This window comes from Serratia sp. 1D1416, from assembly GCF_003641105.1.
GTDB classification, from domain to species: domain Bacteria; phylum Pseudomonadota; class Gammaproteobacteria; order Enterobacterales; family Enterobacteriaceae; genus Serratia; species Serratia ficaria.
The window spans coordinates 2,630,583-3,072,883 of the sequence record NZ_CP032738.1 but is presented as its reverse complement, the minus strand read 5'-3'; the positions used below and the strand labels follow the sequence as shown (position 1 = coordinate 3,072,883).

The 442,301-nt window shown below is 58.9% G+C and carries 463 protein-coding genes, 15 tRNA genes, 4 other RNA genes, 13 pseudogenes, 2 riboswitches and 1 other annotated feature (1 of these 498 only partly in view); of the genes and pseudogenes, 218 read left to right on the top strand and 277 right to left on the bottom strand.

Features of this window, described 5'->3' with window-relative positions:
* A protein-coding gene (prpR, locus tag D7I37_RS14940; RefSeq protein WP_061797636.1) for a propionate catabolism operon regulatory protein PrpR crosses the window boundary here: on the top strand, window positions 1-468 show its 3' portion. The gene continues 1,137 nt to the left of window position 1, outside the view; 468 of the gene's 1,605 nt are visible here — the last part of the coding sequence; its start codon lies beyond the left edge, outside the window; it ends in the stop codon at window positions 466-468.
* Window positions 469-481: 13 nt separating this feature from the next.
* Here prpR and D7I37_RS14935 read toward each other — a convergent pair whose 3' ends face one another.
* On the bottom strand, window positions 482-1,390 hold the full coding sequence (locus D7I37_RS14935) for a DMT family transporter (RefSeq protein ID WP_061797637.1): 909 nt from the start codon (window positions 1,388-1,390) through the stop codon (window positions 482-484).
* Window positions 1,391-1,527: 137 nt separating this feature from the next.
* On the opposite strand from D7I37_RS14935, the gene D7I37_RS14930 reads away from it, so the two are divergent.
* A complete protein-coding gene (locus D7I37_RS14930; RefSeq protein WP_061797638.1) occupies window positions 1,528-1,962 on the top strand; it encodes an Lrp/AsnC family transcriptional regulator in 435 nt (144 codons plus the stop codon).
* On the opposite strand, the gene dinG is transcribed toward D7I37_RS14930, so the two are convergent.
* The 4 genes from dinG to D7I37_RS14910 form a co-directional block, all read right to left on the bottom strand.
* Window positions 1,963-4,161, bottom strand: coding sequence for an ATP-dependent DNA helicase DinG (gene dinG / locus D7I37_RS14925; RefSeq protein WP_061797639.1), 2,199 nt, complete (start codon window positions 4,159-4,161; stop codon window positions 1,963-1,965).
* Window positions 4,162-4,212: 51 nt separating this feature from the next.
* Complete coding sequence (locus D7I37_RS14920; RefSeq protein ID WP_061797641.1) at window positions 4,213-4,620, bottom strand: tautomerase family protein; 408 nt, start codon at window positions 4,618-4,620, stop codon at window positions 4,213-4,215.
* Window positions 4,621-4,655: 35 nt separating this feature from the next.
* Entirely contained in the window at window positions 4,656-4,970 is a 315-nt protein-coding gene (locus tag D7I37_RS14915; protein ID WP_061797642.1) for a carboxymuconolactone decarboxylase family protein, read from the bottom strand.
* Window positions 4,971-5,103: 133 nt separating this feature from the next.
* Window positions 5,104-5,757 carry a glutathione S-transferase family protein gene (locus tag D7I37_RS14910; protein ID WP_129543930.1) on the bottom strand — a complete coding sequence of 218 codons (654 nt, stop codon included), beginning with the start codon at window positions 5,755-5,757 and terminating at the stop codon, window positions 5,104-5,106.
* Window positions 5,758-5,998: 241 nt separating this feature from the next.
* On the opposite strand from D7I37_RS14910, the gene ompC reads away from it, so the two are divergent.
* Window positions 5,999-7,084: a porin OmpC gene (gene ompC / locus D7I37_RS14905; protein ID WP_061797645.1), complete on the top strand. Its 1,086-nt coding sequence runs from the start codon at window positions 5,999-6,001 to the stop codon at window positions 7,082-7,084.
* Between the two features lie 194 nt (window positions 7,085-7,278).
* Window positions 7,279-8,127 (top strand): GNAT family N-acetyltransferase, encoded by an 849-nt coding sequence (locus D7I37_RS14900; RefSeq protein ID WP_061797646.1) that lies wholly within the window; start codon window positions 7,279-7,281, stop codon window positions 8,125-8,127.
* A 39-nt stretch (window positions 8,128-8,166) separates the two neighbouring features.
* Here D7I37_RS14900 and D7I37_RS14895 read toward each other — a convergent pair whose 3' ends face one another.
* The 4 genes from D7I37_RS14895 to D7I37_RS14880 all read right to left on the bottom strand — a co-directional run bounded on the left by D7I37_RS14895 (window position 8,167) and on the right by D7I37_RS14880 (window position 11,209).
* Window positions 8,167-8,616 carry a GNAT family N-acetyltransferase gene (locus tag D7I37_RS14895; protein WP_242502696.1) on the bottom strand — a complete coding sequence of 150 codons (450 nt, stop codon included), beginning with the start codon at window positions 8,614-8,616 and terminating at the stop codon, window positions 8,167-8,169.
* Window positions 8,610-9,134: a GNAT family N-acetyltransferase gene (locus tag D7I37_RS14890; RefSeq protein WP_095096433.1), complete on the bottom strand. Its 525-nt coding sequence runs from the start codon at window positions 9,132-9,134 to the stop codon at window positions 8,610-8,612. The genes D7I37_RS14895 and D7I37_RS14890 overlap by 7 nt, the downstream gene beginning before the upstream one ends.
* Before the next feature lie 2 nt (window positions 9,135-9,136).
* Entirely contained in the window at window positions 9,137-9,706 is a 570-nt protein-coding gene (locus D7I37_RS14885) for a helix-turn-helix domain-containing protein (protein ID WP_129543929.1), read from the bottom strand.
* A 69-nt stretch (window positions 9,707-9,775) separates the two neighbouring features.
* The gene (locus D7I37_RS14880) at window positions 9,776-11,209 is read right to left on the bottom strand and encodes an MFS transporter (protein ID WP_095096428.1); all 1,434 of its coding nucleotides are present in this window, start codon (window positions 11,207-11,209) and stop codon (window positions 9,776-9,778) included.
* Between the two features lie 103 nt (window positions 11,210-11,312).
* Here D7I37_RS14880 and D7I37_RS14875 point away from each other — a divergent pair, with 103 nt between their 5' ends.
* From D7I37_RS14875 to D7I37_RS27060, 4 genes are all read left to right on the top strand, one after another.
* Window positions 11,313-11,966, top strand: a complete 654-nt coding sequence (locus D7I37_RS14875) for a metalloregulator ArsR/SmtB family transcription factor (protein WP_061797651.1) — start codon at window positions 11,313-11,315, stop codon at window positions 11,964-11,966.
* A gap of 50 nt (window positions 11,967-12,016) precedes the next feature.
* Window positions 12,017-12,508, top strand: a complete 492-nt coding sequence (locus tag D7I37_RS14870; RefSeq protein ID WP_061797652.1) for a DUF2878 domain-containing protein — start codon at window positions 12,017-12,019, stop codon at window positions 12,506-12,508.
* A 116-nt stretch (window positions 12,509-12,624) separates the two neighbouring features.
* Window positions 12,625-13,548 carry a drug/metabolite exporter YedA gene (gene yedA / locus D7I37_RS14865; RefSeq protein WP_061797653.1) on the top strand — a complete coding sequence of 308 codons (924 nt, stop codon included), beginning with the start codon at window positions 12,625-12,627 and terminating at the stop codon, window positions 13,546-13,548.
* 100 nt (window positions 13,549-13,648) lie between these two features.
* Window positions 13,649-13,822: a hypothetical protein gene (locus D7I37_RS27060; protein WP_165283105.1), complete on the top strand. Its 174-nt coding sequence runs from the start codon at window positions 13,649-13,651 to the stop codon at window positions 13,820-13,822.
* A 127-nt stretch (window positions 13,823-13,949) separates the two neighbouring features.
* Here the strand turns inward: D7I37_RS27060 and D7I37_RS14860 are convergent, their stop codons facing one another.
* The 6 genes from D7I37_RS14860 to D7I37_RS14835 all read right to left on the bottom strand — a co-directional run bounded on the left by D7I37_RS14860 (window position 13,950) and on the right by D7I37_RS14835 (window position 19,718).
* Complete coding sequence (locus tag D7I37_RS14860; RefSeq protein ID WP_165283104.1) at window positions 13,950-14,732, bottom strand: phosphate/phosphite/phosphonate ABC transporter substrate-binding protein; 783 nt, start codon at window positions 14,730-14,732, stop codon at window positions 13,950-13,952.
* Between the two features lie 6 nt (window positions 14,733-14,738).
* Window positions 14,739-15,533, bottom strand: coding sequence for an ABC transporter permease (locus D7I37_RS14855; protein ID WP_061797656.1), 795 nt, complete (start codon window positions 15,531-15,533; stop codon window positions 14,739-14,741).
* The gene (locus D7I37_RS14850) at window positions 15,530-16,465 is read right to left on the bottom strand and encodes an ABC transporter ATP-binding protein (RefSeq protein WP_061797657.1); all 936 of its coding nucleotides are present in this window, start codon (window positions 16,463-16,465) and stop codon (window positions 15,530-15,532) included. Before D7I37_RS14850 ends, D7I37_RS14855 begins: the two co-directional genes overlap by 4 nt.
* Entirely contained in the window at window positions 16,462-17,616 is a 1,155-nt protein-coding gene (locus tag D7I37_RS14845) for an ABC transporter permease (protein WP_165283134.1), read from the bottom strand. Before D7I37_RS14845 ends, D7I37_RS14850 begins: the two co-directional genes overlap by 4 nt.
* A gap of 76 nt (window positions 17,617-17,692) precedes the next feature.
* On the bottom strand, window positions 17,693-18,622 hold the full coding sequence (locus D7I37_RS14840) for an ABC transporter substrate-binding protein (protein ID WP_061797658.1): 930 nt from the start codon (window positions 18,620-18,622) through the stop codon (window positions 17,693-17,695).
* 28 nt (window positions 18,623-18,650) lie between these two features.
* The gene (locus D7I37_RS14835; RefSeq protein ID WP_061797660.1) at window positions 18,651-19,718 is read right to left on the bottom strand and encodes a fatty acid desaturase; all 1,068 of its coding nucleotides are present in this window, start codon (window positions 19,716-19,718) and stop codon (window positions 18,651-18,653) included.
* A gap of 196 nt (window positions 19,719-19,914) precedes the next feature.
* Between D7I37_RS14835 and D7I37_RS14830 the strand changes: the two genes are divergently transcribed.
* Together D7I37_RS14830 and D7I37_RS14825 are read left to right on the top strand one after the other, a co-directional pair.
* A complete protein-coding gene (locus D7I37_RS14830) occupies window positions 19,915-20,979 on the top strand; it encodes an NAD(P)-dependent alcohol dehydrogenase (RefSeq protein WP_129543927.1) in 1,065 nt (354 codons plus the stop codon).
* A 143-nt stretch (window positions 20,980-21,122) separates the two neighbouring features.
* Window positions 21,123-22,607: an MFS transporter gene (locus D7I37_RS14825; protein ID WP_129543926.1), complete on the top strand. Its 1,485-nt coding sequence runs from the start codon at window positions 21,123-21,125 to the stop codon at window positions 22,605-22,607.
* 125 nt (window positions 22,608-22,732) lie between these two features.
* Here D7I37_RS14825 and D7I37_RS14820 read toward each other — a convergent pair whose 3' ends face one another.
* Window positions 22,733-23,863: a Gfo/Idh/MocA family protein gene (locus D7I37_RS14820; RefSeq protein ID WP_129543925.1), complete on the bottom strand. Its 1,131-nt coding sequence runs from the start codon at window positions 23,861-23,863 to the stop codon at window positions 22,733-22,735.
* A gap of 287 nt (window positions 23,864-24,150) precedes the next feature.
* Here D7I37_RS14820 and D7I37_RS14815 point away from each other — a divergent pair.
* The 3 genes and pseudogenes from D7I37_RS14815 to D7I37_RS14805 form a co-directional block, all read left to right on the top strand.
* A pseudogene (locus tag D7I37_RS14815) lies at window positions 24,151-24,768 on the top strand (PLP-dependent aminotransferase family protein); the annotation flags it as partial.
* A 171-nt stretch (window positions 24,769-24,939) separates the two neighbouring features.
* Window positions 24,940-25,965, top strand: a complete 1,026-nt coding sequence (locus D7I37_RS14810) for an AraC family transcriptional regulator (RefSeq protein ID WP_129543924.1) — start codon at window positions 24,940-24,942, stop codon at window positions 25,963-25,965.
* Window positions 25,966-26,095: 130 nt separating this feature from the next.
* Window positions 26,096-26,596, top strand: a complete 501-nt coding sequence (locus tag D7I37_RS14805) for a DUF523 domain-containing protein (RefSeq protein ID WP_061797670.1) — start codon at window positions 26,096-26,098, stop codon at window positions 26,594-26,596.
* Here D7I37_RS14805 and D7I37_RS14800 read toward each other — a convergent pair.
* Window positions 26,593-27,015, bottom strand: coding sequence for an NUDIX hydrolase (locus D7I37_RS14800; protein WP_061797671.1), 423 nt, complete (start codon window positions 27,013-27,015; stop codon window positions 26,593-26,595). The two genes, D7I37_RS14805 and D7I37_RS14800, sit on opposite strands and share 4 nt — an antisense overlap.
* A gap of 102 nt (window positions 27,016-27,117) precedes the next feature.
* Between D7I37_RS14800 and sseA the strand changes: the two genes are divergently transcribed.
* Window positions 27,118-27,963 (top strand): 3-mercaptopyruvate sulfurtransferase, encoded by an 846-nt coding sequence (gene sseA, locus D7I37_RS14795; RefSeq protein ID WP_061797673.1) that lies wholly within the window; start codon window positions 27,118-27,120, stop codon window positions 27,961-27,963.
* Here the strand turns inward: sseA and D7I37_RS14790 are convergent.
* Window positions 27,960-28,829 (bottom strand): LysR substrate-binding domain-containing protein, encoded by an 870-nt coding sequence (locus D7I37_RS14790; protein WP_061797801.1) that lies wholly within the window; start codon window positions 28,827-28,829, stop codon window positions 27,960-27,962. The two genes, sseA and D7I37_RS14790, sit on opposite strands and share 4 nt — an antisense overlap.
* On the opposite strand from D7I37_RS14790, the gene D7I37_RS27055 reads away from it, so the two are divergent.
* The 5 genes from D7I37_RS27055 to D7I37_RS14770 all read left to right on the top strand — a co-directional run bounded on the left by D7I37_RS27055 (window position 28,828) and on the right by D7I37_RS14770 (window position 31,483).
* Complete coding sequence (locus tag D7I37_RS27055) at window positions 28,828-28,998, top strand: hypothetical protein (protein ID WP_165283103.1); 171 nt, start codon at window positions 28,828-28,830, stop codon at window positions 28,996-28,998. The two genes, D7I37_RS14790 and D7I37_RS27055, sit on opposite strands and share 2 nt — an antisense overlap.
* 76 nt (window positions 28,999-29,074) lie before the next feature.
* A complete protein-coding gene (locus tag D7I37_RS14785) occupies window positions 29,075-30,310 on the top strand; it encodes an FAD-dependent oxidoreductase (RefSeq protein WP_095100057.1) in 1,236 nt (411 codons plus the stop codon).
* A gap of 68 nt (window positions 30,311-30,378) precedes the next feature.
* Window positions 30,379-30,639 carry a type II toxin-antitoxin system Phd/YefM family antitoxin gene (locus tag D7I37_RS14780; protein ID WP_061797675.1) on the top strand — a complete coding sequence of 87 codons (261 nt, stop codon included), beginning with the start codon at window positions 30,379-30,381 and terminating at the stop codon, window positions 30,637-30,639.
* Window position 30,640: 1 nt separating this feature from the next.
* Window positions 30,641-30,946, top strand: a complete 306-nt coding sequence (locus D7I37_RS14775) for a type II toxin-antitoxin system RelE/ParE family toxin (protein ID WP_237648800.1) — start codon at window positions 30,641-30,643, stop codon at window positions 30,944-30,946.
* A gap of 24 nt (window positions 30,947-30,970) precedes the next feature.
* Window positions 30,971-31,483 carry a GNAT family N-acetyltransferase gene (locus D7I37_RS14770; protein ID WP_095096406.1) on the top strand — a complete coding sequence of 171 codons (513 nt, stop codon included), beginning with the start codon at window positions 30,971-30,973 and terminating at the stop codon, window positions 31,481-31,483.
* A 294-nt stretch (window positions 31,484-31,777) separates the two neighbouring features.
* Here the strand turns inward: D7I37_RS14770 and urtE are convergent, their stop codons facing one another.
* From urtE to D7I37_RS14700, 14 genes are all read right to left on the bottom strand, one after another.
* Window positions 31,778-32,476 (bottom strand): urea ABC transporter ATP-binding subunit UrtE, encoded by a 699-nt coding sequence (urtE, locus tag D7I37_RS14765; protein WP_061797679.1) that lies wholly within the window; start codon window positions 32,474-32,476, stop codon window positions 31,778-31,780.
* 12 nt (window positions 32,477-32,488) lie between these two features.
* Window positions 32,489-33,295, bottom strand: coding sequence for an urea ABC transporter ATP-binding protein UrtD (gene urtD, locus D7I37_RS14760; RefSeq protein ID WP_129543922.1), 807 nt, complete (start codon window positions 33,293-33,295; stop codon window positions 32,489-32,491).
* A complete protein-coding gene (urtC, locus tag D7I37_RS14755; protein ID WP_129543921.1) occupies window positions 33,292-34,368 on the bottom strand; it encodes an urea ABC transporter permease subunit UrtC in 1,077 nt (358 codons plus the stop codon). Before urtC ends, urtD begins: the two co-directional genes overlap by 4 nt.
* The gene (gene urtB, locus D7I37_RS14750; protein ID WP_129543920.1) at window positions 34,368-35,948 is read right to left on the bottom strand and encodes an urea ABC transporter permease subunit UrtB; all 1,581 of its coding nucleotides are present in this window, start codon (window positions 35,946-35,948) and stop codon (window positions 34,368-34,370) included. Before urtB ends, urtC begins: the two co-directional genes overlap by 1 nt.
* Before the next feature lie 65 nt (window positions 35,949-36,013).
* Window positions 36,014-37,282, bottom strand: a complete 1,269-nt coding sequence (gene urtA, locus D7I37_RS14745; protein ID WP_061797684.1) for an urea ABC transporter substrate-binding protein — start codon at window positions 37,280-37,282, stop codon at window positions 36,014-36,016.
* Between the two features lie 43 nt (window positions 37,283-37,325).
* Window positions 37,326-38,030, bottom strand: coding sequence for a GntR family transcriptional regulator (locus D7I37_RS14740; protein ID WP_095096394.1), 705 nt, complete (start codon window positions 38,028-38,030; stop codon window positions 37,326-37,328).
* A 42-nt stretch (window positions 38,031-38,072) separates the two neighbouring features.
* Window positions 38,073-41,696, bottom strand: a complete 3,624-nt coding sequence (gene uca / locus D7I37_RS14735) for an urea carboxylase (protein ID WP_129543919.1) — start codon at window positions 41,694-41,696, stop codon at window positions 38,073-38,075.
* 2 nt (window positions 41,697-41,698) lie between these two features.
* Complete coding sequence (gene atzF, locus D7I37_RS14730; RefSeq protein WP_061797687.1) at window positions 41,699-43,528, bottom strand: allophanate hydrolase; 1,830 nt, start codon at window positions 43,526-43,528, stop codon at window positions 41,699-41,701.
* A gap of 205 nt (window positions 43,529-43,733) precedes the next feature.
* On the bottom strand, window positions 43,734-44,198 hold the full coding sequence (locus D7I37_RS14725) for a DUF1456 family protein (protein ID WP_061797688.1): 465 nt from the start codon (window positions 44,196-44,198) through the stop codon (window positions 43,734-43,736).
* Window positions 44,199-44,319: 121 nt separating this feature from the next.
* On the bottom strand, window positions 44,320-45,216 hold the full coding sequence (gene phnE / locus D7I37_RS14720) for a phosphonate ABC transporter, permease protein PhnE (RefSeq protein ID WP_371415260.1): 897 nt from the start codon (window positions 45,214-45,216) through the stop codon (window positions 44,320-44,322).
* The gene (gene phnE, locus D7I37_RS14715; RefSeq protein ID WP_061797690.1) at window positions 45,216-46,079 is read right to left on the bottom strand and encodes a phosphonate ABC transporter, permease protein PhnE; all 864 of its coding nucleotides are present in this window, start codon (window positions 46,077-46,079) and stop codon (window positions 45,216-45,218) included. Before phnE (D7I37_RS14715) ends, phnE (D7I37_RS14720) begins: the two co-directional genes overlap by 1 nt.
* A gap of 70 nt (window positions 46,080-46,149) precedes the next feature.
* On the bottom strand, window positions 46,150-47,082 hold the full coding sequence (gene phnD / locus D7I37_RS14710; RefSeq protein WP_061797692.1) for a phosphonate ABC transporter substrate-binding protein: 933 nt from the start codon (window positions 47,080-47,082) through the stop codon (window positions 46,150-46,152).
* 45 nt (window positions 47,083-47,127) lie between these two features.
* On the bottom strand, window positions 47,128-47,961 hold the full coding sequence (phnC, locus tag D7I37_RS14705) for a phosphonate ABC transporter ATP-binding protein (protein WP_095096391.1): 834 nt from the start codon (window positions 47,959-47,961) through the stop codon (window positions 47,128-47,130).
* Window positions 47,962-48,093: 132 nt separating this feature from the next.
* Window positions 48,094-49,116, bottom strand: a complete 1,023-nt coding sequence (locus D7I37_RS14700; protein WP_165283102.1) for a zinc-binding alcohol dehydrogenase family protein — start codon at window positions 49,114-49,116, stop codon at window positions 48,094-48,096.
* 140 nt (window positions 49,117-49,256) lie between these two features.
* Here D7I37_RS14700 and D7I37_RS14695 point away from each other — a divergent pair, with 140 nt between their 5' ends.
* Together D7I37_RS14695 and D7I37_RS14690 are read left to right on the top strand one after the other, a co-directional pair.
* Window positions 49,257-50,162 carry a GntR family transcriptional regulator gene (locus tag D7I37_RS14695; protein WP_061797697.1) on the top strand — a complete coding sequence of 302 codons (906 nt, stop codon included), beginning with the start codon at window positions 49,257-49,259 and terminating at the stop codon, window positions 50,160-50,162.
* Window positions 50,163-50,387: 225 nt separating this feature from the next.
* Entirely contained in the window at window positions 50,388-51,746 is a 1,359-nt protein-coding gene (locus D7I37_RS14690; protein WP_061797699.1) for an MFS transporter, read from the top strand.
* Between the two features lie 41 nt (window positions 51,747-51,787).
* On the opposite strand, the gene trpS is transcribed toward D7I37_RS14690, so the two are convergent.
* Entirely contained in the window at window positions 51,788-52,795 is a 1,008-nt protein-coding gene (gene trpS / locus D7I37_RS14685) for a tryptophan--tRNA ligase (protein ID WP_129543917.1), read from the bottom strand.
* Between the two features lie 291 nt (window positions 52,796-53,086).
* Here trpS and D7I37_RS14680 point away from each other — a divergent pair, with 291 nt between their 5' ends.
* Window positions 53,087-53,962 carry an NAD(P)-dependent oxidoreductase gene (locus D7I37_RS14680; protein WP_061797701.1) on the top strand — a complete coding sequence of 292 codons (876 nt, stop codon included), beginning with the start codon at window positions 53,087-53,089 and terminating at the stop codon, window positions 53,960-53,962.
* 33 nt (window positions 53,963-53,995) lie between these two features.
* Here the strand turns inward: D7I37_RS14680 and D7I37_RS14675 are convergent, their stop codons facing one another.
* The 3 genes from D7I37_RS14675 to D7I37_RS14665 all read right to left on the bottom strand — a co-directional run bounded on the left by D7I37_RS14675 (window position 53,996) and on the right by D7I37_RS14665 (window position 56,700).
* Window positions 53,996-54,523: a cysteine hydrolase family protein gene (locus D7I37_RS14675; RefSeq protein WP_095096388.1), complete on the bottom strand. Its 528-nt coding sequence runs from the start codon at window positions 54,521-54,523 to the stop codon at window positions 53,996-53,998.
* Between the two features lie 27 nt (window positions 54,524-54,550).
* Complete coding sequence (locus tag D7I37_RS14670) at window positions 54,551-55,654, bottom strand: suppressor of fused domain protein (RefSeq protein WP_061797704.1); 1,104 nt, start codon at window positions 55,652-55,654, stop codon at window positions 54,551-54,553.
* Window positions 55,655-55,827: 173 nt separating this feature from the next.
* On the bottom strand, window positions 55,828-56,700 hold the full coding sequence (locus D7I37_RS14665; protein ID WP_129544774.1) for an oxygenase MpaB family protein: 873 nt from the start codon (window positions 56,698-56,700) through the stop codon (window positions 55,828-55,830).
* 176 nt (window positions 56,701-56,876) lie between these two features.
* Here D7I37_RS14665 and D7I37_RS14660 point away from each other — a divergent pair, with 176 nt between their 5' ends.
* Window positions 56,877-57,320, top strand: a complete 444-nt coding sequence (locus D7I37_RS14660) for an acetyltransferase (protein ID WP_095096385.1) — start codon at window positions 56,877-56,879, stop codon at window positions 57,318-57,320.
* A 61-nt stretch (window positions 57,321-57,381) separates the two neighbouring features.
* Window positions 57,382-57,519: pseudogene (locus D7I37_RS14655) on the top strand (MetQ/NlpA family ABC transporter substrate-binding protein); the annotation flags it as partial.
* A 42-nt stretch (window positions 57,520-57,561) separates the two neighbouring features.
* Here the strand turns inward: D7I37_RS14655 and D7I37_RS14650 are convergent.
* Window positions 57,562-58,206 (bottom strand): TetR/AcrR family transcriptional regulator, encoded by a 645-nt coding sequence (locus D7I37_RS14650; RefSeq protein WP_095096382.1) that lies wholly within the window; start codon window positions 58,204-58,206, stop codon window positions 57,562-57,564.
* Between the two features lie 174 nt (window positions 58,207-58,380).
* Between D7I37_RS14650 and D7I37_RS14645 the strand changes: the two genes are divergently transcribed.
* Together D7I37_RS14645 and D7I37_RS14640 are read left to right on the top strand one after the other, a co-directional pair.
* Window positions 58,381-58,638, top strand: coding sequence for a YdgH/BhsA/McbA-like domain containing protein (locus D7I37_RS14645; RefSeq protein ID WP_095096380.1), 258 nt, complete (start codon window positions 58,381-58,383; stop codon window positions 58,636-58,638).
* 204 nt (window positions 58,639-58,842) lie between these two features.
* Entirely contained in the window at window positions 58,843-59,100 is a 258-nt protein-coding gene (locus tag D7I37_RS14640; RefSeq protein ID WP_095096377.1) for a YdgH/BhsA/McbA-like domain containing protein, read from the top strand.
* A gap of 116 nt (window positions 59,101-59,216) precedes the next feature.
* Here D7I37_RS14640 and D7I37_RS14635 read toward each other — a convergent pair whose 3' ends face one another.
* On the bottom strand, window positions 59,217-60,146 hold the full coding sequence (locus D7I37_RS14635; RefSeq protein WP_129543916.1) for a helix-turn-helix domain-containing GNAT family N-acetyltransferase: 930 nt from the start codon (window positions 60,144-60,146) through the stop codon (window positions 59,217-59,219).
* A gap of 472 nt (window positions 60,147-60,618) precedes the next feature.
* Between D7I37_RS14635 and amyA the strand changes: the two genes are divergently transcribed.
* Together amyA and D7I37_RS14625 are read left to right on the top strand one after the other, a co-directional pair.
* Complete coding sequence (gene amyA, locus D7I37_RS14630) at window positions 60,619-62,109, top strand: alpha-amylase (protein WP_129543915.1); 1,491 nt, start codon at window positions 60,619-60,621, stop codon at window positions 62,107-62,109.
* A 124-nt stretch (window positions 62,110-62,233) separates the two neighbouring features.
* A complete protein-coding gene (locus D7I37_RS14625; RefSeq protein WP_095096368.1) occupies window positions 62,234-63,082 on the top strand; it encodes a PA4780 family RIO1-like protein kinase in 849 nt (282 codons plus the stop codon).
* Window positions 63,083-63,103: 21 nt separating this feature from the next.
* On the opposite strand, the gene D7I37_RS14620 is transcribed toward D7I37_RS14625, so the two are convergent.
* The gene (locus D7I37_RS14620) at window positions 63,104-63,322 is read right to left on the bottom strand and encodes a hypothetical protein (protein ID WP_095100048.1); all 219 of its coding nucleotides are present in this window, start codon (window positions 63,320-63,322) and stop codon (window positions 63,104-63,106) included.
* Window positions 63,323-63,391: 69 nt separating this feature from the next.
* Here D7I37_RS14620 and D7I37_RS14615 point away from each other — a divergent pair, with 69 nt between their 5' ends.
* Complete coding sequence (locus D7I37_RS14615; RefSeq protein WP_061797713.1) at window positions 63,392-64,216, top strand: AraC family transcriptional regulator; 825 nt, start codon at window positions 63,392-63,394, stop codon at window positions 64,214-64,216.
* On the opposite strand, the gene D7I37_RS14610 is transcribed toward D7I37_RS14615, so the two are convergent.
* The 3 genes from D7I37_RS14610 to lsrG form a co-directional block, all read right to left on the bottom strand.
* A complete protein-coding gene (locus tag D7I37_RS14610; protein WP_061797714.1) occupies window positions 64,192-64,782 on the bottom strand; it encodes a LysE family translocator in 591 nt (196 codons plus the stop codon). The two genes, D7I37_RS14615 and D7I37_RS14610, sit on opposite strands and share 25 nt — an antisense overlap.
* Before the next feature lie 84 nt (window positions 64,783-64,866).
* A complete protein-coding gene (locus D7I37_RS14605; protein ID WP_095096365.1) occupies window positions 64,867-65,772 on the bottom strand; it encodes an EamA family transporter in 906 nt (301 codons plus the stop codon).
* A 79-nt stretch (window positions 65,773-65,851) separates the two neighbouring features.
* Complete coding sequence (lsrG, locus tag D7I37_RS14600; protein ID WP_061797717.1) at window positions 65,852-66,145, bottom strand: (4S)-4-hydroxy-5-phosphonooxypentane-2,3-dione isomerase; 294 nt, start codon at window positions 66,143-66,145, stop codon at window positions 65,852-65,854.
* A 189-nt stretch (window positions 66,146-66,334) separates the two neighbouring features.
* On the opposite strand from lsrG, the gene lsrK reads away from it, so the two are divergent.
* From lsrK to D7I37_RS14570, 6 genes are all read left to right on the top strand, one after another.
* Window positions 66,335-67,900 carry an autoinducer-2 kinase gene (gene lsrK / locus D7I37_RS14595; protein ID WP_061797718.1) on the top strand — a complete coding sequence of 522 codons (1,566 nt, stop codon included), beginning with the start codon at window positions 66,335-66,337 and terminating at the stop codon, window positions 67,898-67,900.
* 226 nt (window positions 67,901-68,126) lie between these two features.
* Window positions 68,127-69,311 carry an MFS transporter gene (locus tag D7I37_RS14590; protein ID WP_061797719.1) on the top strand — a complete coding sequence of 395 codons (1,185 nt, stop codon included), beginning with the start codon at window positions 68,127-68,129 and terminating at the stop codon, window positions 69,309-69,311.
* Window positions 69,312-69,370: 59 nt separating this feature from the next.
* A complete protein-coding gene (locus D7I37_RS14585) occupies window positions 69,371-70,267 on the top strand; it encodes a LysR family transcriptional regulator (RefSeq protein WP_061797720.1) in 897 nt (298 codons plus the stop codon).
* A 104-nt stretch (window positions 70,268-70,371) separates the two neighbouring features.
* Complete coding sequence (gene yajD, locus D7I37_RS14580) at window positions 70,372-70,713, top strand: HNH nuclease YajD (RefSeq protein ID WP_061797722.1); 342 nt, start codon at window positions 70,372-70,374, stop codon at window positions 70,711-70,713.
* A 267-nt stretch (window positions 70,714-70,980) separates the two neighbouring features.
* Complete coding sequence (locus tag D7I37_RS14575; RefSeq protein WP_061797723.1) at window positions 70,981-71,616, top strand: AAA family ATPase; 636 nt, start codon at window positions 70,981-70,983, stop codon at window positions 71,614-71,616.
* On the top strand, window positions 71,613-71,915 hold the full coding sequence (locus D7I37_RS14570; protein ID WP_061797724.1) for a hypothetical protein: 303 nt from the start codon (window positions 71,613-71,615) through the stop codon (window positions 71,913-71,915). The genes D7I37_RS14575 and D7I37_RS14570 overlap by 4 nt, the downstream gene beginning before the upstream one ends.
* 56 nt (window positions 71,916-71,971) lie before the next feature.
* Here D7I37_RS14570 and D7I37_RS14565 read toward each other — a convergent pair whose 3' ends face one another.
* Window positions 71,972-72,115: a hypothetical protein gene (locus D7I37_RS14565; RefSeq protein WP_242502695.1), complete on the bottom strand. Its 144-nt coding sequence runs from the start codon at window positions 72,113-72,115 to the stop codon at window positions 71,972-71,974.
* Between the two features lie 59 nt (window positions 72,116-72,174).
* Here D7I37_RS14565 and D7I37_RS27050 point away from each other — a divergent pair, with 59 nt between their 5' ends.
* Window positions 72,175-72,351 carry a hypothetical protein gene (locus tag D7I37_RS27050; RefSeq protein WP_165283101.1) on the top strand — a complete coding sequence of 59 codons (177 nt, stop codon included), beginning with the start codon at window positions 72,175-72,177 and terminating at the stop codon, window positions 72,349-72,351.
* Window positions 72,352-72,511: 160 nt separating this feature from the next.
* Here the strand turns inward: D7I37_RS27050 and D7I37_RS14560 are convergent, their stop codons facing one another.
* The 3 genes from D7I37_RS14560 to D7I37_RS14550 all read right to left on the bottom strand — a co-directional run bounded on the left by D7I37_RS14560 (window position 72,512) and on the right by D7I37_RS14550 (window position 76,361).
* On the bottom strand, window positions 72,512-72,835 hold the full coding sequence (locus D7I37_RS14560; RefSeq protein ID WP_129543914.1) for a DUF1493 family protein: 324 nt from the start codon (window positions 72,833-72,835) through the stop codon (window positions 72,512-72,514).
* 183 nt (window positions 72,836-73,018) lie between these two features.
* Window positions 73,019-75,316 (bottom strand): beta-glucosidase BglX, encoded by a 2,298-nt coding sequence (bglX, locus tag D7I37_RS14555; RefSeq protein WP_061797733.1) that lies wholly within the window; start codon window positions 75,314-75,316, stop codon window positions 73,019-73,021.
* A 115-nt stretch (window positions 75,317-75,431) separates the two neighbouring features.
* Entirely contained in the window at window positions 75,432-76,361 is a 930-nt protein-coding gene (locus D7I37_RS14550; protein WP_129543913.1) for a LysR substrate-binding domain-containing protein, read from the bottom strand.
* Window positions 76,362-76,480: 119 nt separating this feature from the next.
* On the opposite strand from D7I37_RS14550, the gene D7I37_RS14545 reads away from it, so the two are divergent.
* Both D7I37_RS14545 and D7I37_RS14540 read left to right on the top strand, forming a co-directional pair.
* Window positions 76,481-77,635, top strand: coding sequence for a methionine aminotransferase (locus D7I37_RS14545; RefSeq protein WP_129543912.1), 1,155 nt, complete (start codon window positions 76,481-76,483; stop codon window positions 77,633-77,635).
* A 33-nt stretch (window positions 77,636-77,668) separates the two neighbouring features.
* Window positions 77,669-78,448, top strand: coding sequence for an ABC transporter substrate-binding protein (locus D7I37_RS14540; RefSeq protein WP_061797739.1), 780 nt, complete (start codon window positions 77,669-77,671; stop codon window positions 78,446-78,448).
* Window positions 78,449-78,481: 33 nt separating this feature from the next.
* On the opposite strand, the gene ddlA is transcribed toward D7I37_RS14540, so the two are convergent.
* Window positions 78,482-79,585 (bottom strand): D-alanine--D-alanine ligase, encoded by a 1,104-nt coding sequence (gene ddlA / locus D7I37_RS14535; protein WP_061797741.1) that lies wholly within the window; start codon window positions 79,583-79,585, stop codon window positions 78,482-78,484.
* A 169-nt stretch (window positions 79,586-79,754) separates the two neighbouring features.
* On the opposite strand from ddlA, the gene D7I37_RS14530 reads away from it, so the two are divergent.
* The 4 genes and pseudogenes from D7I37_RS14530 (at window position 79,755) to D7I37_RS14515 (ending at window position 83,878) form a co-directional block, all read left to right on the top strand.
* The gene (locus D7I37_RS14530) at window positions 79,755-79,958 is read left to right on the top strand and encodes a ParD-like family protein (RefSeq protein ID WP_006324220.1); all 204 of its coding nucleotides are present in this window, start codon (window positions 79,755-79,757) and stop codon (window positions 79,956-79,958) included.
* Window positions 79,955-80,749, top strand: a complete 795-nt coding sequence (map, locus tag D7I37_RS14525) for a type I methionyl aminopeptidase (protein WP_061797743.1) — start codon at window positions 79,955-79,957, stop codon at window positions 80,747-80,749. The genes D7I37_RS14530 and map overlap by 4 nt, the downstream gene beginning before the upstream one ends.
* 118 nt (window positions 80,750-80,867) lie before the next feature.
* Window positions 80,868-82,577: a D-lactate dehydrogenase gene (dld, locus tag D7I37_RS14520; RefSeq protein WP_129543911.1), complete on the top strand. Its 1,710-nt coding sequence runs from the start codon at window positions 80,868-80,870 to the stop codon at window positions 82,575-82,577.
* Between the two features lie 450 nt (window positions 82,578-83,027).
* A pseudogene (locus D7I37_RS14515) lies at window positions 83,028-83,878 on the top strand (DMT family transporter).
* Window positions 83,879-83,929: 51 nt separating this feature from the next.
* Here the strand turns inward: D7I37_RS14515 and D7I37_RS14510 are convergent.
* Complete coding sequence (locus D7I37_RS14510; protein ID WP_061797747.1) at window positions 83,930-84,520, bottom strand: Yip1 family protein; 591 nt, start codon at window positions 84,518-84,520, stop codon at window positions 83,930-83,932.
* Window positions 84,521-84,725: 205 nt separating this feature from the next.
* On the opposite strand from D7I37_RS14510, the gene D7I37_RS14505 reads away from it, so the two are divergent.
* From D7I37_RS14505 to D7I37_RS14490, 4 genes are all read left to right on the top strand, one after another.
* Complete coding sequence (locus tag D7I37_RS14505) at window positions 84,726-85,193, top strand: acyltransferase (RefSeq protein ID WP_061797748.1); 468 nt, start codon at window positions 84,726-84,728, stop codon at window positions 85,191-85,193.
* Window positions 85,193-85,735: a GNAT family N-acetyltransferase gene (locus tag D7I37_RS14500; RefSeq protein ID WP_129544773.1), complete on the top strand. Its 543-nt coding sequence runs from the start codon at window positions 85,193-85,195 to the stop codon at window positions 85,733-85,735. Before D7I37_RS14505 ends, D7I37_RS14500 begins: the two co-directional genes overlap by 1 nt.
* Before the next feature lie 102 nt (window positions 85,736-85,837).
* A complete protein-coding gene (locus D7I37_RS14495) occupies window positions 85,838-86,665 on the top strand; it encodes a DUF1460 domain-containing protein (RefSeq protein WP_129543910.1) in 828 nt (275 codons plus the stop codon).
* Between the two features lie 114 nt (window positions 86,666-86,779).
* Window positions 86,780-87,592 (top strand): MetQ/NlpA family lipoprotein, encoded by an 813-nt coding sequence (locus D7I37_RS14490; protein ID WP_129543909.1) that lies wholly within the window; start codon window positions 86,780-86,782, stop codon window positions 87,590-87,592.
* A gap of 12 nt (window positions 87,593-87,604) precedes the next feature.
* Here the strand turns inward: D7I37_RS14490 and D7I37_RS14485 are convergent, their stop codons facing one another.
* Together D7I37_RS14485 and D7I37_RS27355 are read right to left on the bottom strand one after the other, a co-directional pair.
* Window positions 87,605-88,204, bottom strand: coding sequence for a LysR substrate-binding domain-containing protein (locus tag D7I37_RS14485; RefSeq protein WP_242502694.1), 600 nt, complete (start codon window positions 88,202-88,204; stop codon window positions 87,605-87,607).
* Entirely contained in the window at window positions 88,201-88,482 is a 282-nt protein-coding gene (locus tag D7I37_RS27355) for a LysR family transcriptional regulator (RefSeq protein WP_242502693.1), read from the bottom strand. Before D7I37_RS27355 ends, D7I37_RS14485 begins: the two co-directional genes overlap by 4 nt.
* Before the next feature lie 102 nt (window positions 88,483-88,584).
* Here D7I37_RS27355 and D7I37_RS14480 point away from each other — a divergent pair, with 102 nt between their 5' ends.
* Window positions 88,585-89,511 (top strand): DMT family transporter, encoded by a 927-nt coding sequence (locus D7I37_RS14480; protein WP_095096344.1) that lies wholly within the window; start codon window positions 88,585-88,587, stop codon window positions 89,509-89,511.
* A 102-nt stretch (window positions 89,512-89,613) separates the two neighbouring features.
* Window positions 89,614-90,156 carry a GNAT family N-acetyltransferase gene (locus tag D7I37_RS14475; RefSeq protein WP_095096341.1) on the top strand — a complete coding sequence of 181 codons (543 nt, stop codon included), beginning with the start codon at window positions 89,614-89,616 and terminating at the stop codon, window positions 90,154-90,156.
* 31 nt (window positions 90,157-90,187) lie between these two features.
* Here D7I37_RS14475 and D7I37_RS14470 read toward each other — a convergent pair whose 3' ends face one another.
* The 8 genes from D7I37_RS14470 to D7I37_RS14435 all read right to left on the bottom strand — a co-directional run bounded on the left by D7I37_RS14470 (window position 90,188) and on the right by D7I37_RS14435 (window position 97,628).
* Window positions 90,188-91,105: a DUF808 domain-containing protein gene (locus D7I37_RS14470; RefSeq protein ID WP_061797756.1), complete on the bottom strand. Its 918-nt coding sequence runs from the start codon at window positions 91,103-91,105 to the stop codon at window positions 90,188-90,190.
* 118 nt (window positions 91,106-91,223) lie between these two features.
* Window positions 91,224-91,721 carry a heme-binding protein gene (locus tag D7I37_RS14465; protein ID WP_061797757.1) on the bottom strand — a complete coding sequence of 166 codons (498 nt, stop codon included), beginning with the start codon at window positions 91,719-91,721 and terminating at the stop codon, window positions 91,224-91,226.
* Between the two features lie 119 nt (window positions 91,722-91,840).
* Window positions 91,841-92,461, bottom strand: coding sequence for a response regulator transcription factor (locus tag D7I37_RS14460; RefSeq protein ID WP_061797758.1), 621 nt, complete (start codon window positions 92,459-92,461; stop codon window positions 91,841-91,843).
* A gap of 2 nt (window positions 92,462-92,463) precedes the next feature.
* Window positions 92,464-93,780 (bottom strand): sensor histidine kinase, encoded by a 1,317-nt coding sequence (locus D7I37_RS14455; protein WP_061797759.1) that lies wholly within the window; start codon window positions 93,778-93,780, stop codon window positions 92,464-92,466.
* Between the two features lie 116 nt (window positions 93,781-93,896).
* On the bottom strand, window positions 93,897-94,295 hold the full coding sequence (locus D7I37_RS14450) for a VOC family protein (protein WP_061797761.1): 399 nt from the start codon (window positions 94,293-94,295) through the stop codon (window positions 93,897-93,899).
* Window positions 94,296-94,448: 153 nt separating this feature from the next.
* Window positions 94,449-95,378, bottom strand: a complete 930-nt coding sequence (pbpG, locus tag D7I37_RS14445; RefSeq protein WP_061797762.1) for a D-alanyl-D-alanine endopeptidase — start codon at window positions 95,376-95,378, stop codon at window positions 94,449-94,451.
* A gap of 152 nt (window positions 95,379-95,530) precedes the next feature.
* Complete coding sequence (locus D7I37_RS14440; protein ID WP_129543908.1) at window positions 95,531-96,634, bottom strand: adenosylhomocysteinase; 1,104 nt, start codon at window positions 96,632-96,634, stop codon at window positions 95,531-95,533.
* 43 nt (window positions 96,635-96,677) lie between these two features.
* Complete coding sequence (locus D7I37_RS14435) at window positions 96,678-97,628, bottom strand: GlxA family transcriptional regulator (RefSeq protein ID WP_061797764.1); 951 nt, start codon at window positions 97,626-97,628, stop codon at window positions 96,678-96,680.
* Between the two features lie 91 nt (window positions 97,629-97,719).
* On the opposite strand from D7I37_RS14435, the gene D7I37_RS14430 reads away from it, so the two are divergent.
* Entirely contained in the window at window positions 97,720-98,397 is a 678-nt protein-coding gene (locus D7I37_RS14430; RefSeq protein WP_095096336.1) for a DJ-1/PfpI family protein, read from the top strand.
* Window positions 98,398-98,447: 50 nt separating this feature from the next.
* Window positions 98,448-99,011, top strand: a complete 564-nt coding sequence (locus tag D7I37_RS14425; RefSeq protein WP_061797768.1) for a DedA family protein — start codon at window positions 98,448-98,450, stop codon at window positions 99,009-99,011.
* Between the two features lie 2 nt (window positions 99,012-99,013).
* Here D7I37_RS14425 and D7I37_RS14420 read toward each other — a convergent pair whose 3' ends face one another.
* Both D7I37_RS14420 and D7I37_RS14415 read right to left on the bottom strand, forming a co-directional pair.
* Complete coding sequence (locus D7I37_RS14420) at window positions 99,014-99,637, bottom strand: LysE family translocator (RefSeq protein WP_129543907.1); 624 nt, start codon at window positions 99,635-99,637, stop codon at window positions 99,014-99,016.
* A gap of 77 nt (window positions 99,638-99,714) precedes the next feature.
* Complete coding sequence (locus D7I37_RS14415; RefSeq protein WP_061797772.1) at window positions 99,715-100,608, bottom strand: LysR family transcriptional regulator; 894 nt, start codon at window positions 100,606-100,608, stop codon at window positions 99,715-99,717.
* Window positions 100,609-100,720: 112 nt separating this feature from the next.
* Here D7I37_RS14415 and D7I37_RS14410 point away from each other — a divergent pair, with 112 nt between their 5' ends.
* A complete protein-coding gene (locus tag D7I37_RS14410; protein WP_061797774.1) occupies window positions 100,721-101,158 on the top strand; it encodes a PACE efflux transporter in 438 nt (145 codons plus the stop codon).
* A gap of 430 nt (window positions 101,159-101,588) precedes the next feature.
* The gene (gene ansP, locus D7I37_RS14405) at window positions 101,589-103,055 is read left to right on the top strand and encodes an L-asparagine permease (protein WP_061797804.1); all 1,467 of its coding nucleotides are present in this window, start codon (window positions 101,589-101,591) and stop codon (window positions 103,053-103,055) included.
* 53 nt (window positions 103,056-103,108) lie between these two features.
* On the opposite strand, the gene D7I37_RS14400 is transcribed toward ansP, so the two are convergent.
* Both D7I37_RS14400 and D7I37_RS14395 read right to left on the bottom strand, forming a co-directional pair.
* Window positions 103,109-104,466 (bottom strand): IS3 family transposase gene (locus D7I37_RS14400; protein WP_129543185.1). Its coding sequence is split into 2 segments (ribosomal slippage): window positions 103,109-104,004 and window positions 104,004-104,466, totalling 1,359 coding nucleotides; the frame shifts between segments, so codons are not numbered across the junction.
* A 74-nt stretch (window positions 104,467-104,540) separates the two neighbouring features.
* Entirely contained in the window at window positions 104,541-105,320 is a 780-nt protein-coding gene (locus D7I37_RS14395) for a 2OG-Fe(II) oxygenase (protein ID WP_061797775.1), read from the bottom strand.
* A 116-nt stretch (window positions 105,321-105,436) separates the two neighbouring features.
* Between D7I37_RS14395 and D7I37_RS14390 the strand changes: the two genes are divergently transcribed.
* The 4 genes from D7I37_RS14390 to D7I37_RS14375 all read left to right on the top strand — a co-directional run bounded on the left by D7I37_RS14390 (window position 105,437) and on the right by D7I37_RS14375 (window position 108,204).
* A complete protein-coding gene (locus tag D7I37_RS14390; RefSeq protein WP_129543906.1) occupies window positions 105,437-106,336 on the top strand; it encodes a LysR substrate-binding domain-containing protein in 900 nt (299 codons plus the stop codon).
* A gap of 262 nt (window positions 106,337-106,598) precedes the next feature.
* Entirely contained in the window at window positions 106,599-106,772 is a 174-nt protein-coding gene (locus tag D7I37_RS27350; RefSeq protein WP_237648801.1) for a pyruvate kinase, read from the top strand.
* Window positions 106,773-106,862: 90 nt separating this feature from the next.
* Window positions 106,863-107,264 (top strand): hypothetical protein, encoded by a 402-nt coding sequence (locus tag D7I37_RS14380; protein WP_237648802.1) that lies wholly within the window; start codon window positions 106,863-106,865, stop codon window positions 107,262-107,264.
* Between the two features lie 7 nt (window positions 107,265-107,271).
* Window positions 107,272-108,204 (top strand): AEC family transporter, encoded by a 933-nt coding sequence (locus D7I37_RS14375; protein ID WP_129543905.1) that lies wholly within the window; start codon window positions 107,272-107,274, stop codon window positions 108,202-108,204.
* On the opposite strand, the gene D7I37_RS14370 is transcribed toward D7I37_RS14375, so the two are convergent.
* The gene (locus tag D7I37_RS14370; protein ID WP_129543904.1) at window positions 108,164-108,784 is read right to left on the bottom strand and encodes an HD domain-containing protein; all 621 of its coding nucleotides are present in this window, start codon (window positions 108,782-108,784) and stop codon (window positions 108,164-108,166) included. The genes D7I37_RS14375 and D7I37_RS14370 overlap by 41 nt on opposite strands.
* A gap of 162 nt (window positions 108,785-108,946) precedes the next feature.
* Here D7I37_RS14370 and D7I37_RS14365 point away from each other — a divergent pair, with 162 nt between their 5' ends.
* Window positions 108,947-109,711 carry an arylamine N-acetyltransferase gene (locus tag D7I37_RS14365; protein ID WP_061797779.1) on the top strand — a complete coding sequence of 255 codons (765 nt, stop codon included), beginning with the start codon at window positions 108,947-108,949 and terminating at the stop codon, window positions 109,709-109,711.
* A gap of 247 nt (window positions 109,712-109,958) precedes the next feature.
* On the opposite strand, the gene dusC is transcribed toward D7I37_RS14365, so the two are convergent.
* The 4 genes from dusC to D7I37_RS14340 form a co-directional block, all read right to left on the bottom strand.
* Entirely contained in the window at window positions 109,959-110,888 is a 930-nt protein-coding gene (gene dusC, locus D7I37_RS14355; protein WP_061797780.1) for a tRNA dihydrouridine(16) synthase DusC, read from the bottom strand.
* A gap of 80 nt (window positions 110,889-110,968) precedes the next feature.
* A complete protein-coding gene (locus D7I37_RS14350; protein ID WP_061797781.1) occupies window positions 110,969-111,931 on the bottom strand; it encodes a D-2-hydroxyacid dehydrogenase family protein in 963 nt (320 codons plus the stop codon).
* Between the two features lie 26 nt (window positions 111,932-111,957).
* Window positions 111,958-112,407: a universal stress protein gene (locus D7I37_RS14345; protein ID WP_061797783.1), complete on the bottom strand. Its 450-nt coding sequence runs from the start codon at window positions 112,405-112,407 to the stop codon at window positions 111,958-111,960.
* 12 nt (window positions 112,408-112,419) lie between these two features.
* The gene (locus D7I37_RS14340; RefSeq protein WP_061797784.1) at window positions 112,420-113,199 is read right to left on the bottom strand and encodes an IclR family transcriptional regulator; all 780 of its coding nucleotides are present in this window, start codon (window positions 113,197-113,199) and stop codon (window positions 112,420-112,422) included.
* Window positions 113,200-113,350: 151 nt separating this feature from the next.
* On the opposite strand from D7I37_RS14340, the gene D7I37_RS14335 reads away from it, so the two are divergent.
* Together D7I37_RS14335 and D7I37_RS14330 are read left to right on the top strand one after the other, a co-directional pair.
* The gene (locus D7I37_RS14335) at window positions 113,351-114,955 is read left to right on the top strand and encodes an MFS transporter (protein WP_129543903.1); all 1,605 of its coding nucleotides are present in this window, start codon (window positions 113,351-113,353) and stop codon (window positions 114,953-114,955) included.
* Between the two features lie 2 nt (window positions 114,956-114,957).
* Entirely contained in the window at window positions 114,958-115,986 is a 1,029-nt protein-coding gene (locus D7I37_RS14330) for an HlyD family secretion protein (protein WP_129543902.1), read from the top strand.
* A gap of 57 nt (window positions 115,987-116,043) precedes the next feature.
* Here the strand turns inward: D7I37_RS14330 and rhlE are convergent, their stop codons facing one another.
* On the bottom strand, window positions 116,044-117,393 hold the full coding sequence (gene rhlE, locus D7I37_RS14325; RefSeq protein ID WP_061797787.1) for an ATP-dependent RNA helicase RhlE: 1,350 nt from the start codon (window positions 117,391-117,393) through the stop codon (window positions 116,044-116,046).
* Window positions 117,394-117,694: 301 nt separating this feature from the next.
* On the opposite strand from rhlE, the gene cecR reads away from it, so the two are divergent.
* From cecR to D7I37_RS14295, 6 genes are all read left to right on the top strand, one after another.
* Window positions 117,695-118,393 (top strand): transcriptional regulator CecR, encoded by a 699-nt coding sequence (gene cecR / locus D7I37_RS14320; protein WP_061797789.1) that lies wholly within the window; start codon window positions 117,695-117,697, stop codon window positions 118,391-118,393.
* A gap of 17 nt (window positions 118,394-118,410) precedes the next feature.
* Window positions 118,411-119,397, top strand: a complete 987-nt coding sequence (hlyD, locus tag D7I37_RS14315; RefSeq protein ID WP_129543901.1) for a secretion protein HlyD — start codon at window positions 118,411-118,413, stop codon at window positions 119,395-119,397.
* A gap of 8 nt (window positions 119,398-119,405) precedes the next feature.
* Window positions 119,406-121,142: an ATP-binding cassette domain-containing protein gene (locus D7I37_RS14310; RefSeq protein WP_061797791.1), complete on the top strand. Its 1,737-nt coding sequence runs from the start codon at window positions 119,406-119,408 to the stop codon at window positions 121,140-121,142.
* Complete coding sequence (locus D7I37_RS14305; protein WP_095096319.1) at window positions 121,139-122,296, top strand: ABC transporter permease; 1,158 nt, start codon at window positions 121,139-121,141, stop codon at window positions 122,294-122,296. Before D7I37_RS14310 ends, D7I37_RS14305 begins: the two co-directional genes overlap by 4 nt.
* Before the next feature lie 11 nt (window positions 122,297-122,307).
* On the top strand, window positions 122,308-123,414 hold the full coding sequence (locus tag D7I37_RS14300; RefSeq protein WP_129543900.1) for an ABC transporter permease: 1,107 nt from the start codon (window positions 122,308-122,310) through the stop codon (window positions 123,412-123,414).
* A 276-nt stretch (window positions 123,415-123,690) separates the two neighbouring features.
* Window positions 123,691-123,867, top strand: a complete 177-nt coding sequence (locus D7I37_RS14295) for a SymE family type I addiction module toxin (protein ID WP_129543899.1) — start codon at window positions 123,691-123,693, stop codon at window positions 123,865-123,867.
* Between the two features lie 28 nt (window positions 123,868-123,895).
* On the opposite strand, the gene D7I37_RS14290 is transcribed toward D7I37_RS14295, so the two are convergent.
* From D7I37_RS14290 to moaA, 20 genes and pseudogenes are all read right to left on the bottom strand, one after another.
* A complete protein-coding gene (locus tag D7I37_RS14290) occupies window positions 123,896-124,159 on the bottom strand; it encodes a hypothetical protein (RefSeq protein ID WP_129543898.1) in 264 nt (87 codons plus the stop codon).
* A 405-nt stretch (window positions 124,160-124,564) separates the two neighbouring features.
* Window positions 124,565-124,682: pseudogene (locus D7I37_RS27700) on the bottom strand (RHS repeat-associated core domain-containing protein); the annotation flags it as partial.
* Window positions 124,683-124,899: 217 nt separating this feature from the next.
* Complete coding sequence (locus D7I37_RS14280; protein WP_129543897.1) at window positions 124,900-125,127, bottom strand: hypothetical protein; 228 nt, start codon at window positions 125,125-125,127, stop codon at window positions 124,900-124,902.
* Between the two features lie 341 nt (window positions 125,128-125,468).
* Window positions 125,469-125,673 (bottom strand): annotated as a pseudogene (locus D7I37_RS27695) (RHS repeat-associated core domain-containing protein); the annotation flags it as partial.
* Between the two features lie 81 nt (window positions 125,674-125,754).
* Window positions 125,755-126,144, bottom strand: a complete 390-nt coding sequence (locus D7I37_RS14270; protein WP_129543896.1) for an Imm50 family immunity protein — start codon at window positions 126,142-126,144, stop codon at window positions 125,755-125,757.
* A 9-nt stretch (window positions 126,145-126,153) separates the two neighbouring features.
* Window positions 126,154-127,019: pseudogene (locus D7I37_RS27690) on the bottom strand (RHS repeat-associated core domain-containing protein); the annotation flags it as partial.
* 313 nt (window positions 127,020-127,332) lie between these two features.
* The gene (locus D7I37_RS14260) at window positions 127,333-127,683 is read right to left on the bottom strand and encodes a hypothetical protein (RefSeq protein WP_038874581.1); all 351 of its coding nucleotides are present in this window, start codon (window positions 127,681-127,683) and stop codon (window positions 127,333-127,335) included.
* Window positions 127,683-128,963 (bottom strand): annotated as a pseudogene (locus tag D7I37_RS14255) (RHS repeat-associated core domain-containing protein); the annotation flags it as partial. The gene D7I37_RS14260 and the pseudogene D7I37_RS14255, both read right to left, overlap by 1 nt.
* 208 nt (window positions 128,964-129,171) lie before the next feature.
* Window positions 129,172-129,606, bottom strand: a complete 435-nt coding sequence (locus tag D7I37_RS14250) for a hypothetical protein (RefSeq protein WP_129543895.1) — start codon at window positions 129,604-129,606, stop codon at window positions 129,172-129,174.
* Window positions 129,603-129,971 (bottom strand): hypothetical protein, encoded by a 369-nt coding sequence (locus tag D7I37_RS14245; protein ID WP_207205531.1) that lies wholly within the window; start codon window positions 129,969-129,971, stop codon window positions 129,603-129,605. Before D7I37_RS14245 ends, D7I37_RS14250 begins: the two co-directional genes overlap by 4 nt.
* Window positions 129,969-130,073 (bottom strand): annotated as a pseudogene (locus D7I37_RS27570) (RHS repeat-associated core domain-containing protein); the annotation flags it as partial. The pseudogene D7I37_RS27570 and the gene D7I37_RS14245, both read right to left, overlap by 3 nt.
* A 218-nt stretch (window positions 130,074-130,291) precedes the next feature.
* Entirely contained in the window at window positions 130,292-130,519 is a 228-nt protein-coding gene (locus D7I37_RS14240) for a hypothetical protein (protein ID WP_129543893.1), read from the bottom strand.
* A gap of 6 nt (window positions 130,520-130,525) precedes the next feature.
* The gene (locus D7I37_RS14235; RefSeq protein ID WP_129543892.1) at window positions 130,526-134,749 is read right to left on the bottom strand and encodes an RHS repeat-associated core domain-containing protein; all 4,224 of its coding nucleotides are present in this window, start codon (window positions 134,747-134,749) and stop codon (window positions 130,526-130,528) included.
* Window positions 134,750-134,787: 38 nt separating this feature from the next.
* A pseudogene (locus D7I37_RS14230) lies at window positions 134,788-134,910 on the bottom strand (DUF1795 domain-containing protein); the annotation flags it as partial.
* 236 nt (window positions 134,911-135,146) lie between these two features.
* Window positions 135,147-135,857 carry a Bax inhibitor-1/YccA family protein gene (locus D7I37_RS14225; RefSeq protein WP_033637508.1) on the bottom strand — a complete coding sequence of 237 codons (711 nt, stop codon included), beginning with the start codon at window positions 135,855-135,857 and terminating at the stop codon, window positions 135,147-135,149.
* 239 nt (window positions 135,858-136,096) lie between these two features.
* Entirely contained in the window at window positions 136,097-136,579 is a 483-nt protein-coding gene (gene moaE, locus D7I37_RS14220; RefSeq protein WP_061800138.1) for a molybdopterin synthase catalytic subunit MoaE, read from the bottom strand.
* A 2-nt stretch (window positions 136,580-136,581) separates the two neighbouring features.
* Complete coding sequence (gene moaD / locus D7I37_RS14215) at window positions 136,582-136,827, bottom strand: molybdopterin synthase sulfur carrier subunit (RefSeq protein ID WP_061800139.1); 246 nt, start codon at window positions 136,825-136,827, stop codon at window positions 136,582-136,584.
* Window positions 136,824-137,303, bottom strand: coding sequence for a cyclic pyranopterin monophosphate synthase MoaC (moaC, locus tag D7I37_RS14210; RefSeq protein ID WP_129543891.1), 480 nt, complete (start codon window positions 137,301-137,303; stop codon window positions 136,824-136,826). The genes moaD and moaC overlap by 4 nt, the downstream gene beginning before the upstream one ends.
* Before the next feature lie 3 nt (window positions 137,304-137,306).
* Window positions 137,307-137,822: a molybdenum cofactor biosynthesis protein B gene (moaB, locus tag D7I37_RS14205; protein ID WP_061800142.1), complete on the bottom strand. Its 516-nt coding sequence runs from the start codon at window positions 137,820-137,822 to the stop codon at window positions 137,307-137,309.
* A gap of 82 nt (window positions 137,823-137,904) precedes the next feature.
* A complete protein-coding gene (moaA, locus tag D7I37_RS14200; RefSeq protein ID WP_061800143.1) occupies window positions 137,905-138,891 on the bottom strand; it encodes a GTP 3',8-cyclase MoaA in 987 nt (328 codons plus the stop codon).
* Window positions 138,878-139,022, bottom strand: a riboswitch (molybdenum cofactor riboswitch). Its footprint overlaps the gene before it by 14 nt.
* 408 nt (window positions 139,023-139,430) lie before the next feature.
* Here moaA and yvcK point away from each other — a divergent pair.
* Complete coding sequence (gene yvcK, locus D7I37_RS14195) at window positions 139,431-140,348, top strand: uridine diphosphate-N-acetylglucosamine-binding protein YvcK (RefSeq protein ID WP_061800144.1); 918 nt, start codon at window positions 139,431-139,433, stop codon at window positions 140,346-140,348.
* A gap of 13 nt (window positions 140,349-140,361) precedes the next feature.
* Here the strand turns inward: yvcK and D7I37_RS14190 are convergent, their stop codons facing one another.
* Complete coding sequence (locus tag D7I37_RS14190) at window positions 140,362-140,619, bottom strand: VF530 family DNA-binding protein (protein WP_061800146.1); 258 nt, start codon at window positions 140,617-140,619, stop codon at window positions 140,362-140,364.
* Window positions 140,620-140,768: 149 nt separating this feature from the next.
* Entirely contained in the window at window positions 140,769-142,781 is a 2,013-nt protein-coding gene (gene uvrB, locus D7I37_RS14185) for an excinuclease ABC subunit UvrB (RefSeq protein ID WP_061800148.1), read from the bottom strand.
* Window positions 142,782-143,988: 1,207 nt separating this feature from the next.
* Between uvrB and D7I37_RS14180 the strand changes: the two genes are divergently transcribed.
* A complete protein-coding gene (locus D7I37_RS14180) occupies window positions 143,989-144,699 on the top strand; it encodes an ATP-binding cassette domain-containing protein (RefSeq protein WP_061800149.1) in 711 nt (236 codons plus the stop codon).
* 37 nt (window positions 144,700-144,736) lie between these two features.
* Here the strand turns inward: D7I37_RS14180 and bioD are convergent, their stop codons facing one another.
* Genes bioD through bioB form a run of 4 tightly spaced genes read right to left on the bottom strand, consistent with a single transcriptional unit; the run spans window position 144,737 to window position 148,343 of the window.
* Window positions 144,737-145,411, bottom strand: a complete 675-nt coding sequence (gene bioD / locus D7I37_RS14175) for a dethiobiotin synthase (RefSeq protein ID WP_061800150.1) — start codon at window positions 145,409-145,411, stop codon at window positions 144,737-144,739.
* Window positions 145,404-146,171: a malonyl-ACP O-methyltransferase BioC gene (bioC, locus tag D7I37_RS14170; protein WP_061800151.1), complete on the bottom strand. Its 768-nt coding sequence runs from the start codon at window positions 146,169-146,171 to the stop codon at window positions 145,404-145,406. Before bioC ends, bioD begins: the two co-directional genes overlap by 8 nt.
* Entirely contained in the window at window positions 146,155-147,306 is a 1,152-nt protein-coding gene (gene bioF / locus D7I37_RS14165) for an 8-amino-7-oxononanoate synthase (protein WP_061800153.1), read from the bottom strand. The genes bioC and bioF overlap by 17 nt, the downstream gene beginning before the upstream one ends.
* Window positions 147,306-148,343 (bottom strand): biotin synthase BioB, encoded by a 1,038-nt coding sequence (gene bioB / locus D7I37_RS14160; protein ID WP_061800181.1) that lies wholly within the window; start codon window positions 148,341-148,343, stop codon window positions 147,306-147,308. The genes bioF and bioB overlap by 1 nt, the downstream gene beginning before the upstream one ends.
* Window positions 148,344-148,431: 88 nt before the next feature.
* On the opposite strand from bioB, the gene bioA reads away from it, so the two are divergent.
* On the top strand, window positions 148,432-149,706 hold the full coding sequence (bioA, locus tag D7I37_RS14155) for an adenosylmethionine--8-amino-7-oxononanoate transaminase (RefSeq protein ID WP_061800154.1): 1,275 nt from the start codon (window positions 148,432-148,434) through the stop codon (window positions 149,704-149,706).
* Window positions 149,707-149,709: 3 nt separating this feature from the next.
* On the opposite strand, the gene D7I37_RS14150 is transcribed toward bioA, so the two are convergent.
* Both D7I37_RS14150 and D7I37_RS14145 read right to left on the bottom strand, forming a co-directional pair.
* Window positions 149,710-150,111 (bottom strand): YkvA family protein, encoded by a 402-nt coding sequence (locus D7I37_RS14150; protein WP_061800155.1) that lies wholly within the window; start codon window positions 150,109-150,111, stop codon window positions 149,710-149,712.
* Between the two features lie 2 nt (window positions 150,112-150,113).
* Entirely contained in the window at window positions 150,114-150,389 is a 276-nt protein-coding gene (locus D7I37_RS14145; protein ID WP_061800156.1) for a metal/formaldehyde-sensitive transcriptional repressor, read from the bottom strand.
* A 78-nt stretch (window positions 150,390-150,467) separates the two neighbouring features.
* On the opposite strand from D7I37_RS14145, the gene dmeF reads away from it, so the two are divergent.
* Both dmeF and D7I37_RS14135 read left to right on the top strand, forming a co-directional pair.
* On the top strand, window positions 150,468-151,439 hold the full coding sequence (gene dmeF / locus D7I37_RS14140; protein WP_073970378.1) for a CDF family Co(II)/Ni(II) efflux transporter DmeF: 972 nt from the start codon (window positions 150,468-150,470) through the stop codon (window positions 151,437-151,439).
* A gap of 33 nt (window positions 151,440-151,472) precedes the next feature.
* Window positions 151,473-151,955 carry a kinase inhibitor gene (locus D7I37_RS14135; RefSeq protein WP_129543890.1) on the top strand — a complete coding sequence of 161 codons (483 nt, stop codon included), beginning with the start codon at window positions 151,473-151,475 and terminating at the stop codon, window positions 151,953-151,955.
* A 165-nt stretch (window positions 151,956-152,120) separates the two neighbouring features.
* Here the strand turns inward: D7I37_RS14135 and pgl are convergent, their stop codons facing one another.
* Window positions 152,121-153,116, bottom strand: coding sequence for a 6-phosphogluconolactonase (pgl, locus tag D7I37_RS14130; RefSeq protein ID WP_061800159.1), 996 nt, complete (start codon window positions 153,114-153,116; stop codon window positions 152,121-152,123).
* 178 nt (window positions 153,117-153,294) lie between these two features.
* On the opposite strand from pgl, the gene D7I37_RS14125 reads away from it, so the two are divergent.
* Complete coding sequence (locus tag D7I37_RS14125; RefSeq protein WP_095096306.1) at window positions 153,295-154,119, top strand: pyridoxal phosphatase; 825 nt, start codon at window positions 153,295-153,297, stop codon at window positions 154,117-154,119.
* 32 nt (window positions 154,120-154,151) lie between these two features.
* On the opposite strand, the gene modC is transcribed toward D7I37_RS14125, so the two are convergent.
* The 4 genes from modC to D7I37_RS14105 form a co-directional block, all read right to left on the bottom strand.
* Complete coding sequence (gene modC, locus D7I37_RS14120; protein WP_129543889.1) at window positions 154,152-155,219, bottom strand: molybdenum ABC transporter ATP-binding protein ModC; 1,068 nt, start codon at window positions 155,217-155,219, stop codon at window positions 154,152-154,154.
* A complete protein-coding gene (gene modB / locus D7I37_RS14115; RefSeq protein WP_061800162.1) occupies window positions 155,220-155,909 on the bottom strand; it encodes a molybdate ABC transporter permease subunit in 690 nt (229 codons plus the stop codon).
* Window positions 155,906-156,679: a molybdate ABC transporter substrate-binding protein gene (gene modA / locus D7I37_RS14110; RefSeq protein WP_061800184.1), complete on the bottom strand. Its 774-nt coding sequence runs from the start codon at window positions 156,677-156,679 to the stop codon at window positions 155,906-155,908. Before modA ends, modB begins: the two co-directional genes overlap by 4 nt.
* 163 nt (window positions 156,680-156,842) lie before the next feature.
* Entirely contained in the window at window positions 156,843-156,992 is a 150-nt protein-coding gene (locus D7I37_RS14105; protein WP_073970379.1) for an AcrZ family multidrug efflux pump-associated protein, read from the bottom strand.
* A 189-nt stretch (window positions 156,993-157,181) separates the two neighbouring features.
* On the opposite strand from D7I37_RS14105, the gene modE reads away from it, so the two are divergent.
* From modE to gpmA, 9 genes are all read left to right on the top strand, one after another.
* Window positions 157,182-157,973, top strand: a complete 792-nt coding sequence (gene modE / locus D7I37_RS14100) for a molybdenum-dependent transcriptional regulator (protein ID WP_095096303.1) — start codon at window positions 157,182-157,184, stop codon at window positions 157,971-157,973.
* A gap of 90 nt (window positions 157,974-158,063) precedes the next feature.
* Window positions 158,064-159,536 carry a molybdate ABC transporter ATP-binding protein ModF gene (gene modF, locus D7I37_RS14095; RefSeq protein WP_061800185.1) on the top strand — a complete coding sequence of 491 codons (1,473 nt, stop codon included), beginning with the start codon at window positions 158,064-158,066 and terminating at the stop codon, window positions 159,534-159,536.
* A 123-nt stretch (window positions 159,537-159,659) separates the two neighbouring features.
* Window positions 159,660-160,232: a cysteine hydrolase family protein gene (locus D7I37_RS14090; protein ID WP_061800166.1), complete on the top strand. Its 573-nt coding sequence runs from the start codon at window positions 159,660-159,662 to the stop codon at window positions 160,230-160,232.
* Window positions 160,233-160,366: 134 nt separating this feature from the next.
* Window positions 160,367-161,185 carry a CPBP family intramembrane glutamic endopeptidase gene (locus D7I37_RS14085; RefSeq protein ID WP_095096301.1) on the top strand — a complete coding sequence of 273 codons (819 nt, stop codon included), beginning with the start codon at window positions 160,367-160,369 and terminating at the stop codon, window positions 161,183-161,185.
* A gap of 286 nt (window positions 161,186-161,471) precedes the next feature.
* Window positions 161,472-162,524, top strand: coding sequence for a galactose-1-phosphate uridylyltransferase (gene galT / locus D7I37_RS14080; protein ID WP_061800168.1), 1,053 nt, complete (start codon window positions 161,472-161,474; stop codon window positions 162,522-162,524).
* On the top strand, window positions 162,521-163,672 hold the full coding sequence (gene galK, locus D7I37_RS14075) for a galactokinase (RefSeq protein WP_061800169.1): 1,152 nt from the start codon (window positions 162,521-162,523) through the stop codon (window positions 163,670-163,672). The genes galT and galK overlap by 4 nt, the downstream gene beginning before the upstream one ends.
* On the top strand, window positions 163,666-164,709 hold the full coding sequence (gene galM, locus D7I37_RS14070; RefSeq protein ID WP_095096299.1) for a galactose-1-epimerase: 1,044 nt from the start codon (window positions 163,666-163,668) through the stop codon (window positions 164,707-164,709). The genes galK and galM overlap by 7 nt, the downstream gene beginning before the upstream one ends.
* A gap of 197 nt (window positions 164,710-164,906) precedes the next feature.
* A complete protein-coding gene (locus D7I37_RS14065; RefSeq protein ID WP_061800172.1) occupies window positions 164,907-165,248 on the top strand; it encodes a PsiF family protein in 342 nt (113 codons plus the stop codon).
* Window positions 165,249-165,465: 217 nt separating this feature from the next.
* On the top strand, window positions 165,466-166,218 hold the full coding sequence (gene gpmA / locus D7I37_RS14060) for a 2,3-diphosphoglycerate-dependent phosphoglycerate mutase (RefSeq protein ID WP_061800173.1): 753 nt from the start codon (window positions 165,466-165,468) through the stop codon (window positions 166,216-166,218).
* 128 nt (window positions 166,219-166,346) lie between these two features.
* On the opposite strand, the gene aroG is transcribed toward gpmA, so the two are convergent.
* Window positions 166,347-167,399 carry a 3-deoxy-7-phosphoheptulonate synthase AroG gene (aroG, locus tag D7I37_RS14055; RefSeq protein ID WP_095096296.1) on the bottom strand — a complete coding sequence of 351 codons (1,053 nt, stop codon included), beginning with the start codon at window positions 167,397-167,399 and terminating at the stop codon, window positions 166,347-166,349.
* 209 nt (window positions 167,400-167,608) lie between these two features.
* On the opposite strand from aroG, the gene D7I37_RS14050 reads away from it, so the two are divergent.
* From D7I37_RS14050 to zitB, 3 genes are read left to right on the top strand one after another with little or no spacing between them, the layout of a single operon-like run.
* Window positions 167,609-168,214 carry a response regulator transcription factor gene (locus D7I37_RS14050; protein ID WP_129543888.1) on the top strand — a complete coding sequence of 202 codons (606 nt, stop codon included), beginning with the start codon at window positions 167,609-167,611 and terminating at the stop codon, window positions 168,212-168,214.
* Window positions 168,211-171,411: an ATP-binding protein gene (locus D7I37_RS14045; RefSeq protein WP_061800176.1), complete on the top strand. Its 3,201-nt coding sequence runs from the start codon at window positions 168,211-168,213 to the stop codon at window positions 171,409-171,411. Before D7I37_RS14050 ends, D7I37_RS14045 begins: the two co-directional genes overlap by 4 nt.
* Entirely contained in the window at window positions 171,411-172,373 is a 963-nt protein-coding gene (gene zitB / locus D7I37_RS14040; protein ID WP_061800178.1) for a CDF family zinc transporter ZitB, read from the top strand. Before D7I37_RS14045 ends, zitB begins: the two co-directional genes overlap by 1 nt.
* Before the next feature lie 38 nt (window positions 172,374-172,411).
* On the opposite strand, the gene pnuC is transcribed toward zitB, so the two are convergent.
* The 21 genes from pnuC to cydA form a co-directional block, all read right to left on the bottom strand.
* Entirely contained in the window at window positions 172,412-173,137 is a 726-nt protein-coding gene (pnuC, locus tag D7I37_RS14035) for a nicotinamide riboside transporter PnuC (protein ID WP_095096282.1), read from the bottom strand.
* 21 nt (window positions 173,138-173,158) lie between these two features.
* Window positions 173,159-174,220: a quinolinate synthase NadA gene (gene nadA, locus D7I37_RS14030; protein ID WP_061800180.1), complete on the bottom strand. Its 1,062-nt coding sequence runs from the start codon at window positions 174,218-174,220 to the stop codon at window positions 173,159-173,161.
* A 314-nt stretch (window positions 174,221-174,534) separates the two neighbouring features.
* Window positions 174,535-174,659: non-coding RNA, RtT sRNA (locus D7I37_RS14025), on the bottom strand.
* A gap of 42 nt (window positions 174,660-174,701) precedes the next feature.
* Window positions 174,702-174,777 (bottom strand) — tRNA-Lys (locus D7I37_RS14020).
* Between the two features lie 70 nt (window positions 174,778-174,847).
* Window positions 174,848-174,971: non-coding RNA, RtT sRNA (locus D7I37_RS14015), on the bottom strand.
* Between the two features lie 14 nt (window positions 174,972-174,985).
* Window positions 174,986-175,061: transfer RNA gene (locus D7I37_RS14010), tRNA-Lys, on the bottom strand.
* 150 nt (window positions 175,062-175,211) lie between these two features.
* A non-coding RNA gene (locus tag D7I37_RS14005) (RtT sRNA) lies at window positions 175,212-175,347 on the bottom strand.
* Window positions 175,348-175,418: 71 nt separating this feature from the next.
* Window positions 175,419-175,494 (bottom strand) — tRNA-Lys (locus D7I37_RS14000).
* A gap of 7 nt (window positions 175,495-175,501) precedes the next feature.
* Window positions 175,502-175,577: transfer RNA gene (locus tag D7I37_RS13995), tRNA-Val, on the bottom strand.
* A 42-nt stretch (window positions 175,578-175,619) separates the two neighbouring features.
* A tRNA-Lys gene (locus tag D7I37_RS13990) sits at window positions 175,620-175,695 on the bottom strand.
* A gap of 178 nt (window positions 175,696-175,873) precedes the next feature.
* On the bottom strand, window positions 175,874-176,671 hold the full coding sequence (cpoB, locus tag D7I37_RS13985; protein ID WP_061800020.1) for a cell division protein CpoB: 798 nt from the start codon (window positions 176,669-176,671) through the stop codon (window positions 175,874-175,876).
* 9 nt (window positions 176,672-176,680) lie between these two features.
* Window positions 176,681-177,196, bottom strand: coding sequence for a peptidoglycan-associated lipoprotein Pal (pal, locus tag D7I37_RS13980; RefSeq protein ID WP_061800019.1), 516 nt, complete (start codon window positions 177,194-177,196; stop codon window positions 176,681-176,683).
* A gap of 44 nt (window positions 177,197-177,240) precedes the next feature.
* Window positions 177,241-178,533 carry a Tol-Pal system beta propeller repeat protein TolB gene (tolB, locus tag D7I37_RS13975; RefSeq protein ID WP_061800017.1) on the bottom strand — a complete coding sequence of 431 codons (1,293 nt, stop codon included), beginning with the start codon at window positions 178,531-178,533 and terminating at the stop codon, window positions 177,241-177,243.
* Window positions 178,534-178,666: 133 nt separating this feature from the next.
* Window positions 178,667-179,848, bottom strand: a complete 1,182-nt coding sequence (gene tolA, locus D7I37_RS13970) for a cell envelope integrity protein TolA (protein WP_061800016.1) — start codon at window positions 179,846-179,848, stop codon at window positions 178,667-178,669.
* Window positions 179,849-179,929: 81 nt separating this feature from the next.
* The gene (gene tolR, locus D7I37_RS13965; RefSeq protein ID WP_020825683.1) at window positions 179,930-180,358 is read right to left on the bottom strand and encodes a colicin uptake protein TolR; all 429 of its coding nucleotides are present in this window, start codon (window positions 180,356-180,358) and stop codon (window positions 179,930-179,932) included.
* Window positions 180,359-180,370: 12 nt separating this feature from the next.
* On the bottom strand, window positions 180,371-181,054 hold the full coding sequence (gene tolQ / locus D7I37_RS13960; protein ID WP_039992358.1) for a Tol-Pal system protein TolQ: 684 nt from the start codon (window positions 181,052-181,054) through the stop codon (window positions 180,371-180,373).
* The gene (gene ybgC / locus D7I37_RS13955; protein WP_073970358.1) at window positions 181,051-181,455 is read right to left on the bottom strand and encodes a tol-pal system-associated acyl-CoA thioesterase; all 405 of its coding nucleotides are present in this window, start codon (window positions 181,453-181,455) and stop codon (window positions 181,051-181,053) included. The genes tolQ and ybgC overlap by 4 nt, the downstream gene beginning before the upstream one ends.
* A gap of 130 nt (window positions 181,456-181,585) precedes the next feature.
* On the bottom strand, window positions 181,586-181,882 hold the full coding sequence (ybgE, locus tag D7I37_RS13950) for a cyd operon protein YbgE (RefSeq protein ID WP_061800012.1): 297 nt from the start codon (window positions 181,880-181,882) through the stop codon (window positions 181,586-181,588).
* Entirely contained in the window at window positions 181,882-181,995 is a 114-nt protein-coding gene (gene cydX / locus D7I37_RS13945; protein WP_004939868.1) for a cytochrome bd-I oxidase subunit CydX, read from the bottom strand. The genes ybgE and cydX overlap by 1 nt, the downstream gene beginning before the upstream one ends.
* A 17-nt stretch (window positions 181,996-182,012) precedes the next feature.
* Window positions 182,013-183,152: a cytochrome d ubiquinol oxidase subunit II gene (cydB, locus tag D7I37_RS13940; protein ID WP_061800011.1), complete on the bottom strand. Its 1,140-nt coding sequence runs from the start codon at window positions 183,150-183,152 to the stop codon at window positions 182,013-182,015.
* 14 nt (window positions 183,153-183,166) lie between these two features.
* Window positions 183,167-184,735 carry a cytochrome ubiquinol oxidase subunit I gene (cydA, locus tag D7I37_RS13935; protein ID WP_061800010.1) on the bottom strand — a complete coding sequence of 523 codons (1,569 nt, stop codon included), beginning with the start codon at window positions 184,733-184,735 and terminating at the stop codon, window positions 183,167-183,169.
* An 806-nt stretch (window positions 184,736-185,541) separates the two neighbouring features.
* Here cydA and D7I37_RS13930 point away from each other — a divergent pair.
* The gene (locus D7I37_RS13930) at window positions 185,542-187,440 is read left to right on the top strand and encodes a bifunctional UDP-sugar hydrolase/5'-nucleotidase (RefSeq protein ID WP_129543887.1); all 1,899 of its coding nucleotides are present in this window, start codon (window positions 185,542-185,544) and stop codon (window positions 187,438-187,440) included.
* Window positions 187,441-187,514: 74 nt separating this feature from the next.
* On the opposite strand, the gene sucD is transcribed toward D7I37_RS13930, so the two are convergent.
* From sucD to sdhC, 8 genes are all read right to left on the bottom strand, one after another.
* Window positions 187,515-188,387, bottom strand: coding sequence for a succinate--CoA ligase subunit alpha (gene sucD, locus D7I37_RS13925; RefSeq protein ID WP_061800007.1), 873 nt, complete (start codon window positions 188,385-188,387; stop codon window positions 187,515-187,517).
* On the bottom strand, window positions 188,387-189,553 hold the full coding sequence (gene sucC, locus D7I37_RS13920; protein WP_095096270.1) for an ADP-forming succinate--CoA ligase subunit beta: 1,167 nt from the start codon (window positions 189,551-189,553) through the stop codon (window positions 188,387-188,389). Before sucC ends, sucD begins: the two co-directional genes overlap by 1 nt.
* Before the next feature lie 167 nt (window positions 189,554-189,720).
* Entirely contained in the window at window positions 189,721-190,941 is a 1,221-nt protein-coding gene (odhB, locus tag D7I37_RS13915; protein WP_061800005.1) for a 2-oxoglutarate dehydrogenase complex dihydrolipoyllysine-residue succinyltransferase, read from the bottom strand.
* 64 nt (window positions 190,942-191,005) lie between these two features.
* On the bottom strand, window positions 191,006-193,813 hold the full coding sequence (gene sucA / locus D7I37_RS13910) for a 2-oxoglutarate dehydrogenase E1 component (protein ID WP_129544772.1): 2,808 nt from the start codon (window positions 193,811-193,813) through the stop codon (window positions 191,006-191,008).
* 331 nt (window positions 193,814-194,144) lie between these two features.
* A complete protein-coding gene (locus D7I37_RS13905) occupies window positions 194,145-194,861 on the bottom strand; it encodes a succinate dehydrogenase iron-sulfur subunit (RefSeq protein ID WP_061800003.1) in 717 nt (238 codons plus the stop codon).
* Window positions 194,862-194,877: 16 nt separating this feature from the next.
* On the bottom strand, window positions 194,878-196,644 hold the full coding sequence (gene sdhA / locus D7I37_RS13900; protein ID WP_061800001.1) for a succinate dehydrogenase flavoprotein subunit: 1,767 nt from the start codon (window positions 196,642-196,644) through the stop codon (window positions 194,878-194,880).
* Window positions 196,645-196,992, bottom strand: coding sequence for a succinate dehydrogenase membrane anchor subunit (gene sdhD / locus D7I37_RS13895; RefSeq protein WP_061800000.1), 348 nt, complete (start codon window positions 196,990-196,992; stop codon window positions 196,645-196,647).
* Entirely contained in the window at window positions 196,986-197,375 is a 390-nt protein-coding gene (gene sdhC, locus D7I37_RS13890; protein ID WP_061799999.1) for a succinate dehydrogenase cytochrome b556 subunit, read from the bottom strand. The genes sdhD and sdhC overlap by 7 nt, the downstream gene beginning before the upstream one ends.
* A 727-nt stretch (window positions 197,376-198,102) precedes the next feature.
* Between sdhC and D7I37_RS13885 the strand changes: the two genes are divergently transcribed.
* The gene (locus tag D7I37_RS13885) at window positions 198,103-199,395 is read left to right on the top strand and encodes a citrate synthase (RefSeq protein ID WP_061799997.1); all 1,293 of its coding nucleotides are present in this window, start codon (window positions 198,103-198,105) and stop codon (window positions 199,393-199,395) included.
* Between the two features lie 59 nt (window positions 199,396-199,454).
* Here the strand turns inward: D7I37_RS13885 and nei are convergent, their stop codons facing one another.
* The 11 genes and pseudogenes from nei to D7I37_RS13830 form a co-directional block, all read right to left on the bottom strand.
* Entirely contained in the window at window positions 199,455-200,246 is a 792-nt protein-coding gene (gene nei, locus D7I37_RS13880) for an endonuclease VIII (protein ID WP_129543886.1), read from the bottom strand.
* Window positions 200,247-200,300: 54 nt separating this feature from the next.
* Entirely contained in the window at window positions 200,301-200,945 is a 645-nt protein-coding gene (pcp, locus tag D7I37_RS13875; protein ID WP_061799995.1) for a pyroglutamyl-peptidase I, read from the bottom strand.
* An 8-nt stretch (window positions 200,946-200,953) separates the two neighbouring features.
* Entirely contained in the window at window positions 200,954-201,973 is a 1,020-nt protein-coding gene (locus D7I37_RS13870) for a DUF979 domain-containing protein (protein ID WP_061799993.1), read from the bottom strand.
* Window positions 201,970-202,701, bottom strand: coding sequence for a DUF969 domain-containing protein (locus tag D7I37_RS13865; RefSeq protein ID WP_061799990.1), 732 nt, complete (start codon window positions 202,699-202,701; stop codon window positions 201,970-201,972). The genes D7I37_RS13870 and D7I37_RS13865 overlap by 4 nt, the downstream gene beginning before the upstream one ends.
* Before the next feature lie 51 nt (window positions 202,702-202,752).
* Window positions 202,753-203,490 (bottom strand): 5-oxoprolinase subunit PxpA, encoded by a 738-nt coding sequence (gene pxpA / locus D7I37_RS13860; RefSeq protein ID WP_061799988.1) that lies wholly within the window; start codon window positions 203,488-203,490, stop codon window positions 202,753-202,755.
* A complete protein-coding gene (gene pxpC, locus D7I37_RS13855) occupies window positions 203,480-204,412 on the bottom strand; it encodes a 5-oxoprolinase subunit PxpC (protein ID WP_061799986.1) in 933 nt (310 codons plus the stop codon). Before pxpC ends, pxpA begins: the two co-directional genes overlap by 11 nt.
* Complete coding sequence (gene pxpB, locus D7I37_RS13850; protein WP_073970357.1) at window positions 204,406-205,062, bottom strand: 5-oxoprolinase subunit PxpB; 657 nt, start codon at window positions 205,060-205,062, stop codon at window positions 204,406-204,408. Before pxpB ends, pxpC begins: the two co-directional genes overlap by 7 nt.
* A gap of 211 nt (window positions 205,063-205,273) precedes the next feature.
* Window positions 205,274-206,017 carry a type 2 GTP cyclohydrolase I gene (locus D7I37_RS13845; protein ID WP_061799983.1) on the bottom strand — a complete coding sequence of 248 codons (744 nt, stop codon included), beginning with the start codon at window positions 206,015-206,017 and terminating at the stop codon, window positions 205,274-205,276.
* A gap of 18 nt (window positions 206,018-206,035) precedes the next feature.
* Window positions 206,036-207,015 (bottom strand): annotated as a pseudogene (locus tag D7I37_RS13840) (MBL fold metallo-hydrolase).
* 22 nt (window positions 207,016-207,037) lie between these two features.
* Window positions 207,038-208,465, bottom strand: a complete 1,428-nt coding sequence (gene phrB / locus D7I37_RS13835; RefSeq protein ID WP_061799979.1) for a deoxyribodipyrimidine photo-lyase — start codon at window positions 208,463-208,465, stop codon at window positions 207,038-207,040.
* A gap of 244 nt (window positions 208,466-208,709) precedes the next feature.
* Window positions 208,710-208,916, bottom strand: coding sequence for a YbfA family protein (locus tag D7I37_RS13830; protein ID WP_061799976.1), 207 nt, complete (start codon window positions 208,914-208,916; stop codon window positions 208,710-208,712).
* A gap of 456 nt (window positions 208,917-209,372) precedes the next feature.
* On the opposite strand from D7I37_RS13830, the gene D7I37_RS13825 reads away from it, so the two are divergent.
* The 6 genes from D7I37_RS13825 to kdpE all read left to right on the top strand — a co-directional run bounded on the left by D7I37_RS13825 (window position 209,373) and on the right by kdpE (window position 217,314).
* Window positions 209,373-209,462 (top strand): K(+)-transporting ATPase subunit F, encoded by a 90-nt coding sequence (locus tag D7I37_RS13825; RefSeq protein ID WP_037375124.1) that lies wholly within the window; start codon window positions 209,373-209,375, stop codon window positions 209,460-209,462.
* A complete protein-coding gene (gene kdpA / locus D7I37_RS13820) occupies window positions 209,462-211,150 on the top strand; it encodes a potassium-transporting ATPase subunit KdpA (protein WP_129543885.1) in 1,689 nt (562 codons plus the stop codon). Before D7I37_RS13825 ends, kdpA begins: the two co-directional genes overlap by 1 nt.
* Window positions 211,151-211,177: 27 nt before the next feature.
* Window positions 211,178-213,247, top strand: a complete 2,070-nt coding sequence (gene kdpB / locus D7I37_RS13815) for a potassium-transporting ATPase subunit KdpB (RefSeq protein WP_061799972.1) — start codon at window positions 211,178-211,180, stop codon at window positions 213,245-213,247.
* 19 nt (window positions 213,248-213,266) lie between these two features.
* Window positions 213,267-213,836 (top strand): potassium-transporting ATPase subunit KdpC, encoded by a 570-nt coding sequence (gene kdpC / locus D7I37_RS13810; protein ID WP_061800024.1) that lies wholly within the window; start codon window positions 213,267-213,269, stop codon window positions 213,834-213,836.
* Between the two features lie 76 nt (window positions 213,837-213,912).
* On the top strand, window positions 213,913-216,606 hold the full coding sequence (gene kdpD, locus D7I37_RS13805) for a two-component system sensor histidine kinase KdpD (RefSeq protein ID WP_129543884.1): 2,694 nt from the start codon (window positions 213,913-213,915) through the stop codon (window positions 216,604-216,606).
* An 18-nt stretch (window positions 216,607-216,624) separates the two neighbouring features.
* Window positions 216,625-217,314 (top strand): two-component system response regulator KdpE, encoded by a 690-nt coding sequence (kdpE, locus tag D7I37_RS13800; RefSeq protein WP_095096251.1) that lies wholly within the window; start codon window positions 216,625-216,627, stop codon window positions 217,312-217,314.
* On the opposite strand, the gene D7I37_RS13795 is transcribed toward kdpE, so the two are convergent.
* The 4 genes from D7I37_RS13795 to seqA form a co-directional block, all read right to left on the bottom strand.
* The gene (locus tag D7I37_RS13795; RefSeq protein ID WP_061799965.1) at window positions 217,311-217,604 is read right to left on the bottom strand and encodes a DUF3861 domain-containing protein; all 294 of its coding nucleotides are present in this window, start codon (window positions 217,602-217,604) and stop codon (window positions 217,311-217,313) included. The genes kdpE and D7I37_RS13795 overlap by 4 nt on opposite strands.
* Window positions 217,604-218,224 carry a PadR family transcriptional regulator gene (locus tag D7I37_RS13790; protein WP_061799962.1) on the bottom strand — a complete coding sequence of 207 codons (621 nt, stop codon included), beginning with the start codon at window positions 218,222-218,224 and terminating at the stop codon, window positions 217,604-217,606. The genes D7I37_RS13795 and D7I37_RS13790 overlap by 1 nt, the downstream gene beginning before the upstream one ends.
* 197 nt (window positions 218,225-218,421) lie before the next feature.
* Window positions 218,422-220,065, bottom strand: coding sequence for a phosphoglucomutase (alpha-D-glucose-1,6-bisphosphate-dependent) (gene pgm / locus D7I37_RS13785; protein ID WP_061799960.1), 1,644 nt, complete (start codon window positions 220,063-220,065; stop codon window positions 218,422-218,424).
* A 74-nt stretch (window positions 220,066-220,139) separates the two neighbouring features.
* Window positions 220,140-220,679 (bottom strand): replication initiation negative regulator SeqA, encoded by a 540-nt coding sequence (gene seqA / locus D7I37_RS13780; RefSeq protein WP_061799958.1) that lies wholly within the window; start codon window positions 220,677-220,679, stop codon window positions 220,140-220,142.
* 223 nt (window positions 220,680-220,902) lie between these two features.
* Between seqA and ybfF the strand changes: the two genes are divergently transcribed.
* The 4 genes from ybfF to fur all read left to right on the top strand — a co-directional run bounded on the left by ybfF (window position 220,903) and on the right by fur (window position 223,802).
* Window positions 220,903-221,676 carry an esterase gene (ybfF, locus tag D7I37_RS13775; RefSeq protein WP_174524377.1) on the top strand — a complete coding sequence of 258 codons (774 nt, stop codon included), beginning with the start codon at window positions 220,903-220,905 and terminating at the stop codon, window positions 221,674-221,676.
* Window positions 221,677-221,934: 258 nt separating this feature from the next.
* The gene (ybfE, locus tag D7I37_RS13770) at window positions 221,935-222,222 is read left to right on the top strand and encodes a LexA regulated protein (RefSeq protein WP_004939936.1); all 288 of its coding nucleotides are present in this window, start codon (window positions 221,935-221,937) and stop codon (window positions 222,220-222,222) included.
* Window positions 222,223-222,485: 263 nt separating this feature from the next.
* On the top strand, window positions 222,486-223,025 hold the full coding sequence (gene fldA, locus D7I37_RS13765) for a flavodoxin FldA (protein ID WP_061799957.1): 540 nt from the start codon (window positions 222,486-222,488) through the stop codon (window positions 223,023-223,025).
* Between the two features lie 330 nt (window positions 223,026-223,355).
* Window positions 223,356-223,802 carry a ferric iron uptake transcriptional regulator gene (fur, locus tag D7I37_RS13760; RefSeq protein ID WP_061799956.1) on the top strand — a complete coding sequence of 149 codons (447 nt, stop codon included), beginning with the start codon at window positions 223,356-223,358 and terminating at the stop codon, window positions 223,800-223,802.
* Between the two features lie 188 nt (window positions 223,803-223,990).
* On the opposite strand, the gene D7I37_RS13755 is transcribed toward fur, so the two are convergent.
* The 5 genes from D7I37_RS13755 to nagE all read right to left on the bottom strand — a co-directional run bounded on the left by D7I37_RS13755 (window position 223,991) and on the right by nagE (window position 232,965).
* On the bottom strand, window positions 223,991-226,648 hold the full coding sequence (locus tag D7I37_RS13755) for a beta-N-acetylhexosaminidase (protein WP_129543883.1): 2,658 nt from the start codon (window positions 226,646-226,648) through the stop codon (window positions 223,991-223,993).
* Window positions 226,649-226,659: 11 nt separating this feature from the next.
* Entirely contained in the window at window positions 226,660-226,986 is a 327-nt protein-coding gene (chiQ, locus tag D7I37_RS13750) for a ChiQ/YbfN family lipoprotein (protein ID WP_061799955.1), read from the bottom strand.
* Between the two features lie 47 nt (window positions 226,987-227,033).
* Window positions 227,034-228,437, bottom strand: coding sequence for an OprD family outer membrane porin (locus D7I37_RS13745; protein WP_129543882.1), 1,404 nt, complete (start codon window positions 228,435-228,437; stop codon window positions 227,034-227,036).
* Window positions 228,438-229,010: 573 nt separating this feature from the next.
* Window positions 229,011-230,675, bottom strand: a complete 1,665-nt coding sequence (gene glnS / locus D7I37_RS13740) for a glutamine--tRNA ligase (RefSeq protein ID WP_061799309.1) — start codon at window positions 230,673-230,675, stop codon at window positions 229,011-229,013.
* 238 nt (window positions 230,676-230,913) lie between these two features.
* Entirely contained in the window at window positions 230,914-232,965 is a 2,052-nt protein-coding gene (nagE, locus tag D7I37_RS13735) for an N-acetylglucosamine-specific PTS transporter subunit IIBC (protein ID WP_129543881.1), read from the bottom strand.
* A gap of 335 nt (window positions 232,966-233,300) precedes the next feature.
* Here nagE and nagB point away from each other — a divergent pair, with 335 nt between their 5' ends.
* The 12 genes from nagB to D7I37_RS13675 all read left to right on the top strand — a co-directional run bounded on the left by nagB (window position 233,301) and on the right by D7I37_RS13675 (window position 241,712).
* Window positions 233,301-234,101, top strand: a complete 801-nt coding sequence (gene nagB, locus D7I37_RS13730; protein ID WP_129543880.1) for a glucosamine-6-phosphate deaminase — start codon at window positions 233,301-233,303, stop codon at window positions 234,099-234,101.
* Window positions 234,102-234,119: 18 nt separating this feature from the next.
* Window positions 234,120-235,259 carry an N-acetylglucosamine-6-phosphate deacetylase gene (gene nagA / locus D7I37_RS13725; protein ID WP_061799306.1) on the top strand — a complete coding sequence of 380 codons (1,140 nt, stop codon included), beginning with the start codon at window positions 234,120-234,122 and terminating at the stop codon, window positions 235,257-235,259.
* 27 nt (window positions 235,260-235,286) lie between these two features.
* The gene (locus D7I37_RS13720; protein WP_095096247.1) at window positions 235,287-236,507 is read left to right on the top strand and encodes an N-acetylglucosamine repressor; all 1,221 of its coding nucleotides are present in this window, start codon (window positions 235,287-235,289) and stop codon (window positions 236,505-236,507) included.
* A gap of 66 nt (window positions 236,508-236,573) precedes the next feature.
* Window positions 236,574-237,326, top strand: a complete 753-nt coding sequence (locus tag D7I37_RS13715; RefSeq protein WP_061799304.1) for an HAD-IIA family hydrolase — start codon at window positions 236,574-236,576, stop codon at window positions 237,324-237,326.
* A 180-nt stretch (window positions 237,327-237,506) separates the two neighbouring features.
* Complete coding sequence (locus D7I37_RS13710; RefSeq protein ID WP_129543879.1) at window positions 237,507-238,952, top strand: carbohydrate-binding protein; 1,446 nt, start codon at window positions 237,507-237,509, stop codon at window positions 238,950-238,952.
* Between the two features lie 285 nt (window positions 238,953-239,237).
* A complete protein-coding gene (asnB, locus tag D7I37_RS13705; RefSeq protein WP_061799303.1) occupies window positions 239,238-240,902 on the top strand; it encodes an asparagine synthase B in 1,665 nt (554 codons plus the stop codon).
* A 220-nt stretch (window positions 240,903-241,122) separates the two neighbouring features.
* Window positions 241,123-241,199, top strand: a tRNA-Met gene (locus D7I37_RS13700).
* A gap of 7 nt (window positions 241,200-241,206) precedes the next feature.
* Window positions 241,207-241,291, top strand: a tRNA-Leu gene (locus D7I37_RS13695).
* Between the two features lie 29 nt (window positions 241,292-241,320).
* Window positions 241,321-241,395, top strand: a tRNA-Gln gene (locus tag D7I37_RS13690).
* A 44-nt stretch (window positions 241,396-241,439) separates the two neighbouring features.
* Window positions 241,440-241,514: transfer RNA gene (locus D7I37_RS13685), tRNA-Gln, on the top strand.
* A gap of 41 nt (window positions 241,515-241,555) precedes the next feature.
* A tRNA-Met gene (locus tag D7I37_RS13680) sits at window positions 241,556-241,632 on the top strand.
* A gap of 5 nt (window positions 241,633-241,637) precedes the next feature.
* Window positions 241,638-241,712, top strand: a tRNA-Gln gene (locus D7I37_RS13675).
* Between the two features lie 85 nt (window positions 241,713-241,797).
* Here the strand turns inward: D7I37_RS13675 and ubiF are convergent.
* Entirely contained in the window at window positions 241,798-242,979 is a 1,182-nt protein-coding gene (gene ubiF / locus D7I37_RS13670) for a 3-demethoxyubiquinol 3-hydroxylase (protein ID WP_061799313.1), read from the bottom strand.
* Window positions 242,980-243,176: 197 nt separating this feature from the next.
* Here ubiF and miaB point away from each other — a divergent pair, with 197 nt between their 5' ends.
* The 16 genes from miaB (at window position 243,177) to D7I37_RS13595 (ending at window position 257,830) form a co-directional block, all read left to right on the top strand.
* Entirely contained in the window at window positions 243,177-244,613 is a 1,437-nt protein-coding gene (gene miaB, locus D7I37_RS13665; RefSeq protein ID WP_061799302.1) for a tRNA (N6-isopentenyl adenosine(37)-C2)-methylthiotransferase MiaB, read from the top strand.
* 140 nt (window positions 244,614-244,753) lie between these two features.
* Complete coding sequence (locus tag D7I37_RS13660) at window positions 244,754-245,089, top strand: zinc ribbon domain-containing protein YjdM (protein ID WP_061799300.1); 336 nt, start codon at window positions 244,754-244,756, stop codon at window positions 245,087-245,089.
* 276 nt (window positions 245,090-245,365) lie between these two features.
* Window positions 245,366-246,421 (top strand): PhoH family protein, encoded by a 1,056-nt coding sequence (locus D7I37_RS13655; protein ID WP_061799299.1) that lies wholly within the window; start codon window positions 245,366-245,368, stop codon window positions 246,419-246,421.
* The gene (ybeY, locus tag D7I37_RS13650) at window positions 246,418-246,891 is read left to right on the top strand and encodes an rRNA maturation RNase YbeY (RefSeq protein ID WP_061799298.1); all 474 of its coding nucleotides are present in this window, start codon (window positions 246,418-246,420) and stop codon (window positions 246,889-246,891) included. The genes D7I37_RS13655 and ybeY overlap by 4 nt, the downstream gene beginning before the upstream one ends.
* A gap of 84 nt (window positions 246,892-246,975) precedes the next feature.
* Window positions 246,976-247,854, top strand: coding sequence for a CNNM family magnesium/cobalt transport protein CorC (corC, locus tag D7I37_RS13645; protein ID WP_061799297.1), 879 nt, complete (start codon window positions 246,976-246,978; stop codon window positions 247,852-247,854).
* A gap of 7 nt (window positions 247,855-247,861) precedes the next feature.
* Entirely contained in the window at window positions 247,862-249,391 is a 1,530-nt protein-coding gene (lnt, locus tag D7I37_RS13640; protein ID WP_095096239.1) for an apolipoprotein N-acyltransferase, read from the top strand.
* 72 nt (window positions 249,392-249,463) lie between these two features.
* A protein-coding gene (locus D7I37_RS13635) for an IS3 family transposase (protein ID WP_129543878.1) occupies window positions 249,464-250,821 on the top strand; the annotation gives its coding sequence in 2 pieces (ribosomal slippage) (window positions 249,464-249,941 and window positions 249,941-250,821; 1,359 coding nt in all).
* 395 nt (window positions 250,822-251,216) lie between these two features.
* Window positions 251,217-252,113: an amino acid ABC transporter substrate-binding protein gene (locus D7I37_RS13630; protein ID WP_061799294.1), complete on the top strand. Its 897-nt coding sequence runs from the start codon at window positions 251,217-251,219 to the stop codon at window positions 252,111-252,113.
* Window positions 252,114-252,325: 212 nt separating this feature from the next.
* Entirely contained in the window at window positions 252,326-253,066 is a 741-nt protein-coding gene (locus tag D7I37_RS13625) for an amino acid ABC transporter permease (RefSeq protein ID WP_061799293.1), read from the top strand.
* The gene (gene gltK / locus D7I37_RS13620) at window positions 253,066-253,740 is read left to right on the top strand and encodes a glutamate/aspartate ABC transporter permease GltK (RefSeq protein ID WP_061799292.1); all 675 of its coding nucleotides are present in this window, start codon (window positions 253,066-253,068) and stop codon (window positions 253,738-253,740) included. Before D7I37_RS13625 ends, gltK begins: the two co-directional genes overlap by 1 nt.
* Window positions 253,740-254,465 carry an amino acid ABC transporter ATP-binding protein gene (locus tag D7I37_RS13615; protein WP_061799290.1) on the top strand — a complete coding sequence of 242 codons (726 nt, stop codon included), beginning with the start codon at window positions 253,740-253,742 and terminating at the stop codon, window positions 254,463-254,465. The genes gltK and D7I37_RS13615 overlap by 1 nt, the downstream gene beginning before the upstream one ends.
* Before the next feature lie 198 nt (window positions 254,466-254,663).
* Window positions 254,664-254,942, top strand: a complete 279-nt coding sequence (locus D7I37_RS13610; protein ID WP_129543877.1) for a hypothetical protein — start codon at window positions 254,664-254,666, stop codon at window positions 254,940-254,942.
* On the top strand, window positions 254,935-255,459 hold the full coding sequence (locus tag D7I37_RS27045; protein ID WP_165283100.1) for a hypothetical protein: 525 nt from the start codon (window positions 254,935-254,937) through the stop codon (window positions 255,457-255,459). Before D7I37_RS13610 ends, D7I37_RS27045 begins: the two co-directional genes overlap by 8 nt.
* A gap of 3 nt (window positions 255,460-255,462) precedes the next feature.
* Complete coding sequence (locus tag D7I37_RS13605) at window positions 255,463-255,876, top strand: hypothetical protein (RefSeq protein ID WP_129543876.1); 414 nt, start codon at window positions 255,463-255,465, stop codon at window positions 255,874-255,876.
* A gap of 178 nt (window positions 255,877-256,054) precedes the next feature.
* On the top strand, window positions 256,055-256,987 hold the full coding sequence (gene rihA / locus D7I37_RS13600) for a pyrimidine-specific ribonucleoside hydrolase RihA (RefSeq protein ID WP_061799289.1): 933 nt from the start codon (window positions 256,055-256,057) through the stop codon (window positions 256,985-256,987).
* 147 nt (window positions 256,988-257,134) lie between these two features.
* On the top strand, window positions 257,135-257,830 hold the full coding sequence (locus D7I37_RS13595; RefSeq protein WP_061799288.1) for an FMN-dependent NADH-azoreductase: 696 nt from the start codon (window positions 257,135-257,137) through the stop codon (window positions 257,828-257,830).
* A gap of 42 nt (window positions 257,831-257,872) precedes the next feature.
* Here D7I37_RS13595 and D7I37_RS13590 read toward each other — a convergent pair whose 3' ends face one another.
* Window positions 257,873-258,355, bottom strand: coding sequence for a zinc ribbon-containing protein (locus D7I37_RS13590; protein WP_061799286.1), 483 nt, complete (start codon window positions 258,353-258,355; stop codon window positions 257,873-257,875).
* Between the two features lie 265 nt (window positions 258,356-258,620).
* Here D7I37_RS13590 and leuS point away from each other — a divergent pair, with 265 nt between their 5' ends.
* From leuS to D7I37_RS13520, 13 genes and pseudogenes are all read left to right on the top strand, one after another.
* Window positions 258,621-261,203, top strand: coding sequence for a leucine--tRNA ligase (gene leuS / locus D7I37_RS13580; RefSeq protein ID WP_095096232.1), 2,583 nt, complete (start codon window positions 258,621-258,623; stop codon window positions 261,201-261,203).
* A gap of 14 nt (window positions 261,204-261,217) precedes the next feature.
* The gene (lptE, locus tag D7I37_RS13575; protein WP_061799284.1) at window positions 261,218-261,778 is read left to right on the top strand and encodes an LPS assembly lipoprotein LptE; all 561 of its coding nucleotides are present in this window, start codon (window positions 261,218-261,220) and stop codon (window positions 261,776-261,778) included.
* A complete protein-coding gene (gene holA / locus D7I37_RS13570) occupies window positions 261,775-262,809 on the top strand; it encodes a DNA polymerase III subunit delta (RefSeq protein WP_129543875.1) in 1,035 nt (344 codons plus the stop codon). Before lptE ends, holA begins: the two co-directional genes overlap by 4 nt.
* An 85-nt stretch (window positions 262,810-262,894) precedes the next feature.
* Window positions 262,895-263,460, top strand: a pseudogene (gene nadD, locus D7I37_RS13565) (nicotinate-nucleotide adenylyltransferase); the annotation flags it as partial.
* A 189-nt stretch (window positions 263,461-263,649) separates the two neighbouring features.
* Window positions 263,650-263,967, top strand: coding sequence for a ribosome silencing factor (gene rsfS, locus D7I37_RS13560; RefSeq protein WP_061799280.1), 318 nt, complete (start codon window positions 263,650-263,652; stop codon window positions 263,965-263,967).
* A 3-nt stretch (window positions 263,968-263,970) separates the two neighbouring features.
* Entirely contained in the window at window positions 263,971-264,441 is a 471-nt protein-coding gene (gene rlmH / locus D7I37_RS13555) for a 23S rRNA (pseudouridine(1915)-N(3))-methyltransferase RlmH (RefSeq protein WP_004949595.1), read from the top strand.
* Between the two features lie 41 nt (window positions 264,442-264,482).
* The gene (gene mrdA / locus D7I37_RS13550) at window positions 264,483-266,378 is read left to right on the top strand and encodes a peptidoglycan DD-transpeptidase MrdA (RefSeq protein ID WP_061799279.1); all 1,896 of its coding nucleotides are present in this window, start codon (window positions 264,483-264,485) and stop codon (window positions 266,376-266,378) included.
* Window positions 266,379-266,386: 8 nt separating this feature from the next.
* Window positions 266,387-267,499: a peptidoglycan glycosyltransferase MrdB gene (mrdB, locus tag D7I37_RS13545; protein WP_061799278.1), complete on the top strand. Its 1,113-nt coding sequence runs from the start codon at window positions 266,387-266,389 to the stop codon at window positions 267,497-267,499.
* Window positions 267,500-267,509: 10 nt separating this feature from the next.
* A complete protein-coding gene (gene rlpA, locus D7I37_RS13540; protein ID WP_129543874.1) occupies window positions 267,510-268,577 on the top strand; it encodes an endolytic peptidoglycan transglycosylase RlpA in 1,068 nt (355 codons plus the stop codon).
* A gap of 180 nt (window positions 268,578-268,757) precedes the next feature.
* Window positions 268,758-269,969, top strand: a complete 1,212-nt coding sequence (gene dacA, locus D7I37_RS13535) for a D-alanyl-D-alanine carboxypeptidase DacA (protein ID WP_061799275.1) — start codon at window positions 268,758-268,760, stop codon at window positions 269,967-269,969.
* 111 nt (window positions 269,970-270,080) lie between these two features.
* Window positions 270,081-270,347, top strand: coding sequence for a DUF493 family protein YbeD (gene ybeD, locus D7I37_RS13530; RefSeq protein WP_095096223.1), 267 nt, complete (start codon window positions 270,081-270,083; stop codon window positions 270,345-270,347).
* A 259-nt stretch (window positions 270,348-270,606) separates the two neighbouring features.
* A complete protein-coding gene (lipB, locus tag D7I37_RS13525; RefSeq protein ID WP_165283099.1) occupies window positions 270,607-271,275 on the top strand; it encodes a lipoyl(octanoyl) transferase LipB in 669 nt (222 codons plus the stop codon).
* A gap of 152 nt (window positions 271,276-271,427) precedes the next feature.
* Window positions 271,428-271,667, top strand: coding sequence for a hypothetical protein (locus tag D7I37_RS13520; protein ID WP_129543873.1), 240 nt, complete (start codon window positions 271,428-271,430; stop codon window positions 271,665-271,667).
* Window positions 271,668-271,691: 24 nt separating this feature from the next.
* Here D7I37_RS13520 and D7I37_RS13515 read toward each other — a convergent pair whose 3' ends face one another.
* From D7I37_RS13515 to D7I37_RS13285, 45 genes are all read right to left on the bottom strand, one after another.
* Complete coding sequence (locus D7I37_RS13515) at window positions 271,692-272,480, bottom strand: hypothetical protein (protein WP_129543872.1); 789 nt, start codon at window positions 272,478-272,480, stop codon at window positions 271,692-271,694.
* Between the two features lie 11 nt (window positions 272,481-272,491).
* Complete coding sequence (locus D7I37_RS13510; RefSeq protein ID WP_129543871.1) at window positions 272,492-274,726, bottom strand: prophage tail fiber N-terminal domain-containing protein; 2,235 nt, start codon at window positions 274,724-274,726, stop codon at window positions 272,492-272,494.
* Between the two features lie 42 nt (window positions 274,727-274,768).
* Window positions 274,769-275,404: a hypothetical protein gene (locus D7I37_RS27310; RefSeq protein WP_242502690.1), complete on the bottom strand. Its 636-nt coding sequence runs from the start codon at window positions 275,402-275,404 to the stop codon at window positions 274,769-274,771.
* The gene (locus D7I37_RS13500) at window positions 275,398-276,033 is read right to left on the bottom strand and encodes a hypothetical protein (protein ID WP_371415228.1); all 636 of its coding nucleotides are present in this window, start codon (window positions 276,031-276,033) and stop codon (window positions 275,398-275,400) included. The genes D7I37_RS27310 and D7I37_RS13500 overlap by 7 nt, the downstream gene beginning before the upstream one ends.
* Window positions 276,034-276,084: 51 nt before the next feature.
* Window positions 276,085-277,074, bottom strand: coding sequence for a DUF6453 family protein (locus tag D7I37_RS13495; RefSeq protein WP_129543870.1), 990 nt, complete (start codon window positions 277,072-277,074; stop codon window positions 276,085-276,087).
* Between the two features lies 1 nt (window position 277,075).
* Window positions 277,076-280,285, bottom strand: coding sequence for a host specificity protein J (locus D7I37_RS13490; protein ID WP_129543869.1), 3,210 nt, complete (start codon window positions 280,283-280,285; stop codon window positions 277,076-277,078).
* 55 nt (window positions 280,286-280,340) lie between these two features.
* The gene (locus D7I37_RS13485; protein WP_129543868.1) at window positions 280,341-280,940 is read right to left on the bottom strand and encodes a tail assembly protein; all 600 of its coding nucleotides are present in this window, start codon (window positions 280,938-280,940) and stop codon (window positions 280,341-280,343) included.
* A 57-nt stretch (window positions 280,941-280,997) separates the two neighbouring features.
* On the bottom strand, window positions 280,998-281,423 hold the full coding sequence (locus D7I37_RS13480) for a lipoprotein (RefSeq protein ID WP_129543867.1): 426 nt from the start codon (window positions 281,421-281,423) through the stop codon (window positions 280,998-281,000).
* A 41-nt stretch (window positions 281,424-281,464) separates the two neighbouring features.
* Window positions 281,465-282,166 carry a C40 family peptidase gene (locus D7I37_RS13475; RefSeq protein WP_129543866.1) on the bottom strand — a complete coding sequence of 234 codons (702 nt, stop codon included), beginning with the start codon at window positions 282,164-282,166 and terminating at the stop codon, window positions 281,465-281,467.
* 2 nt (window positions 282,167-282,168) lie between these two features.
* Window positions 282,169-282,921, bottom strand: a complete 753-nt coding sequence (locus D7I37_RS13470; protein ID WP_129543865.1) for a phage minor tail protein L — start codon at window positions 282,919-282,921, stop codon at window positions 282,169-282,171.
* A gap of 8 nt (window positions 282,922-282,929) precedes the next feature.
* Window positions 282,930-283,265: a phage tail protein gene (locus tag D7I37_RS13465; protein ID WP_129543864.1), complete on the bottom strand. Its 336-nt coding sequence runs from the start codon at window positions 283,263-283,265 to the stop codon at window positions 282,930-282,932.
* Window positions 283,262-286,597 (bottom strand): phage tail tape measure protein, encoded by a 3,336-nt coding sequence (locus tag D7I37_RS13460; RefSeq protein WP_242502689.1) that lies wholly within the window; start codon window positions 286,595-286,597, stop codon window positions 283,262-283,264. The genes D7I37_RS13465 and D7I37_RS13460 overlap by 4 nt, the downstream gene beginning before the upstream one ends.
* 231 nt (window positions 286,598-286,828) lie before the next feature.
* Window positions 286,829-287,194 (bottom strand): phage tail protein, encoded by a 366-nt coding sequence (locus D7I37_RS13450; protein ID WP_129543861.1) that lies wholly within the window; start codon window positions 287,192-287,194, stop codon window positions 286,829-286,831.
* A gap of 9 nt (window positions 287,195-287,203) precedes the next feature.
* A complete protein-coding gene (locus tag D7I37_RS13445; protein WP_242502688.1) occupies window positions 287,204-287,458 on the bottom strand; it encodes an immunoglobulin domain-containing protein in 255 nt (84 codons plus the stop codon).
* A 5-nt stretch (window positions 287,459-287,463) separates the two neighbouring features.
* Entirely contained in the window at window positions 287,464-287,919 is a 456-nt protein-coding gene (locus D7I37_RS13440; RefSeq protein ID WP_129543860.1) for a phage tail protein, read from the bottom strand.
* Window positions 287,920-287,953: 34 nt separating this feature from the next.
* Window positions 287,954-288,346: an HK97-gp10 family putative phage morphogenesis protein gene (locus tag D7I37_RS13435; protein WP_129543859.1), complete on the bottom strand. Its 393-nt coding sequence runs from the start codon at window positions 288,344-288,346 to the stop codon at window positions 287,954-287,956.
* Window positions 288,343-288,732 carry a hypothetical protein gene (locus D7I37_RS13430; RefSeq protein ID WP_129543858.1) on the bottom strand — a complete coding sequence of 130 codons (390 nt, stop codon included), beginning with the start codon at window positions 288,730-288,732 and terminating at the stop codon, window positions 288,343-288,345. Before D7I37_RS13430 ends, D7I37_RS13435 begins: the two co-directional genes overlap by 4 nt.
* Window positions 288,719-289,048 (bottom strand): phage head closure protein, encoded by a 330-nt coding sequence (locus D7I37_RS13425; protein ID WP_129543857.1) that lies wholly within the window; start codon window positions 289,046-289,048, stop codon window positions 288,719-288,721. Before D7I37_RS13425 ends, D7I37_RS13430 begins: the two co-directional genes overlap by 14 nt.
* A gap of 8 nt (window positions 289,049-289,056) precedes the next feature.
* Window positions 289,057-289,350, bottom strand: coding sequence for a head-tail connector protein (locus tag D7I37_RS13420; RefSeq protein ID WP_129543856.1), 294 nt, complete (start codon window positions 289,348-289,350; stop codon window positions 289,057-289,059).
* Between the two features lie 84 nt (window positions 289,351-289,434).
* Window positions 289,435-290,676, bottom strand: coding sequence for a phage major capsid protein (locus D7I37_RS13415; RefSeq protein ID WP_129543855.1), 1,242 nt, complete (start codon window positions 290,674-290,676; stop codon window positions 289,435-289,437).
* Between the two features lie 9 nt (window positions 290,677-290,685).
* Window positions 290,686-291,285, bottom strand: coding sequence for an HK97 family phage prohead protease (locus D7I37_RS13410; protein WP_129543854.1), 600 nt, complete (start codon window positions 291,283-291,285; stop codon window positions 290,686-290,688).
* Entirely contained in the window at window positions 291,278-292,504 is a 1,227-nt protein-coding gene (locus D7I37_RS13405; protein ID WP_129543853.1) for a phage portal protein, read from the bottom strand. The genes D7I37_RS13410 and D7I37_RS13405 overlap by 8 nt, the downstream gene beginning before the upstream one ends.
* Window positions 292,501-292,656, bottom strand: a complete 156-nt coding sequence (locus tag D7I37_RS27040) for a hypothetical protein (RefSeq protein WP_165283098.1) — start codon at window positions 292,654-292,656, stop codon at window positions 292,501-292,503. Before D7I37_RS27040 ends, D7I37_RS13405 begins: the two co-directional genes overlap by 4 nt.
* Entirely contained in the window at window positions 292,653-294,404 is a 1,752-nt protein-coding gene (locus D7I37_RS13400; protein WP_129543852.1) for a terminase large subunit, read from the bottom strand. Before D7I37_RS13400 ends, D7I37_RS27040 begins: the two co-directional genes overlap by 4 nt.
* A 3-nt stretch (window positions 294,405-294,407) precedes the next feature.
* Complete coding sequence (locus D7I37_RS13395; protein ID WP_129543851.1) at window positions 294,408-294,905, bottom strand: phage terminase small subunit P27 family; 498 nt, start codon at window positions 294,903-294,905, stop codon at window positions 294,408-294,410.
* Between the two features lie 221 nt (window positions 294,906-295,126).
* Window positions 295,127-295,312, bottom strand: coding sequence for a hypothetical protein (locus tag D7I37_RS13390; protein WP_129543850.1), 186 nt, complete (start codon window positions 295,310-295,312; stop codon window positions 295,127-295,129).
* Window positions 295,309-295,659 carry an HNH endonuclease gene (locus D7I37_RS13385; RefSeq protein ID WP_129543849.1) on the bottom strand — a complete coding sequence of 117 codons (351 nt, stop codon included), beginning with the start codon at window positions 295,657-295,659 and terminating at the stop codon, window positions 295,309-295,311. The genes D7I37_RS13390 and D7I37_RS13385 overlap by 4 nt, the downstream gene beginning before the upstream one ends.
* Before the next feature lie 3 nt (window positions 295,660-295,662).
* Window positions 295,663-296,223 (bottom strand): hypothetical protein, encoded by a 561-nt coding sequence (locus D7I37_RS13380; RefSeq protein WP_129543848.1) that lies wholly within the window; start codon window positions 296,221-296,223, stop codon window positions 295,663-295,665.
* Window positions 296,224-296,561: 338 nt separating this feature from the next.
* Window positions 296,562-297,092 carry a hypothetical protein gene (locus tag D7I37_RS13370; RefSeq protein ID WP_129543846.1) on the bottom strand — a complete coding sequence of 177 codons (531 nt, stop codon included), beginning with the start codon at window positions 297,090-297,092 and terminating at the stop codon, window positions 296,562-296,564.
* Window positions 297,089-297,619, bottom strand: coding sequence for a lysozyme (locus D7I37_RS13365; RefSeq protein ID WP_129543845.1), 531 nt, complete (start codon window positions 297,617-297,619; stop codon window positions 297,089-297,091). The genes D7I37_RS13370 and D7I37_RS13365 overlap by 4 nt, the downstream gene beginning before the upstream one ends.
* Window position 297,620: 1 nt before the next feature.
* Window positions 297,621-297,917: a hypothetical protein gene (locus D7I37_RS13360; RefSeq protein WP_129543844.1), complete on the bottom strand. Its 297-nt coding sequence runs from the start codon at window positions 297,915-297,917 to the stop codon at window positions 297,621-297,623.
* Between the two features lie 169 nt (window positions 297,918-298,086).
* A complete protein-coding gene (locus D7I37_RS13355) occupies window positions 298,087-298,992 on the bottom strand; it encodes a S49 family peptidase (RefSeq protein ID WP_129543843.1) in 906 nt (301 codons plus the stop codon).
* A gap of 10 nt (window positions 298,993-299,002) precedes the next feature.
* A complete protein-coding gene (locus tag D7I37_RS13350) occupies window positions 299,003-299,206 on the bottom strand; it encodes a hypothetical protein (RefSeq protein ID WP_129543842.1) in 204 nt (67 codons plus the stop codon).
* A 388-nt stretch (window positions 299,207-299,594) separates the two neighbouring features.
* Window positions 299,595-300,287: a bacteriophage antitermination protein Q gene (locus tag D7I37_RS13345; protein ID WP_242502910.1), complete on the bottom strand. Its 693-nt coding sequence runs from the start codon at window positions 300,285-300,287 to the stop codon at window positions 299,595-299,597.
* A 52-nt stretch (window positions 300,288-300,339) separates the two neighbouring features.
* Window positions 300,340-301,338 (bottom strand): DUF968 domain-containing protein, encoded by a 999-nt coding sequence (locus D7I37_RS13340; RefSeq protein ID WP_129543841.1) that lies wholly within the window; start codon window positions 301,336-301,338, stop codon window positions 300,340-300,342.
* Entirely contained in the window at window positions 301,335-302,036 is a 702-nt protein-coding gene (locus D7I37_RS13335) for a phage antirepressor KilAC domain-containing protein (protein ID WP_129544768.1), read from the bottom strand. Before D7I37_RS13335 ends, D7I37_RS13340 begins: the two co-directional genes overlap by 4 nt.
* A 106-nt stretch (window positions 302,037-302,142) precedes the next feature.
* Complete coding sequence (locus D7I37_RS13330; protein ID WP_129543840.1) at window positions 302,143-302,517, bottom strand: RusA family crossover junction endodeoxyribonuclease; 375 nt, start codon at window positions 302,515-302,517, stop codon at window positions 302,143-302,145.
* Entirely contained in the window at window positions 302,514-303,083 is a 570-nt protein-coding gene (locus D7I37_RS13325; RefSeq protein WP_129543839.1) for an MT-A70 family methyltransferase, read from the bottom strand. The genes D7I37_RS13330 and D7I37_RS13325 overlap by 4 nt, the downstream gene beginning before the upstream one ends.
* Entirely contained in the window at window positions 303,080-303,307 is a 228-nt protein-coding gene (locus tag D7I37_RS13320) for a hypothetical protein (protein ID WP_129543838.1), read from the bottom strand. The genes D7I37_RS13325 and D7I37_RS13320 overlap by 4 nt, the downstream gene beginning before the upstream one ends.
* Window positions 303,304-303,648 (bottom strand): hypothetical protein, encoded by a 345-nt coding sequence (locus D7I37_RS13315; RefSeq protein ID WP_129543837.1) that lies wholly within the window; start codon window positions 303,646-303,648, stop codon window positions 303,304-303,306. Before D7I37_RS13315 ends, D7I37_RS13320 begins: the two co-directional genes overlap by 4 nt.
* Window positions 303,645-304,367: a replication protein P gene (locus D7I37_RS13310; protein WP_129543836.1), complete on the bottom strand. Its 723-nt coding sequence runs from the start codon at window positions 304,365-304,367 to the stop codon at window positions 303,645-303,647. Before D7I37_RS13310 ends, D7I37_RS13315 begins: the two co-directional genes overlap by 4 nt.
* Window positions 304,364-305,314, bottom strand: coding sequence for a hypothetical protein (locus tag D7I37_RS27305; RefSeq protein ID WP_129543835.1), 951 nt, complete (start codon window positions 305,312-305,314; stop codon window positions 304,364-304,366). Before D7I37_RS27305 ends, D7I37_RS13310 begins: the two co-directional genes overlap by 4 nt.
* Complete coding sequence (locus D7I37_RS13300) at window positions 305,311-305,493, bottom strand: DUF4222 domain-containing protein (RefSeq protein WP_129543834.1); 183 nt, start codon at window positions 305,491-305,493, stop codon at window positions 305,311-305,313. Before D7I37_RS13300 ends, D7I37_RS27305 begins: the two co-directional genes overlap by 4 nt.
* Before the next feature lie 450 nt (window positions 305,494-305,943).
* Window positions 305,944-306,417, bottom strand: coding sequence for a YmfL family putative regulatory protein (locus D7I37_RS13290; RefSeq protein ID WP_129543832.1), 474 nt, complete (start codon window positions 306,415-306,417; stop codon window positions 305,944-305,946).
* Between the two features lie 25 nt (window positions 306,418-306,442).
* The gene (locus D7I37_RS13285; protein ID WP_129543831.1) at window positions 306,443-306,640 is read right to left on the bottom strand and encodes a Cro/CI family transcriptional regulator; all 198 of its coding nucleotides are present in this window, start codon (window positions 306,638-306,640) and stop codon (window positions 306,443-306,445) included.
* A gap of 99 nt (window positions 306,641-306,739) precedes the next feature.
* On the opposite strand from D7I37_RS13285, the gene D7I37_RS13280 reads away from it, so the two are divergent.
* Both D7I37_RS13280 and D7I37_RS13275 read left to right on the top strand, forming a co-directional pair.
* Window positions 306,740-307,390, top strand: coding sequence for a helix-turn-helix domain-containing protein (locus D7I37_RS13280; RefSeq protein ID WP_129543830.1), 651 nt, complete (start codon window positions 306,740-306,742; stop codon window positions 307,388-307,390).
* A gap of 68 nt (window positions 307,391-307,458) precedes the next feature.
* Window positions 307,459-307,863, top strand: a complete 405-nt coding sequence (locus tag D7I37_RS13275) for a zinc ribbon domain-containing protein (protein WP_207205560.1) — start codon at window positions 307,459-307,461, stop codon at window positions 307,861-307,863.
* Between the two features lie 40 nt (window positions 307,864-307,903).
* On the opposite strand, the gene D7I37_RS13270 is transcribed toward D7I37_RS13275, so the two are convergent.
* Window positions 307,904-308,107: a DUF2767 family protein gene (locus D7I37_RS13270; protein ID WP_129543829.1), complete on the bottom strand. Its 204-nt coding sequence runs from the start codon at window positions 308,105-308,107 to the stop codon at window positions 307,904-307,906.
* A 226-nt stretch (window positions 308,108-308,333) separates the two neighbouring features.
* Here D7I37_RS13270 and D7I37_RS13265 point away from each other — a divergent pair, with 226 nt between their 5' ends.
* The 17 genes and pseudogenes from D7I37_RS13265 (at window position 308,334) to lipA (ending at window position 317,099) form a co-directional block, all read left to right on the top strand.
* A complete protein-coding gene (locus D7I37_RS13265) occupies window positions 308,334-308,648 on the top strand; it encodes a hypothetical protein (RefSeq protein WP_129543828.1) in 315 nt (104 codons plus the stop codon).
* Window positions 308,649-309,276: 628 nt separating this feature from the next.
* Window positions 309,277-309,807 carry an HD family hydrolase gene (locus D7I37_RS13260; protein WP_129543827.1) on the top strand — a complete coding sequence of 177 codons (531 nt, stop codon included), beginning with the start codon at window positions 309,277-309,279 and terminating at the stop codon, window positions 309,805-309,807.
* Entirely contained in the window at window positions 309,807-310,427 is a 621-nt protein-coding gene (locus tag D7I37_RS13255; RefSeq protein WP_129543826.1) for a 3'-5' exonuclease, read from the top strand. Before D7I37_RS13260 ends, D7I37_RS13255 begins: the two co-directional genes overlap by 1 nt.
* Window positions 310,424-310,924, top strand: a complete 501-nt coding sequence (locus tag D7I37_RS13250; protein WP_129543825.1) for a hypothetical protein — start codon at window positions 310,424-310,426, stop codon at window positions 310,922-310,924. Before D7I37_RS13255 ends, D7I37_RS13250 begins: the two co-directional genes overlap by 4 nt.
* Window positions 310,921-311,211 carry a hypothetical protein gene (locus D7I37_RS13245; protein WP_129543824.1) on the top strand — a complete coding sequence of 97 codons (291 nt, stop codon included), beginning with the start codon at window positions 310,921-310,923 and terminating at the stop codon, window positions 311,209-311,211. The genes D7I37_RS13250 and D7I37_RS13245 overlap by 4 nt, the downstream gene beginning before the upstream one ends.
* Window positions 311,198-311,413: a Lar family restriction alleviation protein gene (locus D7I37_RS13240; RefSeq protein ID WP_165283097.1), complete on the top strand. Its 216-nt coding sequence runs from the start codon at window positions 311,198-311,200 to the stop codon at window positions 311,411-311,413. The genes D7I37_RS13245 and D7I37_RS13240 overlap by 14 nt, the downstream gene beginning before the upstream one ends.
* Entirely contained in the window at window positions 311,406-311,639 is a 234-nt protein-coding gene (locus tag D7I37_RS13235; protein WP_129543822.1) for a hypothetical protein, read from the top strand. The genes D7I37_RS13240 and D7I37_RS13235 overlap by 8 nt, the downstream gene beginning before the upstream one ends.
* On the top strand, window positions 311,632-311,865 hold the full coding sequence (locus tag D7I37_RS13230; RefSeq protein WP_129543821.1) for a hypothetical protein: 234 nt from the start codon (window positions 311,632-311,634) through the stop codon (window positions 311,863-311,865). Before D7I37_RS13235 ends, D7I37_RS13230 begins: the two co-directional genes overlap by 8 nt.
* Before the next feature lie 186 nt (window positions 311,866-312,051).
* Complete coding sequence (locus D7I37_RS13225; RefSeq protein ID WP_129543760.1) at window positions 312,052-312,237, top strand: hypothetical protein; 186 nt, start codon at window positions 312,052-312,054, stop codon at window positions 312,235-312,237.
* A complete protein-coding gene (locus D7I37_RS13220) occupies window positions 312,227-312,622 on the top strand; it encodes a hypothetical protein (protein ID WP_129543759.1) in 396 nt (131 codons plus the stop codon). The genes D7I37_RS13225 and D7I37_RS13220 overlap by 11 nt, the downstream gene beginning before the upstream one ends.
* Complete coding sequence (locus tag D7I37_RS13215; protein ID WP_129543820.1) at window positions 312,622-313,035, top strand: hypothetical protein; 414 nt, start codon at window positions 312,622-312,624, stop codon at window positions 313,033-313,035. The genes D7I37_RS13220 and D7I37_RS13215 overlap by 1 nt, the downstream gene beginning before the upstream one ends.
* 133 nt (window positions 313,036-313,168) lie before the next feature.
* Complete coding sequence (locus tag D7I37_RS13210; protein WP_129543819.1) at window positions 313,169-313,426, top strand: hypothetical protein; 258 nt, start codon at window positions 313,169-313,171, stop codon at window positions 313,424-313,426.
* A gap of 261 nt (window positions 313,427-313,687) precedes the next feature.
* Window positions 313,688-314,134, top strand: a pseudogene (locus D7I37_RS13205) (dATP/dGTP pyrophosphohydrolase domain-containing protein); the annotation flags it as partial.
* A gap of 179 nt (window positions 314,135-314,313) precedes the next feature.
* Window positions 314,314-314,658, top strand: a complete 345-nt coding sequence (locus D7I37_RS13200; protein ID WP_129543818.1) for a hypothetical protein — start codon at window positions 314,314-314,316, stop codon at window positions 314,656-314,658.
* Between the two features lie 56 nt (window positions 314,659-314,714).
* Window positions 314,715-314,978 (top strand): excisionase, encoded by a 264-nt coding sequence (locus D7I37_RS13195; protein ID WP_129543817.1) that lies wholly within the window; start codon window positions 314,715-314,717, stop codon window positions 314,976-314,978.
* Window positions 314,947-316,032 (top strand): tyrosine-type recombinase/integrase, encoded by a 1,086-nt coding sequence (locus tag D7I37_RS13190; RefSeq protein WP_129543816.1) that lies wholly within the window; start codon window positions 314,947-314,949, stop codon window positions 316,030-316,032. Before D7I37_RS13195 ends, D7I37_RS13190 begins: the two co-directional genes overlap by 32 nt.
* Before the next feature lie 101 nt (window positions 316,033-316,133).
* Window positions 316,134-317,099, top strand: a complete 966-nt coding sequence (gene lipA / locus D7I37_RS13185; protein ID WP_061799272.1) for a lipoyl synthase — start codon at window positions 316,134-316,136, stop codon at window positions 317,097-317,099.
* 94 nt (window positions 317,100-317,193) lie between these two features.
* Here the strand turns inward: lipA and tatA are convergent, their stop codons facing one another.
* A complete protein-coding gene (tatA, locus tag D7I37_RS13180) occupies window positions 317,194-317,409 on the bottom strand; it encodes a Sec-independent protein translocase subunit TatA (protein ID WP_061799270.1) in 216 nt (71 codons plus the stop codon).
* Window positions 317,410-317,754: 345 nt separating this feature from the next.
* A riboswitch (Fluoride riboswitch) is annotated at window positions 317,755-317,817 on the top strand.
* Between the two features lie 78 nt (window positions 317,818-317,895).
* Between tatA and crcB the strand changes: the two genes are divergently transcribed.
* The 3 genes from crcB to D7I37_RS13165 all read left to right on the top strand — a co-directional run bounded on the left by crcB (window position 317,896) and on the right by D7I37_RS13165 (window position 320,375).
* A complete protein-coding gene (gene crcB / locus D7I37_RS13175) occupies window positions 317,896-318,279 on the top strand; it encodes a fluoride efflux transporter CrcB (protein WP_061799269.1) in 384 nt (127 codons plus the stop codon).
* A 302-nt stretch (window positions 318,280-318,581) separates the two neighbouring features.
* On the top strand, window positions 318,582-319,178 hold the full coding sequence (locus D7I37_RS13170; RefSeq protein WP_061799268.1) for a TetR/AcrR family transcriptional regulator: 597 nt from the start codon (window positions 318,582-318,584) through the stop codon (window positions 319,176-319,178).
* Window positions 319,179-319,184: 6 nt separating this feature from the next.
* Window positions 319,185-320,375, top strand: a complete 1,191-nt coding sequence (locus tag D7I37_RS13165; RefSeq protein ID WP_061799267.1) for a Bcr/CflA family efflux MFS transporter — start codon at window positions 319,185-319,187, stop codon at window positions 320,373-320,375.
* A gap of 69 nt (window positions 320,376-320,444) precedes the next feature.
* Here D7I37_RS13165 and cspE read toward each other — a convergent pair whose 3' ends face one another.
* The gene (cspE, locus tag D7I37_RS13160) at window positions 320,445-320,654 is read right to left on the bottom strand and encodes a transcription antiterminator/RNA stability regulator CspE (RefSeq protein WP_002210315.1); all 210 of its coding nucleotides are present in this window, start codon (window positions 320,652-320,654) and stop codon (window positions 320,445-320,447) included.
* 346 nt (window positions 320,655-321,000) lie between these two features.
* Between cspE and D7I37_RS13150 the strand changes: the two genes are divergently transcribed.
* From D7I37_RS13150 to D7I37_RS27030, 7 genes are all read left to right on the top strand, one after another.
* Window positions 321,001-322,167 (top strand): M20 peptidase aminoacylase family protein, encoded by a 1,167-nt coding sequence (locus tag D7I37_RS13150; RefSeq protein ID WP_061799266.1) that lies wholly within the window; start codon window positions 321,001-321,003, stop codon window positions 322,165-322,167.
* Window positions 322,168-322,355: 188 nt separating this feature from the next.
* The gene (locus D7I37_RS13145; RefSeq protein ID WP_095096202.1) at window positions 322,356-323,681 is read left to right on the top strand and encodes an LLM class flavin-dependent oxidoreductase; all 1,326 of its coding nucleotides are present in this window, start codon (window positions 322,356-322,358) and stop codon (window positions 323,679-323,681) included.
* Between the two features lie 90 nt (window positions 323,682-323,771).
* Window positions 323,772-324,299: a GNAT family N-acetyltransferase gene (locus D7I37_RS13140; protein ID WP_061799263.1), complete on the top strand. Its 528-nt coding sequence runs from the start codon at window positions 323,772-323,774 to the stop codon at window positions 324,297-324,299.
* Window positions 324,300-324,329: 30 nt separating this feature from the next.
* Complete coding sequence (locus D7I37_RS13135; protein ID WP_061799262.1) at window positions 324,330-325,217, top strand: amino acid ABC transporter permease; 888 nt, start codon at window positions 324,330-324,332, stop codon at window positions 325,215-325,217.
* Between the two features lie 10 nt (window positions 325,218-325,227).
* Window positions 325,228-326,055, top strand: coding sequence for an amino acid ABC transporter ATP-binding protein (locus tag D7I37_RS13130; protein WP_129543815.1), 828 nt, complete (start codon window positions 325,228-325,230; stop codon window positions 326,053-326,055).
* A 247-nt stretch (window positions 326,056-326,302) separates the two neighbouring features.
* A complete protein-coding gene (locus D7I37_RS13125) occupies window positions 326,303-326,782 on the top strand; it encodes a cold-shock protein (protein ID WP_061799311.1) in 480 nt (159 codons plus the stop codon).
* A gap of 81 nt (window positions 326,783-326,863) precedes the next feature.
* Window positions 326,864-327,025, top strand: coding sequence for a YnfU family zinc-binding protein (locus tag D7I37_RS27030; protein ID WP_165283096.1), 162 nt, complete (start codon window positions 326,864-326,866; stop codon window positions 327,023-327,025).
* A 5-nt stretch (window positions 327,026-327,030) separates the two neighbouring features.
* On the opposite strand, the gene D7I37_RS13120 is transcribed toward D7I37_RS27030, so the two are convergent.
* The 3 genes and pseudogenes from D7I37_RS13120 to D7I37_RS13110 all read right to left on the bottom strand — a co-directional run bounded on the left by D7I37_RS13120 (window position 327,031) and on the right by D7I37_RS13110 (window position 330,703).
* Window positions 327,031-328,479: a GGDEF domain-containing protein gene (locus D7I37_RS13120; protein WP_129543814.1), complete on the bottom strand. Its 1,449-nt coding sequence runs from the start codon at window positions 328,477-328,479 to the stop codon at window positions 327,031-327,033.
* Window positions 328,480-329,128: 649 nt separating this feature from the next.
* Window positions 329,129-329,679 (bottom strand): annotated as a pseudogene (locus D7I37_RS13115) (flavodoxin family protein).
* 118 nt (window positions 329,680-329,797) lie between these two features.
* Window positions 329,798-330,703, bottom strand: a complete 906-nt coding sequence (locus D7I37_RS13110; RefSeq protein ID WP_061799258.1) for a LysR family transcriptional regulator — start codon at window positions 330,701-330,703, stop codon at window positions 329,798-329,800.
* 97 nt (window positions 330,704-330,800) lie between these two features.
* Between D7I37_RS13110 and D7I37_RS13105 the strand changes: the two genes are divergently transcribed.
* The 3 genes from D7I37_RS13105 to D7I37_RS13100 all read left to right on the top strand — a co-directional run bounded on the left by D7I37_RS13105 (window position 330,801) and on the right by D7I37_RS13100 (window position 334,417).
* Window positions 330,801-331,865, top strand: coding sequence for an aldo/keto reductase (locus tag D7I37_RS13105; protein ID WP_129543813.1), 1,065 nt, complete (start codon window positions 330,801-330,803; stop codon window positions 331,863-331,865).
* Between the two features lie 304 nt (window positions 331,866-332,169).
* The gene (locus D7I37_RS27300; RefSeq protein ID WP_169801386.1) at window positions 332,170-332,331 is read left to right on the top strand and encodes a YnfU family zinc-binding protein; all 162 of its coding nucleotides are present in this window, start codon (window positions 332,170-332,172) and stop codon (window positions 332,329-332,331) included.
* Window positions 332,332-332,530: 199 nt separating this feature from the next.
* A complete protein-coding gene (locus tag D7I37_RS13100) occupies window positions 332,531-334,417 on the top strand; it encodes a phage tailspike protein (protein ID WP_129543812.1) in 1,887 nt (628 codons plus the stop codon).
* A 1,446-nt stretch (window positions 334,418-335,863) separates the two neighbouring features.
* Here D7I37_RS13100 and D7I37_RS13095 read toward each other — a convergent pair.
* The 5 genes from D7I37_RS13095 to D7I37_RS13075 form a co-directional block, all read right to left on the bottom strand.
* Window positions 335,864-335,938, bottom strand: a tRNA-Gly gene (locus tag D7I37_RS13095).
* 3 nt (window positions 335,939-335,941) lie between these two features.
* A tRNA-Thr gene (locus D7I37_RS13090) sits at window positions 335,942-336,017 on the bottom strand.
* A gap of 2 nt (window positions 336,018-336,019) precedes the next feature.
* Window positions 336,020-336,094, bottom strand: a tRNA-OTHER gene (locus tag D7I37_RS13085).
* 319 nt (window positions 336,095-336,413) lie between these two features.
* Entirely contained in the window at window positions 336,414-336,743 is a 330-nt protein-coding gene (locus tag D7I37_RS13080; protein WP_129543811.1) for a type II toxin-antitoxin system RelE/ParE family toxin, read from the bottom strand.
* A complete protein-coding gene (locus D7I37_RS13075) occupies window positions 336,712-336,948 on the bottom strand; it encodes a hypothetical protein (protein WP_129543810.1) in 237 nt (78 codons plus the stop codon). Before D7I37_RS13075 ends, D7I37_RS13080 begins: the two co-directional genes overlap by 32 nt.
* Window positions 336,949-337,458: 510 nt before the next feature.
* Between D7I37_RS13075 and D7I37_RS13065 the strand changes: the two genes are divergently transcribed.
* From D7I37_RS13065 to D7I37_RS13055, 3 genes are all read left to right on the top strand, one after another.
* Window positions 337,459-338,676, top strand: a complete 1,218-nt coding sequence (locus D7I37_RS13065) for a site-specific integrase (protein ID WP_129543808.1) — start codon at window positions 337,459-337,461, stop codon at window positions 338,674-338,676.
* Window positions 338,677-338,740: 64 nt separating this feature from the next.
* Window positions 338,741-339,181 (top strand): STM2901 family protein, encoded by a 441-nt coding sequence (locus tag D7I37_RS13060; protein ID WP_129543807.1) that lies wholly within the window; start codon window positions 338,741-338,743, stop codon window positions 339,179-339,181.
* The gene (locus D7I37_RS13055; RefSeq protein ID WP_129543806.1) at window positions 339,178-339,495 is read left to right on the top strand and encodes a DUF1493 family protein; all 318 of its coding nucleotides are present in this window, start codon (window positions 339,178-339,180) and stop codon (window positions 339,493-339,495) included. Before D7I37_RS13060 ends, D7I37_RS13055 begins: the two co-directional genes overlap by 4 nt.
* Window positions 339,496-339,520: 25 nt before the next feature.
* Here the strand turns inward: D7I37_RS13055 and D7I37_RS13050 are convergent, their stop codons facing one another.
* From D7I37_RS13050 to D7I37_RS12855, 38 genes are all read right to left on the bottom strand, one after another.
* Window positions 339,521-340,309: a hypothetical protein gene (locus D7I37_RS13050; protein WP_129543805.1), complete on the bottom strand. Its 789-nt coding sequence runs from the start codon at window positions 340,307-340,309 to the stop codon at window positions 339,521-339,523.
* Between the two features lie 11 nt (window positions 340,310-340,320).
* The gene (locus D7I37_RS13045) at window positions 340,321-341,460 is read right to left on the bottom strand and encodes a sialate O-acetylesterase (protein WP_129543804.1); all 1,140 of its coding nucleotides are present in this window, start codon (window positions 341,458-341,460) and stop codon (window positions 340,321-340,323) included.
* On the bottom strand, window positions 341,457-342,554 hold the full coding sequence (locus tag D7I37_RS13040) for a prophage tail fiber N-terminal domain-containing protein (protein ID WP_129543803.1): 1,098 nt from the start codon (window positions 342,552-342,554) through the stop codon (window positions 341,457-341,459). The genes D7I37_RS13045 and D7I37_RS13040 overlap by 4 nt, the downstream gene beginning before the upstream one ends.
* 55 nt (window positions 342,555-342,609) lie before the next feature.
* Window positions 342,610-346,002: a host specificity protein J gene (locus D7I37_RS13035; RefSeq protein ID WP_129543802.1), complete on the bottom strand. Its 3,393-nt coding sequence runs from the start codon at window positions 346,000-346,002 to the stop codon at window positions 342,610-342,612.
* A gap of 60 nt (window positions 346,003-346,062) precedes the next feature.
* Window positions 346,063-346,569: a hypothetical protein gene (locus D7I37_RS13030; RefSeq protein ID WP_129543801.1), complete on the bottom strand. Its 507-nt coding sequence runs from the start codon at window positions 346,567-346,569 to the stop codon at window positions 346,063-346,065.
* Window positions 346,570-346,671: 102 nt separating this feature from the next.
* Entirely contained in the window at window positions 346,672-347,286 is a 615-nt protein-coding gene (locus tag D7I37_RS13025; protein WP_129543800.1) for a tail assembly protein, read from the bottom strand.
* A gap of 38 nt (window positions 347,287-347,324) precedes the next feature.
* On the bottom strand, window positions 347,325-347,663 hold the full coding sequence (locus tag D7I37_RS13020) for a hypothetical protein (RefSeq protein ID WP_129543799.1): 339 nt from the start codon (window positions 347,661-347,663) through the stop codon (window positions 347,325-347,327).
* A gap of 43 nt (window positions 347,664-347,706) precedes the next feature.
* Complete coding sequence (locus D7I37_RS13015) at window positions 347,707-348,408, bottom strand: C40 family peptidase (protein ID WP_129543798.1); 702 nt, start codon at window positions 348,406-348,408, stop codon at window positions 347,707-347,709.
* Between the two features lie 2 nt (window positions 348,409-348,410).
* Window positions 348,411-349,160, bottom strand: coding sequence for a phage minor tail protein L (locus D7I37_RS13010; protein ID WP_129543797.1), 750 nt, complete (start codon window positions 349,158-349,160; stop codon window positions 348,411-348,413).
* 8 nt (window positions 349,161-349,168) lie between these two features.
* Window positions 349,169-349,522 carry a phage tail protein gene (locus D7I37_RS13005; RefSeq protein WP_129543796.1) on the bottom strand — a complete coding sequence of 118 codons (354 nt, stop codon included), beginning with the start codon at window positions 349,520-349,522 and terminating at the stop codon, window positions 349,169-349,171.
* Window positions 349,522-352,647, bottom strand: coding sequence for a phage tail tape measure protein (locus D7I37_RS13000; protein ID WP_129543795.1), 3,126 nt, complete (start codon window positions 352,645-352,647; stop codon window positions 349,522-349,524). The genes D7I37_RS13005 and D7I37_RS13000 overlap by 1 nt, the downstream gene beginning before the upstream one ends.
* Complete coding sequence (locus D7I37_RS12995) at window positions 352,628-352,939, bottom strand: phage tail assembly protein T (RefSeq protein WP_129543794.1); 312 nt, start codon at window positions 352,937-352,939, stop codon at window positions 352,628-352,630. Before D7I37_RS12995 ends, D7I37_RS13000 begins: the two co-directional genes overlap by 20 nt.
* A gap of 20 nt (window positions 352,940-352,959) precedes the next feature.
* Window positions 352,960-353,367, bottom strand: a complete 408-nt coding sequence (gene gpG, locus D7I37_RS12990) for a phage tail assembly chaperone G (protein WP_129543793.1) — start codon at window positions 353,365-353,367, stop codon at window positions 352,960-352,962.
* Between the two features lie 45 nt (window positions 353,368-353,412).
* Complete coding sequence (locus D7I37_RS12985) at window positions 353,413-354,150, bottom strand: phage tail protein (protein ID WP_129543792.1); 738 nt, start codon at window positions 354,148-354,150, stop codon at window positions 353,413-353,415.
* Between the two features lie 11 nt (window positions 354,151-354,161).
* Complete coding sequence (gpU, locus tag D7I37_RS12980; RefSeq protein WP_129543791.1) at window positions 354,162-354,563, bottom strand: phage tail terminator protein; 402 nt, start codon at window positions 354,561-354,563, stop codon at window positions 354,162-354,164.
* Window positions 354,560-355,123: a phage tail protein gene (locus tag D7I37_RS12975; RefSeq protein WP_129543790.1), complete on the bottom strand. Its 564-nt coding sequence runs from the start codon at window positions 355,121-355,123 to the stop codon at window positions 354,560-354,562. Before D7I37_RS12975 ends, gpU begins: the two co-directional genes overlap by 4 nt.
* A 10-nt stretch (window positions 355,124-355,133) precedes the next feature.
* Window positions 355,134-355,409, bottom strand: coding sequence for an ATP-binding protein (locus D7I37_RS12970; protein ID WP_129543789.1), 276 nt, complete (start codon window positions 355,407-355,409; stop codon window positions 355,134-355,136).
* Window positions 355,402-355,722 (bottom strand): DUF2190 family protein, encoded by a 321-nt coding sequence (locus D7I37_RS12965; protein WP_129543788.1) that lies wholly within the window; start codon window positions 355,720-355,722, stop codon window positions 355,402-355,404. The genes D7I37_RS12970 and D7I37_RS12965 overlap by 8 nt, the downstream gene beginning before the upstream one ends.
* Window positions 355,723-355,807: 85 nt before the next feature.
* Window positions 355,808-357,832, bottom strand: coding sequence for a ClpP-like prohead protease/major capsid protein fusion protein (locus D7I37_RS12960; RefSeq protein WP_129543787.1), 2,025 nt, complete (start codon window positions 357,830-357,832; stop codon window positions 355,808-355,810).
* Complete coding sequence (locus D7I37_RS12955; RefSeq protein WP_129543786.1) at window positions 357,774-359,285, bottom strand: phage portal protein; 1,512 nt, start codon at window positions 359,283-359,285, stop codon at window positions 357,774-357,776. Before D7I37_RS12955 ends, D7I37_RS12960 begins: the two co-directional genes overlap by 59 nt.
* Entirely contained in the window at window positions 359,282-359,497 is a 216-nt protein-coding gene (locus D7I37_RS12950) for a hypothetical protein (protein ID WP_129543785.1), read from the bottom strand. Before D7I37_RS12950 ends, D7I37_RS12955 begins: the two co-directional genes overlap by 4 nt.
* Window positions 359,494-361,605 (bottom strand): phage terminase large subunit family protein, encoded by a 2,112-nt coding sequence (locus D7I37_RS12945; RefSeq protein WP_129543784.1) that lies wholly within the window; start codon window positions 361,603-361,605, stop codon window positions 359,494-359,496. Before D7I37_RS12945 ends, D7I37_RS12950 begins: the two co-directional genes overlap by 4 nt.
* Window positions 361,595-362,104 (bottom strand): DUF1441 family protein, encoded by a 510-nt coding sequence (locus D7I37_RS12940; RefSeq protein WP_129543783.1) that lies wholly within the window; start codon window positions 362,102-362,104, stop codon window positions 361,595-361,597. The genes D7I37_RS12945 and D7I37_RS12940 overlap by 11 nt, the downstream gene beginning before the upstream one ends.
* Before the next feature lie 291 nt (window positions 362,105-362,395).
* Window positions 362,396-362,644 carry a DUF2560 family protein gene (locus tag D7I37_RS12935; RefSeq protein WP_129543782.1) on the bottom strand — a complete coding sequence of 83 codons (249 nt, stop codon included), beginning with the start codon at window positions 362,642-362,644 and terminating at the stop codon, window positions 362,396-362,398.
* A 199-nt stretch (window positions 362,645-362,843) separates the two neighbouring features.
* Window positions 362,844-363,377 (bottom strand): hypothetical protein, encoded by a 534-nt coding sequence (locus tag D7I37_RS12925; RefSeq protein WP_129543781.1) that lies wholly within the window; start codon window positions 363,375-363,377, stop codon window positions 362,844-362,846.
* 265 nt (window positions 363,378-363,642) lie between these two features.
* Window positions 363,643-364,032, bottom strand: coding sequence for a DUF2570 family protein (locus tag D7I37_RS12915; protein ID WP_129543779.1), 390 nt, complete (start codon window positions 364,030-364,032; stop codon window positions 363,643-363,645).
* A complete protein-coding gene (locus D7I37_RS12910) occupies window positions 364,029-364,655 on the bottom strand; it encodes a glycoside hydrolase family 19 protein (protein ID WP_129543778.1) in 627 nt (208 codons plus the stop codon). The genes D7I37_RS12915 and D7I37_RS12910 overlap by 4 nt, the downstream gene beginning before the upstream one ends.
* 3 nt (window positions 364,656-364,658) lie before the next feature.
* A complete protein-coding gene (locus D7I37_RS12905; RefSeq protein ID WP_129543777.1) occupies window positions 364,659-365,009 on the bottom strand; it encodes a phage holin, lambda family in 351 nt (116 codons plus the stop codon).
* Between the two features lie 74 nt (window positions 365,010-365,083).
* Window positions 365,084-366,112: a site-specific DNA-methyltransferase gene (locus D7I37_RS12900; RefSeq protein WP_129544766.1), complete on the bottom strand. Its 1,029-nt coding sequence runs from the start codon at window positions 366,110-366,112 to the stop codon at window positions 365,084-365,086.
* 261 nt (window positions 366,113-366,373) lie between these two features.
* Window positions 366,374-367,669 carry a DUF6575 domain-containing protein gene (locus tag D7I37_RS12895; protein ID WP_129543776.1) on the bottom strand — a complete coding sequence of 432 codons (1,296 nt, stop codon included), beginning with the start codon at window positions 367,667-367,669 and terminating at the stop codon, window positions 366,374-366,376.
* Window positions 367,666-368,100, bottom strand: a complete 435-nt coding sequence (locus D7I37_RS12890) for a hypothetical protein (protein WP_129543775.1) — start codon at window positions 368,098-368,100, stop codon at window positions 367,666-367,668. The genes D7I37_RS12895 and D7I37_RS12890 overlap by 4 nt, the downstream gene beginning before the upstream one ends.
* A gap of 296 nt (window positions 368,101-368,396) precedes the next feature.
* Window positions 368,397-369,068 carry a hypothetical protein gene (locus D7I37_RS12885; protein WP_129543774.1) on the bottom strand — a complete coding sequence of 224 codons (672 nt, stop codon included), beginning with the start codon at window positions 369,066-369,068 and terminating at the stop codon, window positions 368,397-368,399.
* Window positions 369,065-369,643, bottom strand: a complete 579-nt coding sequence (locus D7I37_RS12880; RefSeq protein WP_129543773.1) for a recombination protein NinG — start codon at window positions 369,641-369,643, stop codon at window positions 369,065-369,067. Before D7I37_RS12880 ends, D7I37_RS12885 begins: the two co-directional genes overlap by 4 nt.
* The gene (locus tag D7I37_RS12875) at window positions 369,627-370,613 is read right to left on the bottom strand and encodes a toprim domain-containing protein (protein ID WP_129543772.1); all 987 of its coding nucleotides are present in this window, start codon (window positions 370,611-370,613) and stop codon (window positions 369,627-369,629) included. Before D7I37_RS12875 ends, D7I37_RS12880 begins: the two co-directional genes overlap by 17 nt.
* Window positions 370,610-372,133, bottom strand: coding sequence for a DEAD/DEAH box helicase (locus D7I37_RS12870; protein ID WP_129544765.1), 1,524 nt, complete (start codon window positions 372,131-372,133; stop codon window positions 370,610-370,612). The genes D7I37_RS12875 and D7I37_RS12870 overlap by 4 nt, the downstream gene beginning before the upstream one ends.
* A gap of 191 nt (window positions 372,134-372,324) precedes the next feature.
* Entirely contained in the window at window positions 372,325-372,624 is a 300-nt protein-coding gene (locus D7I37_RS12865) for a hypothetical protein (RefSeq protein ID WP_129543771.1), read from the bottom strand.
* Between the two features lie 42 nt (window positions 372,625-372,666).
* Window positions 372,667-373,197 (bottom strand): YmfL family putative regulatory protein, encoded by a 531-nt coding sequence (locus tag D7I37_RS12860; protein ID WP_129543770.1) that lies wholly within the window; start codon window positions 373,195-373,197, stop codon window positions 372,667-372,669.
* A gap of 66 nt (window positions 373,198-373,263) precedes the next feature.
* Window positions 373,264-373,497 carry a transcriptional regulator gene (locus D7I37_RS12855; RefSeq protein ID WP_129543769.1) on the bottom strand — a complete coding sequence of 78 codons (234 nt, stop codon included), beginning with the start codon at window positions 373,495-373,497 and terminating at the stop codon, window positions 373,264-373,266.
* A gap of 117 nt (window positions 373,498-373,614) precedes the next feature.
* On the opposite strand from D7I37_RS12855, the gene D7I37_RS12850 reads away from it, so the two are divergent.
* The 18 genes from D7I37_RS12850 (at window position 373,615) to D7I37_RS27295 (ending at window position 381,826) form a co-directional block, all read left to right on the top strand.
* Entirely contained in the window at window positions 373,615-374,367 is a 753-nt protein-coding gene (locus D7I37_RS12850; protein ID WP_129543768.1) for a S24 family peptidase, read from the top strand.
* Window positions 374,368-374,988: 621 nt separating this feature from the next.
* Window positions 374,989-375,123, top strand: coding sequence for a hypothetical protein (locus tag D7I37_RS27565; RefSeq protein ID WP_256369330.1), 135 nt, complete (start codon window positions 374,989-374,991; stop codon window positions 375,121-375,123).
* A 31-nt stretch (window positions 375,124-375,154) separates the two neighbouring features.
* Complete coding sequence (locus D7I37_RS12845; RefSeq protein ID WP_129543767.1) at window positions 375,155-375,367, top strand: hypothetical protein; 213 nt, start codon at window positions 375,155-375,157, stop codon at window positions 375,365-375,367.
* 405 nt (window positions 375,368-375,772) lie between these two features.
* A complete protein-coding gene (locus D7I37_RS27560; protein WP_256369329.1) occupies window positions 375,773-375,901 on the top strand; it encodes a hypothetical protein in 129 nt (42 codons plus the stop codon).
* A gap of 178 nt (window positions 375,902-376,079) precedes the next feature.
* The gene (locus D7I37_RS12835) at window positions 376,080-376,442 is read left to right on the top strand and encodes a hypothetical protein (protein ID WP_129543765.1); all 363 of its coding nucleotides are present in this window, start codon (window positions 376,080-376,082) and stop codon (window positions 376,440-376,442) included.
* A 43-nt stretch (window positions 376,443-376,485) separates the two neighbouring features.
* On the top strand, window positions 376,486-377,295 hold the full coding sequence (locus D7I37_RS12830; RefSeq protein WP_129543764.1) for a DUF2303 family protein: 810 nt from the start codon (window positions 376,486-376,488) through the stop codon (window positions 377,293-377,295).
* An 83-nt stretch (window positions 377,296-377,378) separates the two neighbouring features.
* A complete protein-coding gene (locus D7I37_RS12825) occupies window positions 377,379-378,194 on the top strand; it encodes a DNA-binding protein (protein ID WP_129543763.1) in 816 nt (271 codons plus the stop codon).
* The gene (locus tag D7I37_RS12820; RefSeq protein ID WP_129543762.1) at window positions 378,191-378,409 is read left to right on the top strand and encodes a hypothetical protein; all 219 of its coding nucleotides are present in this window, start codon (window positions 378,191-378,193) and stop codon (window positions 378,407-378,409) included. Before D7I37_RS12825 ends, D7I37_RS12820 begins: the two co-directional genes overlap by 4 nt.
* Before the next feature lie 20 nt (window positions 378,410-378,429).
* Window positions 378,430-378,621, top strand: a complete 192-nt coding sequence (locus D7I37_RS12815; protein ID WP_129543761.1) for a DUF1482 family protein — start codon at window positions 378,430-378,432, stop codon at window positions 378,619-378,621.
* Window positions 378,618-378,803, top strand: coding sequence for a hypothetical protein (locus tag D7I37_RS12810; RefSeq protein ID WP_129543760.1), 186 nt, complete (start codon window positions 378,618-378,620; stop codon window positions 378,801-378,803). The genes D7I37_RS12815 and D7I37_RS12810 overlap by 4 nt, the downstream gene beginning before the upstream one ends.
* Window positions 378,793-379,188 (top strand): hypothetical protein, encoded by a 396-nt coding sequence (locus tag D7I37_RS12805; RefSeq protein WP_129543759.1) that lies wholly within the window; start codon window positions 378,793-378,795, stop codon window positions 379,186-379,188. The genes D7I37_RS12810 and D7I37_RS12805 overlap by 11 nt, the downstream gene beginning before the upstream one ends.
* Window positions 379,188-379,571, top strand: coding sequence for a hypothetical protein (locus D7I37_RS12800; protein WP_129543758.1), 384 nt, complete (start codon window positions 379,188-379,190; stop codon window positions 379,569-379,571). The genes D7I37_RS12805 and D7I37_RS12800 overlap by 1 nt, the downstream gene beginning before the upstream one ends.
* Window positions 379,572-379,826, top strand: coding sequence for a hypothetical protein (locus D7I37_RS12795; protein ID WP_129543757.1), 255 nt, complete (start codon window positions 379,572-379,574; stop codon window positions 379,824-379,826).
* A gap of 9 nt (window positions 379,827-379,835) precedes the next feature.
* Window positions 379,836-380,207, top strand: coding sequence for a hypothetical protein (locus tag D7I37_RS12790; RefSeq protein WP_129543756.1), 372 nt, complete (start codon window positions 379,836-379,838; stop codon window positions 380,205-380,207).
* On the top strand, window positions 380,204-380,542 hold the full coding sequence (locus D7I37_RS12785; RefSeq protein ID WP_129543755.1) for a hypothetical protein: 339 nt from the start codon (window positions 380,204-380,206) through the stop codon (window positions 380,540-380,542). Before D7I37_RS12790 ends, D7I37_RS12785 begins: the two co-directional genes overlap by 4 nt.
* A gap of 74 nt (window positions 380,543-380,616) precedes the next feature.
* The gene (locus tag D7I37_RS12780) at window positions 380,617-380,889 is read left to right on the top strand and encodes a hypothetical protein (RefSeq protein WP_129543754.1); all 273 of its coding nucleotides are present in this window, start codon (window positions 380,617-380,619) and stop codon (window positions 380,887-380,889) included.
* A gap of 120 nt (window positions 380,890-381,009) precedes the next feature.
* The gene (locus D7I37_RS12775) at window positions 381,010-381,588 is read left to right on the top strand and encodes a 3'-5' exonuclease (protein WP_129543753.1); all 579 of its coding nucleotides are present in this window, start codon (window positions 381,010-381,012) and stop codon (window positions 381,586-381,588) included.
* Between the two features lie 43 nt (window positions 381,589-381,631).
* Window positions 381,632-381,826 carry an AlpA family transcriptional regulator gene (locus D7I37_RS27295; protein WP_129543752.1) on the top strand — a complete coding sequence of 65 codons (195 nt, stop codon included), beginning with the start codon at window positions 381,632-381,634 and terminating at the stop codon, window positions 381,824-381,826.
* Between the two features lie 55 nt (window positions 381,827-381,881).
* Here the strand turns inward: D7I37_RS27295 and D7I37_RS12765 are convergent.
* Window positions 381,882-381,958: transfer RNA gene (locus tag D7I37_RS12765), tRNA-Arg, on the bottom strand.
* A 183-nt stretch (window positions 381,959-382,141) separates the two neighbouring features.
* Window positions 382,142-382,351, bottom strand: coding sequence for a hypothetical protein (locus D7I37_RS12760; protein ID WP_061799448.1), 210 nt, complete (start codon window positions 382,349-382,351; stop codon window positions 382,142-382,144).
* A gap of 208 nt (window positions 382,352-382,559) precedes the next feature.
* Here D7I37_RS12760 and folD point away from each other — a divergent pair, with 208 nt between their 5' ends.
* Window positions 382,560-383,426: a bifunctional methylenetetrahydrofolate dehydrogenase/methenyltetrahydrofolate cyclohydrolase FolD gene (gene folD / locus D7I37_RS12755; protein WP_095096107.1), complete on the top strand. Its 867-nt coding sequence runs from the start codon at window positions 382,560-382,562 to the stop codon at window positions 383,424-383,426.
* Window positions 383,427-383,436: 10 nt separating this feature from the next.
* A complete protein-coding gene (ybcJ, locus tag D7I37_RS12750; RefSeq protein WP_061799446.1) occupies window positions 383,437-383,649 on the top strand; it encodes a ribosome-associated protein YbcJ in 213 nt (70 codons plus the stop codon).
* A 61-nt stretch (window positions 383,650-383,710) separates the two neighbouring features.
* Here the strand turns inward: ybcJ and cysS are convergent, their stop codons facing one another.
* Entirely contained in the window at window positions 383,711-385,096 is a 1,386-nt protein-coding gene (gene cysS, locus D7I37_RS12745; RefSeq protein WP_061799444.1) for a cysteine--tRNA ligase, read from the bottom strand.
* Window positions 385,097-385,404: 308 nt separating this feature from the next.
* On the opposite strand from cysS, the gene ppiB reads away from it, so the two are divergent.
* The 4 genes from ppiB to purK all read left to right on the top strand — a co-directional run bounded on the left by ppiB (window position 385,405) and on the right by purK (window position 388,375).
* A complete protein-coding gene (gene ppiB, locus D7I37_RS12740; RefSeq protein ID WP_129543751.1) occupies window positions 385,405-385,899 on the top strand; it encodes a peptidylprolyl isomerase B in 495 nt (164 codons plus the stop codon).
* A gap of 10 nt (window positions 385,900-385,909) precedes the next feature.
* The gene (locus tag D7I37_RS12735) at window positions 385,910-386,632 is read left to right on the top strand and encodes a UDP-2,3-diacylglucosamine diphosphatase (RefSeq protein WP_061799442.1); all 723 of its coding nucleotides are present in this window, start codon (window positions 385,910-385,912) and stop codon (window positions 386,630-386,632) included.
* 154 nt (window positions 386,633-386,786) lie between these two features.
* Window positions 386,787-387,311 (top strand): 5-(carboxyamino)imidazole ribonucleotide mutase, encoded by a 525-nt coding sequence (gene purE / locus D7I37_RS12730; protein WP_061799441.1) that lies wholly within the window; start codon window positions 386,787-386,789, stop codon window positions 387,309-387,311.
* The gene (gene purK / locus D7I37_RS12725) at window positions 387,308-388,375 is read left to right on the top strand and encodes a 5-(carboxyamino)imidazole ribonucleotide synthase (RefSeq protein WP_129543750.1); all 1,068 of its coding nucleotides are present in this window, start codon (window positions 387,308-387,310) and stop codon (window positions 388,373-388,375) included. Before purE ends, purK begins: the two co-directional genes overlap by 4 nt.
* 72 nt (window positions 388,376-388,447) lie before the next feature.
* Here purK and D7I37_RS12720 read toward each other — a convergent pair whose 3' ends face one another.
* From D7I37_RS12720 to ybbA, 3 genes are all read right to left on the bottom strand, one after another.
* The gene (locus D7I37_RS12720) at window positions 388,448-389,854 is read right to left on the bottom strand and encodes a sugar porter family MFS transporter (RefSeq protein ID WP_061799438.1); all 1,407 of its coding nucleotides are present in this window, start codon (window positions 389,852-389,854) and stop codon (window positions 388,448-388,450) included.
* 390 nt (window positions 389,855-390,244) lie between these two features.
* Window positions 390,245-392,677 carry a putative ABC transporter permease subunit YbbP gene (gene ybbP, locus D7I37_RS12715; RefSeq protein ID WP_061799437.1) on the bottom strand — a complete coding sequence of 811 codons (2,433 nt, stop codon included), beginning with the start codon at window positions 392,675-392,677 and terminating at the stop codon, window positions 390,245-390,247.
* The gene (gene ybbA / locus D7I37_RS12710; RefSeq protein ID WP_061799436.1) at window positions 392,674-393,360 is read right to left on the bottom strand and encodes a putative ABC transporter ATP-binding protein YbbA; all 687 of its coding nucleotides are present in this window, start codon (window positions 393,358-393,360) and stop codon (window positions 392,674-392,676) included. Before ybbA ends, ybbP begins: the two co-directional genes overlap by 4 nt.
* On the opposite strand from ybbA, the gene tesA reads away from it, so the two are divergent.
* The 3 genes from tesA (at window position 393,331) to D7I37_RS12695 (ending at window position 395,704) form a co-directional block, all read left to right on the top strand.
* Window positions 393,331-393,969: a multifunctional acyl-CoA thioesterase I/protease I/lysophospholipase L1 gene (gene tesA, locus D7I37_RS12705; protein WP_161990696.1), complete on the top strand. Its 639-nt coding sequence runs from the start codon at window positions 393,331-393,333 to the stop codon at window positions 393,967-393,969. The genes ybbA and tesA overlap by 30 nt on opposite strands.
* A gap of 25 nt (window positions 393,970-393,994) precedes the next feature.
* Entirely contained in the window at window positions 393,995-394,771 is a 777-nt protein-coding gene (locus D7I37_RS12700; RefSeq protein ID WP_061799434.1) for an SDR family oxidoreductase, read from the top strand.
* A gap of 78 nt (window positions 394,772-394,849) precedes the next feature.
* Window positions 394,850-395,704 carry a co-chaperone YbbN gene (locus D7I37_RS12695; protein ID WP_061799432.1) on the top strand — a complete coding sequence of 285 codons (855 nt, stop codon included), beginning with the start codon at window positions 394,850-394,852 and terminating at the stop codon, window positions 395,702-395,704.
* Window positions 395,705-395,833: 129 nt separating this feature from the next.
* On the opposite strand, the gene cfa is transcribed toward D7I37_RS12695, so the two are convergent.
* Window positions 395,834-396,985 (bottom strand): cyclopropane fatty acyl phospholipid synthase, encoded by a 1,152-nt coding sequence (gene cfa / locus D7I37_RS12690; RefSeq protein WP_129543749.1) that lies wholly within the window; start codon window positions 396,983-396,985, stop codon window positions 395,834-395,836.
* Window positions 396,986-397,227: 242 nt separating this feature from the next.
* Between cfa and D7I37_RS12685 the strand changes: the two genes are divergently transcribed.
* Together D7I37_RS12685 and D7I37_RS12680 are read left to right on the top strand one after the other, a co-directional pair.
* Complete coding sequence (locus D7I37_RS12685; protein WP_061799430.1) at window positions 397,228-398,133, top strand: SPFH domain-containing protein; 906 nt, start codon at window positions 397,228-397,230, stop codon at window positions 398,131-398,133.
* Between the two features lie 2 nt (window positions 398,134-398,135).
* The gene (locus D7I37_RS12680; RefSeq protein ID WP_129543748.1) at window positions 398,136-398,597 is read left to right on the top strand and encodes an NfeD family protein; all 462 of its coding nucleotides are present in this window, start codon (window positions 398,136-398,138) and stop codon (window positions 398,595-398,597) included.
* Here the strand turns inward: D7I37_RS12680 and cueR are convergent.
* Entirely contained in the window at window positions 398,594-398,995 is a 402-nt protein-coding gene (gene cueR, locus D7I37_RS12675; protein ID WP_061799427.1) for a Cu(I)-responsive transcriptional regulator, read from the bottom strand. The two genes, D7I37_RS12680 and cueR, sit on opposite strands and share 4 nt — an antisense overlap.
* A gap of 254 nt (window positions 398,996-399,249) precedes the next feature.
* On the opposite strand from cueR, the gene D7I37_RS12670 reads away from it, so the two are divergent.
* The 5 genes from D7I37_RS12670 to ybaK all read left to right on the top strand — a co-directional run bounded on the left by D7I37_RS12670 (window position 399,250) and on the right by ybaK (window position 406,227).
* Entirely contained in the window at window positions 399,250-400,725 is a 1,476-nt protein-coding gene (locus D7I37_RS12670) for a phospholipase (protein ID WP_095096096.1), read from the top strand.
* Window positions 400,722-401,495 (top strand): ankyrin repeat domain-containing protein, encoded by a 774-nt coding sequence (locus tag D7I37_RS12665; RefSeq protein ID WP_095096094.1) that lies wholly within the window; start codon window positions 400,722-400,724, stop codon window positions 401,493-401,495. Before D7I37_RS12670 ends, D7I37_RS12665 begins: the two co-directional genes overlap by 4 nt.
* A gap of 347 nt (window positions 401,496-401,842) precedes the next feature.
* Window positions 401,843-404,554 carry a copper-exporting P-type ATPase CopA gene (copA, locus tag D7I37_RS12660; RefSeq protein WP_061799424.1) on the top strand — a complete coding sequence of 904 codons (2,712 nt, stop codon included), beginning with the start codon at window positions 401,843-401,845 and terminating at the stop codon, window positions 404,552-404,554.
* A 157-nt stretch (window positions 404,555-404,711) separates the two neighbouring features.
* On the top strand, window positions 404,712-405,518 hold the full coding sequence (locus tag D7I37_RS12655) for a TraB/GumN family protein (RefSeq protein ID WP_061799423.1): 807 nt from the start codon (window positions 404,712-404,714) through the stop codon (window positions 405,516-405,518).
* Window positions 405,519-405,747: 229 nt separating this feature from the next.
* Window positions 405,748-406,227 (top strand): Cys-tRNA(Pro)/Cys-tRNA(Cys) deacylase YbaK, encoded by a 480-nt coding sequence (gene ybaK / locus D7I37_RS12650; protein ID WP_061799422.1) that lies wholly within the window; start codon window positions 405,748-405,750, stop codon window positions 406,225-406,227.
* 26 nt (window positions 406,228-406,253) lie between these two features.
* Here ybaK and dacB read toward each other — a convergent pair whose 3' ends face one another.
* Window positions 406,254-407,726, bottom strand: coding sequence for a D-alanyl-D-alanine carboxypeptidase/D-alanyl-D-alanine-endopeptidase (gene dacB, locus D7I37_RS12645; protein WP_061799420.1), 1,473 nt, complete (start codon window positions 407,724-407,726; stop codon window positions 406,254-406,256).
* A gap of 158 nt (window positions 407,727-407,884) precedes the next feature.
* Window positions 407,885-409,537: a bifunctional UDP-sugar hydrolase/5'-nucleotidase UshA gene (gene ushA, locus D7I37_RS12640; protein WP_061799417.1), complete on the bottom strand. Its 1,653-nt coding sequence runs from the start codon at window positions 409,535-409,537 to the stop codon at window positions 407,885-407,887.
* Window positions 409,538-409,716: 179 nt separating this feature from the next.
* Here ushA and D7I37_RS12635 point away from each other — a divergent pair, with 179 nt between their 5' ends.
* Both D7I37_RS12635 and ybaL read left to right on the top strand, forming a co-directional pair.
* Window positions 409,717-410,937 (top strand): MFS transporter, encoded by a 1,221-nt coding sequence (locus D7I37_RS12635; RefSeq protein ID WP_095096085.1) that lies wholly within the window; start codon window positions 409,717-409,719, stop codon window positions 410,935-410,937.
* A gap of 245 nt (window positions 410,938-411,182) precedes the next feature.
* On the top strand, window positions 411,183-412,874 hold the full coding sequence (gene ybaL / locus D7I37_RS12630; RefSeq protein ID WP_061799414.1) for a YbaL family putative K(+) efflux transporter: 1,692 nt from the start codon (window positions 411,183-411,185) through the stop codon (window positions 412,872-412,874).
* Window positions 412,875-412,922: 48 nt separating this feature from the next.
* On the opposite strand, the gene D7I37_RS12625 is transcribed toward ybaL, so the two are convergent.
* The 12 genes from D7I37_RS12625 to D7I37_RS12570 all read right to left on the bottom strand — a co-directional run bounded on the left by D7I37_RS12625 (window position 412,923) and on the right by D7I37_RS12570 (window position 426,308).
* The gene (locus D7I37_RS12625; RefSeq protein WP_095096082.1) at window positions 412,923-414,227 is read right to left on the bottom strand and encodes an inosine/guanosine kinase; all 1,305 of its coding nucleotides are present in this window, start codon (window positions 414,225-414,227) and stop codon (window positions 412,923-412,925) included.
* A gap of 90 nt (window positions 414,228-414,317) precedes the next feature.
* On the bottom strand, window positions 414,318-415,280 hold the full coding sequence (gene hemH / locus D7I37_RS12620; RefSeq protein ID WP_129543747.1) for a ferrochelatase: 963 nt from the start codon (window positions 415,278-415,280) through the stop codon (window positions 414,318-414,320).
* Window positions 415,281-415,426: 146 nt separating this feature from the next.
* Complete coding sequence (locus D7I37_RS12615) at window positions 415,427-416,575, bottom strand: glycerate kinase (RefSeq protein ID WP_129543746.1); 1,149 nt, start codon at window positions 416,573-416,575, stop codon at window positions 415,427-415,429.
* 9 nt (window positions 416,576-416,584) lie between these two features.
* Entirely contained in the window at window positions 416,585-417,850 is a 1,266-nt protein-coding gene (locus tag D7I37_RS12610; RefSeq protein ID WP_061796374.1) for a GntP family permease, read from the bottom strand.
* A gap of 119 nt (window positions 417,851-417,969) precedes the next feature.
* Window positions 417,970-419,103, bottom strand: coding sequence for a sugar diacid recognition domain-containing protein (locus D7I37_RS12605; protein WP_129543745.1), 1,134 nt, complete (start codon window positions 419,101-419,103; stop codon window positions 417,970-417,972).
* A gap of 165 nt (window positions 419,104-419,268) precedes the next feature.
* Window positions 419,269-419,913 (bottom strand): adenylate kinase, encoded by a 645-nt coding sequence (adk, locus tag D7I37_RS12600; RefSeq protein ID WP_061796370.1) that lies wholly within the window; start codon window positions 419,911-419,913, stop codon window positions 419,269-419,271.
* Window positions 419,914-420,179: 266 nt separating this feature from the next.
* Complete coding sequence (gene htpG / locus D7I37_RS12595) at window positions 420,180-422,045, bottom strand: molecular chaperone HtpG (RefSeq protein WP_061796369.1); 1,866 nt, start codon at window positions 422,043-422,045, stop codon at window positions 420,180-420,182.
* Between the two features lie 144 nt (window positions 422,046-422,189).
* A complete protein-coding gene (recR, locus tag D7I37_RS12590; RefSeq protein ID WP_061796368.1) occupies window positions 422,190-422,795 on the bottom strand; it encodes a recombination mediator RecR in 606 nt (201 codons plus the stop codon).
* Window positions 422,795-423,124, bottom strand: coding sequence for a YbaB/EbfC family nucleoid-associated protein (locus D7I37_RS12585; RefSeq protein ID WP_061796367.1), 330 nt, complete (start codon window positions 423,122-423,124; stop codon window positions 422,795-422,797). The genes recR and D7I37_RS12585 overlap by 1 nt, the downstream gene beginning before the upstream one ends.
* A 41-nt stretch (window positions 423,125-423,165) precedes the next feature.
* Window positions 423,166-425,106: a DNA polymerase III subunit gamma/tau gene (gene dnaX / locus D7I37_RS12580; protein ID WP_061796365.1), complete on the bottom strand. Its 1,941-nt coding sequence runs from the start codon at window positions 425,104-425,106 to the stop codon at window positions 423,166-423,168.
* Window positions 423,769-423,833, bottom strand: a sequence feature (DnaX frameshifting element). (Overlaps the previous gene by 65 nt.)
* A gap of 92 nt (window positions 425,107-425,198) precedes the next feature.
* On the bottom strand, window positions 425,199-425,750 hold the full coding sequence (gene apt, locus D7I37_RS12575) for an adenine phosphoribosyltransferase (RefSeq protein WP_061796363.1): 552 nt from the start codon (window positions 425,748-425,750) through the stop codon (window positions 425,199-425,201).
* Between the two features lie 177 nt (window positions 425,751-425,927).
* Window positions 425,928-426,308, bottom strand: coding sequence for a DUF454 family protein (locus tag D7I37_RS12570; protein ID WP_129543743.1), 381 nt, complete (start codon window positions 426,306-426,308; stop codon window positions 425,928-425,930).
* A gap of 151 nt (window positions 426,309-426,459) precedes the next feature.
* Here D7I37_RS12570 and priC point away from each other — a divergent pair, with 151 nt between their 5' ends.
* Window positions 426,460-426,996, top strand: coding sequence for a primosomal replication protein PriC (gene priC / locus D7I37_RS12565; RefSeq protein WP_061796360.1), 537 nt, complete (start codon window positions 426,460-426,462; stop codon window positions 426,994-426,996).
* Window positions 426,997-427,101: 105 nt separating this feature from the next.
* Complete coding sequence (gene rsmS, locus D7I37_RS12560) at window positions 427,102-427,281, top strand: pleiotropic regulatory protein RsmS (protein WP_061796359.1); 180 nt, start codon at window positions 427,102-427,104, stop codon at window positions 427,279-427,281.
* Between the two features lie 99 nt (window positions 427,282-427,380).
* Here the strand turns inward: rsmS and D7I37_RS12555 are convergent, their stop codons facing one another.
* Both D7I37_RS12555 and acrR read right to left on the bottom strand, forming a co-directional pair.
* Entirely contained in the window at window positions 427,381-427,734 is a 354-nt protein-coding gene (locus D7I37_RS12555; RefSeq protein WP_061796356.1) for a DsrE/DsrF/TusD sulfur relay family protein, read from the bottom strand.
* Between the two features lie 30 nt (window positions 427,735-427,764).
* Window positions 427,765-428,421, bottom strand: coding sequence for a multidrug efflux transporter transcriptional repressor AcrR (gene acrR, locus D7I37_RS12550; RefSeq protein WP_061796354.1), 657 nt, complete (start codon window positions 428,419-428,421; stop codon window positions 427,765-427,767).
* Between the two features lie 142 nt (window positions 428,422-428,563).
* Here acrR and sdeX point away from each other — a divergent pair, with 142 nt between their 5' ends.
* The 4 genes from sdeX to ykgO all read left to right on the top strand — a co-directional run bounded on the left by sdeX (window position 428,564) and on the right by ykgO (window position 433,507).
* Entirely contained in the window at window positions 428,564-429,751 is a 1,188-nt protein-coding gene (sdeX, locus tag D7I37_RS12545; protein WP_061796351.1) for a multidrug efflux RND transporter periplasmic adaptor subunit SdeX, read from the top strand.
* 17 nt (window positions 429,752-429,768) lie between these two features.
* Window positions 429,769-432,915, top strand: coding sequence for a multidrug efflux RND transporter permease subunit SdeY (sdeY, locus tag D7I37_RS12540; RefSeq protein WP_129543742.1), 3,147 nt, complete (start codon window positions 429,769-429,771; stop codon window positions 432,913-432,915).
* 181 nt (window positions 432,916-433,096) lie between these two features.
* Window positions 433,097-433,357 (top strand): type B 50S ribosomal protein L31, encoded by a 261-nt coding sequence (locus D7I37_RS12535; RefSeq protein WP_095096066.1) that lies wholly within the window; start codon window positions 433,097-433,099, stop codon window positions 433,355-433,357.
* A 9-nt stretch (window positions 433,358-433,366) separates the two neighbouring features.
* Window positions 433,367-433,507: a type B 50S ribosomal protein L36 gene (gene ykgO, locus D7I37_RS12530; protein ID WP_073970263.1), complete on the top strand. Its 141-nt coding sequence runs from the start codon at window positions 433,367-433,369 to the stop codon at window positions 433,505-433,507.
* Window positions 433,508-433,615: 108 nt separating this feature from the next.
* Here the strand turns inward: ykgO and D7I37_RS12525 are convergent, their stop codons facing one another.
* The 4 genes from D7I37_RS12525 to D7I37_RS27025 are packed head-to-tail and all read right to left on the bottom strand — an operon-like array spanning window position 433,616 to window position 436,230.
* Entirely contained in the window at window positions 433,616-434,494 is an 879-nt protein-coding gene (locus D7I37_RS12525) for a metal ABC transporter substrate-binding protein (protein ID WP_061796346.1), read from the bottom strand.
* Window positions 434,495-434,519: 25 nt separating this feature from the next.
* Window positions 434,520-435,377: a metal ABC transporter permease gene (locus D7I37_RS12520; protein WP_061796344.1), complete on the bottom strand. Its 858-nt coding sequence runs from the start codon at window positions 435,375-435,377 to the stop codon at window positions 434,520-434,522.
* Complete coding sequence (locus D7I37_RS12515) at window positions 435,374-436,087, bottom strand: metal ABC transporter ATP-binding protein (RefSeq protein ID WP_129543741.1); 714 nt, start codon at window positions 436,085-436,087, stop codon at window positions 435,374-435,376. Before D7I37_RS12515 ends, D7I37_RS12520 begins: the two co-directional genes overlap by 4 nt.
* Window positions 436,084-436,230 carry a hypothetical protein gene (locus D7I37_RS27025; protein WP_165283095.1) on the bottom strand — a complete coding sequence of 49 codons (147 nt, stop codon included), beginning with the start codon at window positions 436,228-436,230 and terminating at the stop codon, window positions 436,084-436,086. Before D7I37_RS27025 ends, D7I37_RS12515 begins: the two co-directional genes overlap by 4 nt.
* Window positions 436,231-436,513: 283 nt before the next feature.
* On the opposite strand from D7I37_RS27025, the gene D7I37_RS12510 reads away from it, so the two are divergent.
* The 3 genes from D7I37_RS12510 to D7I37_RS12500 all read left to right on the top strand — a co-directional run bounded on the left by D7I37_RS12510 (window position 436,514) and on the right by D7I37_RS12500 (window position 437,650).
* The gene (locus tag D7I37_RS12510; protein ID WP_061796339.1) at window positions 436,514-436,867 is read left to right on the top strand and encodes a hypothetical protein; all 354 of its coding nucleotides are present in this window, start codon (window positions 436,514-436,516) and stop codon (window positions 436,865-436,867) included.
* A 159-nt stretch (window positions 436,868-437,026) separates the two neighbouring features.
* Window positions 437,027-437,395 carry an Hha toxicity modulator TomB gene (tomB, locus tag D7I37_RS12505; protein WP_004940312.1) on the top strand — a complete coding sequence of 123 codons (369 nt, stop codon included), beginning with the start codon at window positions 437,027-437,029 and terminating at the stop codon, window positions 437,393-437,395.
* Between the two features lie 51 nt (window positions 437,396-437,446).
* A complete protein-coding gene (locus D7I37_RS12500) occupies window positions 437,447-437,650 on the top strand; it encodes an HHA domain-containing protein (RefSeq protein WP_061796337.1) in 204 nt (67 codons plus the stop codon).
* A gap of 79 nt (window positions 437,651-437,729) precedes the next feature.
* On the opposite strand, the gene D7I37_RS12495 is transcribed toward D7I37_RS12500, so the two are convergent.
* Window positions 437,730-438,659: a LysR family transcriptional regulator gene (locus tag D7I37_RS12495; protein ID WP_061796335.1), complete on the bottom strand. Its 930-nt coding sequence runs from the start codon at window positions 438,657-438,659 to the stop codon at window positions 437,730-437,732.
* A gap of 136 nt (window positions 438,660-438,795) precedes the next feature.
* Between D7I37_RS12495 and D7I37_RS12490 the strand changes: the two genes are divergently transcribed.
* Window positions 438,796-440,589 (top strand): adenine deaminase, encoded by a 1,794-nt coding sequence (locus D7I37_RS12490; RefSeq protein WP_129543740.1) that lies wholly within the window; start codon window positions 438,796-438,798, stop codon window positions 440,587-440,589.
* 25 nt (window positions 440,590-440,614) lie between these two features.
* On the top strand, window positions 440,615-441,958 hold the full coding sequence (locus D7I37_RS12485) for an NCS2 family permease (RefSeq protein WP_129543739.1): 1,344 nt from the start codon (window positions 440,615-440,617) through the stop codon (window positions 441,956-441,958).
* A gap of 103 nt (window positions 441,959-442,061) precedes the next feature.
* On the opposite strand, the gene ffs is transcribed toward D7I37_RS12485, so the two are convergent.
* An RNA gene (gene ffs / locus D7I37_RS12480) (signal recognition particle sRNA small type) lies at window positions 442,062-442,158 on the bottom strand.
* Window positions 442,159-442,301 lie beyond the last annotated feature (143 nt).

Sequence of the window (442,301 nt, the reverse complement as noted above, 5' to 3'; positions counted from 1 at the left end):
ATTCGGCAGGGGGATTTTCGCGCCGATCTGTTCTATCGCCTGAGCGCCCTGCGCCTGCATCTGCCGCCGCTGCGGGAGCGAGGCGACGACCTTCCCGCCCTGGCTAAACACTTTCTGAAGCAGTCGCTGGCGGCGCTCGACGTGCCGCTGACGGAGCCGCTGCGCGCCGGCATGGCCGGTTGCTACGCCGCGCTGCAGCGTTACGCCTGGCCCGGCAATCTTCGGGAGCTGCGCAACATGATGGAACGGCTGGCGCTGATGCTGAGCACCGGCGCGGCGCCGACCGAAGAAACCCTGCTTTGGCTGCTGCCGGAGCTGGCCGCCGCGCCGCCGCGCTGCGGAACCCGGGAGCCGCCGCCCAGCGCGCAGGCGGCCCTGGCGCGGTTCGGTGGCGATCACGCCGCCACCGCCCGATTTTTGGGGATCAGCCGCACCACCTTATGGCGCCGGCTGAAAAAACAGGCCTGATCCCCTCGCCGCCTCAGCCGCCGCGCTGGCCGTCCGGCGCCGGCGTCAAGCGCAGCCGCCGCTCGCCGAGCAGGTTCATGCCCGCCGCCGCCAGCAGAATGACGGCCGCGCCGATCAGCTGCAGCGCCACCAGCCGATGGCCGAACGCCAAGCGATCCACCAGCATGGCGGCGATCGGGTAGATAAACGACAGCGAGCCGATCAGGTTGGTCGGCAGTTTCTGCAGCGCACCGTACATCAGCACGTACATCAGCCCGGTGTGCAGCACGCCCAGCGTCGCCAGCATGCCCCATTGCCCGGCGCTGACCGGCGCCTGGAAATCCACCAGCGGCAACAGCATCACCACCCCGACGGTCACCTGGATCAGCGCGATCACGTGCGGCGGCGTGCCCTTCAGCCGCTTGGCGGCCAACGCCATCAGCGCATAGAAAAACGCCGCGCCGAGCGACAGCGCAATGCCCAGCAGATAGTGGTTCTGCCCGCCCGCCTGCCGCGGCTGCGCCAGCACCACCATCATCATGCCGCCGAACGCCAGCGCCAGCCACAGCAGCTTGCGGGCGGTCAGCTGCTCGCCGAGAAACAGCGCCCCCAGCCCCACCAGCATAAACGGCTGGGTGTTGTACACGGCGGTGGCGATGGAAATGGAGGCGTAAGAATAGGCGGCGAACAGCAGCAGCCAGTTGATCACCAGCGCCACGCCGCCGGCGATGGCCAGCAGCAGCGTAGCCCGCGTCAGGATGCCGGGACGCAGCTGGCCCATTGCCGCGCAAATCGCCAGCAGCACCGGCGCCCCCACCGCGCAGCGCCAGAACACCACGTTGAATACCGATTGCCCGGACATCAGCACAAACCAGCCGATGCTGCCGGAAATCAACATCGCCGCAACCATCTCTACCGAACCGCGCTTTATCTCCGCATTCATGCCGTTTTCCTCAATGCTCAGCCAAGGGGCTTAGCTTGCGGCTTTGCGGCGCGGCTTTCCATGGCATAAATAAGGCCAATATGCTTAACTGCCTTTTTATTGCAGGTAAAAATGACAGAATACCTAATGGAGGCGTTATGGATGATATCGATCGCCAGATCCTGACCATTCTGGCCGAAGACGCGCGAGCGTCGTTGAAAACGCTGAGCGCCAAAGCGGGGCTGTCGTCACCCAGCACTGCCGAGCGGCTGCGGCGGCTGGAGGAAAACGGCGTGATCCAGGGCTATACCCTGAACGTCAATCTGCAGGCGCTCGGCTATGCCTTTCAGTCGCTGGTGCGCATCAAGCCGCTGCCGGGCATGCTGAAGAAGGTCGAACAGCTGATCCAGGCGCTTCCCGAGGCGATTGAGTGCGACAAGGTGACCGGCGAAGACTGCTTCATCGTGCGCCTGGTGGCGCATTCGATGGAGCAGCTCGACCAGATCCTCGATCGGCTGGCCGAGCACGCGCAGAGCAATACCTCGATAGTGAAGACCACGCCGGTGAAGCGCCGCCTGCCGCCGCTGCGGTAGCTAACGCCGGCGCCGCTTGGCGAAAGGGTTGCCGCGTTTTTTCTCTTTCTTCGCCGCGTCGGCGGCGGATTTCAGCGCCGCCAGGTGCGCCTTGTCGGCTGCGGGCACCGCGCGTTGTTCTATCGGGAACACCGGCAGCGAAGCCAGCAGCCGCGCGCCGTAGCTTTTGGTCAGCAGCCGCCGATCGTAAATCACGATCTCGCCGCGGCATTCGTTGCTGCGGATCAAACGGCCAACCTGCTGGATCAGGTTAAACGAGGCGCTCGGCAGACTCTGCACTTCAAACGGATAACGCTTCAGCGATTTCAGCCATTCGCCCTCGGTGACGATCACCGGGCTGTCGATCGGCGGGAAGGCAATCTTGTGAATGTGCACCTGGGTCAACAGTTCACCTTTCAGATCCAGCCCTTCGGCGAACGACTGCAGGCCGACCAGCACGCTGGCGACCCCCTTTTCCACCCGTTTGCGGTGCTCCTCCACCAGCCGGTAACGCGGCTGATCGCCCTGCACCAGCAGCATCAGCCGCAGATCGGTGACGTAACCGAGGAAGGTCTGCATCGCCCGGTGGCTGCTGAACAGGATCAGCATGCCCTTGTGCCGGCCGCCGGCCTGCTCGGCGCGGAAGAAGCGCGCCATCTCCTCCAGATGTTCCGCCTCGTTGGCGATCGCCGGTTCAAAGCGCATCTGCGGGATGACTATCTTGCCCTGCTCAACGTGGTTGAACGGCGAAGACAGCGTCTCGAAACGGTCGCCGGCCTTCTCGCTCAGCCCGCTCATTTCCTGCAGCCGCGCAAAGCTGTTCAGCGAGCGCAACGTCGCCGAGGTGACCACCACGTGCGGCACCTTGCGCCACAGCAGCTTTTCCAGCTGGTCGCTGACGCGGATGCCGACGCAGTGCAGATACAGATGGGTCACGTTATCGCGCAGATCGCGGGTCACCCACTTGGAGATCGGCGCATTGGAGGATTTGTCCAGCGCCGCCAGCCGCCACAGCTTGCTCATCGCCTCCAGATAGCCCAGGGTGCGGCTCATCTGAATGATCGCCCGGTGCAGGCGCATGATGTCGTGTTTGCCGGTCTGTTCGGTGAGATCGTTAAGCACGAACTCCGCCAGCCCGCGCAGCGCGTCGGTGAGCTTGAACAGCCGCGCGCAGCTCTCCACCATCTCCGCCGGCAGCTCGCCCATTTCGAAACGATGCTCGGCCACCACGCTGTCGGTGGGCAGAAAGAGGCTGACCTGGCGTTCAAAGACCTGCACCAGCTCGCGCAGCTCTTCGCAGTGATTCTTCAGCCGCTCGCCGTTGGCCAGCCCCGGCGGGTTCTTCGGCCGGTATTGGGTCATGCACTGTTCGACCTGGCGCACGATCGTGTCCAGCTGCAGGTTGGTGGACAGCGCGGTGATTTCGCCGTCGATCTCCAGCGCGTCGCGCGCCACCTCCGGCAGATGGTGCCCTTCGTCCAGCACCAGCAGCAGCTCTTTCGGGTTCGGCAGCACCGACTCGGTCTCCAGCGCCGCCATCACCAGCGCATGGTTGGCCACCACCACGTCGGCGCTCTCAATCTCTTTGCGGGCGAGGTAAAACGGGCATTCGCGGATGTAGTGGCAGTTGCGCCCCAGGCAGTTGGCCTTGTCGGTGCTCAGCTTGGCCCACAGCGGATCCGCGATGGACAGCTGATAATGGTCGCGCAGCCCGTCCCATTCGTGGCGGCTGAGCGCCTTGGTCAGCTTTTGGCACAGCGCCTGCTCTTCTCCGCTGGAAGGCGCCAGCTCATCGTCGAGAAACAGCGTCAGATCGCCCTGCTCGCTGACGTCGGTGCTCATCGCCGCCAGGTTGCGCGGGCAGACATAGCGCCTGCGGCCAAAGGCGCCGGTGAACTTCAGGTCGGGAATGATCTTCTTCAGCAGCGGCAGATCCTTGCTGTAGATCTGATCCTGCAGCGCCACGTTGGCGGTGCTCACCACCAGCGGCTTGCTCTCCGCACGCCCGACGGCGATGCCCGGGATCAAATAGGACAGCGTTTTGCCGACGCCGGTCGGCGCTTCGATCGCCAGATGGCGCGGGTAGTCGCCGGCCAGGGTTTTCGCCACTTCGGCGATCATCTGCCGCTGGGGAGCGCGGGAAATAAAATCCGGTATTTGTTGCTGCAGGGCTTTGTACCACTGGCCTATCTGATCTTTAACTGCGGAGGAGAGCGCCATTCAACTCTTATCTAAACGAAATGATGGCGCCATTGTCCCACAGACCGAGGGTCACGTCAGCCCGGGCGACGCCGGAGTTTCAATCATTGAGGCGCGCCCCGCACTGAACGACCATTCGTCCAACCGGGTGGTGGTGATCACCACCATCAGATCTTCGGGGCGCAGCTGCAGGTTTTCCGCCAGCAGCGCCGCCAGCCGCTGATAAAAGCGCTGCTTGGTGGCGGTGTCGCGCGGGCGGCCGATGGTGATGTAAAACAACACGAAATCCGCCGAACGCGGCCCGCCGAGGTAGTCGCGATCGTACACCAGCTGGCCGGGCCGGTACTGGTCGATAACCTGAAACTTGTCGGCCGGCGGTACGCTGAAGGTGTCGACCAGCGCCTGTTGCAGGCTGTCTGACAGCCGACGCAGATAGTCGGCGGATTTTCCCTGATGCAGGGCAATGCGGCTAAAAGGCATGGGTTACTCTCCCGTAGGGGGCATAACATTCGCCCCTATAATTCCAATTCACGCAGGCGCGCCACCGCGGAGGCCGCAGCGGGCCAGCCGGCGTAAAACGCCAAATGGGTGATCAGTTCGGCCAGCTGTTCGCGGCTGACGCCGTTGCGCTGCGCCAGTTGCAAATGAAACGGCAGCTGCTCCAGACGATTCAGCGCCACCAGGGCGGCGACGGTAATCAGGCTGCGCTCGCGCGGGGCAAGCTGCGGCCGCCGCCAGACGTCGTCGAATAAGACGCTGTCGCTAAGCTGCGCCAGCTTGGGGGCGATATCGCCGAAGGCCTGTTGGCCGGGCGGTTGACTTGATGGCATCACACACTCCTGTCGGTTAACGAATGGCCCTAGGCTACTCGCCGACGCAGCGGGTGAAAATCGGGATTTTCAACGCTAAAGGTTCATAAAAACGGGATGGTTAATGCCCCCCGTTTGACGCGAGGGGCAAGGTCTACTCCAGCGGGGCGACGTGGTCGAAATGCGCCTGGAACAACGCATTCAGTTCCGGGCGCTGCTCGACCCGCCCGGCGATGGCGAGCAGCCGAGGGGCCTGCGGCAGGAACCAACGTCGGCCCGGCCGCCAGTTGCACATCACCGCCACGTACAGATCCAGCGCGCTGAAGGTTTTGCCGAGGAACCAGGGCCCGGCTTCGCTGGCGGCGGCGTCAAGCTGCAGCAACAATTGCTGGCGATAGCGCAGGATCTCCTCCGCCAGGCGCTCCGGCTCCCGCGTTTTCGGCAACCAGCGTTGCGGATGATCGGCATAGGTAAAGGTGGGGTAAATTTCGGCGTTGATAAACATCAGCCAGCGCAGGAAACGCGGCAACAGCGCGGAACCGGACGGCGGCGCCAGCTCGGCGTGCGGCGCGCGATCGTGCAGCAACAGGATTATCGCCGCGCTTTCCGTCATCACTTCGTCATTGGGCAGAATTAAGGTAGGCACCTGCCCCAGCGGATTCAGCGCCAGCAGGCGGTCGCGTTCCGGGCTGTCGAGCGCGTAGTCCACCTCCTCGTAACCCCAGGGGAAAGCGGTCAGTTCCAGCGCGGCGGCGACGATGGTCGAGCCGCTGCCGCAGGCGCCAAGCAATGTATAAGTATCACGCATGATTCCTCCTGCAATCAGGAACGCTATCGCTAACTGTAGACCAGCCGCCGACAGTTGTCCGGCGAGAAAATTCACTCTTTACGCGACTTTTTTAATCGAACGATACGGAAATGAATATTTTGTCATAAATGGATCACATTACTAGGGTAAAAAATCTCCGCCGCCAACATTCAGGCGGCGCGGCAACACAGCAATGCAACTGATGATAAGCGTCTTTCAATCGAATAAAGCAGGGTAAACCATGAAACCTAATCTTCTGGCCGTTATTATTCCGGCACTTTTAATTGCGCAGACAGCACAGGCAGCAGAAATCTACAATAAAGACGGTAATAAACTTGATTTTTACGGCCGGGTAAAAGCACTGCACTATTTCTCTGACGATACCGGCAACGATGGCGATAAAACCTACGTGCGCATCGGTTTTAAAGGCGCGACGCAGATTAACGACATGCTGACCGGTTACGGCCAGTGGGAATATCAAATTTCCGCTAACCATACTGAATCCGACAGCGCGAAAGACACTAAAACCCGTTTGGGTTTCGCCGGTCTGAAATATAAAGATATCGGCTCCTTCGACTACGGCCGCAATTACGGCATCATTTATGACGTCGGTGCCTGGACGGATATGCTGCCGGAATTCGGCGACGACGCCTACGTTAAAACCGACAACTTCATGAACGGCCGCACCAACGGCGTCGCCACCTACCGCAACAACGACTTCTTCGGCCTGGTCGACGGCCTGAAGTTCGCGGTGCAGTATCAGGGCAAGAACGAAAACGACGGCCGCTCCGGCAGCAAGGCGAACGGCGACGGCTGGGGCCTGTCTTCCAGCTACGAAGTCATCGACGGCCTGAGCTTCGGCGCCGCCTATGCCTCTTCCAACCGCACCGCCAGCCAGAAAGCGGGCACCTTCGGTAAAGGCGACAGGGCCGATATCTGGGCCGCCGGCATGAAATATGACAACAACGACGTTTACCTGGCCGCGACTTATTCGCAGAGCCGTAATATCGCACCTATTTCCGTTCCCGTTAATGGCTCAAGCGTCAGCGGCTTCGCCAATAAAGCGGAAGGTCTGGAATTGGTGGCGCAATATCAGTTCGATTTCGGCCTGCGCCCATCGCTGGGTTATGTCCAGCAGAAAGGTAAAGATATTGAAGGCATCGGCGATGCCGACCTGGTTAAATACATCGACGTGGGCGCGTATTATTACTTCAACAAAAATATGTCGACCTATATTGACTATAAAATCAACCAGCTCGACAACGATAATAAATTGGGTCTGAAAGACGACGACGTGATCGCCGTCGCCCTGACCTACCAGTTCTGATGCGACGAATAACCACCACTGCAAACTTTAGCTGTATTTGATCACCCAGAGTTTATTTCGCCGGGCGGCTGCGTCCGGCTTTTTTCTTTTGTGCCGATCAGCGCCGCCCATATCACGGAACGCCAGGGACAAACTTGCCTAACAAAACAAACGGGTCTAGATGTATAGCTTCCTTCCTTTCACTGGAAACCGCCATGCACAACGACGGACCGTTTGAATACCGCCATGCCCTGGGCTACAGCAGCGAGCAACTGGCGCATATCCTCAGCCACTGTTTCGAAGACTATCTCGTTCCCTTCGTGATCGACGGCCCCGGCTTCGCCGGCCGCTTCGGCGCCGAAGATCTCAGCCTTGGCGACAGCGTTGTCGTCATTCACCGCCAGCAACCGGTAGCCATCGCGCTGATCGCCCGCCGCGGCCAGCACAGCCGGGTGGCGGCGCTGTCCATCCGGCCGGAAATGCGCGGCAAAGGCCTGGGCCAGACGCTGATGCGGCGACTGGTCAGCGATGCCAGAGCGCGCGGCGACCGGCGGCTGTCGCTGGAAGTGATCGAACACAACGACGCCGGGCTGGCGCTGTACCACCGCGCCGGGCTGCGCATCGTCCGCACCCTGACCGGGCATCAGGCGCCGGAGCCTGCGCCGGCGGAAAGCGTCGCGCTGCAGGAGATCGACCCGCTGCTCCTCAGCCACCGCCTCACGGCGGAGGGCGCCACCGACCAGCCCTGGCTGGTCGCCCCCGAAACGCTGTTCAAGCTGCCGGGCAAGCCGCGCGCCTTTACCCTCGATCGCCAGGCCTACGCGGTGGTGATGCCCGGCGCCGAAAAATGCTTCCTGCGCATGATTTATGTGCCGCCGCCGCAGCGCGGCAAAGGCCATGCCCGCACGCTGCTGGCCGCGCTGCAGACGCGGTTCGCGCCGCTGCCGCTGGCGGCCGGCGTTTACGTTCCCGAGGTGGCGGCGCCGTTCTTCGAGCGGCTCGGCTGGCGGCAGGAGCCGCTGCGCCAGTTCGAAATGATGATGACCCTGGCCAGCCCGCAATAACCGCCGGCGTACCGCAGGGGCCAGGCGCCTGCGGTATCGTCACAAGGTTTTCTCGAAGCAGAGCGCCTGCGCATTCCCCTGATAACGGCCATAGTTTTCACGCACCCGATACCCCCGCGCCAGGTAGAATCCGACCGCTCGCTGATTGACCCGGCGCGTTTCCAACCACAGCTGCCGATACCCCTGCAGCCGTGCGCGTTGCTCCAGAGCGTGCAGCAGATAACCGCCGATGCCGTTACCGGCCTCACGAACGTACATGCGCTTTAATTCCGCAACCTCAGCGGTCAGCCGACGTAACGCACCGCAGGCTATCGCTTCACCGGCAGCATTACGCACCAACAGGCAACATCCGCCATCGGCATCGAGAGCAGCGGCATCAAATGAAGCTGCGCCGCCGTCGCCGGTAATTTCCGCCAACCGCGCCGACAGTTCCGTCATCAGCGCCTGCGCCTGCAGGGAAACCGCCTCGACAGATTCGATGGTCAGCACGGCAGCAATTTATACATATAGCTGGTGGCGTCCAATGCGCCGCCGTTGCTGGCCATGGCGTACTGCGGAATGCTGCCGGCCAGTTCGAAGCCCAGCCGGCGGTACAGGCCTTCGGCGGTATCGCCGGTCAGGGTGTCCAGCACCAGCAGATGGCGCCGATGTTCTGCCGCCAGCCTCTGCAGCGCCAGCATCAGCTGACGGGCAATCCCCTGCCGGCGCGCCTGCGGATGCACCATCAGCTTGAGCACCTCGGCGCGATGGCGGCCGTTGTCCGGCATATCCAGCAGCAGTTGCACGGTGCCGACCACCCGCCCGGCCTGGCGCGCCACCAGCATCGCCCGATCGCCCCGCTCAATCGCCGGCAGCAGACGACGCCAGAAGGCCTGCGCCTGCTCCAGCGTAAACGGCATCACAAAGCCGATGCTGGCCCCCTGCGCCACGCTGGCCAGCAGCATATCGGCCAGTTCCGGGATCGCGCGTTCCGCCGCGGCGGCGTCCAGTTGTTGTATGTCAGTCATGGTTATGGCCTGCAGATAACGAGGGTGTAATGGGCCGGCTCAGCGCCGGGGACGTGAAATCTTGACGCGCCGAACAGCCGATAGCGCAGGCAGTCGCCGGGGGCCAGACGGAAAGTGCGGCCCTCCAGCGTCAGCTCCAGGCTACCCGCCAGCAGCCATAAATGGTGTTCCAGCGCCGGGATGGACGGCATGTCATAGTCGATCAACGCACCGGCCTCGAGCCGGCCTTCGACAAACTCGGCCCTGTACAGCGCGGCGGGCGGCGAAACCGAACGGCGGTGAAAGCCGCTGGCGCCGTCTACCCACACCGGCTGCTGCTCCCGACGCAGCAGCTCCGGCGGCTCGTCTTCTATTTCGCTCAACAGGCGCGACATGGTCAGCCCATAGGCGGCGCACAGCCGGTTCATCAATGAAGCCGTCGGGCTGGTTTCTCCCCGCTCCACCCTCGACAGCGTCGCCCGGCTGATGGCGGTCCGCTGCGCCAGCTCCTCCAGCGACCAGCCGTGCCGCTGGCGCAAATCGGCCAGCCGCTGCGCCAGCCTGAGGTCGGCATTGTCCAATCCGTTATCCACTGTGTAAGCCCCACCGTTGAAATCTCATATGAGAGAAATAATCTCAAATAAGGGATTGGTCAAGCGAATTTAAACGTGATCGTTTTGCCGCCGGCGCTCCGGCGGCTCAATCGCCGCGCAGCGCCAGGCGCTGAACACCGCCAGCAGCGGGGCCAGGGCGAACAGCAAAAACAGCCAGCGCGCCGCCGAAGCCGCCCCGGCTGCGCCGCCCGGCTCGTTCAACCCGGCCAGGTTGGCAATCATGCCGGCCAGCGCGGCGCCGAAGGCGGTGGCGAACAGCTGCACCGTGGTGATCGACGCGCCGGCGATGTCCTTGTCCGCGTCGGACGCCACCTGCAGGATGCGCGTCAGCAGGTGCGGCCAGCCAAAACCGATGCCGAACCCGACCAGCGTCAGGGCAATGACGATCGGCGCCAGCGCCAGCCAGTGGCCGCCGGAAGGCACCGGCATCAGGATGGCCAGCGCCAGCAGCCCCACCAGCACAAACAGCGGCCCGCTGACGATCGCCCGGCGGATGCCCGCCCCGCGCCAGCCGGAGCTGAGAATTTCCGACAGCGTCCAACCCGCCGCCATGGTGGCCGCGATATAACCGGAAATCAGCGGCGACTGGCCGTGCAGCAGCTGCAGGAAGTACGGCACGAAAATCTCGCTGGTCATGCCGATAACCAGCAGCGAAACGGTAAGGTACAGCGAGGCCTGCGCAGAACCGCGTCGCAACGCGCCCTGCGGCAGCAGCCGGGCGCGCGACTGCCCCTCCCGCCGCATGAGCCAGGCCATCAGCGCCAGCGACAGCGCGATGCCCGCCAGATTGAGCCAGGCGCTGTCCGCCAGGCTGCCGGCGGAGACCACCAGCACCGCCGTCGCCAACAGCGCCAGCTGGGCCAACGGCAGCGGCGCCGCCGCCTGCCGAGGCCGGCCTTTCGGCAGGATCATGAAGGTAAAGCCGGCGTACAGCGCCATGATCGGCAACAGAATGCCGAAGGCCCAGCGCCAGGCGTGCAGTTCGGCAAAAATGCCGCCTACCGCCGGCCCCACCAGCGTCGCTATGCCCCACATTGCCGAGATCAGCGCCATCGCGCGCGGCCACAGTTTCTGTTCGAACACCAGGTTAATCATCGCGTAGGAGAGCGCAAAGATCAGGCCGCCGCCGAACCCCTGCACCGTGCGGCCAATCAGCATCACCGGCATCGACGGCGCCAGCGCGCACAGCGCCGCCCCGGCGATGAAAAACAGCGAGGCCACCAGATAAGCGCTGCGCGCGCCGTAACCGCTGAGCAGGCGGGCCGACAGCGCCGAACCGAGAATCGACGCCACCACGAACAGCGTGGTATTCCAGGCGTAGAGATCCAGGCCGCCAATATCCTGCACTACCGAAGGCAGAATGGTGGTGGCGACCAGGATATTGATCGCATGCAGCGCAACGCCGAGTGAGAGCGCGATCGCACTGGCGGCGTTTTTGCCGGAAAAAAGATCGCTCCAGCGGCTATCATCGTTGGTTATCACGGTGGTGGTCCTGTTTTCAGAGTAATGGCATTGAGTTGAGGGTGATATTGCGCTAAATTTAACAAGAGTTATCTTGGAATAAGTTAGGGCGAGGCGGAGAAATATGTCAAGAATAAACTTGGAAAATGGCGTAAGCACAGCACAATCGGTCAGCGACCGTTTGCTGACGCTGTTGAAAACCCGCGGCCCGCAGCAAGCCTCAGAGGCAGGAAAAGTCCTTGGCACCACCGGTGAAGCGGCGCGGCAGCAGTTCGTGAAGCTGGCGAAAGAAGGCCTGGTGGAAGCGGTCGCCGAAACGCGCGGCGTCGGGCGCCCGGTGCAGCTGTGGCATTTGACCGTCGCCGGCAACGCCCGTTTTCCGGACACCCACGCCGAACTGACGGTCCAGCTGTTGCGTACCGTGCGCGACAAACTGGGCGAGCAAGCGGTCGATTTGCTGATCGACACCCGCGAGCAGGAAACCCGCATCAACTACAAGCAGGCGATGATCGGCGCCACCGATCTGCAGGAACGCGTCGCGCGGCTGGCCGCCATCCGCAGCCGCGAAGGCTACATGGCCGAATGGCGTCAGCAGGAGGACGGCTCTTACCTGCTGGTGGAGAACCATTGCCCAATCTGCGCCGCCGCCACCGTTTGTCAGGGCTTTTGCCGCGCGGAGCTGAGCGTTTTTGCCGAAGTGCTGCAGGCGCAGGTAGAACGTTCCGAGCACATTCTGGCCGGCGCGCGCCGCTGCGCCTACCGCATTTCCGTATCGTAAAAGCGGATCGCGGCAATGAAACGCATTAACCCGTCAACGAGAGAAGAGCCATGAAACCTCATGCCGGATTTTGGCTGGCGACGCTGGGGCTCGGCGTCTGCTGGCTGCTGGCGCTGCTGACCCACGACCGGCTCAACGGCATTCTGTTGGCCGGCGCCGCGCTGGCGTTGATCTTCACCCCCGGCTCCCGGCGCAAAGGCGCGTTGATCGCCGCCCTCGGCGGCATCGGCATGGATGGCCTGTGGAGCTACAGCGGCGTGCTGCATTACCACAATCATATCGGCCTGCCGCTGTGGGTGATCGCGCTGTGGGTAGGCTTCGGCTGCTGGTGGAGCTGGGTGCTGGAGGTGGTCAGAGCCGCCCCCTGGCCGTTGGCGGTGTCAGGCGCCGTCGTCGGGCCTTTCGCCTACGCCGTCAGTTGGAAGCTGGGCACGCTGCAGCCGGGCGTGCCGCCGGAAATCATGCTGCTGCTGCTCGCCATCGGCGGGTCGGTTTATCTGCCGGCGGTGAGTTGGCTGCAGTTGAAAAAGAGCGGGTTCTGAAGGCCGTTAATGGCCTTCGCCCCGGCAAAAAAAGTTCGCAAAGCCGTTGCTTATTCGCTGTCCGATCGGGTTTACTGAGTCCTCTAATAATAACCTTCCCTGCAGAATAAACATCCATGCTGAGCCAAAATAGCCGTAACGTCCTGCCGTTGGTTGGGGCGCTGTTTACGTTATATATTGTCTGGGGTTCCACCTACTTTGTGATTCGTCTGGGCGTAGAAAGCTGGCCACCGCTGATGATGGCCGGCATCCGCTTTCTGACCGCCGGCATCCTGCTGTTCAGCTTCCTGGCGCTGCGCGGCCATGCGTTGCCGACGCCGAAGCAGTGGCTGGCCGCCGGCACCATCGGCATTCTGCTGCTGGCGGTGGGCAACGGCCTGGTCACGGTGGCGGAGCATCAGCATGTGCCCTCCGGCATCGCCGCGGTGATGGTCGCCACCGTGCCGCTGTTCACCCTGTGTTTCAGCCTGCTGTGGGGCATGCGCAATACCCGGCTGGAATGGGCGGGCATCGCCCTGGGGCTGGTGGGCATCGTGCTGTTGAATACCGGCAATAACCTGGTCGGCAATCCGACCGGCGCGCTGCTGATCCTGCTGGCTTCGGCCAGCTGGGCCTTCGGCTCGGTGCTGGGATCGCGCATTTCGTTGCCCGTCGGGCCCATGGCCGGGGCGGCGGAGATGCTGGTGGCGGGCGCGGTGCTGCTGGTCGCCAGCCGGCTCAGCGGCGAGCACCTCGGCCAGATGCCAGGCGCCGGCGGCTTTTTCGCGCTGGGGTATCTGATAATCTTCGGCTCGATGCTGGCGATCAGCGCCTACATGTTCTTGCTGAAGAACGTGCGGCCGGCGGTCGCCACCAGCTACGCCTACGTTAACCCGGTGGTTGCGGTGCTGCTCGGCATCGGCTTCGCCGGCGAATCTCTGGCGCCGCGTGAATGGATGGCGCTGGTGATTATCGTTGCGGCGGTGGTGTTGGTGACGCTGGGGAAATACCTGTTCGCCCGCCCGGCCGGCGTGCGATCGGTGGAATGTGAAAAGCGGTGACCAAAATGGCGGTCTGCGGGCCGCCGTTAAAACGATTCTTGTTTCACCCGGCGAAGGGTCTATAATTCCCGCTGTTCCGAGCAACCGTGAAATCATTCCTATGCTGAAAAAAGCGTTCGTCGTCGTCATCGCCCTGTGCGCCTTCGGTTCCCTGGGCGGCGTATTCCTCGCCGGGTTGAACATCTACACCCGTTCCACCACGCCGCAAGAAGAAACCGCCGCCAGCGACGCCTCCGCCACTCAGGCGCCGGCAGACAGCCTTCAGGCCAAGTAATCCCCGCACCGCACCGGCAGCGCCACCGTACATGGCGCTGCGCTGGGCTGCTCTCCCGCGGCTGAAAAAGCGATGAGCGCCAACTGGCCCAGCTGTCTGGGCGGCAGATCAGCAACCTTGCTTAGCGTTAAAGCGCCGTTACGCCCTGCGCCGCAGCCTGCTGCTCCAGCGCGCTGATCGCCTGATAGGCCGAACGCGGCACCAGGCTGAAATCGCCGATCAGCAGGCTGTCGCCGATCGTTTCGTCCAGCATCGCCCTGGCGCCGGCGCGCAGTATCTCCAGCTGTTCCGGCGGCGTGCTTGCCGAGGTGATCAGCGGCAAGCCCGGCACCGCTGCGGTGCGGCCGATAATTTTCAAACCGTCCAGCGCCCGCGGCTGCGCGCGGCGCAGCAGCTCCATGCTGATGCTGTCGATGGCGGCGATGTCCGCCTGCCCGCTCTGGATCAGCTTCAGCGACTGATAGTGCGCGCCGGAGGCGATGGCGCTGCCAAAAAACTTTCCGTCCTGGGCCAGCGGCGCGACCAGCGCGCGCAGGCCGTTGTAACCGGACTGCGAATCGGTGCTGTTGTAAGCCGCCACCCGGCCGCGAAAATCGGCCAGCCGCTCGCCGGGATCCTCGGCGCGCACCACCAGCCAGCTGCGGTAGTTCGGGCCGTCGCAGCCTTCTACGCGGTAATGATAAGTGCCGACCAGCTGCACCTGCGGCAGCGTGCTGACCAGCGGGTAACCGCAGGTCTGGCTGAGCAGCAGATCGTCGCGCTGCCAGTGCTGCGCCAAGTTATCCGGCCAACTGAGCTGCTCCGGCAGCGCTTCCAACCCCAGCTGCAGCAATTTGCCGCGCAGCACCCGCCAGAAAGACTCGGCCTGCTGATGGCCGACGCCGTACATCGGTAAAGATACCTGCCTCATTTGCCCTTACCCCGCTGAAGAAGTGGCCAGCGTCTGCTGACGCCAGGCGGTGAGATAACGAACCCAACGTTCGAACAGCATGTCGGTAATGATAGCCAGCAGGGCCACGACTGCCGCCCCCTGGATCACATAGGCGGTATTAAACCCGCTCAGGCCGATGATGATCGGCGAACCGAGCGTTTTAGTGCCGACGGTGGAGGCGATGGCGGCGGTGCCGATGTTGATGATCACCGACGTGCGAATGCCGGCGACGATCACCGGCGCCGCCAGCGGCAGCTCGACGCGCCATAAAATTTGCCAGGCGCTCATCCCCACGCCGCGGGCGATTTCACGCGTGGAAGCCGGTACCGACTCGATGCCCGCCAGCGTGCCCTGCAGGATCGGCAGCAGGCCGTACAGCACCAGCGCAATGATCGCCGGCTGCTCGCTGAAGCCCATCACCGGCACCGCCACCGCCAGCACCGCGACCGGCGGGAAGGTCTGCCCCACCGCCACCAGGGTCTCCACCAGCGAGCGGAACTCCTTCCCGGCGCGGCGGGTAACGCCGACGCCCGCCGCCACGCCGATCGCCACGGCGATCAGGCTGGAAACCGCCACCAGCGACAGGTGGGCGCCCACCAGCGAAATAAAGCTGTCCTGCTGATATACCGGCCGTTCCAGATCGGGAAACCAGGCGGCGAACAGGCCGTGCAAATGCGTCATGCCGAACACCAGCGCCAACAACAGCGCCAGCGTCCAGGGCAGCGGATCGCGTAACCGGCGCAGCCGACGCGCGCCCTGCGGCGCCTGTTGCCGGCTCATGACAGCGCCTTGTCGGCGATCAGATCGGTAAAGTGCAGCACCCCCAGCGCCTCCCCCCGTTCGCCCACCACCGGCAGGCGATCGCTGCCGCGCGCCACGAATACCGACAGCGCTTCGCGCAGGCTCATGGCCGCGGCGATGGGTTCGCCTTCGGCGACGCCGGGCCGCACCCGTTCGGCGACCCTGCCCAGCGCCAACAGCTTGATGCCGCGATCGCTGCGGCCAAAGAAATCGCGCACGAAGTCATTGGCCGGCTCGGTCAACAGTTCCAGCGGCGTACCCTGCTGCACTACCCGCCCCTGATCGAGCAGCACGATGCGGTCCGCCAGCCCCAGCGCCTCGTCGATGTCATGCGTGACCAGCACGATGGTGCGATCCGAGAGCTGGTGAATGCGCGCAATCTCGGCCTGCAGCGCCGCCCGCGTCACCGGATCGAGCGCGCCGAAGGGTTCATCCATCAGCAGCACCTCGGGATCGGCGGCCAGCGCGCGCGCCACCCCCACCCGCTGCTGCTGCCCGCCGGACAGCTGATGCGGATAGCGGCTGCGGAACAGTTCCGGCTCCAGATGCAGCAACTCCAGCAGCTCGGTCACCCGATCGCGAATGCGCGCGCGCGGCCATTTCAACAGCTGCGGCACGGTGGCGATATTCTCCTCCACCGTCCAGTGCGGAAACAGGCCGATCGACTGGATCGCATAGCCCATGCGGCGCCGCAGATCCTGCGGTTTGAATTTCTGGATCTCTTCACCGGCAAAGTAAATCTTGCCGGCGTCATGCTCGATCAATCGGTTGATCATTTTCAGGGTGGTGGACTTGCCGGAACCCGAGGTGCCGATCAACACGGTGAATTCGCCCTCGGCGATCTGCAGCCTGAGGTCGTCCACCGCCGGCTTGCCCTGAAAAATCTTGCTGACATGGTCAAAGTGAATCATCGGCGCGACACTTCCAAAATTGAAACAATGAATTTAAACAGCGAATCGACGATTACCGCCATCAGGATCACCGGGATCACCCCCAGCAGCACCAGATCCAGCGCGCTGCTGAGCAGCCCCTGGAATACGATGGCGCCAAAGCCGCCGGCGCCGATCAGCGCCGCCACCACCGCCATGCCGACGGTCTGCACCGCCAGGATGCGCACCCCGGTCAGAAACAGCGGCAGCGCCAACGGCAACTGCACCCGCAGGAAAATCTGCCCGCGGGTCAGCCCCATGCCGGTCGCGGATTCAATCACGCTGGCCGGCACGCTCTGCAGCCCGGCCACCACGCTGCGCACCAGCGGCAGCAAGGCATACAGCACCAGGGCGACTATCGCCGGCGCCATGCCGATACCGCTGACGCCGTGTTCCGCCAGCCAGGGCACCGCCGTCGCCAGCCCCGCCAGCGGCGCAATCAGCAGGCCGAACAGCGCAATCGACGGCACGGTCTGAATGATGTTGAGCGTAGAGAATATCGGGGTCTGCCAGCGTTCGGAGCGGAAACACAGCACCCCCAGCGGCACGCCGATCGCCAACGCCGGCGCCAGCGTCGCCAGCAGGATGGTCAGATGCTGCCACAGCGCGGCGTCGAACACGTCCTGCCGGTTGTGATATTCCTTCAGCAGCGACAGCTGATCGAGCTGATGGCTGAACAGCAGCGCCGCCGTCGGCAGCACCACCAGCGTATTGCCCAGAATGCGCCACAGGTGCGAAGCGGTGATGCGCGTCATGGCATCGGCGGCGATCAACAGGCTCAACGCCATCATCAGCCAGCAGCCGCTGCCCCAGGAGGTGCGCGCCAGCCGCGAGCCCTGCTGCGCCAACTGCCCGGCGGCGTGGCCGCTGAGCCAGAAGGTCAGCGTCAGCAAACCGCAGGCGGCCAGCGCCGTCAAACAGGCCCGGCGGCGCAGCGGCCGCAGCAGGCTGAGGATCGCCAGCGCCAGCATCGGCAGCAGCAGCCACAGCGCCGGGCCGTGCAACAGGGAAATCAGGGAAATGCTTTTGCCCGACAGCAGGCGATTGGGGGCATAGCTGAGGAACGGCAGGCCAAACGCGGCCAGCAGCAACAGGATAAACAGTGTCAGTAATACGCGGTTATTTACGGCAATCAAAGAAACTCTCCGGCTCCATAACAAATGGGCCCTGTTCTCCCCCTCTTCCGGCGGAAGAGGGGGAGCCTCAGCGCTATCCCTTAACAAACCCTTTCTCTTTCAGGTAAGCGGCCGCCACCTGTTTGGCGTCCTGGCCCTCCACCGCAATCTGCGCGTTGAGCTTCTGCAGCGTCGGGCCGTCCAGCGAGGCGAAGACCGGCTTCAGCAACTCGGGGATATTGGCGTGCTGCTTCAGAGCCGCTTCGCGAATGATCGGCGCCGGGGCGTAAATCGGTTGCACCCCTTTAGGATCCTCCAGCGTCTGCAAACCCAGCGCCGCCACCGGGCCGTCGGTGCCGTAGGCCATCGCCGCATTCACGCCGGAGGTCTGTTCCGCCGCCGCCTTGATGGTCACCGCGGTATCGCCGCCGGCCAGCGACAGCAGCTGATCCTGATTCAGTTTGAAGCCGTAGGCGTTCTGGAACGCCGGCAGCGCATCCGGGCGTTCGATGAATTCCGCCGACGCCGCCAGCTTGAATTTGCCGCCGCCGCTGATCCACTTGCCAAGGTCGGCCAGGGTTTTCAGATGGTTGGCGTCCGCCACGTCCTGACGAATGGCGATAGTCCAGGTGTTGTTGGCCGGCGCAGCGTCCAGCCAGACGATTTTATTTTTGTCGTAATCGAGCTGCTTCACCTTTTCGAATCCGGCCCGAGCGTTTTTCCACGCCGGATCTTTCTCATCGGAGAAGAAGAACGCGCCGTTGCCGGTGTATTCCGGATACAGGTCAATCTCGCCGGAAGCGATCGCCCCGCGCAACACCTTGGTGGTGCCGAGCTGCAGCTTGTTGGTGGTCTTGATGCCGTTGGATTCCAGCACCTGCACGATGATGTTGCCGAGCAGCGAGCCTTCGGTGTCGATCTTGGAACCGACGCGCACCGAGTCCGCCGCCTGCGCCAGGCCGCTGGCGGCCAGCAGGGTCAGCGCCAGTGCAAAGAAACGTCCGCGTGATGGGGTGATTGCCATACTTTTCCTCTGGTTGTGTGCTTTCCGGCTATTTGGCCAGATCGGTTGGAAAATCTTGAGAAGCGCGCTTCCATCGCGCAATTAATGTCTCCGCCGGCCAGGCTTCGCCATCGCCCGGCGGCTGTTCAGGCGGCTCGCCGCCGCTGAACGGGTGGACCCCGACGTCGATGGGCGTAAACGCATAATCGTTCACCCACGCGCCATAGCCCTGCACCACGAATCCCTGGCTGCGCTGCCGATAGGCGCCGCGCTCCGCCAGATACACCTCGCGTAAACCGTACCACGGCAGGCCCGGCAGATCATGGTGTACTAAATGATAGTTCAGATTGAGAAACAGCAGCCGCCACGGCCAGCCCGCCTCATTAATAATAGAACGTGCCTGCGGGGCTTCCACGGCGCGGTGCTCGAAAAACGATCTCACCTTGGTCAGCGCCAGCGCCGGGTAGCTGACGGCCAGCAGATAAAATGCCGCGCCGACGCCCTGCGCCTGCAGCCAGCGCAGCACCGCCGCCAGCAGCAGCAGATGCACCAGCCACATCGCCAGCGTGCGCCGCTCGCCGCCGGCGACAGCCTTCAGCGCCTGGCCCAGCGTGGCGGCGATATCCAACGCCGGGCCCAGCGCCACCCGGCCGGCCAGCGTATTGCGCACGCCGGCCAGCACGGGGAAGAGCCGCGGAAAACGCCGCCACTGCGCCTCGCTGAAATAATAGCTTTCGGGATCCTCATGCGGATCGGTCAGGTGTTCGTTGCGGTGGTGCCGAATATGCGAATCGCGATACAGGCCATAGGGATACCACACCGCCAGCGGCAACAGGCCGAACAGCTGATTGACCCGCGGCCAGCGCGTCGGATGGCCGTGGATCAGCTCATGTTGCAGCGACAGATACCAGGTGGTGAGCAGGATCAGCAGCGGCGTGCCGAGCCAGGGGCCCAGCGCCTGCCAATAGTGCGCAACGCCGAACCAGCCGCCGTATACCGCCGCCATAATCCCCCAGGTGGGCAGCTCCAACCGCCAATACCAACGCCGATAAAGCTGCCGGATCCGCTGACGTTGTTCAGGGTGCAAATAGTGGCTGTGGCTTTTTTCCAGGGGCATGCTGCGGCTCGCGTAAGGGGATTTTCCTCAGTATCTGCGAGCCGCAGGGCCGCTCAAAATAACGAAAGCGGCAAAGCAAAGTTAAAAATCAGCTGGTTGCATGAGCCGCCCGGCGATCTGGCCGTCTTGCCCCGCCGTGCGGCGGGGAAACTATAATCAGAAGGACCTGAAACACCTTCTCAACGGGCAAAAGCGAATGAACGAGCCACGGCCGCATCGGGCGGCGGTAGTCAGCGCAGAAGGCGCCCCCCTGGCGTTTCGCCGGCTGCGGCTGCGGCCGCCGCGGGCGGATGAGGTGCGGGTGCGGCTGGCGGCCTGCGGCATCTGCCATACCGACCTCAGCTGCTGCGCCGGCGCCGCCGCAGGCTCGATTCTCGGCCATGAGGGCGCCGGCATCGTCGAGCAGATCGGCAGCGCGGTGCGCAGCGTGCAGCCGGGGGATGCGGTGGTGCTGTCCTATCAGTCCTGCGGCCGCTGCCCGGCCTGCCTGCGGCAAAACCCGGCGCACTGCGAGCACTTCTGGCGGCTCAACTTTGCGTTTCAGCGGCTGGACGGCAGCAGTGGCTACCCCGCTCCGCTGCATGGCCATTTCTTCGGCCAATCCTCGTTCGCCAGCCACAGCCTGGCGAACGAACGCAACCTGGTAAAAGTGCCGAAGGAACTGCCGCTGCCGGTGCTGGCGCCGCTCGGCTGCGGATTGCAAACCGGCGCCGGCACCGTCATCAACACCCTCGACGTGCAGGCCGGGCAGAGCCTGCTGATCGTCGGCGTCGGTACGGTCGGCATGGCCGCATTGATGGCGGCCCGCATCCGGCGCGCCGCCCCCATCATCGCGCTGGATATTCATCCGCAGCGCCTGCGGCTGGCGAGCGAGCTGGGCGCCACCGCCGCGCTGCACGGCGAAGATCCGCAGTTGGAACGGCAGTTGCGGCGGCTGGCTCCGCAGCTGGATCACGCGGTGGAAACCAGCGGCGATGCGCGGTTGGATCGGCTGGCGCGCGCGCTGCTGCGCCCCGGCGGCAGCATGGCGCGCCTGGCCGGCGGCCCGGCGATGAAACTTTCTCACGATCGCCGGGTATTGAGCGTGATCCAGGGCGACGCCGTGCCGCAGCGATTCATCCCGTGGATGATTGCCCGCTGGCAGGACGGTCAGTTTCCGTTCGATCGGCTGATTCGCTTCTATCCGTTTCAGGACATCAACCGGGCGCTAGCCGAGGCGCAGGCGGGTTTGGCGATCAAAGCGGTGCTGCGCTGGGATTAATCCCCTCCAGGAGCATGGTTAAATTCCTCTTAACATGATGATTTTTCAACAACCTGCGGTTGTAAGCTTATAACCAGAAAGAATTGGTGAGCGCCGACGGCGCACCGTTATGCTCGGATTTTTGCCTACCAAGAAAAAATATCATGTCCAGTTATATTGCGGCGCCCGGCGCCCTTTCTGCAGGGAATTCAGATTTTCCGCCCGGCGAGGCGGTCCTCCTCCGCAACGCCGCCGACGTCTCGACGCTGGTCAACGGCGGCGCGGCCAAACGCAACAACGCCCGGGTGGTGGTGGCGATTGCGCTGGGCGGCGTATTCCTCGACGCCTACGATCTGGGCGCGCTGGCGTTCGGCATCAAGGACGTAGCGCGCGAATTCAACCTGACGCCCACCGGCACCGGCCTGGTGGCCTCGGCCATCACCTTCGGGGCGATCATCGGCGCCTTTATCGGCGGGTACCTGACCGACAAGATTGGTCGCTACCGGGTGTTTATGGCCGATATGTTCTTCTTCGTGGTCGCCGCGCTGGCCTGCGCCTTTGCACCCAATGAGTGGGTGCTGGGCGGCGCGCGTTTTGTGATGGGCCTCGGGGTCGGCATCGATCTGCCGGTGGCGATGGCGTTTCTGGCGGAGTTTTCCAAGCTGTCCGGGCGCGGCAACAAGGCGGCGCGCATCGCCATGTGGTGCCCCACCTGGTATGCGGCGATCAGCATCTCCTATCTGCTGGTGCTGCTGCTGTATGCGGTATTGCCGGAAAGCCATACCGACTGGCTGTGGCGTTTGATCCTCGGTTTCGGCGCGGTGCCGGCGCTGGCGATCATCGCCATTCGCAGCCGCTATATGAGCGAGTCGCCGGTATGGGCCGCCAACCAGGGCGATCTCGAGGGCGCGGCGGCCATTCTGCGCCGCTCCTATAACGTCAACGCCGTGGTGGCCGCGGATGCCGAACGCGGCAAACCGGCGCAGGCCCGGCGCGCGTCATGGCGCAACTACGGCGCGCTGCTGCAGGGGGTTTATCTGCGCCGCACCATTTTGGCCACGGTTATCGCCATCGCCTCGTCGTTCGCCTATAACGCCGTGGCCTTCGGGCTGCCGGTGATCTTGTCCAGCTTCCTGGCGCAGTCGATGCTCAGCACCATTTTGGTGTCGCTGGCGCTGAACCTGCTGTTCGCCTTTGTCGGCGGGCTGATTGCGGTGCGGCTGGTGCCGAGGGTGGGCGCCTGGAAAATGACGGTGCTGGGCTACACGTTCCAGCTGGCGGCGCTGCTGGGGCTGGCGCTGATCGGCAGGCCGGACGGCGGCGCGGAGGCGGCGGTATCGATCGGCATGCTGGCGCTGTTCTTGCTGGGGCAGGGCTTCGGCCCGGGCTCGCACAGCATGACCTTCGCTTCGCTGAGCTACCCGACCTCGCTGCGCGGCGTGGGCGTCGGTTTCAACCAAACGCTGATGCGCTCCAGCTCCACCCTGTCGCTGTTCTTGTTCCCGGTGCTGTCCGCAGCGCTGGGCACCGGGGTGTTTTGGGTGATCGCCCTGGCGCCGCTGGCCGGGCTGGCGGCGTTGCTGAGCATTCGCTGGGAGCCCTCTGGCTACGACGTGGACGCGGAAGATTTCCAGTCGACCGCGTCATAAACAGCGGGCGCGATACTCATGAGCATTGCGCCTTAAGTTAACAAACTGGCAGGCTAATAACTTATTAAGGTATTAATTGACCAGGTTAACGGCGCTTCCCGACCGGGGAGCGCCATCCCGACGCGTCAGTCGCGGTTAATCTCCAGCCAGCGCCGCTGCTCCGCGGAAGCGGCAATCGCATCCAGCACGCAAGACACCTTCCAGCCCTCTTCGAAATCCGGCCACAGGCGGTCGCCGGCGGCGATGCCGTTGACCAAATCGCGGATCTCCACCGTCTTCTGATCGTTAAAGCCGATGCCGTGCCCGGCGCTGATGCAAAACGCGGCGTAGTCCGGATGCTGCGGCCCCACCAGCAGCGTTTTGAAGCCCTGCCGCGCCGCCGGTTCATCGTGGCGGTACAGCTTCAGCTCGGCCATCCGCTCCTGGGTGTAGCTCAAGGTGCCTTTGGTGCCGGTCACCACGTAGGTCAGCCCCATTTTGCGCCCGCAGGCGATGCGCGAGGTTTCGATGGTGCCCATCGCGCCGCCGGCGAAACGCACCAGCGCGCTGGCCTGATCTTCGTTTTCCACCGGGTGCATCCGCGTCGGGTCGTTAGCGTCCGGACGCTGTTTGATGATGGTCTGCATATCGCCGGACACCGCCACGATGTCCCCCACCAGGTAATGCGCCATATTGACGATGTGCGCCGCCAGATCGCCCAACGCCCCCAGGCCGGCGGTGGCTTTGCGGCAGTGCCAGTCGATCGGCGTGCGCGGATCGGCCAGATAATCCTCGTTGTGGGTGCCGTAAAAATGCACCACGTCGCCGATCTCGCCGTTGGCGATGATCTCGCGCGCCAGCTGGCTGGTGGGGTTTTTCATATAGTTGAAGCCCACCAGCGTTTTGACCCCTTTGGCGCGGGCGGCCTGCACCATCTCCGCCGCGTCGGCGGCGTCCAGCGCCAACGGTTTTTCGGAATAGACGTGTTTGCCGTGGCGGATCGCCTCCAGCGCCATCTCTTTATGCAGGAAGTTCGGGGCGCAGATATCCACCACATCAATCGCCGGGTCGGCAACCAGTTGCCGCCAGTCGCCGGTCGAACGCGCAAAGCCGAATTCGACCGCACGCTGCGCCGCCAGCTCCGGCGTCACCTCCGCCAGCATCGCCAACACCAGCTCGCCCTTCAATGGAAATACCGTAGCGGCCTGCGCATAAGCGATGGCGTGACAACGCCCAATATAGCCGGTGCCGATTAACCCAACGCGTACCTGTTTCATCACCCTCTCCCGTTGCCGATGTCCATAACGTGGCGGCGCGTCACACAATGAAACGCACCATCTGACACAGGTTTATATGAAATATAAATTTCAATAACAAGCCGGAGATAAAATAAAAATTATATTCGTGATGGCGTTCATGAAACGCTGATAGATGGCTGCAACGGCCCAGGGGCGGTTCGCAACCTCCCCCGGCCGGAGCGGCTAAAATGAATCGTTTATTTCAAAATCAGCGTCGAGCGGCAGCTGATGTGCCGGTCCACAATATCTTGCGCAGGTTGATCGAGGATGCCTTGCTTATCGAAGACGACGTGTATGGGGATATCGCCTACCAGTATCCGCGGCCGCGCACCATCAAGTCGTTCGACGAGGACGGCCGCGTGCTGCTGTGCAGCTCATTCTCCAAAACGCTGGCGCCCGGCCTGCGCGTCGGCTGGATCGCCCCCGGCCGCTATCTGGAACGTGTGCTGCATATGAAGTACATTGGCTCCGGTTCGACGGCCACCCAGCCGCAGCTGGCGATCGCCGACTTTATTCGCCATGGCCACTACCTGCTGCATCTGCGGCGCATGCGCGCCCGCTATCAGCAGAACCGCGATCGGATGACCGACTGGATCATGAAATACTTCCCGGCCGGCACCCGCGTCAGCCAGCCGCGCGGCGGTTTTATGCTGTGGATCGAGCTGGATGAAGAGTTCGATACCCTGCGGCTGAATCGCCATCTCGAGCAGCAAGGCGTGCAGATCGCCGTCGGCAGCATTTTTTCCGCCTCAGGCAAATACCGCAACTGCCTGCGCATCAACTACGCGGCCAAACTGAGCGCGGAGATCGAACAGGCGGTACTGCGGGTCGGCGCCACCGTGCAGCAACTGATGGCGGCCGATACATTGGCGCGATCGGATTAGCTTTTGGCGCAATGGGATTATCGGCGCACCGTCTAACCTTCTAGAGTGAAACCTCACCCCACGAGCAGGTAAGGAAGGTTGTCATGTCTCACTCTCAGGTATGGTTAATTACCGGCAGTTCGCGCGGTCTCGGCCGGCAGTTGGCGGCGGGAAAATCATAAGGAGCAAGCAGTGAGCAGCGATCAAATCCCGGTTTCCAGCGCCCTCGCGGTTCGCCTGGCGGCGCTGGGGGTGGACATCGAACGGGTCGGCCAGTTGGCCGGCCTGCCCGCCGGCCTGCTCAGCGACCGGCGCGAAAAGATCAGGCTGACCACCCGGCAGTTCTTCGCTACCTGGCGCGCCCTCGCCCGCCTGACCGACGATGCCGCCTTCGGCCTGCGTCTTGGCGGCGACGTGGCGCCGGAGCACTACGACATCGCCTCGGTCGCCGCGCTGCATTCCGCCACTCTGGGCGAGGCGCTGCAGAAGGTCGCCCGCTACAAGCGGCTGGTTTGCCCGGAAGAACTGATGCTGGTGGAGGACGGCGACAGCGTGCGGCTGCATACCCGTTGGATCATGGCCGAAGGCCACGCGCCGACGCTGTTGATCGACGCCATGTTCGCCTCCATCACCACCCTGTGCCGCCACGGCACCGGCCTGGCCATCCAGCCGCGGGCCATTGAGCTGACGCGGCGCCGGGACCCGGCCTCGCCGCTGCCGGGACATTTTGCCTGCCCGGTGCATTTCGACGCGCCGCTGGACGTGCTGGTATTCGATCGCGCGCTGATGCGGCAACCTTTCATCACCTACAATCAGGACATGCTGGCGCTGTTGTTGCCGGGGCTGGAGGCCGAGCTGGCCAAGACGCGCGAAGAGAGCGACCTGCCGGCGCAGGTGATGGCGATCCTCGGCCGCAGCATGCGCGGCCAGCGCCCCAGCGTCAACAGCGTCGCCGCCGAGCTGTACGTCAGCCCGCGCACCCTGCAGCGCCGCCTGCAGCAGCACGGCTACAGCTACCAGCAGCTGCTGGACAAAACCCGCCATCGCACCGCCTGCCAACTGCTGGCGGACACCGACCTGGAGCCGGGTGAAATCGCCTTCGTGCTGGGTTTCGAAGAGCTTAATTCGTTCAGCCGCGCCTTTATGCAGTGGGAAGCGCTGACGCCGAACCGCTGGCGTACTCAGCGCACGGCGGGCAAACAGGGGAACAGGATATGAAAGTGATATTATTCGGCGCCGGCGGCATGGTCGGCCAGGCGCTGACAGCCGCGCCCTGATTCTGCTAGCATAAAGCCGCGCGCGCGGGCGGTTTGCCCGCGCTTTCGCCACTGCGACAGAGACCGACATCATGCCGTCAAACATTCTCCTCAGCGCCTGCCTGGCCGGCTTTAAAGTTCGCTACAACGGATCCGACAAACCCCTGATCGACGCCACCCTGCAGCGCTGGCGACACGAAGGCCGCCTGGTGGTGTGCTGCCCCGAACTGGCCGCCGGTTTTTCCACCCCGCGCCCCGCGGCGGAAATCACCCCGCAGGGCGATGGCGCCGCGGTGATCGCCCTGCGGGCGCGGGTCATCGAATCCGGCGGCGGCGACGTCACCAGCCAATACCTGCTCGGCGCGCATCTGGCGCTGGAAACCGCCCGCCGCCACGGCTGCCGTTTCGCCCTGCTGACCGACGGCAGCCCTTCCTGCGGCAGCCGATTCATCTACGACGGCACGTTCGGCGGGCAAACCCGAGCCGGCAGCGGCGTCACCGCCGAGTTGCTGCGCCAGCATGGCGTCGAGGTGTTTTCCGACCGTCAACTGCCGGCGCTGATCGCCCGGATTGCGCATGAGGACGGCCGTTAATCCCGCTGTATCAGGTATTCGGCCAGCCGCCGTTGCAGGTGCGCAATGCCCTGCGGATGGTGAATGAACTCCGCGATGGGCATCATCCGCCAATCCTGCCCCTCATCGCCAAAGCGAATGGCGGCGATCTGCTCCGGCCGGATATCGCCCACCATAAACCAGGTCGGCGGATAGCCGGGGAAAATGCCGTCGTAGCGCCGCCGCCAGCCGACCTGCCGCGCGCCGATGAGCAGGCCGAACTCCTCCCAGGTTTCGCGCCGCACGCACTGCAGCGGCGTTTCGCCGTTCTCGCGCCCGCCGCCGGGCAGATCCCAGAGACCGGGCCAGGGAATGCCCGGCTTGTCATCGCGTTGATACACCAGCAATCGATCGTCGCAGCGCAGCGCGATTTTCGCCCCGCCGAAGCTTGCGTTAGCCATGCCACCTCAAATTGTCCGCCACCAATGCCGCTCATCATACCCCATCCCCTCGCCCCCTGGTGTATAGTGAAAATCCGTTTTCACCACAGGCGAACAATGACGATGAACTCTCCTTTTCTGGTTACTCCCCAATGGCTTGCGCAACATATCAACGATGAAGATCTGGCGGTGGTCGACGTCAGGATGTCCCCTGTTGGCCTGACGCCGAAAAAAGACATGCTCGCCGAATTCGAACGCGGCCATATTCCGGGCGCGGTGTACTTCGACATCGATGACGTGGCGGACAAAAATACCGATCTGCCGCATATGCTGCCGACGGCGGAGGCTTTCGCCGCGGCGGCCGGCAGGCTGGGCCTCAGCGAAAAACAGCGCATCGTGTTTTATGACGAGGGCAATCAGTTTTCGGCGCCGCGCGGCTGGTGGACCTTCCGCAACTTCGGCGCGCGGCAGGTTTACCTGCTGGACGAGGGCCTGAACGGCTGGACGGCGCTGGGCCAACCTTTGGAAACCGGTGCGGCGCAGCCGACGGCGCGCACCTTCAACGCCCGCTTCAACGCCGACGCGGTAGTGAATATGCAGCAGGTGGAACAGGCGCTGAACAGCGAAGTGCAGATCCTGGACGCCCGCGCCGCGCCGCGTTTCTACGCCGAAGCGCCGGAACCGCGCCCGGGCCTGCACCGCGGGCATATTCCCGGCAGCATCAATATTCCCTATGGCGAGCTGCTGGAAAACGGCCGTTTCAAATCGCTGGCGGCGCTAAAGCAAACCTTCAGCGATAAGGGGGTAGACATCAATGGCCCGATCGTCACCAGCTGCGGTTCCGGCGTGACGGCGGCGGTGCTGGCGTTCGGCCTGCTGTCGCTCGGCGCGCCGCAGGTCAAACTGTACGACGGCGCCTGGACCGAATGGGGCGCGCTGAGCGGCCGGCAGCCGATCGAACAGGATTAACCGTTAATCCGCTCGACCACGATTTGCGCCAGCCGCTGGATGGCGGCGGAGGGATGATCCTCGGCGCGATGCAACACCACGCCGAGTTGGCCAAGCGGCGGCAGCACGCCGGGCGCCAGCGGGGCCAGGCCCGGCGGCAGCCCGGCGTCGGTGCGCAGCGTCACGCCCAGCCCGGCGCTGACCGCCGCCCAAATGCCGTTCAGGCTGCGGCTGGTAAAAGCGATGCGCCACGGAATGCCGGCGCCATCCAGCGCCTGGATGGCGGCGCTGCGCATCAGACAGGGCGCATCGAACATCACCAGCGGCAGCGGTTCATCCCCGCTCTGCCAGGGCGCCGGGTCAAAGTTCGGCGAGGCTATCCAGCGCAGCTGCCGCTGCCCGAGCGCCTGATGAAACGGCGAACGCAGGCCGCCATCCCAGGCCAGCGACAAGTCCAGCTGGCCTTTCACCACCCATTCGATCAGTTCGGCGTTGCGGGCGATGCGCGCCTCGATGCGCACCTTGGGATTGGCGCGGGCAAAGCTGCCCAGCACCTGCGGCAAGAAGGTTTCGCCGAAGTCCTCCTGCAGCCCCAGCCGCACCGTCCCCTGCAAATTCAGCCCGCGCACCGCGGCGGCGGCCTCGTCGTTCAGCTCCAACAGGCGCCGCGCGTAGCCAAGCAGCGTTTCGCCGGCCTCGGTCATCACCATGCCGCGCCCGGCCTTGCGCAGGATCGGCGCGCCCACCTGCTGCTCCAGCTTTTTCAAATGCGCGCTGACCGCCGAGGTTGAGCGCCCCAGCCGCTCCGCCGCTCTGGCGAAGCTGCCCAGCTCAACGCCGGTGACGTAGCTGCGCAAGTCCTCGAGATCGAAGGTAATTCGCCGCATGCTGACCATCCTGATTTTGCGAACTGTTAGCCTGAATAATGCCGAATTTTACCGTTTAAAGATGGCGCGTCGCGCTCTGCGGGTCAACGTCTTTCAATACCCTCCCTGCGGGTTTCGCGCCGGTCTTCCTTTTGACCACACTGCGCCGCGGGTTGACAGCCAAACATGATATTGATAATCATTATCAATACTGCATTTTCAATGACCATCTGCCGGATGCGGATCGTCTCTCGGAGCCAACCGCCATGTCACCATCCGCGATCACACCTTACGCCACCGCCTGCTGCATCGTTGGCGGCGGCCCGGCCGGACTGATGCTCGGCTACCTGCTGGCGCGAGCGGGAATTAACGTCACGGTGCTGGAGAAGCACGCCGACTTCCTGCGCGATTTCCGCGGCGACACCATTCATCCTTCCACGCTGGAAATCATGCACCAGCTGGGCTTGCTCGATGCGCTGCTCGAGCTGCCGCACCAGCGCGCCGAAACGCTGCACGCCGAGATCGCCGGGCGCGACATTACGCTGGCGGACTTCACCCGCCTGCCGACGCGCTGCAAGTTTATCGCCTTCATGCCGCAGTGGGAGTTTCTCAACTTTCTGGCGGAACAGGCCGCGGCTTTCCCCAATTTTACCTTGATCAAATCGGCGCGGGCGCACCGGCTGTTGTACGATCGCGGCCAGGCATGCGGGGTGCTGGCCGAGACCCCGGCAGGCCCGATACGCGTGCGCTGTCAGCTGGTGGTCGGTACCGACGGGCGCAATTCGCTGGTGCGGGAACAGGCGGCGCTCAGCAGCCAGTCGTTCGGTTCGCCGCGCGACGTGCTGTGGATGAAGCTCGGCAAACTGCCCGGCGATCCGGCCTGGTCGATGGGCCACACCGGGCCGAAGCAAAACTTCATCATGATCGATCGGGGTGACTACTGGCAGTGCGGCTATTCGATCGACAAAGGCAGCTTTGAAACGATCCAACAGGGTGGCCTGGAGAAGTTTCTGCTGCACATCGCCGAAGTGGCGCCGTTTCAGGACGATCGCCTGCAGGAGATCGCCGGCTGGGATCAGGTCAAACTGTTAAGCATTCGCATCGATCGTCTGGATCGCTGGGCGAAGCCGGGGGTGCTGTGCATCGGCGACGCCGCGCACGCCATGTCGCCGATCGGCGGCGTCGGCGTCAACCTGGCGATTCAGGATGCGGTGGCCACCGCCAACGCCATTATTCCGCCGCTGCGCCAGCACCGCCTGCAGCTGAAGCACCTGCGGCAGGTGCAACGCCGCCGCAGCTTCCCCACCAAGGCCACCCAGTTTCTGCAAATTAAAATGAGCCGGCGCCGGCCGAAAAAACGCCGCACCGGCGGCGGCTCCAGCCTGATGACCCGCGTCGGCAACAGCCGCTGGCTGCCGCGCCTGTTCGGCCGCATCATCGGCCTGGGCTTCCGGCGCGAAACGCCGCAGCATCTGTCCAACGAGACCTGCACACCGGAATAACATTGGTGATTTTTTCATCGCACCGTATAATGGTTAAATCGAACGATTTAATTAACTGGAGCGATTAAATGTACGCACTCACCGCGAACGAGGCCAAAACCCAATTCGGCGATTTACTGCTCAAGGCACAGCGTGAACCGGTCCAAATCAATCGCAACGGCAAACCGGTCGCGGTCGTCATGTCGGTAGAAGACTACCAGGCGCTGGAAGATCTCAAATTACGCGCACTGCAGCAAAAAATCGCGCAGGCCACCGCCGAGGAAGACGCGGGTAAGGCGGTAGACGGCGATGCCTTCTTCAACCATCTGCTCACCGATGAAACCGACTGATATGCCCACGTTTCACCTCATCCCGCAGGCCCAACAAGATCTGCTGGCTATTCGTCATTTCACCGTCGAGCACTGGGGCAAAGCACAATCTCGTCGCTATCTTGAGCAGTTGAGAGATGTCATGCATCATCTGGCGGATATGCCGGAAGCGGGTAAAGCCCACTTTCACGATTTGGGCGAAGAGATACGCAGTTTTCCTTACGACAGCCATAGGATCTACTACCGCAGCCGCCCAGCCGGCATTACCGTTCTGGCCGTTCTGCATCAGGCGATGGTGCCCCACCGGCATCTGGAACAACGGCTGTAATTTTTCTTACTCAAAGGGGTCCAGATGTTCACTGTCCGCCAGGCCACCCTCGCCGACGCCGCTCTGGTGAGCGACATCGGCATCCGCACCTATCAGGCGCACTTTGGCGAACTTTGGCGCTACCCGGCGGAGTTGGCCGCCTTTCTGGCGCAAAACTTCTCAATGCCAGTGGTGAGCCAAACGCTGCAAGATCCCGCCGTCTGCTGGCTGCTCTGCCATAAAGCGGAGCGGCTGATCGGCTATGCGCGGCTCAACCTCGACAGCCTGCTGGCGCCAACCCAAACCCGCGGCGCCGAGCTGCAGAAAATCTATTTTTTGCCGGGTTATGCCGGCAGCGGCTATGGCCAGCGCCTGTTCGAACAGGTACAGCAGCGGGCCATCGACCGCCGGCAAAAGACGCTGTGGCTGGAAGTGTTGCAGCGCAACACCGACGCCCAGCGCTTTTACCGGCGCCAGGGGCTGCAGATCTGCGGCGAGACCTGCTACACCAGCGCCCAGGGCTCGATAGGCATCTGGTATATGAGCAAAACGCTGTAATGCGTTCGCACTCCCGGGCCAACGCAGGTCGGCGGGAATCGCGTTGCAGCATCAAAACCAGCAGCGCCAGCGCGCTGGGCAGCGTATACAGCAAGACCCCCAGCTGCACCTCCATCTGGCTTTCGATAACCTTAGCCACCACCCACTCGGCAGAAACATCGATGCAATCGGCCCCGGCCTATGGGTATTGCCCGTCGCCAACCACCTGATTTATTTTCGACAGCAGAGGCGGGAGGTGAATGCTGCATCATTCCCGAGATCCGCTCAGCCAATCCTTTTTAAGCTGACCCAACGTCAAATCGCCACCAGCCCGCGCACCCCGTCTTGCTCCATCGCGCTGCCGGCGCCGCGCTGCACGATGCTGCCGCGCGACATCACCAGGTAGCTGTCCGCCAGTTCGGCGGCGAAGTCATAGAATTGTTCCACCAGCAGGATCGCCATGTCGCCGCGCGCCGCCAGCTGTTTGATCACCGCGCCGATCTCCTTGATCACCGAAGGCTGGATCCCTTCGGTCGGCTCGTCGAGGATCAACAGCTGCGGCCGGCAGGCCAGCGCCCGGCCGATCGCCAGCTGCTGCTGCTGCCCGCCGGAAAGATCGCCGCCGCGCCGATCCTTCATCTGCCGCAACACCGGGAACAGGGCATAAATGTGCTCCGGCACGCTGCGCGCCTCGGCGCCGGAAAAACGCGCCAGGCCCATCAGCAGGTTTTCCTCCACCGTCAGGCGCGGGAAAATCTCCCGGCCCTGCGGCACATAGGCGATGCCGGCCTGCACCCGCTGGTGCGGCTTTTTGCCGTTGATCGCCTGGCCCCGCCAGCTGATGCCGCCGCTGCGCGCCGGGATCAGGCCCATCAGGCATTTCAGCAGCGTGGTCTTGCCCACGCCGTTGCGGCCCAGCAGGCAGGTCACCTCACCGATCCTCGCCTCGAACGACAGGCCGCGCAGGATGTGGCTGCCGCCATAATATTGATTTAATTCACTTACCTGCAGCATAACGGTTGCTCCTCAGCGCCCCAGATACACGTCTATCACCCGCTCGTCGGCCTGCACCTGCGCCAATGAGCCCTCCGCCAACACCTGCCCCTGATGCAGCACCGTCACGTGATCGGCAATGGTTTCCACAAAGCCCATGTCATGTTCCACCACCATCAGCGAATGCTTGCCCGCCAACGAGCGGAACAGTTCGGCGGTGTATTCGGTTTCGGCGTCGGTCATGCCGGCCGCCGGTTCGTCGAGCAGCAGCAGGTGCGGCTCCTGCACCAGCAGCATGCCGATTTCCAGAAACTGTTTCTGCCCGTGCGACAACAGCCCGGCGGGCCGGTGGCGCTCGCGGTCCAGCCGCAGGGTTTGCAGCATTTCGTCGATGCGGTCGCGCTGTTCGCCGCTCAGCCTGGCCCGCAGGCAGGCCCAGACCGATTTCTGCGTTTTCTGGGCAATCTCCAGATTCTCGAACACCGTCAGCGCCTCAAATACCGTCGGCTTCTGGAACTTGCGGCCGATGCCGGCGCGGGCGATCTGCATCGGCTCCAGGCGGGTCAGATCGACGGTCTGATCGTAAAGCACGCTGCCGCTGTCCGGCCGGGTTTTGCCGGTGATCACGTCCATCAGCGTGGTCTTGCCCGCGCCGTTGGGGCCAATCACGCAGCGCAGTTCGCCGACGCCGATCCGTAGCGACAGGTCGGTCAGGGCGCGGAAACCGTCGAAGCTGACGTTGATGTTAGCCAGCGCCAGCACCGGGTCGGTTTGCCGGCGGCGTTTGTCCGCCGGCAGCGGCTGGGTAAACAGCTCGTCGGTAATCTGTTGGCCATTCATGGCGTTTTCCTCCTGCGCAGCAAGCCGATCACCCCTTTCGGCAGAAACAGCGTGACCAGGATAAACATCAGGCCGAGGAAGAACTGCCAGTATTCGGGAATGGCCATGGTGAACCAGCTCTTGGCGCCGTTGACGATGCCGGCGCCGAGCAGCGGCCCCACCAGGGTGCCGCGCCCGCCGAGCGCCACCCAGATGGCGGCCTCGATCGAATTGGTCGGCGACATCTCGCCGGGGTTGATGATGCCTACCTGCGGCACATACAGCGCGCCGGCCAGGCCGCACAGCACCGCCGACAGCGTCCAGACAAACAGCTTGAAGCCTTTCGGATCATAGCCGCAAAACGTCAGGCGGTTTTCCGCGTCGCGCACCGCGGTCAACACCCGGCCGAATTTGCTGCGCGCCAGCACAAAACCGAGAGCCAGGCTGGCGGCCAGCAGCAGCACCGTCGCCAGGAACAGCGCCACCCGGGTGCCGGTAGCGGTAATCGGAAAACCGAGCAGCGTGGTGAAGCCGGTGAAGCCGTTGTTGCCGCCGAAGCCGGTCTCGTTGCGGAAGAACAACAGCATGCCGGCGTAGGTCAGCGCCTGGGTCATGATGGAAAAATACACCCCTTTAATCTTCGAGCGGAAGGCGAAATACCCGAAGACCAAGGCCAGCAGGCCCGGCACCAGCACCATCAGGCACAGCGCCCAGGCGAAGTATTGGGTGCCGCTCCAGAACCACGGCAGTTCGTTCCAGGAAAGAAACGCCATGAACGCCGGCAGCCCGTCGCCCGCCGCCTGGCGCATCAGGTACATGCCCATGGCGTAACCGCCGAGGGCGAAAAACAGCCCGTGGCCGAGCGACAGCAGCCCGGCATAGCCCCACACCAGATCGAGCGCCACCGCCACGATGGCGTAGCACAGGATTTTGCCCGCCAGCGTCAGGGTATAGGTGGAGATCGCCAGCGGGTGATCCGCCGGCAGCAGCGCCAGAAACGGCATGATCAACAGCGCCAGCAGCACCGGCACGCCGATGCTCAGCGCCAGCCGCGGCGCCTTCTGGGCGCCGGTTACGGTCAATGGTTGGCTCATCAGTCGATCACCCTGCCCTTGAGAGAGAACAGCCCCTGGGGACGTTTTTGAATAAACAGAACGATCAGCGCCAGGATCAGGATCTTGCCCAATACGGCGCCGATCTGCGGTTCGAGGATCTTGTTGAGAATGCCGAGGCCAAATGCCGCCGCCACCGTCCCCGCCAGTTGGCCGACGCCGCCGAGCACCACCACCAGGAAAGAATCGATGATGTAGCCCTGCCCCAGCTCCGGCCCGACGTTGCCGAGCTGCGACAGCGCCACCCCGCCCAGCCCGGCGATGCCGGAGCCCAGCCCGAACGCCAACATGTCCACCTGACCGGTGGGCACCCCGCAGCAGGCGGCCATGGCGCGGTTCTGCGTCACCGCGCGCACGTTCATGCCGAGGCGCGTCTTGTTCAGCAACAGCCAGGTCAGCGCCAACACCAGCACCACGAACAGGATCACCGCGATGCGGTTCCACGGCAGCACCAGGTTCGGCAGCAGCTGCACGCCGCCCGACAGCCATGCAGGGTTGGCGACTTCGACGTTCTGGGCGCCGAACAGCACCCGCACCAGTTGGATCAGCACCAGGCTGATGCCCCAGGTGGCCAGCAGGGTCTCCAGCGGCCTGCCGTACAGGTGACGGATCACCGTGCGCTCCAGCGTCATGCCGATGCCGGCGGTGATGGCGAAGGCCACCGGCAGCGCCGCCAACGGGTACAGCGCCAGCCACTGCGGCGCCAGCTGCTGGAACACCCCCTGCACCAGATAGGCCGAATAGGCGCCGAGCATCAGCATTTCGCCGTGCGCCATGTTGATCACCCCCAGCAGGCCGTAGGTGATCGCCAGCCCGAGCGCCGCCAGCAGCAGGATCGAACCGAGCGACAGGCCGGTAAACGCCTGGCCGAGCAGATCGCCGATCATCAGCCGGTGCTGCACGCGGCTCAGGCTGTGCTGCGCCTCGGCGCGCACCGCGGCGTCCGGTTCGTGGGCGGCGTCGCTCAGCGCCTGCAGCCGGGTCTGGGTTTCCGGGTCGCCCGACTCCCCCAGCAGCCGCACCGCGTTAAGCCGCACCTGCGGGCTGGCGTCGCTCAGCTGCAGGTTCGCCAGCGCAATGCTCAGCGCCTCGCGCACCCGGGCGTCTTTTTCCTGCGCCAGCCGTTGGGTCAGCAGCGGCAGCTGGTCGCTTTGCGCCTCGCGCTGCAGCGCGCTGGCGGCCTGCAGCCGCAGCGCCGGATCCCCGCTGACCAGCCGCTGCGCCGACAGCGCATTGGCAATCAGGATGCGCAGGCGGTTGTTCAGCCACAGCTTCTTCGGCGTGCCGACCGGCGCCGCGTCCCCCTCCAGCGGCAGATAACCGTCGCCCTGCAGGACAAAGGCGCGTTTGGCTTCGTCGATCGCCACGTTTTCCTGCTTCAGCGCCTGCAGCAACGGCAGCCGCGCGGCGTCCGGCGCGGCCGCCCAGGCCTGCAGCAGCCTGGCCTGCTGCGTGCGGTTGGCCGCCGCGAAATCATCGGCCGGCCCGGCCTGCGCGAACGGCGGCAGCCAGCACAGCAGCCAAAGCCAGCGGCGAAAATGAAAGAAAAATGGAAGTTGCATCGGCAGCCTCTTCTGTCGGGGGCCGGGCGTGCCCGGCCCATTGCGTTAACGCGGGATGGCGGCTGTTACTTGCCGCCTTTTACCGGGTGATCCGGCTTTTTGTCGTTGCCGGCAATGTACGGGCTCCACGGCTGGGCGCGCACCGGCGCATCGGTCTGCCACACCACGTTGAACTGGCCGTTGCCTTCAATTTCGCCGATCATCACCGGCTTGTGCAGGTGGTGGTTGGTCTGGTCCATGGTCAGGGTGAAGCCCGACGGCGCGGCGAAGGTCTGCCCGGCCATCGCTGCGCGCACCTTGTCGACGTCGGTGGTGCCGGCCTTCTCCACCGCCTGCGCCCACATATGGATGCCGACGTAGGTGGCCTCCATCGGATCGTTGGTCACCGCCGTGGCGTAATTCGGCAGGTTGTGCGCCTTGGCGTAGGCTTTCCATTCGCTGACGAACTGCTTGTTGGTCGGGTTGTCCACCGATTCGAAGTAGTTCCAGGCCGCCAGGTTGCCCACCAGCGGTTTGGTGTCGATCCCGCGCAGCTCTTCCTCGCCGACCGAGAAAGCGATCACCGGCACGTCGGTGGCCTTGAGGCCCTGATTGGCCAGCTCTTTGTAGAACGGTACGTTGGAATCGCCGTTGATGGTGGAGATCACCGCGGTTTTGCCGCCGGCGGAGAATTTCTTGATATTCGCCACTATGGTCTGGTAATCGCTGTAGCCGAACGGGGTGTAAACTTCTTCGATGTCTTTATCCTGTACGCCCTTGCTGTGCAGGAAGGCGCGCAGGATCTTGTTGGTGGTGCGCGGGTAGACATAGTCGGTGCCCAGCAGGAAGAAACGCTTGGCCGAGCCGCCGTCTTCGCTCAGCAGGTATTCCACCGCCGGGATCGCCTGCTGGTTCGGCGCCGCGCCGGTGTAGAACACGTTCGGCGACATCTCTTCGCCTTCGTACTGCACCGGATAGAACAGCAGCCCGTTCAACTCCTCAAACACCGGCAGCACCGACTTGCGCGACACCGAAGTCCAGCAGCCAAACACCGCCGCCACCTTGTCCTGGCTCAGCAGCTGGCGCGCCTTCTCGGCAAACAGCGGCCAGTTGGAGGCCGGATCCACCACCACCGGCTCCAATTTTTTCCCCAACACCCCGCCCTTGGCGTTGATGTCGTCGATGGTCATCAGCGCCACGTCCTTCAGCGGCGTTTCGGAGATGGCCATGGTGCCGGACAGCGAGCTCAGAATGCCGACCTTGATGGTGTCGGCGGCCTGCGCGCTCCAGGCCATCCCCATGCCGAGCACGCTGGCGGACAGCGCAAAAACTTTTATGAAGTGACGACGTTGCATAATTCAAACTCCTGATGTGTGTGAAAAAATGGATAGCGAAAATTCACTCCGCGCGATCAGGTTGTCGCGATCGCGCCTGGTGCAACATATGCAGGGTTATTTTTCGTACTTCGGCCTTGCTGACGGCGATATGCTGCGTGAGCAGCGTTTGCGCCTCTCCGGTTTGGCGTTGCAGGATCGCCCGCAGGATGGCGGCGTGTTCGTTATAGGTGGCGTCGACCCGCGCGCCCTGAGTGAAATCCAGCCGGCGGATGATGCGGATCTTCTCGGTCAGATCGCGGTGGATGCGCGCCATTTCGCCGTTGCCCGCCGCCGCCACCAGCGCCATATGGAACTGTTCGTCGTGCACTGAAACCGCCTTGCCGTCCGCCAGGCGCGGATCGTCGGTCCAGAATTTTCCCAGCGCCGCCAACGCCGGCGGCGTCTCGGTGCGGGCGCACAGCCTGGCCACCGCTTCGCGCTCCAGGACGATGCGCAGGTCGTACAGCTCTTCGAAATAGGCGAAGTCGAACGGCCGCACCTGCCAGCCGCTGCGGAAATGCACCTCGACATAGCCTTCGCGCTCCAGCCGGAACAGCGCCTGACGCACCGGCGTGCGGCTGGCCTGCATGCGCATCGCGACCTCGTTCTCGCTGAAGCGATCGCCCGGCAGCAGTTGAAAATCGAAAATGTCGTCCTTGAGCTGCAGGTAAATGCGCTCCGCCAGCCCTTCCGGCCGCGCTTTACCGCGATTGTTGGTGATTTGCATGGTTACCCTCTCCGCGGGCGCGGCCCGCCGCGCCCGCCGTTATCAACCGGCGTGTTCCAGCCACAGCAACGCATCCCCCGGCCCTACCGGCCGCCCCTGCTGACAGCCGATGCGCTTGACGACCCCGGCGCGCGGCGCGGTGACCGCCAGCTCCATCTTCATCGCTTCGACCACGATCAGCGGCTGCCCGGCCGCCACGCTTTGCCCCGGCTCCACCAGGATCTTCCATACGTTGCCGTTCAGATCGGCGCTGACCAGATAGCCGTCAATCTCCTCTTCGTCGTCATCCGGCGGCAGCAGCTGCGCTTCGGCTTCGTCCTCATCGGCCCGCCAGCGCGCCACTTCGTGGCTGAAGGCCTGCTGCTGCCGCCGCTGGAAATCGGCGATGTCGGCGGCGTTGTCCGCCAGAAAACGCGCGTATGCGGCGAAGTCGAACTCGCTGTCCTCGATGCGCACCTGCGCGCGCCCTTCGCGGAAGGCTTCCCGCTGCGCCTCCAGCTCCTGTTCACTGACCGGGTAGAAACGCACCTGGTCGAAGAAGCGCAGCAGCCAGGGTTCACCGGCGCTGAACTGCGGGTTCTTGAGGAATTTGTTCCAGATCGGCAGCGTGCGCCCGACCAGCTGATAGCCGCCCGGCGAATCCATGCCGTAGATGCACATGTACATGCCGCCGATGCCGACCGTGCCCTCGGCGGTGTGGGTGCGCGCCGGGTTGTATTTGGAGCTCAGCAGGCGATGGCGCGGGTCGATCGGCACCGCGCAGGGCGCGCCGAGATAAACGTCTCCCAGCCCGAGGATCAGGTAACTGGCGTCGAAGATGATGTCGCGCACCTGTTCTCGGCTGCTCAGCCCGTTGATGCGCTGGATGAAATCGACGTTGTTCGGCAGCCAGGGTGCGGATGAGCGCACCGTCTGCTGATAGCGTTCCACCGCGCCCAGCGTGGCGCCGTCCTCGAACGCCATCGGCAGCCAGAGGGTGCGCGTCGGCACCTTCAGCTGGCTGACGTCGCCCAGCGCCTGCTCGCGCGCCAGCAGGCGCTGCAGCAGATCGGCCTGGCCGATCGCCCGGCTGTCGTAACGGATCTGCAGCGAACGCACGCCCGGCGCCAGCTCCGCCACGCCGGGGATCGTCTCCTGACGCAGCGACTGCATCAGCAGGTGGATGCGCAGGCGCAGCGCCAGATCGAGCAGGTTGTCGCCGTACTCCATCAGGATGTAACCGTCCCCCGCCTGGCGGTAGACCACCGCCGGGCGCCCTTCCGCCGCCGGCAACGCCGCCAGCACCGCGGCGGAAACGGTCGCCGCCGGCGTCAGGTCCGGCGCCGGCAAGGTGATGGCCTTCACCGCCGCCAGCGCTTCAATGCTGCCGAGCTGCGCCTGCTCCAGCGACTGCGCCTGTTTGAAACCGATCGGATGGAAGCGAATGCGATCGCCCGGTTTGACCTGGCCGACCTTCCACAGCTCGGCCTTGGCGATGGTCACCGGGCAGACGAAGCCGCCGAGGCTCGGCCCGTCGCGGGTCAGGATCACCGGGAAATCGCCGGTAAAGTTGACCGAACCGATCGCGTACTCGCAGTCGTGCACGTTGGACGGGTGCAGCCCGGCTTCGCCGCCGTCCTGCCGCGCCCAGTCGGGTTTCGGCCCCGCCAGCCGCACGCCGAGGCGGTTGGAGTTGTAGTGCACCTGCCATTCTTCGGCGAAAAACCGCTCGATCGACGCCGGGGTGAAGAAATCCGGCGCGCCGTGCGGCCCGTACAACACGCCGATATTCCACAGGCTGTCGTAGTGCGGGATCAGGCTGGCGTCCATTGCCTGCGGCGCGGCGATCGGCGCCGGAGTGGTGCTGGCCGCCAGCGCCGGCTGGCCGATCGCCAGCATGTCCGCCACCCGCAGCGTGCGGCCGGCGTGGCCGCCGAACTGGCCGAGGGCGAACGTGGAGCGGCTGCCGAGATAAACCGGCACGTCGAACCCGTTGCGCACCGCCAGATAGGTGCGGCAGCCGTGGGTGGCGCGCCCCAGCGTCAGCACCTGGCCGGCCCGAACGGCGATCGGCTGCCAGTAGGCCGTCGGTTCGCCATCCACATCGGCCGGGCAATCGGCGCCGGTCAGGGCGATGACCGCGTCGCAGTGGAAGCGCAGGGTCGGCCCCTGCAGGGTAAACTCCAACCCGGCGGCGTCCGGATGGTTGCCGACGATGCGGTTCGCCAGCCGGAAGGCGAAGTCGTCCATCGGCCCCGACGGCGGCACGCCGATATCCCAGTAGCCGAGGCGGCCGGGGTAGTCCTGCACGCTGCTGTAGGTGCCGGGCTGCAGCACTTCGACGCAGTGCGGCTGGAAGCTGAAGCCGTCCAGCATGCGGGTCCAGACTTCACCGGCGGTGAATTGCGGCGTGGCGATCGCCTGCCGCAGGTAATCGAGGTTGGTGGCGATGCCGTGCAGACGGGTAGCGTCCAGCGCCGCGCTCAGCTTCTCCAGCGCCTGCCGGCGGTCGTCCCCGTGCACGATCAGCTTGGCGATCATCGGGTCGTAGAATGCCGACACCTCGCTGCCGGTCGCCACCCAGCCGTCGACGCGCACTCCGGCGGGGAAATGCACCTCGGTCAGCACGCCGGGGCTGGGCTGGAAGTTTTTCAGCGGATCTTCGGCGTAGAGGCGCACCTCGATCGCCGCCCCCTGCGGCGCGCGCTGCAGCGCCGCCCAGTCCAGCGCATCGCCCGCCGCCACCTGCAGCATGCATTCAATCAGGTCCAGACCGGTGACCATTTCGGTGACCGGGTGCTCCACCTGCAAGCGGGTGTTGACCTCGAGGAAGTAAAACTCGTCGCGCGCGCCGTCGTAGATGAACTCTACGGTGCCGGCGCTGCGATAGTCGACCGACTCGCCCAGCGTGACCGCCGCCCGATGCAGCGCCTGGCGGGTCGCCGCCGGCAGGTTCGGCGCCGGGGTTTCCTCCACCACCTTCTGGTTGCGGCGCTGCAGCGAACAGTCGCGCTCGCCCAGCGCCACCACCCGGCCCTGGCCGTCGCCGAAGATCTGCACCTCAACGTGGCGCGCCTTATCGACAAAGCGTTCGATAAAGGCGCCGGCGTCGCGGAAGAACTGCTCACCGAGCCGTTTTACGCTGTCGTAGGCGTCGCGCAGCGCCGGCTCGTCATCGCAGCGCGTCAGGCCGATACCGCCGCCGCCGGCGGTGGTTTTCAGCATCACCGGATAACCGATGCGCGCAGCGGCGTCGACCGCCTGCTCCACGCTGTCCAGCAGGCCGGTGCCCGGCGTCATCGGCACCTGCGCCACCGCCGCCAGCTCGCGCGCCCGGTGCTTCAGGCCGAACTCGCGGATCTGCGCCGCCGTCGGGCCGATAAAGGCGATGCCCGCCGCGGCGCAGGCGTCGGCGAATTCGGCGCTCTCGGACAAAAAACCGTAGCCGGGATAGATCGCCTGGGCGCCGGTGGCGGCCGCGGCGGCCAGGATTTTGTCGATGCGCAGATAGCTGTCGGCGGCTTTTTCACCGCCGAGCGCCACCGCCCGATCGGCCTCGGCCACGTGCGGCGCATTGCGGTCGGCGTCGGAGTAAACCGCCACGCTGGTCACCCCGAGACGCTTCAGGGTGCGGATGGCGCGGCAGGCGATTTCGCCGCGGTTGGCGATCAATACGGTAGTAAACATGTTCATGCCCCCTTAACGCTGGCGAGATAGTCGCGCCAGCCGCCAAACTCAGTGATATCCGTGGCGCCTGCCAGCGCCCAGGGTTCGCAGATAAAGCCCTTCACCCGACGGCCGTCGGCCAGCAGCAGCGTGCCGATGCCCAGCGGCGCCGGAATTTCGGCCACGAACTCGCCGAAGCGCGCCAGCGGGATATCCCACAGTTCGACGCTGATGGCCGCGCCCTGCGCGTCGCGCACCAGACCCGGCTTCGGCGGCTGGGTATCGGCCAGCGCGTACAGCCGGTAGCACGGCGCGGTGAGGGTCTGCTCGACCTGCACCGCAGCGCGCTGCGTCAGCTGGAAATTGAGCGGCATGCCGCTAAGGTGAGCGCCCACTACCGCCACCCGCACATGCTGCGTCGAGGGTGTCGCCGCCGGCTCGGGCGGCAGTGCCCGCCCGGTGGCGCCGAGCGGCAGGTTTTGCCGGCGCTGCCAGCGCTGGCCGAACGCCGCCAGCGCCCGGTCATGCCAGGCCGGCGCAATCAGGGTGATGCCGGCGGGCAGGCCGTCTTCGCGCAGCGGCGCCGGCAGCGCCAGCGCGCTCAGATCCGCCAGGTTGGTGAAGTTGGTGTAGGTGCCGAACTGCGAGTTGAACAGCACCGGCTCCTGGGCCATCTCAGCCAGGGTGCGGATGGTCGGCGACGTCGGCACCACCAGCGCGTCGAACGGCGCCAGCCGCTGCGCGATTTGCCGCGCCAGTTCGGCGCGCAGGTATTCCGCCTTATAGGCATCGCAGGCGCTGTACGCCAACCCGTTGCTGACGATGCCGCGCACCACCGGATCGATGGCCTGGGGGTTGTTTTGCAACATCGCCTCGACCGCGACGGTACGTTCCGCCACCCAAGGGCCGTAATAGAGCTGCTCCGCCAGTTGGCGAAACGGCGTGAAGTCGATGGGTTCCAGCGTGGCACCGCCGCGCTGCAGCTGGGCCAGCGCCCGGTGAAATGCCCGCTCGGCCTGCTCGTCGCCGAAAAACTCCAGCCGATCGGGCACGGCGAAGCGCGGCGCGGCGGGAATATCCGCCGGCGCGCCGTTCGGGTTGCAACGGGAGTAAGGATCTGCGGCGTCGAAGCCGCCCGCCAGTTCGGCCACCCGCGCCGCATCGGCCACCGTCAGCGCAAACACCGACACCGCGTCGTTCAGCCGGCAAGCCGGCACCACGCCGCGGTTGGACAACCAGCCCTTGGTCGGCTTCAGGCCAACGATATTATTGAAACCGGCCGGCACGCGCCCGGAGCCGGCGGTGTCGGTGCCCAGAGCAAACGGCATCAGGCCGCGCGCCACCACCGAAGCGGAGCCGGAGCTGGAGCCGCCGCTGACGTAGCGTTCGTCGAAGCTGTTGACCACTGCGCCGTGCGGCGAGCGAGTGCCGACCAACCCTGTAGCGAACTGGTCGAGGTTGGTTTTGCCCATCACCACCGCGCCGGCGGCGCACAGGTTGGCCACCACGGCGGCATCCGCCTGCGCCCGATAGCTGAACGCCGGGCAGGCGGCGCTGGTTGGCCAGCCGCCGACGTCGATATTGTCTTTTACCGCAAAGGGCACGCCGAACAGCGGCAACCGGCTGAGATCGCCGGCGACCGCTTCCAGCCGCCGCGCCAGCTGCAGATACTGGCTTTCCCGCTGTTCCGGGGTAGCCAGATACAGCCAGGCGCGGTCATTCAGGCTCAGGCCGGCGGCCAACGCCTCCAGCGCGGATCGCACGCCGGCGAGCCGTTCGCCCGCCGGGCACGTTTGATAATGGTGTTGCCATTCACCGAGGGTGAAACCGCAGAGATCAACAGGCTGAGTCATGGGTTGAATTCCATCTGGTACACAAGATGGGATTCAACAGAGCAACCGGCGTGCCAGTTTTTAATCTCATGATTTCAATAAATTATAATTAAAACTTATGACGCGAAAGTAAAAAAACTGCACCAGCGGCGCGCAGCGGCCGGACAAAAAGAGTGCAAAAAAAAAGCGCCGTCTCGCGACGGCGCCTGATGGGATGAGGGGGGATTTATGCGCCGCGAATGCGCTGCGCCAGCCCCTTGAGGAAATAACGCAGCATCTGATCGCCGCACGGGCGGTAGTTTTTGGTGCCTTCTTTGCGGAACAGCGCGCTCAGTTCCGGCTTGGAGATACGGAAATCCACCGCGGTGAAAATCTGATGCATATCGGTGTCTTTCAGCTCGAACGCCACGCGCAGCTTTTTCAGCACCAGGTTGTTGGTGATGGGCAGCTCAATCTCCGGCGCCGGGAATTTGTCGTCCTTGCCGCGCTTGAAAAACACCAGGCCGTTCAGGAAATGCGCCATCACTTCGTCCGGGCACTTTTCAAACCCCGGTTCGCCTTCTTTGATGACGTAAGCGCCCATCGCCGAGACCTCGACGTCGAAATTATCCAGTTTGATAATCTCGACCATTTTCGCGTCGTTAATACTCAGCATGTAGCGCACGCTGCGCAGCACATCGTTGTTAATCATGGAGTTAAATTTCCTTTAGCTTGTAAACCGGGAAGAGGCGCGCAGTGTGAACCGAAAAACACGCCCTATACCCGCCATACTTGGAATATGTGCGGCAGTATAGGGATCGGCAAGGGGTTTCTCAATCGATTTGGCTTTTTTGCCGATACAGCGGGATATCTTCGCCGATAATGTACTTATTGCGCAGCATCGACGACAGCTTGTCCATAATCATCACCACACCCACCAGGATCAGCGTGATGAACATCACCACGTCCCAGTTCCACAGCCGCATGTTCTCCGCGTACACCAGGCCGATGCCGCCGGCGCCGACAAAGCCCAGCACCGCGGCGGAGCGGGTGTTGGATTCGATCTGGTACAGGCTGAGCGCCAGGAAGGTGGGGAACGACTGGGTGAAAATGCCGTAACGGTGCTTCTGCAGGCCGTTGGCGCCGACCGCCGTCAGGCCGCGGCTGGGGGACTTGTCCACCGCCTCGTGCCCTTCCGCGTACAGTTTGCCCAGCAGCCCGACGTCCTGCATCACTATCGCCAGCACCCCGGCCAGCGGCCCCATGCCGACGGCGCGCACGAAAATCAGCCCCCAGATCGCCATGTCGATGCCGCGGAAAATGTCCAGCAGCCGGCGCACCACCAGCGATATCGGCCGCAACAGCGGCGTCGACATCACGTTGCGCGCGGCGAAGAACGACAGCGGCAGCGCAATCAGCGACGCGGTCAAGGTACCGGCGAACACGATGGCGATGGTGATGCCGATCTGCTGGAAGTAGTACATGAACGGCCAGTTGGCGAAATCATGCCAGACGAACATCCGCACGAAGTAACGCCCCAGCTGCTGGCAACCGTTGATGAACTGCGGCCAGGCAATGCCGAAGAACTGAAAGAAAAACAGGTAATACAGCGCGATCGCCGCCGCCGCCACGCCAAGCGTGCGCAGGTAGCGCCGCTGCTGGGAGAAAATCTCCGGATGCTGTTGCTTCAACTGGTGCAGCGTTGCCGCCGACACCGCAGGCCCTGACATCATTTTTTCCCCTCCACTACCCGCTTGCGCAATTCGCCCGAGGCGTAATCCAGCAGCGAAACCACCAGAATGATCAGCAGCAGCGTCATGCTGACCTGATCGTAACGGTCGAGCTTGATATTGGTCATCAGCTCCTGGCCGATGCCGCCCGCCCCCACCAGCCCCAAAATGGTCGACTGGCGAAAGTTGATCTCCAGCCGCATGAAGCTGTAGGACAAAAACACCGGCTTCACCTGCGGCCACAGGCCGAAACGCATGCGCTGCAGCGGCGTGGCGCCGCAGGCCGCCAGCCCGCGCACCGGTTTGTTGGAGGCGGTCTCAATCGATTCATAAAACAGCTTGGTCAGGCTGCCGATGGTGTGCAGCGCCAACGCCAGAAAGCCCGGAATGGCGCCGATGCCGAACGCCATCACGAACATCACCGCCCACGCCAGCTCCGGCATGGTGCGCAAAAACGCCACCAGCGTGCGAATGCCCCAGCGCAGCGACGCCGGGCTGTGGGTATTGTTGGCCGCCAAAAACGCCAGCCCCCCGGCCACCATCACCGACAGAATGGTCGCCGCCAGCGCCAGCTGCAGCGTTTCCCAGATCAGCGGCAGCTGGATATTCAGGCGATAACCCCAGTAGGCGAGCGAACCTTCGGTATGGCCGTCGGCGAACAGCAGGCGCCAGTGCAGCGTCGGGACGGTTTCCGCCAGGTAGTCGAAGAAGTGGGGCATGGACAGCCAGACGGTGTGCAGGTTGAACTCGGCGAGGTTGCCGGCGCCCAGATAGAGCGCCGCCAGCCCCAGCGACCACAGCAGCGCTTCACGCTTTTGCTTGCCGCGGATCCGTTGGTAATACTGTGCAAAATCGCTATTCAAAATAGTCTTCCATCTTTATGGCACGAGAGGCCCGGCGCGCCGGGCCCCTTGGAGGACGCAAGGTCGGGAATTAACGGTCGCCTTTGGTCAGTTCACGTTTCATATCGATGATGTTCTGGTATTCCGCCAGGGTGGTGTCGCCGATGTGCTGTTTGCCGCCCATCGCCTTGATAAAGCATGAGTGGTCTTCTTTATCCAGCTTCTTGATGGCGGTAACCACCCTGGCCTTGAAGTCGGCCGGCAGCGCATTGCTCACCAGGATCGGGCCGTTCGGGATCAGCGGCGACTGCCAGATGATGCGGATCTGCTTCATCAGGTCCGGGTGATCCATGCGGATCATGCGGGTGAAGGCACCGCTGGTATAGCCGGTGTTGTAGTCGCCAATCATCGACGCCCAGGTCACCGCGCCTTCAAACTGGCCGTTCAGCACGCCGAGGATGTCCTGCTCGTGGCCGCCGGAGAAGGTCACGCTGGAGAAGGCGTTGTCGTATTTGTTGTCGACCGTGCCGCCGAACAGCTTCTTGAACGCCTGGTTCGGGATCAGGAAGCCGGAGGTAGAGTCCGGATCGGCGAAGCCGATGGCCTTGCCCTTCAGATCTTCCAGCTTCTGGTACGGGCTGCCGGCTTTGACCACCACCACCGAGTGATAGCCGCGCGACTGGTCGACGTCGTCGACCGCGATGCCGACGATATCCACCGCTTTCGGATCCTTGATGTACACCGAAGCAAAGGAAGATGGCGACATACTCAACACCAGATCGATCTTGCCGCCCAGCAGGCCCTGGATCACGCCGGAGTAGTCGGAAGAGTTGCGCAGCTTGGTGTCGACGCTCAGCTCCTTGTCCAGAAACTGCTTCACGCACTGGTTATCGCCGATCTGCTGGGTGGCGTTTTGCCCGCCGAGAATGCCCAGGTTCAGCTCTTTCGGCGCATCCGCCGCGGCAGCATTAAATACCATCATCGCGCCGGCCATCAGGGGGGTCAGACTCAGTACTTTTTTCATTACGATGCCTTGTGTGTAAAAGGTAAAAGTGAAGGTAAAAGTGAATCAATGGATCTGATTGGCTTCCTCGCCGTACAGCTGGTGCAGGATCCTTTCGTTCAGCAGCGACGGATGCCCGTCGAACACGATTTTGCCCTGGGCGATGCCGATCACCCGGGTGCAGTATTCCCGCACCAGTTCGACCGAGTGCAGGTTCACCATCACCGCGATGTCGTTCTCGCTGACTTTCTGCAGCGCATCCATGATGCGGCGGGTATTTTTGGGATCGAGCGAGGCGACCGGCTCATCGGCCAGCAGAATTTTGGGGTTCTGCATCAGCGCGCGGCAGATGGCCACCCGCTGCATCTGCCCGCCGGACAGGTTCTCGGCGCGCTGCAGCGCATGCGGCAGCATATTGAGCCACTGCAGCAGCTCGATGGCGCGCGCGCGGTCGGCGTCGTCGAACAGTTTGAAGAAGGACTTCAGGGTGGAGGTATGGCTGAGGCGGCCCAGCAGCACGTTGGTCATCACGTCCAGCCGCGGCACCAGGCAGAAATCCTGGAAGATCATGCCGCAGCGGGCGCGCCACTGGCGCATCTGGCGGGCGGAAAGCTGGGCGATGTCCTGCGCCACGCCGTCGTCTTCAAAGTGCAGCATCTCGCCGCAGCTGGAAGGGATGGTGCCGTTCAGGGTGTGCAACAGGGTGGATTTGCCGGCGCCGGAGCGCCCGATCACCGCCACGAACTCGCCGGCGTGCAGATCGAAGTTGATGTCGTCCAGCACCCGCTGCTGCGCTTTATAGGCTTTGCCCAAGCCTTTTACCGACAAGACCTTGCGTGTCGATAGCGGTTGCTGCCCTGGAAAGTCGGTTTGTGCAAGTTTTAACAGTGCCTGAGCCATATGATTTCTCTGATTTCAGTGGCTAATCATTATGGGCACCTATTAACGAATAAGTTTATGACATCTGGATGATGGTTTTATGGCTGGGAAATGACGCGTGTCGCGCTCCCCCAGCCGGAGGACAACCGGGGATTAAAAGCGAATAACGCCTTTAATCAACGCCGTGTTATTGATCACCTGCGCTTCGTAATGCTGCGCCAGGGTGGCGAACTCAAAGTGATGCGACAGCATCATCCCGGCGGTGAGCCGCCCCGCGGCCATCAGGCGACCGACCTTGACGAAGTCTTCTTCCGTCGCGTTGCGGCTGCCCATCAGGGTGGCCTCCTTTTTGTGAAACTCCGGGTCGGAGAACCGCAGGTCGCCTTTGAACAGCCCGACAAAGACGATGCCGCCGCCGTGGCGGATCACATTGACGGCGTTGTTCATCGCCTGCGGATTGCCGGTGGCGTCGATCACTTTAGCCGCCAGCATGCCGTCAAACTGCCCGCGCAGCGCCGCATCGAACCCGTCGGCCGCCGGATCGAGCGTCGGCAGCCCCAGCACCTGTTCGACATGCCGCCGCCGTTCGGGGCGGGTGTCGGCCACCACCACCCGCGCGCCGTCGGCCTGGGCTATCGCCGCCACGCCCAGGCCGATAGGCCCGGCGCCGACCACCAACAGGTGCTCATCCGGCGACAGCGCCGCGCGGCGCACCGCATGGGCGCTGATGGCGAACGGTTCAATCAGCGCCGCCGCCTCCGGCGCCACGTCGTCCACCGCCAGCAGGTTGCCGGCCGGCACGCTGAGATACTCGCAGAAAGCGCCGTCCTGATGCACGCCGATCACCGAAATGTTCTCGCAGCAGTTGGTCTTGCCACTCAGGCAGGCGCCACAGCGGCGGCAGGAAAGATAAGGGATCACCGCGACGCGCTGGCCCACTCGCCAGCCGGCCGTTTGATCGCCGAGGCTGACAATCTCGGCGCATATTTCATGGCCCAAAACGCGCGGGTAACTAAAGAAAGGCTGCTGACCGGACCAGGCGTGAATATCGGTTCCGCAAATTCCCACGGCAATCATCTTTATTACCGCTTCGCCCACAGCGGCAACGGGTAGCGGGCGTTGGCGATAGCGCAATTCCGTCGGTTGCTCGCACACTAATACCTTCATTGTTTTCATAACGTCCCCTTTTGCTCGGTAAGAACGTTATTAAATAAAAAAACCGCCGGGCTTCGCGCCGCAACAAAAATCTGTGAGGGACGACAAAATAAACCGCTTTAAATTGGTTTTAAATAGATAAAAAACACCCGAGACTCAGCATGAGCAGAACCCAGAACCTGCGCCACAATGTGGTTAACCAGATGATCGACGGCATCAGCAACGGCCACCTTGGTTCACCGCTGCCTTCCCAGGCGGCGTTGGCCGAGATGTACAACATCAGCCGCACCACCGTGCGCCATGCGCTGGCGCATTTCTTCCAGCGCGGCGTACTGGAAAAGGTCGGCGACGACTATGTCGTGGTACGCCGGCCGCAGGCGGAGGACGGTTTCGACTGCCAAAGCCTGTCGCTGGACGAGCAGGGAAAAAAGTTCGAAAAAGCCTTTTATCAGATGATCAATCAAAAGCAGCTGCGCGCCGGGGACGCCTTCAGCGAGCTGCAGCTGGCGCGCGCGGTCAACGTCAGCCCGGTGGTGGTGCGGGAGTTCCTGCTGCACTTCAGCCGCTACAACCTGATCGACAGCGTCAGGCGCGGGCAGTGGAGCATGAAGAAGTTTGACCGGCGCTACGCCGAGCAGCTGTTCGAGCTGCGCCAGATGTTGGAAACGCACGCCCTTTCCCACTTTATCAATCTGCCGGGGCACGACGAGCGCTGGCTGCAGGCCAAAGAGCTGCTGAGCCGTCACCGCCAGCTGCGGGAAAACATCAGCGACAACTATCGCCGTTTCTCGCAGCTGGACCGCGACTTCCACCGGCTGATCCTGTCCGCCGCCAACAATCCGTTTTTCAACCAGTCGCTGGAGATCATTTCGGTGATTTTCCATTTCCACTACCAGTGGGACGAAACCGACCTGAAGCAAAGGAATATCGTGGCGATCGACGAACACATGACCATCCTCAGCGCGCTGATCTGCCGCAACGATCAGGAAGCCATCAGCGGTCTGCACCGCCATCTGGACACCGCCAAACAGTCGATGATCCGCTCGATAAATCAGGCCGGCGCCTGAGCCGCAGGGGTGTTTTTTATCGATAAAAAACACCCCTGCGTCATTTAAAACCGATAAAGAGCAGCAAAATACCGGCCGCCGCACGGAACCGCGACAAAACCGCCAGCCAATATATTTCGCCATCTAGGCTTACTGCCGAACACCTGCTACTGCCCTCGTCAACACACCGTCCAGGGGAATACCCGGAATAATAAATATTATTAATGCGAAATTCTGGAGGACAAGATGGAAAGAAGTCGCGCCATTAACCGCGGAAAAGAAGCGGCCGATCCTTATTCGGCCGGCCCGATCCCGATGCCGCCGGCCGGCATGCTGGTCCGCTCGGCGAAAATAAAGAAAATTCAAACCACGGCCATGCTGCTGTTATTTATGGCGGCAATAATTAACTTTCTGGACCGCAGCTCGCTCTCAGTGGCGAACTCCACCATTCGTGAGGAAATGGGCCTGAGCGGCACCGAGATCGGCCTGCTGCTGTCGGCGTTCTCATTGGCCTACGGCATCGCCCAACTGCCCTGCGGGCCGCTGCTGGATCGCAAGGGACCGCGCATCATGCTGGGCTTGGGCATGTTCGTCTGGTCGGTATTCCAGACGCTGTCCGGCATGATCCACAACTTCACCCAGTTCATCTGGGTGCGCATCGGCCTGGGGATCGGCGAAGCGCCGATGAACCCCTGCGGCGTGAAGGTGATCAACGACTGGTTCAACATCAAAGATCGCGGCATGCCGATGGGGATTTTCAATGCCGCCTCCACCATCGGGCTGGCGATCAGCCCGCCAATCCTCACCGCCATGATGCTGGTCTTCGGCTGGCGCGGCATGTTCATCACCATCGGCGTGCTGGGGATAGCGCTGTCGATCGGCTGGTACATGCTGTACCGCAACCGCCGGGACGTTAGCCTGAGCGCCCAGGAACAGGCCTATTTGAACGCCGGCAGCGTCAGCGCGCGGCCGGAGCCGATGAACTTCCGCGAGTGGCGCGCGCTGTTCAAAAACCGCACCATGTGGGGCATGATGATCGGCTTCAGCGGCATCAATTACACCGCCTGGCTGTATCTGGCCTGGCTGCCCGGCTACCTGCAGACCACCTACCACCTGGACCTGAAAAGCACCGGCCTGATGAGCGCCATTCCGTTCCTGTTCGGCGCCGCCGGCATGCTGTCGAACGGCTTCGTGACCGACTTTCTGGTGCGCCGCGGCATGGCGCCGCTGAAAAGCCGCAAGATCTGCATCGTGGCCGGCATGCTGCTCTCGGCCTCCTTTACCGCCGTGGTCCCACAGGCGACCACCACCTACAGCGCGGTGCTGTTGATCGGCATGGCGCTGTTCTGCATCCACTTTGCCGGCACCTCCTGCTGGGGGCTGATCCACGTCGCGGTGACCTCGCGCATGACCGCGTCGGTGGGCAGCATCCAGAACTTCGCCAGCTTTATCTTCGCCTCGTTCGCGCCGGTGATCACCGGTTGGATCCTGGATACCACCCACTCCTTCAGCCTGGCGCTGACCCTGTGCGCATGCTTCACCGTCATCGGCGCGCTGTCGTATGTCTTCGTGGTCAAACACCCGATCGTCGACGGCGCAGCCTGACGCTCCCCCAAGGCCCGCTCCCCGCTTGGCGGGAGCGGCGTTCAATCCAGCGCAAAGAAATCCAGCCCCAGCGCCGCTTTAACCTGCGCCAGCGTCCGCTGGCTGACCTGATGCGCGCGCCGGGTGCCCTCCTGCAGCACCCGCAGCAGCTCGCCCTTGTCGGCGATGAAATCCGCCCGGCGGGTGCGGATCGGTTCGAGCAGGCTTTGCAGGCAGTCTTCCAGCAGGCGTTTGATCTTCACGTCGCCCAACCCGCCGCGGCGATAGTGCGCCTTCAGCTCCGCCACCAGCGCCGCGTCCTCGCAGAAAGCGTCCAGGTAGGTGAACACCATATTGCCCTCCACCTTGCCGGGATCGCTGACGCGCACATGGCCGGGATCGGTGTACATGCTCATCACCGCCCGGTGCACCTCGTCGGCGCCGGCGCCCAGCGCAATGGCGTTGCCGCGCGATTTCGACATCTTGCCCCGGCCGTCCAGCCCCGGCAGGCGGTCGACCTTGCTCAGCAGCGGACGGCACTCCGTCAGCACCGCCTGGCCGGTGACGTGGTTGAAACGCCGCACGATTTCATTGGTTTGTTCGAGCATCGGCAGTTGATCTGCGCCGACCGGCACGTGGGTGGAGCCAAACGCGGTGATGTCCGCCGCCTGGCTGACCGGATAGATCAGAAAACCGGCCGGCAGGCTGCGGGCGAAGTCTTTTTCGACGATTTCGCTTTTTACCGTCGGATTGCGCTCCAGCCGCGCCACGCTGACCAGATTGAGGTAGTACAGGGTCAGTTCGGTCAGCGCCGGCAGCGCCGACTGCAGGCAGATCGTGGTTTTCAGCGGGTCGATGCCCACCGCCAGATAATCCGCCACCACGTTCAGCACGTTGGCGCTGATTTTTTGCGGGTTGCTGCCGTTGTCGGTCAACCCCTGCAGATCCGCCACCATCACCGTTTGCCGATGCTGATGCTGCAGCTCAACCCGCTGGCGCAGCGAGCCGACGTAGTGACCTAAATGCAGAGGGCCGGTGGCGCGATCGCCGGTAAGAATGGTGTAACTCATTGCCTTGCTCCTGAAGGTAAATACACCGCCGGATCAACGCAATAAAAAATGCCGCCCGAACCGGCGGCATTGAAAATAGATGTGAATACCCGTGCCGCCTCAGTAGAGGCGCCACCATGACTGGCTATGGAGGGAAAGCAGGGGCGTATTCATGCGACTAAGGTATACCCCAATCGATAATGATGTCAACGGCGGCGCCCGAGTCGGTTAAGAAAGCGTTACATTCCGGCGCTGGCGTTCCTGGCCCGGCGCGCTAGGGTGAAGGGACTCAACCTGAAAAAGGAACGCGTGATGAAGATCGGATTTGCCGGATTGGGAGGGATGGGCAGCGCCATGGCGGCCAACCTGTTGCGGGCGGGCTTTGCGCTGAAGGTGTGGAACCGTTCGCCGCAGGCGGCGCAACCGCTGGTCGCCGCCGGCGCACTGCAGGCGCAGCGGCCCGAAGAGCTGGCCGAGGTGGAGGTGCTGATCACCATGCTGGCCAACGACGCCGCCACCCAGCAGGTGGTGGTGGACAGCGGGCTGCTGCAGCGGCTCAGGCCGGGGACCACCCACATCAATATGGCGACGGTCTCCGTCGAGCTGGCCAGGCGGCTGGCGGCCCAACACCAGGAGCGCGGCGTCGGCTACGTCGCCGCGCCGGTGCTCGGCCGGGTCGACGTGGCCGCCGCCGGCAAGCTGAACATCCTGGCGGCCGGCGATGCGCGGCTGCTGGCGCAGGTGCAGCCGCTGTTCGACGCGCTCGGCCAGCAAACCTGGCATTTCGGCGAGCGCCCCGAACAGGCCAACATCGTCAAGATCGCCACCAATTTCACGCTGGCCAGCGCCATCGAGGCCATGGCGGAGGGCAGCGCGCTGGTGCGCAACTACGGGGTTTCCAGCGCCGACTACCTGCAGATGCTGACCAGCACCGCCTTCGCCTCGCCGGCCTACCAGGGCTACGGCGCGCTGATCGCCGCAGAGCGATATTCGCCGGCCGGTTTTAAACTGGCGCTGGGGTTGAAGGATGTCGGGCTGGCGCTGGAAGCCGGCGCCAATAGCCATACGCCGATGCCGTTCGCCGGCGTGCTGAAGGATAACTTCCTCGACGCGATGGCGCAGGGCGATGCGGATTTGGACTGGGCGGCGCTGGCCAAGGTGGCGGCGCGAAGAGCGGGACTGGCGTAAAGCGACGGGCCCGGCAAGCCGGGCCCGTCGGCGTCAGAAGCGGACGTCCGCCGTCGGCAGCGCATTGATCGCCACGCCGAAGCTCTCGATGTTCGACAGCGTGGCGTTATGGTGCTCGCGGATCTGCCGGCCGCTGGCGTGCGGCTTGTCGTGGCTGGTGTGGGCGTCCGCCGCCAGCGTGACCGGGTAGCCGAGACCGGCGGCGCGGCGGGTGGTGGTATCGACGCAAAACTCGGTGGAGTAGCCGCAGATCACCAGCCGAGAGACGCCGTTGGCGATCAGCAGCGGCCCGAGGCGGGTGCGCAGGAACGAATCCGGCGTGGTTTTCTCCACCCGATGATCGCCCTCCTCCACCTGCAGGCCGGCGTGCAGCCGCCAGGCGTCGCTGCCGTGAGGCAGCTCTTGGTGCGCGGTTTGGTGCTGAATGAAAATCACCGGCGCGCCGGCCTTGCGGGCGCCGGCGCTCAGCCGATTGATACGCTCCACCACCGCCCCGGCGTCCGCCGGCGGTGGCGTGAACAATCCCTCTTGCACATCGATGACCAACAGCGCTGACTTCATGACGTTTCCTCGCTTAAAAAGACCGCTTCAGCATACCGGCTGCCGCGGGCGGAAGATATGATCGACGCCCTGTTCGCGCAGCTTGCCGATCAGATCGTGCCCGCCGTTCGGCGTGGCCTGCGCCAGCTGGCGTTCGGCTTCGAACACCGGGCTGGCCCAAAAGATATTCACCGGGTCGCCATACTGCTTCGGCAGCGTCAGATGCTCGTGGTACGGGTAAAACGACGACGATAACACATAGCCTGCGTAGCCCAGCGGCGCCACTTCGGACTCCAGCGTATGCCCCTCGCCGAACCAGGTCAGCCTGGCCCAGGGCGCATGCGCGAAGCCGGCCAGCGCGCTGGCCATCTGCACCGCGTTGTCTTCGGTCATATACTGGCTGTCGATGGCGATGCCCATTTCCATGCGGCGATAGCGCGAGGCGTCGTCGTTGAACAGGATTTCCACCCAGGGCATCGGCCGAATGCTGACGCCCATGGTGAGGAAATAATAGATGCCGTCGCGCTCATGCTGGGTGATGGCCATCGGCGGCCATTTGCCCTGATCGATGGCGTAGTATTTTACCGACGGACCAAAATGCGGTTCGTAACGCGCCTGATAGTCGCTCTGCATTTTCGGCCAGGGGTTGCCTTCTTCCCGCTGCCAGCTGCGCCAGAATTGACGGGTGTTTTCCGCCAGCGCGTACTGGGTATTGGTGGACGCCGAACCGAGCGGATAAGCCAGCGGGCTTTCCTTGATGCAGCTGGCGGAATAGCACACCGAATGATCGATATACAGGCTCCAGCCGGGGATCACCGCCAACAGTTGGCCGTAGTACCACAGCGCGGCGCCGTCGTCGCTTTCGGTCCACACCACCATCAATCCTTCGGGATTGAGCGGCGCTTCCCCCTCCAGGTTGCGGCAAAACTCGGCCGCCAGCATCGGCGGCTGGCCCTGTTCCAGCGCGGCGCGATCTTCCTGCAGCGGCGCGGCGGCCAGGTTGCGCAGCCAACAGGCGCGCACCTGAAAACGTTCGCCGGTTTCTTCGGTTGGGTAGATATAGAAATAAGCTGCCCGATGATCTTGCTGAACCACCGCGACCAGCGTCTGGTTCTCATTACTGACTTCAGCAAGTACGTATGACTCGTTCATATCACCTCAATAGGGTCAGGGCGCAGGCAAAAGTGTGCTGCGCGCTAAAATGGAATTTGGCTTTTCCCAAGTGTAAAGCGCATTACTGGCCGAATCACCCGTAAAAGTCTCAAAAGCGACCGTAAGCGGAGAGAAACATTGGGTTATTGCTAATAACTATAGTGCGCGTCGGCTCAGGAGGCGCGGCTAATTCGCCGCTGGGCGCGCTGATAAGAGCCGTTGCGCATCGACCCGCGCAGCACTTTGCCGACCCCGGCGACGCCGGTGCGCACCAGCCGCCGCCGCAGCGCGCCGGAATGAAAATCAAACTGCCGCTGCGCCCAGGGCGGCAGCAGATCGATCCCCGCCTGCATCACCAGCGCGGCGAAAGGCCGCGCCAGCGCACTGGGCGCCGGGGCGGCCAGCAGAATGCGCGCCACTTCCCGCGTACGCGCATCGCACGCCAGCTGCGGCCGCATCCGCTGCAGATAATCCTCCACCTGCGCGCAGGAGGTTGGGATATCGCGCGCGCCCAGCGCGGCGGCGATGCGCGCCGCCTCCCGGTAATACCGGTCCTGCGAATCGCGGGAGAGTTGCGGGTTGCGGTAACGCAGATGGCTCGCCAAAAAGCGGCTGCTTTCCGCCACGTGCACCCAGGTGAGCAGGTCGGGATCGCTGGCGGCATAGGGGGTGCCGTCGCTGCCGACGCCATTGACCCGCAGGTGTATGGCCTTGACTTTGGCGATCAGCCTTTCGGCTTCGGCGGTGGGCCCGAAGGTGGTGACGGAGACGAACTGACTGGTGCGGCGCAGGCGGCCAAGCATGTCTGCGCGAAAATTGGAGTGATCCCACACCCCGGCCAGCGCCAGCGGGTGCAGCATCTGCAGCAGCAAAGCGCTGACGCCGCCGCACAGCATCGAGGTGAAATCATTGTGCACTTGCCAGATGACCGACTGCGGGCCAAACAGGCCGGGATCGCCCGGCGGATTTTCGAAGTCCACTCCGCCGAGCGCCAGCCCGGTCAAGCCTATTACCTGTTTTTCAATCGCCGCGCGCACCGCTTCCATCTGCCTGACCTCGTTTACCGCCCGGGGCCAGTGTAACACGCGGCCCGCGGTCCCGATCGCCCGGCCGGCGCCGAACGGGAACCCGCGACAGGCGGCGCGGCGAATTCGCCGTTGCCAGACGCCGGGGACGGGCTTAAATTTATTGGCTATGCATTCATTAAATAACGGACATTGCAATGATTACCATCAGAGCACGCGCGGCGCAAGACAACGCGCAACTGGCAGAGATCTGGCAGCGGTCGGTGCGCGCCACCCACCACTTTCTCACCGAAGACAATATCGCCCAGCTGTACCCGCTGGTGCTTAACGACTACCTGCCGGCGGTCAGCGTCTGGGTAGCCGAAGATCGGCCGGGGCATCCGTGCGGCTTTATCGGACTGGACGGCAACAAGGTGGAGATGCTGTTTATCGACGCCGAACAGCGCGGCAAGGGCGTGGGCCGGGCGCTATTGGCGCACGCGGAGACGCTGCACGACGAACTGCAGCTGGACGTTAACGAGCAGAATCCGCAGGCCAGCGGTTTTTATCGCCATTACGGTTTCGAGGTCACCGGCCGCTCGGCGCTGGACGGCCAGGGCAACCCTTTCCCGCTGCTGCACATGAAGCTGGAAAAACGCTAATATCGAACCGATCGGCATCTACTCGAAAAAATACAAAAGCCTGAAGGATCTGCCGGACAACGCCAACATCATCACCGTGCAGCGGGCGGACGTGAACAAGCCGGAGATCGTGGCGTTGGTGAAGGCGCTGCACTCCAAACCGATCCAGGACTTTATCCGCCAGAAATACCAGGGCGCGGTGATCCCGGTTAACCAGTAACCCCCGCCCCACGGCCCGGCGCAAGCCGGGCCCATCCGATACTTATACCTTATTGCCAATCTGGCTGAGACGCGGCCACACCAGCATCAGCGCATCCAGCAGCCGCAGCAAATCCTCTCGCCCCGCCCCTTCGCGCGCCTGCACCGACATACCCTCTATGGTGCAGATAATGTATTTGGCCAGCAGTGCGGTATCGGTTTTCGCCAACAGTTCCCCCTGCTGCACCTTGCGGTCAAAACAGTCCTTCAGGCTGGCTTCCTGCGCATGATGTTTGCGGCGCAGCATTTGGGCGACGTCATCCGAGGAAGATGACAGCGCAGCGGAGGCGCACACCATAAAGCAGCCGGACGGGGTGTCCGGATCGGTAAATACCTCGGCGGAAGAGCGCACGTAGGCTTCGACGATCTCCGCCACCGGCAACTCCTGTTCCAACAGCTGGTTGGTGCAGGTGGCGTATTTTTGCAGGTAGCGCTCGACCGCCGCGCGGAACAGCCCTTCCTTGTTGCCGAACTCGGCGTACAGAGTGGGCGCCTTGGCGCCGGTCACTTCGACCAGGTCCGCCAACGAGGTGGACTCATAACCGTGCCGCCAGAACAGTTCGAGTGCGCTTTCCAACGCACGGTCACGATCAAACTGTTTCGGTCTGCCGCGGCTTTTCTTGGCGCAGACCTCTTCATCGATGCTCATAGACCCTCTCTTATCCCGCCCGCAGCAGGGCTGACAAATTAAATTAACGATCATTATAAAAAAATATTGCGCCGCCGTCGAGAAGCGATTAGCATTTAGTTATCGATCGTTAATAAATATTGACGACAGACAGACAAAACGCCATATCACCCTTATCGGATAGGAATTAACATCATGAAAAACTTAAAAATAACTCTGGCAGCCATCGCCCTTGCCGGCGCATCCTTCGGCAGCTTCGCCGCCGATCTGGTCAACAGCCAACCGCAGGATCAGCAAAAAGTGGGCGTGATCAGCGTCAGCGGCGCCTCTGATATCACCTCGCTGGAAGCCGGCCTAGCGGCCAAAGCCGATCAAGCCGGAGCCAAATCCTTCCGCATCATCGGCGCAGGCGGCAACAACCAGCTGCATGGCACCGCAGTAATTTATAAATAACAATGCGTTAAGCGTCATTCATCGCCACGGTACCCGGGCAAAGCCCATGAGATGAACGACGAAATAGCACAAATTAATTAACGAGCATTAAAAAAATACTTGCAAAGCGTCGAACCGGCGTCTAACATTAAATTATCGATCGTTAATTAATTTAACGACCAAACAGAACAAACATCATACAGAACAGAGATAGGAAATAAGACCATGAAAAACCTGAAAATTACCATCGCCGCTATCGCACTGGCCTCAGTTTCTTTCGGTAGTTTCGCCGCTGAACTGGTTAACGCTCAGCCTGCCGACCTGCAAAAAGCCGGCGTCGTGACCGTTAGCGGGGCTTCAGACCTCAGCAGCCTGGAAAACAAACTGGCGGCCAAGGCGGACGAAGCCGGCGCCAAATCCTTCCAGATCATCGCGACCACCGGCGACAACAAAATGCACGGTACGGCGATCATCTACAATTAATGCCTGAACCGGCGACAGTGCAAAGAGGCGGCGTTAGCCGCCTTTTGTTTTATGCCCCGCCCAAACGCCTGAGCAGCCGGCGGATCAGCCCGCTGCGCCACCGTCATTGAAATCGCTTACGTCCCGCTATTTTGCAGATCCTTCAGCATGCAGACGTTGCAGCCATGGTGCCCGGTATTGCCGCGCCTCTCCGTCAGCAACGAAAAGCCGAGCGCCTGATACAGACCCAACGCCTCTTTCAACTGTTCGGTGGTTTCCAGATAACAGTAACGATAGCCGGCCGCCCGCGCCGCCTTCAGCGCCTGCACCACCATATAGCGCGCCATGCCCAGCCCGCGCACGCCGGGTTTGAAAAACAGCTTTTGCAGCTCGCAATAGCCCGGATCGCCGCCGGCCAGCGGCGCGATGCCGACGCCGCCCGCCACCTGCCCATCCCGCTCCAGCACCCAATACCTGCCGCCGTTTTCGCGGTACAGGCCGGTCAAGCGTTCAAGATCCGGGTCATGCAGGCTGACCCCTTCCATTTTATCCATGCCGTACTCGCGAAATACGTCGCGAATAATCTCGGCCATCGCCGCGTCGTCAGCGGGCGCGATCGGCCGCACTTTCAGCCTGGCGTCGCGCTGCTGGCGGGCGCTGCGCAACGCCGCGGTCATTTTGCGCAGCGCCGCGGTGGTGCTCGCCAGCTCGTCGTCGTCCAGCTGCGCCAGCGCCGCCTGCATAAACGCGTCGGCGTCGGCGTCGATGGCCGCCAGCATCCTGCGCCCGGTTTTACTCAATCGGTGCAGGCTATGCCGCTTGTCGTCGGGGTGATCCAGCGTGTCGATCATGCCGGCCGCCACCAGGCTGCGCAGCGCCCTGCTGGCGCTGGCCTTGTCGATGCACAGGCGGGCCGCCAGCTCGGTGACCCCCAGCGGCCGCTCACTGGCTTCGATCATCAGATGGATCTGCAACGGTGAAAAACGCGTGCCGTTGCTTTGCTTGTTCAGCATGCCGAACTCTCTGACCAGATTGCGCGATAATGCTCTGAAATCCCTGATATTCACTGCGCTATTCCCCGTAATTCCGGCGGCGCGCGCCCTCGGCCGCACGCCGCCATTGGTTGATAGTGTTATCTAATTTTCGTCATAACGATAACGCATAATCAACGACGGATGAATATCCAGTCGCGCCAGCGAATATGTCAAAACATTTCAATGTTCAGCATTAAATATCAATTAAATTTAAATAAATGAAATTAAAAACCAGTAGTTAAATAATTAATGGATTTAAATCTCGACGGAAAACCAATCATTACGCTAAAAAAGCCAACATATAAAAACCAAGTAAATGAATTAAAACAAAAAACAAGTAAAGTTAACGCCAACAACCTTACCGCTATCGGTACAACAACGGTTACATATTTCCGCCGCGTCTCTCCCACCTCCCAACGCCTTTTCCCTTTTGCCGAAATTAGCCCATGCTTTAAACGGACGCGGAGAAAACTCACCTCTTTCTGGCTAACCGGGATGCTGGCTCATGACGAAAAAAACCACGCTGCTGCAATTCTTCCACTGGTACTACCCCGATGGCGGCAAGCTTTGGCAAGAAGCCGCGGAACGCGCGCCGCATTTGGCCGGGCTGGGCGTCACCGATCTGTGGCTGCCGCCCGCTTACAAGGGCGCTTCCGGCGGTTACTCCGTCGGCTACGACACCTACGATCTGTTCGACCTGGGCGAGTTTGACCAAAAAGGCAGCCGCGCCACCAAGTACGGCGATAAGGCGGCGCTGGCCCGGGCCGCCGCCGCGCTGCGCGATAACGGCGTGCGGATCATTTACGACGTGGTGTTCAACCACAAGATGGGCGCGGACGAAAAAGAGCGGGTGCACGTTTATAAAGTGGACGCCAACAACCGCAACGATATCGACGACCAGGGTTTCGATGCGCTGGCCTACACCCGCTTCACCTTCCCCGGCCGGCAGGGCGCCTATTCCAAATTCATCTGGGACTATAAATGCTTCAGCGGCGTCGACTACGTTGAGCAGCCGGACGACAAAGGGGTGTTCAAAATCGCCAACGACTATGGCGACGACGGCTGGAACGACCAGGTCGGCGATGAGAAAGGCAACTTCGACTACCTGATGGGCGCAGACGTCGAGTTTCGCAACGGCGCGGTGGCGGAAGAGCTGAAGTACTGGGCGCGCTGGCTGATGGAGAGCCTGCCGTGCGACGGTTTCCGCTTGGACGCCGCCAAACATATCCCCGCCTGGTTCTTCAAGGAATGGGCGAGTCACGTGCGCGACAGCGCACAGCGCGATCTGTTTATCGTCGCCGAATACTGGTCGCACGATCTGGCGGCACTGCGGCAATATATCGAGCTGGTGGACGGCAAGGTGATGCTGTTCGACGTGGCGCTGCACCTGAAATTCCACCAGGCGTCGAAACAGGGCGACGGCTTCGACATGGCGCAGATATTCACCGACACCCTGACCGCCGCCGACCCGGCGCACGCGGTGACGCTGGTGGCCAACCACGATACCCAGCCGCTGCAGTCGCTGGAAGCGCCGGTGGAGCCCTGGTTCAAGCCACTGGCCTATGCGCTGATCCTGCTGCGCGAACAGGGCGTGCCCTGCGTGTTTTACCCCGACCTGTACGGCGCCAGCTATAAGGATAAAGGCCGCGACGGCGCGGAGTATCAGATTGACATGCCGGCGATCCCGGCGCTGGAAAAGCTGATCCAGGCGCGCCAGCGCTTCGCCAACGGCGCGCAAACCGACTACTTCGACGATCGGCACTGCGTGGCCTTCAGCCGCAGCGGCACCGCGGAAGCGCCGGGCTGCGTGGTGGTGCTGACCAACGGCGCGGAAAGCGCCAAAGCGGTGACGCTCGGCGCCGATCTGGCGCACACCGCCTGGCGCGATTTTCTCGGCAACCGTCAGGATGAAATCACCACCGACGAACGGGGCACCGCCAGCTTCCCGGTGAACGGCGGCGGCGTCAGCCTGTGGGTATTGGCGGAAAATCTGTAACCCTTTCGCCGTCGCGGCGAACAGACGTGACGGCGGCAAAACTAATTTTTAGCTTTCTGGTCTAAATTACGCTAACAACAGCGCAAACCATTCACAGCGGAGCCTAAATAGGGTACAAGGCTGCATGAAAATTCCAAAACGACTCCAGCCATTGGTAGATGATGGTTTAATCGACGACGTCATCCGCCGTTTAAAAAGTGGCAAAGAAGCCGACGTATTTATCGTGCGCTGCGGCGAAGAGATCCGCTGCGCCAAAGTGTATAAAGAAGCAGACAAACGCAACTTCAAGCAGGCCGTGCATTACCAGGAAGGCCGCAAGGTGCGCAACAGCCGCGACGCGCGCGCCATGAGCAAAGGCTCCAGGTTCGGTCGCCGGCAGCAGGAAGAAGCCTGGCAAAACACCGAAGTGGACGCGCTGTACCTGCTGGCCAAGGCCGGGGTGCGGGTGCCGCAGCCGGACATTTGCCTGGACGGCGTGCTGCTGATGGAACTGATCACCGACGAAGAGGGATTGGTGGCGCCGCGCCTGAGCGACGTCACCCTGACGCCGGAGCAGGCGCGGGCCGACCACGCGCTGATGATGAACTACGCGGTGCGCATGCTGTGCGCCGGCCTGGTGCACGGCGACCTGTCGGAATTCAACGTGTTGATGGACAAAAACGGCCCGGTGATTATCGACCTGCCGCAGGTGGTGGACGCCGCCGCCAACAACCACGCCAAAAGCATGTTCGAGCGCGATATCAACAACATGTCGCAGTATTACGGCCAATATGCGCCGGAGCTGCTCACCAGCAAGTATGCCAGGGAAATCTGGGCGCTGTATCAGGAAGGCAACCTGACGCCGGAAAGCGCGCTCAGCGGCAAGTTCGTCGAGAGCAATAAACGCGCCGACGTGGGCTCGGTGCTGGAAGAGATCCAGGCCGCCAGCGAAGAACATCAGCGCCAGCTGATGGCCCGCAACGAAGAAGATTAAGGGCCCGGTCGGCCGACCGGGCTACTCGATTCTGAACACCTCCGGCCGCTGTGGCGTCGCCGCTTCGTGATAGATATCCGCCAGATAGCCTGCGATCTCCTCCTCGTTCAACGCCCAGGGCAAAACGATGTCGTAACAGCGCGCGTATTTGCGCTCCGGCAGGGTGACGTTGAACAGCAGCCACGCCTCACCGACGCGTTTTACCCCCATCAGGCGACCGAACACGTTAAAAATCATCATGCGCATTTTCCTCCATGGCCGGTTTTAGGCTATAACACTCTGACTCAGCCGCATTGAAAAGGACACCGCGTGACGGAAAATACCCCGCAGTTCTGGCGTGACCCGCAGCTGCCGTTTGTCGAAGCGCGCGCCATCGCCGATGGCCGCAAGGTGTGCTACGCCCTGCACAGCCACGAGTTCTTTTCGATAGGCGCCATTATCGGCGGCACCAGCACCTATATCAACGGCGAACAGCGTCTGCAGGTCAGCGCCGGCGATCTGGTGATCATCAACCCGCAGCAGGCGCACGCCTGCAACCCGATAGCCGACCAGCCTTGGTCGTACATCATGTTTTATCTCGATCTGGCCTGGCTGGGGGCGCTGCAGCAAGAGCTGGCCGGCGGCGGAGAGGAATTTATTCCGTTCACTCAGCCGCTCAGCCGCGATGCGGCGCTGTTCGTCGGGTTGAATCAGCTTTATGCGTTGCTGATCGATCCGCAGCGGAGCCGGCTGGAGAAACAGATCGCGCTGGTGGAATATTTCAGCGCGCTGCAGCGCACGCTGGGCGACGCCTGCCCGGCCGATACCGTCGCCCACCCGCGGCTGGAAGCGGCGGCGGCGTTCATCGGCGCGCACTGCGCACAACCGCTGACGCTGGAGGACATTTGCCAAGCCGCAGCCCTGTCGCCCTCCTACCTGATCCGCGCGTTCAGGCAGCGTTACTGCATGACGCCACATGCCTATCTGGTCAATCGCCGCATTCAATATGGTCACCGGCTGCTGAAACGCGGCTATCCGATCGCCGTCGCCGCCAGCGAAAGCGGTTTTGCCGATCAGGCGCACTTCCAACGCACCTTCAAACAGCTGCTGGCCGCGACGCCCGGCCAGTATCAAAAAATCTCCGCCAGCAGATAACAGGCGCTGGCCGCCAGCAGCAGCGCCATCAGTCGGTTGAAGCGCCGCAGGTTGCGCGCCTGCTGCAACAGGCCGCGCAACATGGCGCCGGCATAGGCCCAGCAGGCTACCGAAGCGTAGCAAATCACAAAATAGAGGGCGGCGAACTGCCACAGCAGCCGAATATCGCCATCGCCGACGAAAGCACCGAGGCTGGCCACCGACGCCAGCCAGGCTTTGGGGTTCAGCCATTGCATCAGGGCGCCGTACCGGCAGGAAGGCGCCTGCGCCTGGCTTTCGCCCAGGCGGCCGTCGTCAAACGCCAACCGATACGCCATAAACAGCAGAAAAGCCGCCCCGCTCCATTGGATGATGCGGGTCAGCGCCGACCAGTGCGTCAACAGCTGATGCAGCCCCAATCCCAACAGCACCAGCAGCAGGGTGAAGCCCAGCGTCGCGCCCAAGACGTGGCGCTGGGCGGCGCCAAAGCCGAACTGCGCGCCGGCGCTCAATGCGACGATGTTTACCGGTCCGGGGGTGATGGAAGCCGCCAGCGCAAACGCAGCCATGGAAAGATAGATATTCATTCGGGCACCTTGAGAAGATATTCACAGGTGCCAGAATGCGGCTCGGCGCCGACAAAGTATTGAACGGAATCACCCTGCGCCCGATTATCGGGCTGCGGCCGCCCGCCAGCGCGGCAAACCGAAGGTATTCACCGCCATGCCGGCCAGCACCAACAGGGCGCCGCCCAGCTGCGGCGGCGACAGCGCTTCGTCCAGCAGCAGCCAGCCGCTGAACAAACCGACCAGCGGTACCAGCAGGGCCAACGGCGCCACCCGCCAGGTTTCATAGCGCCCCAGCAGGCTGCCCCATACCGAATAGCCGAACAGCGTGGCGGCAAACGCCAGATAGGCGATCACCAGCAGCGTGTTCAGCTGCAGGTGGCTCAGGCTGGCCAGCACCACCTGCCGGCCATCGAACAGCCAGCTGCAGGCCAGAAAAGGCACTACCGGGATCGGCGCGCTCCACACCACCAGCGGCAAAATGCCCTGCTGCGGGAAACCGGACAGGATCTTTTTATTGGTCAAATTGCCCAGCGCCCAGGAGAACGCCGCCGCCAGCGTCAGCAGCAGGCCCGCCAGCGGCACGGCGGCCACGCCGGCCTTATGCAGGCTGGCCTCCGCCAGCACCAGCATGCCGAGGGTGGCGATCGCGATGCCGGCCAGGTGGTTGGCCCGCAGCCTTTCCTTCATCAGCAGCACGCCCAGCAGCAAGGTGAAGAACACCTGCGCCTGCAGCACCAGCGAGGCCAGCCCGGCCGGCATTCCCACCTTGAGCGCGAAAAACAGGAAGGCGAACTGCGCAAAGCTCATGGTCATGCCATACAACAGCAGCCATTTCCACGGCAGCGCCGGCCGGGGGATAAACAACATGGCCGGGAACGCCACCAGCAAAAAGCGCAGCCCGGCCAGCAGAAACGGCGGCATGTCCTGCAGGCCATATTTGATGATGACGAAATTCACGCCCCAAATAACCACCACCAGCAGCGCCAACAGCCGATCGCGCAATATCATTTTCGCCCCGCTTATCTCACTGAAAACCCACGTTGCTTTTCAGATTACAACCAAACCGGGCGAATAAACACCGGCGCGTTTACTCCGGCATCAGGCCGATAAAGGTGGTTTTCTTGCGCGGGCCGGTCATCAGCGCTTCCAGTTGCTGCACGCACTGCAGGTAATGCGGCGTTCGCTTATGCGCCGCCACCGCCTGCTCGTCGCGGTAGGCTTCGTAGATATAAAAACGCGTCGGGATGTTTTCATCCTGCAGCACGTCGAAGCGCAGGTTGCCCGGTTCGTCGATCGCCCCCAGATGGTTGGCGCGGAAGACCGCGATAAACTCGGCGATCTTGTCCTGTTTAACGTTAATCTCTACCAGAGTGACGTGCATGACGGCTCCTTGTTTGAACTGCGCACAATAAAATGGCTCTTTCAAACCATAGGTTTATTCGCGCCATTTTCCCCTTTGCGGCGGCAATTTTGCCGCCCCGCTCACAAATCCAGCCGGCGCCGGCCCTCCGTTCCCCTGCGGGATGAGGTGACATCTATAGTTAAGATCCCACCCCTGAGAGTGTGAGCTATGGATAACTATTTGATGGCGTTGGACGCGGGAACCGGCAGTATTCGCGCGGTAATCTTCGATCTGGCGGGCAACCAGGTAGCGTACGGCCAGGCCGAGTGGCATCACCTGGCGGTGGCGGGCGTGCCCGGCTCGATGGAGTTTGATCTCAGCCGCAACTGGCAGCTGGCCTGCCAGTGCATCGGCCAGGCGCTGCAGCGCGCCGGTTTGTCGCCCCAGGCGATCCGCGCCGTATCCTGCTGTTCGATGCGCGAAGGCATCGTGCTGTACGATCGCAACGGGGTGCCTATCTGGGCCTGCGCCAATGTCGATGCGCGCGCCAGCCACGAGGTCAGCGAACTCAAAGAGCTGCACGACAACAATTTCGAACGCGAGGTGTATCAATATTCCGGCCAAACGCTGGCGCTGAGCGCCATGCCGCGCCTGCTGTGGCTGGCGCATCATCGGCCGGATATTTATCGCCAGGCGGCGACGCTGACCATGATCAGCGACTGGCTGGCGAACATGCTGAGCGGCGAACTGGCGGTGGATCCTTCCAACGCCGGCACCACCGGCATGCTGGATTTGGTGAGCCGCGACTGGCGGCCGGCGCTGCTCGACATGGCCGGGCTGCGCGCCGATATTCTCTCGCCGGTGAAGGAAACCGGCAGCCTGCTGGGGCGCGTCACCGAGCAGGCGGCGCAGGAGAGCGGATTGCTGCGCGGCACGCCGGTGGTGATGGGCGGCGGCGACGTGCAGCTCGGCAGCCTGGGGCTGGGCGTGGTGCGCGCCGGGCAAACCGCGGTGCTGGGCGGCACCTTCTGGCAGCAGATAGTCAACCTGCCGGAACCGGCTACCGATCCGGACATGAACATTCGCATCAATCCCCATGTGATCCCCGGCATGGCGCAGGCGGAGTCTATCAGCTTCTTCACGGGTCTGACCATGCGCTGGTTCCGCGACGCCTTCTGCGCCGAAGAAAAGCTGCTGGCGGAACGGCTGGGCGTCGACGCCTACAGCCTGCTGGAGGATATGGCGGTCAGGGTGCCGCCGGGCGCCTACGGCGTGATGCCGATATTCTCCGACGCCATGCATTTCAAAACCTGGTACCACGCCGCGCCGTCGTTCATCAACATGTCGATCGATCCGGAGCGCTGCAACAAACAGACCCTGTTCCGCGCGCTGGAAGAGAACGCCGCTATCGTTTCCGCCTGCAACCTGGAACAGATCGCCCATTTCTCCGGCGTGCGGGCGCAGTCGCTGGTCTTCGCCGGCGGCGGCGCCAAGGGCAAGCTGTGGAGCCAGATCCTCAGCGACGTCACCGGCCTGCCGGTGCGGGTGCCGGTGGTGAAGGAAGCCACCGCGCTGGGCTGCGCGATTGCCGCCGGGGTCGGTGCCGGGCTGTACGAGTCGTTGGCCGCTACCGGCGAGCGGCTGGTGCGCTGGGAACGGGAATATCAGCCCGACATGGCCAATCATGAACTGTACCTGCGCCAGAAAGAAACCTGGCGCCAGGTCTATGCCGATCAGCTGACGCTGGTGGACCACGGCCTGACCACTTCGCTGTGGAAAGCGCCGGGCTTGTGATCGCCGGGCCTATTGCGCCCGGCGGATAAGCTTATGACATTAATTCCTTTCCGCCGAATACGCGGCGTTGGCCGCGTATTCGCTTGCCGTGCGCGATTATTCCCCCTCAGAAACAGTGTAACCACCGCTAACGGATTTATCCGCCGCAACGGCCTGCGTAAATTGTGATCTCTGTCACTCCGCGCCTGGCGCGCGGTTAACGCATTCACCTGAGAAGAGCGGCGCTATGCTGAATAATAACGATAAACCTGCACCTTCACCCTGGCTGGCGGTGTTCTCGCTAACGGTCGCCTGTTTCGTGATGGTCACCACCGAGTTTCTGCCTATCGGCCTGCTGACCAACATCGCCCCCGCTCTCGGCGTCAGCACCGGCACCGCCGGGCTGATGGTCACCATGCCCGGCATCGTCGCGGCGGTGGCGGCACCGGTGCTTAGCCTAGCTTCGGGCCGGTTGGATCGGCGCCTGCTGATGCTGGGGCTGTCGCTGTTGCTGATGGTCTCCAACCTGGTGTCGGCGCTGGCGGTCAACTTCCCGATGATGCTGCTGGGCCGCGTGCTGTTGGGCATCTGCGTCGGCGGCTTCTGGTCGTTCGCCGCCAACTACGGCCGCCATCTGGTGCCGGAGGCCAGCCAGGGCCGCGCCACCGCGCTGATCCTGAGCGGCATTTCGGTCGGCGCGGTGTGCGGCGTCCCCGCCGGGGCGCTGATTGGCGATCTGTTCGGCTGGCGCGCCGCCTTCTTCGGCAGCGCAGTGCTGGCGGTTGGCGTGCTGTTGGCGCAGCTGCGGCTGCTGACATCGGTACCGCCAAGCCGGCCGGTAACGCCGCGCGATCTGCTGCTGCCGCTGCGCCTGCCGATGGCGCGCATTGGCCTCATCGCCATCGTGCTGCTGTTTATCGGCCACTTCGCCGCTTATACCTACCTGCGCCCGCTGCTGCAGCAGGTGTTCGTGCTCAGCCCGTCGGCGATCTCGCTGCAGCTGCTGGCCTACGGCGCCATCGGCCTGCTGGGCACCTTCCTCGGCGAGCGACTGGCCGAACGCAGCCTGCGCGCCACCTTTATCCTGATCGCCGCCATGCTGGCGGGCATACTGATCGTTTCGCCGTTCCTCAGCGGCATCGCCGGCGCCACGCTGATGGTGGTGGTCTGGGGGCTGGCCTTCGGCGCGGTGCCGGTCTGCGCCACCAACTGGATGTTCGCCGCGGTGCCGCAGGCCCCGGAAGCCGGGCAGGCTTTGCTGGTGTGCGTGATCCAGATTGCGTTGGCCTCCGGCGCGCTGCTGGGCGGCGAAGTGGTCGACTGGCAGGGCGTCAGCAGCGCCATGCTGTTCGGCGGCGCGCTGACGCTCTCCGCCGCGTTGGTATTTGGCCTGAGCTTGCGCTCCGGCATGATTGGCGCTAAACAGTCATAATCATTATCTATCAGCAGAAACACCCCCCGGCGATCGTCGGGGTTTTGCATCGAGAGCCTATGGACCATCATTTACTCGCTATCCGGGTGTTCAACCGCGTGGTGGAAACCGGCGGCTTCACCCGCGCCGCCGACTCGCTGCGGATGCCGAAGGCCACCGTCACCAAGCTGATCCAGAGTCTGGAGGATCACCTGCAGACCAAGCTGTTCCAGCGCACCACCCGCAGCGTGTCGGTCACCGCCGAAGGCGAGTGCTATTACCAGCGCACGGTGAAATGGCTGGCGGAGCTGGAACAGATGGAAGGCTGCCTGACCGAATCGCAAAGTTCGCCGCAGGGGGTGCTGCGCATCGACGCCGGCGGCTCGACCGCCCGCCAGCTGCTGCTGCCGGCGCTGCCCGGTTTTTTTGCGCGCTATCCGCAGATACAGATTGATCTGAGCGTCAGCGATCGCATTATCGATCTGATTAGCGACAGCGCCGACTGCGTGATCCGCAGCGGCCCGCTGGCCGACTCCAGCCTGATCGCCCGGCGGCTGTTCGAACTGGACTGGGTCACCTGCGCCACCCCGGCCTACCTGGCGCGTCACGGCACGCCGCACCATCCCTGCTCCCTGGAGCAGGGCTATCCGCTGGCGCACTATCGCCATGCGCTCAACGACCGCATTCATCCGCTGCACTTTGTCGATCGCGGCAAAGAGATCGATATCCAGCAGCGCTATCCGGTCAGCGTCAACGAAGGCAATGCGCTGCTGGCCGCCGGGCTGGCCGGGCTTGGCATTATTCAGACCTTCCGCTTTATGGCGCAGCCGCATCTCGACAGCGGCGAACTGGTCAGCCTGCTGCACGACTGGCAGCCGCCGCCGGAGCAAATGTACGTGGTATATCCCTCCAACCGCCACCTGAGCGGCAAGCTGCGGGCGTTTATCGACTGGGCAGTGGAGACTTTCCAGGGATGAATAACTGATTAACCGTTCGGCACAGAGATGCGCCGCACGTTGTCATCCGCCGGTCTGTGGTATTATCCGCTGCAATACTGTGACTACCCTGCGGACAACCTCTCATGGCCTATATCCCAAAAAACTACGCAAAGCTGGAAACCGGCTACCGCGAAAAAGCGCTGAAACTTTTCCCCTGGGTGTGCGGACGCTGTTCGCGCGAGTTTGTCTATTCCAACCTGCGCGAACTGACGGTGCACCATATCGACCACGACCACAGCAATAATCCGGAGGACGGCAGCAATTGGGAGATGCTGTGCCTGTATTGCCACGATCACGAACACTCCAAATACACCGAAGCCGACCAATACGGCTCCAGCGTGGTGGCCGGTGAAGATGCGCAAAAGGACGTCGGCGTCGCCACGCACAACCCGTTCGCCGATCTGAAAGCGATGATGAAGAAGTGACCCCGAATAGCTTAATAAGCAGTTAACTTATTAAGCTATTAATTTACCAAAACCCCGCCGGCCGCCGATTTCCCAGAGAATTCCTACTTACCCGCTTAGTAAGTTGCCAGCAAAATAAGCTGCGCAGTTAAGCGCATACTCGCTTGGCAAGCCGCCGCAGTTGGGGCATATTGTTCACGAGTTGTCGTTGTTAACCTGTTTAATTATCAACCTGATAAGCGCATTAACTTAATAAGTTACCCGCTTAATAACTTGAGAGATGGCAGCATGATTGTTCTGATTGGCTCGCAGAAAGGTGGCGTAGGGAAGTCGACAAAAGCGGTGAATATCGCCGGATATCTGATCCTCAAGCAGGGAAAGACGGCGATCATCGTCGACGCCGACGACCAAAAATCAATCATGACCTGGTATAACGATCGCCAGAACGTCGACGGCCTGCCGCACATTCCGGTGGTCGCCGCCTCGGGCAAAATCAAGGAAACCCTGCTGGAGCTGGATCGTCACTATGACTACGTGATTGTCGACACCGCCGGCCGCGACAGCGCCGAACTGCGCTCCGGCCTGCTGGCCGCCGACCTGTTCCTCTCCCCGCTGCGCCCTTCGCAGATGGACCTCGACACCATCGGCTACCTGTCGGAAATGTTCTCCACCGCCCAGGAATACAACGAGAAGGTGAAAGGCTATATCGTGCTGAACATGTGCCCGACCAATATCTTCATCAACGAGGCCAACGAAGCGGCGCAGGTGCTGAGCGAGTATCCGGAGTTCACGCTGGTGAGCAACCGCCTGTGCGACCGCAAGATTTATCGCGATGCCTGGGGGGAAGCGATCACCGTGCATGAGGCGCATAACGAAAAAGCGCAGACGGAAATCGAAAGCCTGGTGAAAGAGGTGATCCTGTGAAAAAGCGCACGCCGACCCATCGCATGTCGGAAGACGAGTTCATCAACAGCGCCACCTCGCACACCCTGATCCCCCCCGCCCCGGCGCCCGAAGCCAAACCGGCCGGCCGCAAACGCACCTATAAGGCGATTTCGGTCAGCCTGACCGACAGCCACGTAGAAGCCATCGATGAGGTGATCGTGCAGGCGGCGCGCAACGGCATCGTGCGCATTACCCGCTCCGATATCATCAAGCTGGCGATCGACGGGCTGGCGGACAAAAGCGAAGAACAGCTGCTGCAGCTGCTGAAAAAACTGTAGCCAGCTGCCAGCCTGCCAACTTAATAAGTCGGCAGGCTATGACTGCGCCGCGGACCTCACGGCGGCAAAAAACCATTCCGCCGCAGAATTTCCTGTCCCTGCTCAGCCAAAATAAAGTCGGCCAGCCGCTGCGCCCGCGCATCCAGCAGGCACAGGCCGTAATCGGCCATCACCGCCAATGGCGGCTCAAACTGCCGCACCGCCAGCGCGGGGTAAGCGGCCAGCGCCGGCGCATAGCTGGCGTAACCTGAACGACCTGGTGATTGACGAACAGGGGGTGTTCAGCGACGGCATTGAGGGGCACAACGCCTACACCGGCATCACCGGCCATATTGGCCTGTTCGGTGCTTATGGGGGGGCGTTCAGCGAGTCAGAAATGATGACGCTGATCCAGAAGGGGCGCAGCATCATGAAAGGGAACGGCACGGTAATTTAATGGGAAAGGCCAGGCAACCGGTCTTATTGCTGTTTGCGGCGCGCCTGGTAATCGGTGTATTCACCCAGCAGCCACAGCGGAATTTCCACAAGCAAGGCGGTGGCAGGCAGGCCGCCACACTCTGCAACGCCCGTTACGATTTGGCCTGCTGCCACCATTGTTAGTAAAGCCAGCGCCCGGCCTTGGCTGACTCAGCAAACATGCGTACGGTCAGCGGAATCTTTGATTGCCGTAACGGGGTTCGAGTAAACCACTTACGGAAGAACCACTCAATCTTCCAGGGATAAAACGTGTCCCAGTTGAAGCCCGAGACATCCACGCCAAAGACTTCGCCGTACTTCTCTATAGCCCAGGCCAGTTCCTCGTCTTCAGCATACTCCTGAAGCGCTGTATCCAGCTCCAGCGGGATGGTCTTGAAAGATAACGTTGCCAGAGCGGAGATTTCCGACCTGAAGAACCTCAGAACGTCTTCGTCGGTTACCATCGCCTATCGTCTCCGCGAGCAATCTTGTTGTACTTGGTGGTGACGTTAATGATATAGCGATAGGCCGAATGAAACAATCAACCGCCTCCGGCAGCGCACGATAATAAGAAGCGCGACGGCGGCGGTACAGGCCGGGTAACCCGCGATGGATCCCCCTCTCACCGGCCGGAGAGGGGGAGAGATTTACTTCAGCGTAAAACTTTGCGCCTGCACGTTGTCGGAATCCAGACCGACGAATACGTTGAACTTGCCCGGTTCTGCGCCCCACTTCAGGCTGGCGTTATAGAACTTGAGGTCGTCCTCGGTGACTGGCAGCTCCACCCGTTGCGACTGGCCGGCCTTCAGCATCACCTTTTTGAAATTGCGCAGCTCTTTCACCGGCCGGCTGACCGAGGCGGTCACGTCCTGCAGATACAGCTGCACTACGGCGGCGCCGTCGTATTTGCCGGTGTTTTTCAGCGTAACGCTGGCGGTGATTTTGCCGTTGCGCGCCAGGCTCGGGCTGGAAAGCGTCAGGCCAGACAGGCTGAAGGTGGTGTAGCTCAGGCCGTAGCCAAACGGATACAGCGGGCCGTTCGGCGAGTCAAAGTAACGCGAGGTGTACTTGCCCGGATTTTCTTTGCCGAACGGACGGCCGGTATTCAGGTGATTGTAGTACAACGGGATCTGGCCAACCGAACGCGGGAAGGTCATCGGCAGCTTGCCCGACGGGTTATAGTCGCCGAACAGCACGTCGGCCACCGCGTTGCCGCCCTCGGTGCCGCTGTACCAGGTCTCCAGCATCGCGTCCGCCTGCTGGCTTTCCCAACTGAGCGCCAGCGGCCGGCCGTTCATCAGCACCAGCACCAGCGGCTTGCCGGTGGCCTTCAGCGCGGCGATCAGGTCGCGCTGGCTCTGCGGGATGGTGATATCCGCGCGGCTTGAGGCTTCGTGCGCCATCCCCTGCGACTCGCCCACCACCGCCACCACCACGTCGGCCTTGTTGGCCGCCTGCACCGCTTCGTCGATCATCTGCTGCGGCGGCCGGGTGTCGAACGCCACCGCCGGCTCATACTCGTTCAGATAGTCGATAATGCTTTTGTCCTGCGTGACGTTGGCGCCCTTGGCGTAGAGGATCTGCGCCTTGTCGCCCACCGCGCGCTCCAGCCCTTCGCGCAGGGTGACCGACTGCTTGGCCACCCCGGCGGCCGACCAGCTGCCCATCACGTCGCGCTGGCTGTCGGCCATCGGCCCGACCAGCGCAATGGTGGCCTGCTTGCTCAGCGGCAGCGTGTGTTTATCGTTTTTCAGCAACACCAGGGTCTTGCGCGCCACCACCCGCGCTTCGGCGCGATGCAAACGGCTTTCGGCGTTGGTGTCCTGCGGATCGGACCCGACCGGCCCCAGGTGCGTATAAGGATCCTTGAACAGACCCATGTCGTATTTGGTGTTCAACACGTCGCGGCAGGCGCGGTCGATTTCACTCTCCGACACCAGCCCGTCTTTCACCAACCCCGGCAGGTATTTGTCGTAGTACTCGTCGCTCATGCTCATATCGACGCCGGAGGTGATCGCCAGCCGCACCGCATCGCGGGCGTCCTCGGCCACGCCGTGTTTGATCAGCTCCTTGATCGCGCCGTGATCGCTGATGGTGATGCCCTTGAAGCCCCACTGGTCACGCAACAGCTCTTTCAACAGCCACGGGTTGGCGGTGGCCGGAATGCCGTTGATCGAATTGAGCGACACCATTACCCCGCCGCTGCCGGCGTCCACCGCCGCCTTATACGGCGGCAGGTAATCCTGATGCATGCGCAGCGGGCTCATGTCGACGGTGTTGTAATCGCGGCCGCCCTCGGTGGCGCCATACAGCGCGAAGTGTTTGACGCTGGCCATCACCGAGCCGGGTTTGGACGGATCGCCGTTCTGGTAGGCGTCGACCATCACCTTGGCGATTTTAGACACCAGCCAGGTGTCCTCGCCGAAGCCTTCGGATACCCGGCCCCAGCGCGGATCGCGGGTAATGTCGACCATCGGCGCGAAGGTCATGTTGAGGCCGTCGTCGCTGGCCTCCTGCGCCGCCACCCGCCCGCTGAGGGCGATGGCCTCCAGATCGAAGCTGGCCGCCAGCCCGAGGCTGATCGGGAATACCGTACGCTGGCCGTGCACCACGTCGTAGGCGAAGAACAGCGGGATCTTGAGGCGGCTGAGCTGCATCGCCTGATCCTGCATCGCCCGGATGTCGGGCCGGGTGACGGTGTTGAAGATGGCGCCGATCTGCCCCTTGCTGATGCCGTCGCGGATCGCCTCTTTCGGATTATCCGGGCCGACGCTGATCAGCCGCAGCTGGCCGATTTTCTCTTCCAGCGTCATCTGCTTCATCAGGTTGCTGACGAAGACATCGCGCTGCTGGGCGTGAATGCCCTGCGCTATCGGCGTTTCCTGCGCAAAAGCCGGGCTGATGGCCAGACCGGACAACATACTCACCACACAAAGCCATTTCATGTTGTTTTATCTCAGGCGTGTTCCCGCCGCAGAAGGCCGCAGGATGATTAATCAAAGTGAAGAAACAGTTTGCCACACTCTGTTTCATCGCAAAGGGAATTCGTATCGTTAATATTTACAAAGCATTACAGGCGACGGAAAGGGTTTTTCGCTGCCAGGCGCGGCTGTTGGCCGCCTCGTCGCCGAGGAAACTCACCAGCGCGGCTAATGTCGGCGGCAGCACCGCCCGTTCAGGATAGACCAAATAATAGGCCGCGCCGCTGACCACGCTGAGCGGGAACGGCGTGACGATACGCTGCGCCTGGATGTCTTCTTCCAGCAGGCACAGATCGCCGATGGCGATGCCGAACCCCTGCAGGGCGGCGCTCATCGCCAGATCCAGCGTATCGAAGTGCTGCGCCTTGCCGGAGGGCAGCGCGTCGCTCCCCGCCGCCTTCAGCCACATCAGCCAGTCGCGCCGATCGCGCGTCGGGTGCAGCAGGGTTTTGTCCGCCAGATCGGCGGGCAGCGGCGGGCGCGACAAATCCGGCAGATAAGACGGCGTGCAGACCGGGGTGAGAATTTCGTCGAACAGATGATGCGCCGTCAGCTTTTTGCCCGGCGGCCGGCCGAACGCCACCGCGGCGTCGAAATGCTCCGCGCCGAAGTCCAGCCCGTGCGACACCGATGCGGTCAGCTCGATGTGCATTTCCGGCCGTTCGTTCTGCAGCCGGATGATGCGCGGCAGCACCCAGCGCATGGCGCAGGTCGGGCACTTGATGCGCAGCGTGCCCGGCTGCGCCCCGACGCGCTCCAGCGCTTCGTCCAACTGGCCCAGCGCCTGCTGCACCGGCACCAACAGCATGGCGCCCTGCGGCGTCAGCGTCAGGCCGCGCGCCCGGCGGATGAACAGCGGATAACCCAACCGCTGCTCCAGCCCGAGGATCTGGCGGCTGACCGCCCCCTGCGTCAGGTGCAGCGCCTGGGCGGCATGGGTAAAGTTGAGGCGTTGCGCCACCGCAACGAAGGTTTTCAACACGTCGAGCGACGGCAGCGTCATCGGCATGGCGGGCCTCGATTAGGTATGATTTGAATGCATGGCTAGTATGACAAACTTTCCCTTGTCCGCCTATCCGGCCTGATGCCTAATCGTTCGATACTTCCCTTCCTTGCCTGGAGCCCATCATGCAGAGCGCCTGCTCACATCGCTCAAAGCTGCCGGACGTCGGCACCACCATTTTCACCGTGATCGGCCAGCTCAGCGCCGAACACCAGGCCCTGAACCTGTCGCAGGGCGCGCCCAATTTCGCCTGTGAACCGCAGCTGGTCGAGGCGGTGGCGCAAGCCATGCGTGCAGGTCATAACCAATATGCCCCGATGAGCGGCGTGGCGGCGTTGCGCGCTGCGCTGGCGGCTAAAGTCGAAACATTGTATGGCGCCCGCTACGATGCCGACGAAGAAATCACGGTCATCGCCAGCGCCAGCGAAGGATTGTACTCGGCAATCAGCGCGCTGGTGCACCCGGGCGACGAGGTGATCTACTTCGAGCCGGCGTTCGACAGCTACGCGCCGATTGTCCGGCTGCAGGGCGCTACGCCGGTGGCTATCAAGCTGTCGCTGCAGGATCTGCACATCGACTGGGACGAGGTCGCCGCCGCCATCAACGTCAGGACGCGGATGATCATCGTCAACAGCCCGCACAACCCGACCGGCAGCGTGTTCGACGAGCACGACATCGCCCGCCTGACCGCGCTGACCCGCAATACCGACATCGTGATTTTGTCCGATGAAGTATACGAACACGTGGTGTTCGACGGCGATATCCACCACAGCATGGCGCGTCATCCGCAGCTGGCCGAACGCAGCGTGATCGTGTCGTCGTTCGGCAAGACCTATCACGTCACCGGCTGGCGCGTCGGTTACTGCATGGCGCCGGCGGCGCTGATGGACGAGATCCGCAAGGTGCACCAGTTCATGGTGTTCTCCGCCGATACGCCGATGCAGTACGCCTTCGCCGCGGCGCTGGACAACCCGCAAAGCTATCTGGGGCTGGCCGAGTTTTACCGGCAAAAACGCGATCTGCTGGCCGGCGCGCTGCAAAATTCGCGCTTTGAATTGCTGCCCAGCCGTGGCAGCTTCTTTATGCTGGCCCGCTTTAGCGGTTTCAGCGACGAAAGCGACAACGATTTCGCCGTGCGTTTAATTCGCCAGGCCAAGGTCGCGACTATCCCGCTGTCGGCGTTCTACAGCGACGGCACCGACACCGGCATCATCCGGCTGAGTTTTGCAAAAGATAACGAGACCCTGCGGGAAGGCGCGCGTCGTCTGAGCCAGGTGTAATTTTTGTTTGACCATGGGAAAGGGGCACTGACTATGAAAGCACTGAAAACGCTGATCGCCGCGGGATGCCTGCTGGCCGCCGGCTCCGCGCCGGCGGCGGAAAACACCCTGCGCTTCGGCCTGGAGGCGTTGTACCCGCCGTTTGAATCCAAATCCGCCAGCGGCAAGCTGGAGGGCTTCGATATCGATCTGGGCAACGCGGTATGCGCCGCCGCCCAGTTGAAATGCAGCTGGGTGGAAACCTCGTTCGACAGCCTGATCCCGGCGCTGCAGGCGCGCAAGTTTGACGCCATCAATTCGGCGATGAACGTCACCGACCAGCGTCGCCGGGCGATCGCCTTTACCGATTCAATCTACCAGGTGCCGAACCGGCTGATCGCCAGGGCCGACAGCGGCTTGCTGCCGGACGCCAAATCGCTGGCGGGCAAACGCGTCGGCGTGCTGCAGGGCTCGATTCAGGAGATTTACGCCAAGGCGCACTGGGCGCCGCAGGGCGTGGACGTGGTCTCTTATCAGGACCAGAACCAGGTTTATCTCGATCTGGCCGCCGGGCGCCTCGACGCCACGCTGGTGATGGCGCCGTCGGGCCAAAGCGGCTTCCTGTCGCAGCCGGACGGCAAGGGCTTCGCCTTTGTCGGCGACGCGGTCAGCGACGACAAGATCCTCGGCGAAGGCATCGCCTTCGGCCTGCGCAAAGACGATGCGGCGCTGCAGAAAAAGCTGAATGAGGCGATCGCCAAGGTGAAGCAGCAAGGCACGGTCGCCGCGCTGTCGAAGAAGTATTTTGGCGATATAGACGTGGCGGTGAAATAAAGCACCGGGGCGGAATTTCCGCCCCTGATGCTTTTAGCGTTCGAACACCGAGCTGTGCAGCGCGCGATCTTGCTGATGACGCTCCAGCGCCAGCTCGATCAGACGGGTGATCAGTTCGCCGTAGCCGATGCCGCTGGCGGCCCACAGCTTGGGATACATGCTGATGTTGGTGAAACCCGGCAGCGTGTTGATTTCGTTAATCACCACGTTGTTGTCCGGCGTCAGGAATACGTCGACCCGCGCCAGGCCGAAACACTCCAGCGCCCGGAACGCTTTCAGCGCCACCTCGCGAATTTTATCGCTCACTTCCGGTTCGATGGCCGCCGGCACCACCACCTGAGCGCCCTGCTCGTTGATGTATTTGGTGTCGTAAGAATAGAAAGCGTCGCTCAACACAATCTCGCCGCACAGGCTGGCCTGCGGTTCGTCGTTGCCCAGCACCGCACACTCGATCTCGCGGCCGACGATCGCCGACTCCACCAGCACCTTATGGTCGAAGCCGAACGCCAGCGCCACCGCCGCATCAAAGCCGGCGCGATCCTGCACCTTGCTGACGCCCACCGAGGAGCCCTGATTGGCCGGTTTGATAAACAGCGGCAGGCCCAAACGCTCGCTCAGCTGTTCAAAGCTGAACTTGCCGCGGTTGGCGCGCGTCAGGGTGACGAACGGCGCCACCGCCAGCCCGGCGTCGCGCAGCAGGCGCTTGGTCACGTCCTTGTCCATGCTCACCGCCGACCCCAGCACCCCGGCGCCGACGAACGGCATGTTGGCCATCCGCAGCAGGCCCTGCAACGAGCCGTCCTCACCCAGCGTACCGTGCACGATCGGGAATATCACGTCGAGCTGGCCCAGCGGGCCGGCGCTGCCGGCTTCGATCAGCTGCTGTTTTTCCTGGCCCGGGATCAGCGCCACGTTTTTATTCGAGCGGTTCAGCGCGATCAGCGCCGGATCCTCCGCATTCAGCAGATAGTTGGAGGCATCGTTAACGTGCCATTGCCCCTGTTTGTCGATACCCAACAGCGTGACGTCAAACTTCTCTTTGTCGATAGCATCCACAATGTTCTTGGCCGACTGCAGCGACACCTCATGCTCAGCCGATTTACCGCCGAAGATCACCCCAACACGTAGTTTAGTCACGCCTAAAATCCTTCTGAAAAATCATGGCAAAAAAGTCGTTTATCACAATAAACGCATTGCCCGGCGGCGGCAATCGTTGTCACCAGGAATCTTCTTACGCCACGGAATGCCACATCCTCGCCATCCAAAACGTATACACTTCGTATATTGTTCGTTTCAGGAGCCGCCGATGGGCATCGTAAAAATTTCAGACGCGCTGCATGACGATCTGCGCCTCGCCAGCCTGACCATGACGCGCTCGATCAACGCGCAGGCGGAGTACTGGATCAAGATAGGCATGCTGGCCGAGTTCCATCCGGAACTGACCTACCCGCAACTGGTGAAAAAAATGATGAAAGATAACGCGCTGACGCTGAAGGAGATTGTCGGGTGAAAGAGATTGTGATCAAAACGCCGGAAGAGATTGCCAAAATGCGTCACTCTGGCGCCCTGTTGGCCAAGGTGTTTGCTATGCTCGATGAGGTGATTGTCGAAGGCATCTCGACCATGGAAATCAACGACCGCGCCGAGGCGTTCATCGTTGATGAGCTGAAATCGCGCCCGTCCAGCAAGGGACAGTACGATTTTCCCTATGTGCTGAACACCTCGATCGACGAAGTGGTGTGTCACGGCATTCCGTCGGTCAGCAAAATCCTGCGTTCGGGCATGATTGTCAACGTCGACATCACGCTGGAAAACGGCGGCTATATCGCCGACTCCAGCAAGATGTACTGCATCGGCCAGGTGACGCCGCTGGCCAAGCGGCTGGTGAACAATGTGTACGAATCGATGTGGCAGGGCATCCGCGCGGTGAAGCCGGGCGCGACGCTGGGCGATATCGGCCACGCCATTCAGCAGCACGCCGAACGGGCCGGCTACGCCATCGTGCGCGAATACTGCGGCCACGGCATCGGCCGTGACATGCACGAAGAGCCGGCGGTGCTGCACTTCGGCCAACCGGGCACCGGCATGGCGCTGCAGGAAGGCATGGTGTTTACCATCGAGCCGATGATCAACCAGGGCGACCGCCGCATCAAGCAGAAGAAAGACGGCTGGACGGTGATCACCCGCGACAAGAAGCTGTCCGCTCAATGGGAGCACACCCTGGCGGTTACCGCCGACGGCGTGGAAATTCTGACGCTGCGCGACGAAGAGCGCCGGGCCGGGTATGCAGAACGTTATTAAACCACTAGCTTAACAAGCTAATAAGCCACTAATTTAGCATTGCCTGCGGCATGCGCATTGCGGCCAACGCCCTGTGGGCCGCACTGTGCAAGACCCCGGGTATGACAGGGAGATCGGCATGACGCAGTCAGGCAACCAGGCGTTTCTCAACCAGCTCAAAGACATCGTCGGCGGCCCGCAGCTGCTGACCGGCGAACGCAGCACCGAACGTTACCGTAAAGGATTCCGCTCCGGCGAAGGCCAGGCGCTGGCGGTGGTGTTCCCCACCCGCCTGCTGCAGCTGTGGCGCATTCTGGAGGCCTGCGTGGCCGCCGACAAGATTGTCATCATGCAGGCGGCCAACACCGGCCTGACCGAGGGTTCGACGCCCAGCGGCAACGACTATGACCGCGATATCGTCATCGTCAGCACGCTGCGCCTCGACCACGTCCAGGTGCTGGACAACGGCAAACAGGTGGTCGGCTTCCCCGGCAGCACGCTGAATCGGCTGGAAAAGCTGTTGAAACCCTACGGCCGCGAGCCGCATTCGGTGATCGGCTCCTCCTGCATCGGCGCCTCGGTGATCGGCGGCGTGTGCAACAACTCCGGCGGTTCGTTGGTGAAACGCGGCCCGGCCTACACCGAGATGGCGCTGTACGCCCAGCTGGGCGAAGACGGCCAGCTGCGGCTGGTGAACCATCTGGGGATTAAGCTCGGCGATACGCCGGAAGAGATCCTCACCCGGCTGGAAAAAGGCGACTATCGGCCGGAAGACGTCGAGCACGGCGAGCTGCGCGCCTCCGACAACGAATACGCCAGCCGGGTGCGCGACGTCGATGCCGACACCCCTTCCCGCTTCAACGCCGACAAACGCCGCCTGTTTGAGGCCTCCGGCTGCGCCGGCAAGCTGGCGGTGTTTGCCGTGCGGCTCGATACCTTCGAAAAGGAAGGCAAGGAGCAGGTGTTTTACATCGGCACCAACGACACCGCGGTATTGACCGAACTGCGCCGCCATATGCTGAGCAAATTCGAGAACCTGCCGGTCGCCGGCGAGTACATGCACCGCGATATATTCGACATCGCCGAGGTGTACGGCAAAGACACCTTTATGATGATCGACAAGCTCGGCACCGATCAGATGCCGCGCTTCTTTACCCTGAAGGGGCGCATGGACGCCAGCCTGAACAAGCTGCCGCTGCTGCCGCACAACCTGACCGACCGGTTGATGCAGGGGCTGAGCCATTTTGCGCCCAGCCACCTGCCCAAACGCATGAAGGAATACCGCGAGCGCTTCGAACATCACCTGCTGCTGAAGATGGCCGGGCCGGGGGTGGAAGAGGCGCAGCAGTATCTGAGCCGCTACTTCTCGCAGGCTGACGGCGCCTTCTTCGCCTGCACCGCCGACGAGGGCAAGAAGGCGTTCCTGCACCGCTTTGCCGCCGCCGGCGCGGCGGTGCGCTACCATGCGGTGCACGCCGACAAGGTGGAGGATATCCTGGCGCTGGACATCGCCCTGCGCCGCAACGATACCGAGTGGTTCGAAACCCTGCCGCCGGAGATCGACAGCCAGCTGGTGCACAAGCTGTATTACGGCCACTTTATGTGCCACGTGTTCCACCAGGACTACGTGGTGAAAAAAGGCGTCGACAGCCATGCGCTGAAAGAGAAAATGCTCGAAATACTCGATCGTCGCGGCGCCGAATACCCGGCGGAGCATAACGTCGGCCACCTGTACCAGGCCAAGCCGGATCTGCAGGCGTTTTACCGCGCCGCCGACCCGACCAACAGCTTCAACCCCGGCCTCGGCAAAACCAGCAAGCGCAAAGGCTGGGCCGGCAACGCCCGGTAACATCTGCCGGCGGCGTATGCCATACCAGCGGCGACATCGAACCAGCCAAAGAGCGGGCCTCGCGCATTAAGGCCGGTATGGCGTACATCAACTCGCTGACCAACACCGGCCCGGGGCGCGCTGATTTTATGTTGCGCGCCCCGACAAACTTGATTATCTTTAATCCGTTATCCTTTCCCGGCACCCAGGAAAATTCATGATGCAGTTTGCGCACGCTACGGACCCGACAACCGCGACCCTTCCGGCCGCCGTTTCGTCGTGCGCACCCTCCGCCCCACCCGCCGTTTCTTCTGTCGTCTCCGCGGTCGCCGCTTACCCGCCACGCATCGTGGTTGTGCGCTAAGCCAAACCGACCGTTTACTTACCTCCGGCTTACTGTCAATTTTTTGCGCTCGGGCGTAGACCGCCGCGCATGCCGGAGCCTGTAATTTTCACGACAGGTGAAATGAAATGCGATTACCTTCTCACTGGCCCAACGCCGGCCTGGCTACGCTGTTCGTCCTGCTATGGAGCAGCGGCGCGATCTTCTCCCGCTGGGGTCTGGAGCACGCCTCCGCCTTCGCTTTCCTGTTCTTCCGCTGCGCCATCGCGCTGGCGCTGCTGCTGGCCATCGGCCTGTGGCGACGGCAATGGCTGCCCGCCCCCGGCACCCGCTGGCGCGTTGCGCTGATCGGGCTGCTGATGATCGGCAGCTACCAGATTTGCTATCTGCTGGCGCTGGAAAGGGGCATTACCCCGGGGTGCTGGCCACGCTGCTCGGCGTGCAGCCGATCCTCACCCAGTTCATCACCGAACGGCGCTGCGCCGGGCTGCGCGGCCTCGGCCTGCTGCTGGCGCTGGCCGGGCTGACGCTGGTGGTGTATCAAAGCCTGATGGTGGCTCACTTCTCGCTTATCGGCATGCTGTGCGCCTTTATCGCGCTGGGCTGCATGACCGCCGGCACCCTGTTGCAAAAAGGCATGGCCCAGCCGCCGCTGGCGGTGTTGCCGCTGCAGTACGCCGTCGGGCTGTCGATGTGCGCGCTGGCGCTGCCGTTCGAGCCGCTGCGGGTGGCGTGGCGGCTGGAGTTCGTGCTGCCGCTGCTGTGGATGGCGGTGGTGATTTCGGTGCTGGCGACCTTCCTGCTGTACCGGCTGATCCAGCGCGGCAACCTGGTGCAGGTCACCAGCCTGTTTTATCTGATCCCGGCGGTCACCGCCCTGCTGGATTATCTGCTGCTCGGCCACGCGCTGGCGGCGATGAGCCTGTTGGGCATGGCCGGCATCGTGCTCGGCGTGATGCTGGTGTTCCGCCGACCTTAAAAAGCAAAAGCCCCTCGCGCCGGCGGCGCGAGGGGCAACAACGAGCTCAGCTTAGAATAACCAGGAACCATACCCCCACAGCAGCACCGTCACCCCGAGCAGAAACTCCAGCAGCAGGATGCCGATGGCGAAGGTCGAGCTGGAGAAGATAAACCCTTCCTTGCTGTCGATATTCAGGAAGTGCGGGATGCCCAGATTGAGCAGATAACCCGAGTAGCACAGGCCGACGATGCCGACGAACAGGCACAGCCACACCACCGGATAAAGCGCCACTACCCCGCTGAGGAACATCGGGGTGGCGACATAGCCGGCAAACACCATGCAGCGATGCAAGCTGGGGCGCGATTCATAACGGCGCGCCATCCAGTGAATGACTTTCCCCATGATCGCCACGCCCGCCAACATCAGCAGGTAAAACGCCACGGCGGTATACAATGCGGTAAACATATCGAGCCGGATCGCATGCCCCTCTCCGGAGAGCCACCCCAGCTGAGTGGTGCCGATAAAGGCGCAGACCACCGGGATCGCCGCCAGTAACAACACGTGATGGGTGTATAGGTGCGAGACGCTTTCGTTCTCGCTTTTAATGTGTTCGAACTCGGTGCTTGGATGCGCCAGCAGTCCCCAAACATGATTAACCATGAGACACCTCCTCCATCGCCGTAGGTCGCGATCGGCGAACGAATTTCACACCTCTGACGGATTGCTGCCCGTACGAGGATTGCGGCCACGGGGCTCTCTCCCCTGCACTAATTATAGTCTTTTGCCGAAAAAACGTGCGGAAAGCCGCGAGACGGCGGCGGTTTGTCTTATAATCCCTCCAGTGAGCAAAGCCGTGAGGAATGCCATGTCATCTGCCATAACCCTGCGTCAGGCGGGAATTGTCGACGTTGACGCCGGGCGCAACGTCACCCTGATCGAACCCTGCAACCTGTACGGCTGCCGGCTCGGCGACGACGTCTTCGTCGGCCCGTTTGTCGAGATCCAGCGCAATGTCAGCATCGGCGCGCGCAGCAAGATCCAGTCGCACAGCTTTATCTGCGAATACGTCACCCTCGGAGAGGACTGTTTTGTCGGCCACAACGTCACCTTCGCCAACGACCTGTTTAAACAGGGCGCGCCCAATGCCGATCCGGCGAGCTGGGGCCGCACGCGCATCGGCGATCGGGTGGCCATCGGCTCCGGCGCCACCGTGCTGGCGGTAGCTATCTGCAGCGACGCGGTGATTGGCGCCGGGGCGGTGGTCACCCGCGACATCACGCGCCGCGGGATCTACGCCGGCAATCCGGCGCGCTTAATCCGGGAGCTGACATGATGGGCCCGGCCATTCAGATCGCCGCCGTCGGTCAGCTGCCCGCCGGCTATCTGGCAAGCTGCGACTTCAGCTTTCAGATAACCTGCTATGCCCAGCCGCTGTTCGACACCCCGATCGACCGCTGGCCGATCCGCCCGGTAGCGCCGTTTCGCAAGCACTATCCGCTGGCGCCGTTCGTCAATGAGGAAAGCGAGACCTTCCTCGCCCGCCACCGCGGCGAAGCCGTCGGCCATATCACCCTGAGCAAAAACTGGAATGGCTATACGCTGATTGAGGAGATCGCGGTCGGCGCCCACATACGCCGCCTGGGGGTCGCCAGCGCGCTGCTGGACTGCGCCAAAGACTGGGCGCGGCGGCAGGAAACCTCAGGTATGATGCTGGAGACGCAGAACAACAATCTGGTGGCCTGCCGCTGCTATCAGCGCTACGGGTTTATCCTCGGCGGCATCGACCACCTGCTGTACCGCGCGCAACCGGAAATCGCCGACCATGAAATCGCGCTGTTCTGGTATCTGCCGTTCAACAGCGAGATCGGCTACTGATGTGGGTCATCGTTTAGACTGTGTTTAATGCTTAACCACTCGCCAAGGGATGAGAACTGTTATCATTTATATGATAACCACGCGAAACCATTGGAGGGTTGAATGTACAAGGTTGTTTTACTGATGCTAGTTATAGCCATGAACGGGTGTACCCCGCGTCCGCCTGCCGACGCGCCGCCGAATACCGCGTCATCCCCGACGGATCCCCAGGTGAAGATCGACGACGCCACCTCAAGCAAGCTCGATGAGATCCTCGCGCTGCGCGCCGGCTGGCCTGCCGGGCAGGCCGCTGGCCGCACCCGCGCGCTGATCGCGCAGCAATTCCTCGGCACGCCTTACGTCGCCAACAGGCTGATCGGTTCGCAGCATACGCCGGAGCAGCTGGTGATCGACTTCCGCGGGCTGGATTGCTTTACCTACATCGACTACGTCGAAGCGCTCAGCCAGGCCGATACCCGCGCCGGGTTCGTCCGGCGTCTGATCCGAACCCGCTATGTCAACGGCGAGGTCAGCTTCCAACAGCGCAAACACTTCTTCACCGACTGGGCGCAGCGGCCTGCGGCGGTGGCGAAAGACATCACCGCGCAGCTCAGCCCGCACGCCGTTACGCTGAACAAAAACCTCAACGAGAAAGCGGACGGCAGCCGCTATCTGCCGGGGCTGGACAACCTGCGCCGCAGCGTCACCTATATCCCCAGCGACCATGTCGACGCCAAGGTGCTGGCCCAGCTGCACACCGGCGATTATATCGGCATCTATACCAACCTGCCGGGGCTGGACGTCACCCATACCGGCATCTTTGTCATGACCGACGGCGGCCCGGTGCTGCGCAACGCGTCATCGCGCAAGGAAAACATGCGGGTGGTGGATTCGCCCTTTATGGATTACGTGCTGGCCACGCCGGGTATCCTGGTGCTGCGCCCGCTTTAACGGTTATTAGCTATAGCCGTTTGTGCTGAACAAGCATTTGACTTGGCCGGCGGTTCAGGCTTAGCTGTCAGAACAAAACCAACTGATTTTATTGTTCTTTTCAGGGAGAAGTCGATGACCAAAAGCTGGCGTTTCACCCCTCTGCTGGCGGCTTTGGCCGCCGTGATGGCGCTGCAGGGCTGCGATCAAAAAACCGACCAGAATCACATCAAGGTCGGAGTGATTAACGGCGCCGAACAGGACGTGGCGGAGGTCGCCAAGCAGGTGGCGAAAGATAAATACGGTTTGGAGGTCGAACTGGTCAGCTTCAGCGGCTCTTTGCTGCCGAACGACGCCACCGACAAAGGCGAGCTGGACGCCAACGTGTTCCAGCACCGGCCGTTCCTCGAGCAGCAAAACAAGGATCACGGCTACAGGCTGGTGGCGGTCGGCAATACCTTCGTGTTCCCGATGGCCGGCTACTCGAAGAAAATCAAATCGCTGAAAGAGTTGCAGGACGGCGCGGTGATCGCCATTCCGCTCGACCCGACCAACCTTGGCCGCGCCCTGCTGCTGCTGGAAAAAACCGGCCTGATCGGTTTGAAACCGGGCAAGGGGCTGTTGCCCACTGCGCTGGACATCAGCGCCAACCCGCATAACTACAAAATCATGGAGCTGGAAGGCGCACAGCTGCCGCACGTGCTGGACGACCCGAAAGTCACCGTCGCCATCATCAGCACCACCTATATCAACCAGACCGGGCTGACGCCGACCAAAGACGGCATCTTTATCGAAGACAAAAATTCGCCGTACACCAACATCATCGTGACGCGCGAAGACAACCGGCATGCGCAAAAGGTGCAAAACTTCGTCAAGGCCTACGAATCGGACGAGGTAGCCAAAGCCGCGGAGAGCATCTTCAACGGCGGCGCGGTAAAAGGCTGGTAAACCGCGGTCATTTCACCCGGCGGCGTCCACCAGCCGGGTGATCCCCGCCGCCCCCGCATAGCACTCCAGCAAAAACGCCGTCACGGCGACAATGCCCGGCGCATGGCGAATATCATCATGCACCGTCAGCCAGATCTCGCGGCTCAGCGCCTGCTCCGGCGACAGCCGCTGCAACCCGGCGTCCTGCGCCACAAAATGCGGCAACAGCGCCACGCCGGCGCCGGCAACCGCCGCGGCGGCCTGGATCATCAGATCATTGCTGCGCAGCGCCAGCGGCCGCGAACCCGCCTGTGCCAACAGCCAGCGCTGCTGCGCCGGCGCGGCGCGATCGTCGTGATAGCCGATAAACGCGCGCTCCGCATCCGGCGTAACCTGCAGATAATCCGCGTCGGCGTACAGGCCAAACTCCACCGTGCCGATTTTCCTCGCCACCAGATCGCTTTCATTGGCGCGACTGAGCCGGACGGCGATGTCGGCTTCGCCGCGCAACAGCGAGCGGTTAGCGGTATCCGCCAGCAAGACGGGCCGCAGATCCGGATAACGTCTCTGCAGCTCGCCGAGGCGCGGCGCGATCAGCTTCACCCCCATTACCGGCGGTACACTCAATGTCACCTCGCCCGATACGCCCTGCCGCCCCCCAGCGCCGCGCGCCCGACGGCAAACGCATTGAGCGCCATGGCGTCGCCCTGCTCGGCGATGCGTAACCCATCGGCAGTCATCAGGTAACTGCGTGGGCGACGATCCACCAGCTTCAGCTGCAACGACGCCTCCAGGCTGGCGATGCGCCGTGCCACGGTGGCGTGATCGACCTGCAGGCTGCGTGCCGCGCCGGACAGCGATTTTTCGCGTGCGAAAACCATAAAGTAGTGCAGATCTTCCCAGTTGAACATGGGTGTTTTCTCACATGCCAAGTGAATGTATAGGGAATTCTACCGCAAAGAGCACGAGCGCAAACTGTTTCCCGTTCGCATTATCAACAAAAGGAAACCGTTATGACCCCTTCTCTGCCGCTGGCCTATTTGGGCGTGATCGTCGCCACCTTTTTTTGGGGCACCAATTTCAACGTCGGCGCTTACATCATCGCCCATCAGCCGCCGATTAGCGCCTCGATAGAACGTTTCAGCCTGGCGACCTTGATGCTGTTGCTGGTGTTCGGCCTGCGCGGCCAGCTGCGCCTCAGCGCGCTGAAAAACAACTGGCCGGCCTATCTGGGCCTCGGGGTGCTCGGCTTTACGGTATTTAACCTGTGCACCTTCTTTGGCCTGCAATCCACCTCGCCGGTCAACGGCGCGCTGATCCTCGCCACCACGCCGCTGTGGACCATGGTGTTCAGTGTCATCTGGGAGCATGAAAAACTGAGCCCGGCGCGCGTCACCGGTTTGCTCTCCGGGTTTATCGGCGTGGCGCTGGTGATCACCCAGGGCGATATCCAGACGCTGTTGCGACTGGATATCAGCCCCGGCGACGGCATCATTCTGCTCGGCAGCCTGGCCTGGGCGCTGAATATGGTCGGCACCCGACGGTGGGTGCGCAACGCCACCGCCGTCGAAACCACCAGCTACTCGATGCTGTTCGGCACGCTGGCGCTGCTGCCGCTGGGCATGCTGTTCGAAGATCCCCGGCAAAGCCTGGCCGCCGCCCCGCTCGGCGTGCATGCCGCGGTGGCGTATCTGGCACTGTGCGGTTCACTGCTGGCCTATTTGTTGTGGTTCAACGGGCTGGAAAAAATCGGTTCGGTGCGCACCGCGATCTTCTTTAATCTGGCGCCGGTATTCACCATGCTGGTGGCTACCCTCACCGGCCATACCCCTAACCTCTGGCAACTGGCCGGGGCGGCATGGGTGATCCTCGGGGTGCTGCTGGCATCCGGCGCGCTGCGGCGTTTGGCGCCGGCGCATCCGGCGGCCAGGCAGCCATAGGTTTTCCTTATCTTCGCTATAAGAAAGCCCGATTTACCTTAACCTCGGGCCGGGAGCATAATGCGGCTATCTTCTGATTTATCACGGTAAACAGGAACCGCCATGATGCTTTCCGCCCCGCTACTGACCCTCACGGACGCCACGCCCGACGACATGGCCGCGATACAGCAGATTTACGCTCACCATGTGCTGCACGGCGCGGCGTCGTTTGAAGAAACCCCGCCGACGCTGGCGGAAATGCAGCAGCGGCGCAGCCAGGTGCTGCAAGCCGGCCTGCCCTGGCTGGTGGCCAAAAGCGACGGCCGCATCCTCGGCTACTGTTACGCGACGCCCTATCGGCCGCGCCCGGCTTACCGATATACGGTGGAGGACTCGGTGTATATCGCCGAAGGCCAGCAGGGCAACGGCATCGGCAAAGCGCTGTTGGCTGCGCTGATCGCCCGCTGCGAACAAGGCCCCTGGCGGCAAATGCTGGCGATCGTCGGCGATTCGGCCGCCAATCAAGGTTCGCTGGCGCTGCACCAAAAGCTGGGGTTCAACGACGTGGGCACGCTGAAAGCGGTGGGTTTTAAATTGGGAGAGTGGCGCGACACCCACATCATGCAGCGTGCGCTGGGCGAAAGCGGCGCTACTGCGCCGCGGTGAACATGGCGGGGGCAGGACGCCCCCGTTTTTGTCAGGCTTTCAAACGCGCGCGGATGGCGCCCAGCGACGACACCAGCAACAGTACCGCAGCGCCGGCGATCAGGCCGAACGCCACGTTCAGCAATGCCGGAATGACGCCCTGCAGAATATGGCCAAAGGTCGGCACCACGGTGGCGTAAGACGCCCAGTCCTCGAACAGGTGGTGCACCGGCGGCAGACCGTGGGTCAGGATGCCGCCCCCGACCATAAACATGGCGATGGTGCCGACGATCGACAGCGTTTTCATCAGGTATGGCGCGGCGCTGACGATGCCGCTACCGAGCGTGCGGGCCAGCGCGCCGCTTTTGCGGCTCAGGTACAATCCCAGATCGTCCAGCTTGACGATGCCCGCCACGATGCCGTAAACCCCCACCGTCATCACGATGGCGATGCCGCACAGCACGATCACCTGTTGGCTGAACGCCGCGCCGGCGACGGTGCCCAGCGTGATGGCGATAATCTCGGCGGACAGCACGAAGTCGGTTCGCACCGCCCCTTTTACCTTGCGTTTCTCATAAGCCGCCACGTCCTCGTTGGCGTCCAGCGTTTCCTGTGCCTCCGGCGTCGATTTGGCATGCGCCAGGCTGTGGTACACCTTCTCGAAGCCTTCGTAGCACAGGTAGGCGCCGCCCACCATCAGCAGCGGCGTGATGGCCCAGGGCGCAAAGGCGCTGATCAGCAGCGCCAGCGGCACCAGAATGGCCTTATTGATCAACGAGCCCTTGGCGACGCTCCACACCACCGGCAGTTCACGGTCGGCCTTTACCCCACTGACCTGTTGCGCGTTCAGCGCCAGATCGTCCCCCAGTACCCCGGCGGTTTTTTTCGCCGCCATTTTGGTCATCAACGAGACGTCGTCCAGCAGTGAAGCGATGTCATCGATTAAAGTCAGTAAGCTACTTCCGGCCAAAGTGGTTCATCCTTTTTAAATTCATGGGTCATTATCCGTTTAGCATAGCGGTAAACCCCCATAAATGTGTATGAGATGATGGCGGAAAATACGTTGATCACTGACCTGGCGTCAAAACTTAGCCGGCTTTCAGGCTGCTCTGGGCGCTTTTCAACGCCTCTAATGCGCATTGCTGATCCAGATGCCCGCCCGGCGCGCCGCCGACGCCGATGGCGCCGACGACTTCTTCGCCCGATTTCACCGGCACGCCGCCGGCCAACAGCAGGAACCCGGGGATATCGCGCAGGTTGGCCGCACCGGCGTTCGCCTGGGCGCCCTTCATGACGTTTTCTGTCGCATTGCGGGTCGTCAGGGCGGTAAACGCCTTCATTCGGCTGGCTTCCACCGTGTGGGGGCCGGCGTTGTCCATTCTCTTGATCACCAGCGGCGTGCCGGCGCGATCCACCACGGTCACGGCGACGTTGTAGTTGCCGGCGCCGCAGGCCCGGATAGCGCTTTGCGCCAGCCGATCGGCCAGTTCGAGGGAGAGGGAATGTTGCGACACCACGCCGCCGGCCGCGTGGGCGAATGACGCCAGGCCGCCGATTAACACCAGGCTTGAGATAATGCGTTTCATATTGACTTGCTCCTTGCTTATTCCTTATGGATATCAGGGATAGTAAAAGGAGCCGCTTCGGCGGGCTATTGGCGCGATTACCTACGGCGCTAGGTAGTTATACCTAGACACCGGCGGTTTTAGGGCTTTTTCCGCAGCGCCAGCTCGCCGTAGACGTTCATCAGTTTGGGCAGCGAATTGACGTCGAGCTTGGCGAATATATTGGCGCGATGCGCCTCGACGGTGCGCGGAGACAGCGAAAAGCTGCGGGCGATCTCTTTGCTCGAACGTCCTTGCACGATCTGCTCGAAGACGTCGTTTTCACGGGCGGTCAGGGTAGCCAGCCGGCTTTGCATCAGCCGCAGTTGCCGTTGCCGCTGCTGCAATTGCCTTTGCTGTTCCAATGCGCTGCCGACCACTTCAAACAGCAAATCCGCATCGATCGGTTTGGTGAGGAATTCGAAGGCGCCGTTTTTGAACGCCCGGCGGCAGAGATCGATATTCGCGTGCCCGGTCATGATGATCACCGGGATCTCCAACCCCTGCCGCCTCCACTCGTCCAACAGCGTCAACCCGGTCTTGCCTGGCATCCTGATGTCCAGCAGCATACAGCCGGTCAGCGCATGCAGTTCGCCGACGCTCTGTTCGAAAGACGGGGCGCTGTCGTACGCCTGCGTCTGCCAACCCACGGTGCCCAGCAGCGCGCTGAGCGAGGAACGAATCGCCGCTTCGTCATCAATCAGATAAATATACTGTGTCATCGTCACTCCTGAGCATGCACGGGCAGCCAAATCCTGAAGCAGGCGCCCTGCCCCGCGATATTGCTCGCCTCGATGCTGCCATTAAGGCGCTGTACCAGCGTGTCCGTCAGCGCCATCCCCAGCCCGATGCCATTGGCGCGCGTGGTGAAAAAGGGCATGAACACCTGCTGCAAAGCCTGCTCCGACAGCCCGGGGCCGCCATCGGTGAGGGTCAGCGCGATGCCGTCGTCAGCGGCGCCGGCCTCCAGTCTGATCCATGCCGTGCCCGCGGCCTTGTCGGCTTGCGCCTGCACCGCGTTGTTCAGGATATTGTGCAGAATTTGCTCTACCCACAGCGGCGGTGCGAACAGCAGGGGCAAACCGTCGGGAATGCGGCTGCTGACCTTGATCCTGTTGCGGCGGATTTCGTTGTCCAACAGCGTCGTCACCCTCGCCCAAAGCGGCCCCAGCGCCACCGGTTGGTAATCGACCTGCTCGCTGACCAGTTTCTGCCGGAATTGCTGCAGCAGCGCGTCCGTACGCTTAATTTGCACCACGGCGGCCTCCAGCAGCGGCGGCAGCTGTTCGACCTGCTGGTGCCGCAGCAGACGCAATGCGGTTTGGTTATAGCTTAAAATGGCGGTGAGCGGTTGGTTAAGCTCATGCACGATGCCGGCGGTGAGTTCCCCCAGGGTATTCAGGCGCGTAAGTTCGGCGTAATGGGCGCGTAAATCGGCAATATCGCGCCGGCGCTGGTTGGCGCGATATTGGCTGACCAGATACAGCGCCAGCCCCCAAAACAGGGCCGGCGACAGGATTGTCGGCCAGGGCAACGCAGCCCAGTCGGGGTTATCGCCGGCGGCGAGCACGAAAGGTTGCGACTGGCTGGCGATCACTTTTTCCCACTGCCAATAATAGCGCCGCTCCGCTACGCCCCGCTCGAACAGCGGCCGATCGTGCCAAAGAACCGCCAGGTGGCCGAAGGCATTTTTCCCCGCCAGCTCGCCGATCAGCCGGTTCAGGTCGATCAGCACGGATTGTTTTTCGGCGTTGAGCCAGTAGCGGCCATTCGGCTCCACCACGATAGCGCGCCGCGGCTCAATGCTCGGATGCGGCCGCCAGCGAATAATTTGCGGAAAAATGCGCTGCACTTCCCAGCGGTATCGGCTTGCCGGCAATAGCGGAATGATCGCGTCATGCTGCGACAGCTTCACCGTCACATCGCGATAAAGAATGCGAAAGTTCGCGCTTTTCTCTTCATATTGCTGCTGCAAAAAATAAGCGCTCAGCCCAGCGCCGGACAGCAACGTAAGCAGCGTCCAGCCTATTATTTTCACCATACCCCATGCGTACCCTGCGCAGATCCCCTTGACATTTAATAGCATAAAAGGCGCGGCGATGGGATTCGGCAGCGCAGGGCACGGCTAAAAAAATCAGGCCGGATGCCGTCTTGCCTCTATCCCGCTGCCGGCACGTTCAGCTGCCAGGACAGGCCAAAGCGATCGTTGAGCCAGCCGAAACGCGCGCTGAAGCCGTAATCATCCGGCGGCATCAGCACCTTGCCCTCTTCCGCCAGCCGGGCGAACACCCGCTCCAGCTCGGCTTCGCTGGCCAGATTGACGAACAGCGAAACCGCCGGGGTAAAGCTGAAATCGTGGCTGATCGGGCTGTCGATAAACACCAGGTTCTGCCGATCAAAATCGATGGTGGCGTGTTTAATCAGCCGCTTGCCGTCGGGCGTCTCGTCATAGTGCTGCAGCTGCGTCACCCTGAAGCGCTCAAACAGCTCGCTATACAGCGCGATCGCCTGCTGGGCCGCACCCTGAAACATCACAAAGGTTGAAACCTGGCTCATCGGGTTTGCTCCGCTAACGATGTGGCATTAATGGAGGATAGCGGATAAACGCAGCTGCGCACCGGCGATATTGGCGCGCAGGATGTGATGGCCATCGCGAGAGAGGATTTGTCATCAAGCGGCCCGCGGCAAGGGCGGCAGGCCGTGAGCGGATTACTCGGTTTCGTTTTTCGCCAGACGGGCGTCTTTTTGGCGGCGGTAGTCGCGGGCGGCGGCCGGGATTGGCGTCACCTTGCCGGTTTCAATCCAGCTGCGCAGGCGGTTGGCGTCGGCAAAATGGGTATATTTGCCGAACGCATCCAGCACCACCAGCGACACCGAGCGGCTGCCGATCATGGTGCGCATCGCCAGACAGTGGCCCGCTTCATTGGTGAAGCCGGTCTTGGTCAGCTGAATGTTCCATTTCGGGTTATACACCAGGTGGTTGGTGTTGCGGAACGGCAGCTGATAGTTAGGATCCTTGAAGCTGGCCGTCCGTTCGGTGGTGGTGCTGAGCTGACCAATCAGCGGATACTGCTTGGTGGCGATCAGCAATTTGGTCAGGTCGCGCGCGGTCGAGACGTTATGAATCGACAGCCCGGTCGGCTCCACGTAATGAGTGTTGGTCATGCCGAGCGATTTGGCCTTGGCGTTCATCGCTTTGATGAAGGCGTTGTAACCGCCCGGATAATGGTGCGCCAGGCTGGCGGCGGCGCGGTTTTCCGAAGACATCAGCGCCAGCAGCAGCATGTCCTTGCGGCTGATCTCACTGTTCAGACGCACCCGCGAGTAGACCCCTTTCATTTCCGGCGTCTGGTGGATGTCTACCGACAGCATCTCGTCCAGCGGCAAATGGGCATCCAGCGTCACCATCGCGGTCATCAGCTTGGTGATCGAGGCGATCGGCACCACTTCGTCGGGGTTGCGCGCATACATTACCTTGTGGGTCTGCATATCCACCACCATGGCGCTGCCGGACGCCAGCTCGGGCTGGGTGGCGTGCGTGGCCGCGGCGTTGTCGCTGGCCAGCGCGCGCGGCGCGAAGCCTGCGCCCGCCTGCAAAGCGAGCAGGGTTAGTACCAAAACACGTATTTTCACATGCATTACTCTGAAATGGGGGGCTTGAACTTAGCGGATTATATGTGAGGGTTCGGCGCTTGGCACTGGGATTATGCGTCGCATTTGTGACAAATTCTGTCGGCGCAAAAACGACGCAAACCGCGGGCGCTCAGGGACCAGCGCCCGCGATTGAAAAGTTACAGCGCGGGTTGCCATGCCGACTGCGGCAGCAGGTACAAACCGGCTTGCTGCTGCGCGCCGGCGCCGACGATGTGGCCGATGCCGGCCGCCATCACCGCCAGCGTCACGTCGAAGGCGTTCAGGCTGTCGCCGTAGCCCGCCGTCAGGTTGAACATCGAGCCGTTGGCCAGCAAATAGAGCGTTTTCCCCGCCAGTTGGTAAGCGTTAACAAACGGCATTGGCTCGCTGTGCGGCAGGTGTTGCAGGAAAGCGACGTCGATCTCTTCCGCCACGTGGCCGACGTTGAGGATAAACGTCCCGTCCTTCGCCTGCTGCAAATGGCTCGCCGACAGCACGTTTTTCGCGCCGGTGGCGGTGGCGATCACGTCCGCCTGGCCCACCGCCGCCGCCAGGTCGACCACCGGCCAGCCGTCATACCGCGCCTGCAGCGCCCGCGCCGGATCGATTTCCGCCACTGTCACCTGGCCGCCGTAGGCCCTGGCCGCCGCAGCCACGCCCTGCCCGACCAGCCCGTAACCGATCACCAGCACGGACTTTTCATGCAGGGTCAGGTGGGTGGTCTGGAAGAAGGTATGCCAGGCGGTCAGGCCGACCATATGGCGGTTGTGCAACCCCTCTTTCACCGGCAGGTCGTCCCAGTTGAAGATCGGGTAACGCGGCGCCATGCCGTTCAGGCGGCTGATGCCGGAACCGGTCGCCTCCAGACCGGCGATAATCTGCGGCCCGCCGGCGCTCTGGTGCAGGCGAGCGGTCAGATCCGCCCCCATTTCGCACAGGTGAGTCGGCCGCCAGGCCAACGCGCGATCGAAAGACGCCGACCAGTCGGCGGCGCTCATGTCGCGCCAGGCGTGTGCCTGCGCGCCCCGCCGCTCCAGCCAGGCGACCACGTCGTCCTGTACCGTGGTCGGGTTGCAGGTGGTGAGGTAAACCGCCGCGCCCTTGTCCAGCAGGCCGGCCACCAGCGGCGCCATTTTCAGATCCAGGTGCATGTTGCACGCCAGCCGCACGCCGTTAAGGTCCGGCAGCGCCGCCACCGCCGCGCGGGTGCGCGGCATATGGCGCATCGCCCAGGTCAACTCGCTCTCAAAATCCTGATACATCCGTTGCTCCTCTATTGCGCCGCGCCGTCGGGGCACGGCAGAATTATTGGTCGGCCCGTCGGCTGAGCCGCCTGATCGCCTGCGGCGACAGGCCAAACAGGCGAATAAACGCCCGCCGCATGCGTTCCGGATCGCTGAAGCCCACCGCGCGGGCAATCGTTTCCAGCGCCTCGCTGCCTTCTTCGATGCGCAACCTGGCCGCCTCGACCCGCAGCTGTTCGATCACCTTGGCCGGCGTCTGCCCGGTTTCGGCGCGGAACAGCCGGCCGAACTGCCGCTCGCTCAGGCAGGCGGCGGCGGCCAGATCCGCCACCGCCAGCGGTTGCCGCAAGCGTTCACGCGCGAAGGAAAGCGCGGCGCGAATGCGATCGGACGACGGGTTCAGCTCCAGCAGCAACGAATACTGCGACTGGCCGCCGGGGCGGCGGTGATACACCACCAGCTGGCGCGCCACGCCGGCGGCGACCGTCTCCCCCAAATCGTCCTCAATCAGCGCCAGCGCCAGATCTATGCCGGCGCTGATGCCGGCCGAGGTCCAGATATCGCCGTCACGAATGAAGATCCGATTGCTGTCGACGCGGATACGCGGATAGCGCTGCTGCAGCTGCGCCGCATGGTACCAATGGGTGGTGGCGCGTTTGCCGTCCAGCAGCCCGCAGGCCGCCAGAATAAACGCGCCGGTGCAAACACTGGCGATACGGCGCGTTCGCCGGCGCTGGGTCAGCAAGAAATCCGCCAGCAACGACGACTGCGCCGCCGCCTCGTTGCCGCGCCCGCCGGCCACCACCAGCGTATCGAAACGGGCGTTGTCGCAGGGCCGGGTGGCGATCTCCACCCCGGCCGAACTGGCCACCATGCCGCCCTGCGGCGAAATGGCCAGGCAGCGATAGGCCGGCGCGTCGGTGAACTGGTTGACGTTGTCGAACGCCGCCAGCGGCCCGGCGAAATCCAACAGGTTAAAACCGGGAAAAACCACGAAGCCGATAGTTTTCATGATGGCGCTTTTTGAGGGTTATCCGTCATATCAGCCAAAATCATGGCGGCTATTATTAACCAGGTCAAACTACAAAACTGAGGCGAATGTCATGTCTGCACCATTAGTGATTGTTTTTCCTATCTATCAGGGCGTTACCCAGCTCGACTTCACCGGTCCGCTACAGTTTTTGCGCCGCATGCCGGGAGCGGAAATTATCGTCGCCTCGGTGGACGGCGCCGATATCGCCTCGGAAGGCCTGCATTTCACCCGGCTGCAAAAGTTGCAGGAGGTGACTCGCTGCGACGTACTGTGCGTGCCGGGCGGCGGCGGCTGCGTCCAGGCGCTGCAGGATGCGCGTTTTATGCGGCAAATTCGTCGGCTCGGCCCGGATGCGCGCTACCTGACCTCGGTATGCACCGGTTCGCTGATCCTGGCCGCCGCCGGCCTGCTGCAGGGCAAACGCGCCGCCTGCCACTGGTCGATGCGCGACAGCCTGGCGCTGTTCGGCGCCATCCCCAGCAGCGCGCGCGTGGAACGCGACGGCAACGTGATCAGCGGCGGCGGCGTCACCGCCGGCATCGACTTCGCGCTGGCGCTGATCGCCGAGCTGCATGACGAGGAAACCGCGCAGATGATCCAGCTGTATCTGGAATACGCCCCGGCGCCGCCGTTCCAGGGCGGCACACCGGAGCTGGCGCCGCCGCACATTCTGGCCAGGGTTCAGGCGCAAATGGCGGACAGCCTGCGGCTGCGGCGGGAACAGGTGGCGCTGTTAGCCCAGGGGTGACGATCGGGCGTATACTTGCTCTTATGCGTCAGTCACATAAGGAGTGAGCGATGACCGATCTGGCCCATTACATTACGGAATATGGCTACTGGGCACTGTTTATCGGCTGTCTGGCTGAGGGGGAAACCATCACCCTGCTGGGCGGCATCGCCGCCCATGAAGGGTTGTTGCATTGGCCGCTGGCGATCGCCGTGGTGGCGTTGGGCGGCACGCTGGGCGATCAGTTGCTGTATTTCCTCGGCCGTCGCTATGAAGGACGGGTGATTTCCCGGCTGAAGGGGCAAGAGAAACGCATCGCCCGCGCCAGAAAATTAATTGCACGCCATCCGATGCTGTTCGTGATCGGCGTGCGTTTTATGTATGGCTTCCGCATTATCGGCCCGGTGCTGATCGGCGCCAGCAGGTTGCCGCCGTCGCGTTTCGTGCCGCTGAACGTTTTCGGCGCCATCCTGTGGGCGAGCATCTTCGTCATGCTCGGCTATTTTGGCGGTCAGGCGATCGAAGGTTTCGTCAGCGGTCTCGACAAAAAACTCTCCAGCCTGCTGTTCGTCGCGCTGGCGATCGCGGTGATTTTGCTGCTGCGCTTCTGGTGGCGCCGCCGCCATGCCGATTAACGCTAGCGGCTCAGCATCAGCTTCAGCCCGAGCAGCGCCAGCACGCCGCCGCTCAGCCGATCGAACCAGGCCTTGAAGCGCAGATAGATGCGGCGCGGGCGCGGCGAAGACAGCACGAAGGCCACAAAGGCGTACCACAGCACATCCACCGTCAGCGCGATCGTCGGCAGCAGCAGATACATCAGCGGCGAAATCTCGTGGCTGAGCAGCGCGGCGAACACGCTGCCGAACACGATGGTGGTGTTCGGGTTGCCCAACTGGGTCAGCAGGCCGGTGGTGAACGCCTTGCGCATGCCCAGTGGCCGGCTGCCAACCGCCTCTACGTTCAACGGACGGCTGGCGCCGCGCAGCATGTTGAACGCCAGGTAGATCAAATAGGCGCCGCCCAACAGCTTGAGCGTGCCGTACAGCCAGGGCAGCGCCAACAGCAACGATTGCAAGCCCAGCAACGCCAGCAGCGCGAAGATAAAGCAGCCGACGCCCATCCCCAGGGCGACGGCCATGCCGGCGCGGCGCGAAGAGGCCACCGCGGTGCGCGCCACCAGAATAAAGCTTTGCCCCGGGCTCATCGCCCCCAGCGCGATCGCGCCGGTAATGCTCAATACCGATAACAGCGTCTCGTTCATCTTGCCCTCTGCCTCGTGATAGTCACGTCGTTCAAGGTAGCGCAGCGATGAAAATAAAAGCAACAGGTACGCGGACGTCACGCCGCCGGCGGCGCATCGCGCATCAGGGCCACCAGCTCGCGGGCGGCCTTGTCCAGCGGCCGGCTTTTCAGCCAGATCAGGTGCATCGGCAGGCGCAGCTCATTCTTGGTATTCTTGAATTTCAGTCGCACCAGTCGCCCCTGCGCCAGCAGCGGCGCGGTCAGCGACAGCGGGAAATTGCCCCAGCCCAATCCGGCCTCGACCATGTTCAACGCCATCGGCAGGCTGTCGGTGCGCCAATAAGATTCCGCCACCCGCGGCCGCAGATCGACCATCGGCAGATCGCGGCTGGCCACCATGATCTGCCGCACGTTGACCAGATCTTCCAGAAACAGCTCATCCGCCGCACCGCTCAGCGCCGGATGCTGCGGCGACAGCGTGGCCACCAGCGATTCGGCGCCGACGAAATGAAACTGCTCCGCGCTGTTGACGTTCAGCCCGCCGAACGCCAGACAAACGCTCACCCGGCCCTGATGCAGCATATGCAACACCTCATCCTGCGGCGCGGTCAGCACCTCGATATCCAGCAGCGGGTAGCGCTGCGACAGGGTTTTCACCGCCGCCAACAGCCCGGCGCCGTTGATGTCCGACGTCACGCCGATCGAAAGTCGGCTTTCCAGCCCCTGAGAGAGCTCGATGGCGTGCACCTGCAGCTGCCTGAGCTGGTCGGCGATCAGCCGCGCATGGGGCGCCAGCGCCAATGCCAGCGCGGTCGGCGTCGGTTCGCGGTGCGAACGGTCGAACAGCGGGAAGCCGAGCTCCGCCTCCATGTTGGCGATCGCCATGCTGACGGCGGAAGGCACTCGCCGCAGCGAACGCGCAGCGGCGGAAAACGATCCGCGATCCAGCACCGCCAGAAACAGCTCGATGTTGTCACTGGAAAAATTCATTGCGTTACCTGTCAGAATATCTGACAGCTCCTGACTTTTTCTATCAATACGATTGACGCTATCTTAGCCGTCGTCGCCAAACAGACAACAAAAAATAAGTCAGGAGAAAACAATGCAAGGCGTTAAACGCAAACTGGTGTATGTCACCGCCTACGAAATCATCGGCATGGCGATCTCGGCGCTTGGGCTGGCGCTGCTGTCGGGCCATGCGCCCAGCAGCACCGGGCCGCTGGCGGTGGTGATCACCAGCATCGCGGTCAGCTGGAACTTTATTTACAACTCGCTGTATGAAAGCTGGGAAAGCCGCCAGGTTTCGCGCACCCGCACGCTCAAGCGGCGCATCCTGCATGCGGTGGGTTTTCAACTGACGCTGGTGATGTATCTGATCCCGCTGATCGCCTGGTGGATGGGCATTACGCTGTGGCAGGCGCTGCTGCTGGATATGGCGCTGATCGTCATCATCCCGTGCTACACCTTCCTGTTCAACTGGGCGTTCGACAGGCTGTTTGGCCTGCCCGCCTCGGCCCTGCCGGCCGGTGAATCGGCCTGAATCCTCCCCCGCACAACGCGCCTGCCGTAAAACCCTCTTTACCTCGGCAGGCGCGCCAATATTTCCGCTCTTATTTCACCCCGCGAAATATAAGAACAACTCCCTGTAATTTGCACGGTAATTATTATTTTGTGATTTTAATCACTTTTTATTCCTCGCTATTTCCGTGTTGATAGATTTATACATCTTATTGAATAATATATTCTTTTATATATGGATTAAAAAATAAACACAATTGTTCACGATTTATACGCAGGTTTTTTTGCCACATTTACGGAGAAAAGGTAGCATGCCTCGCCGTTATTTCATGGCGGCTGTACACACAATAAACAACAGAATGATGCCACGACCTCATTCTCATAACGATTGGCGGTAGCAATCGTTTGCTCTTCGAGCAGGGTTAACCATAGACAGGTAAACAGGACGGATGATGCAATCAGATAAAAAGTCTGCGCATGACAAGCACGCAGCCAGAAGACGTTGGTTAGACTCCCATGAATCCGGTTATCACAAGAGCATGGGCAACCGGCAAATACAAATGATCGCCATCGGCGGGTCGATCGGCACCGGTCTGTTCCTCGGCACCGGCGGGCGGCTGGAACTGGCCGGGCCGGCACTGGCGCTGGTCTATCTGGTGTGCGGGATTTTCTCGTTCTTTATTCTGCGCGCGCTGGGCGAGCTGGTGCTGCACCGCCCTTCCAGCGGCAGCTTCGTGTCTTACGCCCGTGAGTTCCTCGGCGAAAAAGCCTCTTACGTCGCCGGCTGGATGTATTTCCTGAACTGGGCGATGACCGGCATCGTCGACATCACCGCAGTGGCGCTTTACATGCACTATTGGGGCACCTTCGCCGACGTGCCGCAGTGGCTGTTCGCGCTCTGCGCCCTCGGGGTGGTCGCCACCATGAACATGATCGGCGTGAAATGGTTCGCCGAGATGGAATTCTGGTTTGCCTTGATCAAGGTGGTCGCCATCGCGCTGTTCCTGGTGGTGGGCGTGGTGTTTCTCGGCACCGGCACCCCGGTGGCGGGCCACACCACCGGCCTGCACCTGATCACCGAAAACGGCGGTATGTTCCCGCACGGCCTGCTGCCCGCGCTGGTGCTGGTGCAAGGGGTAATCTTCGCCTTCGCCGGCATCGAGCTGATCGGCACCGCCGCCGGCGAATGCAAGGATCCGGCCAAAATGATGCCGAAGGCCATCAACAGCGTCATCTGGCGCATCGGCCTGTTCTACGTCGGTTCGGTGGTGCTGCTGGTGCTGCTGCTGCCGTGGAACGCCTATCAGGCGGGCCAGAGCCCGTTCGTTACCTTCTTCAGCAAACTGGGCGTGCCATACATCGGCACCGTCATGAACATCGTGGTGTTGACCGCGGCGCTGTCCAGCCTCAACTCCGGCCTGTACTCCACCGGCCGCATCCTGCGCTCCCTGGCGATGGGCGGCTCGGCGCCGAAGTTCATGGCCAAAATGAGCGGCCAGCAGGTGCCCTACGCCGGCATCCTGGTGACCTGCGGCATCTACGTGATCGGCGTGGTGCTGAACTATCTGGTGCCTTCGCGGGTGTTCGAGATCGTGTTGAACATCGCCTCGCTGGGCATCATCGCCTCGTGGGCGTTTATCATCGTCTGCCAAATGCGCCTGCGCAAAGCGGTGCGCGAAGGCCGCGCCCAGCCGGTATCCTTCAGAATGCCCGGCGCGCCGTTCACCTCCTGGCTGACGCTGGCGTTCCTGCTGGCGGTGGTTGTCATGATGGCGTTCGACTACCCGAACGGCACCTGGACCATCGCCACCATCCCGGTGCTGGCGGTGCTGCTGACGCTGGGCTGGTTCGGCCTGCGCAAGCGCGCGCAGGAGGTGAAGCTGGAACAGCAGGCTCACGAAGAGCAATCGACGCACTAACCCCGCGAGCCGCCCCAACCGTGAACTGACCCCATAAAGTTGGACGGTTTATATTAGGCGGCTATCTGAGCCTGGGTTCGGTACTCTACCGGACTCAGGCCTTTTAATTTCTGTTTTATTCTTTCGTGATTGTAATAGTCGATATATTCGTCAATAGCTACGCGTAATTCACTGATACTTTTATGCTCTTCCAGATACAGGCATTCCACCTTCAGCGTGCCAAAGAAGCTTTCCATCACCGCATTGTCATAGCAGTTTCCTTTGCGGGACATGCTCTGTTTCAACCCTGCGTCCCTGAGCCGTTTCTGATAGTGCCCCATCTGATACTGCCAGCCCTGATCTGAATGCAGCAGCGGATGTTCACCTTCACTCAGCACTGACTGTGCCTTAGTCAGCATATCGTCCACCATCGATAGATGCGGACGAGCTTCCATCTGATACGCGACGATCTCACCGTTGTACAGGTCAAGAACCGGTGATAAATAGAGTTTTTCACCGTTAATTTTAAATTCAGTAACGTCAGTTACCCACTTCTGGTTCGGTTTGTCCGCGCTGAACTGGCGGTTCAGAACATTGCCTGCGGCTTTGCCATAATGACCTTTGTAGGAGGTATATTTCTTCCTTCTGATACAGGATGTTAACGCCAACTGCTGCATCAACCTTTGAACCGTTTTATGATTCAGCTGACTTCCTTCCCGGCGAACGGCAAGCGTTATCCTGCGGTATCCATACCGTCCTTTATGCTTATGAAATAGCGTCAAAATCTGACGCTTATCGTCGGCGTATTTGTCTTCCTTTTTGCCGCTCGTCATCTGCCAGTAAAAAGTACTTCTGGCTAATCCGGCAGCTTTCAGTAAGCGAGCCAGAGGAAACAGCAGCCTTAACTCATTCACGACCTGCGTTTTATCTCGCGCTTTGGTGTGTTCTTTTCCCTGAGTAAGGCCTGCAGCTTTTTTAAATAGGCCACCTCAACGCGTAGCTGCTCAAGTTCTTCACGTTCGTCCGAGCTAAGCGAGTCTTTGGAAGGGAGTACTGACTTATTTCCAGAGATTTCCGGCATCGTTTTTTTCCTGCGACGATTGTCTGTGAGGGCTTCTATACCGCCTTCATCATACAGTCGTTTCCACTGACAAACCGAGGAAAAAGCAGGGATAGTGAACTTTGCACAGGCTTCGCGAACAGACATCTGGCGTTCACGCATATGCAGGATAACGGACTCTTTGAAAGCAGGAGAATAGATGAAATGTCGGGTAATCAGTCCGGCTTCACCATGAAGTTTCCAGGCAACAGACCACTTACGAACGGCGCTGTGGTCGATACCAAAGCGCTTTGCCGTCGCCTTCTGCCCTTCCAGCCCGGAAAGATAGTGCTGCACGACCTGAAGCTTAAAGCTAAGAGAATATTTGCTCATAAAAAACTGCACCTTACTCAGTTGGGTGTCCAACTTTTGGGGTGCAGTTCAGAAAAGGCGGTTTTTTTTATCCGCTACAGCCGGCCGTAGAAGGTCATTCTGGCGCTTTCCGACAGCATGATGCCCGGCTGAGCGTTGTAGGCCAGCACCACCAGCATACGGGTAGCGTTACCCTCGGTCGGCGTCACCCGATGCATGGCGTTGCGCCCGCGAAACAGCACCAGGTCCCCCTCTTCGATCGCCAATCGCTTCACCGCCCGCCGGCCGTCCAGCACCTGCGTCACCCCGGCGTAGTTCATCTCGCCGCCGTCGGCGTCGCGCAGGTTTTCCACATATTCGAAGTGCCCGCCGGCTTCGGGCTTCTGTATCAGCAGCGTAATGGCGAACGACGAATTGTCGAAATGCCAGCCCAATTCTTGCCCGGCACGGGCGTAATGCAGATTGATCGACGACAGCCGATCGGCATAGGGATAAAGCTGCTCCTCGCCCAGCACCGCACAGAGAAAATCACGGAACGGTAGTGCGTCATACAGGGTGCGCAGCGGCGACTGCGCCGGAATGTCTTCATCGGTAATGCAGCCCTTGGACGACACCACCAGCCGGTTGCGCGCATGCCCGGCGGGCAGGCTTTCGTCCTGCGGCCGCAGATACACGTTGTGTTTGCTGGCGGCGTAGAACGCCGCGGGGCTGTGCTCCGCCCCTTCCAGCCGCACGGTTGCCAGCGCCGCGGCGCTCAAAAAACCCGGCAGCACCAGCGCGCCGGCGGCGTCCAGCGTTTGCCTGCAGCGCGTCCGAAAGGCCGGATCGCCGATCGGGTTAACGGATAAATCAACAATATTAGCGAGTTGCCGCATGACATTCCCCTGGATGCGCGATGGCCGGATACCCCCCACTGTAACCAATGGCGCATTGCCGCCATAACAAAAATACGTTATGGATAAGCTAACCGATTCTTAACGATAATCCTGCCATGAACTCACCGTCCCGCGGGCGTTTGCCCAAACTGAGCGCCATTCTGGCGTTCGAAACCGCCGCCCGCACCGGCAGCCTGGCCAGCGCGGCGGACAGCCTGGCGCTCACCGCCGCCGCCGTCAGCCAGCAGATCCGCCAGTTGGAACAGCATTTGGGCATCCCGCTGTTTATCCGCGCCAAACGCGGCGTGACGCTGACCGAACAGGGGGCGGACTATCTGGCTTACGTGCAGGAAGCCTTCGAGACGCTGCGGGTGGCGCAACAGCATGTCGATCGCCAGCGCGGCAAGCAAACGCTGACGGTGTTCGCGCTGCCGGCGCTGGCGTCAAAATGGCTGAACCCGGCGATCGGCGACTGGCAGGCGCTCAGCCCCGATGGCGATCTGCGCCTGCACGCCACCCATGCCGCAGTGGATTTCGCCCACTCGGCGGCGGATTTCGCCCTGTGCTTCGGCGATCAGGATTACCCCCTGCTGGAGAAGGTGCGGCTGTTTCAGGACCGGGTGCAGCCGGTGTGCAGCCCGGATCTGCGCAGCCAGGGCGACTGGACGCAGCGCCCGCTGATCCACCTGGACTGGGGCAAGGAAAGCCAGTTTTTGCCCGGCTGGCATGAATGGTTCAGCGCCGCCGGTCTGCAACCGCCGCCGCGGCGCGGCCTGACTTATAACCTGACCTCGCTGGCCATTGACGCCGCCGTGCAGGGGCGCGGGGCGCTGCTCGGCCAACGCGGGCTGATCGAACGCGAGCTGGCCAGCGGCGCGCTGGTCCCGCTGGCCGAACCGGCGCTGCCGCTCAGCAAGCCCTACTACGTGGTCTATCCGCAGCGCACGCTGGACAAGCCCGGCGCGGCGGCGTTTCTGCGCTGGCTGCAATCCCTCGCCTCTGCGGGCGAACGCTAAAATTTCGCCGCCGTGTCCGCTGGCGGCGAGTACAACCTTAGCGAAGAAAAAACATCAACTCCCCTTATACAAATTACTGCTTTACCTTAGCAATAAATTTCATTAGTCGTTTTATTTCAATCGATAGCGTAGACGGCCGCACTCCACCTGCCAAAGAAATTCATTATAACTTTTACAACGTACATTAGATGAAAGCACTATTTTCCCGCCTGTCACAAAAGTGTCATACATAAACTCATCTTAATATTTCAGAGAGTCTATCATGGCAAAAACTCGTATTATCGCGACCATCGGCCCCGCATCCCACCAGGCCGATACGCTGAAAGCACTGAAAAAAGCCGGGATGTCGGTCGCCAGACTGAACGGTTCGCACAACACTCTCGACTGGCGACCACATTTTTGCCGACGACGGCACCTTGTCTTTTCAGGTGGTTAAAATTGAAGGCCGGGGCATCCACCTGCAGGCGGATATGGCTGGCCAGCTCAAAAACCGTGAAGGTATCAACGTGCCCGGCATTGATCTGGGATGCGCTTTCGCCCCGCGCTGCAAAACAGAGTGCAGAGCTACCTCAGCCGACATCAACGCAGCTATATCGTCATCATGGGCCTGGTGCATGGCGTAACCAATATGGGCGGCGCCCTGCTGGCGCTGTACGCCTCCGCTGGCCATCGGGAAAAGTTGGCGATCAGAACCACGGTCTCCGGCTATTACCTGATGTTTGGCGTGATCCAGCTGACAACGCTCGCCATCTTCAAATGGCAGGCGTTGAGCTTCAGCGGTTTCGCCGCGGCGCCGCTGGCCCTGCTGGTCTACCTGGCGGTCGGCAATTTGCTGTTCAAAAAGGCCAGCGCTCCGGTCTACGAAAAAATGGTGACCTACTTCATTACCTTCTATGGCGTGGTGGTCTTAACCAAGGGCTATTTATAGGCATCCGATGATTACGACATTATTTTCGCTGGTTCCGGTCATATTCCTGATCGCCATGGGATCCGTGCTGCGTCATCGCAATCTGATCGATAGTGCTTTCTGGCTCCCCTGCGAGAAGCTGAATTATTTTTATCTGTTCCCGGCGCTGATGTTCATTCAGGTCGGCAAGGCCGATCTCAGCCAGTTTCCGGTGCGGCCAATTGCGCTTTCGGTGTTGGGAGCGGTGCTGATCGGCGCGCTGTCGCTGTACCTGTGGCGCATCTGGTCAAAACAGCCCGGCCCGGTCTTTTCATCGGTCATTCAGGGCGCGCTGCGCCCCAATACCTATATTGGCGTTGCCGCCGCCGCCGCCACCTTTGGGCACACCGGTCTGACGGTAACGTCAATCAGCATCGCCGTCGCCATCCCGCTGCTGAACGTGGCGTCGATAGTGATCCTGATGCACTACGGCCAGGGTACCCGCCCCGGCGGGCGACAGATAGCCAAGGCGCTGATAAAAAACCCGGTGATCCTCTCCGTATTGGCCGGGCTGGCGTTCAACGCCAGCGGCTTGCCTCTGGGCGCCACGCCGGAAAATATCCTGAAAATTCTCGGCGGAGCGTCCCTGCCGTTGGGCCTGCTGGCGGTCGGCGCCGGGCTGGATATTCAGGCTGCGCGCACGGCCCATGGGCCGGTGATGCAATCTTCGGTAGTCAAGCTGCTGCTGGTGCCGCTGCTGACGCTGGGGATCGGCATGGCGCTGGGCATATCCGGCCCGGTGTTGGCCACCATTGTCCTGTTCAATGCGTTGCCCTGCACGCCCTCAGCCTACATTATGGCAAAACTGTTGGGGGGCGATCACCGGCTGTCAGCCGGCATCATCACCATCCAAACCCTGCTGGCCGCGCTGACCATCCCGCTTATCCTGCTGCTGACCCAATTTTCAGCGCATCAAGCCTGAGATGCGCTTCATACTGCCGCCACAGCGCATCGAACCAGCGATCGTCGCCGTAGCGGCGGTTAATCCAGGCGACGGCCTCCGCGCACTGGCGGCGAGCGGTCGCCAGCAAATCGGCATCTCCCGCCCGTAAAACCTCCAGCAGACGGGCCATTTCCACCAGGTATTGGCGGGCGAAAGTCACTTCGTAATCGGTGATATTTTTGCTGTTATCGATTAAATCGCAAAGTTTGATGGTTTGCGCCTCCGCGCAAGCCTGCGCGCTGTGCCGCAGGTTGGCGTTTTTCCGCTGCAGACGCTCACCGCCGTAGCTGCGGGTCTGTATATCGGTGAGCATCTCTACGTAACGTTCGACCCTGGGGCCGAACTCACGGCGAATATCCGCCAGCGTTACCGGGGTATCTTCCACCGTATCGTGCAGCCAGGCGGCCGCGACCATTTCCGGCGTGGGGTTGGCCTGCCGCAACAAGGCCACCACCGCCGCCGGGTGAATAATATAAGGCTCACCGGTAAATTTGCGTCTCTGATTGCACGCCTGATGCGCTTCGGTGGCGAAGCGCTGGGCTTTAAGCTCGAGGTTCATACCCGCTCCTTGTTGCGATGAGGTTATTTTAGCCTCGACGGCCGGCGGATAGGCGTTTATTTGGTTATGAGTTATGCCCGTTTCCGGCACAGCACGTAATGCTCTCACAAAGCGAAAAAAGCCCGCTACCTTATGCCTACTTTTCCTCATGCGAGAGACGCCGTGGACAAACAACGCTACCTGCAGCATATCGGCTTTGCAGGCGCCGCCAGACCCGACCTTACCACGCTGCAGCAGCTGCATCACCGCCATATGCTGAGCGTGCCGTTCGAGAATCTGAGCATTATTTATCGGCAGGGCATCCACCTTGAGGAACAGGCTTTGTTCAGTAAAATTGTCGATCGCAACCGCGGCGGCTTTTGCTATGAGCTGAACAAAATGTTCGCCCTGCTGCTGCAGGACATCGGCTTTGACGTCCAGTTTATTTCCGGCGAGATCCGCGCCCGCGACGGCCATTTCGGCCCGGCCTACGACCATCTGGCGCTGCGGGTGGAACTGGAGGGACAATTCTGGCTGGTGGACGTCGGCTTCGGCGACTCCTTCCTGACGCCGTTGAAAATCGCCACCGCCGAGCCGCAACCCCAGGCCAGCGGCACCTTCCATCTGGAGCGCGAAGGCGACTATTACCTGCTGGAGCGCCGCAACGGCGATCGGAGCTCGCACGCCAAAACCCTGTACCGCTTTACCGTACAACCCCGGGCGCTGAGCGAGTTCGACGGCATGTGCCACTACCACAGCAGCTCGCCGGAATCGCATTTTACCCAGCGGCTGGTGTGCTCGCGGCCCACGGAAAACGGCCGGGTGACGCTCAGCGACAACAAGCTGATCCTGACCGAAGATCATCAGCGCCACGAAACGACGCTGCATTCCGAGCGGCAACGCCGCGACGCGCTGTGGCGCCACTTCGCCATTGATCTGGACGCCTGAGCCGCTGCCGGACAATCCGCGGGGGATATTCCCCGCCTCGTATTAACTTGACCGCTATGAGTTATGACCTGTACCGGCAAGGTATTTGCCGAAGCCATCGGTGAACTGTCTAATAAACAGGGCGCCAGCCTGGAAGGGCGGGAAAAGACCATTCAGGATATCGAGATGGAAATTAACCGTCTCGACCACGGATCCCGACAAGGCGAATTAAAACCAAACCCGCCGCGTGCGGGTTGGGTATTTCTCGTCAGCGACAAATCACCCGCGCAATATCGCCTGAGGTTGTCAGCGCGCGTATTTCGCTGAACAGCTCGGTGGCTTCGTCATATTCTTTACGCAGATACCCCAGCCACTGTTTGATGCGCGCCACGTGATATAAACCGGTATCGCCCTGCTTTTCCAGATGCACGTATTTTTGCAGCAGCTGCACCACCTGCGGCCAGGGCATGCGCGGTTCGTTGTATTTCACTACCCGGCTCAGGTTCGGCACGTTGAGCGCACCGCGCCCCAGCATCACTGCGTCGCAGCCGGTGGTTCGCAGGCAATCCTGCGCGCTCCGGTAGTCCCAGATCTCGCCGTTGGCGATCACCGGAATGGACAGGCGCCGGCGAATTTCGCCGATCGCCGCCCAGTTGATGCGCTCCGCCTTGTAACCGTCCTCTTTAGTGCGCCCGTGCACCGCCAGCTCGGTGGCGCCGGCCTGCTGCACCGCATCGGCAATCTCAAGGCTGCGGCTGGCGCAATCCCAGCCCAGCCGCACCTTCACCGTCACCGGCAGATGCTCCGGCACCGCGGCGCGCATCGCTTTGGCGCCCTGATAAATAAGTTCCGGGTCTTTCAGCAGCGTCGCCCCGCCGCCGCTGCCGTTGACCAGCTTGGACGGGCAACCGCAGTTAAGATCGACGCCGTAAGAGCCCAGCTCCACCGCGCGGGCGGCGTTCTCCGCCAGCCACTGCGCATGTTGGCCCAGCAGCTGTACCCGCACCAGCGTGCCGGACGGCGTGCGGCTGGCGTGATGCAGCTCCGGGCACAGACGATAAAACGACTTGGCGGGCAATAGCTGATCGACCACGCGCAGGAATTCGGTGATGCACAGGTCGTAGTCGTTCACCTCGGTGAGCAATTCGCGCACCAAAGAATCGAGAACGCCCTCCATCGGAGCCAATAATACGCGCATGATCACCCCAGCTGAAAAAAGACCCGCAATGATACGGGCGAATGCCCGCGGCAGACAAGCCTCTCAGAGGATTAAAGCGCTCAGCGCCCCAACCGGCGTATCGGCTCGCCGGCGAGAAACGCCTCGATGTCCTCGACCGCCTCGCGGAAGTAGGTGCGGTAGTTGTCGTCGGCTACGTAGCCCAGGTGCGGCGTCGCCAGCACGTTGGGCAGGCGGCGGAAAACATCGTCGGCCGCCAGGGGTTCGGTCTCGAACACGTCCAGCCCGGCGCCGGCGATCCGCCCCTGCAGCAATGCCTCGACCAACGCCGCCCGATCGACGATCGCCGCGCGCGAGGTGTTGATCAGGTAGGCGGTGGCTTTCATCGCCTCCAGCTCATCGCGCCCCACCAGCCCGCGGCTGCGCTCGCTCAGCACCAGGTGAACGGACACAAAGTCGCTCTGCTCGAACAGCGCCCGTTTTGATGGCGCCAGTTCGGCGCCGTGCCGTGCGGCCCGTTCCGCCGTCAGGTTTTGGCTCCAGGCCAGCACCCGCATGCCGAACGCCTGCGCCACCTGCGCCATCTGGCCGCCAATTTTGCCCAATCCCAACAGGCCCAGCGTTTTGCCCCGCAGCGTGACGCCCAACGCCTGCTGCCAGGGGCCGTTGTTCCGCAATCCGACGCTTTCCGGCACGATATGCTTCGCCAGCCCGAGCAGCAGCGCCCAGGTCAGTTCCATCGGCGCGGCCGAGCCGCTGGCGGTGCCGCAAACCACCACGCCGCGTTCGGCGGCGGCGGCCAGATCGATGGCGGCGTTGCGCATGCCCGAGGTGATCAGCAGCTTCAGTTTCGGCAGGCGCGCCAGCAGCGAGGCGCTTATCGGCGTGCGTTCGCGCATGATCACCAGAATGTCGCAGTCCTGCAGGTGCACCGCCAGCTCCGCCTCATCGGTAAAATGCGCGCCGATGGCGAACACCTCGAGCCGATCGGCCACCGCTGACCAGTCCGCCATATCGAGTGCCACCTGCTGGTAATCATCGAGAATTGCACACTTCAGTTTCATCTTCGGCTCCGGAAAAGCGGAGGCGGTCAATCGGCGCGTACGTCGATCAGCACCGGGCAGTCGGCGTTTTCTATCACCGAAGCGCTGTGCGAGCCTCGCAATAAACGGTTAAAGGGTGAGAGATGCCGGCGGCCCATAATAATCATGGCGGCATTCAGCGCTTTAGCCTGGGCAACGATGGTTTCCGCCGGTTCCCCGGCCACCACCCGGCCCCGCGCGCTGACGCCGGCCTCCTTCAGTTCGCTCAGCGCCTGGCGCACTACGGCGGCCGCGGCGCTTTGTTCATCCTGCGCGCAGCCAAAATCCGCCGGATCTTCGCCGAGGGTAATGTCGAAGGGGCCGGTCATGGAATAGCTGAGATCCACACAGCATAGCACCACTACCGCCGCCCGTTGGGCCGCCCCCTGTTCGGCCGCCAATGCAATCACTTTGCGGGCGGTGGCGGAGTTATCAACCGCGACCAACAGCGTTTTCATCGTCTTCTCCCGTTAATCTCGCGCCGCGCCTTTGCCAATCTCATCGATCAGCGCCTCTTTGCACTTGAGGATTTCCTCGCGGTAGCGAGCTTCATTCTTGGCTAACCGGCTGCTGGGCACCAACAGGCTGATGGAGAAACGCCCCAGAATGGTGTCGATGGCCACCGCCATGGTAGAGACGCCTTCCAGCGTTTCCTCCCGATCGTAAGACAGGCCGGTGCGGCGTATTTCGGCCAAGCGCTCCATCAGCGCCGGGAAATCGCGCACGGTCAAGTCGGTCACCGCCTGGTAGGCTTCGCCCAGCAGGTCCCGCGCCGCATCATCGCTGTTCAGCGCCAGCAGCGCCCGCCCGCCGGAGGTACTGTACAGCGGCAAGTTCATGCCGATACGCGGCACCACCCGCAGCTCCCGATCCGCCACAATGTAGTGCACCACCGCCAGCTGCAGCCCACTGGCTCGCCCCAGAGAAACCGTCTCGCCGGTGGCGTCGCTCAATGCCTGCAGCCAGGGGGTGGCGATCGCCACCATTTCAGTGTGCACGCTGGCGATCAGCCGCAGCAGCGACGGCCCCAGGCGCACGCCGCCGGCGCCGCCGCGCACCAGCTGCACCGAATCCAGCGCGTTAACGATACGCTGCACGGTAGAACGCGGCAGATCGACCGCCGCGGCGATTTCACCCAGGCTCATGCCGTTCGGTTTTTCCCCCAGCGCATCGAGGATTTTCGCCGCACGGGTGATGACCTGAATGCCGCCGGCCCTTTCATCATCGCAATAGCTTGAAGGTTCAGACATAGCGCTTCTCTTCCTGACGTTTGGCCCACACTGTAACATTTTTCTATTCATTCGGGCACGCCGTACCGCATTGCAATACATTGCATCACAATGTAGCATGCGTCACATTGTACCACTATGCAATACAGTGCATCGCTTATGGAGTCACGCTATGAATGTTCAGCCTGCGCCCGTCGCCGCACCGCATCCTTTCACCCTGCGCCTGGCATTAGGCCTGCTGGGGGTGCTGATTGCCGCCCTGACTTCGGGGCTGAATGACCGGCTAAGCGATCTGGCATTGGCGGATATCCGCGCGGCTATCGGCATCGGTTACGACCAAGGCAGTTGGATCACTTCGGCCTATCAGGCGGCGGAAGTGTCGGCCATGATGGTAGCGCCCTGGTTGGCCGTGACCTTCTCGCTGCGCCGTTTTGCGCTGGTGATGATCGGCGGTTTTGCCGCCGTCGGCGTACTCCAGCCTTTAACGTCGGATCCCTCGCTGTTTATTGCGTTGCGGGTAGTTCAAGGCCTGTTTGGCGGCGCGCTGCCGCCGCTGCTGATGACGGTGGCGCTGCGTTTTTTGCCGCCGGGCATCAAACTTTACGGATTGGCCGCCTACGCGCTCACCGCCACCTTCGGCCCCAACGTTGCGGCGCCGCTGGCGGCGCTGTGGACCGATAATCTGGGTTGGCAGTTTATTTTTTGGCAGGCGATCCCGCTGTGCCTGACCGCCTTTTGCCTGGTGGGCTGGGGGCTGCCGCAGGATCCGTTACGCCTGGAGCGTTTGCGCCAGATAGACGGGTTCGGCATGCTGACCGGCTGCAGCGGCATGGCGCTGTTGATCCTCTCGCTGACGCAGGGAGAGCGGCTCGACTGGTTCAATTCGCCGCTGATTAGCCTGATGTTGCCGGTTTCCCTCGCGCTGCTGGCGGCGTTTTTGGTCAATGAGTGGTTCCACCCCTTGCCGCTGTTCAAACTGCAAATGCTGCAGCGAATCAACCTTTCTTACGGCCTGCTGACGCTGACGGGCGTGCTGATATTGGCGCTGTCCGGCTCACTGCTGCCGTCGTTCTACTTTTCGCAGGTGGCGGGGTTCCGCACCGCGCAATTCGCGCCGCTGGCGCTGGCCATCGGCTTGCCGCAGCTGGTGATAGCGCCGTTTATCGCCGCCCTGTTGAATCTGCGCTGGGTCGACTGCCGCTGGATGTTGGCCGCCGGCGCCGCGCTGATTATCGGCTCTTGCCTGCTGGGCATGCAGTTGACCGACGATTGGGCGCGGCAAAACTTCTGGCTGCTGCAGATTATGCAGGCATTTGGCCAGCCGATGATGATTTTGTCGGTCCTGTTGACCTCCACCAGCACGGTGCTGGCACCGGAAGGGCCCTTCGCTTCGGCGATGTTCAACAGCGTGCGCGGATTTTCCAGCGTGGCGGCGGGCAGCCTGGTCGAGAACTTTATGAGCCATCGGGAAAAGTTTCACTCGCAGGTACTGGTCGATCGCCTGGGTAACCGCCCGTGGCTGATGACCGCCGACACACCGGAGAACGCCGGCGGCAACCTGCCGCTGCTGCCCGACGGCAGCGTCAGCTCCGCGGAAAATCTCAGCCATTTTTCGACGCTGGTCAGGCATCAGGCGACCCTTCTCAGCATCAGCGACGCCTACCTGCTGATTATCGGCTGCGCCCTGCTGTTTATATTGCTGACCGCCTGGCTACCCAAGCGCGTTTATCCGCCACAGACGCTGTTGCCCCTCGTTCCAAACACATCAGGATCATAACCATGAGCTTCACACCTGCAAAACGAACCCTAACCCTGGCGCTGCTGCTGCTGATGCTGCTGGCCGTGGTTTTCTTTGTGCGTTCGGCGCTCAACCGCCACCAGTTTCGCACCGACGACGCCGTGGTGCTCGCCGACTATACGCTGGTGGCGCCGAAGATTTCCGGCTATGTCGGCAGCGTTGACGTCAGCGATAACCAGCAGGTAAAAGCCGGCGACGTGCTGGCCACCCTCGACGATCGCGATTACCGGGTCGCGCTGGAAACCGCCGAGGCCAACCTGCAGATAAGCCAGGCCAAGTTGGCCAGCATTCAGGCCCAGCTGGATCAGCAGCAGGCGAACATCGCTCAGCAGCAGGCGGCCGTCAGCGCCAGCCAGGCCACGCTCAACTATGCGGGCCAGAATGCCGATCGCTACCGCCGGCTGTTGAAAACCGGCACCGTCACCGCCGACGAACAGCAGAAGTCCGCCTCCGTGATGCAGACCGCGGCGGCGCAGCTGAAGCAAAATCAGGCGGCGACCGTCGCCGCGCGCAAAGGCGTCGGCGTGTTGCAGGCCAGCCAAAAGCAGGCCGAAGCGGATATCGCCGCCTCCCAGGCCAGCGTGGATCAGGCGCGGCTCAACCTGTCCTATACCAAGATCATCGCGCCGATCGACGGCACCGTCGGCCAGCGCGCCGTGCGCCAGGGCGCCTGGGTTTCCGCCGGCACGCGCCTGCTGGCGGTGGTGCCGCTGCAGCAAACCTACGTGGTCGCCAATTTTCTGGAAACCCAGCTGGCCAACGTGACCGCCGGCCAGCCGGTATCCGTCAGCGTGGATGCGCTGCCCGGCGTAACGCTGCGCGGCCACGTCGACAGCATCGCGCCGGCGACCGGCGCCACCTTCGCCGCCATCAGCGCCGACAACGCCACCGGCAACTACACCAAGGTGGTGCAGCGCCTGCCGGTGAAAATTCTGCTGGAGCCGAATCAAGCGGCATTGCCCCGCCTGCGCGTCGGCATGTCGGTGGTGCCGGAACTCGAGATGCGCTGATGCGCGCAAAAAAAAAGCCACCGTAGAAACGGTGGCTTGATAGCGAGGGATAACGCCTTATTCAGCCGGTTTGCGGCTGCGCGGGCGGCGCGAAGGCGCGCCCGAACGGCGTTGGCCTTCGCCCTGCGGACGGGCGCCGCCGCCGCGGTTTTCACGCTGGCCGCCATTGCCGCCGCCGTTGCCGGAGCGCTGACCGCCGCCGTTGCCGCGCGGCGCACCGCGCCCGCCGCCCTGGCGGCCGTTGATGATCGGCTCGGCTTTAATGCTCGGATCCGGCTCATAGCCCGGCAGAGCGATACGCGGGATCTCACGCTTCAGCAGGCGCTCGATATCGCGCAGCAGTTTGTGCTCATCCACGCACACCAGTGAAATCGCTTCGCCGGTGCGTTCCGCGCGGCCGGTACGGCCGATGCGGTGCACGTAGTCTTCCGGCACGTTAGGCAGCTCGTAGTTCACCACGTGCGGCAGCTGGTCGATGTCCAGACCGCGCGCCGCGATGTCGGTAGCCACCAGCACGCGGATCTTGCCGTCTTTGAAATCGGCCAATGCGCGGGTGCGGGCGCCCTGGCTTTTATTGCCGTGGATCGCCGCGGCGGTGATGCCGTCCTTGTTCAGCTGTTCGGCCAAATGGTTGGCGCCGTGCTTGGTGCGGTTGAACACCAGCACCTGCTTCCAGTCGCCTTCGCCGATCATCTGCGACAGCAGTTCCCGCTTACGCTTCTTGTCGACGAAATGCACGCTTTGTTCGATCTGTTCGGACGCGGTGTTGCGGCGCGCCACTTCCACCGAGGCCGGGTTGTGCAGCAGCTTGTTGGCCAACGCCTTGATGTCGTCGGAGAAGGTCGCCGAGAACAGCAGGTTCTGACGCTTGGCGGGCAGCTTGGCCAGCACGCGGCGGATATCATGGATAAAGCCCATATCCAGCATGCGGTCAGCTTCGTCCAGCACCAGAATTTCAATTTTGGACAGGTCAACCGCGTTCTGGTGTTCCAGATCCAGCAGGCGACCCGGCGTTGCCACCAGAATATCGACGCCGCCGCGCAGCTTCATCATCTGCGGGTTGATGCTCACGCCGCCAAACACCACCAGCGAGCGCAAGCGCAGGTGTTTGCTGTAGGCATCGACGTTTTCGCCGATCTGCGCAGCCAGCTCGCGAGTTGGCGTCAGGATCAGCGCGCGCACCGGGCGGCGGCCTTTGACCGGGTGGTCATGCTTGCTCAGCAGCTGCAACAGCGGCAGGGTAAAGCCAGCGGTTTTACCGGTACCGGTCTGGGCGCTGGCCATCAGGTCACGACCTTCCAACACGACAGGAATAGCCTGACGCTGAATTGGCGTAGGTTCGCGATAGCCCTGTTCTTCAACAGCGCGCAGAATTTCAGCACTTAAGCCGAGGGTTTCAAATGACATAAAGAGAAAAACTCCAGATCCCCCCTAACCTAACAGTGTTCGGTGCAGTTTCCTGGGAGGATGATCAGACGGGACATTAAGCATGACCACGAGGGATTGGCACAAACTGCAGTGCACCAAGCGGGCGATTGTAGCAGAAGTCGAACAAGAAAAGGCAACTTTAAGGTCTGATAGCACAATATGCCGTAAATTCAGCATTGTCTGAAGAGTGACCATAATAATCCCATGGTTTAAGGTTGCATTTTGCGCAATCTGGCATAAAGTCAATCATACGATTGATTAACTTTTGCGAGCGCGCCTTATGCCTTCATCCGTGAACAATCAAACCGCCGGCCGGGCGCGCGGCGAGCTGGCTCGCCGGCAGCTGATCGCCGCCGCCGTCGAGATGTTCGGCGAGTACGGGCTGCAGGGCGCCACCACCCGCGATATCGCCCAGCGCGCCGGGCAGAATATCGCCGCCATCACCTACTACTTCAACTCCAAAGAGGGGCTGTACCTGGCCGTCGCCCAGTGGATCGCCGACTTTATCCAGCAGGCATTCCGCCCGTTAGCCGAGGAAATCGACCACTTCTGGCAGCAGCCCGCCGAACGGCGCGCACCGGAGCAATATCTGCATTTTCTGCAACGCGGGCTGCTGGCGTTCAGCGAATTGATGACCCAGCCGCACACGCTGAACCTCAGCAAAATCATGTCGCGCGAACAGCTTTCCCCCACCGAAGCCTACCCGCTGATCCACCGGCAGGTGGTGGCGCCGCTGCACGAAAAGCTGTGCCGCCTGCTGGCGGCCTATACCGGCATCGCCCCCGGCTCGACCAAAATCGTGCTGCACACCCATGCGCTGATCGGCGAGGTGCTGTCGTTCCGCGTGGCGCGGGAAACCATCCGCCGCCAGGCCGGCTGGCAGCAGATAGGCGAGCATGAGGCCGCGCAGATCGGCGAAGTGCTGAGCGAACACATTGAGATTCTGGTTAACGGGCTGCGCCGGCGTCACGGCGCATAATGCAGGCAGGGAGTGTTATGAACAAGAAACGCAGTGCCTTGATCGTCGCGGCAACAGTGCTGATCGCCGCCGCCGTTTACGGCTTTTGGTATTACCAACAGCGGCAGGAGCGGCCGCTGACGCTGTACGGCAACGTCGATATCCGCACGGTGAACCTCGGCTTCCGCGTTGGCGGGCGGCTGGCTTCGCTGACGGTGGACGAAGGCGACGCCATCCAGCCGGGCCAGCTGCTCGGCAAGCTGGATGACGCCCCCTACCGCAATGCCTTGCAGCAGGCGGAGGCCAACGTCGGCAGCGCCCGCGCCAAGCTGGCGCTGCTGCAGGCCGGCTACCGCGCCGAAGAAATCGCCCAGGTGCGTTCGGAGATGGCCCAGCGCCTGTCGGCCTTCAGCTATGCCGATAGCTTCCTGAAACGCCAGCAGGGCCTGTGGGCGAAAAACGCCACCTCGGCCGATGCGCTGGAAGACGCCCGCACCGCGCGCAATCAGGCGCAGGCCAACCTGCAGGCGGCCAGGGACAAGCTGGCGCAGTACCTCAGCGGCAACCGGCCGCAGGAAATCGAACAGGCCAGGGCCAGCCTGGCGCAGAGCGAAGCGGCGCTGGCGCAGGCGCGGCTGGATTTGCAGGACACCGCCCTGACCTCCCCCTCCGCCGGCACCCTGCTGACCCGCGCCGTGGAACCCGGCACCATGCTCAGCGCCGGCGGCACGGTGTTTACCCTCTCGCTGACCCAGCCGGTATGGGTGCGCGCCTATGTCAACGAAACCAGCCTGGGCAAAGCGGTGCCCGGCACCGAGCTGGAGATCTATACCGACGGCCGGCCGAACAGGCCGTACCACGGCAAGATTGGCTTCGTGTCGCCCACCGCCGAATTCACGCCGAAAAGCGTCGAAACGCCGGACCTGCGCACCGATCTGGTGTACCGCCTGCGGGTGATCGTCACCGACGCCGACGACGCGCTGCGCCAGGGCATGCCGGTGACCATTCACTTCGCCACCCCCTGAGGATGCTCATGGAACAGGCGCACACTATCGAACTGGAGGCGCTGGAGAAACGCTTCCCGTCGTTGGAAAAACCGGCGGTCGCCAGCCTGACCACCACCTTGCGCAGCGGCGCGGTCACCGGCCTGGTCGGCCCGGACGGCGCCGGCAAAACCACCCTGCTGCGCATGCTGGCCGGGCTGCTGAAGCCCAGCAGCGGCACGCTGCGCGTCGCCGGGCTGGATCCGATCGCTCAGGATCGCCGGCTGCACGCCATTCTCGGCTATATGCCGCAAAAGTTCGGCCTGTATGAAGATCTGACGGTGATGGAAAACCTGACGCTGTACGCCGATCTGCGCGGCGTGGTCGGCGATTTGCGCAGGCAAACCTTCGATCGGCTGCTGGCCTTTACCGATCTCAGCCGCTTCACCGGGCGGCTGGCGGGCAAGCTGTCCGGCGGCATGAAGCAAAAGCTCGGCCTGGCCTGCACCCTGGTGGGCGAGCCGCAGGTGCTGCTGCTGGATGAGCCGGGGGTCGGCGTGGATCCGATCTCGCGCCGCGAGCTGTGGCGCATGGTGCACGAGCTGGCCAACGACGGCATGCTGATCCTGTGGAGCACCTCGTATCTTGACGAGGCCGAGCAGTGCCGCGAAGTGCTGCTGCTCAACGAAGGCGAGCTGCTGTTCAGCGGCGCGCCGCAGGATCTGACCCGGCGCATGGCCGGGCGCACGGTATTGATCGACGCCCCGGCCGGCAGCCACCGCTCCTTGCTGCAGCGGGCGATCTGCCTGCCGGCGGTGACCGACGGGGTGATCCAGGGCAAATACCTGCGTTTGATCCTGAAGCAGGGAGAGGATCATCGGCAGCTGTTGCAGGCCCTGGATCTGCCGAACGCCGAGCTGAACGAGGCGGATCCGCGCTTTGAGGATGCGTTTATCGATCTGCTCGGCGGCGGCCCCCACAGCAAATCGGCGCTGGCGGAGATCATGCCGACCGTCGAGGGCCAACGCGGCGAAACGGTGATCGAAGCCCAGGGGCTGACCAAGAAATTCGGCGACTTCGCCGCCACCGACCACGTGGATTTCAAGGTGCGGCGCGGCGAGATCTTCGGCCTGCTGGGGCCGAACGGCGCCGGCAAGTCCACCACCTTCAAGATGATGTGCGGGCTGCTGGTGCCCTCGGACGGCAAGGCGCTGGTGCTGGGCATGGATTTGAAGACCAGCTCCGGCAAGGCGCGCCAGCATCTGGGCTATATGGCGCAAAAGTTCTCGCTGTACGGCAACCTGACGGTGGCGCAGAACCTGACGTTTTTCTCCGGCGTCTACGGCCTGAACGGTAAGGCGCAGCGCGGCAAAATCGACGAGATGTCGCGCGCCTTTAACTTCGGACCGATCCTCAATCAAACGCCGGACTCGCTGCCGCTCGGCTTCAAGCAGCGGCTGGCGCTGGCCTGCGCGCTGATGCATGAGCCGGATATTCTGTTTCTCGACGAGCCGACCTCCGGCGTCGATCCGCTGACCCGCCGCGAGTTCTGGTTGCACATCAACGGCATGGTCGACAAGGGCGTCACGGTGATGGTCACTACCCACTTTATGGACGAGGCGGAATATTGCGATCGCATCGGGCTGGTGTACCGCGGCAAGATCATCGCCGCCGGTACGCCGGACGACCTCAAACAGCAGGTGGCCCGCGACGATAACCCCAACCCCACCATGGAGCAGGCGTTTATCGAACTGGTGCAGGGCTACGACGAGGAGGAACGAGGGTGAGTGACAACCGGAAGACCCCGCTCGACGACGGCGGCTTTTCCTGGCGCCGGCTGCGTGCGCTGTGCCTGAAAGAGACCCGGCAAATCCTGCGCGACCCCAGCAGCGGGTTGATCGCCTTCGTCATCCCGCTGATGCTGCTGTTTATCTTCGGCTACGGCATCAACCTGGACTCCAGCAAGCTGCGGCTGGGCATCCTGATGGAGCAGCAGAGCGAGGACGCGCGCGATCTGGCCAACGCCTTCGCCGGTTCGCCCTATATCGAACCGACCATCAGCGACAACCGCCGGCAGCTGATCCAGCAGATGCAGGCCGGCACCATCCGCGGGCTGGTGGTGATCCCCAACGATTTCGACCAGCAGATGGCGCGGCCGCACGCCAGCGCGCCGATTCAAATCATCACCGACGGCAGCGAGCCGAATACCGCCAACTTCGTGCAGGGCTATACCCAGGGGGTGTGGCAAGTCTGGCAGCGGCAGCGCGCCGCCGACGCCGGGCGCGAAGACCCGCCGTTGATCGACGTGCAGATGCGCTACTGGTTCAACCCGGCGGCCATCAGCCGCCACTACATCATCCCCGGCGCCATCACCATCATCATGACGGTGATCGGCGCCATCCTCACCTCGCTGGTGATCGCCCGCGAATGGGAGCGCGGCACCATGGAGGCGCTGCTCTCCACCCAGGTGACGCGCAGCGAGCTGCTGTTGTCCAAGCTGGTGCCCTACTACTTCCTCGGCATGATCGCCATGGCGCTGTGCATGGCGGTGTCGGTCTGGGTGCTCGGCGTGCCCTATCGCGGTTCATTATTGATCCTGTTCGTCATCAGCAGCCTGTTCCTCGCCAGCACCCTCGGCATGGGGCTGCTGATCTCCACCGTCACCCGCAACCAGTTCAACGCGGCGATGGTGGCGCTGAACGCCGCCTTTCTGCCGTCGATCATGCTGTCCGGCTTTATTTTCCAGATCGACAGCATGCCGGCCATCGTGCGCGCCGTGACCTACATCATTCCGGCGCGCTACTTCGTCAGCACGCTGCAGACGCTGTTCCTGGCGGGCAACGTCGGCACGGTGCTGCTGATTAACCTGCTGTTCCTGATCGCCTCGGCGGTGGTGTTTATCGGCCTGACGGCCTGGAAGACCCAGCGGCGGCTGGATTAAGGGAGGAAAGCATGTTTCACCGCTTGTGGACGTTAATCATCAAGGAAATGCAGACGCTGCTGCGCGATCCGCAAACCCGCACCATTCTGATTATGCCGGTGATCCTGCAGGTGTTGCTGTTTCCGTTCGCCGCCACGCTGGAAGTGACCAACGCCACCATCGCGGTTTACAGCGAAGACGGCGGGCACGCCTCGGTGGAGCTGACCCAGCGCTTCGCCAAGGCCAAGGCGTTTTCTCACGTGCTGCTGTTGCGCAGCCCGCAGGAAATCAAGACCGCCATCGACAACCAGAGGGCCCTGCTGCTGATCCGCTTCCCGGCGCAGTTCTCGCGCGATATCGCCAGCGGCAACGCCGCGCCGCTGCAGCTGCTGCTCGACGGGCGCAATTCCAACAGCGCGCAGATCGCCGCCAACTACGTGCAGCAGATTGTGCAGGACTACCAGAACGAGCTGATCGACGGCCGCGCCAAACCGAACAACAGCGAGCTGGCGGTGCGCAACTGGTATAACCCGAATCTGGACTACAAGTGGTTCGTGGTGCCTTCGCTGATCGCCATGATCACCACCATCGGCGTATTGATCGTGACTTCGCTGTCGGTGGCGCGCGAGCGTGAACAGGGCACGCTGGAACAGCTGCTGGTCTCGCCGCTGACCACCTGGCAGATATTCATCGGCAAGGCGGTGCCGGCGCTGATCGTCGCCACCTTCCAGGCCTCTATCGTGATGCTGATCGGCATCTTTTTGTATCAGATCCCGTTCGCCGGCTCGCTGCTGCTGTTCTACGCCACCATGCTGATCTACGGGCTGTCGCTGGTGGGCTTCGGCCTGCTGATCTCGTCGCTGTGCGCCACCCAACAGCAGGCGTTTATCGGCGTGTTCGTGTTTATGATGCCGGCCATTCTGCTCTCCGGCTACGTTTCGCCGGTGGAGAACATGCCGGTGTGGCTGCAGAACCTGACCTGGGTCAACCCGATCCGCCACTTCACCGACATTACCAAACAGATTTACCTGAAGGACGCCAGCTTCGGCATTATCTGGCACAGCCTGTGGCCGCTGCTGGTGATTACCGCCACCACCGGCAGCGCCGCCTACGCCATGTTCCGCCGGAAAATCGCATAGTGGGCCCTGGGGTATCCGACAGGCATCGCTACCGGCATCATGAGGGGGCAATCTCAGCAACAGGCTGATTTTCATGGTCTGTATACCTGCGGGGATAGAACCCGCACAGGGTGCCATCGGTCGATCAGCAAGGCAGCAAAGACGTTTTTATCGGATTATGAAAATTTTAATTAGCATCCAAGCATATGTGTTAATCGCTTGAGGAAAGCTTGGCATGCTTCATTTTCATTATCATAAAACTTTTCTTCGGTTCGTTGCCCTCTCTCACTGTAGAAAATGGACCAAATAGACGCTCACCCGCATCTCGACGTGGACTGGATGCGGGATAACGGTGAGTTGTATCTGGCGGGGGATTGGCTGACGCAGTGTGGCCTGACCGGACAACCGCTAGCACTCAGCGTGATGCCCGGTCAGGTGATTATTCGGATGCAACAGGGTAATATATTGGCATAATGACAAGTAAAGTAAGCTAGAAGAACGCTTATGGACAAGCCTTATAAAGGCTTTTCCTAAGTGTATCTAGCTTATTATTCTCATCAATAAGGGGGTTGCCATTTTCACTAAATACAATATCACTTAGCGAACCCACTCCGCCAAATAACCTCTTCACATCATGCATGAATTTTTCAGGATCTTCATCAGCTCTTGAAGATAGAGCATCTAAAGATCTAGCCAAATCGCTTTCATTATTGTTACGTAATAATTCAGCAATAGACTCCAGGTTTTTTTTCACTTCATTTATCATAGCAATGGCCCCTTACCAACAACTTGAATGCCAGGAGTATTCCATGCCTGAGGTATAACAATTTGTTGTATTCCCCCATGTAAAAACCATTTTGAGAACCCACTTCACCAACATATACCTTAGTGCCAGCTGGAAATTTTATTTTAAACACAGAATCAAGTGGGGATTCCCCACCTCCAGGCCATTTAGGTAAAACAGCCTTATCAATTCTTGTTTGAATTACGCTTTGCGGCTTATCTAAACTAAATAACTGACCATATTCACGATTATAAACCCCTGCACGATAAAAATCCGTATCTTGTTTTAAAATAATTTCTTTATATCTACCACCAGAAAACGTACCAGCAAGATCATCACTTAGCGGTCCCAGTTTAACAGCAGAGTATTCACCAGTCACTTTTCCAAGACCACATGCACTCAATCCCAACGGATCCACCCACATCAGCGGGTTCGGCGCATACTGATACAGGTTCAACCCGCTGCGCAGCCCAATCGGATCCTGGGTGGTGAAGCGCCCCACCTCGGACGGAACAGGTTGTCATTAAGAAATATAATTTTTTCATAATTTATCCACTACATTTACCAGGTGTTCATATCACTGCCATATGCCTCTATCCTTGTCCGACCTTCCCCCCTCATGACGTGGATACAGCTTGCCTGTAACACGGAGAGAGGCTCAGTCAGTTTAGTGCTATATACTGTAGCCGGGTAGATTTTAAGCTCACCCGGCTTTCAATTGATCATTTCAGATTTAGCTTGGTGAAAGAAATTACTTCATCTTTACTCATTTCAAATTCTGGGCCAGCATCAATTCCTTTTAAATAATCTACTACATATGAGAGTTCTTCGTCAGGAATGTCATAGTCCAGATAAAATCTATAGGCATAGCCCGCCACTTTAGATGAACTATAATTATCATCAAGAAGACAATTCAATCCCTTTAAAAACAGCGCCCTCGTCTCATTCATACTAAATTACCATCCTATTCCTGTTGCTTTACCTGAAGGAGTTGCGATTCCTGCATCGATATCAGCCTTAGTTGGTGGATAATGGGGCAGGTTTAACACTTCACCACTTTTCATTTTTGGATGAACTCGATTGACCTCTCCTGCATGATTATAAGTCTCTTCCCAAGATCTTACATTCCCTGTTTTAGGATCCCACTCTGTGACATGAGAGCGACCTCTTGTTGGCCCCTGAGTTCTAGCTAATGCCTCTTTGTCATAATAGCGAATGCGACCATCAGGTAGATGTCGAGTATTTACAGCCGTTTTTTGAGCTTTTTCTAAAGCCCTAAACTTTCGGTTCAACTTTGTTGATGGTGAGCAACTTAGCCCCAGCGGATCCACCCACCCCAACGGATTCGGCGCATACTGATACAGGTTCAACCCGCCGCGCAGCCCAATCGGATCCTGGGTGGTGAAGCGCCCCACTTCCGGCTCGTAGTAACGGAACAGATTATAGTGCAGGCCGCTTTCGTCGTCCTGGTACTGCCTGGCGTAGCGCAACGGCTGACGTACTGTGCACCATTGCGCCTGGTCACGCCCTCTACTTCATGATGATCTTTCTTGCTTTATCAGCCCATATGAAATTTACTAGTCCCACCTTTCGTCTATATATGGTGTGATACTTTCTATAGTTAAAAACTTTGCCTTGCAATAAAAATCAAGATCATGATGTTTTATCGTTATTTCAGAAAATTCTTTTAAGGAACTTATTATTGGTGTGCAAAAAAAACCGACTCTTGAACCAGTAACATCCAATTTAATCACATCTCCAAAAGTGACGACTAAACTCAGTGCATTAAAACCTTCCTCATTCCATTTTTCAGGATATTTTTTTGGTATATCTTTGCAATAAAATCTAAATTTTAAATCTGAAAATCTCTCCAATGAAAAATTATCAACTTCAACATCGTTAATATTCAACTCATTATTGAACATGAACTTGATTTTTTCTTTTCCTATCGCATTTTCAAACCACATATCAATACTTTATGGAAAGTTATAGTGACCATGAGTTCCAGAAACACTACCTGTATTCAGGTTGTCAGATGGTCTAACATTAAAATGAGGCTCGGCCCCATGACCAGATGTTGCTTTAGCATGACCTAAACTATGCTCTTAGACTGACCTTTTTATCAGTGAACTCATATTGCCTTGTTTTTACAGGTTGCCCATTAGCATTTAATATTTTTTTATTGCTGCCGTCTAATAAGTCAGGATGTGTAATTGATTTAGGATTCTGACTCATTGGTATTCCAGCATCTCTTTTAGCCTGCCTAAATGCATCTCTTCGACTCAGTCCTTCATAACTGGTTTTTTTTATTAGGCCCACACGCTGTAAGCCCCAGCGGATCCACCCACCCCAACGGATTCGGCGCATACTGATACAGGTTCAACCCGCCGCGCAGCCCGATCGGATCCTGGGTGGTGAAGCGCCCCACCTCCGGCTCGTAGTAACGGAACAGATTATAGTGCAGGCCGCTCTCGTCGTCCTGGTACTGCCCGGCGTAGCGCAGCGGTTGATCGTATTGCGCGCCATTGCGCCTGGCCGCGCCCTCTACCGTTTGCCCCTGCAGCTTGCCGAAGGTGTCGTAGTTGCCAGACCAACGCAGGTTGCCCGCCGCATCGCTCACCTCCAGCGGCGCGCTGTTCAGATCCGTGTGGTACCAATACATCTCCGCCGAACGGCTGTCGCCCGCCTGCTCCAGCGCCGCCAACGGGCTCCACGGGCTGGCCGGATCGTAGCTCCAGCTGCGGCGGCTGCCGTCTGCCCGCTGTTCCTGCAGCAACCGGTAGCCCTGCCACAGGAAACGGGTCGTCTGTTCGGTTTTGCCCTTGTAGCGCGCCGCTTTGCGACTTTTTGATATAGCTCAGGATGTGAAATAGCAACGTCAAAATCACTAGATCCCAGAACTTATTGCTCTTTTTAACATGCTACCGCCCACACCGTTACTGGCCTCACGGTATCACCTTGGTTACAGTGGCCCAGTCGGCGGAACTGAGACATAAAGTGGTACAACTATCAATTAGCCATCGAGGCTATTGAACCTATCAACGTATTGGTTTTCATGGTGTGCACTCCTGCGTGGATAGAATCCACGCAGGAGTGCTATAGGACATTCAGAAAGGCAGCAAAAAATCTTTACTGGAGAGCGAAGGTTATTACACCTAGGAAAACGTGATGAAAGCATCATTCTCCAAGTAATAATTCAATGCTGATATAAGCTCATCCACAGTTGCACTTGGCTTTTGATTCAGTGCACTTCTGAGCACATCCATGAATTGATCTCCATAAAAAAATAGCTCCAACTCATTTTGTTCAACATAGTCAGGATAAACTTCTTCATCATCATCACTAACTTCTGGATAACGTTCGAGATAGCATGTCAGTTCAAGTGTCGCAATTGCCTCGTACTCTTTGGTATAAAGGCAGAAATTATCCTTTATATAGCCCTCTTGAACGATTTTAATAATTAGATCTTCTAGCCTGTAAGGCGTCATATACTCTAGTTCTTTCATTAGCATCCCCCTTTTGATCTTCTCCTGGCTCCGCTTGGCTTAGGATTGCCCGTGGCGCCATCCAGCTTACCTCGTCTTCCGGGCTCTCCTCCTCCCCACATTTCTCGTCCTCCTTTACCCGTAGGATGATAAAGAGCGTGATTGTCTGCATGATCTATACGATCAACCAATACCAAGCGACCAACATCTTCATGATGATGCCATGTTAATACTGGCGGGCTCGAAGCTTTATTCGGGTTTTTCATCCATTCTCCCAATTCCGGGTATCGGCCCAACATATCTCGCCGGAAAGAAGGATCAGCATCCATCCGCGCAATAAACTCTGTGTTTGCACGATTAAATTGAACGGCATCACTGGAGTAAATATTCCCAGGAGCAATGGTATGCTCTTGGAATATATGGTATTTACCGTTATTTGGTCGGTTGGAAAGCCCAAACGGATCCACCCACCCCAACGGATTCGGCGCATACTGATACAGGTTCAACCCGCCGCGCAGCCCAATCGGATCCTGGGTGGTGAAGCGCCCCACCTCCGGCTCGTAGTAACGGAACAGATTATAGTGCAGGCCGCTCTCGTCGTCCTGATACTGCCCGGCGTAGCGCAGCGGTTGATCGTATTGCGCGCCATTGCGCCTGGCCGCGCCCTCTACCGTTTGCCCCTGCAGCTTGCCGAAGGTGTCGTATTGCCCGGACCAACGCAGGTTGCCCGCCGCATCGCTCACCTCCAGCGGCGCGCTGTTCAGATCCGTGTGGTACCAGTATATCTCCGCCGAACGGCTGTCGCCCGCCTGCTCCAGCGCCGCCAACGGGCTCCACGGGCTGGCCGGATCGTAGCTCCAGCTGCGGCGGCTGCCGTCTGCCCGCTGCTCCTGCAGCAGCCGGTAACCCTGCCACACAAAGCGCGTAGTCTGCGCCGCTTTCCCCTTGTAGCTGACCGTCTTGCGCGTGCGGCGCCCCAGCGCGTCGTAGTGATACTGCGCGTCGAACTCGCCCTGCGGCCCGCAGCCGCGCGCCTGTATCAGCCGGTTATCGGCGTCGTAGCGATAGTGCTGCTCATAAATGCCGTTGCGCCGGCTGATCAGGTTGCCCCAGGCGTCGTAACGGTAGAACAACTTCTGCCAATGCGTCAGGCGGTTGTCGGCGACAGGCGCCAGCGGCAGGTGCGTTTCCACGTCGCTGTTGGGGCCTTTTTCCCCCAGCAGGTTATCCGCCATGTCGTACACCAACCGGCTGCCCGGCTTGCCCTGCGCGGGTTCGCGATGCAGCAGCAGGCGGCCTTTGATACAACTAACATCTATTTATTGCGTTTACTCTTGCTATGTTTTCTTTTTAAAGAGCTGGATATTTACTTTTCAACCTTTAATATTCCATCTAATATTTAATGCCGTTCGATAAATATAATAAAAAACGATCCTTTCGTTTTTGTTATTGCTAACTAAATATATTATTTTATGAACAGCAAGACAACGTATATTTTTATTTAAAAATCTAAATTACCACCATTCCCTCTGGGTTCTCCGTATCTATTTCCAATCTAAACCCAGCACTAGACTCGATAACAACCGTTGAATCACCAAATATGGTCGCAGAAACGAATGGATTAGAATTTTCAGAGTAAACAACCCAAATCAGATCTTCTTTACTATCTAAGCAAGCGATAAAACCTTCTGAGCCGTAACTCCCCTCACCAATGCACAAATACCCTCCATCACTCAACTGGATCTTTTTAATTATATCAATGGTCGTGATCTCGTTTTTATTTCTTTCATAAAAACCATGAAAGTCAAAAGAACCTAATTTCAATAGCTTAGGGTTGGGGTAAGAAATAATATCAATTAATTCTGCTCTTCCGTCAGCGAAATACAGAGCATTTTTAATTGGCAGCTCGCCATTTTTCCACAGTTCAACAATTACGCGTTTCATAGTTTACGGACACCTTTTAGGTCAGTATTAGGCCCTTGATTTGGAACAACGCCACCAGCTTTGACATTTCGACGATCTTTAAAACGCTCTTGAAATTTCTGCCAACATGTTTTTCCTATAGAGGGAGAAGGGTGAACCGCATTTGGATCAACTCGTTGAACGGAAACTTTATCAACACCGGCTTCTAATGCAGCATCTAGTCTTCTATTATCATATGTGACTAATTGGCCATCAACTTCTAGTACGTTCAGTGGCGATCTTCCCCAATCCCACTGCCCTTTTTTCATGATGTCGGCATAATCATTTGCAGATATTGTTCTCTGTGAGAAATTGATATCTGACGGATTAACCCACTCAATATTCAACCCAAACGGATCCACCCACATCAGCGGGTTCGGCACATACTGATAAAGGTTCAGTCCGCCGCGCCCCCCTATCGGATCCTGCGTGGTAAAACGCCCCACCTCGGACGGAACAGGTTGTCATTAAGAAATATAATTTTTTCATAATTTATCCACTACATTTACCAGGTGTTCATATCACTGCCATATGCCTCTATCCTTGTCCGACCGTCACCCCCTCATGACGTGGATACAGCTTGCCTGTAACACGGAGAGAGGCTCAGTCAGTTTAGTGCTATATACTGTAGCCGGGTAGGTTTTAAGCTCACCCGGCTTTCAATTGATCATTTCAGATTCAGCTTGATGAAAGAAATTACTTCATCTTTGCTCATTTCAAATTCTGGGCCAGCATCAATTCCTTTTAAATAATCTACTACATATGAGAGTTCTTCGTCAGGAATGTCATAGTCCAGATAAAATCTATAGGCATAGCCCGCCACTTTAGATGAACTATAATTATCATCAAGAAGACAATTCAATCCCTTTAAAAACAGCGCCCTCGTCTCATTCATATTAAATTACCATCCTATTCCTGTTGCTTTACCTGAAGGAGTTGCGATTCCTGCATCGATATCAGCCTTAGTTGGTGGATAATGGGGCAGGTTTAACACTTCACCATTTTTCATTTTTGGATGAACTCGATTGACCTCTCCTGCATGATTATAAGTCTCTTCCCAAGATCTTACATTCCCTGTTTTAGGATCCCACTCGGTGACATGAGAGCGACCTCTTGTTGGCCCCTGAGTTCTAGCTAATGCCTCTTTGTCATAATAGCGAATGCGACCATCAGGTAGATGTCGAGTATTTACAGCCGTTTTTTGAGCTTTTTCTAAAGCTCTAAACTTTCGGTTCAACTTTGTTGATGGTGAGCAACTTAGCCCAAACGGATCCACCCACCCCAACGGATTCGGCGCATACTGATACAGGTTCAACCCGCCGCGCAGCCCAATCGGATCCTGGGTGGTGAAGCGCCCCACCTCCGGCTCGTAGTAACGGAACAGATTATAGTGCAGGCCGCTCTCGTCGTCCTGGTACTGCCCGGCGTAGCGCAGCGGTTGATCGTATTGCGCGCCATTGCGCCTGGCCGCGCCCTCTACCGTTTGCCCCTGCAGCTTGCCGAAGGTGTCGTATTGCCCGGACCAACGCAGGTTGCCCGCCGCATCGGTCACCTCCAGCGGCGCGCTGTTCAGATCCGTGTGGTACCAGTAAATCTCCGCCGAACGGCTGTCGCCCGCCTGCTCCAGCGCCGCCAACGGGCTCCACGGGCTGGCCGGATCGTAGCTCCAGCTGCGGCGGCTGCCGTCTGCCCGCTGCTCCTGCAGCAGCCGGTAACCCTGCCACACAAAGCGCGTAGTCTGCGCCGCTTTCCCCTTGTAGCTGACCGTCTTGCGCGTGCGGCGCCCCAGCGCGTCGTAGTGATACTGCGCGTCGAACTCGCCCTGCGGCCCGCGGCCGCGCGCCTGTATCAGCCGGTTATCGGCGTCGTAGCGATAGTGCTGCTCATAAATGCCGTTGCGCCGGCTGATCAGGTTGCCCCAGGCGTCGTAACGGTAGAACAACTTCTGCCAATGCGTCAGGCGGTTGTCGGCGACAGGCGCCAGCGGCAGGTGCGTTTCCACGTCGCTGTTGGGGCCTTTTTCCCCCAGCAGGTTATCCGCCATGTCGTACACCAACCGGCTGCCCGGCTTGCCCTGCACGGGTTCGCGATGCTGCAGCAGGCGGCCTTCGGCGTCGTAGCCGTAGTGCACCTCGCCGCGCAGCGCATCGCTAACGCCGGCCAGCTCGCCGCGCCCGGTATAGCGGAATGCCCGCCACAGCGCGCCGTCTTCCGGCCGGGTCAGCTTGTCGTGGCCGAAGGCGCTGCTTTGCCAGCTGCGGCGCCCCATTTCGTCATAGCGCCGCTGTTGCTGCAGCGCGCCCTGGCTGCGGCCGGTTTCCCGGTGCAGGCGATCGCGGGTGAACTCGCTCACCACCTGCTGGTTGAATTTGATGGCGCTGGCGTGGCCGGAACCGTAATACAGCCACTGCAGGCGATCGCCCTGCGGCAGGGTCAGCGCCTGCAGGTTGGCCAGCGCATCCCACTGGTACTGCAGCTCGCCGTTTACGCCCTGTTCGCTGAGCAGCCGCCCGGCCGCGTCGTAGCGCATGCTGACGCTGTCTTCCTCGATGCCCTGCGTCACCCCAAGCGCCGTCGGGGTGCGGCTCAGCCGGCTCAGCCGCCCCATGGCGTCAAAGCGATAATGCCATTCCGCGCTGGCGTTGCCGCGCCACGCCAGCTGCCCGGCTTCGTCGAAGCGGAAGCGCTGCACGCGCTGCGTCAGTTCGCCGGCGCCGTCAGGCAGGCCGACCTCGCGATGTTCTTCCAGCAATCCCGCCGCGCCGTAGCGATAATAATTGCTGACCTGGTCCGGCCGCTGTTCGGCCAGCACGCGGCCCACGGCGTCGTAGCTGAATCGATATTCGCCGCCGTTGCCGTTTTCCAACCGCGTCAGCCAGCCCTGCGGGCTGTAGTGATAACGGCGGGTGCGGCCGATGCGGTCGGTCACGCTGCTCGGCAGGCCCAGCGCGTTGTATTGCCAGCGGGTCAGGCTGCCCAACGCATCCTGATGCTCGGCCAGCTGGCCGCGCTCATTCCAGTTGAAGCGCTCTTCGCTGCCGTCCGGCTGGATCAGGCTATGCAGCCGCCCGCCGTGGTCCCATTGGTAGCGGGTCACGTGGCCTTCGGCATCGGTCTGCGCACTCAGCTGGCCCTGAGAGTCATAGGCGTAGGCGGTCACGCTGCCGGAACAGTCGGTATAGCGCGTCAGCAGCCCGCGCGCGTTCCACTCCAGCTTCACTTCGCCGCCCAGCGCATCGATCACCCGGCTCGGCAGGCTCTCTTCGTCATCCGGGTAGTGATAGAACGTGGCGTTGTCCAGCGCGTCCACATAGCGGGTCGGCCGGCCCAGCGTATCCCAGTGCTGGCATTCGCGGCTGCCGTCGGGATAGGTGACGGAGAACAACCGGCCGCTGTTGCGGGAATACTGATAGGTCGTTTTGCGGCCGAGCGGGTCGGTTTCACTCAGCAGGCGGCCGTAGGCGTCCCATTCGCTCTGGCGCTGGGCGCCGCCGGGCAGCAGCACGCTGCACAGCTCGCCGTTTTGATAGATAAAACCGTAGCGCCGCTGGTCGAAGTCGGTGAACTGCGCCACGTTGTCGTCGTCATCCAGCTGCCAGTCCGCCCGCTTGCCGTCTTCGCGGGTGGCGCTGCGGCGGCCACCGGCGAAATCGTAGCTGAAGTCCAGCCGTTCGCCGGCGCTGTTGCGATACGCCACCACCCGCGGCACACCCTCAATCTCCTGCCACAGGTATTCGTTCAGCAGCCCGGCGGCGTCCTGGTGGCTGGCCATCAGGCCGTCGCGCCAGCTGAAACGCCGCGTCACCTCGCCGGCGCGGTTGCTCACCGTCACCAGTTGGCCATGCTCATCGTAGCCATAGTGCGCCAGCGGCAGCTCGCCTTCGGCGGTTTGCAGCGCCACCTCGCTCAGGCGACCGTTCAGGTAGCGGCACGCCAGGCGTTGCCCGCCGCTGTCCACCAGTTCGAGCAGCCGGCCGTCGTCGTCGTAAAACAACGAGCTGGCGTTGCCGATGGCGTCGGTGACCATGCTGAGGCGGCTGGGCTGGTCGCCCGCCAGCGGCGGGTAGTGATAAATCTGTTCGCCGACGTCAAACAGCTGCCAGCTGCCGTCGGCGTTGTGCATCAGCCAGCACTTTTCGGCTTCGCAGTAGGTTTTGTGCCCGCGCGCTACCATCGGGAAGGCAACATAGTCACCGGAAGGCGCGCGCCACACCAGGCCGTCCTGCCAGGTCTGCAGGCTGCTCTCCCAGAACAGGCTCCAGCCGCGCCCCAGCACGCTGTCGCCGGGGTTGCCGCTGCGCCAGTAACGTTGCCAGGCCACCGGCAGGCGCGACGGCAGCACGAAATCGAGTTCGTCCTCGCCGTCGAGGAATTTTTGGCCGCTGACGATATCCACCGGCCGGGCGATGATGCCGGCCGCGGCGGTGGCGGTCATCAAGGTGCCAAAACGGCAGGCGACGCGCCCCAGCTTGTTGATGCCGGGCAGCTTGCCGAGCATCTTGCCCAATGCGCCCAGCTTGCCGACGGCGCCGCCCACGCCGCCCACCAGGCCGGCGAACAGCAGCGTCAGGTCGGAAGCCTTGTACAGCCAGTCCGGCACTTCGGGTTTAATCGGCAGCGTGGTCACCGTGCCGCCGCCGATGAACACGTTGGGCGAGCCTTCCATCACCTGCGCGTCGCAGTTGGTTTTATCCCCCACCCGCGCGGCCGGCTGGCCGTTGATGCTGACCTTGTCGGAGCCCTGCGCCATCTGCATGCTCGGGCCGTCGTCGCTGCACGCCACCTGGCTGACGGTGGCGATGGCCGCCGGTTTGCCGTTGATGAAGACGTTGGGCGAACCGGTGACAATCTTGCCCTTCGGCGTCAGGCTGCCGGCCCCGGCGTCGGCAATGCCGTCACGCGCCGCGGTGGCCGCCTCGCCGGTGAGATAGCCCACCGCCAGGCTGGCGCCGATCAACAGCACGCCCACGCCCACGCAGGATGCCGCCAGGCCGGCGACGAACAGCGCGCCCGCCGCCACCGCGCCGGCGGCGGCGATCAGGCCGCCGACGAGGGTGCCGGCGATCATCCCGGCCAGGGCGTGCGAATGCCCGATGGTATCGCCGACGCGCGCCGCTTCGGTCATGGTAAGTTCCTTTTACGCAGGGTCATCATGATTCAGGCCGCCGGTTGCAACGCAGCGCGGGAAATATTGATCGAGGGGGTAACGTCATCGCCGGCCAGCGGCACGTTGAGGCTACGGTCGCCGTAACCTTCGCTAAAGGCACAACGGGAGAAATCAGGCATCGCAGGATCCTTTTGCTTAACGAAGGCTTAAGCATCGCATAAGAGAAGCGCAAAGGAAAACCCATCAGCTGCCACGAGGGGCCGAGAGCGCCGGTTCCTTAACTAAGCGGGGCTACAGACCGTCGCCGCCTACGCCATGTTCCGCCGAAAAATCGCATAAAAAAGGCTCTGTCACGTAGCGTGCAGAGCCTGGTAAATCCTATGGACTTTAAGTTGCGGCTGGAAAGACGACGGATTTAGCGGCGGTTGCCGAAAATACGCAGCAGCATCAGGAACAGGTTGATGAAATCGAGATACAGCGTCAGCGCGCCGACGATGGCGTATTTGCGGAAGCTGTCTTTATCATCGGCGTTCAGCTGCTCGCCCATCGCCTTCAGTTTCTGGGTGTCGTAAGCGGTCAGGCCAACGAATACCACCACCCCGATATAGGTAATCGCCCACATCAGCGCGGTGCTTTTCAGCCAGATATTCACCAGCGAAGCCAACACGATGCCGATCAGCGCCATAAACAGCATGCTGCCGAAGCCGCTCAGGTCGCGCTTGGTGGTGTAGCCGTACAGGCTCATCGCGCCGAACATGCCGGCGGTCACCACGAAGGTGCTGGCGATCGAGCTGTAGGTGTAGGCGATGAAGATGCTCGACAGCGTCAGCCCGGTCAGCGCCGAATACAGCATGAACAGCGAGGTGGCCACCGCGCCGCTGAGGCGGTTGACCATGCCGGAAATCACGAACACCAGCGCCAGCTGCGCGATGATCAGGCCAAAGAAGGTGATCTGGCTGGAGAAGATGAAATTGAGGATCGCGGGCGTATTGGCCGCGTACCAGGAAACGAACGCCGTCAGCAGCAAACCGCAGGTCATCCAGCCATAAACCTGCGCCATATAAGCCTGAATGCCGCTGTTGGCACGTTCGACGATAGAACCATTAGAGCGTGGATATCGGTCCATGACGGTTACCTTTTGCGTAGTAAACAAGATTTCGAGCCCCTGCGACGCGGGGTTCGCCTGCTATAAGCGTACCACAGAAAACATCGGCCGAAAGCGGCAAAGGTATTGATTTGTTTCCGCTGTTACGCGTTATACCCTAAATAATTGGAGTTGCATCAAGGCGGCAACCGAGCGAATCCCCGGGAACTCAGATAGCTAAGTGACTGGGGTAAGCAAAGGCAGCCAACACGGATGCGGCTTCAAGTATGACGGGTATCTTTAGCCGCCTGATGCCAGCGTTCCGCCGCCTGACGATCGCTGTCGCGCGCGTCGACCCAGCGATCGCCCTGGCCGGTGGCCTCGCGCTTCCAGAACGGCGCGCGGGTTTTCAAATAATCCATGATGAACTCATTGGCGGCGAACGCCATGCTGCGGTGCGCGCTGGTCACGCCCACGAACACGATCTCATCGCCGGGGAACAGCGCGCCGATCCGGTGGATCACCGTTACGCGCTGCAGCGGCCAACGGCCGCGCGCCTGCGTCACGATCTCCGCCAGCGCTTTCTCGGTCATGCCCGGGTAGTGCTCCAGCGTCAGCGCACTGACGTCATCGCCCAGATTATGGTTGCGCACCTTGCCGGTGAAGGTCACTACCGCGCCGTCGTCGTCGCACTGCGCCAGCCACTGATATTCGTCACCGACGCTGAACGGCGCTTCGCCGACGCGGATACGGGTATTTTCCATTATTAACCTCCGGTTACCGGTGGGAAGAACGCCACCTCATCGCCAGCGCGCAGCGGATGTTCGTTGGCCACCAGCGATTGGTTGACCGCCGTCAGCAGCTTGCCGGACTCCAGCGCCAACGCCCAGCGATCGCCGCGGGCGCACAACGCCTGACGCAACGCCTCCACCGTCGGGTAATCGGCCGGCATCGCCAGGTCGCCGGTACCCACCAGTTCGCGCACCTGCGCAAAGAAAAGAATATTGATCATGCGTTCACCTTAAAGTCACCGGATTTGCCGCCGCTTTTCGCCAGCAGCCGCACCGGGCCGATAACCATGTCCTTCTGCACCGCCTTGCACATATCGTAGATGGTCAGCGCCGCGACCGAAGCGGCGGTCAGGGCCTCCATCTCGACGCCGGTTTTACCGGTCAGCCGACAGCAGGTTTCGATACGCACCCGATTATGTTGCGGCTGGGCCTCCAGTTGCACTTCAACCTTGCTCAACATCAGCGGATGGCACAGCGGGATCAGATCCCAGGTACGTTTGGCCGCCTGAATGCCGGCGATGCGCGCCGTGGCGAACACGTCGCCCTTGTGATGGCTGCCGTCGATAATCATCGCCAGCGTGGCGGGCAGCATCTCGACGAAGGCTTCGGCGCGCGCCTCGCGTACCGTTTCGTTCTTGCCGGAGACGTCAAGCATATGGGCTTCGCCCGCGGCGTTAATGTGGGTCAGCTGTGTCATAACTTATGGCTTCTTCAAATGTGGCTGGAAGTTGCACGGGCGATGGCGCGCGTCCAACTGCTCTTCAATAATCCGCTCCCAGGCGGTGCGGCAGGCACGGGTGGAGCCCGGCATGGCGAAGATCACCGTCTGGTTGGCCAGGCCGGCCAGCGCCCGCGACTGAATGGTGGCGGTGCCGATCTCTTCGTACGACACCATGCGGAACAATTCGCCGAACCCTTCCACCTCGCGGTCGAACAGCGGCAGCAGCGCTTCCGGCGTATTGTCGCGCGCGGTAAAACCGGTGCCGCCGGTAATCAACACCGCCTGCAGCCGTTCGTCGGCGATCCAGGCCGAAACCTGCGCGCGGATCTGATAAATATTGTCTTTGACGATGGCGCGTTCCACCACCTGATGCCCGGCTTCCTGCGCGGCTTCCTGCAGATATTGGCCCGAAGTGTCATCCGCCGCGCCGCGGCTGTCCGAGACGGTCAGGATGGCGACGTTCGCCGCAATAAATTCACTGCTCGCATGGCTCATTGTTCAATATGCTCCTATTATGGGTTCCCCCGCGGGTTTCAAGCGGCGGCCAACAACGCCGCGGCATGAAATGCGCCGGGTATCAACCGCCGATAAACGACAGGTTCTGCGTAATGCCGCTGTTGCCCTGGTGCAGGAAATGGGTCTGTTTCTTGCTCAGCAATCCGTCCTGAATGCGCGCCTTCAGCGCATCCAGCTGGCCGTCATCCGCCAGCAGATCGCGCAGGGTGATACCCTGCTCGCCGAACAGGCACAGGTGCAGGTTGCCGATGGCGGATACCCGCAGCCGGTTGCAGCTGGCGCAGAAATCTTTTTCATACGGCATGATTAATCCGACTTCGCCCTGATAGTCCGGATGGCTGAACACCTGCGCCGGGCCGTCGCTGCGGCCGCGCGGCTGGCGCTGCCAGCCCTGCCGTTCGAGCTGCAGGCGGATCACTTCGCCGGAGACGTGGTGCCGGCGGAACAGGCTGCCGCCTTCGCCGGTTTCCATCAGTTCGATAAAGCGCAGCTGGATCGGGCGATCCTTAATCCAGTGGAGAAAGGTGTCTAGCTGCTGGTGGTTGACGTCGCGCATCAGCACCGCGTTGACCTTGACCTTGCTGAAGCCGGCACTGAAGGCGGCGTCAATGCCCTCCATCACCTGGCGGAACTTGTCCTGGCCGGTAATGGCGTGAAACTGACGCGCGTCGAGGCTGTCGACGCTGACGTTGATGGCCGTCAGGCCGGCCTCGCGCCAGCCGGCGACGTCACGCGCCAGCCGGTAGCCGTTGGTGGTTACCGCCAGCGTACGGATGGCCGGATTTTCACGCACCGCGGCGATAATCTCGGTGAAGTCGCGCCGCAGCGAAGGCTCGCCGCCGGTCAAGCGCACCTTCTCGGTGCCCAGTTCGGCGAACGCGCGGCCGACGCGCCGGATTTCGTCCAGCGACAGGAAGGTTTTCGGGCTGCCGGTGGGTTTGTAACCGTCGGGCAAGCAGTATGTGCAACGGAAATTGCACACGTCGGTGATCGACAAGCGCAGGTAATAGAACTTGCGCTCATAAGCATCAATGAGTTGCGGCACCATAACACCTTTCCAAAGTCGGGAGATGCGAGCGTTTCCGCTCTGCACCCTGGTGGCTGACTTCGCCACGGCCCAAGCGCCATATCGTTCTGCAAGAACAACGTAGGCCCAGGGGCTAGGAGTTTTGATTTCGATTCCCGCTGTTTGAGTAGCCGGAACGAAACCGTGGTTTTCAGCAAAATTCTAGCGCTAAACGTCGACGATAGCCAACGAGTAATTTCGCTATATAATTGTGTATACAGCGTTTTTTGCCCGCTGCTAATTCTGCAATACCATAATAAACGCCGCTTATGCAGGTGAATTGACCAGAGTCACGCAAATGACACTCTTTTTCCTTAAATAATCGGCGTTGCCTCCCGGCGGCAAAAACGGGACACATCGGCCGGGAACCGATTGGCACAGCGCGTGCGCCGGCCCTTTGAGCGAAACCGGGGAGCGGCGCAGCCAACGCGGAGGCAATTTCAGGTATGACGGGTATATCGCGTTTTTACGCCGGATCCGCTACTTTATGCAGGCAGTTCTGCCTCTTTGTAAGGAAATTTATGCGCAATCGTACCCTGGCCGATCTCGATCGGGTGGTGGCATTAGGCGGCGGCCATGGTCTTGGCCGCGTGATGTCAGCCCTGTCGTCTTTAGGATCCCGCTTAACCGGCATCGTCACCACCACCGATAACGGCGGCTCCACCGGCCGCATACGCCGTTCGGAAGGCGGCATTGCCTGGGGCGATACCCGCAACTGCCTGAACCAGCTGATCACCGAGCCCAGCGTCGCCTCGGCGATGTTTGAATACCGCTTCAGCGGCAACGGCGAGCTGTCCGGCCATAACCTCGGCAACCTGATGCTGAAGGCGCTGGATCACCTCAGCGTGCGCCCGTTGGAGGCGATCAATCTGGTGCGCAGCCTGCTGAAAGTGGACGCCGCCCTGATCCCGATGTCCGAGCAGCCGGTGGATCTGATGGCGCATGACCACGAAGGCAACCACGTCTACGGCGAGGTGAACGTCGATCAGCTGACCGCTATGCCGCAGGAGTTGATGCTGTCGCCGCACGTCAACGCCACGCGCGAGGCGCTGGACGCCATCGCCCAGGCCGACGTGATCCTGATCGGGCCGGGCAGCTTTCTGACCAGTCTGATGCCGCTGCTGCTGCTGGGTGACCTCACTCAGGCCCTGCGCCGCAGCAGCGCCAATATGATTTATATCGACAACCTGGGGCGCGAGCTGAGCGTCGCCGCCGCAGCGCTGTCGCTGAAGGACAAGCTGATGCTGATGGAGGAGAAAATCGGCCGTCAGATGATCGATGCGGTGATCGTCGGCCCGGGCGTGGACGCCAGTGAAGTGCGGGAGCGGGTGGTGATTCAGCAGCCGCTGGACGCGAGCGACGTTCCTTATCGCCACGATCGGCAGCTGCTGCGTCAGGCGCTGGATCAGGCGCTGGTGGAATTGGCCGCCCGCGCCTGAGATGAAAACAGGCTCAGTCGCGCCCGCGCAGCCACGGATTGTCGCTGGCGGCGCGGCTCACCATATCGATATACAACTCTTCCACCTGCTTGCGCGCCCAGGGCGTGCGGCGCAAAAACTTCAGGCTGGACTTGATGCTCGGATCGCTGCTGAAACAGTTGATGCGAATGCGTTCGGCCAGCCCGGACCAGCCGTAGCTCTCCACCAGTTTGTTCAGCAGTTGTTCCAGCGTAACGCCGTGTAGCGGATCTTTGGACTGGTGTTCGGTCATGGTCAATGCTCATCGTGGTCAAAACAGGCCGCACACCATAATCAGCTTTGCCGGGTGCGACAAGAAATTTATATCCTGCGTCTTGCAAACCGCCGGGCTGCGGCGAGCAATCCATCGGCCATGTGCCCTGAATCGGCTCTCGTTGTGCGTTACGAAATGGCGATAAACTGCTCGCGCAGCTGATGGATTTCGTCGCGCAGCGCCGCGGCCTGTTCGAACTCCAGGTTTTGCGCATGGGTGTACATTTGCCCCTCCAGCTCGCGGATCTTCTGATCCAGCGCCTTCGGCGTCAGGTTCTGGTACTGCGCGGCGCTCTCGGCGGCCTTGCCCTTGCCCTTGTTCCTGCTGCGATTGCCCGGCTGGCCCAGCTGCAGGATATCGCCGATTTTCTTGTTCAGCCCCTGCGGCACGATGCCGTTTTCTTCATTGTACGCCTGCTGCTTGGCCCGGCGGCGCTCGGTTTCGCCGATGGCTTTGGCCATCGAATCGGTGATGCGATCGCCGTACAGGATCGCCTTGCCGTTCAGGTTGCGCGCCGCGCGGCCGATGGTCTGGATCAGCGAACGCTCGGAGCGCAGGAAGCCTTCCTTGTCCGCGTCCAAAATCGCCACCAGCGACACTTCGGGCATGTCGAGCCCCTCACGCAACAGGTTGATGCCCACCAGCACGTCAAACTCGCCCAGGCGCAAATCGCGAATGATTTCGACCCGTTCCACGGTATCGATGTCGGAGTGCAGGTAGCGCACGCGCTCGCCGTGTTCTTCCAGATATTCGGTCAGGTCTTCCGCCATGCGTTTGGTCAGGGTGGTCACCAGCACGCGCTCGTTGATAGCCACCCGCTTGCGGATCTCCGACAGCAGATCGTCCACCTGGGTGGTAACCGGCCGCACTTCCACTACCGGATCCAGCAGCCCGGTAGGCCGCACCACCTGATCGACAAGATCGCCGCCGGATTTCTCCAGCTCGTATTTGCCCGGCGTGGCGGACACGTAAATGGTCTGCGGCGCCAGCGCCTCGAACTCTTCGAAGCGCAGCGGGCGGTTGTCGAGCGCCGAGGGCAGGCGAAAGCCATATTCCACCAGCGTTTCCTTGCGCGATCGGTCGCCTTTGAACATGCCGCCGATCTGCGGGATGGTGACGTGGGATTCGTCGACCACCAGCAGGCCGTCCGCCGGCAGGTAATCGAACAGGGTCGGCGGCGGCTCGCCCTCGCCGCGCCCGGACAGGTAGCGCGAATAGTTTTCAATGCCCGAGCAGTAACCCAGCTCGTTCATCATCTCCAGATCGAACTGGGTGCGCTGCGTCAGACGCTGTTCTTCCAGCAGCTTGTTGTTGGCCAGCAGCACTTTGCGGCGGTCGGCCAGATCGACCTTGATCTCTTCCATCGCCTGAATGATCCGCTCGCGCGGGGTCACGTAGTGCGACTTGGGGTAAATGGTAAAGCGCGGCACCACCTGCTCGATCTGCCCGGTCAGCGGATCGAACAGCGACAGCCGCTCCACTTCTTCGTCGAACAGCTCGACCCGCAGCGCCAGCTCGTCCGACTCCGCCGGGAAGATGTCGATCACCTCGCCGCGCACGCGGAAGGTGGCGCGCTGGAACGCCTGATCGTTGCGGCTGTATTGCAGCTCCGCCAGCCGGCGCAAAATGGAGCGCTGATCGATGATCATGCCCTTGGTCAGGTGCAGCATCATCTTCAGGTACAGATCCGGATCGCCCAGGCCGTAGATCGCCGAGACCGAGGCCACCACCACCACATCGCGCCGCTCCAGCAGCGCCTTGGTGGCGGAAAGCCGCATCTGTTCGATGTGTTCGTTCACCGAGGCGTCTTTTTCAATGAAGGTGTCGGAGCTGGGAACGTAGGCCTCCGGCTGGTAGTAGTCGTAGTAGGAAACAAAATACTCCACCGCATTCTCGGGGAAGAACTCTTTCATCTCGCCATACAGCTGCGCCGCCAGCGTCTTGTTAGGCGCCAGCACCATGGTGGGCCGATTCAGATCGGCGATCACGTTGGCGATGGTGAAGGTCTTGCCCGAACCTGTCACCCCCAGCAGCGTCTGGTGCGCCAGGCCGTCTTCCAGCCCTTCTTCCAGCTTGCGGATGGCTTCCGGCTGATCGCCGGCCGGTTTGAAATCAGAATGCAGTTTGAAAATTTTGCTCATTGGCTCGGCTACCCTGTGGAGATGCGCGCGCTCAGGCGGCCACCCGGTTGATGTCCCCCGAACGGCCCCTAATTATGGAAAGAGGCGGTGATTTACGCCAGTGCCTATGATACTGGATATAAAACCAGCTTCAAGCGGATTCGTCGCCTTAACGTGCGGCCAGCCGCGAGGAATGCACCGCCAGAGTTACAGTGCCGTGACATTTTTATTGTCAATAACAGATTTATCCCCAGAACTCGTCACGAATTAACTTATTGATAGCACTGCGGCGAAAAATCATACATAGAAACTCCCTCAATGCATTGGCGGCTTGATTTTAAATAAACTATTGATATTTATTTGTTTTAATAAAAAGACGAGAATGCGGACAAAGCGCACAGAACCCGCGTCCGCTCTCGCTTCCCGCCGCTTTTCTAAATCTAATGCACAAGGTTATCCACAGGAATAGTGGATAACTCTCACCGCCCCGCCCGTGACGGGAGTTGCGGAAAGAACGCTTTTCGCCTTTTCCTCGCCCCAAAATGGCTTTTTTAGTCATTTTTTCATAAAAATATCGATTTGTTTATGCCGATTAATGCTAAAAATATCCATTGCCAAAAGCGTATTCGGCCCATTCCGGCGACATGCTCACCTTCTCGCCGCCAACGGCGAAATTGTTTGCACCATAACTATTCTCTTCAGCACCGGAAAAGTGCAAAAAATGTTCGCGTTAACTTCCCCGTCATTTTCGCGCCGCGGCGTCAGGCCAGCCCACGCCTGAAAATCGCTTAACAAGACCATAACAAACGCCGATTTCCAGCACCGCTAAAAGTTGGCCTGAGAGTTGCAATACCCTTTCTGGCGAGAGTGCGGCCAGGCGAGATAACGCGCCGCTTATGGCAGATTTGTCTGCCGCCGCCGCGCCGGAGACATTGCGACAAATGACTGGCATTTCGAATGTACAGACGCAAGAGCGGGGATAAATCGCCATTACGCGTCATTTTTAGCTGCATATCTTGCCGCTAACCGGCCACTGGCTACCTATTTTCAGGTAATCGGCACGGCATTTTGTTCTGGACATTAAAACACTCGGGAAATAAATCGCTAACGCGCTGCGCTGGCAGGAAGTGGATAACGCACGGACGCGGACGTTCGATTGCGGTCGCGGAGCCGGCCCGTCGGGGCACCAGTCCACGAGTGAAATACGGGTCTTTGAGGAGAATGCCGGATGTTAAGTTTACGGTCAGTAAATCAGTTTTATGGGCAAAACCACACGCTGTGGGATATCAACCTGGAGCTGCCGCGCGGCCAGTGCACCGTCTTGATCGGCCGCAACGGGGTGGGCAAGACCACGCTGGTCAACTGCATCATGGGCCACCTGCCGGTGGTCAGCGGCAGCATGACCTGGCAGCTGGCGGACGAGCCGCCGCAAAACCTGCTGCAGCAGCCGGTGGAAACCCGCGCGGCGCTGGGCATCAGCTACGTGCCGCAGGGGCGACAGATATTTTCGCAGCTGAGCGTGGAGGAAAATCTGCAGGTGGCGCTGATGGCGGGCCGCGATAAAAACCGCCGCATTCCGCCGCTGATCTACAGCCTGTTTCCGCACCTGCGTGAGATGCGCGGCCGCCGCGCCGGCGATTTATGCGATGGGGAGCAACAGCAGCTGGCGATCGGCCGCGCGCTGGTGCTGGAGCCGGAGCTGCTGATCCTCGACGAACCTACGGCGGGCGTGCAGCCCTCTATCGCCGCGGACATCGGCGGGGTGATCCGCAAGCTGAACCGCGAGCTGGGCATGACCATTCTGCTGGTGGAACACAAGCTGCCGTTTGTGCGGCGGGTGGCGGATCGTTTTTGCCTGATGGATCAAGGGCGCGACGTGGCGCATGGTTCGCTGGAACAGCTGGATGAGGAGTTGATCAATGCCTATCTGGCGGTGTGAGATGAAAACGCGAAGGGGGCGCCGTTCCCCCCACGCGTTATAGCCGGCCGAGATCCAGGTACTGGCCCAGCGGCTGGCGCCCGGCGTCGGGCAAGTGCGGGATTTCGCCCAGCAACGGCGCCGGCAGCAGGCGGTGCAGCGTCGCCAGGTACTCCCGGTGCCGCCTGCCGGGCGGGCTGACGTCGTTGGCGATCCAACCGGCCAGCGGCAGCCCCGCCTGGCGGATTGCCTGCGCGGTCAGCAGCGCATGGTTGATGCAGCCCAACTTGATGCCCACCACCAGGATCACCGGCAGCCGTTCCTGCTGCACCCAGTCGGCGAAAGTGTGCCGCTCGGACAGCGGCGTAAACCATCCGCCGGCGCCCTCCACCAACAGCCAGTCGGCGCGCTGCTCCAGCCGGCGCAAACCGGCGGACAGCCGCGCCAGTTCGATCGGCCGCCCCTCGTCGGCGCTGACGATGTGCGGCGAGGTCGGCTCGGCGAAAACGTAAGGATTCACTTCGTCGTAGCTTAGCGCCACGCCGCTGTTGGCCTGCAGCGCCAGCGCATCGCCATTGCGCAACCCGTCAGCGGTCATCTCGCTGCCGGAAGCCACCGGCTTGTAACCGGCGCTGCGATAGCCCGCCAGATTTGCCGCCTGCAACAGCGCGCTGCTGGCCACGGTTTTCCCCACTTCGGTGTCGGTGCCGGTAACGAACCAACGCTTAATCACGATAAATCACTCCATAAACCAGATGATAGCTGAGCGGAAACTGCCCCTGTCGGCACGGATAGGCCGCCTGTAACGCCGCAAGCCGCCGACGCGACATCAGCCCGCCTTCGCGGCCCCGATGCAGGTGAGTGGCGCCGATGCCCTTCAGCGATCGCATCAGCGCCATCACGTCCGGGTAATCCAGGGTTCGCCATTCCGACTCGAGACGGTGGCGATAGCCGGCGCAGGCGGCGCGGATGTCCGCCAGCGGGAGAAACGCATTGACGTGGCGCTCGCCGTCCACCTGTTGCCAGGCGTCGCCCAGCTCGCGCAGCGAGCCCTGCGCCAGGGTGGAAAACAGGATAACGCCGCCGGGCCGGGTCACCCGGTACAGCTCCGCCAGCGCCGCGGGCAGAGAGCTGCACCACTGCACCACCAGGCTGCTGAAGCAGATGTCCATCGCCGCCGAGGGCAGCGGCACGTTTTCGATGTCGCCCAGCAGATAGTGGTCCGCCGCCTGCTGCCGGCGGGCGAACGCCAGCATGCCGGGCGCCAGATCGAGCGCGGTCACCTGCTTGCCCAGCTCGCGCCAGCGGCGGCTGAAATAGCCGGTGCCGCAGCCGGCGTCCAGCAGCTGCTCGCCCGGCCGATCCCCTCCCATCCCCAGCAAGCGCTCGCCAACATCGCGCTGCAGCGCCGCCGCCGCATCGTAGCTGTTCGCCGCCCGGCTGAAAGCCGAGGCCACCGCCTGTTTGTTCACCGATTCAAAGGCTGACGTCATGCAGCACCTCCAGCAGGCGATCGATGTCCTGCGGCCGGTGAGCCGCCGTCAGGGTAATGCGCAGCCGCGCACCGCCCGGCGGTACCGTCGGCGGGCGAATGGCGCTCACCCACAGGCCCCGTTCGCGCAGGCGCTGCGCCAGATCGAGCGTACGCTGATTGTCGCCCACCAGCAGCGGCTGGATGGCGGTGTCGGATGCCGTCAGGGTCAACGACAGCCCCGCCGCGCCCTGGCGGAAACGCCGGATATTGTCCCGCAGCCGGGCGCGCAGTTCGTCGCCCTGCTGAATGCGCAGCAGCGCCGCCTGCAGCGCGCAGGCCTGCGCCGGCGGCATCGCGGTGCTGTAAATCAAATGCCGGGCGAACTGCAGCAGGTATTCGGCGGTCGGTTCGTCGCACAATACCGCCGCGCCGCTGACGCCGAACGCCTTGCCGAAGGTCGCCACCAACAGCTCGGGCCGCACGCCCTGCTGCCAACAGCTGCCGCGCCCCTGCTCGCCGCGCACGCCGATGCCGTGCGCGTCGTCGACCATCAGCCAGGCCCCCGCCGCGCGGGTCAGGCGGTGCATCTCCGCCAGCGGCGCGCTGTCGCCGTCCATGCTGAACACCCCTTCGGTCACCGCCAGCCGCTGCCCGGCGCAGGGTTTGGCCAACAGGCTCGCCAGCGCCTGCGGCTGGTTGTGACGAAACCGGCGCAGCTGGGCCGGCGACTGCGCCGCCGCCTCCAGCAGCGACGCGTGGCTGAGGCGATCGGCCAGAATGCGATCGTCCGCCTGCAGCAGCGCCGCCAGCAGCGCCTGATTGGCGGCGTAGCCGGAAATGAACAGCAGCGCGCGCGGGTAGCCGAGCCACTCCGCCAGCCGCTGCTCCAACGCCTGATGCGCGGTACAGAAGCCGGTAACGTGGCCGGAACCGCCGCTGCCGACGCCATACTGCTGCGCTCCCTGTTGCCAGGCGGCGATCACCTGCGCATCCTGGCTCAGGCCCAGGTAGTCATTGCCGGAAAAGTTCAGATAGCGCTCGCCGTCGAGCAGGATCTGGCGGCCGTTGCCGCCCTGATTCACCTGACGGCGGCGATAGGCCGCGCTCTGCCGCCGCTCATCCAGCGCGTCTTCAATGCGTCGTTGCCAGTTCATCACAGCGCCGCGTTGTAAAACTCTGCGGTATCGGCGTGCAGCAGTTGCTCGGTCAGCGCCTGCTGCTGCTGATTGTCGCCGTGCTCGGTTTCGGTCTGCTGCGGGTTCAGGCCCAGCTTGCGGAACAGCTGCAGGTCCTTGTCTTCTTCCGGGTTCGGCGTGGTCAGCAGCTTGCAGCCGTAGAAGATCGAGTTGGCCCCGGCCATAAAGCACATCGCCTGGGTCTGTTCGTTCATCTGCTCGCGGCCGGCGGAGAGGCGCACGTAGGAGGCCGGCATCATGATGCGCGCCACCGCGATGGTGCGGATAAAATCGAACGGATCGACGTCGTCGTTATCCGCCAGCGGGGTACCTTTCACCTTCACCAGCATGTTGATCGGCACGCTCTCCGGCGGCTTCGGCAGGTTGGCCAGCTGCACCAGCAGCCCTGCGCGGTCACGCACCGTTTCGCCCAGCCCGACGATGCCGCCGGAGCAGACTTTAATGCCGGCGCCGCGCACCTTGTCCAGCGTATCCAGACGTTCCTGATAGCTGCGGGTGGTGATGATGTTGCCGTAGAATTCCGGTGAGGTATCGAGGTTATGGTTGTAATAATCCAGCCCGGCCTCCGCCAGCCGCTCGGCCTGGGTGCCGTCCAGCGTGCCCAGCGTCATGCAGGTCTCCATGCCCATCGCCTTCACCCCCTGTACCATTTGCTGCAGGTAAGGCATATCGCGCTCGTGCGGGTTTTTCCACGCCGCCCCCATGCAGAAACGGGTCGAACCGGCCGCTTTGGCCTGGCGCGCCGAGTCCAGCACCTGTTCCACCTGCATCAGCCGCTCCGACTCCAGGCCGGTTTTATAGCGCGAACTTTGCGGGCAATATTTGCAGTCTTCCGGGCAGGCGCCGGTCTTGATCGACAACAGCGTGCTGACCTGCACCTGGCGCGGGTCAAAGTGCCGGCGGTGTACGGTTTGCGCCTCAAACAACAGTTCGAGCAAGGGTTTGTCAAACAGGGCCTGGGCAAGCCCTACTGTCCAGTGAATGCGATCGGCCATCATGGCGTCTCCAAAACGAAAAAGTGTCGTCAGTTTAGATATTGTGGATATACTGTCAACCATTCTGAATTCAATTTGGTTTACAAGTATGTCTATCACCGCATCCGACCTGGAGTTTGACCAGCGTCATATCTGGCACCCCTACACCTCGATGAGCCGCCCTCTCCCCTGTTATCCGGTCGCCGCCGCCCGCGGCGTCGAACTGCAGCTGGCCGACGGCCGGTTGCTGGTGGACGGCATGTCCTCCTGGTGGGCGGCGATCCACGGCTACAACCACCCGCAGCTGAACCTGGCGGCCACGCAGCAGTTGGAAAAGATGTCGCACGTGATGTTCGGCGGCATGACTCATCCCGCCGCCATCGCGCTGTGCCGCCGGCTGGTGGACATGACGCCGGAAGCGCTGCAGTGCGTGTTCCTGGCGGATTCCGGCTCGGTGGCGGTGGAAGTGTCATTGAAGATGGCGCTGCAGTACTGGCAGGCGCGCGGTGAACGGCGGCAGCGTGTTTTGACCCTGCGCCATGGCTATCACGGCGATACCTTCGGCGCGATGTCGGTATGCGATCCGGAAAACTCGATGCACAGCCTGTATCAGGGCTACCTGGCGCCGCACCTGTTCGCCACCGCGCCGCAGTGCCGCTTCGACGGCGAATGGGACGAAAACGACATCGCGCCGTTCGCCGCACTGCTGGAACAGCACGCCGGCGAAGTGGCGGCGGTGATCCTGGAGCCGGTGGTGCAAGGCGCCGGCGGCATGCGCATCTATCATCCGACCTACCTCAAGCGGGTGCGCGAGCTGTGCGACCGTTACCGGGTGCTGCTGATCGCCGATGAAATCGCCACCGGTTTCGGCCGCACCGGCAGGCTGTTCGCCTGTGAACACGCCGGGGTGGTGCCGGACATCCTCTGCCTGGGCAAGGCGCTGACCGGCGGCTATATGACGCTGTCGGCCACCCTGACCACCCGCCACGTGGCGGACACCATCAGCAACGGCGCGGCGGGCTGCTTTATGCACGGCCCCACCTTTATGGGCAACCCGTTGGCCTGCGCGGTGGCCGAAGCCAGCCTGGCGCTGCTGGCGGAAAATCGCTGGCAGTCGCAGGTGAGCGCCATCGAAAGCCAGCTGAAACGGCAACTGCTGCCGCTGGCGGCATTGCCAAAAGTGGCGGATGTGCGGGTGCTGGGCGCGATCGGGGTGGTGGAAATGCACGAACCTGTGGACGTGGCGCAGCTGCAGCGCGGGTTCGTCGAGCGCGGGGTATGGATCCGGCCGTTCGGCAAGCTGATCTATCTGATGCCGCCCTACGTCATCACGCCGGAACAGCTCGGCCGCCTGACCGCCGCGGTGGCGGCGGCGGTGCAATAACCCTTACCAGTGCTGGTCCAGATAGCGGGCCAGCAACACCAGGCAGAGGATCCACAGCAGAATGATCATCACCGCCGCCATGCGGCCGGTGGGATTGTCGAGGCGCTTTTGCGCCTTCTCGCGCAGTTCGGCCATCAGCGGTTTGGGGATCAGGCGCACCGCCAGCATGATGCCCAACGGCACGACGATCACATCGTCCAGATAGCCCAGCACCGGGATGAAATCCGGGATCAGATCGATAGGCGATACCGCATAACCGGCCACCAGCAGCGCGATCAGCTTGGCGTACCAGGGCGTGCGCCGATCGCGGGCGGCCAGCCACAGCGCATAGATGTCGCGCCTGATGCCCTTGGCCCAGCGGCGCAGCCAGCCGAACCACGGCGTGCGTTTTTTCAATGAAATCATGGTTACTTCATATAGGAACGTAAAACTGTCATCAGTTGTTCGATGTCCTGCTCGCGCTGCTGCGGGGTAGCGTCCTGCGCCGCGAGATGCTCGCGCACGTGCCCTTCCAGCACCTGCGCCATCAAACCGTTTACCGCGCCCCGTACCGCCGCGATCTGCTGCAGAATAGCAGAACATTCGCCGCCGTTCTCCAGCGCACGCTCCAGCGCCTCGGCCTGGCCCTTAATGCGGCGCACGCGCGCCAGCAATTTTTTCTGATCCTTGATGGTATGACTCATCGCTGCCTTCTCATTGTTATTTACTATACTGGGGTATAGTATAATTCGGTGTTATTCACTTCGCTGAGGATCCTGATTATGACGTCGCACGCTCCCGCCCTGCGCCGCGAACACAGCCACGTATTTGACGATGGTAACCCATTGGCCGAAAGGAATACCAGATGGGCGGTGATGCTCACCGCCGGTATGATGGCGATCGAAATCGCCGGCGGCTGGCTGTTCAACTCAATGGCGTTGCTGGCCGACGGCTGGCACATGAGTTCGCACGCGCTGGCGCTCGGCCTGTCGGTGCTGGCCTACGCGGCCGCGCGGCGGCTGGCGAAAGATCGCCGCTTCAGCCTCGGCACCTGGAAAATAGAAGTGCTGGCCGGTTACACCAGCGCGGTGCTGTTGGTGCTGGTGGCCGCGCTGATGCTGTTCCAGTCGGCGGAACGGCTGCTGAACCCCAGCCCGATCCACTATAACCAGGCTATCGCCATCGGGCTGGTCGGGCTGGGCGTCAACCTGCTTTGCGCCTGGCTGCTGCGCGACGGCGGCCACCACCACCATCATGGGCACGAGCATAGCCACGACCACCACCACGACCTGAACCTGCGTTCCGCCTACCTCCATGTCATCGCCGACGCCGCCACCTCGCTGCTGGCGATCGTCGCGCTGTTCGGCGGCAAGCTGTGGGGCGCCAACTGGCTGGATCCGTTGATGGGCATCGTCGGCGCGGTGATGGTCGCCGCCTGGGCCTACAGCCTGATGCGCGACAGCGGAAAAATTCTGCTCGACGCCGAAATGGACGCGCCGGTGGCCGATGACATCCGCCAGGCGTTGGCTGAATCGGGCCACGCGCTGAACCTCACCGATCTGCACCTGGGGCGCATCGGCAAGGGCAAATATCACTGCGTGATCGCGTTGAGCAGCGCCGATCGCACCCTCACCGCCGACCGGGTGCGCCAACTGCTGGCCGTGCATCATGAACTGGTGCACGTCACGGTCGAGATCAACCGGCCGCCGCTGGCGCAGGGGGTTGTATTGTTCCGCCAAAACGATCTAGCTTAGGGGCTCGGCTTTTATCGACAACTGGGAGTCATTATGGCTTTTCGTTTGTACAGCAACGACCTGCAGGACGGCGCAAAAATGCCGGAGCGCCAGGTATTTAACGGCATGGGCTACCACGGCGATAACCTGTCGCCGCATCTGGCCTGGGATGGCGTGCCGGAAGGCACCAAAAGTTTCGCGATCGCCGTTTACGATCCCGATGCCCCGACCGGTTCCGGCTGGTGGCACTGGGTGGTGGCCAATATCCCCGCGCAGGTGCGTGAGCTGCCTCAGGGCGCCGGCTCCGGCAAGGCGGCGCTGCCGGCCGGCGCCATTCAAACCCGCACCGACTTCGGCTCCGCCGGTTACGGCGGCGCGGCGCCGCCGCAGGGCGAAAGCCACCGCTACCAGTTCACCGTACATGCGCTGGACGTGGACAGCATCGCGGTGGATGAGGGCGCCAGCGGCGCGCTGGTGGGCTTCAACGTGCACTTCCACAGCCTCGGCAGCGCCACGCTTACGGTGAAATACAGCTGATTTTGCGGCAAAAAAACGGCCTCTCCTTTCCAATAATTCATACCCTATGAATTTCAAGTTGCAGCCAGGCGCCAAGCTCGCTCATCCCCGGAGCTTACTCAAGTAAGTGGCAGGGTGAGCGAGTGCAGGTAACAACGCTGCAGCTTGAAAGGCGACGGGTATTAATTACTTGGCTAACACGCTCACCCACATCGGGCCCTTGCCCACCGGATATCGCGCCAGCGTAGTCAGTTTGCCGCTGCTTTGATCGATCTCATGCACCGCAATATGATCGGACTTCTGTCCGGAAGAAATCACGAAACGGCCGCTGTGATCGATGTTGAAGCCGCGCGGCTGCGCTTCGGTTGGGTGGTGGCCAACCGCCGACAGCGTGCCGCCGTCTTCGGAAACGCTGAAGATGCTCAGAATGCTGGCGGTGCGGTCGCTGGTGTACAGGAAACGGCCGTCCGGCGTGATGTGAATGTCCGCCGCCCAGCGGGTGCCGTCGAAATCGGCCGGCATGATGTCCAGGGTTTGCGCCAGGGCGTATTCGCCGCCGTTTTCCGAGATTGCCAACACGTCCACCGTGCCGTCCAGCTCGTTCACGCAGTATGCGTACCGGTCATTGTGGTGGAACGCCATATGGCGCGGGCCTGCGCCGGCGGCGGTGTCCACCGCTTGCTGCGCGTGCGGCGTCAACTGGCCGGCCAGGCTCAGGTCGAACAGGCGAATGCGGTCTTCCTTCAGGCAGGGCACCAGCACCAGCTGATTGGTCGGATCGATGTTCGCCGAATGCGGCGCGGTCAGGCCGTCGATCTGCTGAATAGGCGCAATCACCACGCCGTCATGGCCGATTGGGCTGACGCTGGCGCAGTTGCCGCTGTAGGAGGCGGAGAACAGGTAACGCCCCTGCAAATCGGTGGAGATATGGGTCGGGCTGCCCGGCAGCGGCGCCATGCCGGCCTGCTGCAGCGTGCCGTCCGCTTCGATGCGGTAGCTGACGATGCCGAACGCCGGACGCACGCCGACGTACAGATGGGTTTTATCCGGATGAATCGCCATCGGCTGCACCTGGCCCGGCACGTCAACGGTCTGCAGCAGCGCCAGCGCGCCGGCGGCGTCCAACTGCCACACGTGGATCTGCTGGCTTTCCGGGCTGGCGACATAAACGATTTGCTTCATTTTTTCTCCTTGCATAGGGTAAAAGAGAAACCGGTTTCAGGTTTTTCGGTTTCCCCTAGCTTACCTCACATCCGCGACATAACAACCCTGCGATTCACCTGAAATCTGCGCAGTTTTCTCCATGGGCCATCCGGTGTACCATCGGGTTAGTTTTCATGCTAACGATAATGAGATCCCTATGAGCTACCGCGTCATCGCCCTCGATCTGGACGGCACCCTGCTGGACAACCAAAAACGCATTTTACCGCAGTCGCTGGAAGCGCTGGCACAAGCGCGCGCCGCCGGCGTGAAGGTCGTGGTGGTCACCGGCCGCCACCACGTCGCGATCCATCCGTTCTATCAGGCGCTGCAAATCGATACCCCGGCCATCTGCTGCAACGGCACCTATTTGTACGACTTCCAGCAGCAAAAGGTGCTGGCCGCCGATCCGCTGCCGAAAGACCAGGCCAAACTGGTGCTGCAGATGCTCAAGCAGAGCGATATCCACGGCCTGATGTACGTCGACAACGCCATGCTGTATCAGGAGCCGAGCGGCCACGTCACCCGTTCGCTGGCCTGGGCCGAGACGCTGCCGCAGGCGCAGCGCCCGACGCTGCTGCAGGTCAACAGCCTGGCGCAGGCGGCCGATGAGGCGCAGTCGATCTGGAAATTCGCCACCTCGCACGCCGATATTCCGGCGCTGCGCGCCTTTGCCGAAACGGTGGAGAAAGAGCTGGGGCTGGCGTGCGAATGGTCATGGCACGATCAGGTGGACATCGCCAAGGGCGGCAACAGCAAGGGCAAACGCCTGCGGCAATGGGTGGAATCTCAGGGGCTGAGCATGGATCAGGTGGTGGCGTTCGGCGATAACTACAACGATCTGAGCATGCTGGAAGCGGTCGGCCTGGGCGTGGCGATGGGCAACGCCGACGAGGCTATCAAGGCGCGCGCCGATCTGACGATCGCCGATCACCTGCAGCCGGGCATCGCCGAGGTGATCCGCACGCGGGTGCTGGGGCAATAACTTTCCCGGCCCCCGCCTGCCGGGGGCCGTTTTCAGCGCGTCTCGCGGCTGATAGACACGCTTTTCACCTGCGCATACAGCCACTGGCCGGGGCGAATCGCCAACTCGTCGCGCGCCCAGGGCGTAATGCGCGCCCAAAGTACGTGCTCCCCCACCGCCAGTTTGACCTCCACCTGCCCGTCGACCTCCAGGCATTCGCTGACCTTGGCAGGCAGCACGTTGCGAATGCTGCTGTTGACCGGCGGCTGCAGCACCAGCGACACGTCGGCGGCGTTGATGCGGATGCGCAGCGGGGTGCCCAGTTCGGCGTCGATGCCGCCGACCCACAGCCGCCGATCGCCCAGCGCCAGCGCGGTCATGGCATAGCGCGGATGATGTTCTATCACGGTGACGCGCAGCACGCTGCTCTGATCCTCTCGCTGCAGCCAGGGGCGCAGCGCGCTGCTGGCCCAGACCTCCTCCAGCCCGCCGAACGCCCGCACCTGGCCGTTATCCAGCACCATCACCCGTTCGGCCAGCCGCAGAATTTCATCCATACTGTGGCTGACGTAAAGGATCGGGATATTGACGTCCTGCGCCAGCCGCTCCAGGTACGGCAGCAGCTCGCGCTTGCGCGGCAAGTCCAGCGAGGCCAGCGGTTCGTCCATCAGCAGCAGCTCGGGCGCGGTCAGCAGGGCGCGGCCGATCGCCACCCGCTGCTTCTCGCCGCCGGACAGCGTCAGCGGCAGCCGATTGAGCAGCGGCCCGATGCCCAGCAGCTCGACGATATCGTCGAACTGGCCGCGCATGCCGGCCGCCATGCCGTATTGCAGGTTGCCGCGCACCCGATAATGCGGGAACAGGCGCGCATCCTGAAACACATAGCCGATGCGGCGTTTTTCCGGCGGCAGCCACACCCCGGCGGCGGTGTCCGCCAGCGTGCGGCCATTGAGCGCGATGCGCCCCTCCTGCAGCCGGGTCAATCCGCCAATCGCATTGATCAATGAGGTTTTGCCCGCCCCGGACAACCCGAAAATCGCGGTGATGCCCTGCGCCAGCAGAGCGGCGCGCACGTTCAGATGAAGATCGCCCAGCCGCTGCGAGAAATCCAGCTCCAGCATTTACGCCCCCATCCGTTTGCGGCCCCAGCGGGCCAGCCACTCGGAAACCATCAGCGAGGCCAGCGACAGCACGATGGCGATGACGCACAGGCGCGCGGCGGCGGCCTCGGCGCCCGGCGTTTCAATCAGGGTATACATCGCCAGCGGAATGGTGCGGGTCTCGCCGGGGATATTGGACACGAAGGTAATGGTGGCGCCGAACTCGCCCAACGAACGGGCGAAGGCCAGTACCACGCCGACGATCACGCCGGGCAGCGAAAGCGGCAGCGTGATGGTGAAAAACACCCGCCACGGGTTGGCGCCCAGCGTGCGCGCCGCCTGCTCGAGCCGGGTGTCCACCGCCTCCAGCGCCAGCCGGATGGCGCGCACCATCAGCGGAAACGCCACCACGGCGGAAGCCAGCGCGGCGCCGCGCCAGCTGAAACTGAAGCTGAAGCCGAACCAGTCGTACAGCCGCTCGCCTATCGCGCCGCGCCGCCCCATGGCGATCAGCAACAGATAGCCGACCACCACCGGCGGCAGCACCAGCGGCAGGTGGATCACGCCGTCCAGCAGCGCTTTGCCGGGGAACCGACAGCGCACCAGGATCCAGGCCATCAGAATGCCGAACGGCAGGCTGCACGCCACCGCCAGGCCGGAGACTTTCAGGCTCAGCTCAACCGCCTGCCACTCATACTCACTCAGAATCATTTACGCGGGGTGAATCCATAATGTTCGAAAATGGCGGCCGCTTCCGGGCTCTTCAGATAGGTATAGAAAGCGCTGACCGTCGGGGTCTGACGATCTTTAACAATCGCCATCGGATATTCAACCGGTTTATGACTGTCTTCCGGGAACAGCGCCACGACCTTGACCTTGTCGCTGGCTACCGCGTCCGAGCCATACACGACGCCCAGCGGCGCTTCACCGCGCTCCACCAGCGCCATGGCGCTGCGCACGTTGTTGGCTCGCGCCAGCTTGGGTTCCAGCGCGGCCCAGGCGCCGAGATTTTGCAGCGCCTCCTTGGCGTAAATGCCGGCGGGCACGTGATCCGGATCGCCCACCGCCAGGCGGCCGCCGTTCAGCAGCCTGGCCCAGTCGGTCTGCTTGTCGATGCTGATTTTATCCTGCTTGCCGTCCTTCGCCGCGATCAGCACCAGCTCGTTGCCCAGCAGGGTATAACGGCTGTCTTTCACCATTTGCTGTTTATCGATGGCGTAATCCATCCACTGCTGATCGGCGGAGATAAACACGTCGGCCGGCGCGCCCTGTTCGATCTGACGCGCCAGCGTCGACGAAGAGGCGAAGGAAGACACCACCTGCACGTCCTTGCCCTTTTGATACTGGGTGGCGATGTCCTGCAGCGCGTTAGTCAGCGAGGCGGCGGCGAATACGGTGATTTTTTCCGCCGCCGAGGCCTGCGCCACCAGGCCGGACGCCAATACCATACCGCCAAGCCATTTGGTCCATTGCTGTTTCATGATTTTCATTTTCTCCGCCGGTTAACGTGCATTATCACTCTTCGTTATATAAAAAATAATATAACGTGGCGCGGAGGCTTGTCATGCGGTTTATCGGCAGGATGAGAGATAACTTGAGAAACGCCCGTCGCAGGTGGCGGCGGGCGTTCGGGATGGGGGACGGTCAGTGCTGGGTGCGGTTTTCTTTCGAGCGGCCCACTTTGGAGAAGATGTTGAAGACCTCCGCCAAACCGTAGATCAGGCCGAGAATGATCGCCATAACCACCGGCACCATTACGACGGCAAATACCAGACTTTTCAATAATTCCAACATGATGGCCTCGCTTAACGGCTTATTGAGCGGCAATGCGCACCGCCACATAAGGGATAGTTTACCCCAAAAGATCGGCAAAACGGGGTTATTTTAAACAGCCGGCGACATTTGTAACCGGCCAAACGTGCCATTTGGCGCTTTGCGGCCAAATCGGCGACAATAAGACTTTTGCAGCCGACAGGACGCGTTATGCAGGCCGAAATTCTCCTTACCTTAAAACTCCAGCAAAAACTGTTCGCCGATCCGCGCCGCATCGCGCTGCTGAAACAGGTGCAACACACCGGCTCCATCAGCCAGGGCGCCAAGCTGGCGGGCATCAGCTACAAAAGCGCCTGGGATGCCATCAACGAAATGAACCGGTTGGCGGAGCACACGGTGGTGGAACGCGCCACCGGCGGCAAAGGCGGCGGCGGCGCCCAGGTCACCCGCTACGGCCAGCGGCTGATCCAGCTGTACGATCTGCTGGGCCAGGTGCAGCAAAAAGCCTTCGACGTGCTGCAGCAGGACAGCCTGCCGCTCGACAGCCTGCTGGCGGCCATTTCACGGTTTTCGCTGCAGACCAGCGCGCGCAACCAGTTTTTCGGCACCGTGATAGAACGCGACCACCAGCAGGTGCAGCAGCATCTGGCTATTTTGTTGAACGACGGCCAGACCCGCCTGGCGGCGGCGATCACTCAGCAGAGCGCCGATCGGCTGCGGCTGGTTCCCGGCAAAGAAGTGCTGGCGCTGATCAAGGCTCCCTGGGTGAAGCTGAGCGTCGAGACGCCGCGGGCCGATGCCGCGCACAATGCGCTGGCGGGCGTGGTGGCCAGCATTCAGCCGGGCGCCGAGTACAGCGAAGTGCTGGTGACGCTGGCCGGCGGTGAAACCCTGTGCGCCACCCTGAGCACCGCGGAGTTGCAGGCGCTGAAGCTGAGCCCCGGCGCCGCGGTGCACGCGCTGTTTAACGCCGACCAGGTGATCGTCGCCACGTTGTGCTAAGCGCAACGTGACGTTGCATTTTTGTTGATTGACATCGCTGTGCAATGCGCCTATTTCTAAGGCAAACAATTGCATAAAAAGGAACAGGTGATGTCGTCGTTGCACATTTCGCAAGGTTCATTTCGCTTAAGCGATACCCGTACCCTGACGCTGGAGGCGCTGCACATCCAGTCCGGCGACAGCTGGGCGTTCGTCGGCGCCAACGGCAGCGGCAAATCCGCCCTGGCCCGTGCGCTGGCCGATGAACTGACCCTGCTCAATGGCGAACGCCGCAGCGATTTCAAACGGGTGGTGCGCATTTCCTTCGAACAGCTGCAAAAGCTGGTCAGCGACGAATGGCAACGCAACAACACCGATCTGCTCAGCCCCGGCGAAGAAGACACCGGCCGCACCGCGGCGGAAATCATTCAGGAAGAGGTCAGCGATCCGGCGCGCTGCGCGGAGCTGGCCGCCCAGTTCGGCATCGCCCCCCTGCTGTCGCGCCGCTTCAAATACCTTTCCACCGGTGAAACGCGCAAAACCCTGCTGTGCCGGGCGCTGATGCCGCAGCCCGATCTGCTGATCCTCGATGAACCCTTCGACGGGCTGGACGTGCACTCGCGCGCCCAGCTGGCCGCCCTGCTGAGCGATCTCTGCGCGCAGGGTTACACCCTGGTCCTGGTGCTCAACCGCTTTGACGAAATACCGGATTTTATCCAACAGGTCGGCGTGCTGGCCGATTGCACCCTGACCAGTCAGGGCGCGCGGCCGCAGGTGATGGCGGAGGCGCTGGTGGCGCAGCTGGCGCACAGCGAAAACCTGCAAGGGCTGGCGCTGCCGGAAACCGAAGATCCGGCGCAGCCAGCCGGGCTGCCGGCGGATCGCCCGCTGATCGTACTGCGCGACGGGGTGGTCAGTTACAACGACCGGCCGATCCTCAATCATCTGGACTGGCAGGTGAACCCCGGCGAACACTGGCAGATCGTCGGGCCGAACGGCGCGGGAAAGTCCACGCTGCTCAGCCTGATCACCGGCGATCATCCGCAGGGCTACAGTAACGATCTGACGTTGTTCGGCCGCCGCCGCGGCAGCGGCGAAACCATCTGGGAGATCAAACGCCATATCGGCTACGTCAGCAGCAGCCTGCACCTGGATTACCGCGTCAGCAGCAGCGTGCGCAACGTGGTGTTGTCCGGCTTCTTTGACTCCATCGGCATCTATCAGGCGGTGTCGGATCGCCAGCAGCAGCTCACCGACCAATGGCTGGCGCTGCTGGGGCTCGGCGGCGCGCAGGGAGACGCTCCCTTCCACAGCCTCTCCTGGGGCCAGCAGCGGCTGGCGCTGATCGCCCGCGCGCTGGTCAAGCATCCGGCGCTGTTGATCCTCGATGAACCGCTGCAGGGGCTGGATCCGCTCAATCGCCAGCTGGTGCGCCGCTTCATTGACGTGCTGATCGGCCAGGGCGCCACCCAGCTGCTGTTCGTTTCGCACCACGCCGAAGACGCGCCGCAGTGCATCACCCACCGTCTGAGCTTCGTGCCCGACGGCGACGGCTACCGTTATCGCCATCAGCAGCTAGCCTGAGCCCGCCCCGGATGGGTGGGGCTTCGCCACTCATCCGATGACATATCCGGCAACACTTCCCCGCAACGCATCACATTTGGCCTTTTATCATAAAGAGATAGCAGGCCATTTTCTGGAGACCCTATGTCCGCCGCGCTGATTATTATCGATCTGATCGAGGATCTGATTGGCCCCAAAGGGCGCGCAAACCACTGCCGCGAACAGGCGGCAGCGAGCCATCTTATCGCCAACGTCAATGCCGCCGCGGCCTACGCCCGGGTGCGAAAAATCCCGGTCATCTGGGTAAGGGTGGGCTTCGCCGACGATTATCACGATATTCCCCCGCACTCGCCGCTGTTCAATCAGTTGAAACAGATCGGCGCCCTGCGCCTGAGCAGCCCGGGTTGCCAATGGGTGCCCGAGCTACGGCGGGAACCGGAGGATTTGCGGTTCGAAAAAACGGCGGTTTCGGCCTTCAGCGGTAACAATTTGTTAGCCTGGCTGCAGCAGCACCGCTGCCATCATTTACTGCTGGGCGGCGTCAGCACCCCGCTGGCGATCGAAAGCACCGCGCGCCAGGCGCACGACGCCGGTTTCCAGGTGACGGTATTGCAGGATCTCTGCGCCGCGCCCACGCAGGAACTGCATCAACAAAGCCTGGATACCCTGCAGAACCTGGCGGAAATCACCCGTTCGCCCAGTTGGATGAAGCGTTGACGAGGGCGCGAGCCCACTGCCCCGACCTTTAGTGTCATTTCCCTGTGCTACTATCCGCTTTAGCGCTCAGCTTCGCCATATTCGCACGCCGCAAAGGCATTGAGCGCCGTGTGCATATTTTAAAGGGACATATTATGTGGGGCGTACTTGCTGCTTCGTTATTTTTCTTGCCGTTTAACCGGTTGATAGCCTGGTTAATTTTGGCCGCATCGGCGGGTATGGGGCTCTATCATGGCGTGCTGACGCCGCTCAGCCTGGGGTATTTGCTGGTCATCGTTGCGCTGGCGTGGCTGCGGCATCATTTTCGCGCCAAAGGTCATCTGGCGCTCGTCTTCGAAGCCCTGGTGATCGCCGGCTGCGTAGCGCTGTTCCTGCATCTGGTGCCGGATATCCATAACCAGTTGATGATAGTCGGTGAAAAAGCCGGCCCGCTCAGCGCGCCTTTCACCATGTATTACAACTTCGATAAGGCGCTGGTACCCTTCCTGCTGTTCGCCTGCCTGCCCACGTTGTTTTCGGCCAATACCGGCCAGCGCGCCGGAAAATCGGCCTGGATCGCCCTGCTGGCCAGCGTTCCCGCGCTGTTGCTGCTGGCGGTGGCGCTGGGCGGGCTGAAAATAGAGCCGCACGCGCCCGCCTGGATCCTGCCGTTCCTGATGGCCAACCTGTTCTTCGTCTGCATGGCCGAAGAGGCGCTGTTCCGCGGCTATCTGCAGCAACGCCTCGGCCAGTGGCTGGGCGCCTGGCCGGCGCTGATCGTCGCCGCCGCCGTCTTTGGCGCGGCGCATCTGGCCGGCGGCCTGCTGATGGTGGCGTTCGCCACGCTGGCCGGGGTGATTTACGGCCTGGCCTGGATGTGGAGCGGCCGTCTGTGGGTGCCGATCCTGTTCCATTTCGGGCTTAATCTGACGCACCTGCTGTTGTTCACCTACCCGCTGTACCAGCATCCATAAAACCTCAACGCCGGCAGGCATTTTTCTGCCGGCATTATGGATGAAAACGCTATCATCATAATATCCCCAGGGCTCATGTTCCGCTAAACCCCCATCCCCGCAGCGCGGCCTCGCCGATAGTCGCTCGAGTGTAAACGATTCCATTATTCGCGCTAGATCACCTTTTCCTCTGCGTAAGCATGCTATCTTTTTGCCCATCATTATCTATTTACCCAGTGAAGGGCGCCGCAACCGGTGAGTGAAAGCGATTACATCACGCCGCGTCAGCGCCGAGAAAGGAAACGCCATGACGGAGTTTAATCCCATCGACCATCCCCATCGCCGCTATAACCCGTTAACCGGGCAGTGGGTACTGGTTTCGCCGCACCGCGCCAAGCGCCCCTGGCAAGGACAGCAAGAACCGCTGCCCAACGCCGCGCTGCCGTCGCACGATCCCCACTGCTTCCTGTGCCCGGGCAACACCCGCGTCACCGGCGACAAAAACCCTGATTACCGCGACACCTACGTCTTCGTCAATGACTTCGCGGCGCTGATGAGCGATACCCCGCAGGCGCCGGAGAGCGAAGATCCGCTGATGCGCTGCCAAAGCGCGCGCGGCACCAGCCGGGTGATCTGCTTTTCCCCCGATCACGGCAAAACCCTGCCCGAGCTGCCGCTGCCGGCGCTGGAGAAGGTCGTCGCCACCTGGCAGGCGCAAACCGCCGAACTGGGCCGGCGCTATCCGTGGGTGCAGCTGTTCGAAAACAAGGGCGCGGCGATGGGTTGCTCCAACCCGCATCCGCACGGGCAAGTCTGGGCCAACAGCTTCCTGCCGAACGAGGTCGAACGCGAAGATCGCCTGCAGCGCGAGTATTTTCAGCAGCGCCATTCCCCGCTGCTGCTGGACTATATGCGCCGGGAATTGGCCGCCGGCGACCGCACCGTGGTGGAAACCGAGCACTGGCTGGCGGTGGTGCCGTACTGGGCCGCCTGGCCGTTTGAAACGCTGCTGCTGCCAAAAGCGGCGGTGCCGCGCATTACCGATCTCAGCGCCGCGCAGGCCGCCGATCTGGCGCTGGCGCTCAAAAAGCTGACCAGCCGCTATGACAACCTGTTCCAGTGCTCTTTCCCCTACTCCATGGGCTGGCACGGCGCGCCGTTCAATGGCGCCGACAACCGCCACTGGCAGCTGCACGCCCATTTCTATCCGCCGCTGCTGCGTTCGGCCACCGTGCGCAAGTTTATGGTGGGTTACGAGATGCTGGCGGAAACCCAGCGCGATCTGACCGCTGAACAGGCCGCAGAGCGTCTGCGCGCCGTCAGCGATATTCATTACCGTGAAGCCGGAGCCCAAGCATGAGCCTGAAACAACATACCCACCGCATTTTTACCGAGCACTTCGGCTACGCGCCCGCGCTGACCATTCAGGCGCCGGGCCGGGTGAATCTGATCGGCGAACATACCGATTATAACGACGGTTTCGTACTGCCCTGCGCCATCGATTACCAGACCCTGATCGCCTGCGCCAAACGCGACGATCGCCAGATCCGCGCGATCGCCGCCGATTATGACAACCAGCAGGATCTGTTTTCGCTCGACGATCCGATCGTCCGCCATCCGACTCAGCGCTGGTCCGATTACGTGCGCGGCGTGGTGAAACACCTGCAAAGCCGCAACCCGGATTTTGGCGGCGCCGATTTGGTGATCGCCGGCGACGTGCCGCAGGGTGCGGGCCTCAGCTCTTCCGCTTCGCTGGAGGTGGCCGTGGGCCAGGCGCTGCAGGCGCTGTATGCGCTGCCGTTGGACGGCGTGGCGCTGGCGCTGAACGGCCAGGAAGCGGAGAACCGGTTCGTCGGCTGCAACTGCGGCATTATGGATCAGCTGATTTCCGCGCTCGGCCAACGGGATCACGCCCTGCTGATCGACTGCCGCACGCTGTCGACGCGGGCGGTATCGGTACCGGACAATATTGCGGTGGTGATCATCAATTCGAATGTAAAACGCGGTTTGGTCGACAGCGAATACAACACCCGCCGCAGACAATGTGAAGAAGCGGCGCGTTTCTTTGGCGTCAAGGCATTGCGCGACGTCAGCCCGGAGCTGTTTTTCTCGATCCAGCACGAGCTGGATCCGATCGTCGCCAAACGGGCGCGCCATGTGATCACCGAAAACGATCGTACCCTGGCGGCGGCCGATGCGCTGGCGGCCGGCGACATGCCGCTGATGGGCCGATTGATGGCGGAGTCGCATGCCTCAATGCGCGATGATTTCGAAATCACCGTGCCGCCGATCGATCGGCTGGTGGAGATCGTCAAAGCGATCGTCGGCGATCGCGGCGGCGTGCGCATGACCGGCGGCGGCTTTGGCGGCTGCGTCGTCGCCCTGATGCCGCAGGCGCTGGTTGAGCCGGTGCGCGCCGCAGTGGCGCGGGAATATCCGCTGCAGACCGACGGGCTGCGGGAAACGTTTTACGTGTGCAAAGCGTCGCAGGGGGCTGGCTCATGCTGATGGACAGCGCTGAACGGGCGCCGGACGGGCAGCCCTATCAACTGACCCGGCTGCAAAACGCCGCCGGCATGACGGTGACGCTGATGGACTGGGGCGCCACCTGGCTCTCTGCCGCGCTGCCGCTGAGATCCGGTGAACTGCGCGAGCTGCTGCTGGGCTGCCGCACGCCGGCGGACTACCTGCGCCAGAGCGCCTACCTTGGCGCCACCGTCGGGCGCTACGCCAACCGCATCGCCCATGCCAGCCTGCCCCTGGACGGCAAAGCGCATCCGCTGGTCGCCAATCAGGGCCAGCACCAGCTGCACGGCGGCCCTGAAGGCTTTCATGCGCGGCGCTGGCGGCGGGTGCAACAGGACGCGCGGCAGGTGTGCTACGCGCTGCATTCGGCGGACGGCGATCAGGGCTTTCCCGGCAATCTGGCGGTGCAGGTCCGCTACCATCTCACCGCCGACAACCGGCTGGAAATCACCTATCAGGCGCAGACCGATCGCGCCTGCCCGGTGAACCTGACCAATCACGCCTACTTCAACCTGGACGGCGCCGGCAGCGACGCGCGCCGCCAGCGACTGCAGCTGTTTGCCGATCGTTATCTGCCGGTCGACGGCGAAGGCATACCCAGTGGCGATCTGACGCCGGTGGACGGCAGCGGCATGGATTTTCGCCGGCCGAAAACGCTGCTGCAGGATTTTCTGCGCGACCCTTGCCAGCAGCAGGTCAACGGTTACGATCACGCTTATCTGCTGCACCGCACCTGCGGCGCGCTGGACAGCCCGGCGGCGCACCTGTGGTCCGCCGATAACCGCGTGCAGATGAGCGTTTTCACCCGTGCGCCGGCGCTGCAGCTGTACAGCGGCAATCATCTGGCCGGCACCCCGGCGCGCGACGGCGGCAGCTACGCCAATTACGCCGGCGTGGCGCTGGAGAGCGAGTTTTTGCCGGACAGCCCGCACCATCCCGAGTGGCCGCAGCCGAGCTGCTGGCTGCAGCCGGGGCAGAGCTATCACAGCGCCACCCATTATCAGTTTTATCCGATCTGACCCGCCGCGCCCCTTGCCGTGCGGCCGGGGGCGATTTGTTATAAATGCTTACCTTTTTCCCGCCCCGCCCCGCCGGCGCCCGCCTTTCCTTATTCCAACCCGCGCACTAGAATCAGGCTACCGTGATAAGCACAACGCCTTGTGCAACGTCACAATTTTAGGCCAATGCCGGCCAATCAATAGCTGAAGGAACACCTATGCGTCTGATCACTGCACTTCCATTACTGGCGGGCTTAATGCTGAGCACTAACCTGATGGCGGCCGATACCGCAGCGAAAACGCCCTCTCCGGCGCAGGCGGCCCAGCAAAAACGCATGACCGATTGCAACCAACAGGCTTCGACCAAGTCGTTGAAAGGCGCGGACCGCTCAACCTTCATGAGCACCTGCCTGAAATCCGAGGGTTCCTCCGCCGCGGGCAAAACCCTGACTCCGCAACAGCAAAAGATGAAAAACTGTAACGCCGACGCCAAGAGCAAAAACCTGAAGGGCGACGAGCGCAAAACCTTTATGAGCGGCTGCCTGAAAAAATCCGCCTGATTTTTTCGAGGCCACGGCGCGGCGAAGTGAGCCTTCGACGCGCCGTTTTTCCCTCTGTCCTCCCCGCCTGATCGATTCAGCTTTTTCCTCGGAACAGCACTTACTTTGCGGCAAGAAATTGGCTATGGTTAGACACTATCGATTGCCGAGCCCTGGGCCACGGCAATATAATGATTTTCGTTATCATTGAAATGTCAGATTATTAAGGAGTTAAGCTATGGCTGTAACTAAGCTGGTTCTGGTGCGTCACGGCGAAAGCCAGTGGAACAACGAAAACCGCTTTACCGGTTGGTATGATGTTGATCTGTCCGATAAAGGCCGCACTGAAGCGAAAGCAGCTGGCAAGCTGTTGAAAGACGAAGGTTTCTCTTTCGACTTCGCTTACACCTCCGTACTGAAGCGCGCGATCCACACCCTGTGGAACATCCTCGACGAACTGGATCAAGCCTGGCTGCCTACCGAAAAATCCTGGAAGCTGAACGAACGTCATTACGGCGCGCTGCAGGGTCTGAACAAGGCGGAAACCGCTGAGAAATACGGCGACGAGCAGGTCAAGCAATGGCGCCGCGGTTTCGCCGTAACGCCGCCAGAGCTGACCAAAGAAGACGAACGCTACCCGGGCCACGATCCGCGTTACTCTGCGCTGACCGAGAAAGAGCTGCCGCTGACCGAAAGCCTGGCGCTGACCATCGATCGCGTTATCCCTTACTGGGACGAAGAGATCCTGCCACGCATCAAGAGCGGCGAGCGCGTTATCGTGGCAGCGCACGGCAACTCCCTGCGCGCGCTGGTGAAATACCTGGATAACCTGAGCGAAGATGAAATCCTCGAGCTGAACATCCCGACCGGCGTGCCGTTGGTGTATGAGTTCGACGAGAACTTCAAGCCAATCAAACGTTACTATCTGGGCAACGCCGACGAGATCGCCGCCAAAGCGGCCGCCGTGGCGAACCAGGGTAAAGCGAAGTGATTTTCGCCCGTTGACATGAAAAAGCCCCCGATGCAAACCGGGGGCTTTTTATTTTCCGCCGCTACGGCGAACCTTGATAAGCGAGGCGGGAAGGAATAAATAACGGGGCCGCGGCCCCGCGTGGGCTATCAGCCGCGGCGTGCCTTAACCGCCGCCGCCAGCTCGCGCAGCACGGTTTCGGTGTCTTGCCAGCCGATGCAGGCGTCGGTCACGCTTTTACCGTAAACCAGCGGTTCGCCGCTTTCCAGGTTCTGATTGCCTTCCACCAGATGGCTTTCGATCATCACGCCGATAATCGCTTTTTCACCGCCGGCGATCTGGCCGCAAACGTCGGCATTCACGTCCAGCTGCTTCTTGAACTGTTTGCTGCTGTTGGCGTGGCTGAAATCGATCATCACCTGCGCCGGCAGGCCCGCTTTGGCCAGACCGTCTTTGACGTCTTTCACGTGCGCCGCGCTGTAGTTCGGCTCTTTGCCGCCGCGCAGGATGATGTGGCAGTCGCCGTTGCCGCTGGTGTTGACGATCGCCGAGTGGCCCCACTTGGTCACCGACAGGAAGCAGTGCGGCGCGCTGGCCGCGTTGATGGCGTCAATCGCCACCTTGATGGTGCCGTCGGTGCCGTTTTTGAAACCGACCGGGCAAGACAGGCCGGAGGCCAGCTCACGGTGCACCTGAGATTCGGTGGTGCGCGCGCCGATGGCGCCCCAGCTCATCAGATCCGCCAGGTACTGCGGGGTGATCATGTCGAGGAACTCGCCGGCGGCCGGCAGGCCGCTGTCGTTGATTTCCACCAGCAGTTTGCGCGCCAGGCGCAGGCCTTCGTTGATGTGGAAACTGTTATCCATCTGCGGATCGTTGATCAGCCCTTTCCAGCCCACGGTCGTGCGCGGTTTTTCAAAGTAAACGCGCATCACCACTTCCAGCTCGCCGTTCAGCTCTTCGCGCAGGGTCAGCAGGCGCGCCGCATATTCCTTGGCCGCTTTGGTGTCGTGGATGGAGCATGGGCCGATCACCACCAGCAGGCGATCGTCGCTGCCGCGGAGGATGTGGTGGATTGCGCTGCGGGCCAGGGACACCGTCTCTGCTGCGCGTTCAGTGGCCGGAAACTTCTCTAACAGGGCCACCGGTGGCAGGAGTTCCTTGATTTCGTTAATGCGTAAGTCGTCGTTTTGGTAATTCATAGCTTTTCCATTCGGTATCGAGGGGTATTCGCAGTGCGTAAGTGCATAGATCCAATCAATCTAGCCTGTGCGGATGGCGCTGTAAATCACCTTTGCCGCCCGTCGGCCGAACGGCCAAATTAACAGTAGATTGTGCTGTTTCATCGGGGGAGCGCAGAGCCTACTTTTTCGCTATGCTAGCGTTCAGGATAGCGTTGCAGGGACTAAACATGCCTTCTTTACTGTTAGTTGACGACCACCCGGTGGTTCATGTCGCACTGGAAGCGGCGCTGATGAAATCTTCCCGTCCCTATACTCTGCAGGCGGCGCAGGACGACGCCCAGGCGCTGGCCCAGCTGGCGGCCGGCGCGTTTAGCCTGGTGATCCTCGATATCGGCCTGCCGCAGGTCGACGGGCTGCAACTGCTGAAAAAGATCCGCCGCCGTTATCCGCAACAGCCGATCCTGATCTACACCGCGCAGGAAGAAGACATCTATGCCCGCATGGCCCATGCCGCCGGAGCCAATGGCTTCGTGAACAAGGGCAGCACGCTGGAGCAGCTGGTGTGGGCGATTGAACGGGTGCTGGACGGCGGGTTGAGCTTCCCCGACGTCGCCGTGGCGGAAGATCCGCAGACCGCGGACGGCGCGCAGCTCACGGCGAAAGAGCTGGAGGTGCTGGGGCTGCTGAGCAAGGGGCTGTCGAACCTGCAGATCGCCGAGATCTTGCACATCAGCAATAAAACCGTCAGCACCCACAAGAAAAACATTCTGCGCAAAACCGGCGCCAGCAACCTGCTGGAACTGGTGGCGGTATTCCGGGAACTGGCTCCGTGATGCGTAGCGCCCTGCTGCTGCTGTTGCTGTTTTGCGCCTTGGCGCAGGCGGCGCCGGTGCGCTATCAGCTGGTCAGCAACCTGACGGCACCGGCGGAAATGCTGATCGCCAGCGAGAAAAATCCCTGGCGTGACCGCACGCTGCGCGTGGGTATCATCAGCGAGAACACCAGCCCTTATAACATCATCGTGGATGACGATTTATACGGCCTGAACGCCGACTACCTCGGCTATATCCAGCAGGTGACCGGCATTCACTTCGCCATTTACGGCTTCGCCGACCTGGCGCAGCTTGAGCAGGCGCTGCATAACGGCGTCATCGACCTGGTGTACGGCCTGCCGCAGAGCGAAGCGCTGCGCGGGCTGAAAATTTCGCAGCCTTATTACGTCAGCAACCTGCGGGTCCTGCGCGACCGCAGCAACGATCGCCCGGTGATGCTCAACTCCGCCAAGGCCCGGGTGGCGATCAGCGCCCTGACCGACATGCAGGCCGGCAGCGCGCTGCAGCGGGCGGCGTCTCAGGTACAGCGCTACGACAATAACCTGCAGGCGGTGTATGCCTTGCTCAACGGCAGCAGCGATTACTTTATCGCCGACGAGGCCAGCGCCAGCTTTATCATCGACCAGCTGCAGCTGGGGCAGCTTTACCAGATCGAAAGCGCCGAAAATCTGGGCAATCTGTCGTTCGTGTTCGCCGCCGCCAATCAACCGCTGATCGATACCCTCAACGCCGCCATCGCCGACGCGCCGATGGAGCTGATGAACGCCCTGCAGAGCCGCTGGAGCAAAAAGATCCCCAGCTACCTCGACACCGGCAATGCGGATTTGACCCAGATGGAAAAAAGCTGGGCGGCGGCGCACCCCACCGTTTACTACGCCGCCATCGAGAACGACTTCCCGTTCGCCTATCGCGGTTCCGACGGCCGACCGCGCGGCTACGCCATCGATATCCTCAACATTGTCGCGCAAAACACCGGGCTGAACTTCGCGCCGCGCTGGGCGCGCAATGCCGAGCAGGCGGACCAGCTGGTGCAGTCCGGCCAGGCCAGCTTCCGCACCGCGCTGCCGCTGGCGCGCGGCGTCAAGGCGCGTTACAGCGCCAGCATGCCGATCCACCGCTCGCTGTGGGGCGTTTACGTCGGCCAGCACGCCAGCGGCGTTTCCACCTGGGGCAGCCTGGCCGGCAAGCGCATCGGCGTGCTGCAGGGCGATCTGGCGCAGGGGTTGCTGCCGGCCAATGAAGAGCCGGTGCGGTTTGCCGACAGCAAAACGATGTACGACGCCCTGGCCAACGGCCAGCTGGATGCGCTGGTGGATAACGTGATTTCCGCCAACTTTCTGGCGCTGTCGCGCTATTCCGGCGCGATAAAGCTGGCGTTCGCCGCCAACAACATCGCCTACCCGATCGCCTTCGGCGTAAGGCAGGACCAGCCGCTGCTGCTGGCGATCCTCGATAAAAACCTGATGCAAATCCCGGCCGAAACGCTGCAGTCGCTGCGTGATGAATGGATAGTCGACCGCAGCAACCTGATCGACGCCGTCAACGACAGCCGCATGCCGCCGCAGACCACCTGGCTGCTGGCGCTGTTGGCCGCCGCCATCCTGCTGCTGCTGGCGCTGACGCTGCGGCGCTTTATTCTGCAGCGCCGTGAAAAACGCGAACGGCAGGAGCTGGAGCGGGCGCGCCGCCATGCCGAAGCGGAAAATCGCATGAAGAGCAAATTTCTCGCCACCGTCAGCCACGAATTGCGCACGCCGATGCACGCCATTCTCGGCCTGCTGGAGTTGGAGCTGAAACGCCGGCCTGTGCCGGAGGGGCTGCCGGTGATTTACAGCTCAGCCTCGTCGCTGCTCAACCTGCTCAACGACCTGCAGGATCATGCCCGACTGGAGACCGGCTCGTTGACGCTGGCGCCGAAGCCGCTGGCCCTGCGGCCGTGGATCGCACGCATCGACGCGCTGTACCGCCCGTTGATCGGCGAGCGGCCGTTGACGCTGGAAGTAAGTGCGGACCCGAGCCTGCCGAAGGCGGTAATGATTGATGGTGAGCGTTTACTTCAGGTGGCTAACAACCTGATAAACAACGCGATAAAGTTCACCTCGCGCGGCGCGATTCAGGTGAGCGTCGGCTGGCGACCGCTGGATGAACGGCAGGGTGAACTGTGGCTGACGGTGACCGACAGCGGCTGCGGCATTGCGGCCGATGAGATCGACAAACTGTTCCAACCGTTTTACCGGGCGCGCGGCGCGCAGCGCATCTCGGTGCAGGGCACCGGCCTGGGGCTGTCGATCTGCAAAGAGATCGTCGAGCAAATGGGCGGCCGCATCGGGCTGCAGTCGCACCCGGGCGCCGGCACCCGGGTGGACGTGACCATCCCGCTGGCGGTAAGCCATGCGGATCCTGCCGCCGACCCGCGGGAGGAACCGCCGGCGCCGCCATCCCCCGCGCTGCGCGCTGCACTGATCGACGATCACCCCACCAATGTGTTGCTGCTGGAGCGGCAGCTGCGCCATTTTGGGCTGCAGCCTGCACGCTTCGAACGCGGCTATGCGTTGCTGAAGGCCCAGCGGCACAGGCCGTTCGACCTGCTGTTTATCGACTACAATATGCCGCGCCCGGACGGCCTGACGCTGGCGCGGCTGATTCGACGCGACGAGCAGCGCCGGCGGCGGCCGCCCTGCCGGATAATACTCTGTTCGGCGGACGTGCAGGAGTTTACCCGCATTCCGCCTGGCCTGGTGTCGATTGACCACTTCCTGACCAAGCCGATTTCGCTGAATGCCATCGGGCAACTGCTATCGCAGCAGCCCCAGGCTGCAGAACAAGAGTTAGTCCTTACTGACCTGCAGCGGACGCTGACGGAGATGGCCGGCGGCGACCGCCAGATGCTGCAACGCCTGGCCGCCACGCTGCTCGGCACGCTGCGTGAGGATCGGCAGCGGCTCAGTCAGGCCGCCGCCGCCGCAAACTGGTCGCAGTTGGGGCAAGCCGCCCACCGTATCAAGGGCAGCCTGCTGATGCTGCAGCTGCCGGCAGCCGCGCGGCTGTGCCAACGGCTGGCGGAAACAGCGCGTCAGGAAGCGCTGGACTCCGCCGCCTATACTGAATTAACCGCCGGGATGGCGCGGATAGTGCCGGAGCTGGACGCTCTGCTCCGCGCCGATCCTCCCTCTTTCGCTCAGCATAAGGATGAATAATGTCGGACTCCTCACACGTACACCTGCCTAAAGACAGCAATAGTAAGCGCCTGCTGACCGCTTTTTTGGTCACCGCGGTATTTATGGTGGCCGAGGTGGTCGGCGGCCTGCTTTCCGGCTCGCTGGCGCTGCTGGCCGACGCCGGCCACATGCTGACCGACGCCGCGGCGCTGTTGGTGGCGCTGATGGCGGTGCATTTCTCACAGCGTAAACCCAATGCGCGTCATACCTTCGGCTATCTTCGCCTGACTACGCTGGCGGCGTTTCTCAATGCCGCCGCGCTGTTGGCGATCGTGGTATTCATCCTGTGGGAGGCGATACGGCGTTTCTTCGAACCGCAGCCGGTGATGGGCACGCCGATGTTGATTATCGCCGTAGCGGGGCTGCTGGCTAACCTGTTCGCCTTCTGGCTGCTGCATCGCGGCAGCGAAGAGAAGAACATCAACGTGCGCGCCGCCGCTCTGCACGTGCTGGGGGATCTGCTCGGCTCGGTGGGCGCCATCGTCGCCGCCATCGTCATCCTCAGCACCGGCTGGACGCCGATTGACCCGATACTGTCGGTGCTGGTGTCTTGCCTGGTGTTGCGCAGCGCCTGGCGGCTGCTGAAAGAGAGCTTCCACGAATTGCTGGAAGGCACGCCGCAGGAGGTGGACATCGCCAAATTGCAAAAAGACCTGTGCCTGAACATCCCCGAGGTGCGCAACATTCACCACGTTCACGTCTGGCAGATAGGCGAGCAAAAATTGATGACGCTGCATGCGCAGGTGATCCCGCCGCACGATCACGACGGGCTGCTGACGCGCATTCAGGCCTACCTGCTGGAGCGTTACCGCATCGGCCACGTGACCATTCAGATGGAATACCAGCACTGCGATACGCCGGACTGCGGCATCAACCGGGCGCCCGAGCCGAGTGAACACTCACATTCAGGGTCGCATTCACACCTGGGGCACCACCACTAGACAGCACGAGGGCGCCGCATTGGCGCCCTCGGCGCAAGTCATGGCGCGGAGGATAAGGGGCGGGAGTGATTCTGGCCGGCGCTTTTGATCCACAGCCAGGAACCGTTCAGGGCGATCAGCGTCAGGATCACGTATTCCAGCGCCATGGCGTACACCCCCTGATAGGCGAAAATCGCCACGCTGATCACGTCGATCACCACCCACAACAGCCAGTTTTCGACATATTTCCGCGTCATCAGGATCATCGCCACGATGGACAACACCATCATCGCCGAATCCCAGAACGGGAAAGCGTCCGGCTGCAGCGCCGGCATCTGCACGCTCAGCCCCAGCAGCTGCATCACCGCCACCGCAACCTGCGTCAGCCAGGCGAACACGCGGTCGATATTGAAGGTCATCAGGACGATGCCAACCACGCATACCGCCGCCCACGCCAGCGCCTTGGGCAACGGCAGCCAGCGGATCTGCAGCTCGGCCTGGTGGTCTTGCGTCTGGCGGCTCCAGGCGTACCAGCCGTAAATATTGGCGCCGAAGAAAAACAGCTGCAACAGCAGGCTGGCGTACAGCTGGATTTGGAAGAAAATCACCGCGAACAGCGTGACGTTAATCAGGCCGAACAGGTAGTTGATGATCTTTTCCTTGCTGGCGTACCAGATGCACAGCAGCCCGAACAGCGTGCCGATGGCTTCGATCCACGACAAATCGTAACCGCCCGCGCCCAGCGGGATATGCACCAGGATATTGCCGGTACTGAAGAAGCTCATAGGATCATCCTTATAAAACGGTTATGCGTTTCCCTTAACCTGCATTTTCAGCTGTGCGGCGAACGCCAGCATGCGGTTCAGCGGTACCAGCGCCTTTTCGCGCAGCGCGGCGTCTACCTGGATCTCATGCTGCGCGCCGCCCTGTTCCAGACCTTCGGCGATCGCCTTAAGGCCGTTCATCGCCATCCACGGGCAGTGCGCGCAGCTGCGGCAGGTGGCCCCTTCACCGGCGGTCGGCGCCTCAAACAGCTCTTTGTCCGGGCATGCCTGCTGCATCTTGTAAAAGATGCCGCGATCGGTGGCGACAATCAGCTGCCGGTTCGGCAGGGTTTTCGCCGCCTGGATCAGCTGGCTGGTCGACCCCACCGCGTCGGCCAGATCGACCACCGCCTGTGGCGACTCCGGATGCACCAATATCGCCGCCTGCGGGTACAGGGCCTTCATGCGCATCAGCGCCTGGGTTTTAAACTCGTCATGGACGATACAAGCCCCCTGCCAGCATAATACGTCCGCCCCGGTTTGCTTCTGCACGTAGCTGCCGAGGTGGCGATCCGGCGCCCAGATGATTTTCTCGCCCAGGCTATCGAGATGCTCGATCAGCTCAACCGCGATGCTGGAGGTCACCACCCAGTCGGCGCGCGCTTTTACCGCCGCCGAGGTATTAGCGTAGACCACCACGGTGCGATCGGGGTGACTGTCGCAGAAAGCGTGAAATTCTTCTTCCGGGCACCCCAGATCCAGCGAGCACTCCGCATACAGCGTCGGCATCAGCACCTGTTTTTCCGGGCTGAGTATCTTGGCGGTTTCGCCCATAAAACGCACCCCGGCGACCAGCAGGGTCGAGGCCGGATGAGCGCTGCCAAAGCGCGCCATCTCCAGCGAGTCCGCCACGCAGCCGCCGGTTTCCTCCGCCAGCGCCTGAATTTCCGGATCGGTATAATAGTGAGCGACCATCACCGCATTACGCTGTTTGAGCAGGGTTTTAATCTTTTCGCGATAGAACGCCTTTTCCGCAACGTCCAGCGGAACCGGTTTGGGCGGGAACGGGTAAACCGCCGCGTTGACATCAAACATTTCACTCATCGCTGCAATCTCATGCTAGGCTGGGCGCTTTCCGGCCATATTTCCCCGCGTCGACGCCCAATCGTTTTATATACTAAACAAAATACCTAAAGTTGTGCGAAAAGTCCGCTGATATTTTTATATCTGCGCAACCTGTGTTTAATACATTAAAAATCGTGAAGATATTGAAAGGAAACCTGAAGGAATAGAAGGAAGTTAGCTCGACGGTACAGGATTGATTCGCGATGCTCGAACCTGAACGCAGGGTCTCACCCACACGACTCGTGCAATATGGGAATTTAACGTTGGGGGGAGTTTTGATATATCTGAGAAAATGGTGGGTCGTGCAGGATTGATTCGGCCTTTGGCCTCACCCTACGGGCAACGCTACGCGTTGTCGTATCGCTTCGCGATGCTCGAACCTGAACGCAGGGTCTCACCCACACGACTCGTGCAATATGGGAATTTAACGTTGGGGGGAGTTTTGATATATCTGAGAAAATGGTGGGTCGTGCAGGATTCGAACCTGCGACCAATTGATTAAAAGTCAACTGCTCTACCAACTGAGCTAACGACCCACTGATGTGGTGTACTGCTGAACCGCGTAAGCAGGAAAATAACTCGCTGCAATTGCTCACTCGTTTAGAGTGGTGGGTCGTGCAGGATGACTTGGCCTTTGGCCTCGCCCTTCGGGCCATCACCAGGGTGATGTTGTCTCGCTTTGCGAGACTCGAACCTTTTCGGTTCTCATCCTTTACGATTTCACACCTGCTCACTCGTTTAGAGTGGTGGGTCGTGCAGGATTCGAACCTGCGACCAATTGATTAAAAGTCAACTGCTCTACCAACTGAGCTAACGACCCACTGACGTGGTTTACTGCGAACTGCGAATACGGTACCAGCGACCGCATTGCGGAAACAAGGATGGGTGGTGCAGGACAACTCGACTGGAACTCGACTCGGACCTTTACTTTGCCACATCATACCAATCTGAAACATGTCACTCTTTAGAGTGGTGGGTCGTGCAGGATGACTCGGCCTTTGGCCTCGCCCTTCGGGCCATCACCAGGGTGATGTTGTCTCGCTTTGCGAGACTCGAACCTTTTCGGCTATCCGTCTATTTCATAGACGGCCCCTTCGGGCCAGCGCAAGCGCTGTTCAAAAGCGTAAACGCTTTTGTCTCATCCTTTACGATTTCACACCTGTTCACTCGTTTAGAGTGGTGGGTCGTGCAGGATTCGAACCTGCGACCAATTGATTAAAAGTCAACTGCTCTACCAACTGAGCTAACGACCCACAGCAGTGGTGGGTGATGACGGGCTCGAACCGCCGACCCCCTCCGTGTAAAGGAGATGCTCTACCAACTGAGCTAATCACCCACTGTCCTGGTTACTGCTACTACTTCATTCTCGTTTCAGGATTGGTGGGTCGTGCAGGATTCGAACCTGCGACCAATTGATTAAAAGTCAACTGCTCTACCAACTGAGCTAACGACCCAATTTCCCTGCCGCTTTAACATCTTGCAAGATGTCTTGGCAACGGCGGCATATATTACTAATTTATCTTGGCAGCGCAACCTAAATTTTTGATTGATAGGTTCAACTGCTTGTTCTTCACGCGAATGAGCCCAGAAACCGGTCAAATCGACTAACTTCTGGGCTCATTTTTTTGCTTGTTAACCGGCTACGCGACTTTTCGCCTGTTTGGCCGCCGCACTGGTTGGGTACTGTTTAATCACCTGCTGGAACACGGCCTTGGCCTTATCGGCCTGCCCTTTCTCCTGCATGATGATACCCACCTTGTACATGGCGTCCGGCGCCTTGGGTGATTTCGGGTAATTCTTCACCACCACCGCAAAATAGTAGGCCGCATCGTCCTTTTTACCCTTGTTGTAGAACAACTGGCCTAGCCAATAGTTGGCGTTAGGCTGGTAAGTGGACTTTGGATACTGTTTTACGAAGGACTGAAAAGCTGAGATCGCCTGATCGTACTGTTTTTTTTCCAGCGCCAGGGAAACAGCGGCGTTGTAGTCGCTGTTTTCATCACCCTTGCTGGCCGGTGCCGCAGGAGCGGCCGCAGAGGCGCTGTCGCCGCCGTCAGAGGACGCAGCAGCTGCTGCTCCGCCTGCGGCGCCCGCAGCGGCTGCAGAGCCCTGAGAACCGCCCTGGCTGAGGCTATCCATCTGTTGATAGATTTGCTTCTGGCGTTCAACCACCTGATTCAACTGATATTGGTTTTCCTGGATTTGCCCGCGGAGAGAGTCAATATCGCGCTGATTGTCAGAGAGTTGCTGCTGGAGTTGGTTTAAAAGCTGGCCCTGAGCATTGCTGATGCGCTCAAGCGAGGTGACGCGGTCTTCGACCGAGCCGGAGCCGACATTACTGATTGGCGCTTGGGCAGTAGCGGCCCATGGGACCGCTACGCCAACCAGTAACGACAGACTCAACAAGTGACGTCTGAAGTTACTGTTCATGCGATTCTCTTAGTAAACCAGAACGGCACGACGGTTTTTGGCATAAGCCGCTTCGTCGTGGCCCAGTACTGCTGGTTTTTCTTTACCGTAAGAAACGATAGAGATCTGGTCAGCGGAAACGCCTTTACCCTGCAGGTACATTTTAACTGCGTTAGCACGACGCTCGCCCAGAGCGATGTTGTATTCCGGCGTGCCGCGTTCGTCCGCGTGGCCTTCAACAGTCACTTTGTAAGACGGGTTGTTACGCAGGAAAGTCGCGTGCGCGTCCAGCATCTGAGCGAACTCGGAGCTTACGTCATACTTGTCCAGGCCGAAGTAAACGATGTTGTTCTTCTGCAGTTCTTGCATCTGCAGACGAGCTTGTTCTTCGGAAGACAGGTTGCTGCTGCCGTTTTCTGTACCAGTGCCAGCGCCAGCGCCCATACCGGATTGGTCGTTGTTTGCGCTTTTGTTAGAACTACAAGCTGCTACAGCCAGAACTGGCAGTGCCAGCAGAAGCCCTTTCAGCACTTTGTTCAGTTGCATTTCTTTGATCCTTTTATAGTTTGCCATACATATTTACACATGCATCACAGATACGGCGACCAGGCAGGGAATTTGACCTGTCCATCAGTTGCCGGAAGACGCGCTTTAAAACGCCCATCGGTCGACACCAGTTGCAGCACGGAGCCCATACCTTGCGTGGAGCTATAGATCACCATGGTGCCGTTTGGCGCAATACTAGGCGTTTCGTCGAGGAAGGTGCCGGTTAATACTTGAACGGCTCCCGATCCAAGATCTTGTTTGGCGATATGCTGAGCGCCGTTGTTGGAGCTCACCATCACCAGGAATTTACCGTCGGAACTGACCTCAGAATCCTGATTCTGAGAACCTTCCCATGTCAGACGCTGTGAGGCACCGCCGCTGGCGCTGACTTTGTAAATCTGTGGGCGTCCGCCCTGGTCGGAGGTATACGCCAGAGTCTGGCCGTCCGGGAACCAGGTCGGTTCGGTGTTGTTGCTGCGACCGTCGGTAATCTGCGTGATCTGGCCAGAGCCGAGGTTCATCACGTACAGGTTCAGGCTGCCGCTCTTGGACAACGCAAACGCCAGGCGGCTGCCGTCCGGCGAGAACGCCGGCGCACCGTTGTGACGCGGGAACGAGGCGATCTGGCGGATGGCGCCGTTAGCCAGGGTCTGCACCACCAGCGCGGAGCGGCCGCTCTCGAAGGTGACGTACGCCAGCTTGCTGCCGTCCGGCGACCAGGCCGGGGACATCAGCGGCTCAGGCGAACGGTGCACCACAAACTGGTTGTAGCCGTCGTAATCCGCTACGCGCAGTTCGTACGGGAATTTCCCGCCGTTGGTCTGCACCACGTAGGCGATACGGGTGCGGAAGGCGCCCTTGATGCCGGTCAGCTTCTCGAACACTTCGTCGCTGGCGGTGTGGGCAGAATAACGCAACCACTGCTTGGTCACCTTATACTGATTTTGCGCCAACACGGTGCCTGGCGAACCCGAGGTATCCACCAGCTGATAAGAGATCAGGTAGCTGCCGTCTGCGCCAGGTTGAACCTGGCCGACAACCACGGCGTCGATGCCCAGCGCAGTCCAGGCCGCCGGCGTCACTTCAGATGCGGTGGTCGGTTGCTGCGGCATGCGCGCCACGTCAATCGGGTTGAATTTGCCGCTGTTGCGCAGGTCTGCGCCGACAATCTTGCCGATATCTTCCGGAGGCGTGCCTGGACCCGCCCATTTAAACGGCACCACGCCAATCGGGCGAGCGGAGTCGACCCCTTGGGTGATTTCAATGCGAACTTCCGCGTGAAGCACGGACGCCCACAGTATTAAAAAACCTAGCGCTACTCGAAATGCCTGCTTCATCTCATCTCCCTTATCCAGGCGGGATGCCTGCGATAAATTAGCAGAATTTTAACAAACCAACTCAAACAAAACTACATAATCCCTGTTGGTTACCTTAGTACATCCCTGCGGTATGACTCAGCTCAAACAACCATTATTGTGGTTTGAATTCAAGGATAGAACTCTTAAATTGCTGGTACACGGCATCACTCGGCGGTTTCGGAATATTCGCCAATTTGGCTGCGGCTACCGCAGCTTGGCACAGGGCCGGATCGCCGCCCGCCGGTTGAACATTAATTAAAAAACCATCAGGCCCCAGCCGGATACGCAGATCGCAAGTTTTCCCGCTGAAATCCGAAGCGCCATAGAACTTACTCTGAATAGCAGCCTGAATTTGGCTCTTGTAAGCGTTGATATCCGCACCGCTGGCCCCGGCGGTTTTAGCATTGCCCTGCCCGGCCGGTTTGCCGTCGCCCTTGGCTTTGGCGCCGCCGCCCTTCGGCGCATTCTTGCCGTCCGCCAGGCCGCCGAAGATATCGTCAACTGCCGCCGACTGCTTCGCGGCCTCGGCCGCGGCCTTCTTCTTGGCGTCTGCCGCAGCTTTCTTGGCCGCTGCAGCTTTCTTCTCCGCCTCGGCGGCAGCCTTCTTCTCGGCTTCCGCTGCGGCTTTCTTCTCGGCGTCAGCGGCCGCTTTTTTCTCTGCGGCTTTTTGCTCTGCGGCGGCGGCCGCGGCTTTCTTCGCCTCTTCCGCCTGCTTCTTGGCGGCGGCTGCGGCTGCGGCTTCTTTCTTGGCCTCGGCTTCGGCTTTCTTCTGCGCGTCGGCCTGCGCCTTGGCGACCTTATCGGCCTCGGCCTTGGCTTTCGCCGCTGCGGTTTCCGCGACCTTCTGCTGTTCTTTGGCCTTGGCCGCCGCGGCTTCCGCCGCTTTCTGCTGCTCGGCGGCCTGCTTTTGCTGTTCCGCCTGCGCCTTGGCGTCCTGCGCCGCTTTTTCCTGCGCCGTCAGCCGTTCTTTTTCCAGTTCTTTCAGGCGTTGCTGTTCCGCCGCCTGCTTCTGCTGAAGTTCTTCGGCCTGCTGCTCCGCTTTTTTCTGACGCTGCTTCTCGGCGCGCTGCGCGTCGTTGCTCTGCTGCTGCTGGCGGTTGTACTGCTCCACCACCGCGCCGGGATCAACCATCACCGCACCGACTACGGAACCGTCGCCGCCGCCGCCGGCACTCATGTCGACGTTTTCCTGCAGCGATCCCCAAATCAGCAGGGCAATCAATATGAAGTGCAGAACGACCGAAACAATAACGGCGCGATTCAGCTTATCGTTTTGCTCAGTTGCCTTTACCAAAATAGATTCCCAAAAACTGGTGTTGCTTATACGGGGTTCCTGGGCCGCAGCGCAGGAACCGGGTTGCCGTTCGCCTTACGGTCAGATTGGCTGGGTCATCAGCCCCACGGAAGCCACGCCCGCCTGATGGAGAATATTCAATGCCTTGATAATCTCATCATAAGGAACTTCCTTCGCCCCGCCGATCAAAAAGACCGTTTTCGGGTTGGCCGCCAACCGCGATTTGGCCTCGGCAGCAACCTGCTCCGGCGGCAGCAGTTCCATACGGTTGTGATCCACCACCAGGGTGTATTGACCTACGCCGGAAACCTCGAGGATCACCGGCGGATTGTCATCGCTGGACACCGTTTTGGAGTCGGTGGCGTCCGGCAGGTCAACCTCCACGCTCTGGGTGATGATTGGCGCGGTTGCCATAAAGATCAGCAGCAGCACCAGCAACACGTCGAGCAGCGGAACGATGTTAATTTCGGACTTCAGCTCGCGCCGATTGCGTCCACGTACTCTCGCCATGCTACCTCCTACTTATTTGCTGTCGCTGGAGAAGGCCTGACGATGCAGAATAGCGGTGAACTCTTCCATAAAGTTGTCGTAATTCTGCTCAAGCTTGTTAACGCGCTGGTTGAGGCGGTTATAGGCCATAACGGCCGGGATAGCGGCGAACAGACCGATCGCGGTGGCGATCAGCGCTTCGGCGATGCCCGGCGCCACCATCTGCAGCGTGGCCTGCTTCACCGCACCCAGGGCGATAAAGGCGTGCATGATCCCCCACACGGTGCCGAACAGGCCGATATACGGGCTGATCGAACCGACGGTGCCGAGGAACGGAATATGGTTTTCCAGCGTTTCCAGTTCACGGTTCATCGAAATGCGCATCGCGCGCGACGCCCCTTCAATCACCGACTCCGGCGCATGGTTATTCGCGCGGTGCAGACGGGCGAACTCTTTGAAACCCGAGTGGAAAATTTGTTCGGAACCGGTCAGGCTATCGCGACGCGCCTGGCTCTCCTGATACAAACGGGACAGCTCGATACCGGACCAGAATTTGTCTTCAAAGGCTTCGGCGTCGCGGGTGGCCGCATTGAGAATGCGGGTGCGCTGGATGATGATCGCCCAAGAGGCTACCGAGAAGCATATCAAAATCAACATGATAAGCTTAACGAGCAGGCTCGCCTTCAAGAATAAATCTAGGATATTCATGTCAGTCACTGCTTAAACTCCGCGACAATAGACTTAGGAAGCGCTCTCGGCTTCATTTGGTGTGGATCAATACATGCAATCAATACATCGGCCTGACTCAGTAGAGCCCCGTCAGAATTGACAATGCGTTGAGCAAACGTGAGAGAAGCCCCGCGGATCACGGTGATTTCACTCTGCACTTCCAGCTGTTCGTCGAGACGAGCCGGAGCCAGATAATCCACCGTCATGCGCCGGACGACAAAAGCGACATGTTCACTGAGCAGCTGCTGTTGATGAAAGTTATGCTGACGCAGCATCTCGGTGCGCGCTCTTTCAAAAAAGGCGACGTAGCGGGCGTGATAGACCACACCACTGGCATCGGTATCCTCGTAGTAAACGCGAACCGGCCATCGAAACAACGTATTACTCACTCTACTTCCCAGCAATGCAATTTAACGCTGCTACTATACGCAAGACGGATCGGGTTGGGAATGGGTTACAAGATGGGAATGAAAATAATTATGGGCCCTCAGGGCCCATAACACGGGGATATGGCGGAGATTATAAAGAAACGTAAAGTAATCCTGCGGCCAGGATCACCATGGCAGGAAGCGGCGCGAAAAAAGCGCGCCAGAGGCTGCGCTGCGGCCGGAAACCGAAGCCGTGGATCACCCCGGTGCACACCGCCCAAATCAGCAGCAGCCCTTCCCAAATCTCCAGCGAGCTGGTTTTGGCGGCGAAACGCGTCGGATCCCAAAAGATGCAACCCGCCAAAATCAACGCCAACGCCAATGAAAGGGCCCGGACGGGGCCCTTGTCAGTGATGGCGTACAGCCTGTCGGTTAATGACAAACTCATCACTTGCCGTCTTGCTGCGCTTTGGTGGCTTCGCTCTGCTCCAGCGCCAGCGCCGTAATGATGCCGAAGGCGCAGGCAAGAAGCGTTCCGAGAATCCAGGCAAAATACCACATGGTTTAGCTCCTTATCCTTAGTACAGCGAATGCTTGTTGTTTTCGATGTAGTTCTTGTCGAGGCGGCCGAACATTTTGTAGTACGACCAGCTGGTGTACGCCAAGACGATAGGTACGAAGATCGCCGCGACCACGGTCATCACCTTCAGCGTCAGCAGGCTCGACGTCGCATCCCACATGGTCAGGCTGACGTTGGGCACGGTGCTTGAAGGCATCACGAACGGGAACATGGTGACCCCGGCGGTGAGGATCACGCAGGCGATGGTCAGCGACGAAGTGACGAACGCCAGCGCCCCTTTCTCCAGACGCGAGAACAGGATGGTGAACAACGGCAGCACCACGCCCAGCGCAGGCAAGGCCCACAGCAGCGGATACTTGTTGAAGTTGATCAGCCAGGCGCCGGCCTGATGAGCCACTTCCTTACGCAGCGGGTTGGATTCCGCCATGGTATCCAGCGCCGAAGTCACCACGAAACCGTCGATGCCCTTCACCAACCACACGCCAGCCAGCAGGAAGCATACCGCCATCACCAGGGTGGCAATCTGAGCCGCCGCGCGTGAACGCAGGTGGATTTCGCCGGTGGTGCGCATCTGCAGGTAGGTCGCGCCCTGGGTCACCAGCATGGTCAGGCTGACCACGCCCGCCAACAGGCCAAACGGGTTCAGCAGCTGGAAGAAGTTGCCGGTGTAGAACAGGCGCATGTACTCGTCCATATGGAACGGCACGCCCTGCAGCAGGTTGCCGAACGCCACGCCGAACACCACCGCAGGCACGAAGGAGCCGATGAAGATGCCCCAGTCCCACATGTTGCGCCAGCGGCTGCTCTCCAGCTTGGAGCGGTAGTCAAAACCGACCGGGCGGAAGAACAACGCGGACAGCACCAGGATCATGGCGACATAGAAGCCCGAGAAGGCCGCCGCGTAGACCATTGGCCAGGCGGCGAACAGCGCGCCGCCGGCGGTGATCAGCCACACCTGGTTGCCGTCCCAGTGCGGGGCGATGGAGTTGATCATCACCCGGCGCTCGGTATCGGTTTTACCGATAATGCGCACCAGGATACCGACGCCCATGTCGAAACCGTCGGTGACGGCGAAGCCGATCAGCAGTACGCCAACCAGGACCCACCAAATAAATCGCAGTACTTCATAGTCAAACATACGTGGACTCCTGTTTAGCGCGCTTCCTGCACGGAGGCAGTCGGTTGTTCAAAGTGGTAGCGGCCAGTTTTCAGGCTGCTTGGACCCAGACGCGCAAACTTGAACATCAGGTACATTTCAGCCACCAGGAACAGGGTGTACAAGCCGCAGATCAGCCCCATCGAGAACAGAATGTCGCCCGCCGTCAGCGAAGAGTTGGCGACCGCGGTCGGCAGCACCTCGCCAATCGCCCAGGGCTGACGCCCGTATTCCGCCACGAACCAGCCGGACTCGATGGCGATCCATGGCAGCGGCAGGCCGTACAGCGCCGCGCGGTGCAGCCATTTTTTCTGGCCGATGCGGCCGCGGATCACGTTCCAGAACGACAGGCCGATAATCAACAGCATGATCACGCCGCAGGCCACCATGATGCGGAAGGCGAAGTACAGCGGCGCCACGCGCGGAATGGAGTCTTTGGTCGCCAGCTGGATCTGCGCTTCCGTCGCGTCGGTGACGTTCGGGGTATAGCGCTTCAACAGCATGCCGTAGCCCAGGTCCTGCTTGGTGCGGTTGAACTCGGCGCGCACCGCGGGATCGGTATTGCCGCCGCGCAGCTCTTCCAGCAGCTGGTAGGCTTTCATGCCGTTGCGGATGCGCACTTCATGCTGCGCCATCAGATCTTTCAGGCCGGTGACCTGGGTATCGGTGGAGCGGGTGGCGATCAGGCCGAGCGCATAAGGGATTTGAATCGAGTAGGAGTTCTCCATCTTATCCTGATTCGGAATGCCGAACAGGGTAAAGGAGGCCGGAGCCGGCTGGGTGTCCCACTCTGCTTCGATGGCGGCCAGTTTGGTTTTCTGCACGTCGCCCATCTCGTAACCGGATTCATCACCCAGCACGATAACGGACAGAATGGCAGCCATACCGAAGCTGGCGGCAATGGCGAAGGAGCGCTTGGCGAAGGCGATATCGCGGCCCTTCAGCAGGTAGTAGGAGCTGATGCCCAACACGAACATCGCGCCGCAGGTGTAGCCGGACGCTACGGTGTGCACGAACTTCACCTGCGCAACCGGGTTAAGCACCAGTTCGGAGAAGCTGACCATCTCCATGCGCATGGTTTCGAAGTTGAAGTCGGAGGCGATCGGGTTCTGCATCCAGCCGTTGGCGACCAGGATCCACAGCGCGGACAGGTTGGAGCCGAGGGCCACAAACCAGGTTACCGCCATGTGCTGCACCTTGCTCAGACGATCCCAGCCGAAGAAGAACAGGCCGACCAGCGTCGATTCAAGGAAGAACGCCATCAGACCTTCGATGGCCAGCGGGGCCCCGAAGATGTCACCGACGTAGTGGGAGAAATATGACCAGTTGGTCCCGAACTGGAACTCCATGGTCAAACCGGTGGCCACACCCAGGGCAAAGTTAATTGCAAATAACTTGCCCCAGAATTTGGTCATATCTTTATAGATTTGTTTGCCTGACAGTACATATACCGTTTCCATAATTGCCAGCAAAAACGCCATGCCCAGCGTTAATGGGACAAATAAGAAATGGTACATCGCCGTTAAAGCAAACTGTAAGCGCGACAGTTCGACAATATCAAACATCTTGACTCCTTGCTCCTCGCAGGAAGACTCCGACATGCGGTTATCGGCATATACCCGTCATACTTTAAACTGCATCCGTGTCGGCTGCGAACGCCCCCCGTCACTGACTCACGTTAGCTCCCGGGACTCGCGCTCTTGCCGTGGTGATACAGCATCAATTATTTAGGGTATGACTTTTTTCAAAGCTGCCGGTAACGCCCCGCAGTGAATGCCCTTAAACACAACAAATTTGATCCAGCCTCTCCGCTTTCAACCGCACACTCGCCGCTGGGCCGCATGGGCCAGGCATCAAACGCGCCGCCGAAAACCGACAACGGGTAACAAATGCAACAAGATCAACCATCCATAATCACAGCATGAATGATACTCGCCCAATCCCACACAATAAATAGGTTTTTGCGTGATGTGGGTTAGACTTTGGGTTACAGGTCAAATCTTAGCCCAAAGAGGTACTCTGGCGTAATTTGATCTGAAACAATTTAAGCCTATCCGCATATTATTTCCATATTCATCAGCACATTTCGCCTATTTTTCTTGAGGTCATGTTGCGCGATGGTTTAATTGTTTTTTAATGATATTTTTGTGTTAAATAAATGTGATTTAAAAGAGCCGCCATTGTATTATTACGCGCTTATTATGCGACATAATTAACGTTTTATTTCCAACGCGCATCGACAGTGATTGCAGTCACAAAACAAAAAATCTCTCTCAAATATTAGCCTATTTCTCGCTATTAGATCGTAAAGGTTGCATTTTTGTAGCAAAATAACCGATTGTGTTAAAATTCCATTTGATGACAACAACTTATGAAAAAAATAATTTTTGCCTCTGTGCTGGGGCTCGCGGGCAACGCCGTGGCCGCCGAAACGGTTAACATCACCCTGCTGGGCACCTCCGATCTGCACGGCACTTTCGTCCCCTGGGATTACGCCAGCGACACCGAAAATCTGGCGGGCAGCCTGAGCCAAATAGCCACCCAGGTAAAAAAACTGCGCGCCGAACAGCCGAATCTGATCCTGGTGGACGCCGGCGACACCATTCAGGGCAACTTCGTCGAAACCTTCAAACACGATGCCGTCAGCCCGATGATGCTGGGCTTCAACGCGCTCAAGTACGACGTCTGGGTAATGGGCAATCACGAGTTCGACTTCGGCCTGCCGGCGTTGGCCACGCCGCTCAAACAGTTCGAGGGCGCCGCGCTGGCCGGCAATATCTTCTGGGACGACGGCAAACCCTATTTGCCGGCCTATAAAATCATCGAGCGTCAGGGCGTGAAGATCGGCATTATCGGCATGGACACGCCGATGACCGCCGAATTCGCCAAGGGCACCGATCGCATCAAGGGGCTGAACTTCACCGATCCGGTGCAGGCGGTGAAACAGGTCATCAGCCGGATCGACAACCAGGTCGACGCCATCGTGCTGGTGGCTCACATGGGCATCGACAACGAAAACCAGCGCCCGGGCACCGGCGTAGCCGATATCGCCAACGCCAACCCGCAGCTGGCGGCGATCGTCGCCGGGCATATGCACGTCAAAATCGACCAGGCGGTGGTCAACGGCGTCATCATCACCGAACCGGACAAATATGGCCGCGCGCTGTCGCGCATCGATCTGCAGTTTGAGCGGCGCGACGGCAAATTCACCCTGATCAACAAGGACAGCTACACTTACCCGATCAAAGGGCTGGCGCCGGACAGCGGCATGCTGGCGCTCTATCAGCCGTATCACGACATTCTGCGCGCCAACGCCAACCGGGTGGTGGCCAGGCTGAGCGGCAGCGATCTGGTGCCCGCCGACGAGTTCAAAGGCATCCCGCAGGTGCACGTGCAGGATACCGGCATCAGCGCGCTGTTCCAGCAAGCCAGCCGCTACTACGCCCCACGGGCGCAGGTAATCGCCCTGCAGATCGACAACGATCGCGCCAGGCTGGACGTCGGCGACATCAAAGCCAAGGACATCGCCTTCAACTACCAATACGCCGGCGGCGAGATCACCGTTTATCAGCTCGACGGCAAGGCGCTGAAGCAGTATATGGAGTGGTCGGCCGGCTATTTTAACGCGCTGCGGCCCGGCGACGTCACCTACAGCTTTGATCCGGCGCGCCGTTCGTCCAAGTACTCCACCAATGACTTCTTCGACGGCGTCACTTATACCATCGACCTGCGCCAGCCGGCCGGTTCGCGCATCCGCAATCTGCGCCTGGCGGACGGCACGCCGGTCACCGACGCCATGCCGATTCGCCTGGGCATGAACAGCTACCGTATGGGGCACCTGACGCAGAAAGGCGGTGCGCTGGAGGGGCAATCCTTCCCGGTGCTGTCCGACAGCAAGGCGCAGTATGGCGAAGAGGAAGGCACCATCCGCAGCCTGACCCTGCGCTACCTGAGCGAAGTGAAAAAGGGCCGATATCGCGGGGAGCCGCAGCAGCGCTGGAAATTAGTGGGCATGGAAGGCTATGAGCCGCAGCGGGCGATCGTCAAACGCCTGCTCAACGAAGGCGTGATCCAGGTGCCGACCACCGATGACGGCCGCTACACCAACGTCGCGTCGATCAACGTCAAAGATGCCTTGTTCAAGGATGCCGACGGCTATCGCGCCGCCCTCGCCGCCCTGGAGCAGCAGCGGCAGGCCGCCGGCGATGCGGTTCAGCAGCGGCGCCTGCAGGATCGGATCGCGCTGATCAAGGCGCTCAACGACTTCTGATCCTTCGCCCATAAAAAAGGCCACCCGCAAGGATGGCCAATCATGTCGAGATATTGTTATTTCGTACTAAGATCTTAGCGGTTCAGCACCGCTTTCACCGCGTCGCCGATGTCAGCCAGGCTGCGTACGGTCTTCACGCCCGCCGCTTCCAGCGCCGCAAACTTCTCGTCCGCAGTGCCTTTGCCGCCGGCGATGATGGCGCCCGCGTGGCCCATGCGCTTGCCTTTCGGCGCGGTAACGCCGGCGATGTAGCCGACCACCGGCTTGGTGACGTGTTCTTTGATGTAGGCCGCCGCTTCTTCTTCAGCGCTGCCGCCGATCTCGCCGATCATGACGATCGCTTCGGTCTGCGGATCTTCCTGGAACATTTTCAGGATATCGATGAAGTTGGAGCCAGGGATCGGGTCGCCGCCGATGCCCACGCAGGTAGACTGGCCCAGACCGGCATCGGTGGTTTGTTTCACCGCTTCATAGGTCAGGGTGCCGGAGCGGGAAACGATGCCCACTTTGCCTGGCAGGTGGATATGGCCAGGCATGATGCCGATTTTGCATTCGCCCGGAGTGATAACGCCTGGGCAGTTCGGGCCGATCATGCGCACGCCGGCTTCATCCAGCTTCACTTTCACGGTCAGCATGTCCAGCGTCGGGATGCCTTCGGTGATGGTGATGATCAGTTTGATGCCTGCATCGATAGCTTCCAGGATGGAGTCTTTGCAGAACGGCGCGGGAACGTAGATCACGGACGCGGTGGCGCCGGTGGCTTCGACCGCTTCACGCACGGTATTGAACACCGGCAGGCCCAGGTGCTGAGTGCCGCCTTTGCCCGGGGTTACGCCACCGACCATTTTGGTGCCGTAAGCGATAGCCTGTTCGGAGTGGAAAGTACCCTGGCTACCGGTGAAGCCCTGGCAAATTACTTTGGTGTTCTTATCGATTAAAATGGACATTATTTACCCTCCACTGCCGCAACAACTTGCTGAGCCGCATCAGTCAGGCTGGTCGCAGCAATGATATTCAGACCGCTGTCCGCCAGTTTCTTGGCGCCCAGTTCGGCGTTGTTCCCTTCCAGACGCACCACCACCGGGACGTTGACGCCCACTTCGGCGACTGCGCCGATGATGCCGTCGGCGATCAGGTCGCAGCGCACGATACCACCGAAAATGTTAACCAGAACCGCTTTCACCTTGTCGTCGGACAGGATGATTTTGAACGCTTCGGTTACGCGCTCTTTGGTGGCGCCGCCGCCTACGTCCAGGAAGTTGGCCGGTTCGCCGCCGTGCAGCTTGACGATGTCCATGGTGCCCATCGCCAGGCCCGCGCCGTTAACCATGCAGCCGATGTTGCCGTCGAGCGCAACGTAGTTCAGCTCCCACTGGGCCGCACGGGATTCGCGTTCGTCTTCCTGAGAAGGGTCACGCATTTCGCGCAGTTCCGGCTGGCGGAACAGGGCATTGCCGTCGGCGCCCAGTTTGCCGTCCAGGCACACCAGATCGCCCTGCTTGGTGATCACCAGCGGGTTGATCTCAACCATCGCCAGGTCGCGCTCCAGGAACAGGGTCGCCAGGCCCATGAAGATCTTGGCGAACTGGCTGACCTGCTTGCCGGTCAGGCCCAGTTTGAAGGCCAGCTCGCGGCCCTGATAAGGCTGTGGACCCGCCAGCGGATCAACGATCATTTTGTGGATCAGCTCCGGCGTTTCTTCCGCAACTTTCTCAATCTCAACGCCGCCTTCGGTAGATGCCATGAACACCACGCGGCGGGAGCTGCGGTCGACTACCGCGCCCAGATACAGTTCTTTATCGATATCGGTCGCCGCTTCCACCAGGATCTGGTGTACCGGCTGGCCCAGCGCGTCAGTCTGATAGGTCACCAGACGTTTGCCCAGCCAGGCTTCAGCGAAAGCACGGATATCTTCTTTGCTGTTTACGACTTTAACGCCGCCAGCTTTACCGCGGCCGCCAGCATGAACCTGACATTTAACCACCCACGGGCCGGAGCCGATTTTGGATGCGGCTTCTTCTGCTTCACGCGGAGTGGTACAGGCATAGCCGGTGGGTGCCGGCATGCCATACCGAGCAAACAGCTGTTTTGCCTGATATTCGTGTAAATTCATGATGTTCTATCCATTCAGTTCTGAAGGTTTTTAGCCGGGTCAATGTTGCGCGGTAAAACCGCATGACTTTCCGGCCACATAGCACAGAGTGTGGACGCGACATACCCGTGATACCTGAAGCCGCGATGCGGCGCCAATTATTTAAGGCTGCGCGCCCAGCAGGGTTACTATACGTCCAGCAGCAGACGAGCCGGATCTTCCAGCATTTCCTTGACCGTCACCAGATAACCGACGGACTCTTTGCCGTCGATCAGGCGGTGGTCGTAGGACAGCGCCAGATACATCATCGGCTGGATCACCACCTGACCATTGACCGCCATCGGACGATCCTTGATCGCGTGCATCCCGAGGATGGCGCTCTGCGGCGGGTTGATGATCGGGGTGGACATCAGCGAGCCGAATACGCCGCCGTTGGTAATGGTGAAGTTACCGCCGGTCAGCTCTTCCACGGTCAGCTTGCCGTCGCGGCCTTTGACCGCCAGCTCTTTGATTTTCTTCTCGATGTCCGCCATGCTCATGGCGTCCACATCGCGCAGTACCGGGGTCACCAGGCCGCGCGGGGTAGATACCGCGATGCTGATGTCGAAGTAGTTGTGATAAACCACGTCGGTCCCGTCGATGGAAGCATTCACTTCCGGGAAGCGTTTCAGCGCTTCCACCACCGCCTTGATGTAGAAGGACATGAAGCCCAGACGCACGCCGTGGCGCTTCTCGAAGGCTTCGCCGTACTGCTTGCGCAGGTCCATGATCGGCTGCATGTTGATTTCGTTGAAGGTGGTCAGCATCGCGGTGCTGTTCTTCGCTTCCAACAGGCGCTCCGCCACGCGTTTGCGCAGGCGGGTCATCGGCACGCGTTTTTCGCTGCGGCCGGCCAGAGCCGGCTGTGGCGCGGCTTCAGCGGCGGCGGCGGGTTTGTCGGCGGCTTTGCCGCCTTTCGCCAGGTGCGCTTCCACGTCTTCGCGGGTGATGCGGCCACCCACGCCGCTGCCTTTGATGGCGCTGGCGTCGAGCTCGTGTTCCGCGATCAGGCGGCGGATCGCCGGGCTGAGCGCATCATTGCTTTCTTCTTCCAGATTGGCGGTGGCGCGCTGAGCCGGAGTGGCTTCTTTAGCCTGGCTCTTCTCTGCGGTCGGCTTGCCGGAGCTGTCGCCCGGGCGGATGCGGCCGAGGATCTGGCGAGAAAGCACGGTAGCGCCCTCTTCTTCCAGGATCGCATCAAGAATGCCCGCTTCGCTGGCTGGAACTTCCAGCACCACTTTGTCGGTTTCGATTTCGACCAGAACTTCGTCGCGCTGAACGCTGTCGCCCGGCTTTTTGTGCCAGGTGGCCACGGTCGCATCGGCAACCGATTCAGGAAGGTCAGGAACCAGAATATCTACGCTACTCATTTAGCTTTCCCTTAAGTTTTTTTACCCTTCAACGTGCCGGCCGCAGCCGGCAAGTGAGCTGGCATTAATCAATATTCAGCGCGTCATTCACCAGAGCCTGCTGCTGCTTCTGGTGTACGGACATATAACCCACCGCCGGCGAGGCGGAGGCCGGACGTCCGGCGTAACGTAAAGAAGCCCCAAACGGCACGACTTCACGGAAGTTGTGTTGGCTGCAGTACCAGGCGCCCTGGTTCAGCGGCTCTTCCTGACACCAGACGAAATCGTGCACGTGCGCGTATTTCTCCAGCACCGCCTGAACGGCCTGGTGCGGGAACGGATACAGCTGCTCGATGCGGATGATGGCCACGTCTTTCTGATCATTCTTGCGACGCTGTTCCAGCAGGTCGTAGTACACCTTGCCGGAACACAGCACCACGCGTTTGACCCCTTTCGGATCCAGGGAGTCGATCTCGCCGATCGCCGGCTGGAAGGTGCCGTTGGCCAGCTCTTCCAGCGAGGAAATCGCCAGCGGGTGACGCAGCAACGACTTAGGCGACATCACCACCAGCGGACGGCGCATACCGCGCAGCGCCTGACGACGCAGCATATGGTAAACCTGCGCCGGCGTGGACGGGATGCACACCTGCATGTTCTGCTCTGCGCACAGCTGCAGGTAACGCTCCAGACGCGCGGAGGAGTGCTCCGGCCCCTGGCCTTCGTAACCGTGCGGCAACAGCATCACCAGGCCGCACATACGGCCCCACTTCTGCTCGCCGGAGCTGATGAACTGGTCGATCACCACCTGCGCGCCGTTGGCGAAGTCGCCGAACTGCGCTTCCCAGATAGTCAGGGTGCGCGGCTCGGCGGTGGCGTAACCGTATTCGAACGCCAGCACCGCCTCTTCGGACAGCACCGAGTCCCAGACCTTGAATTCGCCCTGGCCGCTGTGCACATTCGCCAGCGGCACGTAGACCGAACCGTTTTTCTGGTTGTGCACCACCGCATGGCGGTGGAAGAAGGTGCCGCGGCCGGCGTCTTCGCCGGAGAGGCGGATCGGGATGCCTTCATCCACCATGGTGGCGTAAGCCAGCGTTTCGGCCGCGCCCCAATCGAACGGCTTGTTGCCGGCGGCCATCTCGGCGCGGTCACCGTAGATTTTCGCCACGCGCGACTGCATCTCGAGCGCTTCCGGCACGCTGCTGATGCGGCGAGCCAGCTCCTGCAGACGCTTCATCTCAACCTTGCTTGGGTACTCTTCGTCCCACTCGTGGTTCAGATACGGCGACCAGGTAAAGGTATGCAGATTCATCGGACGCCATTCTTCAACCACGCAGTCGCCGCGGTCGAGCGCGTCACGGTACAGGTTGACCATTTCCGTGGCATCTTCCAGGCTGGCGACCTTCTGTTCGGTCAGCACGTCAGCGTAGATTTTGCGTGGCGTCGGGTGTTTCTTGATCTTCTGATACATCACCGGCTGGGTGGCGCTTGGCTCATCGGCCTCGTTATGCCCATGGCGACGGTAGCAGACCAGATCGATCATCACGTCACGTTTGAAGGTGTTACGGAAATCCAACGCCAGGCGGGTGACGAAGGCCACCGCTTCCGGATCGTCCGCATTGACGTGGAAGATCGGCGACTGCACCATTTTGGCGATGTCGGTACAGTATTCGGTAGAGCGCGCATCCAACGGGTTGGAGGTGGTGAAGCCAACCTGGTTGTTGATGACGATGCGCACCGTGCCGCCCACTTCGTAACCGCGGGCCTGCGACATGTTCAGGGTTTCCTGCACCACGCCCTGGCCGGTAATGGCGGCGTCGCCGTGGATGGTGATCGGCAGCACCATGTTGCTGCGCGCTTCGTCCAGACGATCGCGACGGGCGCGCACCGAGCCCATCACCACCGGGCTGACGATCTCCAGGTGCGACGGGTTGAACGCCAGCGCCAGGTGAACCATGCCGCCTTCGGTTTCCAGGTCGGAGGAGAAGCCCTGGTGATATTTCACGTCACCGGTGCCGAGGTGTTCTTTATGCTTGCCGGCGAACTCGTCGAACAGATCGGCCGGCTTTTTGCCCAGCACGTTGATCAACACGTTCAGACGGCCGCGGTGTGCCATGCCCAGCACCACTTCGCGGGTGCCGTTCTTGCCGGCGTGGCGCACCATTTCTTTCAGCATTGGCACCAGCGCATCGCCGCCCTCCAGCGAGAAGCGCTTCGCGCCCGGGAACTTGGCGCCCAGGTAGCGTTCCAGGCCTTCCGCAGCGGTCAGCTCGTTCAGGAAACGGCGTTTCTCATCGCTGGTAAAGCTGGCGCGCCCCGCCACCGATTCGATGCGCTGCTGGATCCAGCGTTTCTCTTCGGTGTTGGTGATGTGCATGTATTCCGCACCGATCGAACCGCAGTAGGTCTGCTTCAGCGCGGCGTACAGGTCGCCCAGCTTCATGGTTTCTTTGCCGATGGCGAAAGAACCCACGTTGAAGGTTTCCTGGAAGTCGGCGTCGGTCAGGTTGTGGTACGCGGGCTCAAGGTCAGGAACTTGCTCGCGCTGCCACAGGCCGAGCGGATCGAGGTTGGCATGCTGATGTCCGCGGAAGCGGAAGGCGTTGATCAGCTGCAGTACCTTGACCTGTTTGGCGTCGGTTTCCGGGTCGGTGATGGTGGTGTTGTAACGCGCGGCATCTTTCGCCAGGCGGCGGAAGTAATCGCGTGTTTGAGAGTGAAGCTGATCGGGTTTTACACCCGCGGTTGGTAGCTGTTGAAAAATGGAACGCCAGCTATCTTCAACGGAGCCCGGATCGGTTAAAAAGTCTTCATAGAGCTGCTCTATGTAAGACTGATTCGCGCCCGCCAGATAGGAGGAATCCAGCCAGGCCTTCATTGCGCCGTTCTGCATCATGATCCCTTAAGCTTTGAAGCTTTAGTTTTCGCCGTGGTTAACATAATTACCGTGATGGATACGGTTTGCCGTAAAAACGGTTCACTCGACGTACTTGATACCCGTCGCCTTTCGCGCCGCAGCGTTGTCGGCTGCGACTCGAAAGTCATGGGGCATGCCACTAGGGCCTGATACGTTCTGCTATGGACCTCGCGGTCCCTTACAAGGAACCTCTAAAAACCGGCGGAAAAACCAGGCTGCATGGCGCCGCAGCCGCGGGTCAGTTTTTAGAGGTTCCCTCCCGTGGGATGTGCGCCGGAATACCGCCCGGCGCAGCATCTCATTCCGTTTATGCGCCGCGTTGCAGCAGCATGGACTTGATATGCCCGATAGCACGCGTCGGGTTCAAGCCTTTAGGACATACACTGACACAATTCATAATGCTATGGCAGCGGAAAACACTGAAAGCGTCGTCCAGATCATCTAAACGTTCTTCGGTTTCCGTGTCGCGGCTGTCGATCAGGAAGCGGTACGCCGCCAGCAGACCGGCCGGGCCAACGAACTTGTCAGGGTTCCACCAGAACGATGGGCAAGAGGTCGAGCAACAGGCGCACAGAATGCACTCGTACAGACCATCCAGCTTGGCGCGTTCATCCGGCGATTGCAGATGCTCGCGCGCCGGAGGATTCTTGCCGTCGTTCAGCAGGTAAGGCTTAATCTTCTCATATTGGGTGTAGAACTGGCCCATATCAACCACCAGATCGCGCACCACCGGCAAGCCCGGCAGCGGACGGATCACAATCTTTTTGCCGGCTTTGCGCAGCGAAGAGATCGGGGTGATGCAGGCCAGGCCGTTTTTGCCGTTCATATTGAGGCCGTCGGAGCCGCACACGCCTTCACGGCATGAGCGACGGAACGACAGGGTCGGATCTTTTTCTTTCAGCTGCATTAACGCATCCAGCAGCATCATGTCGCGACCTTCTTCCGCTTCCAGGGTGTAATCCTGCATGTGCGGCGCGTCGTCAACGTCCGGATTGTAGCGATAAATTGAAAATTCGAGTTTCATCAATCGATCTCCGCAATTAGTAAGAACGCACTTTCGGCGGGAATGCCGGGCGCAGCTTCGGTTGCATGTTCACTTCGCGTCGCGTCATGCTTTCCGATTGCGGCAGATACAGCGAATGACACAGCCAGTTGGCGTCATCGCGCTCCGGGAAGTCGAAGCGGCTGTGCGCGCCACGGCTCTCGGTGCGGAAGTTGGCCGATACGGCGGTGGAAAACGCGGTTTCCATCAGGTTATCCAACTCCAGGCATTCGATGCGCTGGGTGTTGAATTCGCTGGAGGTATCGTCCAGACGTGCGTTCTTCAGACGTTCGCGGATCACTTTCAGCTCTTCCAGGCCTTTCGCCATGGCATCGCCTTCGCGGAATACCGAGAAGTTGTTCTGCATGCAGGCCTGCAGCGCTTTGCGGATTTCAACCGGATCTTCACCCGAGCGGGTGTTGTTCCAGCGGTTCAGACGCTCCAGAGAGGCTTCCACGTCGGATTCGCTGGCGTCACGGCTCTCGCCCTGCTCTTCCAGCGATTCCTGCAGGTGCATGCCGGCGGAGCGACCAAACACCACCAGATCGAGCAGCGAGTTGCCGCCCAGACGGTTGGCGCCGTGCACCGAGACGCAGGCGATTTCGCCCACGGCGAACAGCCCCGGGATCACCACGTCTTCGCCTTTCTCGTTCACGGTCAACGCCTGGCCGGTCACTTTGGTCGGTATGCCGCCCATCATGTAGTGGCAGGTCGGGATCACCGGGATAGGTTCTTTCACCGGGTCGACGTGAGCGAAGGTGCGGGACAGCTCCAGGATGCCCGGCAGGCGGGATTCCAGCACGTCCTTGCCCAGGTGGTCCAGCTTCAGCTTGGCGTGCGGGCCCCAAGGACCGTCGCAGCCGCGGCCTTCGCGGATTTCAATCATGATGGAACGGGCCACCACGTCGCGGCCCGCCAGATCTTTGGCGTTCGGCGCATAGCGTTCCATGAAGCGTTCGCCGTGCTTGTTCAGCAGGTAACCGCCCTCACCGCGACAGCCTTCGGTCACCAGCACGCCGGCGCCGGCGATGCCGGTCGGGTGGAACTGCCACATTTCCATGTCCTGCACCGGTACCCCGGCGCGGATCGCCATGCCGACACCGTCGCCGGTGTTGATGTGGGCGTTGGTGGTGGACTGATAAATACGGCCTGCGCCGCCGGTCGCCAGTACGGTGGCCTTGGCTTTGAAGTAAACCACTTCACCGGTCTCAATGCAGATGGCGGTAGTGCCGACCACCGCGCCATCCTGGTTCTTCACCAGATCCAGCGCATACCACTCGGAGAAAATGGTGGTGTGGTTCTTCAGGTTCTGTTGATACAGGGTGTGCAACAGCGCATGGCCGGTACGGTCGGCCGCCGCGGCGGTACGGGCCGCCTGCTCGCCGCCGAAGTTCAGCGACTGGCCGCCGAACGGGCGCTGATAGATGCGGCCATCGTCCAGACGGGAGAACGGCAGGCCCATGTGCTCCAGCTCCAGAATCGCTTCCGGGCCGGTTTTGCACATATATTCAATGGCGTCCTGGTCACCGATATAGTCGGAACCTTTCACCGTGTCGTACATATGCCATTCCCAGTTGTCTTCATGGGTGTTGCCCAGCGCCACGGTGATGCCACCCTGCGCAGACACGGTATGGGAACGGGTCGGGAATACCTTGGACAGCAGGGCACAGGTTGAGCCCGCCTGGGAAATCTGCAGCGCCGCGCGCATACCTGCGCCGCCAGCACCGATAACAACTGCATCAAACTCTCTGACCGGCAGTTTCATTTAAGCACCCCACACTACGATTGTTCCGTACAATAAATAGACCAGCAACACGACAACGATCGCCAGTTGCAACACCAGGCGAACCGCCAGCGGTTTGACGTAGTCCGTCAGCACCTGCCACAGCCCGATCCAGGCGTGAGCCAGAATCGACAGCAAGGTCAGCAGGGTGAACACTTTCGTAATGGAAGTGGCGAAGAAGCCGCGCCAGATTTCATAGGTGAGATCCGGAGCCGTGACGAAGAAGCCCAGGATATACAGTACGTACAGGGTGATGATGATAGCGGAGGCGCGCAGCAGCAGCCAATCGTGCACGCCGTTGCGCCCTAATGCAGAAACATTGTTTACCATACGAGGACTCCAGCCAAAACTGACAGCACGACGGTGAGACCGATCGCCACCTGGGCAGAACGGGTACCGGCGGCTAAACTCTCTTCGATATAGCCAAAATCCATTAACAGGTGACGAACGCCACCGCAAATGTGATAGGCCAGCGCCGTGAGGATGCCCCAGAATATGAATTTGACGATGAAGCTATTCATGATGGCGGCGGCCTGCAGGAAACCCTCTTGGGAAGAGAGAGACAGGCCCAGCAGCCAGAGGAGGATACCCACGGCAACGAAGGTAATTACGCCAGAGACTCGGTGTAAGATAGACGCTATCGCAGTTACGGGAAACCGGATCGTTTGCAGATCCAAGTTGACAGGTCGTTGTTTTTTCACGTTTTTGCCCACACAGCTCTTATTATTTTCCTTCCTCCGGGCCTGGGCGGGGATCAGACAGCGTTAAGAGCCAAAACCCTTACACGTCACGCGCTCAAACATCAACATCCTCTGTGCTCAAACGGCGCGCATTTATAACGCTGGGTGCTCCTACTTCAGGGTAATCCGGAGACCTGGCGGCAGTATAGGAGGATCACATTCTGATTACAATTCCCATACAATCCCTTTGGTAACATTTCCCCCGAACAGTGATTTAGATCACGGATTTCACAATTAGTGCAAAATTAATTATCTGATTTGACAAGAGATCAACATTTCCATTACATATAGGGGCACAAACGGTCCTATGATGCGCTATAGGTCAGCAGATACACTTCCCCCGGTATGCAAGATATGCAACAGTGTATTTGGCAGAACCTATCCCAATAGCCGTTGTTGCCCGCCCGGTTTTGCCGCAAAAAAAGCAAATAAGGCATTTAAAACAATCTATTGGGATAGGTTCACATAACCCTCGAACAGGTCATAGGTAAGATTAACAGAATATAACGAATGACAATGAATCGTTAACAACTGGTCACCCGTCTCGTTCGCCTGGTCAGCACTCTGTACCCTACCCGCGCACAATTGCGCAGTCGCTCACAGAGTTAGCGTCCGCACCATTTTTTGCGGGCAACCTGCGGAGATTTAAGGTATTTCAGTTGTTAGAGGTTTTTAAAATAAGGCGCTAAGGAGACAGTAAATGACTGATAAGAAAGCGACGCTAACCATTAATGATGGCGAAGCTCCGATCGAACTGGGCGTATTAACCCCGACACTGGGCCCCGATGTCCTCGATGTCCGCGCCCTGGGCTCCAAAGGTTATTTCACATTTGATCCCGGCTTTACCTCTACCGCTTCCTGCGAATCAAAAATCACCTTCATCGACGGCGACAAGGGCGTTCTGCTGCACCGCGGCTTCCCGATCGAGCAGTTGGCGAAAGAGTCTTCCTACCTGGAAGTGTGCTACATCCTGCTGTACGGCGAAACGCCGACCGCAGAAGAATTCGACACCTTCAAAACCACCGTCACGCGCCACACCATGATCCACGATCAGATCACGCATCTGTTCCGCGGCTTCCGTCGCGACTCGCACCCGATGGCGGTGCTGTGCGGCGTGACCGGCGCCCTGGCGGCGTTTTATCACGATGCGCTGGACGTCAACAACGAGCGTCACCGCGAGATCACCGCGTTCCGCCTGCTGTCCAAAATGCCGACCGTGGCGGCGATGTGTTACAAATACTCCCTGGGCCAGCCGTTCGTTTATCCGCGCAACGACCTGTCCTACGCCGGCAACTTCCTGCACATGATGTTCTCCACCCCGTGCGAAGAGTACGTGGTGAACCCGGTGCTGGAGCGCGCCATGGATCGCATCCTGATCCTGCACGCCGACCATGAGCAGAACGCCTCCACCTCTACCGTGCGTACCGCAGGCTCCTCCGGCGCCAACCCGTTCGCCTGTATCGCAGCCGGCATCGCCTCCCTGTGGGGACCGGCGCACGGCGGCGCCAACGAAGCGGCGCTGAAAATGCTGGAAGAGATCAAGACCGTCGAGCACATTCCGGAATTCATCAAGCGCGCCAAAGACAAGAACGATTCGTTCCGTCTGATGGGCTTCGGCCACCGCGTGTACAAGAACTACGATCCGCGCGCCACCGTGATGCGTGAAACCTGTCACGAAGTGCTGAAAGAACTGAACAAGAAGGACGACAACCTGCTGCAGGTGGCGATGGAGCTGGAACACATCGCGCTGAACGACCCGTACTTCATCGAGAAGAAGCTGTACCCGAACGTCGACTTCTACTCGGGCATCATCCTGAAGGCGATGGGCATTCCTTCTTCCATGTTCACCGTTATTTTCGCCATCGCCCGCACCATCGGCTGGATTGCGCACTGGAACGAAATGCATGACGAAGGCATCAAAATCGCCCGTCCGCGTCAGCTGTACACCGGCTATGCCGAGCGTGACTTCAAGTCCCGGCTGAAAAACCAGTAACGCCGCTTTACCCTACATAAAGCCGCACCACGCCGCCCGATTGGGCGGCGTTTTTTTTGCTATTTTTGACAGCCGGGGCACCAGTAAAACGGCCGCGAAGACAGCTCGGCGCGCACGATCGTCGCGCCGCAGCGCGCGCAGGGCTCGCCGCTGCGGTGAAACACCTTAAAGCTGAACAGCGCGCCGTGATGGCGAGAGTCATCCGCCTGGCCGCGGGTTTGATAAGACAGCCGCGGCACCGCCAGCAAGGCTTGCGCCAACCGCTGCAACGCGTGCGGCGGCAGATCCTGCGGCTTATGCTGCGGCGCCAACTGCGCCTGCCACAGGATTTCGGCGCGCAGATAGTTGCCCAGTCCGGCGAGAAACGCCTGATCGAGCAGCATGCCGCCCAACTGGCGCTTGCGGAAACGCGGCGACAGCAAACGCTGCGCCACCGCCTGCGCGGTTAGCGACACGTCCAGCACGTCGGGGCCAATGCGCGTCAGAAAAGGATGCTGTTCAATTTCTTCCCGCGGCCCCAGCGTGATGTCCGAAGCGCTGTAGAGCAAAATGGCGCGTTGCGCGGTTTCCAGCCGCACCCGCAGGTCTCGCTTGGTCACCGGCGTCTCTCCCGCCTGCGCCACTTTCCATACGCCGTACAGCTGATTATGGCTGTACATCGTCAACCCGTTGGAGAAATGGGTCAGCAGCGCCTTGCCGCGCGGCTCTATGGCGACGATGCGCTCGCCGATCAGGCGCTGGCGATAGTGTTTTAGCTGGGGAAAAGCGAAATCGACCTCGGTCAACGGCTGGTCTATCACCGCCGCCGCCAGTGTATCCGCCGCCCTGCGGATCTCCGGACCTTCCGGCATAAACGACTCCTTGCATAAGACCCGGCGCAGCGGGCTGCGCCGGGGAACGACCGGTTAGTGCGTCGCGCCGCCAACCACTTTCAGATCGTGTTCCACCTGCAGCGCGATTGAAATGGCCAGCTCAATGGCGAACAGCACCGTCGACGCCGCCATGCTCGGCGCGCCGGGGTGCGCCGCCGCCTGCTCCGGCAGGTAAGGGATATGAATGAACCCGCCCTTGATCTCCTGCTGGCCGCTCAGACGGTGCAGCAGGCCATACATCACGTGGTTGCACACGTAGGTGCCGGCGGTTTGTGAAACGGAAGCCGGAATGCCGGCTTCGCGCATCGAACTGACCATCGCCTTGATCGGCAAGGTGCTGAAATAAGCCGCCGGGCCGTCGGCGACGATCGGCTCGTCGATGGGTTGCTGCTCCCGGTTATCCGGAATGCGCGCATCATCGACGTTAATCGCCACTCGTTCCAGCGTGATGTCGGTGCGGCCGCCGGCCTGGCCGATCGCCAGCACCATCACCGGCTGCACCTCGTCGATCGCCGCATTCAGCGCAGCCAGCGCCGCGCCAAACACGCACGGCAGCTGCCGCGCCACCACCCGCGTGCCGACCAGTTCCATATCGTTCAGCTGCTTCACCACTTCCCAGGAGGGATTGACGCGTTCGCCGCCAAAGGGCTCAAAGCCCGTAATCAATACCTTTTGCATCAGCTCTCCTACAGGAACATCAGGAAATAAAGCAGGAATACGTTCACCAACAGCAACAGCACGCCGGTCGGCACCTGCGCCTTGATCACCGCATTCTTGTCCGGCAGCTCCAGCAACGCCGCCGGCACAATATTAAAGTTAGCAGCCATTGGCGTCATCAGCGTGCCGCAATAGCCGGAAAACATGCCGATCGCCGCCATCACCGCCGGGTTGCCGCCGTGCTGCAGCACCAGGATCGGGATGCCGACGCCGGCGGTAACGATCGGGAAAGCGGCGAAGGCGTTGCCCATCACCATGGTCAGCAGCGCCATGCCGATGGCGTAAACCGCCACGGCGATAAAGCGGTTATCGACCGCCAGGTACTCCTGGGTCAGATGGGAAATCGCCGTGCCCACGCCGGCGACGGTGAACAGCAGCCCCAGCGTGGCGAGGATCTGCGGCAGAATAAACGCCCAGCCGATCGAATCCAGCAGGCGGCGCGTTTCCTGTATCGGCTGCGACAGGGTTTCGCGCGTCATGCTTACCGCAATGATGCCGCCGAGCACCACCCCCAGCGTCATCGAAAACAGGGTGATCAGCGTCGCGTGGTTGCCGGCGCCGAATACCGCGGTCTGCAGGGCGGGGATATTGTTGAACAGCAGTACGCCGACCACCGTCACCACCGGGATCGCCAGCGCCGGCACAAACAGCCGGTTGCCCAGGCGTTTGGCGCTGGCTTCGCGCTCCTGCGGCGTGCGCTGATGATAGCTGCCCAACCGCACGCCGCCGAAGCCGGCGATCAGGGCCATGATCACCACCACCACGCCGACGATGATATGCAGCATGCGTTTCTCATTGCTGCCTTCGCCCAACACCTCGCCCAGCAGGCCGTAGGTCCAGTCGCCGACCAGGAACACCAGGCCGTACAGCGCCCAGAACAGGCCGGTGGTGATGCGGCGCGGGTTGGCGCGATCGCGGAACGACATCACCGCCACGATGAGCAGCACCACGCCGGCCAGCCAATAGAGATATTGCTGTTGGAAATTCATTGCGCGTCCCCCTTCGCCTGCAGCGCCGCCTGGTTCAGCTGCGCCAGCTCAGCGCTGAGCTGCTTGTCCATGCGGTAGAGCCGGAATGAATGGATCAGGAAGGCGAAAATGGCGGTGGGGATGCCCCACAGCGCGATGTGCAGCGGTTCGGTCTGGATGCCCCCCGACTCCAGCATAAAGTTGTGCATGAAGATAATCGCGCCGAAGGCCACGAAAATATCCTCGCCGAAGAACAGCCCGACGTTGTCCGTCGCGGCCGACATGGCGCGCAGGCGATGGCGGGTGCGCTCCGGCAGCTCGCCGTAGCGGTTTTCGGTCGCCCCTTCCGCCATCGGCGCCAGCAGCGGCCGCACCATCTGCGGATGGCCGCCCAGGCTGGTCAGCCCCATGGCGGCGGTAATTTCGCGCACGAACAGGTAGACGATCAGCAAACGCCCGGCGGTGGCGCTTTTGATTTTAGCGATCCACGCCTGCGCCCGCTCCTTCAAACCGTGGCGCTCCAGCAGGCCGATCACCGCCAGCGGCAGCAACAGGATCAGCGGCAGGTTGCGGGTATTGAGAAAGCCCTCGCCGAGCTTTTCCAGGATCACGTCCAGCGGCATCAGCGCCGCCAGACCGGTGATGATGCCGGCGGCGATCACCACCAGCACCGGGTTGAAGCGTAAAACGAACCCCAGCACGATAGCGGCGATGCCGATCAGCGGCCAGAGATTGACGGCCTGTTCCATAGTCTTCCCTCGATGATTTCTAATAGTTTTATTGTGATGTCGTGTATGGCGTTACTCGGCGCTGACGCGGATGCCTTGCTGGACAAAGCTGTCCCGCAGTTTCCGCGCGTACTCCAGCGCATGTGCCCCGTCGCCGTGCAGGCAGACGGTTTCCGCCTGCACCGCGGCCCAGGTGCCGTCCAGGGTGCGCACCCGATGATGGCGCACCATTTCCAGCGTTTGCGCCAGCGCCTGTTCGTCGTCCTCGATCAACGCACCCGGCAAGCCGCGCGGCACCAGCGTGCCGTCCGCCTGATAGCCGCGATCGGCGAACACTTCCTGCCGCGTCGTCAGGCCCTGTCGCTGTCCGGCGCGAATAAGCTCGCTGCCGGCCAGCCCCACCAGCCGCAGCGCCGGATCGACCGCCTTCACCGCCCGCGCGATAGCCTCCGCCAGCGCCGGTTCGACCGCCGCCTGGTTGTACAGCATGCCGTGCGGTTTCACGTGCACCATCACGCCCCCTTCGGCGCGGGCGATCGCCGCCAGCGCGCCCAGTTGGTACACCAGCTGCGCATACACCGTTTCCGGCGGCAGCTGCATGCGGGTGCGGCCAAAGTTCTCCCGGTCCGGAAAACTCGGGTGAGCGCCGATCGCCACGCCGTACTGCAGCGCCCAGCGCACCGACTGGCGCATGGTTTGCGCATCGCCGGCATGGGCTCCGCAGGCGATATTGGCCGAGCTGACCAACTGCAGCAGCGCTTCGTCGTTGGCGCAGCCTTCGCCGAGATCGGCGTTTAAATCAACGATCATCTAACCCCCAAGCTATCTGTTGAATGAAGAGATCCTGTTCGGCCTTGGCGCGCCGCGCCTCCGCCAGCGAACAGTGAATGAAGTGGATCGGCTCGCCAAGGCGGATCTGCGCCAGATGGTAGAGATCGGCCTCGATCACGCAGGCGATGCGCGGGTAACCGCCGGTGGTTTGCGCATCGGCCATCAGCACGATCGGCTGACCGTTGTGCGGCACCTGCACCGCCCCTGGCAGCAGGCCGTGCGACAGCATTTCACGATCGGTGGTGCGGGTCAGCGGATTGCCGCCGTGCAGACGGTAGCCCATGCGGTTGCTCTGCGGGCTAAGCTGCCAGGCGGTGCGCCAGAAGCTTTCCTGCGCCTCTTCGCTGAATTCGGCGTATTCCGGCCCCGGCAGCGCGCGGATGCGGTTATTGAACAACAGCTGTTTCACCCCGCAGCGGCGATGCGGCAATGCGCCTTCTTTTCCCAACGGCAGTCGATCGCCGTCTTTCAGATTGCGGCCTTCCAACCCGCCGAAGGCGGCTTTCATATCGGTACTGCGCGATCCCAGCATTTCCGGCACCGCGATGCCGCCGGACACCGCCAGATAGCTGCGCATGCCGCGCTTCGGCGTTTTCAGCGTCAGCCGTTGGCCCTTTTTCACCGGATAACGCCAGCCGGTCCACAGCGGCTCGCCGTCCAGCTGGGCATCGCAGCCGGCGCCGGTCAACGCGATCCAGCCCGGGCGGTTAAATTCGGCGCTGAACTGGCCGAGGGTCACTTCCAACCCGGCGGCGTCCGGCGCATTGCCCACCAGCAGGTTGGCAATCTTCAGCGCCGGCGCATCGAGCGCGCCGCCGGAGCTGACCCCGAGACGACGAAAACCGTCACGCCCCAGGTCCTGTACCGTGGTGTAAATGCCCGCTCGCAGAATAGTCAGCATACCCCCTCCTTCTGCGGCACAAAACGCACGTTATCGCCCGGGCGCAGCAACGTCGGCGGCATTTCATGCGGATTGAACAAGGCCAGCGGCGTGCGGCCGATCAGCTGCCAACCGCCGGGCGTGACCAGCGGATAGATGCCGGTCTGGCCGCCGCCGATGCCGACGGAGCCGGCCGCCACCGCCAGCCGCGGTTCGGCGCGGCGCGGCGTGGCCAGCTTTTCCGGCATGCCGCCCAGATAGGAGAAGCCGGGCTGGAAGCCGAGAAAGTAGACCACGTAGTCCGCCGCAGCGTGGCATTCCACCACCTGCCGCGGCGTCAGCCCGGTATGGCGCGCCACCTCATCCAGATCGGGGCCCTGTTCCCCGCCGTAGACCACCGGAATGTCCACCTGGCGCGATTCCGGCACCAGGCTTTCCTCGCTGTCCCAACCTTGCTGCAACAGCGCGAGCATCGCTGCGGCATCGGCCTGCGGCGTATGCAGCAGCAGCGTCAGGTTATTCATGCCCGGCACCACTTCCCGCACCTCGGGATGATGATTCAGTTTTTCCGCCAGCGCCCAAATGCGCTGCTGACTCGGCAGCGTCACCGGCGGCGACAGCTCAAGCACTACCGCTCGTTCGCCCAACAGGTAATATCGCGCTCGTTGCACCCTGATTCTCCTTATCCCACCGTCTTTCCAGCGGCAGCGTCGCTGTCTGCGCTCGAAATTCATCGGGGATTTTCTTATTTGCAATGACACACAGTTATGCGCGACGCACCGCTGGCTGTCAATAGAACGCAACCATTGAAAAAATAAGGAATTAAAGCGATAAAAGGATCCAGCCCGGCTCACGCGCCGGCCGGATCCCGGGAGCGGAAAATCAGGCGGGGTTCGGAATATCGATAAAGGTCACGTCAAAACCGTGCTGCTGCGCCAGCCATTCGCCCAGCGCCTTTACGCCGCCGCGCTCGGTGGCATGGTGACCGGCGGCAAAGAAATGCACGCCCATTTCCCGGGCGCTGTGAATGGTCTGCTCAGAGACTTCGCCGCTGATGAAGGCGTCAACGCCGAAACGCGCCGCGCTGTCGATAAAGCCCTGCCCGCCGCCGGTGCACCAGGCCACCCGGCGAATATGCGCCGGCGCATTATCGCCGCAGTGCAATACGCTGCGCCCCAGGCGCTGCTCGAGGCGCTGCTGCAGTTCCGCGCCGCTCAGCGGCTGCTCGAATTCGCCGTGAGGCACCAGCGGCTCCACCTCGCCAATCACCCGAATGCCGAGCGTCTGCGCCAGCTGCGCATTGTTGCCCAGCACCGGGTGCGCATCCAGCGGCAGATGATAGCCGTACAGGTTGATGTCGTTGGTCAGCAGCGTTTTCAGCCGGTTGCGCTTCATGCCGCGCACCGCCGGCGCTTCGTTTTTCCAAAAGTAGCCGTGATGCACGACGATCGCGTCGGCCTGATGCTCCACCGCGGCGTCCAGCAACGCCTGGCAGGCGGTGACGCCGGTGACGATGCGCTGCACGTGCGGGCGCCCTTCTACCTGCAGCCCGTTGGGCGCATAGTCCTGAAACGCCGAAGCGTTCAGCTCGCTGTTGATCAGATTTTCCAGATCGAGGTTACGCATAGTCTTCTCTCTTCATATTCAAAATGTCTGGCGGTCGCCCTGCTCCATCAGGATGAATTTAACGCCCAGATCGTTGCCCTGCTCCAGCTGCTGTTTGATGGTGGCGCGCACCTCTTCGCCCTGTTTCAGGCTGGGCTTGATGTGGCCGATCACCACCGGCAAATCTTTCAGCGAGCCTTCGCCGCCGCTGTATCGCGCCAGGTTCTTCAGCTCTTTCAGCAACCAGGCCGGGGTCAGGTGGCCGTACAGATGTTTATCCTCGATCCCGTTGGGGTACGAGGTTTCAATGATCATGCCCTTCAGCTTTTTCTGCTCGATCAGCGGCCCCAGCGCGCGCCAGGCGGCGTCGAGATCGCGCGACTGCTCCACCGCGTCCGGCCCGGTATCGCCGAAATAGGCGAAAGCGCCGGCGTTGTCGGACACCAGCAGCATCGATGAAGGGTAGCGATCGTGGCTAAGCGGGTACATCACGCCGCTCAGCCCGGTCACGCCGAGGGTAAAGCGCTGCAACGGGCGCACCGTCTGCAGCCGATAAGTGCCCAGCCGTGCGCCGTTGCCGGCGTCGGTGAAGTTCGGCCAGGCCTTCCAGTTAAAATAATGATTGCGCAGGGTCAGTACGGTGTCCGCCTGGGCGTATACGGTTTTTTTATTGTCTTCGGGGGCGCCGATGATCAACCCCGCCACGTGGTCCAGATGCCCATGGCTGATGAAATAGCCGCCGATCAGCTGGCGAAACACGTAGCCCTGGGGGTATAAGGCGCGGCCAGCTCGGGGGTGACCTGCGGGAAGCTGCCCTTCTCCAGCCCCTTGGCGATGCCCGGCAATAACGAGCCGGCGTCCAGCGCCACGTACTGCGGCTTACCGTCGCTGCGGATCAGATAGGACGTCAGGTTGCCGTCGCTGACGCCGCCGTCGACGCCGAGCGCCACCACCTCAAAGCCGGCCATCGCCAGCGCGGAGTAGCCGCTGAGGGCCAGGGCCAGCACCGTTTTCATCATTGCGTCGCTCCTTGCAGTTGCCTCAAAATCCCCCGCTCTTCGCCGCTTCAAAAGCCGCCAGCGTATCCAGCCTGGCCTGCTTGTGGTCGACGATTGGCAACGGATACTCCAGAGTTAGCCGCTGTTTTTCCGCCCAGCGATGGGGGTGATGAATATCATTGTCCGGCACCGCCGCCAGTTCAGGCAACCATTTACGGATAAAAGTGCCTTGCGGATCAAAACGTTCGCCCTGCGTGGTCGGGTTAAAGATGCGGAAATAGGGTGCGGCGTCGGTGCCGGTAGAGGCCGCCCACTGCCAGCCGCCGTTATTGGCCGCCAAATCGCCGTCGAGCAGTTGCGACATGAAATAACGCTCGCCGGCGCGCCAGTCGATCAGCAGATCCTTCACCAGAAAGCTGGCGCTGATCATCCGCAACCTGTTGTGCATCCAGCCGGTTTCGTTCAGCTGGCGCATGGCGGCGTCGACGATCGGATAACCGGTTTGCCCGCGCTGCCACGCCTGCAGCATGGCGTCGTCCTGGCGCCAGCGTACCTTATCCGTCCAGTCGATAAAGGGACGGTGCCGGCATAATGCAGGATAGGCCACCATCAAATGCCGATAAAACTCACGCCAGATCAGCTCATTCAGCCAGCCGAAAGCGCCGCTTTCCGGCGCCGCCAATACCGACGGATGTTCGGCGCGCAGCCGGTTAAAGCATTGGCGCGGCGACAGCGCGCCAATCGCCAGATAGGGCGACAGGCTGCTGGTGCCGGCCAGGGCCGGCAGGTCGCGCTGCCGAAGATAATCCTGCACCTGCTCGCGGCAGAAAGCGCGCAACCGCTGCAGCGCCGCCTCTTCGCCGGCGGGGAAATCCGCCCCCGTCTCGGCGGCCGGATAGTCGAACGCTTCGGGCGCCTCCGGCGGCGGCAGCGCCTCCCCGCGCGGCTTGGGCGCCGGCAGGCAGCGCAGGTCAGACTCGGTCAGCCGGCGGATAAAGGCGTTGCGAAACGGCGTATAGACCTTATACATCTCGCCGCCGCCGGTGAGCACGCTGCCCGGCGGCAACAGCAGGCCGTCGTCGAAGCTCCGGCACGCCACCCGGCCGGCCAGGCGTTGCGCCAACAGCTGGTCGCGCCGCCGCTCATTGAGCTCGTACTGCCGGTTGTAAAATAGCGCGTCCACCTGCCGCCGTTCGCAGTAGTCCGCCAGCCAGTCGACAGCGGCGGCGAAGTCATCGCACTGATGGCAGTGCAGCGGAATGCCCTTTTGCGCCAGCGCCAGCTGCAGCTGCCGCAGGCTGGCGTAGATCAGCGCCGCCTGGCGCGGCGCCATGCCGTGCCGCCGCCACTGCTGCGGCGTGGCGATAAACACCGCCAGCACCCGGGCGGAGGGATCGCCGCAGGCGGCGTGCAGCGCCTGGTTATCGGTAATGCGCAGATCGTTGCGCAGCCAGACCAGATGCGTGGTCATAAAACTCCTTGTCGATCAATGGCCGTATGCAGACGCAGCGCCTCCGGATAGGGTTCGAAGTAGCGCTGTTCGGCCAGATAGCGGTCCGGGTAGTTTGTGCATGCCGTTCTCCCGCTGTAGTGAAAGAGGATAAAAGTGTAGAAGAAAGGCTGAGTGAATACGACCTTAACACCGGCTACGCGCGGCGCACAGGCATAAAAAAACCCCCGCCGAAGCGAGGGTTTTCAGGGGCCGGCGTTGGCGATCAATAGAAATCGCAGGCCGCCAGTTCCGCCTGCTGCAGCCAGACCGGCTTATCGCTGGTTTTTGACCAGACGCGGTGCAAATAGCTGTAGAAACGCGCCCGGTCGCTGCGGAACAGCATCACCGGTAACGCCAGAATGCCTGCCAGGATCACTGCGCTGCGGCGCAGGAGAATCCGATGCAATGAATAAGCGTGGTATGTAGACATGCGAACCTCCTTAAAAACGCCCGGCCGTTGATTTGTCAGGGGAAACGGCGCTGGCGCATAAACGAACAATCGATGATTTGGTAACTGGACAAAATTTTAGCGCACTTGCTGAAAGTTTACTACTCATCCGACCACTAAAAGGCGCAAAAAAGCGCAAATATTTTCGCCAATCCGTAATTTTGTTACACCAAGGTTAATTATTAACTAAACATTGGTTACATTGTGGCTATTTACGCGCTTTTTACCCCCGGCGGCCGTTGCGGCTGCCCACCGCGCGTTTTCCCCCGGGCTGAAACGCGCCAACGGGGCCATCATGGCGGGTAAAAACGCCATTTTTTGCAGTGATTTCAGCCATTTTTATACTTTTTTTACACCCGCCCGCGCTATTTTTTCATCTTCTTTCTACCGCCCTCCCTACACTGCCCCTATCAAAAACAACACCTCTGGAGGTGTCCCGTGAGTTTCAGCGTTATTGGTGGTGCGCTGTTGGTTCTGCTGCTGTTGGGCTATCTGGTTTACGCCCTGTTCAATGCGGAGGACTTCTGATGGCGGCTTCAGCCTTTTTACTGATCGCCAGCTTCCTGCTGGTGCTTCTGCTGCTGGCCCGGCCGCTGGGCGGTTTTCTGGCGCGCCTGATCGAAGGCGAACCGCTGCCGGCGCTGCGGCGCCTGGAGGCCGGCGTATGGCGTTGCTGCGGCAATGACGCCGCCGAAATGAACTGGCGGCAATACGCGCTGGCGATCCTGTGCTTCAACCTGCTCGGCCTGGCGTTGTTGTTTGCGCTGTTGATGGCGCAGGGTTCGCTGCCGCTCAACCCGCAAGGCTTCCCGGGGCTGTCCTGGGATCTGGCGTTCAATACCGCGGTCAGCTTCGTCACCAACACCAACTGGCAGGCCTACAGCGGTGAAAGCGCCCTCAGCTACCTCAGCCAAATGGCCGGGCTGGCGGTGCAGAACTTCCTGTCCGCCGCCACCGGCATCGCCGTGGCCTTTGCGCTGATCCGCGCCTTTATCCGCCGCTCCAGCGCCACCATCGGCAACGCCTGGGTCGACATCTTCCGCGTGACGCTGTACGTGCTGCTGCCGATCTCCTTGCCGATCGCGCTGTTCTTCGTCAGCCAGGGCACGCTGCAAAACTTCCTGCCCTATCTGCATGTCAGCACGCTGGAAGGCGCGCAACAGACGCTGCCGATGGGGCCGGTGGCTTCGCAGGAAGCGATCAAGATGCTCGGCACCAACGGCGGCGGCTTCTTCGGCGCCAACTCGGCGCATCCCTTCGAAAACCCGACCGTGCTGACCAACTTCGTGCAGATGCTGGCAATCTTCCTGATCCCCTGCGCGCTGTGCTTTTCCTTCGGTCAGGTCGCCGGCGAAAACCGCCAGGGCCATGCGCTGATCTGGGCGATGGCGCTGATCTTCGTGGTGGCGGTGGTGGTGGTAATGTACGCCGAGCTGGCGGGCAACCCGCACCTTAGCGCGCTGGGCGGCGCCGGCAACATCAATATGGAAGGCAAGGAATCGCGCTTCGGCATTCTCGCCACCGGCCTGTTCTCGGTGGTCACCACCGCCGCTTCCTGCGGCGCGGTCAACGCCATGCACGATTCCTTCACCGCGCTGGGCGGCATGGTGCCGATGTGGTTGATGCAGATCGGCGAAGTGGTGTTCGGCGGCGTCGGCTCCGGCCTGTACGGCATGCTGCTGTTCGTGCTGCTGACGGTGTTTATCGCCGGCCTGATGATCGGCCGCACCCCGGAATACCTGGGCAAGAAAATCGACGTCTACGACATGAAGATGACCGCGCTGGCGATCCTGGTCACGCCGACGCTGGTGCTGTTGGGCAGCGCGCTGGCCATCGCCACCGACGCGGGCCGGGCCGGCATCCTCAACCCCGGCGCCCACGGCTTCAGCGAAGTGCTGTATGCCCTCTCCTCCGCCGCCAACAACAACGGCAGCGCCTTCGCCGGTTTGAGCGTCAATACGCCGTTCTACAACCTGCTGCTGGCCTGCGCCATGTTCTTCGGCCGCTTCGGCGTGATCCTGCCGGTGCTGGCGATCGCCGGTTCGCTGAGCGCCAAGAAACGCCAGCCGGCCGGCAACGGCACCCTGCCGACCTACGGACCGCTGTTTATCGGCCTGCTGATCGGCACCGTGCTGCTGGTGGGCGCATTAACCTTCGTACCGGCGCTGGCGCTGGGACCGGTGGCCGAGCACCTGCAGCTTTGGCTGGCCAACTAACCGACGTCATAGAGAGAGAATAAAGAGATGACTCGCAAACAACGCGCGCTGTTTGAACCGGCACTGGTGCGCACCGCGCTGATCGATGCGGTGAAAAAGCTGGATCCTCGCGTTCAGTGGCGCAATCCGGTGATGTTCGTGGTGTATATCGGCAGCATCCTGACCACCGCCATCTGGCTGGCGATTTTGGCCGGCAAGACCGACGGCAACGCCGCGTTTACCGGCAGCGTCGCCCTGTGGCTGTGGTTCACCGTGCTGTTCGCCAATTTCGCCGAAGCGCTGGCCGAAGGCCGCAGCAAGGCCCAGGCGGAGAGCCTGAGGGGCACCAAGAAAACCAGCTGGGCGAAAAAGCTGGCCGGCCCGCGCCGCGACGGCGCCACCGAAAAAGTGTCCGCCGAAAGCCTGCGCAAGGGAGATATCGTGCTGGTGGAAGCCGGCGATACCGTTCCCTGCGACGGTGAAGTGCTGGAAGGCGGCGCCTCGGTGGACGAAAGCGCCATCACCGGTGAATCCGCGCCGGTGATCCGCGAATCCGGCGGCGACTTTTCCTCGGTGACCGGCGGCACCCGCGTGCTGTCCGACTGGCTGGTGGTGCAATGCAGCGTCAACCCGGGCGAAACCTTCCTCGACCGGATGATCGCCATGGTGGAAGGCGCCAAGCGCCGCAAAACCCCGAACGAAGTGGCGCTGACCATTCTGCTGGTGGCGCTGACCATCGTGTTCGTGCTGGCCACCGCCACGCTGCTGCCGTTCTCGCAATACAGCGTCGACGCGGCCAACGGCGGCTCGGTGGTCACCATCACCGTGCTGGTGGCGCTGCTGGTGTGCCTGATCCCCACCACCATCGGCGGCCTGCTGTCGGCCATCGGCGTCGCCGGGATGAGCCGGATGCTCGGCGCCAACGTCATCGCCACCAGCGGCCGCGCGGTGGAGGCCGCCGGCGACGTCGACGTGCTGCTGCTGGACAAGACCGGCACCATCACGCTGGGCAACCGCCAGGCGTCGGAGTTTCTGCCGGCGCCGGGGGTGAAGGAGCAAGAGCTGGCGGACGCCGCGCAGCTGGCCTCGCTGGCGGACGAAACGCCGGAAGGCCGCAGCATCGTGGTGCTGGCCAAGCAGCGCTTCAACCTGCGCGAACGCGATCTGCAGGCGCTGAACGCCACCTTCGTGCCCTTCTCCGCCCAGACCCGCATGAGCGGCGTCAACGTGCAGGAGCGCATGATCCGCAAAGGGGCGGTGGACGCCATTCGCCGCCATGTTGAATCCAATCAGGGCCACTTCCCGCGGGCGGTGGACGAGTTGGTGGAAAGCGTGGCGCGCACCGGCGGCACGCCGCTGGTGGTGGCCGAGGGGCCGCGGGTGTTGGGCGTGGTGGCGCTGAAGGATATCGTCAAGGGCGGCATCAAGGAACGCTTTGCCGAGCTGCGCAAAATGGGCATCAAGACGGTGATGATCACCGGCGACAACCCGTTGACCGCCGCGGCGATCGCCGCCGAGGCCGGGGTGGACGACTTCCTGTCGGAAGCCACGCCGGAAGCCAAGCTGGCGCTGATCCGCCAGTATCAGGCCGAAGGCCGGCTGGTGGCGATGACCGGCGACGGCACCAACGACGCCCCGGCGCTGGCGCAGGCCGACGTGGCGGTAGCGATGAACTCGGGCACCCAGGCCGCCAAAGAGGCGGGCAACATGGTCGATCTGGATTCCAACCCGACCAAGCTGATCGAAGTGGTGCACATCGGCAAACAGATGCTGATGACCCGCGGTTCGCTGACCACCTTCAGCATCGCCAACGACGTGGCCAAATACTTCGCCATCATTCCGGCGGCGTTCGCGGCGACCTACCCGCAGTTGAACGCGCTGAACGTGATGCATCTGCACTCCCCCGCCTCCGCCATCATGTCGGCGGTGATCTTCAACGCCCTGGTGATCGTGTTCCTGATCCCGCTGGCGCTGAAAGGGGTGAGCTATAAGCCGATGAGCGCCGCGGCATTGCTGCGCCGCAACCTGTGGATGTATGGCGTCGGCGGCCTGCTGGTGCCCTTCGTCGGCATCAAGCTGATCGACCTGATCCTGGTCGCGCTGCATATCGCCGGTTAATCATTGAAAGGAAATGAACATGTCATATTTACGTCCTTCGCTGGTGCTGCTGATCCTGCTGACGCTGCTCACCGGCATCGCCTATCCGCTGTTGACCACCGGCCTGTCGCAGCTGCTGTTCTCCGGCGCGGCCAACGGCTCGTTGCTGTACCGGGGCGACAAAGCGGTCGGTTCGGCGCTGATCGGCCAGAACTTCAGCAAGCCGCAGTATTTCTGGGGCCGCCCGTCCGCCACCGGCGATTCCGCCTATAATGCCCTGGCCTCGGCCGGCAGCAACCTGGCCGCCACCAACCCGGCGCTGGACAAGGCCATCGCCGAGCGCGCGGCGCAGCTGCGCCAGGCCAACCCGGCGATGAGCGGCCCGATCCCGGTCGATCTGCTGACCGCCTCCGGCAGCGGGCTGGATCCGCACATTTCGATCGCCGCCGCCCATTATCAGCTGGCGCGAGTGGCGGCGGCGCGCCATCTGCCGCAGGCGCAGGTGGCCACGCTGATCGATGAAAACACCGACAGGGCCACGCCCAACTTTATGGGGCAATCGGTGGTCAACGTGCTGAAGCTGAACCTGGCGCTGGACGCGTTGCAGTAATACGCCGCGCTTACAAGGGTTATACTAGGGTTCGGCGTGCCGAACCCCTTTTTGCTTTGTTACCCAAGGAATTGTGATGGTCGAAGAAGAGCAACAGCGCCCCAATCCCGACAGCCTGCTGGCGGTGGCCAATGAAAAACCGCGCGGCCGGCTGAAGGTGTTCTTCGGCGCCTGCGCCGGGGTGGGGAAAACCTACGCCATGCTGCAGGAAGCGCAGCGGCTGCGCGGCCAGGGGCTGGACGTGCTGATCGGCGTGGTGGAAACCCATGGCCGCAGCGAAACCGCCGCGCTGCTCGACGGACTCGACGTGCTGGCGCAAAAACGCATTCAATACCGCGGCCGGCTGGTGCGCGAATTCGACCTCGACGCCGCGCTGGCGCGCCACCCGGCGCTGATCCTGATGGACGAGCTGGCGCACAGCAACGCGCAGGGGTCACGCCATCCCAAACGCTGGCAGGACGTGGAGGAGCTGCTGGACGCCGGCATCGACGTGCTGACTACCGTCAACGTGCAGCACCTGGAAAGCCTGAACGACGTGGTCGGCGGCGTGACCGGGGTGCGGGTGCGCGAAACGGTGCCCGATCACGTGTTCGACGAAGCCACCGAGGTGGTGCTGGTCGACCTGCCGCCGGACGATCTGCGCCAGCGGCTGAACGAGGGCAAGGTATACCTGCCTGGCCAGGCCGAGCGCGCCATCGAGCACTTTTTCCGCAAAGGCAACCTGATCGCCCTGCGCGAGCTGGCGCTGCGCCGCACCGCCGATCGGGTCGATGACCAGATGCGCGCCTTCCGCGATACCCAGGGGCGCGAGAAAGTCTGGCACACCCGCGACAGCATTCTGCTGTGCGTCGGCCACAATAGCGGCAACGAAAAGCTGGTGCGCATCGCCGCGCGGCTGGCGGCGCGGCTGGGCTGCCATTGGCATGCGGTTTATGTGGAAACCCCCAGGCTGCACCGGCTGCCGGAAAACCAGCGCCGCGCCATTTTGCGCGCGCTGCGGCTGGCGCAGGAGCTGGGCGCAGAAACCGCCACCCTGTCCGACCCGTCGGAAGAGCGCGCGGTGCTGCGCTACGCCCGTGAACATAACCTGGGGAAAATCATCATCGGCCGGCGCGGCGAGCAGCGCTGGAGGCTGCGCGGCAGCTTTGCCGATCGCCTCGGCCGGCTGGGGCCGGATCTCGATCTGGTGATTGTGGCGCTGGAAAATGACGCCGTCCCGCCGCCGGGCAAGGAGCACGACGGCCGCGGCTTCAACGAGAAATGGCGCATGCAGCTGCGCGGCTGCGCGGTCGCCGTGGCGCTGTGCGCCCTGATCACCCTGCTGTCGCAGTGGCTGCTGCCGGGCTTCGATCAGGCCAACCTGGTCATGGTCTACCTGCTGGGGGTGGTGATCGTCGCCCTGTTCTTCGGCCGCTGGCCTTCGGTGCTGGCGGCGGTGATCAACGTCGCCAGTTTCGACCTGTTCTTCGTACAGCCCCACTGGTCGTTCGCCGTCAGCGATATGCAGTATCTGCTCACTTTCGGCGTGATGCTGATCGTCGGCATCACCATAGGCAACCTCACCGCCGGGGTGCGTTATCAGGCCCGGGTGGCGCGCTACCGCGAACAGCGCGCCCGCCACCTGTACGAGATGTCGCGCGGGCTGAGCCAGGCGCTGACCCTCGCCGACATCGCCAAAACCAGCCGCCACTTCCTCTCCAGCAGCTTCCAGGCCAAAACCGTGCTGCTGCTGCCGCAGGAAGACGGCAAGCTGCAGCAGATGGTGGGCGAAGAAGGCGGACTGCTGACGGTGGATGAAGCCATCGCGCGCTGGAGCTTCGACAAGGGCCTGCCGGCGGGCGCCGGCACCGATACCCTGCCCGGCGTCCCCTACCAGCTGCTGCCGCTCAACACCCCCACGCAGACCTTCGGCCTGCTGGCGATCGAACCCAGCAACCTGCGCCAGCTGATGGTGCCGGAGCAGCAGCGGCTGCTGCAAACCTTCACCGTGCTGATCGCCAGCGCGCTGGAGCGGCTGCATCTGGCGCGCAGCGCGGTGGAGGCCAAGCTGGATGCCGAGCGCGAACAGCTGCGCAACTCGCTGCTGGCCGCGCTGTCGCACGACCTGCGCACGCCGCTGACGGTGCTGTTCGGCCAGGCGGAAATTCTCACCCTGGATCTGGCGGCCGAAGGCTCCAACCATGCCACCCAGGCCAGCCAAATCCGCCAGCAGGTGCTGAGCACCACCCGCCTGGTGAACAACCTGCTGGATATGGCGCGCATCCAGTCCGGCGGCTTCAACCTGCGCAAGGAGTGGCAATCGCTGGAGGAGATCGTCGGCGCCTCGCTGCACATGCTGGAGCCTATTCTCAGCCAGCATCGGATCGTGGTCGAGCTGCCCCCGGCGCAGATATTGGTCAACTGCGACGGCAGCCTGCTGGAGCGGGTTTTCACTAACCTGTTGGAAAACGCCAATAAATATGCCGGCGCGGATGCTATTATCGGTATCCGCGCCCGCACGCTGCCGGAGTGGCTGGAGGTGGAGATCTGGGATAACGGCCCCGGCATTCCCGCCGATCAGCAACAGCTGATTTTCGATAAGTTCTCCCGCGGCAATAAAGAGTCGGCGATCCCCGGCGTCGGTTTGGGGTTAGCCATTTGCCGTGCCATTATTGAAGTGCATGACGGCCGCATCTGGGCGGAAAACGGCGCCAACGGCGGCGCCAGCTTCCGCTTCATGCTGCCGCTGGAAACACCGCCCGAGATCGAGGGCGAAGCCTTCGATCTGTAATCGATATCCTGGAGAACCGTGAGCACAACGCCAACCAACATTCTGATTGTCGAGGATGAAAAAGAGATCCGCCGCTTCGTGCGCACCGCGCTGGAAAGCGAGGGCCTGCGGGTATTTGAGAGCGAAACGCTGCAGCGCGGGCTGATTGAAGCCGGTACGCGCAAGCCGGACCTGATCATTCTGGATTTGGGGTTGCCGGACGGCGACGGGTTGAACTATATCCGCGATCTGCGGCAATGGAGCGCCATTCCGGTGATCGTGCTGTCGGCGCGCAACGCGGAAGAAGACAAGATCGCCGCGCTGGACGCCGGAGCGGATGATTACCTCAGCAAACCGTTCGGCATCGGCGAACTGCTGGCGCGGGTGCGGGTGGCGCTGCGCCGCCATTCTGCCAGCCTGCAGGAAAGCCCGTTGGTCAGCTTTTCGGCCATCACCGTCGATCTGATCAACCGCCGGGTGCTGCGCAACGATGAAGATCTGCACCTGACGCCGATTGAGTTCCGGCTGCTGGCCGAACTGCTGGCCAATTCAGGCAAGGTGATCACCCAGCGCCAGCTGCTGAGCCACGTCTGGGGCCCCAACTACGTGGAACACAGCCATTACCTGCGCATCTATATGGGCCATCTGCGGCAAAAGCTGGAGGTCGATCCGGCGCGCCCCCGGCATCTGCTGACCGAGACCGGCGTCGGTTACCGCTTTATGCCTTAAGGCCCCTTTTTCAAGCCGATCATAAACGCCTTGAACGCCTCGCGCAGCGGGGCGAACACCGGGTGCTTGCGGTTTTCGATCATCACTTCGGAGAACAGCTTCAGCCCAACGGCGAAGGCCGCGCTTTGCCGGGGGCCGAAGTTCAGGTCCTCTCGCGCCTGGATGCGTTCGACGATGCCGAGAATATCGTCGTGATTCTCCACTTCAAAACTCAACGGCGCTTTCTCTACCGGGTTGCCCTGGCGATCGCTCAGGGCTTCTACGGTGATTTTAAAACGGTGGCCGGGCATCAGTCGTTCTCCTGTTCTGCGGGTTTGATGTTCATTTCGCGCTCAATCGCCGCGACGGCGGTCAGCAAGGCCGCATTGATGCGTTCCACCTGCTGCGGCGTAAGGTCGGCGCGCATCACGTTGCCGCGCAGCAGGCTGCGCAGGCGATGCATCGCGTCGAAGATCCCTTCCGCCAGATTGCCCTGCGGGTGCCGCTCGCGCCCGGCGCCGGCCAAGCGGGCCAGGATCACGTCGACCACCTGCTGATGCTTTTGCAGCTCGCTCTGGCCCGCCGCGGTGATCTGATAGCTTTTGCGGCCGTTGCCGGTGGTGATCGGCGCGAGGAAATCCTGCTCTTCCAGCAGCGTCAGGGTGGGATAAATCACCCCCGGGCTCGGCACGTACAGCCCGGAAGACGCCTCGTCGATCGCCTTGATCAGCTCGTAGCCGTGGCTGGGCTTGCGCGCCACCAACGCCAGCAACACCAGGCGCAGATCGCCGTGCTCGAACATGCGGTGACGCCCGCCGCGACCGCGCGTTTCCCCTTCGCCGCCAAAACGATGGCGCCCGCCGCGATGACGGCCGTGGCCCTGTTCGCACTCAGGGTGCCGATGACGGTGTAAACCTAATCGATGAAACATAGGGTGATACCTCGCAATGAATGATTTGACGATGTTAACCACGAGGTCGTTTAGATATATCTAAATGGCTTCGATATAGCTAATCTAGATCGATATATCTAAATGCGCAAGCGCTGAAGGCAAAATAGATATATCTAAATTACAAGCATAAAAAAAGCGCTGTAAAAACAGCGCTTTTTGTCGTACGAAGGGAAAGATTATTTCGCGGAAGCCAGGACTTCGCTGACGATCTCTACCGCCTCATGTTCGATCTTCTCGCGGTGCTCGGCACCCAGGAAGCTCTCGCAGTAAATCTTGTAGGCCTCTTCGGTGCCTGAAGGACGGGCGGCGAACCAGCCGTTGTCGGTCATCACTTTCAGGCCGCCAATCGACGCGCCGTTGCCCGGCGCGCTGGTCAGACGCGCGGTGATAGGATCACCGCCCAGCGTGCTGGCCTTGACCATCTCCGGCGACAGCTTGGACAACGCGGCTTTTTGCGCGTGGCTGGCCGGCGCTTGGATGCGATTATAGCTTGGCGCGCCAAAGCGCTTGGCCAGATCGTCGTAATGATGCTGCGGGTTCTCGCCGGTAACCGCGGTGATTTCCGCCGCCAGCAGGCACATGATGATGCCGTCCTTGTCGGTCGACCACGGCGTGCCGTTGAAGCGCAGGAACGATGCCCCGGCGCTCTCTTCGCCGCCGAAGCCGAAGCTGCCGTCGAACAGGCCGTCAACGAACCACTTGAAACCGACCGGCACTTCCACCAGCTTGCGGCCGAGGTCGGCCACCACGCGGTCGATCATCGCGCTGGACACCAGCGTTTTGCCTACCGCCACGTCGGCGCCCCACTGCGGGCGATGCTGGAACAGGTAGTTGATGGCCACCGCCAGATAATGGTTCGGGTTCATCAGGCCCTTCGGCGTCACGATGCCGTGGCGGTCGTAATCCGGATCGTTGGCGAACGCCAAATCGAACTTGTCGCGCAGCGCCAGTAGCCCGGCCATCGCCGACTCGGAAGAGCAATCCATGCGAATGATGCCGTCGTGATCCAGATGCATAAAGCGGAAGGTCTGATCGATGGAATCGTTCACCAGCGTCAGGTCCAGCTGGTAATGCTCGGCCACGCGCTGCCAGTAAGCGATGCCGGAGCCGCCGAGCGGATCCACGCCCAGCTTCAGGCCGGCGCGCTGGATGGCGGGCATGTCGACGACGTCGACCAGCCCTTCAACGTACGGCTGCACCAGATCTTTGGCGTGCAGATGGCCGCTGTTCCAGGCCTTGTCCAGCGACTGACGCTGAACGCCCTTCAACTGCTGCGCCAGCAGTTCGTTGGCGCGCTTTTCAATCACCGAGGTCAGGTTGGTGTCGGCCGGGCCGCCGTTCGGCGGGTTGTACTTGATGCCGCCGTCTTCCGGTGGGTTATGGGAAGGGGTAATGACGATGCCGTCGGCCTGCGCCCCGCCCTGGCGGTTGTGGCACAGGATGGCGTGCGATACCGCCGGCGTTGGCGTGAAGCCGTTGTTTTCCTGCACGACCACGTCGACGCCGTTGGCGGTCAGCACTTCCAGCACCGAAATGAAGGCCGGCTCCGACAGCGCATGGGTATCCTTGCCGACGTAGCACGGACCGGTAGTGCCCTGCTGACGGCGAACTTCGGCGATCGCCTGCGCGATGGCGAGAATGTGCGCTTCATTAAAACTGTGGCGCAGCGCGCTGCCGCGGTGACCGGATGTCCCGAATTTCACCGCGTGGGCGGCGTTGCCCGCTTCCGGCTGCAGCACATAGTACTGCGACGTAAGCTGGGCTACGTTGATCAAATCGCTTTGCCGGGCGGGCTGCCCGGCACGTGGACTATTCGCCATCGACCTATCTCCCTCATCCCTGTCAGTGGCCGGGCAATATGTCGCACGGCCAGCATGACGGGCTGTTCGCTAAATTAGACGGTGCCGCAAACTTTCTCTATCAGTTCCGCCGGGAACTGCATGGCCTGCATGATGTGTTCAATCATGCTGCGTTTGCGGCCGGTATTGGTATTGGTAATCACCCAATAAGGGGTGCCCGGAACGTGTTTCGGCTTGGTATGCGTACCGTTGGCCAGCAGGGTTTGCTGATCGCCGGCAAAGTAGGTGCGGGTACGGCCGTGCAACGCATCGGTGGCGGCGGCAAAGCCGGCGGCATCGAGGGTATAGAGCGTGGACAGCACCAGCATAAAACGGTTAACGGCCTTATTCTGCTCGGCGTACTCATCCGACAGCAGCAGCTCACGCACGGCGCGCACGCGATCGCGCGGGCGCTGCGCGGGCGCAGCCTTTTCCAACTCGGCGGACTGAGCGCCGGCGGCGGGTACGGAGCGTACCGGTTGGCCTGCGGTAAATTTCAACATGCGGCGTAAAATATCGGACGCGCTCTCACCGATGTGTTGCGTGTGGCTGGCAATATAACGGTAAAGCTCTTCGTCGACTTCAATAGTTTTCATCTTTATCCAGTACTGTTTTTTCTACTTAGAACCTGAAGCCAGATTCTGCATTCAAGCCATGGGATTATAAGGTTAAAAGCGCGGGGGCGAACACCACTAAGTGTCGCCAAACGGAAAATGCAGACTAATACCTATTCCCGTCGTACTTCAAGCTGCATCGCTCAACTCCGCGTTATTCATCGTGCGATTCAATCATGATACCCTAATCTGAATCTCTCTCAGCATGAACTTCGCCATGAAATTACATTATCAACTGCTGGCCGCCGAGTCGGACGCCCTGCCGGTGCTGCTGATCCACGGCCTGTTCGGCAATCTGGACAACCTGGGCGTGCTGGCGCGCGACCTGAACCGGCGCCACAGCGTCATCAAGGTCGATCTGCGCAACCATGGCCTGTCGCCGCGTTCCGCAGAGATGACCTACCCGGCCATGGCGCAGGATCTGCTGACGCTGCTCGACGACCTGCAACTGGAGAAAGTCATCGTCATCGGCCATTCGATGGGCGGCAAAGCGGCGATGGCGCTGACCGCCATTGCGCCGGAGCGCATCGACAAGCTGATCGTCATCGACGTGGCGCCGGTGGATTACCGCACCCGCCGCCACGATGAGATTTTCGCCGCGCTGAAGGCCGTGAGCGCCGCCGGCATTACCCAGCGCCAACAGGCCGCCCAGCTGATGCGCGATTATCTGCAGGAAGAAGGGGTGATCCAGTTTCTGCTGAAATCCTTCCACAACGGCGAATGGCGTTTCAACCTGCCGGTGTTGATCGCGCAGTACGAAAACGTCACCGGCTGGCAGGAGGTGCCCGCCTGGCCGCACCCGACGCTGTTCATCCGCGGCGGGCTGTCGCCCTACGTGCAGGACGGTTACCGCGCCGACATCGCGCGCCAGTTCCCGCTGGCCCGCGCGCACGTGGTGGCGGGAACCGGGCACTGGGTGCACGCCGAAAAACCGGAAGCGGTGCTGCGCGCCATCCACCGTTTTCTCGGCGAAGCCTGACAAACGCCCGTCGCTGGCGAAAAAACGCGCTAAAGATAACGGCTTAGCGCGCTTTCGGCTCAGTTAAGCATTGTCGTTGCTCTATCTGCTGGGGTAATATGGCGCGCTATAATTTTGCCGCCCTGCCCAGCGTGTTCGCTAACGCCAGTCCGGGGGTGAATTTGGGTTAGGGTTTATTGGCCCGAAGTGTGTTAACCGAATCGTCCGGAAGCGTGTAAAACGCTTTTTGATGCAAACTTCCTTGCAGTACCGCTACCTATGGCAAAAGAACAAACGGATCGCACGACGCTGGATCTGTTCGCAGATGAACGCCGTCCGGGGCGCCCGAAAACCAACCCGCTATCCCGCGATGAACAGCTTAGAATCAATAAGCGCAATCAGCTGCGGCGCGATAAAGTACGTGGATTGCGGCGCGTGGAGTTGAAAATCAACGCGGATGCGGTGGACGCCCTGAACAAACTGGCGGAACAGCGCAATATCAGCCGCAGCGAGCTCATTGAGCAAATGCTGCTGGCGCAGCTGGCGGAAGAACAGCCAGAACATTGATCTCTTCGGCCGCACATGCGGCGCGGCGTTAAGGATGACGCCGGATCAACACCGTTTTACTCTCCTCCGGCATCGCATAAATGCGATAAAACCCCGGGGTAAATTTCTGGCATGATAGGCGTTTACCGGCAAGAGACCGCGCCCACACGGCGCCCGCCACTGCGGCGGCCGGCTTTTGCCATGGCATCATTTTAATCGGTGTTAGCGGGGTCAGCACTAACATCGTGTAATGCAATTAATTGAATTTAAAGGTTATACGCGATATGGCTACTGTAGGCATTTTCTTTGGCAGCGACACTGGCAATACCGAAAACATTGCCAAAATGATCCAGAAAATTCTCCAGAAACAGTTTGGCGACGAGGTGTCTGAAGTGCACGACATCGCCAAAAGCAGCAAAGAGGATCTGGAAGGTTTCGATATCCTGCTGCTGGGTATCCCAACCTGGTACTACGGTGAAGCGCAGTGCGACTGGGATGACTTTTTCCCGACGCTGGAAGAAGTCGACTTCAACGGCAAGCTGGTTGCGCTGTTCGGCTGCGGCGACCAGGAAGACTACGCGGAATACTTCTGTGATGCGATGGGCACCATCCGCGACATCATCGAACCCCACGGCGCCGCCATCGTCGGCCACTGGCCAACCAAGGGCTACCATTTCGAAGCGTCCAAGGGCCTGGCGGACGACGACCACTTCATCGGCCTGGCTATCGACGAAGATCGCCAACCGGAGCTGACCAACGAACGTGTCGAAGCCTGGGTCAAACAGATCGTCGAAGAACTGAGCCTGGCCGACATCGTCGGCTGAGGCCATTGTTGCCTAAAGGTTGAACAAAGGCCCTGCAAAGTGCATAGTGTGGCCAGCAGGGCCGTCATCGGCAGCATGGATTGCTGCAATAGAAGCTACATATTGGTAACTTCCCACATCGTCACGGTAGACTGAGATATCGGTTTATCCCATCCATCAAGGCGTTGCATGTGTACCATGCAATAGTGCAATTATATCTTTGTTAACAACCGGCGGTTTCCATTTAGGGCAACCGGTTCTATAATGAGACGCAATTAACTCTTTGTGCCGACCGATGCCACAGGCGAGAACGCCTCAACTTGATTAGCATAGTAACAGGACTGAATCCGCATGACTGACAACAACACCGCATTGAAGAAGGCCGGCTTAAAAGTCACGCTTCCGCGACTCAAAATCCTGGAAGTACTGCAAAATCCGGAATGCCATCACGTCAGTGCGGAAGATTTGTATAAAAAACTGATAGATATGGGCGAAGAAATCGGACTGGCGACGGTTTACCGCGTGCTGAACCAGTTTGATGATGCGGGCATTGTGACTCGTCACAATTTCGAAGGCGGCAAGTCCGTATTCGAACTGACCCAGCAGCACCACCACGATCACCTGATCTGCCTGGACTGCGGCAAAGTGATCGAATTCAGAGATGAATCGATCGAAGCGCGTCAGCGCGACATCGCCAAGCAACACGGCATCAAACTCACCAACCACAGCCTGTACCTGTACGGCCACTGTGAAACCGGTGACTGCCGCGAAGACGATACGCTGCACGACGCCAAGTAATCCTCCGGGATTGAACAACCGCCTCAGGGCGGTTTTTTTGTGCCCGTCGCCGGCGGGAAAAAAAGCCCCGGCAGCGCCGGGGAAGGTTCACTTGACGAAATACCACAATTGCAGCGGCGTAACTCCACCGACTTCTCTCACTTCACCCTCGGCCCGCCGCCGACACGCAGCGGGCCGCATCAGCCGGCTTAAACCTTCTCGGCGCGGCTGTAACGCTTGCCGTCCGGGCTGACCGCACGCACCAGCACCTCGCCGGAGACCGCCGGCCCGGCGTTGGCGTCATAGCGCTGCCATTGCTTACCGCCGTCGGTGGAGTACTCGATGCCCAGCCCCGGCAGAGAGATATTCGCCTCCAGCTTGCCGCCGGTGACGCGCGCGCCCGGCACCGGCAGGCGATAGCTGACGCCGCCCTTGTCCAGCTTGGCCAGCTCGCGCTGGCCGAGCAGGTTGGCGAAGCGCAGCCAGTCCTGATCCAGAGCCTTGCCGTCGACAAAGTGCGTTTTCCCGCCCCGGTACTCGCGGCCGGCCCGGTAATCCTGCTCCCAGGAGGCGCGATGCCAGGCGCGTTCGGCTACCGACAGCGAACGCGGGAAGATCATGTATTCCATTTGCGGGTCGGTGCGCTGGGTTTCGCTCCACAGCTGGGCGGAGATGCCGTAGGCGCCCGGCCAGGGTTTGTCGCTTCTGGCGGTGAAGCGATTGCCGTCGCGGTCCACCGAGGTTTCGGCGTTCTGCGGCAGGTTGTCCGGCGCGAAGCTGAACATCTTCCGTTCGTCGCTGAAGCGGGTGCCCCAGTAATAACCGCGCTCGTCCGGATTCACCTCGTAAGGGAAGTCCATATAAACGTAATCCGGGTTGGAGATGATCACCTCGTAGCCCTTGTTCGCCCAGTCATTGGCGCTGTCGAAACCGCCCCAGTACAGGGTGTCCCAGAAGTTCACGCCCACGCGCGGCGTGGCGAACGCGCCGGCGTCCTGCGCATCTTTCAGGCCATCCTGCCAGGCCTGCATTCTGCCGATGCCGTGCGCCTTCACCAGTTGGCTGACCTCCAGCCCGAAGTAGCTCGGCAGATGCGCCATATCGGCCACCTTGCCGTCTTCGATCATCGCCTGGCACACCCGGGATTTCGCCCAGGGCTTGTCTTCCTTGCTCTGGTCGATTATGCCCTTGCCCGCTTCAGGTTTCAGGCGATCGGTATACCCCGCCCCCAGGCGAATATTTTTCGCTTCGTCACCGCCGAAATGCCAGGTGTTCAACGGCTGGCCGGCCTCTCGATGCATTTGGGCAATCTCGCCGATCACCTTGTCGACAAAGCGTTTGGAGGAGTCCAGGCACGGGTTCAGATAGCTCTGGCGGTTGAAGTACTGCACCGAAGTCGTGTTGGAAGTATCGGTCGGATCGACCAGGCGGAACTCGTTGGCCTCGCGCTCTTTGCCCGCCGCATGCAGTTTTTTGTAACGCGCCTCCATGGAAACCACCGCCGCGCGCGCGTGCGCCGGCATGTCGATTTCCGGGATCACCTCAATCTGGCGCGCCTGCGCGTATTTGACGATGTCGATATAGTCCTGCCGGGAGAAGAAGCCGCCGTATGCCTCCGGCCCCTGGCCATACTGCGGCAGCAGGCAGGCGGTTTCGCTCAGGTCGTGGCAGCGCCGGCCCCCGACGTCGGTCAGTTCAGGCAGGCCCGGGATTTCGATGCGCCAGCCTTCGTCGTCGCTCAGGTGGAAGTGGAATTTATTCAGCTTGTAGGCCGCCATCTGATCCAGCAGGCGCAGCACCGCGTCTTTATGATGGAAGTTGCGCGCCACGTCGAGAAAGATGCCGCGATACGGGAAACGCGGCGCGTCTTTGGCGTCCAACGTGGCGATGTCGCTGCCGCCATCGCTCGGCACCAGCGACAGGATCGACTGCAGCCCGTTGAATACCCCCGCCTGATCGAAGCCGATCACGCGCGCTTCCTGCATGCCGATTTTCAGCTCATAGGCGCCCGACACCGCCAGCGGGCCTTTGAACCTGCCCGGTTGGATCGCGGTGTTGATCGGATAGCCCTGCGCGTTAGCGGCCACGCCCAGCAGCGCGAAGCGCTGGCCTACGGCCTCGGCCGCCGGTTTGGCCAGCGCGCTCAAATCCAGCGCCACGCCCTTGCTCAGGTCGACATCCTGCGGATGCACCTTCACCTCCCGCGGCGTCGGCACAATCTGGCCGCGCAGCGCGGCGGCCGGCAGGGTTTTCAGCGCGGCGTTGTTGATAAAGCGCGAAGCCGGCGTCATCAGAACGTTGTTGTCGTCCTTGGTGCGCTTCCACTGGTCGCCGGTAAAGGGCGCCACGAAGCGGCTCAGATCTTCGGTATCGGTATTGCGCAGAATTTTCGGTTTGGCGTCGCCGGACGCGGCGTACCAGCGCGGTACGAAATCGGTTTTAAACAGTTGCCAGTATTCGGCGACGATCGGGATGGTCACCGCCTGCCCTGCCGGGAAACCGCTGAACGTCGCGGTCGGCTCCAGTTTGTACAGATCGCCGGTCAGGTGCGTTATCCTGAATTGTTCGTTATCCACCTGCAGGGTTTGGCGCGCGCTGTGGAAATAAATCGCCCAGTCGCCGCCGGTGATCGCCTGGCCGTCGTTGCTCAGGGTGATCAATACCCGATTGCACGCCGCCCAGTCGGCGCCCAACGCGGCGCAGTCCAGGCCGCCGTCGGCGGCGCGGTTGTCGACCATTTTCACATTCAGCTTCAGCTGGCTCAGTTGATCCACCAGCTGCTGATTGGCCAGCGCATTCCCCGCGCCGCCAAACAGCCCAAGGGTTGCCGTCAGCGCGGCAAGCGCACTCAGTTTGAATCGGTTCATCTGCTTCATCCTTAATTGTTGTTGTCGCGGATCTCTTGCCAAATCTTGCCGCACCTGGCGTCATACGCCTGACCGTTGCCGCTGTGCACCGCCTGAAGGCAGTTCTGATAATCCATCACCCGCACCGTTTCTTTCTCGGCGAACTGCCGGTGCCGTTTCTCTTGCTTCAGCACGTTCAGCACCGCCCGGCACGACTGCAGTTTTTCCGGCGATCCCTCTGCGGTATTGATGCAGGCGCTGTAGGCCTGTTTCAGTTTGGCGTCTTCCGGCGGCGCGGCCGGTTGCGCGCAGGCGCTCAGCGCAGCGGCGGCGGCCAATATCAGCATGATTTTTTTCATCGTTATATTCCCGTTCAGTTGCCCCGGCGCAATCGCCGGGGAACGCATCAGAAAATGGTGAATGGCGCGATGACCATAAATTTGACGTCTTTCTCGTCCTGGAAGATGTTGCCGTAACCGCCGCCCCAGCTCGGGATATTGGTGTGGTTATCGTATTGGGTGTAGTGCAGCTTGAGCAGCGTGCCTTTGGCGCGCCCTTCCTGGATGGTGTACAGCGCGTCCAGGCTCCAGGCGCTCTCTTTCAGGCGCTGGCTCTGATCGTAAATCGGGTTGGTGCTCGGCTTGGCGTCCCAGGCGTAGACGTAGGAGCCGCCGACCGCCATGCCCGGCAGGTTCCAGTTGCTCAGGTCGTACATCACGCCGGCGTAGACCGCCTTCTCGCCGTTGGCGTTGAAGTCGGAGCGGTTATCCCACCACACGTCGAGGCGGCCGTTGGAAGAGGCGTAGGTCGGCGTCATGCGCTGCAGGAAGAAGCCCTGATTGCCTTCCGCCTTGACCATGGTGCCTTCCAGACGCCAGTTGAACTGACCGGTGGTATAGCCGAAGGTCAGTGCCTGCAGCCAGGCCAGGCCGTCGTAGATGCTGTTCGGATCGTTCTTGTCGCCGATGCGGTCTTCCGCACCGTAGAACTGGTAGCTGGTGGTCAGCGGATTGCCCAGCAGGTCGAATTTGTAGGATGCCTTGGTGAAATACTGATTCACATAGCCTTCCGCCTGACCAAAGGCGGCTTCCAACACCAGATCGTTTTTGAAGTCGTACTTGGCGCCCAAAGAGTGCAGATAGGAGACGCCGGTTGTTTTATCGTTTTGGCGGAAGTCATCCATCTCGATATGCCACGGCGCCTTGTATTTGTCCGCCCACATGTAGGAGAAGCTCAGAGCGCCGGCGTCGCCGTAGTCAAAGTTGGCGCCCGCCTCCGCGCCGCGATAGGTGCCCGGCATAAAGCTCCAGTGCGGGGCGATCAGCGTCTGGCCGCTGGGTTGGATGTAACCGGCGCGCGCCCAGATCGGGCCGTATTTGAATTTACCGGCGGCTTTATACAGGCTGATGCCGCCTTTATCGCCGGAATAGTCTTCGTCGTAGGTCCGGTTTTTCGAGGAAAAGGCGATTTCATTCGGGTGGCCGCTGGCGCTGGACTCGGCCAGCTCGATAGCGGTAAAGGCCCCGACGTCCAGACCGAACATGTCCCAGGCGTAGCCCGAGGCGAAGTCCAGGCTCAGGTTGGCGGTGGAGTGCGACAGGTTGGTGGTGTATTTATTGTAATCGTCGCTGGTCGGGTCGAGATCTTTGCGGTCACGCTCACGTTGCCAGTAATAAATGCCGCCGGTCAGCGTGGAATCATCGATAAACCCTGCGGCTTTCGCCTCAGGGGCCATGGCAAACCCTGTTCCCAACAGCGCGCCCGCGACAGCGAGCGCCAGCGTTTTACGCTGAGCACCGTGCGTACCCATATGAAATTCCTCTTTGACTTAACTTTAAAAGTTGCAGCCGCCTGTGTTTACCACTGCCCTGCGCGACCGCTAATAAAAAACCCAACCGGGTAAAAAATATCGCCGCAGGGTTGAATCCCCACAGCACTTATTGCTACAGACAGACTATTTTTCGCGTCGCGAATTATCAAATGAAAAATGACAGAGATTTGTCAAACTATGACAAGGAGCACATATCGATGAGATTTTGTTACGACATTGTGCAAACAGAGTGCTGAATAAAAAATTCAATAAAATCAGAATAAAAATCAATATCAGGTCAACCAAAGACGATTAATGGTTTCAGCCCGTTAAATATTGTCAGCCAGAAGAAAAAATATGAGAGCGCTCTCCAAATGACATTAATTCGCATCGCGAATATATAAAAAAGGATTATGCAAATCACGCCATGTATCAAGCAATTGATGATTAAAATGACGAGGGGAATGAAGCGGCAGAAAGGAAAATAAAGCGCGAAAAACAATACCGGCTGATGAAATAAAAAAAGCGCAGCCTAAGCTGCGCTTCCATGCATTACCGGGACGACGTTAAGGCTCAGGCCCCAATTTTAGCCCAGGTGTCGCGCAGGCCGACGGTGCGGTTGAACACCAGATGCTCGGCCGAAGAGTAACGGCTGTCGGCGCAGAAATAGCCTTCGCGCTCGAACTGATAGGCTTTCTCCGGCTGCGCCGTCGCCAGGCTCGGCTCGACGAAGCCGTGCTTGATAATCAGCGATTCCGGGTTGATGGTGGCGAGGAAGTCTTCCGCCGCCGCCGGGTTCGGCACGCTGAACAGGCGATCGTACAGGCGGATCTCGGCCGGCAGCGCGTGCGCGGCGGAAACCCAGTGGATCACGCCCTTCACCTTGCGCCCGTCGGCCGGATCCTTGCTCAGCGTCTCGGCGTCGTAGCTGCAGAAGATGGTGGTGATTTCGCCTTCGGCGTCCTTTTCGACCCGCTCGGCCTTGATCACGTAGGCATTGCGCAGGCGCACTTCCTTGCCCAGCACCAGACGCTTGTACTGCTTGTTGGCTTCTTCGCGGAAGTCGGCGCGGTCGATATAAATCTCGCGGCTGAACGGCACTTCGCGGCTGCCCATCTCCGGCTTGTTCGGGTGGTTTGGCATGGTGACCAGCTCCACGCCTTCGCGCATGTTCTCGATGACGATTTTCACCGGATCCAGCACCGCCATGGCGCGCGGGGCGTTCTCGTTCAGATCGTCGCGGATGCAGGATTCCAGCGCCACCATTTCGACGTTGTTGTCCTGCTTGGTCACGCCGATACGCTGGCAGAACTCGCGGATCGAAGCGGCGGTGTAGCCGCGGCGACGCAGGCCGGATACGGTCGGCATGCGCGGATCATCCCAGCCTTCGACAATCTTCTCGGTCACCAGCAGGTTCAGCTTGCGCTTCGACATGATGGCGTATTCAAGATTGAGGCGCGAGAACTCGTACTGACGCGGGTGGCAAGGAATGGTGATGTTATCCAGCACCCAGTCATACAGACGGCGGTTGTCCTGGAACTCCAGGGTACACAGCGAATGGGTGATCCCTTCCAGCGCATCGGAAATGCAGTGGGTGAAATCGTACATCGGGTAGATGCACCATTTGTTGCCGGTCTGGTGGTGTTCGGCGAACTTGATGCGGTACAGCACCGGATCGCGCATCACGATAAACGGCGAAGCCATGTCGATCTTGGCGCGCAGGCAGGCGGTGCCCTCGGCGAATTCGCCGTTGCGCATTTTCTCGAACAGCGCCAGGTTTTCTTCCACGCTGCGGCCGCGGTACGGGCTGTCTTTGCCCGGCGAGGTCAGGCTGCCGCGGTATTCGCGGATCTGCTCAGGCGACAGTTCGTCGACGTAGGCCAGCCCCTTGGCGATCAGCTCCACCGCATACTGGTGCAGCTGGTCGAAATAATCGGAAGAGTAACGGACGTTGCCGCTCCACTCGAAGCCCAGCCACTCCACGTCGTGCTTGATCGAATCCACGAACTCGATGTCTTCTTTCACCGGGTTGGTGTCATCGAAACGCAGGTTGCACTGACCCTGATAGTCTTTGGCGATGCCAAAGTTCAGGCAAATGGATTTGGCGTGGCCGATATGCAGGTAGCCGTTAGGCTCCGGCGGGAAACGGGTATGGACCGACGTATGTTTCCCTGACGCCAGATCTTCATCGACGATCTGACGGATAAAATTGGTTGGGCGGGCTTCAGCCTCACTCATTTCACTATTCCTCAATGCAAAGCGCTACACATAACCGCCTATGATCCAACAAGCCACGCCCGGAAACAACCGTTTGTTTCACGAAAAATGCGCCGTGCTGCACCGCCATCGCGCAACGCCCCCTAATGGGGCGCGCACAGATAAAAAAAGCGGGAAGAGATTGCTCTCTTCCCGCCAAAATAAGGGTGAACGCCGTCATGACGCGTGAACACCCCGGGCACTGCTCAGGTAAAACCCGTTACTTCTGGATCTCGAACAGCGTGGTCTGGCCGGCGACTACGGAGCCGCTCGCCAGCGCCGCCAGGCCGGCATAGTCGTCGGAATTGCTGACCACCACCGGGCTGATCATCGAACGCGCGTTGGCGTTCAGGTACTCCAGATCCAACTCCAGGATCGGCTGGCCGGCTTTCACCTCCGCGCCCTCTTCCACCAGACGTTTGAAGCCCTGGCCGTTCAACGCCACGGTATCGATGCCCATGTGCACCACGATCTCGGCGCCCTTGTCGGTTTCCAGACAGAACGCGTGGTTGGTGTTGAAGATTTTCACCACGGTGCCGTCGGCCGGCGCCACCACGGTCTTGTCGGTCGGGCGGATCGCCAGACCGTCGCCGACCGCTTTGCTGGCGAAGGCTTCGTCAGGCACCTGATCGAGCGCCACCACTTCACCGGTCACCGGCGCCACCAGCGTTTCGAAGGCCGCTTTAGGCGCATTAGGCACCGCCTGCGGCCTGGCTTCTGCGGCCGGCGCAGCGGCTGGAGCGGCGGCGGCTGGAGCGGCGGCGGCCGCGACCGGGCCGGCGGCGACCACGTTGCGCATGGCGCTGGCGATCAGTTCGGCGCGGGTGCCGACAATCACCTGTACGCTCTGTTTGTTCAGGCGGATCACGCCGGATGCGCCCAGGCGTTTCGCCAGCGCGTCATTCACCAACGCGGAGTCTTTCACGTTCAGGCGCAGACGGGTGATGCAGGCGTCGATGCCGGTCAGGTTGTCGGAACCGCCGATGGCGCCCACGTAGCGACGCGCCAGGGTGGTGGTTTCGTTTTCGTCTTTACCGGTCTGGGTATCGACGTTGACGTCGTAACCGTCGGTTTCGTCGCCGGCTACCGCCAGTTCACGGCCCGGGGTCATCAGGTTGAACTTGTTGATGGTAAAGCGGAACACCAGATAGTAGATAACGAAGAACGCCAGGCCCTGCGGGATCAGCATGTACCAGTGGGTCGCCAGCGGGTTGCGCGACGACAGCACCATATCCACCAGGCCGGCGCTGAAGCCGAAACCGGCGATCCAGTGCATGCTGGCGGCGATGAAGACCGAAATCCCGGTCAGCACGGCGTGGATCACGTACAGCACCGGCGCCACGAACATGAAAGAGAATTCCAGCGGTTCGGTGATGCCGGTGAAGAAGGCGGCGAAGGCGGCGGCCAACATGATGCCCGCCACTTTGGCTTTGTTTTCCGGACGCGCGCAGTGATAGATGGCCAGCGCCGCACCCGGCAGGCCGAACATCATGATCGGGAAGAAGCCCGCCTGATAACGGCCGGTGATGCCCACCACCGCCTTGCCGGCTTCGATAGACTGCTGGCCGCCGAGGAAGTTAGGGATATCGTTAATGCCGGCCACGTCGAACCAGAACACCGAGTTCAGCGCATGGTGCAGACCGACCGGGATCAGCAGACGGTTGAAGAAGGCGTAAATGCCCGCGCCGACGGAGCCCATTTTCTGAATGTATTCGCCGAAGCTCACCAGACCGTTGAAGATGACCGGCCAGATGTACATCAGGATAAAGGCCACCAGGATCATCAGGAAGGAGATCAGGATCGGCACCAGGCGGCGTCCGCTGAAGAACGACAGCGCCTTCGGCAGCTCAACGCTGCTGAAGCGGTTGTAGATCTCGGCGGAGATGATGCCCACCAGAATACCGACGAACTGGTTTTGGATTTTGCCGAACGCGGCCGGGACCTGATCGAGAGGGATTTTTTGAATCATCGACACGGCGGCCGGCGAACAAAGGGTGGTCAACACCAGGAAACCGACGAAGCCGGTCAGCGCGGCGGCGCCGTCCTTGTCTTTCGACATGCCGTAGGCCACGCCGATGGCGAACAGCACCGACATATTGTCGATGATGGCGGAGCCGGACTTAATGAAGAAAGCGGCGAGCGCGTTGTCGCCGCCCCAACCGACAGGGTCGATCCAGTACCCGATCCCCATCAAGATGGCGGCGGCGGGCAGCGTGGCGACCGGCACCATCAGGGCCCGCCCCACTTTTTGCAAATAACTAAGAATGTTCACCTTTTCCCCCTATGTCGTCCGCGGACGGACCCTATTAGTAGTTTATTTGACGCTCTCACTACCTTTTAGAAAAAACGCATGGCACGTATCACTCATGCGGAGTGTAAAAAAATTATTTTGTATCGCAAATTAAAACCTCCTTTTTTGTGATTTATATCACCAAAAAGTAGTCTTAAACTGCCAGATTGCTAGCCATCACACAAAACTTATTTTATCATTCAAAAAATCAACTGAACGGACGATTCACGCGAGAATCATAAAGCTGGTTTACGCTTAGGACTCTCCATCAGGCCCGTACAGTATAGCTTTAGTTTACTTACCCAAAGAGGTGTTAGATGAGACTTATCCCACTGAAAGATAGCGCACAAGTCGGCAAATGGGCCGCCCGCCATATCGTTCAACGCATCAACGCATTCAAGCCAACCGCAGAGCGTCCGTTTGTCCTCGGCCTGCCAACCGGCGGCACGCCGCTGGAAGCGTACAAACATCTGATTGCGATGCACAAAGCAGGTGAAGTAAGCTTTAAGCATGTTGTGACTTTCAACATGGATGAATACGTTGGCCTGCCGCAGGAACACCCGGAAAGCTATCATACCTTCATGTACCGTAATTTCTTTGATCACGTTGATATCCCACGTGAAAATATCAACCTGCTGAACGGCAACGCCGCCGACGTCGACGCCGAATGCCGCCAGTATGAAGAGAAGATCAAGTCTTACGGTAAAATTAACCTGTTTATGGGCGGCGTCGGCATCGACGGCCACATCGCGTTCAACGAGCCGGCGTCTTCACTGGCTTCGCGCACCCGCATCAAAACGCTGACCGAGGACACCCGCATCGCCAACTCGCGCTTCTTCGGCGGCGACGTCAGCCTGGTGCCGAAATATGCGTTGACCGTCGGCGTGGGCACGCTGCTGGATGCGGAAGAAGTGATGATTCTGGTGACCGGCCACGCCAAGGCCCAGGCGCTGGAAGCCGCAGTGGAAGGCAATATCAACCACATGTGGACCATCAGCTGCCTGCAGCTGCACGCCAAGGCGGTGGTGGTATGCGACGAACCGGCCACCATGGAACTGAAAGTCAAAACCGTTAAATACTTCCGCGAGTTAGAAGCGGAAAGCGTTAAGAGTCTTTAATCTTTGCAGGGGGCTACGATGTTCGCTTTAACCCAAGGCCGGATTTTTACCGGCCACGACGTACTTGATGACCATGCAGTGATTATCGCTGATGGGCTGATTGAAAGAGTCTGCCCGGTGGCCGAATTGCCCGCCGGCATCGAAACGCGCGATCTGGGTGGCGCTATCCTGGCCCCCGGACTGATCGACGTGCAGCTGAACGGCTGCGGCGGCGTACAGTTCAACGATTCGCTGGAGGCCATTTCGGAAGACACGCTGGAGATCATGCAGCGCGCCAACGAAAAGTCCGGCTGCACCAGCTATCTGCCGACGCTGATCACCAGCAGCGACGAATTTATGAAGCACAGCATCGAAGTGATGCGCGCTTATCTGAAAAAGCACCGTAACCAGGCGCTCGGTTTGCACCTGGAAGGGCCATACCTCAGCCCGGTGAAAAAAGGCACCCACAACCCGGCGTTTATCCGCAAGCCGACCCGGGAAATGATCGACTACCTGTGCGCCAACGCCGACGTGATAACCAAAGTGACGCTGGCGCCGGAAATGGTGGAGCCGCACTTTATCAAGCAGCTGACCGAGGCCGGCATCATCGTCTCCGCCGGCCACTCGAACGCCACCTACGATCAGGCCCGCACCGGCTTCGCCGCCGGCATCAGCTTCGCCACCCACCTGTACAACGCCATGCCGTACATCACCGGCCGCGAACCGGGGCTGATGGGCGCGATCTTCGACACGCCGGAGGTCTATACCGGCATCATCGCCGACGGCCATCACGTGGCCTGGGCGAGTATCCGTAACGCCAAACGCCTGAAAGGTGATAAGTTGGTGCTGGTCACCGACGCGACCGCTCCGGCGGGAGCCGATATTGACCAATTTATTTTCGCCGGTAAAACAATATACTATCGTGACGGGCTGTGCGTGGATGAAAACGGCACCCTGAGCGGCTCTGCGCTGACCATGATCGAAGCGGTGCGGAACAGCGTGGAACACATCGGCATCGCGCTCGACGAAGCGCTGCGCATGGCGACGCTGTATCCGGCGCGCGCGATCGGCGTTGACCGCCTGCTGGGCACCATTGAAGCCGGCAAAGTGGCTAACCTGACCGCCTTTACCGGTGATTTTAACATCACCAAAACGCTCGTTAACGGTAACGAGGTTTAATTCAATGAACAGCGAGTAAAATTATTGATGAGCACCGGCGGACAAGCACAGATAGGGAATGTTGACTTAGTCAAACAACTCAACGGCGCGGCAGTTTATCGCCTGATCGACCAGCAGGGTCCGATCTCGCGCATTCAGATTGCCGAACTCAGTCAGCTAGCGCCCGCCAGCGTCACTAAAATTACTCGCCAGCTGTTGGAGCGCGGGCTGATCAAGGAAGTCGATCAGCAAGCCTCCACCGGCGGCCGCCGCGCCATCTCCATCGTTTCCGAAACCCGTCATTTCCATACCGTCGCCGTACGCCTCGGGCGCCACGACGCCACCATTACCCTGTACGACATGAGCGGCAAATCGCTGGGCGAGGAACACTACCCGCTGCCGGAGCGCACCCAGGAAACGCTGGAAAACGCGCTGTTCGCCGCCATCGCGCAGTTTATCGAGAGCAACCAGCGCAAGCTGCGCGAGCTGATCGCCATTGCGGTGATCCTGCCCGGCCTGGTGGATCCTGCGCTGGGCGTGGTGCGCTACATGCCGCACATCAGCGTCAACAACTGGGCGCTGGTGGACAACCTGCAGCAGCGCTTTAACGTCACCAGCTTCGTTGGCCACGATATCCGCAGCCTGGCGCTGGCGGAACACTATTTTGGCGCCACCCGCGATTGCGAAGACTCTATTCTGGTGCGCCTGCACCGCGGCACCGGCGCCGGCATCATCGTCAACGGCCAGATCTTCCTCGGCAACAACGGCAACGTCGGCGAGATTGGCCATATCCAGATCGATCCGCTGGGCGAGCGCTGCCACTGCGGCAACTTCGGCTGCCTGGAAACCGTGGCCGCCAATGCGGCGATCGAGCACCGGGTGCGTCAGCTGCTGACGCAGGGCTACCCGAGCAAGCTGACGCTGGACGACTGCAGCATCGCCGCCATCTGCAAGGCCGCCAACCGCGGCGACCTGCTGGCCGGCGAAGTGATCGAACACGTCGGCCGCTACCTGGGCAAGGCGGTGGCCATCGCCATCAACCTGTTCAACCCGCAGAAGGTGGTGATCGCCGGTGAAATCACCGAGGCGGAAAAAGTGCTGCTGCCGGCGATCCAAAGCTGCATCAACACCCAGGTGCTGAAGGACTTCCGCAAAAATCTGCCGGTGGTCACCTCCGAACTCAATCATCGCTCGGCGATCGGCGCTTTCGCCCTGGCCAAGCGGGCGATGCTCAACGGCGTGCTATTGCAGCGATTGCTGGAAAGCTGATCCGCCGCTTCTGGCAGGTGTGCTATCGTCGCTTTTTGCCTGCCGCAATCATGAGAAACAGCAACAATGACAATCAAGAACGTTATATGTGATATCGACGGCGTGCTGCTGCATGACAACACGCCGGTTCCCGGCGCCGATCTGTTCCTGGCGCGCATTCAGGAACAGGGCATGCCGCTGGTGGTGCTGACCAACTATCCGTCGCAGACCGCGCAGGATCTGGCGAACCGCTTCGCCGCCGCCGGCCTTGAGGTGCCGGAAAGCGCGTTTTACACCTCGGCGATGGCCACCGCCGATTTCCTGCGCCGTCAGGAAGGCAAGAAAGCCTATGTGGTGGGCGAAGGCGCGCTGATCCACGAACTGTACAAGGCCGGTTTCACCATCACCGACATCAACCCGGACTTCGTGATCGTCGGCGAAACCCGTTCCTACAACTGGGACATGATGCACAAGGCCGCCTACTTCGTGAACAACGGCGCGCGCTTTATCGCCACCAATCCCGACAGCCATGGCCACGGCTTTACGCCGGCCTGCGGCGCGCTGTGCGCCCCGATCGAAAAGATCACCGGCCGCAAGCCGTTTTACGTCGGCAAGCCCAGCCCGTGGATCATCCGCGCCGCGCTGAACAAAATGCAGGCGCATTCGGAAGAAACGGTGATCGTCGGCGACAACCTGCGTACCGATATCCTGGCGGGCTTCCAGGCCGGTCTGGAAACCGTGCTGGTGCTGTCCGGCGTCTCCACGCTGAACGACGTCGAAACCATGCCGTTCCGCCCGAGCTATATTTTCCCTTCGGTCGCCGATATCAATATCTTTTAATGGCGGCGGCGGCGCCGGCCGCCCTGCCCATTCGCCCTTCCGTTTGAATTTAATTTATTATTGGCCGCCAAAGGTTTCATTCTCCCCTCGTTAAAAAACCGCACTATGTATTTACGCCCCGCCAATAACCGTATCGGCGGCGTGTGGAAATACTCTTACCCCAAAAATAACGAGGCCACTATGAGCACCCATAATATTATCAATGCGCAAGCCGCAGACGACGCAGCCGCCATGCCGGACATGGCCAACAAAAAAATCATGATGGGTTTCTGGCATAACTGGGCCGCCGGCGCCAGCGACGGTTATCAGCAAGGCCAGTTCGCCAATATGAACCTGACCGACATCCCGCCCGAGTACAACGTGGTGGCGGTCGCCTTTATGAAGGGCCAGGGCATCCCGACCTTCAAGCCGTACAACCTGTCCGACGCCGAATTCCGCCGCCAGGTAGGGGTGCTGAACGGCCAGGGGCGCGCGGTGCTGATTTCTCTGGGCGGCGCCGATGCGCATATCGAACTGAAAACCGGCGACGAAGAGCCGCTGGCCAATGAAATTATCCGCCTGGTGGAAACTTACGGCTTCGACGGGCTGGATATCGATTTGGAACAGGCGGCCATTGGCTCGGCAAACAATAAAACCGTATTGCCGGCCGCGTTGAAAAAGGTAAAAGCGCACTACGCCGCACAAGGCAAAAACTTTATTGTCAGCATGGCGCCGGAATTCCCTTATTTGCGCACCAACGGCAGCTATCTCGATTATATTAACGCGCTTGAGGGATATTATGACTTTATCGCGCCGCAATATTATAACCAGGGCGGCGACGGCATCTGGGTGGATGAGCTCAACGCCTGGATCACCCAAAACAACGACGCCATGAAGGAAGACTTCCTGTACTACCTGACGGAAAGTCTGGTGACCGGCACCCGCGGCTACACCAAAATCCCGGCGGCGAAATTCGTCATCGGCCTGCCGAGCAACAACGACGCCGCAGCCACCGGCTATGTGGTCGACAAACAGGCGGTCTACAACGCCTTTGCGCGGCTCGACGCCAAAAATCTGTCGATCAAGGGATTGATGACCTGGTCGGTGAACTGGGACAACGGCAAAAGCAAGGCCGGCGTGGCCTACGGCTGGGAATTCAAAACCCGTTACGCCGCACTGATCCAGGGCGGAGTCACCCCGCCGCTGCCGGGAAAGCCTGAGGCGCCCACGGCGTTGAGCGCCAGCGCCCTCACCTCGAGCTCGCTGACGCTGAACTGGCGCGCCGCCGCCGGCGCCAAACCGATAAGCCACTACAGCGTTTATCGCAACGGCGCCGCCATTGGCCAAACCGCCGGCCTGTCGCTGCAGGACAGCGGCCTGACGCCGGCTACCCAGTACAGCTATTTTGTCACCGCCACCGACGGCGAGGGCAATACCTCGCTGCCGAGCGGCGCGCTGGCGGTGAAAACCGCCGACGGCGGCACGCCGCCCGATCCGGGCGTGGCCGAGTGGCAGAATAACCACGGCTATAAAGCCGGCGACCGGGTGAGCTATAACGGCAAAAAGTATGCCTGCCTGCAGGCGCATACGTCTAACGCCGGCTGGACGCCGGACGTCGCCTTCACCCTGTGGCAACCGACCGTCTGATAGTCGGCAATGAGTTGCCGGTAAAATTGGCCGGCGACTCATCCATTACGGAAAAAATTGAACAATCGATAATTTTTAACGCCATTAACTGAAAATCCGCTAAAAAACGCATCCCCCCTGACAACTATTTTTCAGCGCCACGTTAAAACGCTTGCATCCCCCGCGGCTTTTGACGCATTTTCATAAACACAGCGCGGCAACGCCGGCTCGTCATTGATAAACCGGCAATGCTGCCCATAACAGCAAAAACAACATCACAGTCAAAAAAGTCGTTAGGAGAGTGGTATGTGTTCTATTTTCGGTGTGCTCGATCTGAAGTCCGATCCCGTTGAACTGCGTAAAAAAGCGCTGGAGCTGTCGCGTCTGATGCGCCATCGCGGCCCGGACTGGTCCGGCGTTTACGCCAGCGATAAAGCCATTCTGGCGCACGAGCGCCTGTCGATCGTCGACGTCAACAATGGCGCCCAACCGCTGTACAACGCCGCGCACACCCACGTTCTGGCGGTCAACGGCGAAATCTATAACCACCAGGCGCTGCGCCAACGGCTGAGCGAGCGTTATGAGTTCCAGACCGGTTCAGACTGTGAAGTGATCCTGGCGCTGTATCAGGAAAAAGGCCCGGACTTCCTCGACGACCTGCAGGGCATGTTCGCCTTCGCCCTGTACGATACCGAGAAAGACGCCTACCTGATCGGCCGCGATCACCTGGGCATCATCCCGCTGTACATGGGCCACGACGAACACGGCAACCTGTATGTCGCCTCTGAAATGAAAGCGCTGGTGCCGGTGTGCCGCACCATCAAGGAATTCCCGGCCGGCAGCTACCTGTGGAGCCAGGACGGCGAGATCCGCGAATATTACCAGCGCGACTGGTTCGACTACGACAACGTCAAAGACAACCTGACCGACGCCAACGCCCTGCGCACCGCGCTGGAAGACTCGGTGAAAAGCCACCTGATGTCCGACGTGCCTTACGGCGTGTTGCTGTCCGGCGGGCTGGATTCTTCGGTGATCTCGGCGATCACCAAGAAATACGCCGCGCGCCGGGTGGAAGATCAGGAACGCAGCGAAGCCTGGTGGCCGCAGCTGCACTCCTTCGCCGTCGGTCTGGAAGGATCGCCGGATCTGCGCGCCGCGCAGGAAGTGGCTAACCATCTGGGCACCGTGCACCACGAGATCCACTTCACCGTGCAGGAAGGCCTGGACGCCATCCGCGACGTGATTTATCACATCGAAACCTACGACGTCACCACCATCCGCGCCTCCACGCCGATGTACCTGATGTCGCGCAAGATCAAAGCGATGGGCATCAAGATGGTGCTGTCCGGCGAAGGGGCGGACGAAGTGTTCGGCGGCTACCTGTACTTCCACAAGGCGCCGGACGCGCGCGAATTCCACGACGAGACGGTGCGCAAACTGCTGGCGCTGCACATGTTCGACTGCGCCCGCGCCAACAAGGCGATGTCCGCCTGGGGGGTGGAAGCCCGCGTGCCGTTCCTGGACAAGAAATTCCTCGACGTGGCGATGCGCATCAACCCGAAAGACAAGATGTGCGGCAATGGCAAAATGGAAAAGCATATCCTTCGCGAATGTTTTGAGTCCTATCTGCCGGCCAGCGTGGCCTGGCGCCAGAAAGAGCAGTTCTCCGACGGCGTGGGTTACAGCTGGATTGACACGCTGAAAGAGGTCGCTGCGCAGCAGATCAGCGATCAACAGCTCGAAACCGCACGTTTCCGCTTCCCGTACAACACGCCGACCTCGAAAGAAGGCTATCTGTACCGCGAAATTTTCGAAGAGCTGTTCCCGCTGCCGAGCGCGGCCGAATGCGTGCCTGGCGGCCCGTCGGTGGCCTGTTCTTCGGCCAAGGCCATCGAGTGGGACGAATCGTTCAAGAAGATGGACGATCCTTCTGGTCGTGCAGTTGGCGTGCACCAGTCCGCCTACCAATAATCGCGCTGCGGTTTATCACCCGGGCGGGCCTTTCGGCCCGCCTTTTTGTTGATGTTTTCTACCGACAATTGCCTGAATTGATGCTTTTATCGCCATAATGTTCACAACCCAGACAAACGGCACTTCTGCCCGCTTTTTCGGGAAAAAACTTGTTGACGCAAATCGGTCATATACGCATAATGCGCCCCGCAACGCCGATGAAGGCAAAGCAAAAAAAGATGGCTACGTAGCTCAGCTGGTTAGAGCACATCACTCATAATGATGGGGTCACAGGTTCGAATCCCGTCGTAGCCACCATATTTTTGCGGGAGTGGCGAAATTGGTAGACGCACCAGATTTAGGTTCTGGCGCCGCAAGGTGTGCGAGTTCAAGTCTCGCCTCCCGCACCATTTCTCTTCATCGTCGATGCCTATGTTGATGGGGTATCGCCAAGCGGTAAGGCACCGGTTTTTGATACCGGCATTCCCTGGTTCGAATCCAGGTACCCCAGCCATATTCCTTCGGGAAGGGGTGTTCAGCATAAGATTTGTCAGCAGGTGGGGTATCGCCAAGCGGTAAGGCACCGGTTTTTGATACCGGCATTCCCTGGTTCGAATCCAGGTACCCCAGCCATAACAAACTGCTTGCAGATCAAATAAGTAGATAGTAACATCGGCTACGTAGCTCAGCTGGTTAGAGCACATCACTCATAATGATGGGGTCACAGGTTCAAATCCCGTCGTAGCCACCAACTATTGGGGTGTCGCCAAGCGGTAAGGCTCTGGTTTCTGATACCAGCATACCCAGGTTCGAATCCTGGCACCCCAGCCACATTTAGAAAAGCCCGCTTCGGCGGGCTTTTTGCTGTCTGTCATTCGGCGAGGCGAACGGGTCCAGCTGGCTGAACCCGTTTCCGTTATAAGCCCAGCGCGTATTTCAACGCATGCTCCTTCAGCTTGCCGGCCCGCTGCGCCGCCATCAGCGCGAAGTTGCGCGCCACGCTCAACGGCGCCAGATTATTGCTGAACGCGGTGTAGAACAGATCCATGCCGCTCTGCATCAGCAGATTGTCGGTGCGGCGGCGGCGCTGATAGCGCAGCAGTACGGACTCGCTGCTGCCGTCTTCGCCCTGCTCCCGCGCTTCGCTCAACACGTTCAGCAAGGCGTCCACGTCGCGATAGCCCAGGTTGACGCCCTGCCCGGCCAACGGGTTGATGGTATGCGCCGCATCCCCCACTAACGCCAGCCCCGGCAACACGTAGCGCTGCGCATGGCGGCGCGCCAGCGGGAAAGAACCGGCGGCGTGCACCTTGACCGGCCCCAGCCGCGCCGGGAAAGCCGCGGCGATTTCACGCTCCAGCTGCGCCGGCGGCATCGCCTGCAGTTGGCGGATGCGCTGCGGGCTGTCGTACCACACCAGCGAAGCCCATTGATCGTACAGCGGCAGAAAGGCGCGCGGCCCCGACGGGAAAAAACGCTGCCAGGTGACGTCCTGCTGCGGCGCGCCGGTATCCACGGTTATCAGCATGCATGACTGGCGGTATTGCCAGCCGTTGGTGCCGATGGCGGCCAGCTTGCGCACCTGCGACTGCGCGCCGTCGGCGCCGACCACCAGACGCGCTTCAAGCGTCTCTGCGCCGTCGAGCGTCAGCTGCCAATGTTCGTCAACCCGCTGCAGCGACTGCAGCCGGGCCGGGCAGCGGAGCGTCAGGTTGGGGCACTGCTGCAGCCGTTGCCACAGTGCCAGCTGCAGCACGCGGTTTTCGACCATGAATCCCAGCTCCGGCAGGCCGAGGGACGCCGCATCGAACGCCACGCGCGACGATTCCCATTCCCAGGTTTCCAACCGGCGGTACGGCGCCATGCGCATCGCCTGCACCGCCGGCCAGGCGCCCAACTGCTTCAGCAGCCCCACCGAGGTGCAGCCGATGGCGGAGATGCGCAGATCCGGCGGGCTTTGCGCGTCGAATGCCTGCGGCGCCTGATGTTCCAGCAGCGCCACCGTCCAACCCGCCTGCGCCAGCCCCAGCGCGGCCGCCGCGCCGACCATGCCGCCGCCCACCACCACTGCGTCATACCGTTCTAGAGATGTCTTCATATTGGCTATGTTTTCTTTGTGAATTATCGCCATCCCACCCGGCATGGCGTTTCCCAGCAGTGTACCGGATTTTTGATTCGGCTTCAGGTCGCATGCCGTTTTCCCCGCGCTGGTCACCGCGGCGCCAAATGATTACAATACGCGTCCTGCATGTCGCGTAACGCAACTTTCGCTCCGCACTGAGTAATGGCAAGTCAATGACGAAAAAACTACATATCAAAACCTGGGGCTGCCAGATGAATGAATACGATTCATCAAAAATGGCCGACCTGTTGAACAGCACGCACGGCTTCGAGTGGACCGAAAACGCCGAAGACGCGGACGTGCTGCTGCTGAACACCTGCTCCATTCGTGAAAAGGCGCAGGAAAAAGTTTTCGCCATGCTGGGACGCTGGAGACTGCTGAAAGAGAAAAACCCGGCGCTGATCATCGGCGTGGGCGGCTGCGTGGCTTCGCAGGAAGGCGAACTGATCCGCAGCCGCGCGCCCTGCGTCGACGTGGTGTTCGGCCCGCAGACCCTGCACCGCCTGCCGGAAATGATCAACCACGTGCAGGGCACCCGCAGCCCGGTGGTCGACATCAGCTTCCCGGAAATCGAGAAATTCGACCGCCTGCCCGAGCCGCGCGCCGAAGGCCCGACCGCCTTCGTTTCCATCATGGAAGGCTGCAACAAGTACTGCACCTTCTGCGTGGTGCCTTACACCCGCGGCGAGGAAGTCAGCCGCCCGAGCGACGACGTGTTGTTCGAAATCGCCCAGCTGGCGGCGCAGGGCGTGCGTGAAGTGAACCTGCTTGGCCAGAACGTCAACGCCTACCGCGGCGCCACCTACGACGGCGGCATCTGTTCGTTCGCCGAACTGCTGCGCCTGGTGGCGGCCATCGACGGCATCGATCGCATCCGCTTCACCACCAGCCACCCGATCGAATTCACCGACGACATCATCGCGGTATATGAAGATACGCCGGAGCTGGTCAGCTTCCTGCATCTGCCGGTGCAGAGCGGCTCGGACCGCATTTTGACCATGATGAAGCGCGCACATACCGCGCTGGAGTACAAGGCGATCATTCGCAAGCTGCGCAAGGCGCGGCCGAATATTCAACTCAGCTCTGACTTCATCATCGGCTTCCCGGGCGAGACCCAGGCCGATTTCGAGCAGACCATGAATCTGATCGCCGAGATCAACTTCGACGCCAGCTTCAGCTTCATCTACTCGTCGCGCCCGGGCACCCCGGCGGCGGATATGGTGGACGACGTCAGCGAAGAAGAGAAAAAACAGCGGCTGTATATCCTGCAGGATCGCATCAATCAGCAGGTGCTGCAGTTCAGCCGCCGCATGCTGGGCACCGTGCAGCGCATTCTGGTGGAAGGCACTTCGCGCAAGAGCCTGATGGAGCTGGCCGGGCGCACCGAATGCAACCGTATGGTGAACTTCGAAGGCACGCCGGACATGATCGGCCAATTCGTCGATGTGGAAATTACCGAGGTGCTGACCAACTCGCTGCGCGGCGCAGTGGTGCGCACCGAGCAGCAGATGGATCTGCGCGTACATGAATCCCCGCAGTCGGTGATCGCCCGTACCCGCAAAGAGAACGCGCTGGGCGTCGGCATTTATCAGCCCTCCCTTCATACTTGAAGCTGCATCACAACAAACCGTTGGTTTTGTTGTGATGCAACGCCAATTATTTGGGATGGCATCCAGCACAAATACATTATTTCTCCGGCGGGCGCTTGCGCCCGTTGATGTTCTTTTTTCTATTTAAGAGGCGACATAACATGCAACTGCCACACTGCCCGAAGTGCAATTCCGAATACACCTATCAGGACAACGCGATGTTTGTCTGCCCTGAATGCGCCCACGAGTGGAGCGACAGCGCGCCGGCGGAAGACGCGGACGCGCTGATCGTCAAAGACGCCAACGGCAACCTGCTGGCGGACGGCGACGCGGTGACCGTGGTCAAGGATCTGAAGGTCAAGGGCAGCTCTTCGATGCTGAAGATCGGCACCAAGGTGAAGAACATCCGCCTGGTGGAAGGCGATCACAACATCGACTGCAAAATCGACGGTTTCGGCCCGATGAAGCTGAAATCCGAGTTCGTGAAGAAGAACTGATCCCCGCCCGGCTTTCCCTGCGATGACGCGGCCCCGGCTGGCCGCGTTTTTTCCTTCCCACCCTTGAATTACGCCGTCGGCGCACAGATAGATCATGGGTAAACTTGCGCCAGTGCGGCGCACCATGAATAATTCAAGAAAGAGCACTCAGGTTCGCCCTGACCAACGACAGGCATCCCCCGTAAATTTCGGTTTGCAGCGTTGTTACCTGCGGCTTGAAAGACGACGGGGATTAACGTGACATCAACCAGGCCCGATGTGACCTAGAGGATTAGTTTGAACGTCGCAACACAAGAAATTTTGTTAGAGCCCGCAGACAACAAGCGTTTGCTCAGCCTGTGCGGCCCGTTTGATGACAACATCAAACAGCTCGAGCGCCGGTTGGGCATCGAAATCAACCGCCGCGACAACCGTTTCAAGCTGGTCGGCAAGAACCCGTGCGTGGTGGCCGCCGCCGATATCCTGCGCCATCTTTACGTGGATACCGCGCCGATCCGCGGCGCGATCCCGGATATCGATCCGGAGCAAATTCACCTGGCGATCAAAGAAAGCCGGGTGCTGGAACAGGTCGCCGAAAGCGTGCCGGACTACGGCAAGGCGGTGACCATCAAGACCAAGCGCGGCATGGTGAAGCCGCGCACGCCGAACCAGGCGCAGTACATCGCCAATATTCTCGACCACGACATTACCTTCGGCATCGGCCCGGCCGGCACCGGCAAGACCTATCTGGCGGTCGCCGCCGCGGTGGACGCGCTGGAGCGCCAGGAAATCCGCCGCATTCTGCTGACCCGCCCCGCGGTGGAGGCCGGCGAGAAGCTCGGCTTCCTGCCGGGCGATCTGAGCCAGAAGGTCGACCCTTATCTGCGCCCGCTGTACGACGCCCTGTTCGAAATGCTGGGCTTCGAGCGCGTGGAGAAGCTGATCGAGCGCAACGTGATCGAAGTTGCGCCGCTGGCCTACATGCGCGGCCGCACGCTGAACGACGCCTTTATCATTCTGGATGAAAGCCAGAACACCACCATCGAACAGATGAAGATGTTCCTGACGCGCATCGGCTTCAACTCGAAGGCGGTGATCACCGGCGACGTCACCCAGATCGACCTGCCGCGCAACCAGAAATCCGGCCTGCGCCACGCGGTGGAAGTGCTGTCGGACGTGGAAGAGCTGAGCTTCAACTTCTTCCACAGCGAAGACGTGGTGCGCCACCCGGTAGTCGCCCGCGTGGTTATCGCCTATGAAGCCTGGGAAGCCGCCGAACAAAAGCGCAAAGACGCCATTGCCGAACAACGTAAACGCGAGGCGAACGCCGCCTCCGAGCAGGAGACGCCATGAGCCGGGTGATTTTGGACTTGCAGATCGCCTGTGAAGACGGCAACGGCCTGCCGGATGAGGCCGCCTTCCAGCGCTGGCTGGAAGGCGTGCTGCCGCAGTTCCAGGCAGAGGCCGAAGTGACCGTGCGCCTGGTGGACGAAGCGGAAAGCAACGAACTGAATCTGACCTACCGCGGCAAGGACAAACCGACCAACGTATTGTCCTTCCCGTTCGAAGCCCCGCCGGGCATCGAGCTGCCGCTGCTCGGCGATCTGATCATCTGCCGCCAGGTGGTTGAACAGGAAGCCGCCGAACAGGGCAAGACGTTGGAGGCGCACTGGGCGCATATGGTTGTCCATGGCAGTCTTCATCTGTTAGGGTATGACCACATCGAAGACGATGAAGCCGAAGAAATGGAGTCTTTGGAAACCGAAATCATGCACGGACTGGGCTACCCTGATCCGTACCTGGCGGAAAAAGACCCCGTCTGACGTCGGCCGTTTACCTCACAGCCCCTCGCGGGGCTGTCGCTGACGCCCCTTAACTCTGACATGAGTGACATTAACTAAAACGCCATGAGCGACGACCATTCACAAAGCAATGACAGCCCCAGTCCCAAGAAGGGGTTCTTTACTCTTATCCTTAACCAGCTGTTCCACGGCGAACCCAAAAACCGTGGCGATCTGGTAGAGCTGATCCGTGATTCAGAGCAAAACGACCTGATCGATCCCGATACCCGCGACATGCTGGAAGGCGTGATGGATATCGCCGAGCAGCGCGTGCGCGACATCATGATCCCGCGCTCCCAGATGGTGACGCTCAAGCGCAACCAGACGCTGGAAGAGTGCCTGGACGTGATTATCGAATCCGCCCACTCGCGCTTCCCGGTGATCAGCGAAGACAAAGATCACATCGAAGGCATCCTGATGGCCAAGGACCTGCTGCCGTTCATGCGCGCAGACTCCGAGCCGTTCAGCATCGACAAGGTGCTGCGCACCGCGGTGGTGGTGCCGGAAAGCAAGCGGGTCGACCGGATGCTGAAAGAGTTCCGCTCCCAGCGTTATCACATGGCGATTGTCATTGACGAATTCGGCGGCGTGTCCGGCCTGGTCACTATCGAAGACATTCTGGAACTGATCGTCGGCGAAATCGAAGACGAATACGACGACGAAGAAGATCTGGATATCCGTCAGCTCAGCCGCCATATGTACACCGTACGGGCGCTGGCGCCGATCGAAGACTTCAACGAAGCCTTCGGCACTCATTTCAGCGACGACGAGGTCGATACCATCGGCGGTCTGGTGATGCAGGCCTTCGGCCACCTGCCTGCGCGCGGGGAAACCATTGAAATCGAAGGTTACCTATTTAAAGTTGCGATGGCCGATAGTCGACGTATCATCCAGGTTCATGTAAAAATTCCGGACGATTCTCCGCCACCGAAACTGGAAGACTAAATCCAACATGGCTAAAGCCTCATTACTTGAACGCCAGCGGGTTCGCGCCCTGCTGGCGCTGTTGTCTGGTGCCAGCGGGACGCTGGCGTTTTCCCCTTACGATTTCTGGCCCGCGGCCATCGTTTCCCTGTTCGGCCTGCTGGCCGTCACCCTGAACCGCACCACCAAACAATCCGCCCTGCTCGGCTTCTGCTGGGGCTTCGGGCTGTTCGGCAGCGGCATCAACTGGGTATACGTCAGCATCGCCGACTTCGGCGGCATGCCGTTCGCCGTCAATATCTTCCTGGTGGCGCTGCTCGCCGCCTATCTGTCGCTGTATACCGGGCTGTTCGCCGGGCTGCTGACGCGCCTGTGGCCGGCCACCCGCTGGTGGCGGCTGGCGATCGCCGCGCCGGCGCTGTGGCAGGTGACCGAGTTCCTGCGCGGCTGGGTGCTGACCGGCTTCCCGTGGCTGCAGTTCGGCTACAGCCAGATTAACGGCCCGCTGAAGGGCGTGGCGCCGCTGCTGGGCGTGGACGCCATCACCTTCATGCTGATGGCGATCGCCGGCCTGCTGGTGTACGCCGTCAATCAGCGCCGCATCGCGCCGGCGGTGATTGCCGCCGCGCTGCTGCTGCTGCCGTGGCCGCTGCGCCAGCTGCACTGGTTCACCCCGCAGCCGGACAAGGCGGTGAACGTGGCCATGGTGCAAGGCAACATCGCCCAGTCGATGAAATGGGATCCCAATATCCTGGTCAGCACGCTGCAGACCTATCTGGACGAAACCCGCCCCTACATGGGCAAGGCGCCGATCATTATCTGGCCGGAGTCCGCCATTCCGGACTTTGAACCCCGCCAGAATGGCTTCCTGACCATGATGGACGACCTGATGCGCGCCAAGAACAGCAGCCTGATCACCGGTATCGTCGATGCGCGCGCCACGCCGCAGGGCGTGCAGGAGTACAACAGCGCCATCGTGCTGGGCGAGCCGACGCCATACCGTTATCCGGCTAAAAACCGCTACAACAAGCACCACCTGGTGCCGTTCGGCGAGTTTGTGCCGTTGGGCAACCTGCTGCGCCCGCTGGCGCCGTTCTTCAACCTGCCGATGTCCGGCTTCAGCCGCGGCGATTATGTGCAGCCGCAGTTGAGCGTGCGCGGCTATAACCTGACGGCCGCCATCTGCTATGAAATCGTGCTGGGCCAGCAGGTGCGCGACAACTTCCGGCCGGATACCAACTTCCTGCTGACCATTTCCAACGACGCCTGGTTCGGCCACTCCATCGGCCCGTGGCAGCATTTCCAGATGGCGCGCATGCGGGCGCTGGAGCTGGGCCGCCCGCTGTTGCGCAGCACCAACAACGGCGTCACCGCCGCGGTGGACGCCAACGGCGAGGTGATCGCCGAGCTCCCGCAGTTCACTCGCCGGGTGCTGGAAGTGAAGGTCACCCCAACCACCGGCATTACGCCATACGCCCGCTTTGGCGCCACGCCGCTGTGGGTCGTCACCCTGCTGCTCGGCGGCATCGCGCTGATGCTCGGCCTGCGCCGCAGGTGATCCCCCGGGGCGCGGCAGTGAACTGCACCCCAAATGTTGGATATCCATCTGACATTCGGAGGTGCAGTTTTTATGAAATATTCGCTCCCATTCAAGCTCGAGGCGGTCCGGTACTATCTCGCCGGGTTCGGCAGCCAAAGGCAGACCGCGAAAAAATTTTCCGTTGCTCATGTTCAGCTTCGCCGCTGGATTGCCGCCTATCAGCACCATGGTGAGGCAGGGCTACAATCCGGGCGTCAGCGGCAGTACACGCCCGAATTTAAGCTCGCCGTTGTCGAGTTTGCCCGCGCCAATCCCCTTTCTTTAGCCAGCGTCGCCGCCAAATTCGACATCCCCTCATACACGACGCTGGAACACTGGGTTAAGCTTTATCAGGAGAATGGGGCCGAAGCCCTCAACCTGAATCAGCGTGGTCGCCGAATGTATCAGCATCCCAAAACCCCCCATGCCGGCAAGTCGCCGGATGAACTGACCCCCGAAGAGATGCGGGAGGAAATCGAGTTTTTACGCGCGCAGAATGACTACATAAAAAAGTTGAGAGCCTTGATGCAGGAAAACGATGCCCGGGCACGGCGGAAAGGGCAAAAATAGTCACGGCATTAAGGCAAAAACACCGTTTAGACATGCTGTTGCATGCCGGTGGGCTGGCGCGCAGTACGTATTATTATTGCTGTAAAGTCAGTCGAGTGCCGGATAAATACCGTGAGGCTAAACAACGGATAACCGAGGTCTTTAACATACATAAAGGCCGTTACGGCTATCGTCGCGTAACCTGCGTAATGCGGAAGGAAGGATACGTTTTAAATCATAAAACCGTGCAAAAGCTGATGACAGAGTTGCAGCTGAAGTCACCGGTTCGTCGTAAAAAGTACCGTTCATACAAAGGAAAAGCAGGCAAGGTGGCTCCCAATCTCCTGCAGCGTAATTTTACCGCTCAGTGCCCCAATCAAAAGTGGGTGACGGATGTAACGGAGTTCCGGGTTGGTGAGGATAAGCTGTATTTATCACCGGTGCTTGATTTGTACAACGGTGAAATCATCGCTTATGAAGTGGCACGCCGGGCAGAGTTTAGGCTGGTTAAAAAGATGCTGGACAAGGCGGTGTGCAGGATAAAACCGGGTGAGCAGTTGCTGTTGCACAGTGACCAGGGTTGGCACTATCAGATGGCGGCTTACCAGCATGCGTTGCGGGTTAACGGGGTAAAGCAGAGCATGTCTCGCAAGGGAAATTGCCTGGACAATGCGGTAATGGAGAACTTCTTCGGTCATCTGAAAGCGGAGCTGTATTACTTGCAGCGCTTTGATAGTGTGGAACACTTGGCGCAGGAGATAGACGCCTACATTGATTACTACAACTACCATCGCATCAGGCAGAAACTGAAAGGCCTGAGTCCGGTGGAATACCGAACTCAGGCCTCGAAGGCTGCGTGAATTTACACCGTCCAACTTCTGGGGGTCAGTTCACAGCCGCTGCGCCCCTTCATCCCCTTTCCTAAAAACCATTGCCAAATCAACGCTTCTGGCACACTCCTTGCTTTATTACTCCGGTGATCTGTTGCTGATTTACTTTTACTGACGTTTTGTCGCACTTGTGCGCAATTCGGGAGCGCCGGGCGCACCAGAGGGGTGCGGCGCCATTTTATTGCATTAATTTGGTGCGCGTGGCGTCTCAAAAAAAGAAACATTTTAGTTTCAATCCGTTCACAATCGGCTATTTTCTAACGGCAATCAGTTCTAAGACTATCTTTATAACTTGAGCAACAAATAGTCGTTTTAAACCTGACGCTCTTTAGTCAGAGCCACCACAACAGCAAAGGAGTTGGACCATGCAAATGCGTAAATTGGCGTTATCGTTACTGCTGATCGGTATGGCAGGTAACGTAGCCCATGCGGAAGAACTGACCGGTACGCTGAAAAAAATCAAAGACAACGGCGTGATCGTTGTCGGCCACCGCGAATCGTCAGTGCCTTTTTCCTACTACGATAACCAACAGAAAGTTGTGGGCTATTCCCAGGATTACTCCAACCAAATCGTTGAAGCAGTTAAGAAAAAGCTGAACCTGCCGAGCCTGCAGGTGAAAATGCTGCCGATCACTTCGCAGAACCGCATTCCGCTGCTGCAAAACGGCACCTATGACTTCGAGTGCGGCTCCACCACCAACAACGTCGAGCGCCAGAAACAGGCCGCCTTCTCCGACACCATTTTCGTGGTCGGCACCCGCCTGCTGGTGAAAAAAGGCTCCGACATCAAAGATTTCAAAGACCTGGCCGGCAAGCCGGTCGTCGTCACTTCCGGCACCACCTCTGAGGTGCTGCTGAACAAGCTGAACGACAAGGATCAAATGAAGATGCGCATCATCAGCGCCAAAGACCACGGCGACTCTTTCCGCACCCTGGAAAGCGGCCGCGCGGTGGCCTTTATGATGGATGACGCCCTGCTGGCGGGCGAGCGCGCCAAGGCCAAGAAGCCGGATCAGTGGGAAATCCTCGGCACGCCACAGTCGAAAGAAGCCTACGGCTGCATGATGCGTAAAGACGATGCCGGGTTCAAAAAGCTGGTCGATGACACCATCGCCCAGGCCCAGACCTCCGGTGAGGCCGCCAAATGGTTTGATAAGTGGTTCAAACAGCCTATTCCACCGAAAAACCTCAACATGAACTTCGAATTGTCCGACGACATGAAGCAACTGTTCAAAGAGCCTAACGATAAGGCACTGAACTAATAGCAAGAGAGCTGGGACGGCCGCCAGGCCAAACCAGCCCTGTTGATGACTGGGACAGACAGGAATGAGGGGGGCCGTTCCCCTCCCTCATTTTCCCCAGAGCGCATCGCCGACATCCGCAGACAAAAGCCAGCAAGACTGGCCGCGCGGCGATCGGCGCTGATAAGTCATCAATCTTAGGGGCGCCCTGCGTCCGCTTAACGGAGTTTGTTATGTCAATAGATTGGAACTGGGGTATCTTCCTGCAGCAGGCCCCGTTTGGGAATACCACCTACCTCGGCTGGATCTGGTCCGGCTTTCAGGTCACGGTGGCCCTCTCCGTCTGTGCATGGATTATCGCTTTTTTTGTCGGTTCGCTGTTCGGTATCCTGCGTACCGTGCCTAACCGTTTTCTTTCCACCCTCGGCACCTGCTACGTCGAACTGTTTCGTAACGTGCCGCTGATCGTGCAGTTCTTTACCTGGTATCTGGTGATACCGGAGCTGCTGCCGCTCGACATCGGCATGTGGTTCAAGACCGAACTCGACCCCAACGTGCAGTTCTTCGTCTCCTCCATGCTGTGCCTCGGGCTGTTTACCGCCGCCCGCGTGTGCGAACAGGTGCGCGCCGCCATTCAATCCCTGCCGCGCGGCCAGAAAGCCGCCGGGCTGGCGATGGGCCTGACCCTGCCGCAAACCTACCGCTACGTGCTGCTGCCGAACGCCTACCGGGTGATCGTGCCGCCGATGACCTCGGAGATGCTCAACCTGGTCAAAAACTCCGCCATCGCCTCGACCATCGGGCTGGTGGACATGGCCGCCCAGGCCGGCAAGCTGCTGGACTACTCCGCGCATGCCTATGAGTCCTTTACCGCCATTACGCTGGCCTATATCGGCATCAACGCCGTGATCATGCTGTTTATGCGTCTGGTTGAGAAGAAAGTGCAGTTGCCCGGCAATATGGGGAGTAAATAATGTACGAATTTGACTGGGCATCGATTGTCCCTAGTTTCCCTTATCTGCTGCAGGGCATGGTGATTACGCTGAAGATCACCGTTACCGCCATCATCGTCGGCATTCTGTGGGGTACCATCCTGGCGGTGATGCGCCTGTCGCCGATCAAGCCGATCAGCTGGTTCGCCACCCTGTACGTCAACCTGTTCCGTTCCGTGCCCCTGGTGATGGTGCTGCTGTGGTTCTACCTGGTGGTTCCAAGCTTATTACAACAGGTTCTAGGGCTGTCGCCGAAAACCGATATTCGCCTGATCTCGGCTATGGTAGCCTTTTCCCTGTTTGAAGCGGCCTATTACTCGGAAATTATCCGCGCCGGCATTATCAGCATTTCGCGCGGCCAGTCCTCCGCCGCGTTGGCGCTGGGCATGACCCACTGGCAGTCCATGAAGCTGGTGATCCTGCCGCAGGCGTTTCGCGCCATGGTGCCGCTGCTGCTGACCCAGGGCATAGTGCTGTTCCAGGATACCTCGCTGGTGTACGTGCTGAGCCTGGCCGACTTCTTCCGTACCGCCTCGACCATCGGCGAGCGCGACGGCACCCAGGTCGAAATGATCCTGTTCGCCGGCTTTGTCTACTTTGTTATCAGTCTCGCCGCCTCGGCGCTGGTAAGCTATTTGAAGAAAAGGACTGTTTGATGATATCCCTGAAAAATGTTTCTAAGTGGTACGGTCACTTTCAGGTTCTGACCGATTGCACCACCGAAGTGAAAAAAGGCGAGGTGGTGGTAGTCTGCGGTCCTTCAGGCTCAGGCAAGTCCACCCTGATCAAAACCGTTAACGGCCTGGAACCGATCCAGCAGGGCGATATCCTGGTGAACGGCACGCCGGTCAACAACAAGAAAACCAACCTGGCGCAGCTGCGTTCCAAAGTCGGCATGGTGTTCCAGCATTTTGAACTGTTCCCGCACCTGTCGATCATCGACAACCTGACGCTGGCGCAGGTCAAAGTGCTCAAACGCGACAAGGCCGCCTCGCGCGACAAAGGGCTGAAGCTGCTGGAGCGCGTCGGCCTTTCCGCCCACGCCAACAAATTCCCCGGCCAGCTGTCCGGCGGCCAGCAGCAGCGCGTGGCCATCGCCCGCGCGCTGTGCATGGATCCGATCGCCATGCTGTTCGATGAACCGACCTCGGCGCTCGACCCGGAGATGATCAACGAAGTGCTCGACGTGATGGTTGAGCTGGCGAACGAAGGCATGACCATGATGGTGGTGACCCACGAAATGGGCTTCGCCCGCAAGGTGGCGAACCGGGTGATCTTTATGGACGAAGGCAAAATCGTCGAAGACCGCAACAAAGACGACTTCTTCAACAATCCGGAATCCGACCGCGCCAAAGACTTCCTGGCCAAGATCCTGCACTAATCCCGCTTAATGCGCCCCGCCCGGGGCGCATTCTCTCTCCGCGTCACAATGGCCAGGACATGATTGCCGGGCCTTATTCATGGGCAAGTGACTCAATGGTCAGTAAGGTTGGTTGGGCATAAAGCAATTTGGTGATAATGTTACTTACAGAAGGAACATTAAAAAAATTAACTGTTTCATTTACATGGAGGGATGACAATGAGCAGCCAAATTGAACCTGGCTATTGTATTGCAACGGTACCTGGCCCTATATCCGAACAAGCAAAAATTCTCTTTCGTCGCAGAGATACTGATGCAGCGCGATACTTCCTACGATTAAACGCAGATACCCCTTATGTATTGCCTGGCCATATGATAATTGTTGCCGATCCATCAAATAATTTTCAGACAACCCAACTTGAGCATTTACGAAGGGCAAAAGATAAAGTTAACAACTCAATGAAGTTTATAGCTGATCAGACAACCAGTGTTGAATAAAATAGTACCCAAAGCGATTAAAATGCTGCCTTACCTTAAGCTAGCCCGAGCACTGAGTCTTTCAACCAGCTCGATTGTCCACCAATGGGCAACGGCAGGAGTAGCCGGTAGTATCAGGGGATATGCGGACAAAATAGAGGCTTCAACCAAGGCCGTAAAATTTTTCAAGGCCGGAGGGTATGTCACTCTTGGATTAGGGTTCATGATGACCACAAATGACGTAGCCCTCGCTTGCGCTACCGGTAGAGAAGATGAATGCAGGAGAGCGGCCCTGACCAATTATATGGGGTTTGGAGGCGCTACTGTCCTGTCAGGCATGGGGGCTACGAGAGGTGCAGTACTGGCGGAGTCGATTTGTTTAGGCGCTGGTATTGCCTCCGGTGGCTTTGGTTTAGCAGTTTGTGTTGCAGGTGGAGCACTGACCGGAGGAGCTATCGGCGGTGCTGGCGGACAACTTATAGGTCACAAGATGGGCGAGCTGTCGGATTACACGCTAGGCCGGTTTTTGGTGGGTTAAACGATGATGGATGATTTATCAGCAATATTATTTCTAGGATGTGGCCTCTGTCTCTTTGCCGTTGCTCTCTATGGCGCGGTTTATTATGTGACCGTACGCCAAAAGTACAATGCCTTCATTGAGCAGTATAGGTCAAAGAATTTCAGAGAGCCCATGAGTACATCATGGTTTAAACAGTTTGGGCTTCTTGGCGTGTATGGAGCATGCGGGTATTTTCGTAAACTTTTAAAAGGCAAAAGAATACTCGTCGCTCGCGGTGAATACCTTGATGAAGCTCCTTATCTCTTTGTCAATTCACTGGATAGACATGAATATGCATGGTTTTATCGCTTGCTGCTCATTTCCCGCCTGCTCGATATATTTACTGTGCTTTGGATAGCCAGCTTCGTACTCGTCGAATTAATCGACAGAGCCTAACGAATGATGCCGGTACTTGTCATTTCGATACATTCAATGAACTAATTAAAATTAGTTATTCAGTATATTAATAAACGAATGATTGCGGACATTCTCTCTCCGCGCCCGGCACTAAAAGCGCTTGTGTCTCCCCGGTTTTGATCCGATCCTCGCGGGATAACAACAGAGGAGATAGACCATGCCCCGCCCTATAATCATCGATTGCGATCCCGGCCTGGACGACGCCATCGCCCTGGCCATGGCGCTGCGCTCGCCGGAGCTGGAGGTCCGCGCCATCACCACCTCCGCCGGCAACCAAACGCCGGAGAAAACCCTGCGCAATGCGCTCGGCCTGCTGACCCTGATGCGGCGCGAAGACATCCCGGTCGCCGCCGGCGCCTCCGGCCCGCTGATGCGCGAGCTGGTGATTGCCGACTATGTGCACGGCAAAACCGGCATGGGCAACACCCATTTGCCGACGCCCGCCATCAAACCGAGCGCCCACGGCGCCGTCGAGCTGATCGCCTCTCTGCTGCGCGCCGGCCCGGAGCCGATCACCCTGGTGGTGACCGGGCCGATGACCAATATCGCCCTGCTGCTGGCGCAGCACCCCGAGCTGAAAGGCAGCATCGAACGCATCGTATTTATGGGCGGCGGCATGAACGCCGGCAACACCACGCCGGTGGCGGAATTCAATATCTTCGTCGACCCGGAAGCAGCGGAAATGGTGCTGAAGTCCGGCGTGCCGCTGACCATGGCCGGGCTCAACGTCACCCACCAGGCGCTGGTGCTGCCGCAGGATATCGAACGCATCCGCCAAATCGACAATCCGGTGGCGCAGGCGGTGGCCGAGATGCTCGACTTCTACCTGCCGCTGTACCTCAGCCACCCGCGCGGCCTGCCCGGCGCGGCGATGCACGATCCCTGCACCATCGCCTGGCTGCTGGCGCCACAGCTGTTCACCAGCGTAGAGCGCTGGGTCGGCGTAGAAACCAAGGGGGAGTATACCCTCGGCATGACGGTGGTGGATTACTTCCAACAGAGCGGCAAACCGGCCAACGTGGAAGTGCTGACCGGCATCGACCGCGAAGGCTTTATCGCGCTGCTGACCGAACGCGTCGCACGCTATTGATCGCCGGGGCGCGCCCGGCGCCCCAACATTCAATTTTTTTGATTTAACTCAGCGAATTTTTGCGCTATCACTGCCCCAGGCTTGTCTCTAATATGCGGCTAAACGAGATTGAACGCTACCGCTTAGCATTAGCCTGGAGATAACCCAATGAGTCGCATACTGGTCCTGAAATCGAGTATCCTGGGTGATTATTCCCAGTCTGGAAAATTAGTCGATTTTTTTGTTGAACAATGGCGTGAAGCCCACCCGGCAGACGGCTTTACGGTGCGCGATCTGGCCAACCCAACGCTGCCGGAGCTGGATGGCGAAGTGATTGGCGGCTTTAACGCCGGCGATACCCCCCTGACGCCGCGCCAGCAAAGCACTCTGGCGCTGTCCGACGAGCTGATTGCCGAACTGAAAGCGCATGACACCATCATCATCAGCGCGCCGATGTACAACTTCAATATTCCCACCCAGTTGAAAATCTATTTCGATCTGGTGGCGCGCGCCGGCCAAACCTTCCGCTATACCTCGGCGGGCGCGGAAGGCCTGGTGACCGGCAAGAAGGCGATCGTCATCTCCAGCCGCGGCGGCGTCCACGCCGGTACGCCGACCGATCTGATCACGCCTTATCTGAAGCTGTTCCTGGGCTTTATCGGCATCACCGACGTCGAGTTCGTGCTGGCCGAAGGCTTTGCCTACGGACCGGAAGCGGCGGAGAAAGCGGCGCAGGACAGCCGCAACGCCGTCGCGCAAAAGGTGCCGGCAGCAGCGGTATTGGCGGCCCCTCAGGCCACGGCGCCTGCCGCACCGGCCAGCGGCGGTTTCCTGAGCAACCTGCTGAAAAAATTGTTCGGTTAATGACGATGGCTCCCCACGCCGTCGGGCGCGGGGGTAAAACAATCAGGGCTCGAACGGCCGGCGCTGGAACTGGTCATGGCCGCATTTCGGGCAGCGCGGCAGCACTTCCGGCGTGTAGAACGCCAGATGATGATGGCACTGCTCACACACCAGATTGCCCAGCCCGACCACCTCGCCGCTGTGGTAAACCCCGTGGTGGCTGACGTCCTTGAACACCTCACGCCATTCCAGCTGGGTTTTGTCGGTGATGTCCGCCAGCTCCTGCCACAAACTTTCCTTAATCACCCGCATGAAAACGCTGTCGGTGAACTCATTCTGGCTCTCCTGATAGCTGCGCGCGAACTCCTCCAAATCGCGCCGCACCGCCTGCGTGACCTGCTGCACTTCCTCGCGCGTCAGCTCGCCCACCTCATTCAGCCGGTGTTCTGCGCTGGCGACCAATTCGTCGATGTCTCGTTCGCCGTTCTTCAGGCGTTCGGTCAGTGATGCCACCAATTCGCGGTAATACTGAGCAACCTTGTTCATAATCTCTCCTCGATGAACGTGCGTGACCGGGCTTGCCTTTAAGCTACCTGTTCTTATTTTAGCCGTAAATGCCTGATGTCAGTGCGAGATCCGCAGGTTGTGAGCGATATCATGCCGAGGTTTTTTTAAATGCGTCGAGTCGGGCGCTTGGTGTTGTTGCCGGGAGGTCTTATCAGCTATGCTATGCGGATCTACGAATACTAAATCTTCATTGCGTTATCTCTGACCGGGATAACGGTTTACACCTACAGGACCACCGGCCGCCATGCAAGAGCAATACCGTCCAGAAGACATAGAATCGAACGTACAGCTTCACTGGCAAGAGAAGCAAACTTTCAAGGTTACCGAAGACGCCAGCAAGGAAAAGTACTACTGCCTATCCATGCTGCCATACCCGTCCGGGCGTCTGCACATGGGGCACGTTCGTAACTACACTATCGGCGACGTGATCTCGCGCTATCAGCGCATGCTGGGTAAAAACGTGCTGCAGCCGATCGGCTGGGATGCGTTCGGCCTGCCGGCGGAAGGTGCTGCGGTGAAAAACAACACCGCGCCGGCCCCGTGGACCTACGACAACATCGAATACATGAAGAACCAGCTGAAACTGCTGGGCTTCGGCTACGACTGGGATCGCGAGATCGCCACCTGCCAACCGGAATACTATCGCTGGGAGCAGTGGTTCTTCACCAAGCTGTACGAAAAAGGCCTGGTCTACAAGAAAACCTCCGCGGTGAACTGGTGCCCGCACGATCTGACCGTGCTGGCCAACGAACAGGTTATCGACGGCTGCTGCTGGCGCTGCGACACCAAGGTCGAGCGCAAAGAGATCCCGCAGTGGTTCATCAAAATCACCGACTACGCCGATCAGCTGCTGAACGATCTGGATACGCTGGAAAGCTGGCCTGAGCAGGTCAAAACCATGCAGCGCAACTGGATTGGCCGTTCCGAAGGGGTGGATATCACCTTTAACGTGGCGGACAGCGACGAAACGCTGACGGTTTACACCACCCGTCCGGACACCTTCATGGGTGCCACCTATGTGGCGGTGGCCGCAGGCCACCCGTTGGCGCAGCAGGGCGCGCTCAACAACCCGGCGCTGACCGAATTCATCGAAGAATGCCGCAACACCAAAGTCGCCGAAGCGGAAATGGCGACGATGGAGAAGAAAGGCATGCCGACCGGCCTGTTCGTTATCCACCCGCTGAGCGGCGAAAAGCTGCCGATCTGGGTGGCCAACTTCGTGCTGATGGAATACGGCACCGGCGCCGTGATGGCGGTGCCGGCCCACGACCAGCGCGACTGGGAGTTCGCCACCAAGTATCACCTGCCGATCAATCCGGTGATCCTGAACCTCGACGGCAGCGAGCCTGACGTGCACGCCGCGGCGATGACCGAAAAAGGCGCGCTGTTCAACTCCGGCGAGTTCGACGGCCTGGACCACGAGGCCGGTTTCAACGCCATCGCCGACCAACTGGTCGCCAAGGGTGTGGGCCAGCGCAAGGTAAACTATCGCCTGCGCGACTGGGGCGTTTCCCGTCAACGTTACTGGGGCGCGCCAATCCCGATGGTGACGCTGGAAGACGGCACCGTGATGCCGACGCCGGAAGATCAACTGCCGGTGATCCTGCCGGAAGACGTAGTGATGGACGGCATTACCAGCCCGATCAAGGCCGATCCCGAGTGGGCGAAAACCACCGTTAACGGCCAGCCGGCGCTGCGCGAAACCGACACCTTCGATACCTTTATGGAATCCTCCTGGTATTACGCGCGCTACACCTGCCCGCAGTACGACCAGGGGATGCTGGATCCGGCCGCCGCCAACTACTGGCTGCCGGTCGATCAGTATGTCGGCGGCATCGAGCACGCCATCATGCACCTGATGTACTTCCGCTTCTTCCACAAGCTGATGCGCGACGCCGGCCTGGTGGATTCCGACGAGCCGGCCAAGCGCCTGCTGTGCCAGGGCATGGTGCTGGCCGACGCCTTCTACTACACCGGCAGCGGCGGCGAACGCGTTTGGGTTTCTCCGGCGGACGCCAGCGTTGAACGCGACGATAAAGGCCGCATTATCAAAGCCACCGATCCAGAAGGCCGTGAACTGGTCTATGCTGGCATGAGCAAAATGTCGAAGTCGAAAAACAACGGCATCGACCCGCAGGTGATGGTGGACAAATACGGCGCGGACACCGTGCGTCTGTTCATGATGTTCGCTTCCCCGGCGGAAATGACGCTGGAATGGCAAGAGTCCGGCGTGGAAGGGGCTAACCGCTTCCTGAAACGCGTCTGGAAACTGGCCTACGATCACGTTGAGAAAGGCGCGGTATCGCCGCTGGACGTAGCGGCGCTGAACGAAGACCAGAAAGCGCTGCGCCGCGATCTGCACAAAACCATCGCCAAGGTGACCGACGATATCGGCCGCCGTCAGACCTTCAACACCGCGATCGCCGCCGTGATGGAGCTGATGAACAAGCTGGCGCGCGCGCCGCAGGACAGCCAACAGGATCGCGCCCTGCTGCAGGAAGCGCTGCTGGCGGTGGTCCGCATGCTGTATCCGTTCACTCCGCACGTGTGCTTCACGCTGTGGCAGGCGCTGGGCGGCGAAGGCGACGTGGACACCGCAGCCTGGCCGATCGCCGATGAGCAGGCGATGGTCGAAGACTCCAAGCTGGTGGTGGTGCAGGTTAACGGCAAGGTTCGCGCAAAAATCACGGTAGCGGCCGATGCAACCGAAGAGCAGGTGCGCGCGCGCGCCGCCGAGGAACATCTGGTGGCTAAATATCTGGACGGGGTTACTATTCGTAAAGTGATCTATGTTCCGGGCAAACTGCTTAACCTGGTTGTGGGTTAACACAAGGAGGAGTTGTGCGACAACGTATTCTGACGCTGTTGCTGGGGTTGGCGGTGCTGGTCACCGCCGGCTGCGGTTTTCACCTGCGTGGCACCACGCAGGTCCCTCAGGAAATGAAAACGCTGATACTGGACAGCTCGGACCCTTACGGCCCGCTGACCCGTGCGGTGCGTGAACAGCTGCGCCTGAACGACGTAACCATCGTCAAAGATCCGAAGCGCAAGGACGTTCCTTCTCTGCGCATCGTCGGCGCGACCGAGAGCCAGGACACCGCTTCGATCTTCCAGGACGGTAAAACCGCCGAGTACCAACTGGTGCTGACCGTACAGGCGCAGGTGCTGATCCCTGGCCACGATCTGTATCCTTTGTCGGTGAAAGTGTTCCGCTCGTTCTTCGACAACCCGCTGACCGCGCTGGCCAAGGATTCCGAACAGGATATCATTCGCCAGGAAATGCGTGAGCAGGCCGCACAGCAACTGGTGCGCAAACTGCTGACCGTGCATGCGGCGGAAGAAGAAACCCAGCAGAAAGCCGCTGCCGCCGGTGAAAAAGCGGTCAGTGCCGACGCGCAATGATCCGTCTTTACCCTGAACAACTTGCCGCGCAGCTCCGAGAGGGGCTGCGCGCTTGTTATTTATTGAGCGGCAACGAGCCGCTGCTGCTGCAGGAAAGCCAGGATCTGATCCGCCAGGCGGCGCAACAGCAGCAGTTCAGCGAGCACTACAGCATTGCGCTCGACGCCCACACCGACTGGGATGCCATTTTCAGCATCTGCCAGGCGATGAGCCTGTTCGCCAGCCGCCAGACGCTGCTGCTGATCTTCCCGGAAAACGGCCCGACGGCGCCGATCGGCGAACAGCTGGTCAAGCTGTCTGCGCTGCTGCATGAGGATATCTTGCTGATCCTGCGCGGCCCGCGTTTGACCAAGGCGCAGGAAAACGGCGCCTGGTTCAAGGCGCTCAGCCCGAACGGCGCCTGCGTCAGCTGCCAGACGCCGGAGCAGGCTCAGCTGCCGCGCTGGGTGGCTTCTCGCGCCAAGGCCCTGAAGCTGGAGCTGGACGACGCGGCCAATCAGCTGCTGTGTTATTGCTACGAAGGCAACCTGCTGGCGCTGTCGCAGGCGCTGGAAAGGCTGTCTCTGCTGCATCCGGACGGCAAACTCACCCTGCCGCGCGTCGAACAGGCGGTTAACGATGCCGCTCACTTTACGCCGTTCCATTGGCTGGACGCCCTGCTGGCGGGCAAGAGCAAGCGCGCCTGGCATATCCTGCAGCAATTGCGGCAGGAAGACGTCGAGCCGGTGATCCTGCTGCGCACCCTGCAGCGCGAATTGCTGCAGCTGCTGACCCTGCAGCGCCGCATGGCCTCGGTGCCGCTGCGCACGCTGTTCGATCAGCACAAGGTCTGGCAAAACCGCCGCAGCCTGATTACCCAGGCGCTGCAGCGGCTGTCGGGCGCTCAGCTGCAACAGGCGGTGCAACTGCTGACGCAGATTGAACTGACCCTCAAACAGGATTACGGCCAGTCGGTTTGGCCGGAGCTGGAAACCCTGTCGATGCTGCTGTGCGGCAAACCCCTGCCTGCGAGTTTTACCGATGCCCACTAATCCGGCAAACGCCACCGTACTGCACGCCCTGTTCGGCGGCACCTTTGATCCTATCCACTACGGCCACCTGCGGCCGGTTGAGGCGCTGGCCGCCGAGGTGGGCCTGAGCCGGGTCACCCTGCTGCCGAACCACGTGCCGCCGCACCGCCCGCAGCCTGAAGCCAATGCGCAGCAGCGGCTGAAAATGGTCGAGCTGGCGATCGCCGGCAACCCGCTGTTTGCGGTGGACGATCGCGAACTGCACCGCACCACCCCTCCTACACCATCGAGACGTTGGAAACGATTCGTAAAGAGCGTGGCGCCGCGCAGCCGCTGGCGTTTATCATTGGCCAGGACTCGCTGTTGACGCTGCATAAATGGCACCGCTGGCAGGCGCTGCTGGACGTATGCCACCTGCTGGTGCTGGCGCGCCCGGGCTACAATGACCGGATGGATACGCCGGAGCTGCAGCAGTGGCTCGAACGCCATCGCGTCACCGACGCCGCGTCGCTGAGCCGGCGCCCGCACGGCCACATCTACCTGGCCGATACGCCGGAGCTGGAGATTTCCGCCACCGAGATCCGCCAGCGCCGCCATCGGGGGCTGAACTGCGACGATCTGCTGCCGCGCTCGGTGCAGCGCTATATCGAGTTACAGGGTTTATATCGCTAGCGGGAGCCGCATGATATACTGCGCCGCTATTTTTCAGGTATCCGCTGAAAGCCCCGGAAACCTTAGCCGGCCGGGCCGTCATCAGAAGGCGCAACAGCGGCATCCTGCCGACACCATCATCAGGTTGAGCTGCACGCGGGCATTGGCCCGCCGCCGCCGACTGAACAGAACACACCCGAGGGGGAACCTTTGCAAGGTAAAGCGCTCCAAGATTTCGTCATCGATAAAATTGATGACCTGAAAGGCCAAGACATTATCGCTCTGGATGTACAGGGCAAATCCAGCATCACCGACTGCATGATCATCTGCACCGGCACCTCTACCCGTCACGTGATGTCGATCGCCAATCACGTGGTGCAGGAATCCCGCGCCATCGGCATGGAGCTGTTCGGCATGAAAGGCCAGGAAGCCTCCGACTGGATCGTGGTTGATCTGGGCGAAGTGATCGTGCACGTGATGCAGGAAGAGAGCCGTCGCCTGTACGAGCTGGAAAAACTCTGGAGCTAAGCGGTGAAACTGCAACTGGTGGCGGTCGGCACCAAAATGCCAGACTGGGTGCAGACCGGCTTTATGGATTACCTGCACCGTTTTCCCAAAGACATGCCGTTTGAGCTGACCGAAATCCCGGCGGGCAAGCGCGGCAAGAATGCCGACATCAAACGCATTCTGGAAAAGGAAGGCGAGCAGATGCTGGCGGCGGTGGGCAAAGGCAACCGCATTGTCACGCTGGATATCCCCGGCACCCCGTGGGAAACGCCGCAGCTGGCGCAGCAGCTCGAGCGCTGGAAGCAGGACGGCCGCAACGTCAGCCTGCTGATCGGCGGCCCGGAAGGGCTGGCCCCGGCGTGCAAAGCCGCGGCGGAACAGAGCTGGTCGCTCTCGCCGTTGACATTACCGCATCCTTTGGTGCGCGTCCTGGTGGCTGAAAGCCTCTATCGCGCCTGGAGTATTACGACCAATCATCCTTACCACCGGGAATAATAGCCGGTGGTGACCGTGACAGAGTGAAATAAAGCAGCGGGATGAAAATAGAACGTAACCCTTTTCGCGACTATACGGCTGAATCCGCCCTGTTTGTACGCCGCGCCCTGGTGGCGTTCTTGGGCATCCTGGCGCTGACCGGCGTCCTGATCGCCAATCTGTATAATCTGCAAATTGTCCGCGTTGAGGATTATCGCACCCGTTCTAACGAAAACCGCATCAAGCTGGTGCCCATCGCGCCCAGCCGCGGCATCATCTACGATCGCAACGGCACCCCGCTGGCGCTCAACCGCACCATCTATCAGCTGGAGCTGATGCCGGAAAAGGTCGACGACCTGAAGGGCACGCTGCAGGCGCTGCGGCCGGTGGTCGATCTGACCGATGAAGACATCGCCAACTTCGAAAAAGAGCGCAAGCGTTCGCGCCGCTTCGTCTCGATCCCGGTGAAAACCGCGTTGAACGAAGTGCAGGTCGCCCGCTTTGCGGTCAATCAGTTCCGCTTCCCCGGCGTGGAGGTGAAAGGCTACCAGCGCCGCTATTACCCTTACGGCTCCGCCCTCACCCACGTCACCGGCTACGTCTCGAAGATCAACGATCGCGACGTCGAACGGCTCGACAAGGACGGCAAGCTGGCCAACTACGCCGCTACCCACGATATCGGCAAGCTGGGCATCGAACGCTATTATGAAGACGCCCTGCACGGCAAAACCGGCTATGAAGAGGTCGAGGTCAACAACCGCGGCCGGGTGATCCGTCAACTGCACGAACAGCCGCCTTCCGCCGGCCAGGACGTTTACCTGACGCTGGATCTCAACCTGCAGCGCTACATCGAACAGCTGCTGGTCGGCAGCCGCGCGGCGGTGGTGGTGAGCGATCCGCGCACCGGCGGCATTCTGGCGATGGTATCCAACCCCAGTTACGATCCGAACCTGTTCGTCGACGGCATCTCCAACAAGGATTATCAGGGGCTGCTGAACGATCCGAACCGCCCGCTGATCAACCGCGCCACCCAAGGGGTCTACCCGCCGGCGTCGACGGTAAAGCCTTATATCTCCGTCTCGGCGCTCAGCGCCGGGGTGATCACCAAGAATACCGTGGTGTTCGATCCCGGCTGGTGGCAATTGCCCGGCTCGGAAAAACGCTTCCGCGACTGGAAAAAATGGGGCCACGGCCGCCTGAACGTCACCAAGGCGCTGGAGGAATCCGCGGATACCTTCTTCTATCAGGTCGCCTATGACATGGGCATCGACCGGCTGTCGAGCTGGCTGACCAAGTTCGGCTACGGCGAATATACCGGCATCGATTTGTCCGAAGAGCGTTCCGGCCTGATGCCGACCCGCGAGTGGAAGCTCAAGCGCTACAAAAAGCCGTGGTATCAGGGCGACACCATCCCGGTGGGCATCGGCCAGGGCTACTGGACCGCTACGCCGATCCAGATGTCCAAGGCGCTGAACACCCTGATCAACGACGGCAACGTCAAAACGCCGCATCTGCTGCAGAGCACCCGCATCAACGGTGCCCTGGTGCCCTTCCGGCAGGAAGAGAGCACCCAGATCGGCGATATCCATTCCGGCTTCTGGGAAATAGCCAAAGACGGCATGTATGGTGTCGCCAACCGCCCTAACGGGACGGCGCGCAAGTATTTTGCGGACGCACCCTACAAAGCCGCGGCGAAATCGGGTACCGCACAGGTATTCGGCTACGAAACCTACAACGCCCATAAACTGGCAGAACACCTGCGTGACCATAAGCTGATGACCGCCTTTGCGCCGTACAACAACCCTACGGTGTCGGTCGCCATCATTCTGGAAAACGGCGGCGCCGGTCCGGCGGTCGGGACGATTACCCGTCAGATCCTCGACCACATCCTGCTGGGCGACAACAATACGCAATTACCAGCCGAGGCCCCGCTGCCGCCTGGTGTAGAAGGTGATTAAGGTAGAACATGACTGAAAGCCAACAAAAAGGCTCGATCTGGACCAAAATTCACATCGACCCCACGTTCCTGTTATTCATCCTGGCCCTGCTGGTGTACAGCGCGTTCGTGATGTGGAGCGCCAGCGGCCAGGATATCGGCATGATGGAGCGCAAAATCGGCCAGATCGTGATGGGCCTGATCGTGATGGGCGTGATGGCGCAGATCCCGCCGCGGGTCTACGAAAGCTGGGCGCCCTATCTGTATATTTTCTGCGTGATCCTGCTGATCCTGGTGGACGCCTTCGGCCAGATCAGTAAAGGCGCGCAGCGCTGGCTGGACCTGGGCTTCGTGCGCTTCCAGCCGTCGGAAATCGCTAAAATCGCCGTGCCGCTGATGGTGGCGCGCTTTATGAACCGCGACGTTTGCCCGCCTTCGCTGAAGAACACCGGCATCGCGCTGGTGCTGATCTTCCTGCCGACCCTGCTGGTGGCCGCGCAGCCGGACCTGGGCACCTCGATCCTGATCGCCGCCTCCGGCCTGTTCGTGCTGTTCCTGTCCGGCATGAGCTGGAAGCTGATCGCGGTCGCCGCCCTGTTGCTGGCGGCCTTTATTCCGGTGCTGTGGTTCTTCCTGATGCACGGCTATCAACGCGATCGCGTAATGATGCTGTTGGATCCGGAAAGCGATCCGCTCGGCGCCGGCTATCATATTATTCAGTCGAAGATCGCCATCGGCTCCGGCGGTTTGTCCGGCAAGGGCTGGCTGCACGGCACCCAGTCCCAGCTGGAGTTCCTGCCGGAACGCCACACCGACTTCATCTTCGCGGTTTTGGCCGAGGAGTTGGGCCTGGTGGGGGTATTGGTGCTGCTGGCGCTCTACCTGCTGGTGATCATTCGCGGGCTGATGATCGCCGCCAAGGCGCAAACCACCTTCGGCCGGGTGATGGTCGGCGGCCTGATGCTGATTCTTTTCGTTTATGTGTTTGTTAACATTGGTATGGTCAGTGGCATTTTGCCGGTAGTTGGCGTACCTTTGCCTCTGGTCAGTTACGGGGGGTCGGCGCTGATCGTGTTGATGGCCGGCTTCGGCATCATCATGTCGATCCACACGCATCGGAAAATGCTGTCTAAAAGTTTATAAGGGGTGAGAAATGCGTAAGGAATGGCTTTGGGTCGGCGTAGTGGCTGTGTTGCTTTCCGCCTGTACCGCCCCGACCACGGAACAGCAGGCGCCGCCGCAGCCGTACAACGGGCCGGTGGTGGAAATCGGCGGCGTCGAGCCTCAATATGAACCCTATAACCCTAATAACATGCAGGATTATAAGGTTAATGGCGATACTTACCGCATCGTGAAAGACCCGCAGAACTTCTCGCAGAGCGGCCTGGCCAGCTGGTATGGCGAAGAAGCCAGCGGCAACACCACCGCGCTGGGCGAGCAGTTCGATCCCAATGCGTTGACCGCCGCGCATCCGACGTTGCCGCTGCCAAGCTACGTGCGCGTCACCAACCTGGCCAACGGCCGGCAGCTGGTGGTGCGCGTCAACGATCGCGGTCCTTACGCCAAGGGACGCATCATCGACCTGTCGAAAGCCGCCGCCGATCGCCTCAACCTGTCCAACAACACCAAGGTCAAGGTTGATTTCATCAACGTGGCGCCGGACGGTACGCTGAGCGGCCCCGGCACCATCGGCACCACAGTCGCGAAACAGAGCTATGCCCTGCCGGCGCGTCCGGATCTCGGCGCCAGCGGCATGGGCACGCCGATGCAGCAGGAAACCCCGGTCGCCAACGGCGCGGCGGTGCGCCCAATCGATAACGGCAGCCTGAACGCCGGCGACGATGCCCCGGCTACGGCCGCGGGCAACGGCCGCAGCGGCTTCCTCGGCGCGCCAAGCGCGGTGCCGGCCGGCGTGCTGGAAGGTGCCGAAGCCGAACCCGCCGCTGCCGCGGCGGTCGCCGCCACTGCGGTGGCGGCAGGCAGCGTCGCCTCAGCCGGCGGCTACGTGGTGCAGGTCGGCGCGCTGAGCAGCGCCGAACGCGCCCAAAGCTGGCAACAAAGCCTGAGCCAGCAGTTCGGCGTGCCGGGCAAGGTCGCGGCGGGCGGCAACGTCTATCGCGTACAGCTTGGCCCGTTCAGCAGCCGCCAGCAGGCTAGCCAGCTGCAGCAGCGCCTGGCTACCGAAGCGCAACAACAGTCTTTCGTCACCGCTGCACCCTAAACCTGAAACCCCGGCGGGTATTCATGGCCGATAAACGCTTATTTAGCTGTAACGTTTTCTTGCAGCTAAAATGTCATTAAGCGCAATTAGTCAGATGAATGGATAATGCCTGCCGGGATCTCATCTGTTATAGTGTGGCTCGATTTTAACTTTACCCTCACGGATGTTGTAGTCCCGATCATGAAACATGTAACTTCTTTTCGCTTAATCAAGAGCATAGCGCTCGGCACCGTTATCGCGATGAGCGCAGCTACCGTTGCGCATGCCGATGACGTTAATATCAAAACCATGATCCCAGGTGTTCCGCAGATCGATGCGGAAGCGTACATCCTGATTGATTACAACTCCGGCAAGGTTCTGGCTGAAATGAACGCCGACGCGCGCCGCGATCCGGCCAGCCTGACCAAGATGATGACCAGCTACGTCATCGGCCAGGCGCTGAAAGCGGGCAAGATCGGCCAGGAAGACCTGGTTACCGTGGGGCAGGACGCGTGGGCGACCGGCAACCCGGTATTCAAAGGCTCTTCGCTGATGTTCCTGAAGCCCGGCGATCGCGTACCGGTCTCCAAGCTGACCCGCGGCATCAACCTGCAGTCCGGCAACGACGCCTGCGTGGCGATGGCCGACTACGTGGCCGGCAGCCAGGACGCGTTCGTCAACCTGATGAACACCTACGTCAGCAAGCTGGGCCTGCAGAACACCCATTTCCAGACGGTTCACGGTCTGGACGCGCAGGGCCAGTACAGTTCGGCGCGCGATATGGCGCTGATCGGCCAGGCGCTGATCCGCGACGTGCCGGACGAATACGCGATTTACAAAGAAAAAGAATTCACCTTCAACAATATCCGCCAGATGAACCGCAACGGTCTGCTGTGGGATAACAGCCTGAACGTCGACGGCATCAAAACCGGCCACACCGACGCGGCGGGTTACAACCTGGTGGCTTCGGCGACCGAAGGCCAGATGCGGCTGATCTCCGCCGTGATGGGCGGCCGTACCTACAAGGGCCGCGAAGCCGAAAGCAAAAAACTGCTGACCTGGGGCTTCCGCTTCTTCGAAACCGTCGCGCCATTGAAAGTCGGTAAAGAGTTCGCTTCCGAGCCGGTCTGGTTCGGCGACGCGGACCGCGTCGAGCTGGGCGTGGACAAAGACGTTTACCTGACCATTCCGCGCGGCCGCATGAAAGACCTGAAGGCCAGCTACGTGCTGAACACCCCGGAAATTCACGCGCCGCTGGCGAAGAACCAGGTGGTCGGCAGCATCAACTTCCAGCTGGACGGCAAGACCATCGATCAGCGCCCGCTGGTGGTGATGAACGAAGTGAAAGAAGGCGGTTTCTTCAGCCGCATCGTGGACTACATCAAACTGATGTTCCATCATTGGTTCGGTTAACGGTTGAATCGGGCGAAATCGCCCCCATATACTGAATAACATTAACTCCCGCTCAGGCGGGAGTTATAATTTATAGATTAGCTATACCCATAGCAGCACTCTGGAGCGCACATGCAAAAAACCAAACTGAACGAACTGCTCGAATTCCCTTGCTCGTTTACCTACAAGGTAATGGGCCTGGCGCAGCCGGAGCTGGTTGACCAGGTGGTTGAAGTGGTGCAGCGCCATGCTCCCGGGGATTATAACCCGCAGGTTAAACCGAGCAGCAAAGGCAACTACCACTCAATTTCCATCACCATCAACGCGACCCATATCGACCAGGTGGAAACCTTGTACGAAGAGCTGGGCAACATTGAAATTGTCCGCATGGTGCTGTAATTCCAGCACAAACCTCTACTTATCGACCCGGGACAGCGGATCCTCTGCCCGGGTTGCGCATTTTTGGTCAGCTATAGCCAAAATGATTGGAGCTGCATCAAGGCGGCAAGCGGTCGAATCCCGCTGAGCTTACTTAAGTAAGTGATTCGGGTGAGAAAGCGTAGCCAACACAGAGGCAGCTTCAAGCATGAAGGGTATAAATGCTGGCCGCAGGCCGGGGCGCTCGGTATAATGGCTTTACCACTTCTGTAACCTGACGATGACTCTTTTGCAACCAGACAAGATCATTTTGCGTCAGCTGGGGTTGCAGCCCTATGAGCCTGTATCCCAAGCCATGCACAACTTCACCGACAACCGCAGCGAAACCACGCCCGATGAGCTGTGGCTGGTGCAGCATCAGCCCGTGTTTACCCAGGGGCAGGCCGGTAAGGCGGAGCATCTGTTGATGCCGGGCGATATTCCGGTGATCCAGAGCGATCGCGGCGGCCAGGTGACCTACCACGGTCCGGGGCAGCAAGTGATGTACGTGATGGTCGATCTGAAACGCAACAAGGTTGGCGTGCGCCAGCTGGTCACGGCGATAGAAGATACCGTTATCAATACCCTCGCCCATTTTCGCATCGAATCGCGCGCCCGTCCGGATGCGCCCGGCGTGTACGTGGGTGAGCAAAAAATCTGTTCGTTGGGTTTGCGGATCCGCAAAGGCAGCTCATTCCACGGCCTGGCCCTGAATGTGGCGATGGATCTCACCCCCTTCCAACGCATCAATCCCTGCGGTTACGCCGGCATGCAGATGGCGCAGGTCAGCGCGCTGGCGCCCGGCGTTGGCATTGAAGACGTACACCCAGTCCTGGTACAGGAATTTGTTCATTTACTCGGCTACCAGAGGGTCGAGCTTCGTAACTGGAACCTAAACGAATACCTGTAATTATTTATATAATTCAATATTATACCGATAGAAAAACACGATTCTATCACACCGAAAAACCATCATTGCACACCTAACAAAATCAAACAGTTGCATGGTGGTTTTTTATTAACCAAACTTGTCTTATCCGCAAAAAATCCAGTGGGTCAATTATGGGTAGCATTATCATAAATGGCAGGCAGATCTTCCTTCTGACGGAAAACGACCGGTATCCGTCACCAACGATCAACAGCCCTCCCATGTTCGCCTTACGTGAAGACGAAGAAGGAAAGTTCTGGGTCTACTTTCAGCATAAAGGGCGCTGGCCACTCATAGCAGAAGCGCCATTCGAAACCCAGGGTGGAGCTGTTGAGGCTGCGATGGAATTCGACTACTACAAGCTGTTTAAATAGCCGGGGTCCATCCCGGCCCTTCCGTCAAATCAGTTCACCAAAACTGTTCTTGAAGTATCGCTGCGAACGACCATATTGAATTTGCAGCTCCTCAAGCGATAGCACTCTGTCATAAATCAATACTTCAGCCACATCCAGGGCAGACGACACGTTAGTCGCCGGAATGCTCGGGCTTCTCCATGCGATCAGCCGGTAATAGCTGATTCCGCTCGGCTCGGTGATTACCCTGTTAGCCAAATTCACCCCTTCAGCGATAGTCGCGGGTATCAGGTTTTGGCTAGCTGATGGGACAAATAACCCTGCAGTGTTTCCAGCCCCATCGACTGTTATGGCTGTGAATGAAAATTTATTACGGCTTAGAACGGCCTCGCTTGGCCCTGCGGCGACGCCATACAATGGCTGGTTATATGCCTGGCCCCCAACATTCAAAGAGCGGCGATGGACTGATGCGGACGAAACATCGCTAATGGCAAGCCCGACACCTGCCGTAGACGTTTGCTGGGTAATGCTGCTGACTGGATAGCCGAATGAGTTCACATCAGCAGAGTGGCGATGAACAACAATCAACGCTCGCTGGTGTCCATCGGGAACGTCAGTTATGAACCCGTTATTTTTATCACCGCTGATATAAAACTCACCAACGGATGGCGCACCGATCTCCTTAATCACATGACGGTTACCCGACAAATCAGTGAACCCCTCACCAAAGCGCCAACCAGCAATTAATCCAGCAACTGACGCAAACGGCTCGTACAGTGGCGGTAAACCAGAATCGCTCAGGTCAGTATCTAAGTCTCGAATTATCGTGGTCATTTACTCACCTATTAAAAAATAACGCACCAGTTGTGCAATTTGCGCAGAACGCCTGCGCCGTCGGTGTAGCTTTCCCCTGGCAAATCCCCTTCGCTGTCTCGCAAGTTCCCGCGCGGGCCTGTTTGTCTCCCGTTCGTCATCGGATCGCCAGCTTTCCCCCAGCCATATGTAACGATTTCATTGTTGAGCAGTGGCCGCGATGTCGTGATACGCACGCGGTCAGGGCCAGCAATATCGACGGAAGTGATTATCTCGATCACATCAAGCGAAAACTGGTCACGGATGTAGAACCCCATATTTTCAGCCTGAGCCACCCATTCAATATCAAATACCAGCGGCGGGGTCGGTACGTTGAAATAGAGCATTGTGAAAATGCCCTGCCGAATCTCATCGATCACGTCCAGGCGGTGCATCCGCGTCACGCCCTCAAGCATGTCCTTGCGCTTTTTGTAAATCATCCGCCCCGTGTACTGGGAAAACATGTAGTACGTTTCAGGTATCCCATGGATGTGATCTGAGCCGTAATAGTCACCGATGTAACCTGGGTATGCTATTTCGGTTTTTCCCAGCATTGCGGCATCGCGCTGCGCTAACGCAATCAGTGGATCTCGGCGTCGGTAGGCGCGGTGCGTACTGAGCTGATAACTGATGAAGATAGGATCAAACAGCTGGCCAGTTATCGCTTTCTTGTCAGCGAGTGAATCTGCGATGTACTGTAAATAAATTGCAAGATAGTCGGCACGTGATGTCTCATCACGATAATCTGATTCGCCCTGCATCCACACAACAGCCAGTTCCGCACAGGTTTTCCCCTCCGCTGCAGCAAGGCGTAGGCTATTGGTAACGTGGGCGATCATTCGCTCATAAGCTGCGGTGCCCTTAATCAGGTTCTTGATCGGCTGGCCGCCGGTACCAGGGGCAGAACCGATATAGGCGCTGGGCTGCTTGTCAAAAGAAAGACCAGTTTCTGCCTGGATCATTTCCACCAGTTTATGCGTAGCCCCTGTAACAGGAGTTTCGGCCGCAGGCCAGGTTCCTTCCGCAGGCTGATATCGTTTTTCGACTAGTGGCACAAGTGTGTCAGTGTCTGAGCTACCGCTGTTATTGTTTGTGCTAAACCCTCTGTTGCCATAACGCTGAACCGTGCTCATCGGTTGCGGATCATCAGCAGGATTCGCCGCACCAAGTGATAGCGACTGCCCTTCGCTCCGTACCCCCATCAAGTCATAAGGGCGGAATGGAACAGGCGGGATAATCGGCGGGGTGGTTGAACCGCCTATAATTGGAATATCTAAATCGGTTTTGTAACCCGGACTGCGAGCGTAAGGAATGAAGTTTTTATCAACAAACACGACACCGGATGGGCCTGGGATAGTCGCAATTTCAACGCGCCCCATAATCAGGCCACCAAGTTTTGACCCCCCGAAATATTCTTGCTTATTACCTCGCCCGACCCACACCTTGTCCGGGTCGTCTTTAAGATGCTGCACTTTGAAACCAGGGAGGTTAACCGCACCGCTTGCGGTATAATTCAGCGGCGAACGACCTGTGTTATCAAAAAATCCGGCACCAATTAACTCGCCTTCGTCATCATAGACTTTCTTTTTATTTTCAATCCCTTTTGTTCGCGCGTCGAGTTCCGTACCGAGCGCCAGAGACTTATCCGCAGCTGCTATTGCCCTTTCAACCGCCGCCGCACCAACGGTCTGAGAAACCTGCACAGCAGTACCGTTGTCATTCAAATAGTAATAGAACGCCGCCAGATCATCAGGCCCACCCGGAACCCTAAAATATTGTCCCGTTACAGTCCCCGCAATGCCCGCAGCAACAGTTGCAAACGTGTACTCGTTATCTCCAATAGACTCAGCACGCTCTGCAGCCGCCTCGGCGCGGTCAGCATCTGCTTTTGCAGAGTCGCGCATTTCGTTAACTGCGGCGAGGATCGCCGGGGTCAGCTCGTCAGCCCCCGGAGCAACAAGAAAATCATTCAGGGTTCCGGGCTGAGAATCAGCGTAAACCGTGATCTGCCCTACTTTCTCGAATGGACGCCCATACGCCTCAATCATTACGTTGTGCGTGCCAACCTCAACGGATAGCGAATAGCTGCCATCTGCATCGGTAGTTGAGCTGGAAGGGGCAAGTTGAACAACGGCCGAAGATGTTCTTACCGCCGTTAGCATAATGGTTACACCAGGTCGCGGATCGCCATTTGGGCCTATTAATTTACCGCTGATAATCACAGCCATCTTTTTCTCCAGGCGTAAAAAACCCGCCGTAGCGGGTTAATGTTATTTGTCTTTGCTCTCTGGCATTTCAAGCCGTAAATCAATCCAGCGCCCATCAGGGATATCCATCGGTTCGCCAGGGACAACCATGGCGCTATCGATGTCAAAGCGACGCTTGCTGACCTTCACCGTGATAACACCGTCGCTATCAGTATCGGTCTCCACAAAGCACAAGCGGTTGCCGTTAACATCCTGCGGTACTTCGATGGTCCAACCCTCTTTAGCAAACCCCTGCGAACCATTCAGCTGATAAACGCCGGTGGAGATTCGCTCTGCGCTCACTCCATCCGCCTCGCTGTTTACAGCCACGCAGCCGACCAAAGAAAATCCCTCATCCTGATAATCGGCCTGCATTTTTTTAGGGTTACTGGATAATCTTGCTATTGGTGATGCTTTTTTAATAAAACCATTTCCATCAACAGTTGTATTTGTGGAATCCAATAATGCCCTGGTGTACAAAGCCTTCCCACTCCAACTCGTCGCTTTTTTACCTGCATAAACCCTTATCTCGCCACCAAGGGCATCGTATGGAAACGATATTGCAGCGAACGTGTCACCAGCTGGAATAAATAATGACGGCGAATATACTGGGTGCGGCCAATTTCCACCAACCACTACATCATTTCGATAAACTACCATTCCCGAATCCATGAACCGATTATACAGGTCATTAATATCTGTATCCTTCGTTCTCGTATCGCCCCCCGGCGCAATAAACCCCCGTCGCCGGATAGGGGGATAGAGCCGTAATTTTTACCCACATCTTTTGCGGCAGCTGTTCCTAGAGAGCTTTTATCAGCCTTTTTATCAACTTCTGTTTTGTCGGCTTTTTTATCCAATTCTGTTTTGTCCGCCTTATTATTAAGTGCGGATGTGAAGCTGTTCCAGGCTGGGCCGGTATATGTGCTGCCATCGGGCAGCGTTACCGTAATGTCTCCCGTGCCGCTGAACACCTGCTGCCAGTTCTCTTTGTCGTAGTTTAGGCCCCGCAGCGCTTTGGCCGTCTCTGCCGCCAACTGCGCAGTAATAGCATTCATCGCATCACGCGGCACGGCATACCATGCGACACCAGACTGTGTCGGCCCGTCGTAGGCTTTCAGCAACATCACTTTTGTGTCGCTGTCTACTGACTTCACAGCAAGCGTATAAGTGACTCCACCGACAACGGCCACGATGAAGTCGCCCACCTTTAGGTTTTTCGTGAATGCGGTGCCAGACCCGGTAACCGTGACCCAGTCATTCGTTAACGTTATAGTGCCTGCTGGCATGGCCATTCTCCTGAATTTTGGCAATGAAAAACCGGCGCAGCGGCCGGTTGGTTAGAAATAATGGTCAGCGTTAATAACCATCAGCGGCATTTGGGAGGAATACCATCGCGTTGATGTATTCCATTTTGTCTGTATTTTTCGGCCGGAATCAGCGCGCCAGAATTGAACCGCTGCCCCGTTAAATCGATAACCACAGCTGTAATAGTTATAATAGCCCCCGCTCATTTCTGAGTTACCACGCATAAATGCATTTACGGCAAGGGGTATCATGGGCCTAGTAATTCCCGTATTGACCAAATCGTCCGGATTAGCTCCAACATTTACTGACCTCCCATCCCAGAGCAAAGGCTCGCAATCACTCGTAAAGGTATTATTCCCAGCGACATTTTTAATCACCATGCCGTAACCATTGGGGGTTGGCGGATAATATCCACTATTCATAATTACCACTTGCACGTTTGCAGTGGTTCGGAAAGGCTCGCCACTTCCATTATCACGCGATACCGTTAATTCGTTATTTTCAACTGAGTGATACACGGAAACACCTGGGTCATCACAGCGAACATAAACAATTTTCGTGTTGTCATTTTGAACCGTTGGCAAAGTCCATTGCCCGTTTATTTCAACTACCCCTTTCCACACAACAAAGCCAAGCCGCTGCTCACTGTTTATGCTCATCCAGTCAACTGAATTTTGGATCATGATCCCGTAAGCCCCGGAAACTGATTGCGGAGTTTGAACCTGATATATGCTGAACTCTGTAAAAAATGCCTGATTGTTTGCCGAGGAAAAATCAACGATGATTCTATTTCCATCGGTTCGCCAACCCGTGATCCCTCCGTAAAATGGCGGATTGGTCGAACTACCAAAGATATAGCCAGTCTGCCCAACAATAAAAACTGGGTTCCCCGGAACATAATCCGGGGGTGTATATATCTTCTGTCTATTTCCATCGGCCCAGGGTTCTTTGTCGTTGGCTAACAGCGATGGGCTATTCACAGCTGCCAACTCTTTACCATTCACCACCATCCCATAGGCCATATTAAAGCCTCCCCATCCGCACCCTCAGATTTCCACCCGCGTCATAAACGTTAATCTGGTCGCCGCGTATCTCCATCCGTCCGTTGCCGTCTCCACCATTGATCTGAATCTGACCGGCGCCAGCACCGCTTTTATCAAAGCGCCATCCGTTGGTAGCATTGAAATCGTCAGACTGAATAAAACCGCTGATTTTGGCGTTGGTTATGGCCGCATCCGCAATTTTGGCCGACGTGATCGAGGCGTTCTGAATGAATGCGTCGCTGATAAACACCTGGCCATCGATGGCCGCAAAGGGTGAGTACTGGTTATCACCGCTGCCGCTCATCAACACAAACTGATTGGCGTTGAAGCCAATGCGGGTAATGACCGGTTTACCGATTTCCGCCAGGACAGCGATCGACATGCCCGCGTTGTAGAACACGCCGTTCACCCGTACGCCGGCTTTCAGTGTGTGGATGGCCGTTGCACCGTCGGCGTCAACGGTGGCCGTCAGCTTGTCCTCCAGCACCGCCGTAACGTCGTCAATTTGCGCCTGCACCTGGGTAGACATTTCTGCCAGCGCCCGATCAACTTCCGCTATCGTGGTCTTCACAATGAGAATATCGGCACGCACCGTGCCGTACTGCGCCCACTGATGCTCTACCGTGGCGTTGTTGGCCAGTGCATTCTGGATAATGGCTTCAATATTTGTGTCAATATCCCCCGTCAGCCGGTCACCGTCTTTATCCGTCAGGAAACCATCGCCGATCCCCTCTAGGTAATCATCAGCGTTCGCGTTGGATTGCCCCTTTATCCATCCTGTCCAGTCACCGATATTCCCGGTCCTGTCCTGCAGGCGTGCGCGAAACCAGAACTCTTGGCCCGCCTTCAATCCGGTCATTGTATGGGTATGGAGCGGGTATGGGATATCGGCCAACAGCATCGCGTTGTTGCCGGCAGCGTTGTCCGCATAGTGAATTTCGGTTTTCAGCGTATCCTCTGCTCCGTCAGGGAACCCCCAATCCAACTGAATGCCCCACAGCAGAGGAGAAGCCCTGAACCCCACCGGTACCGGTGGCTTACCTTCCTTACCCTTCAGCACTGTCTCTGGCGCGTTCGCCCAGATACTGGAAATTTCCGCAGCGTTAACAGCACGCACACGGGCCTGATAGCGACCAGCATAAATACCTGGTACTTCGAACCCCTGCGTTGATGTTCGCGCCGCCGGTATCCAGTTGCCATTATCCCGGCGCCATTCAGCCTCGTAGGCAATAGCGCTTTCTGCCAGATCCCAGGTCACACGCAGTGTGGTTACCGCTATGTTTTGGTTAATGGTCGAGAAGCTGCTGATCGTCACGTTCTTCGGTGGCGGCTGCACACCCGGAGGAATGACTGTGATCGGGCGGTCCTCGATGCGAGCGCCGGTATCAATGCGAGCGTATTTGTTCGGGTCATGCTCAATGGCCGTTATGTCAAAGGACACGCCGTCTTCATTCTCGGTTACGCCGGTCACGCGGAATAACTGAATAGCCAGATCGGATGCATCCACCGCCCATACACACTCCGCTACCGGCACTTCGCTGTATTCGGTAGTTACTGTAACGATCTGACCATTCACAGCCTGAATTGTGCGAGCCTGAGACTTACCTGATGGAAGGTTTACGATCAGACGCTCGCCCACGGCAGCCGATGATTCACGGTCTAGAGTAATGTTGCGTCCAGAAACGGCACTGATGCGGCCTCCCAATGGACGGCCAGCCAGTGTTTCATCCGCAACACCGATGATATAGCCAGGTAGTGGAATGTTACCGTCCATCCCCACGGTGAAATTGATCACCCGGTCTTTGTCATTCGTCAGCAGCAGCCACCGCCCACGGCGGATCGCCTCCGTCTCGCGGGTGCAGCCAATCGCCGTAATTTCGGCCTGCTTAATGTTGTATCGGCGGATCAGTGAGTTTTCAAACACCGGTGCTACTGCGTCCTGATAGCCGTTCGCCGGGTCAGCCCAACTGACCATCGCCATGCTGTAGTGCGTCTTTTCGCTGGCGCTGGAGTCGCGAAATTCGCCATCCTTCACGTTGGCGCGGGTGTAGGTGTAATCCAGATCGCGTGGCATATCAGCCAGCGCGTTCATACTGTTCTTAGCCCAGTAGGTCATGCCACGAAAGATGTTGGCGAAGTCGCGCAGCACCGTCCAGGCTTCTTCCTGTGACTGGATATAAGCATCACAAAGGAATCGCGGCTCCTGGCCATCACCGCCCCGCCCGTCTGGCACCAGTTGGTCGCAATACTGAGCAATGGCGTACAGATCGAATTTCGTCATTACCAGATTTTCGGCTTTGATACGTTCACCGATGCTGTAGCGGTCATTGACCAGCAGATCGTAAAACACCCAGGCGGGGTTATTTGTCCAGGCCCATTTAAACGAACCGTCCCATGTACCGGTATATGACCGAGTGATCGGGTCGTAGGTTGTAGGAACACGCACGATGCCCATTTTCGGCTCACACGATACTGCCGGGATATTCTGGAATTGCTTGGCGTCGAACTGCACGAACAATAGCGCGGTTTCTGGATACCGCAGCTTTACATCAATCAGCTCAGTAATGGACTCAATCACCATTTTGTCGGCGATGCGGTTACTGGTGCTGTTAGGCGTCAGGCGACGTACACGCACCTGCCAGCCCGTTGTGGCCGCTGGCAGATCAATGCGATGGCTGCGTTCATATTTCGTTGTGGTCTTGCCATCGATGGCGGTATTAAGCATCTCTTGGTAGGTGCCGCCATCCGTCGCCACGTCGATCGCGTATTCAATCCTGTAGCCGACCACATCACCATTATCCAATTGCTGCTGCAGTTGCTGCCAGGAGAAACGCAGACGAAACGCCGATAGCTGGGTATTCGTCAACGAGCGGATCCACGGGGTTTGGCTGGTTAGCTCAGTGCCTACAGTGATCTCATTCTCAACATCAGGCATACCCTGAATGTATTCCTGATCGGGCGTGCCCGGGCGGAACTCCCAACGCACGCCGGGGAAGTTCTGCGTGCCATCAGCGGCAACAATAGGCGTTCCATCAAGAAAAATGTTTGTGCCATCGAGGCCGCCTTCCCACTCTCCCTCACCCAGTGCCAGCAGCATTTTGGCGTAGGATGTAGATTGTAGAGAATCGGGCGATTCAGTTGGCGTCGTTGTGTTATTGCTGCCGCCCTTGCTACCGGTGATAGCCGTCATATTTTCTCCAGGCATAAAAAAACCCGCCGAAGCGGGTCATTTGCATATCTACAGACTACTGTTGATCTTCGGCGTAGATGCCAGCTGAAATGATTGCGCCACCTACCCGACGCTTTCCGTAACCAATAGGAACGGGGTTGCCCTGTGCAATAGTGTTAACAGGGCCGCCAAATGCGTAGCTGGGTTTGTTGTCTGGGTCTTCTCGTCGCGCTAATCCGTTCTGCATGGGAGAAAGCATCTGGACAACGCCACCTAGCATCATGGCTCCGCCAACCTGGAAGCCATAAGCTGCATTAGTCCAATCACCAGTATAGAATCCATATACTGCACTGGCGGCTACAATTACAGCACCTAAGATCGTTTGGAAAACTCCAGCCTTTTTACTTCCGATAATTATTGGTGCAATTCGGATGTCTTCACGGCCTGTAAATTTAATTTCATCCAGACCAATATTCCTTCGCCCATTAAATACTGCGAATGTTAACCCTCGACTCTTCGCGGTTTGCAAGAACCTTTCGAAACCGGGAATGGTTACGGATAAGGCTTTTATTGCCTCTCTTGGAGTATCTATTACCAAACGATGAACGCGACCGAAAGTTGCGCCAAGCACCCCATATAGCCGTATCGTTCTATATTCTTGGATAATTAAACTCATAATATCACCATAAAAAATGCCGCCAAAATGGCGGCCTATGTGAAAGCAGAATTGCACTCAATCAATGGATGTGGGTTTTATATCTGCGTAACCTGAATTATCAAAGAACACGCGATAGTATTTAATAGCCCCGGATTTTAATGTCACCTCACGTTCTTGCATTGGTTTTCCAATACCACATAAACCATTGCCCTCAAGCGCCGCTCCTATGTTTAACTCCCCATTATTAAGAAAAAACGAGGCTTTTTGCCCAGCTGATAACTTAGCTATTTTCTCGCCGTTTAAAAAAATCGTAGCTAAACAAGGGCTAGAGAAGGTGCCACCGTCTCTAACAACAACAAGTTCTGCATTTCCTGCCTGCCTGTCCTGATATTTAAATAATTGCTCAGATGGAGCACTAGCTGCAGAACGAGGAGATTCAGCGACTGATGTGCAACCAGATAAAATAGCTGTGGCAGCAATGGCTAAAATGATTTTCCGCATTTTGAAGTCCCTTCTTATGTAGGATTCAAGATGATAGCAGATTAGCCTTTGTATCGCAGGGTGACTATCGTCCGCGCCAGCCAGTACCCGCCATAGGGGACGCGCTGACTCATATGGCCATACATGTGATGGACCATAACACCATCCCCCAGGTAAACCCCTGCATGGTTTGGATCATCGGCTCGCACCTGCATAATGATTACGTCGCCGACCTGCATCTCACCTGATGCCGGTACGAAACCAGCTTCGGCATAGAGTTTCATATAGAGGTTTTCACCGCGATCCCACCAGCCATCCTCGCGCGGGTAATTCGGCAAAGTGATTTCTCGCTCGAGCTGATACCAATCCCGCACGATGGCGTAGCAGTCCCAGAACCCGTGCACAAACGGACGGCCAAGCAACGGCTTGATGCCCTGCGTGGGCATTACCTCTCTGATATCACCTTCTGGCCAGCTGGCGATGACCCACGGCAATTGTGACAGGTCACACTGCGCAATATCGAGCTGGCTGGGTTGGGTGGTGGCATCCGGGTGGCTATGGACAATAGCGACAATATCGCCGCTATCTTCCGCCTCGGCGTAATCCTCCGGCGCCAGGCTGAATTGTTCCGTAGGCTCCGGGGCCAGATTTCGACAAGTAACATAACGTTGTTTGCGTCCGTTCTGCACCACCAGCCCGCAGCACTCGCGCGGATATTCAGATTCAGCATGCGCCATGATGGCGCTAATAATATGCTTTCGCATGGTTACCTCTTCAGCAGAGCTGAGCCTGGAAACCCACCGAACGGCAGCGGGTTACCTTTCCCCCACCGAGGCTCACAACCGGTGGACAGCAGACCGGAACATTCATCCTTTGATGGGTCGTCGGTCGGGTTGCCATCGGCATCAAAATACGCAGTACCGGTATAACCACACGAAGCACCGCGATACTGGCCGCGCATGCACCAGGTACAAAGGCTGTGAATTTGCCGCGTGGGGATCATGAGTCCTTCCAGGTCCGCCGGCGAAGACAGCGCAAACTCAACGACCTTGTTATTGCCATTCAGTTTGTGATCGATGTACCAGACCTCCACGTCTTCTTGTGATGGGTCGGCCTCCGGGTTGCCTTCAGGGAAGTTGCGGGCATCAAGGTAATGTGAGTACGTTTTCCGTATCGTCACCTTGGCCTTTGCCATGTTCTGGAAATGCAGGCAGAGGGAGGCGATCGTCCCATCTATATTACTGACGGACAGCGTAGGGCTCGGTGCTGAGCCATCGCTGGTGACTTCCAGCCCCTCAATCTTCACCGGCCAGGGTTTGTATTCCTGCCCCTGCCACCAAATAGATTTTGCCAACAGCTTGCCGGGGTCATCGCCAGCGGCTTCCAGCTCATCTTCAGAATGCGAAATGGTGTGGCTGTGAAAGTACAGTTCCGGCCCGTTAAACTGAGTGCCATCCACAACAAACAAGCGCACTTCACTCCCAGGCTCTAGGCGCTGGTGATCGGTGTTTATCGACATACTTTTTCCTATGGGTGATAAGCGCGGGTAAATGTAACGGAGAGGGAGAAATAAGCACCGCTGGCTTGCACCGTGAGCTTACCGGCTTGATAGAGGCCCAGCTCAAACATCGGGTTTCTCCATTTAAAAGAGCGATAGCCTTTGTGCTCACGCAGGAACTTGACGATGGGCTTTATCTCATCCCAGACGCCAACAAACACCAACGGCCAGCTCTCCTTCTCACTGTTGATGCCGTCACCGGTGCTCTGAGTGTATCCGTCGCCAAATTGGGTTGTTCTCATCACTGGCTCTATATCGCCAGATGTTCCTACCCGCGCCGGGAAATTGAACGTTTCTAATTTCATCGGCTCCCCTTGATTGCCCGGTTAAGTGTCCCGCCCTGGCTCATGCTCTTGTTCAACAATACGCGGAAACGCTGATCGACATAGTTGGCGATATCATTGCCGGCCGACTCAAACCCACTTGTCGCTTGCACCTGGCTGGAGCCGTCGGAGCTAATGGTAATATCGACGTTAATTAACGTCTGATTGCCCGTGGCGCCATTTGCCTGTACACCCAGTGAACCATCCGCGCCACGTTTGAGCGGCATAATGGCTTCTGGACCAGCCTCCCCCATCAAGCCAGCGCCTTTGGCAAACGCAAACGTTGTGGGCTGGCTTACCACTTGGCCACTGTAAGCGCTCAGGGAAGGCGAAGAGTAAACGCCGCCCTTGGCATTCGCGAACATAGGAACGGCCCCAGGGTTGTTGCCCGCACCAGCAGCCCCACCACCAATGCTCATGAAGGAAGACAAAATAGTTTGGGTCAGCAATGCCTGCATAGCCATTTCTATCAGGTTCTGAATAATGGACTGCGTGAGAGATGAGAAAAGACCAATCATTCCGTCTTTAAGACTTTTTGTTGTGGTAAGCATCCCTGTAAGCATATTGGTGGAGCGTTCCCGTACCGTGTCCACCAGCCCGATCTGCAGCTTATTGATCTGGCTCTGCCCAGCATAAAGGCTCATTGCCTGCTGATATTGCGCATCGCTTGATTCCTGTGTTGCCGCCTGCATCAACTGCTCATAACGCTGCTTGTCGATGTAACCTTGCTGGTAGTACGCCTGATATTGAGCCTGCTGCTGTGCCAGTTGGTTGCTCAGTTGAACAGAGGGATCTACGTCGCCGGCGATGTTCTGCCGTGGTGCTGCAATGGCATCTGCCTCTGCCTTTAACCTCTCGCGGGCCATATCCTGCTGCAAGGTATGCCTGGCGACCAGGTAATCACGTTCCGTCAGCAAACGTCCGTCATACAGCGCTTTCAGCTCTCTGCTGGTTTCCTGCTCCTTACGTACTGTCGCCTGACCCGGCGCATACTGTTCAGCCAGTTCTAACCGCTGCCGCTGGTAGTTCTCGGCATTCAGAGACATAACGCGTTGTACATCTGCCTGACTGGCGCCGGCAGCTTTAGCTGTGGCGATCAGTTTGGCCTGTGAGTTCCGTTCTTCCAGGTCAATTTTGGCAAGGCTGGTCGAGTGAGCAACCTCAATTTCCTGACGCAATTGCTGATATTGCTTCAGCGCCTGCTGACCTTTTTTATCTGCTTTGGCCGGATCTTCCCCACTCCATGGGCTTTCAACCGATGAACCAGCAGCCCCTACTTTAGCGATGGCATTGTTGATCACATTGGCGTCGGCAATACCGGTAAGCACGCCTGCCATGCCATTGCTGGTCAGTGCCATTGCATCACGGGAGTTTTTCAGGTTCTGCTGGGTAGTTGCGGTGGCCGCGTTGATATCTTCCAACTGCCCCTTGAGCATGTTCCTTTCTTTTTCCAGCTTGGCGGGGTCCGAATAAAGGAAACCTAACGCTCCTTTGCTGCGATCGCGTGCTGCATTGATACGCGTATCACTCAGTTGCGCCAATTGGTTTTCTATTTTCGATTTTTCATCACCGAGATTCTTTAGCTGGCCTTCGAAATCATCGACCTTAATCGCAATTTTCGTCTGGGAAAGCTTTAACAATTCCCCGGTGGTTTCGATAACCGCATCTTTCAACGCCAGAGCAGACTGCCGAGCCTGCTTATTCTGCTCATGGAAGTACAGTATCGCCGAACCGGCCAACATCGCCGCCCCGAATGGCCCACCAATCAGACCCAATGCGCCACGGGCAAGCCCGGTTGCCACCGATACTGCGCGGGTTGACACTGACAGGCGCTTATTTGCCGCATCAAGTTGGGCCTTCCCAACGGTGGCCGCACGCGTGGCTTCGGTTTCCTCCCGGATCAGCCGGTTGTAATCAGCGGTATAACTGACGTTCATGCCGTATTGTTTGGCCGTTTTTTCCATCGCACGGACACGGCCAAATTCGGCATTATTTTGCAGCAGGGTGGCATTGGCAGCGTCGATCGTCTTTTGTGCAATGCTGGCCTGCGCCAGCGCGGCAGACTTAACGGCGGTCTGCTGATCACGCCATGCCCCGATGCTTTCGCGTATGCCGGCGGTTAGCTTGGTGGACATCACCGGGATCAGCGTATATAACGCCACGCTGGCCACCATGTTGAAGTTATCCGCAAGGCCGTTAATAGCCTCGGTCACACTCTGTACGCCGGTACGCAATGGGCCGCCGCTGGCTTGCCCGACTTTGATGATCAACCCTTCAAAAGCACTGGTCAGCCCCATCAGATCGCCGTTCAGGTTGTTGACGCGCGTCGCGGCCTGTTCGTGAGCTGTCTGGGTACCGGTCAGGGACTTTGTCAGGTCATCCAGTTTGCTGCGGTTACTCACCAGGATAGACGCGGCGTTAATGTTCTCCAGGCCAAATAGCTTGACCGCCTGCGCCGTGGAGAGGTTTTTCTTCGACAGGTTTTCCAGCGCGGTGCTCAGCCCCACAATGGAGGGTTTGAGCGTTTTATCCGTGCCTTTTTCAAGATTAAGAATAACGTTGCGTAACCCGGTACCAGCCTCACCACCTTTAATTTCACGCTCTGCCAATACCTGGATCGCTGCGTTCAACTGCTCAAAGCCGATCCCGGCCTGCGCCGCTGCCACACCGCCATTCTTTATCGCGGCTGCTGTATCAGCAATTTCAGACGAGCCATACTTAGCCCCGGCGGCCAAAACGTTAATGTAGCGATCAGCCTGGCTGGCGCTGGCTCCAAACTGGTTAAGCGAAAGGGCCAACGTCTTTGTCGCATCCGGCAACGTGGTACCCGCCGCCTGTGCCAAAATCAGCGCACTGTTGGTCGCTGTAGTCAGCCCGTCTGCCGTTTTCAGCAATTCCGGCTTGGCACTGGCCATCAGCTTTAACGCTTCCGCCGCCTGACTGGCACTGTATTCGGTGGTGCGCCCCATCTGCTGCGCGGCTTCATCGAATTGTTTCAGCTGCGCACCGGTGGCCCCGGTGATCGCGGAAAGGTCAGACAGAGCCTGGCCATACTGCCGGGTGGTGGTGATAATGCTTCCCAGCGAGAATCCCAGGCCAGCAACGCCAGCCAAACCCGCCATCGTCCCTTTCAGGTTGCTGACCGTTTGTCCGACACGCTGATAAGCCTCGTCTGTCTTTTTTGCATCCTGTTGGGCTTGACGGTTAAATTTACCGGATTGATCGCCAGCAGTGCGGTAAGCAGCCACCAGCTTGTTTCTAAAATTGGCGTCATTCAGGTACAACCCGACCGCCAACGATGCTACATCAGCCATTCCCAAGCACTCGCATAACGTCAGCACACTGCGCATCAATGGTGCTTTGCACAGGCTGAGCGGGTTGATGAACAGGGGCATCTTCCGCAGTGTCGGCTGTAATGCCCTGCAGCTTGAAGTATGCCCGCCAGTGATTCAGAACTTGCGCCGGTAATGCGGCTATTTTACGGGGGTCTGACTCGCCCCAGCGATCAGCCAATTGAAAAATCAGCATTAGCCAGGGCGAGTCAGTTAGTTTTTTTCCGCGTCTTCCAGCGTGCCAACGGCATGACGTTTGACGGTACTGATCGCCTCAACCAGTGTCGGGTTATCGTGGGCCTTCAACAGTTCATCAACGCTGGGTAATGCACCCGCTGGAACGCGCCTGCCATCTGGTGTCATAAAACAGGACAGCAGCAATTCAACGTTGAGGCGGGCGGCCTTATTCATATCACCGGCCTCGATGGCGTCTTTCATGCCGTCTTCATTATCCTGCAGCTCGGATGCCTTCAGGCGGCGGATAAAGGTTTTCGCACCAAACATCGGCACTTCAAGCACGTGGTCGTCAGATTTCAGCAGTGCTGCCTTGAGCGCCTTCAGATCGTATTTCTCGGTCATTGGTGTTCCTTACTTAACGGTTACGGTTGCTGCATCGCTGTTTAGGGTGTCAGCTCGTTCAGCAGATAGCACCACGCGATACGTACCGGCATCAGCCGCCACAACAGAGTTTTTGGTATAGGTGGCAGCAGTGGCGCCGCTGATGTCGGTGCCGTTTTTCTGCCATTGGTATTTAACGGGCTGGCCGTTACTGGAGGTAGCCGCAACAGTCAGGGACAAATTGCCCCCGACCGCCAAATCAGCGTTTTTCGGCTGGGTAGTCACGCTGATCACACCTTTGGGGGCAAAGCTCCCCATGTATTGTTGTTCTGCTTGCCCTGCACGGTGATCTGAATGACCTCACTCGCGGGTGCGGTGATCTCATTCATTTTCCAGCCAGACAACGAAAGGGTTGAGGTTGAGGTGCGTCCGTTCGGCAGCGCGACATAAAACTGAACGGTTTCGCGATTGTCTGCTGCGGTAAGAAATGCCGCAAAATCTTCATTGGATGGATCATCGATAAATCCGATCGACTTCTCCGCCCCTTCAGGCAGGTCAGAAATAAACTGCTTTGTGGTGTCGATCAGGGTGGTGCAATCAACAAAACTGCCGGTCTGCCCCATCTCACCGACCGCCTTACAGTTTACCAGCGCCTTCATCGTAGCAATATCAGCTCCGACAGCGCCCCATTTCACAACAGCGCCTGCCGGAAGCATGGCGTATTCTGGCGAAGTTTTATCAGCCATAATGTCTCTCTCTTAATGATTGTGGCAGCGGTCGCTACCGGTTTTCGATGCCGTAGCGGATTTCTGCCGCCAGGATGCGTAACACTTGGGTTTTGTTGTAATCCAGAGCAGGCCGGATGAACGGATCACCCACCTGTTTCACCGTGCCGAACTCCTGTGCCAGCGCCTTCATCTGGTGTGCCTTGCTGGGACCTACACGCAGTGTGACCTGCGCACGGCCTCGGGTGGTCGAGCGGATAGTAATACTGTCTCGCATATGCGGTCCGGGGGCGGTTTCGTCATATCCTGCGTGCTGCTGCATATCTTCTAACACTGGAGCCAAGGCGGCACGGCCGGCATCCCTCAGAATTTTGGTGGAGACATCCCGCCCCAGCGCTTCCAACTGACGCGCCAATTCATCCATGCCGGTGATATTAATTCCGATCATGCGGCGTCCTCCGGGTAACAGATGATGTAATCGCGCACCAGTCGGTACTGGATGCTGTTATTGGTCAGCGTGGTCGCACCTTGCAACATTGTGCCACGTGTCACCGTCTGAACCGGCCAGCGGCCAATGTGCCCGTGCTGAATGCCTTCCCAATCTGCGCAGATGGCCTTATCCAGCTCAAGCAGGCGGGCGTAATCATCGATGACGTACAGCGAAACCTGGAAGCGGCCTTGCACCAGCGCGGTGCTGGCCAGCCCGGTATCAAATTTAGGGTCGGTGATTTTTTGGTATGTCACCCCTTCCTGCTCTGGATCGGGCAACAATAGCGGGTACGTTGGCAGACTGGTTAATGCCTCCAACGCCGCTTTGATTTCATACTCGATCATGGCGGGTATCAGCCTCCGCTGTAATCAGTAATCGGTCTGGCTGGGTCGTATCAGCAGCACGGACGGTAAAAAAGCGGCCCTTCAGCTCAACACGCCAGTCAGTTTGCACATCACGACGTGGCCGCAAGGTAAACAGCATGGTCTCAACCACCTGTCCCTGCTCACCCGTGCGAATTTTACGGTTAGAGATCGGTTCAGCCCCCGCCCATACCTCCTTCACAAATTCGAAGGAATTCACCGGGGTGCCGGTCTGCTCATTGCGGATAGTGACGGGACGAAAAAGCCTGATGCGGTTGCGAAGTTTGCCAGCTTCCATGATGCCCCTTACAAATTGATAAAGCGGTAAGGTTCAAGCAAAGACTTAAACCCGGATGGCAGAGCCTGTGATTCCCTATTTTCGTACCAGAAGCCTACGGCAAGCATGATGGCCAGCTTGATATCATCAGTAATCACGAGCCCGTCACTATCATTTTCTGGCACTGCCTCTTCGTGCAGCGTGCGATTGATATAGTTTTCCGCTCGCGTCTTCGCAGCCCCTGCGTATGTTGTCAGCAAGCTGTCCTCTTCATCACCGTCGATCCGGCACTGAAGACGTAATTCGTCAATTGTTGGCTTCATGTCCTGCTCCATACCCGCAACCCAATTGCCGGATTGCGGGCATAAAAAAACCGCCGTAGCGGTAAACGATTTTCTCGGTTTGAATTAACCGCCGGCGGCTGGCTTGCCTACCAGCGCTTTGATGGCGGCGGTATCTTCCAGAATGCAGTCGAAGCGGTGGAATGCCAGGAAGCCAGTCTGGTCATATTCCGCATAGCGCTCGGTCAGACGCTTCAGCACCATGTAGGTGACACGGCGGAGGATGAAGCGATCGAAGTCACCGCAGAAAATGAATTTCTTACCTGCGCCCACATCAGCAATGGCCTGATCGATAACATACGGTACCTGCAGAACGGTCGCCGGGGCGCCGCCGATGATGGACGGCAACCACAGCGGACGTCCTTGACCATCTTCCATCTCTTCCACCAGCTTCAACGTTGCATCGTTGAAAGCCCAGCGGAATTTTGGCCCGTTGCGATACGCAGGATCAATGCTGTGTTTCAGCGCGTTCATTTCCTTCCAGGTGAACTTGTCTGCCGCCGCTGCGCTGACTGTACCGGTAACAGAGGCTTCCAGCCCTTTCGGCTGCAATGGACTGCCAACCCCCGAACCTTGTACCAGATAGCGCGCTTCACCACGACCAATGCGCTGGGCGATACGGCTGGCCAAGTAAGCTTCCATATCAATACCGCTGTCTTGAAGCAGCTCGTTCGACACGCGGATAATTTTTGATGACAGCTTTTTGGCACCCAAAGTCGCGCCGCCAAATTCAGTATCCTCTTCGGAGGCCGCTTTGTTTTCCCCCAGCAGTTCACCTTCCTCCGCAGTGCCGTCCGCCGTTGCCCAGGCAATATCCTGCCCATTGGAGGTGTTGAGGATCTGCGCCACACCGGCGATACCGCCATAGGCTTTCATGGACTCAACGACTTTGTTGAGGAACTGAGTCGGCACGGTATAACCGCCCTTTTCATCAGGGGCGGTGCCCTGAGCACGCAGCTCACGCAATGCCTGGCGCTCTTCGGCGCTAAGTTCACCTTGGCCGTGGCGCATCCAGCGGTCGAACACTTGCGCCCGCTTATCCTGATCCTGTCCCTCAGGGCCTTTTTTCTTCAGCTCTTGACGCTGCTCTTCTTCCTTTTCGTCAACAAATGACTGATCCAGCGAGCGTAGAGATTCTTCACGCTCGATTTTTTCGTCGATATTTTGCAGTTCACCCTGAGCGTTTTTCCACTCGGTGCGCTGTTCATCGGTCCAGGCGGTATCACCGATTTTGTCATGCAAAGCGCGCATGTCGGTGGCGATGGTGTTACGTTTTTGCTTAAGTTCGTGCAATTTTTTCGCAGACATAGTCATTCCTTACGCATTAATTAAAGTCAGCAGACGCTCGCGCGCCATTCGTTGGTTTACGGCGTTGGCGATCGCGCCATTGTCGCGTGCCTCCTGCCAGGCTTTCATTGAACGGACAGTAGAGTCAGCAGCCTGATAGGCCGGGTAGGTCACTGGGCTGACGTCGTACAACCGTGAAAATTTGTGGATTTCGCGAATAACCACGCCTTCTTCATCTTCGTACCAGTGATCGCCATCACGGGCGACGCGGAACGCAAAAGAAGACTGATTGATGTCACCGCGCTGCATGGGTGCCAGCACCAGATCACGAATAGTTTGTGTGTCCGGAGCCTGAATGTCGTATTGCAAGCCGCGCTCATCGACAGAAACTTTGAGCGTTCCTGCCGTGCTGCGCCCCAAGATGAAATTGGGGTCATGGTTAAACAGCCCTCGAATATCATCATTCAGCACGTCATCGAAGGCGCCTGGCTTGATGATTTCGCGAAAGCCCCAGAGCGGTTCGGAGCGAGTATTGAACACTGAGCCATAACCGACGATCCGCGTCGGCTGATCCTCATGCGGTTCGGCGCGTACCTCTCCGGTGTAACAGCGCGTTTCTCTGTCACTCATCGGTTATTTCCTCTTTGGTTTTATCGTCGAGTTTGAATTTTGTTGGATTAGCCGCATTAACGCTGACAAGCATTTCATCCAGGCCATCAACCGGATTCATGTCCTCAAAGGTTCGCGCCTCATTTCGACTCATCCAGCCATCCGTAATGGCATAGTGATAGAACTGAGCACGTTCCTGTGGGGTGCCTCGCATCAAACCGGCCAGGTTAAACCGGACATAGAAGCCCGCAGCCCGCTCCGCCCGGGTGAAAAGCCGACGGTTAAGCTCCTGTTCCCAGTTCATTACCCAAGGCATAATCGTGTAACGGACGAACTGGATTGCCTGCGAGGTGATATTACTGAATGTGGCCTTTTCCAAATCGTTGATCATGTGCGCAGGAACGTTAAAAATCCCGGCAATCATTGAGCGATTCAGCTTCATCATGTCGATCAACTGAGCATCGACCGGTGACACGGTAAGCGCCTGGTAATCGAGGTCTGCTGGAAGCAGCAATGTTTTGTTCTCCTGGCTGCGCAGCGCTTGCGCCGCTTTTTGCCAGAGCTTCTTCAGCCGATCCCACCCTTCTGGTTTTAAATCACCTTTAACCGACACGATGCCCGCTGGCCGAGCGTTACCACTGAAGAATGAACTGGTGTATTTCTGCCCACTCATGCCCATACCAATGGTTTCGGCATGCTGCATAATGGGGCTGAGGCCCATTTTCTGATTATTCCCCAGCGCCCGGATGTGGATCATGTCGTCGGGGCTGATGGCAAAGCTGCCTTCTTCGTTATAAACACCGTAGGTATGACGCCCACCAGTATTCAACAACGTCGTTTCCCACGGCATACAGGCATCAAGCTTTGTGACCTCTCCACGACGGGAACGCTGGACGCGGGTATAGCCGTTGCCCCACCCCAAAACATGCCGCTGCTTGAGCTCACGCCACTTGTAGCTGGTCTGCCAATCGTTAGGTTCATCGTGAACCAGATAAAAAACAGGGTGATCACGGGCAGCTGTTACGGCATTGCCGTTCTTGCGCATAACGTGAAGCGGCATTTGTGCAACGTTTGAGGCCAACACATAGATGCAGGAATAAACTGCCGCAAGTTTCATTGCAGTTTCAGGGCTGACATAAACGTCTGAGTTGAAAATGCCGTCCGTCTCTGCCATTTCAGCGGTGATCGGGTTTGCCGGGTTTTCCAGCGGTTCATTACGGAATAGCGCGTCAAGTATCACGTTCTCCCCCTTCTGGCGGCGATGAGGGCGAATACCAGCAGGGCAGCGCCAGCAGACTGTAAAGCAGTTGCCGTGCCGAACTGCAGGTAAATACCGCCCACCAGCAGGCCGAGGCCAGCCAGCCCGATAACATCGATAATTAGTATTTTCATAGAATTAACAGGTCTTCATCTGGGTCGATAGTGGACAGGAAATCAACCTCACCGCCTCCGTTAACAAGTAGCCGGCTCATCGCAATAAACATTGCAACTGGACCGTCGATCTTGTTTTCTGGCGTGGATTTATTGGGGAAGATATTTTCATTTTTATCCGGTTTGACTGTGATGTTTGACATCATCCATGTCATAACCGGGTTGCCGTCATGATGCAGGCGACCGGCGTACACTTTCGCTTCGGATTCCTTCATGGCCTCAGAGAGATTTTTCACTGTCTGTGCCACCTCTACGACCGGGGCACCTTCAGCCGCCACTGACAAGCCGAATTGTGTTGCGCTCCACGGGTCATATGCCAGTTCATTCATCGAGTCACCACCAGCCCAAGCCAGGGTTTCCTCTTTGATTAACGCATGGTCAACAACATCCCCGTCGGTAAACTCCAGATAACCCGCCTCATTCCACTTTTTATACAGTTCGGCCTGCTGCCTGGAACAGGCCTCCAGGCGGCCTTCCGGTATCCAAAACCGTGATTTGGTATAGATGTCGCCGTTTGGCGCAAGCCAGACCTTAACCGCGGCTGAAATATCGATTTTGTTGGCCAGGTCAACACCAAGCCACATTGGCCAGCTCGCTGAATCCGAACTTTCCCATGCATCACGGCATTTTTCCCAGCGAGCCATATCCATCCACGCCTGCTCACCCTGCACCCAGATATTGAGGTGTTTGGTGAAGAAGTTAACGCGAGCGGACACCTGCTCCTTCGCCTTTTTAGCCAGGCGGCGCATGTCGTCCCATCGCTTGCAGACGCCCAGGCCTGGGTTCGCTTTTGGCCAGTTGGCCTCATCAAAGGGATCGTCGTCCTTGTCGAGGGTGTAAATCAGGGCGAAATAGCTGTCATCCTTGATGGATAATGGGTCTGGGTTATCAAAATTCTGCAATACCTTAATCGCGTAATCCCGCTGCTCGTAGCAAATGCCCTCTTTGTTAAAGCCTGCTGTAGTGATAGCGAAAATCAGCGACTGCAGGCGAGCGCCGGTCGCCGTTTCTAACACGTCCCATACATCACGGGTCTTATGGGCATGCAGCTCATCAACGATCCCGCAATGAATGTTCAGACCGTCCAGGTTGTTCGCATCGCTGGCCACCGGCTCAAATTTAGAACCAGAACGTTCCTGGTGGATGTTCAACTTGTTGCTGCCGAAAAGCCGCCCTAACGTCTTCGCAGCCAGCTTGATCATCCGCTTGGCATCATCAAACACGATTCGGGCCTGATCCCGCGTTGTCGCAGCGGAATAAACTTCCGCACCGCCCTCACTGTCAGCGCCAGTCATATAGAGACCAATGCCAGAGGACAGGGTTGATTTGGCATTCTTACGTGCCACCTCGTCATAGGCGGTGCGGTACCGGCGCACGTACACCGGATCACCATCATCGTCCAGAACGGTCTCAGACGTCATTTCGTCTATCAACGGAATAACAAAACCGAAAAGGTTTATCAGAATAAAAATATGCCAATCCATCAGGTCGATCGGCTTGCCGGTCAAGTGTCCCTTCACATGCGGCACGAAATTATAAAAATCGAGAATGTGCTGAGCGCGGCCTTCATCGAAGTAAACACCGCGCTCAGGGCCGTGCTCTATATCATGAAGAAACCGCCGGCACGCCAGGCGCACCAGTTCGCCAGCAACTATTTCGCCAGATACCACGCGCTCGGCGTAGCGGAATCCATCTGCAACGGTTGCCATTCATCATTTGCGCTTTTTAAGGAATTCTTCCAGTGGATCAACCTCAGCCGGGCCTTTGGCACCGACCTTGGAGCGGCTTGAAGGGGTCATGCCAAACTCTGACAGCATGGCGCGAATTCTCTTCCAGGCGTCAGCCTTCATCACGGCAGCTGGGTGCGGCTTAATCATTCTGATTTCCCGCTCCTCTCCTTCGTCAGGATCGTCCTCGCTATAAACCGCGTAGGTATAACCCTCTCGATCGAGCGTGTCGCAGTGGTGCCGGTACTCAACATAGGCCTCGATCAACAATTCGAGGGCCTTGGCATCCAGTGTGGTCATCACGCCGACGGCATCAAGTTCCTCGCCAATCCGTTTAAACCAATACTTGCCCTGCTTATCAAAATGCTTCGGCGTTGGGGGTACCCCAGACGGCGGTTTTGGTTCGTTTTTGTTGATCGCCCGTTTGGATGGGTTCCCCTTCACTAAAGTCAGGTGTGTCGGGGTTTTCGGTGGTCCAGGCATAATCGAAAACTCCTATTAATGACCGCATGGGGGCACCAAAAAAAAGGTTTGCTAACCTGCGGCGGTGTGAAAAGAGGTAAGGCGGCGGTACTTTAGGCCGAGAGGGGTAGAGATTTGATCCCCCCTCCCCTTGCTGATGAGAACCGATATCATTTGATGATGAATGATTCAAATTGCAATCAAATAACAGTTAAATGATATTCATTTTCATTTGCAGTCATTCAGCCTGCCTGCTGTTGCAACTCTGCACCGACCAGCCCGATAGCAACCATCGCCTCACCGCCTGGGTAGTCACTGAGTAGCTTTCGAATAGCATCAATGCATTGCTTCACACTCTGCTGTTGATCTTCAGGCATCGAGGCAATCAGCCCCTTGAACAGCAATACCGTTTCATCGTCTCGTGTCATCTCGTTCTCTCCGTTGCCGTCTTGCGGCGGTGACAGGGCCAGCACAGGCCTTCGAGGTTCGAGTCATCATCGGTACCCCCATGTGCTTTAGCCTTGATGTGGTCAACCGTGGTGGCCGCTACAGCACGACCGTTGCGCAGGCATTCTTGGCACAGATGATTATCACGCGTCAGGATACGTGCCCGCCTGATTGTCCAGTCGTTACCATAGCCTCGCTCATGCCGGCTCTTGCCCTGCTGGTGATTCTCCCAGCCTGTGTTCTGGTGGTCAGTGCAATAGCCTGATCGGTCGGTTGTGGTATTACGGCATCCATGCTTACGACATGCACGCGGGATCCGGGCAGGCATGGACTAAACCTGCCGAAGCTTGCCGCCGGCCTGCAGTTCCCTTTCGATTGCAGTCTCAGCGGTTTTCTTTGCCAGCTTGGTAACTTCTTTCATGAGGTCAGGATGGTTGATAGCAGCATATTTAATCAGCGCATCGCCGATGAATACCTGTCCTGCGCTGATCGTATAGGCTGATTGGCCTACATACTCGGCAGGCTCGCCAAGGTATTGAGCCTTCTGTATGCGCTCACCCAATTCAGCAATGCGCGTCAGTTGACTTTCCAGCGCAGTGAGAGTTGAGGTGTCAACGTTAATGCCGAGGGTCATGGTGCCGATACTCTCGGCTGTCTTAGACTGGTTAAGTCCGGGGGTGACATCAATATTATCCTGGTCACCGACGACTGGAACATAACCACCTTTAACCGACAACGTGATCGGGAAGTATTCAGGGATGCCGCTTACCGTGGTGCGCACACCATGAAGGTCATAACGCGCGGTGCCTGCCGGGCTGCTTAACTCATAGCCGTCTTTGGTAACGGTTATGCCGAGGTTGCGCATCACTTCTCGCAGGGGTAACTGTTTCATTCCTAATCTCCAAATAGAAAAGCCACCAGCCTGCCGATGCGCTGGGTGCGCGGTAGGTGCAGGGTGATGCCTTTGGTTATTGTGCATTATCGGTGGTCCTCGCGAAGGCCACCTGGAATGCTAGTCAGAGCTGCAGGAACCTGAATCACTGGAACTGCTACTGCTGTCGTAGGAACAACTCGAATCACTACCACTGGAGTAATCAGCACCAACCCACAGTGGGCTTACAGGATTCAGAGGATTTAGTAGATCACTGCCAGTGCCACCCGCGTTCTGTGCTTCGCGGCGGCGGCGCTCTTCCTCTTGGCGCTTGCGGCGCTGTTCATAAAAATATCTGCTCATGGTTTATTCCTTTCTTCATCAAGCTGACGAATAGCCAGCAGTTGGTTGTTCGCCTTATCGATAGTCGCAAGCAGTGGGTCAATCCACAACACTGCCTGGCAGTAAGTCAGCGTGCCGGAGGCAGTGGGGCCAGCACCGGTTGCGTCATCGACGATGGTATCGGCTGACATTGCGCGGGAACGTAGACTGTGCGTGTAGTCGAGCAGCCCACCAGCAATAGCAGCGGGAACAGCAAGATCACACGTCGGCTGACTTTTGAGGATCGTCCGGTATTCAATTTCTTTCCCCTGGGTGGCGACGTCGGTGGTGATGCCGTACTGGCTCGCTGCGGTGCTGATTGCATTGGCTCGCTGGAACTGAAACGACTGGGTAGCAATGGTGGTCGCCTGCAGGCCATTATCGCTTTGAAGCTGTTCAACCTTTCCACCAGCCTCTACTGCGTTCCCGTGAAAGTGAAACGCCAGCCATGCCAGTGCAATGAAGATGATCAGCAGAACGCCAACGATGGCCGCCGATAACCGATTCATTTATCCAGCCCCCAGCAAGCGAGCTCAGCCTCTTGGTCACGTCTTGCCACCTGGCCGAAACAGTTATTAGACCGGATCCGGCAATCCCGTCCACCGTCGAATATCCAGCGGCGGATCTCTCGGCATGCGCCAGGGCGATCACCGGTATTCAGTTTTTTGTAGAACGTCGAGGTGAAGCATTTTGCCGGACCGATGTTCCACGGGCAGAATGAAGCGATCCCAACCTTCTGCGGCTCGGTCAGCGTCACCTTAACGTTGCGGTCTACCCAGTCGAGTGCTTTCTTCTGTTCGGCTGCGTCAATCTGTTTGCACTGCTCGGCGGTCAGGCGCTGGCCCTTAACGACCTTCTGGCCGTTGACCATTGTCACGCCGCCGCAAATTGTCCAGATGCCGACACCGTCCTGATAGGCCGTCTGCCGCTGTCCTTCTTTCTCATTCTGAAATTGCGCCATCATCACCGGGGCCGATGCGCCGGCGGCGATCAACGCCAACATCACGGCACTTAGTTTAGATTTACTTATTGCCATGTCATCCCTCAGCTCTGCGCATTGCTTCCGCTACCACTTCAATAGCAGCGGGTCGCTCGCCTTCTGGCTTGACCGAAACGCCGTGAAGGTAGTCCTGCATAATTTGAGTACGCCGACGCTCTTCGGTCAGCCGCTCCCTCTCTTCTTTGCGCTTCGCGTAGTAGGTCTTAATCGTGAAAAAAGCGGATATCAGAGCACCGAAGATGAACACGTAATCCTGAAGCGACAGCAACGAAAAGAAGCCGAGCAGTGCCGACCACCAGTACGGCAGGTTTGGGTTATCTGGGTGCATTTTCATGACTCCACCTCCCGGTTATCGGGCTGTGCTATAAGAACGAAAGGATCAGCCACCAGCCGTAAACGAGTCGGCGATACGGGGTGTGCCAGGTGTGTGTCGGATGTTGGCTGGGGCTGAAAACAAGAAAACCCCGCCGGAGCGAGGTTTTTATTGGGGATAAATCTAGCTTTTACATATTAGCAGCATTCCAGACCATCGAACTTCCATTATGGTTTTCAATGATCTTGGCTGCACTGCTGCTACCGAATGTATGCATGAAACTGTGATGTATTGTCAAAACAAGATCTTGCAAATCCTGGTCATCCTCTAAAGAGGATATTTTCAGTCCAATATCTCGTGCTTTGTCCATATGTATATGTCGAGAATGCGCATAGGTTGTCGAATGGTTATTCAACTGGTTACATATAGACCTAGCTTTATCCATCGCATCTGCTTCACCTGCAAACATGCCCGATACTAACCATGCAGTTACAATTTCAGATGCCCACTGTATGGCTTTTTCACAGTCACCAATGAAGGTTGGGTGCAGCTTTTGCAAATTAAACTGCCAAAACTGCACCGTACCAGGGTTTGCTAGTATCTCTTGCTTGGCCTTCTCAACTTCTTCAAGAATGCCGTGAGCTGGGATTCCGCCCATTTGGGGATCGAATGGCCCTATGTTTGATTGCTTGCCCATGACAATTTCTTGAGCACAGCAAGCCAACATTGTTCCAGCCGACATAGCAATCATCGGTACGATTGCCCGAATGTTAGTCCCAAATTTTGCCCTAAGATACTGACCGAGAGATTCCAGTGCTGCGATCTCCCCTCCAGGTGTATGAATCAAAAGATCCAATCCCTTATCAGTATCCATACCGTTGATAGCAGACATAAAGCCGTTTTTGTCATCATCGGTCATAGAGATTAAGTGACTAATTGACTGTGTGTTTTTCTGCAAAAAACCAGAGTAATAAGCGATCACATTACGCCCTGTGTGCTCTGACAGCTGTGAGATGTATTTCTTTCTCACAACGTCAAAAGGGCTGCGCTGGCTGAGAATAGTCATCTCACCCAGCACTTCATTCCAATTTGGCATATTATTTTTTTTAGTAGCTGTACATTACATAATTATTTGCTTGATCATCATTTTTGCTACTATTGCTAGTGCCTGATGAATAGCTCACACCTGCTTGTTCTACAAGAATTGGGTGTGATCTAATCACCCTTTTTGCGAACTCAAAAGGTGATTCTTTTGGGTTGTAGTCTGCGGGTTGGATCTCAAATTTTGCGTAAAGTTCTGCTGCTGTCATAGCTGCCCCCTCTCCATTTACCACATATAGTATTGAAAATAACCTGAAGTACTATATGTAGTGTTCGCTGTAAGCCAGATACGAAAAAACCTCCGTTTGGAGGTCAAGATTGCTTTAGTTATGAGCTAAATATCGTCTTAACCTTTATTTTTTGCAACCAATTTTGCATAGATTATTGGTTATTTTCGGAGATTTCTTGACATTTTGGGTTGAACACACTGAACCACACCCATTCATATGATCGTATCTACAGTAGTGAAGCAGGGCTATGGATTGACGCACTATAGAGCATCTAACAACGAAAAACCCCGCCGAAGCGAGGTTTTAATTTTGGTGCCGGTCATTACATTTGTGGCACGATATCAAATTAACGCCAAATATGGCCTATTTAATTAACTTTTGCAAGACATCGCTGCGAAAATATCGATTTTTGTTGTGATCGTGATCTCGACAGTGAAACTAAACCATCTCGATCCAACCTCAGGAAGACACTACGCATGCCTGACCAATAGCCGTTGTAATTCTTCGACCAATTCGGTGCAGACACCCCTACCAGCTCAGCCAAGTCTTGATTCTGGTACGGTGTGAGCCCTTTCATTTCTGACCTCACATCCTGCGCAGCTAACCAGATTAAAGCTTTCAACCGGTCCATCGTTTTTGCTGCTACCTTTTGGCCGGCTAGGCTCTCTTTGAACTCCGACCATCCCCATTGAGTGATCTCAGTCTGATGGGTAAAGGCCAAATCACCGGAATAACACCATGTGAGCCAGGAACGCTGATGATTATTCAATGGGTATACCGCTCGTCGCCATGATATAGCTGAAAATGTTTCTGGCTCAATCAGGGCAATGGATCCCGAGCTAGGCCGCGTTTCTGTACCCGGTACCGGATTGCTATGAATAACGATCCGGGTACCGTCTGGCTCTACAATGGTGCGCCGCTTGCGCTTCAAGCGCGTTGTGCTGACCCGTGTTGACTCAGTGAATGCCTGTAGCTGCCCTTTCGTCTTCCCGCTTAGGTCAGCTGTTGCCATCATGAAGCTCTCTCGAATGTATTGCAGATATTGCTGGGTCACGATCATGCTTTAATCTCCAGGCGTCTGGCCCGCATGCCAGCTCGCCTATACTCCACACTTATGAAATAGCACCGATCGATAACGAGTGGTCAATAAACCTGAACCACAGTTCGATCTGGCTGCCGTGTTCCGCTTCCCATCGTGACGGGTCACGGTGTAATGCATCGTGTTCCTCTCGGCATAATGGGATAGTGAAAAGGTCATGCGCCTTAGTTCCCATCCCTCCCTGTCCATGCCCGATGATATGATGCGCATCGTCAGCCTGGATGCCGCTAATAACGCACGGTTGTGACTTAACCCACTTCAGGTACGCTTTGCTTTCCCATCGTTCACGCTTCGGTATCTTGAATAATGCCTTTGGCGGTTCCGGATCGATAACCAGCGTCTTTGCAGCCTTCTTAGCAATCGTCGCGATAATCTCACTCGGTGCCGGGGTTTGGGTCAGCTCTGACTCTCTCCGTGAACCGGATGCCATTGTGCGTGGCTTAATACGCAAAGAAGCGGCGGCGACGTCATTCGGTATCAAATCGATGACCTCATTCACCCAGGCCCACCAACACAGCTCCGGCAACGTCAGTTGATGGCTCTCTTCGAACATGAAGTGACTGCGTGCTCGGTACACCACGAATTCAGCTATGTTTTGCTCTGCTGTGGCTGATAGCTCAGGCATGGTCTTATCGCGGTACAGGTGGGCATGATGCCAACACAGACGAATAGCGCCGGTGCCATAACGCATGGTCTCCATGTTCTTGTCGTGATAATCGTCCTCGGCACACTGGCGCTGACAGTCATGACGACGATCCAGCCAACTCTCAAGGCTGTTAATGCCACCAGCAGCAGAGAGCACACGCTCATGCTGAAAGAACGGACGGAAGCGCGGGTCAATGGCCAGCTGCTGTTCAGTGGCCGGTAATGCACCTGACGGCATTTCACGAAACTCAGCCGGTACCGTGGCCACCATCACCCGGTCACCGAACATCGTCAGCAAGTCATTGCCTGGCTTTAAGATGACCTGCCCCAGCTCCCGGACAACAATCGCCTTAAGTATCCCTCTCACGCTGCATTCCCCTTAACCAAATGTTCAGCCCATAACCCTGCAACCCACTTAACGCCCTTAGCGGTGAACCGTGACTGACTGAAAGCGTGATTGTTGAATTGGTTGGTGCCAGTTTTGACCTCGAAGCGACCAGCATCGATGTGCTGCTGATATGGGGTGAAAGATCCTGATAGGCGGTACATGATGTGATGTTCGAACAGGAACAGGCGGAAATCGGGTTCTTTTGCCTTAAGCAATTTGCAGACTTGGCGGAACGTCAGTGAACCGCTGGCTTCAACGTACCGATCGACAAATTCGGCCTTCGGGGCGGCGATAGCCAGTTGAGATTCAAGTTTTTGTTTTTCTTCTGCCAGCTCAGCGGCAAGGCGCAGGGCCTCGGGGAATGATTGAGGTACTTGTTGTTGTTGTTGGTCTTCAAGCTCGCGCAGGCGGCGGATCACCTTCATGCGCAGAATGGCACTGTAACCAGCGAGCAGACATTCGACATGCTCCCTGTCCAGTAAATACTCGGTTTGCTGGCGGTTCATAGTATCAAGATAGATGTGAGCAAATCTGCTCGCATCTTCACTAAGCTGATCCAGCATGGTTTCAATATCACGCTTTACATCTGGATGCCGTTTACCGGTGAGATCTGCCACTTCCCGGCTGGACATTGAAACAGGCACAGCTACGCCAACGCCTACAACTGAATTAGTCATACGTTTACTCCACACATGGGGTTTAGCCAGCCTCCCCACCCCGTCACCCGCATAGTGATTGGGGAGGCGATTAACTGCCCTTCCAAAATAACCGACATCTGTTTGTTTATCCAGCATTCAACACCTCAATGCGGATTTCTATCCGCCCTCCCTTTTCCGGCTCTGCCCAATCCAATAACATCCGCCGCACCTGGCTATCGTCCTTCCACACCCCGGCGTGCGTCAGCGCATCCAGAGGTGCCTTGAGGAAATTATCCATGTCGCGGCGGCGGCGATCAGGTGGGTAAAATACTATGGTGGTGAACACGTTCTCAGTGATCGGATTTGGGCGGCGCTTGAGCTGTTCTAGAACGCATGCCAGAGCGTTAGTGCGATAGTCCCGCCCTTTGACGCTGATCAGGTGTCTACCCTTCAGCGGGCCGCTGTTCGGCGAACGCCAGTAGGTGTTAACGCTTGGCGGGAATGGCAACGTTAAATTCATGCGGCCACCTCTGCCTTGCCCGGTACCAAAATCACGGACTGATCGCACTGATTACCCCAGGTATGCCAGCCGTCGGTGTGATTACGGGCGAACAATTCAATGCGCGGTACATCGCCAAGCAGATCGACTAACTTATCGCGGAATACCTCAGGCTTTGCGCTGTGCTCCATTCGCGGTGCCGTAATGTGTTGGCAAATCGATGCATCCAGGCGCGGTGGCAACTTACCCTTTACCGCAAACAGGCAGTCCTCGCTGTTGGCTCGGGTCATGTGGCCCATACCGATCGCGCTGTTCCCCTTCACTCGGTTGGTTTTGTGCCAGGTGAACCCCTTCATGGTCATCAAGCGAAATCCCCAGGCATCGATCACCTTGAGGGCTTCCGTTGGCATCGTCGGCACCCACCACATAGCCAGCAGACATGAATCAGCGGCCAGATCCCAGACCGGTAAACGACAGATATCAGCTACAGTCATGGTCGGGTACTTGAAACCGGCACCGCGGTTGCCGTCCTTGCACTTGTCGTTGTATGTCCATGCCGGATCGGCGTAAATCAGTGGGTATTTCATTTAAAGCCCCCCGTTGCTTTGCGAACCAAATACCGAACGCCGTAGTAATCCCAGCCAAAGTGCTGGCGCTGCCAGTCGGTTAACCATCCCTGTGAAATTGCGTATTTGCGGAAATCACCGCGCTCCTGCCATGTACGGCGAGCATCACGCAACATCCACCAGCGCCATAACCGGTGCGCCACAGCCAGCAGAGGCAAAACCTCAATGCCTGATACACATTTCATGCGGCCTGCTCCTCTACGGCTACCAGACGGTAGAAATACACGTATTTTCCTGATTCGCTTTTCTCAACCCGACGCTCTTTAACCAGTCCGTGGAATGGTTTACTGAATTCACGCAGGCGGGCGCTGATAGCTGGCTGCGTGTCGTAAACGCCGTACATCTGCACCACCAGCAGCTCAAGGTCACGGAGCGTTCGCCACGTGGCTCCGGCGGCAGCATTACGCACACGGCATACCTGACTTTCAGGCTTATCTTTCAGGACACCTGCACGCACCAGGCGGCGAATACCGCTGTTGATACGGTCGCTTTCGAATACGTCCACCGGGATCGTTAATTTTTTCATGATGCCTCCCCCTCTCTTTTCGAACGCAGCCGCGCCAGCAGCTCTTCGCCTTTGCGCTGATATTTACCGTCTTTGTCCATCAACTCTGATGGGGCTGGGATATGCTGCTGATGGGTGATCTGTGGTGCTGGCTGAGGGATTCGCTCACCTTTTGCCAAGCGCTTTGCCCAGCGGCCAAGGTGCAACTGAATTGACTTGCGGATTTCACCATCGGTGTAGTTGTGCTGATGCATCAGGTGGCGAACGTCGATCACGATCCAGTACATGACAGGTGCCGACCAGTTAAAATCCTCAGGTCTGGCATGCTGGCCTCGGTTGGCGCTGTAGCGCTTGAACTCCGCTTCAACCTCTTCGACGGATGGCAATCCTGCGCTCTCAGCTGCGCCAGTCTTGCACCAACCAATGAACTTGCCGCAGCTTGGCCAGAAGTCGCTTTCCTGCTGACGCGCCATGCGCATGCCGGCCTTTACCTGCTCCACTGAGGTGATCCCGTTTTCGGCAAAGGCTAGGATCCACTGACGTTTTGCAGCAGCAACTTCAGCAGGCGTGCTCAACGCAGTCTGCTTAGCAGCCGGGAAAATTTGCATCAGGTTGGTGAACAGAGCATCAACCAGCTTTTCAGCGCTCTCGTTCACCACTCGCGCCTGCGGCTCAGCTGGCATCATCCGCGCCAGAGCACCACTATCGCGATTTTGAACAGCACTCATGAATTTGTTCATAGGGTGTTCTCCCATGCTTCAGCAGTGTTCCAATTACCGCCGTTGGTCACCGGGCTAGCGCTCAGTTTCAACGTCAAGTCATCCCACTTTTCACGCAGCTTTGACGGGCTGAGAATGTTCTTGCACCAGAACGGATCCCGATTAGCCTTCGCAAATAGCTCGCAGATTTGTTTGTGGGTATGCCCATCCTGGGTGCTCATTAGGCGGATCTCGTTTGCCCAGTCAGCCCAGTTAGGTTCTTTTGGCCTCGCCACTTCGCCATCAGTTTCGGCGGCCTGTTCGTACAACCTGACGATGCGTGAGCGGATCCACTCGGCGCACTTGAGGTCTTCTGCACTGCCCCAGATTTTTTTCTTGGCACTGAAAACGACAGCTTCCGGATGCCGAGATAAAAAAACTTCATCAGGGGAAACGTCTGGTTGCGCAGCGACCTGACAAGAGGGGTTTATATTTGATGTACTCTCTGTAGTACTCTCTGTATGAACATTGGTGCAATTTGACCCAATGGGAGTGACTCTCTTTGAGACTTTGCAACGTTTCACTCTGGCCTTATGCATTGGTTCAATTTGACCCGATGGGATGGTGCAATTTGACCCAATGGAGTTGTCGAATAAACCGTCACTACTCAAAGCCGGGTGTTTATAGTTAATTGAATAGAAATTAGTCATATCCCGCTTATCCTCGCTGAGCTGCTCGACGCAAATACATCCCTGTCGTTCCAGATCGGAGAATGTCCGCTTAACTGTGGATAGTGACCAGAATGGAAACTGCTTGGCCCATTCTTCCATCGTGTTGTAAACCCATCGCTTACCGTCGTATTCAACGCCTGATGTTGTGTCAGCAAGCCAGTAATGCACCTGCTGCAGCGCAATAGCTTGATTCAAACCAATGCGCGCAGCTAACTCTGGCTGAACAACCAGAGGGCGCGAAGGAAGAATCAAACTCATGTGGTTACCTTCTTGAATTTTGTACCGAAGTCCCGGCGCGGACATGCACAGTCATACGGATAGTTCGGACGGCGGAAGATGACCCGGTGGTTAACCTGATCAACACCAATCACTCGAACAATTACACCGTGACTGTCACGACAATCCATTTCAAACGGCACGATTACCTCGTTTTCCATTGGATCCCCCTTTCAGGTGCTTTGGTGTGTTGAAACGGCAATACTGCCGGGCTTGAGTAAGGCAATCGTCGTAGATGCGCCCCTTCCTGCTGGCTTGAGACATACGGCGATACAGATCGACCGCCTCCTCCGCCCCCCCTGGCGATATCCTCGGGGAAGCCTTCGCCAACTAACTGCGTCACGACGTTCTTGCGAATGAATTCGATAGGGTTCATAGGCCGCGACTCCGGTTGAATTTAGCCATGGCCTTGTTGACTACCACCGGTGAAACTTCTTGGTAGTTGTCCGCCTGACCCGGACGCCGTACTATCTGGACATACGAAAGAGAACGGCCACTGAATGAGCACTTGAATTGCACTACTGGCCTGACTCGGTTTAAACTGTTCATGCGTTAATTACTCCACACGTTTAATTGATGCACCCGACGCCCCGGACCGCATATCTGGGGCGTCAACCTTTCTGGCATTTGGCTTTTTTGCCAAACAGCGCCAGCACAGCCCTAACTTCTGCATCACGCGCCTGCAGATGCTTGCGGTGATAGCGCATAATGTCGGCAGCTTCTTTCTCATCAATTACTCCATCAGCGAGTGACTCCTGAATGATCTGATCCACATGGCCACGGTGGGCGGCTGTGCGAATGCTCTTGCTGAACAACTCAACCTGGTCCAGTTCTTCCAACTCAGGGTTTTCAACCACCAGCAGGCCTTTGCGCTGAGCAAAATACTCAGTCAACAGGTTGGTACCGGAAATATCTTCCATTGCTTCCAATTCACTGATCTCGAAGAAGCGACAGCCATTCTTCTCGTACAGGTTGTTGTTAAAAGCCGTCTCAGACATACCCAGTGCGCCCGCCATTGCCGAACGACCACCAGCAACCGCCTTACACATGCCTTTCACTACATCTTTCAAATTTGGCTCTACCATGTTGTTTTTCCTTTGGTAGTTACGATTAAGCCGCCGGAGCGGTAGACTTTCTGTAAAGTGATAAATCAACAATCAATTCGCCGGCGGTCAAAACCTGAATTTCAAACGCTCGACCTTTAGGGATAATTTCATCCCAACCAGATACAGAGGCATGCGATAGGCCTAAAACCTTGGCTGTCTTGCCTACCCCGCCGAAGTAGGAAATAACATCATCTTTTTTCATAGCACTCTCTTTGGTAAAGAAATGGAACATAACGATAGTAGGATATCTTACATTAACGAGTCAAGGAATCCTACATTGGTAAGTGGTAGGATTGCCTACATGGAAATGAATGATCGAATTCGCGCAAGACGCAAAGAGCTAAAACTCACTCAGGACTCCTTGGCTAAGCGAGTCGGAGTTAATCGCGTCACTGTCACTGGCTGGGAGTCAGGAGACTATAAGCCAGGGGGTGAAAACCTTCAGGCCCTTGCGACTGCCTTAAGCTGCAACCCAAATTGGCTGCTTGATGGCGGTGATATAGACGAAAACATCACATATATTGGCAAGATTCGGCCGGGATTAGTCCCTGTTGTTGGTGATGCCGTTTTAGGAGTTGATGGCATGATCGACATGGTCGAGTACCGTGGTGGTTGGCTGAAAATTTATAGTGACGATCCCGATGCTTATGGACTGCGAGTTCGTGGGGATAGCATGTGGCCACGTATACAGTCTGGCGAGTTCGTTTTGATTGAGCCAGGTACTACAATCCATCCAGGTGACGAGGTTTTCGTGCGCACCAGCGATGGTCACAACATGATCAAGGTGCTTAACTACACCCGTGAAGGTGAGTACCAATTCACTAGCATCAACCAAGATCATCGGCCATTCACCGTTGGGTGTGGGGAGGTTCAGAAGGTCGAGTATGTAGCTGGAATACTGAAAGCATCTCGTCATATCGATAATGACGCAGTTACAGATGCAATGAATTGAACGGAAATAAGTCTACATAATATTTTACAATTCATTGATACTTAATAAATAATAACTTGGAATAACTGATGGGATTTCTTGTCGTTGCTGCATTATTAGGGTTGATTACAGCGTTTATTGCCCAGAGCAAAGGAAGATCCTTTGCTGGATGGTGGGTGTACGGGTTCTTGCTTTTCATCGTCGCAATAATTCATGTACTTATCATCCCATCGGAAAGAAAATACTCAACCACCAGCCCACTATCATCTGGTGAATCAAGAGATTGTCCATATTGCGCAGAGCCTATTAAGCGACAGGCGTCAAAATGCAAGCATTGCGGAAGTGACGTTGAGCCGTTACCTATATCAATCTCGGTTATGGGCCATATAGAGGGCGATGGAACAAAAATTCATTGGAAGAGAGTGATCGTTATAGTCCTTTCAGTGACCATTACTTACCTCATTATTACCAAGGTTGGGCCGTTAATTAAGTAAAATCCTAAACTGACCTATCTCCCATATTGATTTTTATTACCTACAGTCCATCCTCCAACTGCTCGATCGCCAGCTTGATCGGCAAGTTCGATTCTCCAGTCAATTCCATAATTTGCCAATGCAACCGCTTTAGCTGATAAGCTACCTGCCCCCTACTTATTTCCTCGCCGTTCTGAGCCAGCATCAAACAGCACTGTCCTACAACCCTACACGCCTCGTCGTACGTCGGATCTGAATCTGACATGGTCACCTCCTCCTAGATGCTTTCCTGATAATACCCACACAAACAAAACGACACACGTTAAAATTAAAATGTAAGATTACCTACCAAAATGCATTGACATGAAATGTCAGATATCCTACATTTAATCTATCAACAGCGAACTGGCAGGACGCCCACGAAGTAGCTGCCCGAGGCACACGAAGATCGGGATGATTCGCTTACCAGGTTCACAGCAGAGGGTTACACGATGCAATTCTCAAAGTTCAGATGGGCGATCTGCGGCTGCTGCGAAGGCCACGGCAAAGTCGATAACCCAGCATTTTCAAACGGCATAACTTCCAGTGAATGGGAGCAATGGGGTGATGAAGACCGCGAATCCTACATGAGCGGCCTTTACGATGTGCCCTGCCCTGATTGCCGTGGCAGCGGCAAGGTCAAAGTACCTGATGTGGCGGCAATGACATTCGCTGAAAAGCGCGAATTGGTGATGCAGCGCATCGAAGCCCGCGCAGAAGCAGAATTCCTCCGCCAATGCGCCCATGAGCGCAGGATGGGTTACTAACCCGCACCCTACGGGGCGCACCGAGGCAATCATGAGCTCACAAGGTTGGAAGGCAGTGCTCTATAGCGTTGTGGTCTGTACCCCGTTTTGGTTGGTTGTTTTGTTCGTAGTGGTGGCAGTCGCCGGGTAACCGGCGCACATCGGAATGCTCACTCGACCTTTCCCTTAGTTCTGGGAGCGGTGAAGGATCCTACCTCATGAGTGAGCAGCCCAATGTGGTTCAAGGCTGGAAACTTCGGGGGCGTTGTTTACCAGCCACCACACCTTATGCGCGGCGCCGGCCGCACTGCAGCGAGAGCGAGCGCAGATATCCGGCGGAAATGCGATTGCTGTGTGGAGTCTTTGGCGGCCACGCCGAACTTCAACCCGTGAGGAGTGAAGATAATGTTCATAGGCTGGCCGCTATTTTTTCACATATCAGGTGGCGTACTGTTTCGGGTTCACCTTATCCCTTACACAGTATAAAGCCCCGGTCCAGTGCGCCACCTGATGTGTGAGTAATTAACCGGGAGCCAGCGCTATGCGGGCGTCTGGCCTCCCTTCTTCAAACTCGATTTTCTATCTGCGGAAAATTGCCAATTCTGGCAGGGATTCGCTTTGCCGAAAATCAGCGTGTGGGAATTAACGTATGAGCTGGATTACCACTTTTACAGGTCGCCACTTGGACTTTGCGGCGCCGGCGATCAAAAGCATCTGCATTGAGGATATTGCCCAGGCACTGTCCCATGAGTGTCGGTTTGCCGGCCATCTGCCGAACTTCTACAGCGTGGCGCAACACTCAGTGCTGTGCAGCCAAATCGTGGCGCCAGAGTTCGCCCTTGAGGCGCTGATGCACGATGCCACCGAAGCCTATTGCAAAGATATCCCCGCCCCGCTGAAACGACTGTTGCCGGATTACCAACGCATCGAAGACCAACTCGACGCAGTGATCCGCCAGCGCTTCGGCCTGCCTCTGCAGATAGATATCGCTGTGAAGTATGCAGACCTGGTCATGCTGGCCACCGAGCGCCGAGATCTTGATATCGATGATGGACAGGCATGGCCAATGCTGGAAGGCATCTTCCCAGCTGACATCGTGATTAACCCGGTTATGCCGGTGCAGGCTCGAGCAATGTTCGTTGCTCGCTTCAATGAGCTGACTGAATGGGGAGTGCTGTGATGATCAACACAATCACGATCGATACTGAGACGCTGGACACTGCTCCATCCGCAGTGCTCCTTTCCATCGGCGCGTTTGCTTTCGATATTGACGATGTTCACCAGACACAGAAAAGCATCATCCAGGTGGCGCGCGATAGCGAGCTGGCAGACTTTTCAGCCAATGCATTTTACAGCCTGGCTGACACATTCGACCAATTGATGAAAGGCCGCACCGTCAGCGCCAGCACACAAACGTGGTGGCGTCAGCAAGGCGAAGACGCGCAGGACGCGTTGATCGGCGAACGTGAACCGCTGCGTCAATGCCTCGGGCTGCTCTCTAACTGGATTAAGCAACACCCAGGTGCGCGCGTCTTCTTCCGTGGTACCGACTTTGACGGCTCTATCCTTGAGCACGCCTACAAAATGTATGAGATCGAATGTCCGTGGCACTGGGGCGGTAAGCGCGACGTGCGGACCTATATCGATGCCATGACCAAAGGCACCAAAGGTTACCTGCCTAAAACCCACCAGCCATGCTTCGCGATGGTTAAGCACAACTCCCTGCATGACGCTATGAACGATGCCGAGCAGATGGCCATTGCCTATCAACTGAATAGCCAACAGGTAGGTGCCGCATGAACGTATACGAAATGGAAGGATTCCTGCGCGGAAAGTGCATGCCTCGAGACATTTTAGTTAACGAGAGCACAGCGGAATATCTGGTCAGGAAATTGAATGAAGCGACCACGGTTAAAGCTGAGCGCGATGCGCTGGAGCGCCAGCTTTTAATGTCGGAAGCCAAATGCAAAGGGTACTTTTCCGACGCAGCAGCTGCGTTGATCAAGTGCGATGCGCTGGCTGTGGAGAATGCGGCGCAGGGCGCAGCGCTTTCTTTGATTTCCGAATGCTACGGATTGTCGCCACATATTCAAAGCATGTGTGCTGTTGAAACCCCAGCCACCTCCGCAGCCCTTGCCGCTGTGCGCCTGCAGGCGAAAATCGAAGGTGTTGAAGCGGCCGCTAATCGTGTCGGAATAGTATCGCTGCGGTATAAGCCCGGACAAAAGCAGGAACTGATTAAAGCCATCGGCAGAGATGTCTTGCAGTACGCCGACGAGCTGCGGGAGGCCAAATGAAAGAGCGCCCAGTGATGCAGCAACAAGTCCAATACCCAGGCGACTTTGACAGCCTGGAAATCCGCAAGCTGTTAGATGGCCTTGTATCGGCGCATATCTCTGCCGCTATCGCAGGTGAAAAGATGAAGACCGCCGACCGCAATCGCGACCTGGCCATCATCAAGGAAAGTATCGTGAGTGCCGCTCACCTGGTTCGTTCGATTATTGAAGAACGAGAAGGCGTCTGGCTGAACGGTATTAACTCTGCCGATGATTTCCGCAAGGAGGACAGTGATGCCAGCAAATGAACTGAAGCCCTGCCCGTTTTGCGGCGGGAAAGACGTTGAAGCATTCCAGCAGTATCCGGAAGACGATGGCGGCATGGGTTCCTACATCGTTCGCTGTCATGGCTGCGACGCACAATCAGCGCAGTTCATCGGAACAGGTAAGCGAGATATGGCTATCAGGGCTTGGAACCGCCGGCACAGCCAGGAGGTAGAGCGTGATTGAGCAACTCAAATTCTACATGACCGAGGCGTCGCCGGAGCTGCTTGAGGCTCGCCGGGAATACATCGAGCGCGTAATCGTAAAAAAGCTACGTGATGGCGTGGAAGTACAGAAAAAATGGTCTGCTGAGTTTGTAAGTGACGCGGCGGATCTGATTGAGGCATATCGAAATGGCCTTGCGTTTTTCACTGAGCGAGGTTTCAACACTGAGGCACAGAGCAATGGCTAAGCCAATCGTCAGAACAAAAACCGGCGCAAAGGTCACTCTCACCCTTGAGCTGACAAATCTCGGTTCGTGGGGGCCAGAGTGCAAGATCGAGCAGGTTTACCGGCAGGCATTGGAACAGGCCGTCGGCCGCCTGGGGAGGTTATTCAAAGGGGAATCAAATATTCGGATCATTGGTAGGCCGGTGGTGCAGGCGATTACGACGGATACCGAGGTGAAAAATGGCTAAGCGTAAGAGCAACCGGCGGGCGCGGATAACACTTTGGGTTCCGATTGCCGGTTATGCCGACTGCTTCAAAATCAGCAACCGGCGGTGGCAGGTATACAACGCCAACACCCCGCCATTCGTGTGGCAGCACGTCAAGCCATCACGCCGCCAGCGCCGCGCACAACGGTCAGTATCTCAGGAGAAAAAATGAGTAAGTTTATCTGGTTACTTCGCATCTTGGTCTTGGCTGTATCGATGCTGCAGGTTGTAGTCATTGATGTCACTGAGAATGGAACCATTGGGTATGTCGTGGGTGGGGTTTTCTTTTTGGCTTACTGCTGGGCTGTGTTGAATCTGTTGGACTACCTGAAGGATACCCCTGATGGACAATAATCTGAGCGAACTGAGCAAGCCGGTGGCGACTGTTGACGTTCAACGCGGCCGACCAGATGGAAATATGTTTGCCGTTGCATGGAGTTCAGCGGGCCATGCGTTGCCGGATGGCCCACACTTCATTTACTCGCAAGAGTACGTCTCCGCCCTGGATAAGGTGGCTCAATTTTGGATTGGAGAGTCTGCCGGATGGAAGAAGCGCGCCGAGGCAGCAGAGCAGCGCGTATCTGAGGCGGAGATCAGGGGCGTAGAGAAACTGGCGGAAGCATTCAAGTCATGGGCCAGTGACGAAACCTTCCCAGATTATGAAGCGCAGCGGCATTGGGCCACTGCGAGCCAAGAGGCGTTTTCTTTCGCTGATGACCTTCGCAATGGGGAGCTGTGATGATCGATAAATATCTACTCGAAGATCTAAGTTTGCGGAATGATGAGAAAGGCGAGCTGGCACGATGGGTTATCCAGCTCCAGGCAGGTGTAGGCACAGAACAGCGCAAGTCGGCATCGCTAGAAAGCGTCATTTACGCTCGCGATACGCGCATCGCCGAGCTGGAATCTATCGCTACCGATTATGCCGGAAAGTTCCAGAAGGCACAGGATGCAGCCAAACATCTAATCATCATGAATGACAGCGCTCAGGCGGAAATTGCACACCTGAAAGCGTTGCTGGCTACGCCGGTGCGGTTGCCGCGACCTTCATGCACTTATGCAGACCACAGTTACCCAGCGTATTCGCGTAAGCAGGTTGAGGAAATTCTCACTTCTGCCGGGATGTGCTTCACCGTAGAGGGGGATGAGTAGATGCATTACTTCACTGGAGTAAACCTCATAATCGTGGGGATTGTCCTCGCTCTTGCTGCATGGTCAGTCATTGAGTTAGCCCTCTGGCTGCTCAGCTTCATTCACATATCTATTGGTTAAAGGGAGAAGGATCATGACGGAGCTTACTAAAGAAGAAAAGAAATGGGTAAATGACGTACAGAAGGTGCTGAACCGCTGCCCGTCTGAGCGCTTGGGGTTTGCAACGGCAGGTGATCGCAACATCATCATATACGATAACGCATTCTCGCAAGCTATCGAGGACCACATTTTTAGCAGCGGAACGGGGGACTTCATCCCTACCGCTGATCGGCTAGGCGCGCTGCTGGGTGAAATGACTTTCCCGGCCAACGTCGAATCTACAGCAAGTTAAGGGGGATGCATGACACTAACGACTGAATGGCTGAAGGAGCGGCTGAAAAATCCGCGCTCCGGCACTGAGTTTGAGTTAATCACCGAGGTGTTGGCTAACCGGGAGGCGCAGCCGGTGCAAGGCCTTGAGCTGGCAGGCTGGCAATTCAAATCAGTAAATGGAGACTGGCTGGGTCTTATTGATGAACACGGCAAGAACCAGGCCGTTCGTGAGGGGTGCGAGGTTCGCAAGGTTTACGCTATTGCTGATTCACCTAATGCTCGGGATGCGGTTCGCGAAGCTCACGCCGAATGGTCACGGTCAACATTCGGCAATGTCGGCCCTATTGGCCCGCTAAAACACCTCAGCAAAGAAGCACTGGAGGCCGCAGACAAACCTGATGACCTCAGCGAGTGGGCTGATATGCAATTCCTGCTGTGGGATGCGCAACGCCGTGCTGGCATCACTGACGAGCAGATCACCCAAGCAATGATCGAAAAGCTATCGGTGAACAAAAATCGCGAATGGCCGGAGCCGAAAGACGGCGAACCGCGACTGCACATCACCGCCCCGCCAGCGCCAGCAGTGCCAGAGGCAATCAGCACGCGACAGGCCATTGTTAAAATGGAGGCCCATGAACCGTGCGACTCTATTAACGTCGCCTACAAGCTCGGATGGAACGCCTGCCGCGCCGCAATGCTGGCAGCAGCACCGGAGGGCGGCAAGTGAAAGTGTTCATTTTCTGGCTCGTCATCACGAGCCCTATCTTGTTTCTCTTCAATATTATGGGCTGGCTTACAGTGTGCATCTGGGCTTTAGACACCGTACTGCTCACCCTATTAACTCGTCACGCAGTTAATCGTAATCGCGATGACGGCGATAGCTGGGGCGGGCTATAGGAGGTTGGTATGGCAAAAACAGATGCAGAACGTAAAGCAGCACAACGGGAGCGCCAACGCAAATCAGGTGTTGTACTTTTCGAACTAAAGCTGGATCAGCAAGAAATCGATATGTTGCGGGAGAACTGTGCGGCACGCCGCCCGCAACGCGAGCCATATGACATGGACGAATACATAACCATGCTGATCAGGAAAGATAACGCCGAATTAAAAAAGCAGTTGGCGGCACGCAATAACCGGTGCTGCGGTAAGTGCAAAGACAAGCTACCAGGCGATCCTGAAGGCTGTTACTTCCTCGGTGATTCTGAGTGCTGGCAAACCTATGGATGGCACGAAACTAAATTAACAGTGTGACATGTCACGATTGAATTAATGCCCGTATGCGGCGGGCTTAACGTGTGGAGATAACCATGAAATCAATAACGCTGACAGAGTGGGCCGAAAGCAAATTCAGCCAGCCATATAAAAAGGGGACGCTTTGGATGTGGGCCAGAACGGGACGCATATACCCACCGCCGAAAAAAATCGGGCGGAATTGGTGGGTAAACCCAAGTGCGGAATATGTGAACCCTCATAACCCCAAAGACGTGGCTCAGAAGGCTAAGCCCACCAGCGAATATAATTTAGTGGAGCGTATAAAACATGGCTGCAAGACCGAGAATAAAAAAGCATAAAGACCTGCCACCAAACTTGTATGAAAGCGGTGGTAATTATCAGTGGCGCGATCCTCGAGATGGAAAGCGCTACGGACTTGGCACAGATAAAACGTCAGCCATCAATGAAGCCGTTGAAGCTAACATTATGATTTATAATATGCAGAATAAAGTCAGGCTAGCTGACAGGTTGCAAGGTGCTGACGTTTTAACTCTTAGTAGCCACCTTGATCGGTATTTTTTGATCCTCAAGAAACGTGGATTAGCTACTGCCACTCTCCGGCAGCGTGGCCTACAGATTGGCTATATCAAGGAAAGAATGGGTGATCTGCTCCTGTCCCGTGTTACCACCAAAGATATCGCAGAAATGATGGAGGTCTATACAGAGCAGGGAAAGAAAGCCACGGCAGGGAAAATGCGGCAGATCCTTAACGATGCTTTCAATGAGGCAATCGCCACTGGCCATTTGAGAGAGAATCCAGTAACCCCAACCAAGACACCAGCAAACAAAGTTAAACGCAGCAGGTTAATCATTAGCGAGTACCGCCAAATATTGGCAGAGACTGGAAGCGGTGAGCCTTGGGTAAAAAACATGTTTGATTTGGCGCTTGTGACCGGACAGCGGCGGGAAGACTTGGCAGAGATGAAATTCAAGGATAGCCATGATGGATTTTTGTGGGTGACCCAGATCAAAACTGGGGCCAGAGTTTCTTTGCCTCTGAGCCTGTCAATTCCTGAAGAGGGTTTGGTACTTGAGGAGGTTATTTCGAGGTGTCGCGCCTCTGGTGTTGTAAGCAAATATTTACTGCATACAACCAGGGGGGCTACAAAAGGCAGCGGGTTGAAGCCAGGAACATTATCAAAGGGATTCAGTACAGCGAGGGATAAAACGGGCCTTAGCTGGTCAGGCACGGAGCCAAGCCTCCATGAAATCAGGAGCCTTTCAACTCGATTGTATACAGACCTTTACGGTAAAGAGGTTGCTCAAGCCATCATGGGGCACAAAACAGCAGCCATGACTGACCTCTATCGTGATACAAGAGGGGCTGAATGGATCACCGTAAAGGTGATATAGTATTACCAGAATTTTACTATCATTTTACTACGGCCTTTTAAGTTGTTGAATTTAAAAGATAAATAACAAGGTCGAGTTTCGTAACTGGAACCTGCACGATTATGAGTAAACCAATTCAGATGGAACGCGGCGTCAAATACCGCGATGCAGACAAAATGGCGCTGATCCCGGTAAAAACCGTGGTCACCGAACGGCAGGAGCTGTTGCGTAAACCCGAGTGGATGAAAATCAAACTTCCTGCCGACTCAACGCGCATTCAGGGCATCAAGGCCGCGATGCGTAAAAACGGTCTGCATTCGGTGTGCGAAGAAGCGTCCTGCCCGAACCTGTCTGAGTGCTTCAACCACGGCACAGCCACCTTCATGATCCTCGGCGCCATCTGTACGCGCCGCTGCCCGTTCTGCGACGTAGCCCACGGCCGCCCGATCGCTCCGGACGCCAACGAGCCGGAAAAACTGGCGCAAACCATCGCCGACATGGGCCTGCGTTACGTGGTGATCACCTCGGTTGACCGCGACGATCTGCGCGACGGCGGCGCTCAGCACTTTGCCGACTGCATCGCCGCCATCCGCGCCAAAAACCCGACCATCAAGATCGAAACCCTGGTGCCGGACTTCCGCGGCCGTATGGACCGCGCGCTGGAGATCCTCACCGCGACCCCGCCGGACGTGTTCAACCACAACCTGGAGAACGTGCCGCGCGTCTACCGCCAGGTTCGCCCGGGCGCCAACTACGAGTGGTCGCTGAAGCTGCTGGAACGCTTCAAGGAAGCCCATCCGCATATTCCGACCAAGTCCGGCCTGATGGTCGGCCTGGGGGAAACCAATGCGGAAATCGTCGAAGTGATGCGCGACCTGCGCCGCCACGGCGTCACCATGCTGACGCTGGGCCAGTACCTGCAGCCAAGCCGCCACCACCTGCCGGTGCAGCGTTACGTCAGCCCGGCCGAGTTCGATGAGATGAAAGAAGAAGCGATGGCGATGGGCTTTACCCACGCGGCCTGCGGCCCGTTCGTTCGTTCGTCCTATCATGCCGATCTGCAGGCGAAAGGGATGGAAGTGAAGTAAGCGCGGTAATAGTTTGTTACGCTTCACGCGGCGGAAACGCCAAAAAACGGATGTCCTGGCGGCATCCGTTTTTTATTGCTCGGCCTGAGCGGGTTTAAACGTCTTTTTTCTCGACGCTCTGCTGCTGGGCGGTCTGGCTCTCGGCAGCGTTGTTGGCTGCCGGCGGCGTATTGTCGTCGCCGACCGCTTTTTTGAAGCCCTTCAGCGCCGCGCCCAGATCGGCGCCCAGCGTGCGCAGTTTGCTGGTGCCGAACAGTAAAATGACCAATACGGCAATCACCAGAAGTTTGGTAATACTGATACCTTCCATACTCACCTTCTCATTCATATAGCGCTGTGCATACAGCGAGAAAACTAACCTTGCCTGCGGATATTTACCTACTTTCACCGGGCTAAAACAACAACAACATGTAACAGAGTGAGATCTTTCGGCCAAGCCGCCGGTTAAAAGCGCGCCACGCGCGGCGGGCCTGGCACCGGCGCCCTCAGCCGGCTAACTTAATCACTTAATAACTTGGTAAAACACTTGGGCGCCTCAGCGCTGATAGAAGGCATGGCGGCGTTTCTGATTTCCATTTTGCGCTCCCCGCATGTGCAGATACTACAAAACAGGTCGGGTTGGGTGTAACATCCACCTGCGCGGCAAAAAAACGCGCAGTGCCATGGAGATGACATTCCTCCCAAACCGCCTTTGCAGGCTGATGATGTCTACGTAACCGCTCAGCGAGGGGAACGTAGCATTGCGCCCGAACCTTTCTGAGCCTTATTTGTCCCCATTGTGAAAGGGTATTGCACCATGTTGAGTTCCTTACTGGCGGTATTTGTTGGCGGCGGCCTCGGCAGCGTATTGCGCTGGGCGGTGAGCATGAGAATGAATCCGCTTAATGCGCATATTCCGCTCGGTACCTTGACGGTCAATCTGGTCGGCGGTTTTGTCATCGGTTTGGCCATCGCCATCTTTACCCGCATGACGCACCTGGACGCTAACTGGAAGCTGTTGATCACCACCGGCTTCTGCGGCGGCCTGACCACCTTTTCCACCTTTTCGCTGGAGGTGGTGTATCTGATGCAGGACGGGCGCTTCGCCTGGGCGTTGGCGAATATGCTGCTTAACCTGGCCGGCTCGCTGGCGATGACCCTGCTGGCCTTCCTGTTGGTAAGCTGGATCAGCGGGCGATAATCGCTTTCCGCCGGCGGTCTTAATGTTTCCTTAATCTTGCTTGCGCATAATCTCATCCAGTATCTTTGACTGGATGGGAGCCTTTGATGTTTAGCCTGCCTAAAACCGCCGCTGAAATCGCCGCAACCCTGCTGTGCCTGCTGATTGTCGCCGCTTTTATCAAGGTTTATCTGTTCGCCTGACCCTTTTCCCCACGGCGCCGCACATTAATATTGCCCTCGCCGGCGCGCTTGCACTACAATTGAGAATGAACGTTCACACCCAGAATGAACAACCCTCACTGTTGGCAAAGGATCGGGGATATGGCAACCACTCTCGACGGCAGGCAAGCCAAAGCGCAGGCCCGCCGGGATCAGATCGTGTCGGCGGCGAAAATATGCTTTCGCCACCGTGGCTTCCACGCCGCCAGCATGGCGGAAATCGCGCAGGGCTCCCAGCTCAGCGTCGGCCAGATTTATCGCTATTTCGCCAATAAAGACGCGATCATCGAAGAAATCGTTAACCGCATCATCGCCAATAAAATGCAGCGGCTGGAAAATCTCGGCGATCACATCAACCTGATCGCCGACACGCTGGCGGCGCGCACCCTGTTCCAGCAGCCGGGCGAAAACGAAACCGACCATATGCTGATGCTGGAAGTCACGGCCGAAGCCACGCGCAACCCGGTGGTGGCCAAGATGCTCAGCGATGCGGAGGCACGGCTGTTCCGCCACGTCTGCCATAACCTGCAGCGGCTGTATCCCCACTTCAGCGCGGAAGAAATCGCCGCGCGGGTGGAGTTTATCGCCGTGATGAGCGAAGGCACCGGTTACCGCATCCTTACCACGCAAAAAGCCGATGTCACCCTGTTGCGCGAGCTGTATCAGCAAGCAATCTCCCACCTGTTCAGGAAACCTTGACTCCCCATGACCAGACACTTGGCCAGACAACGTCTGGCGTACGCCGTAGTGCTTGGCCTGCTGGCCGCACTTGGGCCACTGTGCACCGATCTTTACCTGCCCGCCCTGCCGGAGATGGCCGGCGAGCTGAATACCTCCACCGCCAGCGCGCAGCTTAGCCTGACCGCCGGCCTGCTCGGCTTGGGGGTCGGGCAGCTGATTTTCGGCCCCTACAGCGACAAGCTGGGCCGCATGCGTCCCTTGCTGCTGTCGCTGGTGCTGCTGCTGGCCGCATCGCTGTGGTGCGCGCTGGCGCCGACTATCGATCAGTTGCTGATAGCCCGCCTGCTGCAGGGATTGGCCGGCGCCGGCGGCGCGGTGATTTCACGCGCCATCGCCCGCGATCTGTATGCCGGCCATGAGCTGACCCGCTTCTTCGCCCTGCTGATGCTGGTCAACGGCCTGGCGCCGATCGTCGCCCCGGTGCTGGGCGGCGCCATGCTGCAGCTTATGGACTGGCGCGGCATCTTCGGCGTGCTGGCGGCCATCGCCGTGCTGCTGTTCACCCTTTCCAGCCTGAAGCTGAGCGAGTCGCTGCCGCCGGAGCGCCGCAGCCAGGGCGGCATTCTGGCGATGCTGCTGTCGCTGGGCGGGCTGCTGACCCAGCGCCAGTTTATGGGCCTGTGCCTGACGCAGGGCTTCGTGATGGCCGGCATGTTCGCCTATATCGGCGCCTCCCCTTTCGTTCTGCAGCAGATCTACGGCCTTAGCCCGCAGATGTTCAGCCTGTGTTTCGCCATTAACGGCGTGGGGCTGATTATCTCCGCGCAGCTGGCCAGCCGCCTGAGTTCGCGTTGGGGGGAGATCCGGGTGCTGAAAGGCGGTTTGACGCTCGCCGCCGCCGCGTCGCTGCTGCTGTTGCTGGCCGCCCTGCTGCAGGCGCCGCTGGTGTTGCTGCTGGTGCCGCTGTTCTTCTCGGTAGCGGTGATCGGCATCGTCGGCCCGACCGCGTCTTCGCTGGCAATGCAGAGCCAGGGGGATAAAGCGGGCAGCGCCTCGGCGCTGATCGGCGTATGCATGTTCGCGCTCGGCGCCTGCAGCGTGCCGATTACCGGGCTGGGCGGCACCTCGAGCGTATCGATGGCGCTGACCATCGTCGGCTGCTACGCCATCGCCATCCTGCTGTTCAGGCTGCTGGCGCGCAAAACGCCGGCCTGAGGCGCGACAAAAAACGGCAATAAAAAACCCGCTCGGTGAGCGGGTTTTAAGAATTTCGGCTACTGTAGCTTAGATAGCGATAACGTTAGCAGCAGATGGCCCTTTGGCACCGTTCGTGATTTCAAATTCTACACGCTGGCCTTCAGCAAGAGTTTTGAAACCATTGCTAGCGATGGCAGAGAAGTGAACGAAAACGTCCTTGCTACCATCTTCCGGAGTAATGAAGCCGAAACCTTTGGATTCATTAAACCACTTAACGCTACCTTTAATCTTAGACATCAAACTTACCTTTAACGTGAATGTAAGACACAAGAAGTGTGTCCATTACAGTACAGCAATTGGGCCGGTTTTTGTCCACAACCTGGATCACATAAAACCGATAAAAAGTGAAAAAATCCGTATGGCGCGCTGTAAATTGCCCGCACCGCTTGCCATCGCTTTGCGCAGCAGCCCAATCCACTGGCAACGCCGGCAAACAACGGTCGAACGCCTGTCGCACCCCGCCAAACGTCGCATTGACGGCCCGATGCAGACGCAATCGCTATGAAATATAACCAGATGGTCTTTTTGCTTCGGCCCGCCCTGCACTAGGGTTAATGATTATTTACCACTGTGAGCCAAGCCTATGACCAGCCAACTGGCCGAGAAGATTGTCGCCTACCGTCGCGAACTGCATCAGAACCCGGAACTTTCCAACCGCGAATTCGCCACCACCGCCCGTATCACCCGCTGGCTGCAAGAGGCCGGCATCCGCATCCTGCCGCTGGAACTGAAAACCGGCGTGGTGGCGGAGATCGGCAGCGGCCAGGGACCGATCATCGCGCTGCGCGGCGACATTGACGCCCTGCCGATCGAAGAAATTTCCGGCGTGCCCTTCAGCTCGCAAAACAGCGGCGTCATGCACGCCTGCGGACATGATTTTCACACCTCGGTGATGCTCGGCGCCGCGCTGCTGCTGAAGGCGCGCGAGGCCACCCTGCCCGGCACGGTGCGCATCTTCTTCCAGCCGGCCGAGGAAACGTTCAACGGCGCGCAGCACCTGATCGACGCCGGCGCATTGGATAACGTGGCCGCGGTGTTCGGCCTGCACAATGCGCCGGAGCTGCCCACCGGCACCTTCGCCACCCGCGCCGGGCCGTTCTACGCCAACGTCGACCGATTCCAGATCCTGATCACCGGCAAAGGCGCGCACGCCGCCAAACCGGAGCAAGGCGTGGACACCATCGTTACCGCCGGCCAGATCGTCGGCGCGCTGCAAACGCTGCCGAGCCGCAGCTTCAGCTCCCTCGAGTCGCTGGTGGTCAGCGTCACCCGCATCGAAGGCGGCAATACCTGGAACGTGTTGCCGCAAACCGTGGAGCTGGAAGGCACGGTGCGCACCCACAGCGACGCGGTGCGTCGCCAGGTGCCGGAAAAAATCCGCCAGGTGATCGGCGGCGTCGCCGCCTCGCTGGGCGCCCAGGCCGAGTTGCGCTGGCAGCCGGGGCCGCCGGCGGTCATCAACGACGCGCGCTGGGCCGCCTTCAGCAAAACCGTCGCCGCCGAAGCCGGCTATCGGGTGGAGGAAGCCGACCTGCAGATGGGCGGGGAAGACTTCGCGCTCTACCTGCATCACGTGCCGGGGGTCTTCGTCAGCATCGGATCCGCCAGCGAGTTCGGCCTGCATCATCCGCGTTTCAATCCGGACGAGCGGGCCATCTTCCCGGCTTCGCAATATTTTGAACTGCTGGCCGAACGTACGCTGCAGCAATTAACCGCCACAGTAACGGAAAAAGCCACCAGCAACGCCTGAATATCGGCAATTATTATTTCCCCGGCGCGGTAAATACCGTGCCGGGGTTTATTGTTTTCTTCGCCTGGATATTTGCTGTTTTCAACATTTGAATATGCTGTTTTGTTGTTTTACATCCCGCCAGCGCTCATCAATAGTGTTGACATCAGACGCAGCGCGCCCCTGCGGCGCATTACAGGATGAAAGCAATGAGCAACAGCGCTAACCCCCAACGGCAACTTCGCCTTGGCGCCATTCTGCATGGCGCATCGGGAAATATGTCCGCCTGGCGGCACCCGGACGCCACCGCCGACGCCAGCATTAATCTCGATTTTAATATCGCTGCGGCTAAAAAGGCCGAACAGGGTAAATTCGACTTCGTGTTCGTGGCCGACGGGTTATATATTAACGAGAAGTCCATTCCGCATTTTCTTAACCGATTCGAACCGCTGACCCTGCTGGCCGCGCTGTCCGCCGCCACCGATAAAATCGGCCTGGTCGGCACCCTGTCCACCTCCTACAGCGATCCCTTTACCGTGGCCCGCCAGTTCGCCAGCCTGGATCACCTGAGCAAGGGGCGCGCCGGCTGGAACGTGGTGACCTCGCCGCTGGAAGGATCGGCCAAAAACTTCTCGCGCGACGCGCATCCGGAGCACAGCCTGCGTTACCGCATCGCCGGCGAATTCCTCGACGTCGCCAAAGGGCTGTGGGATTCCTGGGAAAACGACGCCTTCGTTCGCGACAAAACCAGCGGCGAATTTTTCCGCGCCGGCAAGCTGCATACCCTGAATCATCAGGGCGAGTTTTTCTCGGTGCAGGGGCCGCTGAACATTGGCCGCACCCCGCAGGGCCGCCCTATCCTGTTTCAGGCCGGCGCCTCCGAAGACGGCAAACGGTTGGCGGCCGCACATGCCGACGCCATTTTCACGCATCATGAAACCCGCGAACTGGCGCAGGCGTTTTATCAGGATGTGAAACGCCAACTGGCGGAACAGGGGCGCGAACCGGACGACCTGCGCATCTTCCAGGGGGTCAGCGTGATCGTCGGCGACGACCAGGAAGACGTCGAGCGCCAATATTGGGAGACCGCCCGCCTGGTCAGCATCGAGAACGCCCTCAACTACCTCGGCCGTTACTTCGAACATTACGATTTCTCTCGCCACCCGCTGGATGAGCCTTTTCCGGATATCGGCGAGCTGGGGCAGAACAGCTTCCGCAGCACCACCGACGCCATCAAGCGCAATGCGCGCGAGCGCAATCTGACCCTGCGCCAAGTGGCGCTGGAAGCCGCTTCGCCGCGCCCGGTATTCGGCGGCACGCCGGAGGCGGTGGCGGACGGCCTGCAGAGCTGGTTCGACGGCCGGGCCGCCGACGGCTTTATCATCAGCGGCGGCACGCCGAATTCGTTCGGCCACTTCGTTGATCGGGTGGTGCCGCTCCTGCAGCAGCGCGGCCTGTTTCGCAGCGATTATCACGGCGAGACGCTGCGTGAACACCTTGGGCTGAAACAGCCGCTGAACCGCTTTACCCAATAATAAGAATATTTTTCGGGGATATCCGCTATGCAGAGAACCTTTACCGCCACGGTATTGCCGGCTGCGCTGGACGATTAGGGGAACATGTCGATGGCTAATGACGTTTTTATTCAGACGCTGCCGGACGATCCGCTGATCGCGCCGGTGATTGAGGGGTTGTTCGGCGAATATCGCCGGCGCTACGGTGACTATTTCGGTGACCAGGAGCAGGAATCGCTCGACCTGTACGCCCCGCCGCAGGGTGCCTTTATCGTGCTGCTGCGCGGCGGCGCGCCGATCGCCATGGGCGCTTTCAAACGCTATGACCCGCAAACCGCCGAACTGAAGCGCATCTGGACGCGCAGCGATCTGCGCCGCCAGGGGCTGGCGCAGCGGGTGCTGCAGCAGCTGGAAACGCTGGCGCTCGGGCAAGGCTACCGCCAGCTTTATCTGACCACCGGCTTTCGCCAGCCCGAGGCGGTGGGCCTCTATCTGAACAACGGTTATCAGCCGCAGTTTGACCCGAGCATCGACAGCGAGATCTACAGCCGCCCGCCCTACGATGGCCGGCTGCCGTTTCGCAAAAACCTGATAACAGAGGACGCGCTCTGTTGCGCGTCCGAGAGGAAGATCGCCTAAGGCCCCGTTATCTGTTTCAGGAGAATTGAGATGTCCAAACAAGAAGTATTGAAAGTGGTGCCCGCACGCTACCCGCTGCGGCTGGTGGGCGCGCTGTTTTCGCTGTTTATTCTGGCGGCGATAATACAATCGGTAGCGGCCAACGAACGTTGGGAATGGCCGGTATTCGCCGAGTGGTTCTTCGCCCCCGCAGTGCTCTCCGGGCTGGGGCAAACCTTGTTGCTAACGCTGCTCGGCACGCTGTTCAGCATCATCTTCGGCACCCTGTTGGCGCTGGCGCGGCTGTCGCGATCTTACCTGCTGGCCTCGCTGGCCTGGGGCTATATCTGGCTGTTCCGCTCGCTGCCGCTGATCCTGGTGCTGATCATTCTGTACAACTTTTCATACCTGTACGATTCTATCTCACTGGGTATCCCCTTTACCTCGCTGGCGTTCGCCAGCTACCCGACCATTGATATTCTCGGCCAGTTTTCCGTCGCGGTGCTGGGCCTGACCCTGGTGCAATCGGCTTACACCGCCGAGATCATCCGCGGCGGCATTCTCGGGGTGGATTACGGCCAGCACGAAGCGGCGGCGGCGCTCGGCCTGCCCGGCTATCGCCGAACCTTCCGCATCATTTTGCCGCAGGCGCTGCGCTCAATCATCCCGACCGGCTTCAACGAAATCATCAGCCTGGCGAAGGGCACCTCGATCGTCTACGTGCTGGCGCTGCCGGAACTGTTTTACACCATTCAGGTTATCTATAACCGCACCCAACAGGTGATACCGCTGCTGATGGTCGCCACCGTTTGGTACCTGTTCATCACCACCGCGCTGTCGGTGATCCAATATTACATCGAACGCTACTTTGCCCGGGGCGCAGTGCGCGAATTGCCGCCGACGCCGTGGCAGCGTCTGGCCGGCTGGCTAAAACGTTAGGAGAGTCTCTATGTCTGAAGCCATTGATTATTATGCATTACGCGAACAACCGGTGCGCCACTTCAACCCGGTGCCGGCGCGCGGCCTGATTGAAATCAGCAACGTGAGCAAGTATTTCGGCAAGCACAAGGCGCTGGACGACGTCAGCCTGACGCTGCAGCCGGGCACGGTAACGGTGATCCTCGGCCCCTCCGGCTCCGGCAAGTCGACCCTGTTGCGGGCGATCAATCACCTGGAGCGCGTCGACGAAGGCTTTATCCGCATCGACGGCGACTACGTCGGCTACCGCCGCAAGGGGGATCGGCTGTACGAGCTGAAGGAAAAGGCCATCCTCCGCCAGCGCATCAACGTCGGTTACGTATTCCAGAACTTTAACCTGTTTCCGCACCTGACGGTGCTGGAAAACATTATCGAAGCGCCGGTAGTACATAAGATCCACCGCCGCGAACGGGCGAAAGAGGTGGCTTATGAACTGCTGGACACCGTCGGCCTGCGCCACAAGGCGGACGCCTATCCGCGCCATCTGTCCGGCGGCCAGCAGCAGCGCATCGCCATCGCGCGCGCGCTGGCGCTGAACCCGAAGGTGATCCTGTTTGACGAGCCGACTTCGGCGCTCGATCCCGAGCTGGTCGGTGAAGTGCTGGACGTGATCAAGGGGTTGGCGGATCTGGGGGTTACCCTGGTGGTGGTGACGCATGAGATCGGCTTTGCGCGCGAGGCGGCGGATCGGGTGGTGTTTATGGTCGACGGTCAGGTGGTCGAACAGGGCGACGCCCGCCAGGTATTGAACCACCCGCAGCACCAGCGCACCGTCAATTTCCTCAACAAAGTACTGTAACCGGCGGGGGCGCCGCAGCGCCCCGGCAGATTAGACCGCGAAGCGGCGTTTTTCGGCGGCGTATTCCCATCGATTTTCCCTTTCAGCATTGAATGAAATCAGGATGAAAAATAGCCTGTGGCGGAAACCCCGTTAAATACCGTTATCGCATGATCAAATGCCGCTGCGCGCAATCTGTCGCTGACGGGCATTCCGCGCTATCATAGGCAGCATAAATATTGTATCGAACGAACCTACGAGAATGACGATGAACGGCAAGATAACGACTTTTTTTGAAGACAAAGGCTTCGGCTTCATTACCGACGAGAACGGGGAAAATCGTTACTTTCACGTGATTAAAGTGCAGAACCCAGAGCTGATCAAGAAAAACGCGGCGGTGACCTTCGAACCGACCAACAACACCAAGGGCCCCTCCGCCTATGCGGTTAAAGTGCTGGCCGCGAGCAAATACATCATCATCGCCAACGAAAGAATCAAGATTTCCAGCATCAAGTCCTTCAATACCTTCACCAGGGAAGTGCCGGTGAAGGCCGAGGTGGACAAGGAAAACACCGTGCTGTCGGTAGGCCTGTTGATGAACCGCATTCGCCCGCAGTCCGAAGACGCGCCACAGGCCATGCAGACGCTGCGCATGCTGACCATCACCACCTTCCAGAATGCGACCCATACCTTCTCCGAGCATGAGATCGATATGGACGAAACCGTCAAAGCGCTGAAAAGCCTGTAAGCCCGTCGGTATAAAAAACAATCGGGGCTATTTGATACTGCCTGTGTTAGCGTGGGTTTTCACCTGACACAGGCCGCCGATATGTCTGACACCCCTAGCGTTAAAGGCTTTATCAACCGCTCCACCCAAATCGCCTGCCCCAAATGCGCCTACGTCACCCACCAGAAATGCGCGACGCTGCAGCAGAAAGTCATGCTGATCTGCCCTAACTGCGGCGCCGAATTCGAACCCCGACAGGGTTAAAGCGCTTAGCGGAACATGATGTGCCCGACGCTGTTGCCGCTCACCACGTTGAACGACTCCACCCGGTTGCGCCCCTGCGTCTTGGCGCGATAAAGCGCGATATCCGCCATATTCATCAGCTGCTCCAGCGACTTCACCTCGTTCATCGCCAGGCTGGCGACGCCGACGCTGATGGTGATCTTCTGCGGCGCTTTGCCGCCCGGCAGCAGATCGGCCTTTTCCACCAGCTGGCGCAAATGTTCGCCCAACGCCACGCCCTGCGCCGCCAATGCGCGCGGCAGCATGATGGCGAACTCCTCGCCGCCCAGCCGGCCGAACAGCTGATCGTGCCGCAGCTCGCGCCGCACGATATGGGCGAACGACGCCAGCACCTGATCGCCGAGCACATGGCCATGGGTGTCGTTAATCAGCTTGAAGTGATCGATATCGATCAACAGCAGCGAAACCGCCTCTTTGGACCGGTGCTTATGCTCCAGCAATTCGCCGGCCTTGCGCGTCAGCGCGCTGCGCGACAATACCCCGGTCAAAAAATCGTGATTGGCGCTGTGCTCCAGCCGCCGCATCAGTTTGCGGTTGCCGGCGATGGAGCTGGCGAGGATCAGCGGCCCCATCACCAGCATGGCGATCCCCAGCCGGGCGGACATCAGGGTATCGAGGAAGGCATTGTGGTTGTTCGGCGTTTCATACAGCATCAGATTGGCCGAGATGCTGCTGATCTCGGTCATGCCGGTCAGTAACGTCAGCAGCGTTACGGTAAACAGCTGGTAGCGCACCGCGCACCACAGCAGCGCCGGAATGGGGAACGCGATAGCGCCGGGGCCGCCGATATACACGCTGAACACCAGGGACAGCAACAGCGCCAGCAGCGGCATGCCGGCGCGCAGCCGCCAGTTTATCTGCAGGCTCAGCAGCTGTTTCAGCCGCGGCGCCGCCAGGATCACCGGCAGCAACAGCAGGTTGGTGGAAAACTGCTCGCTGAACCACGCCAGCCAGGCGACGACCACGGTGTTGTTGTACAGGCTGTCGTTGCGCAGTATCGACAGCGTCGACGCCACCGCCGCGCCGGCCAGGCTGGCGCTGAACATATAGAGTATCGCCTGGGGCTTGCCCATCCGCCGCTGCGACTGCGGCAGCATCAGCATGATGCCGTAGCCGGTGGCGATCAGCGACATGTTGCAGGCGTTCAGCCACATCGCCAAAGCCAGCCCTTCGCCGGCGCTGAGATCGGCGGCGATCATGCCCAAATAGGTGGTCAGCCACCCCAGGGGCGTGGCGTAAGCGGGTTTGCGCAGTAGCAGGCCGAGCAGAATAGTATTCAGCGGCCAAAACAAGGAAAGCGAACCTATTGGCCGGGTAAGTATACCCAGCAGAGAAAGCAAAAAGGCCAGCATGAAAAGATTGATCAGCTGGACGGTGACCGGCAAGCCATGTTTGGCATTTATTCTGGCGCTCATCGCCGTGCCCATATATTGATAATAACCAGAATAATAATATGCATACTCTCTCGCCCGGCATCATGAGGGGATGAACAATCCAGATTTCAACCAAAAAAAGCCAGACAAATCAATAGTAAAACGTATTAACCTTTATTTAACGGAATCTTCTTACGCCATAACGCCCCAAGTTTAACCCGCGGCCTCATAACGGAAAATACGGTTAGCTTCTCTGACAGCATAGCGTAAACGACGGCGCACCTGAGCAAAGATAATAACAACAAAAAATAAATGGTTATTAATCTTTATGGTTTTGCTCGGGTTGCCGGCTATTATTTTCCTGCAACTGACTCGCCAGCGCAATTGGAAGCAAAAAAAGCCCGCACGGAGCGGGTTTGCTTGAACAACAGCAAATTGACAGTGACGACACAGCCATTGCATGTCTGTGCTGCCGTTCAGTGTATCGATAAAGGCTTAAGTGAACCTTAGCAACAAAAAACCCGGTCTAGGAACCGGGAATATTCGTACGAAATGCAGTGTTAGCCCAAGCGGGCTAATAACACATCGCAATATACGCGCCAATTGTGCAGAAAAAATGAACGGCGGGAGGCCCGGGCGAGGAAAACCTCTGGGAATATTCCCCCCATCGCGGCGGATGAGGGGAGCGGCATCACGCCAGCTTGGCGGCGAAACCCGCAACGCGCTGGCCATAAAGCCTGGCGGTATCCAGATCGCCAGACAGCATTTCGTCCACCCCGGCGTCGGCCGGCGTTTGCACCAGCAGGCCCACCGAACCGCCCAGGTTATTGACGTCGGTACGCTGCGCCGATTTGGTATTGGCCGGCAACAGCCCCAGGCTGACCCACAGGCCGCCGTGCTGCGACGCCAGGGTCTGCAATGCAATCAGCGTCACCTGTTTGTCGCCGTTCAGGCTGGCGCTGTTGGTGAAACCGCCGAACACCTTATCCTGCCATTTGCGGCCGAACCACGCCTTGGAGCTGGCGTCGGCAAATTTCTTGAACTGCCAGGACGGGCCCCCATGTAGGTCGGCGAGCCAAAGATGATGGCGTCGGCCTCATCCAGTTTTTGCCAGGCTTCATCGCTGATATTGCCTTCCTGATCGATGGCGATCAGTTCCGCTGCGGCGCCTTCCGCCACCACTTTCGCCAAACGTTCGGTATGGCCGTAGCCGGAATGAAAAACAACTGCTGTCTTCGCCATAGAAACTCCCCGGTAGCTGCATAAGGGCGCCGACGGCGCCCATGGAACCTCCAATCTAGTCAACCTGCCGGCGGCTGAATACCAAATTTAACTGACGGTGTTATTCAAAAAAACCGCGCTACGGCTCCGCCCGCTGTTGCTGGCGGGCAAAATCGATAAAGGCGCGCAGCGGGCGCGGCATTTGACGGTTGGCGGGGTAATACAGATAGAACCCGGGAAACGGCGGCGACCAGGCTTCCAGCAGCGGCAGCAGGCGCCCCTCGGCCAACCCGGCGGCGACCTGATGCTCAAACAGATAGGCGATGCCGACGCCGTCCAGCGCCGCCTGCACCAGGATTTCCGGCTCATCGACAATCACCGGCCCTGCCACCGCCACCTCCAGCGCTTCGCCGTCGCGCTCAAATTCCCATCGGTACAGAGTGCCGCTGGTCGGCCAGCGGCAGTTGAGACAGCGATGATCGCGCAGTTCGCGCGGCGTTTGCGGCCGACCGTGACGCGCCAGATAGTCCGGCGACGCCACCACCCGCATGCGCAGGTCGCCGCCGAGTTTGATCGCCACCATGTCTTTCGGCAGCTTTTCATGCAGGCGCACGCCGGCGTCGAAACCGCCGGCGACGATGTCCACCAGCCGGTCCTCCACATTGAGATCGAGGGTGATGTCCGGATATTGCCGATGAAACGGCCCGATCATCGGCGCCAGACAGTGCAGCGCGGCGACGCGGGTGACATTGAGCCGCAGCCGGCCGGTGGGCTGCTGGCGCTGATTGACCGCCTGCTCGACCGCCGCATCGATTTCGGCGATGGCCGGCAGCAGGCGCGCCAACATCTGCGCGCCGGCCTCGGTGGGCGCCACGCTGCGGGTGGTGCGGTTCAACAGGCGCAGCCCCAGGCGGCTTTCCAGATTGCGCAGCGTCTGGCTCAGCGCAGAAGCGGACATCCCCAGCTGTGCGGCGGCGCGGGCGAAGCTGCCATGTTCAACAATGGCGGCAAAGGCGCGCAATTCGGCGAACTCACTGCCTCTCATTATGCTCTGCTCCCTTAATAATTTATGAAGATTATAGCGTATTCCGTGAACTGGCCGCCGGGACTATCTTGAGATCGACATCAACAGGAGAACGCCAATGAACACCGCTTTATCGCTGGACAGTTACCGCCTGCTGGGCCGTTCAGGCCTGCGCGTTTCGCCGCTGACGCTCGGCACCATGACCTTCGGCGCCGACTGGGGTTGGGGGGCGGAGCAGGCCGAGGCCCGCCGCCTGTTCGACGCCTATGTCGATCGCGGCGGCAATTTTATCGATACCGCCAACCGCTATACCGAAGGCAGCGCCGAGCGCTTTGTCGGCGAGTTCGCCGCCGGCCGCCGCGATCGGCTGGTGATCGCCACCAAATACACCCTGCCGACGCAGCCCGACAATCCGAACTCCGGCGGCAACCACCGCAAGAGCATGGTGCGCTCGGTCGAGGAAAGCCTGCAGCGGCTGAACACCGATTACATCGACCTGCTCTATCTGCACGCCTGGGATTTCACCACGCCGGTGGAGGAGATTATGCGCGCCATGGACGATTTGGTGCGGGCCGGCAAGGTGCTGTATCTGGCGGTATCCGACCTGCCCGCCTGGCAGGCATCGAGAATGCAGATGCTGGCGGATTTGCGTGGCTGGTCGCCGCTGATCGCCCTGCAGATCGAATACAGCCTGCTGGAGCGCACCGTAGAGCGCGAACTGATGCCGATGGCGCAGGAGCTGGGGCTGGGCGTGATCCCCTGGTCGCCGCTGGCGGGCGGGGTATTGAGCGGAAAATACCGCCGGCGGGATCTGCAGGCGACGGGCGATGAAACCGGCACCCGACGCGAAGTTGTGCGCACCAAGGGAACGCTGACCGCGCACAACCTCGACATCGCCGACGCCGTGGGCGATGTCGCCCGCGAAAGCGGCTATAGCGCTTCGCAGGTTGCGCTGGCCTGGACGCTGCGCAATACGGCGGTCACCGCGCCGATCGTCGGCGCCCGCACGCTGCCGCAGCTGGAAGACAACCTCGGCGCGCTGGAGGTGCGGCTGGCGGAAGAACACTGGCAGCGGCTGGACAACCTCAGCGCGATAGAACAGGGGTTCCCGCATGATTTTCTGGCGCTGTCGACCACCCGCAACATCATGTTCGGCGATCTGAACATCGCCAGGCGCAGATAAAAAAAATCCCGCACAAGGCGGGATAAACTTAACAGGGATGGGGTACTGCACTACAGGGAATGGATAACACACAACATCATCGGGTAGAGCTACAGTACCAATCCCAATGTATAGAACTGTCATCCCTGAGTAAGTTTGCTCCGGCAGATGTAACGCCGAATGGGAAATATGACATTCTTCGCCGCCGCGCCGCGCGGGCAGATCTTGCGCGCTGCGCGGCGCCCTCGCAAAAATGATTGATAAATAAACTATTACCCGCATTAGGTGCTAGTCTGAGGGTTCACGCATCTCACCGGTAAAAGATATGTCTATCTTCGATGCCTTCAAGATGTTCAGCGCCTCAACGGTAAAGGTCACCTGCCCGCAGTGCGCTTATGTTTCTACCCAGAGCCGCAGCAAGATACGCCAGAATGTCACCCTGATCTGCCCTAAATGCGGGCATTATTTCCTGCCAAAAGAAAAGTAGCCGAACGTCAGCGCGCCCGTTGAGTGGTGTAATTGGCGGCGACCCAATCGCCCTCGCGCGCCAACCAGCTGAATATCATGCAATATCTCAATGCCTTGTTGTGTGGAATATAAGCAATAAGGCAATGTTCATGCCCTACCCCCTATGCTCTCGCGGCACTACACTTCAATGACTCATCGTAATCTTCGGAGTGTAAAAAATGTCTACTGTTAACGCCAATATCGCTGTCTCAATGCCGCGTTCGCTTTTTACATTAGCCAGCTCATTTACCACCGCCGCTAACGGAAAGATTTATATCGGGAGAGTTAATACCGACCCGATCATTGCGGGGAACCAGATTCAGGTATATCTGGAAAATACCGACGGTACCATGGCCCCCGTCCCACAACCATTGAACATCAATGCCGGCGGCTACCCGGTTTATAACGATCAGATTGGCAGGTTTGTGACCCTTGAGGAGCACAGTGTGGCCGTGTACGACGCCGCCGGCGTGCGGCAATTCTACTATCCAAACCTCTTGCAATACGACCCGGCGCAGCTGCGAGCGAACGTCGCACAATTTATCAGCGAAATCATGGGCTTTATAACGCCGGAAATGTTTGGTGCTATTTCTGCTGAATTACAAAATTCGCATGACGAAGCGGCTGAGTGTAATGTGAAGGCGATTCAGGCCGCTATTAACTATGCCCGAGTGAACAGGATCTCGAAAGTATTTGGCAAAGGTATTTATTCAGTCTCAAGACCTATCCACATAGATGATATGACAGAAGGTTTTGAGCTTTCTCTCGGTGGCCTGATTGTCAGCACATGCTGGCAAACCCCAGCCAGTTGGAAAGAAGCAGACGGCGCCATTATTGTCGGAGAACACTCTTGCGGCTCGCAGGTGGGCCTGCGTACTATCATTGGTTATTTCAGTGGCAGAGATAAACGCGCAAGCCTGTTCCAGCTAAAAGGCAAGGGCTGCGGCAGCTGTTATTTCGAAGTTGGTCGCGCGCGTGATTTCTGCGGCGTCTACGAGAACACCAAATCCAATCTGTATAACTCGGCAGATAACACTATCCGCATCGCTTATGCCGCGTGCGGTTATTTTGGCGTGCGTATTCGTCGCGCCAATAACACTTTCATCGCTGAAGGCCACACATTATACGGTGGTTTTATTCAGGGCTGTCTGTATGGCGCCATCCAACTCTTTAACGGTGCGCAATACTTCTCCAGTCAAGGCATCGGGACTGACTTCAACGGCCGATTCCTGTGCGAATACACGATTGATACCCCATTCAATGCCTCAGTGGTACGGGAGCAATCGTTCAGCAATGGCGTAAACTCGCGTGAGTTGCTGGACTATTACATTTACTCCGGCAATACGGCCCGGGTTATTTGCATTGAGCCTGTGAACGTATCCGACAAAACCAATCCCACCGGCTTCAGCGTCGGCGACACCATTACCATGGGTGAATACTCGGCGACCGTAACGGCGGTGCGGCGCCCCGCAACGGATAACTTTTATCCTGACGTCATCCACGGATTTACCGGCTGCCCATTCGGCAAATGCGACATTCAGCTGTCTTACTGCGGGGGCATCGTTGGCGGCCTGTTCAACACCTCGACCCTACGTTGGTACAACTCTGCAACTGCATATACCACCATTATCAATGGGCTGCGAATCCGCAGTAAAGGAACCTCCACCATTTTGGAGGATGTGTATCTCGGCAACCTGCTTGAGGCTACGCAAGACCGGGTTATTCTGACGAAAGATTTGGACATCGGCAGCAGCCGCCTTCGGGTCGATAGCCGCAAAGTGACGTTAAATAATGCCGTCGTCGCGAATGTGCGCACCTTTGCGTATAAGAATGACGAAGAAGGTGCGAGTGCTCCCCATAATGTGCGCAATCTGTACCGCGTTACCATCAAGTCGCCATCGGACTCGGTCCATGGCCAGGCTCTGGTATACGTGAGTACAACCGGTATCGAGGTCGCGGATAGCACCATGACTCCAGTCACCCTGATTGCAACGGGTTTTACCTTACGCGCCATTCAGTCCTCGCAGCCAAGCATCTTTGCAGTGTTGCAGTTCGAGCGGATTTAACCATCACGAGACCGACCTACGACGCATTCCTCATCGTCATCATTGCAACCGGCCTTCTGGCCGGTTTTTTGTCAGCCAGATTGCGGCATGCCGGTTAGGTCGACAGAGGCGGATAGGTGGCAAACCTCGACATGCAACTCAAGATCGCATGGATTGATTTCGCCAGAAGCCAATCTACTCCACGTTTTCCAAATCGACCTGTAGTGGGCTATAGATTTAGCCAATCATCAATCTGTTCACTGCTCCAGCCCGGGTTGAAAAAGTACGGCTCATTCTTGTCCATATATTTGCCCCTTACAATAAGTAAAGGCCGCTCAATGGCAGCCTGTAGTTGACGCGAATTCTCGCTTTGTAAGTATTGAAATTAAAAATAAAAAAACGCCCCAGTCTTCGTGCTTGGGGCGAAAGTGACGTAACTCTCCAGATAATGGGCGTTCTGGTAGAATCAAAGATTCACTCGGTTAACTCTGACAGCTATTGGATAAGATCCATCCCAAGTCAATCAGGGAAAAGTATACACTATAATTTAATCTTTACACTGGTGCTGGAGTGATATGGGTACAGCGTAATGAAAGAATGGATTGTGATACTGCTCACAACTTGTGCTTTGGCATTCCTGCTGGCAGCATTTTTTGTGGATGGCATTCTCTTTATATGAAAGCCCCAGCGGTTAGGCCGGGGCTTTGATTAACAACACGGCTTTGTAATGGAGCATACCGGCGCACTTCTGCGAACGCCAAGTACTCGCGAGCCCCAAAAAAAGGGTAGCTCATGATAGATTTATGCGCTACCTCAAAATAGAGCTGTAATATGCACTACATGGGAGTCTTTAGTTAGACGTGACACGGCACGCCCCACGTTTGATATCCTGATAGCTTCTTTCAACATGAAACACCTCTAGTACACCATGCCAGCCTTTTTCAATGGCTGCTTTCCGCAAAGCCCGATCCGCTTTCCACTGTCGCCTAAGCGTTCGAATATGCCACCAGCGTCTAATGGAAATAATACTCATTGAATTTCACTGTATTGGAAAGTTTAAAGTAGAACCGGCCTTTCCCGGCAGTCACTTCACATCAGAGGGACACACTCAAAATCCCAGGTGAAGGATTCGATAGTGCGTATCAAGATGAATGTGCCCTTCTGATATGTAATAACGATAAAATCCAAAGCAAACGGCTGAACACTCACCTCTGAGTTGACCCGACATCATCCTCTACAAAAAACAGGCGAGTGTCCATGCGTTTACTCTGGTGCATTCAATGGGGATCGCAACCGAATCATCAGCCCAAATAGCTGAGGCAAGCCCCCGACGATTAGGCCCGGGCTCAAAATGGTTGCCGGTCTTTCCCGGCTGTCAATTCAATGCCACAACATAGGGCGTATTCCGCAGTCTGCTGCTCGGGGAGTTGGGGCCCCAAACAAAAAGTACACCCTGCATTACGGCATTGGAGCGGCCAGCGGGAATCGAACCCGCATCATCAGCTTGGAAGGCTGAGGTAATAGCCATTATACGATGACCGCAATTGGTGCCGACTACCGGAATCGAACTGGTGACCTACTGATTACAAGTCAGTTGCTCTACCTACTGAGCTAAGTCGGCTTTGGTCCGCCATCGGGGCCTCGAACCCCGTACCTACAACTTAACGGTCGTTGCTCTTCCTGCTGAGCTAATGGCGGTTTGCGGGGCGCATTCTAGTGCATCATTAATAACCACACAATACACATTGATACTTCTTTACAATCAACACGCCCTCCCGGGCGCGACCTCTGCTGAGGTCTTCAAGTCCCATAGGAAATATGGCAGCCCCAGAAGGAGTCGTACCTTCTTCACTCGGTTTTGACTCGTCCTGCGGTTAGCCGCACGGGCAAAGGCTCTCTTGTGGCCATTGACATGAGCACCTGGCGGACGGGGTGTTACCTCACCCTTTCCGCCGCCCACCTCACAAACATTAAACTAAAAAAAAAGCCCCGGAGTTAATCCGAGGCTTTGAAATCGTCATCCGATAAGCTTTAAATCAGCTTTGCGGTGAGTCTTTTGGTCCTGGTAGAAGTTTTCATGTGGCCCTACGCACAAGAGGTAAAGCTCAAGTTTGTCTTCTATCCAAGTGTAACCCAGAAGGGTTAAACGATTGTTCATCTGAAATTTGTGAACTCGAAGAAATGACAAATCGCCTTTCTTCTGTTCGCCGATTTCAGGGTTTGCAATTATCGTGTCGATTTCATCTTCAACGATTTCTTGCAACTTTTCAGGGAGTTTATCAAGAGCCTTTTCGAAACGGCGACTCTGATAAACATCAACTTCTTTTTCGTCCTGTCCTTCTGACATATCTGGTTACCTTGTTGTTCACGACTTCGCTGTGAGCTATCAAGGCTTCGCTGATGAAACTGAATGGCAGGTCAGGGTTGTCCTCGGCTATACGGCCAATTCTTGCCCAGTGCTCAATCTGCTTCGGAATGCTTCTACTCGCAGCTTCAGCGTAAACTTTAGCATCGCTGACGAAGTCGTCGTCTAGCCGTATGCTGATAGCCATAGGTGCCTCACTCAGTATGTAAACACTATATATAGGGGTTGTATGTCGGTAACGTCATTACAATGCGACAAATTGTCGCACATTGCAACCCTATGCAGCAAAAAAACCGCCATTGTCATAGCGAAAAAACCCGCTCAGCGGCGGGTCATTTTGTTGCATCGCTTGATGGTACAGCTTCGAGAAAGCATACCTCTATATATGCAACTTCCTTGGCTAACTGAGCATGCAAGGCAGATAGATACGATTTTTGGAGGCTCGGTCCCAAATCTGTCCCATGTTGAAATTGAGAAGCTTGGGTGAGTGATGTAAGTCGTTGAATATTAATGGTACGCCCTACAGGGCTCGAACCTGTGACCTACGGCTTAGAAGGGCGATAACTTATTGTTTTATTTAATATCGCCCGGTTTCATTGAATTTCAACATTTTGTTTTACAACGAATTTTATATGTTGTTTGATTTCATGCCATATCATAGTATTTCTACACTACGACACCCGTAAGAGCACCCGTAATGGCTGGAATACTACTCACAGATAGCAAGATAAAAGGGATCAAGCCAAAGGCACAGGCTTACTATGTTTGGCAGGCATCAGCGACCAGAGGTACAGGACGTTTGGGCTTGAAGATCTATCCTTCAGGGCGCAAAGTTTTTGTGTACAAATACCATAAGGATGGCGATAGAAAGTTCCTCTCTCTGGGTGATTATCCTACCCTATCCCTCGCAGAAGCCACAGCAAAAGCTTTAACTGCAGCCGCCAATATCTCATCTCCAGAAAAGGCTATCGCTGAGCACGCAACGGTACAGCAGCTTTTTGATGATTATATTGCCGATCAGAAAAAACGTGATAAGCGCTCATATGACAAAACCCAGAACCGCCTAAACCAGGTGCTGGCCAGCAAGCATATCGAGCCTTCCACTCCAGCAAAAGACATCACACCTGACCACATTAAAAAAGTTCTCGCTGAATTCATCACGAGAGGAGCTAGTGCCGGCGCAAACAAAGTCAGGTCAAACCTGCACGCCGTCTTCAATTTTGGGTTGTTCTCAGACAACGATCCAGCAAAGATAGACGGGAAGATAATTTACGGCATGAATAGGAACCCGGTAACCGTCGTTCCTTCTCAGCGCGGAGCCGATAAAGCTCTCGACCGTTTTTTGAGTTGGGACGAGATCAGCGAGCTACTGCACATGCTCCAGGTTTCCCCAGAAGCATGCCCCATTAACCCCGACTTCGCACAACTCCTGCAATTATGCATTCACACCGCCGGGCAGCGGCCATGGGAGATCATGACCAACACCAGAGACAACTGGGACAAGAAAGGTAAAACCCTAACCGTACCGCCGCACATTTCGAAGAACAGCGACTATCATGTGATACCACTGAGTAAAAGCGCAATTGAGATCCTCAAGTTACAAGAAAAGCGATACCCTGATTCAACTTTCCTATTCCCAGCCGCCACGGCTGAAGGCCACTTGCTTTCGGCAGAATATAGTAAGCAGTTGAGGAAGTTCTGCCTGAAAACTGGTTTTGAAAAATTTACTCCCAGAGATATTCGCCGAACATTTAAAACGCTCGCTGGTGATATGGGTGTCAGTGCCGAGATGCGAGATCGGTTGCAAAACCATAAAAAACCAGGTGTGTCTTCAAAACACTACGACCGATACGACTACCTTAGGGAAAAGCGCGAGATTATTGAACAATGGGAGTCACGACTAAAATCATTGTGAAACGCGTTGAAACCTTGGGCATGGTTGGCTATGTTACAGCCATGCCAATTGACAAGGAAAAGTGATGGATACGGTTGAACAACTAAATGGATATTTCTATAAAGGAATGCTTAACCTTTCCGCCGGTGAGTTGGCTTTCTGGATCACAGTAGATGAAGCGGAGAAACAGCTTGGCGTAAAAGACCTCTACGCATTGGCCTCCATTATTGGCGGTATCAATTTCATTCCAGTGCCGGGAAAACCGAGAACGGCCACCGCAGGTACCAGCCCCTTATCCCTCACTCTAAGAAAAATTATCACGTATAAACTGAGTACCCGGTGGAAATCCCCCACATGGAAAACAATGTTAGGTGGGGGTTGGGCCAAAACCACAAGCCTCGGAGGTTTGATTGGTCGGTGGATACCTTGGATCGGTGTGGCCATAACCGCATATGATGTCACAATGATAACCGTCAATAGCATTCGCCATTACAACTTAATCGCTAAGCCTGGAGACCGGTTGTGAGAGACGTCGAGACGGAAGTGCTGAAGTTTGTGCAGGATGAGCTACGCAGCGAAGTGGGTACTGATTCACCACTGAACATCGGTGAACATGCCACCGTTCCTGAAGACATATATGAAATGATGGATAAATACGCAGAAACCTTCCATGTAGATTGTAGCGGGATACATTGGCGCCGTTATTTTCCACAAGTAGTGCTGCCATTTCTTCCAAACCGAATCCTCCCTGAACGCCTCAGATCCGACCGTCATAAACCTCAGCCCTTCACTGTTAGCATGCTCATTGAGTCAGCCAAGGCTGGGCGCTGGCTGTATTAGGCCGGGTTCCCTCCCGGCCCGACCGTCAAATCAGTTCACCAAAACTGTTTTTGAAGTATCGCTGCGAACGGCCATACTGAATCTGCAGCTCCTCAAGCGACAGAGCCCTGTCATAAAACAGCACCTCCGCCAAATCCAAGCCAGATTCAACTCCAGTCGAAGGGATCGTTGGGCTACGCCACGCGATCAGTCGGTAATAGCTGACTCCGCCCGGCTCAGTGATTATCCTGTTAGCCAAATTCACCCCTTCAGCAATAGTCGCGGGTATCAGGTTTTGGCTAGCCGATGGCACATATAACCCTGCAGTATTTCCAGCCCCATCCACCGTTATGGCAGTGAATGCAAATTTATTACGGCTTTGAACGGCCTCGCTTGGCCCTCCGGCGACGCCATACAATGGCTGGTTATATGCCTGGCCTCCGACATTCAATGAGCGGCGATGGACTGATGCAGACGAAACATCGCTAATTGCAAGCCCTACACCTGTCGTGGAGGTTTGCTGGGTAATGCTGCTGACTGGATAGCCGAACGAGTTCACATCGGCAGAATGGCGATGAACGGCGATCAACGTCCGCTGTTGCCCATCAGGTACGTCAGTTATAAAACCGTTATTTTTATCACCTCGGATATAGAACTCACCCACCGAAGGTGTGCCGATTTCTTTAATCACATGCCTGTTGCCCGACAAATCAGTGAAACCCTCACCAAAGCGCCAACCAGCAATTAACCCTGCTACTGACGCAAACGGCTCGTACAGTGGTGGCAAGCCCGAATCGCTCAGGTCGGTATCCAAATCTCGAATTATCGTGGTCATTTACTCACCTATTAAAAAATTACGCACCAGTTGTGCAACTTGCGCAGAACACCTGCGCCGTCGGTGTAGCTCTCCCCCGGCAAATCCCCTTCGCTATCACGCAGATTTCCGCGCGGGCCTGTTTGTCTGCCGTTTGTCATCGGATCGCCCGCTTTCCCCCACCCATACGTAACGATTTCATTGCTGAGCAACGGCCGCGATGTCGTGATACGCACGCGGTCAGGGCCAGCAATATCGACGGATGTGATTATCTCGACTACATCAAGCGAAAATTGGTCACGGATGTAGAACCCCATGTTTTCAGCCGGCGCCACCCATTCGGTATCAAAGACCAGCGGCGGGGTCGGTACGTTGAAATAAAGCATGGTGAAAATGCCCTGCCGAATCTCATCGATCACGTCCAGGCGATGCATCCGCGTCACGCCGTCCAGCATGTCCTTACGTTTTTTGTAGATCATCCGCCCCGTGTACTGGGAAAACATGTAGTACGTTTCAGGCATGCCGTGGATGTGATCTGAGCCGTAGTAGTCACCGATGTAACCAGGGTAAGCAATTTCGGTTTTACCCAGCATTGCGGCATCACGCAGCGCCAGCGCAATCAGTGGATCGCGGCGTCGGTAGGCGCGGTGTGTGCTGAGCTGATAACTGATAAAAATGGGGTCAAACAGCTGGCCAGTTATCGATTTCTTGTCGGCCAGTGAATCAGCGATGTACTGCAAGTAAACGGCAAGATATTCCGCTCGTGACGTCTCATCACGATAATCTGATTCTCCCTGCATCCACACAACAGCCAGTTCAGCAAACGTCCTTCCTTCGGCAGCTGCAAGGCGTAGACTGTTTGTAACATGGGCGATCATGCGGCTGTACGCCGCCGTACCTTTAATCAGGTTCTTGATCGGCTGGCCGCCGGTGCCAGGAGCAGAACCGATGTAGGCGCTGGGCTGCTTGTCAAAAGAAAGGCCAGTTTCGGCCTGGATCATCTCCACCAATTTATGCGTGGCACCGGTAACCGGGGTTTCGGCCGCCGGCCAGGTTCCTTCCGCAGGCTGATAACGCTTTTCAACAAGCGGCACCAGCGTGTCAGTGTCTGAGCTCCCGCTGTTATTATTTGTGCTGAACCCTCTGTTACCGTAACGCTGCTCCGTGCTCACCGGTTGCGGATCATCAGCAGGATTCGCAGCACCAAGCGATAGCGACTGCCCCTCACTACGAACCCCATCAGGTCATAAGGGCGGAATGGAACAGGCGGGATAATCGGCGGCGTAGTTGAACCGCCTATAACCGGAATATCCAAATCGGTTTTGTAACCCGGGCTTCGCGCGTAAGGAATGAAGTTTTTATCACATAACACAACACCGGGTGGGCCTGGGATAGTGACAATCTCAACGCGGCCTATAATCAGGCCACCAAGTTTTGACCCCGCGAAATATTCGCGCTTATTACCTCGGCCCACCCACTCTTTTTCCGGGTCGTCTTTAAGACGCTGCACTTTGACGCCAGGGAGGTTAACCGCACCGCTGGCGGTATAATTCATTGGTGAACGGCCTGTATTGTCAAAAAAGCCGGAACCAATTAATTCGCCCTCCTCATCATAGACTTTCTTTTTATTTTCAATCCCTTTTGTTCGCGCGTCGAGTTCCATACCGAGCGCCAGAGACTTATCAGCTGCAGCGATAGCCCTTTCAACCGCGGCCGCACCAACAGTCTGAGAAACCTGCACAGCAGAACCGTTATCGTTCAAATAGTAATAGAACGCTGCCAGATCATCAGGGCCACCCGGAACCCTAAAATATTGTCCAGTTACAGTCCCCGCAATACCCGCAGCAACGGTTTTAAATGTGTACTCATTATCCCCAATGGACTCAGCGCGCTCTGCAGCGGCCTCGGCGCGATCAGCGTCCGCTTTTGCAGAGTCGCGCATTTCGTTGACTGCGGCGAGGATCGCCGGTGTCAGCTCGTCAGCACCCGGAGCAACAAGAAAATCATTCAGGGTTCCTGGCTGAGAATCAGCGTAAACCGTGATCTGCCCCACTTTCTCAAACGGCCGGCCATACGCCTCAATCATTACGTTGTGCGTTCCGACTTCAACCGACAACGAATAGCTGCCATCGACGCCAGTAGTGGAGCTGGATGGAGCAAGCTGTACAACAGCCGATGACGTTCTTACTGCCGTCAGCATAATGGTTACACCAGGTCGCGGGTCGCCATTTGGGCCTATTAATTTACCGCTGATAATCACAGCCATCTTTTTCTCCAGGTGTAAAAAAACCCGCCGAAGCGGGTCATATTTCCGATAAAATTTATACTACAGAGAATCCACTACTTTGCGGTGTTGCCCATATCATCACCCGATAACTCGTTGACTCTCCGCCCCCCTGGTTTAATGCGCCAGCATTAACGTTGATATCAAGAGATTCCCCTTTGCCTATATCGCGAGAAAAACTGAACATGGTGGTATATGAATAGCTACCCGGCGTGTCTCCATTTCTTGCAATAAATAGTCCATCAACGGAAGAACCTTCATCTCCATTGAAAAAGACTTTTGTTTTTTGTTGTCGGGACATTACGGCCATAACATAGCCATAAACTCGCATTGGCATTAATGGATTTCCATCATAACGAACGATTCTTTTACTATTGGTATTGTAAATATCAAAGGCGTAGGAATTACCCTGAACTAAATTACCCTCAATGTTTGCTGCAGATAATTTACCATCAATCACGCAATTTTCAAGGATATGACAATTCCCAATCGTTCCATTATTGAACCAACCAGAATTTGAGCGAACATTCCCCACCACATCTATATTACTAAAAGTAGCAAAGCCATTTTTATTTATGGCCCATCCTTGCCGCAACTCAGGGTTATCATTCCATACATAATTTGATGAGCTAATTTCCTGTGAAATTTTGGCCGTGGTTATCGAGGCATCTTTGATAAAGGCCGAGTTCATGAAAACTTGGTTGTTCTCAATCGCAAACGGCACCGATACAGCCGAACCCTGACCATCGGCAGTGTTCAGAACCGCGAACCGGTCAGCCAGAATAAGCACCTGACTCTGCATCCCTTCAGGGGTATTCTCAACGCCAACGCCGATCCCAGCGGTGTATAGCTTCCCGTCAACCGTCTTGCCAACTTTGACCGACCACATCTCCTTCAGCTTTCCGGCATCCTCGACCGGTCCCAGCAACTCCTCCCCCAGCTCTGTTTCGGTGATCTTTCCTTTCAGGTAATCCAGAACCTCACTGGCGTCTTCGCTCGATGTCCCTTGTACCCAACTCGTCCACGGACCAGTATTCCCGAGCTTATCCACCAGGCGCGCCTGGAACCAGAAATTCACACCAGCAGCCAGCCCCGTCATCGTGTGGCTACGCTGCGGGTAGGCATAATCGCCGAGATGCATTTTGTTGCTGCCATCTGAGTTCTGGCTATACCAGATTTCAGTCCGCTGCGTATCCTCGGCCCCGAGCGGGAATTCCCAATTCAAGACGATGCCGAACACCTGGCCTACCGTCGTGAAGCTGGCCAACGCCGGCGGCTCTCCCTGTTTGCCAGTCAATACCATTTCTGCCGCATTAGCCCATACGCTGGAAATTTCGGACGGGTTAATGGCGCGAACACGGGCCTGATAGCGGCCGGCATAAATGCCGGAAACCTCAAAGCCAAGGGTTGACGTGCGCGGTGCAGGTATCCAGTTGCCATTGTCCCGGCGCCACTCCGCCTCATATGCGATTGCGCTTTCAGCCCTATCCCACGTAACGCGCAGTGTGGCCACTGTCAGCCCTTGAATAATGGCTGACGACTCACCGATCTGAACATTGGTCGGTGGCGGTTGTACGCCCGGCGGGATAACGCTGATCGGCGGGTCTTCAATCCGCGCGCCAGTGTCGATTTTTGCGTACTTATTCGGATCATGCTCGACTGCAGTAATATCGAACGATGCCCCGTCATCACCTTCTTTAATTCCAGTAACACGGAACTGCTGCAGCGCGAGGTCTGACGCGTCAATCGCCCACACAGCCTCGGCAACCGGCTTTTCAGAATACGCCGTTGTGACCGTAACGGTTTTACCCGATACCGCTGCAATCGTACGTCCCTCAGCCTTACCGCTTGGCAGGTTCAATATCAAACGTTCGCCGACAGCTGCAGAGGAAACCCGGTCAAGCATGATATTGCGGCCATCCACAGAACTGATCCGGCCACCGAGCGGCCGGCCTGCCAACATCTCATCGGCGACTGCGATAATCCAGCCAGGCAACGGCACTTTGCCATCAAGACCCACAGTAAATGACACCATGCGATCCTTGTCGTTGGTGTGAAGCAACCATTTTCCACGGCGAATTCCCTCTGACTTACGAATGCACCCGATCGCCGTCAGGTCAGCCTGTTTGATACCATAACGGCGAATTAGTGATTGTTCTGCGACTGGTTCTATCGCGTCCTGATAACCGTTTGCCGGGTCACTCCAGCTCACCATGCAGGTGCTGTAATGCGTTTTCTCGCTGGCGCTGGCATAGGTAAATTTGCCATCTTTAACGTTGGCACGGGTGAAGATGTATTTAACATCTGCTGGCATGTCAGCCAGGGCATTCATGCCGTTATTTGCCCAGAAGGTAGAGCCGCGATAAATCGACGCTATGTCACGTAACACGTTCCAGGCATCCTCTTGCGACTGGATGTAAACGTCACACAGGAAACGAGGTTCTTTTCCGTCACCACCCCGACCATCCGGCACCAGTTGATCGCAATACTGCCCAATTTGGTACAAGTCCCACTTTGTCAGCGCGAGGTTCTCTGCTTTCACCCGCGTCCCGATCGAGAACCGGTCATTTATCATCAGGTCGTAGGTTATCCAGGCTGGGTTATTCGTCCAGGCCGTTTTAAACGTGCCGTCCCATGTGCCGGTATATTCCCGCGTTTCGGGGTTATAATTCGATGGCACCCTGACGATGCGCCCTTTTGGCTCGCAGGATACCTGGGGAATGTTGGGAAACTGTTTCGCATCGAACTGGATAAACAGCAGCGCTGTTTCCGGATAACGTAGCTTGGCGTCGATCGTCTCCGTGATGGCTTCCACAACCATTTTATCGGCAACCCGGTTACTGGTGCTGTTTGGAGTTAAGCGACGGACACGCACTTGCCACCCGGTTGTGGCCGCCGGCAGATCGATGCGGTGGCTACGTTCATATTTGGTCGTTGTTTTGCCATCAATAGCAGTGCGTAGAGCCTCTTGATAGGCGCCGCCATCAGTGGCAATGTCGATCGCATACTCAATGCGATACCCTACTACGTCACCGTTATCTTTCTGCTGCTGTAACTGAGCCCAAGAAAAACGCAGCCTCACCGCAGAAAGCTGGGGGTTGGTCACCGCTCGAACCCAGTCACGCTCACTGGTTAATTCAGTGCTGACGGTAATTTCATTCTCTACATCCGGCATGCCGGGGATGTATTCCTGATGTGGTGTACCTGGGCGAAACTCCCATTTCACACCTGGAAAGTTGTCCGTACCGTCAGCCGACGTGAGCGGCGTGCCATCGAGATAAATTCGGGTGCCATCGAGAGAACCTCCAAACTCGCCCTCTCCCAGCGCCAAGAGTATTTTTGCATAAGAGGTGGATTGCAAAGAGTCAGGTGATTCAGTCGGAGTGCTTGGACTGCTGCTGCCACCTTTACGGCCTTCAATGACGTGCATGCTTTTCTCCAGTCATAAAAAAACCCCGCCTAAGCGAGGTGTTTTTTTATTTTAACTTTTTTAAATATTATTAGTTTCTATTTTTGTAGTTTCCTCAGGCAAGTACCTTATTGTAACTTTGGTAACTACTTTCTCTATATAAAAATGTGATAATTCAATAGTTGTCCCTTTTGGGTTCCAAATTGACTTAACACCTTCCTCTCTATACTTTGGAGCCCCATACTTTTGTGTTAAAAGAGACTCCGCACTTTTAAAATTATCCTCATTGATAAGATGATTTCTTTCTTCTTTTGCAGAAACATTAACCTGAACCAATTTATTCGAACCATCAAATAGATAATTCACCTCGTAATAACTTGAACCAATCTCAACACTATCTATTGCGACTAGCCCAAGGCTTTTCTTATATTTTATTGGTTTTTCAAGCAAGCGCGCCCTTCCACTTTCTGCCATCACAACTTGTTGCGGTGTCATTCCCCATTTAGATTTACCATACCCTTCCATAGTTTCGGCGTAAGAAGCACTTGAGACTATCATTAATAGAACAACTAAAAATATTCGTTTCATACCCGCACCCAAATAATAAAAAAACATTGACATAGTATCAAAGTGGGTGTGCAAGGCAATGAAAACATTTCTAACTTAGACGCCTAACATGTTTTTGTTTTTTTACTGCTGGTCTTCTGCGTAAATACCAGCGGATATAATGGCGCCACCAATGCGACGCTTTCCATACAGGATCGGCACTGGATTACCCTGAGCTATAGTGTTCACTGGCCCGCCAAAGGCGTAGGACGGCTTATTATCAGGGTCCTGCCTCGATGCCAACCCACCCTGCATAGGGGAAAGCATTTGGACAACACCACCGAGCATCATTGATGCCCCTGACATTGCCATCCCATAACCAATTGTGCCACCAATCCCCGTCCATCCGGTCATGATACCGACCACCACACCTACCACGACTAAAACGGCCCCGAGAATAGTTTGAAAAGCACCAGCCTTTTTACTACCAATAATAACTGGTGCAATACGAATATCATTACCATTCGCCAAAAGTGTTAGATCATCCTTATCTAAATTTCTCTGACCTTCAAATACGGCATACGTAAGCCCACGTTCTTTACTTTCCAAAAGGAATTTTTGCAATCCGGGGATTACTGTACATAAAGCCTTAATGGCTTCTTGAGGGCTATCCACAGCCAAGCGATGTACACGACCAAATGTCGCGCCTAATACGCCATACAAACGAATCGTCTTAACTTCTGGAATTAAAACTGGCATGATTCACCCATAAAAAAACCCGCCGTAGCGGGTAGGATTTAAAGACATGACTTCGCCGATACTCCCCAAGGGTCACCAATACCGCGTGACTGCGCATAGATGCGTATCTGGCTCCCACCATTGCTACTTTCGCTTACTTTAGCAAGAGAAACAGCACCAACTAATGAATTTTCCGCTGACAGTTGATACCCTGTCTCGGTTTCAATCATCTTTGTGGTTGGATTAAGATTCTGCCATTTTGGAGCAAGGCATTGGGTATATTTTTGAGGCGTTTTATTGCTTTGCCCAGAAAATATAGGTTCTTGCTTAGCAAGTTGGTCCGTCATACACCCAAATAGAAGAAAAGAAGCCATTGCTATTATTACTATTTTTTTCATCGTGATATCCCTTTGCTGAATATCCCAATATCATAGCAGCAGATCATCCTTTGTAACGCAAAATGGTGATAGTCCGCTCAGCCCAATACCCGCCATAGGGAACCCGCGTGCTGAGCTGGCCATACATGTGATGGATCATTACCCCGTCGCCAAGATAGACGCCAGCGTGATTAGGCTCAGGCGCCTGCACCTGCATAACGATTACGTCGCCGATCTGCAACTCGCCCACCGCTGGCATGAAACCCGCCTCGGCGTAAAACTTCATGTAGAGGTTTTCGCCCCGATCCCACCAGCCATCCGAGCGTTTAAAGTTCGGCAATGCGATCGCGCGCTCGAGCTGATACCAATCCCGGATTATGGCGTAGCAGTCCCAGAACCCATGCACAAAAGGGCGGCCCAGCAACGGCTTGATGCCTTGCGTAGGCATTACCTCCCGGATATCACCTTCAGGCCAGCTGGCGATGATCCACGGCAGCTGGGACAAGTCACACTGCGCAATATCGAGCTGGCTGGGCTGGGTGGTTGCATCTGGGTGGCTGTGAACAACCGCAACGATTGTGCCAGCATCCTCAGCGGCGGCATAATCTTCTGGCGCCAGGCTAAACTGTTCGGTTGGCTCCAGTGCCTGATTCCGACAGGGGATATAGCGCTGCCGGCGGCCGTTCTGCACCACCAGCCCACAACACTCCCTCGGATATTCAGCCTCCGCATGCGCCAGTACGGCGCTGATTATTTGTTTACGCATCCTCACCTCTTCAGCAATGCGGAGCCGGGGAAACCGCCGAACGGCAATTGTTCGGTATCGCCCCACCGTTTTTTGCAATCGCTGAGCAGACCGCCGCAGACGTCTTTTGACGGATCGTCAACCGGGTTGCCGTCTTCATCAAAATACCGCGTTCCTGTGTATCCACATGATGCCCCGCGATATTGACCACGGATACACCAGGTGCACAGGCTATGGATTTGCCGCGTGGGGATTTGAATACCCTGCAGGTCTGCCGGCGAAGAAAGCTGGAACTCAATGACTTCATTATCCTCGCTGCTCTTGCTCTCGATATAGAACACGTCCAGCTTTTCCTTGGTCGGATCAGCCTCTGCATTGCCATTCGGGAAATTACGCACGTCAAGATATTGAGAAAAAGTAAAGTGCCGGATTACCTTGGCCTGTGCCATGTTCTGATATGCCAGACACATAGCTGAAATGGTTCCGTCCAGATTGGCCACACGTAACGTTGGTGTTGGTGCGCTGCCGTCGCTGGTCACTTCAAAACCCGTCGCCTCAACTGGCCACGGCTTGTATTCCTGCCCCTGCCACCAAATAGATTTTGCCGGGAGTTGATCAGGGTCTCCGCCGCTGGCTATCAATTCTTCTTCGGTGTAGGGGATCGGATAGTTATGGAAAAACAGCTCCGGCCCGTCGAACATGCTGCCGTCAACATGGAACAAATACACTTTGCTCCCCGGCCGCAGCAGCTGGAGATCAGCATTGATTGACATAATTTTTCCTACGGATGGTATGCGCGGGTGAATGTGACCGTCAGGGTGTAATTACGCCCCTGAGTATTGGCAAAAGTTGGCGTGACGGTAAAAGCCCCCGCATCGTAGAGCCCCAGCTGGTACAGCGGATTACGCCACTGGAATGAACGATATCCTTTGTGCTCCTGCAAAAACTCCACGATCGGCCCGATGAATGACCAGGGGCCGGTAAACGTTAATGGCCAGCTTTCCTTCTCGCTGTTGATGCCATCACCGGTCACCTGTTTGTAACCATCACCAAATTGAACTTCCCTTACAACTGGTTCAAACTCCCCCGCTGGACCATAACGTGATGGGAATCCGAATGTTTTAAGTTGTGCCATTAGCCCCTCCCACCGCGAATAGCTCGATTTAACACACCGTTTTGGCTGAGATCTTTATCCCTCAACTCACGGTATTTTTTCGCCACATAATTACCGATATCAGCACCAAACGACTCCAGACCAGGCGCGGTTTGCTGCTGTGATGCCTGCCCGTTACTGTCTATGTTTATATTCACCTGTGGTGCAGCGCCGGACGCGCCTGCCGCGGCAGTGTTATACGCACTGACCCCCAAACGACCATCGGGACCGCGCTTCAGGGGCAATATCCCCTCGGCGCCCGCCTCCCCCATCACACCAGCACCTTTGGCAAACGCGAAGAACGTCGGCTGATTCACAACCTGCCCACTGTATGCACTCAGCGAAGGAGACGAGTAAACGCCCCCTTTGGCGTTAGCGAACATAGGGACAGCACCGGGATTGTTACCAGCACCGCCGGAAAAAGCGCCGAAGAGACTTTGCAGTCCGCTGGAAATAGCCATCCGGTATGCAATACGTGACAAATCAGCAATGATTGAGGTGGTAAAACTGCGGAATGTGCTTTTCCCCGTAGTGGAGAACGAAACCAACGCATCCTCCATCCCAGAAAATGCCCCTGTGAAGAGCGATTTGGTCATACCGGCAGCGTCAGCCGCCTGATCCTGATAATTGCTCCAGGCAGAAGATGCGCCGGCCATCCAGTCCCCTCGCAGCTTGTCCTCCGCGGCGTAATAATCCTGTGCGGCCTGCAGCTGGCGCTTATAACCGGCATCATTCAGGCTACCTCCCTGGTTTAACCACCCCTGGCTCAGTTGAGCAAAGGTGCTTTCACGCTGGGCGGCACGATCACCCAAGCCGGCACTGCGCTGCAGCGCCTGCTGCTTCTCTGCCATTTGGGTGACATATTTGGTCGAAGCATCCTGCAGTTTGTTGAGCCGCTCCTGTTGGGCGATTTGATCGCCGAGCGCGGCCTTCTGCTCCGCCAGCGCCAGCACTTTATCTTTGCTTGATAACAAGGATTTTTCCTGCGCGGAGAGCTGACGCTTACCGGCGGCCTCCTCCAACACAGCGAACTGCGCCTGTGCTTTCCATAGATCCTTGCGCTGCTGGCTGATCGTGTCATTCAAGCCCGTATGCTGACGCAACACCTCCAGCTGTGACTGCAACGCCAGCAGCTCAGACTGAGAACTGTCCGTCGCCCGTTCCCCCGCAGGGGTACGGTATTGAGGTCCCTTTGGGGTTTTCGGATCCTTAAACTGCTCGTTAATCCGCTGAATCTGCTTATCGCGCTCTGCAGCAGTCTTGATGATGCCGTTGCTGAAGGCTTCATTCGTCTGCCGGATTAATTTCGCGCGCTTCTCTTCCTTGGTCTGTAGCGTGGTAGCCAGGGCATCTTGCTGCTGAGCCAGGCGCAAACGCTCCTGCTCGTTTGCCTTTTGCTGCTGGCCAATTGCCTCAATACCCTTTTCTGCACCGCGGCGCAGACTTAGGGCATCAAGCTGGAAATTGAGCGTATCCAGCTCATCACGCCAGGCTTGCAGTTTGCCGTTTTTCTGGTTGTACCCGGTCCGTTCGGAGTTGGCGATCTGCGCCTGGATGCTTGCTGCCCGGGATTGCAGTTCGGCGACAGCGTCGCCGGCCGTCTTATCACGGAAAACACCGGTAATGGCATCCCACATGCCGCCGGCCATATCCTTCAGCGTTCTCATATAGGACTCAACCGAAGAGAGCTCGGTTTTCATCTTCACAGCAGCGCCGCGCATCGCTTCGGCCGCAAGATCAGAGGCCAGTTTTACGGCATCCATCTGCCGGCCTTGCTCTTCCAGAGACCGAATGTTGGCGTACTGCTCAGCCGTCAGGAAATGCAGGCTTTCATTCAGCGCCAAAATACCCTGGCTGGGATCTTTGGCAATCGCAGTAAATTTGCCGGCCAGGACGTCGAGCCCTTCGCCACTCTCTTTCGAATAGGCGGCAATCGCCTGGCTTACCTGTGAAAAATTAGTTCCTGACGTGGCGCCGGCAGCTATCAGCGCCTTGAGGGAGTCAGTCACTGCAGTAAATGATTGCCCGGCTGCAGTTCCTTGATAAACCAAATCTTGCAGGCCCTGTTTGGTTAACCCGGACACGCCATTGGTTCGCGCCAACTCACGATTAAGGTCGGCGATCCTTTTACTGCTGTCATAGGCGTCATAAGCCAGCAGGCCCATTACCGCAGCAGTACCGCCCAGCAGTAACCGCGCAGGTGTTAACAGGCTGAGAATCGCTTTTAACGCATTCCCGGCGCCGCCAAAACTATCTTTGATCTGGCCACCCTGCTGAATGGCAATCAACCATATGGGCGCACCAGATGCCAGGGAGGTTGTAATATCGGTGATCTGCATTGGCAGCTGGCGCATAGCCATGCGATATTGGCCTGCCGAAATCGCACCACGCTTCCACGCATCCTCCTGCTCACGGATTTTGGCGATCAGCGGCGCTGCCTGCTGAGAAACACCCAGCTGCGCGGCTTTATATTCCTGAATCTGAGCAGCTGTCTTGCCCTGCAGTGCAACCTGTTCGCGTAACTTTTGCAGGTAATCGTCTTTGGCCTGAGCGGCTGCGCGTTCTGCCTGCGCCAATGCGCGCTCTTTCGTCGCCGTTTCCGTCACCAGCGAGAGGTAATCTCCCTGCGTAATGTTTCCGGAAGCCCTGGCTATCCGGATCTGCTCCTGAATGACCCGAAGTTCCTGCAGGCTGTTTTCCGCACCTTTTACCGCATCGATCTGGCGGAAAAATGAAGCTGTCAGGCGGTCCTGCGCATCCCCGGTAACCTGCGATTGCTGTTGCTCTTCACGAAGTCGAGCACTGAGCTCTGCAATGCGTTGATGGGTTTCATCGACGGCCCTAGATGCTTCAGACCATTTCCCCTTCATGCCATCCACGGCGATAGCCTGGCTGGCCTGCATCTTCGTGGTAGCGCCGGCGCTGTTTTCCGCTATCCCGCTAATCGTTGCCGCCTGACGTTCTGCCAGGCGCCGCATACGATCGGTAGATACATCCGCTTTACGGCTCGATTCAAGCAACTGGCGCTCAACACGGCCCATCTGCTCCTGAAACGAGACGGTGTTTGCATCCAGATTGACGACGAGATCAGCAATCTGCTCCGCCATAACGTACCCCTCCGAAAATCCCCTCCCCGATCAACATAAGTTCATCGTCTGTTTGCTCTGTTTCCGGCTCGGGCGGGGTTAATATGCTGAAATTACCGGGATAAATCTCTTCATCACCGGAAGTAAACAGAGCCACCATGGTTGCTTTGAGTGATGAAAACTCAGCATCAAGCAAGGCGTCAGAAAAGCGGTTTTCCCGGTAATATCCTGCCCACTCGCCCAGCTCCGTCGAACTGATCTCTGAAAGCATCCGCCGCCAGTCCGGGCGCTTAAACTCGCGCGCCAGGCACATGGCAAAGTGGATTTCGGAGGCTAGGGCTTTTCCGGGGTGAGATCTTCCTTCGGCTCAGGGAGGGCATGTTCATCGGTATCCGAAGGCTCAACCTCGGCCGGCATCATATCGCTCAGCACCAGGACCTTCTGGCTGCAGCCGGCAATCGCCGCGCCAGACCATTCCTCTAAAATGCGCTGCTGATGTGTTTCAACATCTTGTTTTTTATCACTATGCCAAAGTGACGCAGCCACTAGCCAGGCATTAATACGCAGGCGCATCGTGGTAAAAGCAATGTTTCGGTCAGAATCACTGGTTTCTTCAGGCAGCGCGTCATACTGATCGGCTGATTTTTTAATAAATGAAAGATAATCAATGCGTTGCAATCCAGAGAGTTCACTCACTTCCACTTTCTGACCAGCATAGTCAAACGTGTCTTTTTTCAGCATAAATCCACCAATAAAAAACGCCCCTCGCGGGGCGCTGCATTAAAATTAGGCTACGGTGATCTTGGCAATGGCCACCAGCAGGCCATCGTTTGTCATCCCGATGATGTCCACTGTGCCGGCTTTTACCCCTTTCACTTTGGCCACATTGCCATTTTGAGTTACCGTGGCCGTCGCCGGCGCTGAGGTACTCACACGCAAACCGGCATCAGTCGCATTCGCCGGCAGAACGTTAAAGGTCAAGTCCACCGTCGCCCCGACTGCAACGTTTGCGGTGGTCGGCGCGACGGTCACACCAGTGACAGGCACGACTGGCGAATCGCCGTCTTCGGCAATGTACGGCCGCCCGGTATTGGTCACCTTGATAGAACGGGTGATCACCTCTTTGGCGGTCACGGTTTTACCCAGGCTGCTTACCCAGCCCTTGAACACATCAACGGCGCCATTCGGATACTTGATCTTGTAACCACGTACCTCCCCGGAATGGAACCACGCTACCAGACCTTGCTGGCCGGTTTCGCCGGGCTTCCACGCTAACGTCAGGTTGGCCTCACCGGCGGACTTCGCCCCCTGTGCGGTAGCATTCCAGTCAGCGTCTTCATCATCGAGATAGCTGTCGTCATAGGAGTCAGCAGTGATTTCACCCGGCTGCAGTTCCTTGACCTTCGCCAGACGCCCCCAGTTATCGTCACTGAGCGGGTTGCTGTACGGGTCGCCATTGCCCGTATAAAGCCAAAAAGTTGTCCCGGCGCCTTTTACCGGCGCCAACGGGTTTGGAGTTGCCATTATCAGGCTCCTTACATGGTATAGGTCAGTTGGTAGGAAAGATCGGCGGCGCCCCAGGTGGCCATGTCATCATCCCGTTGGTAGTTGTAACCCACGGGAACCATGGTTTCTGCCAGGCTAGCCATATCAGGAATATCATTCAGGACAGGATAGATTTTCTCTTCTACCCACTGATCCAGCGCTGCATCAGGCTGGCTGGCTTTGAGGTACACCACAACATGCAATATGGCGCGCCAACTGTCCTCATCCAGCGATGCGCCCGTATAACGTGCATCATCAAGAAATACCGCCACAGCCGGTAAATCGTTCTCATCGACGAACGCCGGACGGCCGTCGAAATAGGTTACATCACCCGTGATTGTTGCCCGGCAACGGTCCAATATCGCGTTGCGGATCTCAGCATGCTTAATCATCCAATTTTCCTCACAAGATAAAGCCGCAGCTGGTTTTTCAGGGCATAGCCCATTTCCTTGCCCATATCGGTTTCCAGCAAACGCCGCGTTTCCTCCTGGTAGGCTTTGGTCAGTGGTGTCACCAACGGGATTTTGACGACCTCGATCGGATAACGTGACCGGCCGACACGCCTCATTACATGCCAACGTCCGTTGGCCAACTGCTGAATAAATGCATTGCGGAAGGTATAACGGCCGATCTTCAGCACGCTGCCCTGCTTACCCACAAATCCAACGCGGCGGGATAATTGCATCCGTGCCGCCCCCAGCTTGATCGCAGGCAAATTACCGCGGTTGATCGAGAGCGTCGCCCGCGGCGGGTTTTGTTCGGCACTGGCCCGGCGCAACCGGGCACGCTGCCTGATCAATTTCTGCTGCACCCGAACATCGTCGGCCACCACCTTGGTGCTGCGGCTGATCGCCCGCCCCGCTACGCGGTTCAGCGACTGCGCCGTCGCCCGCGGCACCATGGACTTGCTCAGGGTATTCAAATTACGAATGGCCTGTTCAATGCCTTTCATGCTGATCCCCTTATTCAATCCAGATGTGTGGCTTACCGTTGAAGACCTGATAGCGCGTCACAATGTAGTTTTTCCCATCGAAAATCACTGCATCGTTCCTGACAGGTCGATATCCCGAAGTGAAGACCACCAACGAGATACCGTCCCCGCTCATCGCCTGCAGTTCGGGAATAAAATGTGCTTCAACCGCAATGTGGTCAGCGCCACCCAGCGTGACAGGCTTACCGAGCCGGGATTGCGTGACGCTGTCCATCCGCGCGGCCATCCTGCCAAACGGGTTAGCCATTGATTTTTACCGCAATCACAGTGACGTCTTTCGCCGCGGCTTCCCAGGCATAGCCGGCGGCCACAGCGTCAGTCGCGACCAACTGCACCACGCCATCCTTGATAAACACCTTTTTGCCGACCGGGATTACATCAGCCGCCAATTTAGGCAGTTGAAATACCCCTGAGACAAACCCATCACCGATGCGGCCGCTGGCGATATCCGTGATCGCCACAGCGACCAGGTCCCCCACAATGACTGGGTCGCCACTGGTGATATCCGCCGTAGCCGTGATAGCGATGGTGTTGCCGTTTTGCACGAAGTTCTTAGCCATTTGAAACTCTCCATACGGCCCCCGGAGGGGCCGAATTTCAGGTATAAAAAAAGCCCGTCAGGGCCGTAATGTTTGCGCTGCTGGCTTATTTGCCGGACGAGTACGTCAGGCCGCGATGATCAATCGGGGCAACACCCGCATCAATGCGAACCTTGGTCGCGATACCGTCAGTATTGAAACCCTCTTGCTGATCGATATATGGCACGTCAACGCCGTTGAGATATGCGACCTCGATAGTGTCGCTGCCCTTGGCTGATGCCAGATACCAAGCGGCTGGATCAGCGTCGTCAAGACGCGCTTCACCAATCACCGAAGCAAAGTTTTGAATTGGGTTGATAATGCCGGCATTGATATCAGCCCCTTTCACGCTGGCCGACTTGATTGTCTGACTGGCAATCGTTTCCAGAGCGGTTGGTACCAGCAGGAAGGCCGGGCGAATGTTCAACGAGCGGCCGGTGGTCGATTCTTTCTGCGTACGCATCAGCTGACGGGCTTTATCCAGGTTACCGACATCAATGGCGCCGGTGGTCATGTTTTTGTGGTCAGCGCTAAACAGCTTTTTACCGTCCGACATGACTTTGTTATCCACCAATACGGCGTAAACCAGATCGCCGATCGTCGCTTTTGCCGCGCGGCCCATCTTCATCGGCACATCCGTCAATTGGTTGAGATCGTCGTTGATAATAGCCTGGCGGGTGATAGAGAAAATTTCCCCATAGGTGGCCAGTGCAATTTTTTCACCGCGATCGCCGGTGGTAACGTACTTGTACTCGGCCCCCTCACGTACCTGCCGCAGCGACGGGAACCCACCCAGACCGACGCGGGTCGCGGTTTTAAAGTCTGAAAGTTGGCCTTTTTTGGTCCACTGTTCAAACGTTTCGGCAGCTTCTTCCCACCCCTGCAGAATCGACTTATTCGCCACATCCAGCAGAATGTTGCCAAAATCGGAGGTGCTGTGTGTCAGCGCCAAACCGACCATTTGAACCGGGTTTAACGTCGAAACGCTGATCCCGCGCTCGGTCAGCGACATACGCGCCAACTCGCGCAACGTCATACCGTTATAGGCATTGCTGTTGTCACGATCTTCATAGCCGGCGCGGGCCATCAACATCTGGCGGACACCATCACCAACAATGTTCCCGTTACTGATATGCGCTTGTGCGCCGATCGTGGTTTTGTCTGACGGGGTAGTCCCTTTACCCAGCATTTCCAGCAATTTGTCTTTTGCCGCGGAGACGGTGCAATCAATATCAGCGATGCAGCTCGCCTGCAGCTCCTGATGCTTGCCGCCAAACATGGCAAACAGGTTATTGATATCGGTCACACGGGCCTTTTGTTCTGCCACCACCTGCGCACGGATTGCGGCAGCATCCACGCTATTTTCAGGTGCGGACGGTGCTGGTTGTGACGCAGGCTGCGGAGCCGGATTCGTGCTGTTACGCGGCGGGGTGATCAGGTTACGGATAGAATTTGGCATTTTTTCAAAATCCTCAATGCGTTTGGAATGAATACAGGCCATGGCCTGCAGAGAGGGAGTGACCTGATCAGCGAAACCTAAAGCGAGGCATTCTTTGCCATCCATCCAGGTTTCATCGTCAAGCATGGCGGCGACTTCATCCGCCGACTTTCCTGTTTTGGCGACATAGGCCGGGATCAGCACGTTCTCGACTTTATCCAGCAAGTCGGCGTAATCCCGCATGTCGTTGGCATCGCCGCCGGCGAAGCCCCAGGGCTTATGGATCATCATCATTGTGTTTTCCGGCATGATGACCGGATTGCCTACCATCGCGATCACCGACGCCATGGAAGCCGCCAGGCCGTCAATATGTACAGTGATCGCGGCGCCATGATTTTTCAGGGCATTAAAAATGGCGATGCCGTCAAAAACATCGCCACCCGGGGAGTTGATATGCAGGTTAATTTGGGTAATGTCGCCCAGTGCCTGCAAATCTTTAACAAACTGCTTGGCCGTGATCCCCCAGTAGCCGATCTCGTCATAGATGTAGATATCGGCGGAGCTGTTGGCCTTGGCCTGCATGCGAAACCAGGAGTTATTTCTTCCGGCGTTCGCTTTCGGACGATGACTCGCCCTGTTTCGTTGCTTCGGCACTGGTGCCTCCTTTGTCGTTGGCGGGATCGGTATCAAACACCAGCCCCAGCTTGTCGTTTTCGTCTATTTCTGCCTTGCGCCGGCGCTTAACTTCAGACGGATTTGCACCGCGAGAACGGATCCAGTCGCTTTCTGTTGCTGCACCACCGCGCACCTGCACTTTCCAGCCATTGGCCTCTTTCAGCGGGTCAATCCATGGCATCACCGGGCCGCTGTACACGGCGTTAAACAGTGATTTCATGTCGAGATCAGCCGGCGTTTTTATCGCGCCGGAGGTGATCGCCATCTGCAGCCAGTTTCGGTAATTCGGCCGAGATATCGCGGCCACAAACGAGTCCTGCAGGATGTTGTAACCTTCGAATGACTCCACCAGCTCTTGCCGTTGGGAGGAGTAAGTACCGTTATAATCCCGCGCGATGCTGGAGTAGCTGCCGCGGCTGCCGGCAGATACGGCCCGCAGTTGCCCATTACGGAAGTTTTCAAGGTTGGGATTAGGGCGATCCGACTTGATCATGCCGATTTCTTCACCCGGCTGAAGCCCATCAAAGAGCATGCCAGGGACGATATCCATTTCTCGCTCATCATCAGGTGTGTTATCCCCATCGTACGACTGGCCATCGCCTTTTTTCACGTACATGCCAAGCGCGGCGGCAATACGTGCCGCGGTCAGTTCAGCATCTTCGTAATCCTTCAGCGCACTGAGGCGAACAAGGATCCCGGACAGTAAACTGTTACCCCTGATCTGATGCAGGCGACGCACAAATTTCAGGTGCAGCATGTTTTCGGCGCTGATCTCCTTGGTATCGCCTAATGCTATCCCTGAGGTGGTCAGAGATTTATGGACCTGGTACTTGGTTGGTCGGCCCCAGGCATTCAGGAAAATCCCCTGACAGAGCCCTTTCCCACTGTCATTACTGTCCAAAGGCACAAAATCAGGCTCCAGAGCTTCAAGCCAAAATGGCACGCCGGCCTGCGGGGTCAAGCCCGCGACTTTTCCCTGAACCATCTGACAAAACACTTCGCCGTCCCGCAGCCAGGTGCGTGCCAACAACCGCTCCATTACCGGGCGGGTATATTGCCCGGTGACTTCGGGCGCCACGGACCACTCCGCCCATGCGGCTCGAATTTCCTTGGCCAGATCATCCGCTACCGCCCCCGTTAGCAGGAGTGGCTGGGGCTCAACGATGATGCCGCGCGCACCGACAATCCTTTCCTCCATCTTGTCCAGCAAGCCGATCACCAGATCGTGGTTGTTATCCAGCCATCGGGCCTGTTCACGCAAGGAGCGCCCACCAAACTGCGTCAACTGATTGGCGTTGCGGTTTTCCTTGCGCGCCTTATGGGTTCGCGTCGGCATTACCGCCTCATAGGCAGCAATCTTATAGCGGGCTTGCAGCCGACCGGCTTTCCATGCCGGTGAGAGAATGCCGATCACATCGTCGATAAAACTCATGGTAACCTCGCCACTTTGTACATCGGCCGCCCACGACGCGATGCGATCAGATCACTTAGCCTTCGCTCCCAGTGCGCCCGCCCTTTGCGGATTTCTGATAGGCTTTCCATCGTCATCGATTGGCCGTTAAACGTGATCGACTTCCCCTCCAGAACCGCCTTTTCCGCAGCCACGTAGCTCTGGATCATGTTTTCGATATCGGCCTGATTCATAGCCACCCTCCTGAAGAATTAATGGGCGCCCACGCCGAAGTTTTTCCTTCAGCGCCGACGGAGTCTTTTTGTTCGGTTTCATGTACTGTTTTTTGGCGGGATACTGGTTTTGTTGCAGGTAACGGGGAGGCTGAATATTCAAATGGTTCTGCCCATGGTGGCGGCTTCTCCCATTTAATCTTCTCGTAACCTCGCAAGATCACCAGCGCCTGGGCATAGACCATCAAGTCGAATGCTTCGTTGGCGCCGCGGCCCGGCTTTTTCCACTTCCCATCTGGACCGCGCTCTTCATACGTCAGTTCGTCATAAAACCATTCGCCGATCCAGTCGGGGAAATGCACATAGTTAGCCCCCGGCGTACCACGAAGCAGCGCGTTATTAATCCGATCTTTCAACGCGTTGGTTTGCAGAAGGTAAAGCGGCACATCCCCGCGCGCTTGCGCGCGCCGGTTTGAACGTTCTGTATTATCGGGGAATGTTTTACTGATCAACTTGCTGCGGGTTTGGCTGTCACCCTTGAAGAGATAAACGCGCTTCTGCACCCCATCCCGGCGGCACTTGCGCCAGAATTCGTACGCATTGCCCGTTACACCGTCCTCACCGCCGGAGTCAACGGCCATGGCCAGTACAGGCATTTTTACGTTGGGGTCTTTATCCAGTGGCCAGCATTTATCCAGCACATCCGTGCGCAATAAATCCCAGTCTTCAAGATAAGCGGCCGGATCAACCGGCAGGCTTTCTCCGTTCTTATCGAACCGCATCGACTGCCTGATGTTGTAGCGATCCACCAGCCAGCGCTCGCCATGGGCACCGTATCCCATGACCTGCACGACAAACCGACGATTTTTCCCGCCCTGAACATCCACCGTAGCCACCAGGAAGCGAACCCCTTCGGGAACCGCGCGCTTCGTGACAGCCTCCGCCCGCGCCATCAGTGCATCCGATTTTCGCTGTTCGGTTGCCGACTGCGGCAGATAAGGCAAGCCCCAGTCGGTGTTGATGATAGCTTTCAGCGTTTCCTCGCTGCCATTGGCTTCAAAGTCCTGCTCAGCCGTCAGCAGCTTGTAAACCAGCTGTGCCCAGGTTTGGTACGCCGCCGCCGGCCCTTCCATCCAGAACGAAGCAATGCGTGATCGCCGTGGCTCACCATAACGTTCACGGTTTGCCCTGATTTTCTCCCCATCTTTCAGCCACACGCCGAGGCCGTTCAGTTCACGCTTTTGGTTTGCGGTGATCCGCCCGGCGCAGTGAGGGCATTCCAAATAGGCCGCCTCGCTGGCCATGACCGGATCAGCATGCTCACGGAACCCCGTCATGTTCGATTTAACTGGCTGGAAAAACTCGCCACAGTGTGGGCATGGCCAATACCAACGTCGGCGATCGCCACGGTTATACAGCGACAAGATACCCGTTGTCGGCGGTGCCTCATGTAATGAGCTCTGTCGCCACTTCCCATCGGTGATCTCTCGGCCAGGGGAGCTTTCCACCAGAGTCATGCCTGATGACATAAACGTGGTGGTTCGCTTCGATGCCAGTGAGAAGCCATCCCCCTCACCATCAATATCATCCGGCCAACGGTCATAGTCCGTCAGGGCTACAAATCGATAATCTGAAGATGACATGATGTTGACCGATGGCCACCCGATCTTCAGATAGTTGCCTGCACGGAAGGTTTTATCGTGGACGTTGTTGTCGTTGGTTCGGGGGCTAAGTCGCTGTGCGACTTCCTTGCTAACACGAAACGTCCTGTCGAGGCGCTTTTTCGAGTGCTCGCGGGCCTTCTCTTCGGTCATCTGAATCAGCAGAAAATCAGCCGGATCGCAGACGATGGTATAGACGATCCAGCCGTCAATAAGACCTACCGTTTTCCCTGTTCGCGCCGGGCCGACAAAGACCACCGCATCATACTCGCGCGATGCCAGGCAGTTCATCGGCTCAATAATATACGGGGTGAGCGTCGCATCCCATGGCAGTGAACTCCCGGCGCCCATTGGCACCCGCATATATTTGGCAACAGCCTGCGCCACCGGCATGCGCCGCGGCGGTTTTAGTAATGTGGCCACTTCACGACGCAGGGCGCTGGCCGATGCGTAACAGTTAGCTATCATCGTCTCCCACCTCCACTGTCACGACTTCCGCAGCCAACATTTCCCGCATTTCATCTATGGCGGCCTGGGCTTCAGCTATCTGATCCGGGCGCCAGCCTCGGTCACGCTCCAGCTTATCCGGCCAGGTATCCAGCACCTGTGAAATAGCCTTAACCAGTAGTGCCATTTCCCGGTGCGCTTCCGATGCAGGGAGCAGTTGTTTAAGCGACTCCTCAAGCTTGATCCGCTCATTCTCCGACTGATACCAGTCCTTGCGGTCTTTCGGCCCCATTTTGTTCGGGTTCTGAATATCTTCAAGATCGGCGGGCTCGGCCGCGCCAAACAACACTGGCCCCACGTTTTTCAGGGCATAAACGGGGTTGCCTTTCACCGTGCCGGCGATCGGCGTATTAGCCTCAAGCAGCCGCTTTCTCACCGTGCCGCGGTTCAGCCCAAAAGCCTCAGCAATCTTCGCTACGCTCCAGTTGTAGGCGTCCCCCAGATTGCTGATATTGGACATTGACACCTCACGTTGTCAGGTGAAGTCACGATTTATTTCGTTAACTCAAAGGGTTGCAAGCTGGTCAGATGACAGTGTTATTTTGATTTTGTCACCTGAAATATGTTTTTATTGCTATATATCAATTAGTTATTTCACCTGCTGCTGACAGCATGAAAATTCAAAAACTAGCCGTTTTCCGCGAGGTCGCCGCCCCGTGGCTGGGGTCCCCACTCGGGAGTACCTTTTGATAATGATTATCAATTACATTGATATTGAATCAGCCACTCGGAGGAATGGCTGCTGCAATGCTTACCCTGCTGATGTTTCGAAAAGCATCAGGGCCTCTTTGCTTTCTTGAACTGCCTTTGCTGTACGCGAAATAACATCTGCGTATTCCAGATTGAAGCGGTTGTATTGCATCTGAAATAGCTCGGCTTTGACCGGATCATCTGCCACAAACTCAATGGCTTTCGCCGCTGCTGCGGTGTCGTAACCTACCAGACTCAAGAGATTAAGGCGGATACTCTGGGCTTGGGTAATTTCCTTCGTTTCAATCATTAAACGCCTCCAGTTATGACGGGCATAAAAAAACCCGCCGAAGCGGGCCATTATCGATGTTCTGTTACTTCTTGCCGTTGGCCTCTGCCATTTGGGCGGAACCGGTAGGTAGCCTTTTTCTCACCTCTCGGTAATGAGCCTCCCGCTCACGGAAGTATGATAGATGCTATGTGATGGGCAATAAAACCGCCTTGGGAGGCTAAGAGTCTTTGATCATTTGAATGATAGATTTATGAGGTTTTATGAAGAAGTTATCAGTAGTTCCTAAATTTACAGAAATGCGAATCCTATCTATCTTCCCATTATTTTCTAGGATAAATTTCTTAACATCCTTGCCCCAGTTTATTTTTTCATCATTTTGTATAAAGAAAAGTGCTGATTCGCCATGTTCTAGCTTCTTGGGCAAGTTGCTCCCTTCCGGCTCAAAATCGTGCATAAAGGTAGTATCGCCATCAAAATGCCAAACAATTGAACTTATATTTATAGGCATAATTCCAATATTAGCTATGTGAATACCTATACCTTTCTTCCAACCTGACGTCCTCATTGCTGAAAGAGTTATATCGCATTTAATTCTCGGCTTCGGTCTCATTTTAGCTATGTACAGGGATGTCACTACTGCAGCAAATGTTGCAATACCAGCGAGCCATGTACCAATCATGGACCAATATGCCCACCGAGCAGACTCCCTGGCGGCAAGCATCGACTCATAAGAAATTAAATTAGCTTCCATTTTCACCTCACGATTTTGACAAGGTGATTTTAGTTACCGTCTCTCTGGCTGTCACACCGTTTCTTCTACCACGGTTGACTTTTCCTCTATGAGGCCCTACTCACGTGAAGTTGGATTATTGGGTAATCCGGCGCGCCAAAAGTTCAACGTGGCAATTCGACCAGAGCAAATTTCCAGTGCGGTCTGAAGTGCCAGCGTATAACTCAACGCGTCGCCCCAAGTATTGACTTGCAGCTCTGGCTGCTCGCATGGCAAGAACACGGACTCAGGGGGTAGGCTTATCACCTGTTCTGGCGCCGGTGGCGGTGTTTTGCTGCAGGAGCTCAATAACAGCACCAGGCATAGGCTGAGCAGCGCAGGGATCGTTTTTAATCGCTTCACGGTATTTCCTCTGCAAGATGTCGTGTTGCTGTCGTAGCTGCTGCTCATGCTGCTGTTGTGCAGCCACCAGCGTGCGATTCTGAGCGTCTTGGGCCTGCAGGGTGGTGATCAGCCCTGCCTGCTTGCGGTTCTCCAACTGCGATGTTGAAAGCTGTTGCTGGGTCAGCTGCAGCTCTTTGCGGTAGCCCCAGTTGCTGACGGCCAGCCAGGCGAACAACGCGAGGGCTACTGCCACCAGCACGGCTTTACCGTATGGCAACGGGAACCAGCTCATAGCAGCACCTTTCTGGCGGTATCGAAACGGGCCAGACGGTCGGACAGGCCATTTAAACCGCCATTGATGCGATGAGTTACCCACTCGACATCATCAGGGTTTCGCCCGCAGTCGTTCGACTTCCAATACCAGCCAGCAGAACGCATGCCGTTCAGGTCATCCTCGAGCAGTTCGGGGTGACCAACCAGGTCAAGCTTCAACGCAGGACCGCAGGCCATGTAGTTCTTCAGGCCAGTGGTTTGCATCGGACCGCGGCCCCGGTATTTCCAACCATCACCAGGCTGGGTGTTACCCATTCGGCCACCGTAGACCAGATTGGCTATAGCCTCTTGTTTTGCCGACTGCTGAATGGTGCGGCCCAGCATGGTGCATTGGTAATGGCTCAGGCGCTTAGCCTTCGAGAAGGGGCCAAAGGTGCGCATCAGGCCATCTACGCTGTAGTTGAACGATTCCACCTTCGCCGTGAAGCCGTTCGACTCATGCCCTACCTGGGCGATAAACATTGCCTGCTCAACCGGCTTGTTGATGCCGAACTCTGCAAACGTTGCGATTATGTGCGGATACCAGCGCGCAGCTAATCCGGCGCTGATACCTGCCGCCCGTTGAAATTCGATTTGTGTCATTTTTTATGCCTGTGGTTTTGAATCGTTACCGCCGCCAAAGCGATTGCTGACATACCCGGAAAGGAAAGCACTGAGCTTTTTCACACCAATGAAGCCAATGAAGCCGCCGATGCCAACTGTTAGGGCTTTCGGCACGTCGAAATAATCCAGAGCGGAGTAGGTCGTCAGGGCCAATGCGCCACACATCAGCCCTTCGAATATGGTTTCTTTCCAGCTACTGCCGGAGTACGCCATCCGAAGAACTGCCATAACTACAGCCATAATGACGCCGCCAATCGGCACATCTCCGCGCCACCAGCTCGCAAACATTTCACTCAGTTCCGTCCAGTTGTGCGGATTGCTTGGCATTCTCATATCCTCCCCCTGCCGGGGCTGTGCCCGATCGTCGGGTGGTAGAAACAAAAAACCCCGGCAAACGCCAGGGCAACTTAGTTGTTCGGGAGTATTTCCCTTTGTGTTTGTTCGAACCGTTCAGGCTCCAGCTCTACACCCAGCCCAATACGGCCCAGTTTGATAGCCGCCTTTATCGTGGAGCCGGAACCCATGAAGAAATCGGCCACCACATCGCCAGGGCGGCTGCTGGCGCTGATGATGTGCTCCATCATTTCGGCGGGCTTTTCACATGGATGCTTGCCGGGATAGAACGTCACCGGTGGGTAATGCCAAACGTCCGTATAAGGAACAGCGGTTGTTACTGTGAACGTGCGGCGGAGCGATTTGTATTCCTGGCACAACTCCAGGTATTCGCGGTTCAGCGTTCTGTATTCCTTCACCAGCTCATGATGGGGTCGACTCAATCCACCAGCCTGATGTTTCTCTTTCGCCAGGCGGTCAAATAACCCCTGCAGCGCGCGGTACTGCGTTTCGCTTGGCAGCTGCCATTGACTTTCAGAGAACCAGTGGCTGCACATCTGCGTTTTTGTTGCCGCGTTGATTTCCTTCGCCGACACGCCGAGGGCTTGCCGCGCAGACTCGAAATAGTCGATGAGGGGCTTTAAAACGTTTTGCTTCAGTTCGCCGCATTTCACCGCATAGCCGTCAACTTTGGGCTGTAGTGGCCCGGCATAATGACCGGCAAAAATGATCCGCTCGGTAGACGGGAAAAAAGCCCTCAGCCCTTCCTTGTTTTGTCGCCGCCATGGCCCGGAAGGTTTAGCCCAGACAATATGGCTCAACACGTCGAAACGATGACGAACAAGCAGCTCAGTATCTGATGCCAGCCGACTACCGCAGAACATGTACAGGCTACCGTTAGGCTTGAGCACCCGCCAGAATTCCACCAGCAACGAATCCAGCCAGGCTAAATAGTCTGCCTCGCTCTTCCATTGGTTATCCCAATCGCAGGACTTAACCCGGAAATATGGCGGGTCAGTCGCTATCAGGTCAATGCAGTCATCAGGCAGGGTTTTGATGTATTCGAGTGTGTCAGCGTTGACAAGACTTGTGCTGGAGATCATAAGCGCCCTTGTTTGGTAGGCTCGTCCTGCTGTTAGCAGCACGGGCAAAGGTTCGCTTGTGACCATTGACATGAGCACCTGGCGGACGGGGTGTCACCTCACCCTTTCCGCCGCCCACTTCACAAACATTAAGGCGAAGCCCCATCCACCAGAACCGACACAACCCCTCAGTTGGGGCTCCGGGTTAATTTTGGATGAGGCTTCGCTTTAATTTTTCATAAAAAAGGCCACCATAGGGTAGCCTTGTGATCGAGAAAAAATTTAAAATTCTTGGTAAACCGGTTGAAAAGCATCACACCACTGCCGCAAGGTCGATGCCCGCCGTTTAATAGTCTTGGTACTAAGGGATAAGCATTTTTCCATTAGGAATTCTTCTGCTGTTTCAGCTTTAACCCCTTTGAGGTTTTTCGCATTGCTCCACATAATCCAAGCCCAGCCGCAGTGGCTCGCTTCAAAACTTCTTGCCGCTATTTTAAGTTTTGACTCTCCAGAAGACTCTGCGAGCTGTTGTCCTAAAGCGGCAATGGAGCCATTCGCATTCAAGAAACCAAGTATTTTCGCGGCATGAATGTAATAGAAAACATGGCGTTCATCCAGTCCAGTTGACTCCAAATTCAAATGTTCATCTTTATATTTTAGCTCTACAATTTTAAATACTTGCTCAATAATATTGGCTTGTGGCACTTGATAACCGCCGACGAACTCACTTGCAAGCTTAGCCAATCCATTGATGTATATTAATGCATTTGGCTTACTGAGAGAGAATATCAACTCCCCGGTACTATTACTTTTCAACTCCATTGTTGTACTTGTTTCGATTACACTTTGAAACAGCGCTTCAATCATCTGCACATCTATATTATTGTTTTTGATGTAGGGAATGATATCCCTTTTGTACAGAATGAGGTCATTAAGACCTTTCAAAAGTGGTTCGAAATGCTCAAGTTTTTCAGCCTGAAATGAGAGAGCGAATGACCCCGGCCTTCCAGATATAGGAGTCATCGCATCTTTTTCGCCCACAGCTTCTAATATCGAATTATATAAGTCATTGAATTTCTCGAAAACTTTAGAAACTCCATTAAGCATTAAAGGCACTTGGCTGCTTTTGGCACTCCTTTCGATATGAATCTCATGGGTCGAAAACTGCACTTCTGCGCCCAGCTTGCCAGTATCAAGGACTGGCGTCACCCCACTGATGAAGAGTCCAGGCTTTGGAAGTTTTATCGTTGTCGCAATGCTTTGAGACTCTTTAGCTAGAAACTCCGGCTCTTGTGAATCATCATATGGAATATTCACTTGGTAATAAGAACGCTGTTCTTGATAAGAAAGCACTGCGTGAATGTCTATTCTCTTGCGTTCCAGATGCTCCAGCCTGTCTTTGGATATTGGGATTACAAACCATTTATCATAGTCATCATCATCACCTATCCAATAGACAGCAAAAAGCCCCCCAACTTCATTGGAGACTGAAAAAAACCTAGGCTCTTCGAAAAACTCATATATATTCTTAAAATACAAAGAGCCAAATCGCGTGTCGGACAAGAATAAGTTACTCATTTATTCAGCCCTCGAGTACATGAAAAAACCTCATGTATCTGAGAATTCAATTTCAACCACAAAGTATGATGGAACGGGTCGGAAAAGGTTTTCATCATTTTCCCATTTTCAGCACATACCGTTCCTTTTGCGACATATCTCTGCCCGGTCCCTTCAGGAAACTTATCAAACGCATTTACAACTGCACTTTCTTCAGTATAAACAGAAACGCCATAGCAACATTTAAGTTTTAACCCGCTGAATTTTTTCAGTCTATTAGGTTTCTCTTTATACATACTTAAGAAGCACCCCTGCTGCGGTGGGTTACTCTTTACAATACGAAAGAACTCACCTTCTGCGTCCTTTGCTTCTTTGGGTGGAACATTTTCAGGGAAATAGTTAGGGTACTCATTATTAGCCTGATTAACTTTTTCTTCTTTTTTGTCTGTCATATTCTTTGCTCTTCAAACTATTCAAACTGCCAAGTTCAACGTGAGCTAAAATTACCGTCCGTTGGCATCGCAACTGAATATAGCAGACACTTAATAGTCAAGACATACTGTAAATTAAAACAGAAGACACTGAAAAATTACCATTACTCGCCCGCATAACAGTATGTAGTTGTTATTGTTAAATTCTGACACAACATATCGAAAACCAGTAACCCTCTAAAATTGCAAAACCCGCTCAGTGGCGGGTCATTTTGTTGCATCGCTTGATGGTACAGCTTCGCGAAAGCATACCTGTATTATGCAGTTTCCTTGGCTATTTTCAAGCTATTTTTGCAATTTTCTTCATTTTCGATGCAGATAGCCGCACGAACGGCGACGAACACCGCAGAATTGAATATTTCGATGCACCAGCGCACCCGATCATCCACCTGGTCACGCGTCAGCCACGGAGCATAATGATTTTGCATATAGCGCCCCAGCACCGATACTGTATTGTTCCGGCCCGTGTAGAACAGCTTGCCGATGATGTAGACCGGGTTGTCATGCTTCATCGACGCCAGAACAGCTTTCTCCATGAAGTCGCATTCTTCCCCAGCATCAGCGACCACCAGCATTGATTCCAGAGAGCGTTGAGGCCAGAGGATGGTAGTTGCCTTCTTCAACTGTTCTTCACCGCGATAGCCCAACTCACGCAGATCAGCCATCACCTTCACGATACGGGCCGCACTTTCATCGTCCCACTGCTCAGGCATGATTTGCCCCCAAACTCCGCTGCCGCCGCTGCACTTCAACTTCCCATCTGTGTTACCGCCGTACATATCGCCCCAGGCGTTCAGCATGGAGCTGATCCACAATGTTTGTAGGCGGGTCAGTCGCTGGAACTTACCTAAGTACTTCTTACGAGGAACACCGGCAACAGTCGTCCAGGCGTTGTGTTTGATTGCTCGTTTCTGTTTTGGGGTCATCATGCTGCTTTCTCCTGCTTCAATGCTTTGCGTTTGGCTTTATACGTGTCGCGGATGCGCTCATAGTCACTACGGCCCAGCTTGCCGACTTTCGGCGGTGGCCCCATTAACCGGTCAAAACGTGCTTGGCCTATCTTGGCTATCAGGTTAGGACGGTACTCGCTCAGGTTCGCGGACATGAAGTTGTTACAGACCGAGCACTGCTTGTGGCAGTTGTCTTCATCAAAACGCAGCTCTGGATGACTTCCCACTGTGCGGTAATGCCCAGCGTGATATTGACCTTCGTGATAGCGGCCACAGCTGATACATGGCTGGTCGGCGTCACGCTCACGTATATACCCATTGAATTCGGTCTGGGCCTGGTTGATGAAATAGCGCAGCGGCTTAACGGCCAACTTGCGAATCTTCAGTTTGTCCTTGCGTTCCCTTTCCTCCAGCCGCTTACGTGCGTCACGCTGGTAGTGAATGGCGCAGAGCGGACCACATACTTTTTGCAGGTGCTTCGTCGGCGTGAATGTCACCCCACACTGAGCGCACACCTTCGGCTTGTACTGCTTGGGCTTAGTTGGCTTTTTCATTGTTTTCCTCGCGGTGGAATATCCACTCGTAGACCTCTGAGCCGTTGAGCAGCAGATCGTTAAAGTCGCCGGATTTCGGCCAGCGGACCGAGACTTGTTGGAGATCATTCTTTGCCAGTAGATTGGCGCGGGCGCACTCGAATGCCGCAGCGTGACCGGAGGCGTTCTTATCGGCGTCGGCAAAGATGATCAGAGACTGGACTCCACGTGATACGCGGAATTTTTTCATGAAGGTGGTATTAAGTGTTGCCCACGTGTTCACGCCATAAACTTGATGGCAGGAAAGGGCCGTCTCTATTCCTTCAGCAATGCCTTGTGTTGATGAAGCCGGGAATAGGCGAATAGCGACAGAGCTGGCGTGTTCCAGGTAACTGTCCTCCTGCAGCTTCATCATCTTTTTCGGCGCGCCGGCAACGGTGGCTTTCTTGTCGCCGTCCAGCAGGGTGCGGTGCAGGTAGCACAGCTCACCCTTATCATCTGTTGCCAGCGCATAGATGGATTGGTATTCGCCCCCTGCGGCGCGCTGCCGGTCACAGTAACGCACGCTATCCATTGGCAGACTGGTGATGCCGCGAAGCTTCAGGTAACGGTCTGCGCCGGTGCCTTTCAGGCTGGTCAGCGATGCAAACTTGCAGCTCACGCGCTGGCGTTGCGAGGCTATGCCAGATGAAGGGCCACCAGCCTGATAGCTCTCTTCAGGCGAATACGTGCGCCCTACCAGCTTATCTACCTCTGTCGCAACGGTTTTGAAATCTTTCCCGGTGGCTTGGGTTAGTAGCGCCCAGCCGTCACCCGCGCTACAGGCGCAGATGTACGAGCCGGTGCCGTTCTTGTCGTCGCAGCGGAATTTTCCCTTGCGCCCACACAACGGGCATTCCCCTTTGAAATGTCTTTTTCCGGTTACTGGGGGTAGGCCGTAAAATTCGAATATTTTCGGCCAATGGCCAATAGCTGCCTGTCTGGTATTCATGCGGCTTTCCCCTGCTTAGATTTTGCGTAGGCAATCTGTGTTGATTTGATGAAGTTGCTCACCACCGGCGTGATAGCCATTGGCGTTCTGTGCAGCCCGTTGGGCCATACGTCGAATTTTTTGCGGTAGACGTGCGAGCACCAGCCGTCGCTTACAGGTTTGCCCTGGGCGCTGCGCAGGCGCTGGTAATAGAGGATTTGACTCCACCAGGCTTGTTTCACCTCTTTGGTGACAACCTCCTTGGCTTTCTTAACTTTCTTCAGGCCGCGAGTTCGGTCCGTCTCGATATCTTCGCCGCCGATCGGCTTAAAGCCGCATTTCGGGCAGATATAGACGCCAGCCGGTTTCACGTAATGGCACTGGGTGCATTCTTTCGGCAGGCTTTCTGGCTTTTCGGTTTTAACCACCCGCGTCGGTGCGTCTTCCATGCCGTCAGAGCTGGCAGGCAAGTAGTCATATTCAATATCGTCGGGGTAGCCGAGCTTATGCACTGTGCCGGTATGATCGAAGATGAGGCAGTGATCTTTACCTGGCGCAGTACGCAGACCACGACCCAAAACCTGAACCCAGCGGATTTTAGATTTCATCGGCCGGCCAATAATGAGGCAGCGCACATCACTATCAAACCCAGCCACCAGCACCCCAACGTTGACAATGACCTTCGTGATGCCTTGCTCATAACGGAGGATTATTAACTGACGTTCCTCATGTGGTGTTGATGCCGTCATAACTTCAACGGTCACACCAGCCTGACTAAAAGCTATCGTTACGAAATTGGCATGAGCCACGTTTACGCAGAAACAAATTGTTGGCCTGTCTTCCCCGTTTTCCAGCCAGTTCTGAACGATATCCGCCACCAGCTTCGGATCACTCATTACCTCAGCGGCCTGCTTTTCGTTGTAGTCGCTTCCATAATCAGCTTGAACAGACGTTTTCACGTCGCTCAGATCAGGGTGAGACGGGGCGTAAAATTCGTATTTGCTGAGTGCGCCAATTGCGATCAGCTCTTTCATCGTGGTCGGCTTGATCAGCTTCTGGTAATACGTCCCGATCCAGGCAGAGAACGGAGTACCCGACAGGCCGATAACTTTCACGCTGGTGTTGGCCGTCAGGTGGTCGATAATCTCCAGAATCTTTTTGCGCTTCAGGTGGGCTTCATCAATGATCAGCAGATCGATGTTTTCCGGGAAATCACGACGGATAAGCGTATCGGCAGAGGCAATTTGAATAAGGCGGTTCGGGTCATAGGCCGGGTGGTCACGCCAGATATAGCCAATTTCTTCTGCTGGTAAGCCGTACTCAATGAAGCGGTTAGCTGTTTGGTCAAGCAGGACGGTATACGGGGCCACAAACATTATGCGCATGTTGCGGCTGATGTACCCGCTGGCGATAAGCGCAGCAATAGCCGTTTTGCCGAACCCGACCGGCGCGTACATCATGAACGAGCTGTGTTGCTTCCATGCCGAGCGCAGCATATTCAGTGCAACAATCTGTTTTTCGCGTGGCTGGATGGTAAGCATCATCGTTAAATTCCTCGTTTAATCGTCTAGACGTCTAAATGTCCGTTTGGCGTTTTTTAACTACTCGATCCCTTAAAGATCTTCCCTCTGGTAAAGCCTGTTCCTTCCCCCACACCCCATCCCGATCACCCCCCTTTCCCCCCTCTTACCCTTCCCCTCTCCCCCGTTTAAAAAAACACCGGCCAAAATTTTCATGCCGCTCTCCAGTTCTGGCCCACCAGCGGTGGCGCTGTTGTCATGCCCTGGCCTGCCCGTGAGTACCGTTCCACGTACAGCCGGAGCCGTGTATTCGCTGCCTTGCGGCCCGCGTTCTCCTGCCGGTAAGAAACCTCCTCGGCGTCATACGCGGCCCGGTAAGCCTCCTCGTATGCGAGCGCAATCTTTCCGCGCTGCGCATGCGGTAACATCCCTAACTGGTCTTGAATCCAGGTCGCATCCTCACGGCAAAACACCGCAGGCATGGCGGTTCGAACAAATGCTGCAGGCTGCATGCGCTTACCCTCCGGTTTTTAAATACAACTGGCCCTACGCCATTACGGGGCGCACCACTTTGCTTTCGTGGGGATAGGCACTACGTCAGCTGGACAGAACACGCTGTACAGCAGCAGGATATGTTCCTGGAACGTCGCCATCAGGCGGTGCGTGTTTTCGTCCAGCTCTTGGCGCTCGACAGCATCAATTTCGCCGTCTTCGGTAAATTTGCGGACCAGCTCGGAATGCTTGCCGATGTATTCGATGGCTTCCATCAGCTTGCTGTTGATGTCGTCGCGGTCGATGTCTTCCACTTTCGGGAGTGGCACATTCACGCTGTGCGACTGGCGGGATACAGCATCGGCAAAATGGGTATTTCCACCAGCCTGCTGCAGAACCATGAGCCAGCCGATCGGGAAAATTTGGTTGCTGTTCGGGCGGAGACGGTTGAACAACGCGTCTTCAGTAACCCCCAGCCATTGCGCTGCCTCAGCGTAGCCGCCGGGCAGACCAGTGATAATTTTGCGGGCGACACTGACCACCCAATCGGGCTGTTTCTCTGCCTGCCAATCCGGCGTTTTTTGCTGTGACACAGTTGTATTCCTCGGGCTGTGGTTACGTTGTGCTGACCTTTAGGCCATACTTCGTTGCATCAGGTGTTAAGCGGCTTTCTCTTTCAGAACCGCAAACACCAAAACTTCTTTCGAAACAGGATTGATGTCTGAAAATTTACGGGTAGCCATCTCAATTCTCTCAGCCATATCGGGAGAGGCGCGGCGATTGCTATAAGCGATCTGGTCCAAATACCCGGTAGTGGTTCGAGAGAGCTGAGCAAGACGTTTCCAGTCGTCCTTTGAAGCTGACTGCCTCCAGCGGAGTAAATCGTTGCTCATCAAATTTACCTTCTTGGTTAAAGATAAAGTGAGTTTATCTTTGAGATAAATTTAATGCAAGTCAAATTTATCATTGTGCATATTTATCATTTTGCTAATAGGTGGGAACATCTAGGTATGGAAACTAAAGACATACGCCGCAATAACTTGCGCGACCTGATGGACAGCTATGTTCAAGCAGGTAAAACGAAGGCTGAATTTGCTGAGATGGCGGGTTTGCCACCAGCACAGCTAAGTCAACTAACAAGCAGAACACCGGTACGCAATGTCGGCGATATAGTTGCGCGTAGAATTGAGAAGAGTTTGTCGTTGCGTCATGGATGGCTAGATGTGCCACATGATGGTATAGAGGCACCACACAACAAAGAACCAGAGCAGGTACCCTATCCGACTAATAATTTCAGCTTAAATACTGTCGGAAACAATTATACTGATCATCCATACAGGATAGAGCTATTGGATTCAGAGCATAGTTGTGGGGGCGGCCATATGAATAATGATTATCCTGATATAGTTCAGTCAATTGAGATTGATCCTGAATATGCAAAGAGGATGTTTGGAGGCAGACCAGCGGAGTCTTTGAAAATTACAACCGCGTCTGGTGACAGTATGAAAGGGACCATATCACCAGGTGAACTGGTGGTGATCGATGTCACGGTCCGCTCTTTCAAGAGTGATGGGATTTATGCGTTTACTTATGGTGCTGCATCTCATATCAAGAGGTTGCAGATGGTGAAAGATAAGCTGGTTGTTATCAGCGATAATGCATCCTACGAAAAATGGGAAATAGATCGCAGTAATGAGGACCAGTTTCGCATTGAAGGTTTTATTGTGGGCAAGTGGCTCATGGAGTACTCACGGTTAGGTTAAAGCGCCCCCCTCTATCTCCCCCCCAGAAAAACTCCAGCTTTTAGCTGGTTTTTTTTCGCCTGCAGAAAACAATGATAAATTTATTTATCATTTAATATCAGAAAGTTAACCCAAAAATCCCTCTTCGCGGTAATTTATTTATCATTTTGCTATTTACCATTTTTTATCTTTGAGATAAATTAACCCCATCAACACCGCAACGCCACCAGCAAACCACCGCCGCAAACGTTACGGACGCTCTTTAACAATCAGGTTTAGTCACCCAGCACTGAGCAGAGAGATCTGCACAACTCAGCACCCTGCGGATTCCCAGCCCTTACGGGGGTAGGTTCAGAAAATGGCACAGCAGGCATGCAGCGGACAGGACTGGGTGACGATTTATCAACAGAGGAGAACAAACCAATGAAGCACTAACCGCAGTACCGGCCAACCTGCCATCGGCGGAGTAAAGGCCGCGTTCCCACAGCGACGCACCAGGGGAAAGGAGGCGCATAGCGCACTGGGCAGTTTGGCATGGCGACCCATTAACGCAGCAACCAGCCTAAAAATGAAAAGTGGATTTACCCTGCCGCTGCCAGTACGGGCGGCAGGCATAAGACCACTACAGCAGAGGGTTACACGATGAAAGTAAAAGAAATGTTCGTAATCGGCTATGACAGCCCGCTTCTGAATAAGACATTTTTCCAAACGAAGTCTATCCAGGGCTGGGAAGTGACGCTGGACGCCGACAAGCAGGTGGCGGTTTTCACCCGCTAACACCCACCATTACACAGCAGAGGGTTGCACAATGATCGACATAATCAACGCAGCGGAAAAAATTAAAACAGAAAACGCTTCCTTCGGATACGTGGCGGGAAAGCTTGAAATCGCAAACGATATTTGGAATGGCTGCCTAACCCCCTCCGATCGTCTTGAAATTATGAACGCAACAAATATCGAAGGGTTGAACGCACTGGAGAAATTAAGAGCATGTGTAAAGACATTGTCCGCGATGTTTTAAGGTTCGAAGCAATCTCCGCTCTTATGAGGGCGGAGGAAATAGACATTAAAGATAAAGACGAGGTGATTGCCTCCCTAAAAGGGACGGTGGCAGCAAAGGCCAATATCGAATGTTATTTGCGCATGATTGATGCAGAAGGAAGAAGCATTGATTAGTTAACACCCACCGCGCCCTACGGGGCGCATGACCGCAAGGCACCCTATGAAAATCATCTTAACCAAGCGCTGCCGTCGTAGAGCGCGCCGGGAAATACGCACTCAGCGCCGGAGAGCAATCAAGGAATTCGGCCATTGCAACGCTACCAGCCTGCTGAATAGCTACGCCCGCTGGTACTTCTGAATTAATTAGCCCCGGCTGCAGACGCCAATCTTCGCCGGGGCATGACCAGTAGAACGGAGATTCAACATGATCAACCACAATGCTAACACAATCGTTGTCGACGGTATGCGCGCAGCTCCTACCGTGCAGGCCGTTCGCCTCACCTTCTTCACCCGCCTGCTGAAAATCCTCGGCCAGAAAGGCCACCCGCTCTAATAGCTTTGCTGTGTGTAGTCTTTGGCGACCATGCCGAACTTCAACCCGTGAGGAGTGGAGATAATGTTCATAGGCTGGTCGCCCTTTTTCATAGAGAAAAGAACTTAGGCATCCATTTAACCGTGGAGGGCGTCACCCCGCCTGAGTTCTTCTCTGTATGTGACCGAGGAGAAATAAAATGTCTGAAAGTAAATGTACTCCATTTAGCCAGCAGCTGGCTTATATCAACAAAGGCACCCTGGACCAAGAAATGACCGAAGTTCTTGCCGAGGTAATTAAAATGGTTCGCGAAACTGGTAAGAAAGGCAGTGTGACACTGACGCTTAACTGCCAGATGCTTAATACTCGCGACGAAAACACAATGAAAATCACCCCGAGCGTCAAGAAATCTATTCCTGAGCTTGACCGGGCTGACACCATTATGTTCTCAACAGCCGACGGCGATTTAATGCGTGATGATCCATCACAAGTACAGATGGATTTACGTGTTATTGATACTTCGCCATCCGTTGCGCCCATTAAATTAACGCAAAACGGTTAACCCACCATCCCTCAGTTAAATTACCACCTGTAAAGGAAATGAAATGGATATTACCAACAACAACGAAACAGTTAAGCACATTGCTGAGCTTGCTGTAGCAAACAGCTTAATTAAAACCGACATTCCTTATGCGGTTGTCCCTCGCGGTTACTCAGTAGAATCGCTGAAAGATTTCACCGTCGATGAAGAGCAGGTGAAACAACACGTTATTGTTATTTCTCCGTCTTCGCTAATCGGCTATGTCGTCCGCTTCAAAGATGAGCGTAGTGTTATTTTTGCCGATACCGAAAACACTCGCTTCCGGGCAGTACTGGACTATCACCTGAACGGCAAAACCCCATTCAAAAACACTCACATTGTGACGTATGACTGCCCACTGTCTGATGAGTGGAAAGCTTTCAACAAGTACGATTCAGAACGAATGGATCAAGTAACGTTTGCAGAATTTATCGAGCAATATATTAATTGCATTGCCGTAACATCTGATCCGAATAAAACGTCCGGTGCCGAACTGTTAGAAATGGTGCTGGCTTTTCAAGAAACTCGAACATCTGAATTTAAAGCGGTAACTCGCCTAAATGATGGCACATATCAGATGGCATTCAGCAACGAAAAAACCGGCAGCGGCAATACCAAGTTGCCGGAAAAAATCTCGCTGGCAATCTCACCGTTCCATAACGGTAATCCTTATCAGATTGATGCTCGCATTCGCTACCGTCTCCGCGAGGGCAAACTGGCACTCTGGTTTGAGCTGATTGAACCGAAAAAATTCATTGAGCATGCGTACAACGAAATCCTGGTCGACCTGCAAAACCAACTGCCGGACGTGCCTGTTTTCGAAGGTCGCATTTAATTCTCCATAAAGTGCAGTCTTATGCGCCGCCGTGTGTGGCGCATAGTGAAGCATTTTCACCCCTCAGAATGGAAAGGTAAATTATGGCAACTCTTAGTCAGCGTTATACAGCTCGTGAAAGTATTGGCTCTGATATTTCAACCCGTAAAACGTTTTTAGTTCCCCTCGATGAAATTTACGCCGAAGAAGGCTATAACGTTCGCGAATTAAACCAAGCGCACGTTGAAGAATTTAGGGATGCGTTTATGGCCGGGGAGTTTATTCCACCGCTGGCCGTTGAAATAACAGAACAAGGCGTGAAAGTCATCGACGGCCACCACCGCTTCCATGGTGCGTTGCTGGCTACCGCTGCTGGCCATGAGGTCAAGCGTCTTGAATGTAAGGATTTCGAAGGCACTGAGGCTGATAAAATCGCCTTCATGGTCACCAGTTCGCAAGGGCTGGCGCTTACCCCTATCGAGCGCGGCGCGGCCTACCAACGACTGGTAAATCAGGGTTGGACTAACGCGGAGATCGCAAAGAAGGTTAAGCGTTCCGAGTCCGATATTCTCCAGCACCTTCAGCTGCAGGAATGCACCCCATATGTTAAGAGCCTGGTTCGGGCCGGTTCAATGAATTACGCCCTGGCTATCCAGCTTAACCGTGAACACGGGGTGTACGCTGACCGTGAGGCCGCGCGCCTGATGAAAAAGGCTGAAGACGCAGGTAAAACGAAAGTCACAAAAAGCATTGCACAACCTCAATTCAGTGCCAAGAAAGCCCGCCGTATGCTGGAGCTGCTCTTTGATGCAGTCCCAATCGTCCAGGGAGAAAGCGATATGCTGATGCTCTCCAGCGGTATTAAAGACGAAGTGATGCAGATAATCAGCGATTATCGCAATGAATCACAGCAGCAATGAGCGTCAATTTAAATAACGCGCCTTTGTGGATAACCGCTAAGGCGCTGGAAATATTAAATCAGTACAGTGCTCGTCAAAAATTCCCGCGTAAAACCTACGGTAAGAAATACCTCACCTTCCGAGTGAATAAGCGCTGGCGGTTACTTTCAAAAGACGACGGCCAGAATTGGCAGCTGCTTACCCACAATGATTACAACTCGGTAATCGATACCTAATCTCGCTTGGAGAATGCCACATGTTCGGCCTATTTCTTCTCGTCTGCTACACCTACCAACCATGCGATTACGTGCCGCAGGGCTGGGTATATCCAGACCGCTCAAATTGCCTTGCTGATATCCACCAACAGGGCTTACCACCTCAATATGAATGCCTGCCGGTTGACGGAGTAATCCCGGCACAACGGTCAGTATCTCAGGAGAAAAAATGAGTAAGTTTATCTGGTTACTTCGCATCTTGGTCTTGGCTGTATCGATGCTGCAGGTTGTAGTCATTGATGTCACTGAGAATGGAACCATTGGGTATGTCGTGGGTGGGGTTTTCTTTTTGGCTTACTGCTGGGCTGTGTTGAATCTGTTGGACTACCTGAAGGATACCCCTGATGGACAATAATCTGAGCGAACTGAGCAAGCCGGTGGCGACTGTTGACGTTCAACGCGGCCGACCAGATGGAAATATGTTTGCCGTTGCATGGAGTTCAGCGGGCCATGCGTTGCCGGATGGCCCACACTTCATTTACTCGCAAGAGTACGTCTCCGCCCTGGATAAGGTGGCTCAATTTTGGATTGGAGAGTCTGCCGGATGGAAGAAGCGCGCCGAGGCAGCAGAGCAGCGCGTATCTGAGGCGGAGATCAGGGGCGTAGAGAAACTGGCGGAAGCATTCAAGTCATGGGCCAGTGACGAAACCTTCCCAGATTATGAAGCGCAGCGGCATTGGGCCACTGCGAGCCAAGAGGCGTTTTCTTTCGCTGATGACCTTCGCAATGGGGAGCTGTGATGATCGATAAATATCTACTCGAAGATCTAAGTTTGCGGAATGATGAGAAAGGCGAGCTGGCACGATGGGTTATCCAGCTCCAGGCAGGTGTAGGCACAGAACAGCGCAAGTCGGCATCGCTAGAAAGCGTCATTTACGCTCGCGATACGCGCATCGCCGAGCTGGAATCTATCGCTACCGATTATGCCGGAAAGTTCCAGAAGGCACAGGATGCAGCCAAACACCTAATCATCATGAATGACAGCGCTCAGGCGGAAATCGCACACCTGAAAGCGTTGCTGGCTACGCCGGTTCGGCTGTCAGACACGACACCCCCTCGTTGCCGTCTCCAGCATGCTGAGGATGTTCGCGCCGCTGGCTTCACCGTAAAGGGGGATGAGTAGATGGAGCTGACCGCAGCAGAAAAGAAATGGGTAAATGACGTGCAGAAGATGTTGAACCGCTGTCCGTCAAAACGCTTGGGGTTTGCAACGGCAGGCGATCGCAACATCATCATCTACGATAACGCATTCTCGCAAGCTATCGAGGACCATATTTTTAGCAGCGGAACGGGCGACTTCATCCCTACCGCTGATCGGCTAGGTGCGCTGCTGGGTGAAATAACTTTCCCGGCCAACGTCGAATCTACAGCATGTTAAGGGGGATGCATGACGCAGACACTAACGACTGAATGGCTGAAGGAGCGGCTGAAAACTCCGCGCTCCGGCACTGAGTTTGAGTTAATCACCGAACTCCTGGCTAACCGGGAGGCGCAGCCGGTGGCGCTGGTTGACCGACGCTCAGCAGCAAGCGGCAGCATCTGTTGGCAGAACGGCGGCAAAGACCTGCCACACGGAACTGCGCTTTACGCCGCCCCGCCAGCGCCAGCAGTGGTGAAGCTTCCGACCGAGTTCTACAGCGATGAAGGGGTTGTGGTGCGGTTGGAAGAAGTAATGGCTGCACTGGCCTTGGTCGGGGTGAAATACGAACGCAAGGGTGACGCCTGCCGCGCCGCAATGCTGAAAGGAGGTAAATCATGACTTTCGAAAACTGGACTATCGATGAGCTGTTTGAACGGTACATAGATATCGACGATGGCTCTCTGGAGATGGACTCCGAGGGGTTTACAGCGTTGCGCCGGAAGATTGCTGAGCTTCGCTCGACTCAACCTGTAAGCCAGGGTTACAAGTTGGTGCCGGTTGAGCTAACCAAAGAGATGATTGTTGCCGGACAGGACGAGTTCGAGGAATGCGTAGATCGGGGTTTCTCCAGTGACGCAGATGGCAACCGTTATGATTACACAGACATAGCACCAGATGCGCCAGCCCGGATTTTCAAGGCAATGATGGCAGCAGCGCCGGAGGGTGGGAAGTAGCATTACAGGTGGCATTCACTGAGTGCCACCGATAATGCTATAAATACCATTTATAACAAATGGAATGTATTTAAATGGCTAAACCTGAAGAGCCTTACCGGTTGTTAAAAGTGGAAAGCTATATAGCGAATAGCACCTCAGGAAAAAGAGGGAAAGTCCACATTCGTCCATTGCCGGGGCAGTGGGCAGGCCCCCATCTGGCTGTAGAGTGTTCAAAAAAACTCTCTGATCCAAAAGTCTATCCTGTTGGCAGCCAATTTGAAATTACGGCCAAGTTAACGGATAGAGCGGAAGGCGGGGAGTATATTTACAGTAGCTTTCGATGGAAATTTAAACAGATTAAATAGCCGCCTCCGGGCGGTTTTTTATTGCCCATCACAGAGCAGCTTTCCGAGGCTGCTGCGTGATGTTCCGTAAACATTAACCTTGCCCTGTTTCGACGGGGCTTTTTTATGCCTGGAGAAAATATGCAACACCTGATGCTTGACCTTGAAACTATGGGTAAGAAGCCCAGCGCACCTATCGTGGCCATCGGGGCCGTACTCTTTGATCCGCGCACCGGCCAGCTGGGCGAGTCGTTCTATACCGCCGTCGACCTGGAAAGCTCAATGGCCGGCAAGGCAACGCCTGATGCCGATACCATCATTTGGTGGATGAAGCAAAGCAGCGAGGCACGTGCAGCGATCTGCGTGGATGGAGCGCCATCCCTACTATCCGCGTTGTATGACCTGAATAAATTCATTCGGTCCAATGTCGCTAATCCCCGTAGCCTTCGAGTGTGGGGCAATGGGGCCGTGTTCGATAACGTGATCTTGCGTGAGTCCTACCAGCGTGAATGCGTTCCGCTGCCGTGGGAATGGTTCAACGACAGAGACGTTCGGACCATTGTTGATCTTGGCCGGGCTGTTGGTTTTGATCCTAAACGCGATATGCCGTTTGACGGAGAACGCCATAATGCCCTGGCTGATGCAACCCACCAGGCAAAATACGTTTCAGCAATCCACCAGCGATTACTATCCCCCCACCAGCAACCGAACGATCTGTAAATTTTCACGGCCTGCAGCAGCTGGCCTAATCCGTGGAGGAATTATGGCAACGAGATATATTGGGTTAAAAGAGATGTGTAAACTAACGGGGAAGAGCCACCCTACGCTTTGGCGGATGTGGGCAAAGAAGAAAGATTTCCCGGCGCCGCAGCGAAGTAAAAGCGGATCATTCTTGGGATGGCCTGAAGCGGTCTATGAGGACTGGGTACTTCGACAAGATGCTAACGACACCCGTTAGAACACCTTCACTTCTAACAACACCCACGAAAACACGTGTAACCACTTGATTTTACTGGTACGCCCTACAGGGCTCGAACCTGTGACCTACGGCTTAGAAGGCCGTTGCTCTATCCAACTGAGCTAAGGGCGCATTGGGATGCGGCAACCTGGGGTTGCGGGTGGGATTATACGGTCAGAGATCATTGAGTCAATGCCTTTTCATGACGTTACGGCGGCAGCCGTGCTTTATGGCGTTTTTTCAGCCAGCGGCCGCGCGCCGCCGGGTTAACGCCGTCATTTCACCCGGGCGAAATCCGACGGCAGGCCAGTTTATTCATCCGCGCAGCCTGCGGCGCAGCGCGTTCAGGCGCATTCGCCATGCGGGCTTGGCCGCGTGCCTGCCGAGCGGGCGCAAAAGCGTCGACTGCGCCGCCTCCGCCGGGTGCAGCGACGAGTCGAACACCGTTTCCCCCACGTGCTTAGGCGGTTCCGGCGGGCTATCCGGCGGGTGATGCAAAGGGTAAAGCCGGGTGATGAGCATCATGATTTGTCCCCCATGACCTTGATGGCAACGATCTCAGCCTACCCAGCCGCAGGTAAAAAAGACGTAGAGGATCATTCTGTTGGTATAAAAAAAGCGTAAATCGGCGCCGGCAAACGGCGCCGGGGATGATTCAGCGCCTGACAGCGCGCTCAGCTTCTGACAAAATAGCGCCATCCCCGCTTTTCTTAATTGATGGATTTCCTCACCGATGGCAGCAAAGATTATTGATGGTAAAACGATTGCGCAGCAGGTTAGAAACGAAGTGGCTGAGCAAGTTAAACAACGTCTGGCGGCCGGTAAACGCGCCCCGGGTCTGGCGGTAGTGCTGGTCGGCGAGAACCCGGCCTCGCAGATTTACGTCGCCAGCAAGCGCCGCGCCTGCGATGAAGTAGGCTTTCTCTCCCGCTCCTACGATCTGCCCGCCACCACCAGCGAAGCCGAGCTGCTGGCGCTGATCGACCAGCTGAACGCCGATGCGGAAATCGACGGCATTCTGGTGCAGCTGCCGCTGCCGGCCGGCATCGATAACGTCAAGGTGCTGGAGCGCATCCATCCCGATAAAGACGTCGACGGTTTCCACCCGTACAACGTCGGCCGCCTGTGCCAGCGCGCGCCCAAGCTGCGCCCCTGCACCCCGCGCGGCATCGTCACCCTGCTGGAGCGCTATGACATCGACACCTACGGCCTGAACGCCGTGGTGGTTGGCGCATCCAATATCGTCGGCCGCCCGATGAGCATGGAGCTGCTGCTGGCCGGCTGCACCACCACCGTCACCCACCGTTTCACCAAGGATCTGCGCCATCACGTCGAGAACGCCGATCTGCTGGTGGTGGCGGTTGGCAAGCCGGGCTTTATTCCGGGCGACTGGATCAAACCGGGCGCCATCGTGGTGGACGTCGGCATTAACCGCCTGGAAAGCGGCAAAGTGGTCGGCGACGTGGATTTCGAGGCCGCCAGCGAACGCGCCGCCTACATTACCCCGGTTCCGGGTGGCGTTGGCCCGATGACCGTTGCTACACTGATCCAAAATACCTTGCAGGCCTGCGAGGAATATCACGACGTTCAACCTAAATAAGTAAGGCAGTATGGAAATTTTTAATCTGGATAATCACCCCCACGTCGAACTCTGCGATCTGCTGAAGTTCCAGGGCTGGTGCGAAAGCGGCGGCGCCGCGAAAGAAGTGATTGCCGAAGGGCAGGTTAAGGTCGACGGCAAGGTCGAAACCCGCAAGCGCTGCAAGATCGTCGCCGATCAGGTGGTGGAATTTGCCGGCGGCAAGGTTGTGGTCAAACCCTAATCCCCTGCCATAGAAAAAGGCGCTGAATTCAGCGCCTTTTTTGTTTGCCTGCCGCGCCGAATTACTTGCGGCGCCAGGTGGTGCCCTGCGGGCCGTCTTCCAGCACGATGTTCATCTCGTTCAGCCGATCGCGCGCGGCATCCGCCAACGCCCAGTCTTTGGCCTTGCGCGCGTCGTTGCGTTGCTTGATCAGCGCTTCGATTTCCGCCACTTCGCCGTCGTCGACCCTGGCGCCGCTTTGCAGGAACTGTTCAGGCTCCTGCTGCAGCAGGCCGAGCACCTTCGCCAGCTTGCGCAGCTCCGCCGCCATGCCGTTGGCCGCCGCCATGTCTTCGTTCTTCAGGCGGTTAACTTCACGCGCCAGATCGAACAGCGCCGAGTAGGCTTCCGGGGTGTTGAAATCGTCGTCCATCGCCTCGCGGAAACGGGCCTCGAAGGCTTCGCCGCCGGCCGGCTGCGCCGTTGCGTCGGTGCCGCGCAGCGCGGTGTACAAACGCTCCAGCGCGGTGCGCGCCTGCTTCAGGTTCTCTTCGCTGTAGTTCAGCTGGCTGCGGTAATGGCCGGACATCAGGAAGTAACGCACCGTTTCGGCATCGTAATGGCCGAGCACGTCGCGGATGGTGAAGAAGTTATCCAGCGATTTGGACATCTTCTCTTTGTCGATCATCACCATGCCGGAGTGCATCCAATAGTTGACGTACGGGCCGTCGTGCGCGCAGCTGGACTGGGCAATCTCGTTCTCGTGGTGCGGGAACATCAGGTCGGAACCGCCGCCGTGGATGTCGAAATGGGTACCGAGCTGCTTGCAGTTCATGGCGGAGCACTCGATATGCCAGCCCGGGCGCCCTGCGCCCCACGGCGACTGCCAGCTCGGTTCGCCCGGCTTGGACATTTTCCACAGCACAAAGTCCATCGGGTTGCGCTTCACGTCGTCGATTTCAACGCGCGCGCCGGCCTGCAGCTGGTCCAGATCCTGGCGCGACAACAGGCCGTATTGCGGATCGCTGTCGATCGAGAACATCACGTCGCCGTTGCTGGCCACGTAGGCGTGATCGCGGTCGATCAGCCGTTGGGTGATCTCGATGATTTCGGCGATATGCTGGGTGGCGCGCGGCTCCAGATCCGGGCGTTCAATCAGCAGCGAATCGAAGTCGGCGTGCATCTCCGCCAGCATGCGCCCGGTCAGTTGATCGCAGGTTTCGCCGTTCTCCGCCGCGCGGCGGATAATTTTGTCGTCGACGTCGGTGACGTTGCGCACGTAGTTCAGCGAGTAACCGAGATAGCGCAGGTAGCGCGCCACCACGTCGAAAGCGACAAAGGTACGCCCGTGGCCGATATGACACAGGTCATAGATGGTTACCCCGCACACGTACATGCCGACTTTTCCGGCATGAATGGGTTTGAATTCCTCTTTTTGACGACTCAGGGTATTAAAAATCTTTAGCATCGGGACATTCCGTGGTGTGCGTGATAACAAAAATGGTAACCAGGCTCAGGTTGTTCACCCGGTAGCGTATTGAAACCCGAAGCCTGATCTAATGCAAGGTTAAGGCCATGCTTTGCCGACTCTGCCGATGGAAAACGGTGAAAAATCAGCGTTCGGTATGAGTGTTATAATATAACAAATTTAGTTTTTCCACAGCCGGCGCGCGGTTTAGCCGCTGCTGACTCGCTCTGGGAGATATGTTATAAGGTCGGTCTGAATGTTCACTCGCTCTACGTGACGTCTCACTTCATCTTGTTAGGACTAAAACTATGGTTACTTTCCACACCAATCACGGCGACATCGTTATCAAGACCTTTGCTGACAAAGCGCCGGTTACCGTTGAAAACTTCCTGAACTACTGCCGCGCAGGCTTCTACGACAACACGATTTTCCACCGTGTCATCAATGGCTTCATGATCCAGGGCGGCGGTTTTGAGCCTGGCATGAACCAGAAAGCCACCAACGCGACCATCAAGAACGAAGCCAACAACGGTCTGAAAAACACCATCGGCACCCTGGCAATGGCGCGCACCAACGATCCGCACTCCGCCACCGCGCAGTTCTTCATCAACGTGGCAGACAACGACTTCCTGAACTTCCGCGGCGAAAACGCGCAGGGTTGGGGCTACTGCGTATTCGCAGAAGTGGTTGAAGGCATGGACGTGGTCAACAAGATCAAAGGCGTGAAAACCGGCCGCAGCGGCATACACCAGGACGTGCCGGTAGAAGACGTCGTGGTCAACAGCGTTACCGTCAGCGAGTAATCGCGGCTGCATGAGTACGCTGTTCATCGCAGATCTGCACTTGTGCGCACAGGAACCGGCAATCACTGCCGGTTTTCTGCGTTTTTTACGGCGTGAAGCCGTCCACGCCGACGCGCTGTACATCCTCGGCGACCTGTTTGAAGCCTGGATCGGCGATGACGATCCGGAGCCGCTGCACGGTGAAATCGCCGCGGCGCTGAAGGCGCTGCAGCAGGCCGGCGTGCCCTGCTACTTCATCCACGGCAACCGCGATTTTCTGTTGGGCAAGCGCTTTGCCCGCGCCAGCGGCATGCAGCTGCTGCCGGAAGAAAAAGTGCTGGAACTGTACGGCCGCAAAATTCTGATCCTGCACGGCGACACCCTGTGCACCGACGATCAGGCCTACCAGCAGTTCCGCCGCAGGGTGCACAATCCGCTGATCCAAAAGCTGTTCCTGGCCCTGCCGCTGCGCTGGCGCCTCAAGATCGCCGCCAAAATGCGCGCCCGCAGCCAGCAAACCAACCGGTATAAGTCGGAAGCCATCATGGACGTCAACCCGCAAGCGGTTGAGCAGGCGATGCGGCGCCACGGCGTGCGCTGGATGATCCACGGCCATACCCATCGGCCGGCGGTGCATCGGCTGAGCCTGAACAACGGCGAAGCCCACCGCGCGGTGCTGGGCGCCTGGCACGTTGAAGGCTCGATGATCAAAGTCAGCGCCGACGCCGTCGAACTGATCCAATTCCCGTTCTAACTCCCTGACTTGCCGCGCGAGTGAAAAAATTCGCGCTTTCGACGGCGAAAACCGGCGACGCAACCGTTTTCCTCGCCGTGCGCTCATGGTATGCTCTACGCCCTCATTCGGCCCCTGCGGCCGACGCTTGCACAATCACAGGAGCCTTACACCCATGGGAGCCAACGCCGCTTCAGCCACCCCCGCTGAGGTTAAAATCGCAATTGTAATGGGATCGAAAAGTGACTGGGCCACCATGCAGTTTGCCGCCGAAGTCCTGACCATGCTCGATGTCCCCTTCCATGTCGACGTCGTTTCCGCTCATCGCACGCCAGATAAACTGTTCAGCTTCGCCGAACAGGCCAGCGCCAACGGTTTTGACGTGATCATCGCCGGCGCGGGCGGTGCGGCGCACCTGCCGGGCATGCTGGCGGCGAAAACCCTGGTTCCGGTGCTGGGTGTGCCGGTACAAAGCGCCGCGCTGAGCGGCGTGGACAGCCTGTATTCCATCGTTCAGATGCCGCGCGGCATCCCGGTCGGCACCCTGGCGATCGGCAAAGCCGGCGCGGCCAACGCCGGGCTGCTGGCGGCGCAGATCCTGGCGCTGCACGACGGCGCACTGGCGCAGCGTCTGGCGGACTGGCGCCGCGCGCAGACCGAAGACGTGCTGAACAACCCGGATCCGCGGGAGGAAGCATGAAGCCGGTTTGCGTACTGGGCAACGGCCAGCTGGGGCGCATGCTGCGCCAGGCCGGCGAACCGCTGGGCATCGCCGTTTATCCGGTCGGCCTCGACGCCGAGCCGGAGGCGGTGCCTTATCAGAACAGCGTCATCACCGCCGAGATCGAGCGCTGGCCGGAAACCGCCTTAACCCGCGAGCTGGCGACCCACGGCAGCTTCGTGAACCGCGACATCTTCCCGCGTCTGGCCGATCGCCTGACGCAAAAACAGCTGCTCGACCAGCTCGGCCTGGCCACCGCGCCCTGGCAACTGCTGGCGAGCGCCGCCGAGTGGCCGCAGGTATTCGCCACCCAGGGCGAACTGGCGATTGTCAAACGCCGCGTTGGCGGTTACGACGGCCGCGGCCAGTGGCGCCTGCGCCCGGGCCAGCAGGCTGAACTGCCGACCGACGCCTACGGTGAATGCATCGTCGAACAGGGCATCAACTTCTCCGGCGAAGTGTCGCTGGTCGGCGCGCGCGGCCACGACGGCAGCGCGGTGTTCTATCCGCTGACCCACAACCTGCATGAAGACGGCATCCTGCGCGCCAGCGTAGCGCTGCCGCAGCCCAATCCGGCGCTGCAGCGGCAGGCCGAGCAGATGCTGGCGGCGATCCTGAACGAGCTGAACTACGTCGGCGTGATGGCGATGGAGTGCTTTATCGTCGGCGATCGCCTGCTGATCAACGAGCTGGCGCCGCGGGTGCACAACAGCGGCCACTGGACGCAAAACGGCGCCTCCATCAGCCAGTTCGAGCTGCACCTGCGCGCCATCCTCGGGCTGCCGCTGCCCAAGCCGGTGGTGAGCACCCCTTCGGCGATGGTCAACCTGATCGGCACCGCGGTGGATCCGCAGTGGCTGGCGCTGCCGCTGGTGCATCTGCACTGGTACCAGAAAGAGGTGCGCGCTGGCCGCAAGGTGGGCCACCTGAACCTGAACGATCCGAGCGCCGCCGCCCTGCGCCAGACGCTGCAGGCACTGGCGCCGCTGCTGCCGGACGAGTATCAGAGCGGCCTGGCCTGGGCGCAGCGGAAGCTGGCTTAAGGTCGGTCGCCGACGAAAGGAAAAGGGTTCAGTTCGCATTCAGAACTGAACCCTTTTTTGTTGCCGCAGAGATCAACGCGAGCCGATTTTACGCAACGGTTTGCCGGCCATCAGATTGCGTTCGATATGTTCCAGCGAGATATTTTTGGTTTCCGGGATCAGCGCCAGCGTGATGAAGATAAACAGCACGTTGAGCGCCGCGTAAACCCAGAAGGTGCAGGCGCTGCCCAACGAATTGAGCATGGTCAGGAAGGTCGCCCCGACGATCATGTTGGCGATCCAGTTGGTGGCGGTAGAACAGGTAATGCCGAAATCGCGGCCTTTCAGCGGCTGGATCTCCGAGCACAGCACCCAGATCAGCGGGCCGGCGCTCATGGCGAAACCGACGATAAACATCAGCAGCATGATGATGGCGAAGTATTGCGTCGCCGGCGTGCTCATGCCGAGGCTCATCATGGTCCCCAATGCGCCCATGCCCACCGCCATTACGATAAAGCCGAGGATCAGCGTCGGTTTACGGCCCCAGCGGTCGACCAGGCCAATCGCGATAAAGGTGGCCAGCACGTTGACCAACCCGACGATCACCGTCCCCCACATCTGCTGCTCGGTGCTGGCGAAGCCCGCCAGGCCAAATATTTTCGGCGCGTAATACATGGTGACGTTCATGCCGGTGAACTGCTGCATCACCTGCAACAGAACGCCAAGGAACACCGCGCGGCGGAAGTTTTTATTGTCTTTGAACAGCGCCCAGCCGCTCTGCTTCAGCTTGAGGCTTTCGCGAATTTCATTCAGCTCATGCTGGGCCTGCGCGCTGCTGTCGCGCAGCTTTTCCAGCACCTGCCGCGCCTGTTCATGGCGATTGCGCGAGGCCAGCCAGCGCGGGCTGTCCGGCAGGAAAAACACGCCGACCAGCAGCAGCCCGGCGGGAATGGTGATGACCCCCAGCATCCAGCGCCAGGCGCCGGTATAGCTGAAGGCGGTGTCAGACAGATAAGCCGCCAAAATGCCGATGGTGATCATCAGCTGATACATGGAAATCATGCTGCCGCGAATTTTCTCCGGCGCAATTTCAGACAGGTAAATCGGCGCGGTATAGGAAGCGATGCCCACCGCCAACCCCAGCAGCACGCGGGAAACGATCAGTATTTCCACGTCGGGCGCGAACGCCGAACACAGCGACCCCGCCACAAACAGGATCGCGCCGATCATCAGGCTGTATTTGCGCCCCAGGCGGAAGTTCATCCAGCCGCTGCCGACCGCGCCGACCGCTGCCCCAAACATCATTGAGCTGACCACCCACTCCTGCTGGGAGCTGGTGATATTAAACGACTCGGTAATAAACGGCAGAGCGCCCGCAATCACGCCGATATCCAGGCCAAACAGCAACCCGGCTAACGCAGCCAGAAAACAGACGAAAAAAGTCATACCGGCATTAGCCTGGCCTTTTGCAGCCGGTGCAGCTTTGGCGGTAGCACTCATACAGCCTCCAATAGGTAACGTTCATCAGTTAACGCCATGATAGGAGGCAATCGCCCGGCGGTAAGTGAGTGCGATCACATTAGTGGAAACGGTTACATTATTTTTGCTTTGCAAAAAAAACGCCGCATCGGCAAAAAGTAGCCGTAAGTCACTAATAAAATGCCACTTACTTTACTCATGCGGTTTGAAAAATAAACCCAGCGGAACGTCAATCCGGGGCGATTAGCGTATTCCCCGGGCCGACTTCGGTAAACTTGTAAGCGATTTCACTCACATTCCAAGGGCTGCCGGCAGGAAGAACCTGGGATCGGGGGACTCGGGGCGACGGAGCGGAAAGAGGAGCTGAAGCGGATCCGACCTGGCGACGGGCCGGATCCATGCCGAGGGCGGTTACCCGTCGTAGCTGCGGAACAACGCCCGCCCGCGCAGCAGGCGCACGCCAAGCCAGCCACCGCACAGCGACAGCAACAGCGCGCTGAACAGCGGCAGCGCCCACCACAGCACCGGCGTCGGCGCCCAGGGGAAATCAAACACCTGGCTTTGCAGCAGCCACAGCGCCGCTTCCGCGCCAACCGCCGCGGCGACGCCCGCCACCAGCCCCAGCAAAGCGAATTCACACCACAGCGTGCTGCGCAACAGACGCTTGCCGGCGCCCAGCGTTCGGTACACCACCAGCTCCTGTCGCCGCTGCCGCATGCCGACCTGCACCTGCGCCATCAGCAACAGGCCGCCGCACAGCACCACCAGCACCACCATCACCTCCAGCGCACGACTGACCTGCTGCAGCACGCCGCCGACCTGTTTCAGGATCGATCCGATGTCCAGCAGGCTGAGCGTCGGGAACTGGCGGTTAAGCTGGGTCAGCATCTGGCCGTCGCCGTCATAACGGAAGCTGGTCAGCCAGGTTTGCGGCTGGCCGTCCAGCGCGCCCGGCGGGAAAATGAAGTAAAAGTTCGGCTTCAGGCTTTCCCAGTCCACCTGGCGCAGGCTGGTGACTTTGGCGCTGAACGACTGGGTATCGCCGCTGAAGGTCAGCGTGTCGCCCAGCTTGATCTTCAATCGTCCGGCGATGCCTTGATCCATCGACACCTCCCCGGCCTGCGGCGGCCAACTGCCGGCCTGCAGCGGGTTGTGATCCGGCAGCTGCGCCAGCCAGGTCAGGTTCAGCTCGCGGTTGACCGCCTCGCCGCCCGGATCGTCCTCATGCACCCGTTCGGTAGCCACCTGCTGGTTAATCTCGGTCAGACGCACCCGCACGATCGGGTAGTACGTCTCCGGTTTGATCTGCCGTTGCTGCAGGAAAGCCTGCACCTGCGGCACCTGCGCTTCGGTCATGTTGAGCAGGAAGTAGTTCGGACTGTCCGGCGGCAGCTGCTGCTGCCAGCGATCCAACAGATCGCCGCGCAGCACCAGCAACAGGGCCAGCAGCATGAACGACAGCGAAAACGCCGCCAGCTGGCTGACCGTCACCCACGGCTGATGCAGCAAGCGGTTAACCGCCAGCCGCAGCGCCAGGTTCTTCAACTGGATGCGGCGCAGCAACAACAGGCTGCCCCAGCCAATGCCGCCCAGCAGCAACGCCAGCACCAGAATGCCGGCCAAAATGGCCCACAGCAGCGTGCTGGCGCCCATCAGCGCGGTCAGCAGCGCCACCACGATCACCGCCGTGGCCGGCAGGAAATAGCGCAGCGGCCAGACGTTGGCCACCACGTCGCGGCGCAGCACGCGCAGCGGCTGGGTGGCCAGCAGTTGTCGATACGGCCGCAGCCCGACCAGCAGCGAAATCAGCACCAGCGCGCCCAGCGCCCACAGCCACGGCCAGCCCCCGGCGGCGGGCAACGCCGCCGGCAGCACCGGCGCCAGCAGGCGGATCAGCGCCGCCTCGAAGGCCAAACCTATCGCCCCGCCGCACGCCGCCGCCAGCAGCATTACCGCCAGCCACTGGCCGACGATCAGCTTGCGCAGCGCGCCGCGGCCGGCGCCGAGCGTTTTCAGCACCGCAATCAGATCATAACGGCTGCGGCAGTAGTGGCTCATCGCCACCGCCACTGCGGCGATCGACAGCAGCAGCGTCAATAACGCCGACAGCAGCAGGAACTGTTGAGAACGCTGCAGCGATTTGCCCAGCGCGCTGCCGGACTCCTGCAGCCCGAACCAGCGTTGGTCCGGCTGCAGCTGCGGCGTCAGGCGCGTTTCGTAACCCTGGAGATCCTGCGCCGCACCGGCGAACATGTAACGATAGGTCAGGCGACTGCCCGGCTGCACCGCGCCGGTTTTATCGACGTCCGCCAGGTTGATCATGATGCGCGGCGCGGTCTGGAACGGATTGAAGCCGGAATCCGGCTCCTGAATGATTTCACCGGCGATGCGCAGGCGGGTGTCGCCGACCTCGAGCATGTCCCCGACCTTCACGTTGAGCAGCGCCAGCAGGCGCGGCGCCACCAGCACGGAGCCCGGCTCCGGCTTGACGTTGGCCGGTCGCGTTTCCAGCTTGCCGTACAGCGGATAGGCCAGATCGGTAGCCTTAACGTCCGCCAGCTGCGGCCGATCGCCGGCGTAGGTCATGGTGGTGAACGACAGCTGGCGGCTGAGTTTCAGCCCTTCCTGCTGCGCGTCCAGCAACCACCCCTCCGGCACCGGCCGGGCGCTGCGCAGCACCCGATCGCCGGCGATAAAGTCGCGGCTCTGCTGGCTCAGCCCCTTGTCCATGCGGTCGCTGATGCTGCCCAGCGCCAGCACGCAGGCGACCGACAGCGTCAGCGCCAACCAGACTATCAGCAATGACGGGGAGCGCCATTCCCGCCAAAACCAGCGCCAGATCATGCTTCCTCCCACAGCTTGCCTTCGCGCAGCCGCAGCCGCCGCTGGCAGCGCGCCGCCAGCGTTTCGTCGTGAGTCACCAGTATCAGGGTGGTGGCGAAATCCCGGTTGAGGGTGAACAGCAGGTCGGCGATGCGTTCGCCGGTCTGGCGATCGAGGTTGCCGGTCGGCTCATCGGCGAACAGCACCCGCGGCCGGCCGCTGAAGGCGCGCGCCAACGCTACCCGCTGCTGCTCGCCGCCGGACAGCTGCGCCGGCAGGTGATCGAGCCGCTTGCCCAGCCCCAGCTGTTCCAGCAGCTGCACCGCCTGCTCGCGGCTTTGGCGGTCGCTCTCGCCACGCAGCAGCGCCGGCAGCTGCACGTTTTCCAGCGCGTTCAGCGTCGGCACCAGCATGAACGACTGGAACACGAAGCCGACGTTTTTGGCGCGCAGCGCGGCGCGGCCCTCTTCATCCAGCGCGGTCAGCGACTCGCCCAGCAGCTGCACCTCCCCTTCGCTGCCGTCGTCCAGCCCGGCGAGGATGCCCAGCAGCGTCGATTTGCCCGAACCGGATTCGCCGATCAGGGCGATCGTCTGCGCGGGTTTGACAACCAGCTCGACTCCGGTAAGGATGGAGAGCCGATGCTCACCCTGACCAACGTGTTTACTAAGATGATGAACTTCAAGAACGTTTTCCGCTGGCATCTTCCCTTCCTTTTGCTGTTGGGATTATTCAGTTTACGCGCCGTCGCCGCCGATACCTTATTGATTTTGGGCGACAGTTTAAGCGCCGGCTATCGCCTGCCGGTGGCGCAGGCCTGGCCGACGCTGTTGGCCGATCAATGGCAGAAAAAACCGGGCGAGCCGCAGCTGGTCAACGCCAGCATCAGCGGCGACACCGCCGCGCAGGGCCTGGCGCGTCTGCCGGCGCTGCTGAAACAACATCAGCCGCGCTGGGTGCTGATCGAGCTGGGGGCCAACGACGGCCTGCGCGGGTTCCCGGCGCAGGATGTGCAACGCGATCTCGGCCAAATCATCACCCTGGTGCGGCAGGCCGGCGCCCAGCCGCTGCTGATGCAGATCCGCATTCCGCCGAACTACGGCCGCCGCTATACCGAGGCGTTCAGCGCGATTTACCCGACGCTGGCCAAGCAGTTCGATATCCCGCTGCTGCCGTTCTATATGGAGCAGGTGGTGGTGAAAGCGGAATGGATGCAGGATGACGGATTGCACCCCAATCGGGACGCCCAGCCGTTTATCGCCACCTGGATGGCGGAACGTCTGGAACCTCTAGTAAAACATGAGTCTAACTAAATAGGGTTGTACACTAGGTAAAGTTATGCAAAAAGCGGTATTGATAACCGGCTGTTCCAGCGGGATTGGACTGATTGCGGCGCAGGACTTGCGCAACCGCGGTTACCGGGTGCTGGCCGCCTGCCGCAAGCCGCAGGACGTGGAAAACATGCGCCAGCTCGGGCTGGAAGGCATCGAGCTGGATCTCGACGACAGCGCCAGCGTCGAACGCGCCGCGGCGCAGGTGATCGCGCTGACCGAAGGCCGCCTGTACGGCCTGTTCAACAACGGCGGCTTCGGGGTTTACGGCCCGTTGAGCCGCATTTCCCGCCGCCAGCTGGAACGGCAGTTCGCCACCAACCTGTTCGGCACCCATCAGCTGACCCAGCTGCTGCTGCCGGCGATGCTGCCGCACGGCGAGGGGCGCATTATCCAGACCAGTTCGGTGATGGGGCTGGTGTCCAGCGCCGGCCGCGGCGCCTACGCCGCCAGCAAGTTCGCGTTGGAAGCCTGGTCCGATGCGCTGCGCATGGAGCTGCACGGCAGCGGCATTCAGGTGAGCCTGATCGAACCGGGGCCCATCGCCACCCACTTTACCCAAAACGTCAATCAGGCGCAGAGCGACAAACCGGTGCATAACCCCGGCATCGCCAAACGCCTGACGCTGCCGCCGGAGGCCATTCTGCCCAAGCTGCGCCACGCGCTGGAAAGCCCGAAGGCCAAATTGCGCTATCCGGTCACCCTGCTGGCGCACGCGCTGAGCGTGCTGCGCCGCATTCTGCCGGGGCGCTGGCTGGACTGGCTGCTGCGCAGCAACGGTTAATTTGGCCGTCGGGGTTGAAGAATGCCGGCGCGCCCCCATCTACAAGCCAATGGCTCCGCAAGATCAGAGAGAAAATACATGCTAGCTCAAGCTGTTGTTGATATTAACGAAACTAACCTGCACCAGACGCTGGAACAGTCGATGTCCATCCCGGTGCTGTTCTACTTCTGGTCGGAGCGCAGCCAACACTGCCTGCAGCTCACCCCGCTGCTGGACAAACTGGCGGCGGAATACGCCGGGCAGTTCGTGCTGGCCAAGGTCGACTGCGACGCCGAACAGATGATCGCCTCCCAGTTCGGGCTGCGATCCATCCCGACGGTGTACCTGTTCAAAGACGGCCAGCCGGTCGACGGCTTCCAGGGCCCGCAGCCGGAAGAGGTGATCCGCGAATTCCTGCAGCGTTTCCTGCCGAAGGAAGAAGATCTGAAGCTGGCGCAGGCGATGGAACTGCTGGCGGACGATAAGGCCGCCGAAGCGCTGCCGCTGTTGAAAGACGCCTGGCAGTCAAGCCAGCAACGCAGCGACATCGGCCTGACGCTGGCCGAGACCCAAATCGCGCTGAACCGCAGCGAAGACGCCGAAGCGGTGCTGGCGACCATTCCGTTGCAGGACCGCGACACCCGTTACCAGGGCCTGGTGGCGCAGATTGAGCTGCTGAAGCAGGCGGCCGACACCCCGGAAATCCAGCAGCTGCAGCAACAGGTTCAGCAGCAGCCGGACAACGTGGATCTGGCGGTGCAGCTGGCGCTGCAGCTGCATCAGGTCGGGCGCAACGAAGAAGCGCTGGAACTGCTGATCGGCCATCTGAAGAAAGATCTGGCCGCCGCCAACGGCAACGCGCGCAAGACGCTGATGGATATTCTGGCCGCGCTGGGCACCGGCGACGCGCTGGCGGCCAAGTATCGCCGTCAGCTGTATTCTTTATTATATTAACCCGCCATCCCCAATGGATTTTTCGTCGCATCTAGGCGGCAAACGCGAGAAGCCCTGGGAGCTTAGATAACTAAGTGACCAGGGTTCGAACGTGCAGCCAACAACGATGCGGCGGGAAAGACGAGGGGATTAGCGGTAAACCCGAACACCGCCTTCTATACCTTTCGGGCTGAACACCACCTGCCACAGCTGAATGTTGCGCGAGCGAAACGCGCCGGCGCAGGCATTCAGATAGTAAGTGAACATCCGCTCGAAGCGTTCGGAATAGCGCCCTGACAAGGCCGGCCACGCCCGCTTGAAATTCGCCAGCCACGCCATCAGCGTGCGGTCGTAATCCGCGCCGATATTGTGCCAGTCTTCCATCACGAAACGCCCTTCGCTGGCTTCGGCGATGTGCCGCACCGACGGCAAACAGCCGTTGGGGAAAATGTATTTGTCTATCCAGGCGTCGACGTTGAGATCGGTCTGGTTGGAGCCGATGGTGTGCAGCAGGAACAGGCCGTCGGGCTTCAGGTTGCGCGCCGCCACCCTGAAGTAGGTGTCGTAGTTTTTCGGCCCGACGTGTTCGAACATGCCGACCGAAACGATGCGGTCAAACTGACGGTTCAAATCGCGATAATCCTGCAGCAGGATCTCGACGTCCAGCCCGCGGCAGCGTTCCTGCGCCAGCTTTTGCTGCTCGGCCGAAATGGTCACGCCGTGCACCGAAACCCCATAGTGCTGCGCCGCATACTGCGCCAGCCCGCCCCAGCCGCAGCCGATGTCCAACAGCGACATGCCCGGCTTCAGCTGCAGCTTCTCGCAGATCATCTTCAGCTTGTCCTGCTGCGCCTGCTCCAGCGTTTGGGCCTCTTTCCAGTAACCGCAGGAATATTGCATATAGGGATCGAGCATCGCCCGAAACAGGTCGTTGCCGATATCGTAATGCTCTTTGCCCACCTGCCAGGCGCGTTTGCGCGACTGGCGGTTGAACAGCCGGGCATAGGCGATGCGCGCGATGTCGCTCAGGCTTTTCGGCAGCCGCTCATCGACGCCGGCCTGCAATATGCGGGTGAATAACGCATCCAGCCGATCGCAGTCCCACCAGCCGTCCATATAGCTTTCGCCAAAGCCGAGCGAGCCTTCCTGCAGGATGCGCTTGAACAGCGCGGGATTATGCACCCGGATGTCACAGGCGCGATTGCCGTTGATGGCGACGCCGGCTTCCGCCAGCATTTCTTCCACAATGCGATACCAGCGATCTTTTTTTGAGGCGAGTTCATCAACACTGATCGAATCCATAACAATCCTTGGCGCGAGATGTCATTTCAAAAAGCATAGTCGCAAATAAAAATGACAAATATTTGAAGTTAAAAGCGGCGAGACTTTTACTCTAACCAAGCCGGACAACGTCATGAAATGAATTAAAATTATTGGAAACATGCCAATTTGGCATATTCACCGCCAACTCCCCCCTGAATGATTAGTCTTTACCCGGCCGCTGGCGTAATATTCGTTTACATATGTCTGACAGGAGGTTTGCCATGTTTACTTTTATTCCGATCGTGATTGTCGTCGCGCTGATCGTGGTGTTCGCCGGCGTCAAAATTGTGCCGCAGGGGTTCCAATGGACGGTGGAACGCTTCGGCCGCTACACCAAAACGCTGATGCCCGGCCTCAATCTGGTGGTGCCGTTTATGGACCGCATCGGCCGCAAGATCAACATGATGGAACAGGTGCTGGATATTCCTTCGCAGGAAATCATCTCGCGCGATAACGCCAACGTCGCCATCGACGCGGTGTGTTTCATTCAGGTGGTCGATCCGGCGCGCGCCGCCTACGAGGTCAGCAACCTCGAGCAGGCGATCGTCAACCTGACCATGACCAACTTCCGCACCGTGCTCGGCTCGATGGAGCTGGACGAAATGCTGTCGCAGCGTGACAGCATCAACAGCCGCCTGCTGCACATCGTCGACGAAGCCACCAATCCCTGGGGCGTCAAAATCACCCGCATCGAGATCCGCGACGTGCGCCCGCCGGCCGAGCTGATCGCGTCGATGAACGCCCAGATGAAGGCCGAGCGTACCAAACGCGCCGATATTCTGGAGGCCGAAGGGGTACGTCAGGCGGCGATCCTGCGCGCCGAAGGCGACAAACAGTCGCAGATCCTGAAGGCCGAGGGGGAGCGGCAGTCGGCGTTTCTGCAGGCAGAGGCGCGCGAACGCGCGGCCGAAGCCGAAGCGCGCGCCACCCAGCTGGTTTCCGACGCTATCGCCAGCGGCAACATTCAGGCGGTGAACTACTTCGTGGCGCAGAAATACACCGATGCGCTGCAGAAGATCGGTTCGTCCAATAACAGCAAGGTGGTGATGATGCCGCTGGACGCCAGCAGCCTGCTCGGCTCCATCGGCGGCATCGCCGAGCTGTTGAAAGAAAGCAAGGGCAAATAACCATGGTCGAGCTCATTGCGGCAAATCCGCACGGGTTCTGGCTTTCCCTCGGCGGGGTGCTGCTGGCGGCGGAAATGCTCGGGGCCGGCGGCTATCTGTTGTGGAGCGGCGTGGCGGCCCTGCTCGTCGGGGCGCTGGTCTGGCTGCTGCCGCAGCTGCCCTGGGCATGGCAGGGGGCGATCTTCGCCGCGCTGACCGTGCTGGTCGCCTATCTGTGGTGGTACTGGCTGCGTCGGCGGCCGGCCGCCGCCGCCAGCGGTTCGCAGGTGCTGAACCAGCGCAACCGCCAGCTGATCGGCACCCGCGCCACCCTGACCGAAGCGATGCACAACGGCATGGGGCGCATCAACATCGGCGACGGCAGCTGGCGCGCGCAGGCCACTGAAGATCTGCCGGTCGGCACCGAGGTGGAAGTGATCGCCGTAGAAGGCGTCACCCTGGTGATCCGCGCCGTCAGCCGTTAAGCCTGCCGGCAGCAACCCGCCAGGTTATCGATGATCGGGCAGTCGGCGCCGTCATCGCCCGGGCATTGTTCCGCCAGCGCCAGCAGGCGTTGGCGCATCTCGCCCAGCTCGCCGATGTGCTTTTCGATTTCCGCCACCTTCTGCAGGGTGCGGGTCTTCACGTCGGCGCTGTGGCGGGCCGGATCGTTGAACAGCGCCACCAGTTCGCGGCACTCGTCCAGATTAAAACCCACCTGCCGCGCCTGGCGCAGCAGCGTCAGCTCTTCGATATGCTTGGCGGAATAACTGCGATAGCCGTTATCGGTGCGGATAGGCGCGGTCACCAGCCCCTTCTCTTCATAAAAACGGATCGCCTTGCTGGTTAAACCGGTTTTTTTCGCCACGTCGCTGATATTCATTTTCGCTCCTTGACCTTCCCCTTGCCGGAAGATCCATTAACCATCAACCAATTGATTTTAAATCAAATAATAAATTTAGATACTTTAAAGGTCCCCATAAAGACCTCCAAATATGGCGCCGCGTATTTTCATTAACTCGCCCAAATACGAAACGCTACAGGAGACCTTCCACAGTCTCTGCGGCATGAACATTGTAACTTCGCGTTTGTTTCGTTATAACCATTAAAACCACTATCTATCAAGGGATTGAAATTTTGCGGTTAATTTATTTAATTTCAGATGCACTAGAGCCAGAAAAATTCTCACGAATACTCTCACCGCACGATGCGCGATATGAATTAAGTCGAGGTTATCTCTTTGGCGGTACCGCTGGCATGTCAATATGCAGCCGACGGCATATCACGCGCAACACTCAATCCGGCATCGGTGTGTCAAGCTACCAAGAGGACACCCAAATGAAAAGGGCCGTCTTTGACGATATAAACCAGGGAAGTCTGCTTGCTATTGGCAATAGCTTCGGCGCGTGGTCATCTGCAAAACATGTTTTTTACATCGACGCCGACGGCAAGCTGCAACGCTATCCCGGCTCCCACCTTCCTGCGCTATACCCTGTAGCACACGTCATCGAACGCTATGAAGACATGGTACACCGCTACGGGCAACGCCCCAAGCCCACAGTACTCCCCCCACGTCAGAACATCACCCGCCGCCCGCCACTGCAACAGGCGATTGCTACGGCGGCTGCAACAGTAACGGCAACCTTGCAAGCAATGCGTCCCATGACCAAGGCCGAACGCTGGCAAGAACGGCAATACCTGATTGGACGCGGGAAACGCAGTATCTACCCCGATGCCCGTATTGCCGCACAACGGCTGGCCGATAACAACATCGCCGTAGAAAAAGCCAAACTAGCGGAAAACATCTACAAAACCACCGGCCCGTTACAGACAGTGCCAAATGTGCCCGAAGGCTGGAAAGACATCAGCAACAATGAGGCCAGTCTGAATAAAATGGGGTTAAGCAGTAAAATGCTTTATGACGACGATCTTTCACCTGATTTTTTGGCCCGCGTGTACCAGCCGGATGAAGAGATCTTTGGCAAGGCGATGAATCCAACCGTCGTTTTTCGGGGATCCAGAGCTCCGGAATTTCCCGGCCTCAAGGATGCCGCCATGGCACTCGCCAAAGGTGATACACCGGACATCAAGAACTTTGCAGACTGGAGTAATAACCTGACTCAAGGAGGCGGAATGCACTCCGAATACTATAAACGTGCTGTTGAGATTGGCGATAGTATATCGAAGTATCCTGACGTTGACATTGCCGGGCATTCGCTAGGTGGTGGAATGGCGTCCGCCGCGTCCATTGCCAGCGGTAACCCCGCGTGGACCTTCAACGCCGCCGGGCTGCATAAAAACACCGTAGAAATGTACAGTGGTAGCCGGCTCGGCGACACCAGCAATATCCACGCTTACCGCGTCGAAAATGAATTACTCACCACAATTCAGGAAGTGAATTTACCGGCTGATTATCGCCTCGTAAAAGGTAATCTTTTTGCTCTCGCGGCCAAAGAAGCTGTTTCCGTAAACACCCCTAACGCCGCAGGGATAACGTATGCTCTTCCCGGCGGAGCTGGCTCCCTGTTAGATAAGCACGGTATCGACCAAGCAATTAACTGCATTGAAGAACAGAAAGACGATGATATAGCCACCATTAAAGGCCGGATATGAAAAATTTAATCAGTATTGCAGTAATGTTATTTTCAGTGTTAATACTACAAGGATGTAAAGAGGGTATGGATTTGAAACCGCAGGATTATTTTGAAGGTAAGCAGTTAACTATTGCCGAAGTGATTTATCACGGGGATGAAGCAACATTAAAAAAAATACTTCCGACCTTCAGCAAGGAGGAGCTTAACCGTCCGGCGAAAGAAGACATAACGCTGTTATTCTGGGCGCTCAACAATGCAATCTTCGAAAAAAAGACGCCAGAGTACTTGCGGATCATTACAGCATTAGTCAAAGCTGGGGCCGACCCGTTGCAACCCCGTCCAAATGGAGGAAGCTGTCCAGCAGAATTTATGCTGAAAGCCGATGATGGCATCTGGATCAAGGCGATGCTAGACGGCGGGCTATCGCCTAATGCGCTGGATAAAGTTCACAACCAGCCCATTATATTTGAAGCATTCAAAGCCAAAAACATCGAGACACTCAAAGTCATGCTGGAATACGGCGCCGATATTAACACCAAAAATTCATTAGGTAATTCATTGCTTATTGACGCCCTTGATTCCCGAGCCTATGACCATGTTATTTACCTGCTAGACAAAGGGGCTGACAGTAGTATACAAGGCAACTCAGGCTGGACAATGGGCAACCAGTTACAACGTTTTATTAACCGAACCCAAGAAGGGACGGAAACTTGGGATAAACTGGAAGAAATCAAAACAACCTTAATCAAACACGGCGGAGAATGGCCGCCAAAGCCAGTAAAAAAATAACCCCCATTATCTTAAATACAGCAACCAAACTCACCGGTTGCTGTACTCCCCTATGCTCCTTTTAAAAAAACCATTGTAAGTATCTCGCCTAACCGAACTTTACCCGCCCGATACCCGGCGTGATGAACCGGTGATCCTCCATAGGGGCAATCTCAGTAGACAAAAGTAGAATGGTAAAGGGTGTGGTTCCAGTTCTGGCGGGCTTTAAAAGGTAACAAGGTCGACAGTGAATGACGTAGAGATATTTATTTGACCTTCCCCTTGCTGGAAGGTTTAAGCTTCATTCTTAGTGAAAATGGGTCAAGCGGTCAACCTTTAAACACCGCCCTTGAGCGAGGAATCGAATCATGTCACAAACTACCGTGTTGGCATTGCAGGGGCTGTCCTGCATGAACTGCGCGCAGCGGGTGAAACAGGCCCTGGAAAGCCGCAGCGACGTCGAGCAGGCCGAGGTTAACGTGCATTACGCCAAGGTGACCGGCGACGCGCCGGACAGCGCGCTGATCGACAGCGTGGCCGCCGCCGGCTATCAGGCCGAAATCGCGCAGCGGCCCGATACCGCGCTGCAGTTGAGCGGCCTGAGCTGCATGCACTGCGTCGGCAGCACCCGCAAGGCGCTGGAAGCGGTGCCGGGCGTGATCGCCGCCGACGTCAGCCTCGACGCCGCCAAAATCTATGGCGAGGCCGAACCGCAGGCGCTGATCGCCGCGGTGGCGCGGGCCGGCTATCAGGCCAGCCTGGCGGGCGCCATCGCCCCAAAATCTGAGCCGTTGACTGAAGCAACCCCTGAGTTGCCGGACGTTCAGCCAGCGGCACAGCCTTCCCTTCCGGCAACCGACAGCGATGACGACAGCGTGCAGCTGCTGCTCAGCGGCATGACCTGCGCCAGCTGCGTCAGCAAGGTGCAGCACGCCCTGCAGGGGGTGCCCGGCGTCGAGCAGGCGCGGGTCAACCTGGCGGAGCGCAGCGCGCTGGTGACCGGCGGCGCCGATCCGCAGGCGCTGGTGGCGGCGGTGGAAAAAGCCGGCTACGGCGCCGAGATGATCCAGGACGAAACCGAACGCCGCGAACGCCAGCAGCAGACCGCGCGCGCCAACATGAAGCGCTTTAGCTGGCAGGCGGCGCTGGGGTTGGCGCTGGGCATCCCGCTGATGGCCTGGGGGCTGTTCGGCGGCAGCATGTCGCTGACGCCGGAAACCCAGCGCCCGTGGCTGGTGGTCGGCATTATCACGCTGGCGGTGATGGCGTTCGCCGGCGGGCATTTCTACCGTAACGCCTGGCGCGCGCTGATGAACGGCAGCGCCACCATGGATACCCTGGTGGCGCTGGGTACCGGCGCCGCCTGGCTGTATTCGATCGGCGTCAATATCTGGCCCGATTTCTTCCCGATGGAGGCGCGACACCTGTATTACGAGGCCAGCGCGATGATCATCGGCCTGATCAACCTCGGCCACGCGCTGGAGCAGCGGGCGCGCCAGCGTTCTTCGCAGGCGCTGGAGCGGCTGCTGGATTTGACGCCGCCCACCGCCCGGCGGGTGACCGACGACGGCGAGCGCAATATTCCGCTGGCGGAGGTGCAGTTGGGCATGACGCTGCGCCTGACCACCGGCGATCGGGTGCCGGTCGACGGCGAGATCGTGCAGGGCGAAGCCTGGCTCGACGAAGCGATGCTGACCGGCGAAGCGGTGCCGCAGCAGAAAGGCGCGGGCGATACCGTGCATGCCGGTACGGTGGTGGACGACGGCAGCGTGCTGTTCCGCGCCGCCGCCATCGGCAGCAAAACCACCCTGGCGCGCATCATCAAGCTGGTGCGGCAGGCGCAAAGCAGCAAGCCGGAAATCGGCCAGCTGGCGGACCGCATCTCGGCGGTGTTCGTTCCGACGGTAGTGGCGATCGCGCTGTTCAGCGGCGCCCTCTGGTACTTCTTCGGCCCGCAGCCGCAGCTGGTTTACACGCTGGTGATCGCCACCACGGTGCTGATCATCGCCTGTCCTTGCGCGCTGGGTTTGGCGACGCCGATGTCGATCATTTCCGGCGTCGGCCGGGCGGCGGAGTTCGGCGTGCTGGTGCGCGACGCCGACGCGCTGCAGCAGGCCAGCCAGCTCGACACCCTGGTGTTCGATAAAACCGGCACCCTGACCGAAGGACGCCCGCAGGTGGTGGAGATCCTGACCTTCAATCAGGTCAGCGAACAGCAGGCGCTCGGCTGGGCCGCCGCGCTGGAACAGGGCTCCAACCACCCGCTGGCGCGCGCCATCGTCGAACGCGCCGCCGGGCAGACGCTGCCGCCGGTGGAGCAGTTCCGCACCCTGCGCGGCGCCGGCATCAGCGGCGACGTGGGCGGCGTGAAGCTGCTGCTGGGCAACGCCGCGCTGCTGCAGCAGCATCAGGTGGCCATCGGCGCGCTGGAAGCGCAGATGCGCAACCAGGCCGAACGCGGCGTGACGCCGGTGCTGCTGGCCGCCGACGGCCAACCGGCGGCGCTGTTCGCCATCCGCGATCCGCTGCGCGGCGACAGCGTTGAGGCGTTGCGACGCCTGCACCGCCAGGGCTACCAGTTGGTGATGCTGACCGGCGACAATCCGCTGACCGCCAACGCCATCGCCAAAGAGGCCGGCATCGACCGGGTGATCGCCGGCGTGCTGCCGGACGGCAAGGCGGAAGCGATCAAACGGCTGCAGGCGCAGGGGCGGCGCGTGGCGATGGTCGGCGACGGCATCAACGATGCGCCGGCGCTGGCGCAGGCCGACGTAGGCATCGCGATGGGCGGCGGCAGCGATGTCGCCATCGAAACCGCCGCGATCACCCTGATGCGCCACAGCCTGCACGGCGTGGCCGACGCGGTGGAGCTGTCGAAAGCGACGCTGCGCAATATGAAGCAGAACCTGTTCGGGGCGTTTATCTACAACAGCCTGGGCATCCCGATTGCCGCCGGCCTGCTGTATCCGCTGACCGGCACCCTGCTCAGCCCGGTGGTGGCCGGCGCGGCGATGGCGCTGTCCTCGATTACCGTGGTCAGCAACGCCAACCGGCTGCTGCGCTTCAAACCCAAAGGGTAACCCTCCCGGGGCGCCGCTGTGGCGCCCCGTTCGTTTTGACATAATTGCTTCACTCTTCAGGCTTTCTTGTGCGGCGGATAGCGTTTAGCATGGGGTTGTCGATATGCCCTCACCTTTCCCCCCGAAAGGCGAACACGTTATTCAGGAGCCACGCCGTATGGGTCAACTGTTACGCCGCATCGCCGCCTTTCTCGGCCTGATCGCCCCGATGCGCTATGCCTACCCGGCGCTGGACATCAGCCTGCCGGGCGATCGTCGGCTGCATCTGGTCGGCAGCATTCATATGGGCACGGTGGACATGTCGCCGCTGCCGGCCAGGCTGGCCGCTCGCCTGCAGCAGGCCGACGCGCTGATCGTCGAGGCCGACATCACCGGCTCCGCCTCGCCGTTCGACCATGCCGAACTGCAGCCGACGCTTGAAGAGCGCCTGTCCAGCGAGGAATTCCACCGGCTGCTGGCGCTGTGCCGGGAGCTGGGCGCCGACGCCCGGTCGTTCTCGACCCTGCCGGGTTGGCAGGTGGCGCTGATGATGCAGGCGCGCCAGGCTCAGCGGCTGGGGCTGCGCGCCGAGTACGGCGTGGACTACCAGCTGCTGCAGGCGGCCAGGGCGCAGGACAAAAAGGTGATAGAACTGGAAGGCGCGCAGCAGCAGCTGGCGATGCTGGAACAGCTGCCGGAAGGCGGCATCGCGCTGTTGCGCGATACGCTGGAGCACTGGCACACCAATGCGCGGCTGCTGCAGACCATGGTGAGCTGGTGGCTCGACGCCAAGCCCAGCGGCGGGTTGGAAACGCTGCCCGCCACCTTCAGCGCCGGGCTGTACGATGTGCTGATGCATCAACGCAACCGCGACTGGCGGCAAAAGCTCGAGGCGTTGCCGGCCGGCGACTACGTGGTGGCGGTAGGCGCATTGCATCTGTACGGCGAGGATAACTTGCCGGCGATGCTGCAGCCGCAGCCATAAAAAAGTGGCCAATATCGCTATTGGCCAGTCAAAGAGGAATTTCTTGTATTCTAGTTATACGCATAGCAACCGTGTTAACGGTTACAAGAGACAGGGTAGCAACCCGGTGAACACCTTGGCAACTCGCTTTATGTAACAGCCGCCCAGCTTGCCGACCGGACGCTATTTTTGTATTTTTACCCTTTACCGCCGCAAGCCCCCTCGCCGGGGACATTTTGGAAAAAACATCATGACGCCCGCAGTGGTTCTGCTCGAAAAACAACAGGTCGCATTTACCCTTCATCCCTATCACCACGACAGCGACGAAACCCACTTCGGTGACGAAGCGGTGCGCAAGCTGGGGCTGGATGCCGATCGGGTCTATAAAACCTTGCTGGTGGCGCTGAACGGCGACGCCAAGCGCCTGGCGGTGGCGGTCACGCCGGTCGCCACTCAGCTGGATCTGAAAAAGGTCGCCCGCGCCCTCGGCGCCAAGAAGGCCGACATGGCCGATCCGCAGCTGGCGCAGCGCGTCACCGGTTACCTGGTGGGCGGCATCAGCCCGCTGGGGCAGAAGAAACGGCTGCCGACGGTGATCGACAGCCCGGCCCAAACGTTCGCCACCATCTATGTCTCTGGCGGCAAACGCGGGCTCGATATCGAACTGGCGGCCGAGGATCTGTGCCGGCTGTTGGCCGGCAGCTTCGCCGACATCGCCAAGCGCGACTGACCGACGTTAAATCACGCCCGCGCCGCTTAGCGGCACACTACCCTGGCGTCGCAGGCCGCCAGCGTCTCCACCATGCGGTCCTCCAGCGCTTTGATTGCCGCGCCGGATGTCAGGTAGTTGTTATTGATGATGGAAAAGACCAGCGGCCGTCCGGTTGCCGAATCGACATAGCCGCTGAGCGACGACACGCCGGTCAGCGAACCGCTTTTCGCATAGGCTCGCCCCGCGGCCGCGGTCTTCACCATGCGGTTGCGCAGCGTGCCCCCCACCATCAGGCCCGGTTCGCCCGCCACGGGCAAGGCGTTATGCCAGGCCGCAAACCAGGGTTGTTTTCTGGCGGCCAGCAGCAGCGTCGTCAATTGATGCGGCGTCACCTGGTTCATCCGCGACAGCCCGGAACCGTCCACCTGCCGAAACGCCGCCGGGTCAACGCCCAAGCCTTGCACAAAATGGCCGATCGCCCGCAGCCCGCCAGGCCAATCGCCCTTGCCCTGCGTTTTGCGCCCCATGGCCTTGGTGAGGACCTCGCCATAGCCGTTGTTCGACACCTTCAGGAAGGTGACCGCCAACCGGGAAAGCGGCGCCGAGGTTTTGCCGGCCAGCGCCCAGGCCCCGGCAGGCGCCGTCCCCTCGCCCACCCCGCCGCTCAGCGTAATGCCGTGGGCGCGCAACGCCGCCTGCAGCAGCGCGCCCACCGCCTTGGCCGGCGCGTCGATGGTGACAAGTTTTGAATCCGTTGCGGCCCGCATGCCAATGGTACCGCTGACCACAATCCGGTTGCTGCCCGGCCGCCGTTCGAACGCCAGCGCAGTCGTCTCGCCGGTGGTGGTGTCATTGACGATTTCCACCGGGCTGGCGGCGGGATAAAACGCCACCTTGCCCGGCGCGCCCTGCCGGCTGCCCGGCTGCACGTCAACGCGCACCACGTTGATGTCGCCGCCGGGGGTAAAGGCATAGTTCAGCGCCGAGACCGGCGCGGCGAAGGCGAAGGTTTCATCGTCCCAGCTCCAGCCTGCGCCGAAGGGGGCGTTATCGAACGCGCTGGCGTCCAGCATCAAACGCCCGTGGATATGCCTGATGCCGCGCTGCGCCAGCGCCGCGGCAAACCCGTCAATATCGTCCGGATGCAGGCTGGGATCGCCGCTGCCCTGCAGATAAATATCGCCCAGCAGCCGGTCTCCGCGCTGTTTGCCCAGCGTCAGCACGCGGGTTTCGAAACGGTAATCCGCGCCCAGCACCCCAAAGGCCGCCAGAGAGGTGAGCAACTTCATGTTGGAGGCCGGTACCAGACGCCGATCGGCATCGGCCTGATACAGTACGCTGCCGCTGGCGGCGTCGCGCACCATAATGCCGCTCGAAGCCCCCGCCAGCGCCTTATTCTGGCCGATGGCCGCCAGCGCCTCGTTCAGGGTTTGGCCGCGCTGGCCTCCAGGCCCGGAGGCGGAGCACCCCGCCAGCATCATGATGGCGGGCAACAGCCATCCTGCGGTTTTCAACATGTTATCTTCCTGTTTCCTTTATCAAAACGTCGCTATTTATCAGGCTATCACAGGAAGGCGTTGGCGGCGGCGTTTCACTCCGCCTGACGAACAATTTTTTGGTGGCGACAGCGGGCGGTTTATCGCGCGTCGGGCAAGATAAACCGCCTTGGTGGGCATTACTGATAGACGATCTCGCCCTTCGGCTCGTAGGCCGCCGCGTCCAGCGGCGAGTGTTTCTCAATGTATTGCTTCAGCACTTCGGCGTCGATAAAGCCGGTGTTGACGTAGCTCGGCAGCCCATCCAGCTTCGGATAGCCGTCGCCGCCCAGCGCGTTGAAGTTCAGCGTCGCCATGCGGTAGGTTTTGTCCGCCTGCAGCGGCTGGCCGTTGATCTTCACGTTGCGCACGCCCTGGCCGTCCGCCACCAGGCTGACGTTGGCGAACTGGGCGTAGGCGCCGGAATCCACCTTCATATTGGCCACCACCGCCAGATACCGCTCAACCTCGCGGCCTTGCATATCGACATGCACCAGGGTATTGCCGAACGGCTGCACCTTGAGCACGTTTTTGTAGGTGATGTCGCCGCTTTCGATCGAATCGCGCACCCCGCCGCCGCTCATCACCGCGAAGTCGGCGTCGGCGCGCTCCATCTGCGCCGCCAGCATCACCCGCGCCAGATTGGTTTGCACAAAGCGCACCTTGCTGCGGTCGCCCTCCAGCTTGCCGTTAACGCTGCCGATCTTCACTTCCAGCTGCGCTTTGCCTTTATCCTGGAACGGCGTCAATAGCTTCATCATCCCCGGATCTTCCGCAATCCGCTGGGTATAGTAGACGCGTTCGCTGGTGCCGTCGGCCTTCTCCACCTTCTTCTTCAGGTTCACCGGGATCAGCTGATAGTGCACCAGCTTCAGCTCGCCGTTGCGGAACTGGAAGTCGGCGCGACCGACGTATTTGCCCCATTCGTGGGCCTGCACGATCCAGGTGCCGTTCTGACGATCCGGCGAACACGGGGTGCCCGGCACGTAATCGACCTGCTTGTGATTTTCGCCGGCCATGCACACCGGATCCTGCGAGTGGCCGCCGACGATCATATCCAGGTAGCCGGCGGGCAGGCTGCGCGCCATCTCGACGTCGCCCGGCGCGTTGGAGCCGTGGTTGCCGTCGTCGTAGTGGCCCATGTGGGTGGCGGCGATGATCACATCCGGCTTCTCGTCCTGACGCAGCTGTTCCACCACCTGCTTCGCTTCCTGCGCCGGCACGCGGAATTCGATGTCGGTGAAGAATTCCGGGTTGCCGATCTTGGCGGTGTCGTCGGTGGTCAGGCCGATCACCGCAATCTTGATGCCCTGCCTGTCGAACAGCGCATAGGGTTTGAACAACCGCTGCCCGGTGCTTTTCTGATAGATGTTGGCCGACAGCAGCGGGAAGGTCGCCCATTTTTCCTGCTGACGCAGTACGCTGAGCGGGTTGTCGAATTCATGGTTGCCGATCGCCATCGCGTCGTAGCCCACCAGGTTCATGCCGCGGAAATCCGGCTCGGCGTCCTGCAGATCGGACTCCGGCACGCCGGTGTTGATGTCGCCGCCGGAGAGCAGCAACAGGCTGCCGCCCTGGGCCGCCACTTCCTGGCGAATGCCGTCCACCAGCGTTTTCTGCGCGCCCAGGCCATATTCACCGTGATCGTTCTGCCAGAAATGGCCGTGATGATCGTTGGTGTGCAGGATGGTGATGGCGTAGGTTTTATCCTTTTCCCAGGCACTGGCGGTTCCCGACAGGAAAGTCAGGGAAACGGCCAACGCGCATGCGGTGGTCTTCAGCGAAAAGCGCATGGCGGATCTCCGTGTAATTAAGTGACTTTTTTGATGTGGCCGAAATTGTAGCGCGAATCAATAACATCTGATTTCAAATTTTTGCGATGTGCGTCAGATTATTTCGGATATGGTAAAAATTGAACAAGCTGCCTAAGATGTCAACTCGGTACTCAACAACTTATCAGGCTAATAATAATATGACCGACAGTAGCCAAAGCGCTGCACCGCCGGCCAAGGGCAGTGCGGTGAAAGGCACCGCGTTTTCCATCCTTGGCGCCATCAGCGTGTCTCACCTGCTCAACGACATGATCCAGTCGCTGATCCTGGCGATTTACCCGATCCTGCAAGCCGACTTCCACCTGAGTTTCGTGCAGATCGGCATGATTACCCTGACCTATCAGCTGACCGCGTCCCTGTTGCAGCCGCTGATCGGTCACTACACCGACAGGCACCCGCAGCCCTACTCCCTGCCGATCGGCATGGGCTTCACCCTGTCGGGCCTGCTGCTGCTGGCGGTCGCCAACACCTTCCCGCTGGTGTTGCTGGCGGCGGCGCTGGTGGGCACCGGTTCCTCGGTGTTCCATCCGGAGTCCTCCCGCGTGGCGCGCATGGCCTCCGGCGGCCGACACGGCCTGGCGCAGTCGTTGTTCCAGGTCGGCGGCAACTTCGGCAGCTCGCTCGGGCCGTTGCTGGCGGCGTTGATCATCGCCCCTTACGGCAAAGGCAACGTCGCCTGGTTCTCGCTGGCGGCGCTGCTGGCGATCGTGGTGCTGCTGCAGGTCAGCAAATGGTATCAGCAACAGCACCGGGCGGCGAAAGGTCAGCCCAAAAGCCCTTCCGCGTTGAAAGCGCTGCCAAAACGTACGGTCGCCTACTCGCTGGGCATCCTGCTGGTGCTGATTTTTTCCAAATACTTCTACTTGGCCAGCATCAGCAGCTATTACACCTTTTATCTGATACATAAGTTCGGCGTTTCGGTGCAGAACGCCCAGATACACCTGTTCGCCTTCCTGTTCGCCGTCGCGGCCGGAACCATCATCGGCGGGCCTCTCGGCGACAAGATAGGGAGAAAATACGTAATTTGGGGCTCAATCCTTGGCGCGGCGCCGTTCACGCTCATTTTACCCTACGCATCGCTCTACTGGACCGGCATTCTGACGGTGATCATCGGGGTAATTCTCGCCTCGGCCTTCTCGGCGATCCTGGTCTACGCACAGGAGCTGATCCCCGGTAAAGTCGGCATGGTTTCCGGTTTATTCTTCGGTTTTGCTTTCGGTATGGGCGGTTTAGGTGCGGCGGTTCTTGGTTATGTCGCAGATTTGACCAGCATCGAGCTGGTCTACCAAATCTGTGCTTTCCTGCCGTTAATCGGCATCATCACCGCACTATTGCCTAATATGGACCATAAAGCGCAGTAATCCCGCAGGCGGCCCGGGCGAAATACATTATTCACCCGGGTTATCTACCAGATAAATCAATGTTATTTTAGTTATATAGTGGTAAATCCCCTTATTGGCCCCCGCCAAGTGAAATCCTCTGCCTTTTCACAAAAAAGCTCAATTTAGCCAAGCAAGACGCGAACAAATGCAATAAACTAAATGTATCTTTTCGTAACTTTGTTGCGTTTCTCCCTTGCCGCGATGCATAGCTAGAAGGAGTCTGGATGCATAATTCAACACCGCTAATCACCACCATTGTCGGAGGGTTAGTATTGGCCTTCCTCCTCGGCATGCTGGCGAACCGCCTGCGCATTTCCCCCCTGGTGGGGTACCTGGCCGCAGGGGTGCTCGCCGGCCCGTTTACCCCCGGTTTCGTCGCCGACACCTCACTGGCGCCGGAACTGGCGGAAATCGGTGTGATCCTGTTGATGTTCGGTGTTGGCCTGCATTTCTCTCTGAAAGACCTCCTCGCAGTAAAATCTATCGCTATCCCCGGCGCCGTGGCGCAGATTGCCGTCGCCACCCTGCTCGGCATGGGCCTGTCGAAGCTGTTGGGCTGGGATTTGGTCTCCGGGCTGGTGTTCGGCCTCTGTCTGTCCACCGCCAGCACCGTGGTGCTGCTGCGCGCGCTGGAGGAACGCCAGCTGATCGACAGCCAGCGCGGGCAGATCGCCATCGGCTGGCTGATCGTCGAAGACTTGGCGATGGTGCTGACGCTGGTGTTGCTGCCGGCCTTCGGCAACATGATGGGCAACGACAACGCCAGCAGCGGCCAACTGCTGATCGAGCTGGCGATCACCATCGGCAAGGTTATCGCCTTTATCGCGCTGATGATCGTGGTCGGCCGCCGCCTGGTGCCGTGGATCCTGTCGAAAACCGCCAGCACCGGCTCGCGTGAGCTGTTTACCCTGGCGGTGCTGGCGCTGGCGCTCGGCATCGCCTATGGCGCGGTGAAGCTGTTTGACGTCTCCTTTGCGCTGGGCGCCTTCTTCGCCGGCATGGTGCTGAACGAATCCGAGCTGAGCCACCGCGCCGCCCACGACACGCTGCCGCTGCGCGACGCGTTCGCGGTGCTGTTCTTCGTCTCGGTCGGCATGCTGTTCGACCCGATGATCCTGATCAACGAGCCGCTGGCGGTGCTGGCGACGCTGGCGATCATCGTGTTCGGCAAATCCGCCGCCGCGTTCCTGCTGGTGAAGATGTTCGGCCACTCCAAACGCACCGCGCTGACCATCTCCGCCAGCCTGGCGCAGATTGGCGAGTTCGCCTTTATCCTCGCCGGGTTGGGCATTTCGCTGGGCATGATGTCGGAACACGGCCGCAATCTGGTGCTGGCCGGCGCCATCCTGTCGATCATGCTCAATCCGCTGCTGTTCACCCTGCTGGAGCGTTACCTGGCCAAGACCGAAACCATGGAAGACCAAATCCTGGAAGAGGCGGTGGAGGAAGAAAAGCAGATCCCGGTCGACATGTGCAATCATGCGCTGGTGGTCGGCTATGGCCGCGTGGGCAGCCTGCTGGGCAGCAAGCTGGCCGAGGCCGGCATTCCATTGGTGGTGATCGAGAACTCCCGCCCGCGGGTCGAGGCGCTGCGCGAACAGGGCATCAAGACGGTGCTGGGCAACGCCGCCAATCCCGAGGTGATGGACCTGGCGCGGCTGGACTGCGCGCGCTGGCTGCTGCTGACCATCCCGAACGGCTACGAAGCCGGCGAGATCGTCGCCTCGGCGCGCACCAAGCGGCCGAATATCGAAATCATCGCCCGCGCCCACTACGACGACGAGGTGTCTTACATCTCCGATCGCGGCGCCAATCAGGTGGTGATGGGCGAACGGGAGATAGCCAACAGCATGCTGAATATCCTCAAGCTGGATACGCTGAGCGAAGAAGAGAAATTGGGCGGCTGCCCGATCTGAAGCGGCAATCAATAATCAAAAAGGTCCGGCTTGCCGGACCTTTTGCTTTTAACGTTCCCAGTAAGACTCTTCCAGGCTGTCTTCCCGCTCGGGCAGGCCGCGCGTCAACCGCGGCGAATGCTGGTTCAACACCTGATAGCTGACGCGGTTGGCGTATTTGCACACCTGCGCCAGCGAGGAATAGGTCAGGTAGCTGCGCACGTGCTTGCTGGAATTCGGCACGTTGTTGCGGTGGAAGCCGTTGGCGGCGATATCGTGCAGCAGCGCCGACAGCGCGCCGTCGCCTGCGCCGTTGGTGTTCATGATTTTTTCCGGCCCGCCCATATAAGGGGCGATGTGCGAATAAACGCGGAACGGATTTTCGCAGCTTTCGCGGCGCATGGCGCGGCTGAACTCGTAGCGGTTGAATTCGGCGATATGCCCCGGCAACAGCGGATGCTGGGTTTCGCGCTTGTTGGCCTCTTCGGTGTAGCCCGCCATATACAGGCCGCTCGGCCCGGCGGTGCACAGCACCAGATCCACCCACTCCAGCGCCATATCCGAGGCGGTGAGCGGATCGCTCAGCCCGGTCAGCTCCAGCGCCTCATCTTCGTTCATCGCCAGAATCGACACGTGCTGTTTCAGGAAGTCGCGCCACCACTGCGGGTTGTCGGCAATCACGTATTTGGTGCCCAGCGTCAGCACCACCGGCACGTCGTGCTTTTTGGCGTATTCGATCGCCTGCATGGTGGCGGCCGGCATCGGCTCCCCTTCCTTGCAGCGCACCAGATAAGAGGTCAGCACCAGCGCCGATGCGCCGGCAATCACCTCTTCCGGCACGCTTTCCGGCCGCAGCTGGTTCATCTGCCCGGGGCTGATGGCGAAGGTGCGCTCGCCGCTTTCGTTAATCAGCGTAAAGCAGCGGCCGATCGCGCCATCCACCGCCTGCAGATAGTTGAGGTCGGTGCGGCTCGAGGTGTTGCACAGATAGCGGTAGGCGTAACTGCCGATTTTGACGTTGCTGCACATCACGCCGAGCAGCACCGAGCGGTCGTCCGCCAGCACCGAATAGTTGTGCAGGGTATTGCCGATGGTGCCGCCGGCAAACTGATGGGCGATCAGGTTGTTTTCACTCAGTTCCTGGTACAGCGCCTCGGCGACGGCGTCCTCAATCACCAGCGAATGCCCCAGGCTCAGGCCGTAGCGCTCGACAAAAGCGTCGTCCACCCTGGCCTCGATATCCACCAGCGTCTGGTCGATGCCGACGACATAAGAGGTGCTGACCTCGCTTTCGGGCTGCGTCTGCTGCAAAAGCGGATCGCGGGCGTTCACCGGAAAATAGTGTTTGGACTTGCGTTTACCAGGAAATTTCATGTGATTGGCGGTTGTGGCAGTTAACAGGCAGAGAATGTTAACACATTCCTGCCTGATGATGATGAATGCAATTATGTAGATTATTAGTGATTAAAAACGCTGCGCCACCAGCTGCTGCATCATATCAATATGCGCCGGCTCGTCGTTCAGCGCGGAAATGTACTCAAACTTCTCGCCGCCGGCCTCGAGGAAGATCTCGCGGTTCTGCTCCTTGATCTCCTCCAGCGTTTCCAGGCAATCCGCCGAAAAACCGGGGCAAATTAGCTGAATATGCTTCACGCCCTGCGCCGGCAGGCTTTTCAGCGTTTCGTCGGTATAAGGCGTCAGCCAGGGTTCGCGGCCGAAGCGCGACTGATAGGTCATCATTACCCGGTCCGGCGACAGCGGCAGCGTGGCGCTCAGCGCCCGCAGCGTATCTTCGCAGCGCTGCGAATAATCGTCGCCCAGCCGCACATAACGCTTGGGAATGCCGTGGAACGACAGCACCAGCCGGTCCGGCTGGCCGTGCTCGGCAAACGAACGCTCGACGCTCTGCTGCAGCGCGGCGATATAGGCCGGGTGTTCGGCGTAGTCGCGGATAAACGCGATCGACGGCAAGCGGCGATACCCCTTGAGGACGCGCGCCACGCCATCCCATACCGCGGCGCTGGTCGAGCACGAGTATTGCGGGTACAGCGGCAGCACCACCAGGTTGGTCACGCCCTGCGCCAACAGCTTGTCGATGGCCTCCGCCAGGCTTGGCGAACCGTAGCTCATGCCCAGCTCCACCGGGGTGTTCGGCATGCGCGCCGCCAGCGCCCGCTGCTGACGACGGCTGTATACCAGCAGCGGCGAGCCTTCCTCCATCCACACCGACTGATAGAGTTTGGCGACGCGCGGCGAACGGATCGGCAGGATCGCGCCGTTGAGGATGGGCCACCACAGCAGCGGTGAGGTATCGACTACGCGGTCGTCACTGAGGAATTCTTTCAGATAGCGTCTTACCGCGGATGAGGTCGGAGCATCTGGCGTGCCCAGGTTCACCAGCAATACGCCGTGTTTCTCTTGCTTCATCTCAGTTCCTCTCGTTTCCTTTCCGGCCGGTATCCCGTTCTGGGTCAGGATGCCGACAGCCACTAATGCGGTCTATTGTAACGGAAAAGCTCTTCGTCGGAACCGATATCAGCAACAGGCGCCGCCCATGACGGCGCCATTCGGCCTCAGCCCTGCGCCAGCCGCCATACCGCCGCTACGTTGCGCGCCGTGACCTCCAGATTGCGCGCCGCGCCCGCCAGCGCTTCCTCCAGCGTGACGATGCGATCGAGCACCGAAAATGCCGCGTCGATGCCGTGCAGGTGCACCACCTGATAATCCGGCGCCAGGCTGCCGGCGATGCCGATCACCGGCAGGCCGTGGCGCTTGGCCACCCGCGCCACGCCGATCGGCGTTTTGCCGTGGATCGACTGGCTGTCCAGCCGACCTTCGCCGGTGATCACCAGGTCGGCGCCGCGCACCGCCTCTTCCAGCCGCAGGGTTTCAATCACGATCTCGATGCCAGGCCGCAGCCGGGCGTCGAGCATGCCGAGCAACGCCGCGCCCATTCCCCCGGCCGCCCCGGCGCCCGGTTGGCGGACGATCTCGCGGCCGGTAACCTGCTCCATCAGTTCGCCGTAGTGGCGCAGCGCCGCATCGAGCTGCGCCACCATCTGCGGCGTGGCGCCCTTCTGCGGCCCGAATACCGCCGAAGCGCCCTGCTCGCCGCACAGCGGATTGTCGACGTCGCAGGCGGCGGTGATGCTCAGCTGCCGCAGGCGCGGGTCCAGCCCGGCCAGATCGATATGCGCCAATTGCGCCAGCGCCGCCCCGCCCGGCGACAGCGGCTGACGCTGCGCATCCAGCAGCCGGGCGCCGAGCGCCTGCATCATGCCGGCGCCACCGTCGTTGGTGGCGCTGCCGCCGATGCCGAGAACGATCGCCTTCACCCCGTGCGCCAGCGCCGCCAGCATCAGTTCACCGGTGCCGTAGCTGGTGGTGATGCGCGGGTCACGCTGGCCGCTCGGCGCCAAATGCAGGCCGGAAGCGGCGGCCATTTCAATCACCGCGGTTTCGCCGTCGCCCAGCAGGCCGTAAAACGCCCGCACCGGCCGCCCCAGCGGCCCGGTCACTTCGAGTTCGATGATTTCGCCGCCGGTGGCCGCCACCATCGATTCCACCGTGCCCTCGCCGCCGTCCGCCATCGGCAGCTTGACATACTGCACCTGCGGGAAGATTTGGCTGAAGCCGCGCTCAATCGCATCGGCCACCTCCAGCGCGCTCAGGCTCTCCTTGAAAGAATCCGGTGCTATGACCACTTTCTTCAGCGTTTTCATTACTATTCCTTATCCCGCCAGATTAAATACGCCAAACATCAGCGCCGAGACCGCCGCGATGGTAAAACCCACCAGCGTTTCGTACGGCAACAGTTTCAACCGCGCGTGCACCGCCATATTGACGCTGCCGCCGGTCGCATGGAAGAAGCTGCCGTGCGGCAGGTGGTCCAGCACGGTGGCGCCGGCGTGGATCATCGCCGCGCCGGCCAGCCCGCTGACGCCCAGCTCCAGCAGCGTGCCGCTGAATACGCCGGAGGCCACCGCGGTGCCGGCGGTGGTCGAGGCGGTGGCCATCGACATCAGCGCGCCGGACAGCGGCGCCAGCAGCCAGGCCGGCAGGCCGGTGTGCGTCAGGCCGGTGATCAGCGCGTCCTTCAGCGCCGAATTGGCGATGATGCCCGCCAGCGTGCCGGTGCCGAGCAGCATGATCGCCACCGGCGCCATGCGGCTGAGGCCGGAGACCATAAACTGGTTGCACTGACGGATGCGCCCCATCAGCAGCGCCCCCGCCAGGCCGCCGACCGGCAGCGCGATCAGCGGATCGACCGCGATGCCGGCAATCGGCCGCAGTGACAGCAGCAAAATCGCCACCAGCGGTGCGCCGATCGCCGCGGCAAACCGCGGCCGCGCGCCTTCGGCGTGCTGCGTCAGCTCTTCCTCCATCACCCGGTCGCCCTTGTCGCTCAGGCGCCGGGCCAGCAGATAAGCCACCGCCAGCCCGCACAGCCCCGGCACGATACCGGCGAGCATCACCGAGGTGAGCGGCACGTGAAAGTTGTCGGCCGCCGCGATGGTATTGGGGTTCGGCGACATCACGTTGCCGGCTTTGCCGCCGCCGATCATCGCCAGCAGGATCGCCGCGCGCGAGATCCCGGCCTTCTGCGCGATGGACAGCGCGATCGGCGCCACGGTAATCACCGCCACGTCGATAAACACGCCCACCGCCGTCAGGATCAGTGTAGCTATCGCCAGCGCCAGCAGCGCCCGGGTTTCACCGACTTTGCGCACGATGGTTTCGGCGATGGTGTGCGCCGCGCCGGATTCGATCAGCACCCCGGCCAACACGCCGGCCGCCAGAATGCGCATCACGGCGTTGGTGATGCCCTGCGCGCCGCCGATCATCAGCGTAACGGTCTGCACCAGATCGGCGCCGCCGCACAGCCCGCCCGCCAGCGCCCCGGCAATCATGCCGTAGGCCGGCGGAACCTTGCGCAAGATCAGGACGATGGCGACGGCTAACGCCACCAGCGCCCCCAGAGTGGATACGGTTGTCATTGTTGTTTTCCCCGTGGTTGATGTGCCGGCAACCTTATCCCGGCCGCCGGCCATAAGCCTGAGAGGAAACGACAAAAAACCGCCGGCAAAACGGCGGCGAAATTGTGGGTTGGCACAACTCAGTCGTGCATCAGCATGCCGATATACAGCCGCAACGAGTCGGTTAACTGATTGATTTTTAGTCCGGTAATCGCTTCGATCCGCTGCAGCCGGTAGCGCAGGGTATTGACGTGGATATGCAGCTGCGCGGCAGTCTGCGTGTGATCACAATTTTGCGAAAAATAGTGCCGCAGGGTGGCGCGCAGCACCCCTTTTTCATCCTGCGCGCCCAAGATCTGCCAGGGGCGACCCAGCTCCTGCGCACGCCAGTCTTCACCCAGATCGCACAACAGCGCCGGCAGCGGGTAGTCATGATAAAACAGCGTGGCGTGACGCAGCTTCAGCCGCTGCGCCAGCGCCTGGGTGGCGCGCGCCGTCAGGTTTGAACGACAGGCCCCCTGCTCGCCGGCAAAAAAACCGCCGACGATCAGGCGTACCCGGAAACGTTGCTTCAACCGGCTCTGCAGCGCCTGAGCCTGCTGCCGCTCCAGCTTCGGGCTCCACGCCCCCTGCGCCATGCAGGCCGGGCGCAGCAGGATCATCTCGTCGAATCCGGTGATGGCGATCAGCGCCTCGCGCTGGGCCGCCTCCAGCTCGGTCAGCAGTTCGCGCAACCGCTGCGGCTGCGACTCCTGCAGCTCGACAATCCAGACGATGCGCGGCTGCTGGAGCTCCAGCCCCAGGTAGGCCGCCATCGCCTCCAGCGACGCCGTGTTCGCCTGCGGCTGCAGCAGCTGGTTCGCCAACTCTTCCCGGTAGCGTTTTTCCCATTGGTTCTGATCCAGCAACGCCGCCTGCTCCACCATCAGCTCCGCCGCCATCTTCACCAGTTCAGCATAGGCGCGCACCTCGGTCGGCTCGCCGGATATGCCGATCACCCCCACCCGCTGGTTGCGAAAACTGAACGGCAGATTGATGCCGGGGCGCACGCCTTTCAGGTGCTCGGCGGTGACGTTGTCGATCTCCACCACCCGGTTTTCCGTCAGCGCCAGCACCGCCCCTTCATGGCGCTGAAACAGGCGCGACGGGTTGCCGGAGGCGATGATCACGCCGTTGCTGTCCATCACGTTGACGGAGTGGCTGATGATGCCCATCGCCCGCTGCACGATCTGGCGCGCGGTGGCCTCCGCCAGAAAATTGGTCTGTCCGAACATACCCTGCTCCCTGCTGCTGATGAAAATGCAGGCAGTTATACGCCATTTGCCGCGGGATATTAAAGGGCGCGGCCGCAACAAGCTGCGGCGATCACAATTCGGTGGAAGAATGGCAAAAAAAAACGCCAGACCTGAGGTCTGGCGCTATGCAAGCAACGACATCGATCAGCCGAGGATGGTCGCCAGCTCGGCGCTCACTTCGCTCACCTTGCGGGTGCCGTCGATTTTACGATAAGCGGTGTTGCCCGCTTCAGCTTCTTTGCTGTAGTAGGAAATCAGCGGCGCGGTCATCTGATGGTATTCCACCAGGCGCTTGCGCACGGTTTCTTCCTGGTCGTCCTTACGGGTGGTCAGCTCTTCGCCGGTCACGTCGTCTTTGCCTTCCACCTGCGGCGGATTGAATTTCACGTGGTACACGCGACCGGATGGCGCATGCACGCGACGGCCGACGATGCGATCGACGATCAGTTCGTCCGGCACGTCGAACTCCAGCACGTAATCCACCTTGATGCCGGCTTCTTTCATCGCGTCGGCCTGTGGAATGGTGCGTGGGAAACCGTCCAGCAGGAAGCCGTTGCGGCAATCTTCCTGGGCGATGCGTTCTTTGACCAGCGCGATGACCAACTCATCGGTCACCAGCTTGCCGGCGTCCATGATTTCTTTCGCCTGCTTGCCCAGTTCACTGCCGGCCTTCACGGCTGCGCGCAACATATCACCGGTGGAGATCTGCGGAATGCCGTATTTCTCCATGATGAATTGAGCCTGAGTACCTTTACCAGCGCCCGGAGCGCCCAGCAGAATGATACGCATTGCGTAAATCCCCTTGCTATTATTCCCTTCATCTTTCAAACCGCAGCGCCGTTGGCTGGCCGCAATTTGAAATTTTTTGGGTATTAAGTTTTTATAAAATTGCGAAAACGCTCAACCATACCATTTCAGAGGGGGGCGGCTCAAGATACGCGAGGAAATCGATTGCGGATCCCGCGGGACAAAAATGCGGCTAAAAGAGGTGAAAATGCAGAAAAAAGCGAGAAATACGCCCCTAACCTGCAGATTAAGGGCGTATAAATTCGGAATTATGCGGACAGCAACTTATTCATTCGGCGGATGAACTGGTTCGGATCCTCCAGCGTGCCGCGTTCAGCCAGCAGCGCCTGATCCAATAACAGGTCGACCCATTCAGCGAATTGTTCGTTATCACCCACGTCGGATGCGCGTTTGACCAGCGCATGCTCCGGATTCAGCTCGAAAATGTATTTCACCTCCGGCGCCTGCTGGCCGGCAGCGGCGAACAGCTTCGCCATTTGGGTGCTCATCTCGTCGGCGTCGGTGACGACGATCGCCGGCGTATCGGTCAGGCGATGCGTTAAACGCACGTCCTTCACGCGCTCGCCCAGCAACGTCTTCACCCGGTCGATAAACGGCTCCAGCTGCTTCTCGGCGGCCTTCTGCTCTTCGGTTTCATCCGCCAGCTTGTCCAGCGCCTCATCGGCCTTGCTCACCGACTGGAACGGCTTGCCGTCGAACTCGGTCAGGTAGCTCATCATCCACTCGTCGATGCGATCGGACAACAGCAGCACTTCGATGCCTTTTTTGCGGAACAGCTCCAGGTGCGGGCTGCTCTTGGCGGCGGCGTAGCTGTCGGCGGTGATGTAGTAAATCTTTTCCTGCCCTTCAGCCATGCGGCCGACGTACTCCTCCAGCGACAGGGTTTGCGCCGAGCTGTCGCCGCGGGTGGAGGCGAAGCGCAACAGCCTGGCGATCGCTTCCTGATTGCCGTTGTCTTCCGCCGGGCCTTCTTTCAGCACCAGGCCGAACTGCTGCCAGAACTTCTGGTAGCCTTCGGCGTCGTCTTTCGCCAGCTTGTCGAGCATCTGCAGCACGCGCTTGGTCAGCGCGCCGCGCAGGTTCTGGGTCACGCGGCTGTCCTGCAGGATTTCACGCGAGACGTTCAGCGGCAGATCGTTGGAATCTATCAGGCCGCGCACGAAACGCAGGTAGTTCGGCATGAACTGCTCGGCGTCGTCCATGATGAACACGCGCTGCACGTACAGCTTCAGGCCGTGTTTGTGATCGCGGTTCCACATGTCCCACGGCGCCTGGGCCGGGATATACAGCAGGCTGGTGTACTCCTGCTTGCCTTCCACCCGGTTGTGGCTCCAGCTCAACGGATCGGTGAAGTCGTGGGCGACGTGCTTGTAGAACTCTTTGTACTCTTCGTCGGTCACGTCAGCCTTGCTGCGGGTCCACAGCGCCTGGGCCTTGTTGATTTTTTCCCAGGTGACGGTGCCGTCTTCTTCGTTTTTGCTCTCGATTTCCACCGGCAAGGCGATGTGATCGGAGTATTTGCCGATCACCGAGCGCAGGCGCCAGGCGTCGAGGTACTCATCTTCGCCTTCGCGCAGATGCAGGGTGATTTCGGTGCCGCGGGTTTCTTTGCCGATGTCGGCGATGCGGTAGTCGCCCTCGCCCTCGGACTCCCAGAACACGCCCTCATCGGCGGCGGCGCCCGCTGCGCGCGTGCGCACCGTCACTTTGTCCGCCACGATGAACGCGGAGTAGAAACCGACGCCGAACTGGCCGATCAGCTGGCTGTCTTTGGCCTGATCGGAGCCGATGGATTCGAGGAAGGCCTTGGTGCCTGATTTGGCGATGGTGCCGAGGTTCTCGATCACTTCCTCGCGGCGCATGCCGATGCCGTTATCGGCAATGGTCAGCGTGCGCTGCTCTTTATCGAACGACAGACGCACGCGCAGCTCGCCGTCGCCCTCATACAGCTCCGGCGCGGACAGCGCGCGGAAACGCAGCTTGTCGGCGGCGTCCGAGGCGTTGGAGATCAGCTCGCGCAGGAAAATCTCTTTGTTGGAGTACAGCGAATGAATCATCAAATGAAGCAGTTGTTTTACTTCAGACTGGAACCCGCGGGTTTCTTGACCTTTCATACTCATTGATTACCTCAAAGACAATTGCTACCAAAAGCGGACAATGAGGATCAGGTGGGGGTCAGGGCATTGTTTTTCAAGCGGCTGGCGGGAAATTTTTGCGAAATGACTAACGGGGCCGCACGGCCCCGCCAGGGGAAAACATCAGAACTTGATGGCGTGACGCCCGGCCAGAGAGTGCGACAACGTGGTGCCGTCGACCATCTCCAGCTCGCCGCCCACCGGTACGCCGTGGGCGATGCGGCTGGCGAGCACCCCGTACTGGCCGCACATCTCGGCGATGTAGTTGGCCGTCGCATCCCCTTCCACCGTCGGATTGGTGGCGAGGATCACTTCGGTAATGCTTTCCTTTTCCAGCCGTTGCTCCAGCCGATCCAGGCCGATATCGCCTGGCCCGATGCCGTCCAGCGGCGACAGGTGGCCCATCAGCACAAAGTAGCGCCCGGCGAACTGGCCGGTCTGCTCGATGGCGTGAATATCGGCCGGCGTCTCCACCACGCAAATCTGGCCGTTTTGCTGACGGCGCGGATTGGCGCAGATGGTGCAGATGTCCTGCTCGGTAAAGGTACGGCAGTCGGCGCAGTGGCCGATTTCCGACATGGCGCGCGTCAGCGCCTGCGCCAGGCGCATGCCGCCGCTGCGATCGCGCTGCAGCAGCTGAAACGCCATGCGCTGCGCCGACTTCGGGCCAACGCCCGGCAGGCAGCGCAGCGCCTCCATCAATGACTCAAGGAGCGGGCTGGTTTGCATCAGAACGGCATCTTGAAGCCAGGCGGCAACTGCATGCCGCTGGAAACGGACGCCATTTTCTCTTTCTGGGTTTCGTCGATGCGGCGCGCGGCGTCGTTAAACGCGGCGGCGATCAGGTCTTCCAGCATATCCTTGTCGTCTTCCATCAGGCTGGGATCGATCTCCACGCGACGGCAGTTGTGCGCACCGTTGATGGTCACTTTCACCAGGCCCGCGCCAGATTCGCCAGTCACTTCCAATTTGGCGACTTCTTCCTGCATCTGCTGCATTTTTTCCTGCATTTGCTGGGCTTGCTTCATCAGGTTGCCCAGACCGCCTTTACCAAACATAGTCGTCTCTCGTCGCTAGGGCCGCGCACTTTGCGCAGCGTTTAAATGGGGCGAATACTCTCTTCATCCAGATCCGCGTCAAAGAAACGACGCAGCGTCTGGATGTTGGTATCCGCAACGATGGACTGGCGCGCCTGCGCCAGCTTTTCTTCATAAATGGCTTGCCGCCATTCCAGCGGAGTCCGCTCCGCCGGGTTATCGTCTTCCACCACGGTCAGTTCGACCGGGCCGCCGTACAGCTCGCCGAGCGCGTCGGCCAGCGTCTTCTGCGCCGACGGCGAATTCAGATGGCGCTGCGAAGGCCGCAGGTGGAGACAAATCTTGCCCGCTTCCGGCTGCTGCTTAAAGGCGTTCAACGCCAGCTGCTGCACCAGCTTCGGGATCTTCAGCTTATCGATTTCCGCCGCCCAGGGATCGCGCTCCAGCGACTCCACCACCAGCTTGGCCGACAGTTCCGGGGTTTTCTCGTGCTCCAGCGCGGTGCGCAGCGCCTTCGGCGTCGCCAGCGGCTCCGGCGCGGCCTCCGGTTCGCTCAGGGCGCGCCAGCGGTAGGCCTCCGGCTTGGCCGGTTTTTCCGGCACGATCTTTTCCGCCTGGCGCTGCTGGCTGCGCTCAGTCACGGAAGCTAATCGCTCCAGCGCTGAGTTTGCCGGCCGCGCTCTTCCTGGCGCCGCCGGCTCACTCTTTTTTGGCGTGGATGCTCCCTGCCGCAACAGCTGGGTTCGCGCTTTCAACAGCTGGGCGGTGGCATCCGGTAAATTCGTCGATTGATGATTTTGCGGCGCGGCGGCCTGCCCTAACGGCGGCGGCGCGTCCTGAAACTGCGGCTGTTGAGCCGGCTGCGCCAACGGCGCCGGCGCGGTCTGCACCAGCGCCACCGGCTCCGGGATCACCGCTTTCGGGTGAAACGCCAGGGCGCGCAGCAGGGTCATTTCCACCCCCATGCGGCGATCCGGCGCGTAAGCCAGCTCTTTGCGGCCAATCAGCAGCGTCTGGTAATAAAGCTGCACGTCCGCCGGCGGCAAGGTGCGCGCCAGCTCACGCAGCCGCTGTTCAACGGCGGCGTAGTGGTTGTCGAGCATCGAAGGCAGCAGTTGCACCATCGCAATGCGGTGCAGCAGCGCCAGCGTCTCCACCAACAGGTTTTCCCAGTCCACGCCGCGCGAGGCGGCCTGCGCGACCTGCGCCATCACCTTCTCGCCGTCGGCGCTGACCAGCGCTTCGAGGATCGCCAGCGGCTGTTCGTCATCGAGGGTGCCGAGCATCTGGCTGACGGTGGCGGCGGTGACCTGCCCCTGCCCCATGGCGATCGCCTGGTCGGTCAGGCTCAGCGCGTCGCGCATGCTGCCGTCGGCGGCGCGCGCCAGCAGCTGCAGCGCGCGGGCGTCGCTGGTTATCTGCTCAGCCTGCAGTACCGTTTCAAGCTGGTGGCGGATCTGATCGACGTCCAGCGCCTTGAGATGGAACTGCAGACAGCGGGACAAAATGGTGACCGGCAATTTTTGCGGATCGGTGGTGGCCAACAGGAATTTGACGTGCGCCGGCGGCTCTTCCAGCGTCTTCAACAGCGCGTTGAAGCTGTGACGCGAGAGCATGTGCACTTCATCGATCAGGTAGACCTTGAAGCGGCCGCGGGCCGGCGCGTACTGCACGTTGTCCAGCAGATCGCGGGTGTCTTCCACCTTGGTTCTGGACGCGGCGTCGATCTCGATCAGATCGACAAAACGCCCCTGCTCAATCTCGCGGCAGTTGTCGCATTGGCCGCACGGCGTGGCGGTGATGCCGGTTTCACAGTTCAGGCCTTTGGCCAGCAGGCGCGCAATGGTGGTTTTACCCACGCCGCGCGTGCCCGAGAACAGATAGGCGTGATGGATCCGCCCCAGCGAGAGGCCGTTAGCCAGTGCGGTCAGAACATGTTCCTGTCCGACGACATCTGCAAACGTTTGAGGGCGCCACTTACGGGCAAGAACCTGATAGCTCATTAATACCGGAGAAGTCGAGTAATCTGGAGGGTCATGCTAACACAGCCCCGCGGCGATCCGCGAGGCCGTTGTGGTAATGCGCTACGGCAGTATCAGTGACCGGCGAAGTCGACCAGGCAGTAGCATTCGATGCCCAGCCGGTTCAAACGCGCTTCACCGCCCAGATCAGGCAGGTTGATAATGAAAGCGGCGTCTTTCACTTCACCGCCCAGACGGCGGATCAGCTTGGTGGTGGCTTCGATGGTGCCGCCGGTGGCCAGCAGATCGTCGACCACCAGCACCTTGTCGCCGGCGACGATGGCGTCGGTGTGGATCTCCAGCCGATCGGTGCCGTATTCCAGCTCATAGCTTTCGCTGAGGGTGGCGCGCGGCAGTTTGCCCGGTTTGCGCACCGGCACAAAGCCGACGCCCAGCGCCAACGCGACGGGCGCGCCGAACAGGAAACCGCGCGCTTCGGTACCCACCACCTTGGTCACGCCCGCTTCGCGATAGCGCTCAACCAGCAGTTCGATGCTGGCGGCGTAAGCCAACGGATTTTCCAGCAGGCTGGTCACGTCGCGGAACAGGATGCCCGGCTTTGGGTAATCCGGGATGGTTTTGATACTGTCTTTAATAAACTGAAGCTGCTGCGCGGTAGCGGTCATAATTGTTGCCTGATAAAACTGCCTGAAAACTGGCGCGCAGGCCGCCCGAAGTCCCGCTTCACCCTCAGGCGAAGTCCGTCAAACTGGAATAAGGGAGGCAACCCGCACACGAAAACGCCCAAATCTATGCAAACTGGCTCAAGAATGCAACTCTCCCCTGCATCTTTTAAGGTACGATCAGCGCCGTTTTTGTTGCGACAGGTCAATAACCGGCAGGCGCAGCATAAAGAGCAGCAAAACGGCCATCATCAGCAACAGCAGCACACGCACCCACCAGATTTTCACCAGCCACAGCGATACCGCAAAGGTCAGTACGATCGCCAGCACCGCCTTCCATTTCGCCCCCGGCGGCAGGGCACGATGCTGCTGCCAGTGGCGCAGGTAAGAACCGAACCAGGAGCGGTACAGCAGCCAATGATGAAACCGCGGCGACGAGCGCGCGAAGCACCAGGCGGCCAGCAGCAAGAACGGCGTGGTCGGCAACAGCGGCAGCACCACGCCCAGCGTCGCCAGCACCACCGACAGCCACCCGAGAATTATCAATAGCCAACGCGTCATGCCCAACCTTTATCCCGCTATCCATTGCCGGCCACTTTACCACCGGCATCCCCCTCGTCACCAGCCGCCGCGGCGGAATATGTGCGCGACGCTTGTTTCACGGCGGGATCGCGGGCAAGCTTAGGCCTGTTAACGTCATGATGGAGCCTATGTGAGCACTCAGCGTCTATTACAGCTGTTGGAACAACAAATTGCGGCCTTGGCCGCCGAGGTGACGCCGCGCGGCGACGCCCCGATCCCGCAGGCGCGCTTCGACGCCGCGCTGTTCGCCAACCGCGGCACGCGGCTGCGCGATTATCTGACCGAGGTGCAAAAGAACTTCGCCCAGCTGCAAACCGCCGCCAACGGCAGCCGCACCAGCCAGGTGGCCTTTTTGGCCGAGAAGCTGGTGGCGCAGATCGCCGCGCTGCAGCGCGAACTGGCGACCCAGGCGCTGCGCCGTAAAAATCAGCCGAAAGAAGCGGTGGCGGTCGATCTGTACCATAAACTGGCCGAGCATCAAGATTATGAACGCCGGCTCATCTCCATGATTCAGGATCGGGAGAGCCTGTTGGGGCGCCAAACCACGCTGGCGGCGCAGCAAAAGCTGCAGCACGAACTGGCGGCGCTGGAGGGCCGGCTGATGCGTTGCCGCCAGGCGTTGGCGCGCATCGAGCGCAGCATCGAACGAAAAGAAAACGGTTTTTGAAGATTTATCACATTATTTTAATGAATATTCCCCACGCTACACCTTGTTCACTATACTCAGCGATGCACGCCTCTATTCATTCATCTCAATACTAATGCGGGTTTTATGTCTCTGGAAAACGCCTCACCGGAATTACAGCTGGCGGTAGATTTGATTTACCTGCTGGAATGCAACGAAATAGATCCGGCCACCGCGCTGGCGGCGCTGGATATCGTCAAACGGGACTATCAGGAAAAGCTGCAGCGCACCGGCGTCACCTCCCCTTACCTGCCAACCGGCCAATAAGCAGGGCCAGCGTCGGCCGCCCCTTGTCGCCCGCGTTTTTTATCCCGCCGACGGGCAACGAACAACCACGCGCTGCCGATGACCGGCCGCCGCAACGCATCAGAAGGTCAGCACTTTCTCCGCCGCCAGCGTCCATTGCGCCAGCTCCACCAGCGTGCCGATGGTGACGCCGTCCGCCAGCGGCAGCCGGCTGACGCCGCGCGCGTCGGCGCAGGTTTTGCACAGTTTGACCGGCACCTGCTGCGCGGTGAGGATTTCGAGCATCTGCTGCAGATGGTAGCCTTCGTGCGGCTGTTGCCCGGCGAGGCCGGCCACCACCGCATCGGACATCAGGAACAGCCGCAGATCGAGCTCTGCCTGCTGCTCTTTCAGCGCGATGGCCAGGCGCAGGGCATTGAACAACGATTCCTGGCCGTAGGCGGCGCCGTTGGCGATCATGACGACTGATGACATGCTGTCTCTCCTTGATGATGAGGTGGCGGGTTAGCCGGCCGTCTGCTCTTCCGGCCGGAGCCGCAGCGTCGGACAAAACTGCAGCATTTCGAGGAAGCTGTCCACCAGCGCGCCGGCTTCAGCCCGCAGGTCAAAGCTTTCGGGCATAAACAGCCAGTTTTCCATCAGGCCGCTGATATAGGCGCGCAGGATCACCGCCGCGCGGCGGGTGTGAAGGTCGACGGGCAGTTGGCCGTGATGCACGCAATTATACAACACCGCCTCGATGCGCTCGTAGCCGGCAAGGTACAGCACTTTTCGCGAGTCCAGCAGCGGCATCATTTCGCCAACAAATTCACATTTGTGGAATATAATTTCCATCAAGGCTCTGCGGCGCGCGTCTTCAACCGTAGACGTCAGAATGTAAATCAGAATTTCTCTGATAACGCGCAGTGGATTATCCGGGTACTTTGCCTGATACTCTGTTTCGAGTTCGTCTATTTTCGGCTCTGTAGATTCCCAAACTTCATTAAACAGGTCTACCTTATTCTTGAAGTGCCAGTAAATTGCACCACGCGTAACCCCGGCAGCGGTGGCAATATCTGTCAGTGACGTTGCAGAAACGCCACGCTCAGAGAATTCTCTCACCGCAGCATCAAGAATATGCTGTCGAGTTTCTTGCGCCTGCTGTTTGGTTTTTCGTGCCATGACGTCGTCATTTAGGGGGAGTGTGATTTACATACATTCGCGAATGTATGTACCATAGCACGCACATATAATTAACGCAGCAATGGGTTTTAAAGCTTGTGATCCATTGATCATTTTGAAATCGGACACTTGAGGTTTTTCTATGAACAAAAACAGAGGGTTAACGCCTCTGGCGGCAGTTCTGATGCTTTCAGGCAGCTTAGTGCTAACAGGATGTAACGATAAAGAAACCCAACAGCAAGGCGCCCAACAACCGGCTCCCGAAGTGGGCGTAGTGACCTTGAAGGCAGAGCCCCTCAACATTACTACCGATCTTCCTGGCCGTACTGCTGCGTATCGTATCGCCGAAGTTCGCCCTCAGGTCAGCGGCATCATCCTGAAGCGCAACTTCGTTGAAGGTAGCGACATCAAAGCCGGCACTTCCCTGTATCAAATCGATCCTGCCACCTATCAGGCCACCTACGACAGCGCCAAAGGCGACCTGGCCAAGGCGCAGGCCAGCGCGTCGATCGCGCGTACCACGGTGAACCGCTACAAGCCGTTGCTGGGCACCAGCTACATCAGCAAACAGGATTACGATACCGCCGTGTCCAACCTGCAGCAGGCTGACGCCGCCGTAGTGGCCGCGAAAGCCGCGGTGGAAACCGCGCGCATCAACCTGGCCTACACCAAGGTGACCTCCCCGATCTCCGGCCGCATCGGCAAATCCGCCGTGACCGAAGGCGCGCTGGTCAGCAACGGCCAGACCACCGCGCTGTCGACCGTGCAGCAGCTGGATCCGATGTACGTCGACGTGACCCAATCGAGCAACGATTTCCTGCGCCTGAAGCAGGAACTGGCCAGCGGCTCCCTGAAACAGGAAAACGGCAAGGCCAAGGTGAAACTGCTGCTGGAGAACGGTGCGGAGTATGCGCAGGAAGGCACGCTGGAATTCTCTGACGTCACCGTCGACGAGACCACCGGCTCCATCACCATCCGCGCCTTGTTCCCTAACCCGAACGATACGCTGCTGCCGGGCATGTTCGTACGCGCCCGCCTGGACGAAGGCGTGCGCAGCGATGCGCTGCTGGTGCCGCAGCAGGGCGTGACGCGCAACCCGCGCGGCGAAGCGACCGCCATGGTGGTGGGTGCAGACGATAAGGTCGAACTGCGCACGCTGAAGGCGGATCAGGCAATTGGCGACAAATGGCTGGTAACCGACGGCCTGAAAGCCGGCGACCGCGTGATTGTCACCGGCCTGATGAAGGTTCGCCCGGGCGCCCAGGTAAAAGCGCAGGAAGTTGACACTCAGGCGCAAAAACAGCCGCAGGCTGAAGCGCAGAAGTCATAAAAAGGAGCCGGTAATACATGGCTAAGTTCTTTATAGATCGCCCGATTTTCGCCTGGGTAATCGCCATCATCGTCATGTTGGCGGGGGTGCTTGCAATAATGAAACTGCCGATCGCGCAGTATCCCACTATTGCACCACCGGCGGTGAGTATTTCCGCCACCTACCCGGGCGCAGATGCCACGACGGTGCAGGACACCGTGACGCAGATTATCGAACAGAACATGAACGGTATCGATAATCTGATGTACATGTCCTCCACCAGTGATTCCTCTGGTAGCGTCACCATTACCCTGACGTTTGACTCCGGCACCGATCCTGACATCGCGCAGGTGCAGGTCCAGAACAAACTGTCGTTGGCCACCCCGCTGTTGCCGCAGGAAGTGCAGCAACAGGGCCTGAAAGTAGAAAAATCCAGCAGCAGCTTCCTGATGGTGGCCGGCTTCGTTTCCGACGATCCGAGCATGACTCAGGATGACATTGCGGACTACGTGGCCTCCAACATCAAGGATCCCATCAGCCGTTCGTCCGGCGTGGGTGAAGTGCAGCTGTTCGGCGCCCAGTACGCCATGCGCATCTGGCTGGACCCGAACAAGCTGAATAACTTCCAGCTGACCACCACCGACGTGACCTCGGCCATCACCGAGCAGAACAACCAGATCGCCGCAGGGCAGCTGGGCGGCATGCCGCCGGTGCCGGGGCAGCAGCTTAACGCCTCGATCATCGCGCAGACCCGCCTGACCTCGCCGGAAGAGTTCGGCAAGATCCTGCTGAAGGTGAACGCCGACGGTTCTCAGGTTCGCCTGCGTGACGTGGCGCGCATTGAGCGCGGCGGTGAAAGCTATGCCGTAACCGCGCGTTACAACGGCAAACCGGCTGCCGGCCTGGGTATCAAACTGGCCACCGGCGCCAACGCCCTGAACACCGCCCAAGGTGTGAAAGACGCGCTGACCAAGATGCAACCTTTCTTCCCGCAGGGGATGAAAGTGGTTTATCCGTACGACACTACGCCGTTCGTTAAAATCTCCATCAACGAAGTAGTGAAAACGCTGATCGAAGCCATCATCCTGGTGTTCCTGGTGATGTATCTGTTCCTGCAGAACTTCCGCGCCACGCTGATCCCGACCATCGCGGTGCCGGTGGTGCTGCTGGGGACCTTTGCGATCCTGGCGGCGTTCGGCTTCTCGATAAACACCCTGACGATGTTCGGCATGGTGCTGGCGATAGGCCTGTTGGTGGACGACGCCATCGTGGTGGTGGAAAACGTCGAGCGCGTGATGTCCGAAGAGGGGCTGCCGCCGAAAGAAGCCACCCGCAAATCGATGGGCCAGATCCAGGGCGCGCTGGTGGGCATCGCCATGGTGCTGTCGGCGGTATTTATCCCGATGGCGTTCTTCGGCGGCTCCACCGGCGCCATCTACCGTCAGTTCTCGATCACCATCGTTTCCGCGATGGCGCTGTCGGTGCTGGTGGCGATGATCCTGACGCCGGCGCTGTGCGCCACCATGCTGAAACCTATCCCGAAAGGCGACCACGGGGTTAAAACCGGCTTCTTCGGCTGGTTCAACCGCATGTTCGAAAAGAGCACCCACCACTACACCGACAGCGTGGGCAGCATTCTGCGCAGCACCGGCCGTTATCTGGTGATCTACCTGCTGATCGTGGTTGGCATGGGGCTGCTGTTCCTGCGCCTGCCTTCCTCGTTCCTGCCGGACGAAGACCAGGGCATCCTGCTGACCATGGTGCAGCTGCCTGCCGGCGCCACCGAGGCCCGTACCTCCAAGGTGCTGGAAGAAGTCACCGACTACTTCCTGACCAAGGAAAAGGACAACGTGGTGTCGGTGTTTACCGTCGCGGGCTTCGGCTTCAACGGTAACGGCCAGAACAACGGTCTGTCGTTCGTCAGCCTGAAAGACTGGTCCGAACGTAGCGGTGAACAAAATAAAGTGCCGGCGATTGCCGGGCGTGCGATGGGCGCTTTCTCGCAGATCAAAGACGGCCTGGTGTTCCCGTTCAACCTGCCGGCGATTATCGAGCTCGGCACCGCGACCGGTTTCGACTTCCAGCTGATCGACCAGGGCGGCCTGGGGCACGAGAAACTGACCGAAGCGCGTAACCAGCTGTTGGGCATGGCCGCTCAGCATCCGGACGTGCTGGTGGGCATGCGTCCCAACGGCCTGGAAGATACGCCGCAGTTCAAACTGATCATCGATCAGGAAAAAGCCAAGGCGCTGGGCGTGAGCATCACCACCATCAACAGTACGCTGACCACCGCGCTGGGCGGTTCGTACGTCAACGACTTCATCGACCGCGGCCGCGTGAAGAAGGTGTACGTACAGTCCGACGCGCCGTTCCGTATGTTGCCGGAAGACATCAACAAGTGGTTTGTCCGCGGCACCAGCGGCCAGATGGTTCCTTTCTCCGCCTTCTCGTCGGCGAAATGGGAATACGGCTCGCCGCGTCTGGAACGCTATAACGGTCTGCCTTCGATGGAGATCCTGGGCCAGGCGGCACCGGGCAAGAGTACCGGTGAAGCGATGAGCCTGATGGAAGAGCTGTCGTCCAAACTGCCAAGCGGCATCGGCTACGACTGGACCGGCATGTCCTATCAGGAACGTTTGTCCGGCAACCAGGCCCCTGCCCTGTACGCCATCTCGATTCTGGTGGTGTTCCTGTGTCTGGCGGCGCTGTATGAAAGCTGGTCGATTCCGTTCTCGGTCATGCTGGTGCTGCCGCTGGGGGTAATCGGCGCGTTGCTGGCGGCCACCATGCGCGGCATGAACAACGACGTTTACTTCCAGGTGGGGCTGTTGACCACCATCGGCCTGTCGGCGAAGAACGCCATCCTGATCGTGGAATTCGCCAAGGATCTGATGGAGAAAGAAGGCAAAGGTCTGATCGAGGCGACGCTGGAAGCGGTGCGCATGCGTCTGCGCCCCATCCTGATGACCTCGCTGGCGTTCATCCTCGGGGTACTGCCGCTGGTTATCAGCAGCGGCGCGGGCTCCGGCGCGCAAAACGCGGTAGGTACCGGCGTAATGGGCGGGATGATTACCGCCACCGTGCTGGCTATCTTCTTCGTACCGGTGTTCTTCGTGGTGGTTCGCCGCCGCTTCAGCAAGAAGTCTGAAGACCTGGAACACAGCCATCCGGTTGACCATCACTGATAGTGCGATGGATCTCATCCGCTAATAAAAAGGCCGCTTATGCGGCCTTTTTCTTTGGTGTCTTTCCCGCTTGATGCAAACCGCTCTCATTAATTCGCCCGCATATGCATTTTATTCTTGATCCCGCGACGGAGGCGGCGCATAATTATTGTTATAGTATAACATTACATTGGAGTGCATCATGAAAGCAGGCATCCATCCTGACTACCGAACCGTGGTGTTTCACGACCTGAGCGCCGACGCCTATTTCAAGGTGGGATCGACCATCAAAACCGATCGCACCATCGAGCTGGACGGCGAAAGCTGGCCGTATGTCACCCTCGATATCTCTTCCGCTTCGCATCCGTATTACACCGGCAAGCAGAAAGAGTTCTCCAAAGAAGGCAGCACCGCGCGCTTCCAGCAGCGTTTTGGCCGCTTTCTCGGCGCCAAGAAGTCATAAGGGATCACTATGCAGGTTTTGAGTTCATTGCGTTCGGCGAAGAATCGCCATCCTGATTGCAAAGTCGTGCGCCGTAAAGGCCGCATCTATGTGATCTGTAAAAGCAACCCGCGCTTTAAGGCGGTACAGGGACGTAAGAAAAAGCGTTAACCCCGAGATGTCATCTGTCGCAAAGCCCCGTTGCTGCTCAACGGGGTTTTTTTTATGGAGAAAACGAAACCTCGTTCATCGCCCCGCCGCGGCGGCGGGGCATATCACTTATTTCATGCTGCCGAGCAGCGTATCGACATTGTGCCGGAACGCCTGCACATAGGTAGCCGCCGGGCCATCGGCTTTGGACAAGGCCTCCGGATACAGCTCCCCGCCGGCCTTGGCGCCGGTGGCCGCCGCAATCTGCTTCACCAGGCGCGGGTCGGTTTGGTTCTCGATAAAGTAGGCGTTAACCCGTTCCTGCTTGATCTGTTTGATCAGGCCCGCCACGTCGCTGGCGCTGGCTTCGGCCTCGGTAGAGAAACCGACCGGGGCAAGGAAGGTGACGCCATATTCTTGCCCAAAATAACCAAAAGCGTCATGACTGGTCAGCACCTTGCGCTTCTGCTGCGGCACTGCGGCAAACTGCGTTTTGGCCCACAGATCCAACTTTTGCAGCTGCTGGATATAGTCCGCGCCGCGCTGGCGGAAATAGTTGGCGTCTTGCGGATCGGCGGCGATCAACGCATTCATCACGTTGGTGGCGTACTGCACGCCGTTTTTCATGCTGTTCCAGGCGTGAGGATCGGTGACCTGCTTGCCCTCTTCCTCCATCTGCCGTGAGTCAATGCCCTGCGACGCGGTGACCACCGGCCCCCGGTAACCCGAGGCGCTGACCAGGCGATCGATCCAGCCTTCCAATCCCAGGCCGCTGACGAACACCACGTCGGCCTGGGACAGCAGCTTGCTGTCTTTCGGTGAGGGTTCAAAACCGTGCGGATCGCCGTCCGGCCCCACCAGCGTGCTGACGTTGACGTGCTCTCCCCCCACCTGCTTGACGATATCGCCGAGGATGGAAAAGCTGGCGACGGCGTCGACGGTCTTCGCCATCGCCAATGGGCTGGACAGCAGAGCAGCGACCGCCAGCGATATAGGTAAACGTTTCATATTTTCTCCTTGCAGATAGCACTTCTCAACGGCGCGCGAGCGAATAGATCCCGCCGCGCGTCCCAAACAGAATCGAAACAAAAAAGATCGCGCTGGCGCTGAGCACGATCGCCGGGCCGGCAGGCAGCGAGGCGTAATACGACCATTCCAGCCCAATCAGGCTGGCCAGCATGCCGATCCCCATCGCCACCGCCAGCATCTGCGGCAGGTTACGCGCCCAGAAGCGCGCGCCGGCGGCCGGCAGCATCATCAGCCCGACCGACATCAGAGTGCCGAGGATCTGAAACCCCGCCACCAGATTGATCACCACCAGCGCCAGAAACAGCCCGTGGATCAGCGCCAGCCGGCGCGGCGCGCTGACGCGCAAAAAGATGGCGTCGAACGATTCGATAACCAGCGCGCGATACAGCGCCGCCAGCGCCAGCAGCGAAAAGCTGGCTATCGCGCCGACCATCAGGATGGCCCGAGTGTCTACCGCCAGAATCGAGCCAAACAGCACGTGCAGCAGATCGACGCTGGAGCCGCGCAGCGACACCAGCGTCACCCCCAGCGCCAGCGAACCGAGGTAGAAACCGGCGAAGCTGGCATCCTCCTTTAACGGCGTGCGGCGGCTGACCAGCCCCGACAGCATCGCCACCGCCAACCCGGCGATAAACCCGCCGACGCCCATCGCGACCAGCGACATGCCGGAAATCAGATAACCGATAGCCGCGCCGGGCAGCACCGCGTGGGACAGCGCATCGCCGACCAGGCTCATGCGCCGCAGCAGCAGGAAAACGCCCAGCGGCGCCGCGCTGAGCGACAGCGCCAGGCAGGCCACCAGCGCGCGGCGCATAAAGCCGAAAGAGGCGAAAGGATCGAGCAACAGATGCAACAGCGTCATGGCGCCACCGCCTTCACGCACTGCGACGGGGTGGCGACGTTCAGCGCCGGAATATGCTCCAGCACCCGATCGGCCTCCCCCCAGTGGCAGCATTGCGGGGTCAGCAGCAGCGCCTGCGGGAAGTGAGTGGCCACCATCGCCATGTCGTGCAGCACGGCGATCAGCGTGCGCCCCTGCCGATGCAGCTGCGCAATCACCTGCAGCAACAGCCTAGTGGTGGCGCCGTCGATGCCGGTAAAAGGTTCGTCCAGCAGGATCAGCGGCGCCTGTTGTACCAGCAGGCGTGCGAACAGCACCCGCTGCAGCTGACCGCCGGACAGCTCGCCGACCGGGCGGCGCGCCATCGCCGCCATGCCGACGCTTTCCAGCGCTTCGGCTATCCGCTGCGCCGCGCCTTTGCTCAAGCCGCCGAACATGCCGCTCTGCGGCCAGTTGCCCATCGCCACCAAATCGCTGACCAGGATAGGAAACTGGCGATCGAGCTCCGCCTGCTGCGGCAGATAGGCCATGCGCGGCGGCGCGTCGCCGCTGAAATGCAGGCTGCCGCCCTGCAGCGGCTGCAATCCGGCCAGCGTCTTCAGCAATGTCGATTTTCCGGCGCCGTTCACGCCGACCACCGCCGTCAGCGAACCGGCACTGAAATGGCCGCTGAGCGGCGGGAACAGCGGCGCGGCGCCATAGCCGATCTCGGCCTGCTGCAAAGCGATCATGGCAGCGATACCGCCCAGTGAATGCCCAGCCACAGCAGAAGCAGTAGCCCGGCGGCGATGCCGCAGCGCGCCGCCGCCGAGGCGGTGAACAGCGAATTCAGCGACGGCGCGCCGCCATCTCGTGGTGTAGGTGTCAATTTCATGGCCAATGCGGAAGGATTTAAGTGTTACAATATAACATCACAATCATGATATCGACTCAAGTCATTCCCCGGCAATAATGCAACCGAACGTAACAGCGGCGGGCTGCGCCCACCCGGGCGCACCCAGCGCACCTCGCCGTATATACCGAATGAAATCAGGGTTAATCTCGCGTATTGGAAATGTTGGCTTAGGGTAAAACAATGTCTGTAAAGTGAAAATTTCAGCGGCTCAGGGCAAAAAGGAGTAAGATAATCAGATAAATTTCTTTCAGGCCCGTCATTAATGCGCATAACCCTAGCCTGCGATCTGAAAATCAACGCACTTTCTGTTAAAGAATTAAAGAAAGTGATTAATGATAAAATATCCGAGTTAGTGCCGGCGCTAACCAGCGGGCTGAGTTTTTATTCCGAGAGCGCGCGCTACGCAGAAGATTCATTAGAAATACTTGATATAGAAAATGCAGGCAATGGCGATTATTCAATGAGTTATCGCTATAAGTGGACCCTTTTCAACGCCTGTCTGGATATCAACGCCGAGGAATTCATCAGCGACAGCGTCAGGTTCAGCGTGACGGAACGGGGAGTCGTCTTCGACATCATTGATAACTCACGCCCATCGACCGCAGATGAATTGTAAGTTTACGTAATAACAGCAGGTCAAATGCGAAAAAATGATTTATATTCATTATACGGTAAGTTTATTTAGTCACCGTTAAGCTGCCTCCGTCCATGATGTAAATCAGCTTACTCACATAGTGTTATCAACACCGAAATTAAGTCTTACGGAGGGGATGATATGGATGAGTATTCGCCTAAGCGGCATGATATTGCTCAACTCAAATTCTTGTGCGAAAATTTGTATGATGAAGGCATCGCAACCCTGGGAGACAGCCACCACGGTTGGGTGAACGATCCAACGTCTTCCGTCAACCTCCAGCTTAATGAGTTGATTGAACATATTGCTTCGTTTGTGATGAGTTATAAAATTAAATACATGGACGAATCAGATCTGTCGGAGTTAGTCGAAGAATATCTCGACGATACCTATACGTTGTTTAGCAGCTACGGTATCAATGACTCCGACCTTCGCCGCTGGCAAAAAACCAAGGCGAGATTATTCAGAATGTTCTCAGGAGAGGACATCTGTACGACAATGAAAACTTAGGGGATAATTATTCCCCAACTTATTTTACGGTTTATAAGATTAAAGGCCATCATGACAAAAATCGACTATCTGATGCGTTTACGTAAATGCACCACGATTGACACGCTTGAACGTGTTATTGAGAAAAATAAGTATGAACTTTCCGATGATGAGCTGGAGCTGTTTTACTCCGCCGCCGATCACCGCCTGGCAGAGCTCACCATGAACAAACTGTACGATAAAATCCCCACCGCCGTTTGGAAGTATGTACGTTAATCCGGGCAGCAACGCGTTGAGCCGATGCTTTTGTCGGCTTCAATGCCAGCGTTAATTTAGTCTTTATCCTATTGACTTGTTAAGCTTTCATCTTCCGCTGGAAATCCTGCAATAATAACTGGAAACAATCCTCTATTAATGGCGAGCGACTTTGGGTTGCGCTGCGCATTAATGCAATAGTGCGGCTAAGTAAGGGTTGCTGCAGGTGAACGACGGTTAATTCATCATCCTGAAGATGCGTCGTATAAAGCTGAGGCAAAATAGCCACGGCTAAATTTGAACGCACTAATCCATATAACGTCTCAAGAAAGTCCACCTGGTAAGACGCCGTTAAATTCAGGCGATGGCTTTCCGCCAGCGCCGACACCAACCGGCTGATATTCCCCTTGGAAAAAACGGCGATATTACGCCGAGCAAGCTGCCGCCAGGGTAAATGATGCGATTCCGCCAGAGGATCGTCGCGCCGCATAATCACCACGAAAGGATCTTCCTGCAGCGGATGAATTTCCAACGAATCCGGCACCGAGCTGTCGAGCGCGCCAAAGCCAAAATCAATCAGGCCGTTCTCCAGCTGTAACAGCAGCGAGTCGTTGGTCTGATCGTGAAATTCGATGCGCAGCCGGGGAAAATGCGCCGCCAGCCGCTGCGGCACCGCAGGAAAAAGCAGGCTGCCGACCGAAGGCACCAGCCCGATGCGCAAGGTGCCGTCACCGCCCGCCAGCATGATGCGCTGCATATCGTCAAACGCGCCCTGCGCCACGTTCAGCAGGCGTTCGGCATGCGGCAAAATCGCCGCCCCCAGCTCGGTCAGCGTCACCGCCGAGGCGGTGCGGTTCACCAGCTTGCCCCCCAGCACCGATTCGATCTGCCGCAGCGCGCTGCTCAGCGCCGGCTGGCTGATCGCCAAACGGTTGGCGGTATCGGTAAAATGCCGCAGTTGCGCCAGCGTCACGAAATATTGGATCTGTTTCAGAGAGAGCGCGGGCAGCCGGCGCCAGGGTTCAGACATATCAGCCTTCCGTCAGCTGTCGGGGAAACGTTTGCCACAGCATAAACGTTTCTTATCACGCAATAAATTAAATCATCTGGGCAAAGCCCGGCCTCCCGCCTAGAGTAACTTCCCTGTCATTATGCAGGTAAATACCATGACCCCTTATTCCCTCAGCGCCGGCGAACGCCAGCGCGCCGTGCAGGCCGCCCTGGGCCAAACGCCTTACGACCTGTTACTGACCAACGCGGCAGTGATCGACATGGCGACCGGTGAAATTCGCCCGGCGGACGTCGGCATCGTCGGCTCGCTGATTGCCAGCGTTCATCCCTGCGGCACTGCGGCAGAGGCCGCGGAAACGCAAGATCTGGCCGGCGCCTACCTCAGCCCCGGCTTGATCGACACCCACGTGCACCTGGAGAGCTCGCATTTGCCGCCGGAGCGCTACGCCGAGATCGTGGTCGCCCAGGGCACCACCACCGTCTTCTGGGATCCGCATGAGCTGGCCAACGTGCTCGGCGTCGCCGGCGTGCGTTACGCCATCGACGCCAGCCGCGGCCTGCCGCTGCGGGTCATCTGCGCCGCGCCGTCCAGCGTGCCCTCCACGCCCGGCCTGGAGATGTCCGGCGCCGACTTCGGCGGCCAGGAAATGGCCACCATGCTGGCCTGGCCGGAAGTGGCCGGCGTCGCCGAAGTGATGGACATGCACGGCGTACTCAACGGCAGCGAACGCATGCTGGAAATTCTCAACGCCGGCCTCGACAGCGGCAAGCTGATCGAAGGCCACGCCCGCGGGCTCAGCGGCGCCCAGCTGCAGGCTTACCTGGCGGCCGGCGTCACCTCGGATCACGAATTGACTTCCGCAGCCGATGCGCTGGAGAAGCTGCGCGCCGGCCTGACGCTTGAGATCCGCGGCTCCCATCCTTACCTGTTGCCGGAGATTGTTGCGGCGCTGCTGACGCTGCCGCATCTGTCTTCGCAAATCACCCTGTGCACCGACGACGTGCCGCCGGACATCCTGTTGGAGAAAGGCGGCGTCATCGCCCTGCTCAACCTGCTGATTGAGCAGGGTCTACCGGCGACCGATGCGCTGCGGATGGCGACGCTCAATGCCGCAATCCGCCTGCAACGCAACGATTTGGGGCTGGTTGCCGCCGGGCGCACCGCCGATCTGGTGGTGTTCGATTCGCTGTCTCGGCTTCAGGCACGGGCGGTCTACGTGGCGGGAAAACTGACGGCGCGACGCCATAAATTGCTGGCGCCGCTCGGCGCCAATCCGGCAGTGAAGGCGCCGCGCGATACGCTGCGCTTGCCGCCGCTGGCCGCCGCAGACTTCGCGCCGAAGGTGCCGGGCATTCGCCACGGCCAGGCCAGGCTGCGCAATATCAAAGGCGCGCGCTTCACCCAATGGAGCGAAGTCACGGTCGAGGTGCGCGAAGGTGAAGTGCAGGTCCCGCCGGGTTTCAGCCTGATCTGGGTACAGCACCGCCATGGCCGCCATCCGGCCAAGCCACAGCTGGCGTTGCTGGAAGGCTGGGGAGAACTGCGCGGCGCCATCGCCACCAGTTATTCGCATGACTCGCACAATTTGGTGGTGCTGGGGCGCGATGCCGCCGATATGGCGCTGGCCGCCAATGCCCTGATCGCCAGCGGCGGCGGCATGGCTCTCAGCCAACGCGGCGCGCTGCTGGCGCAGGTGGCGATGCCGATCGCCGGCATGCTGTCCGACCTGCCCGCCGCTGAACTGGCGCAGCAATTTAAAAACCTGCGTGAACTCAGCGCGCAGGTTGCCGACTGGGAACCGCCCTACCGCGTTTTCAAGGCGATAGAGGGCACCTGCCTGGCATGCAACGCCGGGCCGCACCTGACCGATCTCGGCCTGACCGACGGCGCGACGCGCCAGATTGTCGAGCCGCTGATCGCCTGCTGGGAAACGCCGGCACAACCATAAGACTGCACGGGGAGATGCCGACGAAATGGCGGATAATTCAGTAAATGCTCCAACAGCGGGGAGCTGGCTGCAGCGGCGTTTTCAACTGCGCGCGCGGCAAAGCAGTGTCAGAACCGAATGCCTGGCCGGGGTAACCGGCTTTCTGGCCGCCGCCTATCTGCTGGTGGTTATTCCCGGCCTGCTGGCGGTAGGCGGCATGGACAAGGGCGCGGCGACCACCGGCACCATTCTGGTGTTTGTGGTCGGCACGCTGCTGATGGCGTTTTACGGCAACCTGCCGTTCATCGTCGGGCCCGGCATCGGCGGTTCGGTGCTGGTCGGGGTGACGCTGGCGGGCAGCGAGGGCGTCAGCTGGCAAATTGGCCTTGGCATCGCCTGCTGGTCCGGCATTTTGTTCTTTGCGCTGACCCGGCTCGGGCTGCGCGAGGTGGTGACCCGCTCGGTGCCGCAGTCGATCAAGCTGGGGCTGACCGCGTCGATCGGGCTGTTCGTGGCGATGCTCGGCTTCCGCAACGCCGGCCTGGTGCTGGCCAACGCCAGGTCGAACGCGCTGATGCTGGGGGACTTCACCGCCCCCGGCGCGCTGATCGCCCTGTGCGGCCTGTTCCTGGCGATCGCGCTGCAGGCCCGGCGCATACCGGGCGCTATCCTGTGGGCAATTCTGTTCGCCACGCTGGTCGGCATTCCGTTCGGCGTTACCCGCCTGCCGGACAGCCCGATCGCGATGCCGCATTCGCTGGCGCCGGTGCTCGGCCAGGTCGATATGATCGGCGCGCTGAATATCGTCTTTTTGCCCTACCTGTTTGTGTTTTTCGCCTCGGAATTTTTCTCCACCATGGGCACCACCCTGGCGGTGGGCGGCGAAGCCGGGCTGTTGGACGAACACGGCAATATGCCGCACATCAACCGGCCCTTTATGGTGGATTCCATCGCCGCGGCGCTTGGCCCCTGGGTCGGCATTCCCGCCGCCACCGCGCTGATCGAATCTTCCGCGGCGGCCGAAGCCGGCGGCAAAACCGGCCTGACGGCGTTAGCGGCGGCGATGATGTTCCTGCTGATGCTGCTGTTTACCCCGATAGCCCTGATGATCCCGAAAGAGGCCACCGCGCCGGCGTTGATCCTGATCGGCCTGAACATGTTCAGCGGGCTGCGCAAGGTCGATTTGGCCAGCTTCACCGACGGGCTGCCGGTATTGATGATGGTGATGATCACGTTGATCGCCAACAGTTTCGGTACAGGTATCGCCGGCGGGTTGCTGTTCTATATCGTCATCAAGGCGATCGCCGGCAAATGGCGGGAAGTGCCGTTTGGGCTCTATCTGCTGGCAATACCGCTGGCCTATTACTTCGCCACGCTGGTAAGGCACTGATCGATGTGCGGCGCCGGGCATGGTGCGCCCCGATAGCCAGTGGCCGATTGACGGTTCGACAGTAAAAACGGGGGAAAAATGACGGGGCCGAAATTGGTGGAGGCCCTGCCAGCTACATCCCGGCACACACGTCACCTGCTGCGGCTGCTTCCTTCCGGATCTGACCGAGTTCACAAGTTAGTGTTGCGGGAGAACCAACAGGGCCCCCATTGACGGCTTCTGTACTTCGAAGCGGGGGGCATTATCGGCGATGGCCCGCCAAATAGCAAGCCAGCCCGGTCCAACCGCTGTTTTCTTACCCACCTCGCCTGTGGCACACTCTCTGGCTGGGGTTTTATTCGCG

What these genes read in the sequence shown, in the direction of transcription:
- D7I37_RS14935 (WP_061797637.1), bottom strand. Translation starts at nt 1,390, where the DNA reads ATGAATGCGGAGATAAAGCGCGGTTCGGTAGAGATGGTTGCGGCGATG.
- D7I37_RS14930 (WP_061797638.1), top strand. Translation starts at nt 1,528, where the DNA reads ATGGATGATATCGATCGCCAGATCCTGACCATTCTGGCCGAAGACGCG.
- dinG (WP_061797639.1), bottom strand. Translation starts at nt 4,161, where the DNA reads ATGGCGCTCTCCTCCGCAGTTAAAGATCAGATAGGCCAGTGGTACAAA.
- D7I37_RS14920 (WP_061797641.1), bottom strand. Translation starts at nt 4,620, where the DNA reads ATGCCTTTTAGCCGCATTGCCCTGCATCAGGGAAAATCCGCCGACTAT.
- D7I37_RS14915 (WP_061797642.1), bottom strand. Translation starts at nt 4,970, where the DNA reads ATGCCATCAAGTCAACCGCCCGGCCAACAGGCCTTCGGCGATATCGCC.
- D7I37_RS14910 (WP_129543930.1), bottom strand. Translation starts at nt 5,757, where the DNA reads ATGCGTGATACTTATACATTGCTTGGCGCCTGCGGCAGCGGCTCGACC.
- ompC (WP_061797645.1), top strand. Translation starts at nt 5,999, where the DNA reads ATGAAACCTAATCTTCTGGCCGTTATTATTCCGGCACTTTTAATTGCG.
- D7I37_RS14900 (WP_061797646.1), top strand. Translation starts at nt 7,279, where the DNA reads ATGCACAACGACGGACCGTTTGAATACCGCCATGCCCTGGGCTACAGC.
- D7I37_RS14890 (WP_095096433.1), bottom strand. Translation starts at nt 9,134, where the DNA reads ATGACTGACATACAACAACTGGACGCCGCCGCGGCGGAACGCGCGATC.
- D7I37_RS14875 (WP_061797651.1), top strand. Translation starts at nt 11,313, where the DNA reads ATGTCAAGAATAAACTTGGAAAATGGCGTAAGCACAGCACAATCGGTC.
- D7I37_RS14870 (WP_061797652.1), top strand. Translation starts at nt 12,017, where the DNA reads ATGAAACCTCATGCCGGATTTTGGCTGGCGACGCTGGGGCTCGGCGTC.
- yedA (WP_061797653.1), top strand. Translation starts at nt 12,625, where the DNA reads ATGCTGAGCCAAAATAGCCGTAACGTCCTGCCGTTGGTTGGGGCGCTG.
- D7I37_RS27060 (WP_165283105.1), top strand. Translation starts at nt 13,649, where the DNA reads ATGCTGAAAAAAGCGTTCGTCGTCGTCATCGCCCTGTGCGCCTTCGGT.
- D7I37_RS14860 (WP_165283104.1), bottom strand. Translation starts at nt 14,732, where the DNA reads ATGAGGCAGGTATCTTTACCGATGTACGGCGTCGGCCATCAGCAGGCC.
- D7I37_RS14855 (WP_061797656.1), bottom strand. Translation starts at nt 15,533, where the DNA reads ATGAGCCGGCAACAGGCGCCGCAGGGCGCGCGTCGGCTGCGCCGGTTA.
- D7I37_RS14850 (WP_061797657.1), bottom strand. Translation starts at nt 16,465, where the DNA reads ATGATTCACTTTGACCATGTCAGCAAGATTTTTCAGGGCAAGCCGGCG.
- D7I37_RS14840 (WP_061797658.1), bottom strand. Translation starts at nt 18,622, where the DNA reads ATGGCAATCACCCCATCACGCGGACGTTTCTTTGCACTGGCGCTGACC.
- D7I37_RS14835 (WP_061797660.1), bottom strand. Translation starts at nt 19,718, where the DNA reads ATGCCCCTGGAAAAAAGCCACAGCCACTATTTGCACCCTGAACAACGT.
- D7I37_RS14830 (WP_129543927.1), top strand. Translation starts at nt 19,915, where the DNA reads ATGAACGAGCCACGGCCGCATCGGGCGGCGGTAGTCAGCGCAGAAGGC.
- D7I37_RS14825 (WP_129543926.1), top strand. Translation starts at nt 21,123, where the DNA reads ATGTCCAGTTATATTGCGGCGCCCGGCGCCCTTTCTGCAGGGAATTCA.
- D7I37_RS14820 (WP_129543925.1), bottom strand. Translation starts at nt 23,863, where the DNA reads ATGAAACAGGTACGCGTTGGGTTAATCGGCACCGGCTATATTGGGCGT.
- D7I37_RS14805 (WP_061797670.1), top strand. Translation starts at nt 26,096, where the DNA reads ATGCCGTCAAACATTCTCCTCAGCGCCTGCCTGGCCGGCTTTAAAGTT.
- D7I37_RS14800 (WP_061797671.1), bottom strand. Translation starts at nt 27,015, where the DNA reads ATGGCTAACGCAAGCTTCGGCGGGGCGAAAATCGCGCTGCGCTGCGAC.
- sseA (WP_061797673.1), top strand. Translation starts at nt 27,118, where the DNA reads ATGAACTCTCCTTTTCTGGTTACTCCCCAATGGCTTGCGCAACATATC.
- D7I37_RS27055 (WP_165283103.1), top strand. Translation starts at nt 28,828, where the DNA reads ATGCTGACCATCCTGATTTTGCGAACTGTTAGCCTGAATAATGCCGAA.
- D7I37_RS14790 (WP_061797801.1), bottom strand. Translation starts at nt 28,829, where the DNA reads ATGCGGCGAATTACCTTCGATCTCGAGGACTTGCGCAGCTACGTCACC.
- D7I37_RS14785 (WP_095100057.1), top strand. Translation starts at nt 29,075, where the DNA reads ATGTCACCATCCGCGATCACACCTTACGCCACCGCCTGCTGCATCGTT.
- D7I37_RS14780 (WP_061797675.1), top strand. Translation starts at nt 30,379, where the DNA reads ATGTACGCACTCACCGCGAACGAGGCCAAAACCCAATTCGGCGATTTA.
- D7I37_RS14775 (WP_237648800.1), top strand. Translation starts at nt 30,641, where the DNA reads ATGCCCACGTTTCACCTCATCCCGCAGGCCCAACAAGATCTGCTGGCT.
- D7I37_RS14770 (WP_095096406.1), top strand. Translation starts at nt 30,971, where the DNA reads ATGTTCACTGTCCGCCAGGCCACCCTCGCCGACGCCGCTCTGGTGAGC.
- urtE (WP_061797679.1), bottom strand. Translation starts at nt 32,476, where the DNA reads ATGCTGCAGGTAAGTGAATTAAATCAATATTATGGCGGCAGCCACATC.
- urtD (WP_129543922.1), bottom strand. Translation starts at nt 33,295, where the DNA reads ATGAATGGCCAACAGATTACCGACGAGCTGTTTACCCAGCCGCTGCCG.
- urtC (WP_129543921.1), bottom strand. Translation starts at nt 34,368, where the DNA reads ATGAGCCAACCATTGACCGTAACCGGCGCCCAGAAGGCGCCGCGGCTG.
- urtB (WP_129543920.1), bottom strand. Translation starts at nt 35,948, where the DNA reads ATGCAACTTCCATTTTTCTTTCATTTTCGCCGCTGGCTTTGGCTGCTG.
- urtA (WP_061797684.1), bottom strand. Translation starts at nt 37,282, where the DNA reads ATGCAACGTCGTCACTTCATAAAAGTTTTTGCGCTGTCCGCCAGCGTG.
- D7I37_RS14740 (WP_095096394.1), bottom strand. Translation starts at nt 38,030, where the DNA reads ATGCAAATCACCAACAATCGCGGTAAAGCGCGGCCGGAAGGGCTGGCG.
- uca (WP_129543919.1), bottom strand. Translation starts at nt 41,696, where the DNA reads ATGTTTACTACCGTATTGATCGCCAACCGCGGCGAAATCGCCTGCCGC.
- atzF (WP_061797687.1), bottom strand. Translation starts at nt 43,528, where the DNA reads ATGACTCAGCCTGTTGATCTCTGCGGTTTCACCCTCGGTGAATGGCAA.
- D7I37_RS14725 (WP_061797688.1), bottom strand. Translation starts at nt 44,198, where the DNA reads ATGATTAACAACGATGTGCTGCGCAGCGTGCGCTACATGCTGAGTATT.
- phnE (WP_371415260.1), bottom strand. Translation starts at nt 45,216, where the DNA reads ATGTCAGGGCCTGCGGTGTCGGCGGCAACGCTGCACCAGTTGAAGCAA.
- phnD (WP_061797692.1), bottom strand. Translation starts at nt 47,082, where the DNA reads ATGAAAAAAGTACTGAGTCTGACCCCCCTGATGGCCGGCGCGATGATG.
- phnC (WP_095096391.1), bottom strand. Translation starts at nt 47,961, where the DNA reads ATGGCTCAGGCACTGTTAAAACTTGCACAAACCGACTTTCCAGGGCAG.
- D7I37_RS14700 (WP_165283102.1), bottom strand. Translation starts at nt 49,116, where the DNA reads ATGAAAACAATGAAGGTATTAGTGTGCGAGCAACCGACGGAATTGCGC.
- D7I37_RS14695 (WP_061797697.1), top strand. Translation starts at nt 49,257, where the DNA reads ATGAGCAGAACCCAGAACCTGCGCCACAATGTGGTTAACCAGATGATC.
- D7I37_RS14690 (WP_061797699.1), top strand. Translation starts at nt 50,388, where the DNA reads ATGGAAAGAAGTCGCGCCATTAACCGCGGAAAAGAAGCGGCCGATCCT.
- trpS (WP_129543917.1), bottom strand. Translation starts at nt 52,795, where the DNA reads ATGAGTTACACCATTCTTACCGGCGATCGCGCCACCGGCCCTCTGCAT.
- D7I37_RS14680 (WP_061797701.1), top strand. Translation starts at nt 53,087, where the DNA reads ATGAAGATCGGATTTGCCGGATTGGGAGGGATGGGCAGCGCCATGGCG.
- D7I37_RS14675 (WP_095096388.1), bottom strand. Translation starts at nt 54,523, where the DNA reads ATGAAGTCAGCGCTGTTGGTCATCGATGTGCAAGAGGGATTGTTCACG.
- D7I37_RS14670 (WP_061797704.1), bottom strand. Translation starts at nt 55,654, where the DNA reads ATGAACGAGTCATACGTACTTGCTGAAGTCAGTAATGAGAACCAGACG.
- D7I37_RS14665 (WP_129544774.1), bottom strand. Translation starts at nt 56,700, where the DNA reads ATGGAAGCGGTGCGCGCGGCGATTGAAAAACAGGTAATAGGCTTGACC.
- D7I37_RS14660 (WP_095096385.1), top strand. Translation starts at nt 56,877, where the DNA reads ATGATTACCATCAGAGCACGCGCGGCGCAAGACAACGCGCAACTGGCA.
- D7I37_RS14650 (WP_095096382.1), bottom strand. Translation starts at nt 58,206, where the DNA reads ATGAGCATCGATGAAGAGGTCTGCGCCAAGAAAAGCCGCGGCAGACCG.
- D7I37_RS14645 (WP_095096380.1), top strand. Translation starts at nt 58,381, where the DNA reads ATGAAAAACTTAAAAATAACTCTGGCAGCCATCGCCCTTGCCGGCGCA.
- D7I37_RS14640 (WP_095096377.1), top strand. Translation starts at nt 58,843, where the DNA reads ATGAAAAACCTGAAAATTACCATCGCCGCTATCGCACTGGCCTCAGTT.
- amyA (WP_129543915.1), top strand. Translation starts at nt 60,619, where the DNA reads ATGACGAAAAAAACCACGCTGCTGCAATTCTTCCACTGGTACTACCCC.
- D7I37_RS14625 (WP_095096368.1), top strand. Translation starts at nt 62,234, where the DNA reads ATGAAAATTCCAAAACGACTCCAGCCATTGGTAGATGATGGTTTAATC.
- D7I37_RS14620 (WP_095100048.1), bottom strand. Translation starts at nt 63,322, where the DNA reads ATGATGATTTTTAACGTGTTCGGTCGCCTGATGGGGGTAAAACGCGTC.
- D7I37_RS14610 (WP_061797714.1), bottom strand. Translation starts at nt 64,782, where the DNA reads ATGAATATCTATCTTTCCATGGCTGCGTTTGCGCTGGCGGCTTCCATC.
- D7I37_RS14605 (WP_095096365.1), bottom strand. Translation starts at nt 65,772, where the DNA reads ATGATATTGCGCGATCGGCTGTTGGCGCTGCTGGTGGTGGTTATTTGG.
- lsrG (WP_061797717.1), bottom strand. Translation starts at nt 66,145, where the DNA reads ATGCACGTCACTCTGGTAGAGATTAACGTTAAACAGGACAAGATCGCC.
- lsrK (WP_061797718.1), top strand. Translation starts at nt 66,335, where the DNA reads ATGGATAACTATTTGATGGCGTTGGACGCGGGAACCGGCAGTATTCGC.
- D7I37_RS14590 (WP_061797719.1), top strand. Translation starts at nt 68,127, where the DNA reads ATGCTGAATAATAACGATAAACCTGCACCTTCACCCTGGCTGGCGGTG.
- D7I37_RS14585 (WP_061797720.1), top strand. Translation starts at nt 69,371, where the DNA reads ATGGACCATCATTTACTCGCTATCCGGGTGTTCAACCGCGTGGTGGAA.
- yajD (WP_061797722.1), top strand. Translation starts at nt 70,372, where the DNA reads ATGGCCTATATCCCAAAAAACTACGCAAAGCTGGAAACCGGCTACCGC.
- D7I37_RS14575 (WP_061797723.1), top strand. Translation starts at nt 70,981, where the DNA reads ATGATTGTTCTGATTGGCTCGCAGAAAGGTGGCGTAGGGAAGTCGACA.
- D7I37_RS14560 (WP_129543914.1), bottom strand. Translation starts at nt 72,835, where the DNA reads ATGGTAACCGACGAAGACGTTCTGAGGTTCTTCAGGTCGGAAATCTCC.
- bglX (WP_061797733.1), bottom strand. Translation starts at nt 75,316, where the DNA reads ATGAAATGGCTTTGTGTGGTGAGTATGTTGTCCGGTCTGGCCATCAGC.
- D7I37_RS14550 (WP_129543913.1), bottom strand. Translation starts at nt 76,361, where the DNA reads ATGCCGATGACGCTGCCGTCGCTCGACGTGTTGAAAACCTTCGTTGCG.
- D7I37_RS14545 (WP_129543912.1), top strand. Translation starts at nt 76,481, where the DNA reads ATGCAGAGCGCCTGCTCACATCGCTCAAAGCTGCCGGACGTCGGCACC.
- D7I37_RS14540 (WP_061797739.1), top strand. Translation starts at nt 77,669, where the DNA reads ATGAAAGCACTGAAAACGCTGATCGCCGCGGGATGCCTGCTGGCCGCC.
- D7I37_RS14530 (WP_006324220.1), top strand. Translation starts at nt 79,755, where the DNA reads ATGGGCATCGTAAAAATTTCAGACGCGCTGCATGACGATCTGCGCCTC.
- dld (WP_129543911.1), top strand. Translation starts at nt 80,868, where the DNA reads ATGACGCAGTCAGGCAACCAGGCGTTTCTCAACCAGCTCAAAGACATC.
- D7I37_RS14510 (WP_061797747.1), bottom strand. Translation starts at nt 84,520, where the DNA reads ATGGTTAATCATGTTTGGGGACTGCTGGCGCATCCAAGCACCGAGTTC.
- D7I37_RS14505 (WP_061797748.1), top strand. Translation starts at nt 84,726, where the DNA reads ATGTCATCTGCCATAACCCTGCGTCAGGCGGGAATTGTCGACGTTGAC.
- D7I37_RS14500 (WP_129544773.1), top strand. Translation starts at nt 85,193, where the DNA reads ATGGGCCCGGCCATTCAGATCGCCGCCGTCGGTCAGCTGCCCGCCGGC.
- D7I37_RS14495 (WP_129543910.1), top strand. Translation starts at nt 85,838, where the DNA reads ATGTACAAGGTTGTTTTACTGATGCTAGTTATAGCCATGAACGGGTGT.
- D7I37_RS14490 (WP_129543909.1), top strand. Translation starts at nt 86,780, where the DNA reads ATGACCAAAAGCTGGCGTTTCACCCCTCTGCTGGCGGCTTTGGCCGCC.
- D7I37_RS27355 (WP_242502693.1), bottom strand. Translation starts at nt 88,482, where the DNA reads ATGTTCAACTGGGAAGATCTGCACTACTTTATGGTTTTCGCACGCGAA.
- D7I37_RS14480 (WP_095096344.1), top strand. Translation starts at nt 88,585, where the DNA reads ATGACCCCTTCTCTGCCGCTGGCCTATTTGGGCGTGATCGTCGCCACC.
- D7I37_RS14475 (WP_095096341.1), top strand. Translation starts at nt 89,614, where the DNA reads ATGATGCTTTCCGCCCCGCTACTGACCCTCACGGACGCCACGCCCGAC.
- D7I37_RS14465 (WP_061797757.1), bottom strand. Translation starts at nt 91,721, where the DNA reads ATGAAACGCATTATCTCAAGCCTGGTGTTAATCGGCGGCCTGGCGTCA.
- D7I37_RS14460 (WP_061797758.1), bottom strand. Translation starts at nt 92,461, where the DNA reads ATGACACAGTATATTTATCTGATTGATGACGAAGCGGCGATTCGTTCC.
- D7I37_RS14455 (WP_061797759.1), bottom strand. Translation starts at nt 93,780, where the DNA reads ATGGTGAAAATAATAGGCTGGACGCTGCTTACGTTGCTGTCCGGCGCT.
- D7I37_RS14450 (WP_061797761.1), bottom strand. Translation starts at nt 94,295, where the DNA reads ATGAGCCAGGTTTCAACCTTTGTGATGTTTCAGGGTGCGGCCCAGCAG.
- pbpG (WP_061797762.1), bottom strand. Translation starts at nt 95,378, where the DNA reads ATGCATGTGAAAATACGTGTTTTGGTACTAACCCTGCTCGCTTTGCAG.
- D7I37_RS14440 (WP_129543908.1), bottom strand. Translation starts at nt 96,634, where the DNA reads ATGTATCAGGATTTTGAGAGCGAGTTGACCTGGGCGATGCGCCATATG.
- D7I37_RS14435 (WP_061797764.1), bottom strand. Translation starts at nt 97,628, where the DNA reads ATGAAAACTATCGGCTTCGTGGTTTTTCCCGGTTTTAACCTGTTGGAT.
- D7I37_RS14430 (WP_095096336.1), top strand. Translation starts at nt 97,720, where the DNA reads ATGTCTGCACCATTAGTGATTGTTTTTCCTATCTATCAGGGCGTTACC.
- D7I37_RS14425 (WP_061797768.1), top strand. Translation starts at nt 98,448, where the DNA reads ATGACCGATCTGGCCCATTACATTACGGAATATGGCTACTGGGCACTG.
- D7I37_RS14420 (WP_129543907.1), bottom strand. Translation starts at nt 99,637, where the DNA reads ATGAACGAGACGCTGTTATCGGTATTGAGCATTACCGGCGCGATCGCG.
- D7I37_RS14415 (WP_061797772.1), bottom strand. Translation starts at nt 100,608, where the DNA reads ATGAATTTTTCCAGTGACAACATCGAGCTGTTTCTGGCGGTGCTGGAT.
- D7I37_RS14410 (WP_061797774.1), top strand. Translation starts at nt 100,721, where the DNA reads ATGCAAGGCGTTAAACGCAAACTGGTGTATGTCACCGCCTACGAAATC.
- ansP (WP_061797804.1), top strand. Translation starts at nt 101,589, where the DNA reads ATGCAATCAGATAAAAAGTCTGCGCATGACAAGCACGCAGCCAGAAGA.
- D7I37_RS14395 (WP_061797775.1), bottom strand. Translation starts at nt 105,320, where the DNA reads ATGCGGCAACTCGCTAATATTGTTGATTTATCCGTTAACCCGATCGGC.
- D7I37_RS14390 (WP_129543906.1), top strand. Translation starts at nt 105,437, where the DNA reads ATGAACTCACCGTCCCGCGGGCGTTTGCCCAAACTGAGCGCCATTCTG.
- D7I37_RS27350 (WP_237648801.1), top strand. Translation starts at nt 106,599, where the DNA reads ATGGCAAAAACTCGTATTATCGCGACCATCGGCCCCGCATCCCACCAG.
- D7I37_RS14380 (WP_237648802.1), top strand. Translation starts at nt 106,863, where the DNA reads ATGCGCTTTCGCCCCGCGCTGCAAAACAGAGTGCAGAGCTACCTCAGC.
- D7I37_RS14375 (WP_129543905.1), top strand. Translation starts at nt 107,272, where the DNA reads ATGATTACGACATTATTTTCGCTGGTTCCGGTCATATTCCTGATCGCC.
- D7I37_RS14370 (WP_129543904.1), bottom strand. Translation starts at nt 108,784, where the DNA reads ATGAACCTCGAGCTTAAAGCCCAGCGCTTCGCCACCGAAGCGCATCAG.
- dusC (WP_061797780.1), bottom strand. Translation starts at nt 110,888, where the DNA reads ATGCGCGTATTATTGGCTCCGATGGAGGGCGTTCTCGATTCTTTGGTG.
- D7I37_RS14350 (WP_061797781.1), bottom strand. Translation starts at nt 111,931, where the DNA reads ATGAAACTGAAGTGTGCAATTCTCGATGATTACCAGCAGGTGGCACTC.
- D7I37_RS14345 (WP_061797783.1), bottom strand. Translation starts at nt 112,407, where the DNA reads ATGAAAACGCTGTTGGTCGCGGTTGATAACTCCGCCACCGCCCGCAAA.
- D7I37_RS14340 (WP_061797784.1), bottom strand. Translation starts at nt 113,199, where the DNA reads ATGTCTGAACCTTCAAGCTATTGCGATGATGAAAGGGCCGGCGGCATT.
- D7I37_RS14335 (WP_129543903.1), top strand. Translation starts at nt 113,351, where the DNA reads ATGAATGTTCAGCCTGCGCCCGTCGCCGCACCGCATCCTTTCACCCTG.
- D7I37_RS14330 (WP_129543902.1), top strand. Translation starts at nt 114,958, where the DNA reads ATGAGCTTCACACCTGCAAAACGAACCCTAACCCTGGCGCTGCTGCTG.
- rhlE (WP_061797787.1), bottom strand. Translation starts at nt 117,393, where the DNA reads ATGTCATTTGAAACCCTCGGCTTAAGTGCTGAAATTCTGCGCGCTGTT.
- cecR (WP_061797789.1), top strand. Translation starts at nt 117,695, where the DNA reads ATGCCTTCATCCGTGAACAATCAAACCGCCGGCCGGGCGCGCGGCGAG.
- hlyD (WP_129543901.1), top strand. Translation starts at nt 118,411, where the DNA reads ATGAACAAGAAACGCAGTGCCTTGATCGTCGCGGCAACAGTGCTGATC.
- D7I37_RS14310 (WP_061797791.1), top strand. Translation starts at nt 119,406, where the DNA reads ATGGAACAGGCGCACACTATCGAACTGGAGGCGCTGGAGAAACGCTTC.
- D7I37_RS14300 (WP_129543900.1), top strand. Translation starts at nt 122,308, where the DNA reads ATGTTTCACCGCTTGTGGACGTTAATCATCAAGGAAATGCAGACGCTG.
- D7I37_RS14295 (WP_129543899.1), top strand. Translation starts at nt 123,691, where the DNA reads ATGGACCAAATAGACGCTCACCCGCATCTCGACGTGGACTGGATGCGG.
- D7I37_RS14290 (WP_129543898.1), bottom strand. Translation starts at nt 124,159, where the DNA reads ATGATAAATGAAGTGAAAAAAAACCTGGAGTCTATTGCTGAATTATTA.
- D7I37_RS14280 (WP_129543897.1), bottom strand. Translation starts at nt 125,127, where the DNA reads ATGAATGAGACGAGGGCGCTGTTTTTAAAGGGATTGAATTGTCTTCTT.
- D7I37_RS14270 (WP_129543896.1), bottom strand. Translation starts at nt 126,144, where the DNA reads ATGTGGTTTGAAAATGCGATAGGAAAAGAAAAAATCAAGTTCATGTTC.
- D7I37_RS14260 (WP_038874581.1), bottom strand. Translation starts at nt 127,683, where the DNA reads ATGAAAGAACTAGAGTATATGACGCCTTACAGGCTAGAAGATCTAATT.
- D7I37_RS14250 (WP_129543895.1), bottom strand. Translation starts at nt 129,606, where the DNA reads ATGAAACGCGTAATTGTTGAACTGTGGAAAAATGGCGAGCTGCCAATT.
- D7I37_RS14240 (WP_129543893.1), bottom strand. Translation starts at nt 130,519, where the DNA reads ATGAATGAGACGAGGGCGCTGTTTTTAAAGGGATTGAATTGTCTTCTT.
- D7I37_RS14235 (WP_129543892.1), bottom strand. Translation starts at nt 134,749, where the DNA reads ATGACCGAAGCGGCGCGCGTCGGCGATACCATCGGGCATTCGCACGCC.
- D7I37_RS14225 (WP_033637508.1), bottom strand. Translation starts at nt 135,857, where the DNA reads ATGGACCGATATCCACGCTCTAATGGTTCTATCGTCGAACGTGCCAAC.
- moaE (WP_061800138.1), bottom strand. Translation starts at nt 136,579, where the DNA reads ATGGAAAATACCCGTATCCGCGTCGGCGAAGCGCCGTTCAGCGTCGGT.
- moaD (WP_061800139.1), bottom strand. Translation starts at nt 136,827, where the DNA reads ATGATCAATATTCTTTTCTTTGCGCAGGTGCGCGAACTGGTGGGTACC.
- moaC (WP_129543891.1), bottom strand. Translation starts at nt 137,303, where the DNA reads ATGACACAGCTGACCCACATTAACGCCGCGGGCGAAGCCCATATGCTT.
- moaB (WP_061800142.1), bottom strand. Translation starts at nt 137,822, where the DNA reads ATGAGCCATGCGAGCAGTGAATTTATTGCGGCGAACGTCGCCATCCTG.
- moaA (WP_061800143.1), bottom strand. Translation starts at nt 138,891, where the DNA reads ATGGTGCCGCAACTCATTGATGCTTATGAGCGCAAGTTCTATTACCTG.
- yvcK (WP_061800144.1), top strand. Translation starts at nt 139,431, where the DNA reads ATGCGCAATCGTACCCTGGCCGATCTCGATCGGGTGGTGGCATTAGGC.
- D7I37_RS14190 (WP_061800146.1), bottom strand. Translation starts at nt 140,619, where the DNA reads ATGACCGAACACCAGTCCAAAGATCCGCTACACGGCGTTACGCTGGAA.
- uvrB (WP_061800148.1), bottom strand. Translation starts at nt 142,781, where the DNA reads ATGAGCAAAATTTTCAAACTGCATTCTGATTTCAAACCGGCCGGCGAT.
- D7I37_RS14180 (WP_061800149.1), top strand. Translation starts at nt 143,989, where the DNA reads ATGTTAAGTTTACGGTCAGTAAATCAGTTTTATGGGCAAAACCACACG.
- bioC (WP_061800151.1), bottom strand. Translation starts at nt 146,171, where the DNA reads ATGACGTCAGCCTTTGAATCGGTGAACAAACAGGCGGTGGCCTCGGCT.
- bioF (WP_061800153.1), bottom strand. Translation starts at nt 147,306, where the DNA reads ATGAACTGGCAACGACGCATTGAAGACGCGCTGGATGAGCGGCGGCAG.
- bioB (WP_061800181.1), bottom strand. Translation starts at nt 148,343, where the DNA reads ATGGCCGATCGCATTCACTGGACAGTAGGGCTTGCCCAGGCCCTGTTT.
- bioA (WP_061800154.1), top strand. Translation starts at nt 148,432, where the DNA reads ATGTCTATCACCGCATCCGACCTGGAGTTTGACCAGCGTCATATCTGG.
- D7I37_RS14150 (WP_061800155.1), bottom strand. Translation starts at nt 150,111, where the DNA reads ATGATTTCATTGAAAAAACGCACGCCGTGGTTCGGCTGGCTGCGCCGC.
- D7I37_RS14145 (WP_061800156.1), bottom strand. Translation starts at nt 150,389, where the DNA reads ATGAGTCATACCATCAAGGATCAGAAAAAATTGCTGGCGCGCGTGCGC.
- dmeF (WP_073970378.1), top strand. Translation starts at nt 150,468, where the DNA reads ATGACGTCGCACGCTCCCGCCCTGCGCCGCGAACACAGCCACGTATTT.
- D7I37_RS14135 (WP_129543890.1), top strand. Translation starts at nt 151,473, where the DNA reads ATGGCTTTTCGTTTGTACAGCAACGACCTGCAGGACGGCGCAAAAATG.
- pgl (WP_061800159.1), bottom strand. Translation starts at nt 153,116, where the DNA reads ATGAAGCAAATCGTTTATGTCGCCAGCCCGGAAAGCCAGCAGATCCAC.
- D7I37_RS14125 (WP_095096306.1), top strand. Translation starts at nt 153,295, where the DNA reads ATGAGCTACCGCGTCATCGCCCTCGATCTGGACGGCACCCTGCTGGAC.
- modC (WP_129543889.1), bottom strand. Translation starts at nt 155,219, where the DNA reads ATGCTGGAGCTGGATTTCTCGCAGCGGCTGGGCGATCTTCATCTGAAC.
- modB (WP_061800162.1), bottom strand. Translation starts at nt 155,909, where the DNA reads ATGATTCTGAGTGAGTATGAGTGGCAGGCGGTTGAGCTGAGCCTGAAA.
- modA (WP_061800184.1), bottom strand. Translation starts at nt 156,679, where the DNA reads ATGAAACAGCAATGGACCAAATGGCTTGGCGGTATGGTATTGGCGTCC.
- D7I37_RS14105 (WP_073970379.1), bottom strand. Translation starts at nt 156,992, where the DNA reads ATGTTGGAATTATTGAAAAGTCTGGTATTTGCCGTCGTAATGGTGCCG.
- modE (WP_095096303.1), top strand. Translation starts at nt 157,182, where the DNA reads ATGCAGGCCGAAATTCTCCTTACCTTAAAACTCCAGCAAAAACTGTTC.
- modF (WP_061800185.1), top strand. Translation starts at nt 158,064, where the DNA reads ATGTCGTCGTTGCACATTTCGCAAGGTTCATTTCGCTTAAGCGATACC.
- D7I37_RS14090 (WP_061800166.1), top strand. Translation starts at nt 159,660, where the DNA reads ATGTCCGCCGCGCTGATTATTATCGATCTGATCGAGGATCTGATTGGC.
- D7I37_RS14085 (WP_095096301.1), top strand. Translation starts at nt 160,367, where the DNA reads ATGTGGGGCGTACTTGCTGCTTCGTTATTTTTCTTGCCGTTTAACCGG.
- galT (WP_061800168.1), top strand. Translation starts at nt 161,472, where the DNA reads ATGACGGAGTTTAATCCCATCGACCATCCCCATCGCCGCTATAACCCG.
- galK (WP_061800169.1), top strand. Translation starts at nt 162,521, where the DNA reads ATGAGCCTGAAACAACATACCCACCGCATTTTTACCGAGCACTTCGGC.
- galM (WP_095096299.1), top strand. Translation starts at nt 163,666, where the DNA reads ATGCTGATGGACAGCGCTGAACGGGCGCCGGACGGGCAGCCCTATCAA.
- D7I37_RS14065 (WP_061800172.1), top strand. Translation starts at nt 164,907, where the DNA reads ATGCGTCTGATCACTGCACTTCCATTACTGGCGGGCTTAATGCTGAGC.
- gpmA (WP_061800173.1), top strand. Translation starts at nt 165,466, where the DNA reads ATGGCTGTAACTAAGCTGGTTCTGGTGCGTCACGGCGAAAGCCAGTGG.
- aroG (WP_095096296.1), bottom strand. Translation starts at nt 167,399, where the DNA reads ATGAATTACCAAAACGACGACTTACGCATTAACGAAATCAAGGAACTC.
- D7I37_RS14050 (WP_129543888.1), top strand. Translation starts at nt 167,609, where the DNA reads ATGCCTTCTTTACTGTTAGTTGACGACCACCCGGTGGTTCATGTCGCA.
- zitB (WP_061800178.1), top strand. Translation starts at nt 171,411, where the DNA reads ATGTCGGACTCCTCACACGTACACCTGCCTAAAGACAGCAATAGTAAG.
- pnuC (WP_095096282.1), bottom strand. Translation starts at nt 173,137, where the DNA reads ATGAGCTTCTTCAGTACCGGCAATATCCTGGTGCATATCCCGCTGGGC.
- nadA (WP_061800180.1), bottom strand. Translation starts at nt 174,220, where the DNA reads ATGAGTGAAATGTTTGATGTCAACGCGGCGGTTTACCCGTTCCCGCCC.
- cpoB (WP_061800020.1), bottom strand. Translation starts at nt 176,671, where the DNA reads ATGAACAGTAACTTCAGACGTCACTTGTTGAGTCTGTCGTTACTGGTT.
- pal (WP_061800019.1), bottom strand. Translation starts at nt 177,196, where the DNA reads ATGCAACTGAACAAAGTGCTGAAAGGGCTTCTGCTGGCACTGCCAGTT.
- tolB (WP_061800017.1), bottom strand. Translation starts at nt 178,533, where the DNA reads ATGAAGCAGGCATTTCGAGTAGCGCTAGGTTTTTTAATACTGTGGGCG.
- tolR (WP_020825683.1), bottom strand. Translation starts at nt 180,358, where the DNA reads ATGGCGAGAGTACGTGGACGCAATCGGCGCGAGCTGAAGTCCGAAATT.
- ybgE (WP_061800012.1), bottom strand. Translation starts at nt 181,882, where the DNA reads ATGAGTTTGTCATTAACCGACAGGCTGTACGCCATCACTGACAAGGGC.
- cydX (WP_004939868.1), bottom strand. Translation starts at nt 181,995, where the DNA reads ATGTGGTATTTTGCCTGGATTCTCGGAACGCTTCTTGCCTGCGCCTTC.
- cydB (WP_061800011.1), bottom strand. Translation starts at nt 183,152, where the DNA reads ATGTTTGACTATGAAGTACTGCGATTTATTTGGTGGGTCCTGGTTGGC.
- cydA (WP_061800010.1), bottom strand. Translation starts at nt 184,735, where the DNA reads ATGTTTGATATTGTCGAACTGTCGCGCTTACAGTTTGCTTTAACGGCG.
- D7I37_RS13930 (WP_129543887.1), top strand. Translation starts at nt 185,542, where the DNA reads ATGAAAAAAATAATTTTTGCCTCTGTGCTGGGGCTCGCGGGCAACGCC.
- sucD (WP_061800007.1), bottom strand. Translation starts at nt 188,387, where the DNA reads ATGTCCATTTTAATCGATAAGAACACCAAAGTAATTTGCCAGGGCTTC.
- sucC (WP_095096270.1), bottom strand. Translation starts at nt 189,553, where the DNA reads ATGAATTTACACGAATATCAGGCAAAACAGCTGTTTGCTCGGTATGGC.
- odhB (WP_061800005.1), bottom strand. Translation starts at nt 190,941, where the DNA reads ATGAGTAGCGTAGATATTCTGGTTCCTGACCTTCCTGAATCGGTTGCC.
- sucA (WP_129544772.1), bottom strand. Translation starts at nt 193,813, where the DNA reads ATGCAGAACGGCGCAATGAAGGCCTGGCTGGATTCCTCCTATCTGGCG.
- D7I37_RS13905 (WP_061800003.1), bottom strand. Translation starts at nt 194,861, where the DNA reads ATGAAACTCGAATTTTCAATTTATCGCTACAATCCGGACGTTGACGAC.
- sdhA (WP_061800001.1), bottom strand. Translation starts at nt 196,644, where the DNA reads ATGAAACTGCCGGTCAGAGAGTTTGATGCAGTTGTTATCGGTGCTGGC.
- sdhD (WP_061800000.1), bottom strand. Translation starts at nt 196,992, where the DNA reads ATGGTAAACAATGTTTCTGCATTAGGGCGCAACGGCGTGCACGATTGG.
- D7I37_RS13885 (WP_061799997.1), top strand. Translation starts at nt 198,103, where the DNA reads ATGACTGATAAGAAAGCGACGCTAACCATTAATGATGGCGAAGCTCCG.
- nei (WP_129543886.1), bottom strand. Translation starts at nt 200,246, where the DNA reads ATGCCGGAAGGTCCGGAGATCCGCAGGGCGGCGGATACACTGGCGGCG.
- pcp (WP_061799995.1), bottom strand. Translation starts at nt 200,945, where the DNA reads ATGCAAAAGGTATTGATTACGGGCTTTGAGCCCTTTGGCGGCGAACGC.
- D7I37_RS13870 (WP_061799993.1), bottom strand. Translation starts at nt 201,973, where the DNA reads ATGAATTTCCAACAGCAATATCTCTATTGGCTGGCCGGCGTGGTGCTG.
- D7I37_RS13865 (WP_061799990.1), bottom strand. Translation starts at nt 202,701, where the DNA reads ATGGAACAGGCCGTCAATCTCTGGCCGCTGATCGGCATCGCCGCTATC.
- pxpA (WP_061799988.1), bottom strand. Translation starts at nt 203,490, where the DNA reads ATGATCGTTGATTTAAACGCCGATCTCGGCGAAGGCTGCGCCAACGAC.
- pxpC (WP_061799986.1), bottom strand. Translation starts at nt 204,412, where the DNA reads ATGCTGACTATTCTGCGAGCGGGCATTTACACCACGGTACAGGACCTG.
- D7I37_RS13845 (WP_061799983.1), bottom strand. Translation starts at nt 206,017, where the DNA reads ATGCGTAACCTCGATCTGGAAAATCTGATCAACAGCGAGCTGAACGCT.
- phrB (WP_061799979.1), bottom strand. Translation starts at nt 208,465, where the DNA reads ATGACCACGCATCTGGTCTGGCTGCGCAACGATCTGCGCATTACCGAT.
- D7I37_RS13830 (WP_061799976.1), bottom strand. Translation starts at nt 208,916, where the DNA reads ATGTCTACATACCACGCTTATTCATTGCATCGGATTCTCCTGCGCCGC.
- kdpA (WP_129543885.1), top strand. Translation starts at nt 209,462, where the DNA reads ATGGCGGCTTCAGCCTTTTTACTGATCGCCAGCTTCCTGCTGGTGCTT.
- kdpB (WP_061799972.1), top strand. Translation starts at nt 211,178, where the DNA reads ATGACTCGCAAACAACGCGCGCTGTTTGAACCGGCACTGGTGCGCACC.
- kdpC (WP_061800024.1), top strand. Translation starts at nt 213,267, where the DNA reads ATGTCATATTTACGTCCTTCGCTGGTGCTGCTGATCCTGCTGACGCTG.
- kdpD (WP_129543884.1), top strand. Translation starts at nt 213,913, where the DNA reads ATGGTCGAAGAAGAGCAACAGCGCCCCAATCCCGACAGCCTGCTGGCG.
- D7I37_RS13795 (WP_061799965.1), bottom strand. Translation starts at nt 217,604, where the DNA reads ATGCCCGGCCACCGTTTTAAAATCACCGTAGAAGCCCTGAGCGATCGC.
- D7I37_RS13790 (WP_061799962.1), bottom strand. Translation starts at nt 218,224, where the DNA reads ATGTTTCATCGATTAGGTTTACACCGTCATCGGCACCCTGAGTGCGAA.
- pgm (WP_061799960.1), bottom strand. Translation starts at nt 220,065, where the DNA reads ATGGCGAATAGTCCACGTGCCGGGCAGCCCGCCCGGCAAAGCGATTTG.
- seqA (WP_061799958.1), bottom strand. Translation starts at nt 220,679, where the DNA reads ATGAAAACTATTGAAGTCGACGAAGAGCTTTACCGTTATATTGCCAGC.
- ybfF (WP_174524377.1), top strand. Translation starts at nt 220,903, where the DNA reads ATGAACTTCGCCATGAAATTACATTATCAACTGCTGGCCGCCGAGTCG.
- ybfE (WP_004939936.1), top strand. Translation starts at nt 221,935, where the DNA reads ATGGCAAAAGAACAAACGGATCGCACGACGCTGGATCTGTTCGCAGAT.
- fldA (WP_061799957.1), top strand. Translation starts at nt 222,486, where the DNA reads ATGGCTACTGTAGGCATTTTCTTTGGCAGCGACACTGGCAATACCGAA.
- fur (WP_061799956.1), top strand. Translation starts at nt 223,356, where the DNA reads ATGACTGACAACAACACCGCATTGAAGAAGGCCGGCTTAAAAGTCACG.
- D7I37_RS13755 (WP_129543883.1), bottom strand. Translation starts at nt 226,648, where the DNA reads ATGAACCGATTCAAACTGAGTGCGCTTGCCGCGCTGACGGCAACCCTT.
- chiQ (WP_061799955.1), bottom strand. Translation starts at nt 226,986, where the DNA reads ATGAAAAAAATCATGCTGATATTGGCCGCCGCCGCTGCGCTGAGCGCC.
- D7I37_RS13745 (WP_129543882.1), bottom strand. Translation starts at nt 228,437, where the DNA reads ATGGGTACGCACGGTGCTCAGCGTAAAACGCTGGCGCTCGCTGTCGCG.
- glnS (WP_061799309.1), bottom strand. Translation starts at nt 230,675, where the DNA reads ATGAGTGAGGCTGAAGCCCGCCCAACCAATTTTATCCGTCAGATCGTC.
- nagB (WP_129543880.1), top strand. Translation starts at nt 233,301, where the DNA reads ATGAGACTTATCCCACTGAAAGATAGCGCACAAGTCGGCAAATGGGCC.
- nagA (WP_061799306.1), top strand. Translation starts at nt 234,120, where the DNA reads ATGTTCGCTTTAACCCAAGGCCGGATTTTTACCGGCCACGACGTACTT.
- D7I37_RS13720 (WP_095096247.1), top strand. Translation starts at nt 235,287, where the DNA reads ATGAGCACCGGCGGACAAGCACAGATAGGGAATGTTGACTTAGTCAAA.
- D7I37_RS13715 (WP_061799304.1), top strand. Translation starts at nt 236,574, where the DNA reads ATGACAATCAAGAACGTTATATGTGATATCGACGGCGTGCTGCTGCAT.
- D7I37_RS13710 (WP_129543879.1), top strand. Translation starts at nt 237,507, where the DNA reads ATGAGCACCCATAATATTATCAATGCGCAAGCCGCAGACGACGCAGCC.
- asnB (WP_061799303.1), top strand. Translation starts at nt 239,238, where the DNA reads ATGTGTTCTATTTTCGGTGTGCTCGATCTGAAGTCCGATCCCGTTGAA.
- ubiF (WP_061799313.1), bottom strand. Translation starts at nt 242,979, where the DNA reads ATGAAGACATCTCTAGAACGGTATGACGCAGTGGTGGTGGGCGGCGGC.
- miaB (WP_061799302.1), top strand. Translation starts at nt 243,177, where the DNA reads ATGACGAAAAAACTACATATCAAAACCTGGGGCTGCCAGATGAATGAA.
- D7I37_RS13660 (WP_061799300.1), top strand. Translation starts at nt 244,754, where the DNA reads ATGCAACTGCCACACTGCCCGAAGTGCAATTCCGAATACACCTATCAG.
- ybeY (WP_061799298.1), top strand. Translation starts at nt 246,418, where the DNA reads ATGAGCCGGGTGATTTTGGACTTGCAGATCGCCTGTGAAGACGGCAAC.
- corC (WP_061799297.1), top strand. Translation starts at nt 246,976, where the DNA reads ATGAGCGACGACCATTCACAAAGCAATGACAGCCCCAGTCCCAAGAAG.
- lnt (WP_095096239.1), top strand. Translation starts at nt 247,862, where the DNA reads ATGGCTAAAGCCTCATTACTTGAACGCCAGCGGGTTCGCGCCCTGCTG.
- D7I37_RS13630 (WP_061799294.1), top strand. Translation starts at nt 251,217, where the DNA reads ATGCAAATGCGTAAATTGGCGTTATCGTTACTGCTGATCGGTATGGCA.
- D7I37_RS13625 (WP_061799293.1), top strand. Translation starts at nt 252,326, where the DNA reads ATGTCAATAGATTGGAACTGGGGTATCTTCCTGCAGCAGGCCCCGTTT.
- gltK (WP_061799292.1), top strand. Translation starts at nt 253,066, where the DNA reads ATGTACGAATTTGACTGGGCATCGATTGTCCCTAGTTTCCCTTATCTG.
- D7I37_RS13615 (WP_061799290.1), top strand. Translation starts at nt 253,740, where the DNA reads ATGATATCCCTGAAAAATGTTTCTAAGTGGTACGGTCACTTTCAGGTT.
- D7I37_RS13610 (WP_129543877.1), top strand. Translation starts at nt 254,664, where the DNA reads ATGAGCAGCCAAATTGAACCTGGCTATTGTATTGCAACGGTACCTGGC.
- D7I37_RS13605 (WP_129543876.1), top strand. Translation starts at nt 255,463, where the DNA reads ATGATGGATGATTTATCAGCAATATTATTTCTAGGATGTGGCCTCTGT.
- rihA (WP_061799289.1), top strand. Translation starts at nt 256,055, where the DNA reads ATGCCCCGCCCTATAATCATCGATTGCGATCCCGGCCTGGACGACGCC.
- D7I37_RS13595 (WP_061799288.1), top strand. Translation starts at nt 257,135, where the DNA reads ATGAGTCGCATACTGGTCCTGAAATCGAGTATCCTGGGTGATTATTCC.
- D7I37_RS13590 (WP_061799286.1), bottom strand. Translation starts at nt 258,355, where the DNA reads ATGAACAAGGTTGCTCAGTATTACCGCGAATTGGTGGCATCACTGACC.
- leuS (WP_095096232.1), top strand. Translation starts at nt 258,621, where the DNA reads ATGCAAGAGCAATACCGTCCAGAAGACATAGAATCGAACGTACAGCTT.
- holA (WP_129543875.1), top strand. Translation starts at nt 261,775, where the DNA reads ATGATCCGTCTTTACCCTGAACAACTTGCCGCGCAGCTCCGAGAGGGG.
- mrdA (WP_061799279.1), top strand. Translation starts at nt 264,483, where the DNA reads ATGAAAATAGAACGTAACCCTTTTCGCGACTATACGGCTGAATCCGCC.
- mrdB (WP_061799278.1), top strand. Translation starts at nt 266,387, where the DNA reads ATGACTGAAAGCCAACAAAAAGGCTCGATCTGGACCAAAATTCACATC.
- rlpA (WP_129543874.1), top strand. Translation starts at nt 267,510, where the DNA reads ATGCGTAAGGAATGGCTTTGGGTCGGCGTAGTGGCTGTGTTGCTTTCC.
- dacA (WP_061799275.1), top strand. Translation starts at nt 268,758, where the DNA reads ATGAAACATGTAACTTCTTTTCGCTTAATCAAGAGCATAGCGCTCGGC.
- ybeD (WP_095096223.1), top strand. Translation starts at nt 270,081, where the DNA reads ATGCAAAAAACCAAACTGAACGAACTGCTCGAATTCCCTTGCTCGTTT.
- lipB (WP_165283099.1), top strand. Translation starts at nt 270,607, where the DNA reads ATGACTCTTTTGCAACCAGACAAGATCATTTTGCGTCAGCTGGGGTTG.
- D7I37_RS13520 (WP_129543873.1), top strand. Translation starts at nt 271,428, where the DNA reads ATGGGTAGCATTATCATAAATGGCAGGCAGATCTTCCTTCTGACGGAA.
- D7I37_RS13515 (WP_129543872.1), bottom strand. Translation starts at nt 272,480, where the DNA reads ATGACCACGATAATTCGAGACTTAGATACTGACCTGAGCGATTCTGGT.
- D7I37_RS13510 (WP_129543871.1), bottom strand. Translation starts at nt 274,726, where the DNA reads ATGGCTGTGATTATCAGCGGTAAATTAATAGGCCCAAATGGCGATCCG.
- D7I37_RS27310 (WP_242502690.1), bottom strand. Translation starts at nt 275,404, where the DNA reads ATGGTAGTTTATCGAAATGATGTAGTGGTTGGTGGAAATTGGCCGCAC.
- D7I37_RS13500 (WP_371415228.1), bottom strand. Translation starts at nt 276,033, where the DNA reads ATGCCAGCAGGCACTATAACGTTAACGAATGACTGGGTCACGGTTACC.
- D7I37_RS13495 (WP_129543870.1), bottom strand. Translation starts at nt 277,074, where the DNA reads ATGGCCTATGGGATGGTGGTGAATGGTAAAGAGTTGGCAGCTGTGAAT.
- D7I37_RS13490 (WP_129543869.1), bottom strand. Translation starts at nt 280,285, where the DNA reads ATGACGGCTATCACCGGTAGCAAGGGCGGCAGCAATAACACAACGACG.
- D7I37_RS13485 (WP_129543868.1), bottom strand. Translation starts at nt 280,940, where the DNA reads ATGAGTTTAATTATCCAAGAATATAGAACGATACGGCTATATGGGGTG.
- D7I37_RS13480 (WP_129543867.1), bottom strand. Translation starts at nt 281,423, where the DNA reads ATGCGGAAAATCATTTTAGCCATTGCTGCCACAGCTATTTTATCTGGT.
- D7I37_RS13475 (WP_129543866.1), bottom strand. Translation starts at nt 282,166, where the DNA reads ATGCGAAAGCATATTATTAGCGCCATCATGGCGCATGCTGAATCTGAA.
- D7I37_RS13470 (WP_129543865.1), bottom strand. Translation starts at nt 282,921, where the DNA reads ATGTCGATAAACACCGATCACCAGCGCCTAGAGCCTGGGAGTGAAGTG.
- D7I37_RS13465 (WP_129543864.1), bottom strand. Translation starts at nt 283,265, where the DNA reads ATGAAATTAGAAACGTTCAATTTCCCGGCGCGGGTAGGAACATCTGGC.
- D7I37_RS13460 (WP_242502689.1), bottom strand. Translation starts at nt 286,597, where the DNA reads ATGGCTGATGTAGCATCGTTGGCGGTCGGGTTGTACCTGAATGACGCC.
- D7I37_RS13450 (WP_129543861.1), bottom strand. Translation starts at nt 287,194, where the DNA reads ATGACCGAGAAATACGATCTGAAGGCGCTCAAGGCAGCACTGCTGAAA.
- D7I37_RS13440 (WP_129543860.1), bottom strand. Translation starts at nt 287,919, where the DNA reads ATGGCTGATAAAACTTCGCCAGAATACGCCATGCTTCCGGCAGGCGCT.
- D7I37_RS13435 (WP_129543859.1), bottom strand. Translation starts at nt 288,346, where the DNA reads ATGATCGGAATTAATATCACCGGCATGGATGAATTGGCGCGTCAGTTG.
- D7I37_RS13430 (WP_129543858.1), bottom strand. Translation starts at nt 288,732, where the DNA reads ATGATCGAGTATGAAATCAAAGCGGCGTTGGAGGCATTAACCAGTCTG.
- D7I37_RS13425 (WP_129543857.1), bottom strand. Translation starts at nt 289,048, where the DNA reads ATGGAAGCTGGCAAACTTCGCAACCGCATCAGGCTTTTTCGTCCCGTC.
- D7I37_RS13420 (WP_129543856.1), bottom strand. Translation starts at nt 289,350, where the DNA reads ATGAAGCCAACAATTGACGAATTACGTCTTCAGTGCCGGATCGACGGT.
- D7I37_RS13415 (WP_129543855.1), bottom strand. Translation starts at nt 290,676, where the DNA reads ATGTCTGCGAAAAAATTGCACGAACTTAAGCAAAAACGTAACACCATC.
- D7I37_RS13410 (WP_129543854.1), bottom strand. Translation starts at nt 291,285, where the DNA reads ATGAGTGACAGAGAAACGCGCTGTTACACCGGAGAGGTACGCGCCGAA.
- D7I37_RS27040 (WP_165283098.1), bottom strand. Translation starts at nt 292,656, where the DNA reads ATGAAAATACTAATTATCGATGTTATCGGGCTGGCTGGCCTCGGCCTG.
- D7I37_RS13400 (WP_129543852.1), bottom strand. Translation starts at nt 294,404, where the DNA reads ATGGCAACCGTTGCAGATGGATTCCGCTACGCCGAGCGCGTGGTATCT.
- D7I37_RS13395 (WP_129543851.1), bottom strand. Translation starts at nt 294,905, where the DNA reads ATGCCTGGACCACCGAAAACCCCGACACACCTGACTTTAGTGAAGGGG.
- D7I37_RS13390 (WP_129543850.1), bottom strand. Translation starts at nt 295,312, where the DNA reads ATGACACGAGACGATGAAACGGTATTGCTGTTCAAGGGGCTGATTGCC.
- D7I37_RS13385 (WP_129543849.1), bottom strand. Translation starts at nt 295,659, where the DNA reads ATGCCTGCCCGGATCCCGCGTGCATGTCGTAAGCATGGATGCCGTAAT.
- D7I37_RS13380 (WP_129543848.1), bottom strand. Translation starts at nt 296,223, where the DNA reads ATGAAACAGTTACCCCTGCGAGAAGTGATGCGCAACCTCGGCATAACC.
- D7I37_RS13370 (WP_129543846.1), bottom strand. Translation starts at nt 297,092, where the DNA reads ATGAATCGGTTATCGGCGGCCATCGTTGGCGTTCTGCTGATCATCTTC.
- D7I37_RS13365 (WP_129543845.1), bottom strand. Translation starts at nt 297,619, where the DNA reads ATGGCAATAAGTAAATCTAAACTAAGTGCCGTGATGTTGGCGTTGATC.
- D7I37_RS13360 (WP_129543844.1), bottom strand. Translation starts at nt 297,917, where the DNA reads ATGAAAATGCACCCAGATAACCCAAACCTGCCGTACTGGTGGTCGGCA.
- D7I37_RS13355 (WP_129543843.1), bottom strand. Translation starts at nt 298,992, where the DNA reads ATGCCAAATTGGAATGAAGTGCTGGGTGAGATGACTATTCTCAGCCAG.
- D7I37_RS13350 (WP_129543842.1), bottom strand. Translation starts at nt 299,206, where the DNA reads ATGACAGCAGCAGAACTTTACGCAAAATTTGAGATCCAACCCGCAGAC.
- D7I37_RS13345 (WP_242502910.1), bottom strand. Translation starts at nt 300,287, where the DNA reads ATGATCGTGACCCAGCAATATCTGCAATACATTCGAGAGAGCTTCATG.
- D7I37_RS13335 (WP_129544768.1), bottom strand. Translation starts at nt 302,036, where the DNA reads ATGACTAATTCAGTTGTAGGCGTTGGCGTAGCTGTGCCTGTTTCAATG.
- D7I37_RS13330 (WP_129543840.1), bottom strand. Translation starts at nt 302,517, where the DNA reads ATGAATTTAACGTTGCCATTCCCGCCAAGCGTTAACACCTACTGGCGT.
- D7I37_RS13325 (WP_129543839.1), bottom strand. Translation starts at nt 303,083, where the DNA reads ATGAAATACCCACTGATTTACGCCGATCCGGCATGGACATACAACGAC.
- D7I37_RS13320 (WP_129543838.1), bottom strand. Translation starts at nt 303,307, where the DNA reads ATGAAATGTGTATCAGGCATTGAGGTTTTGCCTCTGCTGGCTGTGGCG.
- D7I37_RS13315 (WP_129543837.1), bottom strand. Translation starts at nt 303,648, where the DNA reads ATGAAAAAATTAACGATCCCGGTGGACGTATTCGAAAGCGACCGTATC.
- D7I37_RS13310 (WP_129543836.1), bottom strand. Translation starts at nt 304,367, where the DNA reads ATGAACAAATTCATGAGTGCTGTTCAAAATCGCGATAGTGGTGCTCTG.
- D7I37_RS27305 (WP_129543835.1), bottom strand. Translation starts at nt 305,314, where the DNA reads ATGAGTTTGATTCTTCCTTCGCGCCCTCTGGTTGTTCAGCCAGAGTTA.
- D7I37_RS13300 (WP_129543834.1), bottom strand. Translation starts at nt 305,493, where the DNA reads ATGGAAAACGAGGTAATCGTGCCGTTTGAAATGGATTGTCGTGACAGT.
- D7I37_RS13290 (WP_129543832.1), bottom strand. Translation starts at nt 306,417, where the DNA reads ATGGTAGAGCCAAATTTGAAAGATGTAGTGAAAGGCATGTGTAAGGCG.
- D7I37_RS13285 (WP_129543831.1), bottom strand. Translation starts at nt 306,640, where the DNA reads ATGAAAAAAGATGATGTTATTTCCTACTTCGGCGGGGTAGGCAAGACA.
- D7I37_RS13280 (WP_129543830.1), top strand. Translation starts at nt 306,740, where the DNA reads ATGGAAATGAATGATCGAATTCGCGCAAGACGCAAAGAGCTAAAACTC.
- D7I37_RS13275 (WP_207205560.1), top strand. Translation starts at nt 307,459, where the DNA reads ATGGGATTTCTTGTCGTTGCTGCATTATTAGGGTTGATTACAGCGTTT.
- D7I37_RS13270 (WP_129543829.1), bottom strand. Translation starts at nt 308,107, where the DNA reads ATGTCAGATTCAGATCCGACGTACGACGAGGCGTGTAGGGTTGTAGGA.
- D7I37_RS13265 (WP_129543828.1), top strand. Translation starts at nt 308,334, where the DNA reads ATGCAATTCTCAAAGTTCAGATGGGCGATCTGCGGCTGCTGCGAAGGC.
- D7I37_RS13260 (WP_129543827.1), top strand. Translation starts at nt 309,277, where the DNA reads ATGAGCTGGATTACCACTTTTACAGGTCGCCACTTGGACTTTGCGGCG.
- D7I37_RS13255 (WP_129543826.1), top strand. Translation starts at nt 309,807, where the DNA reads ATGATCAACACAATCACGATCGATACTGAGACGCTGGACACTGCTCCA.
- D7I37_RS13250 (WP_129543825.1), top strand. Translation starts at nt 310,424, where the DNA reads ATGAACGTATACGAAATGGAAGGATTCCTGCGCGGAAAGTGCATGCCT.
- D7I37_RS13245 (WP_129543824.1), top strand. Translation starts at nt 310,921, where the DNA reads ATGAAAGAGCGCCCAGTGATGCAGCAACAAGTCCAATACCCAGGCGAC.
- D7I37_RS13240 (WP_165283097.1), top strand. Translation starts at nt 311,198, where the DNA reads ATGCCAGCAAATGAACTGAAGCCCTGCCCGTTTTGCGGCGGGAAAGAC.
- D7I37_RS13230 (WP_129543821.1), top strand. Translation starts at nt 311,632, where the DNA reads ATGGCTAAGCCAATCGTCAGAACAAAAACCGGCGCAAAGGTCACTCTC.
- D7I37_RS13225 (WP_129543760.1), top strand. Translation starts at nt 312,052, where the DNA reads ATGAGTAAGTTTATCTGGTTACTTCGCATCTTGGTCTTGGCTGTATCG.
- D7I37_RS13220 (WP_129543759.1), top strand. Translation starts at nt 312,227, where the DNA reads ATGGACAATAATCTGAGCGAACTGAGCAAGCCGGTGGCGACTGTTGAC.
- D7I37_RS13215 (WP_129543820.1), top strand. Translation starts at nt 312,622, where the DNA reads ATGATCGATAAATATCTACTCGAAGATCTAAGTTTGCGGAATGATGAG.
- D7I37_RS13210 (WP_129543819.1), top strand. Translation starts at nt 313,169, where the DNA reads ATGACGGAGCTTACTAAAGAAGAAAAGAAATGGGTAAATGACGTACAG.
- D7I37_RS13200 (WP_129543818.1), top strand. Translation starts at nt 314,314, where the DNA reads ATGGCAAAAACAGATGCAGAACGTAAAGCAGCACAACGGGAGCGCCAA.
- D7I37_RS13195 (WP_129543817.1), top strand. Translation starts at nt 314,715, where the DNA reads ATGAAATCAATAACGCTGACAGAGTGGGCCGAAAGCAAATTCAGCCAG.
- D7I37_RS13190 (WP_129543816.1), top strand. Translation starts at nt 314,947, where the DNA reads ATGGCTGCAAGACCGAGAATAAAAAAGCATAAAGACCTGCCACCAAAC.
- lipA (WP_061799272.1), top strand. Translation starts at nt 316,134, where the DNA reads ATGAGTAAACCAATTCAGATGGAACGCGGCGTCAAATACCGCGATGCA.
- tatA (WP_061799270.1), bottom strand. Translation starts at nt 317,409, where the DNA reads ATGGAAGGTATCAGTATTACCAAACTTCTGGTGATTGCCGTATTGGTC.
- crcB (WP_061799269.1), top strand. Translation starts at nt 317,896, where the DNA reads ATGTTGAGTTCCTTACTGGCGGTATTTGTTGGCGGCGGCCTCGGCAGC.
- D7I37_RS13170 (WP_061799268.1), top strand. Translation starts at nt 318,582, where the DNA reads ATGGCAACCACTCTCGACGGCAGGCAAGCCAAAGCGCAGGCCCGCCGG.
- D7I37_RS13165 (WP_061799267.1), top strand. Translation starts at nt 319,185, where the DNA reads ATGACCAGACACTTGGCCAGACAACGTCTGGCGTACGCCGTAGTGCTT.
- cspE (WP_002210315.1), bottom strand. Translation starts at nt 320,654, where the DNA reads ATGTCTAAGATTAAAGGTAGCGTTAAGTGGTTTAATGAATCCAAAGGT.
- D7I37_RS13150 (WP_061799266.1), top strand. Translation starts at nt 321,001, where the DNA reads ATGACCAGCCAACTGGCCGAGAAGATTGTCGCCTACCGTCGCGAACTG.
- D7I37_RS13145 (WP_095096202.1), top strand. Translation starts at nt 322,356, where the DNA reads ATGAGCAACAGCGCTAACCCCCAACGGCAACTTCGCCTTGGCGCCATT.
- D7I37_RS13140 (WP_061799263.1), top strand. Translation starts at nt 323,772, where the DNA reads ATGGCTAATGACGTTTTTATTCAGACGCTGCCGGACGATCCGCTGATC.
- D7I37_RS13135 (WP_061799262.1), top strand. Translation starts at nt 324,330, where the DNA reads ATGTCCAAACAAGAAGTATTGAAAGTGGTGCCCGCACGCTACCCGCTG.
- D7I37_RS13130 (WP_129543815.1), top strand. Translation starts at nt 325,228, where the DNA reads ATGTCTGAAGCCATTGATTATTATGCATTACGCGAACAACCGGTGCGC.
- D7I37_RS13125 (WP_061799311.1), top strand. Translation starts at nt 326,303, where the DNA reads ATGAACGGCAAGATAACGACTTTTTTTGAAGACAAAGGCTTCGGCTTC.
- D7I37_RS27030 (WP_165283096.1), top strand. Translation starts at nt 326,864, where the DNA reads ATGTCTGACACCCCTAGCGTTAAAGGCTTTATCAACCGCTCCACCCAA.
- D7I37_RS13120 (WP_129543814.1), bottom strand. Translation starts at nt 328,479, where the DNA reads ATGAGCGCCAGAATAAATGCCAAACATGGCTTGCCGGTCACCGTCCAG.
- D7I37_RS13110 (WP_061799258.1), bottom strand. Translation starts at nt 330,703, where the DNA reads ATGAGAGGCAGTGAGTTCGCCGAATTGCGCGCCTTTGCCGCCATTGTT.
- D7I37_RS13105 (WP_129543813.1), top strand. Translation starts at nt 330,801, where the DNA reads ATGAACACCGCTTTATCGCTGGACAGTTACCGCCTGCTGGGCCGTTCA.
- D7I37_RS27300 (WP_169801386.1), top strand. Translation starts at nt 332,170, where the DNA reads ATGTCTATCTTCGATGCCTTCAAGATGTTCAGCGCCTCAACGGTAAAG.
- D7I37_RS13100 (WP_129543812.1), top strand. Translation starts at nt 332,531, where the DNA reads ATGTCTACTGTTAACGCCAATATCGCTGTCTCAATGCCGCGTTCGCTT.
- D7I37_RS13080 (WP_129543811.1), bottom strand. Translation starts at nt 336,743, where the DNA reads ATGTCAGAAGGACAGGACGAAAAAGAAGTTGATGTTTATCAGAGTCGC.
- D7I37_RS13075 (WP_129543810.1), bottom strand. Translation starts at nt 336,948, where the DNA reads ATGGCTATCAGCATACGGCTAGACGACGACTTCGTCAGCGATGCTAAA.
- D7I37_RS13065 (WP_129543808.1), top strand. Translation starts at nt 337,459, where the DNA reads ATGGCTGGAATACTACTCACAGATAGCAAGATAAAAGGGATCAAGCCA.
- D7I37_RS13060 (WP_129543807.1), top strand. Translation starts at nt 338,741, where the DNA reads ATGGATACGGTTGAACAACTAAATGGATATTTCTATAAAGGAATGCTT.
- D7I37_RS13050 (WP_129543805.1), bottom strand. Translation starts at nt 340,309, where the DNA reads ATGACCACGATAATTCGAGATTTGGATACCGACCTGAGCGATTCGGGC.
- D7I37_RS13040 (WP_129543803.1), bottom strand. Translation starts at nt 342,554, where the DNA reads ATGGCTGTGATTATCAGCGGTAAATTAATAGGCCCAAATGGCGACCCG.
- D7I37_RS13035 (WP_129543802.1), bottom strand. Translation starts at nt 346,002, where the DNA reads ATGCACGTCATTGAAGGCCGTAAAGGTGGCAGCAGCAGTCCAAGCACT.
- D7I37_RS13030 (WP_129543801.1), bottom strand. Translation starts at nt 346,569, where the DNA reads ATGAAACGAATATTTTTAGTTGTTCTATTAATGATAGTCTCAAGTGCT.
- D7I37_RS13025 (WP_129543800.1), bottom strand. Translation starts at nt 347,286, where the DNA reads ATGCCAGTTTTAATTCCAGAAGTTAAGACGATTCGTTTGTATGGCGTA.
- D7I37_RS13020 (WP_129543799.1), bottom strand. Translation starts at nt 347,663, where the DNA reads ATGAAAAAAATAGTAATAATAGCAATGGCTTCTTTTCTTCTATTTGGG.
- D7I37_RS13015 (WP_129543798.1), bottom strand. Translation starts at nt 348,408, where the DNA reads ATGCGTAAACAAATAATCAGCGCCGTACTGGCGCATGCGGAGGCTGAA.
- D7I37_RS13010 (WP_129543797.1), bottom strand. Translation starts at nt 349,160, where the DNA reads ATGTCAATCAATGCTGATCTCCAGCTGCTGCGGCCGGGGAGCAAAGTG.
- D7I37_RS13005 (WP_129543796.1), bottom strand. Translation starts at nt 349,522, where the DNA reads ATGGCACAACTTAAAACATTCGGATTCCCATCACGTTATGGTCCAGCG.
- D7I37_RS13000 (WP_129543795.1), bottom strand. Translation starts at nt 352,647, where the DNA reads ATGGCGGAGCAGATTGCTGATCTCGTCGTCAATCTGGATGCAAACACC.
- D7I37_RS12995 (WP_129543794.1), bottom strand. Translation starts at nt 352,939, where the DNA reads ATGTGCCTGGCGCGCGAGTTTAAGCGCCCGGACTGGCGGCGGATGCTT.
- gpG (WP_129543793.1), bottom strand. Translation starts at nt 353,367, where the DNA reads ATGCTGAAAAAAGACACGTTTGACTATGCTGGTCAGAAAGTGGAAGTG.
- D7I37_RS12985 (WP_129543792.1), bottom strand. Translation starts at nt 354,150, where the DNA reads ATGGCAACTCCAAACCCGTTGGCGCCGGTAAAAGGCGCCGGGACAACT.
- gpU (WP_129543791.1), bottom strand. Translation starts at nt 354,563, where the DNA reads ATGATTAAGCATGCTGAGATCCGCAACGCGATATTGGACCGTTGCCGG.
- D7I37_RS12975 (WP_129543790.1), bottom strand. Translation starts at nt 355,123, where the DNA reads ATGAAAGGCATTGAACAGGCCATTCGTAATTTGAATACCCTGAGCAAG.
- D7I37_RS12970 (WP_129543789.1), bottom strand. Translation starts at nt 355,409, where the DNA reads ATGGCTAACCCGTTTGGCAGGATGGCCGCGCGGATGGACAGCGTCACG.
- D7I37_RS12965 (WP_129543788.1), bottom strand. Translation starts at nt 355,722, where the DNA reads ATGGCTAAGAACTTCGTGCAAAACGGCAACACCATCGCTATCACGGCT.
- D7I37_RS12955 (WP_129543786.1), bottom strand. Translation starts at nt 359,285, where the DNA reads ATGAGTTTTATCGACGATGTGATCGGCATTCTCTCACCGGCATGGAAA.
- D7I37_RS12950 (WP_129543785.1), bottom strand. Translation starts at nt 359,497, where the DNA reads ATGAATCAGGCCGATATCGAAAACATGATCCAGAGCTACGTGGCTGCG.
- D7I37_RS12945 (WP_129543784.1), bottom strand. Translation starts at nt 361,605, where the DNA reads ATGATAGCTAACTGTTACGCATCGGCCAGCGCCCTGCGTCGTGAAGTG.
- D7I37_RS12940 (WP_129543783.1), bottom strand. Translation starts at nt 362,104, where the DNA reads ATGTCCAATATCAGCAATCTGGGGGACGCCTACAACTGGAGCGTAGCG.
- D7I37_RS12935 (WP_129543782.1), bottom strand. Translation starts at nt 362,644, where the DNA reads ATGATTGAAACGAAGGAAATTACCCAAGCCCAGAGTATCCGCCTTAAT.
- D7I37_RS12925 (WP_129543781.1), bottom strand. Translation starts at nt 363,377, where the DNA reads ATGGAAGCTAATTTAATTTCTTATGAGTCGATGCTTGCCGCCAGGGAG.
- D7I37_RS12915 (WP_129543779.1), bottom strand. Translation starts at nt 364,032, where the DNA reads ATGAGCTGGTTCCCGTTGCCATACGGTAAAGCCGTGCTGGTGGCAGTA.
- D7I37_RS12910 (WP_129543778.1), bottom strand. Translation starts at nt 364,655, where the DNA reads ATGACACAAATCGAATTTCAACGGGCGGCAGGTATCAGCGCCGGATTA.
- D7I37_RS12905 (WP_129543777.1), bottom strand. Translation starts at nt 365,009, where the DNA reads ATGAGAATGCCAAGCAATCCGCACAACTGGACGGAACTGAGTGAAATG.
- D7I37_RS12900 (WP_129544766.1), bottom strand. Translation starts at nt 366,112, where the DNA reads ATGATCTCCAGCACAAGTCTTGTCAACGCTGACACACTCGAATACATC.
- D7I37_RS12895 (WP_129543776.1), bottom strand. Translation starts at nt 367,669, where the DNA reads ATGAGTAACTTATTCTTGTCCGACACGCGATTTGGCTCTTTGTATTTT.
- D7I37_RS12890 (WP_129543775.1), bottom strand. Translation starts at nt 368,100, where the DNA reads ATGACAGACAAAAAAGAAGAAAAAGTTAATCAGGCTAATAATGAGTAC.
- D7I37_RS12885 (WP_129543774.1), bottom strand. Translation starts at nt 369,068, where the DNA reads ATGATGACCCCAAAACAGAAACGAGCAATCAAACACAACGCCTGGACG.
- D7I37_RS12880 (WP_129543773.1), bottom strand. Translation starts at nt 369,643, where the DNA reads ATGAAAAAGCCAACTAAGCCCAAGCAGTACAAGCCGAAGGTGTGCGCT.
- D7I37_RS12875 (WP_129543772.1), bottom strand. Translation starts at nt 370,613, where the DNA reads ATGAATACCAGACAGGCAGCTATTGGCCATTGGCCGAAAATATTCGAA.
- D7I37_RS12870 (WP_129544765.1), bottom strand. Translation starts at nt 372,133, where the DNA reads ATGCTTACCATCCAGCCACGCGAAAAACAGATTGTTGCACTGAATATG.
- D7I37_RS12865 (WP_129543771.1), bottom strand. Translation starts at nt 372,624, where the DNA reads ATGCAGCCTGCAGCATTTGTTCGAACCGCCATGCCTGCGGTGTTTTGC.
- D7I37_RS12855 (WP_129543769.1), bottom strand. Translation starts at nt 373,497, where the DNA reads ATGAGCAACGATTTACTCCGCTGGAGGCAGTCAGCTTCAAAGGACGAC.
- D7I37_RS12850 (WP_129543768.1), top strand. Translation starts at nt 373,615, where the DNA reads ATGGAAACTAAAGACATACGCCGCAATAACTTGCGCGACCTGATGGAC.
- D7I37_RS27565 (WP_256369330.1), top strand. Translation starts at nt 374,989, where the DNA reads ATGAAAGTAAAAGAAATGTTCGTAATCGGCTATGACAGCCCGCTTCTG.
- D7I37_RS12845 (WP_129543767.1), top strand. Translation starts at nt 375,155, where the DNA reads ATGATCGACATAATCAACGCAGCGGAAAAAATTAAAACAGAAAACGCT.
- D7I37_RS27560 (WP_256369329.1), top strand. Translation starts at nt 375,773, where the DNA reads ATGATCAACCACAATGCTAACACAATCGTTGTCGACGGTATGCGCGCA.
- D7I37_RS12835 (WP_129543765.1), top strand. Translation starts at nt 376,080, where the DNA reads ATGTCTGAAAGTAAATGTACTCCATTTAGCCAGCAGCTGGCTTATATC.
- D7I37_RS12830 (WP_129543764.1), top strand. Translation starts at nt 376,486, where the DNA reads ATGGATATTACCAACAACAACGAAACAGTTAAGCACATTGCTGAGCTT.
- D7I37_RS12825 (WP_129543763.1), top strand. Translation starts at nt 377,379, where the DNA reads ATGGCAACTCTTAGTCAGCGTTATACAGCTCGTGAAAGTATTGGCTCT.
- D7I37_RS12820 (WP_129543762.1), top strand. Translation starts at nt 378,191, where the DNA reads ATGAGCGTCAATTTAAATAACGCGCCTTTGTGGATAACCGCTAAGGCG.
- D7I37_RS12815 (WP_129543761.1), top strand. Translation starts at nt 378,430, where the DNA reads ATGTTCGGCCTATTTCTTCTCGTCTGCTACACCTACCAACCATGCGAT.
- D7I37_RS12810 (WP_129543760.1), top strand. Translation starts at nt 378,618, where the DNA reads ATGAGTAAGTTTATCTGGTTACTTCGCATCTTGGTCTTGGCTGTATCG.
- D7I37_RS12805 (WP_129543759.1), top strand. Translation starts at nt 378,793, where the DNA reads ATGGACAATAATCTGAGCGAACTGAGCAAGCCGGTGGCGACTGTTGAC.
- D7I37_RS12800 (WP_129543758.1), top strand. Translation starts at nt 379,188, where the DNA reads ATGATCGATAAATATCTACTCGAAGATCTAAGTTTGCGGAATGATGAG.
- D7I37_RS12795 (WP_129543757.1), top strand. Translation starts at nt 379,572, where the DNA reads ATGGAGCTGACCGCAGCAGAAAAGAAATGGGTAAATGACGTGCAGAAG.
- D7I37_RS12790 (WP_129543756.1), top strand. Translation starts at nt 379,836, where the DNA reads ATGACGCAGACACTAACGACTGAATGGCTGAAGGAGCGGCTGAAAACT.
- D7I37_RS12785 (WP_129543755.1), top strand. Translation starts at nt 380,204, where the DNA reads ATGACTTTCGAAAACTGGACTATCGATGAGCTGTTTGAACGGTACATA.
- D7I37_RS12780 (WP_129543754.1), top strand. Translation starts at nt 380,617, where the DNA reads ATGGCTAAACCTGAAGAGCCTTACCGGTTGTTAAAAGTGGAAAGCTAT.
- D7I37_RS12775 (WP_129543753.1), top strand. Translation starts at nt 381,010, where the DNA reads ATGCAACACCTGATGCTTGACCTTGAAACTATGGGTAAGAAGCCCAGC.
- D7I37_RS27295 (WP_129543752.1), top strand. Translation starts at nt 381,632, where the DNA reads ATGGCAACGAGATATATTGGGTTAAAAGAGATGTGTAAACTAACGGGG.
- D7I37_RS12760 (WP_061799448.1), bottom strand. Translation starts at nt 382,351, where the DNA reads ATGATGCTCATCACCCGGCTTTACCCTTTGCATCACCCGCCGGATAGC.
- folD (WP_095096107.1), top strand. Translation starts at nt 382,560, where the DNA reads ATGGCAGCAAAGATTATTGATGGTAAAACGATTGCGCAGCAGGTTAGA.
- ybcJ (WP_061799446.1), top strand. Translation starts at nt 383,437, where the DNA reads ATGGAAATTTTTAATCTGGATAATCACCCCCACGTCGAACTCTGCGAT.
- cysS (WP_061799444.1), bottom strand. Translation starts at nt 385,096, where the DNA reads ATGCTAAAGATTTTTAATACCCTGAGTCGTCAAAAAGAGGAATTCAAA.
- ppiB (WP_129543751.1), top strand. Translation starts at nt 385,405, where the DNA reads ATGGTTACTTTCCACACCAATCACGGCGACATCGTTATCAAGACCTTT.
- D7I37_RS12735 (WP_061799442.1), top strand. Translation starts at nt 385,910, where the DNA reads ATGAGTACGCTGTTCATCGCAGATCTGCACTTGTGCGCACAGGAACCG.
- purE (WP_061799441.1), top strand. Translation starts at nt 386,787, where the DNA reads ATGGGAGCCAACGCCGCTTCAGCCACCCCCGCTGAGGTTAAAATCGCA.
- purK (WP_129543750.1), top strand. Translation starts at nt 387,308, where the DNA reads ATGAAGCCGGTTTGCGTACTGGGCAACGGCCAGCTGGGGCGCATGCTG.
- D7I37_RS12720 (WP_061799438.1), bottom strand. Translation starts at nt 389,854, where the DNA reads ATGAGTGCTACCGCCAAAGCTGCACCGGCTGCAAAAGGCCAGGCTAAT.
- ybbP (WP_061799437.1), bottom strand. Translation starts at nt 392,677, where the DNA reads ATGATCTGGCGCTGGTTTTGGCGGGAATGGCGCTCCCCGTCATTGCTG.
- tesA (WP_161990696.1), top strand. Translation starts at nt 393,331, where the DNA reads ATGAACTTCAAGAACGTTTTCCGCTGGCATCTTCCCTTCCTTTTGCTG.
- ybbA (WP_061799436.1), bottom strand. Translation starts at nt 393,360, where the DNA reads ATGCCAGCGGAAAACGTTCTTGAAGTTCATCATCTTAGTAAACACGTT.
- D7I37_RS12700 (WP_061799434.1), top strand. Translation starts at nt 393,995, where the DNA reads ATGCAAAAAGCGGTATTGATAACCGGCTGTTCCAGCGGGATTGGACTG.
- D7I37_RS12695 (WP_061799432.1), top strand. Translation starts at nt 394,850, where the DNA reads ATGCTAGCTCAAGCTGTTGTTGATATTAACGAAACTAACCTGCACCAG.
- cfa (WP_129543749.1), bottom strand. Translation starts at nt 396,985, where the DNA reads ATGGATTCGATCAGTGTTGATGAACTCGCCTCAAAAAAAGATCGCTGG.
- D7I37_RS12685 (WP_061799430.1), top strand. Translation starts at nt 397,228, where the DNA reads ATGTTTACTTTTATTCCGATCGTGATTGTCGTCGCGCTGATCGTGGTG.
- D7I37_RS12680 (WP_129543748.1), top strand. Translation starts at nt 398,136, where the DNA reads ATGGTCGAGCTCATTGCGGCAAATCCGCACGGGTTCTGGCTTTCCCTC.
- cueR (WP_061799427.1), bottom strand. Translation starts at nt 398,995, where the DNA reads ATGAATATCAGCGACGTGGCGAAAAAAACCGGTTTAACCAGCAAGGCG.
- D7I37_RS12665 (WP_095096094.1), top strand. Translation starts at nt 400,722, where the DNA reads ATGAAAAATTTAATCAGTATTGCAGTAATGTTATTTTCAGTGTTAATA.
- copA (WP_061799424.1), top strand. Translation starts at nt 401,843, where the DNA reads ATGTCACAAACTACCGTGTTGGCATTGCAGGGGCTGTCCTGCATGAAC.
- D7I37_RS12655 (WP_061799423.1), top strand. Translation starts at nt 404,712, where the DNA reads ATGGGTCAACTGTTACGCCGCATCGCCGCCTTTCTCGGCCTGATCGCC.
- ybaK (WP_061799422.1), top strand. Translation starts at nt 405,748, where the DNA reads ATGACGCCCGCAGTGGTTCTGCTCGAAAAACAACAGGTCGCATTTACC.
- dacB (WP_061799420.1), bottom strand. Translation starts at nt 407,726, where the DNA reads ATGTTGAAAACCGCAGGATGGCTGTTGCCCGCCATCATGATGCTGGCG.
- ushA (WP_061799417.1), bottom strand. Translation starts at nt 409,537, where the DNA reads ATGCGCTTTTCGCTGAAGACCACCGCATGCGCGTTGGCCGTTTCCCTG.
- D7I37_RS12635 (WP_095096085.1), top strand. Translation starts at nt 409,717, where the DNA reads ATGACCGACAGTAGCCAAAGCGCTGCACCGCCGGCCAAGGGCAGTGCG.
- ybaL (WP_061799414.1), top strand. Translation starts at nt 411,183, where the DNA reads ATGCATAATTCAACACCGCTAATCACCACCATTGTCGGAGGGTTAGTA.
- D7I37_RS12625 (WP_095096082.1), bottom strand. Translation starts at nt 414,227, where the DNA reads ATGAAATTTCCTGGTAAACGCAAGTCCAAACACTATTTTCCGGTGAAC.
- hemH (WP_129543747.1), bottom strand. Translation starts at nt 415,280, where the DNA reads ATGAAGCAAGAGAAACACGGCGTATTGCTGGTGAACCTGGGCACGCCA.
- D7I37_RS12615 (WP_129543746.1), bottom strand. Translation starts at nt 416,575, where the DNA reads ATGAAAACGCTGAAGAAAGTGGTCATAGCACCGGATTCTTTCAAGGAG.
- D7I37_RS12610 (WP_061796374.1), bottom strand. Translation starts at nt 417,850, where the DNA reads ATGACAACCGTATCCACTCTGGGGGCGCTGGTGGCGTTAGCCGTCGCC.
- D7I37_RS12605 (WP_129543745.1), bottom strand. Translation starts at nt 419,103, where the DNA reads ATGTTCGGACAGACCAATTTTCTGGCGGAGGCCACCGCGCGCCAGATC.
- adk (WP_061796370.1), bottom strand. Translation starts at nt 419,913, where the DNA reads ATGCGTATCATTCTGCTGGGCGCTCCGGGCGCTGGTAAAGGTACTCAG.
- htpG (WP_061796369.1), bottom strand. Translation starts at nt 422,045, where the DNA reads ATGAAAGGTCAAGAAACCCGCGGGTTCCAGTCTGAAGTAAAACAACTG.
- recR (WP_061796368.1), bottom strand. Translation starts at nt 422,795, where the DNA reads ATGCAAACCAGCCCGCTCCTTGAGTCATTGATGGAGGCGCTGCGCTGC.
- D7I37_RS12585 (WP_061796367.1), bottom strand. Translation starts at nt 423,124, where the DNA reads ATGTTTGGTAAAGGCGGTCTGGGCAACCTGATGAAGCAAGCCCAGCAA.
- dnaX (WP_061796365.1), bottom strand. Translation starts at nt 425,106, where the DNA reads ATGAGCTATCAGGTTCTTGCCCGTAAGTGGCGCCCTCAAACGTTTGCA.
- apt (WP_061796363.1), bottom strand. Translation starts at nt 425,750, where the DNA reads ATGACCGCTACCGCGCAGCAGCTTCAGTTTATTAAAGACAGTATCAAA.
- D7I37_RS12570 (WP_129543743.1), bottom strand. Translation starts at nt 426,308, where the DNA reads ATGACGCGTTGGCTATTGATAATTCTCGGGTGGCTGTCGGTGGTGCTG.
- rsmS (WP_061796359.1), top strand. Translation starts at nt 427,102, where the DNA reads ATGTCTCTGGAAAACGCCTCACCGGAATTACAGCTGGCGGTAGATTTG.
- D7I37_RS12555 (WP_061796356.1), bottom strand. Translation starts at nt 427,734, where the DNA reads ATGTCATCAGTCGTCATGATCGCCAACGGCGCCGCCTACGGCCAGGAA.
- acrR (WP_061796354.1), bottom strand. Translation starts at nt 428,421, where the DNA reads ATGGCACGAAAAACCAAACAGCAGGCGCAAGAAACTCGACAGCATATT.
- sdeX (WP_061796351.1), top strand. Translation starts at nt 428,564, where the DNA reads ATGAACAAAAACAGAGGGTTAACGCCTCTGGCGGCAGTTCTGATGCTT.
- sdeY (WP_129543742.1), top strand. Translation starts at nt 429,769, where the DNA reads ATGGCTAAGTTCTTTATAGATCGCCCGATTTTCGCCTGGGTAATCGCC.
- D7I37_RS12535 (WP_095096066.1), top strand. Translation starts at nt 433,097, where the DNA reads ATGAAAGCAGGCATCCATCCTGACTACCGAACCGTGGTGTTTCACGAC.
- ykgO (WP_073970263.1), top strand. Translation starts at nt 433,367, where the DNA reads ATGCAGGTTTTGAGTTCATTGCGTTCGGCGAAGAATCGCCATCCTGAT.
- D7I37_RS12525 (WP_061796346.1), bottom strand. Translation starts at nt 434,494, where the DNA reads ATGAAACGTTTACCTATATCGCTGGCGGTCGCTGCTCTGCTGTCCAGC.
- D7I37_RS12520 (WP_061796344.1), bottom strand. Translation starts at nt 435,377, where the DNA reads ATGACGCTGTTGCATCTGTTGCTCGATCCTTTCGCCTCTTTCGGCTTT.
- D7I37_RS12515 (WP_129543741.1), bottom strand. Translation starts at nt 436,087, where the DNA reads ATGATCGCTTTGCAGCAGGCCGAGATCGGCTATGGCGCCGCGCCGCTG.
- D7I37_RS27025 (WP_165283095.1), bottom strand. Translation starts at nt 436,230, where the DNA reads ATGAAATTGACACCTACACCACGAGATGGCGGCGCGCCGTCGCTGAAT.
- D7I37_RS12510 (WP_061796339.1), top strand. Translation starts at nt 436,514, where the DNA reads ATGCGCATAACCCTAGCCTGCGATCTGAAAATCAACGCACTTTCTGTT.
- tomB (WP_004940312.1), top strand. Translation starts at nt 437,027, where the DNA reads ATGGATGAGTATTCGCCTAAGCGGCATGATATTGCTCAACTCAAATTC.
- D7I37_RS12500 (WP_061796337.1), top strand. Translation starts at nt 437,447, where the DNA reads ATGACAAAAATCGACTATCTGATGCGTTTACGTAAATGCACCACGATT.
- D7I37_RS12495 (WP_061796335.1), bottom strand. Translation starts at nt 438,659, where the DNA reads ATGTCTGAACCCTGGCGCCGGCTGCCCGCGCTCTCTCTGAAACAGATC.
- D7I37_RS12490 (WP_129543740.1), top strand. Translation starts at nt 438,796, where the DNA reads ATGACCCCTTATTCCCTCAGCGCCGGCGAACGCCAGCGCGCCGTGCAG.
- D7I37_RS12485 (WP_129543739.1), top strand. Translation starts at nt 440,615, where the DNA reads ATGGCGGATAATTCAGTAAATGCTCCAACAGCGGGGAGCTGGCTGCAG.